Source organism: Blautia hominis (assembly GCA_002270465.1).
In the GTDB taxonomy this organism is placed as follows: domain Bacteria; phylum Bacillota; class Clostridia; order Lachnospirales; family Lachnospiraceae; genus Blautia; species Blautia hominis.
On sequence record NQOF01000001.1, the window covers coordinates 521,072 to 982,444 of the forward strand.

At 47.0% G+C, this 461,373-nt stretch carries 394 protein-coding genes, 3 tRNA genes, 4 pseudogenes, 2 riboswitches and 1 other annotated feature (2 of these 404 only partly in view); of the genes and pseudogenes, 85 read left to right on the forward strand and 316 right to left on the reverse strand.

From position 1 onward, the window contains the following. The 22 genes from CI595_RS02450 to CI595_RS02560 form a co-directional block, all read right to left on the reverse strand. A protein-coding gene (locus CI595_RS02450) for a carbohydrate kinase family protein (RefSeq protein WP_095171337.1) crosses the window boundary here: on the reverse strand, positions 1 to 322 show its 5' portion. 578 nt of this gene lie to the left of the window's left edge; only the first 322 of its 900 coding nucleotides appear in the window; it begins with the start codon at positions 320 to 322; its stop codon lies beyond the left edge, outside the window. Between the two features lies 1 nt (position 323). Further along, complete coding sequence (locus CI595_RS02455) at positions 324 to 1,691, reverse strand: family 4 glycosyl hydrolase (protein ID WP_095171340.1); 1,368 nt, start codon at positions 1,689 to 1,691, stop codon at positions 324 to 326. Positions 1,692 to 1,712: 21 nt separating this feature from the next. After that, a complete protein-coding gene (locus tag CI595_RS02460; protein ID WP_095171342.1) occupies positions 1,713 to 2,582 on the reverse strand; it encodes a carbohydrate ABC transporter permease in 870 nt (289 codons plus the stop codon). Positions 2,583 to 2,644: 62 nt separating this feature from the next. Continuing rightward, positions 2,645 to 3,943, reverse strand: a complete 1,299-nt coding sequence (locus tag CI595_RS02465; protein WP_095171344.1) for an ABC transporter substrate-binding protein — start codon at positions 3,941 to 3,943, stop codon at positions 2,645 to 2,647. Positions 3,944 to 3,973: 30 nt separating this feature from the next. Further along, positions 3,974 to 4,819: a carbohydrate ABC transporter permease gene (locus CI595_RS02470; protein WP_095171346.1), complete on the reverse strand. Its 846-nt coding sequence runs from the start codon at positions 4,817 to 4,819 to the stop codon at positions 3,974 to 3,976. Continuing rightward, entirely contained in the window at positions 4,816 to 5,814 is a 999-nt protein-coding gene (locus CI595_RS02475) for a LacI family DNA-binding transcriptional regulator (protein WP_095171349.1), read from the reverse strand. Before CI595_RS02475 ends, CI595_RS02470 begins: the two co-directional genes overlap by 4 nt. 370 nt (positions 5,815 to 6,184) lie before the next feature. Continuing rightward, positions 6,185 to 7,234, reverse strand: a complete 1,050-nt coding sequence (locus CI595_RS02480) for an NAD(P)-dependent alcohol dehydrogenase (RefSeq protein ID WP_095171351.1) — start codon at positions 7,232 to 7,234, stop codon at positions 6,185 to 6,187. A 261-nt stretch (positions 7,235 to 7,495) separates the two neighbouring features. Beyond that, positions 7,496 to 8,674 carry a phosphoribosylaminoimidazolecarboxamide formyltransferase gene (locus CI595_RS02485; RefSeq protein ID WP_095171354.1) on the reverse strand — a complete coding sequence of 393 codons (1,179 nt, stop codon included), beginning with the start codon at positions 8,672 to 8,674 and terminating at the stop codon, positions 7,496 to 7,498. Positions 8,675 to 8,701: 27 nt separating this feature from the next. After that, a complete protein-coding gene (locus CI595_RS02490; protein ID WP_095171357.1) occupies positions 8,702 to 9,415 on the reverse strand; it encodes an IMP cyclohydrolase in 714 nt (237 codons plus the stop codon). Between the two features lie 102 nt (positions 9,416 to 9,517). After that, positions 9,518 to 9,596: riboswitch (ZMP/ZTP riboswitch) on the reverse strand. Between the two features lie 191 nt (positions 9,597 to 9,787). Further along, a complete protein-coding gene (locus tag CI595_RS02495) occupies positions 9,788 to 10,987 on the reverse strand; it encodes a class I SAM-dependent rRNA methyltransferase (RefSeq protein WP_095171358.1) in 1,200 nt (399 codons plus the stop codon). A gap of 113 nt (positions 10,988 to 11,100) precedes the next feature. Then, positions 11,101 to 11,694, reverse strand: a complete 594-nt coding sequence (locus CI595_RS02500; protein ID WP_147737687.1) for a M48 family metallopeptidase — start codon at positions 11,692 to 11,694, stop codon at positions 11,101 to 11,103. After that, entirely contained in the window at positions 11,688 to 12,560 is an 873-nt protein-coding gene (locus CI595_RS02505; RefSeq protein WP_095171360.1) for a methionyl aminopeptidase, read from the reverse strand. Before CI595_RS02505 ends, CI595_RS02500 begins: the two co-directional genes overlap by 7 nt. Positions 12,561 to 12,565: 5 nt before the next feature. After that, on the reverse strand, positions 12,566 to 13,219 hold the full coding sequence (locus CI595_RS02510; protein ID WP_095171362.1) for an SGNH/GDSL hydrolase family protein: 654 nt from the start codon (positions 13,217 to 13,219) through the stop codon (positions 12,566 to 12,568). Between the two features lie 3 nt (positions 13,220 to 13,222). Continuing rightward, positions 13,223 to 13,765: a GNAT family N-acetyltransferase gene (locus CI595_RS02515; RefSeq protein ID WP_187143989.1), complete on the reverse strand. Its 543-nt coding sequence runs from the start codon at positions 13,763 to 13,765 to the stop codon at positions 13,223 to 13,225. After that, positions 13,762 to 14,265 (reverse strand): GNAT family N-acetyltransferase, encoded by a 504-nt coding sequence (locus CI595_RS02520; protein ID WP_095172348.1) that lies wholly within the window; start codon positions 14,263 to 14,265, stop codon positions 13,762 to 13,764. The genes CI595_RS02515 and CI595_RS02520 overlap by 4 nt, the downstream gene beginning before the upstream one ends. A gap of 559 nt (positions 14,266 to 14,824) precedes the next feature. Then, complete coding sequence (gene rbr, locus CI595_RS02525; protein WP_095171367.1) at positions 14,825 to 15,421, reverse strand: rubrerythrin; 597 nt, start codon at positions 15,419 to 15,421, stop codon at positions 14,825 to 14,827. 78 nt (positions 15,422 to 15,499) lie between these two features. Beyond that, on the reverse strand, positions 15,500 to 16,099 hold the full coding sequence (locus tag CI595_RS02530) for a cytidylate kinase-like family protein (protein ID WP_095171369.1): 600 nt from the start codon (positions 16,097 to 16,099) through the stop codon (positions 15,500 to 15,502). 463 nt (positions 16,100 to 16,562) lie between these two features. Beyond that, complete coding sequence (locus tag CI595_RS02535; protein WP_095171371.1) at positions 16,563 to 18,041, reverse strand: FAD-dependent oxidoreductase; 1,479 nt, start codon at positions 18,039 to 18,041, stop codon at positions 16,563 to 16,565. Positions 18,042 to 18,255: 214 nt separating this feature from the next. Then, positions 18,256 to 18,690 carry an MOSC domain-containing protein gene (locus CI595_RS02545; RefSeq protein WP_095171375.1) on the reverse strand — a complete coding sequence of 145 codons (435 nt, stop codon included), beginning with the start codon at positions 18,688 to 18,690 and terminating at the stop codon, positions 18,256 to 18,258. A gap of 5 nt (positions 18,691 to 18,695) precedes the next feature. Further along, positions 18,696 to 19,676: a GTP 3',8-cyclase MoaA gene (moaA, locus tag CI595_RS02550; protein WP_095171378.1), complete on the reverse strand. Its 981-nt coding sequence runs from the start codon at positions 19,674 to 19,676 to the stop codon at positions 18,696 to 18,698. A 269-nt stretch (positions 19,677 to 19,945) separates the two neighbouring features. Beyond that, positions 19,946 to 20,485 carry a rubrerythrin family protein gene (locus tag CI595_RS02555; protein ID WP_095171380.1) on the reverse strand — a complete coding sequence of 180 codons (540 nt, stop codon included), beginning with the start codon at positions 20,483 to 20,485 and terminating at the stop codon, positions 19,946 to 19,948. A gap of 46 nt (positions 20,486 to 20,531) precedes the next feature. Further along, positions 20,532 to 20,867: an MmcQ/YjbR family DNA-binding protein gene (locus tag CI595_RS02560; RefSeq protein WP_095171382.1), complete on the reverse strand. Its 336-nt coding sequence runs from the start codon at positions 20,865 to 20,867 to the stop codon at positions 20,532 to 20,534. A 125-nt stretch (positions 20,868 to 20,992) separates the two neighbouring features. Beyond that, positions 20,993 to 21,255, forward strand: a binding site (T-box leader). 72 nt (positions 21,256 to 21,327) lie between these two features. Here CI595_RS02560 and ilvB point away from each other — a divergent pair. After that, positions 21,328 to 23,046, forward strand: coding sequence for a biosynthetic-type acetolactate synthase large subunit (gene ilvB, locus CI595_RS02565; RefSeq protein ID WP_243135080.1), 1,719 nt, complete (start codon positions 21,328 to 21,330; stop codon positions 23,044 to 23,046). Between the two features lie 12 nt (positions 23,047 to 23,058). Continuing rightward, positions 23,059 to 23,556, forward strand: a complete 498-nt coding sequence (gene ilvN, locus CI595_RS02570; RefSeq protein ID WP_095171386.1) for an acetolactate synthase small subunit — start codon at positions 23,059 to 23,061, stop codon at positions 23,554 to 23,556. Positions 23,557 to 23,617: 61 nt separating this feature from the next. On the opposite strand, the gene CI595_RS02575 is transcribed toward ilvN, so the two are convergent. The 9 genes and pseudogenes from CI595_RS02575 to nikB all read right to left on the reverse strand — a co-directional run bounded on the left by CI595_RS02575 (position 23,618) and on the right by nikB (position 33,146). Further along, a complete protein-coding gene (locus CI595_RS02575; RefSeq protein ID WP_243135081.1) occupies positions 23,618 to 25,912 on the reverse strand; it encodes a sensor domain-containing diguanylate cyclase in 2,295 nt (764 codons plus the stop codon). A gap of 427 nt (positions 25,913 to 26,339) precedes the next feature. Next, complete coding sequence (locus CI595_RS02580; RefSeq protein WP_095171392.1) at positions 26,340 to 26,534, reverse strand: hypothetical protein; 195 nt, start codon at positions 26,532 to 26,534, stop codon at positions 26,340 to 26,342. 100 nt (positions 26,535 to 26,634) lie between these two features. Beyond that, positions 26,635 to 26,967, reverse strand: a pseudogene (locus CI595_RS02585) (peptide deformylase); the annotation flags it as partial. 38 nt (positions 26,968 to 27,005) lie between these two features. Then, the gene (locus tag CI595_RS02590; RefSeq protein ID WP_095171396.1) at positions 27,006 to 27,911 is read right to left on the reverse strand and encodes a LysR family transcriptional regulator; all 906 of its coding nucleotides are present in this window, start codon (positions 27,909 to 27,911) and stop codon (positions 27,006 to 27,008) included. A 48-nt stretch (positions 27,912 to 27,959) separates the two neighbouring features. Continuing rightward, positions 27,960 to 28,919: an oligopeptide/dipeptide ABC transporter ATP-binding protein gene (locus tag CI595_RS02595; protein ID WP_095171399.1), complete on the reverse strand. Its 960-nt coding sequence runs from the start codon at positions 28,917 to 28,919 to the stop codon at positions 27,960 to 27,962. After that, positions 28,909 to 29,697 (reverse strand): ABC transporter ATP-binding protein, encoded by a 789-nt coding sequence (locus CI595_RS02600; protein WP_095171401.1) that lies wholly within the window; start codon positions 29,695 to 29,697, stop codon positions 28,909 to 28,911. Before CI595_RS02600 ends, CI595_RS02595 begins: the two co-directional genes overlap by 11 nt. A 10-nt stretch (positions 29,698 to 29,707) precedes the next feature. After that, positions 29,708 to 31,327 (reverse strand): ABC transporter substrate-binding protein, encoded by a 1,620-nt coding sequence (locus tag CI595_RS02605; RefSeq protein ID WP_095171403.1) that lies wholly within the window; start codon positions 31,325 to 31,327, stop codon positions 29,708 to 29,710. Positions 31,328 to 31,381: 54 nt separating this feature from the next. Continuing rightward, positions 31,382 to 32,206: a nickel transporter permease gene (gene nikC / locus CI595_RS02610; protein WP_095171406.1), complete on the reverse strand. Its 825-nt coding sequence runs from the start codon at positions 32,204 to 32,206 to the stop codon at positions 31,382 to 31,384. Position 32,207: 1 nt separating this feature from the next. Then, on the reverse strand, positions 32,208 to 33,146 hold the full coding sequence (nikB, locus tag CI595_RS02615; protein WP_205728108.1) for a nickel ABC transporter permease: 939 nt from the start codon (positions 33,144 to 33,146) through the stop codon (positions 32,208 to 32,210). Between the two features lie 164 nt (positions 33,147 to 33,310). Beyond that, positions 33,311 to 33,490: riboswitch (cobalamin riboswitch) on the reverse strand. 200 nt (positions 33,491 to 33,690) lie between these two features. On the opposite strand from nikB, the gene CI595_RS02620 reads away from it, so the two are divergent. From CI595_RS02620 to CI595_RS02680, 13 genes are all read left to right on the forward strand, one after another. Further along, positions 33,691 to 33,772: transfer RNA gene (locus tag CI595_RS02620), tRNA-Tyr, on the forward strand. 35 nt (positions 33,773 to 33,807) lie between these two features. Continuing rightward, positions 33,808 to 33,893: transfer RNA gene (locus CI595_RS02625), tRNA-Leu, on the forward strand. A 426-nt stretch (positions 33,894 to 34,319) separates the two neighbouring features. After that, entirely contained in the window at positions 34,320 to 34,676 is a 357-nt protein-coding gene (locus CI595_RS02635) for a hypothetical protein (protein WP_095171410.1), read from the forward strand. A 488-nt stretch (positions 34,677 to 35,164) separates the two neighbouring features. Continuing rightward, positions 35,165 to 36,382 (forward strand): PucR family transcriptional regulator, encoded by a 1,218-nt coding sequence (locus tag CI595_RS02640; RefSeq protein ID WP_095171412.1) that lies wholly within the window; start codon positions 35,165 to 35,167, stop codon positions 36,380 to 36,382. Between the two features lie 216 nt (positions 36,383 to 36,598). Further along, on the forward strand, positions 36,599 to 37,951 hold the full coding sequence (locus tag CI595_RS02645; RefSeq protein ID WP_095171414.1) for an aminomethyltransferase family protein: 1,353 nt from the start codon (positions 36,599 to 36,601) through the stop codon (positions 37,949 to 37,951). Then, a complete protein-coding gene (locus tag CI595_RS02650; RefSeq protein WP_095171416.1) occupies positions 37,952 to 38,404 on the forward strand; it encodes a hypothetical protein in 453 nt (150 codons plus the stop codon). A 164-nt stretch (positions 38,405 to 38,568) separates the two neighbouring features. Continuing rightward, positions 38,569 to 38,724, forward strand: a complete 156-nt coding sequence (locus CI595_RS25970; protein WP_156087454.1) for a hypothetical protein — start codon at positions 38,569 to 38,571, stop codon at positions 38,722 to 38,724. Between the two features lie 11 nt (positions 38,725 to 38,735). Continuing rightward, positions 38,736 to 38,801, forward strand: coding sequence for a hypothetical protein (locus CI595_RS27470; RefSeq protein WP_330397255.1), 66 nt, complete (start codon positions 38,736 to 38,738; stop codon positions 38,799 to 38,801). A 149-nt stretch (positions 38,802 to 38,950) separates the two neighbouring features. Next, entirely contained in the window at positions 38,951 to 39,529 is a 579-nt protein-coding gene (locus tag CI595_RS02660) for a DUF1989 domain-containing protein (RefSeq protein ID WP_095171418.1), read from the forward strand. Positions 39,530 to 39,837: 308 nt separating this feature from the next. After that, a complete protein-coding gene (locus tag CI595_RS02665; RefSeq protein WP_095171420.1) occupies positions 39,838 to 40,158 on the forward strand; it encodes a DUF3784 domain-containing protein in 321 nt (106 codons plus the stop codon). Positions 40,159 to 40,375: 217 nt separating this feature from the next. Next, the gene (locus CI595_RS02670; RefSeq protein WP_095171422.1) at positions 40,376 to 41,200 is read left to right on the forward strand and encodes a pentapeptide repeat-containing protein; all 825 of its coding nucleotides are present in this window, start codon (positions 40,376 to 40,378) and stop codon (positions 41,198 to 41,200) included. Between the two features lie 236 nt (positions 41,201 to 41,436). Next, positions 41,437 to 42,375 carry an alpha/beta hydrolase gene (locus CI595_RS02675; protein WP_095171424.1) on the forward strand — a complete coding sequence of 313 codons (939 nt, stop codon included), beginning with the start codon at positions 41,437 to 41,439 and terminating at the stop codon, positions 42,373 to 42,375. A gap of 27 nt (positions 42,376 to 42,402) precedes the next feature. Further along, entirely contained in the window at positions 42,403 to 42,750 is a 348-nt protein-coding gene (locus CI595_RS02680) for a hypothetical protein (RefSeq protein ID WP_095171426.1), read from the forward strand. 59 nt (positions 42,751 to 42,809) lie between these two features. On the opposite strand, the gene CI595_RS02685 is transcribed toward CI595_RS02680, so the two are convergent. The 12 genes from CI595_RS02685 to CI595_RS02740 all read right to left on the reverse strand — a co-directional run bounded on the left by CI595_RS02685 (position 42,810) and on the right by CI595_RS02740 (position 55,620). Beyond that, the gene (locus CI595_RS02685) at positions 42,810 to 44,936 is read right to left on the reverse strand and encodes a glycoside hydrolase family 13 protein (protein ID WP_095171429.1); all 2,127 of its coding nucleotides are present in this window, start codon (positions 44,934 to 44,936) and stop codon (positions 42,810 to 42,812) included. 506 nt (positions 44,937 to 45,442) lie between these two features. Further along, a complete protein-coding gene (gene ftsH, locus CI595_RS02690) occupies positions 45,443 to 47,275 on the reverse strand; it encodes an ATP-dependent zinc metalloprotease FtsH (RefSeq protein WP_095171431.1) in 1,833 nt (610 codons plus the stop codon). A gap of 27 nt (positions 47,276 to 47,302) precedes the next feature. Beyond that, complete coding sequence (hpt, locus tag CI595_RS02695; protein WP_065542819.1) at positions 47,303 to 47,824, reverse strand: hypoxanthine phosphoribosyltransferase; 522 nt, start codon at positions 47,822 to 47,824, stop codon at positions 47,303 to 47,305. Continuing rightward, a complete protein-coding gene (tilS, locus tag CI595_RS02700; protein ID WP_243135082.1) occupies positions 47,817 to 49,178 on the reverse strand; it encodes a tRNA lysidine(34) synthetase TilS in 1,362 nt (453 codons plus the stop codon). Before tilS ends, hpt begins: the two co-directional genes overlap by 8 nt. 23 nt (positions 49,179 to 49,201) lie before the next feature. Beyond that, positions 49,202 to 50,689, reverse strand: coding sequence for a SpoIIE family protein phosphatase (locus tag CI595_RS02705; protein ID WP_095171434.1), 1,488 nt, complete (start codon positions 50,687 to 50,689; stop codon positions 49,202 to 49,204). A gap of 120 nt (positions 50,690 to 50,809) precedes the next feature. Next, on the reverse strand, positions 50,810 to 51,109 hold the full coding sequence (locus tag CI595_RS02710) for a septum formation initiator family protein (RefSeq protein WP_187143990.1): 300 nt from the start codon (positions 51,107 to 51,109) through the stop codon (positions 50,810 to 50,812). After that, positions 51,060 to 51,548: a spore cortex biosynthesis protein YabQ gene (gene yabQ / locus CI595_RS27035; protein WP_095171436.1), complete on the reverse strand. Its 489-nt coding sequence runs from the start codon at positions 51,546 to 51,548 to the stop codon at positions 51,060 to 51,062. The genes CI595_RS02710 and yabQ overlap by 50 nt, the downstream gene beginning before the upstream one ends. Before the next feature lies 1 nt (position 51,549). Next, a complete protein-coding gene (gene yabP, locus CI595_RS02720) occupies positions 51,550 to 51,837 on the reverse strand; it encodes a sporulation protein YabP (RefSeq protein WP_095171438.1) in 288 nt (95 codons plus the stop codon). 163 nt (positions 51,838 to 52,000) lie between these two features. After that, positions 52,001 to 52,240 (reverse strand): RNA-binding S4 domain-containing protein, encoded by a 240-nt coding sequence (locus tag CI595_RS02725; protein WP_033143651.1) that lies wholly within the window; start codon positions 52,238 to 52,240, stop codon positions 52,001 to 52,003. A 6-nt stretch (positions 52,241 to 52,246) separates the two neighbouring features. Beyond that, positions 52,247 to 52,522, reverse strand: a complete 276-nt coding sequence (locus CI595_RS02730; protein WP_018593723.1) for a non-specific DNA-binding protein Hbs — start codon at positions 52,520 to 52,522, stop codon at positions 52,247 to 52,249. A 182-nt stretch (positions 52,523 to 52,704) separates the two neighbouring features. After that, positions 52,705 to 54,441: a phospho-sugar mutase gene (locus CI595_RS02735; protein WP_095171441.1), complete on the reverse strand. Its 1,737-nt coding sequence runs from the start codon at positions 54,439 to 54,441 to the stop codon at positions 52,705 to 52,707. Between the two features lie 204 nt (positions 54,442 to 54,645). Then, complete coding sequence (locus CI595_RS02740) at positions 54,646 to 55,620, reverse strand: CotS family spore coat protein (RefSeq protein WP_095171444.1); 975 nt, start codon at positions 55,618 to 55,620, stop codon at positions 54,646 to 54,648. A gap of 52 nt (positions 55,621 to 55,672) precedes the next feature. On the opposite strand from CI595_RS02740, the gene CI595_RS25975 reads away from it, so the two are divergent. Both CI595_RS25975 and CI595_RS27295 read left to right on the forward strand, forming a co-directional pair. Then, positions 55,673 to 55,822, forward strand: a complete 150-nt coding sequence (locus CI595_RS25975) for a hypothetical protein (RefSeq protein ID WP_156087455.1) — start codon at positions 55,673 to 55,675, stop codon at positions 55,820 to 55,822. Positions 55,823 to 55,880: 58 nt separating this feature from the next. Then, entirely contained in the window at positions 55,881 to 56,153 is a 273-nt protein-coding gene (locus CI595_RS27295) for a DUF6783 domain-containing protein (RefSeq protein ID WP_408608173.1), read from the forward strand. Positions 56,154 to 56,209: 56 nt separating this feature from the next. Here CI595_RS27295 and CI595_RS02745 read toward each other — a convergent pair whose 3' ends face one another. The 12 genes from CI595_RS02745 to CI595_RS02800 form a co-directional block, all read right to left on the reverse strand. Then, positions 56,210 to 57,040: an ornithine carbamoyltransferase gene (locus tag CI595_RS02745; RefSeq protein ID WP_095171446.1), complete on the reverse strand. Its 831-nt coding sequence runs from the start codon at positions 57,038 to 57,040 to the stop codon at positions 56,210 to 56,212. A 406-nt stretch (positions 57,041 to 57,446) separates the two neighbouring features. After that, a complete protein-coding gene (locus tag CI595_RS02750; protein WP_095171448.1) occupies positions 57,447 to 58,781 on the reverse strand; it encodes a CCA tRNA nucleotidyltransferase in 1,335 nt (444 codons plus the stop codon). A gap of 1 nt (position 58,782) precedes the next feature. Then, positions 58,783 to 60,222: a proline--tRNA ligase gene (proS, locus tag CI595_RS02755; RefSeq protein WP_095171450.1), complete on the reverse strand. Its 1,440-nt coding sequence runs from the start codon at positions 60,220 to 60,222 to the stop codon at positions 58,783 to 58,785. 91 nt (positions 60,223 to 60,313) lie between these two features. Beyond that, entirely contained in the window at positions 60,314 to 60,799 is a 486-nt protein-coding gene (locus CI595_RS02760) for a deoxycytidylate deaminase (protein ID WP_095171452.1), read from the reverse strand. Positions 60,800 to 60,826: 27 nt separating this feature from the next. Then, positions 60,827 to 61,456 carry a uracil phosphoribosyltransferase gene (upp, locus tag CI595_RS02765; protein WP_095171454.1) on the reverse strand — a complete coding sequence of 210 codons (630 nt, stop codon included), beginning with the start codon at positions 61,454 to 61,456 and terminating at the stop codon, positions 60,827 to 60,829. Positions 61,457 to 61,526: 70 nt separating this feature from the next. Then, on the reverse strand, positions 61,527 to 61,955 hold the full coding sequence (rpiB, locus tag CI595_RS02770; protein WP_033140989.1) for a ribose 5-phosphate isomerase B: 429 nt from the start codon (positions 61,953 to 61,955) through the stop codon (positions 61,527 to 61,529). 26 nt (positions 61,956 to 61,981) lie between these two features. Further along, on the reverse strand, positions 61,982 to 63,031 hold the full coding sequence (locus tag CI595_RS02775) for an L-threonylcarbamoyladenylate synthase (RefSeq protein WP_095172353.1): 1,050 nt from the start codon (positions 63,029 to 63,031) through the stop codon (positions 61,982 to 61,984). An 86-nt stretch (positions 63,032 to 63,117) separates the two neighbouring features. After that, positions 63,118 to 63,813 (reverse strand): N-acetylmuramoyl-L-alanine amidase, encoded by a 696-nt coding sequence (locus tag CI595_RS02780; protein ID WP_095172354.1) that lies wholly within the window; start codon positions 63,811 to 63,813, stop codon positions 63,118 to 63,120. 55 nt (positions 63,814 to 63,868) lie between these two features. Beyond that, on the reverse strand, positions 63,869 to 66,070 hold the full coding sequence (locus CI595_RS02785; RefSeq protein WP_095171456.1) for a bifunctional diguanylate cyclase/phosphodiesterase: 2,202 nt from the start codon (positions 66,068 to 66,070) through the stop codon (positions 63,869 to 63,871). Between the two features lie 323 nt (positions 66,071 to 66,393). After that, complete coding sequence (locus tag CI595_RS02790; RefSeq protein WP_243135083.1) at positions 66,394 to 67,149, reverse strand: coiled-coil domain-containing protein; 756 nt, start codon at positions 67,147 to 67,149, stop codon at positions 66,394 to 66,396. A 61-nt stretch (positions 67,150 to 67,210) separates the two neighbouring features. Further along, positions 67,211 to 68,929 carry a glycosyl hydrolase family 18 protein gene (locus CI595_RS02795; protein ID WP_095171461.1) on the reverse strand — a complete coding sequence of 573 codons (1,719 nt, stop codon included), beginning with the start codon at positions 68,927 to 68,929 and terminating at the stop codon, positions 67,211 to 67,213. Positions 68,930 to 69,149: 220 nt separating this feature from the next. Continuing rightward, positions 69,150 to 69,365 carry a hypothetical protein gene (locus CI595_RS02800; RefSeq protein ID WP_095172355.1) on the reverse strand — a complete coding sequence of 72 codons (216 nt, stop codon included), beginning with the start codon at positions 69,363 to 69,365 and terminating at the stop codon, positions 69,150 to 69,152. 504 nt (positions 69,366 to 69,869) lie between these two features. Here CI595_RS02800 and CI595_RS02805 point away from each other — a divergent pair. Then, positions 69,870 to 70,613 (forward strand): adaptor protein MecA, encoded by a 744-nt coding sequence (locus CI595_RS02805; protein WP_095171463.1) that lies wholly within the window; start codon positions 69,870 to 69,872, stop codon positions 70,611 to 70,613. A 105-nt stretch (positions 70,614 to 70,718) separates the two neighbouring features. On the opposite strand, the gene CI595_RS02810 is transcribed toward CI595_RS02805, so the two are convergent. Then, positions 70,719 to 70,919, reverse strand: coding sequence for a DUF1858 domain-containing protein (locus CI595_RS02810; protein ID WP_018593741.1), 201 nt, complete (start codon positions 70,917 to 70,919; stop codon positions 70,719 to 70,721). A gap of 312 nt (positions 70,920 to 71,231) precedes the next feature. Between CI595_RS02810 and CI595_RS02820 the strand changes: the two genes are divergently transcribed. Continuing rightward, complete coding sequence (locus CI595_RS02820) at positions 71,232 to 71,402, forward strand: 4Fe-4S ferredoxin (RefSeq protein ID WP_095171468.1); 171 nt, start codon at positions 71,232 to 71,234, stop codon at positions 71,400 to 71,402. A 47-nt stretch (positions 71,403 to 71,449) separates the two neighbouring features. Here the strand turns inward: CI595_RS02820 and CI595_RS02825 are convergent, their stop codons facing one another. The 14 genes from CI595_RS02825 to argC form a co-directional block, all read right to left on the reverse strand. Then, the gene (locus tag CI595_RS02825) at positions 71,450 to 72,091 is read right to left on the reverse strand and encodes a helix-turn-helix domain-containing protein (protein WP_095171470.1); all 642 of its coding nucleotides are present in this window, start codon (positions 72,089 to 72,091) and stop codon (positions 71,450 to 71,452) included. Between the two features lie 154 nt (positions 72,092 to 72,245). Then, the gene (locus CI595_RS02830; protein ID WP_243135084.1) at positions 72,246 to 73,028 is read right to left on the reverse strand and encodes an SDR family oxidoreductase; all 783 of its coding nucleotides are present in this window, start codon (positions 73,026 to 73,028) and stop codon (positions 72,246 to 72,248) included. Beyond that, entirely contained in the window at positions 73,021 to 74,190 is a 1,170-nt protein-coding gene (locus CI595_RS02835) for an iron-containing alcohol dehydrogenase (RefSeq protein ID WP_095171475.1), read from the reverse strand. Before CI595_RS02835 ends, CI595_RS02830 begins: the two co-directional genes overlap by 8 nt. Positions 74,191 to 74,203: 13 nt before the next feature. Further along, positions 74,204 to 75,691 (reverse strand): alpha-L-fucosidase, encoded by a 1,488-nt coding sequence (locus CI595_RS02840; RefSeq protein ID WP_095171477.1) that lies wholly within the window; start codon positions 75,689 to 75,691, stop codon positions 74,204 to 74,206. 157 nt (positions 75,692 to 75,848) lie between these two features. After that, complete coding sequence (locus tag CI595_RS02845) at positions 75,849 to 76,682, reverse strand: carbohydrate ABC transporter permease (RefSeq protein WP_095171479.1); 834 nt, start codon at positions 76,680 to 76,682, stop codon at positions 75,849 to 75,851. A gap of 11 nt (positions 76,683 to 76,693) precedes the next feature. Further along, positions 76,694 to 77,578, reverse strand: coding sequence for a carbohydrate ABC transporter permease (locus CI595_RS02850; RefSeq protein WP_095171481.1), 885 nt, complete (start codon positions 77,576 to 77,578; stop codon positions 76,694 to 76,696). A 209-nt stretch (positions 77,579 to 77,787) separates the two neighbouring features. After that, positions 77,788 to 79,194 carry an extracellular solute-binding protein gene (locus tag CI595_RS02855; RefSeq protein ID WP_095171483.1) on the reverse strand — a complete coding sequence of 469 codons (1,407 nt, stop codon included), beginning with the start codon at positions 79,192 to 79,194 and terminating at the stop codon, positions 77,788 to 77,790. Positions 79,195 to 79,250: 56 nt separating this feature from the next. Then, positions 79,251 to 80,453: an ROK family transcriptional regulator gene (locus CI595_RS02860; RefSeq protein WP_095171485.1), complete on the reverse strand. Its 1,203-nt coding sequence runs from the start codon at positions 80,451 to 80,453 to the stop codon at positions 79,251 to 79,253. Positions 80,454 to 80,757: 304 nt separating this feature from the next. Beyond that, complete coding sequence (locus tag CI595_RS02865; RefSeq protein ID WP_243135085.1) at positions 80,758 to 81,972, reverse strand: ROK family transcriptional regulator; 1,215 nt, start codon at positions 81,970 to 81,972, stop codon at positions 80,758 to 80,760. A 241-nt stretch (positions 81,973 to 82,213) separates the two neighbouring features. Beyond that, positions 82,214 to 82,654: a DMT family transporter gene (locus CI595_RS02870; protein WP_095171488.1), complete on the reverse strand. Its 441-nt coding sequence runs from the start codon at positions 82,652 to 82,654 to the stop codon at positions 82,214 to 82,216. Positions 82,655 to 82,811: 157 nt separating this feature from the next. Next, complete coding sequence (locus CI595_RS02875; RefSeq protein WP_095171490.1) at positions 82,812 to 84,005, reverse strand: aspartate aminotransferase family protein; 1,194 nt, start codon at positions 84,003 to 84,005, stop codon at positions 82,812 to 82,814. Continuing rightward, positions 83,992 to 84,888, reverse strand: a complete 897-nt coding sequence (gene argB, locus CI595_RS02880) for an acetylglutamate kinase (protein WP_095171492.1) — start codon at positions 84,886 to 84,888, stop codon at positions 83,992 to 83,994. Before argB ends, CI595_RS02875 begins: the two co-directional genes overlap by 14 nt. Positions 84,889 to 85,009: 121 nt before the next feature. Further along, positions 85,010 to 86,233, reverse strand: coding sequence for a bifunctional glutamate N-acetyltransferase/amino-acid acetyltransferase ArgJ (argJ, locus tag CI595_RS02885; RefSeq protein ID WP_095171495.1), 1,224 nt, complete (start codon positions 86,231 to 86,233; stop codon positions 85,010 to 85,012). Between the two features lie 19 nt (positions 86,234 to 86,252). Next, complete coding sequence (gene argC / locus CI595_RS02890) at positions 86,253 to 87,293, reverse strand: N-acetyl-gamma-glutamyl-phosphate reductase (protein WP_095172357.1); 1,041 nt, start codon at positions 87,291 to 87,293, stop codon at positions 86,253 to 86,255. Between the two features lie 574 nt (positions 87,294 to 87,867). Between argC and CI595_RS02895 the strand changes: the two genes are divergently transcribed. After that, positions 87,868 to 89,097, forward strand: coding sequence for an argininosuccinate synthase (locus tag CI595_RS02895; protein WP_095171498.1), 1,230 nt, complete (start codon positions 87,868 to 87,870; stop codon positions 89,095 to 89,097). Between the two features lie 249 nt (positions 89,098 to 89,346). Here CI595_RS02895 and CI595_RS02900 read toward each other — a convergent pair whose 3' ends face one another. From CI595_RS02900 to hflX, 3 genes are all read right to left on the reverse strand, one after another. Then, positions 89,347 to 89,556: a hypothetical protein gene (locus CI595_RS02900; RefSeq protein ID WP_187143991.1), complete on the reverse strand. Its 210-nt coding sequence runs from the start codon at positions 89,554 to 89,556 to the stop codon at positions 89,347 to 89,349. A gap of 163 nt (positions 89,557 to 89,719) precedes the next feature. Next, positions 89,720 to 92,092 (reverse strand): ribonucleoside triphosphate reductase, encoded by a 2,373-nt coding sequence (locus CI595_RS02905; RefSeq protein WP_095171500.1) that lies wholly within the window; start codon positions 92,090 to 92,092, stop codon positions 89,720 to 89,722. A 243-nt stretch (positions 92,093 to 92,335) separates the two neighbouring features. After that, positions 92,336 to 93,577, reverse strand: a complete 1,242-nt coding sequence (hflX, locus tag CI595_RS02910; protein ID WP_095171502.1) for a GTPase HflX — start codon at positions 93,575 to 93,577, stop codon at positions 92,336 to 92,338. 468 nt (positions 93,578 to 94,045) lie between these two features. Here hflX and CI595_RS02915 point away from each other — a divergent pair, with 468 nt between their 5' ends. Continuing rightward, positions 94,046 to 94,939, forward strand: a complete 894-nt coding sequence (locus CI595_RS02915) for a GNAT family N-acetyltransferase (protein WP_095171504.1) — start codon at positions 94,046 to 94,048, stop codon at positions 94,937 to 94,939. A 114-nt stretch (positions 94,940 to 95,053) separates the two neighbouring features. On the opposite strand, the gene CI595_RS02920 is transcribed toward CI595_RS02915, so the two are convergent. The 24 genes from CI595_RS02920 to rho all read right to left on the reverse strand — a co-directional run bounded on the left by CI595_RS02920 (position 95,054) and on the right by rho (position 126,021). Continuing rightward, the gene (locus CI595_RS02920) at positions 95,054 to 95,698 is read right to left on the reverse strand and encodes an ABC-2 transporter permease (protein WP_162291789.1); all 645 of its coding nucleotides are present in this window, start codon (positions 95,696 to 95,698) and stop codon (positions 95,054 to 95,056) included. Further along, positions 95,658 to 96,569: an ABC transporter ATP-binding protein gene (locus CI595_RS02925; protein WP_095171510.1), complete on the reverse strand. Its 912-nt coding sequence runs from the start codon at positions 96,567 to 96,569 to the stop codon at positions 95,658 to 95,660. The genes CI595_RS02920 and CI595_RS02925 overlap by 41 nt, the downstream gene beginning before the upstream one ends. Continuing rightward, positions 96,562 to 96,945, reverse strand: a complete 384-nt coding sequence (locus CI595_RS02930) for a GntR family transcriptional regulator (protein ID WP_095171511.1) — start codon at positions 96,943 to 96,945, stop codon at positions 96,562 to 96,564. Before CI595_RS02930 ends, CI595_RS02925 begins: the two co-directional genes overlap by 8 nt. A 228-nt stretch (positions 96,946 to 97,173) precedes the next feature. Beyond that, positions 97,174 to 99,330 carry a family 78 glycoside hydrolase catalytic domain gene (locus CI595_RS02935; RefSeq protein WP_095171513.1) on the reverse strand — a complete coding sequence of 719 codons (2,157 nt, stop codon included), beginning with the start codon at positions 99,328 to 99,330 and terminating at the stop codon, positions 97,174 to 97,176. 181 nt (positions 99,331 to 99,511) lie between these two features. Continuing rightward, a complete protein-coding gene (locus CI595_RS02940; protein WP_095171516.1) occupies positions 99,512 to 101,497 on the reverse strand; it encodes an FtsX-like permease family protein in 1,986 nt (661 codons plus the stop codon). Beyond that, positions 101,491 to 102,276, reverse strand: coding sequence for an ABC transporter ATP-binding protein (locus CI595_RS02945; RefSeq protein WP_095171519.1), 786 nt, complete (start codon positions 102,274 to 102,276; stop codon positions 101,491 to 101,493). The genes CI595_RS02940 and CI595_RS02945 overlap by 7 nt, the downstream gene beginning before the upstream one ends. A gap of 92 nt (positions 102,277 to 102,368) precedes the next feature. Then, entirely contained in the window at positions 102,369 to 103,397 is a 1,029-nt protein-coding gene (locus CI595_RS02950) for a sensor histidine kinase (protein WP_095171521.1), read from the reverse strand. Beyond that, positions 103,394 to 104,059, reverse strand: coding sequence for a response regulator transcription factor (locus CI595_RS02955; RefSeq protein ID WP_095172358.1), 666 nt, complete (start codon positions 104,057 to 104,059; stop codon positions 103,394 to 103,396). The genes CI595_RS02950 and CI595_RS02955 overlap by 4 nt, the downstream gene beginning before the upstream one ends. Positions 104,060 to 104,243: 184 nt before the next feature. Continuing rightward, positions 104,244 to 106,424 carry a YhgE/Pip domain-containing protein gene (locus tag CI595_RS02960; RefSeq protein WP_095171523.1) on the reverse strand — a complete coding sequence of 727 codons (2,181 nt, stop codon included), beginning with the start codon at positions 106,422 to 106,424 and terminating at the stop codon, positions 104,244 to 104,246. Beyond that, a complete protein-coding gene (locus CI595_RS02965; RefSeq protein ID WP_095171525.1) occupies positions 106,421 to 108,955 on the reverse strand; it encodes a YhgE/Pip domain-containing protein in 2,535 nt (844 codons plus the stop codon). Before CI595_RS02965 ends, CI595_RS02960 begins: the two co-directional genes overlap by 4 nt. Before the next feature lie 157 nt (positions 108,956 to 109,112). Next, positions 109,113 to 110,147: a tetratricopeptide repeat protein gene (locus CI595_RS02970; RefSeq protein WP_095171529.1), complete on the reverse strand. Its 1,035-nt coding sequence runs from the start codon at positions 110,145 to 110,147 to the stop codon at positions 109,113 to 109,115. Between the two features lie 19 nt (positions 110,148 to 110,166). Further along, positions 110,167 to 111,513: a phosphoglucosamine mutase gene (gene glmM / locus CI595_RS02975; protein ID WP_095171531.1), complete on the reverse strand. Its 1,347-nt coding sequence runs from the start codon at positions 111,511 to 111,513 to the stop codon at positions 110,167 to 110,169. A gap of 113 nt (positions 111,514 to 111,626) precedes the next feature. Continuing rightward, positions 111,627 to 112,547, reverse strand: coding sequence for a nucleotidyltransferase family protein (locus tag CI595_RS02980; RefSeq protein ID WP_095171534.1), 921 nt, complete (start codon positions 112,545 to 112,547; stop codon positions 111,627 to 111,629). Between the two features lie 451 nt (positions 112,548 to 112,998). Continuing rightward, positions 112,999 to 113,988 carry a uroporphyrinogen decarboxylase family protein gene (locus CI595_RS02985; protein ID WP_095171537.1) on the reverse strand — a complete coding sequence of 330 codons (990 nt, stop codon included), beginning with the start codon at positions 113,986 to 113,988 and terminating at the stop codon, positions 112,999 to 113,001. Between the two features lie 27 nt (positions 113,989 to 114,015). After that, positions 114,016 to 114,837, reverse strand: coding sequence for a carbohydrate ABC transporter permease (locus tag CI595_RS02990; protein ID WP_095171539.1), 822 nt, complete (start codon positions 114,835 to 114,837; stop codon positions 114,016 to 114,018). A 15-nt stretch (positions 114,838 to 114,852) separates the two neighbouring features. Next, positions 114,853 to 115,737: a carbohydrate ABC transporter permease gene (locus tag CI595_RS02995; RefSeq protein WP_095171541.1), complete on the reverse strand. Its 885-nt coding sequence runs from the start codon at positions 115,735 to 115,737 to the stop codon at positions 114,853 to 114,855. A 61-nt stretch (positions 115,738 to 115,798) separates the two neighbouring features. Continuing rightward, positions 115,799 to 117,082, reverse strand: a complete 1,284-nt coding sequence (locus CI595_RS03000; protein WP_162291790.1) for an extracellular solute-binding protein — start codon at positions 117,080 to 117,082, stop codon at positions 115,799 to 115,801. Positions 117,083 to 117,406: 324 nt separating this feature from the next. Beyond that, positions 117,407 to 118,999 (reverse strand): response regulator transcription factor, encoded by a 1,593-nt coding sequence (locus CI595_RS03005; RefSeq protein WP_095171546.1) that lies wholly within the window; start codon positions 118,997 to 118,999, stop codon positions 117,407 to 117,409. Beyond that, positions 118,974 to 120,779, reverse strand: coding sequence for a sensor histidine kinase (locus CI595_RS03010; protein WP_162291791.1), 1,806 nt, complete (start codon positions 120,777 to 120,779; stop codon positions 118,974 to 118,976). Before CI595_RS03010 ends, CI595_RS03005 begins: the two co-directional genes overlap by 26 nt. Before the next feature lie 339 nt (positions 120,780 to 121,118). Further along, the gene (prfA, locus tag CI595_RS03015) at positions 121,119 to 122,192 is read right to left on the reverse strand and encodes a peptide chain release factor 1 (RefSeq protein WP_095171551.1); all 1,074 of its coding nucleotides are present in this window, start codon (positions 122,190 to 122,192) and stop codon (positions 121,119 to 121,121) included. Then, a complete protein-coding gene (prmC, locus tag CI595_RS03020) occupies positions 122,185 to 123,051 on the reverse strand; it encodes a peptide chain release factor N(5)-glutamine methyltransferase (protein WP_095171554.1) in 867 nt (288 codons plus the stop codon). The genes prfA and prmC overlap by 8 nt, the downstream gene beginning before the upstream one ends. After that, positions 123,038 to 124,084 carry a DUF1385 domain-containing protein gene (locus CI595_RS03025; protein WP_095171556.1) on the reverse strand — a complete coding sequence of 349 codons (1,047 nt, stop codon included), beginning with the start codon at positions 124,082 to 124,084 and terminating at the stop codon, positions 123,038 to 123,040. Before CI595_RS03025 ends, prmC begins: the two co-directional genes overlap by 14 nt. Positions 124,085 to 124,201: 117 nt before the next feature. After that, positions 124,202 to 124,405, reverse strand: coding sequence for a 50S ribosomal protein L31 (rpmE, locus tag CI595_RS03030; RefSeq protein WP_018593782.1), 204 nt, complete (start codon positions 124,403 to 124,405; stop codon positions 124,202 to 124,204). Positions 124,406 to 124,509: 104 nt separating this feature from the next. Continuing rightward, complete coding sequence (gene rho / locus CI595_RS03035) at positions 124,510 to 126,021, reverse strand: transcription termination factor Rho (protein WP_095171558.1); 1,512 nt, start codon at positions 126,019 to 126,021, stop codon at positions 124,510 to 124,512. Between the two features lie 288 nt (positions 126,022 to 126,309). Between rho and CI595_RS03040 the strand changes: the two genes are divergently transcribed. Continuing rightward, a complete protein-coding gene (locus CI595_RS03040) occupies positions 126,310 to 126,678 on the forward strand; it encodes a VOC family protein (protein WP_095171561.1) in 369 nt (122 codons plus the stop codon). A 321-nt stretch (positions 126,679 to 126,999) separates the two neighbouring features. Here CI595_RS03040 and clpX read toward each other — a convergent pair whose 3' ends face one another. The 13 genes from clpX to CI595_RS03100 all read right to left on the reverse strand — a co-directional run bounded on the left by clpX (position 127,000) and on the right by CI595_RS03100 (position 143,062). Continuing rightward, on the reverse strand, positions 127,000 to 128,436 hold the full coding sequence (clpX, locus tag CI595_RS03045; RefSeq protein WP_095171564.1) for an ATP-dependent Clp protease ATP-binding subunit ClpX: 1,437 nt from the start codon (positions 128,434 to 128,436) through the stop codon (positions 127,000 to 127,002). 226 nt (positions 128,437 to 128,662) lie between these two features. After that, positions 128,663 to 130,510 (reverse strand): S1C family serine protease, encoded by a 1,848-nt coding sequence (locus CI595_RS03050; protein WP_187143992.1) that lies wholly within the window; start codon positions 130,508 to 130,510, stop codon positions 128,663 to 128,665. A 217-nt stretch (positions 130,511 to 130,727) separates the two neighbouring features. Beyond that, positions 130,728 to 132,554: a glutamine--fructose-6-phosphate transaminase (isomerizing) gene (gene glmS, locus CI595_RS03055; protein WP_095171566.1), complete on the reverse strand. Its 1,827-nt coding sequence runs from the start codon at positions 132,552 to 132,554 to the stop codon at positions 130,728 to 130,730. A 99-nt stretch (positions 132,555 to 132,653) separates the two neighbouring features. Continuing rightward, the gene (locus CI595_RS03060) at positions 132,654 to 133,580 is read right to left on the reverse strand and encodes a glycosyltransferase family 2 protein (RefSeq protein WP_095171569.1); all 927 of its coding nucleotides are present in this window, start codon (positions 133,578 to 133,580) and stop codon (positions 132,654 to 132,656) included. 73 nt (positions 133,581 to 133,653) lie between these two features. Further along, positions 133,654 to 135,204, reverse strand: a complete 1,551-nt coding sequence (locus CI595_RS03065; protein WP_095171572.1) for an LCP family protein — start codon at positions 135,202 to 135,204, stop codon at positions 133,654 to 133,656. 18 nt (positions 135,205 to 135,222) lie between these two features. Continuing rightward, positions 135,223 to 136,626 carry an undecaprenyl-phosphate glucose phosphotransferase gene (locus CI595_RS03070; protein WP_095171574.1) on the reverse strand — a complete coding sequence of 468 codons (1,404 nt, stop codon included), beginning with the start codon at positions 136,624 to 136,626 and terminating at the stop codon, positions 135,223 to 135,225. A gap of 337 nt (positions 136,627 to 136,963) precedes the next feature. Next, positions 136,964 to 137,509 (reverse strand): shikimate kinase, encoded by a 546-nt coding sequence (locus tag CI595_RS03075; RefSeq protein WP_095171577.1) that lies wholly within the window; start codon positions 137,507 to 137,509, stop codon positions 136,964 to 136,966. Between the two features lie 83 nt (positions 137,510 to 137,592). After that, the gene (locus CI595_RS03080; protein WP_095171579.1) at positions 137,593 to 138,957 is read right to left on the reverse strand and encodes an FAD-dependent oxidoreductase; all 1,365 of its coding nucleotides are present in this window, start codon (positions 138,955 to 138,957) and stop codon (positions 137,593 to 137,595) included. Positions 138,958 to 138,963: 6 nt separating this feature from the next. Beyond that, on the reverse strand, positions 138,964 to 139,386 hold the full coding sequence (locus CI595_RS03085; RefSeq protein ID WP_095171581.1) for an RrF2 family transcriptional regulator: 423 nt from the start codon (positions 139,384 to 139,386) through the stop codon (positions 138,964 to 138,966). Then, positions 139,376 to 140,260 carry a 4Fe-4S binding protein gene (locus CI595_RS03090; RefSeq protein ID WP_167388446.1) on the reverse strand — a complete coding sequence of 295 codons (885 nt, stop codon included), beginning with the start codon at positions 140,258 to 140,260 and terminating at the stop codon, positions 139,376 to 139,378. Before CI595_RS03090 ends, CI595_RS03085 begins: the two co-directional genes overlap by 11 nt. Position 140,261: 1 nt before the next feature. After that, on the reverse strand, positions 140,262 to 140,408 hold the full coding sequence (locus CI595_RS26315; protein WP_167388440.1) for a CD1871A family CXXC motif-containing protein: 147 nt from the start codon (positions 140,406 to 140,408) through the stop codon (positions 140,262 to 140,264). Beyond that, positions 140,401 to 141,165 carry a TlpA family protein disulfide reductase gene (locus CI595_RS03095; RefSeq protein ID WP_243135086.1) on the reverse strand — a complete coding sequence of 255 codons (765 nt, stop codon included), beginning with the start codon at positions 141,163 to 141,165 and terminating at the stop codon, positions 140,401 to 140,403. The genes CI595_RS26315 and CI595_RS03095 overlap by 8 nt, the downstream gene beginning before the upstream one ends. An 871-nt stretch (positions 141,166 to 142,036) precedes the next feature. Continuing rightward, positions 142,037 to 143,062 (reverse strand): zinc-dependent alcohol dehydrogenase family protein, encoded by a 1,026-nt coding sequence (locus CI595_RS03100; RefSeq protein WP_095171585.1) that lies wholly within the window; start codon positions 143,060 to 143,062, stop codon positions 142,037 to 142,039. A 263-nt stretch (positions 143,063 to 143,325) separates the two neighbouring features. Here CI595_RS03100 and CI595_RS03105 point away from each other — a divergent pair, with 263 nt between their 5' ends. Continuing rightward, positions 143,326 to 144,456 (forward strand): ROK family protein, encoded by a 1,131-nt coding sequence (locus CI595_RS03105; protein ID WP_095171588.1) that lies wholly within the window; start codon positions 143,326 to 143,328, stop codon positions 144,454 to 144,456. A 43-nt stretch (positions 144,457 to 144,499) separates the two neighbouring features. Here CI595_RS03105 and CI595_RS03110 read toward each other — a convergent pair whose 3' ends face one another. Further along, a complete protein-coding gene (locus tag CI595_RS03110) occupies positions 144,500 to 146,308 on the reverse strand; it encodes a sensor domain-containing diguanylate cyclase (RefSeq protein WP_095171591.1) in 1,809 nt (602 codons plus the stop codon). A 150-nt stretch (positions 146,309 to 146,458) separates the two neighbouring features. Between CI595_RS03110 and CI595_RS03115 the strand changes: the two genes are divergently transcribed. Both CI595_RS03115 and CI595_RS03120 read left to right on the forward strand, forming a co-directional pair. Then, positions 146,459 to 147,520 carry an endonuclease/exonuclease/phosphatase family protein gene (locus tag CI595_RS03115; RefSeq protein ID WP_095171593.1) on the forward strand — a complete coding sequence of 354 codons (1,062 nt, stop codon included), beginning with the start codon at positions 146,459 to 146,461 and terminating at the stop codon, positions 147,518 to 147,520. Positions 147,521 to 147,588: 68 nt separating this feature from the next. Beyond that, positions 147,589 to 147,915, forward strand: coding sequence for a hypothetical protein (locus CI595_RS03120; RefSeq protein WP_095171596.1), 327 nt, complete (start codon positions 147,589 to 147,591; stop codon positions 147,913 to 147,915). A 102-nt stretch (positions 147,916 to 148,017) separates the two neighbouring features. On the opposite strand, the gene CI595_RS03125 is transcribed toward CI595_RS03120, so the two are convergent. From CI595_RS03125 to CI595_RS03170, 10 genes are all read right to left on the reverse strand, one after another. Next, positions 148,018 to 150,462, reverse strand: coding sequence for a PAS domain-containing hybrid sensor histidine kinase/response regulator (locus CI595_RS03125; protein ID WP_095171599.1), 2,445 nt, complete (start codon positions 150,460 to 150,462; stop codon positions 148,018 to 148,020). A 239-nt stretch (positions 150,463 to 150,701) separates the two neighbouring features. Continuing rightward, positions 150,702 to 151,631 (reverse strand): TDT family transporter, encoded by a 930-nt coding sequence (locus tag CI595_RS03130; RefSeq protein ID WP_095171601.1) that lies wholly within the window; start codon positions 151,629 to 151,631, stop codon positions 150,702 to 150,704. Next, on the reverse strand, positions 151,624 to 152,868 hold the full coding sequence (locus CI595_RS03135; protein WP_095171603.1) for an NAD(P)/FAD-dependent oxidoreductase: 1,245 nt from the start codon (positions 152,866 to 152,868) through the stop codon (positions 151,624 to 151,626). Before CI595_RS03135 ends, CI595_RS03130 begins: the two co-directional genes overlap by 8 nt. A gap of 3 nt (positions 152,869 to 152,871) precedes the next feature. Continuing rightward, on the reverse strand, positions 152,872 to 153,294 hold the full coding sequence (locus CI595_RS03140) for a 4Fe-4S dicluster domain-containing protein (protein WP_095171605.1): 423 nt from the start codon (positions 153,292 to 153,294) through the stop codon (positions 152,872 to 152,874). A gap of 12 nt (positions 153,295 to 153,306) precedes the next feature. Further along, on the reverse strand, positions 153,307 to 155,379 hold the full coding sequence (locus CI595_RS03145; protein ID WP_095171607.1) for a molybdopterin oxidoreductase family protein: 2,073 nt from the start codon (positions 155,377 to 155,379) through the stop codon (positions 153,307 to 153,309). 272 nt (positions 155,380 to 155,651) lie between these two features. Then, positions 155,652 to 156,338 carry a Crp/Fnr family transcriptional regulator gene (locus tag CI595_RS03150; protein WP_095171609.1) on the reverse strand — a complete coding sequence of 229 codons (687 nt, stop codon included), beginning with the start codon at positions 156,336 to 156,338 and terminating at the stop codon, positions 155,652 to 155,654. A gap of 265 nt (positions 156,339 to 156,603) precedes the next feature. Beyond that, positions 156,604 to 156,918 (reverse strand): hypothetical protein, encoded by a 315-nt coding sequence (locus CI595_RS03155; RefSeq protein WP_147737689.1) that lies wholly within the window; start codon positions 156,916 to 156,918, stop codon positions 156,604 to 156,606. 131 nt (positions 156,919 to 157,049) lie between these two features. Beyond that, positions 157,050 to 158,438, reverse strand: a complete 1,389-nt coding sequence (locus CI595_RS03160; protein WP_095171613.1) for an MFS transporter — start codon at positions 158,436 to 158,438, stop codon at positions 157,050 to 157,052. A 101-nt stretch (positions 158,439 to 158,539) separates the two neighbouring features. Next, on the reverse strand, positions 158,540 to 160,066 hold the full coding sequence (locus tag CI595_RS03165) for an FGGY-family carbohydrate kinase (RefSeq protein WP_095171615.1): 1,527 nt from the start codon (positions 160,064 to 160,066) through the stop codon (positions 158,540 to 158,542). A 138-nt stretch (positions 160,067 to 160,204) separates the two neighbouring features. Continuing rightward, complete coding sequence (locus tag CI595_RS03170; RefSeq protein ID WP_095171618.1) at positions 160,205 to 160,981, reverse strand: SDR family oxidoreductase; 777 nt, start codon at positions 160,979 to 160,981, stop codon at positions 160,205 to 160,207. A 261-nt stretch (positions 160,982 to 161,242) separates the two neighbouring features. Here CI595_RS03170 and CI595_RS03175 point away from each other — a divergent pair, with 261 nt between their 5' ends. Next, positions 161,243 to 162,364, forward strand: a complete 1,122-nt coding sequence (locus tag CI595_RS03175) for an ROK family transcriptional regulator (RefSeq protein ID WP_095171620.1) — start codon at positions 161,243 to 161,245, stop codon at positions 162,362 to 162,364. A gap of 110 nt (positions 162,365 to 162,474) precedes the next feature. Here the strand turns inward: CI595_RS03175 and CI595_RS03180 are convergent, their stop codons facing one another. Both CI595_RS03180 and CI595_RS03185 read right to left on the reverse strand, forming a co-directional pair. Next, positions 162,475 to 163,617: a HipA domain-containing protein gene (locus CI595_RS03180; protein WP_243135087.1), complete on the reverse strand. Its 1,143-nt coding sequence runs from the start codon at positions 163,615 to 163,617 to the stop codon at positions 162,475 to 162,477. Between the two features lie 224 nt (positions 163,618 to 163,841). Continuing rightward, a complete protein-coding gene (locus CI595_RS03185; RefSeq protein WP_095171624.1) occupies positions 163,842 to 164,789 on the reverse strand; it encodes a DUF1848 domain-containing protein in 948 nt (315 codons plus the stop codon). A gap of 211 nt (positions 164,790 to 165,000) precedes the next feature. Between CI595_RS03185 and CI595_RS03195 the strand changes: the two genes are divergently transcribed. Further along, positions 165,001 to 166,944 (forward strand): right-handed parallel beta-helix repeat-containing protein, encoded by a 1,944-nt coding sequence (locus tag CI595_RS03195; RefSeq protein WP_095171628.1) that lies wholly within the window; start codon positions 165,001 to 165,003, stop codon positions 166,942 to 166,944. 48 nt (positions 166,945 to 166,992) lie between these two features. Here the strand turns inward: CI595_RS03195 and CI595_RS03200 are convergent, their stop codons facing one another. The 4 genes from CI595_RS03200 to CI595_RS03215 all read right to left on the reverse strand — a co-directional run bounded on the left by CI595_RS03200 (position 166,993) and on the right by CI595_RS03215 (position 175,558). Continuing rightward, the gene (locus CI595_RS03200; protein WP_095171631.1) at positions 166,993 to 169,695 is read right to left on the reverse strand and encodes an EAL domain-containing protein; all 2,703 of its coding nucleotides are present in this window, start codon (positions 169,693 to 169,695) and stop codon (positions 166,993 to 166,995) included. A gap of 117 nt (positions 169,696 to 169,812) precedes the next feature. Continuing rightward, complete coding sequence (locus CI595_RS03205; RefSeq protein ID WP_095172361.1) at positions 169,813 to 170,607, reverse strand: EcsC family protein; 795 nt, start codon at positions 170,605 to 170,607, stop codon at positions 169,813 to 169,815. 37 nt (positions 170,608 to 170,644) lie between these two features. Continuing rightward, positions 170,645 to 172,864, reverse strand: a complete 2,220-nt coding sequence (locus CI595_RS03210) for an ATP-dependent helicase (RefSeq protein WP_187143993.1) — start codon at positions 172,862 to 172,864, stop codon at positions 170,645 to 170,647. Between the two features lie 18 nt (positions 172,865 to 172,882). Next, positions 172,883 to 175,558 carry a DEAD/DEAH box helicase gene (locus tag CI595_RS03215; RefSeq protein ID WP_095171634.1) on the reverse strand — a complete coding sequence of 892 codons (2,676 nt, stop codon included), beginning with the start codon at positions 175,556 to 175,558 and terminating at the stop codon, positions 172,883 to 172,885. Positions 175,559 to 176,407: 849 nt separating this feature from the next. Here CI595_RS03215 and CI595_RS03225 point away from each other — a divergent pair. From CI595_RS03225 to CI595_RS03250, 6 genes are all read left to right on the forward strand, one after another. After that, positions 176,408 to 176,998, forward strand: coding sequence for a TetR-like C-terminal domain-containing protein (locus CI595_RS03225; protein WP_095171638.1), 591 nt, complete (start codon positions 176,408 to 176,410; stop codon positions 176,996 to 176,998). Further along, positions 176,982 to 177,674 (forward strand): ABC transporter ATP-binding protein, encoded by a 693-nt coding sequence (locus CI595_RS03230; RefSeq protein WP_095171640.1) that lies wholly within the window; start codon positions 176,982 to 176,984, stop codon positions 177,672 to 177,674. Before CI595_RS03225 ends, CI595_RS03230 begins: the two co-directional genes overlap by 17 nt. Before the next feature lie 4 nt (positions 177,675 to 177,678). Further along, positions 177,679 to 178,827 carry an ABC transporter permease gene (locus tag CI595_RS03235; RefSeq protein WP_095171642.1) on the forward strand — a complete coding sequence of 383 codons (1,149 nt, stop codon included), beginning with the start codon at positions 177,679 to 177,681 and terminating at the stop codon, positions 178,825 to 178,827. A gap of 50 nt (positions 178,828 to 178,877) precedes the next feature. Further along, a complete protein-coding gene (locus tag CI595_RS03240; RefSeq protein ID WP_095171644.1) occupies positions 178,878 to 179,684 on the forward strand; it encodes an MBL fold metallo-hydrolase in 807 nt (268 codons plus the stop codon). Positions 179,685 to 179,699: 15 nt separating this feature from the next. Then, on the forward strand, positions 179,700 to 180,521 hold the full coding sequence (locus CI595_RS03245; protein ID WP_095171646.1) for a MerR family transcriptional regulator: 822 nt from the start codon (positions 179,700 to 179,702) through the stop codon (positions 180,519 to 180,521). Positions 180,522 to 180,754: 233 nt separating this feature from the next. Then, a complete protein-coding gene (locus CI595_RS03250) occupies positions 180,755 to 181,231 on the forward strand; it encodes an SAM-dependent methyltransferase (protein ID WP_095171648.1) in 477 nt (158 codons plus the stop codon). A gap of 223 nt (positions 181,232 to 181,454) precedes the next feature. Here CI595_RS03250 and CI595_RS03260 read toward each other — a convergent pair whose 3' ends face one another. From CI595_RS03260 to CI595_RS03280, 5 genes are all read right to left on the reverse strand, one after another. Next, a complete protein-coding gene (locus tag CI595_RS03260) occupies positions 181,455 to 181,775 on the reverse strand; it encodes a multidrug transporter (protein ID WP_095172363.1) in 321 nt (106 codons plus the stop codon). A 307-nt stretch (positions 181,776 to 182,082) separates the two neighbouring features. Beyond that, entirely contained in the window at positions 182,083 to 182,517 is a 435-nt protein-coding gene (locus CI595_RS03265; protein ID WP_095171653.1) for an RbsD/FucU family protein, read from the reverse strand. A 205-nt stretch (positions 182,518 to 182,722) separates the two neighbouring features. Beyond that, positions 182,723 to 183,406 (reverse strand): class II aldolase/adducin family protein, encoded by a 684-nt coding sequence (locus CI595_RS03270; protein WP_095172364.1) that lies wholly within the window; start codon positions 183,404 to 183,406, stop codon positions 182,723 to 182,725. Positions 183,407 to 183,443: 37 nt separating this feature from the next. Further along, complete coding sequence (locus CI595_RS03275) at positions 183,444 to 184,940, reverse strand: rhamnulokinase (protein WP_095171656.1); 1,497 nt, start codon at positions 184,938 to 184,940, stop codon at positions 183,444 to 183,446. A 188-nt stretch (positions 184,941 to 185,128) separates the two neighbouring features. Further along, complete coding sequence (locus tag CI595_RS03280; protein WP_095171659.1) at positions 185,129 to 186,922, reverse strand: L-fucose isomerase; 1,794 nt, start codon at positions 186,920 to 186,922, stop codon at positions 185,129 to 185,131. A gap of 386 nt (positions 186,923 to 187,308) precedes the next feature. On the opposite strand from CI595_RS03280, the gene CI595_RS03285 reads away from it, so the two are divergent. Further along, on the forward strand, positions 187,309 to 188,169 hold the full coding sequence (locus tag CI595_RS03285; RefSeq protein ID WP_095171661.1) for an AraC family transcriptional regulator: 861 nt from the start codon (positions 187,309 to 187,311) through the stop codon (positions 188,167 to 188,169). On the opposite strand, the gene CI595_RS03290 is transcribed toward CI595_RS03285, so the two are convergent. The 5 genes from CI595_RS03290 to CI595_RS03310 form a co-directional block, all read right to left on the reverse strand. Next, complete coding sequence (locus CI595_RS03290; protein WP_095171663.1) at positions 188,166 to 189,680, reverse strand: AMP-dependent synthetase/ligase; 1,515 nt, start codon at positions 189,678 to 189,680, stop codon at positions 188,166 to 188,168. The two genes, CI595_RS03285 and CI595_RS03290, sit on opposite strands and share 4 nt — an antisense overlap. A gap of 15 nt (positions 189,681 to 189,695) precedes the next feature. Next, positions 189,696 to 189,923 carry an acyl carrier protein gene (locus tag CI595_RS03295; RefSeq protein WP_095171665.1) on the reverse strand — a complete coding sequence of 76 codons (228 nt, stop codon included), beginning with the start codon at positions 189,921 to 189,923 and terminating at the stop codon, positions 189,696 to 189,698. 20 nt (positions 189,924 to 189,943) lie between these two features. Further along, on the reverse strand, positions 189,944 to 191,344 hold the full coding sequence (locus CI595_RS03300) for a condensation domain-containing protein (protein WP_095171668.1): 1,401 nt from the start codon (positions 191,342 to 191,344) through the stop codon (positions 189,944 to 189,946). A 20-nt stretch (positions 191,345 to 191,364) separates the two neighbouring features. Next, on the reverse strand, positions 191,365 to 192,402 hold the full coding sequence (locus CI595_RS03305) for an alpha/beta hydrolase (RefSeq protein WP_095172365.1): 1,038 nt from the start codon (positions 192,400 to 192,402) through the stop codon (positions 191,365 to 191,367). An 80-nt stretch (positions 192,403 to 192,482) separates the two neighbouring features. After that, positions 192,483 to 193,007, reverse strand: coding sequence for an SCP2 sterol-binding domain-containing protein (locus tag CI595_RS03310; RefSeq protein WP_095171670.1), 525 nt, complete (start codon positions 193,005 to 193,007; stop codon positions 192,483 to 192,485). 147 nt (positions 193,008 to 193,154) lie between these two features. On the opposite strand from CI595_RS03310, the gene CI595_RS03315 reads away from it, so the two are divergent. Continuing rightward, positions 193,155 to 193,766: a TetR/AcrR family transcriptional regulator gene (locus CI595_RS03315; protein WP_095171673.1), complete on the forward strand. Its 612-nt coding sequence runs from the start codon at positions 193,155 to 193,157 to the stop codon at positions 193,764 to 193,766. Between the two features lie 61 nt (positions 193,767 to 193,827). Here the strand turns inward: CI595_RS03315 and CI595_RS03320 are convergent, their stop codons facing one another. Then, positions 193,828 to 194,547 carry a class I SAM-dependent methyltransferase gene (locus CI595_RS03320; protein ID WP_095171675.1) on the reverse strand — a complete coding sequence of 240 codons (720 nt, stop codon included), beginning with the start codon at positions 194,545 to 194,547 and terminating at the stop codon, positions 193,828 to 193,830. A gap of 298 nt (positions 194,548 to 194,845) precedes the next feature. Here CI595_RS03320 and CI595_RS03325 point away from each other — a divergent pair, with 298 nt between their 5' ends. Next, a complete protein-coding gene (locus CI595_RS03325; RefSeq protein ID WP_095171678.1) occupies positions 194,846 to 195,268 on the forward strand; it encodes a MerR family transcriptional regulator in 423 nt (140 codons plus the stop codon). A gap of 35 nt (positions 195,269 to 195,303) precedes the next feature. Here CI595_RS03325 and CI595_RS03330 read toward each other — a convergent pair whose 3' ends face one another. From CI595_RS03330 to iolG, 3 genes are read right to left on the reverse strand one after another with little or no spacing between them, the layout of a single operon-like run. Continuing rightward, on the reverse strand, positions 195,304 to 196,662 hold the full coding sequence (locus CI595_RS03330) for an MFS transporter (RefSeq protein ID WP_095171680.1): 1,359 nt from the start codon (positions 196,660 to 196,662) through the stop codon (positions 195,304 to 195,306). Positions 196,663 to 196,709: 47 nt separating this feature from the next. Continuing rightward, on the reverse strand, positions 196,710 to 197,498 hold the full coding sequence (locus CI595_RS03335) for a TIM barrel protein (RefSeq protein WP_095171683.1): 789 nt from the start codon (positions 197,496 to 197,498) through the stop codon (positions 196,710 to 196,712). 2 nt (positions 197,499 to 197,500) lie between these two features. Continuing rightward, positions 197,501 to 198,511, reverse strand: coding sequence for an inositol 2-dehydrogenase (gene iolG / locus CI595_RS03340; protein WP_095171685.1), 1,011 nt, complete (start codon positions 198,509 to 198,511; stop codon positions 197,501 to 197,503). 709 nt (positions 198,512 to 199,220) lie between these two features. Between iolG and CI595_RS03345 the strand changes: the two genes are divergently transcribed. Next, positions 199,221 to 200,264 (forward strand): LacI family DNA-binding transcriptional regulator, encoded by a 1,044-nt coding sequence (locus tag CI595_RS03345; RefSeq protein ID WP_243135088.1) that lies wholly within the window; start codon positions 199,221 to 199,223, stop codon positions 200,262 to 200,264. A gap of 694 nt (positions 200,265 to 200,958) precedes the next feature. Here the strand turns inward: CI595_RS03345 and CI595_RS03355 are convergent. The 18 genes from CI595_RS03355 to CI595_RS03440 all read right to left on the reverse strand — a co-directional run bounded on the left by CI595_RS03355 (position 200,959) and on the right by CI595_RS03440 (position 224,629). Then, positions 200,959 to 202,299, reverse strand: a complete 1,341-nt coding sequence (locus CI595_RS03355; RefSeq protein WP_095172367.1) for an MATE family efflux transporter — start codon at positions 202,297 to 202,299, stop codon at positions 200,959 to 200,961. A gap of 480 nt (positions 202,300 to 202,779) precedes the next feature. After that, positions 202,780 to 205,266: a sialidase family protein gene (locus CI595_RS03360; protein WP_243135089.1), complete on the reverse strand. Its 2,487-nt coding sequence runs from the start codon at positions 205,264 to 205,266 to the stop codon at positions 202,780 to 202,782. 4 nt (positions 205,267 to 205,270) lie between these two features. Then, positions 205,271 to 206,383 carry a Gfo/Idh/MocA family protein gene (locus CI595_RS03365; RefSeq protein WP_095171689.1) on the reverse strand — a complete coding sequence of 371 codons (1,113 nt, stop codon included), beginning with the start codon at positions 206,381 to 206,383 and terminating at the stop codon, positions 205,271 to 205,273. Between the two features lie 27 nt (positions 206,384 to 206,410). After that, on the reverse strand, positions 206,411 to 207,244 hold the full coding sequence (locus tag CI595_RS03370) for a carbohydrate ABC transporter permease (protein WP_095171692.1): 834 nt from the start codon (positions 207,242 to 207,244) through the stop codon (positions 206,411 to 206,413). Next, positions 207,244 to 208,131 (reverse strand): carbohydrate ABC transporter permease, encoded by an 888-nt coding sequence (locus CI595_RS03375; protein WP_095171694.1) that lies wholly within the window; start codon positions 208,129 to 208,131, stop codon positions 207,244 to 207,246. Before CI595_RS03375 ends, CI595_RS03370 begins: the two co-directional genes overlap by 1 nt. Before the next feature lie 84 nt (positions 208,132 to 208,215). Beyond that, on the reverse strand, positions 208,216 to 209,556 hold the full coding sequence (locus CI595_RS03380; RefSeq protein WP_095171696.1) for an ABC transporter substrate-binding protein: 1,341 nt from the start codon (positions 209,554 to 209,556) through the stop codon (positions 208,216 to 208,218). A gap of 137 nt (positions 209,557 to 209,693) precedes the next feature. Beyond that, the gene (locus CI595_RS03385; RefSeq protein ID WP_187143994.1) at positions 209,694 to 210,551 is read right to left on the reverse strand and encodes an AraC family transcriptional regulator; all 858 of its coding nucleotides are present in this window, start codon (positions 210,549 to 210,551) and stop codon (positions 209,694 to 209,696) included. Between the two features lie 170 nt (positions 210,552 to 210,721). Beyond that, positions 210,722 to 211,174, reverse strand: coding sequence for a NanQ anomerase/TabA/YiaL family protein (locus tag CI595_RS03390; protein WP_095171699.1), 453 nt, complete (start codon positions 211,172 to 211,174; stop codon positions 210,722 to 210,724). Between the two features lie 35 nt (positions 211,175 to 211,209). Next, positions 211,210 to 211,920 (reverse strand): SGNH/GDSL hydrolase family protein, encoded by a 711-nt coding sequence (locus CI595_RS03395; protein WP_095171701.1) that lies wholly within the window; start codon positions 211,918 to 211,920, stop codon positions 211,210 to 211,212. A gap of 279 nt (positions 211,921 to 212,199) precedes the next feature. Further along, a complete protein-coding gene (locus tag CI595_RS03400) occupies positions 212,200 to 213,255 on the reverse strand; it encodes a DUF5692 family protein (protein WP_095171703.1) in 1,056 nt (351 codons plus the stop codon). Positions 213,256 to 213,266: 11 nt separating this feature from the next. Further along, positions 213,267 to 213,608: a hydrogenase maturation nickel metallochaperone HypA gene (locus CI595_RS03405; RefSeq protein WP_065542911.1), complete on the reverse strand. Its 342-nt coding sequence runs from the start codon at positions 213,606 to 213,608 to the stop codon at positions 213,267 to 213,269. A gap of 4 nt (positions 213,609 to 213,612) precedes the next feature. Continuing rightward, positions 213,613 to 216,300, reverse strand: coding sequence for an FAD-dependent oxidoreductase (locus tag CI595_RS03410; RefSeq protein WP_095171705.1), 2,688 nt, complete (start codon positions 216,298 to 216,300; stop codon positions 213,613 to 213,615). Between the two features lie 226 nt (positions 216,301 to 216,526). Continuing rightward, complete coding sequence (gene hypB, locus CI595_RS03415; protein WP_095171707.1) at positions 216,527 to 217,201, reverse strand: hydrogenase nickel incorporation protein HypB; 675 nt, start codon at positions 217,199 to 217,201, stop codon at positions 216,527 to 216,529. A gap of 157 nt (positions 217,202 to 217,358) precedes the next feature. Beyond that, on the reverse strand, positions 217,359 to 219,044 hold the full coding sequence (locus tag CI595_RS03420; protein ID WP_095172370.1) for an AAA family ATPase: 1,686 nt from the start codon (positions 219,042 to 219,044) through the stop codon (positions 217,359 to 217,361). A 453-nt stretch (positions 219,045 to 219,497) separates the two neighbouring features. Beyond that, a complete protein-coding gene (locus CI595_RS03425; RefSeq protein WP_095171709.1) occupies positions 219,498 to 220,772 on the reverse strand; it encodes a HAMP domain-containing sensor histidine kinase in 1,275 nt (424 codons plus the stop codon). Further along, on the reverse strand, positions 220,759 to 221,439 hold the full coding sequence (locus tag CI595_RS03430; RefSeq protein WP_095171711.1) for a response regulator transcription factor: 681 nt from the start codon (positions 221,437 to 221,439) through the stop codon (positions 220,759 to 220,761). The genes CI595_RS03425 and CI595_RS03430 overlap by 14 nt, the downstream gene beginning before the upstream one ends. A gap of 13 nt (positions 221,440 to 221,452) precedes the next feature. Beyond that, on the reverse strand, positions 221,453 to 222,223 hold the full coding sequence (locus CI595_RS03435; protein ID WP_095171713.1) for an ABC transporter ATP-binding protein: 771 nt from the start codon (positions 222,221 to 222,223) through the stop codon (positions 221,453 to 221,455). Positions 222,224 to 222,247: 24 nt separating this feature from the next. Next, positions 222,248 to 224,629 carry an ABC transporter permease gene (locus tag CI595_RS03440; RefSeq protein WP_095171716.1) on the reverse strand — a complete coding sequence of 794 codons (2,382 nt, stop codon included), beginning with the start codon at positions 224,627 to 224,629 and terminating at the stop codon, positions 222,248 to 222,250. 300 nt (positions 224,630 to 224,929) lie between these two features. Between CI595_RS03440 and CI595_RS03445 the strand changes: the two genes are divergently transcribed. Next, a complete protein-coding gene (locus CI595_RS03445; protein ID WP_095171718.1) occupies positions 224,930 to 225,202 on the forward strand; it encodes a CD3324 family protein in 273 nt (90 codons plus the stop codon). 129 nt (positions 225,203 to 225,331) lie between these two features. On the opposite strand, the gene CI595_RS03450 is transcribed toward CI595_RS03445, so the two are convergent. The 8 genes from CI595_RS03450 to CI595_RS03485 form a co-directional block, all read right to left on the reverse strand. Further along, positions 225,332 to 226,738 (reverse strand): sodium:solute symporter family protein, encoded by a 1,407-nt coding sequence (locus tag CI595_RS03450; RefSeq protein ID WP_095171721.1) that lies wholly within the window; start codon positions 226,736 to 226,738, stop codon positions 225,332 to 225,334. A 198-nt stretch (positions 226,739 to 226,936) separates the two neighbouring features. Next, complete coding sequence (locus tag CI595_RS03455; protein WP_095171723.1) at positions 226,937 to 228,169, reverse strand: MFS transporter; 1,233 nt, start codon at positions 228,167 to 228,169, stop codon at positions 226,937 to 226,939. Between the two features lie 166 nt (positions 228,170 to 228,335). Next, complete coding sequence (locus CI595_RS03460) at positions 228,336 to 230,423, reverse strand: acetate--CoA ligase family protein (protein WP_095171725.1); 2,088 nt, start codon at positions 230,421 to 230,423, stop codon at positions 228,336 to 228,338. 4 nt (positions 230,424 to 230,427) lie between these two features. Then, the gene (locus CI595_RS03465; RefSeq protein WP_095171727.1) at positions 230,428 to 230,967 is read right to left on the reverse strand and encodes a 2-oxoacid:ferredoxin oxidoreductase subunit gamma family protein; all 540 of its coding nucleotides are present in this window, start codon (positions 230,965 to 230,967) and stop codon (positions 230,428 to 230,430) included. Beyond that, positions 230,967 to 231,707 carry a thiamine pyrophosphate-dependent enzyme gene (locus tag CI595_RS03470; protein ID WP_095171730.1) on the reverse strand — a complete coding sequence of 247 codons (741 nt, stop codon included), beginning with the start codon at positions 231,705 to 231,707 and terminating at the stop codon, positions 230,967 to 230,969. Before CI595_RS03470 ends, CI595_RS03465 begins: the two co-directional genes overlap by 1 nt. Then, positions 231,708 to 232,778 carry a 3-methyl-2-oxobutanoate dehydrogenase subunit VorB gene (vorB, locus tag CI595_RS03475; protein WP_095171732.1) on the reverse strand — a complete coding sequence of 357 codons (1,071 nt, stop codon included), beginning with the start codon at positions 232,776 to 232,778 and terminating at the stop codon, positions 231,708 to 231,710. Next, the gene (locus CI595_RS03480; protein WP_095171734.1) at positions 232,775 to 232,987 is read right to left on the reverse strand and encodes a 4Fe-4S dicluster domain-containing protein; all 213 of its coding nucleotides are present in this window, start codon (positions 232,985 to 232,987) and stop codon (positions 232,775 to 232,777) included. Before CI595_RS03480 ends, vorB begins: the two co-directional genes overlap by 4 nt. 72 nt (positions 232,988 to 233,059) lie before the next feature. Then, positions 233,060 to 234,202 carry a Glu/Leu/Phe/Val dehydrogenase dimerization domain-containing protein gene (locus tag CI595_RS03485; RefSeq protein ID WP_095171737.1) on the reverse strand — a complete coding sequence of 381 codons (1,143 nt, stop codon included), beginning with the start codon at positions 234,200 to 234,202 and terminating at the stop codon, positions 233,060 to 233,062. Positions 234,203 to 234,499: 297 nt separating this feature from the next. Here CI595_RS03485 and CI595_RS03490 point away from each other — a divergent pair, with 297 nt between their 5' ends. Together CI595_RS03490 and CI595_RS03495 are read left to right on the forward strand one after the other, a co-directional pair. After that, positions 234,500 to 235,753, forward strand: coding sequence for a DUF6076 domain-containing protein (locus CI595_RS03490; RefSeq protein WP_095171739.1), 1,254 nt, complete (start codon positions 234,500 to 234,502; stop codon positions 235,751 to 235,753). A gap of 247 nt (positions 235,754 to 236,000) precedes the next feature. Continuing rightward, positions 236,001 to 236,600: a DUF1062 domain-containing protein gene (locus CI595_RS03495; protein WP_095171742.1), complete on the forward strand. Its 600-nt coding sequence runs from the start codon at positions 236,001 to 236,003 to the stop codon at positions 236,598 to 236,600. A gap of 65 nt (positions 236,601 to 236,665) precedes the next feature. On the opposite strand, the gene nhaC (CI595_RS03500) is transcribed toward CI595_RS03495, so the two are convergent. Genes nhaC (CI595_RS03500) through CI595_RS03515 form a run of 4 tightly spaced genes read right to left on the reverse strand, consistent with a single transcriptional unit; the run spans position 236,666 to position 241,765 of the window. Next, positions 236,666 to 238,090 (reverse strand): Na+/H+ antiporter NhaC, encoded by a 1,425-nt coding sequence (nhaC, locus tag CI595_RS03500; RefSeq protein ID WP_095171745.1) that lies wholly within the window; start codon positions 238,088 to 238,090, stop codon positions 236,666 to 236,668. Further along, positions 238,090 to 239,031 carry an FAD binding domain-containing protein gene (locus tag CI595_RS03505; RefSeq protein WP_162291792.1) on the reverse strand — a complete coding sequence of 314 codons (942 nt, stop codon included), beginning with the start codon at positions 239,029 to 239,031 and terminating at the stop codon, positions 238,090 to 238,092. The genes nhaC (CI595_RS03500) and CI595_RS03505 overlap by 1 nt, the downstream gene beginning before the upstream one ends. Beyond that, positions 239,028 to 239,501, reverse strand: coding sequence for a (2Fe-2S)-binding protein (locus tag CI595_RS03510; RefSeq protein ID WP_095171749.1), 474 nt, complete (start codon positions 239,499 to 239,501; stop codon positions 239,028 to 239,030). Before CI595_RS03510 ends, CI595_RS03505 begins: the two co-directional genes overlap by 4 nt. Then, positions 239,498 to 241,765 carry a xanthine dehydrogenase family protein molybdopterin-binding subunit gene (locus tag CI595_RS03515; RefSeq protein ID WP_162291793.1) on the reverse strand — a complete coding sequence of 756 codons (2,268 nt, stop codon included), beginning with the start codon at positions 241,763 to 241,765 and terminating at the stop codon, positions 239,498 to 239,500. The genes CI595_RS03510 and CI595_RS03515 overlap by 4 nt, the downstream gene beginning before the upstream one ends. 195 nt (positions 241,766 to 241,960) lie before the next feature. On the opposite strand from CI595_RS03515, the gene CI595_RS03520 reads away from it, so the two are divergent. Then, positions 241,961 to 245,086: an ATP-binding protein gene (locus CI595_RS03520; RefSeq protein ID WP_095171754.1), complete on the forward strand. Its 3,126-nt coding sequence runs from the start codon at positions 241,961 to 241,963 to the stop codon at positions 245,084 to 245,086. A 77-nt stretch (positions 245,087 to 245,163) separates the two neighbouring features. On the opposite strand, the gene CI595_RS03525 is transcribed toward CI595_RS03520, so the two are convergent. Together CI595_RS03525 and CI595_RS03535 are read right to left on the reverse strand one after the other, a co-directional pair. Continuing rightward, complete coding sequence (locus CI595_RS03525; protein WP_095171756.1) at positions 245,164 to 245,853, reverse strand: FadR/GntR family transcriptional regulator; 690 nt, start codon at positions 245,851 to 245,853, stop codon at positions 245,164 to 245,166. Positions 245,854 to 246,188: 335 nt separating this feature from the next. Continuing rightward, the gene (locus CI595_RS03535) at positions 246,189 to 247,340 is read right to left on the reverse strand and encodes a glycerate kinase family protein (RefSeq protein WP_095171758.1); all 1,152 of its coding nucleotides are present in this window, start codon (positions 247,338 to 247,340) and stop codon (positions 246,189 to 246,191) included. 289 nt (positions 247,341 to 247,629) lie between these two features. Between CI595_RS03535 and CI595_RS03540 the strand changes: the two genes are divergently transcribed. Further along, positions 247,630 to 248,715, forward strand: a complete 1,086-nt coding sequence (locus CI595_RS03540; protein WP_187143995.1) for a CdaR family transcriptional regulator — start codon at positions 247,630 to 247,632, stop codon at positions 248,713 to 248,715. A 24-nt stretch (positions 248,716 to 248,739) separates the two neighbouring features. On the opposite strand, the gene CI595_RS03545 is transcribed toward CI595_RS03540, so the two are convergent. From CI595_RS03545 to CI595_RS03555, 3 genes are all read right to left on the reverse strand, one after another. After that, a complete protein-coding gene (locus CI595_RS03545; protein ID WP_095171760.1) occupies positions 248,740 to 249,408 on the reverse strand; it encodes an HAD family hydrolase in 669 nt (222 codons plus the stop codon). Positions 249,409 to 249,447: 39 nt separating this feature from the next. Then, the gene (locus tag CI595_RS03550) at positions 249,448 to 250,215 is read right to left on the reverse strand and encodes an EFR1 family ferrodoxin (RefSeq protein WP_095171762.1); all 768 of its coding nucleotides are present in this window, start codon (positions 250,213 to 250,215) and stop codon (positions 249,448 to 249,450) included. A gap of 86 nt (positions 250,216 to 250,301) precedes the next feature. Continuing rightward, entirely contained in the window at positions 250,302 to 252,572 is a 2,271-nt protein-coding gene (locus CI595_RS03555; protein WP_095171764.1) for an adenosylcobalamin-dependent ribonucleoside-diphosphate reductase, read from the reverse strand. A 157-nt stretch (positions 252,573 to 252,729) separates the two neighbouring features. On the opposite strand from CI595_RS03555, the gene CI595_RS03560 reads away from it, so the two are divergent. Continuing rightward, positions 252,730 to 255,216, forward strand: coding sequence for a vWA domain-containing protein (locus CI595_RS03560; protein ID WP_095171766.1), 2,487 nt, complete (start codon positions 252,730 to 252,732; stop codon positions 255,214 to 255,216). 53 nt (positions 255,217 to 255,269) lie between these two features. Here CI595_RS03560 and CI595_RS03565 read toward each other — a convergent pair whose 3' ends face one another. The 10 genes from CI595_RS03565 to CI595_RS03610 all read right to left on the reverse strand — a co-directional run bounded on the left by CI595_RS03565 (position 255,270) and on the right by CI595_RS03610 (position 267,322). After that, entirely contained in the window at positions 255,270 to 256,160 is an 891-nt protein-coding gene (locus tag CI595_RS03565) for an AraC family transcriptional regulator (protein ID WP_095171768.1), read from the reverse strand. A gap of 8 nt (positions 256,161 to 256,168) precedes the next feature. Continuing rightward, positions 256,169 to 256,960: an alpha/beta hydrolase gene (locus CI595_RS03570; protein WP_095171770.1), complete on the reverse strand. Its 792-nt coding sequence runs from the start codon at positions 256,958 to 256,960 to the stop codon at positions 256,169 to 256,171. Between the two features lie 21 nt (positions 256,961 to 256,981). Beyond that, positions 256,982 to 258,277, reverse strand: a complete 1,296-nt coding sequence (locus CI595_RS03575; RefSeq protein WP_095171772.1) for an ABC transporter substrate-binding protein — start codon at positions 258,275 to 258,277, stop codon at positions 256,982 to 256,984. Positions 258,278 to 258,439: 162 nt separating this feature from the next. Beyond that, the gene (locus tag CI595_RS03580) at positions 258,440 to 260,827 is read right to left on the reverse strand and encodes an ABC transporter permease (RefSeq protein ID WP_095171775.1); all 2,388 of its coding nucleotides are present in this window, start codon (positions 260,825 to 260,827) and stop codon (positions 258,440 to 258,442) included. Next, on the reverse strand, positions 260,824 to 261,504 hold the full coding sequence (locus tag CI595_RS03585; RefSeq protein WP_095171777.1) for an ABC transporter ATP-binding protein: 681 nt from the start codon (positions 261,502 to 261,504) through the stop codon (positions 260,824 to 260,826). Before CI595_RS03585 ends, CI595_RS03580 begins: the two co-directional genes overlap by 4 nt. Before the next feature lie 154 nt (positions 261,505 to 261,658). After that, positions 261,659 to 262,675, reverse strand: a complete 1,017-nt coding sequence (locus CI595_RS03590; protein ID WP_162291794.1) for a sensor histidine kinase — start codon at positions 262,673 to 262,675, stop codon at positions 261,659 to 261,661. Position 262,676: 1 nt separating this feature from the next. Next, entirely contained in the window at positions 262,677 to 263,360 is a 684-nt protein-coding gene (locus CI595_RS03595) for a response regulator transcription factor (RefSeq protein WP_095172372.1), read from the reverse strand. Positions 263,361 to 263,643: 283 nt separating this feature from the next. After that, entirely contained in the window at positions 263,644 to 265,128 is a 1,485-nt protein-coding gene (locus CI595_RS03600) for a UxaA family hydrolase (protein ID WP_095171781.1), read from the reverse strand. A 10-nt stretch (positions 265,129 to 265,138) separates the two neighbouring features. Then, positions 265,139 to 266,476, reverse strand: a complete 1,338-nt coding sequence (locus tag CI595_RS03605; RefSeq protein ID WP_095171783.1) for a tagaturonate reductase — start codon at positions 266,474 to 266,476, stop codon at positions 265,139 to 265,141. Positions 266,477 to 266,665: 189 nt separating this feature from the next. Next, positions 266,666 to 267,322, reverse strand: coding sequence for a GntR family transcriptional regulator (locus CI595_RS03610; RefSeq protein WP_095171786.1), 657 nt, complete (start codon positions 267,320 to 267,322; stop codon positions 266,666 to 266,668). Positions 267,323 to 267,693: 371 nt separating this feature from the next. Here CI595_RS03610 and CI595_RS03615 point away from each other — a divergent pair, with 371 nt between their 5' ends. The 3 genes from CI595_RS03615 to CI595_RS03625 are packed head-to-tail and all read left to right on the forward strand — an operon-like array spanning position 267,694 to position 271,404. Further along, positions 267,694 to 268,713 (forward strand): zinc-binding alcohol dehydrogenase family protein, encoded by a 1,020-nt coding sequence (locus CI595_RS03615; protein WP_095171789.1) that lies wholly within the window; start codon positions 267,694 to 267,696, stop codon positions 268,711 to 268,713. Between the two features lie 21 nt (positions 268,714 to 268,734). After that, positions 268,735 to 270,099, forward strand: a complete 1,365-nt coding sequence (locus CI595_RS03620; protein ID WP_095171791.1) for a GntP family permease — start codon at positions 268,735 to 268,737, stop codon at positions 270,097 to 270,099. A gap of 21 nt (positions 270,100 to 270,120) precedes the next feature. After that, positions 270,121 to 271,404 carry a nickel pincer cofactor-dependent isomerase, group 22 gene (locus tag CI595_RS03625; RefSeq protein ID WP_095171793.1) on the forward strand — a complete coding sequence of 428 codons (1,284 nt, stop codon included), beginning with the start codon at positions 270,121 to 270,123 and terminating at the stop codon, positions 271,402 to 271,404. Positions 271,405 to 271,488: 84 nt separating this feature from the next. On the opposite strand, the gene CI595_RS03630 is transcribed toward CI595_RS03625, so the two are convergent. Together CI595_RS03630 and CI595_RS03635 are read right to left on the reverse strand one after the other, a co-directional pair. Continuing rightward, complete coding sequence (locus tag CI595_RS03630; RefSeq protein ID WP_095171795.1) at positions 271,489 to 272,838, reverse strand: MATE family efflux transporter; 1,350 nt, start codon at positions 272,836 to 272,838, stop codon at positions 271,489 to 271,491. Continuing rightward, positions 272,831 to 273,466 (reverse strand): sugar O-acetyltransferase, encoded by a 636-nt coding sequence (locus tag CI595_RS03635; RefSeq protein WP_095171797.1) that lies wholly within the window; start codon positions 273,464 to 273,466, stop codon positions 272,831 to 272,833. The genes CI595_RS03630 and CI595_RS03635 overlap by 8 nt, the downstream gene beginning before the upstream one ends. Positions 273,467 to 273,582: 116 nt before the next feature. Between CI595_RS03635 and CI595_RS03640 the strand changes: the two genes are divergently transcribed. Further along, a complete protein-coding gene (locus tag CI595_RS03640) occupies positions 273,583 to 274,482 on the forward strand; it encodes an AraC family transcriptional regulator (protein ID WP_095171799.1) in 900 nt (299 codons plus the stop codon). Here CI595_RS03640 and CI595_RS03645 read toward each other — a convergent pair. Further along, positions 274,477 to 277,803, reverse strand: a complete 3,327-nt coding sequence (locus CI595_RS03645) for a hybrid sensor histidine kinase/response regulator (RefSeq protein WP_330397237.1) — start codon at positions 277,801 to 277,803, stop codon at positions 274,477 to 274,479. The two genes, CI595_RS03640 and CI595_RS03645, sit on opposite strands and share 6 nt — an antisense overlap. A 39-nt stretch (positions 277,804 to 277,842) precedes the next feature. Next, complete coding sequence (locus CI595_RS03650) at positions 277,843 to 279,288, reverse strand: DEAD/DEAH box helicase (protein WP_095172373.1); 1,446 nt, start codon at positions 279,286 to 279,288, stop codon at positions 277,843 to 277,845. Between the two features lie 390 nt (positions 279,289 to 279,678). Here CI595_RS03650 and CI595_RS03655 point away from each other — a divergent pair, with 390 nt between their 5' ends. The 3 genes from CI595_RS03655 (at position 279,679) to CI595_RS03665 (ending at position 283,830) form a co-directional block, all read left to right on the forward strand. Next, complete coding sequence (locus CI595_RS03655; protein WP_095171804.1) at positions 279,679 to 281,055, forward strand: MFS transporter; 1,377 nt, start codon at positions 279,679 to 279,681, stop codon at positions 281,053 to 281,055. A 69-nt stretch (positions 281,056 to 281,124) separates the two neighbouring features. Continuing rightward, positions 281,125 to 282,219, forward strand: coding sequence for a uroporphyrinogen decarboxylase/cobalamine-independent methonine synthase family protein (locus tag CI595_RS03660; RefSeq protein ID WP_095171807.1), 1,095 nt, complete (start codon positions 281,125 to 281,127; stop codon positions 282,217 to 282,219). Positions 282,220 to 282,405: 186 nt separating this feature from the next. Further along, on the forward strand, positions 282,406 to 283,830 hold the full coding sequence (locus CI595_RS03665) for an MATE family efflux transporter (protein ID WP_095171809.1): 1,425 nt from the start codon (positions 282,406 to 282,408) through the stop codon (positions 283,828 to 283,830). A gap of 89 nt (positions 283,831 to 283,919) precedes the next feature. Here the strand turns inward: CI595_RS03665 and CI595_RS03670 are convergent, their stop codons facing one another. The 6 genes from CI595_RS03670 to CI595_RS03695 form a co-directional block, all read right to left on the reverse strand. Next, positions 283,920 to 284,909, reverse strand: a complete 990-nt coding sequence (locus tag CI595_RS03670; protein WP_095171811.1) for a uroporphyrinogen decarboxylase family protein — start codon at positions 284,907 to 284,909, stop codon at positions 283,920 to 283,922. A gap of 16 nt (positions 284,910 to 284,925) precedes the next feature. Then, positions 284,926 to 286,251: an MFS transporter gene (locus CI595_RS03675; protein WP_095171813.1), complete on the reverse strand. Its 1,326-nt coding sequence runs from the start codon at positions 286,249 to 286,251 to the stop codon at positions 284,926 to 284,928. Between the two features lie 27 nt (positions 286,252 to 286,278). Continuing rightward, complete coding sequence (locus CI595_RS03680; protein ID WP_095171816.1) at positions 286,279 to 287,184, reverse strand: phosphate acyltransferase; 906 nt, start codon at positions 287,182 to 287,184, stop codon at positions 286,279 to 286,281. Then, complete coding sequence (gene nhaC / locus CI595_RS03685) at positions 287,174 to 288,634, reverse strand: Na+/H+ antiporter NhaC (protein ID WP_243135091.1); 1,461 nt, start codon at positions 288,632 to 288,634, stop codon at positions 287,174 to 287,176. The genes CI595_RS03680 and nhaC (CI595_RS03685) overlap by 11 nt, the downstream gene beginning before the upstream one ends. Positions 288,635 to 288,662: 28 nt before the next feature. Continuing rightward, a complete protein-coding gene (buk, locus tag CI595_RS03690; RefSeq protein WP_095171819.1) occupies positions 288,663 to 289,724 on the reverse strand; it encodes a butyrate kinase in 1,062 nt (353 codons plus the stop codon). 171 nt (positions 289,725 to 289,895) lie between these two features. Then, positions 289,896 to 290,663 carry an IclR family transcriptional regulator gene (locus CI595_RS03695; protein WP_095171821.1) on the reverse strand — a complete coding sequence of 256 codons (768 nt, stop codon included), beginning with the start codon at positions 290,661 to 290,663 and terminating at the stop codon, positions 289,896 to 289,898. Between the two features lie 192 nt (positions 290,664 to 290,855). Between CI595_RS03695 and CI595_RS27045 the strand changes: the two genes are divergently transcribed. Genes CI595_RS27045 through CI595_RS03720 form a run of 5 tightly spaced genes read left to right on the forward strand, consistent with a single transcriptional unit; the run spans position 290,856 to position 293,883 of the window. Further along, positions 290,856 to 291,077: a 4Fe-4S dicluster domain-containing protein gene (locus CI595_RS27045; RefSeq protein WP_408608176.1), complete on the forward strand. Its 222-nt coding sequence runs from the start codon at positions 290,856 to 290,858 to the stop codon at positions 291,075 to 291,077. Next, positions 291,074 to 292,135 carry a 3-methyl-2-oxobutanoate dehydrogenase subunit VorB gene (locus tag CI595_RS03705; protein WP_095171826.1) on the forward strand — a complete coding sequence of 354 codons (1,062 nt, stop codon included), beginning with the start codon at positions 291,074 to 291,076 and terminating at the stop codon, positions 292,133 to 292,135. The genes CI595_RS27045 and CI595_RS03705 overlap by 4 nt, the downstream gene beginning before the upstream one ends. Before the next feature lies 1 nt (position 292,136). Beyond that, on the forward strand, positions 292,137 to 292,886 hold the full coding sequence (locus CI595_RS03710) for a thiamine pyrophosphate-dependent enzyme (protein WP_095171829.1): 750 nt from the start codon (positions 292,137 to 292,139) through the stop codon (positions 292,884 to 292,886). Between the two features lie 3 nt (positions 292,887 to 292,889). Then, entirely contained in the window at positions 292,890 to 293,429 is a 540-nt protein-coding gene (locus CI595_RS03715) for a 2-oxoacid:ferredoxin oxidoreductase subunit gamma family protein (RefSeq protein ID WP_095171831.1), read from the forward strand. 34 nt (positions 293,430 to 293,463) lie between these two features. Beyond that, a complete protein-coding gene (locus CI595_RS03720) occupies positions 293,464 to 293,883 on the forward strand; it encodes a khg/kdpg family aldolase/carbohydrate kinase (RefSeq protein WP_095171834.1) in 420 nt (139 codons plus the stop codon). 151 nt (positions 293,884 to 294,034) lie between these two features. On the opposite strand, the gene CI595_RS26545 is transcribed toward CI595_RS03720, so the two are convergent. From CI595_RS26545 to pcrA, 10 genes and pseudogenes are all read right to left on the reverse strand, one after another. After that, positions 294,035 to 294,229 (reverse strand): hypothetical protein, encoded by a 195-nt coding sequence (locus tag CI595_RS26545; RefSeq protein ID WP_242987056.1) that lies wholly within the window; start codon positions 294,227 to 294,229, stop codon positions 294,035 to 294,037. A 179-nt stretch (positions 294,230 to 294,408) separates the two neighbouring features. Then, positions 294,409 to 294,531, reverse strand: a pseudogene (locus tag CI595_RS27050) (DUF3795 domain-containing protein); the annotation flags it as partial. After that, the gene (locus tag CI595_RS03730) at positions 294,528 to 294,770 is read right to left on the reverse strand and encodes an ATP-binding protein (RefSeq protein WP_330397238.1); all 243 of its coding nucleotides are present in this window, start codon (positions 294,768 to 294,770) and stop codon (positions 294,528 to 294,530) included. The gene CI595_RS03730 and the pseudogene CI595_RS27050, both read right to left, overlap by 4 nt. Before the next feature lie 55 nt (positions 294,771 to 294,825). Continuing rightward, on the reverse strand, positions 294,826 to 295,329 hold the full coding sequence (locus CI595_RS26555; RefSeq protein WP_243135092.1) for an iron chaperone: 504 nt from the start codon (positions 295,327 to 295,329) through the stop codon (positions 294,826 to 294,828). Between the two features lie 369 nt (positions 295,330 to 295,698). After that, positions 295,699 to 295,884, reverse strand: a pseudogene (locus CI595_RS26560) (IS982 family transposase); the annotation flags it as partial. 272 nt (positions 295,885 to 296,156) lie between these two features. Then, positions 296,157 to 297,800, reverse strand: coding sequence for an LA2681 family HEPN domain-containing protein (locus tag CI595_RS03740; protein ID WP_095171836.1), 1,644 nt, complete (start codon positions 297,798 to 297,800; stop codon positions 296,157 to 296,159). A gap of 728 nt (positions 297,801 to 298,528) precedes the next feature. Next, a complete protein-coding gene (locus tag CI595_RS03745; protein WP_162291795.1) occupies positions 298,529 to 298,987 on the reverse strand; it encodes an HNH endonuclease in 459 nt (152 codons plus the stop codon). 501 nt (positions 298,988 to 299,488) lie between these two features. Continuing rightward, positions 299,489 to 300,880 (reverse strand): 23S rRNA (uracil(1939)-C(5))-methyltransferase RlmD, encoded by a 1,392-nt coding sequence (gene rlmD / locus CI595_RS03755; RefSeq protein WP_095171844.1) that lies wholly within the window; start codon positions 300,878 to 300,880, stop codon positions 299,489 to 299,491. A gap of 71 nt (positions 300,881 to 300,951) precedes the next feature. After that, entirely contained in the window at positions 300,952 to 301,182 is a 231-nt protein-coding gene (locus tag CI595_RS03760) for a DUF4366 domain-containing protein (protein ID WP_018594181.1), read from the reverse strand. A 526-nt stretch (positions 301,183 to 301,708) separates the two neighbouring features. Further along, complete coding sequence (gene pcrA, locus CI595_RS03765) at positions 301,709 to 303,922, reverse strand: DNA helicase PcrA (RefSeq protein WP_095172376.1); 2,214 nt, start codon at positions 303,920 to 303,922, stop codon at positions 301,709 to 301,711. Between the two features lie 453 nt (positions 303,923 to 304,375). Between pcrA and CI595_RS03775 the strand changes: the two genes are divergently transcribed. Next, positions 304,376 to 304,972 (forward strand): DUF1836 domain-containing protein, encoded by a 597-nt coding sequence (locus CI595_RS03775; protein WP_095171848.1) that lies wholly within the window; start codon positions 304,376 to 304,378, stop codon positions 304,970 to 304,972. Between the two features lie 106 nt (positions 304,973 to 305,078). Here CI595_RS03775 and CI595_RS03780 read toward each other — a convergent pair whose 3' ends face one another. The 14 genes from CI595_RS03780 to CI595_RS03845 form a co-directional block, all read right to left on the reverse strand. Then, positions 305,079 to 305,810 (reverse strand): ABC transporter permease, encoded by a 732-nt coding sequence (locus CI595_RS03780; protein WP_095171851.1) that lies wholly within the window; start codon positions 305,808 to 305,810, stop codon positions 305,079 to 305,081. Beyond that, complete coding sequence (locus CI595_RS03785) at positions 305,807 to 306,538, reverse strand: ABC transporter ATP-binding protein (protein WP_095171853.1); 732 nt, start codon at positions 306,536 to 306,538, stop codon at positions 305,807 to 305,809. Before CI595_RS03785 ends, CI595_RS03780 begins: the two co-directional genes overlap by 4 nt. Beyond that, positions 306,498 to 306,962 (reverse strand): helix-turn-helix domain-containing protein, encoded by a 465-nt coding sequence (locus CI595_RS03790; protein WP_167388441.1) that lies wholly within the window; start codon positions 306,960 to 306,962, stop codon positions 306,498 to 306,500. The genes CI595_RS03785 and CI595_RS03790 overlap by 41 nt, the downstream gene beginning before the upstream one ends. Positions 306,963 to 307,132: 170 nt before the next feature. After that, entirely contained in the window at positions 307,133 to 307,846 is a 714-nt protein-coding gene (locus CI595_RS03795; protein WP_095171857.1) for a TetR/AcrR family transcriptional regulator, read from the reverse strand. A 266-nt stretch (positions 307,847 to 308,112) separates the two neighbouring features. Then, on the reverse strand, positions 308,113 to 308,814 hold the full coding sequence (locus CI595_RS03800; RefSeq protein ID WP_095171859.1) for a 4Fe-4S binding protein: 702 nt from the start codon (positions 308,812 to 308,814) through the stop codon (positions 308,113 to 308,115). Between the two features lie 38 nt (positions 308,815 to 308,852). Next, positions 308,853 to 310,187 (reverse strand): APC family permease, encoded by a 1,335-nt coding sequence (locus tag CI595_RS03805; RefSeq protein ID WP_095171861.1) that lies wholly within the window; start codon positions 310,185 to 310,187, stop codon positions 308,853 to 308,855. 31 nt (positions 310,188 to 310,218) lie between these two features. Continuing rightward, positions 310,219 to 310,902: a 4Fe-4S dicluster domain-containing protein gene (locus tag CI595_RS03810; RefSeq protein ID WP_095171864.1), complete on the reverse strand. Its 684-nt coding sequence runs from the start codon at positions 310,900 to 310,902 to the stop codon at positions 310,219 to 310,221. 17 nt (positions 310,903 to 310,919) lie between these two features. Further along, on the reverse strand, positions 310,920 to 311,432 hold the full coding sequence (locus CI595_RS03815; RefSeq protein WP_095171866.1) for a cupin domain-containing protein: 513 nt from the start codon (positions 311,430 to 311,432) through the stop codon (positions 310,920 to 310,922). A 596-nt stretch (positions 311,433 to 312,028) separates the two neighbouring features. Beyond that, positions 312,029 to 312,337: a YerC/YecD family TrpR-related protein gene (locus CI595_RS03820; RefSeq protein WP_095172377.1), complete on the reverse strand. Its 309-nt coding sequence runs from the start codon at positions 312,335 to 312,337 to the stop codon at positions 312,029 to 312,031. 135 nt (positions 312,338 to 312,472) lie between these two features. After that, positions 312,473 to 313,192 carry a phosphatase gene (locus CI595_RS03825; RefSeq protein ID WP_095171868.1) on the reverse strand — a complete coding sequence of 240 codons (720 nt, stop codon included), beginning with the start codon at positions 313,190 to 313,192 and terminating at the stop codon, positions 312,473 to 312,475. Between the two features lie 268 nt (positions 313,193 to 313,460). Then, positions 313,461 to 314,930 carry a xylulokinase gene (gene xylB, locus CI595_RS03830; protein ID WP_095171870.1) on the reverse strand — a complete coding sequence of 490 codons (1,470 nt, stop codon included), beginning with the start codon at positions 314,928 to 314,930 and terminating at the stop codon, positions 313,461 to 313,463. A 72-nt stretch (positions 314,931 to 315,002) separates the two neighbouring features. Further along, positions 315,003 to 316,475 (reverse strand): L-fucose/L-arabinose isomerase family protein, encoded by a 1,473-nt coding sequence (locus tag CI595_RS03835; RefSeq protein WP_095171872.1) that lies wholly within the window; start codon positions 316,473 to 316,475, stop codon positions 315,003 to 315,005. Between the two features lie 99 nt (positions 316,476 to 316,574). Next, positions 316,575 to 317,198 (reverse strand): DUF4867 family protein, encoded by a 624-nt coding sequence (locus tag CI595_RS03840; RefSeq protein WP_095171874.1) that lies wholly within the window; start codon positions 317,196 to 317,198, stop codon positions 316,575 to 316,577. 407 nt (positions 317,199 to 317,605) lie between these two features. Next, positions 317,606 to 318,175 carry a transporter substrate-binding domain-containing protein gene (locus tag CI595_RS03845; protein WP_162291796.1) on the reverse strand — a complete coding sequence of 190 codons (570 nt, stop codon included), beginning with the start codon at positions 318,173 to 318,175 and terminating at the stop codon, positions 317,606 to 317,608. A 532-nt stretch (positions 318,176 to 318,707) separates the two neighbouring features. On the opposite strand from CI595_RS03845, the gene CI595_RS03850 reads away from it, so the two are divergent. Then, on the forward strand, positions 318,708 to 319,655 hold the full coding sequence (locus CI595_RS03850) for a tRNA modification radical SAM protein MnmL/YtqA (protein WP_095171879.1): 948 nt from the start codon (positions 318,708 to 318,710) through the stop codon (positions 319,653 to 319,655). A gap of 16 nt (positions 319,656 to 319,671) precedes the next feature. Then, the gene (locus CI595_RS03855; protein ID WP_095171881.1) at positions 319,672 to 320,184 is read left to right on the forward strand and encodes a DUF4364 family protein; all 513 of its coding nucleotides are present in this window, start codon (positions 319,672 to 319,674) and stop codon (positions 320,182 to 320,184) included. Between the two features lie 135 nt (positions 320,185 to 320,319). Here the strand turns inward: CI595_RS03855 and CI595_RS03860 are convergent, their stop codons facing one another. Both CI595_RS03860 and CI595_RS03865 read right to left on the reverse strand, forming a co-directional pair. Then, positions 320,320 to 321,639 carry a replication-associated recombination protein A gene (locus CI595_RS03860; RefSeq protein ID WP_095171883.1) on the reverse strand — a complete coding sequence of 440 codons (1,320 nt, stop codon included), beginning with the start codon at positions 321,637 to 321,639 and terminating at the stop codon, positions 320,320 to 320,322. 9 nt (positions 321,640 to 321,648) lie between these two features. After that, positions 321,649 to 322,335, reverse strand: a complete 687-nt coding sequence (locus tag CI595_RS03865) for a polysaccharide deacetylase family protein (protein ID WP_095171885.1) — start codon at positions 322,333 to 322,335, stop codon at positions 321,649 to 321,651. A 162-nt stretch (positions 322,336 to 322,497) separates the two neighbouring features. Between CI595_RS03865 and CI595_RS03870 the strand changes: the two genes are divergently transcribed. Beyond that, complete coding sequence (locus tag CI595_RS03870; protein ID WP_158661590.1) at positions 322,498 to 323,088, forward strand: LysE family transporter; 591 nt, start codon at positions 322,498 to 322,500, stop codon at positions 323,086 to 323,088. Positions 323,089 to 323,212: 124 nt separating this feature from the next. Here the strand turns inward: CI595_RS03870 and CI595_RS03875 are convergent, their stop codons facing one another. The 5 genes from CI595_RS03875 to infC form a co-directional block, all read right to left on the reverse strand. Next, a complete protein-coding gene (locus CI595_RS03875; RefSeq protein WP_095171890.1) occupies positions 323,213 to 326,548 on the reverse strand; it encodes a TRAP transporter large permease subunit in 3,336 nt (1,111 codons plus the stop codon). Next, entirely contained in the window at positions 326,549 to 327,055 is a 507-nt protein-coding gene (locus tag CI595_RS03880; protein WP_095171893.1) for a TRAP transporter small permease, read from the reverse strand. A gap of 134 nt (positions 327,056 to 327,189) precedes the next feature. After that, on the reverse strand, positions 327,190 to 327,546 hold the full coding sequence (gene rplT / locus CI595_RS03885; RefSeq protein ID WP_095171896.1) for a 50S ribosomal protein L20: 357 nt from the start codon (positions 327,544 to 327,546) through the stop codon (positions 327,190 to 327,192). Positions 327,547 to 327,582: 36 nt separating this feature from the next. After that, on the reverse strand, positions 327,583 to 327,780 hold the full coding sequence (rpmI, locus tag CI595_RS03890; protein ID WP_033139420.1) for a 50S ribosomal protein L35: 198 nt from the start codon (positions 327,778 to 327,780) through the stop codon (positions 327,583 to 327,585). Positions 327,781 to 327,817: 37 nt separating this feature from the next. Next, the gene (gene infC, locus CI595_RS03895) at positions 327,818 to 328,312 is read right to left on the reverse strand and encodes a translation initiation factor IF-3 (RefSeq protein ID WP_095171898.1); all 495 of its coding nucleotides are present in this window, start codon (positions 328,310 to 328,312) and stop codon (positions 327,818 to 327,820) included. Positions 328,313 to 328,712: 400 nt separating this feature from the next. Between infC and CI595_RS03900 the strand changes: the two genes are divergently transcribed. Next, positions 328,713 to 330,068 (forward strand): sodium-dependent transporter, encoded by a 1,356-nt coding sequence (locus CI595_RS03900; protein ID WP_095171900.1) that lies wholly within the window; start codon positions 328,713 to 328,715, stop codon positions 330,066 to 330,068. 54 nt (positions 330,069 to 330,122) lie between these two features. Here CI595_RS03900 and CI595_RS03905 read toward each other — a convergent pair whose 3' ends face one another. The 14 genes from CI595_RS03905 to CI595_RS03970 all read right to left on the reverse strand — a co-directional run bounded on the left by CI595_RS03905 (position 330,123) and on the right by CI595_RS03970 (position 347,538). Next, positions 330,123 to 330,443 carry a DUF1540 domain-containing protein gene (locus tag CI595_RS03905; RefSeq protein WP_095171903.1) on the reverse strand — a complete coding sequence of 107 codons (321 nt, stop codon included), beginning with the start codon at positions 330,441 to 330,443 and terminating at the stop codon, positions 330,123 to 330,125. Positions 330,444 to 330,523: 80 nt separating this feature from the next. Further along, positions 330,524 to 332,455: a threonine--tRNA ligase gene (gene thrS, locus CI595_RS03910; RefSeq protein WP_095171906.1), complete on the reverse strand. Its 1,932-nt coding sequence runs from the start codon at positions 332,453 to 332,455 to the stop codon at positions 330,524 to 330,526. A gap of 419 nt (positions 332,456 to 332,874) precedes the next feature. Then, positions 332,875 to 336,120: an SNF2-related protein gene (locus CI595_RS03915; protein WP_095171908.1), complete on the reverse strand. Its 3,246-nt coding sequence runs from the start codon at positions 336,118 to 336,120 to the stop codon at positions 332,875 to 332,877. A 46-nt stretch (positions 336,121 to 336,166) separates the two neighbouring features. Further along, positions 336,167 to 336,943: a YdcF family protein gene (locus CI595_RS03920; RefSeq protein ID WP_243135093.1), complete on the reverse strand. Its 777-nt coding sequence runs from the start codon at positions 336,941 to 336,943 to the stop codon at positions 336,167 to 336,169. Positions 336,944 to 337,137: 194 nt separating this feature from the next. Then, complete coding sequence (locus CI595_RS03925; RefSeq protein WP_065543013.1) at positions 337,138 to 337,644, reverse strand: SEC-C metal-binding domain-containing protein; 507 nt, start codon at positions 337,642 to 337,644, stop codon at positions 337,138 to 337,140. 128 nt (positions 337,645 to 337,772) lie between these two features. Next, positions 337,773 to 338,948 (reverse strand): Gfo/Idh/MocA family protein, encoded by a 1,176-nt coding sequence (locus CI595_RS03930; protein WP_095171910.1) that lies wholly within the window; start codon positions 338,946 to 338,948, stop codon positions 337,773 to 337,775. A 161-nt stretch (positions 338,949 to 339,109) separates the two neighbouring features. After that, on the reverse strand, positions 339,110 to 339,952 hold the full coding sequence (locus tag CI595_RS03935) for a helix-turn-helix domain-containing protein (RefSeq protein ID WP_095171912.1): 843 nt from the start codon (positions 339,950 to 339,952) through the stop codon (positions 339,110 to 339,112). Positions 339,953 to 340,260: 308 nt separating this feature from the next. Further along, the gene (locus CI595_RS03940; RefSeq protein ID WP_095171914.1) at positions 340,261 to 341,289 is read right to left on the reverse strand and encodes a zinc-dependent alcohol dehydrogenase; all 1,029 of its coding nucleotides are present in this window, start codon (positions 341,287 to 341,289) and stop codon (positions 340,261 to 340,263) included. Positions 341,290 to 341,304: 15 nt separating this feature from the next. Further along, a complete protein-coding gene (locus tag CI595_RS03945; protein ID WP_095171917.1) occupies positions 341,305 to 342,303 on the reverse strand; it encodes a Gfo/Idh/MocA family protein in 999 nt (332 codons plus the stop codon). A 53-nt stretch (positions 342,304 to 342,356) separates the two neighbouring features. Then, positions 342,357 to 343,205, reverse strand: a complete 849-nt coding sequence (locus tag CI595_RS03950; protein ID WP_095172379.1) for a carbohydrate ABC transporter permease — start codon at positions 343,203 to 343,205, stop codon at positions 342,357 to 342,359. A 26-nt stretch (positions 343,206 to 343,231) separates the two neighbouring features. Next, positions 343,232 to 344,131, reverse strand: coding sequence for a carbohydrate ABC transporter permease (locus CI595_RS03955; protein ID WP_095171919.1), 900 nt, complete (start codon positions 344,129 to 344,131; stop codon positions 343,232 to 343,234). A gap of 32 nt (positions 344,132 to 344,163) precedes the next feature. Then, entirely contained in the window at positions 344,164 to 345,549 is a 1,386-nt protein-coding gene (locus tag CI595_RS03960; RefSeq protein WP_095171921.1) for a sugar ABC transporter substrate-binding protein, read from the reverse strand. Positions 345,550 to 345,956: 407 nt separating this feature from the next. Further along, a complete protein-coding gene (locus tag CI595_RS03965; RefSeq protein ID WP_095171923.1) occupies positions 345,957 to 346,787 on the reverse strand; it encodes an AraC family transcriptional regulator in 831 nt (276 codons plus the stop codon). Positions 346,788 to 346,929: 142 nt separating this feature from the next. Further along, positions 346,930 to 347,538, reverse strand: a complete 609-nt coding sequence (locus CI595_RS03970; RefSeq protein ID WP_095171925.1) for a sugar O-acetyltransferase — start codon at positions 347,536 to 347,538, stop codon at positions 346,930 to 346,932. 228 nt (positions 347,539 to 347,766) lie between these two features. On the opposite strand from CI595_RS03970, the gene CI595_RS03975 reads away from it, so the two are divergent. The 3 genes from CI595_RS03975 to CI595_RS03985 all read left to right on the forward strand — a co-directional run bounded on the left by CI595_RS03975 (position 347,767) and on the right by CI595_RS03985 (position 349,778). Next, positions 347,767 to 348,168 carry a cupin domain-containing protein gene (locus tag CI595_RS03975; protein WP_095171928.1) on the forward strand — a complete coding sequence of 134 codons (402 nt, stop codon included), beginning with the start codon at positions 347,767 to 347,769 and terminating at the stop codon, positions 348,166 to 348,168. A 50-nt stretch (positions 348,169 to 348,218) separates the two neighbouring features. Further along, the gene (locus tag CI595_RS03980) at positions 348,219 to 348,968 is read left to right on the forward strand and encodes a carboxymuconolactone decarboxylase family protein (protein ID WP_095171930.1); all 750 of its coding nucleotides are present in this window, start codon (positions 348,219 to 348,221) and stop codon (positions 348,966 to 348,968) included. Positions 348,969 to 349,346: 378 nt separating this feature from the next. Then, positions 349,347 to 349,778 carry a DUF3788 domain-containing protein gene (locus tag CI595_RS03985; protein WP_095171932.1) on the forward strand — a complete coding sequence of 144 codons (432 nt, stop codon included), beginning with the start codon at positions 349,347 to 349,349 and terminating at the stop codon, positions 349,776 to 349,778. A gap of 214 nt (positions 349,779 to 349,992) precedes the next feature. Here the strand turns inward: CI595_RS03985 and CI595_RS03990 are convergent, their stop codons facing one another. The 7 genes from CI595_RS03990 to CI595_RS04020 all read right to left on the reverse strand — a co-directional run bounded on the left by CI595_RS03990 (position 349,993) and on the right by CI595_RS04020 (position 359,309). Next, the gene (locus tag CI595_RS03990) at positions 349,993 to 351,510 is read right to left on the reverse strand and encodes an ATP-binding protein (RefSeq protein ID WP_095171934.1); all 1,518 of its coding nucleotides are present in this window, start codon (positions 351,508 to 351,510) and stop codon (positions 349,993 to 349,995) included. A gap of 295 nt (positions 351,511 to 351,805) precedes the next feature. Beyond that, the gene (locus CI595_RS03995; RefSeq protein WP_095171937.1) at positions 351,806 to 353,308 is read right to left on the reverse strand and encodes an alpha-N-arabinofuranosidase; all 1,503 of its coding nucleotides are present in this window, start codon (positions 353,306 to 353,308) and stop codon (positions 351,806 to 351,808) included. Positions 353,309 to 353,335: 27 nt separating this feature from the next. Beyond that, on the reverse strand, positions 353,336 to 354,871 hold the full coding sequence (locus tag CI595_RS04000; RefSeq protein WP_095171939.1) for a glycoside hydrolase family 43 protein: 1,536 nt from the start codon (positions 354,869 to 354,871) through the stop codon (positions 353,336 to 353,338). A gap of 51 nt (positions 354,872 to 354,922) precedes the next feature. Next, positions 354,923 to 355,774, reverse strand: a complete 852-nt coding sequence (locus CI595_RS04005) for a carbohydrate ABC transporter permease (RefSeq protein WP_095171942.1) — start codon at positions 355,772 to 355,774, stop codon at positions 354,923 to 354,925. A 19-nt stretch (positions 355,775 to 355,793) separates the two neighbouring features. Continuing rightward, positions 355,794 to 356,711 (reverse strand): carbohydrate ABC transporter permease, encoded by a 918-nt coding sequence (locus CI595_RS04010; RefSeq protein ID WP_242987054.1) that lies wholly within the window; start codon positions 356,709 to 356,711, stop codon positions 355,794 to 355,796. Between the two features lie 121 nt (positions 356,712 to 356,832). After that, the gene (locus CI595_RS04015) at positions 356,833 to 358,134 is read right to left on the reverse strand and encodes an ABC transporter substrate-binding protein (RefSeq protein WP_162291797.1); all 1,302 of its coding nucleotides are present in this window, start codon (positions 358,132 to 358,134) and stop codon (positions 356,833 to 356,835) included. 92 nt (positions 358,135 to 358,226) lie between these two features. Then, on the reverse strand, positions 358,227 to 359,309 hold the full coding sequence (locus CI595_RS04020) for a LacI family DNA-binding transcriptional regulator (RefSeq protein ID WP_095171946.1): 1,083 nt from the start codon (positions 359,307 to 359,309) through the stop codon (positions 358,227 to 358,229). Positions 359,310 to 359,604: 295 nt separating this feature from the next. On the opposite strand from CI595_RS04020, the gene CI595_RS04025 reads away from it, so the two are divergent. Further along, positions 359,605 to 360,555: an AraC family transcriptional regulator gene (locus CI595_RS04025; protein ID WP_162291798.1), complete on the forward strand. Its 951-nt coding sequence runs from the start codon at positions 359,605 to 359,607 to the stop codon at positions 360,553 to 360,555. 79 nt (positions 360,556 to 360,634) lie between these two features. On the opposite strand, the gene CI595_RS04030 is transcribed toward CI595_RS04025, so the two are convergent. Then, positions 360,635 to 361,120, reverse strand: a complete 486-nt coding sequence (locus CI595_RS04030) for a GNAT family N-acetyltransferase (protein WP_095171950.1) — start codon at positions 361,118 to 361,120, stop codon at positions 360,635 to 360,637. Between the two features lie 269 nt (positions 361,121 to 361,389). Between CI595_RS04030 and CI595_RS04035 the strand changes: the two genes are divergently transcribed. Continuing rightward, on the forward strand, positions 361,390 to 362,640 hold the full coding sequence (locus CI595_RS04035) for a uroporphyrinogen decarboxylase family protein (RefSeq protein ID WP_095171952.1): 1,251 nt from the start codon (positions 361,390 to 361,392) through the stop codon (positions 362,638 to 362,640). A gap of 123 nt (positions 362,641 to 362,763) precedes the next feature. On the opposite strand, the gene CI595_RS04040 is transcribed toward CI595_RS04035, so the two are convergent. Next, positions 362,764 to 363,648, reverse strand: a complete 885-nt coding sequence (locus tag CI595_RS04040; protein WP_095171956.1) for a helix-turn-helix domain-containing protein — start codon at positions 363,646 to 363,648, stop codon at positions 362,764 to 362,766. A gap of 275 nt (positions 363,649 to 363,923) precedes the next feature. Here CI595_RS04040 and CI595_RS04045 point away from each other — a divergent pair, with 275 nt between their 5' ends. Next, on the forward strand, positions 363,924 to 366,140 hold the full coding sequence (locus tag CI595_RS04045) for an alpha-L-rhamnosidase (protein ID WP_095171958.1): 2,217 nt from the start codon (positions 363,924 to 363,926) through the stop codon (positions 366,138 to 366,140). A gap of 110 nt (positions 366,141 to 366,250) precedes the next feature. On the opposite strand, the gene CI595_RS26240 is transcribed toward CI595_RS04045, so the two are convergent. Next, positions 366,251 to 366,559 carry a hypothetical protein gene (locus tag CI595_RS26240; RefSeq protein ID WP_162291799.1) on the reverse strand — a complete coding sequence of 103 codons (309 nt, stop codon included), beginning with the start codon at positions 366,557 to 366,559 and terminating at the stop codon, positions 366,251 to 366,253. Between the two features lie 94 nt (positions 366,560 to 366,653). On the opposite strand from CI595_RS26240, the gene CI595_RS04055 reads away from it, so the two are divergent. The 5 genes from CI595_RS04055 (at position 366,654) to CI595_RS04075 (ending at position 371,918) form a co-directional block, all read left to right on the forward strand. Then, entirely contained in the window at positions 366,654 to 367,706 is a 1,053-nt protein-coding gene (locus CI595_RS04055) for an ABC transporter permease (RefSeq protein ID WP_162291800.1), read from the forward strand. An 11-nt stretch (positions 367,707 to 367,717) separates the two neighbouring features. Continuing rightward, positions 367,718 to 369,094: an ABC transporter permease gene (locus CI595_RS04060; protein WP_095171965.1), complete on the forward strand. Its 1,377-nt coding sequence runs from the start codon at positions 367,718 to 367,720 to the stop codon at positions 369,092 to 369,094. 12 nt (positions 369,095 to 369,106) lie between these two features. Continuing rightward, entirely contained in the window at positions 369,107 to 369,736 is a 630-nt protein-coding gene (locus CI595_RS04065) for an ABC transporter ATP-binding protein (protein WP_095171967.1), read from the forward strand. Between the two features lie 99 nt (positions 369,737 to 369,835). Further along, the gene (locus CI595_RS04070; protein ID WP_095171969.1) at positions 369,836 to 370,516 is read left to right on the forward strand and encodes a response regulator transcription factor; all 681 of its coding nucleotides are present in this window, start codon (positions 369,836 to 369,838) and stop codon (positions 370,514 to 370,516) included. A gap of 133 nt (positions 370,517 to 370,649) precedes the next feature. Next, positions 370,650 to 371,918 (forward strand): sensor histidine kinase, encoded by a 1,269-nt coding sequence (locus CI595_RS04075; RefSeq protein WP_162291801.1) that lies wholly within the window; start codon positions 370,650 to 370,652, stop codon positions 371,916 to 371,918. Between the two features lie 36 nt (positions 371,919 to 371,954). Here CI595_RS04075 and CI595_RS04080 read toward each other — a convergent pair whose 3' ends face one another. The 5 genes from CI595_RS04080 to CI595_RS04105 all read right to left on the reverse strand — a co-directional run bounded on the left by CI595_RS04080 (position 371,955) and on the right by CI595_RS04105 (position 377,864). Continuing rightward, entirely contained in the window at positions 371,955 to 372,980 is a 1,026-nt protein-coding gene (locus CI595_RS04080; protein WP_147737690.1) for a LacI family DNA-binding transcriptional regulator, read from the reverse strand. Positions 372,981 to 373,320: 340 nt separating this feature from the next. Then, positions 373,321 to 374,733 (reverse strand): MFS transporter, encoded by a 1,413-nt coding sequence (locus CI595_RS04090; RefSeq protein WP_095171979.1) that lies wholly within the window; start codon positions 374,731 to 374,733, stop codon positions 373,321 to 373,323. 16 nt (positions 374,734 to 374,749) lie between these two features. After that, positions 374,750 to 375,691 carry a sugar phosphate isomerase/epimerase family protein gene (locus tag CI595_RS04095; protein WP_095171982.1) on the reverse strand — a complete coding sequence of 314 codons (942 nt, stop codon included), beginning with the start codon at positions 375,689 to 375,691 and terminating at the stop codon, positions 374,750 to 374,752. A 20-nt stretch (positions 375,692 to 375,711) separates the two neighbouring features. After that, positions 375,712 to 376,632: a sugar phosphate isomerase/epimerase family protein gene (locus tag CI595_RS04100; protein ID WP_095171984.1), complete on the reverse strand. Its 921-nt coding sequence runs from the start codon at positions 376,630 to 376,632 to the stop codon at positions 375,712 to 375,714. Positions 376,633 to 376,847: 215 nt separating this feature from the next. Next, entirely contained in the window at positions 376,848 to 377,864 is a 1,017-nt protein-coding gene (locus tag CI595_RS04105; RefSeq protein WP_095171986.1) for a Gfo/Idh/MocA family protein, read from the reverse strand. 491 nt (positions 377,865 to 378,355) lie between these two features. Between CI595_RS04105 and CI595_RS04110 the strand changes: the two genes are divergently transcribed. After that, positions 378,356 to 378,943: a TetR/AcrR family transcriptional regulator gene (locus tag CI595_RS04110; RefSeq protein WP_095171988.1), complete on the forward strand. Its 588-nt coding sequence runs from the start codon at positions 378,356 to 378,358 to the stop codon at positions 378,941 to 378,943. Between the two features lie 28 nt (positions 378,944 to 378,971). Then, complete coding sequence (locus CI595_RS04115) at positions 378,972 to 379,763, forward strand: class I SAM-dependent methyltransferase (RefSeq protein ID WP_095171990.1); 792 nt, start codon at positions 378,972 to 378,974, stop codon at positions 379,761 to 379,763. 61 nt (positions 379,764 to 379,824) lie between these two features. On the opposite strand, the gene CI595_RS04120 is transcribed toward CI595_RS04115, so the two are convergent. The 3 genes from CI595_RS04120 to CI595_RS04130 form a co-directional block, all read right to left on the reverse strand. After that, a complete protein-coding gene (locus CI595_RS04120) occupies positions 379,825 to 380,250 on the reverse strand; it encodes an EamA family transporter (RefSeq protein WP_095171992.1) in 426 nt (141 codons plus the stop codon). An 83-nt stretch (positions 380,251 to 380,333) separates the two neighbouring features. After that, positions 380,334 to 381,206, reverse strand: coding sequence for a class II fructose-bisphosphate aldolase (locus tag CI595_RS04125; protein ID WP_095171994.1), 873 nt, complete (start codon positions 381,204 to 381,206; stop codon positions 380,334 to 380,336). 3 nt (positions 381,207 to 381,209) lie between these two features. Further along, complete coding sequence (locus CI595_RS04130) at positions 381,210 to 382,340, reverse strand: carbohydrate kinase family protein (protein ID WP_095171996.1); 1,131 nt, start codon at positions 382,338 to 382,340, stop codon at positions 381,210 to 381,212. Between the two features lie 326 nt (positions 382,341 to 382,666). Here CI595_RS04130 and CI595_RS04135 point away from each other — a divergent pair, with 326 nt between their 5' ends. After that, positions 382,667 to 383,647: an AraC family transcriptional regulator gene (locus tag CI595_RS04135; RefSeq protein ID WP_162291802.1), complete on the forward strand. Its 981-nt coding sequence runs from the start codon at positions 382,667 to 382,669 to the stop codon at positions 383,645 to 383,647. Positions 383,648 to 383,722: 75 nt separating this feature from the next. After that, positions 383,723 to 384,730 carry a choloylglycine hydrolase family protein gene (locus tag CI595_RS04140; RefSeq protein ID WP_095171999.1) on the forward strand — a complete coding sequence of 336 codons (1,008 nt, stop codon included), beginning with the start codon at positions 383,723 to 383,725 and terminating at the stop codon, positions 384,728 to 384,730. Between the two features lie 248 nt (positions 384,731 to 384,978). Here CI595_RS04140 and CI595_RS04145 read toward each other — a convergent pair whose 3' ends face one another. From CI595_RS04145 to CI595_RS04200, 12 genes are all read right to left on the reverse strand, one after another. Continuing rightward, the gene (locus tag CI595_RS04145; RefSeq protein ID WP_095172000.1) at positions 384,979 to 385,419 is read right to left on the reverse strand and encodes a hypothetical protein; all 441 of its coding nucleotides are present in this window, start codon (positions 385,417 to 385,419) and stop codon (positions 384,979 to 384,981) included. 285 nt (positions 385,420 to 385,704) lie between these two features. Continuing rightward, complete coding sequence (locus tag CI595_RS04150; RefSeq protein ID WP_095172002.1) at positions 385,705 to 388,542, reverse strand: hypothetical protein; 2,838 nt, start codon at positions 388,540 to 388,542, stop codon at positions 385,705 to 385,707. 23 nt (positions 388,543 to 388,565) lie between these two features. Then, entirely contained in the window at positions 388,566 to 389,396 is an 831-nt protein-coding gene (locus tag CI595_RS04155; RefSeq protein ID WP_095172005.1) for a carbohydrate ABC transporter permease, read from the reverse strand. 11 nt (positions 389,397 to 389,407) lie between these two features. Then, positions 389,408 to 390,280, reverse strand: a complete 873-nt coding sequence (locus tag CI595_RS04160; protein WP_162291803.1) for a carbohydrate ABC transporter permease — start codon at positions 390,278 to 390,280, stop codon at positions 389,408 to 389,410. Between the two features lie 25 nt (positions 390,281 to 390,305). Beyond that, entirely contained in the window at positions 390,306 to 391,643 is a 1,338-nt protein-coding gene (locus CI595_RS04165; RefSeq protein ID WP_162291804.1) for an ABC transporter substrate-binding protein, read from the reverse strand. A gap of 27 nt (positions 391,644 to 391,670) precedes the next feature. After that, positions 391,671 to 392,942, reverse strand: a complete 1,272-nt coding sequence (locus CI595_RS04170; RefSeq protein WP_095172011.1) for a uroporphyrinogen decarboxylase family protein — start codon at positions 392,940 to 392,942, stop codon at positions 391,671 to 391,673. Between the two features lie 115 nt (positions 392,943 to 393,057). Further along, positions 393,058 to 394,086 (reverse strand): LacI family DNA-binding transcriptional regulator, encoded by a 1,029-nt coding sequence (locus CI595_RS04175; RefSeq protein ID WP_158661577.1) that lies wholly within the window; start codon positions 394,084 to 394,086, stop codon positions 393,058 to 393,060. Between the two features lie 179 nt (positions 394,087 to 394,265). Then, on the reverse strand, positions 394,266 to 394,592 hold the full coding sequence (locus CI595_RS04180) for a cupin domain-containing protein (protein WP_065544801.1): 327 nt from the start codon (positions 394,590 to 394,592) through the stop codon (positions 394,266 to 394,268). A gap of 145 nt (positions 394,593 to 394,737) precedes the next feature. Continuing rightward, positions 394,738 to 395,007 (reverse strand): acylphosphatase, encoded by a 270-nt coding sequence (locus CI595_RS04185; RefSeq protein ID WP_095172016.1) that lies wholly within the window; start codon positions 395,005 to 395,007, stop codon positions 394,738 to 394,740. 184 nt (positions 395,008 to 395,191) lie between these two features. After that, entirely contained in the window at positions 395,192 to 396,184 is a 993-nt protein-coding gene (locus CI595_RS04190) for an ornithine cyclodeaminase family protein (RefSeq protein WP_095172019.1), read from the reverse strand. Between the two features lie 53 nt (positions 396,185 to 396,237). Beyond that, entirely contained in the window at positions 396,238 to 397,821 is a 1,584-nt protein-coding gene (locus CI595_RS04195; protein ID WP_095172022.1) for a BCCT family transporter, read from the reverse strand. Between the two features lie 30 nt (positions 397,822 to 397,851). Next, on the reverse strand, positions 397,852 to 399,315 hold the full coding sequence (locus CI595_RS04200) for an HAL/PAL/TAL family ammonia-lyase (RefSeq protein ID WP_095172024.1): 1,464 nt from the start codon (positions 399,313 to 399,315) through the stop codon (positions 397,852 to 397,854). Between the two features lie 209 nt (positions 399,316 to 399,524). Here CI595_RS04200 and CI595_RS04205 point away from each other — a divergent pair, with 209 nt between their 5' ends. Beyond that, positions 399,525 to 400,415: a LysR substrate-binding domain-containing protein gene (locus tag CI595_RS04205; RefSeq protein WP_158661576.1), complete on the forward strand. Its 891-nt coding sequence runs from the start codon at positions 399,525 to 399,527 to the stop codon at positions 400,413 to 400,415. A gap of 84 nt (positions 400,416 to 400,499) precedes the next feature. Here CI595_RS04205 and CI595_RS04210 read toward each other — a convergent pair whose 3' ends face one another. From CI595_RS04210 to CI595_RS04220, 3 genes are all read right to left on the reverse strand, one after another. Next, positions 400,500 to 401,774, reverse strand: a complete 1,275-nt coding sequence (locus tag CI595_RS04210) for a M56 family metallopeptidase (RefSeq protein WP_095172028.1) — start codon at positions 401,772 to 401,774, stop codon at positions 400,500 to 400,502. Position 401,775: 1 nt separating this feature from the next. Beyond that, positions 401,776 to 402,132, reverse strand: coding sequence for a BlaI/MecI/CopY family transcriptional regulator (locus tag CI595_RS04215; RefSeq protein WP_095172030.1), 357 nt, complete (start codon positions 402,130 to 402,132; stop codon positions 401,776 to 401,778). 71 nt (positions 402,133 to 402,203) lie between these two features. Continuing rightward, entirely contained in the window at positions 402,204 to 403,199 is a 996-nt protein-coding gene (locus CI595_RS04220; protein ID WP_095172033.1) for a M14 family zinc carboxypeptidase, read from the reverse strand. A 59-nt stretch (positions 403,200 to 403,258) separates the two neighbouring features. Between CI595_RS04220 and CI595_RS04225 the strand changes: the two genes are divergently transcribed. Beyond that, positions 403,259 to 404,092, forward strand: a complete 834-nt coding sequence (locus tag CI595_RS04225) for an HAD family hydrolase (protein WP_095172035.1) — start codon at positions 403,259 to 403,261, stop codon at positions 404,090 to 404,092. A gap of 95 nt (positions 404,093 to 404,187) precedes the next feature. Here the strand turns inward: CI595_RS04225 and CI595_RS04230 are convergent, their stop codons facing one another. From CI595_RS04230 to CI595_RS04255, 6 genes are all read right to left on the reverse strand, one after another. Further along, complete coding sequence (locus CI595_RS04230) at positions 404,188 to 405,471, reverse strand: adenylosuccinate synthase (RefSeq protein WP_095172038.1); 1,284 nt, start codon at positions 405,469 to 405,471, stop codon at positions 404,188 to 404,190. Between the two features lie 213 nt (positions 405,472 to 405,684). After that, on the reverse strand, positions 405,685 to 407,061 hold the full coding sequence (locus tag CI595_RS04235; RefSeq protein ID WP_095172040.1) for a DUF4179 domain-containing protein: 1,377 nt from the start codon (positions 407,059 to 407,061) through the stop codon (positions 405,685 to 405,687). Further along, complete coding sequence (locus CI595_RS04240; RefSeq protein ID WP_095172043.1) at positions 407,055 to 407,537, reverse strand: RNA polymerase sigma factor; 483 nt, start codon at positions 407,535 to 407,537, stop codon at positions 407,055 to 407,057. The genes CI595_RS04235 and CI595_RS04240 overlap by 7 nt, the downstream gene beginning before the upstream one ends. Before the next feature lie 312 nt (positions 407,538 to 407,849). Beyond that, positions 407,850 to 408,926: a hypothetical protein gene (locus CI595_RS04245; RefSeq protein WP_095172045.1), complete on the reverse strand. Its 1,077-nt coding sequence runs from the start codon at positions 408,924 to 408,926 to the stop codon at positions 407,850 to 407,852. 12 nt (positions 408,927 to 408,938) lie between these two features. Continuing rightward, positions 408,939 to 409,187, reverse strand: a complete 249-nt coding sequence (locus CI595_RS04250) for a hypothetical protein (protein ID WP_095172048.1) — start codon at positions 409,185 to 409,187, stop codon at positions 408,939 to 408,941. 91 nt (positions 409,188 to 409,278) lie between these two features. Next, positions 409,279 to 410,166, reverse strand: a complete 888-nt coding sequence (locus CI595_RS04255; RefSeq protein WP_095172050.1) for a helix-turn-helix domain-containing protein — start codon at positions 410,164 to 410,166, stop codon at positions 409,279 to 409,281. A gap of 167 nt (positions 410,167 to 410,333) precedes the next feature. Here CI595_RS04255 and CI595_RS04260 point away from each other — a divergent pair, with 167 nt between their 5' ends. Further along, entirely contained in the window at positions 410,334 to 411,428 is a 1,095-nt protein-coding gene (locus CI595_RS04260; protein WP_243135094.1) for a Fic family protein, read from the forward strand. 51 nt (positions 411,429 to 411,479) lie between these two features. On the opposite strand, the gene CI595_RS04265 is transcribed toward CI595_RS04260, so the two are convergent. From CI595_RS04265 to CI595_RS04290, 6 genes are all read right to left on the reverse strand, one after another. Beyond that, on the reverse strand, positions 411,480 to 412,775 hold the full coding sequence (locus tag CI595_RS04265; RefSeq protein WP_095172381.1) for a Na+/H+ antiporter NhaC family protein: 1,296 nt from the start codon (positions 412,773 to 412,775) through the stop codon (positions 411,480 to 411,482). Positions 412,776 to 412,910: 135 nt separating this feature from the next. Beyond that, on the reverse strand, positions 412,911 to 414,344 hold the full coding sequence (gene purB / locus CI595_RS04270; RefSeq protein WP_095172054.1) for an adenylosuccinate lyase: 1,434 nt from the start codon (positions 414,342 to 414,344) through the stop codon (positions 412,911 to 412,913). Positions 414,345 to 414,430: 86 nt separating this feature from the next. Then, complete coding sequence (purC, locus tag CI595_RS04275; RefSeq protein ID WP_095172382.1) at positions 414,431 to 415,141, reverse strand: phosphoribosylaminoimidazolesuccinocarboxamide synthase; 711 nt, start codon at positions 415,139 to 415,141, stop codon at positions 414,431 to 414,433. Positions 415,142 to 415,277: 136 nt separating this feature from the next. Next, positions 415,278 to 416,057, reverse strand: coding sequence for a tetratricopeptide repeat protein (locus CI595_RS04280; protein WP_095172056.1), 780 nt, complete (start codon positions 416,055 to 416,057; stop codon positions 415,278 to 415,280). A gap of 10 nt (positions 416,058 to 416,067) precedes the next feature. Next, positions 416,068 to 417,315: a DUF5716 family protein gene (locus CI595_RS04285; RefSeq protein WP_095172057.1), complete on the reverse strand. Its 1,248-nt coding sequence runs from the start codon at positions 417,313 to 417,315 to the stop codon at positions 416,068 to 416,070. Positions 417,316 to 417,331: 16 nt separating this feature from the next. Continuing rightward, positions 417,332 to 420,874 carry a DUF5717 family protein gene (locus CI595_RS04290; RefSeq protein WP_187143996.1) on the reverse strand — a complete coding sequence of 1,181 codons (3,543 nt, stop codon included), beginning with the start codon at positions 420,872 to 420,874 and terminating at the stop codon, positions 417,332 to 417,334. Positions 420,875 to 421,274: 400 nt separating this feature from the next. Here CI595_RS04290 and CI595_RS04295 point away from each other — a divergent pair, with 400 nt between their 5' ends. Together CI595_RS04295 and CI595_RS04305 are read left to right on the forward strand one after the other, a co-directional pair. Beyond that, positions 421,275 to 422,369 (forward strand): pyridoxal phosphate-dependent aminotransferase, encoded by a 1,095-nt coding sequence (locus tag CI595_RS04295; RefSeq protein ID WP_095172058.1) that lies wholly within the window; start codon positions 421,275 to 421,277, stop codon positions 422,367 to 422,369. 286 nt (positions 422,370 to 422,655) lie between these two features. Next, positions 422,656 to 423,174 carry a hypothetical protein gene (locus CI595_RS04305; RefSeq protein WP_095172059.1) on the forward strand — a complete coding sequence of 173 codons (519 nt, stop codon included), beginning with the start codon at positions 422,656 to 422,658 and terminating at the stop codon, positions 423,172 to 423,174. A gap of 336 nt (positions 423,175 to 423,510) precedes the next feature. Here the strand turns inward: CI595_RS04305 and folK are convergent, their stop codons facing one another. The 10 genes from folK to CI595_RS04355 all read right to left on the reverse strand — a co-directional run bounded on the left by folK (position 423,511) and on the right by CI595_RS04355 (position 436,798). Beyond that, positions 423,511 to 424,341: a 2-amino-4-hydroxy-6-hydroxymethyldihydropteridine diphosphokinase gene (folK, locus tag CI595_RS04310; RefSeq protein ID WP_095172060.1), complete on the reverse strand. Its 831-nt coding sequence runs from the start codon at positions 424,339 to 424,341 to the stop codon at positions 423,511 to 423,513. Between the two features lie 4 nt (positions 424,342 to 424,345). Beyond that, positions 424,346 to 425,164: a dihydropteroate synthase gene (gene folP, locus CI595_RS04315; RefSeq protein ID WP_095172061.1), complete on the reverse strand. Its 819-nt coding sequence runs from the start codon at positions 425,162 to 425,164 to the stop codon at positions 424,346 to 424,348. A 158-nt stretch (positions 425,165 to 425,322) separates the two neighbouring features. After that, on the reverse strand, positions 425,323 to 425,826 hold the full coding sequence (locus tag CI595_RS04320; protein ID WP_330397240.1) for an HD domain-containing protein: 504 nt from the start codon (positions 425,824 to 425,826) through the stop codon (positions 425,323 to 425,325). Between the two features lie 258 nt (positions 425,827 to 426,084). After that, positions 426,085 to 426,639 (reverse strand): GTP cyclohydrolase I FolE, encoded by a 555-nt coding sequence (gene folE / locus CI595_RS04325; RefSeq protein WP_095172062.1) that lies wholly within the window; start codon positions 426,637 to 426,639, stop codon positions 426,085 to 426,087. Positions 426,640 to 426,642: 3 nt separating this feature from the next. Then, on the reverse strand, positions 426,643 to 427,935 hold the full coding sequence (locus CI595_RS04330) for a bifunctional folylpolyglutamate synthase/dihydrofolate synthase (RefSeq protein WP_095172063.1): 1,293 nt from the start codon (positions 427,933 to 427,935) through the stop codon (positions 426,643 to 426,645). 89 nt (positions 427,936 to 428,024) lie between these two features. After that, on the reverse strand, positions 428,025 to 428,330 hold the full coding sequence (locus tag CI595_RS04335) for a DUF4143 domain-containing protein (RefSeq protein WP_095172064.1): 306 nt from the start codon (positions 428,328 to 428,330) through the stop codon (positions 428,025 to 428,027). Between the two features lie 94 nt (positions 428,331 to 428,424). Beyond that, on the reverse strand, positions 428,425 to 432,981 hold the full coding sequence (locus tag CI595_RS04340; RefSeq protein ID WP_095172065.1) for a PolC-type DNA polymerase III: 4,557 nt from the start codon (positions 432,979 to 432,981) through the stop codon (positions 428,425 to 428,427). A gap of 25 nt (positions 432,982 to 433,006) precedes the next feature. Further along, positions 433,007 to 434,062, reverse strand: a complete 1,056-nt coding sequence (gene ispG / locus CI595_RS04345; RefSeq protein ID WP_095172066.1) for a flavodoxin-dependent (E)-4-hydroxy-3-methylbut-2-enyl-diphosphate synthase — start codon at positions 434,060 to 434,062, stop codon at positions 433,007 to 433,009. A 72-nt stretch (positions 434,063 to 434,134) separates the two neighbouring features. Beyond that, on the reverse strand, positions 434,135 to 435,277 hold the full coding sequence (locus tag CI595_RS04350) for a toxic anion resistance protein (protein ID WP_095172067.1): 1,143 nt from the start codon (positions 435,275 to 435,277) through the stop codon (positions 434,135 to 434,137). A 180-nt stretch (positions 435,278 to 435,457) separates the two neighbouring features. Beyond that, on the reverse strand, positions 435,458 to 436,798 hold the full coding sequence (locus tag CI595_RS04355) for a 5-bromo-4-chloroindolyl phosphate hydrolysis family protein (RefSeq protein ID WP_095172068.1): 1,341 nt from the start codon (positions 436,796 to 436,798) through the stop codon (positions 435,458 to 435,460). Between the two features lie 185 nt (positions 436,799 to 436,983). On the opposite strand from CI595_RS04355, the gene CI595_RS04360 reads away from it, so the two are divergent. Continuing rightward, a complete protein-coding gene (locus tag CI595_RS04360) occupies positions 436,984 to 438,009 on the forward strand; it encodes a branched-chain amino acid aminotransferase (protein WP_095172069.1) in 1,026 nt (341 codons plus the stop codon). A gap of 7 nt (positions 438,010 to 438,016) precedes the next feature. After that, positions 438,017 to 438,898: a LysR family transcriptional regulator gene (locus CI595_RS04365; RefSeq protein ID WP_095172070.1), complete on the forward strand. Its 882-nt coding sequence runs from the start codon at positions 438,017 to 438,019 to the stop codon at positions 438,896 to 438,898. Between the two features lie 63 nt (positions 438,899 to 438,961). Here the strand turns inward: CI595_RS04365 and CI595_RS04370 are convergent, their stop codons facing one another. The 4 genes and pseudogenes from CI595_RS04370 to CI595_RS04385 form a co-directional block, all read right to left on the reverse strand. After that, positions 438,962 to 439,456 (reverse strand): dihydrofolate reductase, encoded by a 495-nt coding sequence (locus CI595_RS04370; RefSeq protein WP_095172071.1) that lies wholly within the window; start codon positions 439,454 to 439,456, stop codon positions 438,962 to 438,964. A gap of 26 nt (positions 439,457 to 439,482) precedes the next feature. Then, on the reverse strand, positions 439,483 to 440,334 hold the full coding sequence (gene thyA, locus CI595_RS04375) for a thymidylate synthase (RefSeq protein WP_095172072.1): 852 nt from the start codon (positions 440,332 to 440,334) through the stop codon (positions 439,483 to 439,485). A gap of 196 nt (positions 440,335 to 440,530) precedes the next feature. Then, positions 440,531 to 440,683: pseudogene (locus CI595_RS04380) on the reverse strand (toxin-antitoxin system HicB family antitoxin); the annotation flags it as partial. Positions 440,684 to 440,725: 42 nt separating this feature from the next. Next, complete coding sequence (locus tag CI595_RS04385) at positions 440,726 to 442,084, reverse strand: sodium-dependent transporter (RefSeq protein WP_095172073.1); 1,359 nt, start codon at positions 442,082 to 442,084, stop codon at positions 440,726 to 440,728. 554 nt (positions 442,085 to 442,638) lie between these two features. On the opposite strand from CI595_RS04385, the gene CI595_RS04390 reads away from it, so the two are divergent. Then, positions 442,639 to 443,148 (forward strand): VanZ family protein, encoded by a 510-nt coding sequence (locus tag CI595_RS04390; RefSeq protein ID WP_095172074.1) that lies wholly within the window; start codon positions 442,639 to 442,641, stop codon positions 443,146 to 443,148. Between the two features lie 60 nt (positions 443,149 to 443,208). Here CI595_RS04390 and CI595_RS04395 read toward each other — a convergent pair whose 3' ends face one another. From CI595_RS04395 to CI595_RS04450, 12 genes are all read right to left on the reverse strand, one after another. Then, a complete protein-coding gene (locus CI595_RS04395) occupies positions 443,209 to 444,183 on the reverse strand; it encodes a biotin--[acetyl-CoA-carboxylase] ligase (protein ID WP_095172075.1) in 975 nt (324 codons plus the stop codon). A 95-nt stretch (positions 444,184 to 444,278) separates the two neighbouring features. Continuing rightward, positions 444,279 to 445,235: an ABC transporter permease gene (locus tag CI595_RS04400; protein WP_095172076.1), complete on the reverse strand. Its 957-nt coding sequence runs from the start codon at positions 445,233 to 445,235 to the stop codon at positions 444,279 to 444,281. Beyond that, the gene (locus CI595_RS04405) at positions 445,235 to 446,323 is read right to left on the reverse strand and encodes an ABC transporter permease (protein ID WP_095172077.1); all 1,089 of its coding nucleotides are present in this window, start codon (positions 446,321 to 446,323) and stop codon (positions 445,235 to 445,237) included. Before CI595_RS04405 ends, CI595_RS04400 begins: the two co-directional genes overlap by 1 nt. Further along, complete coding sequence (locus CI595_RS04410) at positions 446,316 to 447,887, reverse strand: ABC transporter ATP-binding protein (protein ID WP_095172078.1); 1,572 nt, start codon at positions 447,885 to 447,887, stop codon at positions 446,316 to 446,318. The genes CI595_RS04405 and CI595_RS04410 overlap by 8 nt, the downstream gene beginning before the upstream one ends. Before the next feature lie 181 nt (positions 447,888 to 448,068). Continuing rightward, positions 448,069 to 449,316, reverse strand: coding sequence for a BMP family ABC transporter substrate-binding protein (locus CI595_RS04415; protein WP_095172079.1), 1,248 nt, complete (start codon positions 449,314 to 449,316; stop codon positions 448,069 to 448,071). 113 nt (positions 449,317 to 449,429) lie between these two features. Beyond that, on the reverse strand, positions 449,430 to 450,344 hold the full coding sequence (locus tag CI595_RS04420) for an alpha/beta fold hydrolase (RefSeq protein ID WP_095172385.1): 915 nt from the start codon (positions 450,342 to 450,344) through the stop codon (positions 449,430 to 449,432). Positions 450,345 to 450,452: 108 nt separating this feature from the next. After that, entirely contained in the window at positions 450,453 to 450,839 is a 387-nt protein-coding gene (locus CI595_RS04425; protein WP_026255561.1) for a 4Fe-4S binding protein, read from the reverse strand. A 199-nt stretch (positions 450,840 to 451,038) separates the two neighbouring features. Further along, positions 451,039 to 451,389 carry a cupin domain-containing protein gene (locus tag CI595_RS04430; RefSeq protein ID WP_065543076.1) on the reverse strand — a complete coding sequence of 117 codons (351 nt, stop codon included), beginning with the start codon at positions 451,387 to 451,389 and terminating at the stop codon, positions 451,039 to 451,041. 64 nt (positions 451,390 to 451,453) lie between these two features. Beyond that, positions 451,454 to 452,131, reverse strand: coding sequence for a DUF554 domain-containing protein (locus tag CI595_RS04435; RefSeq protein WP_095172080.1), 678 nt, complete (start codon positions 452,129 to 452,131; stop codon positions 451,454 to 451,456). Positions 452,132 to 452,146: 15 nt separating this feature from the next. Further along, the gene (locus CI595_RS04440) at positions 452,147 to 452,485 is read right to left on the reverse strand and encodes a cyclic-di-AMP receptor (protein WP_018596100.1); all 339 of its coding nucleotides are present in this window, start codon (positions 452,483 to 452,485) and stop codon (positions 452,147 to 452,149) included. 382 nt (positions 452,486 to 452,867) lie between these two features. Then, positions 452,868 to 453,590 carry a hypothetical protein gene (locus tag CI595_RS04445; protein ID WP_095172081.1) on the reverse strand — a complete coding sequence of 241 codons (723 nt, stop codon included), beginning with the start codon at positions 453,588 to 453,590 and terminating at the stop codon, positions 452,868 to 452,870. Beyond that, the gene (locus tag CI595_RS04450; protein WP_095172082.1) at positions 453,587 to 454,768 is read right to left on the reverse strand and encodes an AAA family ATPase; all 1,182 of its coding nucleotides are present in this window, start codon (positions 454,766 to 454,768) and stop codon (positions 453,587 to 453,589) included. The genes CI595_RS04445 and CI595_RS04450 overlap by 4 nt, the downstream gene beginning before the upstream one ends. 350 nt (positions 454,769 to 455,118) lie before the next feature. Here CI595_RS04450 and CI595_RS04455 point away from each other — a divergent pair. Beyond that, positions 455,119 to 455,191: transfer RNA gene (locus tag CI595_RS04455), tRNA-Gly, on the forward strand. A gap of 66 nt (positions 455,192 to 455,257) precedes the next feature. Here CI595_RS04455 and CI595_RS04460 read toward each other — a convergent pair. Beyond that, entirely contained in the window at positions 455,258 to 456,781 is a 1,524-nt protein-coding gene (locus CI595_RS04460; RefSeq protein WP_095172083.1) for a serine hydrolase, read from the reverse strand. A 225-nt stretch (positions 456,782 to 457,006) separates the two neighbouring features. On the opposite strand from CI595_RS04460, the gene CI595_RS04465 reads away from it, so the two are divergent. Next, complete coding sequence (locus CI595_RS04465; RefSeq protein ID WP_095172084.1) at positions 457,007 to 458,353, forward strand: amidohydrolase; 1,347 nt, start codon at positions 457,007 to 457,009, stop codon at positions 458,351 to 458,353. 59 nt (positions 458,354 to 458,412) lie between these two features. Here CI595_RS04465 and CI595_RS04470 read toward each other — a convergent pair whose 3' ends face one another. The 3 genes from CI595_RS04470 to CI595_RS04480 all read right to left on the reverse strand — a co-directional run. Then, positions 458,413 to 459,891, reverse strand: a complete 1,479-nt coding sequence (locus tag CI595_RS04470) for a collagen-like domain-containing protein (RefSeq protein ID WP_095172085.1) — start codon at positions 459,889 to 459,891, stop codon at positions 458,413 to 458,415. Between the two features lie 85 nt (positions 459,892 to 459,976). Next, on the reverse strand, positions 459,977 to 461,047 hold the full coding sequence (locus CI595_RS04475; protein ID WP_095172086.1) for a tetratricopeptide repeat-containing glycosyltransferase family 2 protein: 1,071 nt from the start codon (positions 461,045 to 461,047) through the stop codon (positions 459,977 to 459,979). Positions 461,048 to 461,168: 121 nt separating this feature from the next. After that, positions 461,169 to 461,373, reverse strand: partial view of a nitroreductase family protein gene (locus CI595_RS04480; RefSeq protein WP_095172087.1) — the 3' end only. It continues 560 nt past the right edge of the window; the window shows 205 of its 765 coding nt (coding positions 561–765); the start codon falls outside the window, past its right edge; it ends in the stop codon at positions 461,169 to 461,171.

A 461,373-nucleotide genomic window follows, 5' to 3' on the forward strand; every position in this document is an offset into this window, starting at 1 on the left:
CAAAACTCCTGTCATGTTCCCAAACCATTGTGGAGGAAAGTACCACGGGCATTTTGCTTCCTTTATAGAGGTTCACCAGCTCCACATGGTACGACTGCAGCTCCTTTCTTACAAAATCCGAAAAACAGTCCTCTCCGATGAATGTAACAACCCTGGATGGAATACCCAGGCGCTGGAGATTGATCATGGTAGCCGGAACGCCGCCACCCAGCTGCATATCAAAACTTTTGGAATAAATCTCTTCACCGGCCACGGGCATCCGATTCAGCCCCAGATAAAGTAAATCAATGTTTGTAAACCCTGCTCCTCCAACAAAATCCATCCTATGTCCACTCCTCTGTATAGTTTTTATTTGATTCCATATATTGTGAAACCAGTTTCTGTGCAAGGGAGTAGGAATTCACCAGTGGGTGGAGCATCAGGCAGTCAACTGCTTTTGATCGGCTGTTTGTCCTCAATGCCTGGGATGCATAGCGCTCATAACTTTTAACCCTTCTGATCAATTCCATCTGAAGTTCTCCGGGGTTTTCAATCTTGTGCGGGATATATTTTCCGTCTCTGATGGTACATGTGATCTCCACCACATCCGTATCTCTCAATCCCGGAATTGCCCCCTGATTCGGGACACAGAGAATCATCTCGCTCTCCTGACCGCTTAACTCAGAATACATGTATTTTAATGCAACCCCGGCATACCCTCCGCTGTCTTTTTCGTTAATATCAAAGGAAAAAGGAGGTTTTCCTGTGTTTATTCCCGTCTCATTGGCCATATATGCATTTTCACGCATGCCATACCATTTTTCAAAAACACGGAGACAATTGTCAAAATCATGTTCTATATCCATATGAGAAAGTTCCTTTGTCATGCCCCGGTTCACATCCCTGATGACCTCGCCTCTCGTAACGCCCGCTTTCCGGATATTTTCAAGCGCCATTTCCCTATAATAGAAGTAATACAAATATTCATTTAATATGCATCCCAGGTGCTTTGCAAGGCCTTTTTCAAAAAAACGCATATCGGTTTTTTTGTATACCTCATCCTCCTCCAGCAGTCTGGGCATAATATCCTGCCCTCCAAGCTTTACATTACTGAAAAAAGACAAATGGTTCAGTCCATAGCAGTCACCGGTAACCTCATCCTGGTTTACATGGTTTAATTTGGCAAACGCATGGAGCAGGCTGCTGGGCGCGTCGCAGATGCCATAGGTAAAATCATATCCCAAATCCCGCAATGTCTGGGATACTACTCCCGCCGGATTAGTAAAATTGAAAATCTTTACATTGGGGGCCGCATATTTTCTTGCCAATTCACAATAGGTACGCAGCGCAGGCACAGAACGCATAGCAAAGGAAAATCCGGCAGCCCCTGTGGTCTCCTGTCCCAGAACCCCCAGATCAAGAGCGATCCTTTCATCCCGAATGCGCATATCATCTCCGCCCACCCGGATTGTTGTGATAATATAATCCGCATCCGTGACTGCTTCCACCGGGTCTGTCGTCAGTTTAAAATCAAGTTCCGGACGGATACGCCTGGATACCTGTTCTGCCATCTTTCCATAGATGTTCAGCTTTTCTGCATCATTATCCATGAATAAAACTTGTGTAAATCCCAATTTCCCGGCGCTCTGTGCCAGGCTTTTTGCTAAAAACATTGAGCGGACACCTCCGCCGCCTATTACTGTTATCTTCATGTATCGTCCTCTTTCCTCTTTTTAATAATCCGCTTCGTTCATGCGGAATAAACGGTTGATGAGATAGACCACCACGATTCCCGATAGGATCAGAATAACACCCATCATGTTGGCATAACCATAATTGTTGTCTGTCATGGATGTTTTATATAAATAAAGCGGCAGGTTCAGCGTCACATCCCCGGGTCCTCCATTTGTTGTAAGATAGATCAGTTCAAACTCCCTCAGCATACTGGTGGCTGCCAGAATTACGCTGGTCCCGATGATCGTCCGGATCAGCGGCAGGCGTATCCTAATATTCACAGCCATCTCAGAGGCCCCGTCTATTCTGGCCGCCTCAACCACATCCTCAGGGATAGACAGGATTCCGGCCAGAACCAGGATAATAACAAGCCCCGTATATAAAATCCAGCTCCAGGTAACCGTGATAAATGCCGAATTAGGTTCAAAAAACCAGTTTTTTGTAAATGGACTGCCCGTTACTTTTGTGAGAAACGAATTGATGATTCCATATTTAGCATTAAACACGTTTAAAAATATAACACCAAGTGCAGCAGCCGAGACCACATTGGGTATCATATAAATAGTTCTGAGTATCTTCCATCCTCTTCTCTGTCTGGATAACATAAACGCAATGACCGTTCCCAAGCCCACATGGACCACAGACTGCAGCAAGACCCAGATACCTGTATTTTTCAGTGCAGTGCCCATTCTTACGTCATGAATCGCATCAATATAGTTCTGAAACCCGATAAATTCAAAAATGCCTCCTGCTTTCCACTCAAAGAACGAGCTTCCAAACACCATGCCCATGGGAACCAGATAAATCAATCCAAACAACAGTATACACGGAAGAAGGAAACTCGCCAGCTTCCATTTATTCACCTTCATCAGTTGTCCCTCCCTATAGGGCGGCATACCGCCTGAGACGATATGCCGTATTCTGTCATGTACTAATTTTTCCCTGCTGCATCTGTCAATGCCTGTGCAAACTGCTCGGGCGTAATCTGCCCCTGTGCCAGAAGCGGATACTGGATACTGATCTCATCCACTACATTGGCATACCATAAGCTCTGGAAATCATTGATACAGCGTTCCGCTTTATTTCCATTTTCCAACACCTCATTGACAAGAGGTTTTACGTTGTCGGACTTTATATTTTCCGAAGCAGGGGTATCCCCTGTCATCTCCAGCATCAGCCTCTGACTCTCATCGCTGGTCAAAAATTTCACAAATTCCAGGGTTGCATCCAAGGTTTTTTCATCTTTTGACGCCACATTAAAACCAATTTTTCCGCTGTTATACATGACTCCGCCTGGATACAAAGCGGTTCCCACTTTATCAGCAAATCCTTCTTCCACCAGGGATGTATCATAGAAATCACTTATCATCCATGGCCCGTTTGCAATTATTGCGGTCTCCCCCATGAAAAAATTACTGGCGGCATTCTCATATTTTCCGCCCACAGCATCCGGTGTGGTATATTTCTGGAACATGGTCTGGATCTTTCCCGCGGCATCTATGAATTCGGGGGTATTGTAATCTGTAGGAAGATTTGTATTCATAAACTTTTCTCCCTCATCTGTCTGTCCGATGATCGCTCCCAGCATTAGTGATGTCACCCAGCCGGAATCCGCTGTGTCCATGGACAATGGGGTAATCCCCGCTGCCTGCAGTTTATCACATTGTTCAAAAAACTCATCCCAGGTTTCAGCAGGTTTCTCAATTCCCGCCTCTTTAAACAAATCTTTGTTATAGAAATATCCGATAACCTGCCTGGTGTAGGGAATCCCGTATATCTTGCCGTCTCTGGAATTCACGTCCCAGCAGACCTCAGAAGCCTGTTTCTTCCATTCTTCATCCACATAGGGTGTCAGGTCCACAAGCTGATCTTTCATGGAATCAATCAGGTTATATCCACCCGTGGCCAATGCATCCGGCAGCGCATTGGAAGAATACAGCACCTTCATCTTATCCACATACGCCTGGTCACCTGCGATCTCCTCCACATTTACCTTGATCTTATCACCATATTCTTTGTTGAACGCCTCCAGCCTGTTGTTAAACCACTCGGTATTTACACTGACTCCCACCCAGGATGTGGGAAAACTGATCTCTGTCACTCCCTCCGCACTTTTTTCCGCTTTTGCAGGTGCCTCTTTCCCACTGTCTCCGTTTGAGCCGCACCCTGCCATTAGGGTTACTGCCGTCACTGCTGCCACTGATAGTGCCATTGCTTTCTTCATCATCATAACTTGTTCCTCCTTATAATAAATTTTATATTAACCTTTGATCGAGCCTGCCACCATACTGGCTGTAACCTGTTCCTGCAGTATAATATAGATCACAATGCTGGGAAGGATAACCATAGTAAGTGCTGCAAACATTGCAGTATAATTAAACGAAAACTGTGACGTAAAATAATTAAGGGCCAACGGTAAAGTCCTAACCTTTGTACTTTTAGTTAATATCAGACCAAACATAAATTCATTCCAGGATGTGAGGAATTGTAAGATAGCACCGGTTGCAAGTCCTGATTTTGCCAGAGGAAGGATAATAGTAAAAAATGTCCTGTAAAACCCCGCCCCGTCAATATACGCAGCTTCTTCCAGCTCTTTGGGGATACTTTGGAAATAACTTTTAAAAACAAACAGGGATGTGGGAAGCCCCAAAGCCGCATAAACCAGTATCAGCCCGCTCCTCGTATCATATAATCCAATTCCCATCATGATTTTATATATGGGCATAAGCAGCGCAGAAGTAGGTATGAGCAATGATGACGAGAGCAGCAGCGTAATCCATGTGTTTCCTTTAAACCGGTATCTGGCCAGAACATACGCCGCCATAGAAATAATGAACACATTCAGCAGCGTACTGCTCACTGAAATCAGGACACTGTTCCCGTAAAACTTAAAGATGGGCGCCAGCTCCAGAGCCGCTCGGTATCCACCCAACCCCCAATTTTCCGGCAGAGAAAACGCGGATGACAAAATTTCCTTGTTTGTTTTGAATGATGATATCACGATCCAAAGCAGAGGGCCCAATGAAATCAAAACCAAGAATCCCAGAAATAAAAATCGTATGATTCTCCATAATAACTGTTTTCCTGATACTTTTTTACCTGTCATTCATCTTCCTCCCTTTTCTTGCATGTGCCCCTCTTCAGCAGCCGGTACGGTAAGGTATACTCCATGTTCTGATTCTGCTCTTTTTCGTTCATATTGCAGAATGTGTTCAGTGTCCACTCCACCATTTTGTCAATTGGCTGATACAGCGTCGAAAGTTTAGGGATCATTCTGCCTGACACACTGATACCGTCAAATCCCAGCACAGATATGTCATCCGGTACGCGGTATCCATGCTCATGCAGCGCTGAGATTGCCCCCATGGCAGTCTCATCACTGAAAGCAAAGATAGCTGTAAATTTCTTTCCCTTCCTTATGGCATTTTCAGTCAAACGATAGCCATTATCATATGTCAGATAGCCAAATTCCGTCATCTCCTCTTTATCCAGCTGTATTCCATATTCGGCCAAAGCCTGCTGACATCCCATAAGTCGTTGAAAGCCGGAACTGAGGCTGTGGGAATAATCTGACAATATAAGGATTTCCTTATGATTCAGATCAAGCAGGTATTTCATACCTTCATAGGCAGCCGACATATCATTGATATGCACCATCTCGCATCTGCTGTCAAAGGAGGCACCGCCCAGCATGACCACCTTAATATTTTTTGCCTGTATGTACCTGAGCATATCCCTGTCTATATCCTCATCCAGATAAATAACGCCCCTTACATACAGCTCTTTAAAAAATAACTTGTAACCGTCATCACCCACAACCGTGGGAAGAATCACCAGCTTATACTTATATTTTGGCATCTGCTCTATAATTTCCCGCAGCACCTCACTGAAATACCCCAGACGCAAATGCGGAACCAGAACAATGATCACTCCCTGTTCACTTCTCTTTCTGGTATTCGGAGTATAATGAAGCTGACATGCCGCTTCCTCAATTTTTTTAGCAAGTTCGTTTCCCACAACATTGCTCCCTGAAAAATACCGTGAAACAGTTGCCGGAGAAACCTGTGCTTTTTTCGCAACATCTCGTATTGTTGCTGCCATCCTATCAGTCCTCTCCCATTTTTTAGTCAATTTAAACTATTATTTGTTCTTATCAGCTTTTTTCTGGTCAATTTAACAATAAATCTCACATCAAAAAAAGTCAACGCAGTTTCATGTGTTTCACATTTGTTTCATTGTTTTCCTGCCTTTCTCATAAAAGTATCTATAACTGCAGACAATGATACCTTTGTTATAGTGCACCCGCTTAAAAATCCATATATTACCATTTACCTCTTAAATGCAAAAAAGACAACCGAACACCTCTATGTGAGGCATACGATTATCTTTTTTATCATTCTATCTTTGCTTATAAAATATATGAGTACGGCATTCCCTACCATCCAAAGGCAGTAAAGCTGCAGCCAAGAGCTTACTCATGGATCTTAATAACAGCCTTAACAATATCCGCCTTATTCTTCATAGAGAACTCCATAGCCTTATCCGCCTGGGAAAGCGGAAATTCATCCGTCACGATTCCCTTCAGATTGATCTTGCCGTCCGCAACAGCCTGAATCGCCATAGGATAAATATGGCGATAGCGGAACACGGTCTTAAAGGTCAGCTCCTTGTCAAGGGCAATGCTCATAGGCAGTGTTACTTCCCCTGTCCTGCTGTATCCCACAAATACAATGGTGGAGCCTTTTCTGGCCATAAGAATTGCCTGTCTGGATGTCACTTCCGCGCCTGCAGTCTCAATCACCAGATCCGTTCCCCTGCCGCCGGTCAGTTCTTTTACTTTCTCTACAACATCCTCTTTCATGCCATTGATAACGCCTGTAGCTCCCAGCTCCATAGCCTTTTCCAGTCGTTTGTCCATCACGTCCACAACGTAAACTTCGCTGACACCTCTGGCCTTCAATGCCATCATGGAAACAAGGCCAATGCAGCCTGCACCCATGACTACTGCCTTCTGCCCCAGATGGGCATCTCCCTGGATCGCAGCGTGGAATCCAACTGCCAGAGGCTCGATCAGTGCGCCCTCCAGAGTGCTAACATTGTCCGGAAGCTTGAAGCAGAGATTTGCCTCATGTGCCACGTATTCCTGGAACACACCGTCAACCGGCGGAGTTGCGAAGAATACTACATCCGGGCAGAGATTATACTTGCCCTCTTTACAAAATTCGCACTGTCCGCAGGTCTTTCCCGGCTCCAAAGCCACACGGTCACCAACCTGCAGATGCTTTACCTCTCTGCCCACTTCCACTACAACGCCGCCCGGCTCATGGCCCAGTACGAACGGTGGTTTTACCACATAATCTCCGATAGCCCCTGTCTCATAATAGTGCAGGTCCGAACCGCAGATCCCCACATAATCCAGCTTTACCAAAACTTCGTCGTCCTTTGGCTGCGGGATGGGTCTTTCTTCAAAATCCATCTTCTGGATATCCGTCATTATTGCTACTTTCATCATGCCTTCCATCTCTTGTTTTCCTCCTCTTGTGATTGTGCATTATGTGACTTCATTATAAGCCAGAACCGTATAGACTACAAGTGAAATTCATGTCTTTTTCCTTCAAATTTCTTTGATTTTTTCCATATCACAGCACTGTCATGAACACTTGCATAATCACAGTCATTCCGCCGCCAAATGCCCACAAAACCACCCCGATAAAAATAAAAAAAGGCAGGGATAAAACCGGAAACCCGGTCCTATCTCTGCCCAAAGCGGAGGCGAAATTATTTAGTGATGGAACAGACGGATGCCTGTAAATGCCATCGCCATATTGTATTTATTGCAGCACTCGATCACTGCATCATCGCGTACGGAGCCGCCCGGCTCTGCGATATATTTAACGCCGCTCTTGTTCGCGCGCTCGATATTGTCTGAGAACGGGAAGAATGCATCAGAGCCTAATGTGACATCCGTCAGTTTGTCAAGCCATGCACGTTTTTCCTCACGTGTAAATACTTCCGGTTTCTGTTTGAAGATCTTTTCCCAGGCCCCATCAGCCAGAACATCCATGTATTCCTCACCGATGTAAACATCAATAGCATTATCTCTGTCAGCACGGCGGATACCGTCGATAAATGGCAAATCCAGCACCTTCGGGCACTGTCTCAGCCACCAGTTATCAGCCTTCTGGCCTGCCAGACGGGTACAGTGTACACGTGACTGCTGGCCTGCGCCGATACCGATCGCCTGTCCGTCTTTTACGAAACAGACGGAATTAGACTGTGTATATTTCAGTGTGATCAGAGATATCTTCAGATCCATCAGCGCGTTTGCCGGAATTTCTTTATTCTCTGTCACAATATTGGAAAGCAGCGCATCGTCAATAGGAAGTTCCTGTCTTCCCTGCTCAAATGTGATGCCGAACACTTCTTTATGTTCCAGCGGAGCCGGCTGATAATCCGGGTCGATCTGGATCACATTATAATTGCCGTTTTTCTTCTGTTTCAGTATTTCCAGTGCTTCCTCTGTATATCCCGGAGCGATCACACCGTCGGAAACTTCTCTCTTGATCAGCATAGCTGTGTCTTTATCGCACACATCAGACAGGGAAATAAAGTCACCAAAAGAGGACATTCTGTCAGCGCCCCTTGCTCTTGCATAAGCACATGCCAGCGGTGATAATTCACCCATATCATCCACCCAGTAAATCTTTTTCAGCACATCTGACATGGGAATCCCAACTGCCGCGCCTGCCGGTGATACATGTTTAAAAGAAGTTGCAGCCGGAAGTCCGGTAGCCTTTTTCAGTTCTTTCACCAACTGCCAGCCATTAAAAGCATCCAGGAAATTAATATATCCCGGCTTGCCGCTGAGAACTTCAATAGGAAGCTCGCTGCCGTCAGCAACATAAATTCTGGAAGGTTTCTGGTTCGGATTACATCCGTACTTTAACGCTAATTCTTTCATATTCCTGTTCTCCTCTATGCTTCTTACTTATTTGTTTTTATTTATGATCCTTGTCTCATACTTCCCGGTTTCAATATCAATAAACCGCACAAACAGAGACACTTTATTGTCCTCATTCAGGCTCTCCCAAACATTCTTTGTAAACCCCTCAATATCATTTGGGATTCCCACCAGCTTCGGTTCTCCCTCAAAGCTTGGCAGCGGATTGCCGTCATGCATATAAGTGTGGATAAAATGTCCTTCCCCGGCTGCCGGATTTTCATAAGTGAATGTATAACGGTTACATCCCTCAGGACTTCCGTTGCTGCTCTTCAAAATAGACATGGCATAATGGTATGCTCCATTCTCCACCTGCATAATACCGGAGATTCTCGGTGTATAGTTAGGGCCGTCCGGCTCAAACTCACGAGTTCTTAAGGACTGCTCAAAAGAGATCCCCTTCTCCATACCTTCATAGACCGTATCGGTCTGGTCACCGTTCGTTACAATTGTCTTATTGCCAATCACACGTACCGGTGCATATATGATCAAGCTGGGATCAGTCAGCTTAGACGGGTCAAATGCCTGGGTGCGGATCCCCTCTCCCTCTTCCACGAACACACGGTTCCTGCTGTTCTCACTTCTGCCCATGATAAAATATGCTGTAACTGCCTTTGTACCATCCTCAGACTTACCAATAACAATTCCCCTTCCAGGGTATGCATTTTCTCTCAATTCATTCTCAAGTGATAACATTTTCATGAATTCCTTCTCCTTCTCATTTTGACCATAATCATCTGCTGCCAATCCATCGGCAACTTTACCCTAATAAAACATAACAACAAAAAAAGCCCACACTCTGAACATACTTGCCCAGACGGTCGGCTTCCTACGCTTATACTCCCTGTGGTTTATTCCACTTCCGTCAGTCATATAAGCAATTTAAACATTATCACGTAATCTTCCCCTTGTCAACGCTTTTTGACAATTTTTATCAAAAAATCCCCATACGCATTCTAAATCACCACCCTCCCTTCAAAAACCGGCCAATACCGGCAAGGGATGCAGAAGACTGGATATCTCTTCCAGCCCCCGGCCCTTTGCTTCCCTTGCCGTCCGTTTTCTTTTTCCCTCCTACCCTTCACACACCTGAAAAATATAAAACTTCAGATAATAAGACTCCTCTGCCGCCCAAAGTATAGGATGATCCGCTGCCTGCGTCCGATACTCCACCTGCCGCAGCCTCTTATGCACATTCCTTGCCGCCTGCCCGATGGTCTGTGTAAACATCTCATAAGACATAAAATGCGAACAGGAACAAGTCGCCAAAAATCCCCCGTCCTTCACCAGCTTCATAGCCCGCAGATTGATCTCCCGATACCCTTTCACCGCATTCTTAACAGAATTCCGGGACTTGGTAAACGCCGGCGGGTCCAGTATCACCACATCGAACTTCTCCCCCTCTTCCTCCAGCCTTGGAAGCAGCTCAAACACATCCTCACACACAAATTTCACTGTCTCTGACAGCCCGTTCAGCGCGGCATTTTCCCTGGCCTGCTCCACTGCCAGTTCGGAAGCATCCACTCCCAACACACTCTTTGCGCCTGCGATCCCTGCATTCAAAGCAAATGACCCTGTGTGTGTAAAACAATCCAGCACCTTTGCTCCTTTGCATAATCTCTGAATCGCCAGCCTGTTATACTTCTGATCCAGGAAAAAACCGGTCTTCTGACCATCCTCCACATCAACCAGATATTTTACTCCATTCTCACAAATCTCCACTTTGGTATCAAAAGGTTCCCCCATAAACCCTTTGACAAGCTCCATCCCTTCCTGCCTTCTCACTTTGGCGTCACTGCGCTCGTAAACGCCGCGGATGACTACGCCGTCCTGCGCCATCTCCTCCTTCAAAAGCTCCAGGATTTTCCCTTTCAGCCTGTCAATCCCCAGCGCCAGGGACTGCACCACCAAAATATCAGAAAATTTATCCACAACAAGTCCGGGCAGAAAATCCGCCTCACCGAAGATCACACGGCAGCTGCCGGTATCCACTGTCTTTTTCCTGTACTCCCAGGCATCCCTCACCCGTTTTCGCAGAAATCCCTCATCTATCTCCTGCTCTGATCTTCGTGTCATCATGCGGATCCTGATCTTGGAGTTGGTGTTGATAAACCCTCTTCCCAGGGGATAACCGTCAAAATCGTGTACCATCACCATATCCCCATTCTCAAAACTTCCCAGGATACTGGCCACCTCATTATCGTATATCCACGGACCTCCCGCTTTCAGGGAACGTCCTTCCCCCTTCTTCAGTGTCGCAATTGCCAGACTCATGTGTCTTCCTCCATTTTTCTATTTTTTCTGTCCCAGCACAATATAAGCGATTCCGCATAGGAGACCGCCTACCGTGCCAATTTTCTGCTGCTTTTGAATAATTCCATGTAAACTTACGGTTGCACCCCGCTGTTTAAGCGGGTTTTCACATCTTTCCACCGAGGATAGAACACATCCATATATCCATAAAAAATCCCGTTGTGCCCCCGCTCCAGAAGATGCACCAGTTCGTGAGTGACCACATATTCCAGACACTCTTCCGGATATTCCGCCAGCCAGACATTGAGCCAGATCCTCTTTTTTTCCACATTGCAGGTTCCCCATCTGGTTTTCATATCCCTCAGACGCCACTCCTCTGCGTGGACTCCCACTTTCTGTTCGCACTCCTGTATGACCCGGGGCAGTATTTTTTCAAGACGCATTCTGCATTCCTGTTTTTTTGCCTCCCGCTCCCGGCCTTCGTATATTTCCCAGGGGGGCAGGTTTTGGCCCTTCTTCTTCCGATGTTCCTCTATCCAATCCATTCTCTCCCGGATAAGTCTTCTGATATCGCACTCCGGCATTTTAAGAGGCGCGGAAACCCGGATACTTCCATCCGCCCCCACACGCAGATACATATTGCGAATGGCTTTTTTCGTCACCTGGATATCCAGTCCGTTCTCGGTCCATTGATAAATTTTCACCCGTTTTCCGGCTGTCTTTACCATGCCAGGACCTCCGGGCCGTTTTCGGTCACAAGGACCATGATCTCCCACTGTGCAGAAGGCAGTCCATCCTCTGTATAAACCGTCCACCCGTCATCCTCATCAATAAAGATCTCACTGGCCCCCATATTCACCATGGGTTCTATGGTAAACAGCAGCCCCGGCGCCATGACCATACCGGTGCCGGCCCTGCCAATGTACCCCACCCACGGGTCTTCATGGAACTCCAGCCCAATACCGTGGCCTCCGATCTCCTTCACCACACTGTAGCCGTTTTTCTCTGCATGTTCATGGACTGCCTGACTCATATCCCCCAGAAATCCCCAGGGTCTTACCTGCTTAAGCCCTTTCTCCACACATTCCTTTGTAACCTGCACGAGACGCTCTTTCTCCTGTCCCACGTCACCGATACAGAACATTCTGGAGGAATCAGAATAATATCCGTTCAGGATCGTGGATACATCCACATTGATGATATCCCCCTCCATAAGTACGATCTCCTCCGACGGAATGCCGTGGCACACCTGGTTGTTGATGGAGGTGCAGACACTGTTTGGAAATCCCTCATAATTAAGGGGTGCCGGCACGGCATTGGCCTTTGTGGTGATGTCATATACCCAGCGGTCAATCTCGGCTGTGGAAATCCCCTCTTTGATATGTTCCGCAACATAATCCAATATGGCAACATTGATCTCAGCGCTTTTTTTGATCCCTGCGATCTGTTCTGCCGTCTTAACGATTTCACGCTTCGGTACGATCCTGCCCTGGGACTGCAGATGGTTCAGCTTATCATCAAAAGGTCCATGGCATTTCTTATATTTTTTTCCGCTTCCGCACCAGCACGCGTCATTTCTTCCTAAATTATTCAAATCCCTTACTTCCTTTCCCGGAGGATCTCCCTCAGTTTCTCTGTTACAGCCCCGGCAAGCGCTCTGTGCCCCTCCGGATCCAGATGGACGGAATCCTCCGCACAGGGCAGTGTCACTGCCGCGGCATCCAAAAAAGCGCAGCCTTGCTGCCTGGCCGCCTCTCTGTAATAACCGGCCAGCTCATTTGATATTCTCACTGCACGCTCCCCGCCGAACATGGGCGAAAATTTGTGACTTATAATTTCTTCTCTGATCTTTAAAGGGGATATCAGCAAAATTTCCGGCATAGGCTCACGATCTTCACGAAAATACATCTTTATGGTTTTAACCAATTTTTCCGCACCTGCGGCCACATCGGCGGCAGTCAGGGAAAACCTCTGTTTCATATCATTTGTCCCAAGCATTAATACCACTACATCCAGGGGACTATGGCTTTCCAGGCAGGGAATCAGGTATTGCAGACCATTTTTCATGCCTTCAATGGGATCATCCCAAACCGTTGTCCTCCCATTCTGGCCTTCCTCGATGATTCGTACCCCTTCCTCCCTCAGGGCCTCCTGCACCAGACTGGTCCAGCGCACTCCCCATGGGAAACGGTTTCCGGTCACACCGTCATACCCATGGGTATTAGAATCTCCATAACATAATACATTTTTCATCTCTTATTTCTCCATTGCCTCGTATTCTTCTCTAGTGATGCGGAACAAGTCATGGGGCATATGGATCCCATAGTAATACTTAACAAAGGAACCTGCCTTTTTCATGCCGTTTCTCCCTGCCACATTCCGGGATGCCGTATTGCTGTCCCGGATGATAGAATATACTTCCTCCGCCTTTAATGTCTCAAAAGCATAGTCCCTGCAGGCCCTGGCTGCCTCTGTGGCGTATCCGTGATGCCAGAACTCTTTGCAGAATAAATACCCAACCTCCAGCACCTGTCTGCCCTCACAATCCTGCATGGTAAGGCCGCACTGTCCGATGAATTCTCCTGTCTCCTTCAAGATAACAGCCCATAATCCAAAACCATACTGTCTGTAACGCTCTAACTGCCGATCCAGCCATTCCCGGGCTTCCTCATCCGAAAAAGCATGGGCGTAGGCGTACATTACCTCCGCATCCTGCAGCATTTTGTTTAAAGAAGCCTGGTCCTCCTTACACAGCGTCCTGAGCACAAGGCGTTCTGTCTCCAACACAACATTTTTCATGATCCCATCTCCTTCTGGTATGCGATTCTCGGTGTTCCGTCTTCCATATATACGGTTCCGCAGGATTTGAAACCATTTTTTTCAAACACTCTCTGCATAGTCTTATTTTTCTGATGTGTGTCACCCCGCATGTTTTTGCACCGGGTCAGACACCACTGTACACAAAACGTTGCCACACCTTTTTTTCTGCCTGCGGAAGCGATCCGGTGCAGGAATCCATAAGGCTCCTCATTCAACCAGCACCCACCCTCTATCTCTCGGTAATTGGGTTCTTCTCCTATACAGAACATAAAAACCCCTTCTATTCCATCCGATGACTCACAGATGTATAACACATTACGGTTCAAATCCGTTTCCACGTCTTCCCTTGCCGGATAACCGTTTGTCCACTGCCCCGGGTTTCCGTTCTCTGCCATGTACGCCCTTGCCTGTTCATACAGGGCCATGATCTCATCTATATCTTTATCTTTTGCTTTGCGAATATGAAATTCTGTGTCCATCAATCTGATATCCTCTCCTGCCATGCGCTTTGCCGCATTCATTCCGTACTTTGTTTGTCCGTAAAACAGCTATGCACAGTATAGCACGATTTTTTCTGATTTTCCACATAGCCCACAGGATTTATCGCGGGTTCCTATTGTTTCAATCTATCATATTTTTCAGATTATATAATAATTTTCAATCTATTTACAGTTTCAAATAGTTTTATCTATAATTTTTCATTTTACTTATTGACAAATGCAAACATGACTGTTATAATGAACTCATAAACAAAGAGAGAACAAAATAAAAACAGAAAGGACTGATACCACCGAAAACGTAAACTACCACTCATAATACAAAAGAAAGGACGGTACGGACCACCAAGAACTTAACGATTTAACTCATAATAAAACAAGGAAGGTAAAGTCCCATGGACACATCAGATTAAAAGAGTCATTCGGAATGTAAACTTCGGATGACTCTTTCCTATTGCTCAGATATCTCTTTTTTTCTGTAACGAAAAAACCCTTCAGGAGGACTCCCAAAGGGTTTGATCATATCTTCTAAATACCATGTTTAATGTGCAAATGGTGAGAGCTCCAGACGGATGAAATATCCCTGGTCATGGGCGCACACCGGACATTTTTTGGGTGCTTCTTTCCCCCAGTGAACATAACCGCATTTCAGACAAATCCATCCTGTCTCCACATCAGATACAAAAAGGTTCTTGTCCTCCAGATACTGGGCAAACTTTCCAAAACGGTCCCCATGGAATTTCTCAATATCTGCGATCATATGGAAAGAATTTGCAATCTGTGTAAACCCTTCCTCTTTCGCCTTATCCCCGAAGTTCTTATACACATCATCGTGCTCTTCGTATTCATTGTGCTGTGCCATGCGCAGAAGTTTATCAATATCGGGAGAGATATCTACCGGATATCCGCCGTCAATCTGAATTGTCTCTCCTGCCATCTCTTTTAAGTGCTGATAAAAAATGTAAGCATGCTGGCGCTCCTGGTCAGCCGTATAGTTGAAGACAGCCTCCACAACGTGCAGATGTTCTTTTTTGGCCTGTGCTGCAGCAAAGGTGTAACGGTTCCTGGCCTGGCTCTCACCTGCAAAGGCGCGCATCAGGTTTTCTTTTGTTATGCTTTCTTTAAAATCTACAGACATACGATTGCCTCCTGGTATTTATTTTCCATGTTATTTTTTCCAGAAGTTTCAATTTTATACCTGTATTTCACAGCCTTGTCAAATGGTATGATAGAGGGCCTCCAGGATTTCCAGAATCTGTTCCCTGGTAAAGCGGCTGCTGTCCAGACATAAATCATATCCCTTCATGCTGCCCCATTTCTCATCTGTATAATTGTTGTAATAATATTTTCTCTGTTTATCCACTTTTTTGATCAGCTGCTCTGCCCCTCTTTCATCCCAGACGGTCCTTGCCCGGATAGTCTTGATCCTTGCCTCTATGGGAGCATAGATGAAGACGCTTCTGCAGTCCGGTTTATCTCTGAGAATATAATTAGCGCACCGTCCTACGATCACACAGTCTTCCTTTTCGGCGGCCTCCTCAATAATCTCTGTCTGTACATTGAAAAGCACATCATTGAGAGGTTCATAGTGGAACTGCCGCTCCATAGCCATATTCTCATCAAAAGAATAACGCCAGGGGCTTTCCCTCTTCTCGTCCACTTCCTCCAGTTTCTCTTCCGGAAGGTTCTTCTTCTGGGCTGCAAGGGTGATCAAATCCTTATCATAATAATTGATGCCCAGCCGCTCTGCCAGATCCTGCGCGATTTTTCTGCCATTGCTTCCAAATTCCCTGCCAAGTGCTATCACTTTACCCATAACATACCATCCTTCCCTATGCAAACACACATATAGTTCCTGTCTTAACGAGTGACGGTTCAACCTTCACAGTCACAAGCAAATCTCCGTGTAAAATGGCCCATTGCCATGAAATTTATGCCCGGCTGCTGAATAGTTATCTTAATTAGTAACTGTTCAGTACCCTCACAGTTACAGGCAAAAATCCATGCATAATCGCCTTTGGCGATGGGATTTTTGCTTGGCCGTGGTACGCTTTCTTACGGTCAGCGCAGTGAATGCGCAGACCTACTGAATAGTTATCTTAATTAGTAACTGTTCAGTACCCTCACAGTTACAGGCAAAAATCCATGCATAATCGCCTTTGGCGATGGGATTTTTGCTTGGCCGTGGTACGCTTTCTTACGGTCAGCGCAGTGAATGCGCAGACCTACTGAATAGTTATCTTAATTATACAAAATTTTCACAGATTTTACAACTTTTTTCAGACAGAATGTCCGTCAGACTTATGGGTTCTGTCCTCCTCTATGCCTGTCTGTGCCGGGCCGTCCACACAGTGTCCCATATAGTCAAACCGGGAGCCGTGACAGGGACATTCAAAGCATTTTTCATCGGGGTTCCATTCAAGCTGGCAGCCTAAATGAGGGCACTTTGCTGATACCAGATGGATCTCTCCCTCCTCATCCCTGTATGCTCCGACTTTTTCCCCATCATAGTCCACGATCCCCCCGTGACCGCGGGGAAGCTCCTCCAGATCACTTCTGCCCTGCGTAAAGATGCGTCTGCCAAGATCCTTTACCGCATGTATGCTGTCTTTGCAGAAATTTCCGGCAGAAGCCGATGGGGTAAAACGCTGCGGGGAAAAGATTCCAAACACCTCCGCATCATCCCCCTTACCCAGGATGCTTTCTGTTATCATGCCCGCTGCCGCCATGGATGAGCTCATCCCCCATTTTCCAAATCCCGTGGCAGTGTACCAGTCAGGAGTCTCCGCGGAAAACCTGCCGATATAAGGGATTTGGTCCATAGGCATGCAGTCCTGCGCTGACCACTGATACTGCACCTTACTTTCCGGATAGAATTCCTGTGCTTTTCTTTTCAGCAGTTCGTACTTTCCCCCTGCACGGTTCTCTCCGGTCCGGTGTCCGCCTCCTCCCAAAAGCAGATGATCCCCGGCACTTCTGAAGGACCATGCATTTTCCCTGTCTATACCCAGATACATTCCCTCAAGTGCCGGCGCCTGTCCAAGCCCCAGTACATAGCTGCGCTCCTGGTGCATCCGCATGAAATAATATCCGGGCACATTGAGAAATGGATAATGGCAGGCAAAAACAATTTTCTTAGCGCTGACGCTTCCCTTATCCGTCACAAGTCTGTTTCCCTCCGCCTGCAGCACTCTTGTATGCTCATAGACGGTGAGTCCGCAGACCATTGACTGAAGAAACTGAAGAGGATGAAACCTGGCCTGATCTTCAAAACGTACCCCACCTGACACCTGAAACGGAAGCTCTGTATCCCCGGTAAATCCGGCATCAATTCCCAGCCCGGCGGCGCTTTTTGCCTCCTCTTTCAGCAGATCAGGTGATTCCAGAGTGTATAAATATGCCGGGCAACGGACAAATCCGCACTCTATCTTCCTGTCATGTATGATTTCCTCGTACCGATCTATGGCTTTCTGGTTTTCTCTGCTGTACTTTGCTGCAGCCTCTTCCCCATGCTTTTGCAGAAGCTTCTGATAAATCACGCCGTGCTGGGATGTGATCTTGGCCGTTGTCTTTCCCGTCTGGCCGTTTCCAACCCTATCCGCTTCCAGTATCACCACCTGCATTCCCTGTTCCGTAAGAAAATGCGCTGTCAGTATCCCGGCCATTCCTCCGCCCACCACAGCCACATCTGCTGTGATGTCCTGTGTCAGTTCCGGAAAACTCTGTATCTCTGTTTCCTCCATCCATAAACTTGTCATGGCAGCCTCCATTCTATCTGTCCCTGTAAGGTTCGTACCTTTACGGTTCCATATTTCTTTTCATAGAATGCACCCAATGCTTCCAGGATATACAAAAACGGTTTGTTTCTGCGGGAGGATTGCTGCTGCCACACCCAAAAACAGAGACTGCTTTTTGCGCAGCCTCTGTCATATCTCCGGTACATAACCCTGTACCGGCTTCACTTTTTCTTTGTCAGTCTTCCTGTATCACCAGTTCATCCCCCACTTTGATCCTTCCGCCGTGAAGAACCTTGGTAAATACCCCCTCTCTGGGCATAATACAGTCCCCCATCTTCTGGAAGATCTCACAGCCGTGATGACATTCCTTCCCAATCTGTGTCAGCTCCAGCACCACATCGTTACAGCGAAATCTTGTCCCAATGGGCAGGTTCTTAAAATCAAATCCGCTGACGACCAGGTTCTCTCCGAAGGCGCCATCCTTCACCTCTGCTCCGCGGTTCCGGAAATCTTCAATCTTTTCATAGCTCAGAAGACTCACCTGGCGATGCCATTTTCCTGCGTGGGCATCCTTTTCAATGCCAAAATCTTCTATAAAATTGGCCTCCTGAATATTTTTTTTCTGTGTTCCTTTTTTTTCGCTGATACAGACAGCCAGTACCTTTCCCATTGTATTCATCCTCCGATTTCAGACATCTTTTTGTTCTCCAGCCCTTCCTCCTGCGCCTCTCCAAAGCGGTGGCTTCTGGGCTTCTCAAATATGGTCTTTTCCATTACGGCTCCGATCTGCGCATCCGAACTTCCGTCTCTTAACAGACTGCGCATATCCGCCCCGTGTGAAAACTGCAGACATGGTTTTAAAAATCCCTCTGCGGTGAGCCTGACCCGGTTGCAGTCCCCGCAGAATTTGTGGGATATGGCACTGATGAATCCTATTTTCCCCTTAAAACCATCCAGCAGCATATATGTACTGGGACCGTTGCCGAATCTGCCGCTTAAGGACACTGCTTTGCCGTAAGCCTCTTCCAGCAGATGCCGTACATGGTCCTCGGTCTCCTCACCGCAATATTTTCTGCCATACCCTATGGGCATCATTTCAATGAAACGAACATCCACCGGTCTGTCTTTTGCCAGACCTGCGATGGGTATCCACTGGTCCTCATTCACACCATGCAGAAGGACGCAATTTACCTTCACACGCACATGGGGAAACTGCAGGGCTTTATCCATTGCCTCCAAAACTCTGTCAAGCCCTTTTCTCCTGGTGATCTTCTCAAACATCTCCCCGGAGAGGGCATCAAGACTGATATTCACGGCATCAATCCCCGCTTCCGCTAAAGCCTCCATCTGGTCACCCAGCAGCGTTCCATTGGTGGTCAGGGTCACATTGTCGATTCCTGGTATGTTTTTTATCATTTTTACCAGCTCTGCCGCATCTTTTCTCACAAGAGGCTCTCCGCCGGTAATCTTTACCTTGCTGATGCCTTTTTCCGCTAAAATGCGGCACAGCCTGGCAATCTCATCGTAGGTCAGAATATCGCTGTGCTCCACCTGTTCGATACCGCCTTCCGGCATGCAGTACATGCAGCGCAGGTTGCAGCGGTCCGTGATGGAGATGCGGATATATTCAATATTCCGTCTGTACTGATCCAACATAATTTTATCTTCCTGCTTTTCTTAAATATAGTTATAGTATACCTCAAAATTACTGAAATTGCACCTGTTACTTTGCCCAATTATGACATTTTACACAAAATACGTTACTGTTCACTCCGTGTCCAGTAACACGCTTCGCGATGCACAGATATGGCGCATTCTGCCCCATATCGCGCTGGCCGCCTCGGGATTTTCATGCTTCCGGCATGAAAACGCCTCCCGGTACAGTGGCCTGTGACAGTAACCAAAATACCAACAGATTTTCCCTCTCAATAATCTTCGCAGTTCAGTTTATAATACCCCTGGGGGCAGCCGCAGACCGGACATCGGATGGGCGCGCAGTCCCCAAACGCAATATTTCCGCAGTTCATGCAGATCCAAACCATTTCCAGGTCTTTGCAGAATACATGGTTTGTCAGAATATCCTGAGTCAATTGTTCAAAGCGGTAATCATGGTGCCGTTCGATTTCTCCTACCTCTCTGAAAAGCCTGGCCACACCTTTAAATCCCTCTTCCTCCGCTTTTTGGGCGAAGTTTTCATACATTTCCGACCATTCTTTTTTCTCATCCTCATGGGCTTTGGCCAGATTCCTGCTGGTCTCGGGCATACTTCCGCCGTTCAGGACATTCTTCCATATCTCCGCGTGATGCAGTTCGTTGCGTGATGTCTCCTCAAAAATCCCTCCGATATGCATGTAGCCTTCATTTCTGGCCTGTTTGGCATAGATCTGGTATTTTCCGCAGGCCTGTAGTTCTCCTTTGTAGGCCGTTATCAGATTCTTAAAGGTTTCGCTCTCTCTTAATTCCATGTTCTCTCCGCTGTTCCGGCTTTACACTATTCTATGTACAGCGGCCTCATTTCTTTCCTCTCACCAGGTCATAACTTTCCTCTATCATCCTGCAGATTTCTTCCTCCGGTACAGAGCCGTCCAAAATAACGGAATTCCAATGCTCTTTATTCAGGTGGTAAGCAGGGAGCACTGAGGTATAGGCTGCGCGCCAGAAATCCCTCCACTGGGGGTCTGTCTTCAGATTCACCCAGATATTTCCCTCCCGCTCAAATATCCACGCAAAGATCTTCCTGCTGCCTTTTATCCGGATAACTGTCCAGTTCTGATCATGAAAAGGATAGTCCTCAAATACATCCGGCATTTTCAGACAATAGGAAACTGCTTTCTCTCTGGTTCTCATAGGGACCTCCTCTTTTTTCTTCCAGTATACAGGAATCCCGGTATGCCGTCAAATTGTTCATTTTTCAACCATTGACAGAATTCATTTTGTGTGTTATGCTATAAAACAATTAAAAAAGCATTTAGATAAATGCGGTGACGGGGAGGAGTACATACCCAGCCGGCTTTCAGAGAGAAGATGTATGGTGTGAATCTTCAGCAAGGAAGTATGGAAGTAGCCCCTGAGCAGTGAGCCGAACAGAGATGAGATATCTCTAAGTAGACCTCAACGTCCCTTTCCCACGTTACAGGGAAAACAGTATCGATATCCCTATGACTATCCGTACTGGCAAAGCGCAGGATTTTTCCTGAAATCAGGTGGTACCACGGATGACTTATCCGCCCTGAACTGAATTCTCAGTTCAGGGCGTTTTTCATTGTATCAGGACCATCTAAAAATGAGTTAAAGGAGGATTTTGTCCATGACAGGAAATGAATTATTCGTAAAAGCACTGCAGAAAGAAGGCATTGATTATCTCTTCGCATACCCCGGCGGTTACGCCATCGACATCTTTGATGAGCTGTACAAACAGGATTCCATCCAGGTGATACTCCCCCGCCACGAGCAGGGTCTGATCCACGCCGCGGACGGCTATGCCAGAGCTACCGGACGCACCGGTGTCTGTCTGGTAACAAGCGGCCCCGGAGCCACGAACCTGGTAACCGGAATCGCAACCGCCAACTACGACAGTGTTCCCCTGGTGTGCTTCACCGGCCAGGTTCCCACAAACCTCATTGGAAACGACGCGTTCCAGGAGGTTGACATTGTGGGGATCACCCGCGGAATCTGCAAATATGCCGTGACTGTGCGCAACCGCAATGACCTGGGACGTATCATCAAGGAAGCCTTCTATATTGCCAACACCGGCAAAAAGGGACCTGTTCTGATCGATCTTCCAAAAGATATCATGCTGCAGGAAGGGGATGAGCACTATCCCAAAGAAGTACATATCCGCGGCTACAAACCCAGCAGCGGCGTGCACATGGGACAGTTAAAAAAAGCCATGACGCTGATGAAAGACGCCAAGAAGCCTCTGTTCCTCATGGGCGGAGGTGTGAATATCGGAAGGGCAAACGAGACAGCCCTGACTCTTGCGGAGACTACCAGAATCCCGGTTATCACCACCATTATGGGAAAAGGCTCCATCCCTACCAGCCACGAACTCTATGTGGGCAATGTGGGAATGCACGGCTGCTATGCCGCTAACCGTGCCATCAGTGAGTGTGACCTGCTTTTCTCCATCGGTACCCGTTTTAATGACCGTATCACCGGAAAGATTGACGAGTTTGCCAAGAATGCCAAAATTGTCCATGTGGACATTGACGCGGCCTCCATCTCCAGGAACATCCAGGTAGATATCCCCATCGTGGCAGACGCCAAGGACGCCATGGAAGCCATGCTGAAACACATCAAGTGCTGTGAGCATAAAGAATGGCTGGATGAGATCGCGGACTGGAAGAAGGAACATCCTCTGGACATGGACCAGAACAAGGGCATCACACCTCAGAAGATCGTGCAGTGCATCAACGAACAGTTTGAGGAGGGCATCTTTGTCACAGACGTAGGCCAGCATCAGATGTGGGTAACACAATATCTGGAAATGGACGAGAAAAAACAGCTTCTCACCTCCGGCGGCCTGGGCACCATGGGGTATGGCTTTCCTGCATCCCTGGGCGCCAAATTTGCATACCCAGGGAAGCCTGTGGTATGTGTTTCCGGTGACGGAGGGATGCAGATGAATATCCAGGAGATGGCAACTGCCGTGGCATACGGCCTCCCGGTCATCATTTGTATCTTCAACAACAGCTATCTGGGCATGGTGCGCCAGTGGCAGCAGCTTTTCTATGATAAACGTTATTCCTCCACCTGTACACGCCGCAGAAAGACCTGCAGCGCCAACTGCAAGGGGCCAGGAAAGGACTGCCCGGAATACACTCCCAACTTTGTAAAGCTGGCAGAGAGCTATGGTGCTTACGGTATGCGCGTTGAGAAAGAGGAAGATATGGCCCGGGCCTTCCAGTTTGCCAAAGGCAACACAGATGCCCCGACGATTCTGGAATTTATCATTGACAGCGATGAACTGGTCCTGCCTATGGTACAGGGTGGAAAACCGCTGCATAACATGATCTTGGACTGCTAGGAGGAGAAGAATATGAAGAAAAGATGGATTTCCTTATATGTTGAAAATGAAGTAGGTGTGCTGGCTAAAATCGCAGGCCTGTTCTCCGGAAAATCATACAACCTCACAAGCCTCACGGTAGGCACCACGGAGGACCCCACCATTTCCCGCATGACCATCAGTGTGGAGAGCGATGACTCCACCTTTGAGCAGATCAAAAAACAGTTAAACCGCTGTGTGGAGGTAATCGAGGTGATTGACTTCACCAATTCCCGCATCCACAGAAAAGAAGTTCTGTACATTAAGATCAAGGACTGCGACGAGGCTGTAAAGACAGAGGTTTTCCGCATCGCAACGATCTTCCACCTGGCTGTGGTGGACTACGGCAAAACGGAAATGCTGCTGGAGAGCCTTCAGACGGAGAAACGAAATGATGAGATCATCTCCTACTTCTCCAATTACTTTAAGAATATTGAGGTAGTGCGGGGAGGCAGCGTAGCCATCAAAGGCGTGAGCATCCAGGACAAATAAAACAGGCAAAAACATATAAAGGCAGCCATGCTGGATAAACCACGGCATGACTGCCTTCATTCTATTGACCACTGCCGCGATCCCCGCAGTCCCGGTCATTCCCTGTTTCTTTTTTCAGATCAGTTATATCATGGCAGGTAAGCAGGACCACCTGCTCTCCCTTCCATTCTATATAACAGGCATCTGCAGATGTCCATACCTGCAGAAACGGATTGTAAACCTGCCGCACACACCTGGGATGTTCACTGTCCATATCCTTTATGGGACAGAAATCGCAGGGCGTATCCTGGTGGAAGAATGCTTTATGACAGGTATTACCCAGCTTTGCCTCCGGTACCCACTCCCTGGTCTTTCGGTTGATATAAAGCATTTCCCTTGTTTCGGGACGCACCACATACACCCAGGAGCTTTGATTGTCAAGAATGGCTTCCAAAGATGCCGCATTCTGGATCGCTTTATCCTGGGCCCGGAGTTTCAGCAGGAAGGTGCTCAGTATTTCCGCAATGAATACCAGCGTATTCACCTGTTCCTGGGTCCAGTAGCGGTTCACACGGCACTCGTCAAATCCCACAAATCCCTTATACTGCCCTTTGTCATAAATGGCGCACTGCAGCATGGACTTAATTCCCTGAGGCTCCAGGATCTCCCGCTGCTGCTGCGTCAGCACATCAATGTCCCGGCAGTAGAACACGCCGCTCTCATTAAAATTACTCTGGTATCCGCCCTCCAGATCATTGGCGTACAGCACATGTTGAAGATTCCCGATCTCCGGTCTCACGCCCTCATTGCACCATTCATATGTGTTTGTACAATAATCCGGGTCCTCCTCATCCTCAAATATGTAGACACGGCTCACATCAAACTGGCGCCCCACTACCTCCAGAATGGCATTGACCGCAGTGTCCAGATTCGATGATTTGTACAGGATCCTGAACACATACTCAAACAGACGCAGTTCCACATTGCTCTCCGTCTCCTCATAAGAATCGATCCGGGTGTTGGCTGCACTGCAGGACTGCACGGGAAACTCCTCTGAAAGCAGCTTTGCGTCTGCTATACAGTATCTCCCTTTCCCCTGGTTCTTCGCCCGGTACAGTGCCTGGTCCGCCCGCTGGAACAGTTCATGATAGGTCTGCCCGCACTCCGGATAAATGGCTATGCCAATGCTGCAGGAAAGCTCCACTTCCGTGAGTTCCTGCACTGCCATTTCCCCTATAGCCTTCATTACCTGGACTGCTTTTTGTTCAGCCAGGGCAGCATTCGGTATCTGCCCCAGAAATACCAAAAATTCATCGCCGCCTACCCGCCCTACAATATCCTCACTGCGGAATTGCTTCTGAATGCTGTGGGCAACTTCAGAGAGCAGGGCATCACCAAAGAGATGTCCCATGGTATCATTCATATGTTTGAAATTATCCAGGTCGATTATCATCAGTGCTGCCATCTTCCCCGGCACATTGTTTGCCAATACGGCCTGGATATACTCCTGGCTGCTTCCCTTGTTATATAATTTGGTCAGCATATCACGCTGTGCGCGTTCCATGAGGTTCTGGGCCTTTTTCTTCTCCGCGTCAATGTCCAGGATTGCCCCCACTGCGCGCACTGCCCGTCCTGTTTTGTCTGTCAGTCCTGTTATCCGTATCCTGCACCAGACAGCATTCTGTTTTCCGTTTATAATACGGATCTCCTCCTCCGCGTAATGTTCCCCGCCCCGGATGCGCGAAAGAAGTTTTGTAAAAAGCGGTTGGTCCTCAGGCAGAATATAGGGTGCCTGCCAAAAGAGACGGCTCACATGCTGTGTGACCGGCGGACATCCGAATTTTTTCTCCCAGTTGCCGGAAAATATCATGGTGTCTGCCTGGATATCCCACTCAAAAAGGATATCTGTAGTCTGGTCCATGATGATCTGATGCCGCTCCAGGGACAGGCGCAGTTTTTCTTCCAGTTCCTTGCTCCGCGTCACATCTACAAGCACACAGCAGAAATACTGATTGCCCTCTTCATCATGGAGCAGATGCCCTTTATCTAAAACCCATATCGTGCGTCCGTCCTTGCAGGTCATCCGGTACTCCAGCTCTTTATCCGGGCCAAGGGCCATCTGTCTCTGCACCTCCGCCAAGGTGACCTCACGGTCCCTCTGCTCTATCATTTCCCAAAAGCTGTTCTGAAACTTTTCTTCTATATCCTGCTGCGTATAACCCAGCATGGACAGAAATCCTTTATTCATCTGCAAAAGAGTTAATTTCTCATCAAAACGGCAAGAAAACATGCCGCCCGGAATATTATCACTCAGAATCTGCAGGTCATCGCCGCCGGCTTCCCTTGGCGGTGATATTTTATGCTCTTCACTTTTCATATTGCCCATATGGCTCCTATTTTTATTCCATGTCTCCGTCTATTATCTGAAATGATAGAAACTAGTGATTCATTTTCTATCATTCTATCAAATGCCCTGTATTTATGCAAGGAACAAAAAGAGGAAAAAGCATATAATCAGTAACACGCTTCGCGATGCACAGATATGGAGCATTCTGCCCCATATCGCGCTGGCTGCCTCGGGATTTTCATGCTATCAGCATGAAAACGCCTCCCGGTACAGTGGCCTGTGTACAGTAACGTAACAGTTCAGCCTTCCTCTGTCCCGCCAGGTGCTGCCTTGTAATTGCAAGGCAATCCCGAGACAGCCACGCGCCAGACTGTGGTTTATGCAGTCTGTACCCTGAAGGGCAGAACTGTGCATGCTTTTGTTACTATGAAGCCGGAAGGCTGAATAATAACTATAGTCACATCCACCCGCAGGCCCACGCTATGGGGCAAACAACAGCAGACGCAAGCGCATAGACGGCTCCCAGAATAAATACCGGTATACCGATAAAAGTACAGAATAGGCTGATGCACGGATGCCTCCGCGCAAAGCGGGCTGCTGTAGTATCAAACCTGTTCTCCGCTCTCTGAATCGACTTTCTGAACTGTGTCATAACTGTCCCTCCTATGGCATCTATCCTATCACCAGCCGTATTAAAACGGTAAAAGTGATACCGAAAAGAAATAAAAATGCCATTAAAAAGGACTTGTTGATCACTCTGTATCCTTGACAGCCTTATCCAGAAAGACCACACCGTCCAAATGCTCCAGCTCGTGGCAAAAACACTTTGCCATCTCATCTTCCCCTGTCAGGATGATCTCCTCCCCGTTTTCATTGACTGCCCGAATAGTAACGCGCTGTGGACGGATGGTCTTTACAAAGCGGTTCGGAAAGCTCAGGCATCCTTCTATACATTCCTGAACCCCGCTGCTGCCAATGATCTGCGGATTGATCAGCTTCAGCGTTTGGTCGAGGTAATCAATGACCACCAGCCTTTTCAAGATCCCCACTTGGTTTGCCGCCAGTGCTGCGCCGTTTTCCGTGTTGCAAGCCGGGCGTTGCTCGGGTGTACAAAATCTCCCTTTTATTCCAGACCTCTTTTCACATATTCAATATATCTTTTGCCGCAGCCACTCAGTTCCCTTCCCACACGTTTGATATATCCGCAGCATACCTTCACGCTGCAGTCCTCCAGCTCAATTCTGTGTATCCTGCCGTCCTTTCGTTTCTTTTCATCCATCAGGCAGCTTATATTTCCCAAATCCGTTTTCAGCAGAAGCTGGGTCATGGCATGGTCACTGCATACCTCCACCCCTCTGTAAAAAAACTGGGAGTCCACCAACTTTTCTTTGAGATTGCCAGGATGCTGAAACAAGGGAATCCCTTCCTCCAGATTCTGGACAAACCGTATCTTCTGCAGCTCCGCTTTTGTCACACTTTCCCTGTCATAATACGGGTTGCCGGGACCGGCGAATAAAACCAGCCTGGTATCTTTTAACTTGCAGAATTCCAGATGCCTCTGTTCCAGCATTCTGTCAACTGCATTTTTTTGAAATTCTGAGACAAAAATAAATCCCAGTTCCACCCGGCGGTGTGTCACCTGATGCAGCACCATTTCCAGGGTCCCTTCCAGATATCTGGCCTGCAGGTTTTGTTCCTCCCTGTAAAAATCCGCAAAAAGACCGGCCAGAAGATTACTTGGCATGGAGGAAAGGCTGAACACTTCGGACCTTACACTCCTTTGTACCTGCTGGATCACCTGCATATCCTTTAAGATCCTGCGCGCCTGCTCATAAACAAGTTCCCCCTCCGGGGTCATCTCCACACCTTTTTTACTGCGTTTTAAAAGACAGACGCCCAGGCTTTTCTCCAGTTTGCTGATCGTCATGCTCACATGGGGCTGTGTTGTATACAGCATATCCGCTGCTTTGCTGAGAGAGCCGGTATCCACACTCATGACAAAATACTGCAGTTGTTTCATCTCCATCATCTTCACCTAATCCCATCGTCTATGCCGTCAACACCGTCACCTGCCTGGTCACAAAAAGCGGTGGCAGGCCGCTTGATGCCCTGGTCCTATCTCCCTGAGCTTTGGTTTCTCTGTTCTGCACCTGTCGCTGCAAAAACCGCATCTTCCCTGAAACGGACAGCCCTCCAAAATATCCAGGGGGCTTGGCACTTCCCCCTCAATACTATCAATCGCACGGTCCTGCTCCATATTTATGGAAAACAGCGCCCCCAAAAGTGCCTGCGTATAGGGATGGGCTGCCTGGGTCCCCACGGCCTCCCCTGGTATGACCTCCACGATATGTCCCAAATACATCACCGCGATTTGATGGGCGAATGCCTGTATCAGCGCGATATCATGACAGATAAATACAATGCTGATATTCTTTTCTCTCTGCAGCTTCACCAGCAGTTCTATGATTGTCTTCTGTATGGACACATCCAGCGCTGAGGTGGCTTCATCACATACCAACACCTCAGGCTCCAGGGACAAGGCCCTGGCTATGCCAATCCTCTGTCTCTGCCCGCCGCTCATACTGTGAGGATATCTGTATAGAAAATCCTCCGAAAGCTCCACCATATGAAGAAGCTCCTTTGCCTTTTCCTCTTTTTTGTCCTTAGAAAGCCTTTTAAAATTCATGAGAGGCTCTGTCAAAATATCTATGATCTTCATCTTAGGGTTAAAAGAGGCAAGGGGATCCTGAAACACCATCTGCATGTTCTGGCGGTTCAGCCATTTTTCCTTCTTTGGCAGTTGTACAATATCTCTGCCGTGATATAGGATCTTACCGCTGGTAGGATTATCCATCTGAATGAGCATCCGCACAAGTGTGGATTTTCCACAGCCGCTTTCCCCCACAATCCCCAGGGTCCTGCCTTTATATACATGCAGATTAATATCACTGCAGGCCGTCAGCACTCTTTTCCCCGATGCGGGAAACTGCTTTACAATATGACTTGCCTCCAATACCACTTCCGATTCATGAAACAAAACGTTCACCCTCCATTTCCGGAACAGCCCTGAGCAGGCTTTTTGTGTAATCACTGGCCGGATGGTTCATTACCTTATCTCTGGTCCCCTGATCCACAACTTTCCCATTCTGCATCACAATCAGCTTATCAGCCATATAAGCAGCAATCCCCAGATTATGTGTCACGATGATAATACCCGTCTCATACCTGTCCCTTAAATCCATCATCTGCCGTACGATCTGTGCCTGGGTGGTAACGTCAAGGGCACTGGTGGGTTCATCCGCCAGCAAAAGTTCAGGCTGGAACGTCATAGCCATAGCGATGCCCACCCGCTGGCGCATACCCCCGCTTAGCTGGTGGGGATAACTTTTCATAATGTTTTCTGCGTCTGCCAGACGCATCTTTTCCAGCATCTTTACGGCCTGGTCCCAGGCATTTCGTCCCGAGACCCTGCTGTGTGTGCAGATGTACTCCACATACTGCTTCCCTATTTTCCGAATGGGATTCAGCGTCCCCCCGCAGTCCTGGAATATCATGGACATTTTCGTTCCTCTCAGATTCCGCCACTCTTCCCTTGACTTCTCTGTGAGGGCTTCCCCCTGGAAATATATCTCTCCCGCGCTCATACACCCGGAACCGGGCAGCGCACCCAGCACTGCACGGATCACCGTGGTCTTGCCGCTGCCGCTCTCACCTACCACGCTGACTATCTCCCCTTTTTTCATAGAGAGGTTAAAATGCTCCACCACCGGTTCCTGCTTTCCATAGCGAACGGTCAGATCCTTAATTTCAAGCATAGCCCCTCCTTTATTCTGCCAGGGCAATATCCTTGGTCAGCCAGTAATAATCCATCGGATACATTTTCACTCCTGTGACATCTTTTGACGAGAACAGATACGTGGTCTCATACCCGAAGAACACAGTTGCAGCATCATCCATGATCAGCTGCTGGGTCTCTGTGATCAAATCTCTCCTTGTATCCTCATCAAACTCTGTGACAAGCTGGTCCAGAAGTTTATCCACCTCCGTATTGCTGTATCCCATCTGGTTGGAGGATGAGGTGCTGTACCAGTTCTCCCGGAGATACTTTTCCGGGTCACCGGTATTTGCCACCAGTACATTCCAGATAAGCAGGTCAAACTCCCCTGCATCCCTCATATCAAGCAGCGTTTCATAGCTGACTGTATTTAATTTCACATTGATCCCAATATCTTTCAGACTTGCCTGGGCTGCCTGTGCATAGACATTGAGCTCCTCACGGCTTGTATATATGACAAATTCCAGTTCCAGCTTCTCCCCGGAAGGTGTCTCCACAAATCCGTCACCATCTGTATCCTTATATCCGGCTTCCTCCAGAAGTGCTTTAGCACTGTCCGGATCATACGCGTTCTCATCCTTCAGCTCATCAAATCCAAAATCAAGGGTAGGAGGAACAGGCGCCTTGCCCGCTGTGGCTCCGCCTTCCAGCAAAATGTCACTGTAAGTTTCCTTGTCCAGACCTCTGATGACTGCCTGACGCAGCGCTTTGTCGGCGAGCACACCATTCTGGTTCATAAAAGCATACGTGGAGCGCAGGGATTCCAACTGCTGTACATTGTAATTTTCACTGTCTTCAAAATCCGCCAGATTCTCTGTCTTCAGATTGTACGCAATCTGTACCTCACCGGTCTGAAGAGCCATGGAACGTGTTGTTTGGTCATCGATACACTTCAGGGTGACTTTTTCAAGAGGCACTTCCCCATCCCAATAATAATCATTGCGGACCACCACACAGGAATCTGTAGGGCTGAAAGACTCCACTGCGTATGGCCCTGTGCAGATGGGGCCATCCATGGCAAAGGACTCCGTATCCGCCTGTGTATCCACAATGAGGAACAGGGGGTCTGCCAGGCTTCCAGGCAGGATAGCCACCGGCTCTTGTGTTTTTATGAGCAGATTCTGCCCTTCCACCTCCATGGACGCAGGCTCAAAGAAAGATACGGCCCTGTCACTAAGTTCAAATGTGCGCTCCAGAGATGCTTTAACCAGCTCCGGTGTCATGTCGTCTCCATTGGAAAATTTGACACCCTCACGAATCTTAAAGGTCCAGGTAAGCTGATCATCGCTGATCTCCCAGCTCTCCGCCAGACATGGTACGATCTCACCATTTTCATCGAAACGCACCAGCGTCTCACCGACTCCGTATCTGGATACCACCCAGCTAAAATACTGCTCTGTGGGTTCCAGTGTATCGGCAAAACTAGTCACGCCTATGGTGATTTCACCGCTGCCCGTACCTGATTGGCCTGACGTGGATGTCTCCTGCGAATTGGCTGTTTCTTTGGCATCCGCATTTTCCCCGGAACTGTTCCCGCATCCTGCCAGTAATCCCGCTGCAAGGCATCCTGCCAGCAGGGTACCAATGGTTCTTCTGTATAATTTACTCATAATATTTTTCTCCTTCTGTATTTACGGCATCTGTGACCTCTGTTACATCTGCCTTTACTCTTGTTTCGGATCCAGGATATCCCGGATACTGTCACCCAGCATATTGAAAACAACCACTACCGTTACGATTGCAATACCGGGATAAATCATGAGCCAGGGGGCTTTGGATATGTAAGTTCTGCCCTCGTTGAGCATCAATCCCCATTCCGGCGTGGGAGCCTGGGCTCCGAATCCCAGAAAAGACAGGGACGCAAGCTCCAGCATCATGGTTCCAATATCCGTGGCAGCAGTCACCAGCATGGTTGTGATCATATTGGGAATCACGTATTTAGTGATGACCCTGCTTCTTTTTGTACCTGTTACAATGGCAGCCTCAATATACAAATTCTTTTTAATTTTGAGGACCATACTCCGCGAGAGCCTGGCGTACTTAGTCCAGCTCACTGCGGAGATGGCAATTACGGCATTTACCATATTGGGCCCCAGAAGACCTGCAATGGCAATGGCAAGCACCAGACCGGGAAAGGATATCATCATATCGGCAATCCGCATGATCACAGCATCCACAATCCCTCCAAAATATCCTGCCAGTATGCCAAGTGTGGTTCCCACCAAAAAAATCACAGCCACAAGACACAGGGTCATTGTCAGGGATGACCTGGTCCCATAGATGACTCTGGAGAGCACATCCCTCCCCAGTTTATCGGTCCCCCAGGCATAGTCACCGCCCGGCCCCTGCAAAGAATCACTCATCACAGCCTCATATGGATCTTTTGGTGCTATCCATGGGGCGAAAACTGCAACTGCGGCAATGGCGGCAGCCAGCAGGAGAAAGACTGTAAACTGTTTATTGTTCTTCAAAAACCTCAAAACCTTCAAATCACTGTTCCTCCTTTAGTCTGGGGTCCAATCGGTTATAGGAAAGGTCTACCAGCAGATTGATCCCCATATAGAGGAGCGCGATCCACAGTACATAGCCCTGCACTAGGGGATAGTCACGGCAGGATATGGCTTTTACCGCCATGCTTCCCATACCCGGCCAGTTGTATATGATTTCCACAACAGCAGTTCCCCCAAGAAGGCTTCCCAGGGAGAGTCCCAGCAATGTTACCAGAGGCAGCATGGCATTGGGCAGCACATGCTTCCATAGAATGGTGCTCTCTTTGATACCCCGCATACGGGCGCCCGTCACATAGTCCTGATTCAGTTCCTCCAGGACAGCTATTCTGACCTGCCTGGTATATTTCGCAGACATGGCGATCGCCAGTGTCACAGCGGGGAGAATCAGGGATTTGAAATCCGTGCTTCCTCCTGATACAGATACCCACCGAAGCGTCACGCCAAAGACACTCAGCAGAATCAGCCCAATCCAAAAGTTGGGAATGGACACACCAAAGAACGTCAGGCCCTTCACCAGGTAATCCACCCATTTATTCTGATATACTGCCGATAAGATGCCCAGCGGTACAGACACCAGCACCATGATGACCAGAGAGGCCAAGGCCAGTTCAAATGTGGGCCAGAAGCAGGATACCAGTTTCTCCACCACAGGGACCTTCATGGAATAAGAGGTGCCCATATCCCCTGTCACCACTCCTTTCAGCCAGGTCCCGTACTGTACCAGGAATGGTTTATCCAGTCCCAGTTCAGCCCTTGTCTTTGCCAGCAGCTCCGGCGTGGGCACATTGCCGCACTCTGTGAGCATGATTTCCGCCGGATCACCTGGGGACAGATAGGTGAGCCCAAATGTAAAAAAACTGATTCCTATCAATACAATCACAATTTGGAGCAGTCTTCTGCCTACGTTTTTCTTATTCAACTTTTTTACCTCCATTGTTATATGCAGCCATTTCGTACCGAATAACTGCGGCACCTCCGACGCAAAAAAAGGACAGCCTGATGCACAGACTGTCCCTACTCTCAAAATATATAAAAAAACGCAGAATCCTGCCGTTATTTCAAGAGTTCCCATCAGCCGTGTGAAACATCTCAAAGATATAAGCAGTTCTCCTGACTCCAGTTCAACGCCCCCAGATACCTTCCCGGACGCTTGTCCAGTGGCATAACATCTGAGCGCTCCCTGTCACAGTGGCGGGACCGTACCGGACTTACACCGGTTTCTCTTTTCATGCTGTATCAGCAACTTATATCCTGTATGATCATTCTCTAAGTCCTTATTATACTTGAATATCAGGGGAATGCAACTTTTTATGTATCACAATTTGTTATAGATGGAACTCTTATCACTCAGTCTCTTACAGCCCTTTTTGAAATAAAAGCTAAAAAAGCCCTTGCAATCCGGTAAAAACCTGTTATAATAATATCTTGTCAGAGAGAGTTGCTGACATATTCATAAATATCATGGACGGTTTCCCGAGTGGCCAAAGGGGACAGACTGTAAATCTGCTGCAAATTGCTTCGGTGGTTCGAATCCACCACCGTCCATTTTATCGGATAGGTTCGCCTATCCGATATCTTTTGCCGCAGTGGCGGAACTGGCAGACGCCCGGGACTTAAAATCCCGTGGGTAGTGATACCCGTACCGGTTCGATTCCGGTCTGCGGCATTGAGAAAAAATGAGAGAAACGTTGAATCTACAGCGTTTCTCTTATTTTTTTGTCTCTAAAAGTTTGAACACCTTTGAACACTTTATAATGAAATCCCAAGTTTCTGAAAAGCAAGCATATTATTTTCCCCCTTGTTGACATTTCTCAGATAGTGGAGAGTAGTTGCTACTTCACTATGCCCCATTAGATAACTAAGGGTTGTGAGATTATTTCCGTCAAAGAAAGAACTATATGTGGAAAGTATACAGAAAATAGCAGACAGCACAATTGCAAAAGTGTTGTCTGTTATTCTTTTCTAGTCTCTTGTACCTTTTTTCCTGGTGCATTTTATAAAATCGTATTATACTGTGAGTAGTGGAAGTCAAACAAATTAAAATTTATAAAACTTAGAAGTCTTAGTAAAGCATGCAGGAAGGAAAATCAAAATGTCAAAAAGAAAAATAGGTATAGGTTCAATATCATTATTGTTAGTTATAATTGCACTTATTTGGAGTTACAATATTTTTGGATTTTGTTTGGGAGATAAAGTTTTAAGTAATTTTAACTTACCGACATGGTCGAATGGAAACAATGAACAGATTGTAAATACTTTTTCTATAGTTACATTTGACAATAAAGGACAAGGTATTCATTATACTGCATATTATTCTCTTATATTCGTATTACCGGCTTTGGTATTAGCTTTAAAGAATAAAAATCATTTGTATGCGATTATAGGAAAATGGATGTCAATCATTTTTATTGCGTTATTGTTAATCAGTCCACTGTTAGTAATGATTTAATCATACAATTGCAGTTTGTACGCTAGATATCTTTGAACACATTTTGAACACCCGGACCGCGATGTAGTCTTCAAATCCTCTTTCTATCAGTATTTGTGATTACTTGAAACGGTTCGATTCCTGTCTGCGGCATTTGAAAAAGCCTTGAGAAATCAAGGTTTTTTTGATATTCAGAAATATTTCTTTATATGGTCTATAAAGGATCTGACGTAATTGTTCAGTACCCTCACAGTTACAGGCAAAAATCCATGCAGAATCGCCTTTGGCGATGGGATTTTTGCTTGGCCGTGGTACACTTTCTTACGGTCAGCGCAGTGAATGCGCAGACCTACTGAATAGTTACGATCTGACATCACTTTGGCGTAAGTGGTAGCCTAAAACGGAATCAGAAAATTTTAGGTTTATGGGAAATAACCGTATGATAAGTGAGACATGGTGAAGAGATTTGTGTTAAGATACTATGTATATGGGGTTAGGAGAAAAGGAAAATGAATGATGTAGACTATAAGGCAAAATTGTTTGAGATGATTATAAGTGGAAAAGGATTGCAATATGTCATGGACGAATGTTCTGAATTGCTGGGCAATCCTTTTGTATTTTCAAATCAATCGCTACAGTTGGTATGCAAAAGCTCTTCATGTAATTTATTTCCAGAAGTGTTTAACTGGATCGAATGTAATAATGAAGAAAAAATGAGAGTTGCGGAAGAAGCAAATAGTGCAGGATATTTTAGAGATATTTATGCAAGTGATTCTCCTGTATGTGGAAATATTACAGGTATTCAGGAAAACTGGATTGCAGCCAGAGTGCGTTTGAAAAATCAGGTACTTGGAAATATATTGGTAGCGGATTGTCAGAGCGCATTTACAAAAGAAAGTCAAGAATTATTGCCTTTTATATGCCAAACGATTGCATTTACATTGCAGCAGATAAATAAACCAAATAATGATTATCATAAATATGCTCCTTTGCTTATTGAATTGCTTGATGGAAATCTGGATGATAATTATAATGATGAAATAGTGCGTACACATTTTAAAATTTTAAATCAGATGTTACCTCCTAAAATGCGTATTTTGATTGTACGACCTAATGGATTAGAGCGCACAGTAAATATGTCTATCCTTGACGCCCAATTGAGCGCACAGTTTCCATTATCTTTTGGAATTATTTATAAAAATGATTGTGTCCGTATTTTAGATGGCACACTTACAAATGAAGCTATAGAGGAAAGATCGCTTAGATATATGTATAGAGATTATACGACATGTGGAATTAGTCGTGTTTTTGCGTCTACCCTCTCTATGCATGATGGGTATCTTCAGGCAGATGCAGCAGTACGGCTAAACAAAAAATCAACAAAGGGTATTATCAAATATTTTGATGATGTTACAGGTCCATTTCTATTAGAACAGACGGTGGCAGCAAACAACATGTCGGCAGAAGGAATGATTCTCCCGGAAATTTTACCACTTCTAGAAACAAGCGAAACTTCAAATTCGGAAAGGCTGCAAGATTTGGCTGCATACTTAAGCTGCGGACGTAATGTTACACGAGCTGCTGAATTACGGAAAGTGCATAAGAATTCTATGTATTATCGTTTGGATCGTATTATAGAATTGACAGATCTGAATTTGAATGATGATGATACGTGTATTCAACTGATAATTTCCCTTTCATTACTGGGAGTGCTCCCTTTTCGCTAAACTTATAAGTAAAGTGGACATTTGCATTCTGATTTGCTACATGCTTATCTGTATCCAACTTGATTTGTGCTATTAGAACAAAAATAGCCTGGTTAATTCATGTATAACGCCGTGGTTTTTGTGCGAAATGAATGATATGATTCCCATATCACATATATTGCAGGTGTTTCTTTTATAAATATTTACACATCTGCTTCGTACGAAAGGAGTTTTTACATGAACAAGATTGAAAAGATACCGTCATTTAACCAGAATCTACTTACCTACGAACCGATTTTCCCCCGCAACGAGGTTTATATGCGTTGGCTTAATAAGCTCGTATTATGGGAGGGAGATGAGAACGCAACATGGGTTGAAAGTTCCAGAGCTTATTTTGAGGGAACCTATATTCATGCAGGCATTTCTAATAACTCAGTAGTTTTTACTGGGGTTGATGCACAGCAGCTCATATCAGATGCCTCTATTAATAATGTATGGAAATGGAAAATTGGACGTTGTAAGCATTTGGTACAGCTTGACAATAATGGATTAATTATGAATCATGGCTTATTTGTTCGTGACGCAGAAGATTCATTCCGAGCTACCGCATGTGATGTGACGCCGCTAATGATGCTAATGCGGAAGCGCAAATATGATGTACAAATGACACAGATAGATCAATTTGTTTTTCAGTTTTCTGGACCGCGTTCTCTTACTGTAATTGAGCGTGTAACACAGACAAATCTTCATGATGTGAAATTTCTGGAGGTTCGCCCAGTTACCATTCCGGGAATTGATGCAAAGTTTGAAGTATGCCGTATTGGAATGTCCGGTACCCTGGCCTATGAGCTTCGAGGGGATGCAGAATGGGGACCCACAGTATACAAAATGGCTTATGAAAAAGGTCAACAGGATGGCCTGAAACGTTTAGGGGCTCGTGATTATCACGTAAATCATACATTTGGTGGATATCCACAGATGGCATGTTCTTTCATGCAGTCTTATAATTATGAACCATGGTATGCGGATATGTGCATGAAAATGTTTACATATGAGCCAAGAAATAACGGTTCTGTTGATCCGGAGGATAACAGAGCAAGATGCCGATCCGCTGCAGAAGTTGATTGGGCATGGATGGCAGATTTTAATCACGACTTTGTTGGAAAAGAAGCGTTACAAGAAGAAGTGCAGCATCCGAAGCGTAAAATTGTAACACTGGAGTGGAATAAAGAGGATATTGTTGATATATACGCATCACAGTTTACGGACGATCCGTATAAATATATGGAAATGCCTTCTGGAGTGAATGAATTTGCTGGTGACCACCAGAACTATGTATGCGATGCAGATGGCAATGTGATTGGCATTTCAGCAGTACCAGTATATAGTTCCTGGTATCATACCACTATCAGCGAAACGATTCTTGATATTGATAAAATTAAAAAAGGCGCGGAAGTATATGTCCAATGGGGTGATTTTGGAGGTAAAATTAAAAATGTTCGAGCAACCATTACCCGTTACCCTTACATTGATTTAGTTGATAACAAAGATTATGACTTAGGCACTGTCCCATGTGGGGTAGCCGAATAGATGCAATGGAAAGTCAAATTATACTCAAGTCTTCTTAATGGTATTTTTTTTGGTGTTGTATTGACAATTATTGGAAATGTCATTAATAACGGAAGTATAGATTGGTCCCAATTTCCGATTGGCTTTCTATCGTCAACCATCATTGGCACTATTATGGGAATAATTATACCCGGCGGAAAAATCAGCGAGATACTAACTAAAATGTTTGTTAAACCAGGAACATTTCTTTATAAAGTGATTTTTAATTGTTTTTTGATGGGAATAATCCTTCTCTATATGTGCCCGCTAATGACTATTTTTAATGGATGTATTTTAGGAGGAGCAACAATCATGATGGTACTTCCAGATATGTTTTTAATGGCACCATATTTTTTTGTGATCTGTGTACCTCTTCTACTGTTTATAGGAGACAGTATTATGAATTTAGCGTTTAAACTTGCAAAAAGCAGATAATATCACTATACCCAAAATATTGACAATACGAAAACCAATTTGTTATAATCGACGACGAAAAGAATATTGGAAAACAATGACACTAAATAGCGCTAAGACCTATGTCTGATGGTTTCGGCGGTATTTAGTGTTTTTTGTTTGCATGGAAATAGGAGGAGAAGAAAATGCAAAAAACAAAAGGAGACGCAATATTTTTTACTGCAGTAACCGCGTGGATTATGGTGTATATTGTGACGTTATATAATACTGTGTTAGCCAGCGGAATATTTGTCAATGAAACATTTTTAACAGATATTGCAAAAATGAATTTCAAAGACTAGACGCAAATCTAATCTGCAAGCTATGTGATTACTTTGAGTGTGAAGTTGGAGAATTGATTTGCTATGTAAAAGAATAGTAAACTGTTGCTTTTATTGGCATGGAGTGAATAAAGGGGAATGCAGAGATAGGAAGGCTCCTGTATTTTTTTGATTGTGTATTTTATAAAATGGAATTATACTGTGTGTAATGGAAGTCAACAAATTGAAAAATTGAAGGGCAAATATAATGAGTAAAGAGTATACAATTCCGGCGTGTTCAGGAATGAAAATTGATATTAAGCAAGGTCAAAGTATTACAGTAATTGATATTGAAGGTGGTCAAGTAGTAGACTTTTTTGCTGAAGTGAATGGAAATGCAAATGAATTTCTTTCGACCGGAGTGACGATTGATTGTAATGAATCTTTGAAATTGAATATTGGAGATATTATTTATACAAATCTATACCACCCAATGATGAAAGTGCTTTCTGATGATGTTGGAGAACACGATATGCTTCACCCATGTTGCCGGAGGGAAATGTATGAATTTTTCTACCATAATGGCGGAGAACACCCAAACTGCTTTGACAATATCAATAGGGTGCTTGAAGAACAACGTGCTATTATTACCCCTGTCAACTTGTTCATGCACACAAAAATCAACACCGATGGCAGTATTTCAGTGGAAGAACCTATTTCAAAAGCAGGTGACAAAATTGTCTTAAAAGCACTAATGGATATTACACTGGGAGTTGCCGCTTGTAGTGTTTCTGAAAGTAAGTGCAATAGTGGAAGATGTTCTTCTGTCAAAATTGTTGTTGATTAAAACAATTCCAGATGTGCGCGATAGATATCTTTGAACACTTTTTGAACACCCTTGGCTACTGTCTCACTGTATCCCATCAGGTGGCTGAGGGTAGCAAGATTGTTCCTGTCAAAAGCAGTTGAAACATTTAGAACCAAATTTTATGACTGAAATAAAGTAATGAACTTGAATATGGACATTTTGAATTAAATACAGAAGAATTGTTACGAAAAAGTCTCCTGTTCCTTTTCAATTGCATATTTTGCAAAATAGAATTATACTGTGAGTAATGGAAGTTAAGCGAAACTGAAATTTATGGAGGAAAAACTATGCGACTTTTTTGTATTCTTTTTGATATAGGAATGTCTATGACTATGTTTATAATAGGTATTTTATTTTATAAATCAAACGGAAAAGGTGCCAATTTCCTATCTGGCTATAATACGAGGTCGACTGAAGAACGTAAACAATATGATGAGAAGGGAATGTGCAGGCTTTATGGAAAAAGAATGATATATATGGCAATCCCTTTTTTGTTTGGAGCTATAATAGATATTTATTTTGTTGGAATTGGATGTTTGATTGCTTGGGTATTATGGCTGATTCTTTTTTTCTTACTCCTTATTAAACGTCATAAAAGTGAAAAATGACTTCTATATTTGTAGCCGAAAAACGTTGAAGACTTTCTAACACCGAAACCGTGATGATGTAGCAGAGGAAATGTTGATCATGCAGCGTTTCCTTTTTTTGAAAATTTTTGTGCACCATAAAACACTTTATATTTAGTTCTTATAGTAAAAGAATAACGTTATGCCGGTACACTGGTATGAAACAGATAAAATTAAAAGTTATAGGGGATAAAAGTATATGATGATACATGAAAGAAATGATAAAATGTGGGAACCTATGAGGTCTGACTGTTCAAAATGTTCCGGATTGTGTTGTACTGCTCTGTATTTTTCAAAAATGGATGGCTTTCCAAAAGATAAAGTATCAGGTCAGCCATGTACAAATTTATTAAAAGATTACCGATGTAAAATACATTCGCAGCTTGAAAAGCAGAAAATGAAAGGTTGTATTGGTTATGACTGCTTCGGTGCCGGACAGCAGGTGACACAGGTTATTTATCAAGGCCGGACTTGGAATGACATACCAAACCAGGCAGCAGAAATTTTTGATGTTTTTGTTATAGTATTTCAGCTTTATCAAATCAGATATTATTTGATTGAAGCCATGTCGCTTGTTTCAGCACAGCCATTAGCAAAATCCATTCAGTGTTTGATCGAGGAAAATATAAAAATGTGCCATTATCGCCCCACTAATATCTTATCTATAGATTTAGAGCAATACAGAAACCGGTCGAATACAATTTTAAAGCAAGTGTGTAAGCTGCTTCAGAAAAGTATGCATAGTGAAAACAAAAAAATTCCGGCTAATTTTCTCGGGGGCAATTACAAGGGACAGGATATGAGTGGAGCAGACCTTAGCACAAAGCTTTTAATTGCTGCTAATTTTGAAAAGAGCCTCTTTAAGGGAACCATTTTTTTAGGCGCTGATACAAGGGATACTAACTTTAGTAATGCTGATTTAAGTGAAGCCGTATTTTTGACACAAGGACAAGTGAATTCTGCAAAAGGAAATCGTAATACAAAATTACCCTATCATTTGGATTACCCATCTACATGGAAGTAGAGAATCCTTGCACGCAAGCTGATTTTTCCGCACTGTAGTGATATAATTGGAGTATGCAAATAGTAGAGAGAATAGTAACTATTCAGTAGGTCTGCGCATTCACTGCGCTGACCGTAAGAAAGTGTACCACGGCCAAGCAAAAATCCCATCGCCAAAGGCGATTCTGCATGGATTTTTGCCTGTAACTGTGAGGGTGCTGAATAGTTACAGAGAATAAAAGAAGGACATGTCTATAAATGAAATACAAAAAACAGATCAATTCTGAATTAACGCAAATAGCTAAAAACGTACCCTATAATAAGATGATCATAAAGTGTGCCAATATCTTTCGGGTTATATCTTTTAATCTAACAAGGGTTCCAAGAGAAGTTGTTGATCGGCATATTACTCTTGCAGGACATAAGGGGTTAAAATTTAAGGTGGAAATATTTGAGCCATCAAATGTAAAAGAAAAGCTGCCCTGTTTGATCTATGTACATGGAGGAGCATTCAGTTATAAAGCTTCCGCCTATCATAAAAAACTTGCATGTATATATGCAATGAAAGTAAAATGCAGGGTTTATTACCCGGATTATCATTTAACCCCTAAGTATCCATATCCGGCAGCATATGATGATGTTGTGGCGTTATATAAATGCATTATGGAAAATTCAGACGCATTTGGTATTGATAAGGAAAAGATTGGGGTGGCCGGAGATAGTGCCGGTGCATCCGTTGCTGCACTGATCTGTAATAATTATGAACATGAAGCGTTGAAACAGCCATGTCTTCAAATGCTTGTATATCCTGTAACGGATGTAGATATGCAGACAGATTCCATGAAAAAGTTTTCGGATACTCCGTTATGGAACGCAAAGAGCAACAGACGAATGTGGTTATATTACTGCAAGAATTTAAAAGATAAAGATATATATGGCACTTCTCCCATGCATAGTAGTTTACCTCAAATACTTCCGGCCTCCTATATCGAAACCGCAGAATATGATTGTTTACATGATGAAGGCATTCTATATGGAAAGCGCTTGTGGGAAGCAGGAGCGACTGTTGAAATAAATGAAACAAAAGGAACCATTCATGGATATGACTCAGTCATAAATACCAAAATAGCAATCACCAATATTAAAAAACGTATTTTATTTTTGAAGAAAGGGTTTTATGGCCGTTCCCCTATCTAAACCAATTCCATTTTACGGAGGTATTTCATGTTTAACGAAATTTGTATATATGAAGCAAAACTAACCAAGTTGGATGAAATTGAGGAACTAATGAGGGAAGTAGCTGCGTTTTATTTAAAACAAGATGGTGTCATAGACGTACACTATATAAAACGTACTCATCGACAAAAAGATTTTAATGCGGTTAAAGAGGGCGAATTACCTGTTCGTCTTACAAGAAATGTTGGTAAGGTGACATATGTCTTATACTGGGTATTGGAAAATGAAGAAGCTCATGCAAGAGTATCTAAGCTTGGTGTAGAGAAATTTTATAAGCGATGGAATCGCTGTTTAACCACAATGCCTAAAATAATTCTGGGTGAGAATGTCATCTAACCTGTCAATCTGCAGTATTTTTAAAAGACCGGCTCAGGGTTGAGCCGGACTTTTTTATTTTATACATTTCTGCTGTTTTTTTCCACTTCGCATCGAATGACCATTGCACCGTGTGAAGGAACTCTCATCCGGACAACGCCGCCTTTACAGACATGTATCTTCTTGATAAGGCTGTATCCGAAATCTCCTGTCACAATGAGCTGCTTAAAATGTGCCTCTCTGCTTCTGGATATACCCAGTTCCCAGACAGACAGTTCCACCATCTTGGTCTGGTCACTGTTATTCACAGCCACCACGGTCTTTGCCCTGTCCGTAAATCTCCCATAGCACAAAAGCTGGTAATCATTCGCCAGGAATTTTAGGGATCCCTCTATCAGTTCCCGGTTCTCCTTGTGAATGGCGATCATGTCCCTGTGGAACTGGATCAGTTCCCTGTCTTCCCTGCCCCAGGGATAGGTTCTCCGGTTGTCCGGGTCCGTAAATCCGCACAGTCCGGCCTCATCTCCATAGTAGATAGTGGGCGCACCGGGCCATGTCATCTGCATGACAACAGCCTCCCGGAAGACTGCCTTGTTGATCTCATGCTCTGCCGCCTCGGACCCCAAATGGGCTACACGGCCCACCTTGTGGTTTGTCCTTGTAAGGAAACGGGAATGGTCGTGGTTGGACAGTTCATTCATGGCAGTCATTAAGGAAGGCGCGTAAAAACTGGCCATATGATACTGCATGGCACTGATAAAGCAGTCGCTGTTCCCAAACATCCCCTCACTGTACTCATCACTGTGCTTCTCCATTCCTGTCAAAAACCAGGTCACCGGCTCCATAAAAGCATCATAGTTCATGACCGTATCCCACTGGTCACCCTGCAGCCAGGACTTCGCCTCCCCGTAATGCTCGGCAAGGATGATCGCCTCTGGATTGGCTTCCTTCACATTCCGTCTGAAATCTCTCCAGAACTGATGGTTATATTCATTGCTGTGACCCAGATCCGCAGCCACGTCAAGGCGCCATCCATCCACATTATAGGGCGGAGACACCCACTTTCTGGCTATCTTCATAATATATTCGTACAGCATGGGGGAGTCCTCATAGTTAAGCTTCGGTAGTGTGTCATGCCCCCACCATCCGTCATAAAACTGATTATACGGCCAGTCATATTCATTGTGGAAACGGAAGAAGGTGCGGTAAGGACTGTCCCCTGTGATGTACGCCCCCTTCTCATATCCCTGCTGGTGCTCATAAATACGCTCCCGGTCAAGCCACTTATTAAAAGAACCGCAATGATTGAACACACCGTCCAGGATCACCTTCATGCCTCTTTTGTGCACTTCTTCCACAAATCTGGCAAAAAACGCATTGCTGGCTTCCAGGTTCTCGTAGTCTGTCACCCTCTTAATGTATTTGGATGCATGGGAATTATCCTTGTCCCCCCAGTTAAGAGAATCACCCCCGTCACTGACGATCTTTCCGTAATGAGGGTCAATATAATCATAGTCCTGGCTGTCGTATTTGTGATTGGAGGGAGACACAAAGATGGGGTTAAAATAGATCACATCCACACCCAATCCCTGCAGATAATCCAGCTTATCCCAGACGCCCTGCAGATCTCCGCCGTAGAAATCCCTCACATCCATGGATTGGGGCCAGCGGTACCAGTCCTCCACTCTCTGGACATGTTCATCAATATAACAGTATTCTCCCGTCACCACATCATTTGACATGTCGCCATTGCAGAAACGGTCCACAAAGATCTGGTACATAACCGCGCCTTTGGCCCATTCCGGTGTCTTGAAGCCCGGCACAATGCCAAAGGAATAGTGTGGGTCAATCTCCCGCACCACACCCATCCTATTGTAATAACAATTCAGCTTGCCTGTATATATCTCAAAATAATACCTGACCGTCTCAGTACCAAGGGGAATATTGGCTTCATAATAATCAAAGCCATCCCTGGAGTCAGCCAGGTCCATCACTTTTTTCTTGTCTTCGTATACCAGATAGACCAAATCCACATTATTTTTCTTTGTGCGGATCCTTACATTCACAACGTCTCCCGGCTCCGGCTCAAAAGGTGTCCTGTAATTTTCTGTCTCATCACTGAACACCGCACGTTTATTGAAAGCAGGACGCATGTTGGTCACATACTCCTGAATTTTCTGTGCATTCTTCATATATTCGTAATTCATAATGCATCCTCTCCATCATTCAGTCGAAAAAGTCCTGTATCTCTGCTTTTTCTGAATTACTATAACTATGCAGTAACCTCATAGCTGCGAAATTCTAATCAAATACCGGTCGTGGGTACACTTTCCCATCATTAATCTATTTTATCCCACCCTTGCTGCATATACAACTACTTTTTGAAAACGAATGCTTTTATGCAAAAATTGACGCTTTTTGTACAAATTTTTCCATAAAAGTCGAATCTTTACGCTCTGCCCTCTGAAAAGTAAAAGAGACAGTCTTACGACTGCCTCTTTTGGAGAAGGTATTTCTTCTTATGGGGTGTAGCAAAAACTATATAATGTATTGGGGGGTTTTTACAGTTATTATAATACCATGCAGCACGGAAAAAGTGTGCACAATCTTAAATAAATTTTTAACGAATTTTTGACCATTTTTACATCCATCAAAAATACGTCTTTCCTATTCTTTCGGAAATCTGTACAAAACCTGCCCCCAAACCTACATTTTAGCTTTCTGACACCACATTTTCCTGAAATAATGCCTCGAACTCTTCCCGTCCGATCTTTTCCTTTTCCAACAGCAGCTCCACACATCCGTGAAGAACATTCATATGTGCACCGATTATTTCTTTTGCTTTGCCGTAAGACTCATCAATGATGCGTTTTACTTCACTGTCAATCAGAGCCGCTGTCTGCTCGCCATAATTCCTGGCGTGGGCCAAATCCCGGCCAATGAACACTTCATCTTCATCTGAACCGTAATTGATCAGCCCAACTTTATCCGACATACCGTACTGGGTGACCATGGAACGGGCAAGCTGTGTGGCCTGCTTGATATCCTGGGAGGCTCCTGTCGTCACATCCCCGAAGATCAGCTCCTCCGCTACGCGGCCGCCCAGGTCCACAATGATGTTCTCCAGCATTTTATTCCTGCTGTTGAACATTTCATCCTGTTCCGGCAGAGGCATGGTATAACCTGCAGCACCCATTCCGGTGGGTATGATGGATATGGTGTGCACGGGTCCCATCTCCGGCAGCACGTGGAACAGAATTGCGTGGCCCGCTTCGTGGTATGCGGTAATTTTCTTTTCTTTTTCGGAGATCACACGGCTTTTCTTTTCCGCTCCGATCCCCGTCTTAATAAATGCCTGGCGGATATCCTTCTGGGTCAGGAAATATCTGCCGTCCCTGGCGGTAATGATAGCCGCCTCATTCATTAAATTCTCCAGGTCCGCACCTGTAAAGCCTGCTGTGGTCCTGGCGATCTCTTTCAGATCCACGTCCTCGCCCAGAGGTTTCTTCCTGGCATGGACCTGTAATATCTCTTCTCTGCCCTTCACATCCGGTCTTCCAACGCCAACCTTACGGTCAAAACGGCCGGGACGCAGAATCGCCGGGTCAAGAATATCCACACGGTTGGTGGCTGACATTACAATAATGCCCTCATTGACACCAAAGCCGTCCATCTCCACCAACAACTGGTTCAGAGTCTGCTCTCTCTCGTCATGGCCGCCGCCCATACCGGTACCTCTTCTTCTGGCAACCGCATCAATCTCATCAATAAATATGATACAGGGGGCGTTCTTCTTGCCTTCCTCAAACAGATCCCTCACACGGGAGGCACCTACACCTACGAACATCTCCACAAAATCCGAACCGGAGATAGAGAAAAACGGAACTCCGGCTTCCCCTGCCACAGCTTTTGCAAGCAAGGTCTTACCTGTTCCCGGAGGGCCTACAAGCAGAACTCCCTTTGGAATCCTGGCCCCCACCTTTACATACTTCTGAGGGCTTTTCAGGAAATCCACGATCTCCTGTAGCTCCTCCTTCTCCTCCTGGAGTCCTGCCACATCCTTGAATGTGACACTCTTTTCACTGTCCACAGTCATCTTGGCACGGCTCTTGCCGAAATTCATCATCTTGGCATTGCTGCCCCCTGACATCTGCCGGCTCATAAGATTGAAAACAAAAATGACCATGATCCCCACTAAAATAAGGGGAAGGATGGAAGACATAAAGGTATTGTCCCCCGGCACGTCTCCTACTTTGGGTTCTACCCCTTTTTCTGCCAGAAAATCACTTAACTTCTGGACATCTGTTGTGTTGAACTGCTCCTGGTCCCCGTTTTTCAGTTCCACACTGACTTTGCCGTAAGGACTTACTTTCTCGGGATGGATATACACTTCCACAACCTGATCATTTTCTACCGCAACTTTAAATTCTGCCTCGCTGTACTCGTTATTCACTGTGAGCTGCCGGCTGAAGATCCAGTATCCGCCTATGACCAGTACAACGATCAAAAGGACGCTGGGCAGCCAGCTTTTTGCCTGTCTGTTCACGTCATGTTCTCCTTTCACCTTATATCACTATAATTCCACCACACCAATATAAGGCAGGTTTCTGTATTTTTGTGCATAATCCAGCCCATATCCCACTACAAATTCATCCGGGATATTAAAGCAGACATAATCCACGTTCACGTCTTTTACTCTCCGTTCCGGTTTATCCAAAAGGGTACAGAGACGAAGGCTGTTAGGATTTCTCTGCTTCAGCACCTCTATAAGATAGCTCAGTGTCCTGCCGGAATCAATGATATCCTCCACGATCAGCACATCCTTGCCCTCTATACTCTCATCCAGATCTTTTACGATCCTGACTACACCGCTGGAACTGGTGTCATCTCCATAACTGGATACTGACATAAAATCAAGGCTCACCGGAACATTGATCCGCTTTGCCAGCTCACAGGTAAAAAACACACCACCTTTGAGCACACAGATTAAATGCACCTGCCTGCCCTCATAGTCCCTGCTTATCTGCTCTCCGATCTCACGGATCTTTTTGTCCACGTCTTCTTCGCTGATCAGCTGCCTGATTGTTTCACTCATCTTCCTTTTCTCCTTTGACCTGTACTTTGATTACTGTCTTTGTCTGCCCGGTAATTTTGTAATATTCACTGATACGGTAGCCCACCACCCATACGATGTGGGACCCGTCCGCCAGCAGGGTCAGGTTCTCCCGCTCCTGCCTGGGAATCTTGCAGTCTATCAGATAATCTTTTAATTTTTTTCTTCCTCCCGCGGAGGTGACAGTCAGATAATCTCCCGGCTGCCGTTTTCTCACGGTGAGGTTTCCTTTTATTTTATCATAATCGAACCATTTCGTATACTTTTTTTCCGGAATTTGCTGGTTTTCCCAGGAAAAAACGTGGAATTCCAGCTCTTTTGGGAGAATTTCCCGATCCCCCTTTTTATAAAACAGAAGATTGCCGTAGGACTGCTGCACCGTAATGCCGTGTGCCAGGGATTTCTGTCTCCCTGTCCTTTGCCCCAGCAGTTCCAAAGCTTCCTCCACATGGACGGAAGTGATATCCTTCTCCCCCCCTGCCAGATATGCCAGCACTCTCTTCACAACATATGCCTGCATCACCGGATGCTCTGCAGAAATCTCCTCTGAAAGGAAAAGTCCGTCCTCATGTCCTCTGACATACCTACTATAAAGCATATCCGCCTGCTGCCCAAGATATTCCTCCACGGACAGAAAAGTTTGCGCTGCTTTCGCAATGTGTTCTACTGCCCGGGGATTGACTTCCTTAAGCTCCGGCAGGACTCTTTCCCGGATTTTATTTCTGGTATAGGACAGCTCTTTGTTGGTGCTGTCCTCCATCCAGGCAATGTGCTTTTTTAACAGCCAGCTCTCAATCTCACTTCTTCCCACACACAAAAGGGGACGGATATAGACTCCGTCCCCCATCCGGCGCACAGGATGGATTCCCGCCAGGCCTGCGGCTCCGCTTCCCCTTGCCAGGTTATGAAGGACCGTTTCCGCCAGGTCATCCCGGTGATGGGCAAGTGCTGTGCTTTTTGCGCCTGCTTTTTTGCCTTCCAGACTAAAAGCCTGCTGACGCACAGCCCGTCCTGCCTCCTCCACCGTCATATGTCTCTTACCGGCAATCCGCTCCACCTCATAAGAATACACGCTGCAGGGTATGGATAGCTCCCTGCACAGCCGGACCACATACTCCTCATCCCGCTTTGCCTCACTGCCCCGCAGCTGATGGTTTACATGTACTGCCTGTACGGAAAACGGCACCTTTTTCTGATACTCCCATAACAAAAACAACAGGCACACCGAATCTGCCCCGCCGGAAACTCCGACGATCACCTGGTCGCCCGCTTCTATCATCCTGTACTGCTCTATATAAGAAAATACCTTTTCCTCCATATTTTTTCCTTGGTCCATTGGGTATTTATATCCTTTCCGCATTACTTTTTCCAGAGTCCCGCTGCAAGCACTGTCATATCATCAATCGCTTTGTACTCGCACTGGGCCAGCACCCGCTCCAGGATCCCTCTTCCCAGGTCCTGTGCCGCTTCTGCGTGGGTCTGCAGGATTATCTCTTTCATGGTATCCTCCGCATTCTCCGGAGGCAGGGCATCCAGCACCCCGTCTGTCACCATGATGATAAAATCACCCTCGTAGAGCTTCTTGCTGGTAGATTCATAATCCACCTGCTGCACCAGTCCCAGGGCCAGGCTTGTGGATGAAATGGCTTCCACCCAGTGGTCTCTCTTAATAAATGTGGTGGCTGCTCCGGCCTTCAGGAAATGACATATACCGGAGTACAGGTCTACAATGGAGATATCCACAGTGGAAAACTTTCCTTCCCTGGTCTGCAGATTCAGAACCGAATTGACCATTCTGGCTGCTGTCTCCCCGGTAAATCCGGAATCCACAAACTGTTCCAGCATGTCCACCACATTCTCACTTTCCCGGCAGGCCTCCAGACCGGAACCCATACCGTCGGACAGGCACATGAAAAACTGGCCGTTGTCCTCTGTGGTGCACATGTAATTATCCCCGGAAATGGTCTCTCTTTCCTTTGTCACCTTAGCTACGCCGTACAGCATCTTGAAATTCACTTCCTCCACAAAACGGACAACTGTGAACTCCCTTGTGATCAGAGTCTTGCCCTCCACCTTGGGCGTCATTCTGCTTCCACACATTTTGGTGAGCACTGCTCCCGCCTCCGAAGCGGAGATACAGGCCTGTCCCTTTGCGCGCAGCTCGCAGAAATACTGTATTTTCCCGTCCGGCTGCTGCAGCATCCAGACATTCCTTAGAAGTATATGCTTCTTTTTCAGTCTCTTGGCAAATTCCTCCCGGAATACAGGGTCCGTCTGGACAATGTCGAACAAATCCCTGGACAGCACTTTCATAAGCTGTGCCATCTCTCCTAACTGTTCTGCAACCGCGATCCGGTTTTCCAAAAGTTTATTATTCCACATCAGATTCTGTCGTTCTCTCTCCATTAACCTCTGCATTTCCTGCGTAAGCTTGCCCTGATTGATGCAGACCCCTGTCAATTCCGTTTTCGCCACCCGAAGCTTCTCCTCGTCCCCTTCCTCCATAACACGGAAAAGGCTGTAGACCCTCTGGTATGACTGCACGGAATGCTGTTTCCAGCAGATATGGTTTGCCGGGCATGTCTTACACTGTCTCTCTCTTAGTTGTTCCACCAGTTCCTCCAGTTCCCCGCCTGATAAGTAGTCCTTGCGGTATGGCATACCGTAAAAGCTGTCTGCAAGTTTCTGGAAGGATCGTGCATAGCGCTGCATTTTCTCTTTCTGTGGATGCTGGTCGTACACCAAAGTGGCTGCACTTTTTTTCATGTCTGAAAAAATAGTTTTTGCCATGTCCCGCAGTATCAACAGGGCGCTGACCACGAGCATGGCAATGATCCATTCCTGCATCTGGTATTACCTCCCCTGAATAAGCAATCGCTATCAAAGGTGTATTATAGATGCTTTTGGCTTCAATCTTTGTCAAAAACACGCTGTAAAAGCGAAAAACTTTTAGACAAAATCTGTTCCTTATTCTTCCTCTTTAAAGATAATCTGATTTCCTTCCACAAGCCCCAGTTTGTCCCTGGCCACTTCCTTGGCATATTCATCTGTCTGCATGTACTTTTTCAGCTCATCAATTTCTTTTGTCCGCGCTTCCTCGTCTTTTATTTTAGCGCTGACTTCGCTCTTTTTCGCCTCGTACTGTGCTACTTTTCCTTCTAATCTGCTGCTTTCCGCCATTAATCCTATAAATAAAACGCCTACTACAAATGTAACGCTAGCCATGGCGATTTTGTTTTGCAGGCTTTTTTTCTTTTTTCTTCTCATTCTGATTCTTCCTGACTTTTCGTATCGACTTTTGTTTAGATAAGGAAATTTTAACCCCTGACAGCCAAAATTTCAACCTTTTTCTTATGTAGTGTAGTGGTTTCAGCGGTATTTTTAATAAACACTTTATCTTTGACAAAAAAGCGGAAAGATATTTTACCAGAAAACCGCTCAAGCCCCAATGATAGATCAGTGCGCCCAGGCATATCCCTGCAAGGGCATATACCCGTATGATCCCGTCATTCTCCAGATATATGACGGAGAAAAGAAAAACGCCTGCCACGCACCAGTATAGCAGGTCTTCCAGGCTTACAAAAAAATCGTTGTGGGATATGACATTCCGGAAAATTCGGAGAATATCGTAAGCTGCCGCAAGCAGGACTCCGGCCAGAAAGGTCCTGCAGAAAAACAGCAGCTCCTGCTGCATATAGCCGCTCATCTTACTTAAAGAGCCTCTTCAGCATTCCGTCCCCGCCCTTGGACTTTAGAACCGTCCCCTGGCTGTAGACAAGACTGTCCACCTGGCCTGCAATGTCCACCTCCTGTTTATCAAGATCAAGACGGGTCACATGGAGCTCAGACCCTTTTATAGTCAGCATGCCGGCGCTTGTGATCAGACTGATCTCCCCATCGTCAAAAGCGACCACATCTTTCACTCCGGTTATGCTTCCTGTCTCCCTGTCAGTCATCTGCAGCTTATGTGCGGTCTTCAACTGCTTCTCTTCCAAAATAGCAAATCCCCCATATATCTCTCTCAAAAGATTATATGGGGGGTTAAAAAACAATATACCGATTTTATTTATTTAGATCCACGTAACTGTCCGGTGTCTTCACAGTTACGGGCAGGAATCCCTGCCAAACCGGTCTCTCTATGGGATTTTGCCTGGCTGCTCAAAGATAGCGGAACAGTTCGCTGGCCGCCTCTTTTTTCACCGTTTCCTGTACGTCCAAAATTTCCACACGTACATTCTTGCTGCCAAATTGGATCTCCAGGATATCACCGGCCTTCACCTGCGCAGATGCTTTAGCTGGCTTATCATTGATCAGGACACGCCCTGCATCACAAGCCTCGTTTGCAACGGTTCTGCGTTTGATCAGACGGGATACCTTTAAATACTTATCAAGTCTCATTTTCTCTTATTCGTTCACAGCGTCTTTTAATGCTTTGCCTGCTTTGAATTTCGGAGATTTGGAAGCTGCGATCGTCATAGTCTCGCCAGTCTGAGGATTTCTTCCCTCTCTTGCAGCTCTCTCGGATACTTCAAATGTACCAAAGCCGACTAACTGAACTTTTTCACCTTTCTTCATCTCTGCAGTTACTACATCGATAAATGCCTTTAAAGCTGCCTCTGCGTCTTTTTTGGATAATTCTGTTGCTTCAGCCATAGCTGCAACTAATTCTGTTCTGTTCATGAGTATTTCCTCCTAAATGAATTCTCCCTTATTTCTCAATAAGTTTCATAGTCTCATAGGGCTTTTTACCACTTACCCGGTGGAAGCCTACTGTTATTTATACCTTTTTTCCCTGTGTTTGTCAAGCACATACATGGCGCTTACAAGGAAATTTTTTGGAATCTTCGGGCAAATACCCCTTTTTACATCATTTTATCAATTAATTCCTTCACAGCCTGTCCAAGTGCAGCGGATTTCTCGTCTGCATCTGTCAGTGATATGCCCTTGATACCATAGTATAATTTGATCTTAGGCTCCGTGCCGGACGGACGAACACATACCCATGCATCATCAGTCAGGTCATAGTAAAGCACATTGGAGCTTGGAAGTCCGGTTGCCTTCACTTCTTTTGTCTCCATATCCACAACGGTATCTGCCTTGTAATCTCTTGCGGAGGTCACTTGATAAGCACCAATGGCAGACGGCGGATTCTTTCTCAGATTCTCCAGGATGGTCTGGATCTTCTCCAGGCCTTCGATTCCCTTCAGGGTAATGGACTGGATATCGTCTTTGTAGTAACCGTATTTTTCATACATGGCGATCATGGCATCCCAGAGTGTCATGCCTTTTGTCTTGTAATATGCGGTAGCCTCGCAAAGAGCCATGGTTGCCACGATGGCGTCTTTATCTCTTGCGTGGGTACCGATGAGGCAGCCGTAGCTCTCCTCAAATCCGAACAGATAGGTGCCTTTTCCTGATGTCTCAAAGCCCAGGATCTGCTGGCCTATGTATTTAAATCCTGTCAGCACTTCGATGAAACGGATGCCGTAGTGTCTGGCGATAGCACCGGCCATATTGGTGGTAACAATGGTGGATACCATGGCGCCGTCCTCCGGCAGTCCTCCATTCATCTCTTTTCTCTGGCCAATCTCATAGTCAGCCAGCAGGCAGCCTGACATATTGCCGGTCAAGGTGTGGTATTCCCCTGTCTTGCTGTCTTTGACACGGACACCTAAGCGGTCTGCATCCGGGTCAGTGGCCAGCACCAGGTCTGCATCCACCTCTTTTGCAAGCTTTAAGCCCAGATCAAAGGCTTCGTCTGCCTCCGGGTTCGGATAGCTGACTGTGGGGAATTCACCGTCCGGCATTTCCTGCTCTTTTACTACATATACATTCTCAAATCCCAGCTCTTTTAATACACGTCTTGCAGGAATATTTCCTGTGCCGTGCAGAGGGCTGTACACAATCTTCAGCTCTTTTGCCATGGCTTTGATGGCATCCATGTGGATCACCTGGCTTTTCAGCTCTTCCATGTATGCATCATCCACTTCCTGTCCGATCACCTGATACAGGCCGGCTGCCTTTGCTGCTTCCTCATCCATGGTCTTAACTGTATTGAAATCCGTAACCTTTTTTACTTCATCCATGATTCCGGTATCATGAGGCGGGGTGATCTGGGCACCGTCCTCCCAGTAAACCTTATATCCGTTGTACTCCGGCGGGTTATGGCTGGCTGTGATATTGATCCCGGCAATACATCCGAGCTTTCTAACAGCAAAGGAAAGCTCCGGTGTGGGGCGCAGGGAATCAAAAATATAGGCTTTCACTCCGTTGGCAGCCAGGCACAGCGCTGCTTCTTTGGCAAATTCCGGGGACATACGGCGGGAATCGTGGGCAATAGCCACACCCTTTGTCTGTCCGTCCACTGCTGCTATGTAATTAGCAAGGCCCTGTGTTGTCTTTCTCACGGTATAGATATTCATGCGGTTGATCCCTGCACCGATCACACCTCTGAGACCTGCGGTGCCAAACTCCAGCTCTTTATAAAAGCGTTCTTTTATTTCATTTTCGTCATTCTCAATTGCTTTCAACTCTTTTTTGGTATCTTCATCAAAATACGGGTTGGAGAGCCATTCCTCATAAAGCTTTTTGTAGTCCATATTCTACTACCTCCCTGTGCAACGTTGATTTATAGTGCCATCCAAAGCGCCAACTCCTCTATGGGCTGTCGGACAGCTTCCTTTATGGATCACGTTTCAGCTCCCTTGCACGTAAACAAAAAGCTGGACCGTGACCATTTATGGATAACATTATACACTATCACTGATGAAAATTCAAACATTGCACAGGGGTTTTCGGAAACTTTATACCGAAATATTTTCGACAAAGTTCATCCAATTGTCATGCTGGGCTATGAGTTTCTCCAATTTTTCCAGGTTTTTCTCGGAAATCCATGCCTTGCTGTGGGAGTAGTAGTAATTTGCCAGTTTCCAGTATTTTTCCGGATAGGCAAAACGGATGCGCAGGTTTTCCAACTCCTGCACATTCAAAGGTTTTTCCTCATGATAGGCCAGAAGCATCTGCCGTCCCATCTCCAGATCCCAGTTATGCTTTTCCAATATTTTGCGCATAAACTGGTAGAGGTCTTCCATCTGGACATCATAGTGCCAGCGGTCAAAATTAATGACAGCCGTATTCTGTGCCAGCATCAGCACATTGTGCTGGTTGTATTCCCCATGGCAGACATCCCCGGCATCCAGGGATCTGCACCGCAGATCTTCATACTCCGAGCTGTTAAGCCTCCTCTGAGCCTCCTCTGCATGCCACAGATAACAGGCAATGCTGTCCAGATACCTGAGCTCAAAGTCATTTTTCCGCCGTTTCTGGCAGACAAATTTGCGGATCTTCCGCAGCTCCCTGTTTTTCCTTTCATATTCCATGAGAAGCGGCTCTTTGACATAGTGCGTCTGGACCGGCATTTTCATTGTTTTATGTAGACTCGCCAGGGCTGTTACGCTGCGTTTGATGTCTTTCATAGACTGGGTGTCACATTCTCTTCCTTCGTACCATCGCTTTACAACATAGGGTATGTTGTCTTTGTCGGTTGAGACGTATGCGCCTTCCTGATTCGGAAGGAGTGAATCCACGCTGATCTGGTTGCGGGTGCTTACGATTTCCAGAAGTTTGGCCTGGTAGCCAAGTTTTCTGGGCGAACCGTTGTACTCACGGATTTGAACCAGACCGGCCTGGGTGTCGCAGATGAGTGCACCTCTTCCGCGGTATGTGGATTTTGCTTCCAGACCGTATTGCTCCAGTACGCTGAGACCCCTATCATACACTTCCTTGTCCCCCTTTACTTTGTGTCCTCTCTATTTTATGCAGGAGATGGGGATGGTAGAAGGTGAAAAAAATATGAGTGGGGGAGTGCAGGCGGACGGCAGCAGACACAGGTGTTGCGTAGGTGCAGGCGGACGGCAGCAGACGGGGCGGGAAGGGCAGGCGGGGCAGCGGGTGGCTCCTGGCTCCGCTCCCCTCAGCTAACCAGCTCCCAGTTGCTAAATTCGTCAGCAATGGCTTCCTCATTAATCAACTGGGGCAGGTGGATCTTCGGCTCGCTCCGCTAGACACTCGCCACCCGCTGCCCCGCCCGCCCTTCCCGCCCCGTCTGCTGTCTGGTTTTCGGCATACCGCGGTCTGCTTTCGGCTTGCCTGTTGGATTGAGGCCAGAGTATGTCTAAAAATTGCTTTCGGCAAGCTGTGCGTCACACTTTGTGGGAGAATTGGCCCTGATGAGGGAAGCACAGAGGGCCGCGTTGACCGAATTAGGGTCAAATATACTGGGAAGGGGGCTTTTTATTCTGTTAATATTTGATGGAAAGGGTGTTCTTATAAGCTATTGCTATTAAGAACACATTAAGAAAAGACAAATTACATGGTTAGACAATATATGGTGATAGCTTGCTGAACCTGGAGTAAATAACGTTTAAACTCATAGCCAACAAAATATTCTGAATTTATTACATCCTCAGAAACTTCTTCTCCACGATAAAATGGTGGGCATGGATTCAAAATTGCTCCTTTGTTTGCCATTTTCATGACTTCCAGTATAATCCGACAATTTTCAAAATCGTGAAGTGCGTCAGAAGGCAGAGAATCCGTACAAATAATATCTTTTCCTATAATTGCTTCTTTTATATTATAATGAACATGAACACCTTGCATCTCATGTCCCATACCACAGCATTGCGATAATTCAAATCCCATCACTTCAGATGCCTCTTTCCAGGCTAAACCTATATTTCCTGATCTACCGCAAAATAAATACTTATCTTTCACAAAATCTTCTCTAACCTTTGACAATGCATACATATCTGCAATGACCTCACAAGGATAATTTATATCCGTCATAGCATTTATAACCGGAACTTTTGAATAAGCAGCAAGCTGTTCGAGTATATGGATATCCTTATGTCTGGCAATGATAACATTCGCCCAATTGTTCAAGTAGCCACACACATCTTTCAAATCTTCCTTCTTATCAAGGCTTTCCGTCGGAAACAAAATAGATTGCCCGCCCAGTAAGTATATTCCCTTTTCAAAAGTAACCCTTGTTCTAATGCTAGACTCCGTAAAAAACAGAAGCACACTTTTCCCTTTGAAAATACCCCCATATTTTCCAAGGCAAAGCTCATCTGCAATACCAAAAATATCAAAAATCTCACCCGCATCCAAATCCGTCAATCGAATTAAATCTCTCATTCAAATAACCTCAGCAATTCCCATAATCTCCTCACACAACAAGTTCTACATATACAGCTTAACATTCCAGCCGCCAATACCTCTCCTCACCGTGAGGACTTTCGTTCATCACCCTCACGACTTCCACCGTCAGTCCAAACATCCGGTGCGGCATGATGGTACGGGAGGCAGGGATACAGACTGGCGAGTGTCTAGCGGAGGGAGCCGAAGATCCACTTGCCCCAGTTGATTAATGAGGAAGCCGTTGCTGACGAATTTAGCAACTGGGAGCAAGTTAGCTGAGGGGAGCGGAGCCAGGAGCCAGGCTGTATCCCTGCCTCCCGTACCATCATGCCGTACCGGATGTTTGGGCGTCCGTGAGCCAATATCCACGAACCGCCATGCAAACGCCTTCATCCCTGAACATTCACCCCCGCAATTCCTCTTTCACGATTTCCATCAACTCCTGCTTCTCATTCCTCCCCGGTTCCTCCAGCACTACCTGAAGCAGCCGCTCCAGCATCCCTCCAATTTCCGGTCCCGGCTTCATTCCTGCTGCGATCAGATCCCTTCCGTTCACAGCCAGCATTTTCACCGAAACACATTCCTTCCGCTCCAGTACCTCCCGGTAAATCTTCTCCACGTTCCTGATGCGCTCCAGCTTTTCCTCCCTCCGGTACTCGCTCTGCGCCATAGTATCCGCATACTGCACCTTCAAAAGCAGAGGAAACAGCTCCTCCCCTACCTTATTAAGTGCCCTGCGGACGGATCTTGGATTTGGTTCGGGTCTGTAATCATGCCAGTATACCAGCTTTGTCACCTTACAGATGGTTTCATTGTCCAGCTTCAGCCTTTGAAGAACATTCTTGGCGATTTTCTCACTCTCCAGGCTGTGGCCCTTAAAATGGTCCCTGCCATTCTCATCTGTGGTTCTGGATGCCGGCTTGCCTGTGTCGTGAAGAAGCATGGTAAAACGCAGGATTTTATCTGCCTCCACATACTCCAGACTTTTCAGAGTGTGTTCCCCCACGTTCAGGCAGTGGTGAGGTGTATTTTGCAGGGTTTCCATCATGGAATCAAACTCCGGCAGAACAACCCTTGTGATTCCCGCCTCCCAGGCTGTTTTCAGCAGATGGGGATTTTTCGATACAAGGAGCTTTGTCAGCTCCGCCGCAATACGTTCAGCACTGATCTTAGCCAGCGTGGGTGCCAGCTCCCGGGCTGCTTTTTTCGTCCGCTCCTCTATGGAAAATCCTAACTGGGCAGCAAAACGCACTGCCCGCAGAATACGCAGGGCATCCTCTGTGAAACGCTCGTAAGGGTCACCCACACAGCGGATCACTCCCTTTTCCAGGTCGCGGATGCCGCCGAAAGCGTCCACCAGGCCTTCCCTGTCATTGTAGGCCATGGCATTGATGGTAAAATCCCGGCGGCGCAGGTCTTCCCGCAGGTCTCCTGTGAAAACCACCTCTTTGGGATGACGGCTGTCCTCATATTCTCCGTCAATGCGGTAAGTTGTCACCTCAAAGCCTTCCTTTCCCAGCATAACCGTCACCGTGCCGTGGGCCAGCCCTGTATCCACAGTTCGGCGGAACAACTCCTTGACTTCCATGGGTTTGGCTGATGTGGTGATATCCCAGTCCGCCGGAGATGAATGGAGGAGGCTGTCACGAACACAGCCTCCTACCGCATAAGCATCATATCCATGTTCCTGCAAGGTTTCTATTATCTCTTTTACTCTCTTAGGAACTTCTATTTTCATTCTAGTACGCACGCCCCCAGTAGACCATCTTCTTCGCCGGCCTGCCGCAGCAGACGCATTTGTCTGATAAGGTTTCCTGCTCAAAAGGAATGCAGCGGGATGTTGCCTGGACGTCCTCTTTGATCTTGTCCTCACATTCCTGGCAGCCGCACCACATGGCTTTTACAAATCCCGGCTTTTCATTGACAGTCTGTTTGAATTCTTCATAATCGGTTGCCACATATGTGTGTGCATCACGGTGTGTTCTGGCACGTGTAAGCATATCACTCTGCATGTTTTCCAGGATCTCTGCTGCCTTTTCTGCCAGAGCATCAAGGGATACCACTGTCTTCTCTCTGGTGTCTCTGCGGACAATGACTGCCTGGTTGGCCTCAATATCCTTAGGACCACACTCGATACGGATGGGAATACCGCGCATTTCCTGCTCCGCGAATTTGAATCCCGGGCTCTTGTCTGTCTCATCCACTTTCACCCGGATACCGGCAGCCTTCAGTGCATCGGAAAGTTCAAACGCTTTTTCCAATACGCCTTCTTTTCTCTGCTGGATCGGAATGACCACTGCCTGTACCGGCGCGATCCTGGGCGGAAGTACAAGACCGCTGTTGTCGCCGTGCACCATGATGATAGCGCCGATCATACGTGTTGTCATGCCCCAGGAAGTCTGGTGCACATATTTTAAAGTGTTGTCTTTGTCTGTATACTGAATGGCAAATGCTCTTGCAAATCCATCCCCAAAATTGTGGCTGGTTCCTGACTGCAGGGCTTTTCCGTCATGCATGAGGGATTCGATGGTGTAGGTTGCCTCCGCACCGGCAAACTTTTCTTTGTCTGTTTTGCGGCCTTTTATGACCGGAATAGCCAGAACTTCCTCACAGAAATCAGCGTACAGGTTCAGCATCTGCACGGTCCTCTCCTCAGCTTCCTCCGCTGTGGCATGGGCTGTGTGGCCCTCCTGCCATAAGAACTCCCTGGAGCGCAGGAACGGACGGGTCGTCTTCTCCCAGCGGACCACGGAGCACCACTGGTTATACACTTTCGGCAGATCCCTGTGGGACTGGATGTCTCTTGCATACAGATCACAGAAAAGAGTCTCAGAAGTAGGACGCACGCAGAGTCTTTCCTGAAGCGGTTCCAGACCGCCGTGTGTTACCCAGGCCACTTCCGGTGCAAATCCCTCCACATGGTCTTTCTCTTTCTGAAGCAGGCTCTCCGGAATGAACATGGGGAGATAAACATTCTCCACACCTGTCTCCTTGAAACGTCTGTCCAGCTCGTGCTGGATATTTTCCCAGATTGCATAACCTGCAGGTTTGATCACCATACAGCCTTTCACACTGGTATAGTCAACCAGTTCTGCTTTTTTTACAACATCGGTATACCACTGCGCAAAATCTTCCTCCATGGAAGTAATGGCCTCTACCATTTTCTTGTCTTTTGCCATAGTAATGTATTGTCTCCTTTTACTGTTTATTTTTGTGCAGGCAAAACGCTTTGTACCGGACTGTCAAATACAGCCCTGTGCATGGAAAACGTCATACATCGAAACTGATGTTCCTGCCTGTGTGGTTATATTTATAATAACGGACTCCTGCAGCGTCAAGCATCCGTTTGGACGCCTGAACAGACGGGGTATCCGCATATTTATCGCTGTCATAGACAATGGTCTTGATCCCCGACTGGATAATGGCCTTGGCACATTCGTTGCAGGGAAACAGGGATACATAGAGCTTGGCCCCTTCCAGGGAACCGCCCCTGTAATTTAAGATGGCATTCAGCTCACTGTGGGTCACATAGAGATATTTTGTATCCAGCTCATCCCCCTCCCTGGCCCAGGGAAACACATCGTCTGAGCATCCTTTTGGGAAACCATTATAGCCCATGGACAAAATCTTGTTGTCCGGGCTGACAATGCAGGCCCCCACCTGGGAATTGGGGTCTTTGGAGCGCATTCCGGAGAGCTTTGCAACACCCATGAAATACTCGTCCCAGGATATATAGTCATTTCTTTTTCCAGCCATTTTGTAAATCCTCCCGGAAATCACCTGTTATTTTGTTCCGAAGATACGGTCTCCCGCATCGCCCAGTCCCGGCACGATATAGCCGTGGTCATTTAAATGTTCATCCAGGGCACCGATGTAGATATCCACATCCGGGTGTGCCTCACTTAATGCTTTCACACCTTCCGGCGCTGCTATAACACACATAAAATGAATATTCTTTACACCCTTTTCCTTCAGCATGGTGATCGCCGCCTCTGCGGAACCGCCGGTAGCCAGCATGGGGTCCGTAACAAAGACTTCACGCTCTTCACAGTCAGCCGGAAGTTTGCAGTAATACTCCACCGGCTTGAGTGTCTCCGGGTCACGATACAGACCGATATGGCCTACCTTGGCAGCGGGGATCATGGTGAGCATTCCCTCCACCATGCCCAGTCCGGCGCGGAGAATAGGAACTACGGCCAGTTTTTTTCCTGCCAGTTCCTTCACGGTTGTCTTTGTGATCGGTGTGTCAATTTCGATGTCTCTTAATTTCAGTCCTCTTGTTGCTTCATATGCCATGAACATGGCAATCTCACCCACCAGCTCACGAAACTCTTTTGAACTTGTCTCTGTGCGGCGGATAATACCGATTTTGTGCTGAATGAGCGGATGCTCCATTACCATTATTTTACCCATCTGTTTTCTCCTTTGTCTTCTGATCGTAACAGTTTGATCCCTTCACCGTTACATGCAGGAATCCTTCCTACTATTCTTCTATCAGATCAATTCTTCTTTGATGTCTCTCCTCACCGGAAAACTCTGTATTCAAAAAGGTATCCACGATCTTTACGGCTAATCCCGGACCAACTACACGGCCTCCCAGAGCCAGTACATTTGCGTTGTTGTGCTGTCTGGTTGCCTCAGCGCAGAAGCAGTCTGTGCAGAGGGCCGCCCGGATGCCTTTCATCTTGTTGGCTGCTATGGAAATGCCAATACCTGTGCCGCAGATCAAGATCCCTTTGTCGCACTCTCCGCTCTGGATCGCTTTCCCCACTTTTCTTGCATAAACGGGATAATCCACTGACTTGTTACTGTCACATCCGAAATCCTTATAAGGGATCTTGTGTTCCTCCAGATATCCGATGATCTCCTGTTTCAGCTCAAATCCGCCATGGTCACAGCCTAATGCTAACATATAAATTTCCTCCTGTGTTTTTTTTGTTAAACATGTATCAGATGATGCCCTGCTGCCTTCAGCAGACGGTTCATAATAGCCTGTCCCATCCTGGGGGTATCAAATGACTCTGAAAAAATATAATCCACCTGCTCCTCATCAAATTCCCTCAAAAGACCAAACAGGTGTCTCGCTATGGTCTCCTCGTCCTGCCGCGTACCGATGCTTTTGATAACCTGGGCTTCATAAGCACCCACGGTCTCGTCTGTACCGATGACCCCCACCTGTTTTCCCTGTGCCTGCAGAATACGGCTTCTTTCATTGATGGTCTTTATGACCTGCTCCGTACTGCCCTCCACAATGGTCAAACCGGCTTTTGGTGCGTAATGACGGTATTTCATCCCCGGTGCCTTAGGCTTGACTTTTTCATCTGTGATCAAAAGCCCCCTGTCCATCCGCACCAGCCCGATCACCGCCTCCACCATCTCCTGGCTGATATAACCGGGACGCAGAATGACCGGTATCTCCTCTGTGAAATCCACAATTGTGGACTCCAGGCCGATTCCCACATCTCCGCCGTCCAGGATCATATCAACCCTCCCGGTCAGATCCTCCTCCACATGGGCTGCCTTAGTGGGACTTGGACGCCCGGAAGTGTTGGCACTCGGTGCCGCAATATAGCCTCCGCCCAGCCGGATCAGCGACAGCGCCACAGGGTGGGACGGCATCCGCACCGCTACGCTGTCCAGTCCACCCGTGGTCTCATAAGGCACTGCATCACTTTTTTTAAAAATCATGGTAAGCGGACCCGGCCAGAATTTTTCAGCCATCTTCCTTGCTTTTTCCGGAACGTGGCTGACGATCCGGTCAAGACTCTCCATGTCCGCAATATGGATGATCAGCGGATTGTCAGAGGGCCTGCCTTTTGCCGCATATATTTTCTCAGAGGATCTTGCATTCAGCCCGTCTCCGCCCAGTCCGTATACGGTCTCTGTGGGAAACGCCACCAGACCGCCGTTTTTCAGGATTTCTCCCGCCTGCCTTATTGCAGATTCATCAGGGTGTTCCCTGTCTACTGCCAATATTATGGTCTTCACGTTTTCTCTCTTCTTCCTGTAGTTCTTTACATACATAACCATAATACCATTGTCTCTATGGTTTTTCCACAATTTTTTTCCGTAACTTATGCCGGCCCGTCTCCCAGGTATGTAAGAATGCCGTCCCTGACTGCTTCTGCCACCTTATCCTGATATTCCTCTGTTTCCAGAAGCCCCGCCTCTCTGGTATTGCTTAAAAATCCACATTCCACAATATTTAAGATTCCCTCACTGCGCTTCAACAGATAATAGGTGGAGTTGGCCTTCTCAACTCTGGGTCTGCTCACATCTAACTGGGTATTCATGGCATCCTGAATGCACTTTGCCAGCTTCCCGCCCTCTGCCGAGTGGGTGAAATAAAACACCTGGGGGCCGCAGACTGCTTCGTCAGGATAACTGTTCTGGTGAATACTCACCGTGAGAAGGGGCTGCTTTTCTTTGATAAGTTCACAGCGTTTCTGCATATCCTGCACCTTCTTGTTCCTGCTGTCCGCATCGTAAAGGCCGCTGTCCTCAGACCTGGTCATGATCACCTGATACCCTTCCTTCTCCAGAAGCTTCTGGAGTTTTTTTGATATTTTCAGATTGATTCCCTTTTCCTCCAGTTTTTTTATGCCAACCACTCCGGGATCCATTCCCCCATGTCCGGCATCCACTACAATGACCCCTTTCTTTCCTTCTGCCTCTTTACTCACCAGCCGCGCTCCTTCCCTGGAGAGCAGAAATGCAGAGGCGAGCAAAAGAACTGCCATTCCCAGTTCCACAACACGTCTTTTCTTCATCACAAAAAAATCCCTCAAAGCCTACTCGTTAAAGTATATGCTTTGGGGGACTTTCCTAATCTTTTAATTTTTCATAGAATTTATCCGCAGGAACGGGGCGCCCGAAATAAAAGCCCTGTATGAGCCTCAGGCCCATGTTGCTCACACTGCCGTACTCCTCTTTTGTCTCCACACCTTCCAGGCAGACTTGTTTTCCCACATCATTGCACAGCTCCGTAATGGAACGGATAAACGTGGCATTGAACAGATCCGTGGTGATCCCCTTGACAAATCCCCTGTCTATCTTCACAATATCCGCAGGGATATACTTCAGCATAAACAGAGAGGAATAACCCACTCCAAAATCATCCATGGCCACCCGCACACCCATTTCACGAAAACTCTCCAATGTTTCCCTGACAATGGCGTCCTCCTTTACAAAATAGGATTCTGTCAGTTCCAGCGTAAGGTTGAAGGGGGCAAGATCCATCTCTTCCAGGATGTCCCTTACAAAAGACGTCAGATCTCCTTCCAGAAACTGCTGATAGGACAGATTTACACTCATATTAAAATCCGGTTTCTGTTCACACCACTTCTTGCACTGGGCCGCAGCTTTACGCAGTATCCACATGCCCATAGGTACGATCAGGCCATTCTGCTCCAAAAGAGGTATGAACTCCCCCGGCGACACATCCCCATATTTGCTGCAGTGCCAGCGGGCCAGCGCCTCCGCGCCGTACAGCTTCCCGGTCTTTGCATCCACCTGGGGCTGGTAGCAGACGGAAAACCCGGCAAATCCTCTCTCTATGCTCTCCCTGAGCATCTGCACCATCTCCAGCTTTCTCTCTTTTACCTGAGGGATCTCCGGAGAGTAAATAGTCATCCTGTTCTTGCCCAAAGCCTTTGAGCGCTCAAGCGCATAATTTGCGCATTTTAAAAGTTCCAGATAATTATCTGCGTTGTCGGGACACACCGCGTACCCACCCGATATGGTGCAGTAATATTTCTTTCCATTGTATTCCTGCTGATGTGTATACTGTTCCTGGATCTTTGAAAAAATCTCCTGGGCATCTGTCTCAGAGCCATTGGTAATAATGATCCCAAATTCATCCCCGTCCAGCCGGTAAACCCTGGCATTGTCAGAAAGCATGGTGCTTATATTGCCTGCGGTTATCCGCAGGATCTCATCCCCGAACATCCGGTCATATAAGTCATTCACATTTTTAAAAGCATCCATATCCAGGATCATAACGCCAATCCTTGTGATCTGGCTGCCGTCCATGAGATACTTCTTGATGCTGCCCTCAAATTCAAACCGGTTGTACAATCCGGTCATATGGTCGATCTGCTTTTCTTTACCCAGATTGGTGATGATGCCTGCAAACATGTCAGGATTTCCATACTTATCCCGGATCAGCTTTCCCCTGCACCTAAGCCAGATCCATTCCCCCTCTGTATTTCTTGCCCTGTACTCAATGTTGTGCTCCTCTGCACGTCCGTCAGCTATCTCCTGGTTACTCTCCAGGAAATGTGTTTCATCATGCGGGTGAATCAAACCGCTCCAGCAGGCCGCAGCATTCTCCACCACTTCTCCGGGGAGACCAAACTCCGCCACCATATCCGGGGGATATCTGAAAACACCGGTTTTCATATTGCCTATGAATATATAATCATCTGTGCTCTCTATCAGCGCGTCATACAGACGTGCCTGATTGTACTGGAACTCATCCTTAGATGCGGATTCCAGATCTGTGTGCTTTAATTTATTCTTCGCACGCATAATATGATAATTCCGTTTCTGCATATACATCAGCTCATCTGCTTTGGCTATAATATCGGAAACGGTAAAACAGTCCTCAGGGTAAATTTCCACCGCCCCGTAAGAAAACGATGGCCTGCATTCCAGGCCGTACGTCTCATGCTCTCTTTCCATAATTTCCGAGATTTTCTGTATACGTGTTTCCGCATTGGTACGATCTTCCCCATAAAATGCCACAATGAACTCATCACTGCTCAGACGGAAAATCACATCTTCCGGGCGCAGATAACGCCCGGACGCAGACGTAACAAATCGAAGTACCTTGTCGCCTTCCTTGTCCCCATAACGGTTATTGATCCAATTCAGGCTGTTAACATCAAACATCGCCACAGTCAGCATCTTATTCTCTTTTTTTGCTCTCTTTACGATCAATTCCAGCCTGTCTTTGCCTTCTCTGCGGCTGGATACCCCTGTCAACGAATCTGTTGCTGCCAGCTGCCACAACTCCCTGTGTTCCATAACGACCTCTCCTAAATAAAACCCGTTCGTAACTGTTTTGTGTCTTCACAGTTACATCCTTTATTCCTCTGCTATTTTATTATTCTAAACTGCAGCAGGAAGAGATACAAGTCTATTCTATCATATATTTAAATTAAATTCAAAAAATCCCCGGGATTTGTCCTCCCGGGGCAATAGGCATTTATTTGTAACTATTCAGCAGGGCTGCGCATTCACTGTGCTGACCGTAAGAAAATGTACCACGGCCAAGTAAAAATCCCATCGCCAAAGGCGATTCTGCATGGATTTTTGCCTGTAACTGTGAGGGTACTGAACAGTTACATTTATTTTTCGTTTTCCAGTTCTTCCTCAAGGAGGGCCTCGTCTTCCTCGCTCAAAAGCCTTGATATCTGCATGGCAAGTTTGGAATCCCGGTCTTCGTCCTCCTCAAACTCCTCAAGCTCCGCAATATCATCCAGGGCATCCAAAAGATCCAGCTCCTGGGTATCCCCGAGATGAAGTTCTTCCGCCTCCTCTGCCGGCTGCGGAAGCTCCACTTCCGGCTCCTCCTCAATGTCATTGAGTGACGTGGGCATGGTACTGATGATCTGATGTACCTCTTTATAGGAGGCCATGAAACGCTTCTGTGCCTGATTGATCAATTGTACAATCTCGTTCATCTCATCCTGAACCGCTATGTATTTTTTCTTGCCTTCCCGCAGCTTATCGTCAATCTCAGACTGCACTGCCTCCACACGCTGCTTTGCCTCTGCCTCCGCCTCGGAGATCATGGTACTGCATTTATCCTCAGCATCTTTGATCATGGCATCTGACTTTAACTGCGCATCAAAGACCAGCTTTCCGATGCTCTCATAATTATCAATGTATTTCTGGTATTTCTCATGGATCTCCATCTCCAGACGCTCCTGATGTGCATCCTTCAACTCAATACGCTTCATAAGCTCTGCGATCTTGGCATCCTTTTCTGAAACCAGCTTTTTCAGTCTTAACTGTTCAGAAGCAGCTTCATCCTTCATGCGCTGCACCTGTTCCAGTACATCCTCCTTATCAAATCCCCCCATGATCGTGGTTTTAAACATTTCGTGCTCTCCCATTACTCCACCTGTTCCTTTCTAGATCACATCCTGCTGTTTCCAGCTTCTACTGCAGGTACTGACTGATCGTATTCCATACATCAGCCCTCTCAAATCCCAGTTTCCATTCTGCCACGCCTCCCAGCTCATACTTCTGTATCAACTGCATCTTGGCGTCCAGTGACTGCTCATCCTCCAGCCACATCTGATATAAACCATTGTCCGTAGAAAGTTCCGCATAGTTCTGTGAAACCTCTTTGTTCCAATACATTTCCATTCCCATCTCCGTGACTATTTTGCTTGCCTGGTCCATGCCCATGATCTCGCTGGTCACAGTGCCTGCCTTGTCGGTAAACCAAAGTCTTGTATAGAAGGGAACTCCGTTGATGATTTTATTCTTCGGCACTTCCTTTAAGGTCTGCTGGATCCCCTCCTCCACAAAAGGCAGGGAGGCAACAGAACCTGCACTCTCCGTTCCGTCTGTGTGCTCATCGTATCCCATGATAATGACATAATCTGCCACAATTCCCTGTTCCTTCCTATTATAAAAGGATGTGAACTGTGGAACCGGATTGTCTATGGACAACACTAAGTTATTTTTCCGACAGGATATGGACAGCTCACGGATAAACTGGATAAAATGCGGTGCTTCCTCCTGTGTCAGTGTCTCGAAATCCACATTAATACCGTCCAGCCCTACTCTTTTCGCCTCTTCTATGAGTTTCTGAATGAGATGTTCTCTGGATGTGCGGTTTGACAGCGTGTCCAGAGTGCTTACATCTTTGTTGAAATTATCAATCAGTCCCCAGACTTCCAGCCCCTTTTCATGGGCCAGATTTACATAATCGGCACTGGCAAGGGAGGAAATGGTTCCTTCTGCCCCTGTCACAGAAAACCAAGTGGGTGAGATCACATTAATACCTGTAATGTTCTCCAATGTCTGTGCAAGTCCGGCGTTGGCATCCTCGGATGTGACCTGATGCCAGGCAAGATTGATTTTATGGTCTCTTGTCAGGCTTGTAAAATCCTCCTGATAACTGCCCTCATACGCCACTTCTTTCTCTGTGGGTGCCTCCAGGTCCTCTTTTGCCACATAGCCATTGAAACCGTCCGCAGTTGCTACCTGGGACCAATTATCCAGCTCTTCTATGAGCGTCAGTTCCGTTCCCTTTGCCACATCGGTCAGGATATCGCTCTTAATGCCGCCCCGGTAACGGAGCACGGTATCTTCTTTTGCCTTTACAACTTTTTCACTGCCCCACTCATAACGGATCACCGCCTTGTTCGGGCTTTCTGTCACCGTACTGGTGATCTTCATATATTTCTGAATAAAATCAAGCGCCAGATAAATCTTATCCTCTGTCTGACGGATGATCTTATAGCCTTCGTCTTTATTTTCACCGTTCACAGTATAAGCTGTACTTTCCGGTGCTATCGCCAAAATCTCATTCGGTGTGGTGTAAAGCATCTGGCTGCTGTCCGCTTCCCAGTAAAAACGCCCTCCCAGCACATTTGACACAGTGTCATAATCCAGATAGACACGTCCGTCCATCCACTTACCCTTCGTTTCACTTACTGTATTCTGGAGCACCAAGGCTACATCATCCTCTTTCTCCAATCCATAGTATGTGTTCAGATCCATTCTTGTATCGGAAGGTGTATGTCTCTTAATGGCCGCAGTCAGCACTCCCACGGCTGCAACCACTACTATAAGAAGGACAACTACCAGCACCATAAGGGCATTGCTGTTCCTTCTCCGCCTCCGCCTTCTCTTTTTTTGACTCATATTTTAACTCCTTATTTTTTCTCGCATTTCTCAACCATTATAACATACTTTTTCCGTTCGTCATTACTTTCTTCGACAATTTATATTTTTTTAATAGTAGGAAATAAGGAAAAACCTTACAGCCGGACTGGGGAAATCCCCTCAAAAACCCGGGGATTTCCCTGTTCCGGCCCCTGTTATACATACTGGGAACGCAAATATCACAGGTTCATGGTATGGCTTACTCGTTTTTTACGAAATCAAACTGCAGTCTTTCAACCTCCCCTCTCTCATTCTGCACATAGTCCCGCATATAGACACCTTCCTCTGCAATACTACATGCCTGTTCAATCTCTTCCGGTGTGCTGGGACTGCCATTCAGCAAAAGGGGGATTCCCTGGCGCCGGTAAGTTTCCAGCTCACATCGGAGTGCTGAAGTTTCCTTGTCTTTCTTCATGTTTGCTGTGGACAGGAGTTCGTGATATATTATACCTCTGCCCTCTCCTTTCTTCTTGAAACGCGGTTCCAATATTACAGATAAAGAAAGGCACTGTAATCCCCATAATAAAAAAATATCCATAGTCTGTGTGTTCTGTCACATGGGATCATGCAAATCGTACAGAATGTACTCTCTGCCTGCGGTCAGATGCCGCCTGAAATGAAAACTTAGAAAATTGTCCTTGATGAAGGCCTGCGGGAAATCATCACTCCCTTCTGTAAAATATTTTACAGCGCACCTTCTTTGTCTGTGGAAACCATTATATCATAGATGAATTTGTCTTAGCAAGGTGTTTTATGTAATTATTTCGCATTTTTATCATATTTTTAATTTTTTCCACATATATGAAAAAAGTATGAAGCGCTTTACATACCGGCGTTTCATAGTATATAATATAAGTGAGATACCAGCATCTTTGTTTTGCCAAGCGGCAGAACCGACAGATAGACAGGATGTGATAAAATGAAGATAGAAAAAATCAATGACAACCAGATACGTTGCACGCTCACAAAGGCTGATTTGGAAGACCGTCAGATTCGTTTAAGTGAACTGGCTTATGGTACGGATAAGGCCAAAGACCTGTTCCGTGATATGATGCAGCAGGCAAACTATGAATTCGGCTTTGAGGCCGATAATATACCGCTCATGATCGAGGCGATTCCGGTTTCTTCGGAAAGCATTATCCTGATCATTACCAAGGTGGAAGACCCGGAGGAACTGGACACACGTTTTTCCAAGTTTACGCCATTCGGAGGACCTGCAGGAGACAATACACAGCCGCCTTTAGAGTTTGAAGGGGCCGATGATATCATCGACGTATTCCAGAAAATTTACGAGGCCAAAGCAAAAAATGCAGCCAAGAAAAAAGGAGTGAAAACCCCTGCACCAACCGAGACACCGGAAGTTCCGGTCCGCCTCATACGGCAGTACCGTTTTCAGGACCTGGACGGCGTGATACGCGCAGCCCGCGGACTGAACAACTTCTTCCAGGGTGCTAACTCCTTATACAAGGACAGTGCCTCAGGGGAATATGAACTGGTTGTTCACCAGTCGGATAACTCCCCATCCGATTTCAATAAGGTCTGCAACATGCTCTCCGAGTATGGAAGCGGCAGTGCTTTCTCACAGGCAGGCGAAGCCTATCTGCAGGAGCACAGCGAACGCATCATTGCAGATAAAGCACTACAGAAATTAGCAGCCCTATGACCGGATGCTGGTAAAAAAGCCCCGGCGGTTTCCTTATGAAAGGAACCGCCGGGGCTTTTCATTCATGATAATAAAAACTCGCAGAGCGTGGTTTCTATCATTTCATTATTTATCTGCCAGGAAATCGTTGATCTGAGCAGCTAATACATCTGCGTCAATTCCATGAACCATAGCAGCTTCTTCCAGGCTTTCGCCCTGAGCGGAAGGACAGCCGATGCAGTGCATACCGGCTCTCATCAGAATCGGAACAATATTTTCATCCACACGGAGTAATTCGCCGATTGTCATATCTTTGGAAATTGTCATGATAGTTTCCTCCTTTTTTCGTACTGTGTACTATTATAAACTCTTTTTCTCCTATATTCAACTGTTTTTCTCCGGTTTTCTTTTTCTTCTTAAAATTCAGTGTAACGGTTCCGGTTCCTGTTTGCGGGCTTGTCTTTTGGCAGTAATAATTCACGGATTGTTTAGAAATAAAGACTTGTATTCTAATACCAAATATATTAGAATATGCGTAAGAGCTGAATCTTATACCAACGGATGTTCCGAATTTGCCGCCGCGCAGGCGCGGGGCAAGATAAGGTATGGTTCAGAAATTATAAAAGGAGGATTTTAAGTATGGCATATGTAATTACAGACGAATGCGTAAGCTGTGGAACTTGCGAAGGAGAATGCCCATCTGAAGCTATCTCCCAGGGCGATGACAAATACGTTATCGATCCTGACAAATGTGTTGACTGCGGAACTTGCGCAGAAGCATGTCCTACAGAAGCAATCGTAGAGGCTTAATAACAAAAAACACAAACCTGTTTCACTGCAGGTTTGTGTTTTTTTTATTATCTCTTTTTCTTAAATAATTTTTTATTCTTCTGCCGCTCCTGTTCCATGGCTGCTGCCACTTCCCTGCGCGACTTCTGGCAGATCCTAATCCTCTCATCCAGCTTTTTATAACGTTCTTCCCCTGAATGCAGGGTCCGCATCCTCTCTTTTACCAGCCTGTCCAAGATTTCCATAAACTCAGCCGGAACCTGGTTGTCCGGTTCCAGGAAAGCCTGTGCTGCCTGCTGCTGCGTTCTGCCTGCCGCTGCTTTGCTTTTCTCCTGCACAGGATTATGGTTCTGAACTGCCCTGTTCTTTTTCCGGGATGCTTTTCTGTTTTTTCTGGCTGCGGGCAATTCCTTTTTCTGCTCGGTTGGTTCTGCTTGTTTTTGCTGGGGCTGTTCGGCTGTTTTTTTCTTATTTTCCTCATCCTTATATAAAAAGGGAATCAGGCTGCCGATTTCTTTTAATGCAAGTCCCTTTTTCTTCAGTTCTTTAATAGCCAGGAGTACCTGGATATCATATCGGGTGTAGTATCTGTGTCCCATTTCGTTTCTGTTGATCGGCAGGTGCAGTTCATCTTCCCAAAAGCGCAGGACATGGGACTGCACGTCCAAAAGTTTTGCCGTCTCAGAAACCGAATAGCTGGTTTCACTCATATACTGACCCCTTCCATCTATGCGACTTTCTTTAAGAAACATTATAACAGGGCATGGAAAAAATGCAAGAAAATGTGTTCGACAAAACCTGCGTAAATACTATTGACCGTGACAGTTCAGACAAGCTGAACCGTTACACCTGTCTGAACGGTTACTATTGGCAGACATAGGCACCGTCCACAATCAGGTCGGTTCCGGTCGTATAGGAGGAGGAATCCCCGGCCAGGTACAATACCGCCCCGATAAGTTCCTCCGGTGTGCCCATTCTGCCGTAAGGCATCATTCCTTTCCACGCGTCCTTCAGTTCCAGGGGTGTGTCTACGGACATGGGGGTGGAGATGTATCCCGGGCTTAAACTGTTTACCCGGATTCCATAGGGAATCCATTCCAAAGCCAGGGATTTTGTCAGATGTATCACCCCTGCCTTGGAGGCGTTGTAGGAAGCCTGCCACTGGGGGATATTCACGATCGTTCCCGACATGGATGCCATATTGATAATGCTTCCGTGTATGTTTTTCTGCACCATAAGGCGGGCAGCGCTCCGTGCCATAATGTACTCCCCGGTCAGGTTTACATCAACCACACGCCTGAATTCCTCTATGCTGGCCTCAAAGGTACTTTTGTGGATACAGATTCCCGCATTGTTGAACAGTACGTGGATGCCGCCGCTTCTCTTTTCAATCTCTTCCACTGCCTGCTCCACACTCTTCTCATCTGTCACATCCGCCTTGATATCATAGGCTCTGCTTCCGTCCTCCCGGATGAGTTTCACCGTTTCTGCTCCTCCTGAGCGGCTTATTATAACAACCTCAGCTCCCGCATTCGCCAGCCCTCTGGCCACTACCTGGCCGATTCCCCTGTTTCCGCCTGTTACAACGGCTGTTTTACCTTCAAGTCCAAAAAGTTTATTCAGATAATTTGCTGATCTTTCAGACACGGTCATATCCCTCCTTTAACTCTCTGTAGATTTCTTCAATATCCGCAATTCTGGGGTTCGCCTGATAGTCAGGCAGTTCATGTCCCCTATCTGCTATTTTTCTAATTATATCATATGTGACATCAAATTGGCGGAAATTCAGCCACATTCCGATATCTTTCATCAGATTTTCTATTTCCCTGCAGCACTCCCTTGCCGCTCTGGAATCCTCTGCGTCTCTCAGGGACGGCTGAAAGATACGGCCCACATCTGCAAATTTTTTCTCTGCTGCCGGGCAGGTGAACTGTAAAAAGGATGGGTATGTTAAAGCCAGGGACTCCCCATGCATGATCTGAGGACAATGGCCGCTGATCATCATGCCTACACCGTGAGGAAGGGTTACACCTGCATTGGCGATAGCAAGGCCTCCGCATGTATCTGCCCAGGCCATTCCTTCCCTGGCTTCCATGTCCTCTCCGTTTTTTACTGCCCTTCTCAGATATTGCACAGCATACCTTATGCCCTCAAGCGCGATCATGTCCGTATATGGTGATGCTTTGACATGAATATAGCTTTCAAAGCAGTGGCAAAATGCATCAAACCCGGTGGAAGCTGTAATATGGGCAGGCATAGACGCTGTCAGTTCCGGGTCGATCAGCGCTATACGGGGATAAATCAGATTATTAAAAACAGCACTCTTGGTACAGGTCTTTGTCTCTGTCATGACCGCTACCTGTGTGACCTGTGAGCCCGTGCCTGCAGTTGTGGGCACGGCGATCACAGGCAGAGTCTTTTTAGGCTGGGGATTTTTAAAGAACAGGTAGTCCCACGCCCTGCCTCCGTTTGCAGCTGTCACTGCAATGGCTTTTGCCGTATCCATGACAGAACCGCCCCCAAGACCGATCACTGCCTGGCATCCTTCTTTTTGGGCAATTGAGGTTCCCTTCTCCACACATTCCGTGGTAGGGTTTTGTACTACTTTATCGAAATGAAAGACCGTAAGTCCCCTGCTCCTAAGCTGCTGTGTTACGCTGTCATATAATTGCTGTCTGGAAGATTTTTTACTGCCGGTGACCAGAAGGATTCTCTCACCCAGGCCCGCAGCCAGATCCGGAAGCTCTGCAATACTGCCGCTGCCGAAAATAATCTTTGTGGTCTGCTCATATGCAAACTTTTTCTTCATATGCGCCCCCCTATCACCCATAAATATTCTTTCTCTTGATCTTCAGGACAGTAGCAATATCATTTTTTCTGGCTTTTGCCGTGTCAATAAGAAGAACATCACCTTTTTTGCTCCATGTAAGGGGCTGTCCGTCACCTAAAACGGTTATGCTTTCGATTTCCTCTTTATAGACCATGGGAAATATATGGTGCAGCTCCACCTGGTCTCTGATCCTTCCCAAGGCAGATGCATAGATATATTCATCTCTCATGGTATATCGGATGTCTCTCGGTGTATATTCCACTTCATCCATCTCGCAAAAAGCACCGGAACCAGTCATTTTGGTAGGCCCCTCCTCTGCTGCGCGCCAGGGCGTGGTATCATAGACCGCCTCCCCGTTTTCAGCCAGCCATTCTCCCATTTCCAGTAGAACTTTTCTGGCTTCCTCCGGGATCGTTCCATCCGGTCTTGGCCCCACATTTAAAAGCAGATACCCATTTTTACTTACATTGTCCAGCAGATAATGAATCAGGGATTTGGCTGATTTGTACTCTGCGTCCTGCATATATCCCCAGGCTTCCCCTGCATCCACAGTAGTGTCTGTGATCCAGTCATGGTATGTGGCTTCCGCAAATCTTCCCTGTTCCAGGTCAATCAGCCCGGCTCCAACCGGCAGATGGTTCCACTTATAAGAAACTGCTGTTTCCTGACCGTTTTTCTCAGCCCTCTCCCTGTAGTAGGTGAGAAATTTTCTCTGGTAATACTCATTGATAAAGGCCAGCCCGAAATCAAACCATATGTAATCCGGCCGGTATGCATCTATCACTTCTTTCAGCTTTATAAACCATTTTTCATGAAAGGCCGCACTTGGAAGGTCCTGCGCCATCCACAGGCTGTCTATGGCACCATCCATAGTATTCGACCAGCGGATGGGTTCCGGCATATATCTTTTTTCAGAACCCCAGTCCATGTTATGTGCATCCCCGTACAGGCCTGCATATCTGGGGTCTGAGGTATCATATTCCTTTACCCAGTGGGGATAAAATTTCCAGTTTTCTGCATGGTGGAAAGCCGTCATAAAGTGCATGCCCTGATCCCGCACTGCTTTTTCCAGTTCCCCTACCACATCCCTTTTCGGTCCCATGGCTGCTGCATTCCATTCATTGACACGGCTGTCCCACATGCTGAAACCATCATGGTGCTCCGCCACAGGACCGGCAAATCTGGCACCTGCTTTTTTAAACAATTGAGCCCATTCCAAAGCGTCAAACTTTTCCCCGGTGAACATGGGGATCAAATCTTTATATCCCACTTTGGAAGGGTGTCCGAACTGTCTGCAGTGGTAGGCAAACTGGTCGCTCCCCTCCTGATACATCTTGTACGGATACCAGGAAACATTGGGACCAAACGCCGGCACACTGTAAACGCCCCAGTGCGTGTAAATGCCAAATTTTGCCTTTTTCATCCAGTCCGGTGTCCGGTAATCCGTCAGTTCTTTCCAGTCTTTTACTTTTATTCCCATAAATTAATTCTCCTTTTGTAACTATTCAGTAGGTCTGCGCATTCACTGCGCTGACCGTAAGAAAGTGTACCACGGCCAAGCAAAAATCCCATCGCCAAAGGCGATTTTGCACGGATTTTGCCTGTAACTGTAAGGGTACTGAACAGTTACCTCCTTTTTATTTATTAGCTCCGCTCGTCAGGCCTTTCACCACATTTTCCTGCAATACCAGATACATGGTGAGGGGCGGCAGAATGGCTATAAAGATTGCTGCCATCAGTGCGCCGTAATCACTTTTTCTGGCCCCCACAAAATTCAGCAGCCCCACGGAAATGGTTCTCAGCTCCGCCTTGCCGATAAATACCATGGAAACCAGAAGGTCATTCCATGTATACATAAATACAAATATGCCCACTGTGGCGATGGCCGGTTTTACAAGGGGCAGTACGATCCTTGAAAATACCTTGTATATACTGCATCCGTCAATGATGGCCGCTTCCTCTAAGGAGGTGGGAAGGCTGTTCATGGAACCTGTTATGATAAAGGTTGCCAGCGGCATATGGGAAGCAGTGAAAAGTAAGATCAGGATCAGATAATTATCCCTGATATTAAAATTATTGATTGCCCAGGCCAAAGGTACGATAATACTCTGGATCGGTACCATCATTCCCATGACGAAATAAACCCTCACAGCTCCCTGACCCTTAAAACGAAGACGTGAGATCGCAAAGGAAACCATGCTTGCAGCCAGCGCCGTAAGTGCCAGTGTCACAATTGCCAAAAACATGCTGTTTAAAAACTGTCTCCCTATATTTCCAATTTCAATAGCTGTTTTATAGTTTTCAAAATGAAATTCCGTAGGAAATTGGAAGGGCGAAGTGAAAATCTCAGTATTTGTCTTCACTGATGAGATCACTACGAAATACAGGGGATAGATGAAAATAAAAAGGAAAAAAAGGGAGACCAGGTATAATAGGATCTTTTTTGTTATTTTTCTTGTGTGATCATTCATTTTTCTCCTCCTTAATACTCCAGCCGTTCCCGTTTTGTGATACGGAGACTAATGACAGTAAATATAATACTCAGAATAAATATATAAACGCCAATGACCGATGCCTTTCCAAAGTCATTATACCGAAAGGCTTCTTTGTAAAGCAGGGTGCTGGGCACGTCAGTCAGGCCGTTAGGTCCTCCTTCTGTCATAACATAAACCAGGTCAAAGGTTTTCAGGACAGCCGTTACAATCACCACAATGCTTGAAATAATAGACTCCCATATCATTGGGATAATAATTTGGAACACTTTTTTCAGCCCCACTGCCCCATCCAGTTTCGCTGCCTCCACCACATCATCCGGGATTCCTGAAATGGCGGCATAGCTGACCGTCATATGGAATCCGATGCCGCACCATGCATTAACCAGGATGATGGTGGTCATTGCTGTATTTTTATCCACCAGCCAGCTTTTCACCAGGCTCCCAAGGCCTATTCCCTGAAGCATGGTATTCAGAACTCCTGTGGGCATCAGTATAAAATACCACAAAAGACCGATAACCGTTGTGGACAATACCTGGGGTACAAAATAAGCGAACTTAAAAAAACGATATCCCCGGAACCGTTCACTGAGCATAACTGCAAGCAGAAGTCCTATGGGAAGCTGGGTACACAATGTCAGCACCATGAACCACATAATATTCTTGATGGAATGCCAGAACATGGCATCTGTAATGACTGCCTTGAAATTATTGAATCCCACAAACACCATGGGAACATTTTTGATTCCGTTCCACTTAAAAAAGGACATAACCAGGGAACCGCCAATAGGAACCATTAAAAGTACTGTATACAAAAGGAATCCGGGAAGCAGAAAACATAACACTGCTTTTTTATTCCTTCTTATTCTCTCCATTGCTGTGCCTCCTTTTGTAACTATTCAGTAGGTCTGCGCATTCACTGCGCTGACCGTAAGAAAGTGTACCACGGCCAAGCAAAAATCCTATCGCCAAAGGCGATTCTGCATGGATCTTTGCCTGTAACTGTGAGGGTACTGAACAGTTACCTCTTTTTTTTGAAAAGGCCGCTGCAGATCAGGCTGCAGCGGCCTAAAATAACTCCCGGTTATTGTCCTGTACTGGCTGCTTCCAACCGGCTCTGAATCTGTTCAGCCGCATCCTCTGCCGTCATTCCGGTAAGCGCACCGATAAATGCTTCCCCCACAATATCTTCCAATACTGCCACCGTATCGTATGCCCACGCATCGCTGCCCCATACCTTTACTTCATTTTCCTTTATCTCCAGCAAATCCGAAAGGAGCGGGCTCATCTTGTCTGCTTCCAGCTCCACATCATTTCTGACCGGAATATTGCCGCAGTCATACGCATATCTCTGCTGGGTTTCTTTGCCGGCAAACATACTTGCCAGCTCCCACACATATTTCAGTTTCTCAGGCTCATCTTTCAGGTGTCCGCCCAGTTCCAGCTGCGACGGATATGCAATGTCATTGTCCTTAAACTCCTCTTTGTCTGTAAGATACGGCATGCGGAATACGCCCACATTGTCTTCCATATCTGTCAGTTCCGCGATCCTCCAGCTTCCGTCAAATGACATGGCAGTCTGACCGTTTACAAACATGGCTTTTTCTGTCTCATAATCAAGTCCCAGGTAATCTTCCCCAAAGATTCCCCTGTCTGCCAGATCCTGAATAAACGCAATGGTCTCCACCACATCTTCATCTGTCCATTTGGCTTTTCTTCCGCCCAGTTCTTTCGCTTTTTCCACTCCGCACATTTTATAGAGCAGTCCGGTCTGGATATGTACAACACGCCATGCATTTGAAGCTCCCACCACCCATGGTGTGACTCCTGATTCTTTAAGTTTATCACAGACATCATAGAATTCATCCCAGGTTTCCGGCGTTTTCTCAATGCCTGCTTTTTGGAACAGCTCTTTGTTGTAATAGAAAACTTCCATCTGGTTGTTAATAGGCAGCGCATACGTTCCCTCAGTTCCCACGGAAGACAGCTCCATCATATCAAGAAGTGTGGGATCCACATTGTCTTTGATATCCGGTGTCTCTGCGATCAAATCTGTCAGGTCCAAAAAAACACCTGTGTCTGCATATTCTTTCATGATACTGATACCCGGCCACTGGATAATATCTGCCACATTCCCGGATGCAATATCTGTCTTGAACTGGTTTGTAAAGCTGTTGCTGTCATTGGTGCTCTCATCCTGAATGGTAATATCCGGGTATTTCTCCTGAAACTCTTTGATGACCTCCTCTTTCAGCTTGGTTCCGCTGTCAGCACCAGACATCCTTGTGAGCAGGCGGATGGTAATGTCTTCTCCGCCCCCGTCTTTTTCAGAATCGGTTTTTGTCTCCTCTTTGCTTGTCCCTGCCTTGCTTTCCGTGTCTTGTCCCCCGCTGCTGTTGTCAGACCCGTTTCCGCCGCAGGCAGAAAGTCCGGCTGCCGCTATGGCTGCTGTCAAAAGCACTGCGATTTTCTTTCTCATTCCTTTACTCATGATCCATACCTCCATTATTTTTGCTGTACCCCCAAAGGGCTTTTTTTTTACCGGATCTAATTCCCGTATTTTATAAACTTCTTCAGCACCAGGGATGCGGATCCGACCGCGGTGCCGTTCTCACCCATCTGAGAAATAACCAGTTTCACCTGCCTTCCTGCAAATTTCATCTGCCTCTCCCGAAGCACTTCCTTTATTTTCTTTAAAAATATATCACCTGCATTGGTCAGACCCCCAAATAGGATGATCAGGTCCGGATCCAGCAGATTAATATAATTCGCCAGCCCAATTCCAATATACTGCATGGCACGTTCTGTTATCCGGATCGCCGTTTGGTCACCCAGACGTGCCGCTTCAAACACGGTCTTCGCCTCGATCCGGTTGATATCCCCGCCTACCAATTCCATTATTTTGGATGCATTCCCTTCCAGCACGGCTATCTTGGCATCTCTGGCAATGGCGTTTCCGGATGCAATGGCCTCCAGGCATCCCCGGTTTCCGCAGTTGCATTTCGGTCCGTTTTTCTCCAGGATAATATGTCCGATCTCTCCGCTGCTTCCGGAACTCCCCCGGTAAAATCCACCTTCCCGCATTATGGCGGAACCGATACCATGCCCCAGATTCACGACTAAAAAGTTTCTGGAATCCACGCCAGCTCCGAAGTAATACTCTCCCATAGCCAATGCCCGGTTGGCGTTCTCAATGGTAATATCCATCTTAAACCGCTCCCGGATCGGGGTTAACATATCCACATTCTCCCATTTGAAATCAGGGGAAAACAGGACCTTTCCGCTGTCCTCATCTAAGATCCCCGGCATACCGATCCCCATCCCTAAGATCCTTTTTTCCGGCAGGCCGCTTTCGCGTATTACATTTTCTATCACCTGAATCAGCCTGGATATCCACACCTCAGGCACTGCCGTGCCCCCGGTCTCCATGATCTCACGGATAAATACCTCACCGGCCAGATTCATCAGCAGCACATTGGTTTTGCTGCGCCCCACCCCTACTCCGATTATATACTTTGAGTCAGGCACCAGCTCCAGTAACTCAGGCCGCTTCCCGCCGCTGGATTCCCCTTTTCCCACATCCTGCACAAACTGCTTTTGAGAAAATTCTTCTGTTATCTTCATCACGGTGGGAATACTGAGGCCAATGGTCCGGGCAATCTCCGCACGGCTGATGGGACCTTTTCTTCTGATCAGATCAAAGACCATGCTCCTGTTCATCTGTGCCATTGCAAACTTATCATATTTCACTCTTTTCTGCTCCTCATTAACTTACTTAATTTAACTAACTAACTGGATAAAAAAAATAGTTATGCTATTATTAGACAAATTGTCAATTTATTTCATTTTACTCGACAAGGAATTCTAACAACACCGCAGTTACTTAATTAACTTAACTAACTTTATATGTGAATTATAACGTACTGCTTTTCTGTTGTCAACACTTTTTTGTGCATTTTACCATGAAGTTTCCAGAGCCGGCTGGGTACCATGGTAACAGTGAAAAAAGCTGCCGTAAAAGTCATGAAAAGACTTCACGGCAGCTATCTATCTGTCAAAGTTCTCCGCCCTTTTCTATAAGCAGCCTGATCAGCATAGTGGCCGCACCTATGGCAGTGGCGTATTCCCCCAGGGTTCCCACCTTGATGGATACATTTTTTCCCGAATATTTCATTTTATACTTCTCTACTGTCTCATACAACATTCCCAAAAATAAATCCTGTGACTTTGTCAGGCCGCCGGCCAGGATGATCATATCCGGGTCCAGCAGATTAATACTGCTTGCTATGGCAATGCCCACATATTCCATGGCCTCCTCTATGATCTGCCGGCTCAGGATATCGCCTGCCCTGGCAGCCTCAAATACGGTCTCCGCCTCTATCTTCCCATGTTCGGATGCCATTCTGCCGGCCAGGCTCTGCTTCCCCTCCTTTATATACCCCTCCATTCGTTTTGCGATGGCATTGCCCGATGCCAGAGCTTCCAGACACCCCCGGTTGCCGCAGTCACAGAGGGGTCCGTCCGGTTCCATGATCATATGTCCGAATTCTCCGCAGGTACCGCTTTTTCCATAGAGAAGCTCCCCGCCTTCAATAATAGCTGCTCCTATTCCATACCCCAGGTTTATGCACAGTATGTATTCCGCATTTTTTGCAGCACCGTAGGTGTACTCACCAAGCGCCAGAGCACGGTTGGCGTTTTCCAGGATGATCCGGTAATCTGAAAGACGTTTTTGAAAAATACGCAGAAGGGGTACATTTACCCAGTTAAAATCAGGCGAGAAGATCACATCTCCACTCTTGTAATCCAGAATCCCCGGCATACCGATCCCAATTCCCATGAAGCGTTTGGGGGATATCCCGCTTTTTGTTATCAGTGCCTCCACACGGTCCGCTATCTTCTCCAGGAACTGCTCCGGCTGTTTGATATCCTCCTCCGTGGTGGGAAAGCACTCCCTTGACATAATGACAGCCGCCATATCGATAATCACGATCTTTACGTAATGGCGGCCAATATCTATTCCTGTTATGTAATAGGCGTTTGAAACGAATTCCAGTAAATCAGGTCTTTTTCCTCCTGTTGATTCACCTTTTCCGATAGTTTTCACCAGATTCGTCCGTTCAAACTCCTCTGTGATCTTCATTACAGTGGGAATACTCAGCTCTGCCTTTCTTGCGATCTCCGCTTTGTTGATAGGACCCTGTGTACGAATCATTTCCAGCACTGTCTTCTTGTTCCATTGTGCCAGCATAGCCTTGTTATATGACATTTTCTTCCCTCATTTTTCTCCCTGATATATCTCGCAATTACATGGTGTTTTTTTCCAGAGTTTCTACTTTCTTTTATTTTAATCTAGGCTATACGATTTTTCAACTGTTGATTTGCAGCTTCTCCCGCAGGATAACACCCGGAGAGAAGGAGGTGATGGGAACAGTACTCTTCAGACTGTCATTTTACAGATTACCGGCAGGATTTCCTGCCGGTCGCTGAAATTTTGTCACTTATTTCCATTATGACTTTGTTTCCCATTTAAAAATAATAATCCCTGCAATGGCCACTGCCATGCCGATGAGTTTTCTCCACTCAAACCCGACTTTTTCCACGCCGAAAATGCCGAACACCTCAATAAGATATGCCACCGCCAGCTGTGCGATCACAATGAGCATGGCTGCCCGGGCCGGACCAAGGGAAGACATGCTCTGGATCACCGTCACGGTTATGAACGCGCCGATGACTCCGCCTAATAAAATGTATTTGTGGTCAACTCTCGCCAAATCCGTTATCTTGTCTCTCCCTGTAAACAGCCAGGCTGCAATGCAGACCAGAAAGGCCGATATCTGTACCCATCCGGTGGATACCCATAAGCTGGTCTGTTTTGTCAGTGCGGTATTGAAAACTCCCTGTACACTCATCAGTGCACCTGACAAAAGCGCAACTAAAATTCCCCACATAAAAAATCCCTCCACATCCTTTTTCTTACTAGAATGTCCCGAAGGGCAGTTTTTATGCGGTCCTTTTCAGAAATGTAAAAACGGGCTATCCACTTTTGGACAGTCCGTTTTTACTCCGTTTTTTAAAAACTTTTATAACTGTTCAGTACCCTCACAGTTACAAACTTTTCTCTAATTTTTCTATCATTTCATCCACATCCTGTTCCGTAATGACAAGAGGCGGCACAAGACGCAGGACATCACTTCCCGCTGATATGACCAGCAGGCCGTTTTCTATGGATTTTGTCACAATTTCACCCACAGGACGGCCGGAGACAACAAGGCCCTGCATCAGGCCTTTTCCTCTTCTGGCTGTCAGGAAATCGTATTTCTCCATGAGGGCATCCAGTTTCTTTACCAGATATGCGGACACCTCTTTTACATGTTCTGTTATCTTCTCGCTCTCAAACAGGTCGAACACCTTGCTCACCGCTGCGCAGGCAAAAGGATTTCCGCCGTAGGTGGTTCCGTGGTCACCGGGTACCAGGGAATTCTCTGCGGTCTTTTTATTCAGGACAAACGCTCCAACCGGCACACCGCAGCCCAGCGCTTTTGCTGTTGTCATTACATCCGGCTCCACACCGTAATCCTGGAACGCAAACATACATCCGGTCCGGCCCATGCCGCACTGGATCTCATCCAGGATCAGCAGGATATCGTGTTCATCACACAGGGCACGCACACCTTTTAAAAATTCCGGTTCAGCCGGATAGATACCGCCCTCCCCCTGGACTGTCTCCATAATAACAGCGCATGTCTTCTCTGTGATCTGGCTTTTCACACTCTCCAGGTCGTTGAAATCCGCAAATTTAATGCCGCCGATCAATGGCTTGAAGGGTTCCTGATAATGGGTATTTCCAGTCACAGACAAAGCGCCCAGACTCCTGCCGTGGAAGGAATGCCTCATGGCAATGATCTCATGGTCTGTATTCTTATCCTTCAGCCAGGCATATTTTCTTGCCACTTTGATGGCACCCTCAATGGCTTCTGTGCCGCTGTTGGTAAAAAAAGCCTTGTCAAGGCCGGATGCCTTTGTAAGCTTCTCGGCTGCCTCCACCATGGGGATATTATAATACAGATTCGATGTGTGGATCACTTTGTCTATCTGGTCTTTCAATGCCTGATTGTATGCCGGATGGTTGTATCCCAGAGCAAAGACCGCAATACCTGCTGCAAAATCCAGGTATTCTTTTCCATCCACATCATAAAGGCGGACACCGTCCCCTTTTTCCAAGACAACAGGAAAACGGTTATAGGTGTGGAGAACCACATGCTCCGCCCGCTCCATATATTCGTAACTATTCGTCTTCATGATAATACTTTCCCTCGCCTTTCCTGAGAATTGCCGTTCCGATTCCTTTATTAGTGAAGATTTCCAAAAGCAGACAGTGTGGTATCCTGCCGTCTAATATATGTACTCTGGATACGCCCTCCTCAATGGCATCAATACAGTTCTGCAGTTTTGGGATCATGCCGCCGCCTACATTGCCGTTTTCAATGAGATTTTTTGCGTCTTTAACGAAAAGCTCCGATATGAGGCTTGAGGGGTCATCCGGGTTTCTGTATACACCTTCAATATCTGTGAGAAACGCCAGTTTTTCTGCCTTCATGGAGCAGGCAATGGCACATGCCGCGTCATCCGCATTGATATTGTATGTGGCAAAGTCATCTCCCAGGCCGATAGGGCACACAATGGGAAGGAAATCTTTTTCCAGCAGGTCATAAAGGATTTTGGGGTTCACGGTTTCTACATCCCCCACATAGCCGATATCCTGACCGTCGGATAGTTTTTTATTGACCTTCAGAAGGCCGCCGTCTTTTCCGCTGATGCCCACTGCCTTTACGCCCAGAGACTGCACCAGGGTTACCAGTTCTTTGTTCACCTTTCCAAGGACCATCTCTGCGATCTCCATGGTCTCGTCATCTGTGACACGGAGGCCGTTTACAAACTTTGCCTCTTTTCCCACTTTTCCTACCCAGCGGCTGATCTCCTTGCCGCCTCCGTGGACAATAATGGGTTTAAAACCAACCAGCTTTAAAAGCACTACATCTTTGATCACATCTCGTTTGAGCTGTTCGTCCACCATGGCGCTTCCGCCGTATTTTACTACGATCACTTTCCTGTTAAAACGCTGTATGTACGGAAGTGCCTCTATGAGCACTTCCGCTTTATCCAAATATTTTTGATTCACCATTTTTTCTCTCCTCCGTTAACGATTCCTGTAACGATCCGGTGCCTGGTGCTTCATCCGGCCGAAACCGCACCGGACGTGTAGTTTCTGATCGGACGGAACACCCGCTGCCATTCGTATCTTATTATGAGCGGTAATCTGCATTTATTTTCACATAGTCATAGGTCAGGTCACATCCCCAGGCAGTGGCGCATGCCTCTCCCATCTTGATATCCGCCACAGCGGTCACTTCTTTTTCCGACAGGATTTTTGTTGCTTCCTCCTCGCTGTATCCGGTTGCCACGCCGTCCTCTATGATTTTCAGACTGCCCGCTGCACTCTCAAAGTATAAGTCCACTTTCTCCGGATCAAACTGCGCTCCTGAATACCCCATGGCACACAGGATACGTCCCCAGTTGGCATCGTGTCCGAAAATTGCTGCTTTTGTAAGGTTTGAGGTGATGATAGACTTGCTCAGGGTCACGGCCTGCTCTTTGTTTGCTGCATGGATCACTTTTACCTCGAACAAGGCGGTTGCGCCCTCTCCGTCCGCTGCAATGTGCTTTGCCAGCCAGGTATTCACATAACCAAGAGCTTCTGCAAATTTTTCGTAATCCTCATTTTTTTCCTGTATCTCTGCATTACCCGCCTGACCGTTTGCCAGAAGAAGAACCGTATCATTGGTGGAGGTGTCCCCATCCACGGAAACCATGTTGTAAGTATCCTTTACACTGTCACTGAGCGCTTCCTGGAGCAGCTCTTTGCTGATATCCACATCCGTGGTCACAAACCCAAGCATGGTACACATGTTGGGATGGATCATGCCGGAACCTTTACACATACCGCCAATGGTAACTTTTTTGCCGTCTATCTCTGTCTCTACCGCGATTTCTTTCTTTACCGTATCTGTGGTCATAATGGATTCTGCTGCCAGTGTGCCCGCTGCCTCAGATTCTGAGAGAAGGGGAACCATTTTTTTCACACCAGCTTCCAGGATATCCATGGGGAGCTGTTTCCCGATAACGCCTGTGGATGCCACCAGCACAGAATCTTCCGGGATCCCCAGGATCTCCGCTGCCGCCTGTGCTGTCTTTTTGCAGTATCCGTATCCCTCTTCCCCTGTACACGCATTGGCAATCCCGCTGTTGCAGACGACTGCCTGTGCAGCCGGTGCATGATATACGATCTGCTGATCCCATTTTACTGGGGCTGCTTTTACCACATTGGTGGTGAAAGTGCCTGCCGCCATGCAGGGCACTGTACTGTAAATCATAGCCATGTCTTTGGCATTTCCCTTTTTGATTCCTGCTGCAATGCCTGCTGCCTGAAATCCCTTTGCTGCGGTCACGCCGCCGTTTATAACTTTCATCTCTGCATCCTCCTGTCACTTACGGGAACATGGGCACCAGCTTCAGGCCCTCTGTCTCCTCGAAACCAAACATCAGGTTCATATTCTGCACCGCTTGGCCTGCCGCACCTTTTACCAGGTTGTCAATGGCGCCCATCATGATCACGCGGTTTGTTCTCTTATCAATCTTAAAATTCACATCCACAAAGTTGCTGCCCTCCACCCATTTGGTCTGGGGACACACATCTTTATCCAGGACACGGATAAAATATTCACTGCCATAGTATTTTTCATAGGCTGCGCGGATGGCATCCTCATCGGCGTCCTGAGCCAGGGAAGCATAGGCGGTCACCAGAATTCCCCTGTTCATCGGAACCAGGTGAGGGGTAAAATTCAGACAGAACTCTCTGCCAGCCGCATACCCAAGCTGCTCTTCTATTTCCGGTGTGTGGCGATGGGTCGTCACGCCGTATGCTTTGATATTTTCATTCACTTCACAGTATAGATTGTCGATCTTGGCTCCCCTGCCTGCCCCGGATGTTCCTGACTTTGCATCAATGATCAGGGTCTCCGGCCGGATCAGCCCCTCTTTTACCAGGGGATAACAAGTCAGGATGCTGCATGTGGTGTAGCAGCCAGGATTTGCCACCAAACGTGCCTTTTTTACATCCTCCCGGTTGAGTTCGCAAAGACCGTATACAGCTTCCTCTATAAATTCAGGGGACTTGTGCCGGATCTTGTACCATTCTTCGTATACTTTTACATCTTTTAAACGGAAGTCCGCACTCAGATCCACGATCTTTACTTTGGAGAGGATTTCCTCCTTCACTAAAGACGCACATAAACCCTGGGGGGTTGCAGTGAAGATCACATCCACTTCATCAGCCAGGGCTTCCATATTGTCATCCATACATTTGTCATCTACCAGCTTGAACATGTTCTGGTAAACCTCGTAGTATTTTTTATCTATGTAGCTTCTGGAGCCGTACCATTTAATTTCCACTTCTTTATGATTTAAAAGTAATCTGACAAGTTCGCCTCCGGCATAGCCGGTTGCTCCGATGATTCCTGCTTTTATCATGTTTTTCAACATCCTTTCCCAATATTCTTTATATTCTTTCGTATATGCCTTTATCATACTCCAGTTGTTTTGTGTAGTAAAGCTTTATCCTGTCCGGGGCATTATGCATAAAGTTTTGTTCGATTGCATAATCATACATCTTTTCTGTATAATATGCAAGCCTTTTCTTTTATATTTTTCCAATTTTTCTTAGTTCTATTTCTGTGATATTCTGTATATTAATTAAGGAAATATAATTTCCGGAGAAAAATGCCAAGAAATTTTTTTTACATATTTTTCATTTTTCTATTGCATAAATATAAAAGTTGTTGTATAGTAAAGCATGTCGATAGCAAAATAAATTTTTAGGGTGTGTTTGAAAACAAGACGTAACAGTTCAGACAGGTCTGCGCATTTACTGCGCTGACCGTATGAAAAAGTAGTGCCAGCTTTATCCAGCTCATCGCGAAGCGATTTTTAATGGCTGGATGCGTGACAGTTCAGCTTGTCTGAGCTATTAGAACAAGACCAAATATACCTCAAGGCGGGGCATACCCCGGTACATAGAAAATGGCAAATACAGGAGGAATTCATTATGAAAGAAAAAGTTATCTTAGCATATTCAGGCGGACTGGACACGACAGCTCTGATTCCGTGGCTGAAAGAAAATTTTGACTATGAAGTTATCTGCTGCTGTGTAGACTGCGGACAGGGAAACGAGCTGGACGGACTGGACGAACGTGCCAAATTATCAGGCGCATCCAAATTATATATTGAAAATATCATTGACGAATTCTGTGACGACTACATTGTTCCCTGCGTACAGGCCGGTGCTGTATATGAGCACAAATACCTGCTGGGAACATCCATGGCTCGTCCCGGAATCGCCAAGAAACTGGTTGAGATTGCAAGAAAAGAAGGCGCTACCGCAGTCTGCCACGGCGCTACCGGTAAAGGAAATGACCAGATTCGTTTTGAACTGGGCGTCAAGGCTCTGGCTCCTGATTTAAAGATCATCGCTCCGTGGCGTATGACAGATGTATGGACCATGCAGTCACGTGAAGATGAGATTGAATTCTGTAAAGCACACGGAATCAACCTTCCTTTTGATGCAAGCCACAGCTACAGCCGTGACCGTAATTTATGGCACATCAGCCATGAAGGCCTGGAACTGGAAGACCCTGCGCAGGAACCCAATTATGATGATCTGCTGGTTCTCGGTGTTACACCGGAAAAAGCTCCTGAAGAAGGGGAATATGTGACTATGACCTTTGAAAAAGGTATCCCCACAAGCCTGAACGGAAAATCCATGAAGGTTTCTGAAATCATTACAGAGCTGAATGCAATGGGCGGAAAACATGGGATTGGCATCATTGATATTGTGGAAAACCGTGTTGTGGGCATGAAATCCCGCGGTGTGTACGAGACACCGGGCGGAACCATCCTGATGGAGGCTCATGACCAGTTAGAAGAACTGATCCTGGACCGCGACACGATGGAGACAAAGAAAAAACTGGGCAGTCAGTTTGCTCAGATCGTATACGAAGGAAAATGGTTTACACCGCTGCGCGAAGCTATCCAGGCTTTTGTGGAAAGCACCCAGCAGTATGTGACAGGTGAAGTAAGATTTAAACTGTACAAGGGCAATATTATCAAAGCCGGTACCACTTCTCCGTACAGCCTGTACAGTGAATCACTGGCATCCTTCACAACCGGAGATTTGTATGATCATCACGATGCAGACGGATTTATCACATTGTTTGGTCTGCCTCTGAAGGTTCGCGCTATGAAAATGGCTGAAGCCGAAAAGAGCCAGAATAAATAAGCCTGCATTTTCTTTTACTTATATTTTATGCAGAAGGCAGCCGGGAATTTTCCTGGCTGTCTTTCTGCTTGTTTGGAACAGAGAGATGATTGGCGCAGGTATTCTGCCATTTTAATCTGAATTGGGATTATTGTAATAAATGTAATAGACTCATAACTGTGAAAGTTTCAAACAGTTACTCCTAAGAAGCAGACCGCCAGGTGGGCAGTACCCGCCCGGCTCTGCTAAGAGATTTATAGAGATGAAAATTTAGATATGATACTTTTTAAATAACCGGTCCCTGAGTTCAGGGTCTTCCGTTATAAGAGGTATCTGTTCTGCCTGATCGTCCTGGAGAAGATGATTGATGAGTTTTGACATTTTTGCCATACCATCCTCTCTTCCCTCCTGTTCTTTGTCAAGCAGTAACTCTTCAAATTTCATATACTTTGCCTCCCATTCCCGGCTCTTTTTTGCCATATTTTCTCCTATCCGGCAGATGGCTGCGGACAGAAATCTTTCTGTTCCTAACCTCTATTATGGAGAATAATCATTACATTGTCAACGGAAACGCTCCGACAAGAAAAACAAAAATTCATCTTTTTACACCAAAAGACCCGGTGATCAGACCGGGCCTTTTTTCTTAATCTTCGTCTACATATCTCTGGATATTAGACGCATTTACATATTTTTTTGTCTCCTCGCCGTCGATGACAATAAGGGTGGGAGCCTGCATAACGCCGAACTTGCGGGCCAGTTCTGGATTCTTTTCCGCATCCACCAGCTCATAGTCCTCGCCTTCCAGCATCTGTTTTGCAATCTTACAGTTTGGGCAGGTTTCTGTAGTAAACAAGTATTTTGCCGTTACCTGTCCGGCATCTGCTTCCTCCATCCTAATCTCACGCTCCGTCACTGTTACCGAAGGGGTACTGCCCTTGAAGTCAGAATGGGCAATATCGTAAACCGTACGGTTCTTGTATTCCTGGCTCTTACCGTCGTTCCAGTTCTGCACCGGACGGTAATAGCCTGTGATCCGGCTGTAAACTTCAGCTTTTTTGCCGCATTTGGGGCATACAAAATGTTCACCGGAGAGATAGCCATGGTCTTTGCAGACAGAATAAGTTGGTGACAGGGTATAATAAGGCAGACGGTAATTCTGCGCAATCTTTCTCACCAGCGCTGCCGCTGCTTTCCAGTCAGGCAGCTTTTCTCCCAGGAACGCATGGAACACTGTGCCGGAGGTGTACAATGTCTGCAGTTCATCCTGAATATCCAGCGCATCGAAAATATCTGCTGTATAGTCCACCGGAAGATGGGAACTGTTGGTGTAATACGGAGTGTCTCCTTCGTTTCCTGCTGTTTTGATGTCCGGCCAGCGCTTTCTGTCGTGCTTTGCCAGACGGTAGGAAGTGGACTCTGCGGGAGTTGCTTCCAGGTTGTATAAATCGCCGTACTCTTCCTGATAATCTTTCAGACGTTCTCTCATGTGGTCCAGCACACGCTTGGAGAATTCCTGGGTCCTCTCATCAGCCATGTCACATTTCAGCCATCTGGCATTTAGGCCGGCTTCGTTCATGCCCAGAAGACCAATGGTTGAAAAATGGTTCTCAAAGCTCCCCAGGTATCTCTTGGTGTATGGGTAGAGACCTTCATCCAAAAGCTTTGTGATGACATCTCTCTTGATTTTCAGAGAGCGGGCTGAAATATCCATCATATGGTCCAGGTGGCGGAAGAAATCCTCCTCATCCTCTGCCAGATATGCGATCCTGGGCATGTTGATGGTCACAACACCCACAGACCCGGTGCTCTCCCCGGAACCAAAGAATCCCCCTGTTTTCTTTCTCAGCTCTCTTAAGTCAAGACGCAGGCGGCAGCACATACTGCGCACATCACTTGGCTCCATATCACTGTTTATGTAATTTGAAAAATATGGTGTTCCGTATTTTGAGGTCATCTCAAACAATAACTTATTATTCTCTGTATCTGACCAGTCAAAATCCCTGGTAATGGAGTAAGTTGGGATCGGATACTGGAAACCACGTCCATTGGCATCTCCCTCGATCATCGTCTCGATGAATGCCTTGTTTACCATATCCATCTCTTTTTTGCAGTCTTTATACTTAAAGGGCATTTCCTGGCCGCCTACAATAGCCGGAAGCTCTGCCAGATCACCCGGAACGGTCCAGTCCAGGGTAATATTGGAGAATGGTGCCTGTGTTCCCCAGCGGCTCGGTGTATTGACGCCGTAGATAAAGGACTCCACACACTTTTTCACCTCGGGATAGCTCAAATTGTCAGCTTTGACAAAAGGTGCCAGGTATGTGTCAAAGGAAGAGAAAGCCTGTGCCCCCGCCCATTCATTCTGCATGATCCCCAGAAAGTTCACCATCTGGTTGCAGAGCACGCTCAGATGCTTGGCCGGGGATGAGGTGATCTTGCCTTCGATACCGCCCAGCCCTTCTTTGATCAGCTGTTTTAAGGACCAGCCGGCACAGTATCCTGTCAGCATGGACAGGTCATGGATATGGATATCCGCATTCCTGTGCGCCTCCGCAATCTCCGTGTCGTATATCTCAGACAGCCAGTAGTTGGCAGTCACCGCACCGGAGTTGCTTAAAATCAGTCCTCCCACGGAGTATGTTACTGTGGAATTCTCTTTTACTCTCCAGTCCTCCACCTTCACATAGCTGTTTACGATCTCTTTGTAGTCCAGGATCGTGGACTTCATATTGCGGATTTTTTCTCTCTGTTTTCTGTACAGGATATAGGACTTTGCCACATCAGAGTAACCGGCCTGGATCAGTACATTTTCCACACTGTCCTGAATATCCTCAACAGAAACTTTCCCCTTTACGATTTTCTTCTGGAAATCTGATGTCACCCGGAGTGCCAGTAGATCCAGCATATCATTGCTGTATTCATTCTCCGTTGCATCAAATGCTTTCTTAACTGCTTCCGCAATTTTATCCAGCCGAAATTCTGCGATCTCCCCATCACGTTTTACTACCTGAAACATTCCTCTTCCTCCTTATATGTAAAGAAGCAGGACCGTCTTTCCGTCCCGCCTCGCATTCACAGAGTATGGCCTCTGTATAAACGCTGTAGGTCTATTGTAGCAAAGGTTATACTTTTCGTCAACCGTAAAAACTACCATATATTGTAAACATTCTTTTAATATTTCCAATATATGGTAGTTTATTAATTAAATTATTAATTCAACGTTTGCGTAAATTCCCACAAACATCCATCCGGACATGGACTACAGGCGTCCTAAAATATCCTTCGGAACCCTTGCTTTTACTGCGATCCCGCCCTCTGTGTACTCCTCCTCCATAAGCTGTCCGTACTTACGGATCTGCTGCAGGATCCCTGCATCTTTATAAGGAATCACACGCTCCAGATAAATCTGGTTTTCTGTCACAATTTTTTCCAGCACCTCTCTCAGACGGTCCAGACCATCACCTGTCTTAGCTGAAATACGCAGTACATGGTTGGCATTAAAATCATGGAGTATCTGTTCCTCTGCCAGTTTGTCCTGTTTATTAAAAAGTGTAACTATTTTTTTATTGGTCACTTCCAGTTCCTGCAGGGTGTCATATACCACACGCATCTGATCTTCCATCTGCGGATTGGACGCGTCTACCACATGTAAAATAATATCGGCATACTTCGCTTCCTCCAGGGTGCTTTTAAACGCCTCGATCAGATGATGAGGCAGTTTCCGGATAAACCCTACGGTGTCTGTGAGGTAAATTCTGGTTCCTTTGGATAACTCCAGCATTCTGGTAGTCGGATCCAGAGTGGCGAACAACTTATCCTCTGAAAGCACGCCAGCATCTGTCAGTGTATTCAAGAGCGTGGATTTTCCTGCATTGGTATAACCCACAATGGCTGCTGTCATGACACGGTCTCTTTTTCTGCCCTCTCTCAGAAGCTCTCTGTGACGCTTCACCTGCTCAAGCTCCCTCTTTAACTGGGAAATCCTCTCTTTGATCAAACGCCTGTCCATCTCCAGCTTCTTCTCACCAGGGCCTCTGGTCCCAATACCGCCGCCCAAGCGGGACAGGGAATTGCGCAGTCCCACAAGACGGACTGCCCGGTAACGGAGCTGTGCCAGCTCCACTTGGATCTTTCCTTCGCTTGTGGACGCATGGTCCGCAAAAATATCAAGTATCAAAAGGGTCCTGTCCATCACCTTACAGTCCAGCTCCTGCTGCAGGTTGTTCATCTGTACCGGTGACAGCTCATCATCGCAGATGATCCCTGTGGCATCCAGGGCTGTGAGCAGCATTTTCAGCTCCTCCATCTTGCCTTTTCCCACATAGGTACCGGGATGGATCCGTTCTCTTTTCTGGATGACCGTGCCCACCACAAGTGCCCCCGCCGTCTTAGCAAGCTCTGCAAGCTCTTCCACGGATTCCACGGTATCATCGCCGTCGCCTTCCTGAACTCCTACCAGGATAACGCGCTCCTCTATTTCGTTTAAATCGTATAACTCCATATATATCTCCTATGATCCGCCTGTGTTACTTCTGCTTGCCGCCTGCGGGCCTAACTGCCATGTGCAGAGATACCGGCTATATGGTAACTTCCAAAATAACGCAACACGGATTTTCATAAATAAAACTGTCTTACCATCATAACGCTTTTTCTATATGCTGACAAGGGGACATTTTTCACAAAAACAATGGCGGACAGATGTTTTGTTACTGTACACAGGCCACTGTACCGGGAGGCGTTTTCATGCCGGAAGCATGAAAATCCCGAGGCAGCCAGCGCGATATGGGGTAGAATGCCCCATATCTGTGCATCGCGAAGCGTGTTACTGGACACGGAGTGTACAGTAACACGATGTTTTCTCGAAAGGGAAACTGCCCAACACATTGGTGGAAATAATTTTGACGGTATGATAAAATAATAAGGACCCGCGACATAAGGGAAATACTTTTACGATAAAAGAGGGAATAGGATGAAATGTGTCATAAATGGAACCACATTTGATTACCACAAAAATTTTCAGGATAATAAAGATCTGCGTAACTGTTTAAATCGTTTGGCCGGAGAAACTTTTGGCGGCCTGTCCTTTGAAAAATGGTATGAACAGGGCTTCTGGACTGAAAAGACCACCCCATACGCACTGTTTGACGGCAATAACTGTGTGGCAAATATCTTTGCCACTGTTTTTCACGTGATCTTTCAGAAGGAAGAGAAGACTTATATTCAGCTCGGTACGGTTATGACCGCTCCCGCGTACAGAAACAGAGGTTTGAGCCGGTTTTTAATGCATGAGATACTGAAAGAATGGAAAGACGATTGTGACGCAGTCTATCTGTACGCTAATGACCGGGCCGTTGATTTTTATCCCAAATTTGGATTTACAGAAGTAAACGAGTATCAGTACAGCAGACCCATCTCCGCCCGAAAGGGAAGTCTTCGGAAACTGAATATAGAGAATCCTGCTGACAGGGCAATTCTGATCAAAAAAATCCAATGCGGAAATCCGTTTGCATCTGTTGCGATGCCCGGCAGTACAGAAATTGTCATGTTTCATTGTATCATGTCCCAAAAGGACAATATATACTTCTTACCTAAATACGATGCAGTTGTTGTGGCCCAACAAGAGGGAGATACTTTGTTATGCTATGATGTTTTCTGCGGTGAAGATGCTCATCCGGAAGATATTTTATCCGTCACTGCAGATGAACACTGCCGCAAAGTCTGCTTAGGATTTACACCGAAGGATAACCTTTCGTTTGGACCGGCTGTTTTTAGAGAAGAGGATACACATCTTTTTGTACTTCAGGAAAAAGACAATATTTTCAGAGATAACCTATTGATGTTTCCTATGCTTTGTCATACATAAAGGGTAAAAAAATGCAGAGCCAGCACCTTGTCATCTACAGCCTGCGGCATTACAAAGGCGCCGCAGGCTGGGAATTACAAGGTTGTCCGGCTCTGGTGATTCGGTCAAATGCTTTTATGAACATTCTTTTTTCTCGTATATTTTTAATGATATAATGTAGGATACGGCGGTAAATACAATGCAAAACCCGCAAAAACACACAACTGCCAAATTACGATTTCTGTTTAAAATTTCCGTCATAGAAGTAAAAAACTCAGAGTTTGTAAACATACTTACAGCAAATCCCATCAACACCACGGTTCCTGAAAGTATATATTGAACCCTTATTACTCCTACCTTATATACAATGGGGATAAAAATTCCAATTAATATAATATAAACAGACATTGCCTGCAAAATCTGCCATATATACAGAAGCTTTCTACCCATAATCAGAGCAACCACTTCGTATCCTGTCGTACAAAGCAGAAAAAATGCACTCATTACCAAATATCTCACAGCCACCAATATTTTCTTTGAACATGGGGCACACAAAAGAGCAATTTCACCACCAGGATATTTTTCTTCCTCCATGCAGATATTTCCATAAAGAATTATTCCCAAAATGTTGACCATAATCAAAAGAGGTACAGCTCCCACTTCTAATCCTCTGTTCACTTTCAAATTCAGGAAAACCGGCATACCAATGATAAATACGATCATAACCGGAAGATTTTTTTTAGTCAGCCTGACATCTTTCATAAACAGCGCTTTTACCATATTCCATACTCTCCTTTCCCATACATGCCATGAGTATTTCTTCCATATCCGGCTTCTCAAACAGCGCATCCGGAACCAGGCGTCTTATGTCCTCCATCCTGCCGGTAACACCGGTAAAGCCATATTTTGTTTTTTGGAGGCTGATAAACAGTTCCTCTGCCTCCCTGCTCAAGTCTCTCATGTCCCCTTTTGCGACCCTGTATTCTTCCATGAGAATATCTTTTTCCTTTTGAAATACAATTCTGCCTTTGTCAATGAGAATCACAATATCAGCTACCTTTTCTATATCTGTAGCGATATGAGTGGAAAAAAACACGCCTCTCCCCTCCCGCTCCATGTATTCTCTAAGGCTTTCCAGGATCTGTGCTCTGGTGATCAGGTCAAGTCCGCTGGAGGGTTCATCCATAACTAAAAACTCCGCATGATGGGACATGGCAAGAGCCAGGGAAAATTTAACTTTCATCCCTCTTGACAACTCCTGTATCTTTTGTTTCTCATTTAAGTTAAATTTCCGTATCCAGTCTTTATACACCGAATCATCCCAGTTCTTATAAAGGGAGGCGAAAAGAGCGGCTGTCTCTTTTAACGTAAACATTCCGTAAAAACCTCCGTTATCGGTAACCACACCGATCCGGTTCTTAATTTCCTGTTCCCTCTCCCTCTTTTCATTCATATCCATTCCCAGAATGTTTACCTGACCGCCGTCTTTGTGTATCAGATTCAAGATGGCACGGATGGTAGTTGTCTTGCCGGCACCATTGTTCCCCACAAATCCGGCAATGCATCCCTCCGGTATAGTAAAGCTTACATCCTGAAGTTCAAATCTGGCATACTTCTTTCTTAAATCCCTTACTTCCAGCACATTATCCATTTCCTATCTCCTCACTTAAAATGTCAATCATTTCCATGATCTCCTCTTTCCCGATATCCAGCATGGACGCCAGCTTCAAAGCCTCCATGAGCTTTTCCTCGATCATTCTCCGCTTCGATTCCCTGAAAAGCTCAGTATTCCCGGCCTTAACAAAAGTCCCCAGCCCTACCTGGCTCACTACAAATCCTTCTTTTTCCAGTTCCTCGTAAACTCTCCGGATGGTCAGCACACTGACCTTCAGATCATTGGCAAAACTGCGGATAGAGGGAAGCAGCTCCCCCTCCTGCAGCTCTCCGCTCAGGATATTCTCTTTGATCTGCTCCATGATCTGCTGGTATAACGGTTCATTGGCACTGTTTGATATGGTTATCTTCATGACTCACCCCTTTAGTGTGTATCTCTATACATCACACTATACACTTATATATCATCATTGTCAATACTGGAACGAAAAAAGCTTGAAAGACTGGGATCTCAATCTCACCGGGATAACGGATTCTTTAAAATAAAAAGCCCCGTCAAGAATGCTTCGCCTCGAGGCAAGTTCTTGATAGGACTTTTTATGAAGATATCCATTCAACACTATATTGAAATGAAAAGAGACTTACGGTTCCGGCAGAATGCATAGCAAGGTCCTGTCATCCCCCTCTTCCTTTACTACCTGATAACGCTTCCCACCATATGGCACCGTAAGATGGAACTGTCCCACAGAATCCGGTATATGAGGCTCAAACCTAAACCCTTTCTCCTCCCCGGGGTCCGGATGGATCCCTGCCAGTTCTTCTATCACAATACTGACAGGCGCAGTCGCCCAGGGATGACATAAGCTGGTGTTCCATTTCTGATCTTTTCCCCATGCTTCAAAACAGGTGGTGGCTCCTTCCCGCAGCATGTTGACCCAACCGTGTTCTCCCTCATTGGTCAAAAGCCTGTACACCCCTTCATAGTGTCCGGCTCCCGCCAGGGCTTTCAGAAGGAAATAACTGGGCATAACGCCGCAGCAGAAGCCCTTCTCCTCCAAAAGATCCGCCACATGCTCCACGGCCTCATCCGGGACAAGGCCAAAGTACAGTGCATATAAATTGGAATGGAGGGAGCAGTGTGTACTCTGCACACTGTCTGCGAACTGTTTTTTATCCGGTCTGTAAAAAGCCTTCACATAAGAAGCCTTTATTCTGCTGAACGAGTAGGTGACCGGCAGCCCAAGGATCGTCCCTATCTCTGTCAGCGTTTTTACTGCACCTGCATACAAGGCATTGACAACGTTGTGACAGCCTTTTGCCACAACAGGACGGCTCAGGTTAAAATCATAATCATCCCGCAGGTTTTCCGGCCAGTCAACCAGATTCCATTTGTCCCACACCTGATCTAAAAGGCCTTTCTCATTCTGAAATCCGGCAAAATAGCTGACAATACCTTTGGCGGTATCATAATATCTCCTCAAAAATCCTTTATCACCTGTGAATTCATAATCTGTCATCAAAAGCTGGGACCAAAGCAGGGAAAAGTCTGCGATCTCCTGCATAAAGGCACCCGGAGCCACAGCCAAAAGCCCCGGACAAACACTTTTCGTAAGAGCAAACTGGTCGATACATTTTCTCAGCATATCGGTCTTTCCGGTAAGCCACACCTGGGAACGGGATGTGACTACTGCATCTCCCAGGTACTGTCCCTTCTCCCTTGTGGGGCAGTCCAGATATGCCTCCTGTGTGCTGTATTTCACTGTGTTTCTGCATATGTGAAAAATGCCTGCCAATTTCTCATCTGTAGTCCTTAATCTGCACAGAGAATCATCCATGGGATAGTGGCGCACCAGTACAGAAACATCCAGGATTTTTACCCCGCTGCCGAAATGGATTTCCGCGTACCGGAATCCTTTGTAATCATATGGCTCCAGCTCACATATATTTCCGTCCAAGGTCCATTTTTCCCGGTAACAGCAGCCGCACCGCATAGCATAACGGACACTGCCGTCCTCATTTTTTTCCTCCCCGCAGAGAACCTCCACCACTGCTCCCCACGGGCCAAACGCTTTGACCCGCAGGCTGCCCGTGATCTCCCGGCCTATATCCACAAACCAGCATCCCTCCGCTTTTTCCACTGTCTTCGGCGCTCTCTCATACACGGCCAGCATTTCGGTGGGCTGTTTTATCAACTTATAATCTGCCCACCGGGCTTTTACCATAGGTTCCCACACAGAGTCGTCAAAATCTGTCTGATTCCAGCCCTGCTCCCAGCAGCGGCTGTCAAAATCCTCCAAAAACTGTGTCTCATATCCAATCGTGTTCCCTGTATAGGCTCCTGAGATCTGATACCGCCATGTGAGAGGAATATCCTCCGCGGCCTCCGCACTTTCTGCAGTTACCTGTGAAGCCAGAGCGAAGCGCCCGTCCCCACTGTTCCAGACACGATTCACAAGTCCCTGGTAATACAGATGTACAGCAAGTACATTTCTCCCGGGGTGCAGATATCCGGTAATGTCTATTTCATTGAAATAATATTTTTCCGGCCACGCCGGGGCAGGCCCCTGTCCCGCATAGATGCCGTTTATCCAAAGCATGTAACGATCATCCGCGGATATACGGAGGATATACCTGCGCTTATCCCCCGGAAGTTCCATCTCCGCACGTGCAAGAACATGCAGATTCTTTGCCGGAAACTCCCTGAGGGCCCTGGGTTTTTGTTCCTTATGATAAGGGTTTTCCGGTTTTACATGGGCAAACAGCGGGATTGTCAGCCAGTCCGGTTCAAATTTTGTCATATGTCTCACTCCTGTTGTTACACAAAAAATGGTTTCCAAATCTATCTACTCTGCTATATCTTAATGCATTCCCAATTTTAAGTACATGTAACTTTTTTTGAATATATGTACTATTACTCTTTAAGCGAATAGAAAAAAGCCCGGTATCCCTGACGTACAAGGCATTTACCGGACCTCATTTCTACAAAACCGCTTTTTTAAAAGACAGATACGCGCTGAAACAATATATCAGGTAGATGCTGAAGAAAGCACCTGCGGTCATCCCCAGAATCCCCATACCCTCGCCAAATCCCACCAGCGTCATTCCCTGATACACATCCCAATCCACACTGGCTGTGATCGCCAGGTATACAGCAGTGCTCCCCACAGCCGCGGGAAGTACAGGGAAGGTATAGTAAACGGCAAAATATCTCCGCAGGAGCTTTATCTGCTCTGCCCTGTCCATCCCGCATTCCCCCAGTATGCCAAACTGCCGCCTCTCCTGGTCCAGATTGCTGAGAATCTGTACCGTCATAATGGTAGCTGCCGCTGCCAGGAGAATAAAGGCAAGATAAAACAGTGGAAATGTAAGGCACATGACAATGGACGCCCCGCTCTCCCTGATTTCCGCTTTCCCCGTGATATATGTCTTTTCGCCTCTCTCAATAGAAGCAATTCCTTCATATGTTTCCATGGAAAGCTCCTTTTTTGCCACTCCCACATATAAGTCCTCCATCACCTGCATATGCTCTGCCACTCTGTCCGGCACGATCAGAAGATAATAGCTGCCGTTTCCGAAAAACTCCTGCTGGAAAAATGCACCGGTAAATGACCCGCCAAAGGAAAGCGTCTCCTTCTTCTCTCCCATTTCCGTCAGATCCCGGCTCTTAGCATACCTCACCAGATCATCCCTGGCGAATTCGCTGCAGTGCATGTAGTATTTATCCTCCTCCAGATCTGCCTTCTCCATTCCCAGCAGCTCTCTTAATTCCTCATAGACAGACATGGCCATATAACAATCATTATCCATGGCATCCATATGGGAGATACTCATAAATTTCCCTATATCCTCCACGGAAAAATGCTGTCTGAAATCCGTTTTCCCGGAAGTATAGACCTTATAACGGGCTGTCCTGGCCTGTGGCAGTTCCCTCTCTATATACTCCTCAAAACGCTCCAGGCTTTCCTGTCCATACAGCGTACCCACAGCAAAATCAAAAGCAGTCTCATCCACCCGGCTGTCCACCCGCTTATTAAAAAACAACCCCAGACCCACCGCCAGAAACACCAGCAGGAACAAAATACTGACACTGGCAAATGTCAGGCTGAGATTACATATTTTCCCGGAAAATAGCCGTCCCAGAACCAGATTTCTGCCTTTGTACTTCCACTTCACCTTCCTGAGTTTTTGTTCCAATACTGCGGGGACACTCATAAAAAGACCGAATATGGACAACACGATCATGGCAAGACCAAACAAGCTCAGCGCTCCCCCGGCATTATCCGACACCTCTCCGATAAGCAGTACCGCAAAAGTGAAACATCCCAGAAGCAAAGCAAATACTGACATGGCAAAAAGAACTCTTTTCCCCTTTTTCTTCTGCACCAAAGCCTTCTCGTTCTCTGTCTCCATGGAAAGCAGCTCCCGGATACTGAGCCGTATGATCTTCTTTTTTAATTTCCTTCCCGAGAGGCCGAAGATCAAAAACAGATACACACCGGTCAGACAAAATGCCTCCCAGGAAAATCCCACACGGATATGAAAAGGCCGGAGAAACAGGCGCATCACCATCGCCTTGAGTATCTGATAAAAATAAGTTCCTCCCACAAGTCCTGCGATCCATGCCGCAGCGCCCAGCATTCTGCTCTCCCTGGCAAACATGGCAGCGATCTCTCTGTTTTCAATCCCCAGCATCATGTAAGTACCAAACTCCCGGCTCCTTCTCCTGAAGATGAATTCTGTGATATAGCTCACAAGCCTGCCCAGGATCAGTACAATGATAAGGCTGATAAATACAACAATAAACGGCATCATGGACCATGATTTCATGACTTCCTTTATCTCCGCGGAAAATACCAGCAGATGAAAGGAATACATGAGAGTCACGGACAGGATCAGCGTCACCAAATACACCACATAATCCCGCATCTGCCGCAGTGCATTCCTTCCTGAGAGTTTTCTCAACATGATACATCACCTCCCAGAAAGGACTGTACCTGTAAAATCTCCTCGTAAAACTCCCGCTGATGCTTCTCCCCCCGGACGATCTCATTAAAAATCTTTCCGTCCTTTAGAAAAAGTACACGTCTTCCAAATCCTGCGCAGTACGAGTCATGGGTCACCATGAGTATCGTCACCTGCAGCTCCCGGTTCAGTTCTTCCAAAAGTCCCATAAGCTGCCGGGAGCTTCGCGAATCCAGCGCGCCCGTAGGCTCATCAGCCAGCAGGATCCTGGGTTTTTTGATCAGCGCCCTGCCGCAGGCGCACCTCTGTTTCTGCCCTCCTGATACCTGATAAGGAAACCTGGAGGCAACATCCCCTATCCCCAGCCGTTCCATCATCTCCACACTTTTCGCATGCACCTTTCCTGCCGGCATACCCAGAAGGACCAGGGGAAGGGCAATATTTTCCTCAATGGTAAGACGGTCCAGGAGATTGAAATCCTGAACCACAAATCCCAGATTCTCTCTTCGGAATTTTGCCTGTGCCCCCTGCTCCACCCCGGTGATATCTATCTCGCCGGAGGAAGCCTGCCTGCCGGTGTTCAGATAAATGTGCCCGGCACTCACACAGTCCACTGTGGAGATACAGTTCAGCAGTGTTGTTTTACCGGAACCTGAAGCCCCCATAATACTGGTAAATTCCCCTTCCTCCACCTGAAAGCTCAGGCCGTCCAGCGCTTTCTTCAGATTTTCCCTGGTACCATAATATTTTTCTATCTGCTCCACTCTCAATACTTCTGCCATTTTACATTCCCCCTGTTTTCCTTCTATCCTCTGTTCCTCTTTATTATAGAAAATAGAAAGGCAGAATACCTGTGATTTTGCCGTATGTTATCTTACACTTTCGTAAGATGAGGAAAAACAGATACCTGTTCCGATACGGGAATTTCAAACACAACCCTTGTATATTCTCCCCAGACAGATTCTGCCCGGATGGACATACCCAGTCTTTCACAGAGTTTCCTGCAGATATACAGGCCCATCCCTGTGGATTCCCTGTTTTTTCTCCCGTTGCTTCCTGTGAACCCTTTGCTGAAGATCCTTCCCATCTCACTCTCGCGGATTCCGCAGCCATTATCCTCCACGGACAACGAGACCGTATTTTCTTCCCGCCAAGCTGAGATCATAATACAGGGGGAATCCTCCATGTATTTCAGACTGTTTGACAGTACCTGGCGCAGCATGAAGATAAGCCACTTGCTGTCCGTATAGGCTTCTGTCTCCAATCCCTTTGTCTCTATACGGACACCTCTTTGGCGGAAAGACTCCTGGTCAGCCGCCACAGCCTGCGCCACACATACATTTATCCGGGTCTTCTGTATGATATAATCCTGCTCCGTATTTTCCATCCGGCTCATATAAAGGGCCTGCTCAATCTCCCTGTCTATGTTTTCCAGGCTTTTTAAGATGCGGCGGCTGTCTTTCTTTTTGTCATTCTCACATACAAGCTGGGCGGCTGTCAGCGGCAGCTTCACCTGATGCACCCAGTTCTCCACATATTCCTGGTACTCTCTTCGTTTCTGTCCGGCCTCAAACACCTGCTCCTCCATGGCTTTCATGGAGATCTGCATGGCTTCCCAGTATTTCTTCCCCTCCCACGAATCCGGGGGGCTTAAAATCTCTGTGACCAACCAGGGTTTTTCCATATTCCACACCGTGTCCATGAGCTGATCAAAATACTTTTTTTCTCTGTAAAAAGAAAACCCGGTCCAGGCAGCAAAAATCCCGAACCAGGTGATCAAAAGCAGCGCCACTTCCCTGGGCTGTACTCCCAGCGCTGTCAAATACACGAAACAGGCCCAGGCTGACCCCATCTGCAAAAGCACGATCCCCGTCCTGTCCCCTAAAAACTCTCTGAACTTCATATCTTGTACCCCATTCCCCTCTTTGTCTGTATCAGACCGGGCAGGCCTATGGCGGCCAGCTTTTCCCTGAGCCTGCGCACATTTACACTGAGCGTGTTATCATCAATATAAATCTGGTTTTCCCAGAGATAGTCCACCAATTCTTCCCTGCTCACAATATTTCCTGCATGTTCAAAAAGCCTGCAGAGAATCTTCTGCTCATTTCTGCCAAGCTCCAGGCTCTCTCCTCTGTAAGACACACGGGCAGCACCCAAATCAAGTGTGATGCCCCGGTATTCAAGCACTGCGGGCCTTCCCGCCCCTTTTACCCTGCGCAGCACAGTCTGTATACGTGCCAGCAGAATAGGCGCTTTGTATGGTTTGGTGATAAAATCATCCCCGCCGCTTTGCAGGGCTTCCAGCTCATCCATGGAAGTGCTGCGGCCTGTGAGAAAAATAACAGGCAGGGAACAGAGATTCCGGATCTCCCTGCAAAGGGTGAATCCATCCTGTCCCGGCAGATTAATATCCAGCAGGATCAGATCCGGAGCTGACGCTTCGATGATCTCCCTTACGCCCCCTCTTCCATCCCAGATAACCGCTGCGTATCCCTGGTTTTTCAAAACAGAGGACAGACCGCAGGCAATCTCTTCCTCGTCCTCCACGATCAATATCTTTTCCACGCTCTGTCCTCCTTCTTTCACTATTACTTTATTCTCTATAACTTTATTCACTATAACTTTATTCTCTATAACTTTATTCACTATAACTTTATTCTCTATAACTTTATTCTCTATAACTTCATTCACTATAACTCCATCACCAAATTGCAGACTTTCCCAGCAAAGCAGACGGATACCACCGCATTTACATGACTTTTGTACTCTCCAACTTTTCCATAAACGCATGGTTCAGGCGGATCACCGGTTTTCTTAAAACCAGCCCCAAAAGCAGGGAGGCTGCCAGAAAAAGCCCCAGTTTTCCAAGCTCTGCCCAGTAAGTATTCCCGTAAAATCCCCCGATACACTCGCGCATGGCGGTCATACTGTGGGTAAACGGCAGGAACGGATATACCTTTTTAAAGAACGCAGGCGCCACCTCTATAGGAAAAGTCCCGCCGGAGCCTGCCACCTGGATGACAAGAAGGATCACGCATACTGCCTTGCCGATATCTCCAAAGGAGACCGTAAGGGTATAGATCAGATTCACAAAAGCTATACTTGCCATCCATCCGGCCACCACAAATAAAAACGGATGCTCACACTGGATCCCCAGATAATATAGATCCCCCAGGCAGATAAGCCCGCTCTGGAAAAGACCCATGAGCAAAAACAAGATATATCTGCCCAGGTACATCTGGTATTCTTTCACATTTTTCAGGCTGTCCGTGGTCTTTTTTGATACATTTACCTTCATCATGGCTACCAGTACGATTCCTCCCACCCAGATTGCCAGGGAGGAGTAAAAAGGTGCCATGGAGGAGCCATAATTCTCCACAGGATACACAGCCGTCCGCTGCAGTTTTACAGGCGCTGCCAGAGCCGCGCTCAGGGATGCCGGGTCGCTGCCGATGAGATTCTGCAGCATATCCGAATCCTGACTGTCCGCAGCATCCCCCAGTGTTTTTGACACACCTTCTATCTGATCCGCTGCCTCGGTCAGAAGGGACGCAGAGGTATCCAGTGCTTTTCTCACATCTGCCAGATCAAGGGCAGCACCGTCTGATATGTTTTTAAGACCCAAAAGACTGTCATCCAGTTTTCCCATCATCTTTGCCACGGAGGTGCCTGTATCGCCCAGGGTTTGGAAAAGTTCCTCAAGCTCTGCCTGCAGGTTCTCCTCATAATCACTCTGCACCGAGGCGATCTGCTGTACACTGTCCTCTGCCATCTGCCCGAGCTGACTGTGGTATGTGCTGATATCAGCGGCTGTATCTGTAATTTTACCGGCTGTCTCATCCAGCTTATCCTTTAATGCCTGCTGTCCTGCAATCAGTTCCTCCATATTGCTGATAAACGGATCCAGAAGTTCCCCTCCTGCAGGAATGGAATCCCGGATGGATGCCAGACTGTCCCGGAAATCCGTATATTTGTCGATCACACTCTGGGTCACTTCGGAGAGTCCGGCAAGGCTGGACGCTGCATCCTGGGTATTGTTCTCCATGGAGTCAAAGGTCTCGTTGATCACCTGGGATACCGCCCGGTAATAGGAACCGCTGTCCCCAAGTACCTGGCTGACAGCCTCTGTGGTCCCCGCAAGAGTGCTGCTCAGACTGTCAATGCCGTCCCCGGCATCACTAAGCACATCCAGTCCGGTATCTGTACTCTCCCCTGACTGTTCCAACAAGGAGGAGGTGGTATCCAGAATTCCCTGCATGGAATCCATCATATCCGAAAATGCCGTCATGGTGGAGGCCAGCCCTCTCAGATCATCTGCACTGTTCTCCGTATTTCCGGCAAGATTTCCGATCATGGTCTTTGTGCCGTCCTGATCCAGGTATGAGGACAGGGAATTCATCACATCCAGTCCGATCTGGCTGATGGTCTTGGTGAAGATCTCATCAATCTGAGACCGTATGGAGTCTGCCCCTTTGTCCGTAACCTTGGGCGCAATGGCGTTTTCCTTCTGGTTGGAATAATAGACCAGCTTTGAATGTGTCACATCATCGGAGAAAACGGTCATCATGTCCCTGCTGAAAGACTTTGGTATGACAATGGCCGCATAATACTTTCCTGATCTCACACCTTCCACTGCCTTCTTTTTACCTGTAAAAACCCAGTCCATCTGCTCATTTGCCCTGAGGTTTGAGATGACCGTGTCGCCCATATTGATCTTGATTGGGGCAATGCTGCTCTCATACCCCTCATCCGCGTTTGCCACAGCCACCTTGATCCCGCCGGTATTGCTGTATGGGTCCCAGCTTGCGGCAATATTAAACCATGCGTACAGAGCAGGCACCACCGTCAGCCCCAGAATGACGATCAGCGCAATGACATTATTTTTAATATGACTTATATCTGACCGGAAAATTTTCCATATATTTTTCATCTGCCGCTGTCCTCCTTCTTATTTTTCAACACCTGATGCAGTTCCTCCCTACTCATTTTACTGAGCCGCATCTGCCGGTTCAGGCTTTCATGGATATACTCCAGACAGATCAGATAGAGCGCGATCCCTATAATAGACGCAATCCAGAGTACCAAAAAGATCATCTTGGAGTCAATACTGAACATCAGCAGAAGAAAAATAAAGGGGATCACAAGGATAGCCAGAAATCCCCACTTGATCCTTCTCTCATAACGCCTCTCAAATCCGGCTGCCTTTTCACGGAGCTGTTCCTGAAACTCCTCCTGCCCTGCCAGCATACGCACCACAGAGGACAGACGCATCCTCTCATTTGGCATTCCATTTTCCTCACAGAGCATCAAATCTGTCTGAGCCAGCTTTTTGTCAAAGAGCAGGTTCAGGTTCAGCATCCACGGACGCACAGCCACACCGATCAAAAGCGCTATGGGGATAAAGGCGGTCAGGCACAGCATATCTTTCAGATAATGGTACCGGTAAATGCCTGCCACAGCTTCCCGCATGGCATTGATGCCGTAGGTAAATGGAAGCAGGGGATGGAGCGCCTGGAAAAATCCGGGTGTCATCTCAATGGGATAGGTTCCCGCAGAGCCCGGTATCTGTACGATCACCAGAATAACACAGACTGCTTTTCCGATATGTTTAAAGGTGATGGACAGCGCATAAATAATGTTTACATACACAAAGGAAGCAAAAACGCCCGCAAATAAAAATGCTGCCGGATTTGCACACTGTATGTCAAGCAGGTATAGATCTCCCAGACACACGATCAGGGACTGCGCGATCCCGAAAGCCACAAACAGCAGCCATCTTCCGAAATATCCCTGTACAGCCGAAAATTTTCCCACCTTCTCTTTGTCTGCCTCCAGTTTGAAGATGGCGATCAGCACAATGCCTCCCACCCAGATGGCCAGGTTCGTGTAAAAGGGGGCCAGCGCAGAGCCATAATTATCAATCCTGTAAACATCTTTTGTCTCCACCTCCACAGGGGAGGACATAAAGTCCGCCACAGATTCCCCGTCAATCCCGGAAAGGTCAAAAAGCAGTTCCATGGATTTAGAGTTTTCCAGGGCTTTTAAGTCCGTCATGGCAGTTTCCAGTATATTCTGTACACTCTGCAGGGAATCCCCGGTGCTCACCAGGACAGCCTGTATATCATCAAGACTTGCGGCAAGCTCATCCAAAACAGCTTTCACCTGCTCCGTGGAAGGCTCCACACCGTCTAAAATACCGGAAAGCCTGCCGGAAAGCGCTGAGAAGGAATCCAGATTCCGGCTGATCTCCGGCAGTATCTGCTGATCAAAGGATTCTCTGGATGTAAGGAGCTGTCCCCCTGCCTCCTGTATGATAGTATCCATCTGGCTAAGGGCGTCGGATGCGGTCTCCACGGAATTTCCGATGCTGTCATTTCCCTGTCTGAGACTGGATATGGTCTGCTTCTGTCCCTCCAGCTCTGCTTCCAGGGCCGCGATCACAGACGTCATGGCATCTGTGGGGTATGTGTTATTGAAAGATTCCAAATTGTCAAGGACATTCTGCCCCAGAGAAGCTGCCTGCTCCGCTTTGGTGATCATGCCGTCCACCTGACTGTTGATCTCCAGGATCTTGCCGTTCATTTCACCCACAGCGGACTTGGAGGCAGCACTTATATCCGCCAGCGTACCCTGTCCCTGGGAGAGCGCAGATGATATTCCGGTGGAAAAATCAGCTGCCGCCGTCCTGGCGTGTTCCAGGATCTCACTGCTCTTGTCCATGGCACTGCTGCCCTCCCCGGCGGCTTCTGTCAGGGCGTCCAGAGTTCCTTTGGTATCCTTGATCGTCTCATTTGAGCTGTCCGCAGAATTCCGGAATTTTTCTAGGCCGGCCTGATATTCCCCGATATTATCTGATACCAGGCTGATTCTTTCCAGCAGGCTCTCCTGGGATCTGCCCAGCTCTTCGGACAGGGAACCTGTAGATTTTTCTATGATGTCCGCCACTGCCTTTGACGCTGTGGCTGTAAAGGTACTGTTGATCTCTTTCTCCACAGTCTCTGCCCCGGTATCGGTTATTTTGGGGGCAATGGCATTTTTCTTTTCATTGATGTAATATGTAAATTCCGGCCTGCTAAATGTTCCGCTGGTAATGCTCAGCATATCTTGGCTGAATGTTTCGGGAATGACAATGGCTGCATAGTATTCTCCGGATCTAACCCCATCCACCGCTCTGGTTTCATCCACAAAAACCCAGCCCAGGGCATCATTTTCCTTCAGGTTACTGACGATCTCACCGCCTGCATCCAGTCTTCCTGTCAGCTCACTTTCCGCGCCTTTATCGCTGTTTGCCACTGCCACTTTAATATCCCCTGTATTTGCATAAGGGTCAAAATTAGCGGCAATGTTGAACCATGCGTACAGGGAGGGGATGATACAGATTCCCACTGCCACGATCACCGCCACAGGGCTGCGCAGCAGTCTTTTGCAGTCCCTGATGAATATCTGCCATACCTTCTTCATATCTTTCCTCCTGTCATCACTTTTTCGCATCTGAGAGCAGGGCTGTATCCGGCACTTCTGCAGTCATCAGCAGTATGTTCTATCATTATTTATAAAAGATAAAAGAACAGAGTACACTTACATACTCTGTTCTTTATATGGGAAATCCGGCATTTCTTTACCTTGTCTCCAAAAAATAATTTTCTTTCACTGCTCTCTCATCTGTGGGATATGCCTCCAGATAAGCAGTGATCTTCTCTTTTGCAGACGCATAGTCCATCTTCTTTTCATAGGCTACGATCTCATTGAACAGAAGTGCCTGTTTCTCGTCCTGGTCTCCTGTATCCAATCCCTTCTGGATATTAGAGAGGGCACTGTCATAGTCCCCGTCCAGGATATCGCAGTATGCCATACCGTTGTAAGCTTTTGCCTGCAGTGACTGCTCACTCAGGCTCTCTTTATAATTGGCGCGGGCGTTGGCTGTATCACCCTGCTCGGCGTAAACCTTGCCCAGATATATGGCTGCCTGCTTGTACCCGTCATTGTATGATGTGGTAAGTTCTTTTTTTGCCTCATCATACTCCTCCAGATAATAGTAGACACGGCCTCTGTCATAGTGGTCCTGCTCATCACTGCCCTCTATTTCAAGAGCCATCTCCAGGTAAGACTCTCCGTCAGCTTTCATGTCACACTCTTCGTATACACGGTAGATCTCCAGATAGTCATTGTACTCTTTGGAATCAGCAGCCACTTTTCCAAAATCAGAGGCAGCTTTGTCATATTGGTCCAGATGCAGATAAGCAGTACCTCTCAGAAAATATCCTTCTTTACTGTTCTTCACATCCAGCATCTGGTCACAGGTAGCAGCGCTGGCCTCATAATCGCCTCTCTGGTACTGTACCACTGCCAGATAGGCCAGAATGTCCGCTCTCATGGCCTTCTCCGAATCAGCTGCCAGGTCCCTGGCTTTTTCCAGGGCCTGCTGTGCCTCCTCGTATTTGCCCATCTTCAGATAGGCAATGCCTTCTCCCCTGAGAGCCTCCACCTCATATTTCTCATCGGCGATTGCCAGCTCAAAGTTCTCAATGGCACTCTGATAATCTTTCCCCTCTAAATCTTCCGCCCCCAGCTCATAATAACTGGGTGTATCTTTCCCGCATCCTGCCAAGAGGCAGAGGATGCATCCTGTCAGAACAATAAATTTTCCCTTCACAAATAAATTCTCCGTCCTGTCACTGTACGATCAGGTTCTCAGCCCTCATGACAGCGATCACATGATCTACATTTTGTTCACAGATTTCGTTTGTAGCTGCTTCCACCATAACACGGACAACAGGCTCTGTACCACTTTCACGCACCAGGATCCTTCCGTCATCTCCAAGGCTTTTCTCCACCTCTGCAATGGCTTTCACCACTTCCGGATTCTCTCTGGCTTCTTTCTTATCATATACCCGTACATTTTTCAGTACCTGGGGATAAATCTTCACTTCTTTAGTCAGCACACTCAATGGCTGTTTTTTCTCAATGATGACTTCCATCAGCTTCAGGGAAGTCAGGATGCCGTCACCTGTGGTAGCATGTTTTGAGAAGATGATATGGCCGGACTGCTCGCCTCCGATGGAATGGCCGTTTGCCATCATGTTCTCGCAGACATATTTATCCCCAACGGCTGTCTTCTCGTACGCAATGCCCTCTCTCTCACAGGCTTTGTAAAGGCCCAGGTTTGACATGATCGTGGTGACAATGGTGTTGTTGTTTAACTTGCCCTGCTCCTGCATGTATTTTCCGCACACATACATGATCAGGTCACCGTTCACTTCATCCCCGTTCTCATCCACAGCGATACAGCGGTCAGCATCCCCGTCGTAGGCAAAGCCCACATCCAGGTGGTTTTCTCTCACAAAATTTTTCAGTTCTTCAATATGGGTGGAGCCGCAGTTGGTGTTGATGTTGGTTCCATCCGGATCATTGTGGATCACATAGGTCTTTGCGCCCAGTGCGTCGAATACGCTCTTGGCAATGGCGGATGCACTGCCGTTTGCACAGTCAAGACCCACTCTTTTATTCTTAAAAGCACGTGTGGGAATGGAGATCAAATATCCAATATAGCGGTTTCTTCCTGCAGAGAAATCCACGGTGCGCCCAATCTCTTCTCTCTTTGCCAGAGGCAGCTCCGGTACTTTTCCGTCAATATAAGCTTCGATCTGTTCTTCCACAGATGCTTCCATTTTCTGTCCGTTGCCGTTGATGATCTTAATTCCGTTGTCATAGAACGGATTGTGGCTGGCAGAAATCATAATACCGCAGTCAAAGTTCTCTGTGCGCACAACATAGGAAACGCTGGGAGTGGTGGTCACGTGCAGAAGATATACATCTGCTCCGGATGCTGTCAGGCCTGCGACCAGTGAATATTCAAACATATAACTGCTTCTTCTGGTATCCTTGCCGATCACAATCTGAGCCTTGTGCTCCTGTCCGAAATACCATCCCAGGAAACGTCCCACTTTAAACGCATGCTCTACTGTCAGGTTTACGTTAGCTTCCCCGCGGAAACCGTCTGTTCCAAAATATTTTCCCATAACTGACTCCTTATACAAAAATTCAATTTATTTATCTTTTCGTTACCGTATTATAAAATATCATATTTTCAGCGATTTGTCACTGTTAATGTGGAATCTGCGTAATTTCCGGTCTATGCATACAGATCCTTTTTGTACACACCCTGCTCTGCCAGATCGGCAAAAGCTTTCATTACTATTTCTTTGTCTTCCTGATATGTAACACCAAACCAGGTGTCATGTGTCTTGAGGACAGCCACGTCCGCTTTGTTCTCCTTGATGAGCTTATCCACGATGGTGGGAAGCAGGTATTCTTTTTTCAGGTCTTCCGGGCGGCATTCCTTCAAAAATTCCACAAATCCCTCTTCCAGGGTCTTTAAAAATGCAGGTGTCAGTCCCCACATATTCATGGATACCAGGTTTTTCGGATCCAGCATACGAAGATTTCCCTCTTCGGTCTCCACAGCAGGTCCCTGGGGTGTCTTTTTGATATGATAGGTCTCTGCAATTCCCACAAGATTTTTATGTTCATCCAGGGAGCAGATCCCCCTTGTCACAGAACCGTTGTCACTCAATGTATTCTCCAGGATAAATCCTGCCATGCAGACGTCCAGCTTGCCGGTATCCGGGTGCTCCTCTACCAGATAGTCGTGGATTTTCACATAGGCCTCTTTGCCGTAGTAGTCATCCGCGTTGATGACAATGAACGGCTCAGAGAGCACTTCCTTTGCTGCCAGGATAGCCTGTCCGGTTCCCCATGGTTTTGTGCGCTCCTTGGGGCAGGAAAAACCTTCCGGCAAATCGTTCAGGTCCTGGAACACATATTCCACCTCTGCAAGCTTTTCGATCCGGTTGCCGATCACCTCACGGAATTCTTCTTCTATATCTTTTCTGATGATAAATACAATCTTGTTAAATCCGGCCTCCAGGGCATCGTGAATGGAATAGTCCATGATGATCTCACCGCTTGGACCCACTTTCGCAAGCTGTTTGATCCCTTTTCCAAAGCGGCTGCCGATTCCGGCTGCCATGATTACCAATGCTGTTTTTTTCATGATTTTTCTCCCGTTCCTCATTTATAAATTCTATCTATTTCCTGACAGCCAGAGCATGTCTGAAAATCCATTTCCGCGGTCTGCATACTGCACCGGACCGGCCGGTCCTTTGAACAGTAACCATAACTACTTACTTCCATAATATATTACAATTTGCCGGGAAATGCAATGTCCTTTTCCATATGGTAACAGAAAAAAGCCTTGTATTTTCAGGAATCTTCTCTGGTCATATTTTCTATTGTATCATGGATATGCGATTAGATACAACCTGGAATTCCCCTGCGTACAGCCACTGTCCCACAAGGCGTTACTGTTCACTGGCCACTGTACCGGGAGGCGTTTTCATGCGGGATATATGAAAGCCGGAAGATTTTTTATCTAATAAAATATGCCAGGCAGAAGTATGATACCATACTTTCGCCTGGCAGTTCCGCGTATATTCCACAGGAACTCAACCGTTTTTCATAAGTTCAATTTCCTGCCTCAGTTGTTCTTCCGGCATATGGATGGCAGCCGGCTGGGGGTATGCTTTGTACATAAATCCCCCTTTTTCTGTACTCAGGGCATGTATCATGTCTTTGATATAACTGCCCATCTCCTCTTTCGTCATCTGCACACTGTGCTGGATATCCACGGGACATAAAAAACATATTTTTCCGGTCCATTTGCCCAGCAGTTCCAGCCCCATATTCATCTGCTGGTCCATCTGGATCACATCCACCCCAAATTCTGTAAAGACATCCAGAAGATAGGTAATGTGCCCGCAGGAGTGAAGAAAATATTTCATACCTTTTTTATGGATGTAATCCACAAAACTTTTCATCCTGTCATAATAATATGTCTCCCACATCTGGTATGACATCATAGGCCCCCGCTGCAGCCCCCAGTCCTCCCAGGCCATAACCGCATCCATGCCGGCCTCGGCATAGCCGTCCACCATCTGTTTTCCCACTTCGTAGAGGCAGTCGATCAAACGGTTCAAATTCTCCTCCTCATCGTAATAATCCACCATGCAGTTGGCGTACCCCCGCAGGTTGATGATTTCTTCCATCATCATGCCAAGCCCTCCCACCAGAAATTTATCCGGGTAAAGCTGCCTGCACCTTTTTGCCTCTGCATATCTGCCGGGCGCTGTGAAATCCGGCAGATGGCTTTTCCAGTTTTCAAAGTTCTCCCAGTTCTTTAGCGGCGGATTCTTCACCTCCCCCATTGTTTCCCCAAATGTCTCCATCTTATATCCCCACTGGGTGTATCCCTCAGCAACCGGCACAAATTCAGGGTCATAACTCGGAATGATTAAAATATCCGCATTGTAATCTTTTACTATATTCTCTGTAATTGCCCGGTTCAGGGCATCTGAATCAAAATCCAGACAGAGAGGTATCCTGTCCGGTCCTTTTCCCTCTATGGCATTCAAAACACATTCTTTTGACGTCTGCATATACTTTTCTCTCCTTTGCTCCGTTATTTACTTCAACACAGCTCCCGCCGCGAAACTTTTTTCCACCTGCTCACTGCAAACACAGTAAAATAAGATCAGTGGTATACATGTTATGACAATAGCTGCCGCCATAGGCCCCAGAGCGGTGGAATAGGCCCCCCGAAAAGCAGTCAGTCCAATGGGCAGTGTGTACAATTCCGATGTCTGCAGATACGTGGATGCCATAATAAACTCATTCCAGTTGCTCATAAAAGTGAAGATAGCAACCGTAGCCACCGCCGGTTTCAGTACCGGGATTATAATATGTACAAACGATCTTATCACACCGCATCCGTCTATAAACGCAGCTTCCTCCAGTTCATGGGGGATGCTCCTGAGAAAATTACTGATGATAAATACGGCAAGAGGCAGACCTGCCGCTATGTACGGGATGATGATACACCAATGTGTGTTCAGCAGCCCCGCCTTCTGCATGAGTAGAAACAAAGGGATCAAGGTGGCGTGTATGGGAACCATCATGCCCAGCATCAGAAATCCCAATGCGGCATTGCTCCCTCTCCATTTCATCCTTGTGATCGCATATCCCATCATACAGCTCAGTACAACGGTGATGGCAACACTTATAAAAGTAACCAACACACTGTTCAGAAAATATTCAGCCACGTTTCCTTTCAGCCATGCCTCCGCATAATTGCCAAACACAGGTGTTTCCGGCAGTTTTAAGGAGCTGGCCGTATAAATCTCACTGTTGTCCTTCAGAGAAAAATTAACCAGCCATAGCAGCGGAAATATCTGGATCACGGAAAAAATGATCAAGATCACGATTTTGACTCTATTTTTTATCTTCATTGCCGTTTCCTCCTGTCAATATTCCATGGGTTCCCGTGACATAGCCTTGTTGATCAGCAGATAGACTCCGATACATACCACACAGAGCATGACCGCAATAGCGCTGCCATATCCGTAATTAAATTTCAGAAAGGATTCCTTATACATATGGATGGCTATGGTTGTGGTCAGATTGTAAGGCCCGCCTGCAGTCATAACATAGATATTATCAAAAATCTTTATGCTGCCCACCACAGCAAGCACCAGACAGACTTTGAGTATATCCCGAAGCATTGGTATGATAACACAAAACGTTATCTGAAGGCCATTGGCCCCGTCCAGCTTTGCCGCCTCCTCATACTGTTCCGGGATGGCCTTTAACCCCGCGTAGAGAATGATCATATGATAGCCGATCCACTGCCATATCACCGGAACGATAGCTGCGATCAGACAAGTGCCTTTCTCGGATAACCATTCGTGCTGAAAATTTGACAAACCCACAAGCCTTAAAAATTCATTCAGAAGCCCATAGTTTACATCGTATATTTTCTGCCACATAAGGGCGATCGCTGTGGTGGATAAAAGCACGGGTATAAAAAATGCGATTCTGAAGAAACGTGTTCTCTTTTTCATATTGGACAGCAGCATGGCAAAAAACAGCGCAGGCACCAACTGTCCGATCACCGCAACCACCAGAATGACCAGTGTATTGACAAGTGCTTTTCTAAAAACCACATCATCGGAAAATAGTTTTGTATAGTTGAGAAATCCCACATATTCTTTTGGTCCGATTCCCTTCCATGATGTAAAACTAAGATTTATTGTATACAAAATGGGATACACAAAGATAAAAGCGAATATAAGAAGCCCCGGAATCACAAACAGTGCGATGACCGGTTTGTTGGACAACATTTTTTTCATTCTTCTTCCTCCTTCAAACGGAACTGTCCTCCACTGAGGACAGTCCTGCACTTCTGTTATATCATCCGCCTTTTATAATACTTTCCAGCTGCTGAAGAAAATCATCCGCATCCACCTCGCCTGCAAACTGCTGCTGAGATAAATCCCTCATAGGCTCTCCGATCGCAGTATCCAGATATGTGAACCACCAGAGCTGGGTCTTCTCCAGTTTTTTAAAGTTTTCAATATACGTTTTCATCATTTCTGTCTGTCCGGCTTCTTCGATCTCTGTTTCAAAATAGGTCTGTTCCCCGCTTTCCGCCAGATGATCATTGAGGATCTTGGAGTATTCCACTGCCAGTTTCGCTGCTGCTTCCTTATTCTCAGAGTTGGCGCTGACAGCAATTCCCGCATCTGCTGCATTTCCGCAGCAGGAGAGATATGGATCTTCCTTCCCGGTTTTAGGGAAGACGGCGCATCCTAAGTTCTCATCAGACTGTAATGCGGATACCTGCCAGGAGCCGGTGGGATACATGGCTATCTTTCCGGCCTTCAAAAGCTCAACACATTCAGAGGGGGTTGCCTGCATATAACCGCTCTGGAATGCATTTTTTTCTATCAGCGTCTGCACCTTTTCGGCTGCCACTGCAAACGGTTCACTGGTGAAAGTACCTCCATCTTTCATAGCGTCAGTAAATGCGTCCGCATCTTCCCGTACCACCATCATGTTATAAAAGAGGTCTCCCTCCCACCGGTCTTTGTCTCCAAGCCCCATGGCTCCAATGCCCTTGGCATTGCATGCATCCACTACATCCAGCAGCGCTTCCCAGTCCGCGGGCACCTCTTTTCCCATCTCTTCAAAAACCGCTTTGTTGTAAAAGAGACAGTAGGATTCCAGGGCCCCTGTGGGTACCACATAGTTGTGGCCGTTTTCATCTGCCTGCGCATAGGTGTCATAAAGTGTATAGCCGGAATCCTGAATGGCATCCTCCAAGGGATAAAGCGCATTGGCGGATAAAAACGGTTCGCTGTAAGAACCTCCCCAGGTATAAAACAAGTCCGGCAGCTCGTTTGCCTGAAGCATAACCCGGATTTTCGTCTTATATGTGGCATCATCCACACGCTCTAAGTTGATCTTATAACCGAGTTTATCTGCCGCCTCCTGAAAACTGTCCACCTTTGCCGGATTGTCTGTTTCCGGGTCAAAATGCACCAGAATTGAAATTTCCGTCTTGCCTTCCCCATCCTTATTTCCTGCATTTGCCTCAGACTTGCTGTCCTTTGCCCCATTGCCGCCGCACCCTGCAAGCGTACCGATCATACCTGTGATCCCCAGCAATACGATTACTTTTTTCGCCTTTCCCATTTTCTTACCTCCATGTTTTGTCCTTTTGCTGTAACTATTCAGTAGGTCTGCGCATTCACTGCGCTGACCGTAAGAAAGCATTTCGCAGCCAAGCAAAAATCCCATCGCCAAAGGCGATCCTGCATGGATTTTTGCCTGTAACTGTGAGGGTACTGAATAGTTACCTTTTGTTTATGTTTCCATTCTATCATTGCACTTTGATGAAAAATATAGAATATATTCCGACTGCATTAAATATATTCCTCACTTCAGCAGTAAAACAGAAATTGGGCTGCAGCCTTACATTTCCTGTAAGACCACAGCCCAGCCTATATCCTTTTACTTTTATTCGCCGGCATAAATTTCCCTGTATTCTCCGGCGGTAATCCCTGTATGCTTTTTAAACACCTGCGAAAAATAAGGATAATCCGTATAGCCTACCATCTCAGCGATCACATAAACTTTATGTTCTGTTTTCCGCAGAAGCTGCTTTGCCCGTTCCATCCTGACTTTTGTAAGATAAGAAAAAAATGTCTCCCCTTTCTCTCTTTTGAATATGCTGCACAGATAGTTTTTGCTCAGATGGACTGCATCTGCCACATCTGCAAGTGAGATCTCTTCTCCCAGATGCTCTTCCACATACCGGACAATCTGTCCCATGATCTCTCTGTTTTTTCCTGCCGAATCAGCTGCCGCTTCATCCACGATCTCTTCCGTGATCCCGAGAACAAGAGCCTTCAGCATATCTCCTGTCTTATAGTCATTCAGCCCGGCAATCGCATCCCTGATCTTTTTCTTCCTCTCCTCATCCGGGGAGAGATTGAACAGCTCTGTTAAGATAAGGATAGTCTGGCTGTAAAACTGCTGATATATGGCTTTATTTTCCCTCATCCCATTATACATCTTTTCAATCAGGTCCACTGCGCTTTTCTTATTCAGTGCACGGAGCTTCATGCAGATTTGGTTCATAAGCTCATGGTTATATTCCACACTTTCATCCGAAAATATTCTGACTTCATCGTAGAAGATACAGCTTCCCTCTCCCAAATTGCAGCGTTCCTCCAGTGCTGCCTCACAATCCTTGCGTGCCATAGATAATCTGTGGTACTCCTCATAAACGCAGCTTACTCCCACAGAAAGACTGGTCCTGGTAAGATTTTTAAATTCACTCAGGATGCTTTCCAGAACTTCCTCCATGGCCGTTCCATCCTGCAGCGTGTCGGAATCCTCAACCACATAAAATAAATGCTTTCCCTTTACAAAAGAATCACTGACAAACTGTCCCCTGATATGATCTCTGATGATCATCCGAAGCTGTACCCACAGCAGTTCCCGCATCTCCGGAATGCTGTCGCAGATTTCTTCCCTGTCCAGATCAAAACACCAGAGCCTGAACGGATTCCCTTTCAACGGGGAGCCGTAATACTTAAGGCTCTGCGGCAGGTTTTGTCCCTCAGAGATGATCTTTTCCGCCAGTTCGCTGAAAAACTGATTTTTCAGTATGGGTATGTTTTTTTCAGCCTCCTCCTGCAGTTCTCTGATATTGCGCTCCAGGTCCTCCTTCTTTTGTATTCTTTCGCGGACCTTCTGCAGGGCCAGTTCCAGTTCCTCTCTTTTCGTGGGTTTCATAATGTATTCTATAACCCCTGCCCGCATGGCGGAACGGGCAAAATCAAACTCATCATATCCGCTGATGATGATAACCTCTGTTTTTGGATAATTCTCCCCGATCAACTCCGCCAGCTCAATACCGTTCATCTGGGGCATCATCACATCTGTTATCACAAGACTTGGCTTGTACTCTTTCAGCAGCCTGCACGCCTCTTCCCCACATTCTGCTGTGGCGCAGACGCTGAACCCGAATTTTTCCCAATCTATGACTTTACTTATATTTCTCAGAATAACAGGTTCATCATCCACCAGTAATACCTGATACATTACTTCCTCCACTCCTTCCCTGAAGTTTATCTACGGGAATCCGTATGGTAACCTTAGTCCCACCATTTTTTCGGTTCTCAAACCGCAATGCGCTCTCCTCCCCATAACGCATTTTCAGCCTTTCATTTACGTTGTATATCCCATGTCTGTGTCTCTTTCCGCTGCTGTCATAAGTATCTCCCCGAAGCAGCACAGCTACCTGCTGCTCATCAATCCCTGTTCCGTTATCCCAGACCCGGACCACAAGCTGCCCATCTTCTTCCCCGGCTGAGATACCGATGTATCCTTTTTCAGGTTTAGACTGAATCCCATGAAGGATGCTGTTCTCCACCAACGGCTGCAGGAAGAACTTGATCACACGGTATTTCATCACAGAATCAGGGATATCAATGAGATATACCAGCTTATCTTCAAACCTTTTTTTCTGCAGCAGCAGATAATTTCTAGTATTTTCCACCTCTTTTGACAGCTCAATCTCTTTTTCGCCCCTGCCCAGGCTGAAGCGGAACATTTTTGAAAGGCATTGTATCATTTCCGCTATTTCCGTTTGGTCATTTGCCATGGCTTTCCAACTGATGCAGTCCAGCGTATTATAAAGAAAATGAGGGTTGATCTGGGCCTGCAGATTCTCAAGCTGGGCCTGCTTTGCGTTCAATTTTTCTCTCATGACCTCATTGACAAGAATATGTATGCGGTTTATCAGCTTATTGTAAGCTCCCCCAAGCTGTATAAACTCCTCAATCCTCCTGATCTTGATCTCTTCCTTAAAGTTCCGGTCTTCGGCACGCCCCATGATCTCATTCAGACTCTGAAGCTCCCGGGTAACGCCCCGTGAAAAGCGGCTGTATATGTAAGAGGCAATGATGATCACAATGCATGTGACCATTGCCACGATCAAAAAGTTTATCCACTGGCTGCTGAGTACCCCACGCACCATGCCTACACACAGATAATTCCAGTCCATGTGCGGGTCATAGCACCCTGTAACGAAATATCTGCCACGCCTTCTGCTGTCTATCTCCTCTTTTCCGGTCAATTTTATTCCGCTTATAAATTCCTGTATCTCCCGGTTCTCTTCCTCAGGTCCAAACAAAAGCTTTTCCCCGCCGTATATATAAAATTCACCGATGGCAGGATTACTTAAACTGTTTATCATTTTGGACAGATATGCGTTGTCAAGCACGACCATAAGTATCCCAATCCCGTCCATGGTGTCTTTTCTGTTGATTACCCTGGCAAACAAAATTTTGTTTTCCTGTTCCCTGATGCCGGTAAAATCCGAGCTTACCCAGATGTAGTTTCCCTTCTTTCGGATCATCTCAGGATACCAACTCTGTTTTTTCCATACGGACAGGCTGCTGATATACGAAGGGCTGTCCCCCACTGTAAAACCATTTCCTTTTAGATCAAAAACAGAAAGTGATTCTATGTAATCCTGCTCCATGATCAGTCTGGTGATCTCCCCCTTTGCCCGCTGCAGGATATCATTGTAGGCGGGGTTCCGATGTTCTGCGGTGAGCATTTCCTGGATACTGGATTCCGAAAGGATAAAACGCGATTTGTTTTCCACGTCATTTGTAATGTATTCCACATTTCTTGACAGATCCTGAATGAACTGTGACGCATAAGTCGAATAATTTTTGACTGTTATTTTCCCTGTTATTACAGCCGATGTGGCCAAGATCACCAGAACTGCCAAAACAAAAATGCCGTTAAAGGTTAACATCAAAGAGGGGTATAACTTCAGCTTATAAAACCAGTTTTTTATTTTCGTTTTCATTGTGTTTTTCATCCCCGCCCTTCTGCGCTATTCCATATAAACTGATTATAACAGATACAAAAATAAAAAAGAATAGTAGAAAACAGGAGGTAACAAAAAACCCCCTTATTAACTTCTTACAGCTAATAAGGGGGTAACACAACGTTACTGTACACAGGCCACTGTACCGGGAGGCGTTTTCATGCCGGAAGCATGAAAATCCCGAGGCAGCCAGCGCATACCCTCCCAGTTACAGGCAAAAATCCATGCAAAATCGCCTTTGGCGATGGGATTTTTGCTTGACTGTGGTACACTTTCTTACGGTCAGCGCAGCGAATGCGCAGACCTATTGAATCGTTACTATTTATCATTCATTTTCGTAAGCTTGGCCGCCTGATCCGCAGCGGTAAGGCTGTCAATGATCTCTTCCAGATCACCGTTCAGCACACCGTCCAGTCGATGCAGGGTCAGCTTGATCCTGTGGTCCGTCACACGTCCCTGGGGGAAGTTGTAAGTTCTGATCTTCTCAGACCGGTCCCCGGTACCTACCTGGCTTCTTCTTGCCTCTGCTTCCTCGTCGTGGCGCTTCTCCAGTTCCATCTCGTACAGTCTGGAACGCAGCACTTTCAGCGCCTTGTCCTTGTTCTTGAGCTGTGACTTTTCATCCTGGCAGGAAATAACGATCCCTGTGGGAATATGGGTCAGACGCACGGCGGAGTCTGTGGTGTTGACACACTGCCCGCCGTTTCCGGAAGCACGGAATACATCGAACTTGCAGTCATTCATATCCAGGTGGAAATCAATCTCCTCCGCTTCCGGCATGATCGCCACAGTAATGGTAGAGGTGTGGATACGTCCGCCGCTCTCTGTCTCCGGCACACGCTGCACCCGGTGTACACCGCTTTCATACTTCAGCCTGGAATAGGCCCCTTTACCGTTGATCATAAACGTGACCTCTTTGAAACCGCCGATGCCGTTCTCATTGAGGCTCATCATATCAGTCTTCCAGTTCTGGGATTCCGCGAATTTTACATACATGCGGTAGATTTCCGCAGCAAAAAGTGCGGCCTCATCCCCGCCGGCTCCTGCTCTGATCTCCACAATAACGTTCTTCTCATCATTGGGGTCTTTTGGCAGAAGCAGGATCTTCAGCTCCCGCTCCAGCTCCTCAATGCGCTTCTTTGCGTCTGAAAGCTCTTCCTTGAGCATCTCACGCATCTCCGGGTCCGATTCCTCATCCAGCATCATAAGGCTGTCTTCCACTGTCTGTCTGCAGTTTTTATATTCCCGATATGCATCCGCAATGGGCTGCAGGTCGCTCTGTTCCTTCATCAGCTTCTGGAAGCGCGCCGTGTCATTCGCCACTGTGGGTTCATTTAACTCATTTAAGATCTCCTCCAGGCGAATCAAAATATCATCTAACTTATCAAACATGGTGTTCCTCCTGTTTCTTTCTTCCCAGCACCACCCTGTCAAGGCCTGCCAGGTCTTTCACTACTCTGGTCTCTTCATATCCGGCATTTTCCAGCATAAGGCGCACCGGACCGCCCTGATCATATCCGATCTCAAAAGCCAGGACTCCTCCCGGCCTCAGATATTCCCCTGCCTCACGGGAAATCCTTCTGTAAAAATACAGGCCATCCTCTGTCCCGTCAAGGGCCATTCTCGGCTCATGGTCCCTCACTTCCTCCATCAGGCTGTCTATAACATGACTCTCTATATAAGGCGGGTTGGACACGATAATATCATACGTCCCACTGATATCTGAAAACAGATCGCTTCTTTTCCATACAGCCGGAATACCCAGTTCCCTGCTGTTTCTCCCTGCCACGGCAAGCGCTTCAGCGGACAGATCCACACCGGTGCCTTTTGCTCCTTTCAGAACGGACAAAAGAGCCAGCAAAATGCAGCCGCTGCCTGTGCACATATCCAGAATCCTGAATCTGCCGCCTGCCTGCATCTTCCCGGCTTCGAGGAGCACTTCCTCAACCAGAATTTCCGTATCCTGCCGTGGGATCAGCACATGTCTGTCCACATAAAATTTCAGTCCGTAAAACCAGGCCTCATGGGTGATGTGCTGGAGAGGGATATGCTGTGCCCTTCTCTGTATCATCTCCCTGTACCTTGCCGCCTGGTCTTTCGGCATTTCCTCCGTCTCCCTCAGAAAATAGGAAGCCCGGGTCATACCTGTCACATATTCCATCAGAAGCCATGCATCCGACCTGCTGTCCGCGATCCCTGCTTCCTCCAGTGTCTTCCTTCCCTCCAGATGTATCTCTCTATGCGTCTGCATAACAGCCCTCTCTTGTTTCGCATCTGTGTGAAGCAGCCATCCGGCTATTTTCCGCCTGTTCTATTTCTTCGCGGGCATCCGGAAAGTTTTCCAGCAGATAAGCTTTCCAGTCAAAAACAGCCTCCACCGCCGCAATGGCAACCTCTGCCATATCCGGTGTAGGTTCTTTTGTGGTCAGCTTCTGCATAGCCATACCGGGCTTTGAGAGAGCGCATACTAACGGATTCTCGCTCCTTCCCGCCAGACGGATGATCTCATAGGAAATCCCTGCGATCACCGGCACCAGCAGGATACGGATCACAACACGCAGCCACATGGTATGTACCGGCACAACAGCAAAAAATCCCAGGAAAAATATAATACTCACAACAATAACAAAAAATAAGAAACTAGTTCCGCAGCGTTTGTGGAGTCTGGAGCTTTCCATGACATTTTCCACAGTCAGGGCTTTTCCATGCTCCACACAGTTGATGCACTTGTGCTCCGCTCCATGGTACATGAACACTCTCTGGATATCCTCCATCTTGGAGATCAAGAGCAGGTATCCCAAAAAGAGCAGGATCCTCACAACCGCCTCCGCCAGGGTCACCCCGGTCTCGGATGCCCCCACTTTATGAAGCAGGCTGGCGATCAGATACGGCAGCACCATAAACAGGCCAACCGAAAGGATAACGGAAAATATCACGGTTCCTGTCATCAGGATATTTTCCATCTTCTTCTGCTTCGCATCGTATTTTTCCCGGTCCTCCCGGTTCAGGGCTTCCCTCTTTTTGATCTCCTCCTCTTCCTCCTCAAAGAAAGTGGCGGAATACATCAGGCATTTCGTGCCCACCACCAGGGAATCAATAAAATTGAAGACACCTCTGATAATAGGAAGAGAAAGGATTTTTTTGTTCTTGATAAAACTCTTGTAGTCCTCTATCTTAACTTCAATCTCTTTATCCGGCTTTCGGACAGCAATAGAATACTGGTCCTGATGACGCATCATGATGCCTTCCATGACTGCCTGTCCGCCGATGTTGGATGATTTCATCTATACCTCCATAAAATCCAAATCCCAAAGGCAGCTCTGTTTTAACCAAAGCAGAGAAACTGCCTGGGAGATACAATAAGAGGCTGAAGTCCGAAAACCTCAGCCTCTCCCGTTTTTTTATTTGTCCATGCCGTATTTTTTGTTGAACTTATCAATACGTCCACGAGCCTGTGCAGCTTTCTGCTGTCCTGTATAGAAAGGATGACATTTAGAGCAAACTTCTACGTGGAGTTCTTTCTTTGTAGAACCTGTTTTAAATGTATTTCCACAGTTGCATACTACTGTACATTCCTGGTAGTTTGGATGGATTCCTTCTTTCATCTTTTTCACCTCTTCTATCGTTTGTTATTTATCTTTATTTTGCGTTTTACAAATTCAAACAGCTTTTAAATTATAGCATATGATTTTTATAAATGCAAGTATTATTATAGAAATCGTTGTTTTTTCACAGTCTGTACAAATTCGCTGTTATTGCGTGTGTGAGCGAACATATTCAGGATATTTTCCAGTGCGTCATCCGCCTTCATACCATTCAGGGCTTTGCGCATGATATCCACTGCCTCCTGCTCCTCTTTCGTAAGCAGAAGGTCCTCTCTTCTGGTACCGGATTTGGCAATGTCAATAGCCGGGAACACACGCTTTTCCTGAAGTCTTCTGTCCAGGACCAGCTCCATGTTGCCGGTTCCCTTGAACTCCTCGTAGACCACATCATCCATCTTGCTTCCGGTATCCACCAGGGCTGTTGCCAGGATGGTAAGGCTTCCGCCCTCTCTCATATTTCTGGCAGCACCAAAGAAACGCTTGGGCATGTGCAGGGCAGCCGGATCAAGACCACCGGACAGGGTACGGCCGCTGGGCGGAACTGTCAGGTTGTAAGCTCTTGCCAGTCTTGTGATACTGTCTATGAATATGGTAACATCTTTTTTATGCTCAACCAGGCGTTTGGCACGCTCGATGGTCATTTCGGAGACTCTCTTGTGATGCTCCGGCAGCTCGTCAAAGGTGGAATAGATGATCTCCACATTTGGCCCCTGAATGGCTTCCCTGATATCTGTTACCTCCTCAGGACGCTCATCGATCAGCAGGATGATCAAATGCATCTTGGGGCTGTTCTTCAGAATGGATTTGGCTGCATCTTTTAAGAGGGTTGTCTTACCGGCTTTCGGCGGAGATACGATCATTCCCCTCTGTCCCTTGCCGATGGGACTTACCAGATCCACAATACGCATGGCCAGGCTTCCGCCCGGACGCTCCAGGTGCAGTCTCTCATTGGGGAAAATAGGGGTCATATCTTCAAAGTTCAGTCTGCGCATCTCATTGGGTTTGATTCCGTTAATGGAGGTCACATACAGGAGAGCTGAAAATTTTTCGTTCTGGCTCTTTACTCTTGTATTGCCCCGCAGGATATCCCCGGTCTTTAGATTAAATCTGCGGATCTGTGACGGGGACACATAGACATCGTTCTCGCCCGGCAGATAATTCTCGCTTCGGATAAATCCATAACCATCCGGCAGGACCTCCAAAATCCCGCTGACACTGATACCGCTGTCCAGATCAGACTGCTCCATAGGCGGACGCTCTGTGCGGCTCTCCTGCCTGGGTTCCTGACGGCTGAATGTGCGGCTTTCCTGGTGTTCCTCCTGGCGGCCGGATGTTCTGTTCTCCTGACGGTCCCGGTTTTCCTGAACGTCTTCCTGGCGGAGGGATGACCGGCTTTCCTGGCGTTCCTCTGCCCTGCCTGCTCTCATCCCAGTTCTTGATTCCTGTCCGTTCTCCTGGGATGTGGCGCTATCCTTCATCTGGCGTTCCTTATCATCTTCCTGCACCATACGCTCCACCAATTCACTTTTTTTAAGGGTGGATATTCCTCTCATACCTCTGGCTTTTGCTATTTCTTTTAATGCCCCTAAAGACAGGGACTCATATTTTTCTCTCATTTAATAATCCTTTCTTCAAAAATAATGGTAAATGGATAAATGTCTGATTCGACTTGAATAGATCTATGAATGTTTGTAAATGCGCAGACCTACTGAATAGTTACGAATGTCTCTACTTCTTTTTTATCCTATCATACTTTCTGGAAAAAAGCAAAAGAATAATATGCATTTTAAGATTTTTTTCTTCTGCTGCCTTATTGCCATCTGCTCTCACTTATTTTATAATAGAAAAAAAGAAAAAGAGTAACTGTTTTGCACCCTTACAGTTACGAAAAGGAGACTGTTATTATGAAATTTCAAATGATACATGAAAATTACAATGTAGCTGACCTGTCACGTTCTCTGGCGTTCTACGAGGAAGCGCTGGGTCTTACGGAAAAAAGACGCATCACTGCCGATGACGGTTCCTTTATCATTGTGTATGTGGGAAATGAGACGACTGACTTTGAGCTGGAACTGACATGGCTCCGGGACAGAGAAGAACCGTACAGCCTGGGTGACAATGAGTTCCATCTGGCTTTCCAGGCAGATGATTTTGAAAAAGCTCATGCAATCCACGAAAAAATGGGATGTATCTGTTTTGAAAATCATGATATGGGCATCTACTTCATTGCAGACCCGGACGGCTACTGGCTGGAGGTTGTTCCTGCCAAATAAACACGCCGCGCCTCTTATGTCCGCCCGGCAGAACATATTCAGGACTGCTGCATCAGGCTAACTAGTACAGCATTGCGTAAGTTTCGGTGATAGAGTGCCTGATATTTTCGTCAGTGCAAGGCGCCGAAGCGACGGCGCAGCGGTTCCTACGACTAGCTTCGGCAACGCGGCACTGGCGTAAATAGTGGGTGCTATATCATTGGAACTTATGCAACGCTGTACTAGTGCTCCATCCGGCCAGAAACCATAGTAGCAGCACTGCCTATTTTGATTTCTGACTGGATGGAACACTAGCCTCTGATGCACAGTCCTTTTTATTAATCAGTTCATGCCTATCCTGGGAATCTCCTGTCCGCGCAGAAGGATCCTGGGACCGCCGGTGTGTTCAATGTATTCCTTTGTGATAATAACTTCCCCGATATTTTCATCCTTGGGAATTTCATACATAATATCCAGCATGTATTCCTCCAGGATAGCCCGCAGGGCTCTGGCACCTGTATGTTTCTCCAATGCCATTCTGGCGATGGCGCCCAGGGCTCCGTCATCAAACTCCAGCTTCACTTCATCCAGTGCCAGAAGCTTCTGGTACTGTTTTAAGATGGCGTTCTTGGGCTCTTTGAGAATCTGCACCAGCATCTCCTCCGTCAGACCGCTGAGGGTGAAGACAATGGGAAGACGTCCTAAGAACTCAGGGATCATGCCGAACTTCTTTAAGTCATCCACAATGACTTTATCCAGTATATTGGCATCTTGGTCGTATTTGTCTTTCAGATCCGCAAAGAAACCGATGGATGCCTGTTTATTCAGCCGCTCCTTGATAATATTCTCCAGATCCGGAAAGGCTCCGCCGCAGATAAACAGAATGTTCTTCGTATCCACAGTGGTGAGAGGCACCATAGCATTCTTACTGTTGGCTCCCACCGGAACCTCCACCTCACTGCCCTCTAAGAGCTTCAGCATTCCCTGCTGCACGGCTTCCCCGCTTACATCTCTCTGGTTAGTATTCTTTTTCTTAGCAATTTTATCAATCTCGTCAATAAAGATGATGCCGTGCTCCGCACGCTCCACATCATTGCCGGCTGCTGCCAGAAGTTTGCTGACAACGCTCTCAATATCATCACCGATATAACCGGCCTCCGTCAGGGAAGTGGCATCCGTGATGGCAAGCGGCACATCCAGAAGCCTTGCCAAGGTCTTAACCAGGTATGTCTTGCCGCTTCCTGTTGGTCCGATCATCAGCATATTGGATTTTTCAATCTCTATATCATCTTCCCTGTCAGCGAACACCCTTTTATAGTGGTTGTATACAGCTACCGACATAACTTTCTTTGCCCGTTCCTGTCCGATCACATACTCATCCAGGCTTCCTTTTATTTTGTGAGGCGCAGGAATACTTCTGATGTCAAATGCCTTTGGCGCCACATTTTCCTGCTTTGGCTCCTCTTTTTTCTTCTTCACCCTCTGGCGCTTGGGAATCTGGTTCTGCAGTGAATTCAGATCGATCATGCTCACATTTGGCATGTTTTTCATCAGATCGTTGTAGTCAATGGGTGCATTGTTCATGGTGTCAAAGCTTTTCTGCATACATTCCACACAGATATGGATATCGTTTGGCAGGTCTATCATCTTCCCTGCTTTGCTCTCCGGCCTTCTGCACATAAAACAGATCTTCTCAAATTCTTCCTCATCGCCGGAGGTATTGTCCGGTGCTGTTTGTTCTTTATCGGATTTCTCCAAATAGTCCTTATCGTCTGCCATTTGCTGTTCTCCCTGCCTTTTCTATATAAAATTTGATCATAACTATTTTCAATATCGTTTGTGGGTATCTTATCACAAATTCATATGAGTAACAAGTAAACTTTTCATTAACTGCCTGTAAAACCGGGCTTTTAAACCTCCTCCAAGCTCTGAACTGCGCAGAAAAAGGCATCTGCCTGTACCCTTATATGTACAGGCAGACACCTTTTATCTGCTGTTCTAACCCTTAACGGGATTGTTCCTCTCCTTTGTCAGCTGCTTTGTCCGTTGTCTTGGCATCTTTTTTAGCACCCAGGGTCACGGTAATGGTCTGCTCTTTGTACTCTCCGTTCTGGGCACGGGAGATGACAAACTCCACGCTCTCCCCTGCTTCATAATACTGCAGTCTCTCGATCAGTTCATCCCTGGTGTTCAGGGTTGTTCCGTCAATCTTCAGGATCACATCACCCTTCTGGATACCTGCCTGTGCAGCAGGACCGTCCTCCTCCAGGCTGTATACAAAGACACCTACCGGCATGCCGTATACCTGAACGGCCTCGGATGTTACATCGGTACATGTAATTCCAAGATAAGATGCTTTATCCTCGTCTTCCACTTTATATCTGGTTTCCTTGCTCATCAGTTCATCCAGGATAGGTTCCGCTTTGGAAATAGGAATCGCGAATCCTACTCCCTCCACTTCGTTGGATGCGATCTTGGCGGAGTTAATGCCTACCAGCTCCCCGTTCATATTCAGAAGCGCACCGCCGCTGTTGCCCGGGTTGATGGCTGCATCGGTCTGGATAAATGTGCTGTTGGCATTCTCAGAGTTCACATGACGGTTCAGGGCACTCACATAACCGCTGGTCACGGATTGTCCGTATCCAAGTGCATTGCCGATGGCCACCACCTGCTCACCCATAGCCAGAGCATCGGAGTCACCGATGGTTGCCACTTTGATCTCCTCCAGAATATCCTGAGGGATATCCGACAGCTTTACAGAGATGACCGCCAGGTCATTGTCCGCATCTGTACCCTTCACCTGGGCTGCAACCGCACTGCCCGGGTTTTCCGACTCCTCTGTGCCCTCTCCCTGTTCGCTGCTGGTTTTCTCCACCTGGGAACTTGTAACCGCGCTGCCGTCCTGGTTGGTAAAGAATACCGTGAGGGAATCCGCACCGCTCACCACATGATTGTTGGTGGCTATGAGAAGTTCTGTATCATTCTGGCTGACAATGATACCGGAACCACTGCTCTTTGCTTCCTGTGCCTGCTCCCCATAGAAATACTTATAGATATCAGGCAGTTCCTGAACACTCACTCCTACAATGGACACAATAGAAGGCATGGCATTTTTAGCCACCTGGGCAACGGTGGCCCCGGAGGAATCCGTATTGCCGGTGCTGATCGCGTTGTTTTCTTTTGCGGAGTTATCACCGGTTGTCTGCGTGTTCTCTATTTTTATATTTTCTTTTGGATTTACTTTGTCACCCACGTAATTGGTTGCCTGAAAGACCACACCGGCAACCAGACCGAAAACTGCTGCGCAGGCTGCTGCTGTCCCCAGCTTCTTTCCGATTCCGCCCTGCGATCTCCGGGGCCTCTCTTTTTTATTATTCTCCGGAGGAATGGGGGATGAAAATTTGTAGGAATCATAATTTTTCTTCCTCTCCTTCTCATACCACTCTTCCTTTTTCGGTTCACCCTTGTAGGAACGGGCATAGACAGGATTCTCCGGTGTGGGAGCTGCGGCAGGTTCTTCTGCTTTTTCTCCGGCGCTGTCTGTATTCGTATGATCCGGCTCTTTGGCTGCAGCTGCCTCTGACATGGCTGCTCCGGTTTCATAGGCCGGTGTCCCCGGCTCCCTGCCCGGTACTGGGGATTCCATTCCGGGTGCTGCTGCAGAATCCGGTGCTGTCTGATCCAAAGTTTCCGGTGCCGCCTGTTCCGGTGCTGCCTGCTCCGGTTCTGACGGCCTCACATCTGCCGCATCTTTTATCGTAAAGTTTACACCGCCCGTTGTATCCATACCGGAAGTATTGTCTTCCTCCACACCACGGTTCTCATTCAGACCTTCTTTGAATTCTTCACTCATGATTCATTCTCCCTTCACTGCTATCTATCTCTAAATTGTAACGGTTCCATCTCTTCACAGTCACGAACAAAAATCCCTGCGGAACCGCCTTTGGCGTTGGGATTTTGCTCGGCTGCGGAATCGTTACTTTAATTCTCTTATTTCTTATCTTTCTGAACATAGTTTACCAGCCATTTGTGTTCAAATTGTGATAAAACAGCAAAGAAAAAATGAAATTCTATTCTACAGTCACAGATTTGGCCAGGTTTCTGGGCTTATCCACGTCCAGGCCTTTTCCGAGAGACACATAGTATGCAAAAAGCTGAAGCGGTACCACTGCCAGAGAATTGGTAAAGTATTTATTTGTCTTTGGCAGATAGATCACATAATCCGCAGTTTTCTCAATTTCGGTATTGCCCACATTTGTCACTGCCAGCACAAATGCGCCTCTTGTCTTAACTTCCTGTATATTGCTGAGTGTTTTCTTGTACAGTTCTTCCTGGGTGGCAACTGCGGTCACAAGGGTATCCTCCTCGATCAGGGAGATCGTGCCGTGTTTTAATTCGCCCGCTGCGTACGCCTCTGAATGGATATAGGAGATTTCCTTTAATTTCAAGGAACCTTCCAGAGAAATGGCATAGTCCAGTCCCCTTCCGATGAAAAACACATGCTCTGTAGCCAGATAACGGTTGGCAAATTTCTGGATCCTTTTCTTGTTCTCCAGCAGCATCTCAATCTGTCCGGGAAGCTTCTTCAAATCCTCTACCATCTCCGCCATCTGTGTATCATCAATCTCTCCTCTGGCTTTGGCAAATTTCAGTGCCAGCAGATAATGGGCGATGAGCTGGGTACTGTATGCCTTTGTGGTGGCAACCGCGATCTCGGGTCCTGCCCAAGTGTACATTACATTGTCTGCTTCCCTGGCAATGGAGCTTCCCACCACATTGACAATCCCCAGCACCTTGATCCCGTGATCTTTCGCCTCACGCAGAGCGGCCAAGGAATCCGCGGTTTCCCCTGACTGGCTCACGATGATCGCCAGGGTATCCGGCTCATAGATGGGGTGGCGGTAACGGAATTCACTTGCCAGGTCTACCTCAACCGGAATCCTGGCCAGACCTTCAAACACATATTTTGCGGATACGCAGGTATGGTAAGCGGAACCGCAGGCGATCATGTATATCTTGCGGATGCTGCGGATCTCGTCATCAGACATGCCCAGTTCTTCAATCACTACATTGCCGTCCTTGATCCGGGGATTCAAGGTGTCACCGACTGCCTGGGGCTGTTCATACATCTCTTTGAGCATGAAAAACTCATAGCCGCCTTTTTCAGCCGCGTCAATGTCCCATTCAATGGTAGTAGGCTCTTTCTCCAGTTCCTCCTCGTCAATATTGTAGAAGGTGATGTTGTCTTTTGTCATGCAGACAATCTCTTCATTCTCAATAAAATACACATCTCTTGTGTATTTCAGCACTGCCGGCACATCGGAGGCGATCAAATTTCCCACATTACTCCTCCCCACAATGAGAGGGCTGTCTTTTCTCACTGCGTAAAGTTTATCGGGCTGGTCTTTGAACATAATGCCCAGTGCATAAGAGCCTTCCATACGGTGCATGATCTTGGCGATGGTCTCCAGCGGATCTCCCTTGTAATAATAATCCAGAAGATGGGCGATTACCTCTGTATCTGTCTCAGACACAAATTCGTAACCTTTTGCCTCCAGTTTCTTCTTCAGTTTCATATAGTTCTCGATGATCCCATTATGTACTACAACAATGGTCTGCTCTTTATTGAAATGGGGATGGGCATTGACATCGGAAGGTGAACCGTGCGTTGCCCATCTGGTATGTCCGATCCCCACGGTACCCGGCAGAGTTGCTCCGCCGTGGGTAAGCTCATCCAGGATCTTCAGCCTTCCCATGGACTTCATCATCTCAATGGATGTTCCATTATAGACAGCGATTCCCGCGGAATCGTATCCTCTGTATTCCAGTTTCTCCAGGCCTTCCAGCAAAATGGGGGCTGCCTGTTCTTCTCCGATATAACCAACTATTCCACACATAATCATTTCCTCCATGTAACCGGATCGGTCTCCCTATCTTTGTCTTATCATCCGGTGTGTTTGTCTTTCTATCCATGAAACATGGCCTATTTTAGCAGATTATTGTGTTGATGTCCAGTAAGAAGCGTTCATAGTACAAAAATTTATAACGGATCTGGGCAGACGGCGGTAGGATTTTCCCATGCGGTACCCCAGAAATTTAAAGCCGCTCTTCACCACCAGCTCCGCGATCAGCCAGGGTCTGTGTATTTTGAACAGATACCCTGCCGTCTTTTTTACCAGGCGGATGCCCTCACTTTCAGAACGGATACCTGCAAAAACTTCCGGATGGTCCGCCTGAGATACTGCCAGATCAAAGTTTCGTCTAAACTGCTGCATACACCCGTAATTGTGGGAATGAATGACCTTGGCCTCCGCCTCATATGCCACACAGTAACCTTCCAGAATCAGTCTGCCAGCAAAAATCATATCCTCATTAAAAATGGTGTGTGTGATAAACCCTCCCATTTTTTCATAAATACTCCTTCTGTATGCTGCACAGACGTTGGAGCAGAAAAAGGTTTTGATCCCCAGATCCGGCAGGTCGTCTTTGCTCTTGACGCTGCTCTTTGCCGGATAATTAAAGGAACGTGTGTACTTTTCAATGATACGGCAGTCTTTGTCTGCAAGCTGTCTGCCGTAAGCTGCCCCCACCTTGGGATCATGGAAAGCTTTTACCAGTTCTTCCACCACATGTTCATCCGCAGGCACTGCATCCTGTGTAAAAAAGACCAGTATATTGCCTGTGCTCACAGCCGCCGCCCTGGCCCTTGTTCCGCCGTGGTCAAATTCTTCTTTTTTTAAGTGTTCCACCCGGACATTTTCCATCCCCTGTATCCAGGCATCTTTCCAGAATTCTTCTTCTGTATTCATGATCAGGATTTCTTTTATGGGATAGGTCTGCCTCTTCAGCCCTTTCATCAGCTTCCTGAACTTTTCATCCGGTTTGTATACCGGTATTATCACTGTCACTGTATAAGAATCCATTGGATCCCTCCTTGATATGGCACAAGGGATGCTGTGTTATACACACAACATCCCCTGCCGCTTTTCTTATTTTTTATTCATAATCTTCATACTCGCCGCTTCCGGTTCCATTGTCACCGGAATCTCCTGAACCACCGCCGCTGTATCCGTTATCCTGGCTGTCATCATAACCATTGTCATAATTATCGTCGGAATCATCGTAATCATCTCCGCTGTTGTAATCGGATGATCCGCCGTCACTGTAGTCGGAGGATCCGCTGTCACTGTAATCGGAAGAACCGCTGTCGCTGTAGTCGGAAGAACCGCTGTCACTGTAGTCGGAAGAGCCGCTGTCGCTGTAGTCGGAAGAGCCGCTGTCGCTGTAATCAGAAGAATCGCTATAGCCACCGGAACCGCTGTCATCCGTATCACCGGAGCCGACAGAACCGCTTTTGCTTGACTGCTTGAGCGCAGACCCGTCATAAGTGGAGGCCCGTTCTGATATAAATGCTTTCTGCTCATCTGAAACATAAGAATTTCCGAATCCTGAAAAGCCTGCAATATAGTCACTTCTCTGTTTTACTGTCTCAGAAGGTTCATAGCTTTCTTCTCCAAAAAGGAACTGATGCAGTGCTTTAACGTTTGTCTCCAAAGTTGTAGGTATCACATAATCTTCACCTACAGGACTGCGTTTCACTTCCTCTCCCATCATGTTACTGGTGGGAAATCCGCTGGTTTCTCCCAGCTTGTAAGACAGGATGCCCATGCCAAGCTTTACCAGATCACTCTTACTGAAGTCTGTGGCGATCATTGGAAATACCTCATCCATGATATCATTCAATGTGGACAGACTTGCTTTTTTTGCTTTTTCCACAATCAAAGAAATAATATATCTCTGACGCTCGGTTCGTTTCATATCCCAGCCGCTGGTATAACGAATACGGCAATATGCTGTCGCCTGCACACCGTTCAGATGATAATTTCCTATAATCTCAGACTCCTGTTTATCATCACCAGGATATTCCGGAAGCTCAATAGGCTCATAATCCATACCTGTCACTTTTGCAGTCTCTACACAGTAGTCATTCATATTTACAATTTCAACATAGGTCATATCCACATCAAGACCGCCCAGACAGTCAATTGCAGTAGCCAACGCTTTAAAATTCACGGCAACATAATTAGTAATATTCAAATCCAGGTTTGTATTTATCATAGACATAGCCTGGGTCGGACCGCCGGTATTATACGCGGCATTACATCTGGTATAGACGTCATTGCCAACATTCACATAGGTATCCCTGTAAAGAGAAACCAGCTTCACTTCTTTTGTATCATTGTTGATACTGGCAATAATGGTCGTATCACTCTGTCCTGATTTTACATTTTCTTCTCTATTATCCACACCGAACAAAGCAATGTTGGTAAATCCCTTCAGCGTTTTGCTACCGATCACGTCCTCATTGACCTCAACCTGGCTTGCTTCTTCCGAGTTGTTGTTGTCAAGATCCAGCTTATTCATCTTTTCGTTAACCTTAGCGTATATGAAGAGTCCGCCCACCAGGATCAGCAGCACAAACAGTTCAATACCAAAAAGCACTCTTCTTTTTCTGCGTCTTCTGACGCTTTTGTTCTTTTTTGCCATTTCACTTCCCCTTATTTACTAATAAGCGTTTTTGTTTACAAAGCCCTTAAAAACTGTGAGAAACAGTATCTTGATATCAAGCCCTATGGTCCAGTTCTCAATGTAATACAGGTCATACTCAATTCGCTTGCGGATGGAGGTGTTTCCCCTGTATCCATTCACCTGAGCCCACCCCGTAAGTCCTGGGCGTACCTGATGCTTGATCATGTATCTGGGTATCTCTTCCCGGAATTTTTCCACAAAAAACGGACGCTCCGGTCTGGGACCAACCAGACTCATCTCTCCGCGCAGTACATTGAAAAGCTGAGGCAGTTCGTCGATACTTGTTTTTCTCATAAATTTGCCGAAATTGGTGACTCTTGGGTCATCCTTAACGGTCCAGGCTTTTTTCTCCTCTTCCGGCGGCTGCACATCCATGGAGCGGAATTTGTACATCATAAAATTCCGGTTGTGCAGACCCACCCTCTCCTGCTTATAAATAAGCGGCCCGGGAGATGTGATTTTTATCATGATCACCGAGAAAAGCATAACCGGTGAAAATAATACAATTGCGGCCAGCGCGCCTCCCAAATCCATAATGCGCTTTATCAGGGCATTGAAGGTATTGGATAGGGGCACATATCGGATATTGATAACCGGCAGTCCCAGAATGTCCTCTGTATAGGGTTTTGTGGGGATAATACGGTTATAATCCGGTATAAATTTTGTATGCACTCCTGATTTTTCACAGAGCGCCACAATCTGTTCCAGACGGTAATACTCATTCAGTCCAAGAGTGATGGCAATCTCATCCAGGTGGTTCTGCGGCAGGATCACCATCAGATTGGCAATCCTTCCCAGCACTTTGATCCCCTTATACTCGGTTCCCGCCTCAATATGGTCATCCAGAATTCCTCTCACCTTATATCCCCACTGGGGATTTGCGAGAATACGGTCGATATATTCCTCAGCGGCACGGCTGTAGCCCACCAAAAGAACATGCTTCTGGTTATATCCCTTGGAGCGCATCTGACGCAGCCCCAGCCTTATAAGGTTCCTGGACACAGTCTCCAGAAAAATATTGACCACATAAAAAATGACAATAACATGACGGGAAAAATCAATCTGCTTAACCAGATATAAGGCCCCGACAAACAGAAACATCCCAATGGTATTGGCCTTAATGATATTGGAAAGTTCCAGCCTTCTTCCCTGTATACGCTTTGGCGTATACATGTTAAATGCATAATTTAATATCAAATATCCGGGCACAATGAACAGCAGCGCTGACATATAGACCCGGAAAGGTAATCTTCCTACATTGTCGTTCAGGAAAGGTACATAAAACTTAATGACCCAAGCCAGAAAATAAGAGAGCGCAATCACAAAAGCATCGATCACCACCTGCAGACGGTTAAAATGCTTCTGGTTCTCTTTTATCAAGGTTTATCACCTTCTCTTCTTCATAATTCGCAGCCATCTGCACTTTACTCTGCCAGCTGACCACGATCATCCGTAACCGTTCAGTACCTTCACAATCACAGACAAAAATCCATGCAAACTGCCTTTGACAATGGAATTTGCGCCTGTCTGTAAAACGCGGTCTTACAGTCAGCACAGTAAATGCGCAGACCTGCTGCTTAGTTACGATAATTCCCACTTATAATACTATAAATTTAACGAAAAGGCAACAAAACATTTTCTGAAGACTCCTTAAGAAGGCAAAAAAACGGCAATTTGCAGGTTTTTTTACTGCAAAATGCCGTTTTTTCACGTAACATTATTCCATATTTTTGTTACTTTCTTCCAATTTTTCCACCAGTTCCCTACAGATTTCTTCCGCGCTTTTTTTGTCCGTATTGACAATAAAATCCGCTGCTGCCATGTATTTTTCTCTGCGTTTTTCCATAAGCGAACGGATGTACGCTACTGTCTTGTTGCCCTCTATGACGGGACGGTCATGACTGTCCTTTACCCGTTCCAGGATCACCTCCGCAGAGGCGGACAGCAGTACCACTCTGCCGTTCTTTTTCATCTCTGCCACATTACACTCCCGCATGGGTACCCCGCCTCCGCAGGATACCACTACGTTTTTCCTGTCCTGCAGCTCGATCAAAAGTTCTGTCTCCAGATTGCGGAAATATTCCTCACCGTGAGTCTCAAAAATTTCCGGTATGCTCATCTTCTCTCTTTCGGAGATAAGCTGGTCCATCTCCACTACTTCCAGGCCGTACTTTTCACTCAGTGTACGCGCAATTGTGGATTTTCCTGCTCCCATAAATCCGATAAGGACGATATTATATCCAAAATCTCTCTTGTCTTTCATGCTGTTTCCCCTGTTTCCCTTTATGAATGTAAAGCAATGAATTTATTATAACAGAAACAGGAAAAATAGCAATTCTTTTTTCATCAGACAGCAAACAGGTCGTTGAACGCCTCGCTCATAGTTGGATGGGTATAGATCTGGTCACGCAGCACTTGATAAGGAGCACCTAAGTCCATTGCCAGTTTTATAGTGTTGATCATCTCGTAGGACTCCTCACAGAGAAGCATAGCTCCCAGTATCTGCCCTGTTTCCTCATGGATCACTGCCTTTAACATGCCCTGGGGATTCTTCAAAACTTGTGCTTTGGGGATGGCTGCTGCCGGAAGTACTGCGATCTTCACCGGTATCTCTGCCTTCCTGGCCTCTGTCTCATTCATTCCCACGCGGGAATAGGAGGGAGAGATAAACACACTGTAAGGAACCGCCTTTCTCCTGGAGAGTGCATAGCTGCCGCCGTTCATCTGGGACCAGATGATCCTGAAATCATCCAGGGAAGTATAAGTAAACTGCAGCCCGCCGTGCACATCTCCCATGGCCCAGATATTATCAGCCGTTGTCTTCAGATTGTCATCCACAACCACTGCCCCTCTGCTGTTAAGCGCTACCCCTGCCCGCTCCGCGTGCAGACCTTCCGTGTTGGGTTTTCTTCCGGTTGCGATCAGCACAGCATCTGCCTCCAGGATCTCCTCCTGTCCTTTGAACGTCAGCTTCACCAGGGCATGGCCGTCTGCCTGGGCGATCTCGTGGATCCCGGCTCCCAGCTTAAAGGTCACACCGCGGTTTTCCAGCACACCCTGAATAGCACCCGCGATATCCCTGTCTTCTCTTGGGATCAGCACTTCCCCGTCCTGCAGAACTGTCACCTTTGTTCCGAATCCTGAATACATGGAAGCAAACTCCAGGCCAATATAACCGCCTCCCACGATCACAAGGCGCTTTGGATAGTCTCTTAAATCCATCAGTTCTGCGCTGGTATGTACAAAGGGATTACCTTCCAGCCCTTTGATCGGCGGGATCACAGGGGTTCCTCCTGCGTTGATAAAGATTTTCTCCCCCTTGATTTCAAAGGTTTCCTCAGCCATCTTCACCTCCACAACTGTGTTGGAGACAAACGATGCAATTCCGTTATATACATCCACATTTTCCAGGTCATCCAGCTTCCTGAAATTCTTTTCCCGGAGCATGGAGGTAAGCCTTCTCTTTTCATCAATGGCCGCCTCATAATCCGCAGTCCTCTCTTCCGGTGATGCTTCTTTCTTATTAAAAGCCAGCCCGGAGCTTCTGATCAGGGATTTTGACGGGATACACCCCACATTGATACAGGTTCCGCCGTACATGCCCGCGTCCTTCTCGATCATTGCCACCTTTTTACCCTGTCCTGCCAGCTTGCCTGCCAGTGTTTTGCCGCCTTTGCCAAATCCGATGATCACTGCATCATATTTTTTCATATCTCTTTACCTTTCCTCTCTGTGGAAAATCCTTTTATCTATATCCTCTATGGTTATTTTACTGAGTTTTTCCCTGCAAACTTCATTCAGCTCGCCATAAATATCATCCATAATGTCAGCCATCCCAGAAGCTACCATACATTCCATATCCGGATTCCCGGACTTCCAGGACGCGCACACAGCCTCTGTCTCCAATGCGTCATAAATCATGGCAAGATCCACATCCCCGGCTTCCATAGAAGTATGGTACCCGCCATTCTGTCCCTCTTTGGTGGCGATAAGATTCTTCTTTTTCAGCTTTGCCATAACCTTACGGATGCGCGCCGGATTGGTACAGACATTCTTTGCCAGCTCCTCACTTGCCAGGGTCTCCTGTTTATGGTTCAGATAAACCAGCGCATGTACTGCAATTGCAAATTCACTTGTCATTTTTCTCACCCTCACTCCTGTTCTTTTTCATGCTTGTGCATATAGCACCGCGTTTACAACTCCTGATGCAGTCGCCGCAGCGGATACACTCCCTGCTGTTGGGATTCTCCCACACACGGATATCCATCTTACAGACCCTCTGACAGCTCCCGCACCGGTTGCACTTAGATTCATCCACCTGATATCGGTACAGCGCAATCGGATTAAACAGGCCGTAAACCGCGCCCAGAGGACACAGATATTTACAAAACGGCCTGTATACCATAAGGGAAAGGAGCACGATCACCACCAGGATTGCCACCTTCCAGGCAAACAGAAATCCGATCGCTCCCTGCAGATCCTTATTTAAAAGCACCAGGGGAATACCTGCGGTCAGTGTCCCGCTGGGACAGATAAACTGGCAGAACCAGGGACTTCCCTGTCCGATAATATCCACATAAAACATTGGCAGCAGTATCACAAATACCACTAATATCACATATTTCAGCCATATAAGCCATCTGTGCCCCGGCAGATTCTTCCTCTTTCTCTTTTTAAGAAACGGTATCTTATAAAGAAGATCCTGAATTAGCCCAAACGGGCAAAGCCAGCCGCACACAAATCTTCCGATCAGGGAACCGATAAATATCAGAAATCCGATAATATAAAAGGAAAACCGATAATTCCGACTCCCCAGCACTGCCTGCAGAGAGCCAATGGGACAGGCCCCAAGTGCTCCCGGACAGGAGTAGCAATTCAGCCCCGGCACACACAGCGCCTTGGTGGGACCTTTATAAATCCTTCCTTTGATAAATCCCAAAACATAGCCGTTGGTCAGTGCCGTAAATCCCACCTGCACAATCAGCCGCAGCCTGTTCTGGATCTTCTGCCAGATATTAACCAATTCCTATACACTCCAGACATATATTGATCGCTTTTGTAAGCACTGTATCCGCTTCCCCCCGGCTCACCCCAAACAGGATAAAGGCCGCCGCCGTGACAAGAAGCAGGCCTCTGATCACTGCCGCTTTCTTCCTACTCATTTGACACCTTCCCAAGCATCTCATCTATAATAGCTGTCCACTGCTTCTTACTCTTTGCTCCCGGGTAAGTATCTCCAATCTGGTTACCATCCTTATCCAGGAAAATCGTTGTGGGCACAACCTGCGCATTTTTCAAGATCCTATACTGCATATTGGCATCCTTCGGTATCACAAGATGTGTATAATCAGCTTCTGTTGACTCCACGATCTCAAGCGCCGTCTCATCCCCCGGTTTACTCACATCACTGATGATCCCCACCATCTGAAATCCTTTATCCGCATATTCCCGGCTCAGTTCCCCAAGATCCGGCATTTCCCTGATACAAGGCCCGCAGAAAGTCCCCCAGATATTCACCATGGTCAGATCCGACTTACCAAACAATTCCTGGTCCACATCCTCCCCATCCAGTGTCTTAGTCTGAAACTCCCCAAAAACATCATTCTTCTCCACCGCATCCCCAGCGCCCTCATCCTGCGCTTCTGCCTGCTGTCCATCCTGGCTGCCGCTCTCTACGTCCGCCTTCTGTTCCTCTCCCTGACTGTCATCCTTCCCCTCCTGCACTTCTTTCGTCTCTGCACTCTCCCCTGCAGCACTGCCGGAGGCTACACTCTCCTCCTTCTGGCTTTTCGCGCTCTCTTCTGTCTGTGTCTCAACCTTCCCCCCTTTATCCTCTTTATCCCCACAACCAGCCAGCACCCCAGCCGCCACTACAGCCGTCACCGCCATTGCCATCCAATACTGTCTCCGTTTTCTCATAATAAACCTCCATATTGTTATCTTCTCTGTTACAGTTCATACTGAAATTATATTAGTTACAGTTCCAAATGTCAATACCCTTTCCCACATTTTTTCCATTTCCCCCTCTTATGTAACCAAATCACATTCCCCCTTAATCCATTCTGCCTTAAGCCCTTCTGCCCCAATCCTGTCCATCTCAAGCCTATCCGCCTCAAGCACTTTCTGCCTCAAGCACTTTCCGCTTCAAGCCCTTCCGTCTCATGCACTTTCTGCCTCAAGCACTTTTCGCTTCAAGTACTTCCGCCTCAAGCCTATCCGTCTCATGCCTTTTCTGCCTCAAGCACTTTCTGCCTCAAGCCCTTATGCCTCAAGCTCATCTGTCTCAAGCTCATCTGTCTCAAGCACTTTCCTCCTGGATTCCGTCTGCCTCAAACCCATCCGCCTGAGAACACCAGGGATGAGGGGAGGTACCGGGAGGGGCGGCGGGGTGTATATCTGTGGCAGCGAGGTTAAGTGGAAGGTTCTGTGAGATCCGCCAATTACGCAGACTTAGGCGTGAGCCCGCTGGCGAACGTCTTAGTCGTAGTTATTGGCTAGCTCACAGGTTCTGGAACGTCGAGCGGCCACAGATATACACCCCGCCGCCCCTCCCGGTACCTCCCCTCATCCCGTCCCTCCCAGCCAAAACACAAAAAAAGAAGCCGCCAAGCTCCCACAACCGTGTTCCGCCCGACAGCCTCTCCCCCGAATCCGCTCATCTAAATCCGCTTATCTATACTCGCTTATCTATACTCGCTTATCTAAATCCGCTTATCTAAATCCGCTTATCTATACCCGCTTATCTATACCCGCTTATCTAAATCCGCTTATCAAAGTCCGCTCATCTCCCCTATTTTCCCGGATCAATCACATACTTCCCTTTCGCCCTCACCTCAGGCCTCCCCAAAACATCCTCCAATTCCTCCAGTCCGCATACCGCATAAACCATACTGCTCACATCCAGTCTCCCCGAATTGATCAGATCCAGCGCCCGTCTCTGTGTATAAGGATTAATATAAGAAGCCTTCAGAACCAACTCCTTCTGAAAGATCTGAAACGGCTTCACAGTAATCTCTTCATCCGGCTTTGTAAGCCCAAACATCATGACAACCGCCTTATTCCCCGCAATATCAATTGCCTGCTCAATAGTAGTCGGACGCCCCACACATTCGATCACCACATTCACCCAGTTCATCCCACATTCCGCCAGACGGCCTTTTACATCTTCCTTCAGCGGGTCAATACATACATCTGCCCCAAGCTTTCTTCCCACTTCCCTCTTGTTCTCCACCGGTTCCAGCAAGGCCACCTTAGCGGCCCCTGCCAGCTTTGCAAGCTGAAGCATTAAAAGCCCTATCATACCGCCGCCGATCACCACCACCTGGTGTCCGGGCTGGATCTCGCACATGTCAATACCGTGGAGACAGCAGGCCACCGGTTCTGCCATTGCGCCCTGCTCAAAAGTGGTGTGCTCGCCCAGCAGATAGACCTGACGTTCATCCACCGCACAATATTCCGCAAATCCGCCGTCCACTGTGGTTCCATATCCGATCATATTTTCACAGTAATGGGCAACCCCGTTTCTGCACGGGTCACAGGCTCCGCAGTAACAGTTTGGATCAATACACACTCTGTCCCCCGCTTTGTAATTCTTCACCTGGCTTCCCACCTCCCGGATCACACCGGAAAATTCATGTCCCAGGATGGTGGGCGGTGTCACTTCCGCTGCGCCTTTATCTCCCTCATAAATATGAACATCAGTTCCGCACACGCCACATGCCTTAACCTGAATCAACACATCATGAGGCCCCACAACAGGCATCTCATGTTCTTCCACTCTCAGATCATGTTTTCCGTAAAATACTGCACTTCTCATATCCGACTCCTCCTGAATCAAAACTAATTTTTACTTTTACCTCAAACTTATGATTATGTATTACGCATAAGTTCACTATATAGCAAGGTACCACAAATTACAATTGACAATAATACCAATTTTAAGCACAAGTTTTTATTCATTCTGCTATAACTTTTGATTAGGAATTGTCTTTTTCTTTTTCCCATACTAAAATAGAAACAGCAGCAGTAACCGGCGAGATACGGAACCGATGCAAACAGCAATATCCCAGGAGGAAATTCATGATGACAACCGGCATGACCACAATGGAAATCAAAAAGATAAATAAGAGCAAAGTATACCATCTCATATATGACAGCCACACCATCTCCAAGCAGGGGATCGCCTCTGCCCTGCAGATGGGTATGAACACTGTGACACAGAATCTGAAGCTTCTGGAGGAGGAAGGCTTGATCGAACGGAACGGTTATTTTGAATCCACAGGCGGCAGAAAGGCCCAGGCTATCCGCATTCTGCCCAGGGCCAGAATATCTCTCGGTATTGAGATACTCAGGAAAACCCTGCATATTGCCGCTGTGGATCTATACGGATGCATTCTGGAACAGGAATCTTACCCCCTCCCTTTTCATGTCTCAGATGCATACTGTGAAAAAGTAGGGCAAACGGTAAATGCTTTCACAGAAAAATATAGGCTGCCCCGGCAACAGATCCTGGGCGCAGCGATCGCAATGCAGGGCCTGATCTCCACTGACGGTACCTCTGTAAGTTATGGCAGGGTGCTGGACCATACCGGTATGAAGCTTTCGGATTTTGCCCGCCATATTCCCTATCCCTGCCGCCTGGAACACGACTCCAAAGCAGCCGGTTATCTGGAAACCTGGCATCAGGAAAAGTTCCGGGATTCCATTGTAGTCCTGCTGAACCAGAATCTGGGCGGGGCTGTCATTCTGGATGGAAAAGTGCATAACGGCCTCGGCATGCACAGCGGTTCCATAGAACATATGTGTATCAATCCTGACGGCCCGCTCTGCTACTGCGGGGAGCGGGGCTGTCTGGAAACCTACTGTTCCGCGGACAGTCTGGAGCGGGCGGCAGGGACCGACATTCCCGCTTTCTTCGGACAACTCCGGCTTGGAACCCCTGCCTTCATAAAGATCTGGGAGGATTACCTGCGGCACCTGGCGTTTGCCATATGTAACCTGAATGTGGTGCTGGACTGCTATGTCATTATAAGCGGATATCTGGCCCCCTACTTTCTACCGGAAGATTTGGAACGGCTCACACGTATGATCACAGACGCCTCCCCATATAAACAGCAGAAGGATTTTATTTTTCTGAGTACCCACGGACAGCTTGCACCTCCCGTGGGGGCGGCTCTCTATTATATAGATGAATTTTTGCACGAAATATAATAAGGTATGGGAACAGCCCCTGTGTGGACAGTTCCCATACCTCTTATCCTTCATAAAAACAAACTTGGTCTTTTCCGCGCTTTTTCGCCTCATAAAGTGCCTTATCTGACTTTTGGTAAAGCACAGGAAATGTTGTTCCGTCATCAGGCGCCACAGCGATCCCTATACTGACCGACAGGCTGCATCCCTTGAACTCCTTCGTCAGGCTGCTCTGGAAATTTTCCATAAGCTGCTCTGCCTTTCTGGAAATTTTCTGCCGTTCATTCACATTCCTCATAAACACCACAAACTCATCGCCGCCCATACGTCCCGTAAAGTCATCTCCCCGGAAGGTGTTCTTCATACAGGCTGCAAATAACTGCAGAACCCGGTCCCCCTGGGGATGGCCGCAGGTATCATTCACATTCTTGAAATTATCCAGATCTAAGATCAGAAAAGCCCCTGCATTGCCGCTCTCCTCAATGACCATATCCATCTCCTGCTCCAGTGCCCTCTTGTTCTTTAAACCGGTCAGGGAATCTCTGGATGCACTTTTCACAGCCTCTGAAAGCTGTTGTTTCTGGCGGCTGATATCTATAAAGGCGCACTGGACAACCAGATGACCTTCCTGTCTCTGCACATCAAAATTCCCGTAAGCCCATTTGCTCTGCTTTTTTCCGCATCGGATCAAAAACTCCCTGGACACCAGCCCCTCTTTGAGATTCTGAAACCACTCACGGTCTCCGCTCTCCAGGACCGGCCAAAGGAAGCTTCCGTATTTCTCCTGATACTCGTCCGAAGAACATTCCATGAACTGGTAAAAACCGTCATTGGAATCCAGGATCGGCAGATTCTCATCCAGGCGAAAACGGACAATGGCACTGGGCACAGTCCGGTAAATAGAACGGATATTCTCATATGCCTGCTTTATTTTTTTATGGGTCATACGGCGGCTGTTCAGCATGACAAAAACCATCAGACCCAGCACCAGCAGAACGGAAACACAGTACAGTGCCGTGCCGTCGATCACATCCCTTGTCTTGGCGTCCACCACATTACAGGGGATCACCAGAAGCAGATACCAGTCATTGATCCCCACAGCCGTATACTCTAATATATATTCCTCACCCTTTTTTTGGTAACGAATATGTCCATTGTCTTTCTTTTTCATATGCTCTGCCAAATCCTGCAGATTCTGCCTGGTGAATTCTTTACTGACCACTTTTTCCAGGTCTTCCAGCACATTCTCTTTGGCGTCCCCCTGCTCTGAACGCACTAATATTTCTCCGGAGGAATCCGTTATATAGTTGTACCCTTCTCCATTGAAATATTGGATGGACATTAAATATTCCAGCTGGTCCATGGTATACTGTCCCAGCACGATCCCTTTGATTTCCCCTTCCCGGTATATGGGTACGCTGATGATCATCATTCTCCTGCTGCTGTCGGTTCCAACCAGGCTCTCCACGGAGCTTTCCCCCTGCATCGCCTTTTTGAAATAATCCCTGTCCTTTACATTCCTTTGCTGCTCCATGCCGTTGTAATACATATTGCCGTGCAAATCCACAACAGCAAGCTTTGTAAAACGGGTTATATTGGATTTCTGCTCCAGGATATCCAAAACCCGCTCTGAATGGACCGATGTTTTCTGTCCCCCGATAGAATCCGCGATCCCCTCCAGATACAGATAATCATTGTTTATCCGCTCATTGATCAGCTTTATACTCTGCTGCGCAAGCTCCTGCGCATAGGCATTTGTTTCATTTTCCAGAATGTCATAAATATAAGCAGCATAGAAGAAAGATGCCCCTATGATAAACCCAATGGCCAGGGTGAGGATTCCGACTGTGATCCACCTCTTTTTTTTCTGCATATCATTCCTTCTTCCTGAACGCCGACTCCGTGTCTCTTCTATATATTATATAGGAGCGCGGATGCCCCGTCAATTTGAATTAAAGAAACTCCTTTACAGTTTCCCTTGCAGTCTATTATAATGAAACTATAACAAAAGAGGAGGAAGATTATGGAAAAAGCAAAAACCGTTTTCAAAGGCATTGGTATCCTTTTACTGGTTCTCATTGGTATTTTACTGCTTCTTGTGGTTTACCTTACCGTTAGGGAATACCGTCCAAAGGCAGAGGAAACCGTGGAGGGGAATTACAAAGACGGTGAACTGCTCTCACTGGGCCGTCCTTTTTCTGTCATGAGCTACAACACCGGTTATGCATCCCTGAGTAAAGATGAGGATTTTTTCATGGACGGCGGGAGCAAGGTCAAACCCGGCTCCAAATCCCTGGTGGAAGACAACCTGGACGGTATCACAAAAATCCTTCAGGATAATCCCTCTGACGCGTATTTCTTACAGGAGGTTGACATCAATTCCACCCGCTCCTACGGCATAGATCAACGCAGCATCTACAGCGAAGCTCTGAACAAAAACAGCTTCTTCGCCTATAATTTCAAATGTGATTTTGTACCCTACCCGATTCCTCCTATCGGGCATGTGGAAAGCGGCCTGGTCACTCTGACGGACAACTATGTTACAGATGCTGTCAGACTTTCCCTGCCGGAGTCCTTCTCCTGGCCGGTAAAGACCTGTAATCTGAAACGCTGTCTTCTGGTTACCAGATTTCCTCTGAAAGATTCCTCCAAAGAACTGGTGCTCATCAATTTCCATCTGGAGGCTTATGACAGCGGGGAGGGTAAAATAGCCCAGAGCAAAATGCTTGCAGATGTGCTGGCCAGGGAATATGAAAAAGGAAATTATGTCATTGCAGGGGGAGATTTCAACCAGACCTTTGAGGGCGTAGACAAATATCCTGTCACCCATAAGGAAGACTGGGTTCCCGGTGTGATCGGGGAAAGTGACATCCCCGAACATTTTTCCTTTGCCATAGATGATTCCTTCCCCACCTGCCGTCTGCTGAACGCCCCTTATACCGGGTCATACGATACCTCTCAGGTGTATGTCATTGACGGTTTCCTTGTATCCGACAACCTGGCGGTGAGAAATGTAAATGTCATTGACGTGGGGTTTGAATACACAGACCACCAGCCGGTGCGTCTGGAAGTTGCTTTCAAGTAAGCATACTGATTTCAAGGATTTCCGCATAGAGTGTCTATAGAGGATATTCTGTGAAAAGGAGTCTTTACATGAAGGAGATCAGCCATATTCATTTGAAAAACCAGGGAAATTTTATTGTGCGTCCCGGCTTTGTCTATGTGGACTGCCGGGGCTGCCGGATTTATGAGAAGGGGCACACCATGCTCCCACCCGGAGCTTCCGCCACCATCAGTCTGGAGGATCACGGAATCCCGGAAGGTTCCTGTATCACTTTTTATGCGGAAGTCCCTCAGGGACCAGACCGGGAGGCTCATCAGATTTTTATTTACTCGGATTCCTGCCGGAATACTGCCCGCTATGTCATCAGCGGCACAGCCGCGGACAGTACACTGGGCTTTATCTCCGATGTATGCTAACTTTATACAGACAGAAATGCAAAGGTCAGGTATCGTCTGGTACCTGACCTTTGCATTTCCTATCCCATTTCCCTGTAACTCAGACAGGATCACGCACCACCTTTATTGCATCCATCTGTTTAGAACATCCAGCAGCCGCTTAAGTTCAATGGGCTTGGCAATATGATCATTCATACCTTTATCCCTGGCTCTTGCCACGTCAGCGGTAAAAGCGTCCGCTGTCAGCGCTATAATGGGTACAGTCCCCGCATCACAGCGGTTCAGGGAACGTATGGCAGAAGTGGCGTCATAACCATTCATGACCGGCATCTGGATATCCATCAAAATGGCATCATATTCACCCACTGCGGATGCTTCAAACACTTCCCGGGCACGCTGTCCGTTCTCCACTGCGTCTACAGCGAAATTCTGCATCTGGAGCAGCTCCACCGCGATCTCACGGTTCATGTCATTGTCCTCTGCCAACAGGATCTTTTTGCAGTCTGTCTGCGTATGTATATTCTCATCCTTTGATTCTGCCGCCTCACCCAGATCTGAAGATATAAATATATGGAGTACCTGCAGCATTTTGGACTTAAACAGCGGTTTTGTGATAAACGCATCTGCTCCTGCCTGCAGAAATTCCTCCTCGATTTCCGAATAGTCATAAGCGGAAACAATGATAATTGGCACATCGCTGCCCAATTCTCTGCGGATGGCTTTCACTGTCTCCAGACCATCCATCTCCGGCATCTTCCAATCCAGCACAACGGCAAAAAAATCATCCTTCTCTTCATGGGCTTCTACGATCCGCCGGACAGCCTCCTTACCGGATAATACCCAATATCCCCGCATTCCCAATTCATTGAGCAGTGCCGCTGCACTTTCACAGGTTATTTTATCATCATCCACGATCAGTACCGGCAGACCGGCAAGTTCCTCACTGTATTCCTCTTTTTCCAGACAGAGTTCAAGGGGAACGGAAACGGTAAATTTACTGCCCTTCCCAAGCTCGCTCTGCACATGGATGGAACCGTTCATCATCCTGACAATATTCTCCGTAATGGTCATACCCAGGCCTGTGCCCTGCAGTTTACTGATGCGAGAATCCTCTGCCCTGGTGAATGGTTCAAATATCCGGGGGATGAAATCATCGGCTATCCCTATCCCATTGTCGATACAGATAAATTCAAACTGGCTTTTCCCCGGAGACGGTGCGTGCAGTTCATTGATGCGCAGTATGACCTTTCCTCTTTCAGGGGTATACTTGATCGCATTGGACAAAAGATTCATGAGGATCTGCTGCAGCCGGTCGCCGTCAGCAATGATATTCTCATGCCGTACCTGGCCGATACTGATTTGAAATTCCTGCTGTTTTTCTGTCACCAGAGGGCGGCACATGTCCGTTATATTCTGGACCAGCTCCGGCAGATTGACCTTTTCCGGCGTCAGATCGATTTTCCCGCTTTCAATCTTTGACATATCAAGGACTTCATTGATCAGACTGAGCAGATGACGGCTTGATGTGCCGATCTTGTTGAGACAATCCCGTATCTTTTCCGGAGAATTTATATTGGCCTGGGCAATTACCGCCATTCCCATAATAGCGTTCATGGGTGTCCGGATATCATGTGACATGGAAGAAAGGAAGTTTGTCTTCGCCTGATTGGCTATCCTGGCAGCCTGGCAGGCTTCTTCCAGGGCGATGCGCTGTCTCTGCTGTTCCTCCCGGTCATTGGTCATATCAATCCCCACACTGTAAAAGGACGGGATACCATCCCAGCTCTCCTCAGCACTCACATAGCTGAACGTCATGGTGAGGATTTTAATCCTGCCGCTGCGTGTGATAATGCGGGCCTCGGTGCTTGTATCTGCGCCATTTTCTCTGGAATTCTCCATGACCTTTACCGCCCGCTCCAGATCATCCGGGTGCACATAATCACAGCGGGAATGCAGTTCTGCTTCAAACTGCGATTTGGTATAACCGATCATCTGCAGAAAACCGCCTCCATACCATAGAACCGTCCGCATATCCCTGGCGTCCACCCTGGCAAACCCACCGGGGATGGTCCGGATGATGGCTTCTTTTTCCCTGTCCTTTTTTGCCATGTTGTATTCCATACTGTGGTTATCGTGGGACAACTCCAGGCGTGCCCTGTGGCCCTCCCAGTACACAATACGGTTCTTGATCAGAAATGTGCGGTCCAGCACAGGATTATAAAATTCCCATTCATAGAATTCATCTTCTGTCAAAAGGTGATTGGTACAGAAGGGACAGGGGCTGGTCCTGCCCTGTATTACCTCATAGCATTTGCGGCCTGCCACCTGCTCAAACGGCCTGCCCAGGGTTTCACAGGAAGACGAATTCAAATACAGAAGTTCATATGTCTCCAGATCGGCCAGATAGACATTTCCCACATATTCATCCATCATCCATTTAAAATAATCTGATCTTCTATCCGAATTGCAGGTTCCCTCTCCCAAGCCTGACAGCCCGCTGCACTCACCGGATGGCATGTTCCCCTCAGCTCTGTTCACTGCAGGGTCTGTATTTCTTTGACATTCCATGTCTTTCTCCTTCAACCAATTAATCCTCTTATCCCTCAAAACACCTGTATCAAAACAAGTCTTCCTCGTTTGTTCACATACATATTTATGTATTATATCATAAATAGCAGAAATAGCAAATAATAAGAAAATGGTTCACAAGAATAACAAGGCGGAGAATATCCGATCTCCAAATATTCTCCGCTGTTTTTTCAAAATATCAAGTTTCCGTCCCTATATCGGTCCGTAGACGATCAAATTTATCTTGCTTCTATTTTTATAAACATCATAAAGAAGCGAAGCAGTACATAGCCGATGATCATGGTCGTGATAAAAGTCTGGAAACCTGCAAGCTGGATCACTGCATTTCCCAGTGCTTCTTGTCCTCCTTCTGTGAGGAAAGCCCCCATTTTTGCGGACGCCACAATCCCGATGGCCATGGGGAAGGTCATGCCTGCATACCCCGGAGCAAAGGGGAAGGAAAAAAACTTAGGCAGTTTTATAAGAATAAACACCAGGGACGCCAGCACACAGAGGTACAAAAATGTCACCAGAACCTGACTCGGTTTTTCCAGAACATTCAGCACACTCACCACACAGAGGCTGCAGGGTGCCAGCAGGACAGCCATAGTGTGGTAGACCGCTGGCTTAACTTCCACTTTCATAAGTCTCCATATCATGAACGGGACCAGGATCACATAGATAGCGATCCCATAATATGTCACCACGGTCAGGATCCCCTTGGCATTCATGGCTCCACCCGTCACACAGCTCACCATGATACCGTTATATGTAACAAACCAACTGGGCACAAAGGTGCTGATCTCGCGTTTCATGATCATGTTGCGGACAGTGAACACAAGCAAATGCACCGTATGGATGGCCAGGCCCGCTCCCCAGATGAATTTTCCCGCTGTGAATCCCAGTTCAAAGAAGTAACTGCCCAGGATCATCGTCACCATGGAAAACCCTGCATAAAGACTACAGGGCACTACTGCCTTATACTCTTCCAGACAGGTTTTGGGAAAACGGATCATTTTTACTATATAGCAAATCAGGATCACCACGGCTGTCCACATCATAACATGTCTCAGCCAGCTATAGCCAAACCCTGCATATACATTGCTCAGAGTCAGTGCTCCCACAAATGTGGGCAGTATGGGCACAGGTAATTTTTCCAATCTATTCATCTTTTGTGTCCTCCTGATAATAATATTCAAAATTGTCGCTCACATGGAAAAAATCGGAGTAGTCTATCTCAAATATGGGTTTCTTCACCTTTGACACGTCAATCCTCCTGGCAATTAACTGCTGGAGAACACCACTGTAGGATAGATCCCCCTGGATGACCGCACCCAGGATCCGTCCGTTTTTATGGATGATCTTTTTGTACCCCTCTCTTCCCTCCTGTGTCTCCACAAGCTCTGTCTCATCTTTAGGCTCTGCCTGTCCCAGGGACATGGTGGGGATACCAAAGAAATTCATGGTGGACTTACTGGCAAAGAAATCTGTCATCTTCCGTTTCACCCCAGCCATATTGCTGCCGGCGATAATGCCCTCCTTGACAGCCACGGGCCAGATGGGTGCCCTGCCGGATACATCCCCGGCCCCGTAGATTCCCGGCACGTTAGTCTCTCCGGATTCATCGAAGAGAAGACCGAAGCGGTCGGTCTCCACCCGGCATCCTTCCAGAAACTCCACATTTGCCCGCACACCTGCCGTCACAATGAGGAAATCACAGGGGATCTTGCTGCCATCTGAGAGAAGGAGTTCTTTTACATTTCCATCCCGGCCGGTAAAAAGTTCCTGTACGCCCACACCATAATACTGCTTTACTCCTTTTTCATCCATAGCTGCCTCATAGACAGAAGCTGCCTTTTTGTCAAGCTGTTTACACAGCAGATGGTCCGCCAGCTCCACGACCACTGGCTTTACCTTGTTATCCAGCAGTCCGGAAACCGTATCCAGGCCCACAAGCCCTGCCCCCATGACAACCACATGGCTGGCCTTTGGCAGTGCCGCCTTGATCCTGTCAATATCGCACAGGTTCCTGAAACCAACCACATTCCCGGCCTCCCTCATGCCTTTTACGGGAGGGATGAAAGTATGGGAACCGGTTGCTATGAGAAGCCTGTCGAAGGAAACACGCTCCCCATCCTCTAAAAGAACGGCGTGCTCCCGGCAGTTTACAGATACAGCCTCTCTGCCTTTCAAAAACTTTATTCTGTATTTTTCCGTAAAATCAGGTTCCGTAAAATCAAGCTGCTGTATATTCCTTATATTTCCCAGATAATGATGCAGGATGCATCTGGAATAAATGGTTTCATCCCTGGAGATCATGAGGATCTCCCCGTCCCTGTCCACCCTGCGGATCTCTTTTGCCGCATTGACGCCTGCTGCGGAGGAACCCAGAATCACATATCTCATACCCTACACCTCCTCAAATGTTATGGCCTGCATGGGACATTTCTCCACACACATGGGGGCGCCTTTATGGTCGCGGCTCCTGTGCACACACATATTACACTTCATAATTTCCTTATGCTCATGGCTGTCACTTTTCAAGATACCGAAGGGGCACGACATGATGCACATATAACAGCTGGCACACCGTTCCTTGTGGTATTCCACATAGCCCGTCTCAGGGTTCTTGCTCATAGCTCCTGTCATACAGGTATAAACACACTCCGGTCTCTCACAGTGCCGGCAGAATATGGGGGCCGGTTTTGTCTCACTGTCGATCACCACACGGTTTCTGGCATCCCCGCTGTCGGTCTCATGGCTGACCACACAGGCGGTAACACAGGTCAGGCAGCCGATACATTTGCTGCGGTCTATTTTTATCCGATACATTTTGGTTCCCCCTTATCTTTTTTCAATGCGGACAGCCGCTGATTTGTAGGATGGTTCTTTGGAATAAGAGTCATAGATGGATGGGGTGAGCTTGTTGCACTCCATATAATGGATGGGCGCGTACAGCTCGTCCTCCCTGACATTTTCCGTTATCTTTACAGCAAACTCTGCGTTCCGGCCGTTGGCGGAACAGACACGGATCTTCTCGTTTTCTATTATACCGTGATGTTTTGCTGTGTTTGGGTGCATGTAGAGATATGCTTTCTTCAGGGAGACATCCTCCACGAATTTCACCTCTTTTGTCCTGCTCTGTGTATGCCACTGCCCAACAGAACCGCGCCCGGTGTTAAACACAAAGGGAAACTCTTTGGTTACAGGCATGGGATTTTCCATAGGCTTCTCAAAAATAAACTGTGCCTTTTGGGAGGGAGTAAAAAATTTACCGTCCTCGTAAAGCCTTCTCTGGTCTTCCTGCAGTTTATCGCCTTCCCGGAACGGCCACTGGATGCCATGGGAATTTTCCAGGCCCTCCCAAGTCACCCCTGTAATATCACAGGGCATCCCTCTGGAACATTCCTTCATCAGGGCAAAGCAGTCCTTTGGTGTCTCCCAGCCGTGAAGCAGATCCCCCATCCCCAGGGCTTTTCCCACTCCTAAAATGGCCTCGTAGTCTGATATCTCATTTTCCTGTCTCGGAAGTACCTGCCGCATAGCTGAAAGTCTGCGTTCCAGGTTGATATAGGTGCCTTCCTTTTTCATACCTGATACCACAGGGAAAAATACGGTGGCCCCCTCCGCGCTCTCAATGGTGTCATAGATATCCTGCACCACGTATAGCTCCAGTTTTTTCACAGCCTCCGCAAAGGTTTCATTGTTGGTCCAGCTATGTCTTGGATTGGTGCAGAGGATCCACAGACCCTTGATCTCCCCTGCATTGATTCCCTCAATGATCTGGTTATAGGTCTTGGTGGGTTTCTCCGCCAGCACACTTTCCTCCACGCCCAGAGCTTCTGCCACCCTTGCCCTTCTGGCGGGATTGGTGAAATCGCCCCCTGCATAGAGTACGGCAGTATTGCTGTAGGCCCGGGAGCCCATGGCATTGCACTGGCCTGTGATGGAGTTTGCTCCTGTTCCGGGGCGCCCCATATTGCCTGTCATTAACGCCAGATTGATCACAGCCTGGGCGGTGCGGACAGCTTCATACCCCTGGTTTACACCCATGGTCCACCAAAAAGAGACACGTTTGCCGGTGTGGATCAGCTCCGCCAGCTCCAGGATCTGTCCCTCCGACAGGCCTGTCGCCTCTGCTGCCCGGTTCAGTGTATAGTCTTTCACAAACGCCTTGAATTCCTGGAACTTTTCTGTGTGCTCCTCTATGTATGTTTTATCAATATAGCCTTTCTCGATCAGCAGATTGGCTATGGCATAATAGAGGTACAGATCGCTTTTATGCTTCAGGCTATACCAGTAATCCGCATTTCTGGCACTCTCAGACTTTCTGGGGTCTATGACGATCAGTTTCTTATTGTGATTGTCTTTGATCTTCCCCCACATGATGGGGTGTGTCACCACCGGATTAGCTCCTATAAGGATAATGGTGTCAGACAGCTCCAGATCCTTTAAGGTATACCCCGGGGCATCAAAACCGTAGCTCTGTTTATGTGCCACTACCGCGGTTGCCATACAAAGGCGGGTGTTTCCGTCCACATTTGTCTTCAGATAATTGCGCATCACATGGCCGAACAGTGCAAACTCTTCCATGGTGAGCTGTCCCGTACTGATGCCCGCCACACTCTCTGTCCCGTATTTTTCCTGAAGCTCTGCAAGCTTGTCAGCCACATACTGAAAGCCCTTTTCCCAGGATACTTCCCGCATGGTCCCGTCTGCCTGCCTGATCTTAGGAAGAGGGGACGGTTTTTTAACGGTAAGCTGCTTGTCCAGGGACAGACCTTTGATACAGCAGAATCCGTCATTGACCGGATACCCTTTTGTGGGCACAACTTTCATGATCCTGCCGTCCTCCACGTAAAAATCCAGATTACAGTCTATGGCACAGTAATTGCAGGTGGATTGTATTTTCTTCATGACTTCCTCCTATTTTCCTTATTTCAATCCTGTTCGGTAATTTCACAGAGTACGACTACTTCTTATATAGATGCATGGATCGACCTCATGTCAGTGTGGGATACCGATTCCTCTCCGCCCGCCGCTGCCGTTACCCTTGTTCTTGGTGATGCTCTCTCCACCTGCAGAGGTGGGAGAATGTCTTCCATGCTTTCTTCTATATAAAAGGATAACGCCATACACGCAAAAAAACCGTGACATAAATCACGGTTTTAGACAATGTTCCTAACTGCTCATTCTTTAAAGTACCGGTTTAAAGCATCCGGGTTTGGTATCACAAAAGTATTCTTATCATAGCGGACAAGCCCATGTTCCACCAGGACTTTAAGCTGGCGGGAAGCTGTCTCCCTTTTTGTTCCCAGCATATCCGCAATCTGGGTCACGGTGAGTTTCAGGCAGATACGGACACCGCCCTCCTCCTTTTTCCCGTAATCACGTGCCAGCTTCCACAGCTTGGCTGCCATTTTCTTTTCCCCTCTTGTGGCATTGGTGGTATTCTTTAGCTGACGGTACAGTCTCCGGACTTTATGGGACTGAGAGGAAAAAAGGAAACGCATGAGTCTCCCATCTGTTTCCATCAAAGACAAAAGCTGCTTTCTGGGGATTGCCAGAATCTCCGCGGCCTCCATGATCTCACAGCTCACAGGTTCCGGCAAATCCTGAAGTATCTCCTCATTCAGGATACTGCCTTTTCCCAGGACGAAGATCACCTTCTTTTCTCCCATGGCATTCATCTTATATAAGGCAGCCGTCCCGCTGACCACGGCATAAACCGTGACGATCTCCTCCCTCTCCCGGTACAGGTGCTGGCCTTTTTTCATCTGTAGCAGCACACTGTACCGGGACAGATGTTCCAGACTGGACTGCCGGATCTCCTCTGCACCGAAGATCATCTTAAGTGAACCTTCTATATCCGTCACCCTCACGCTCCTATCTTACGTCTTTTTATCTCCAACCGCGTCCATGACTGCTGCCAGCCGTTTTGCTGACGCGCGGCATGATTTTTCCTAAGGCTCATTATAACGTAACAGATGACGAATATCTACCTATATTTATATAAGATACTTAATTTCTGTTAAGAATCGTTACCGTTCACAGTCCAATGTCCCGGGAGGTGTTTTCCCAAAGAGATGCTGCGCGATGCGCAGCAAAATCCCGAGTTGGCTAGTATACTATGAACCGTAACTAAGAGTCGGATACATGTATAGCGTTCAAATCTATATATTGGTTATAAAAATATCCGATCCCCACAAGCAGCATCAGCAAGACTACCAGGAACAAGATAAAATAATACTGATGCTCACTGTGCATGACACTTATCTTATAATTCATAAACCAAGTCTTTACGGATTCACTGCTGCCCAGAATCAGGATGGCCGCCTGTATGGCCGGAAACACCAAGATCTCCGTATTCTCTCCCAGCATAAAATATGCGGGAACAGTAAGTATGAGTGTCAGGGCAAAGAGGATCCAGGCCCTTTTATTATTTTGAAATATCATATTGCATTCTCCTTCCACTGTCCTTTCCCGCATCTTAAGACGGTTTTCGCAGAATGTCAATAGGCTGCTCACAATATCCGTTTTTTTCTGCCTGAGGTACATCCCCTTATGCCCATCTGTTCAGCCCAGGCTCAGTCCGCGCGCAGGGAACGCCTTCTTCGCTCCAGCTCCACATCCATATTTCCCCGCTCCTTATCCAGTCTGTAGAAGCACATCACAACGCCGATGACTACACAGAGCACCATGGGGATCCAGATAAAGCTGGCCTCAATGTATGCAAGTGCCTTAGGCGTCTGGGCTGCGTTTGCCACATAGCCGCCCTTTTTCAAGAGCAGACCGATGATGGCGCTTGCAAGGCCCATACTGGCCTTTACAAAAAAGCCCTGAAAAGCGGCAATGAGACCTGAAACACTTTTGTTTTTCCTGTACTCAGAATAGTCAATGACATCCGGCTGAATGGCAAAAGTGGTTCCAAATATACCGTATATGCCCAGTCCTGTCACAGCCAGGCCGATGATCAGGCATACTGCCGAAGATTTTCCAAAATAGATCACAAAATCCCCGATGATATAAATAAGTACACTCAGAAACATTACATTCCGCTTCGACATTTTCTTCTCCAGATAAGGCAATACGAGAAGCATGGGAAGTCCTGAAAGGATTCCGAAAAGTCCCACAAAAGTCAGCCATTGGGTCTTCTGGAGATTGTAAGTAAAATAATAGATAACTGTAGTATTCCGCACCACATAGATGGCAAAATAGAGAAAGTTAACTGCAAAAAAGATCACACTCTGGCCTGTCAGTCCTTTTAAATCCTGTGCCAGGGAAGACTTCTCCCGTTTTACCGAAGGAGGCACCACTTCCTCTGTGTTTAAAAATGTCACTACAAAAATAAGCATGGCTGCGATTCCGTAGATGGTCATGGTCACCAGGTAGCCCTTCCTGGCATTTCCTTTTCCGAAAAACTCCACAAGGGGAGAGGTGATGGTCATGACAATGGCGGTTCCGATCATAGCACAGATCATGCGGGAGGAAACCAGACAGTTTCTCTCATGCAGATCTGAGGTCAGCCGGGGAACAATGGTATTAAGCGGAATGTTCACCACTGTATAAGCTGTACAGAGCAGACAGTATGTAACATAAGCCCAGACGATCTTTCCTGTCATATGCAGATCCGGCACAAAAAACGTCATGACGGTAAATATGGCAAAGGGAACTGCGCCGATCAGGAAATAAGGCCTGCCCTGTCCCCATTTTGTGTGGGTCCTGTCCACCAGGATCCCCATGCCTGTATCCGTCAGTGCGTCGATAAACTTTGTTACCAGCATCAGCGTCCCCGCCACTGCCGCTGAGATTCCAAATACGTCTGTATAAAATATCATCAGATAAGACGCCATGGTACTGAATACCAGATTGCATCCCAGGTCCCCCACCCCGTATCCGATCCGTTTCTTCCATTTTGCTGCTCCTTCGTTTTTTGCCGCACGTGAAGGGTTCTGCAAATTTGCTGTCTGCTCCATTCTTCTTCCTCCCTAATCTCTTTCTTTTTCATACTTTCCTATTGGTATTCCCAATTACGGTCCACAGCCGCCGTCCGGGGCGGTGTTTCCCATGGCAGTCCCTACTCTGCCAGTTTTGTGAGCTTTTTCATATCCTCTTTCAGGTTCTGATAGATTGAGTGGTACAGCTTAAAATATTCGTTATATTTCTCATGGTTCTTTGCATCCGGCAGGATCATCTCATCCAGCACCTGCCATTTTTTCACTTTCTCATAGGACAGGATTCCGGTTCCGATCCCTGCCAGGATCACATCCCCCATGTTTGCCTCCACATCCTGTTTCGGACAGACCACCGGATACCCGGTCACATCAGCAAAAATATGTCTCCACACCTGGGATTTTGTTACGCCCCCGGCAAGAAGGATATACTCCCCAAGGTTCTCATTGGTGGCTTCCATAGCGTCTCTCAGGGAATAGGCAACTGCCTCCAGAAATGCCCGGTACACATGACCTTTTGTGTGTGTCAGGGAAAGCCCCACAATAGTTCCTTTTGCATCAGAGTCCCAGACCGGGCTTCTCTCCCCCATAAAATAAGGAAGCACAACCAGTCCCTCACTTCCCGCAGGGATTTTCTCTGCCTGCCTGTTCAGGAAATCGTAGGCATTGCCCCTTCCCTCTGCTTCCGCACGCATTTCTTCCTCCGCAAAAGTATTTCGGAACCATTTGACAATGGCACCTGCCGTGGCTCCTCCCGCAAAATAATAGGAGAGGTTTTTCGCGTCATACAGATACGGCCATACGATCAGCCCGTTCCCTTTTACGGGCTGATCGGAAATCAGGGCCGCACACATGGATGTTCCGATCGCCGCTGCATAAATCCCTGACTCCAGCACACCCAGGCCAATATTGGCAGCGCCGCAGTCAATGCCCCCTGCAATGACCGGCATCCCTTCCATAAGCCCCAGGTCCTGTGCTGCCTCTTTTGTCAGGCCCCCTACAATATCCGTGGATTCCACAATGTTTTGGGGCATTTTCTCCATGGGGATCCCCATGGCCTCCATCATTTCCTCTGACCAGGTTCTGGTCCGCATGTCGAAAATACCGCCGATATTTCCGGCTGAGGAGTAGTCAATAGCAATTTGTCCGGTGAGATGGTAGATCACATAATCATTGGGCGGCAGGAAAAGCTCTGTCTTCTCCCAGTTTTCCGGTTCATGGTTCTTGATCCACAGCATTTTTGTGTACCCATAGTATGGGTCCGCACCGTTCTGTGTGATCTCTAACAGTTTCTCCTCCCCGATGTGCGAGAGAACCCAATCACTTTCCTCCTGGGCTCTCCGGTCCATCCATATGAGGCAGGGGCGCACCGGCTTCATATCCTTGTCCAGGGGAATCCCGGAACCTCCGTAGAGGCCGCTGACAGCAAGGCCGCTTATGTCCTCTTTTGCCACACCGGATTTTTTAACCGTTTCCCGTATAGAAGCAAACGCTGCGTCAAGCCAAACCTTGGGCCACTGCTCCGCCCATAAGGGACGTGGTGTCAGTACGTCGTACTCCACCAGATGCTTTGCGATCAGTTTCCCCTCTGTATCCATTAAAATAGTCTTTGTACCGGATGTGCCGATATCTGTGCCTAATAAATATTTCATCCTGTTCTCCTTTGGCAGACATTTATAGTAAAGGCATAACGATTCCGTAGGTCCGCGCACTGACTGCGCTGACCGTAAAAAGTGTTCAGCAGCCGGCCCCATCGCCAAAGGCAAAGCCGCTGAACAGCTGCAGATTTTTTAAAAGCAAGTAAAAGCGCCGTCCACAATGAAGTCAGAACCTGTGGTAAAGCTGCTGGTATCTCCCGCCAGATACACGGCTATGGACTGCAGTTCTTCGGGGCGTCCCATACGTCCCATAGGCGCCATGGCATTCCACTGTTCGATCAATGGTTTCAGGCTTGGGGAATTGAGTGTCAGCTCTGTTCCCATGTATCCCGGGCTGATACAGTTCACCCTCACACCGCGTTTTGCAAACTCAATGGCCATGGATTTTGTGAGCTGGATCACACCTGCCTTTGACGCGTTGTAGGAACACTGGGGCTGAGGTACATTTACAATGTGTGCTGACATGGACGCTGTGTTGATGATAGAGCCGTGTCCCTGTTTCAGCATCTGTTTTGCGGCTGCCTGTGCTGTTAAAAATACACCGCTTAAATTAATATCAATGACTTTTTTCCACTGTTCATAGGTCATCTCCTCACAGGGGATATTCATGCAGATGCCCGCATTACAGAATGCGGCGTCCAGCTTGCCGAATGTGCCCACGATCTCTTCCATCATGGCATTGACTTCTTCGGGCTTTGTCACATCCGTCCGGATGGCAATGGTCCTCACACCGTTCTCCTCCCCAATGGCTTTTGCGGTCTTTTTCGCTTCCTCAATGTCCACATCCACGATCGCCACATCACTGCCTGCTTCCGCAAGCGCGATCGCGATCTGTTTGCCGATGCCTCGGGCACCTCCTGTTACAAAAGATACTTTTCCGTCCAGTCTCATTTTCTCGATAATACCCATGGTCTCTCTCCTTTTCTTGGTGATATTTGTTTTGTGATTTAATTTTATAAAATCATTTTGTAAAATCTATTTATATAATAATCCCCGAACGCCAATTCGTCAATATGTATAACTATCCAAATATTGGGTTGCATTTTTATGAATTTCTACCAACGGTGTTTGTGTTATACTCTATTGTGTAAAGTTTTTTTATAAATATCCTTTATAAATCTAAGGCTGCTGGGTATCTCCCGCTGCCTGCCGGAAAGGAATGAAAAGAATATGGGAAATATTACATTGACTGATATAAAGAAAAACAACTACTCTTTAATTTATAATCTTCTGTACGAGCAGGAAAAGCTCTCCAAGCAGGAGATTGCAAACCAGCTTCACTTGAGCCTGCCAACCGTCACACAGAATCTGGTTGCACTGGAGGAGGCCGGACTGATCGAAAAGGGAGGACAGTTTGAATCGCAGGTGGGAAGAAGGGCTGTTGCCTACACCGTCTGCCCTCAGGCAGGAATTGGGATCGGGGTGGAAATATTAAAGAAGCAGGTAAGGATCCTGGCCGTTGACCTAAAAGGTCAAATCTGCAGCTGTGTGGAACATAAGCTTCTCTATAGAAATGACGATGCCTATTATAAGGAGACTGCAGACTTTGTCAGCACCTTTATCCGGGACAGCGGATTTGAAGAAGGACAGGTTCTCGGAATCGGATTTGCTGTGCAGGGCCTGACAACGGCTGACGGGCAGGAGATCATCTTTGGCAAAACACTGGGATATACAGGGCTTAAGATCACGGCTCTTTCCGGACATCTGAAATATCCTTGTATGTTTCTCCATGACGCCAAATGCGCTGCTGCCACAGAGCTGTGGAACCGCAGGGATTTGACGGACGCCATCTATCTCTCGATCGGAAAGCATCTGGGTGGTGCCGTGATCATCGGGGGACAGACTGTGATGGGAAAACAGAACCATGGCGGTGCCGTGGAACATATGACCCTGATCCCAGGAGGACGGCCCTGTTACTGTGGAAAATCAGGCTGTATGGAGACATACTGTTCTGTCAATGCGCTTATACATGAGGAGGAGACATTGGAGGAGTTCTTCACCGGACTTAGAGATGGGGAGGCGGAGAAAAAGAGACGTTTTGATGAATATCTGGATCATCTTTCCACAGCGGTGAATAACCTGCATATGGTGATGGACTGCGATGTGATTCTGGGAGGACATATGGCGCCTTATCTGACAAGGGCGGATATGGATATCCTGCATGAAAAAGTATGGGAAAAATCTGCCTTTCCGGATGAGGAGGATTTTATCTTTTTGTCGGAAACTGCAAGGGATTCTGTGCCGGTTGGGGCGGCGCTGGAATTTGTGAGGGGATTTTTGGACAGTATTTAATGTAATTGCTAAGGAGCGGAGGCAGGCAGTATAACTTTGCTGCTGCCCCTGCTCCTCAACAGATCTTCGGTGCTCTCTTTGGAATGGAAGGACCTTAAAAGGTGAATATTTTATTTTTTTCTATGAGCGGCAAGGTATTGAAGGTTAGTCATCCTCTCCTGGAAGGCTTGTGATAATGCGCAGCATCTTTGCTCGTCCAGATATGGAGATTGTATAAAAATATTGTATAGCTCCTGGTGGAGATTCTTTAACTTTTCAAAGGGTATCCAGGTAAAATCTGTGATCAAGCTTAATTGCTTTGTTTCGTTAGTGCAGAAGGGTTTCGTATCGACTTCTGCAAGGGGCTGGATACGGCTGGTGAGAATATTATGCCAGAGGCTGGTGCCGCTGTCAAAAATGGGTGCCGGCCCCATCCATTCTAACGTCTCTACATTTCGTACGGCACCAAAGTTGCCGAAATGCCTGTCTGTGTTCGCCATCAGATAATCAAATACCAGCATCTGATCGAGAAATTTATGGATTCCGGGTATCCCAAGGCTGTCACATGCCCGCAGGAAATGTTCATAGGCAGAATATTGGCTTCTCTTTTTTAGTGACTTGTTAATACTGACTGCACTTACAAGTTCTGTATTGGTTGTAATAAAATTCTCGCATATGCTGTATGGTATTTGTTCTTCCCATAGAAGGCCATATGAAACATGGTTATCCATCCCCATACATTCTAATAGTTTTGTGGCGAATACTTCGTTCAGCGGCTCCTGCATATAGGGCGCACTTCCCCCTTTTATCAGGCATCTTTTACCGTTGATAATTTTCCACTTTTTCCTTAACCAGCCGTCAGAAGTGTTGCAGGGAGACATAAGGTCTGCCTCTTTTCCCAGCGGCTGTCCAAACAATGCATTTCCTACATCCTCAGAAAAAGAATTCTCAAAAAAGTTTACCTTTGTCCATGACAATTCCATATCTGCCGGCTTCATCCAATACTGATCCGACAAACTCAGACCAAAGCATTTCATAAGAAGCTGCTTTGTGTCAAACATTTCCAAATGCTCCAGTGCTTCCAGGATACCCAGACGGCTGGCTGGTATGGAACGCCCCTGCCACCATTCGTTTAAATCTCTGCGATTGGGCAGACCCGCTCTTTTCTCTATTCCCACTGGAAGGTAATTCAAATCATATACTTTTAAAACTTTAGTAATGGCAGATGAATCATGGTCAATCTGCAAATCTATAATAGGAGTATTTTTATTCATAAGTGTGCATTGCACCTATATTTCCTCCTCTCCGGCTGATGCCATAAAATATAGCCATTATTATATCACGGTAAGTGGGTTATTGTCACTGCCGCTTTCGTATAAAATCCCAATTTCCTATTTTTCTGCACGTCCCTATAGCTTTTCCTCACCTGCTGCCGGACAAATTGCACGCCTGGTACCGCTGTCCTCAATGGCATATGCAATCCTCTTTAGCTTCCGTCTCAGCTGAAATAAGATTCCAGACTCTCCTGCAGCTGTTTCCATGATCTCACCTTTCTCTCCGTCACCCTGTCCTCCGGCAGTATCTCACTGCAGAGGATCGGAGAATCCACCCTATATTTCTTCCTTCCCCCAGCCACGGCAGCACTGCTTTGGTTGGCATAGCAGTAGAGGCATCCATGGGGACAGGTGTCATAGGCGCCAATATCAATACTCTCCATACAGCCGCACTCACTTCTCTGGTTCTTGTCCTTTCCAGCTTCCAGGCCGCAGCCGCATAGGCGCCCGATCAGTTCTTTGTCCATACAGCTCCCGTGGGCGATCCCGTATTTCTGAAGGTCCGCCTTTTCCGCGCAGGTCACGATCTCCATGCCGTGGCTTTTGGCAGTCCGGGCCAGCTTCCCGGCCAGCACGCACAGACTTTCCTCCTCAAAGGGTTCACAGCCCAATCTTTCCAGGTTCTTTCGTATCTTAGGGTAGAAATCCAGAAAACTGATGACCACCCGCCTTGTATATCCTTCCAATGCATCCGCAATCTGTGTAAATGCCCGCAGATGGTAATCAGCCGTATACCGTTCGCTGAAAAATATAGGATCATACCGCCATATGACCCGCTCTGCTCCCAGACTGCCGGCAAGTGACCGGAATGCGGGGATCAAAACCCGTTTCTTATCCGGCAGCCCTGGCTCCACATCTCTTCCGTATCCGGTCAGTGTAAACTGAAAGTAATACATGTATCCTTTCAGTAAAGAAAGCCGTTCCAGCATAGGCGCAGGATTCTTTGTCCAGAATACAATGCAGTCCACCACCTCCGGGGCTAGGGAAATACGGCTGACCTGGTGGCGGGAAACAGGATTGCGCACACAGGCATATCCCGCTTCTATGCGCTCAAAAAACCAGTCCGAATAATATGCCGGCACATCTGTTCTCCGGCTCACACTCAGGATCAATCACGTCACCTCTTTTCCGAAAATATGTTCGTTTTTTTGATTATACACCATTCTGTCCTCCGGCACAACCGTGACACAAATTTCAAGGAAAATCCCCCAAAATTCGTCTTGTCCCGCCCCTCTTGATTGTCTATACTTAAAGACAGGAAAAGTACTGAACAGAAAGGTACCAAACAGTGATAGGAAAAGTTTTATAACAGGAGGAAAATCCATGAACAGAGAATACCATGTAGCAGTCACAGGCTGTGATCACGCGGAGGGAACAAAAGAGGCTCCCTTCAGAACCATATCAAAGGCAGCAAAGACCGCCGAAACAGGGGATAAGATCATTGTGCATGAGGGTGAATACCGGGAATGGGTAAAGCCGGAACACAGCGGCTACAGCAATATCAGCCGCATTGTATATGAAGCCGCCCAAGGGGAAAAGGTGGTGATCAAAGGCTCCGAGCGAATTCAGAACTGGGAAAATATAGAGGGAACTGTCTGGAAAGCCGTTGTTCCAAATACACTTTTCGGGGACTATAATCCATACAAAGAACCGCTGTGGGGTGACTGGTTCATCTATCCGGATGACAATTCTGTCCATGCAGGTGACGTATACTTAAACGGCAAATCTTTCTATGAAGCAAAATCCCTGGATGAGGTAAAAAATCCCCAGATCCGCACAGAGGGATACAATCCGCCGTGGACAAAACATCCCGAACCGATCAAGGATAAAGCATGGACCATTCATCAGTGGTACGCTGAGACTGACCATGAAAACACATATATCTACGCCAACTTCCAGGGCGCTGACCCGAACAAAGAACTGGCTGAGATCAATGTGCGCAAGTGCTGTTTCTACCCTGAGAAAACAGGCATGAATTATATTACGGTGCGGGGCTTTGAGATGGCTCAGGCCGCCTGCCCGTGGACACCGCCCACGGCTGACCAGCCGGGCCTTCTGGGTGCCAACTGGAGCAAGGGCTGGATCATGGAAAATAACATCATCCATGATGCCAAATGCAGCGGCATCAGCATTGGAAAAGAAGCATCCACAGGACATAACCACTGTACCAGAAGGCATAGAAAACCAGGTTACCAGTACCAGATGGAAGCTGTGTTCCGCGCTCTGAAGATCGGCTGGAGCAAAGAGAAGATCGGTTCTCACATTATCCGGAACAATGTGATTTATGACTGCGGACAAAATGGTATTGTAGGTCATATGGGCTGCGTATTCAGCCAGATTTATAACAACCATATTTACAATATCGCTGTCAAACATGAGTATTTCGGCTACGAGATTGCAGGCATCAAGCTCCATGCAGCTATTGACGTGCAGATCCACAACAATAACATTCATGACTGCACCCTTGGTACCTGGCTTGACTGGCAGGCACAGGGCACTCGTGTCAGCAAAAACCTGTTCTACAACAATGACCGTGACCTGATGGTTGAAGTGACTCACGGACCTTATATGGTGGACAACAACATCTTTGCCTCTGCCTATAACTTTGACAACATTGCCCAGGGCGGCGCTTACGTTCATAACCTGTGCTGCGGAACCATGAGAAGAGAGGATGTTCTGAACCGCTCTACCCCATATCATTTCCCGCACAGCACAGAGGTGGCAGGCACTACCCCTGTATATGGAGGGGATGACCGTCTGTACAACAATATCTTTGTGGGCAGTGCGGATGCCTATACGGAGCAGTCCTTATGCGGAACCGAAGGCTACAACGGCTCCACCACCACCCTGGAGGAATATATGGAAACCGTTGCCTCCATGGGTAATGAGGACTTGGAAATGTTTGAACAGGTAAAACAGCCGGCCTACATCAATCACAATGCCTATCTGAAAAATGCTCCGGCATTTGATAAGGAAAAAGATAACTTTATAAGCCAGGCTGACCCGCAGGTAAAGATCTCCGTTGAGGGGGAAGAAACCTACCTGGAGATCCAGCTTGAAAAAGACATGCTGGATATACCTTCTGAGATCATCTGCACAGAAAAACTGGGTATGGTCCGCATTCCGGAAGCTCCCTTTGACGGCCCTGACGGTGAATCCATTGTTCTGGACACTGACTACAACGGTACCAAACGCTGTGAGACACCCGCAGCCGGACCTTTGGAAGGCCTGAAAGAAGGATATAACAAAATAAAGATCTGGGGATAACCCATTACAATGAAAACGGGACGCCGAAGATCCAGGCGTCCCGTTCCATTATTTATCCAAATACCTTTTTTCATATTCATCCACGGAGATTGGCTTACTGAACAGAAATCCCTGTGCCAGTTCCACACCGCAGGCACGTAGGACTTCAAGCTGTTCCTCTGTCTCGATCCCCTCTGCCACGATCTGAATGCCCATCTGTTTCCCCATCTCCACAATGGAGCCTATGATAGCCCGGGCTTTGGAATTTTTCACCACATCATCCACCATACTCTTATCCAGTTTTAAAACATCGAACTCCACTGCCGACAAAAGAGCCAGATTCGCGTACTCTGTGCCAAAGTCATCAATGGTCACAATAAATCCGGCCTCCCTGATCTTTTCGATCAAAGTACCAATATCAATATCATTGACGCTTCTGACGGTCTCTGTTATTTCTATCTCAAGATACTTGGGTGAGATTTTGTATTGTTCGCATATGCCCAAAAGACGTTCTATGAAATGCGGCTGGGCCAGGGAATATCTTGAAAAGTTCACGGATACAGGAAATCCCTTTTTCCCCTCCATGCTCCATTCTTTTATCTTGGAGCAGATGAATTCAAACACAAAGAAGTCAATTTGGCTGACTGTCTGGGATTCCTCCAAAAGAGGGAGAAAATTGCCCGGAAGAACCAGGGAGCCATCTCTGGACTGGTATCGGATCAGGGCCTCTGCGCCCACTGCCATTCTGTCCGAAGATGAAATCTTTGGCTGCAGATAAACCACAAACTGGTTCCTGCTGATCTCTTCCCTGAGGATTTCAGGGTCCGTCAGATAAAGCAGTTCGTCGCTGTGGTGGCGGTACCTTTTGGAAACCGGGTTATTCCTGTAAAATTCCTTCTTGTCCTCATACATCCTGGCATCCGCATTTGCCACAGCCTGACTTACGTCCACCAGCTTCTCTGTCCACTGGGAACCAATGGCTGCCCTGCACAATTCATCTCTTTTGAATGATGCCCGCAGAGCATTTACCTTTCCACGGAAATGCTCTTTTGATACACCGGGGCAGACGATCACAAACTCGTCGCCTCCCACCCGGTAAAAACTGCCTTCCTGAAAAACCTTTTTCATGCGCTCCGCGCATTCAATAAGCACTTTATCCCCGAAAGCATGGCCGAACTGGTCATTAATATCCTTCAGCCCGTTGACATCCAGGTATACTATACCCACGCTCCCCTCTCTTCCGGCCAGCTTCTGCATATCTTCCATGTAGCGGTTTCTGTTGTAAAAGGATGTGAGGGTATCAAAATAACTGAGATGGGACAACTGCTGCTCATCCTCTGCTCTGCGATAGGCAAGCAGGATAAAGTAGCAAAGTGTCTGAAGGATCGAACTGATATTCAATAGACGTTCCTCCGGAAGATTATCCACACCAAGACATCCCACCACCACCCCTTCCTTCTCCAGAGGGGATATGGCTATATTGCGGATATTCCGTTCCCGGATGATGTCCTCACTTCCCGGAAACATTTCCCTGAATTCCTCCGCACTTTTTATGACTATGCAGCCTTCCTTACGCAGTATCCCGCGCCACTGTTCCAATTGCTCCCTGCCCAGGTTCTGCAGGACCTCCTGCCTGGATCCCACATTTTCGGCACACCATTCATAGTCGTTATTGAAAAATCCTCCGGTCAGATTGAACATATACGTCCTCTCTGCATTTAAAAACACACCGCTCTCCCGCAGGACATCGTTTACCGCGTCCCCTATATCTTTTTCACAGTACAGGGTTCTGATGCATTCCATCACCATCTGCTCTGAGCTGAGGGCATACCGCAGCTTTTCTTTTTCATACTCTGCTTCCGTAGTATCAAAAGCCAGTTCCAGGCGCGCCTGTTTTCCATCCCACTCGATCAGACGGTCTTTGAGCAGGTAATGCCGGCCTGTGATGGGATTGGTGGTTTCCCAGGTATAATTCTCTCCGCTTTTCAGATATTTGGTGGTGCAGAACGGACAGGGGGTATCTCTTCCCTGTAGTACCTGATAGCAGAGTTTCCCCTCCACATCATCTATCCGAAAACTGCGTTTTCCCGCTTCATTTATGAATAACAATTCATATGTATCAACATCAGAGACATACAGGAGTTCAGAGATCTCATTCATGGGCGCCTGGATATCCTCTGTCATTCTGGAAAGTTTACGGCTCTTTTCCAGATTGGCATTCTCCATCAGTGCAACTGCCTTACGCCTTTTCTCCTGCTGCTTCATATAAAATGCCAGAAAGATCGCCGCAGCCGTACATATAAGGGTCAGCGCAGCAAAACAAATCTGTGCCATTCGCACATAACCTTCCGCATACTGCTCTGCAACCCCTACACTCTGATCAGCCAGCTCAAAATATTCTTCGCTCAAAAGGTACAGCGTACTGCTGTCCGCCCCCTGTCTCACCTTCAGGATCTCCAGTTTTATCTCTTCCCAGCGTTCCTGCATAAGGGCCATCATTTCCTGATATTTTGCGTCATTGAGCCTGACCAGATGATTTTCCCCTTTTCCCGTGCGCAGCTCTTCTATGATGCCGTCCAGCTTATCTATCAGGGCATCATCCCGGCGTCCTTCCAGTTCCTCTTTCACCAGCCTTTGGGTCGCTCCTCGCACCACCCCGGTATAGTTGATGACTCTTGCATTTCCCTGGAGGCTCCTCATAGAATATAAGGACAGAAGCCCGGATAATACCAGAGCGACCAGCAGAAAAATGGTTCTCATCTTCTTTTGCATATGCACTTGCCCTCAAACCTTTCTCACAGACGGCCATGCCGCTTTTAGGGAAACGGCAGCGCATCAGTAAACGGTATTTCTTCTTTCTTCTAAGTATAGAATGTATTTTACTGCAAGTCAATGCGCTTTGTCTTTGTCCATTAAAAACCTTTTTCTGTACTTTATTTTCCCATAGTCCAGTATTCTTTTGAGATAAATCGAATCATAAGCTCCGCCAATTACCCCTGCCACCGGAATCCCCTGCAAAAACTTCATGTACAGCAGTTCTTTTGAGAGGACAGAGGAGGTTTTTCTGATCTGCTCCCCGCTGTCGTATCCCTGGGGTACTGTCTGCTCCATGATATATCGGTCTGTCTGCTCATTGATCTGTCTCAGAGCGTCTCCATAGGACAAGGCTCCCTGTATGAGCAGCAGTATGAAATACTTCTCCTCCTCCGTATCATACGAATATCCATAGTGAAGCGCGGTTTCATAAATGCTTTTCAGTATCATGCCGGTAAAAAGGGGAATGTCGGGAAGGCCAATGCCAAGGATCCCAAGGCCTACTCCTTCCACCCCTGCCAGAAGAAGATTCCTGCTGCCTGCAGCCTGGGCTTTTTTCGTAAATGTGCGGAGTGTTTTTTTATTTTCCAGCAATCCGGCAGCGTAGGCATCTACTTTATACGTGTGCTCTATCTTCTCCCTGGAATATGTCTTCTCTATCACATCCGTCCCCTTCTCAAATATGAGGCCGAATGCTTTCTCAAATGCCTTATCCAGAGTCTCCTGCAGCCTGGCCGGAACCTTTGCTTCCAAAGTCCGGTCAAGAAAAGACGCATTCTTCTCCTCATTTCGTTTTAGAAATGCCTGCTCTTTTTTTAGAACCGCTTCCATCTCCACTGTCCGGGTAGATTTTTTTCTTCTCTTGATCATTTTTCCGCCTTTCCAAAAAAGATTATGTCCGCTGCTTCTATATATATTCCAGTTCACTGAACGCTTTTATGAATTCTTTTTTTCCATACCCCTCAAATTCTGCTTCCAGCATAGTTTCATCCTCATTCACCACAACGCCTGTTCCGTATCTGGAATGCCGGACAAGCTTCTGCTGTTTTGCCTGTTCGGGACTCTGTTCCGGACTCTGTTCCAAACTCTGTTCCGGATTCTGTTCCAAACTCTGTTCCGGATTCTGTTCCAAACTCTGTTCCGGATTCTGTTCCAAACTCTGTTCCGGATTCTGTTCCAAACTCTGTTCCGGATTCTGTTCCAAACTCTGTCCCGGACTCTGTTCCAAACACCCGGCAGTCATACTGCGCCTCTGTTCCTGCACCTGGCGTTTTAATTCCTGCAGGCTCACAGCAGGGCCTATGTCCTCATCGTGTTCCAGCAGCCGGGGTGGGATCATACGGATATAACGGCTCTCCCCCGGATCAGCTCTCTCCTGGGGATTCATGTAATAGGACAGTTCCAAATGGTCCTTTGCTCTGGTGATACCCACAAAAAACAGCCTTCTCTCTTCCTCCTCCCCCTCCATATCCCCGGTCCTGAGCGGAATCAGCCCATGATTCACCCCCGTGATAAACACACAGGAAAATTCCAGCCCCTTTGACGCATGGATGGTCATGAGTTTTACGCGGTCTTCCTGCCGGCTGATATCCTCCCGCAGCACATCCGATCCGTAGAGTGAGGAGGAATTGACAAACTCCCGCATTCCCGACGCCCGCTCTGCCTGCTGTTCTCTCACATAGGCATACATAATCCCAAACAGTCTGCGCACCGCGTCACTGTCCTCATGGAAGGATGCCGACACAGGGTTCAGGTACCTGTCCAGTTCAAAATATGTAAACAGTTCTTCCTCATTGCCCAGTTCCCTGCAATTTTCCACCAATCCGCACATTCTGTCAAACAAAAGGGATTTTCCCGGCTGTCCGGCCCTGACAATCTCCTCAGCCTTTTTCCCGCTGATACCTTCCCCGTACTCCCGGCTGGAAAGTACATAGATCCCGGATGCCGTATCCTTTGTGTTCAGTGAAAACCGGAGAAGACGGATACACCATTTGAGCACAGGCACATCACCCACCGTCTTCTTCAAGGATACCTCAAAGGGGATACCCTCTCTTAAAAACACGTCCTCAAATATTTTAGACTGGCTCTGCAGACGGTAAAATACAGCCATCTCCCCATAAGATATGCCCTCCTCATGCAGCTTTTTCATTCTGGCTGCAAGATAACAGGCATCCTGAAAAGCATCATACTGGCGTCTGACTATGATCTTGCTCCCCGGCTCCCGCACCCCCGTAAGAGGGCTTCCGTTCTGCAGAAAACAACGGGCAGCCTCCAAAATGGAGGTGCTGGAGCGGTAATTGATGGGAAGTGTCAGCTCTTTTGCCTGATATTTGTGCTTTAAAGTATAAAATATCTGAAACGCGCTGCCCCGCCAGCTATAAATCACCTGGTTGGGGTCCCCCACCGCAAACAGGCTGGCTCCGCGGCTTATGAGACGGTCCGTAAAAACAAGCTGCTGGGTGTCACTGTCCTGGACTTCATCAATAATGACCCACTTGGGAGATACGGATTTCTGTTCTGCCTCCTTCAGAAGAAAATTAGCGTTTTCCAGCAAGTCAAAAAAGGTCATTTTATCCTGCTTTGCCTTCTCCTCCTTTAGCAGCCCGGCAAGCTCATAAATATCGTCCTGATATTTTGAGACCTTCTTTTCCGCCTCCCGGACAGCCATGGCTGACTCCAGCCTTTTTTTGAGGCGGTTCTTATATTTGATCTTCAGCTTGTGCTGCCTGATCAAGTCATAAGCCAGCTCCAGCTCCTCCTCGGGGTCTATGACCAGAAACTCTTTACTATAACCCAGATCCTCCACAGGAAGGAACTCCCGCAGATAATACAGGGCCGTACTGTGAAACGTACCGAATCCTCTGAGTTTATCTGCCGGCAGTTCCGGTTCCGCTGCCAAAAGCCTGGACTTAATCTCGTCTGCGGCTTTATTGGTAAAGGTGAGCACCGTCATATCCTCATAACCCACCTTTTTTATATGGTGCAGATATTGGATTTTAGTGATCAGCACTGTCGTCTTGCCGCTCCCCACATTTGCATTCACCACACAGGCAGGGCTCTCATCCAGAACGGCTTCTCTTTGATATGGATTCAGTCTGTCCAATTCTTTTTCAAAATACAATTCCATACGATATCCCCCGCACTGTCATCCGTTTTTCCCGTCATGTAAATGCGAATATCTCCGCCTGATCTTTTCCTCTGTTTCCTTCTTATCGCTCCCCTTGTCTGACAGATACACTTCCAGGCGCAGGGCAGCCGGGGCATCTGTGTAAAAGGCGATCATATTTTTCAGGCTCAGCCTGTTTGCGTCCTCTAAGATCCATGTCCGGTAAAAGGTGCCGGACGTGGGAAGAAACAATATGTTCCCTTCCACGCTTACCTCCTCCACCGTATTCAAAAACGCTGCCATAGCTTCCCCTTTCCGGCTCAGGAAGGCGCAGAATTCTTTCCATTTTGAGGGAAGTTCCGCAAACACAAAGGGCTTCTGCATATAAGTGGAGGGCACATGGTCAGGCAGTTTCATCCCCATGGGGGAATCCCGCTGCGTCAACAGATTTTCCAGACCCCAGCATACGATGTCCTTGTCCAGCCGGTAATCCCCTATGCAGGCCGCGCAGCCGTCTTTACATTTACAGCCTCTTACCATCTCTATGGCATGTTCTATGATTTTCGGCATGAGTTCATAGGCTTTTTCCGCATACCCCAGGCCGCCTACATACTCATCAAAAATATAGAGGCAGACTTCTTCCTCCAATCCCGCGCCCATATCCAGCGCATTGCCTGACATGGTGACGCCGATATCCTCCTGTTCTGTCATGGTTGCCATCCGCGCAGCATTCCGGGTAGCATAGCAGATGCCTTCAAAATGGTTGTTTCTCAAAACCTGTCCGTTTCCTGTTTCCCTTATGAGGCTCCTGTAAACCTTCACAACATTTTGGGGAATGGTGATCCAGGTGCTTTCCGTGTCAAAATCCTTGGATAACGGCGGCTCCAGCTGTCCGTATCCCAGATTCTGATGATTGTGGAACTGCAGTTTTTTGTACATGTAGACCGATTCCTTTACATTAACATCACCGAACGAAACCTTTGTCCTTTTGTATTCCTTCTCTGCGCTCCCATGTATGATACGGATGGCGGCGGCGCTTCCCGGCATGGTGTAATAGTTTCCGCAAAAGGGTACCGCATAGGATGTTTTTGTCTCCCTGTCCATTTGTATGACTTCATACTGGGCGCCTCCGTGCATGTACACTGCGCCTTCATGGATTTCCCGGAAAGCCTGCATCTCATCCATCTCTGTGATGATCCTGGAATTCTCCCGGTCCACCAGTTTATATCTGACCTTATCTATATTTCTGAGACTATAGTCACCTGCCGGAAATGTATCTCCGGACCAGGCAAATCTGCCATCCTGGGCATGCAGCTCTTTTACCCGCAGAAGGACTGGGATCGTCTCACCCAAATCAGGAAAAACAGCAATATCGTCAAGGGTAAGCGGCAGTTCCGCCGCTGCTGCCCGGATATGGGCAAGTTCAATGAGAAGATTGTCTCTGTCCACCACTGCACTCTCGCTCTCCCCGTCAAAAAGCCAGTCCGGATTGATGGAGATATACTGGTCAAAAGGTAGGTTGTCTAAGATCAGATAGTTGGTGCAGGCTCTGCCGCTTCTTCCGGCTCTTCCCGTCTGCTGCCAGAAGGAAGCCCTGGTTCCCGGAAATCCGGCAAGCACGGTTGTGTCTATTTTGCCGATGTCTATGCCCAGCTCCAAAGCATTGGTGGAAATAAGGCCGCAAAGCTCCCCAGACGTCATTTTCCTTTCAATCTCTTTCCTTTCTCTTGGGGTATAGCCACCCCGGTAGCCTGAAATCCGCTCCGTAAGTCCGGCACCGGGAATGCCCTCCCCCTCCAGCATATCACGGGCTTCTTTTAGGATAACCTCCACATTTCTGCGGGATTTGGCAAATGTAAGAAAGCTCTGTCCCTTCTCTGTCAGCTCTGCCGCCATGGACGCTGCTACAGACGTACTCTGCACCTGCCCGTAATACTGATTATCTTTCCCGTAAATCTTGGGCGGCTGGAGGAAAACATATGTTTTCTCCGGAGCAGGGGACCCATCCCTGTCAATGCAGATAAATTCCCTCTGACAGACTGCCCGGGCAAGTTCCACAGGGTTTGCTATGGTGGCGGAACTGCAGAGGAACTGAGGCGACGCGTGATAGTATCTGCAGATCCTGGACAGGCGGCGGAATACATTGGCAAGGTGTGAGCCGAACGCACCGCGGTAGGTGTGGAGCTCATCTATGACGATGTATTTCAGGTTTGAAAATATAAAGTCAAATCCGGCTTTGCTGTGATTAGGAAGGAACGCGCTGTTGAGCATTTCCGGATTGGTAAGGATGATGTTGGCATTCTTCCTGATGCGGCTCCGTTCGGCCGGCGGTGTATCACCGTCATATACCCCTGCGGACAGTCTGTGCTGTCCGAAAGCCTCCGTCCAGGGTTGTATTGCCCGGTACTGGTCACTTGCCAGGGCTTTTGTCGGGTATAAGAAAATAGCCCTGGACTGGGGATGGGACAGTATCTCCTGTATGACAGGGAGAAGGAAACCCAGGGTTTTGCCGCTGGCGGTGGAGGTTGTGATGACTATATTTTCGCCCCGGATGGCCTGGGTGAACATCTCGGCCTGATGGGTATAGAGGCTTTGGATGCCGGTGGAGGACAGATGCGTGCAGATTTCCTCTGAGAGGCCGAAGGGGTAGGGGGCGTATTGCGGGGGTGTTGGTGGGATGGTTTTTTGGTATATGGTAAGGTCTTTTATTTCCATGTGGGGACTCCTGTTGTTTTTTTGTGGTTGAGGAACGTTTGTTCTTAGTTTAGCATTTTTGGTGGGGAGATGCAATGGGGTAGTGGGGCTCATGTGGATTGCATGGCTCACGGACGGAAAGAGCAGCGGCCCAGGGGCAGGGAAGGCAGGGGATAATTCATCCGACGTTCCGCTGGCAGGCAGCTAACCTGCTGGCATTCACTAAATTCGTCGGCAATGGCCTCCTCATTAAGTGTCTGCCGCAGGTGGATCTGCCAGCTGCTCCACTTAACCTACTGAATTATCCCCCTGCCTTCCCTGCCCCTGGGCCGCTGCTCTTTCCTGTTGGTGGAATGCGGATGGGAGGGATGAGAGAAAGTTATTTGAGATGCGGTTGGAGTGGCGGGCGGAAGCTGTTTGGATTGCGGATGCGATGGGCTGGCAGAGGTTATTTAGAATGCGGTTGGGTGACGGGTGGAGGCTGTTTGGGCTGCAGATGGAATGGGTAGGCGGAGGTTATTTGAATTGCTGTTGGGATTGGGATGAGCGTTGTTTTGAATGCGCATGGGATGGATGGAAGGAGGCTATTTGACTTGCGGATACGATGAGTAGGCGGAGGTTATTTGAATTGCGGTTGGGATTGGGATTAGGAGTTGTTTGGATTATGGATGGGATGGACGGAAGGAGGCTATTTCGATTGCGGACGGAACAGGGTAGAGGTTATAAATGATAGATATTGGGATTTTAGTTGACAGTGGAGATTGATGTGGTATTATGTAAGTATATGTTTTAAATCAAGTGTTTTAAATTGAATGATTTAGGACGGATATGGTGGATTTTTAAATTTGATTAAGGATGGAGGAATGAGAGATGCCGCCTAAGGCTAAGTTTACCAGGGAAGAGATTGTGAATGCGGGATTGAATATAGTGAGAAAACGGGGGATGGGCGCGGTTACGGCAAGGGAGCTGGGGATGGAGCTTGGAAGTTCTGCCAGACCTGTGTTTACGGTGTTTCATAGTATGGAGGAGGTGCAGGAAGAGATTGTCCGGGCTGCTAAAGAGGTTTATAACCGGTGTGTGAAGCAGGGGCTTTCGCAGGAGATGGCATTTAAGAGTGTGGGGATGGAGTATATTGGGTTCGCCGGAAGGGAGCCTCAGCTTTTTCGGCTTTTGTTTATGAGGGAGAGGGCAGAGACCCCCGGAGTGAAGGATGTGCTTTTTGCAATTGATGATAACCATGAAGAGATCATGCATTCGATTCAGACACAGTATGGACTGAGTGAGGAAAACGCCTGGGCTTTGTATCGGCATTTGTGGATTTATACGCATGGGATCGCAACGCTTTGTGCTACGAATGTCTGCAGTTTTGAGACGGGAGAGATCGACGGAATGATGACAGAGGTTTTTACAAGTATATTGAAAAATATAAAGGCAGGTGAAAAGTATGATCAGAGCTTGTGATATTTTTAAGTCTTACGGAAACAGCGACAATCCGCTGCCGGTGCTCAGGGGGATTTCATTGGAAATAGAGGAGGGAGAGTTTGCGGTTATCCTGGGGGCTTCCGGCTCAGGAAAATCTACATTGCTGAATGTTCTGTCCGGGCTGGAGACGCCGGATCAGGGGAAAGTGTTTTATGGGGAGAAAAAGATCACAGGACTTGGTGAGCGTGAGCTGACACAGTTTCGGAAGGAATATGTGGGATTTATTTTCCAGCAGTATTATCTGCTGCCTCATATGAATGTGGATAAGAATGTGAAAATGGGGGCAGATTTGTCCGGGAATAAAGATTACCGGGAAATGATCAACGCGGTTGGACTTGGTGATAAGCTGGAAAAGCTGCCGGGAGAACTGAGCGGCGGGGAACAGCAGCGTGTCTCCGTTGCAAGGGCACTGGCGAAAAAGCCTAAGGTATTGTTTTTGGATGAACCTACCGGGGCTTTGGATGAGGCAACCGGAAGGCTGGTGCTGGATTATATCTGTAAGCTGCAGGACATGTACGGTTTTACTGTTGTCATGGTTACGCATAATCAGAATATTGCCCGGATGGCTCATAAGGTGATACTGATGAACAGCGGTAAAGTCACTGATCTGTATCAGAATGCCGCCCGGAAAACAGCTTATGAGATAGGATGGTGATCATATGGTCGTAGGATTCAGAGACGCCGCAAAATTTACCGGGATTTTTATAATATCCTGCTGTGCAGTCTTTGTCTGCACTTTGTTCCTGAATTTTAATATGGATATGGTGGGGATTCGGGAGGAAATCGCACCAGGGGCGGTTACCGTTTTTTATGAAGCCCAGGTCTCGTCCGGCAGGATGATCAGCTGCGTAAGCGGAGGCTGTCTTTTGCTGACTTCTGTTATTATGTTATTTTTTTATATTAAGCATTATATTGACAGCCATCGAAAAGAACTGGGTATCCTGAAGGCACTGGGATATTCTGATTTTAAGATTGCCCGTGGCTTCTGGGTGTTCGGGGTCAGTGTGCTGCTGGGTACCGGCATTGGATTTGCGTCCTCTTTTTTGCTTATGCCTACGTTTTACCGGGTGATGAATGAGGATAAGATCCTGCCTGATATTACTGTCCATTTTCATTGGTCACTGCTCCTCTTTCTTGTGCTGATCCCTGCTGGATTTTTTTCTATTCTTGCGATTCTCTACGGGTGCCGTAAACTTGGAAACCCTGTGCTGACTCTGCTCCGCGGAAAACAAGGTGGGATTTTCAAGATAAGGCGGCAGAAAAGAAATAGCGGAAAGACACTTTCATTTTTGCAGGATTTGAGACAGAGCACTGCCAGGAGCCGTATCTCTCTTTTATTTTTTATTGGATTTGCTTCTTTCTGTTATTCCTCCATGATGCAGATGACTTTTGGTATGAAGGACTTGGCAAGTGCCATGTTTGCTGTGATCATTTTTGTTATTGGGATCGTGCTTTCCTTTACGACGCTTCTCCTGTCCGTGACAACCGTGGTGGATGCCAACACAAAGACGATCGCTATGATGCGGGTCTTCGGATATTCCCAGAGGGACTGCCGGAAGGCGATCCTTGACGGATACCGGCCTGTGGCTTATGGGGGATTTGTTGTTGGGACTCTTTATCAATTTGCACTGATAAAAAGTATGGTTAAGATCATCTATAAGGATATCCCCCATGTTCCTGACTACACATTTAACTGGCAGGCGTTTTTTATTGTTCTGTTTTCTTTTATTTTGGTTTATGAATGTATTATGCTGTGTTATTCTGTTAGAATAAAGAACATTTCTTTAAAGGAAATCATGCTTGAGTGACTTTGCCTTTCCTTGGGAAATGAATAAGATCAAGATCAGGAGGCTCTCAGATGAAATTAACCGTTCTGGTGGATAATAACACGTATATCGACCAATATTATGCAGGGGAACCGGCAGTCAGCTATTACATTGAAATTGATGATTTAAAAATACTCTTTGATACCGGCTACTCCTCTATCTTCATTCAAAATGCTGTCTCCATGGGCATAGACTTAAATTCCGTCACCCATATTGTGCTCTCCCACGGCCATAATGACCACAGCGGAGGCTTAAAATACCTCCGTGAAGAGTATGACCTTCCAAACGCCCGGCTTGTGGCACATCCTCTGTGTTTCCAGCCGAAATACTATGAGAATGAATACATAGGCGCCCCCTATTCCCCGGAAGAGATCGCCAGACTGTTCTGTTACCAGCCTGCCCAAGCGCCTGTTTCTCTCTCTGAAAATTGTCTTTTCCTGGGGCAGATCCCAGAGCTTTATAGCTTTGAAAAGCGAAAGGCAATCGGCACATACAGAATAAACGGCGAAGAAAAGGAGGACTTCTGCCCGGACGACTCTGCCCTGGTGTGCAGGACAGACAAAGGTCTTTTCCTTATCACCGGCTGCTCCCACAGCGGCATCTGCAGCATCACAGAGTATGCACGCAGAGTCTGCCGGGAACAGCGCATTACAGGTATCATTGGCGGATTCCATTTGTTTGATAAAAATACACAGCTTACGGAAGCCATCCATTTCCTGGACACCCTGTCCGCAGATTCCCTTTATCCCTGCCACTGTGTTTCCTTGAAAGCCAAAGCCGAAATGCTGAAATACATGGATATTGAGGAAGTCGGTGTTGGATTAACCATACAAATATAGACTGCAGGTGAAAGTATGTTTAAAATAGGTGAATTTTCAAAACTGACACAGGTATCCATCCGGATGCTGCGGTATTACGATGAAGCCGGCCTTTTGAAGCCGGCTAAAACTGATGCCTGGACGGGTTACCGTATGTACTCTGCCGAGCAGATCCCCACCCTGAATAAAATCATTTATCTGCGTGACAGCGGTTTTCAGGTGTCGGAAATTGCCGCTGCCCTGGCCGCTGAAAATGAAATGTCCCTGATAGAACATCTGGACAAAAAATACCGGGAAATCCAGGAAAACATCAAGACAGAGCAGGAACGGCTTCAGAAAATCCTGCTCGTCAAGAAAGATATTCTGCATGGACAAAATGAGATGCCGTACAATGTGACCATAAAATCCATTCCCGGTATTCAGGTGCTCTCCCTCAGAAGGATCCTTCCGGATTACTACGGTGAAGGTCTTCTCTGGAAAGAGATGTCAGATTTTGCAGAAACAAACAGGATACCGATTTCCCCTGAAACCTTCTCTCTATACCACGATCAGGAGTATAAGGAGACACAGGTGGATGTAGAGATATGTGCACCCGTAAAAAAATCCGGAAAGGATACCGGGGATTTCATCTTCCGGTTTATTGAACCCGTCCCTGTCATGGCCTGCACCATGGTGTACGGCCACTTCTCCAATATAGCCGGAGCCTACCTTTCCTTCGCAGAATGGCTGCAAAAAAACGAGCGCTACCAGATGACTGCCCCAAGCAGGCAGATCGTCCACCGGGGCCCCTGGAATGAAGATACCCCCAAAAACTTTCTGACAGAGATACAGATACCTCTGCTGATCAAAAAAGACTAAAAATTTCCGTCAAAAATATTCCTCTTGACTCTCACACCATGTCAGGGTCTACATTGAACTCGTAAATGTAACTATTCAGTAGGTCTGCGCATTCACTGCGCTGACCGTAAGAAAGTGTTCCACGGCCAAGCAAAAATCCCATCGCCAAAGGCGATTCTGCATGGATTTTTGCCTGTAACTGTGAGGGTACCGAACAGTTACTCACAAATAAATCATATATGGAGGAATACACCATGACATCATTCAAATTACATCCCATTGGGACCATCCACAATAACGGAGAAGAAATGTTTATCACCCTGGATCCGGAATACATCCCGGCGCTGCAGGCATTAGACGGCTTCAGCCACATCGAGGTGCTCTGGTGGTTCAGCGACTTTGACACAGAGGAAGCCCGCGCCGTGCTGGAAGCAGAACAGCCCTACAAAAAATGCCCTCCCGTAATGGGCATCTTTGCCACCCGTTCTCCTGTCCGCCCCAACCCCATAGCCCTTACCACAGCCCCGGTCACATACATTGATCACGAAAACGGCGTCATCCACATAGCCTACATTGACGCAAACGACAACACCCCGGTCCTGGACATCAAGCCCTACACTCCCAGCATGGACCGCATAGAAGCCCCAACGGTTCCGGACTGGTGCAGCCACTGGCCTAAGAGCCTGGAGGAGTCGGCAGAATTCCCGTGGGAGAATGAATTTAACTTTTAGCTAAAATAAGGGGGTGCTTTGTTGGTATTTCTTGGAAATTAATGTCTTTGCAAAACAAAGCTGCCGGGAAACAGCCGGAACAGATATGGGCACAGTTTTCTCCCTATCTGCTCCGGCTGTCTTGATTTCACCATCACGGAAAGCATTCTCCCCAAATATACGGATGTCTTCCGGCTTTAGTTTTTCTTCTGCAATGATACTCTGCATCCATGCTGCATATACATCATTTCCTCTCGAAGAAATGTATCATGGTATCTTTCAGATCCTCACTGAAATCATCCAGATCCTCCAAAGTGATCGCACCCTCATTCAACAGTGACATCATGATATAGAACTGGTTCGACCTCCTCATGTCACACTGCACACCGCAATCCTTCTTATCCCCACGGATACGCTTCTCTAATGCCCAGAATTTATCTGAAGCATTTCCTTCACCGCTCAGTAATTCTATGTATTCCTTGTTCAGCTTTTCCATGTACGCTTCCTGCCAGACAGCGATCTTACTTCGGAACAGTTTCCAGTCTTTCTCCGAAAATTTGTTCATGTTTCCTCCCACATCGAGCCTTATATCACCTCCCGAGAACATTTCCTCATTCATGCTTCCCACACTTCCGCAGCCAAAATCAGGGAAACTCCGGCGGGGAGGGGCAGGCAGGGATACGGGGCCTGATTCCGCAGGTTTAGTGGAGCGTCGGGCAGATCCACCTGCGGCAGACACTTAATGAGGAGGCCATTGCCGACGAATTTAGTGAATGCCAGCAGGTTAGCTGCCCACCAGCAAAACGTCGGAGGAATCAGGCCCCGTATCCCTGCCTGCCCCTCCCCGCCGGAGTTTCCCGTCCCTTTTTTCTCTAAATAACCCCCTTCTGCAGCATCACATTCGCATAAACCGCCTCTTCCCCCGTAGCCACAATAGCATAAGCCTTCTTTGCCTCCTCATAAAAAGCAAACCGCTCCACATTCCGAATCACGCTTTCCCCGCGGTCCTCATACTTTTTCACGATTTCCCTATAAGTATCCCAGATTGGTGTCTTAACATCATCCCCGGGCATAACCTCCATAAGACTCATAGGATGTTCCACATATCCGTCCAGCGGCATCAGACGAAGCACTGCATCCAGCACCTCGGGCACTCCATGCCCATCCATCCGCACAACAATACAATCCTTCCCCATGCTCTCCGCAGGGAAATTCCCATCCGCGATCACAATCCTGTCACTATGTCCCATCTCTGCCAGCACTTTTAAAAGCTGAGGCGGAATAATTTTCGGAATCCCTTTTAACATCACATTCACCTTTTATCCTTAACAAAATTTACGTAACTGTTCACTCCGTGTCCAGTAACTCGCTTCGCGATGCACAGATATGGGGCATTCTGCCCCATATGGCGCTGGCTGCCTCGGGATTTTCATGCTTTCAGCATGAAAACGCCTCCCGGTACAGTGGCCTGTGTACAGTAACAAATTTACTCCTGCCAAAACAGGCAGCGTCTCATGAATACTTCTTATATCCGGGATGCCTTCCGGTCACACCATATCCTTCCCGCATGGATATGAGCCGGTCAATATTTTCCCGTGAGATCTCCTTTGCTCCGCCGAGCATATGAGCGTTCAGGCTGATCTGTGCAAAAAGTTCCAAGGTCTCCATCCGGTAATAAGCGGTAATGACATCTGCACCCACAGTCAGCGCCCCGTGATTCTGCAAAAGCACTGCGTCATGTTCACCCAGATAAGGAGCAATGGCATCAGGCACCTCATACGTGGAGGGCGTTCCATACGGTGTCACCGGCACAGAGCCAAGAGCAATCACAGTCTCGATCATGGAATATTCATCCAGAGGCTTATTCGCCACAGCAAACCCTGTCGCTACCGGGGGATGCGCATGTAAGACAGCCCCCACGTCCTCCCGCTCCCGGTAACAGCGCAGATGCATCTTGATCTCTGAGGAAGGACGGCACCCTTCCTCCGCTTCCAGGATATTTCCTTCCATATCAATGTGTACCAGCTTTTCCGGGGTAATAAAACTTTTGCTCATCCCCGTAGGTGTCGCCAGAAATGTCCCGTCCTCTAATTTTACGGAAACATTCCCGTCGTTTGCAGCTACCCAGCCCTTCTGCCACATTTTATGGCACACATCACAAATCTGTTCCCTAAGCTCCATATAACTTAATTCCATTTCATTTCCTCCATTTTCTGTCCTGCACCCTTTCCTCTCACGAAACAAACTTCCTATACTGTCCGTAAGCCTCCTGCCACTGCTCCGTATCCCGCGGCTCATACACTTTCATATTCTCAGAATTCCGGATGATCCTCCGAACCTCTTTCAAATTCTTTACTTCCCCTGCTGCCACAAGCTGCATGGCAAGATTGCCGTACACAGTGGCTTCCACAGGTCCGGCGATCACGGGGATGCCGCATGCGTTGGCCGTCATCTGACACAGAAGGGCGCTCTGGGCACCGCCTCCCACCAGATGGACTGCCTGATACGTTCTGCCTGTACATGCACAGATCTCGTCCAGTACCATCCTATATTTAAGAGCAAGGCTTTCGTCAATGCAGCGCACCACCCCGCCCACGCGTTCCGGTACTTTCTGCCCGGTTTGTCTGCAGAATTCCCGAATCCGCTGCGGTACATTTCCGGCGGGCACAAACTCCGGCGCGTCCGGGTCCACAAAAGCGGCAAAGGGTTCCGCATCCCCTGCCATGGATTCCAAATATCCGAAACTGTATTCGCATCCTTCCCGCATCCACTGTCTCCGGCTCTCCTGAATCAGCCAGAGCCCTATGATGTTTTTCAAAAAAGAGGTTTTGCCGCCGCATCCCCCCTCATTGGTCATGTTGCAGGCAAAAGATCTGCTGTCTATCTGGGGTACATCCAGTTCTGTTCCAAACAATGACCAGGTACCGCAGCTCAAAAACAGAAAATCATCTGTCTCTGACGGAACGGCAGCCATGGCGCTCTGCGTGTCATGTCCTGCCACAGCTATGACATCCATGGGGCCTGCCCCCAGCTCTTCCCTGATCTCATTTCTAAGGCTGCCAAGCCTTGTTCCCGGCATAAGCACCGGCTCCAATATCCGGGAGGGAAGGCCCAGGCTTTCCAGCACCTCCCCGGACCAGTCCTTTTTTCCCGCATCCAGCATCTGCGTGGTTGAGGCAATGGTGTATTCACTTGCCATTTCCCCTGACAGGAAATAGCAGAACAGATCCGGCATTAAAAGCATATGCTCTGCCCGGGCCAGCAGCTCTTTTCTGTATTCCTGCTCTGCCATAAGCTGAAATGCTGTATTGATCTCCATGAACTGGCTGCCGGTGATCTCATAGAGTCTTTCCCTGTCCATGCGGGAAAAGGCTTTTTTCAGCATCCCCTCTGTTCTGGCATCCCGATAATGGACCGGATTGGATAAGAGCATACCGTCTTTTCCCAGCAGCCCATAGTCCACGCCCCAAGTATCCACACCAATGCTGCTGATAGCCGCACCTGACCTGCCCTGCATGATCCCCGCTTTTGTAATGCCTGTCTTCAGCTCGTGGAAAAGCCGCAGAAAATCCCAGTACATGGTACTGCTGCTTTTTCCGTTTAAAATCACAGGTTCATTGGCAAAACGGTGGATCTCATGCAGAGAGATCCTTTCCCCATCAAAACTGCCCAGCATCACCCTGCCGCTGGAGGCTCCGTAATCTGCTGCCAGCATTTGTTTTCCCGGCATTTTCATCTTCCCCCAATCAATCTATTATCTGAATCATTACAGCATACTGTAATGGTTCCGTACCTTCCCCTGTACAAGCAAAAATCCCTACGGAACCGCCTTTGTCCATGGGATTTCTGCCCGGCTTGGAAATATTATGGTTCGGTCAGCGCAGCAAATGCGCAGACCTGCTCAATCGTCACTGCACGCTACTTATAAAGGGGACCATAAGCTGCGCAGGCTCTGTAGTCCTGTCCCTCTTTGTCCATACCAAATGCATTCCATGCAGCAGGACGGAAGATTTTTTCCTCTGGCACGTTGTGCATAGCTACAGGGATCCTAAGCATGGAGCACATGGTGATCAAATCTGCTCCGATATGTCCGTAGCTGATGGCACCATGGTTGGCTCCCCAATTGTTCATCACGTCATATGCTGTCTTAAACGCACCCTCACCGCTTACTCTGGGCGCAAACCAGGTACAAGGCCATGTATAATCCGTACGTTTCCAGATCGTGTCAGACACTTCAGTCGGAAGCTTAATGGTCCAGCCTTCTGCGATCTGCAGCACAGGTCCCAGACCTTTTACCAGGTTCAGGCGGATCATGGTCACAGGCATCTCCGCGTCTGTCAAAAATCTGGAGGAATAGCCGCCGCCACGAAAATATCCGAAATCAGCCGCGTTCCAGGTAGTTGCTTTCATAATGGCATCCTGGTCCTCTTTTGTCACATCAAACCATGGCTTGATCACACTGTTTCCGCTTTCATCCTTTGCTTCCCCGCAGGCATCCAGGCAGGCTGCGCCGGAGTTGATCAGATGGATGAAACCGCCTGCCTCTGCCGCTTTGCCTTCCAATGTATAACCTGTTGCCTCCTTCACAGCCTCCGGGCTCCAGTATGTACGCACATCTGCAAAGATCTGGGCTCTGTTGGTGAGCAGTTTCATAAACATCATGCCCAGACCGTTGAGCACATCGTTCTCTGTGGCCAGGATATAAGGCTCTCTGGCTCCATTCCAGTCAAAAGATGTATTTAACATCGCTTCCGCAAAGTCCGCATTTGGATAAAAATCGGTCCACTGCCTCTGCCCCTGGAAACCGGCTGCCAGGGCATTGTGTCCCACTTTTTCCTCCTCGCATCCCTCCGGAAGGTTTTCATTTCCATTCATCAGATCCTTGATGATGCACATCATCTTCACAACAAATTCCCAGTCCGCATCTTTCTGCTCCCTGGTCTTCTGCACTGCCTCCGGGTTCTTGTCAAAGCCCTCCATGCAGTGTTCTTTTGTCCAGGCCAGGGCTTTTCCGAATTCTTCCTCATCATAGATCCCTTCTGTCATGCGGCGGATCAGTTCCACTTCATCCACGGATTCCACACGCATTCCCAGATACGATTCAATAAAATCCGGATCAATGATGGAACCGCCAATCCCCATAGTCACAGAACCGATCTGCAGGTAGGATTTTCCCCTCATAGATGCTGCCGCAACAGCCGCACAGCCGAACCGCAGCAGTTTTTCCCTCACATCATCCGGTATATCCGTGGCATCTGCAGCCTGTACATCATGGCCGTAGATTCCAAAAGCGGGGAGCCCCTTCTGTGCATGGGTCGCCAGCACGCTTGCCAGATATACGGCACCCGGACGCTCTGTCCCGTTAAATCCCCAGACTGCTTTTATGGTCTGTGGGTCCATGTCCATGGTCTCCGCTCCATAACACCAGCACGGGGTCACTGTCAGAGTAATATCCACCCCTTCTCTTCTGAATTTGTCCGCACAGGCGGCAGCCTCAGCCACACGCCCTATGGTAGTGTCCGCGATCACTACTTTTACCGGTTCGCCGTTTGAGTATTTTAAGTTTTCCTCAAAAAGCCGGGCTGCGGATCTTGCCATATTCATAGTCTGTTCTTCCAGGGATTCCCGCACTTTCAGGTATCCTCTTCTTCCGTCAATTGTTGGTCTGATTCCAATTACGGGATATGCTCCGATCAATCTGCTCTCTGCCATTTTTTCTGTACCTCCATACTGATAATAGTTGGCTCCCCTATGAGCCTCCGCTTGTCGGGCAGGGGAGTCTGAATCGGTTATAACGTGAACTGTTACGCATCCAGCCATTAAAAATCGCTTCGCGATGGGCCGGATAAAGCTGGCACTACTTTTTCATACGGTCAGCGCAGTAAATGCGCAGACCTGTCTGAACTGTTACCGTGAACTGTTCTATTTTTCTTATATTCTCATCCTAACCTTGTTTTCAATATATTTCCTGTGATATAATGGCAAAAAACAGGACAATATTCACCTTTTCCATAACTGTTCACCACCTTCACCGTTATGAAAAAAACTTATGCAGGATCATGCCAAGCAATGGGATGATCCACAGGCAGGAGGTACCTATGCATTATCTGGACTATAATGAAAAACAGGCTCACGGAACAGCAGATTTCCCTCTGGCCTATTACTACGTGGACGAACACCATCCCCGCTATCACATGCCCTTTCACTGGCACAAGGAGACGGAGCTGCTCCGCGTTCTGGAGGGACAGCTCCGCCTCAGTCTGGATGACAGGGAGTATGTGGTAAGCGCAGGGGAATTAATTTATATTGGGGAGGGCGTCATCCACGGCGGGGAACCGGAGAACTGTATCTATGAGTGCGCGGTTTTTGATCCTCAGCCTCTGCTCATGCACACGCACGCTGTGCGCCGTTATCTTTATCAGATCCAGCGCCGCCAGATTCAGATCCTCATGCGTTTCACCCAAAAACAGCCTGATATCCTTTCCCGTGCAGAAACTCTGTATACTTCCCTGCGCAAAAAAAGCTCCGGATGGGAAATGACTTCCCTCGGAGCGCTTTTTGAACTCTATGGAATTGTATTTGCCGGGGAATATTACACCCCCTGTGCCTCCGAAAACAACGCCGAAGGCAGGCTCCAGCAGCTAAAGCCTGTGCTGGAATATATGGAACTGAATTATCAAAACCCGATCACCTTGGATGACCTCTCCAGGCTGGCCGGCATGTCATCCAAATATTTCTGCCGTTTTTTCCGCGCGGTGATCCACAGGACACCCATAGATTACCTGAACTATTACCGCGTTGAACGGGCCTGCTATCTCATGGCTGCGGAAGGCATTTCCGTCACAGAGGCTGCCTACCAATGCGGATTCAATGACAGCAGTTACTTTGTCCGGGCCTTTAAAAAATACAGGGACATGACACCCAGACAGTATGTGCAGCGTTTGGGGAGATCCGGCTAATAGCGTTTTATTTTCTTGGAAGGTGTCTTCTCAAACTCTTCCTCCCTGATCTTCAAGCCGTGGATCTTTTTATAGGGAGGAAGGCCTTTGTTGAAGTTGTCAATCACTTCCTGCAGTTTTTCTCTGACATCTTTGATTCTTTTTTTAGCGGCATATTCATAATCCGGGAAGATTTCGGCCTCTATGACTGATTCTGTCTCCCTGACAATGATCTCTTTTACAAAAGGTGATCTGCTAATCTCGTTCTCCAACTCTTCCGGTGAGACATTTTCCCCGTTTTTCAGGATGATCAGGTTTTTCTTCCTTCCTGTGATGAACACAAAATCATCCTTGTCCACATACCCCAAATCGCCGGTTTTGAGCCATCCGTCCTCCAGGGTTTCCGCCGTCTCTTTGGGCATCTTGTAATAACCCATCATAACACTGGAGCCCCGCACCCAGATTTCCTCATCCACAACCTTTGCCTCACAGTTTGGAAGAAGTTTTCCCACAGACCCTTCTTTTGCATCCCATTCCAGGTTGGTGCTGATGACAGGGGAACATTCCGTCATACCGTACCCCTGTAAAACGGTAATACCATACTCGGCAAATGCCCCCACCATCTCCGGTGGAAGATAGGCCCCGCCGCTGCAAATGGTCTTTAAATTGCCGCCAAAAGCAGCCTTTGCCACCATTTTCTTTGGCAGGATGCCTGTGGATTCCTTCAGCTTTTTATAAATGGATTCAATCACCATGGGAACCAGAAGCACGATCTCGGGCTTGAACAGCTTCATGTTTTTTGACACATGCATGATAGAATCATTGATACAGATAACCATGCCGATATAGATCCCTTTCAGGATATCCATGGTAAAACAGTAGGCATGATGGATGGGAAGAAGCGTCATGGATACGGTTCCCGCCGGGATCTTCATATCCAGACAGGCAGCATTGTCGGTCAGATTACGGTGGGTGAGCATAACCCCTTTGCTCTTGCCCGTTGTCCCTGACGTGAATAAAATAGCACACAGTTTATCCGGATCCGGACTACAGGAAAAACTGCCTGTATGCATTTTCAGAAGCTCCTGCAGGGACATGACATTCTCTGTGTTCTCTTTTGCCTGCATGGAAACCATACACTTGATATCCGGGCATTTTTCTACCGCCATCTCAGCCACATCCCTGCGGAGTTCATCGTAGACCAGAACACTGATATCCGCCCGGTCCAGAAGCTCACAGACATCCGCCGCCGGAAGCTGCGCATCCAGAGGGACAATGACACATCCGCTGTTTGCGGCTCCAAAGTAAGTGATGATCCACTCATAAGTGGTTGGCCCGATGACAGCCACATGCTTTCCCAGCATCCCCATGTGGTCCAAAGCCCTGGAAAAAGCCTCGCTGTCCTTTTTTATATCCTCATATGTCTTTGTGATGATTTCTTTTCTGACTTTATAACGGATGGCAGGATTTTCCCCGTAAGTTTCCGCCGCATAGCCGATAATATCCTTCATGGTGTTGATCTGACCACTCATAATTCCCCTCCTGTTCTATTCCTTGAGACTCTCGATGTAGCGCATAGCCTCGCCCACGGTTCTGATCTCCGCAACCTCACGCTCCTCCACCTCGATATCAAAGGTATCTTCCAGTTCGCCTATCATGCTCATGAAATCATAAGACGTGAACCCCAGATCCTCCACGAATCTGGAATTTTCCGTAACCGTGTTTTTATCTATTTCCACATATTCACAAATCATATCTCTCAGTTTTTCAAACATCTCTTATCCTCCCTCTCCTATCAAACAGACTCTATGATCTCTCCCACTGTCATCTCCGGATTTTCCACACCTTTGAAAATGATCCGGCACAGGTAGTAATAGAGATACTGCAGGTCCTCAAAATGTACCACACCCGTCTGGTGTTCAAAATTAAAGTTCATGCCATTGTCCTCAGCCCTGTGCATAACTGTCAGGTAGAGGGCATGTGCCGCGGCACCGTTGCTGTACCAGGCGGATTTGTACCGGATATTCTCCAGGCGTTCCAGTCCCTTTCCCTTCAGGGTCAAAGGCTGGTAGGTCAGGCTCAGCGGTTCATAGGTCTGTCCTGATCTTAATTTATAATACTTGTTTCTGTACGCGTAAAAAGCGGTGGGGTCGAAGTTGGCATGGCGGAATATCTGGTTCTGTCCGTCCCTGATTTTTTTCAGGCCCTCCATAAACGTATCATTCTTTTCCACCACAGTGCGGAACGGGAAGCAGTGGATCCTGGTGCCCCCGCATTTCTTTTCAGACAAGGTAGCCCTCCTTGCCACTGTGGTGTTGATGGAAACATCATCATTGCCGTTCACCTTCTGCAGATATGTGCGCAGCCCCATCATCAAAAGGCACACCATGGAAATATGGTGCTCCTCACAGAACTGCATCAGCCGCTCAGAGGGGTCTGATTCCAGTTGGAATGTGATAATGTTGGCATCCACATTGTCGGAAACATTGGTAACTGCCCTTAAATCCGGGTTCTTTTCCCTTTCCCGTTCTGCCTCCAGTTTGCCCGGACCGAAAATGCTGTTGAAAATAGGTTCCGAGGAGGCGATCATCTTCTCAAAGAACTCGGTATCACGTTTCTTTGCCTTTGAATCCATCTCATATTCCAGGTCTTTTTCCAACTGCTCTATGTAGGATTTCATCTCCTTTGGATATTCCATGCCCTCATATTTCATGTTGGCATAAATCTCTATCACATCTTTTAAAAACAAGATCAGGGACTGGGCATCCATGGTCATGTGATCCACCAGAAGATAGATCCCCTGGAAACCATCCGGTGTGATGATCATGACCACCCGGTTCAGCGGGGAATCAAACCGTTCAAAGGGAACGGAAGTCCACTCTTTCATCTTATCCGCTGCATGGCACTCCTGCCATCCGGTAAAATCAAAGAATGCAATGTCTCTTACTTCCCTGTCGGCAATGTACTGATACACCTTGCCGTCCTCATCCTGCGTAAAACGCAGCCGCATGGACTCGCATCTGGCATACGCCTGGTAAATGGCTTCCTTCAGCGCACCAAAGTCCAGACTCTGCTGAATGGTCAGGCTGGTGCCGATATTCAATACCTGCTTTTTCGGGCAGTATTTCTGGTAGAAAAAGTGCAGCTTCTGTGCTGCAGTCAACGGATACAGTGGTTTGCCAAATTTCTCTTTCATATGTCAAACTCCTCTCTTATTTACACGGGAACCGCGTCCCCGGTGCTTCCCTCTCCCGTTACAGACGCCTCAGCGTCCCCGGTGCTTCCCTCTCTGATCACAGACTCCTCAGCCTCCCCTGCTGTCTCCAGAAACTCTGTCAGCTTCTGTTCGTATAGTGCCTGTTCTTTATAGAAAGCTTCCACGTGGCCTGCCCCGTGTATGATCAGCATGTTCTTTTTTGATGCGCAGTTTTCATAAATCTCATAACACATCCTGCACGGAACAAAGGTATCCGCATCCCCGTGGATAAAAAGTATGGGAACCTTTGCTTTCTTCACCTCCTCGGACGCGCTTAACTGCCGCAGTCCGTACCCCGCCTTTTTCCTGCACATGCTGTCCGAGATTTTCAGGATAGGATAAGCCGGTAAATGGTACTGGTCTTTCAGCACATGCTCAAATACATCCCAGGCGGAGGTAAACGCACAGTCGGAAACAATCCCTTTTACCTGCAAAGGAAGCTTCAAACCGCTTGTCATAAGCACTGTGGATGCCCCCATGGAAGTGCCGTGAAGCCAAATCTCACAGTCACTGCCAAAGCGCTCCTCCACATATTTGATCCAGAGAAACGCATCCTCCCTGTCCAGGCACCCGAATCCGATGTAAGTCCCTTCGCTGTCTCCATGGGCCCTCTCATCCACCAGAAGCATCTGATATCCTCTGGGCAGATAATAGTTGGACAGCCCTATGTAGTCACTCATACCTTTGCTGGTATAGCCGTGAAAACAGAGCACAAGCTTTTTGCCCCCCTGCCCCGGAAAATACGTTCCGTGGAGTTTCAGCCCGTCACCGGATGTAATGTACACATCCTCCCGTTCCTGTTTCAGCATCCACTCTTTCATCTTTTTAAGCTTCGGCATGTAAAGATCCCAGTTGGTGCCTGCCATATCCATAGTTCTCTTGGTTGTGGCTTTCTGCCGAAGCATGGTCCGTCTGAAAAAGTAAGACGCAATCCCATATTCCCCTGCAGCGGCCGCCGCTCCTGCTCCCAGTAACAAACTCCATCCATTCATAGATATTCCTCCTGTCTTCACGACTGTCCACACATCAGCAGTGCCCCCGCCCCTGGTTATCTGCCATTTGGTTATCTGCCATTTGGTTATTTGTTTTTCAGCAGTCTTTTGACCGGATTTTTGACTGTATTTGCCTTCGGCTGTATGATATCATCCGTCTTCACAGACACCGTGGTATCCGGTCCGGACGCGGCTTTCTTTTCTGCAGTTTTTTCTGCTTTTGCCTGCTTTATCTCAGTCTTCAGGTTTTTCTCCTCTGCCTTTTTCTGCTTTTTCTTTTCTCTGTTGGCCTGTTTTGAGAAGTTCTGAAGCAGCAGTGCCTTGTCAAAGCTGCCCTCCACCTGCAGTTTTCCCTGTGTGAATGCGGCAATAGCATCCATAGTGCCTCCCGCAATGCTCAAAAGTGTATCCGCTGTGGTTGTGAACAGCACATCCCTGTCATAATATTCGTATGGCTCTATGTACAGTTTCCCCTCTGAAACTTCCGCGTAAAAGGCACCTTCCGCCTCCCCCCGGATATCGAACTGATAGGCTATGTGTTCCTTGATCCCGCTCACATCCGCCTGCATAAAAATGTCTCTGATCTCACTCACTAATTCCTGATAAGTCATGTATTTTTTACCTCCATACATTTTTCGCCATTTTTCGACCACTGGTCGAATTTGGATTGTAAACAAGATACCACTTTTTCGACTGGTAGTCAAGTTTACATTTTTATGCTATCATGTTACTATTAAAAAAAATGGAGAAAAGGATTTATGCAAAACAATAGAAAAAAGGATATGATCCTGGACGCAATGCAGAGATTGATGAACCAAACCAGCGCCCAGTCCATATCCGTCAGCGATGTTGCCAAAGAAGCCGGCATCGGAAAGGGAAGTATCTACTATTATTTCAAATCCAAGGAGGAAATCCTGGAGGCCGTCATTGAGCGCTCCTACTCCGCAGCCATAGAGAAGGCCAAAAATCTGCTGGATGCCACGGATATGGACGCCCTGACCAAAATGGAAGTCATTTTCCGCACCTGCCGGGAGTCTTCCATGGAACTTCTCCGCCAGGAGTCAAACAACTTCTTTGAGCTCCAGCAAAGTGCCCTGCTGCATCAGCAGTACATACGCATTATGGTGAGAAACCTGCGTCCTATCCTGGCAGACATTATCCGCCAGGGCAACCGGGAGGGATCCATGCACTGCAAATCCCCGGAAGAAGTCTCTGAGATCGTCCTGATCATCCTCACGATCAAGCTGGACAACCATCTCACACGGGACAGCCGGGAACACACGAAAAAGACACTGGATGTCTTTACTTATATGCTGGAAACCAGCTTTCATATCGAAAAGGGTAAACTGGCCTATCTGTGGGAAGACTAGGGCCGGATCCCAAAAAAGAGTATGCAGGCCAGATCACGATTCTGTCCGCATACTCTTTTTTTTACTTACTTTTGACTGCTTCTATAAATGTTGCCCCTTCTATACAGTCCAGCACATTTACCTGGGAAAATCCCGCCTGCCGAAGAAGCTCTGTCTCATGCTCCAAGGTAAGGGGAATGTCAAAATGTACAAACTGCTCCTCCGAAATCCCTCCTGCCTTCCGTTTTCTGCCGCATTCCCTGCGAAGAAGCACTTCTTCCTCCTCACAGCAGGCAATATAGTCCCCCTCCAGAAATTTTCCTCCCGGCCTCAGCGCCGCCCGGATTTTTTCAAACAGCCCTCTCTTTTTTTCAGGCAGGAAATGATGCAGGGATTCAAAAGATATCACCATATCATAACCTGCCTCTTCAAAAGGCTCCTGAAGATAGTCTCCGCAGATGAGCTTTATATCCTTTTTCTCATATTTGCGCTCCAACTGTTCCAGCATGGTACTGCACATATCAATTCCCGTCACACAGATATGGGGATACTTCCGGAAAATAGATTCCAGTTCCAGCCCCGTTCCGCAGCCCAGATCCAATATGCTTTTTGTATCATTGCCTATCCAGTCAGCGATCCTTATATAAGCCTCCTTCCAGGTCTGCATATATTCCTCATACGTCCCGATACGCCGCTTAAAAAATTGGGACATCTCCTCAAGGGGCACATCTTTTTCCTGCTCCAGCCAGTCCCGCAGATCCTGCATATACTGCTCCCGGTCTTCTCTTATAACAACAGACATTCCGCCTTCCTCCTTGTATATGAATTTCTCTTCCCTTTTATTCTACAGGGCATTTCTTTGAAAATCCACCTCATACATCCTTCTATTTAAAGTTGATCCTCTCTCTTCTCTCCTTCAAATCCGCCGCGATCTGCCAGGCCAATGCCTGTTGGTCCACATCCACGATCCGAAAAGGAAATATGGCAAGCCATATTTTTTGTCAACCCCTGTTTTTCGTTGACCTGATGTTCCCTCCGGCGTTATACTGAAAGCAACAGTAAATGCGCAGACCTACTGAATCACAATGGAGGAATCATTCATGACCATCACGGAAGTAAGCAAAAAATACGGGTTAACCGCCGATACGCTCCGTTACTACGAGCGCATTGGCCTGATCCCCTCTGTTCCCAGAAATAAAAGCGGGATCCGGGATTACGACGAGGAATCCTGCCAATGGATCGAGCTAATGAAATGTATGCGGAAGTCGGGTGTACAAATTGACGCACTCATTCAATATGTCTCCCTGTTCCAGGAAGGGGACGCCACACTTGACGCAAGAAAAAACCTTCTCATTGACCAGAGAAACCAACTGGCAGAGCGCATGAAAGACATGCAGGCCTCCCTGGACCGGCTGAACTACAAAATCGAGCGTTACGAGCAGAGCATGATGGCCGCGGAACGAAACCTGCAGCGACTGCACGAAGAAAAGACCGCACAGGACGGGGACGGCAAAACAGCATAAAAATGCGGCAGAGCTTATTGCCCTGCCGCATTTTCCTATTCTTTTTTCATTTCCCGCTCCAGCAGGTCATGTTCAATCTGCGGATACATTTTATCCAGCTTGTACATCAGCAGAATCACAACCGCTGCTCCCCATACAATGATAGGACCAAACTTATAGATATTTCCAATCGTCCTTACAGCAGAGTCCGGCTGCATCACCTGTGTGCCTGTGGAGCTGATATAGCCGCTCACGGTCATAAGGCCTGTCATGATGGCACTTGTGATACCGGTTCCCACTTTGAAGCCCAGGCTTGCGCCGCCAAACACCAGGCTTTCCTGGCGGAACCCATTTTTCCAATAGCCGTATTCCACCACATCCCCCAGCATACCAAAGATTGTGGCTGAGAGCTGGGATGCCCCTACGGAACGGATAAGCGTCACGAAAAACAGCCATTGAAAATTATAAGGATTGACCAGTACCAGTATCTGGGAGCCCACCGCGATCAGACAGCCCGCCAGTGTGACATTCCTCTTCCCCCATCTTTTGATCAAAAACGGGCAGGCTGCAGCGCCTCCGATCATGCACACGGTTTCCAGGAAATACAGGGTGCTGTACATCCACGTGTCATTTCCGAAAATATATTTACAGTAATAAGGCAGGTCTGTTCCCACAATAGTCATATGGATAACCTGGATTGACCACAACCCCAGCACACACCAGAAATACTTATTTGTCACAAGAGCCTTTATATTCACCCCGACGGAACGCTTTTCCTCTTTTTTCGCCTCTGTGACCACCGTCTCCTCACACCGGAAGAAGCAGAACAGCAGCAGCACTACCGCGATAACAACCCAGATGCACATGGTCTTGATCCATGCGGACTGGTCATTTCCAAATACTTTCACAAGAGGCATGGTAAACGTCACGGAAATAATACGCCCCACCGGTGACAAGATCATGCGGAAGATAGAAAGCAGATCCTGCTGATAAGAATCCCTGGTCATCATGGTGGACAGGGAACCGTAGGGCACATTGATGGCTGTATAGATAACCGTAGTGGTCAGATTATAGGTGACGAATATGTATATCCCCTTCAAAAAATCCGTGGTGTGGGGCACTGTAAACATAAGGATCGCGGCTATGGCATAGGGAACCGTCATCCACAGGATCCAGGGTCTTGATTTCCCCCATCTGGATTTGGTCCTGTCCACCAGAAATCCCATGATAAGATCAGAACTGCCGTCAAATACTCTTGACACCAGCATGACAATACCGATAGTCACCGGTGAAATCCCCACATAATCTGTGTAAAACAATGTCAGCAGCGTGGATATCATACCGTACACAATATTGCAGGCCGTATCCCCGCATCCATAAGCTACCCTTGTCCCAAAGGTTATTTTCTTCTTCATAATGACCTCCCCGCCACATGATCTTCCATATTTTTTATATTATCTTTTCAGCATTCTTCCATAATAGCCTTCACAGCCGCCGCTGTATCATAAAGCGGAAACAGTTCATACCCCACATACCCCGTGTAACCGCATGCCTCCAGATGGCGCAGAACTTTTTTATAATTAATCTCACCTGTGCCCGGTTCATGGCGCCCCGGGGCATCCGCCACATGGATGTGCCCAAACTGGTCTATATACCTGGAAACCGTATCACAGATACAGCCTTCATTAATCTGCATATGATACACATCGTAGAGCAGTTTCAGCCTGGGCGACCCAATCAGACGGCAGATTTCTGCCCCCATCTGCGTGGTTTCCAGAAAATTCCCCACATGGTCAGTGGTAATATTCAGAGCCTCCAGGTTCAGACAGATCCCTTCTTTTTCTGCCACTTCCACACAGTCCAGAAGTGTGCGGTACATGGAGCAGAGCTTTGTTGTATGGGAGAGATTCTCATAATGATCTACCACAATCCCCCCATCGCCCAGGGCATTGGAATGGATCGTCACACTGGCTGCCCCTACAGTCTTTGCCGCCTTAACAGATTCCTTCAGATATTCCACATACTTTTCCCTGTGTTTCGGATCAACCAGGGAATAATCCGCATCCCCGTTAAATCCGCTGATGGCAATCCCCGCTTCTTTCGCTGCTTTTCCGGTATCCTCCAGATTCCGGATCCTCCAGTCCCAAAATTCCACAGCGTCAAAGCCGTCCTTCTTTGCTGCCAGAAATCTTTCCTCCCAGGGCAGTTCTGTATACAAGGTGTCAATACAGGCACATTTTCTCAGACTCATTTTCACTCTACCTCCTCAATTTTAACAGGTCTTCCCTCTTTCAGGGATTTTGTGGCTGCTGCTGCCATCAGAACAGGATACAGCCCGTCCATCCCGGTAACAGGCGTCTCCTTATCCTTCTCCACAGCCTCCACAAATGCCTGGATTTCTGATACAAACGCACCTGTGTAACGGTCCCACATGACTTTATATGTATTCTCACAGGTGGTACTTACGGCATCTGAAAGCACCACGGTATTGGGCACGTCATTTTCATTCCGCACACATCCCTGGGAGCCAAACACTTCCACCCTCTGGTCATAGCCATACACCGCTTTTCTGCTGTTGTCAATTGTGGCAATAATCCCATTGTCAAACTTCAGCATTACGACAGCCGTATCCACATCACCCGCTTCCCCGATAGCCGGGTCAATCAGCACAGAACCTGCCGCCACAACCTCCGTCACCTCAGCACCTCCAGCCAGAAAGCGGGCCATATCGAAATCGTGGATCATCATATCATAAAAAATCCCGCCGGACACTTTCACATATTCAATTGCCGGCGGCTCCGGGTCCCTGGAGCTGATCTTGATCATCTGCACTTTCCCGATCCTTCCATCCTGCACCATGTTGTAAACACCTCTGTGATTATGGTCAAATCTGCGGCAGAATCCAATCTGCAGCTTCACCCCGGCGTCCTCAGCCGTCCGGATCGCTTCCCTGACTTTTCCCAGGTCATAATCTATCGGTTTTTCACAAAAAATATGCTTTCCTGCCTTTGCCGCCTCCATAATATACCTGGAATGAGTATCTGTGGAGGAACAGATCAATACCGCTTCAATCTCCTCATCCTGCAGAATATCCTCCGCATTCTTCGTCACATTCCGTACACCGCATTTTCTCAGATACTTCTCTGTCTCCTCATTCATAAAAGGGTCTGCCACGATCTTGATCTCCACCTCCGGTACAAACATAGAAATATTCTTCGCATGTACCTTTCCGATTCTGCCTGCTCCAATAATTCCTGCTTTCATCTCAATACTCCTTTACTCTCCATTATTTTGCTATTTATTTTGTTTTTCCCACCCGCTGTAACTCTTTCACAGAGCCGTCCTTCCGCACACATCTCTTGTTATTGCGCCGGCATCCATTTACATTGCTGCTTAAATTTAGATTGCTGTTTAAATTTTCATTGGCTTAAATTTTCATCGCTTCTTAAATTTTCATTGCTGCCTAATTTTCATTGCTGCTTAAATTTTCATTGCTGCTTAAATTTTCATTGCTGCTTAAATTTCCATTGCTACTTAAATTTTCATTGCTACTTAAATTTTCATTGCTGCTTAATTTTTCATTGCTGCTTGATTTCATTGCTGCTTAAATTTGCTTTACTTCCCGGATTGCATGCATTGCTTCTTCTTTGATCACTACACTTTTCTATTTTGGTATATACCTTGTGCTTTTGCATATCATGTGCTTTTGCACTTACAATTATAGGAAATCCACAGCGTTTTGTCAACATTCTGCCTCTCTTTTTTTCATCTTTAGCAACATTTCACAATTTTGTGCTTTTGAACATGCCATTTTATCAGTCCTCCTGCCTCCCATCATTGTTAAACTTAACCAATTCCCCTATTTACAACCCACTTCCCCATATGATAAAATTCATTTATAAAACATCACACACTGAAAACTTCACCCCGTGCAATAGCACGTACACATAGACATAAAGAAACAGGAGGAAACATGATAAATAAAAAACCAACCATACAGATGGTTGCCGACAAAGCAGGTGTATCCCGTGGAACGGTTGACCGTGTTCTCAACAACCGTTCCCACGTAAGTCCTGATGTATACGACAGAGTCATGGCCGCCATTCAGGAAACAGGCTACCTCACACCCCGAAGCACATATCAAAAAACCCTGTTCGGCCAGGGTTTTCCGCCGATCAAGCTGGGTGTGCTTTTACCCAACTGGACCGGTCATTTCCGCTGGGAAATCATGCGCGGCATAGAAGCTGCCCAGGCAGAGCTTACAGACTTCCATGTAAAAATCCTAGTTGAAGAATGTGAAACCGACATACCGGAGGAAAGCATTGAAAAACTGGACACTCTGCTAAAAGAAGGCATTCAGGGCGCTGCGGTCTGCACCATGAACGACCCCGCCATTGAACAAAAGATCCAATCCCTCACCGAAAATGACATTCCTGTCATCACCTTCAACAGCGACCTACCCGGCACAGACCGGCTCTGCTTCATCGGTCAGGACTACAACAAAAGCGGCCGTATCGCGGCCGAACTCATCAGCAAATGCATCCCCGCCTCGGGCAAGATCCTAGCCGCAGCAGGCAACCTGGAGTTTGACGGCCACCGCGCCCGTCTGGACGGTTTCCGAACCCGCATGGCCGAGATCGGTTTCCCCCACGACCAAATCCAGGTCATAGCAACCTACAACAACTACCAGCTCACCTACAAAAAAGTCCTCACCGCCCTCCAGCAGGACGACACGATAAAAGCCATCTACATGGCCAACCGCAGCGTAGCCGGCTGCACCAAAGCCGTGGAAACCGCCCAAAAAAAAGGAGAACTCCGTATTATCTGCCATGACATGTCAGAACACACGAAATCTCTCCTCACTGATGGAACCATAGACTTCTCCATCTCCCAGGACCTCCACCGCCAGGGCTACCTCCCCCTGATCTACCTAAGAGACTACCTACACAAACAAAAACTCCCCCCCACCCAGGACACCGCCGCCAACATCTCCATCCTCTGCTCCCAAAACCTCTAAACCGGCCTGTCCCCCAGTAACTCCGCCCTATAACACCCTCACCACTTAGTAACCAAACGCTTCATAACCATAACGCTTCATGACCAAAACGCTTCATGGCCATACCACTTCATGGCCATAACGCTTCATGGTCATACCACTTCATGGCCATAACGCTTCATGACCAAAACGCTTCATGGCCATACTGCTTCATGAACATACCACTTCATGGCCATAACGCTTCATGGTCATACCACTTCATGGCCATAACGCTTCATGACCAAAACGCTTCATGGCCATACCACTTCATAACCATACCGACGTAACATACCAAATGAACGCTCCCATCCTCCCGTTCCCACCACCAGTCACTATAGATAGGAGGCCGGAGGGCTGGTCGGTCCGTGGGGCTTCCTCCCGGGCAGCATTCCGCAGGAGGCTTAGACCTGCTTAGTAAAAATGGAAGTCCCAGGCAAGGAGAAATTCCGGTTACCAGCCGGAATTTCAGGACAGTTGAGCTGTTCAGCCATAAAGGCTGGACAGCGGTTCTGTCCGGTGCCTTGCCTGGGACTTCCATTTTTGCTTAGCAGGACTTGCCGACGGAGGTGCTGTCTGGGAGGAAGCCCCACGGACCGACCAGCCCTCCGGCCTCCTATCTATAGTGACGTCCGTGAGCCACCTTCATCCGTGATCCACCTTCATCCGTGCCCCACCTTCATCCGTGAGCCACCTTCCGATTCACCCAAAAGAAATACCCCACACACAAAACGATCTGCACCGCCGAAGAACAAGGCGTCGCCAGCCCCACCCCAAACAGTGAAACCGGCACCATCCGGCTCATAAGAAACGACACCGGAATCCTCACCCCAAAAGCGCCCACGATCCCCTGCACCATCACAAACAAAGTCTTCCCGCACCCATTAAAATACCCAATCATACAAAACATCACAGAAACCAGCAGACAGTCAATGGCATACGCCTTCAGATACTCCGCCGAAGCCGCGATAACCTCCCCGTCCCTGGCAAAAACCCCGGACAGAATATCCCCATGGAAAAATGCCCCATAAGCCATCAAAACACCCACGGCCACAGACATCCCAATCCCACATAACAGCGCTTTCTTTGCCCTTCTTGTTTCTCCGGCACCCATATTCTGGGATACAAACGCCGCCATAGACTGATTAAACGCTGACGGCACCAGCATAATAAACCCGCACAGCTTCTCCGCCACACCCACTCCGGCAGACGGGATCACCCCAAGGGAATTGACAATCGCCGTGATCGCCAAAAATGAGATCCCCACCAGAACATCCTGAAACGCAATAGGAAATCCCAGCCGGAACACTTCCCCCATACGCTTCCTGTCAAAACCAATATCCTTTTTATGAAAGACAAAGGGAAACTTCCTCTTCCTGATGATCAGCAGGGAGATCACCACACTCAGCACCTGCGCAAGCACAGTGGCAATCGCCGCCCCCGCGGTGGCAAGCTCAAAGACACCCACCAGCAGCAGATCCCCCGCAATATTAAACACACAGGCGATCGCCACTGTAACAAGCGGCATCTTAGAATCCCCAAGCCCTCTGAAAATACTGCCGATCACATTATACGCCACTATAAAAAGCGCCCCTGCCGAGCAGATCCTCACATAAGAAACCGTAGCTTCAAATGCCTCCGGGGGCGTCTGCATGATCTTGGCAATAGGCACAGCAAACACTTCCATAAGAACCGTTATCACCACACCGATGACAATAAAAAGCATGATACTGGCGCCAATGATCTTTCCGCCTTCCTCTGCTCTCCCCTCACCGATCTTTCTTCCCAGAAGAATGGTGGTACCCATGGCGATCCCCACCACAAAAGCCGTGATAAGCTGCATCAGCCAGCTTCCTGTGGAGACTGCCGATACATCTGCTGCCTGGGCAAACTGCCCTACAACCAGCATATCCACCGCCCCGTACATAGTCTGCAAAAATATAGCTGCAAGCACCGGCAAAGCAAATTTAACCAGGGGCATCAGGATCTTTCCCTTTGTAAAATTCTGTCCTTCACTCATGATATCTTTCCTCTCCTGTATGTACAGCCTTGCATGAATCCCACAGTCATCATCACCCGCTGTCCGCGCCGGGACCGCGCCCGTAAAGCTGGTCATAGACACTCTATGAAGTCGCTTCGCACACACCTCTGACGCGGATATCAAGCACTCTTTACCGCAAGATAAACACAACGCTGTACTGAATTTTCATTTTTACCGGAAAAAAACCGGATAAGAAGCAGGCATCTCAGCCAGCATCTTATCCGGTTACCATTTCTTTACGAATGGTTCACCTCCGATGAACGCTGTCATTATATAACATGACTTTTTATTTGTCAAGATTCATAAGTCAACCGATCTTAATGTCATAAGTCAACCGATTTTAATGATACATAAGCCAACCGATTTTAATGATTCATAACTCAGCCGATTTTAATGATTCATAAGCCAACCGATTTTAATGACCGGCGAAGGATCCCCGATACAGGATTTTGCTCAATTTTACTGCCCAATCAATTCATCTATTGTGAATCTCTCATATTTCAGTATGTTCTTTAAATGCAGTTCATTTCGTGACCAGGAATCATATTTTTCATACAGCAGGCCAATCTCGCCGCTTGGCAGTTCTGTCAGACAGGAATAGGAATACCCCATCTGCGGATCGTCAATGGCATAGCTATACTTCCATTCCACAGAATATTTATTGACCCCTGTTTCCCCTGTGTCATTGATCAGACCAACCCAGATCTTACCGTTCTTCCGGCCCTCTGTGGCGTTTGGTGAAGACAGGATTATGGCCGGTTTTCCGTCAACAGGTTCAGAGTAATTGATAACGGACAACTGTGTGCCGTAAGAAGTTGTACTGATCCCTGTCAATGGGACTCTGTCGCTCCAAGTCTCTCCTCCGTCAACGCTTGTGACTTCCGCAATATAACCGGAGCCTGTGCGCAGATATGTTTTTAAGGAGCCGTCCGGCATCTCAACGATCTGTGCTTCTGCTGTGGCGCCGCCTGTCCGGTCATCCGCCTCCACATAAGTCCAGTTATCCCCATGGTCATCACTGTACATAAATCCAAGCTCTGCCGAAGATTTGGAGTACAGGGGAACCAGCAGCCTTCCCGCGTATTCACCTGTTGTTATCTGCTTGCCGACACCGGGACCCACTACTAAAAATTTAGACTCCTCAGGCTTAAAGGTACTGACAATATTCAGGTCAGACCATGTCTCTCCCTCATCATCCGAATATCTCATGGCAAGATAATTTGTTGGAAACGCCTTAAAAACGGAATCCTTATAAAATATGTTCATATTTACATTTACATCCGTCTGGGTCTCCAAAAGAGTCGAACCTTCAAAATTATAATCATACTGTCTGCAGGTCAGATTATTTCCGTTCTGGTAAAGATCATATTCCCCGTCTACCGTGTATTCGGTTGGCTCACCTGTGGCATCGTTATAGATAACACCGTCTTCACGGACAGAATAATTGTAAACACCCGCTCCATCTTCATGCCATCTGAGCTTCAGATATTTTTTGCCGTCTATCTCCTTAAAACCGGACCCTACAGAGGCATTGGAGCTGCCAATTCCAGCGGGCATCAGATCCGCAAAAAGAAATACTCTTTTCGTTTCCTTATCCTCCAGCAATACAGGGTCAATATAAGAAGCGCTCCCCTGGATCTGTACATTCTTCCCTACAGAATCCCTGGGCCAGTCTATATTTTTTGCCACGTAATCCTCAAACTTTAACGGCAGTGTGGGCTCTCCCCATGTATTTCCCCCGTCTGTGCTCTTGGCAAACGCAATATTAATCTTACTTTTGGAGTCATGGGTTCCGCCATATCTGGCATCTGCCGCAGCCAAAACAGTCCCGGAATCCAACGTCAGCAGGGAGGGTATCCTAAAATAATTGGATCGTGTAGCGTCCCCCGCGTAGAAAATATTTTCTGCGTAAGCCGTCTCTCCTGTTGTCCCGATCAATTCCTCATCAGAGAGGACATCACTGTATATTTTGATGTTTCCTATGGTCCCTCCAAAAGGATAAGCCACACTGCCCTGACGCATGGTTCCTCCCAAAGTGACGTTGTCCACTCCGGTAATGTCACTGATAAATTTAAAATCATCCTCGTCCAATACCGCCAGCAATTCTCCGTTGGCGAACAGCTTATACTGTTTATTTTCCGCATCCGCCTTGAACGCAACCGTATTAAACACTCTTTCCCCCTTATAGAGGCCGCGGACTGCTGCCGGTCTGTCAAGGGTATATTTAAACACTCCATCCGTATTTCTCAGCTCCATACCCACACCACCGGAACTTGTCACATAGATATGGAAATGTCTGTTCTGGTTCCCTGCCGTGCTGTTTCCCACACTGAACAAAGACTGAATGGCATTTTGGCTTGTGGATTGATAAGAAATAACAATGGTACCCTGAGTTAACGCTTTTACAGATTCCGCTCCCTGCTCTTCATCCAGACGATATCCCTGTCCTTCCCGGATCTCTATATTATCCGCTTCTAAAACAGGCGTTCCCATTGCTGTTTCCACAAGCTCTGTGTTCCCGGTTTCCTGCTCTGTCCCTGCTTCTTGCAGTCCAGTATTTTCCTGTTCCTCGGCTGTCTCTGCTTCTTGCAGGGCTGCATTTTCCCGTCCCTGTTCTGTCTCTGCTTCCTGCAGGCCAGTATTTTCCCGTCCCTGCTCTGTCTCCGCTTTTTGCATGCCAGTATTTTCCCGTCCCTGCCCTGTCTCTGCTTCCTGCAGGCCAGTATCTTCCTGTCTCTCTGCTGTCTTTGCTTCCTGCAGGGCTATATTTTCCCGTCCCTGCCCTGTCCCTGCTTCCTGCAGGCCAGTATTTTCCCGTCTCTTTGCTGTCTCTATTGCTGTTTCTGATAAATTCCGGCTGTCCACTGCTGCATATACATTGAAGGAAGCAGCACAAACTGCCGATACAACTGCAAATACAACGATTCTTTTCCTGAATTTATACATACCTTTAATCTCCTATTATTTCACTCAACTGCACTTTGCGGTTCTCATATCTGGACTTGGTACATGCATCTGCCGTTGCGATGGCTGCTCTTGCTGCCTCACCTGTCAGCAGGGGTCTGAACTCATCATCGGCTGTTGCTCCGTGCATGATCCCATTTAAATATTTCATCTCATTTTTCATAATACTGTGCAGCCACATAGGCGGTTTTTTGCCTGGTTTTCCATACATAATGGCCCCATCCATCTCGGTTCCGTGATATATCCTGGTGCGGTCATCATCCTCTTCCCGGGATTCATGCACCAGAAAATGCTCCTCTTTTCCGTCCACTTTCAAGGTCCCTCCGCAGTCGCACATATCAATACGGATAGCCCCCTTTGTACCCTGGACCAGCACATAATGTTCCGGCCAGTGGAAGGCTGAACCCCACTCTAATACCGCGTAACGGTTGTCGGGAAACTCCATATTTACAAACAGCATGTCGTCCTCATCACCAAATTCATCTCCTTGATGGGCAACATTTCCCCCTGTCATGGTGACTGTTTTCGGCATCCCGCCCATCAGGAACTGTACACAGTCCAATTCGTGAATATGGTGATACAGATGCCCTCCTGATTTTTCCCTGATTTTTTTCCAGGAAATGGTTGGCTGCGGTTCTTCCCAGCCGTTTCTGGCAGAATGACAGTACAGAACTTTTCCGATCACGCCCTCATTGATCAGCTTTTTGGCGTAGCGCACGCCCCGGAAGAAATTCATAACATGTCCTGCCATAAAAGTAACGCCGTGCTGCTGGCACGCTTTTACCATCTCATCGCAGTCTTTATAGCTCAGTGCAATAGGTTTCTCACAGAAAACATTTACTCCGTGTTCCGCTGCTTTTATGACCGGCTCTTTGTGCAGATAATTAGGTGTTGCCACGATCACTGCGTCCACATCCTGACGGCTGTACAGGGTATCTAAATCTGTTTCCACATCACATCCCAGTTCTTCTGCCACAGTCTGCGCATTTTCCGGGTCAAGGACCGCCACAATTTTGGCGCCTTCCTGTTCTTTCATAATACGTCCAAGCTCTGCACCGAAATAACCGGTTCCCACAATTGCGTATCCTATTGTTTTCATATCCATTACCTCCAAATATATTCAGTATTATTTTACCGCTCCATCCGTCATGCCGCCTGCGATCTTATTCTGGATGAACATAAAGAAGATAACAGACGGAACTACCACCAGGGCGGAGGCTGCCATCATATCTCCCCAGTTAAGGATCTCAGAACCCTGAAGGGATTTCAGCGCTACGGACACAGTCATTTTATCTGTGCTGTTAATAAGAATCAAAGAATACAAAAATTCATTCCATGCGTTAATAAATGTATAGATGGCGGTTGCCACGATCCCCGGCATGACTAGGGGAAGTACGATCCTCACAAAAGTCTGGACCTTATTGGCCCCGTCCACTCTTGCCGCCTCCTCAATACCCAGGGGAACGGTTTTGAAAAAGCCTACCAGCATCCACACCGCATACGGCACACTGAAGGAGAGATACACAATGACAAGGCCCACTCTGGTGTTGACAAACCCCAGCTTTGCCATAACCATGGAGTATGGGATTGCCAGCAGGATTGGCGGAAACATGTACGTTGCCACCAGAACCTTTGACATAATAGAGCCCAGCTTCGGAAAGAATCTCACGATCCCATAGGCCGCCATGGATGAGATCACAATGGCAATACAGGTGGTGGACACCGCAATGATCAAACTGTTGCTGATATTTCCCGCGAAGCCCAAATCCTTGATCACATGGACAAAGTTTTCAAGGGTAAATTCTTTCGGCAGAAAGCGGGTTGGATTTGCCGTCAGTTCTCCTGAGGATTTTACGGAACACAGTAAAACCCACACTAAGGGGAAAAAGGCAATCAAGGACAAAAGGATCAGGTATACATGACAAAGCCCATTGCCGATCTTTTCTTTTCGATTCGTCATCACTTGTCCTCCTTTTCCCATTTTCCGATAATTGTAAAGTAGATCACACAAACCAGCAGCAGGAAGGCCAGCAAGAGCATGGTAACTGCAGATGACCTGCCCAGAAGTTTGGTTCCCCAGCCCATATTGTAGGCATAAATAGGTACCGTGGTTGTGGCATTTGCCGGACCGCCGCCTGTGAGAAGGTAGATAATATCAAAGTTGTTGAATACCCAGATTGTACGAAGGACCACCAGCAGACCAACCACGATCTTAATATGGGGCACTGTAATATGCCAGAACTGCTGGAATTTGGAAGCGCCGTCAATCTGAGCCGCCTCATACTGGTCCTGGGGGATCGTCTGCAGCGCGGACAGCACATTTACCATGATCATAGGTGCTCCAAACCAGACATTGATCAAGATCAATGTCAGAAACACCAGGCTGCTGTCACTTAAAAACTGCGGGAGTTCACTGCAGATGCCCAACTGGACAAGAATATTGGGAAGGAACCCTGAAACACCGTTCAGTATCCACTTCCAGGAAAGTGCGATAACAATGGAGGGAAAGGCCCAGGGAATGATCATGAGGGTTCTGTAAACACCTTTTCCGATCTTTACCCGGTTGATCGCCAATGCCGCCGTAAACCCAATAAACAACTGTCCCAGCAGGGAACCTACTGTCCAGAGTATGGATGTGAAAAATGCCTTATAAAAATTAGAGTCCGATAAAACCGCTTTATAATTTTCTAATCCTATAAAATCATATGTCGCTTTAATCAGATGCTTGGTGGTCATACTGTAATATAAACTGGAAAAGATCGGATATATGAGCAGTATCCCCACAACCAGCAATGCAGGAAGTACGAAAATCCAGCGGGCATAATCAAATTTTACTTTTCTATTCACTAAAATGCCGCCTTTCTTAGGGATGGGACTGCCCGCTTATGTGGTGGGTTGGGCAGTCCCCGGTAACATGCTATGTATTCAAAATCACTCTACAGTGCTGAATACCTCATTCAGTTTGTCCTCTGCTGCCTGTGCAGCCTCTTTTACATCTGTTCCGTTTGTGATAATATCCTGGAACATGCTCTCTATGATTCCCTGGGACGTGAGAAGGCCTGCCTGGACACTTGGTCCCTGTTCAAATCCTATGGCGGTTCCCATGTCCATGGCCTTAGTGATAACATCTACGGCATTGGAGAATTTCTGTACCGTCTCATTCTCTTTGTATTCTGCTGTATCTGCAATCCCTGTAATGGATGGCAGCATTCCCACCGGGGTTGCTTCCAGGAATTTGATGTAGGTATCCTTCTCGTATAACTTTTTAATAAATTCCTTACATATTTCCGGATGCTCTGAGTTTTGCCACACCACCATAGGGATATTGGAAGTTTCCGCGCCATAGTCCGGATCATCTGCATTTATCTTTGGAAGAGGCGCACAGTCAATCTGGTCCACTAGATCAGGAGAGTTGGTCTCAACACCGCCGATCTGGAAACCGGAGTTAAAATCAAAGGCCGTCTTTCCCTGGTAAAACAGAGTTGCCTGGTCTAACACCGCATAGTTTACAGAATCCTTGGGGGAACAATTATTATAAATATCCAGCCAGTAATTAATACCATCAATAGCCAGGTCACTGGTCAAGTCTGCTTTCAGGTCTTCCGTAAGAAGGCTCCCGCCGCCGCTTCTCACATAGAAGTTCAGGAAACGGGTTCCCATAAGATCATTGGAACCGCAGGGGAAAGAACAGCCATAGACGCCGTCTTTCGTAAGTGTTTTGGCTGCCTCTGCAAATTCATCCCAGGTTACAGGAACCTGGAGACCTGCTGCCTCCAGCAAATCTTTTCTGTACCACATAACCTGCGCGTGGGAATACAGGGGCAGGGAATAACAGGTACCATCTTTTTCTCCCTCTGACAGAGCGGTCTTTGAAAACTTATCTCTTCCTATGTCGTCGATCAGATCATCCAGGGGAACCAGAGCCTCTGCATCCATCATCTCCACAACATGTCCGGGCAGCGCTGTACTCATATCCGGCACATTCCCTGAAGCCAGGCCCGTGGTCCACTTCGTATAAAAATCACCCCAGGAAAAAGTCTCGATGGTGATATTCACATCCGGATTATCCTTCATAAACTGGTCTGCCGTCTCCTGTATAACCTCCAAACGGGGCCCCTGTGTAAAAGAATGCCAAAAGGTAATGTCACCTTTCAGTTCCCCTGTTTTTGCTGTTGTCTGTTCACTTTCTGTACTGCCGTTCTGTCCGCATCCTGCGAGCATGGCGGAAACTATCATCGTCCCCACTAACAATATTGCCAAATTTCTTTTCATAAAGCTCTCCTTTCTGCTCACTTTGATTCTATTTTTGATATCGGCCGTATCAATATGTTAATGATAGGTATATTTTACCTATTTTTTTTGTGTACATCTACTAACCAAACGCTCAATAATAGCACTGGACACTTATCTTATTCTCTTGCCACCCTTCTATATTGATTGGGCGTAAACCCAAACGCTGACTTAAATTCCCTGATAAAATAATTGGCATCCTCATACCCCACCTCATAGGCAATGTCATTGATATTGTCATTGCTTACCAAAAGAGCTCTTGCCGCAGTGGTAAGGCGGATCTCCCTCACATATTCCATGGGTGTTTTCCCCATATTTTCTTTAAAAAGGCTGCTGAACCTCTGTTTGCTCAGTTCCGCCATGTTTGCCATTCGTTCGGGAGTGTATCTTTCTTTCGGGTGCAGGACGATATAATCTGCCACTATCTGAACCCTTGAATCAATCTGTTTCTTGGTTTTCATGGCTCTTTTTTTGATTTTTTCCAAATCATACTCCGCGCTTTTAATCTCCCCTTTCTCTCTGTCTATTTTCTCTCCTCTGACAGAAAGGGAGCCTATGAGCAGATCCAGATATCCACGCACAAAACACTTTTTGGCTGTGTGTTCTGTTTTCACCCATCTGTAAATCTCTCTGAAAAAACTGTCCTCGCCCATATTTTCCGTAACTCTCGGTATTCCGTAATACTCTTTTAAAACATCCTCTCCCTCATAAAAAACAGAGGTAGTAAAACGGATACTGAAAAATTCAAATGTATCGCTGAGTGCATGGCAGGACATACTGCACCCGCTGGGTATGTACACGATCTGGTTCTCTTCCACCAGGATCTCTTCATTATCAATGCAGAATTCTGCCTTCCCTTTCACAATATAACGAAAAATATTATACGGAATCACTGATTCCGGGTATACCCATGTTCTTCCCATGGAGTACAGATCAATGTAAAGAAACGTAAAACGTATATTGTCAATCACTGACATGCCGTAATCCCCCTTGTATCCTTTTATGCATCCGCTTTCTGCAATAAATAAGACAGCTATCAGTGAAGATACTTTTATCTATCTGCACTTTATAGCTGCCCGTCCCTTCTCTTACTCTGTTAACTGCCCGCTTATTCCGTACCTTCCCAGTCACGGACCAATGGCCGTGTTCACTGCACGCGTATCTTCACCACCACTTTTTCTATCTTCTCCGGCTTATCCTCCATCATTGCCACCATATGGGCATCACTGGGATAGCACACCATAAAATCACCCGGTTTCAGCAGACTGTGTCCGGACGCACGGCCTTTATAAAACCCGATATCCTTATCCGCATCATAGGGCACCGTCTCATCCAGTGATCTGACATCCGCTGTGGCGATCCTCTCTTTTCCTGACACAATGTAATGTAGATCTATGTACTTTTTATGCGCTTCATAAATACATGCCTCCTCCGGTTTTGATGTGAAGGAAACAGGATTGCAGAAAATTTTATGTTCAGCGATCACGGTGTTGGGGTGAGGAAGTTCTCCCCGGTGCAGGCCCTCCAAATAGCACAGAACCGTATAGAGTGTTTCATACTCTCTGTAGTTTTCCTTATTCCTGATAGAATCAAAAATCATGGTACTTTCCTCCTGATATTTTTCCCTGTGTGATATTACAGATTGATCTTGTATTGATGCAGCGTATTCTTCAAGACTGCTGCCATAATTTCATACCCTCTTGCGTTGGGATGCAGACCGTCATAAGTAATGCCCCCCAGCAGCTTGTCCGTTCCCGGAAAGGTGGTGGTGAGATAATAATTTACATATATAAGCTTTTTCCTTCTGGCTGTCGCCGCCAGCCATGCATTCATCTCTTTGATATATCTTTTTCGGACCGCTTCATTTAATGATACCGGAATGTGTATCGGCAGCAGGGAGGTGAGGATCAAAGTGGTATCCGTACTTTCTGTCTGGCGTATAATATCACTTATATTTCTCTGGGCGGCTGTAAGGACCTCCTCATAGGGTGTCGGTTCCAGCCTTCTCCAATAGTCCCCTTCCAGTTCAATGGAATCATTAATGCCAATGCCCATTATGCAGTACCTGGGTTTTAACTGCAATGCATCTGCATAAAACCGCCTTTTCAGATATTCCGTAGTGTCTCCGCCGATTCCCCTGTTCACGATCAGCTGCCCCGGCAGATTAAAATATGCATTTAACTCCCAGTAATGGGTGATGGAGTCCCCAATGAACAGGAAGTCCGGCTTCTGGTCCGTATAAATAAGAGAGTGATTTTTAATGTCAAATTCTTTCCTTCTGCTGTCCGCTGCTGCAGTCCTGGTAAAATACTCCGGCCTGGCATATCCCTCGTTCGTTGCAATCATGTGCCATCCCTCCTTCTCTCCTTTGCACGAAGTCACCTGCTTTTCTTAAAAATTATAGCAAAATGCTTCTGATTTTAATATGGAGTATACACTCAAAAATAGCACAATATGCTCATTTCCAATACGGAGGACCTGTAAATCCCCGCAAAAAAAGACCGCCAAAAGGTTCCTTTCAAAGAACCTTTTTTGGCAGTCTTCCAATTGCTGGGCACACCTGTTATTCAGATGCTTTATTATAGCAGATTTTGATTCTGCTGTCTATTTCTTCTCCTGTAAAAGTCAGGATCTTGCCAGCGCCTTGATCTTCTTATATGACGGCAGATCCAAGTACAGGTCTGTCTTATACGGATTCCGTTTTGTCTTGCGGATATGCAGGATCATATAGACGAATACTCCTATATTTGCAAGCAGTGCAAGAAGGCTCACAACAAACAGTGCCGTTGTGCTGGGATTTGCTGACGCAAGCTGGTAAATGCCCGGCTCCACCAGCGCGGTATAACCGTCCGCCGCCACATACCCCTGGGAAACCGCGGCATCTGCAATGGCTTTGCTGGATGTGGAATGTACCATCCACCGGCTGGCGTCCTGGAAAGCAGGCACGGTCTGGGCGAACATACACCACAGTGCCAGCGTGTGGGCCCTGTGCTGCAGCCAAGCTCCTTTTCCCACTGTAAACGCACATACGGTAGGCGCCAGCAGCAGGGCAAACCCGCAGTACCAGGCATGTGTCGGCAGGCAGTTGTACGTGTATGCAAAGTTCCACAGATCATAGGCTACGATCCAGAACCACATCATATCCGGCCAGAGCATATCTTTGCTTCCATCCTTTTTCGTGACTGCCCGGATGCAGATGCCAAACCATCCTGTAATGGTGATGATATTCAGGATCCCCGCAATGCCGTTCATGTAATTCCAGGCACCGCCGATATAATACTGTGTCTGGTTGTTGGTATACTCCATGACCGGAGTCACATATCTTCCAATCTCAAAGTCCCGAAGCACAGCTTCACAGATATTGACTGCCAGGATCAGAGGCGGAAAACACAGGGCGATCCGGTTGGATGACAGTTTCTTCACATGCCGGATGCACCAGAAACCAATACAGCCCGCAGTGGAGGAGTACACCTTTGCCAAATGGAACCAGTCCATATACGCCGTATCCTTGAAGGCTGTGAGCCACAGGATCGTCAGCACCACCGGCAGGATCACAAAGGCGGAAAAGCCCACCCACTTAAATCTTCTGGTCACCTCATTGAGCGCAAAGAGGCTTACGAACACACACAGCCACACAAGCAGTACCAGCGCTGTGGGAACACCCTCATAAAATGCAAACATACCCATTCCCCCTACTTACATAATATTTCTTTGATCATCAGGTCATTTCCCGATAGGATCTCCATTTGCTGCCCCTCACAGCCGGGGCAGCGCATATCATACTCCATGGCATTGAAGACCCTACCGCAGTCCCGGCACTTTACCATACCGGGCACCACGCAGACCTCCAGTTCGGTCTCCTCCATGGAGGTCTTATATCTGGCGGCAGGCCAGCACTCTTCCAGATATCTGGGCACAACTCCGGAGAGTTCCCCCACATCCAGAACGATCCGTTCCACCTCTTCTGCCCCTTCCTCCCGCACCACATCCTCAATGGTGTGGATCATGGCATCCAGGATTCCCAGTTCGTGCATAGGATCAGTCCTTTCTCCGTGTAGTTTTTGCGGAGGAGGCGGCGATCTTTCCGGTCCTCTTCACCGCATTTGCCGCTATCTTCACAGGAAGCTTCTCATATAAATCCGGCTTAGAATGGCCGGTACGTTTCAGATGGATGGCGTCAAATTTACACTTTGTGGTACACATGCCGCATCCCACGCACATATAGGAATCCACCTGTACGGCACCGCAGCCCAGGCATCTCTCTGTCTCTTTTTTCAGCTGTTCCTCCGTGAATGTCATCCTGTCATCCTGGAAGGTCCCCTTCTTTTCCTGTGCGTGAGCCGGCCGCTGCCTTGGTGTATTGTCAAAGCTCTTCAAGTCCACAGCCACATTATTTTTATCAAATGCGTGGTATTCTCTTCTATCACGTCCCAAAGTCAGGGTCTGTCCCGGCTGTACATACCGGTGAATGGATATTGCCCCTTCTTTTCCGGCCGCGATAGCATGAATGGCGAATTTAGGCCCGGTACAACAGTCACCGCCCACAAACACATCCGGTTCCTTGGTCTGATAGGTCAGGCTGTCTGCCTGTGCCGTATTTCCCCGTCCGAGTTTCACCTTGCTGCCCTCCAGAAGGCCGCCCCACTCAATGGACTGTCCGATGGAGAGAAGAACCGTGTCTGCAGGAACCGTAATGGTATCCTCCTCATCATATTTTGGAGCAAAGCGGTGCATCTCGTCAAACACGGATACGCAGCGCATAAATTCCACGCCAGTCACTTTTCCGTTCTCCGTCAAAATACGTTTTGGTCCCCATCCGTTTTGGAATTCCACCTGGTCAGCTTCTGCTTCCTCGATCTCCTCATCCAGGGCCGGCATCTCCTCCCGGCTCTCCAGACAGTACATATTAACGGTGTCAGCCCCCTGCCTTGTTGCCGTGCGGGCCACATCTATGGCTACGTTTCCGCCGCCTACTACCACTACATTCCCGGAAAGCGTCCGGCCTCGGCCCAGATTCACTTCACGCAGAAATTCCACGCCGGATACCACACCCAAAGCGTCCTCACCTTCCACATTCAGCCTGCGCCCGCCCTGAGCACCCACTGCTATGTAAAATGCCTCGTAGCCCTGTTTTCTCAGCTCATCCAGTGTCACATCTTTTCCCACTTCCACACCGGTCTTAAACTCCACGCCCATCTCTCTCAGCACGTCGATCTCTGCATTCAGCACCTCTTTTTCCAGACGGAAGGAGGGAATTCCAAGGGCCAGCATACCGCCCGGCTTCTCCTGTTTTTCAAAGACAGTCACCTGATAATCGTCGATGGCAAGGTAATACGCGCAGGAAAGTCCGGCAGGACCGCCGCCGATAACTGCTATTTTATTGCCCAGATGATACCTTTTTGGCGGAACATAGCGCACATCACTGTCCAGCTCTTTATCTGCAATAAACTTCTTGATCTCATCAATGGCGATGGGCTCATCAATATCCCCGCGGGTACATTCATCCTCACAGCTGTGGGGGCAGATACGTCCGCAGACAGCCGGGAAGGGATTTTCCTTTTTAATCAGCTCCAGGGCTTCTTTATATTTTCCTCTGGCAGCCAGCTTGATATATCCCTGCACCGCAATGTGGGCTGGGCAGGCTGTTTTACAGGGAGAAGTCCCCTCTTCGGCCACATCCTGCCGGTTCTCGCGGTAGTCCATATTCCAGTTCTTTTTGCTCCACACATGGTCTCTGGCTGTGGGTTCCTCTTTCTTTGGAACCGGATTTTTGGCACAGAGTCTCTGTCCCAGCTTCAGGGCATTTGTGGGACAGTTTTCCACGCACTGGCCGCAGGCCACACACTCCTCCGGATCCACTTCCGCGGTAAAATTGGAGCGGATGGCATCCGGGGTGCGGAATAAGGTTGCAATACGCATGGAAAAGCAGGAACAACTGCAGCAGTTACAGATTGCTGCTGATTCCCCCAGGCCGTCTGTAGCAGGCATCTCATGCATCAGGCCATTGTCCTCCGCGAATTTGAGGATTTTAAGCACTTCCTCCCGGCTTACCTGACGGCCTCTTCCCGTCCTGATATAATACTCCGCTCCGGTTCCCATCTGGATGCAGATGTCCTTTTCCAAATGACCGCAGCCCTCGCCCAGCACTTTTCTGGACTGGCGGCAGGAGCAGTCTGACACACTGAACGTATCATATTTCCGCAGATAATAAGACAGCTTTTCCCAGGGCTGAACTCCGGGCAGATCCTTTATGGCGCTCTCCACAGGAGTCACACGCATCATTGCCATGCCTTCCGGAAAAAGAGGGGCCATAGGCGCGATCCTTTTTCTGGTATACTCCTCAAAAGCCTTGCCGATCTCAGGGTGCGCGGCTAACTGTTCCCGGTTATTTACCATCATTTCCAGCATACCCGGCGCAAAAATGTTGATAAAGTACCTGTCCCGTTTATCCTTCTTATCGGTCCAGACCTTAACCACACCTGTGTAGGTAAGCCGGTCCAGAAGCTTTTTGGTCTCCTCCCTGCTCTTTCCGCATTTTTCCACAATATACTCAAAGGTACGCGGCTGGCGAAGCCCCATCACCAGGGCCACATCCGCCATATCATCCGTCACCACGGCATTCAGTGCATAATATTCCGGAGCCTTCTCATCAATCCGGTTCATTGCCCCAGCAACACCGCCCACCATTTTTGCCAGTTTTACAATTTTCGGTCTTAAATTTGCCATATACTAACCCACCCTTTCTATACCATTCTGCAGTTACCCTGTTGTAACAGTTCAGACAGGTCTGCGCATTTACTGCGCTGACCGTATGAAAAAGTAGTACCAGCAGGCATCCGGCTCATCGCGAAGCGATTTTTAATGGCTGGATGCGTAATGGTTCAGCTTGTCTGAACTGTTACACCCTGTTTCTGTTCACAGTCCTTCCATTCAACAGCTCTGTGAAAAATGATCACGCTCCTTCTCTCCAGGTTTTTACTTCTGCTCTCAGCCAATCTGCCCAGACATCCACACCTTCCCCTGTCTTGGCACTGATGGGGATCACTTTTGCATTAGGATTGCGGAGTCTGATGTTCTCTCTGCACTTTTCCAGATCAAAATCAAAGTAAGGCATCACATCCACCTTATTGATCAGCACCACATCACATACAGAGAACATCAACGGATATTTCAGCGGTTTGTCATCCCCCTCCGGAACAGACAGGATCATGGCATTCTTCACAGCCCCCGTATCAAACTCCGCCGGGCAGACCAGATTCCCCACATTCTCCAGCACAGCCAGGTCCACATTCCCAGTCCCCATAGCCGCAAGCCCCTGCCTGGTCATGTCCGCGTCCAGATGGCACATGCCGCCTGTGTGGAGCTGTATCACCTTCACTCCCAGATTTTCTATGGTGCGGGCATCCACATCCGAGTCGATATCCGCCTCCATAACACCGATTCTCATTTCCGCCTTCAATGCCTCAATGGTCCGCTGCAAAGTTGTAGTCTTGCCTGAACCCGGGGAAGACATGAGATTTAAAAGAAACACTTTCTCCTTCTTCAATTCTCTGCGGAGTTCCAAAGCCTGCCTGTCATTATTATCAAAAATGCTCCGCTTTACTTCAATGGTACGGAATTCTCCCATACCCGCATCCCTCCTTTTCGCACTGTTTTATACTATCATCATACTATGCCGGGACTGCTTTTACTATAGACAAAACCGGCAGTTTGTCAAAAATTTTTGATAAACTGCCGGTTCCGTAAACAGGAATCATCCCGTCTTCATAACAAGACTTTCTTTCCTACTTCATAACAAGACATTCTTTCCTATAAAAACAAATACCATATTTCTTTATATTTGAGTATCCGTCTGACCGAAGAGACGCTGCATAGTCCTTCTCCTCAATCTGTAAAAGCGCTTCTTTGCAGGCTGCCTCCATTTTTCCGAAATCACGTGCCACTTTTAGCTCCAGAATCACAGCTCCGCCTCTGACGGAGGGTGTTCTCAGAATAATATCTGACCTTCCGGTTCCGCTCTCCCTATTGGAATAGACACTATATTTCTGTGACGTTTTTAAAAGCCCGGTAAGAAAACCGTGATAATAATTTTCCGCATAATCAAAGAAACTGATCGTATCCAATAACTGATCTGAAATAAAACGTCCAATAGTCTCACAGTCTCCGTTCTCCATTGCCGCAAAGAGGGATGACATGTCTGTTTTTCTTATCTTTTTGTCAAACCATGTGAGAATCGTATTTCGGTAAATAGAACGAATCTCAGCATTTGGAATGGATAGATCCAGATATATGATCTCCTGTACCTGTTTTTCCCCTGACTTTTTCAGGTATCCGGTAAAATACAGAAAATTCCACAGATTATCTGCTGACTCACGGATATCACCGTAAGTAATATCCTCATGTACCGGTTTTTCTATGGCCTCCCCGGCTATAAGCTTTTCAATTTCTTCCCGGGTTTCAAAATCCGCTTCCTCCACCAGCTCACGGATAATATGATTGGAGGAAGTGTTAGACCAGTAAGCTTTTGGATACGCGTGGAAATCTATTGTAGCTGTTTTAATATAGTTCACAATACTCCATGGATTATAAATTTCCGCAGAGCCGAACTGATAACCGTCATACCAATGTTTCAGCTCCTCAAACTTACATTCCAGCCCATAATAAGCCAGCATTTCTTTTACTTCACCCTCTGTAAATCCAAAACAGTCAGCATATCCGGGGCTCAGCACAGAAAAAACTTCCAGATTGTTCAGCCCCGTAAAGATACTCTCCCTGCTGATCCTCAGACAACCGGTGATCACTGCAAACTCCAGATTAGGATTCGTCTTCAGCGCTGACTCAAAAAGAGAGCGCATAAATGTGATCATATCATCGTAAAATCCCTCAAAATATGCATTTTCCAAAGGAACGTCGTACTCATCAATCAGTATGATCACGTTTCTGCCGTGATATTTTGCAAGACATCCTGAAAGGAATTCCAGTGCCCTTGCATACTCGATATCCTCTGCCTTCCATTCCATGATCATTTTGAATCGTTTCTTCTCATGCTCCGTCATACTGTCCGTGCCCAGAACATAATCATGTCTGCCAAATTCCGCTGCGATCTCATCTCTCAGACATTTAAAGGCATTCTCATAGGTAGGCTGTTTTGCAGATTTAAGAGAAAGATTGATCACCGGATACTGTCCCTGATGCGACATATATACATCCCCGTATGACGAAATCTTCAAGTTGTCAAATATATAACTATTGTCAATCCTACTCCCGTCATCCCCCATCTCCATTTCAAAAAAACGCCGTAACATACTAAGATTCAACGTCTTACCAAATCTCCGCGGCCTGGTATACAAATTCACGCAGCCAGCCATATCTATCAGCTCTTTGATCATCAATGTTTTATCAACATAATACATATTCCCATCAATCAAACGTTTCATATCCTCATACCCAACCGGTATTCTCTTTCTCACAGAACCACCCCCTTTACCATTTCCTTTATTATAATTGATTCCCTCCTGATACACAAGGCCCCCTAAACTCCCCACTGTCAGCAATCTGAATTATCCTCACCCCACACCCGTGCCCGGCAGCCCACCTCCCAATGTACAATTATGACACATTCTATCCCATATCACACTGACCGCCTCATATTTCTTAAAGTAACCTGCTTTTCCCACTTCCGCCTTAAAAAACCAGGGAAGTGCAAAGGGGATGGGTGGGCTGCAGGTGTATATCTGTGGCAGCGAGGTTAAGTGGAAGGTTCTGTGAAATCCACCTCTTACGGAAACTTAGGCGCGAACCCGCTGGTGAGCGTCTTAGTTGCAGTTAGAGGTTAGTTCACAGGTTCTGGAACGTCGAGCGGCCACAGATATACACCTGCAGCCCACCCATCCCCTTTGCACTTCCCGTCCCAGTCCCCATCCCTACCGAAATACCATCACGATCCCCATCCCGTCCACCTCCCTCTCCGCAAACACCTCCCCATCCATCTTCCTCATGATCTCCCTGCATATATAAAGCCCCAGCCCACTCCCCTGCTGTCCTATACTGTTGGTCCCTCTGAAAAAGCTCTCGAAAATATGATTAAAATCATTCTCCGACACTGCCTCCCCTGTATTAAAAACACGTATCAGCTGACAATAATCCTCCTCATAAAAACTAATCTCGATCCGTCTCCCATCCCCATACTTAAACGCATTCTCCATCACATTGTCAACCACTTCCAGTGCCCTATCCAAATCCCCCCGCAGGATCCGGTTTTCATACTTTCCCATCACCAGTTCCACCATCCGCACCGCACACTTTTCCACATAAGTATCCGCCACCCGCTTCACCAGTTCTTCCAGATAAAATTCCCCCATTTTCACCCGGATATCCAGTATATCCTCTTTTGAATTCCTCACGATCTCCGCCACATACCCCTCAATCTCCTCCGCCTTCACTCCAATCTGATGGGCTGCGTGCCGTTTCTTCTCCTCTGTATCATAAATCCCCTGCTCCAGCGCTTTCCCATAAAGCTTTATGGTCCCAAGAGGCGTTTTCATATCATGAGACAAGGACAACAACATTTTTTTCTTTTCCCTTTCCAGCTCAAGCCCCCGCTTTTTTGTCACTTCCAGGGTATCTTTTAACTGCCCGATCCCCCATAAAAAATCTCCGAAATATCTGTTTTTCTCCTGCTTCACTTCCCCTTTCAGGTGCCCTTTTGCCAGCTCATAGGGCAGCTCCCTCACCCGGTTGAAAGGCTTGATCACCCGGTATTTCAGATATAGAAGTATCCCTATGACCGTCACTGCCATAAACGCAAGCGCAGCCTGCACGGTCACCATCACACCGCCCAGGCTTATATTTTCTTCTCTATATAAAAAACGGAGATACCCTTTCAGGCTGCTGTCTGCAAACCAGGGTTTCACAACAACATTCCCCTCATTTTCATCTCCGAAAAACACATCCGCTTTCTCCCGGCTTTCTGCCTCCTCCAGGGGCAGAGTATCTATCCTGTATACATCCCTGTATCTGCTCAAATCCACTTTATCCGGATGTGTTCCTCCCAATATCTCTTGATAGATCCGGTTGATCTCCACTCGGAATGCTCTGTCTTTTTCCCCCTGCATCCGGTATAGAACCATACCTGTTCCCAGTGCCAGAAAAAGATAGAGACACACAAACACTGCCAATATCCTGTTATATTTCCTCATACCGGTACCCCACTCCCCAGACAGTCTGAATACGCTTAGGCGCCCTGGGATCATCCTCTATTTTGCTTCTCAGCATCTTAATATGAACTGTCAAAGTCTGGTTTTCACTAAAGCTGTCCATCCCCCATATCCGGTCAAACAGATACTCCTTGTGAAGCGTTCTGCCCGGATTCTCAGCAAGTAGGAGCAGCAGCTCATACTCCTTCGCATTCAGCTCTACTGCCTGGCTCTCCCGGTAAACCTTCCGTGAATTCCTGTCTATGGTAAGCCCCCCGGATACCAGGTAATCGGTCTTTGTCCTGGCACCGTAAGTTCTCTGCATCAGTGCCCTCACTTTAGCAGTCAAAAGATCCGGGTCCACAGGTTTTTCCATATAGTCATCCGCCCCCAGTAAAAACCCGTTTAACTTATCATCTTTTTCCGCCCTGGCACTCATGATCAGTATGGGGATATCCCCCTTCTCACGCACTGCCCGGCAGACGGCAAAGCCGTCCATGCCGGGAAGCATAATATCCAGAAGCAGTATCTTTACACGGTTTTCCTCCAGGTATGCAGATGCCTCCTCCCCTGTAGGAACAGAATGGACAGAAAATCCGTCCTTTTCCAAAAATGCCTGCAGAAGCTCTGCCAGCTCCCTATTGTCTTCCACCAGCAAAATATCTTTCATACAAATCCTTTCTTTACCATCCAAGCTTGATCAGCCAGTCATTCAAAGTACGCTCCCTGGCCCTTAAGTCCTGGTCCTTCTGCCATTTCCCAAGGGTGATATCCTCCCGGATATCACCGTCCTCAATATACAAAACCCTCTCACAGCGGGCCGCCACCTTCATATCATGGGTAACCAGAAGAATACTGGTGCCCTCCTGGTTAATACGGTTCAATTCCTCCATGACCTCAATGGAATTCTGTTTGTTCAGCGCTCCTGTGGGTTCATCCGCGAAAATGATCTTCGGCTCATTGATCAGGCTGCGGCAGATACATGCTCTCTGAAGCTGTCCGCCTGACACCTCATTGATATCATTGTCAGCCACTTCACTGATTCCCAGTTTCTTCATCAGTACCTTGGCCCTCTCATTGACTGCTGCCCGGCCAGCCTTTGTCTTTCCCACGGCGGTCTGGTAAGCAGGCATAATAATGTTATCATAGATTGACAGATTTTTCAGCATATACATCTGCTGAAATACAAATCCCATCTGTTCCAGCCGCATATCACTGATCTCATTGGCACTCAGCTTTGTCAGCTCACGCCCAAAGAAATCCACTTTTCCAGCAGTGGCATTGTCCATGCCGCTGACCGTATAAAGAAGGGTCGTTTTGCCGGAACCGGAGGGCCCCATAACCGCCACCATCTCCCCTTCTTTGATCTCCAGATTTACATTCCTGAGCACATTATTCTGGCGCTTATCAATAATATATGTTTTGCACAAATTAGAAACTCTCAATGACTCCATTTTCCTCTACCTCCGTCCAAACCTCTACTCTATATTGTTCATTTCACGTATATGGATCTGTTTCACTTTTCTGGTTGCAAATATGGTGGCTGTAATGATTCCCACAAGCAGTATACCCGGATAAACGCCGTATACCTGCCAGGGTACAACCTGGATCTCAACACTGGCTCCCATGATGGCAAAGATCGGTTTCAGTACGAACCGGTTGCTCAGAAGAGACAGTGGCACTGCCGCTATCATGGATACCAGTACCACCCATACCATTCGGAGGATCTGCCATCTCCGGATACTCCAATTCCTGAATCCCACACTTTTCATCATGGCAATCTCCCCTTTCTCCCTCACAATAAAGAGTTTTTCCATAAGCGCGGTGATCAGCATGATGATCGCGCAGAGTAAACCCGTCATGGGGAGCAGAAGGTCCGATAAGGAATCCTGGATACCGCCCACATTCTGGTCAACCAGGGTCTGTGCGTCCGTCCATTCATAGCCGGGAAGCTTCTCCTGAAGTTCTTCGGCCAGCTCTTTCTGTGTCTTATCCGTATCCATATCCACCAGGATATTCCAGTAATCCGCTAACATTTCATCCCTCATATCAATGACAGGATTCAGTCTGCCGGACTGTCCTAACTGCATATAGTCAGAGTAAGTGCCCGTTATAATAAACTTTTTGTTTTTGCTGCCGATCATGATATCTACCCAGTCACCAATATTCCATTCATTCTGTTCCAATACCGTTTCTGAGAGTGCGATCTCGTTTTCCAGCCTCGGGGCCTCACCTTTGTCATAAATCAGATAATCATTGTCCGGTCCCAGATTTTGAAGAACCAAAAGCTTTTGGTCTGCGGCCGTTCCATCCTTTGAAATCTTCAGAAAGTAAAACGGAATCCCCGTAAGTTCTGCATCGTATCCCTTTTCTTTCATTTCCTGTTCTACACGCCGCATTCCTTTTGTAAGTTCCTCTTTATTTTTATAATTCCCCTCACTTGGCTGCTCAATCCTTCTCACATATACCGCGCTTTCAGGGTCCAGGGCGAACTTGACTACCATCTCCCGGCTCCGCATGGTATTGATGGTATTCAGGGGAATAGTGATCAGCACAAAGCTGATGCAGAACGTGATCATAAGTACCAGATACCGCCTCATATGCGTGAGCATATCGTTAAGTCCCAGGAACATGGACACAGACATTTTCCCTCTCCGGTTCAGCCTGATCCCGGCCCTTCTGCCGTATCTCTCCCCTGACTTTCCGCTCCGGATGGCAGAGATCGCTGATATCTTATCCAGCTTTCCGGTGCAGATATAACAGAAAAGCATGACCAGAAAGATGATACACCCTGAGCAGATGAAATTCACCCACAGGTTGGAACTGCTGTCCTCCATGATCATATTCCGGCTGACACTCTTCACCATGAACCGGCTGACCGGGACACTGGCTGCAAATCCGATCACACTGCCCGCTGACACCAGGACCAGATACTTGATGAGATACACCTTTTTCACAATAAAATTCCGGAATCCCACGGCCTTCATGATTCCGATTTCCCGGTATTCTTCCTCCATAGTGAACACCAGTGTAAAGCGAAGCACCAGAAGCGCAATGAGGATCAGACAGATACCTACCAGTATTAAAAGGGCAGCCATGATCATATCGAAGGAATAGATCATGTCGTATGTGCCCTTTGTGACTGTGCTTAAAACGGTTGTAAAATCCTGGTCATTTAAAGTCCTCACAAATTCTGTCTCATCATCTGTCATGACCAGATACATATTGATATCTTCTGCATGTTGGTCTTTATGGAGCGCATCATAGTCCTGACTGCTTAAAATAATACGGTTCATTCCGGTCATATCATTCCCAAACGCCGCATCCTTCATCTGCCGGGAAACCGTCAGTTCTTTCTCTGTGTCACCCACGGAAACCACAATCTTATCCCCTGTCTCCAGATGATTTCTCTCCATAGCATCCCTGGTCATGGCAGCCTGCCCGTCCTTCAGGGAGAAAGCTTTTCCGTCCATATCAAAAACCTTGCAGTATTCCATTCCCACAGCACTTATATATACCGTGGTCCCTGCGGTATCATATTCCTTTTTCTTTTGGTTTCTTACTATTTTTATATCTTGGTCATTGAGGGCGATCAGACTGCTCTTTCCGTATTCCGTTATCTTCCCCTCTTGGCTGTCCAGCCATTTTTCCACTTTCTCACTCTCTGTTTCTCCCCGCATAATGAAGTTCACACTGGGGATTTTTGAATAGTTTGTGTAATAATCAATGGCTGAACTCACAACCAGGATATTATTCACACTGCTGGCCAGAAAAATAGTTGCGATGGTGATAAACAGAAACAGTATCACATTGACTCCTTTTCTCCTCAGCAAATCCTTTTTTAATATTCTGTAAAGCATTTGGCTATCCTTCCCTTTCCTGTTTTCTGAGTTGATTATAACCCGGCAATTATGAAAAAATCCTTAAATCGGATATGCTTTTTCATACATGCAAAGAAAACATTCCTGATTATCCTATACAAATCCGCCGCTATAAAGTATAATCATACCGTAGGCAGAACTATTTTTCAAACAACAAAAGGAGGCATTTTCTTTATGAAACGATATGTAATGTTCGCGTAGCAGAGGCTATTGCGGATCATGACCAAATATAAAATAGCCTTTGCGAATCCTGGAACTAAAATAACCGAGGAGGACAGGATGAGCTACAAAAAGGCTGATAAGATCCTTCCAAAAGAATTGCTGGAAATGATACAGCAGTACGTGGAGGGTGAGAGCATCTATATTCCCAGGAGGACAGAACACAGGCGTTCCTGGGGAGACGGCACAGGCATCCGGCAGGAGATCGCAGCTCGCAATTCCATGCTGTACCGTGATTACCGGGACGGTGCAGATCCCGCGGGACTGGCAGATAAATACTGCCTGTCTTTGAAAAGCGTACAGAGGATCTTATTACAGGAAAAAAGGAAATAGGTAACTGTTTATTAAGATTACAGTTATAAAAACAGCAGCAAATACAAATGGCCAGCATAACCTGCACGAATGCGTTATGCTGACCTTTTTTATATTGACTTATTTTCCGGCTGAATTACAACCGGTCTTCTAATCCAGAAAAACCGTTTCTCTTTTATCTATCACAGACCCCACGATCAAAAGAGCCAGTGACATGAGGCTTCCCACGATCACCTCCGGAACACCGAAAGGATTTCCCAGCAGGGATTTCCACACGACAGAAGAAATCAATCCCCCCATCATTCCCATGGTAATTCCCAGTTTTTTCGCTTTTTTTGACAGCAGAGCCGCCATAGCCGGAATCGCGATTGCTGAAGCAAAATAGGACATAGACAACACCAGCGCTTCCAGGATATTTTCCATCCGCAGTGCAAACACCAGAGCAAGCAGACCGATCACTACCACCGAATATTTTGACAGCTTTAGCTGAGTCTCCGGCTTAATCCCGGGATGGACTGCCAGCAGAAGATCTGTACATAATGTCTGGGACGCCAGCAGCAGATAGCTGTCAATGGTTGACATAACAATAGCAATCAGGGACGTGATCACCAGCGCATATAAGATAGGAGGAAAGGATTCTTTTACAAGTAGAGGAATCAGCATCTCGTGGGATACCCCTTTAGGAAAAGAGGGATACAGCACCAGTGCGCAGACACCTATGATGGTGACTGCAAAACTGTAAAACAGGATGATCACATTTCCCCCTATGGCCCCTTTGCTCGCCACCTTGGAAGACGAAGCCGCGAAGGAACGCTGCCAGTATGGAGGCCCGGCCAAAAAGTAAAGCAGATATACAACCATATAAGACACAATGGATTTATCAAACTTCAGTTCAAAATAATGTTTCGGAAGGCTTGCCGCCAGTTCAGCCGGCCCTCCTACTTTTGCCAAAGCCGCCGCCGGAAGCGCCACCCCAATGACTACGATCAACAGAATCCCCTGAAGGGTATCCGTGTAAGCCACCCCGTAAAACCCAGACAAGGTGGTATAAGCGATCACGATCACAGTGGTGACAACAAGGGCTGCCCGATAAGAAATCTCCCAGTCATCTGCCATGACCATCTGAAGGATTTTGGAGGAGGCAACCATCTGGGTGCCTGCCGTCCCGATCACAGTCCATCCGATAATGGCAGAGGCGATCAGGGCGGGCAGACGGCCGAATCTCTTGGTAATCAGATCCGGAATGGATAAAATATGATATTTCTGCCCAATCCTCTGGATCCGCCCGGCAAAAAGGCAGAACACGGCAAACGCAAACACCGTTGCAAAGGTAGGCAGCACGGCCGATATCCCGATTTCATAAGCCAGACCTGATTTTCCCAGGGTGGAGGACGCACCAATCCAGGTAGCCGCAAAAGTCAGCATGATCACAGGCCAGGGAAGATTCCTCTGCCCAAGATAATAACCTTCCAGATTTTTCGATTTTTTCTGCAGCACAATACTGATGACCGCTGTTGCCGCAAAATAGATCATTAACACTATAAGTACAAGAACCATATATTTTCACCTGACCTTTTGTAAAATTCTTGCAACTATTCAGTAGGTCTGCGCATTCACTGCGCTGACCGTAAAAAAGTGTGCCACAGCCAAGCAAAAATCCCATCACCGAAGGCGATTCTGCATGGATTTTTGCCTGTAACTGTGAGGGTACTGAACAGTTACAAATTCTTTTTATGCCGCTGCTGTCTTGGCCTTTTATGCAGCTCTGTTTTTCTTCCCCATCCGGTTAATGATCAGAGCAAATACAATTCCCAGCAGAGCGAACAGGATAATTGCCCCAAATACAAACTTAAATCCCGCCGCACCCGGATTATTGTCAATCAGTTTTCCAAGTATCAGGTTCATATACGCGTCCGGAAGGAACCCAATGGCGCAGATAATCCCTGTGGCTGTACCCGTAAATTCCTTGGGAACCCCGGCTTCCCCCATAGTCGCAAAATAAATTCCCCTAATGGCATACATAACAGTAGCAAAAGCGATCACGGTTACAATTGCAGGTATCAGCATGTTTGGTTTTCCGGGAATGAACAAGAGCAGAGCGGCAAAAACGATCTCCACCACAAACAGTCCCATGACCATCTTTGAATAGGAGCTGGTCTTGTCTGCTATTTTTCCCATGATAGGTGCACTGAAGATACCGATCCCATAACTTCTGATGGTGGCAATGATACCAGCCGTCACGGTAGTCATACCAAATATCGTAGTCAGATATGTAGTTGTGTACTCGGATGCCACCTGGGCACTGTATGCACACATAACAAGGAATGCTACGATCCAGATACCGGGAATCTTTAAAACTTTAATATAATCTGCCAGCGCTGCCGTTGAACGTGCTTCGTCTTTACTCTTTTTAGGAAGGAGCAGCCACATGGCAGCAGTAAGTATAGTATAAACAATACCGTAAAAGATCAAAACATAGCGCAAAGGCTGTTCTGTAAGGACAAAGTGGTTAAACACCGCAAGGGCTGCAAAGTTGATCAAAACGCCTGCCAATGCACGGATCCCCTCACTGTACCCGAATATGGACCCCTGCTCATTGTCATCTGCCAGGATACGGATGGCCTTCACAGCAGAAACCCAGAATACCACATTGGAAAATGCCAGTAAGAACTGAATTGCCATAAGCCCCGTCAGAGATGGAATGGTGGCATACCAGAAAGTCAGCAATGCCAGCATCAAGTTAGAGCCCACCAGCATCTTGCGGTTGTCAAACCGGTCCGCAAGAATACCTCCCGGGATATAAATGATCATTTTTGTTATGGAATAGACACTCATAATGGTGCCCACCTGCGTGTTGGTCAGCTGAAACTCTTCCACCAATGCATCATAAAATACAGTTTTTAAATATGGAACACGGTAGATCAGGCCCGCTGATATGGTGACCACAAAAAACGCGATCCATTTATGCTGCTTATTTGTATTTCCCATCTACATACCTCCCTGGTTTTTATACTACTGCTGTAACTGTTCAGTACCCTCACAGTTACAGGCAAAAATCCATGCAGAATCGCCTTTGGCGATGGGATTTTTGCTTGGCCGTGGTACAATTTCTTATGGTCAGCGCAGTGATTGCGCAGACCTACTGAATAGTTGCCTACTGCTCTTTTATGATCAGTGCGTCCGCCAATGCTGCCCCTTCCCCCTGGGGGTATACAAACAGCGGATTTATATCTAATTCCTTTAAAGTCTCTTTGTGGGCAACAGCATATTCGGAAATCTTAACAATAAATTCTGCCAGGGCATCCACATCGCAGGGTTTGCTGCCCCGATAGCCGGTTAAAAGCTTACAGCCTTTCAGAGACCCGATCATTTCTCTGGCCTCCTGCTTATTCAAAGGCGCAGGGTAAAGGCTCACATCTTTGAACACCTCCACAAACACACCGCCCAGTCCGCACAGTATCATGGGGCCAAACTGGGGATCTGCATTCACTCCAATAATCATCTCCACCCCCTGGGGAAGCATGGACTGAAGCAGCACACCGTCGATCTTTGCATCCGGACATTTCCCTTTTACACTTTCCATGATCTCCCTGTAAGCCGTTTCCACCTGACCGGCGTCCATAAGGTTCAGCTTCACTCCGCCCACATCACTTTTATGCAGAATATCAGGGGATGCGATCTTAGCCACAGCCGGGAAAGTCATGGTTTTTGCGAATTCTTTTAATTCTTCCGGAGAACTTACAATGGCTTCCGGCGGTACAGGCACCCCTGCTGCTGCCAGCTCCCGCTTGCTCTCATGTTCGCTGAGAGCTGTCCTGACTTTCTCTTTTTTCTGAACTTCCATGACTGCCAGATCCAGAATATGTTCTTTCGGATCATACTTTACAAAATCCATGAGATATTTCAAAAGCTTAAATCCACACCCTGTTGCCGGCAATATGGGAACACCTGCACCTTCCAGCTTTTCACGCACCCTCTCATCTCTGGAGGAATTGAAGAAGCTCATGACCGCCACGGGCTTTTTCTTCCTGCCCGCTGCGATCACCATACCGTCTGACATGGGCCAGATCACATCCTTCGGACCGTGCTTTGGCAGTATGGTCTGTCCGCACAAGACCATTCCTATGGACGGGTCTTCCATAATAGCCTGGATCACAGCAGCATATTTTTCTCCGTCATGGGCAAGGGTTGCTGACATATCCAGAGGGTTAGCCGGTGTGGCATAGTCCGGCAGGAGCCCTTTCAGCTTATCCATGGTCTCAGGGGCAAGATCAGGATATTGAAGTCCCAGCAGTGTTCCAGTATCCGCGCACACGCCTGTCTCTCCTCCTGAGAGACACATAGCCGAAAGTCCTGTATTTTCCGGTATCATGGGCAGGACACTGAGCATATGGCACATCTGTACCAGTTCTTCAATATCATCCACCCGGATAACACCGAATTTTTTGGCGACTGCATCAAATGCTTTGTCAGATCCCGCAAGACTCCCTGTGTGGGAAGCTGCTAGAGCGCTTCCTTTTGAGGTTTTCCCCACTTTCAGGATCACCACCGGTTTGCGCACCAGGGCTGCCTGCTTCAATACCTCCTTAAATTTAACAGGGTCTTTGATCCCTTCCATATAAAGGCCGATCACCTTTGTCTCCCTATCCTGTATCAGATACTCCAGATAGTCCTCGATCCGGATACAAGTGCTGTTTCCGCTGGAGATCAGATAGGAAAAATTCATATATGTAACCTGCATCATATTCAGACATATCTTACCGGACTGGGAAATAACAGCAACATTTCCCTTACGGGCCTCACCGGGCACCAGCATACCAAAGGCAAAGATATCATCCAGATTGTTGATAAACCCCGCACAGTTTACTCCCATAACAGCCATATCCAGCTTTTGGCAGAGCAGGCGCAGCTCACTTTCGCTCTCCTTATCCCCAGTCTCCCCATATCCGCTGGCATAGACAACTGCTGCCTTACACCCGCATTCTGCGGCCTCCGCCAGCGCTTGGGGCACTACTTTCTTATTGACGATCAGCACGCACATGTCGATCCTCTCAGGAATGTCCGCAATGCACCTGTAACATTCCTTTCCCAGAACCTCGGTCCTCTTGGGATGAACAAAATATACGTGTTCTCTCATCCCGGACTTCAGGAGATTGGTGCAGGTGGACAGCCCGAAACCGGGCTTGTCCGTTGCTCCCACCACCGCAATACTTTTTGGACGCAGTAATTTATTCAGATCCATAGGCTCACCCCTTTGCTACATACTCATATCCTGCCCGAAAGGCTGCCAGGTTGTTTTCATGGAACTGCGGTTTCTTTGCAAAATAATGCCTGATCCCCTCTTCGTAACACGCTTTATCAAATAGATCGGTACAGGCTGCCAGTGCCCCGATGATACAGATGTTGGTCCCTCTGGCATAGGAAATCTTTTCACACACTTCTGCTGCAGGAATCTCCACTACTTTTATATTTCCCTTTTGGGGAACTTCCTTTATAATAGAAGAATTGACCAGAATAAGTCCGTTATCACTCATCTGCGACAGAAACTTATCAATGGAGGGCTGATTCATGGCAATGAGGATATCTATCTTCTTCACAAACGGACTTCCGATCAGATCATCACTGATCTTAACCGTACAGTTAGCAGTTCCCCCGCGCATCTCTGCGCCGTATGAAGGGATCCAGGTGACCTCTTTATCCTGCATTGCCCCGATATGGGCAATGATCAGTCCGGTAGTCAGGATCCCCTGACCGCCGAAGCCCGCAAATACAAATTGTTTCTCCATTACCGGTCACCTCCCTTTGCAAATTCTCCCAGAGGATAATACGAAACCACCTCTTCACCGATCCTTCTCATGGATTCCTCCGGTGACATATGCCAGTTCGTTGGACATGGGGATAAAATCTCCACACAACTGTATCCTTCCCCTGCCATCTGGGACTTAAAGGCCTTCTTAATATAAGATTTTGCTTTGTTGATATGAGCTGCGTCATGAATGGAGCCCCTTGCCATATAAGCAGGCTCAAAGCTTTTCAGGACCTCCATAAGGTTCAGCGGCATACCGGACACTTCCGGGTCCCTTCCCTTCACAGAAGTGGTTGTCTTCTGGCCAACCAAAGTAGTAGGTGACATCTGTCCCCCTGTCATGCCATAGACACCGTTATTGACTACTATCTGTGTGATCTTTTCTTTTCTCTGTGCTGTGTAAACCGTCTCCGCAATACCAATGGAGGCAGCATCCCCATCACCTTGATAGGTCAGTACCAGCTTTTCGGGCCTGCACCGTTTGATGGCCGCTGCCGCCGCAGTTGCTCTCCCATGAGGTGCCTGAAGCAGGTCAATAGCCAGCGTACGGTTTGTAAGACAGCTGCATCCCACTGCCAAAACACCGATTGTATTCCTGTCAATGTCCATCTCATCCAACACTTCAGCTATCAGCCGTAATACAAGTCCATGTCCGCATCCCGGGCAGAAACTGTTTGCCGCATATATACTTCTCGGTATTTCCCTAACTTTTACTGCCATTTAGAATGCCTCCCTTCTTGTGCCGGCGCGAATCTCGTCCACAATCCTCAGAATTTCATCCATATCCGCAATGACTCTTCCCGACGGATAAGCATATACAGGGGTACCCTGTGCGTAAATGGCCACATCCTCCACCATCTGGCCGCAGGCATTCATCTCCACTGCAAGATATGCCTTTACCTTTTTGTTGGCTTTGTGAAGCGCTTTCTTCGGGAACGGCCACAGCGTAATGGGCCGGATCAATCCCAGTTTTATCCCCTTTGCCCTGGCTGCTTTTACAGCTCCCCTGCATACTCTGGAGGTGATCCCGTAAGCCACAAGGATGATTTCCGCATCCTCCGTCTCAACTTCTTCCCACATCTGTTCCCTCTCTTCCATCACAGAGTAGCGCTCACGGATATGGGGATCATACTCGTTATATTTAAAGTCATAATAAATTCTGTCTGTCATTTTTCTGCCGTTGGGGTGTGCCTCATCTTTTCCTTTCAGTGTCCACTGAAATTTATCGGGGTCGTGCTCTCTGCCCTCGGGCAGTTTCACGGACTCTGCCATCTGGCCAATGGCTCCGTCACTCAAAAGAATGACCGGGGTGCGGTATTCTTCCGCTTTGTCAAAGGCCAGTATCGTATGATCCACATTTTCCTGTACTGAGGATGGTGCATATACCAGTGTCTTATATCCCCCGTGTCCTCCTCCCTTTACCGCCTGGAAATAATCCGCCTGTCCCAATGTGATATTACCAAGGCCAATGCCGTAGCGCATAACATCCACGATCACCGCGGGCAGTTCCATGGAGGATATGTAGGAGATTCCTTCCTGCTTCAGGCTGAATCCCGGCCCCGAAGAACTTGTCATTGCCCTAAACCCGGTGGCTGCAGCGCCCAGGACCATGTTGATCCCCGCCAGCTCTGATTCTGTCTGGACAAAATGTCCCCCCACTTCCGGCAGTCTGGAAGACAGATATTCCAGTATTTCTGTCTGAGGTGTAATGGGATAACCGGCAAAAAAACGGCATCCGGCCAGGATCGCGGCTTCAGCCAACGCATTATTTCCCTTCATCAATGTTCTCATGCAGGCTGCACCTCCTCATCTTTTATTGTGATCACATAATCCGGACAGACGGTGTAACAGATTCCGCATCCGATGCATTTTTCCTGATCCGCTTCAACCACTGCATACCCTTTGCTGTTCATCTCCCCTGATACGGACAGAGCCCCCTGCTTACATGCCCGGATGCAGTAACCGCAGGATTTGCAGTTCTCTTTTTTTATGGCAACCATATATACCTTCTCCTTTCCCGCAGCCCTGCCCGCCGCTGTACGGCCGGCAGGCTGCTTTATGATAACCGGGGTTCAGCACTCAGGCTCGTCCTGGGTATCCGGTTCAAAGATCTCAAGGGCAATGTCTCTTTGATATCTGCCTGTGGCTTTGGATATCTCAAATATTTTCGCCACATTCCTTCTGCACAGGGCATCAATATCGTGGATGACATTCTCGGCCGTAGGCTCGATGACGCCAAAGGTGATGGTATAGAAAAAGCGGACAGCACCCAGGTTCGTAATAAAGTCAGGTACGATCTGGATTCCTCTCTCATATAGTCCCGGGTCTGCGGAAGCTGCCACAGGTATATTGGCACCCTCACAGATGAGTTTTGCTTTCACTTTGTCCACATTGCCCCCATTGATCACATCTTCCAGCGCTACCGGAACCAGGATATCACATGGTACATCCAGCCAACCGGAGTTGGGCATCACTTCCCAGGAAGGGTCAAATTTTGACTGGTCCATCTCTCCTCTCGGCAGAACATTGGACACAAGACTCTCCACATCCAGGCCGTCCTTACAGTAAACAAAACAATTCGCATCTGCGATACCGACAATCTTATAACCCAGTTTATGCAGTCTGTGGGTGCAGCTCAGTCCCACACATCCGAATCCCTGGATCACCACGGAAGCGCCCGGCTCACCGTCCATCTGTTTCCAGGCCTCGTCCGCTGAGACAGCAACACCATATCCTGTGGTCAGGTCATTTAACAGGAACCCATCGTATTCACTTTTCAGGAGTTTTCTTACATTCTCCTGGCCTTTTGCGATGATCGGGTTATTCTTCATGGATTTTGTCATTGGACGTCCCATTCCCAGCTCATCAAAGATCCGGTATACATCCTCATACTTGGTCCCCAGATCCGAACCCATGGCTAATCCCGCGTCAATATAGGGTCTCATGGCAATGATAAATCTCTTCAACACATCCACAGCGTCCGGTGCCTTGTAATCATAAACGATTCCCGCTTTGGCGCCGCCCTGCCAGGTATTCTCACAGGCTTTCCTCTTGTAAGCCATTGCCTCCGCCAGACGGATAACCTCTTCTCTTGTCACAGTGGGATGCATCCGGATTCCCCCGCCGGAATATCCTTTTGCCAGATTAAATACACATAACCAACCCTTTGCCTCTGTTTTTGTATCGTTCCACTCAATTAAAATATAAGGTCTCATAAATGTTCCTCCCAATGTTTTTTTCATATCTGTGCATCGCGAAGCGTGTTACTGGACACGGAGTGAACAGTAACATTCTTTTTACTGTTCCATTGCATGTATTGGCCAATTCTATTGCAAAAGAAGCGATTTCGAGCTATAATATTAGAAAATAGCAGTAGTAAGAAAACTTTTTTCTAACATCTATCCCATGTGAGACATTATATCAATTTCCACCCTTTTTTCAACAATTTCTGTCTCATTTTTGTGGATAGTATCTAAATTAAAAACGTACTGTCTATGAGGAGGAAGCATGAAATGCTGAATGAACCCGTGATTTTTGGCCGATTTATAGTAAATTCCACCCAGGGCCGGGAATACTTTGAAATATACAAAAAAATTTCTCCTGACAGCAATCAGTACCGGTGTCTGGAGCGTACCCAGACAGCCCTCGGGCAGCATTTTCTGGATTTCCTGGAAAACAGTGAAGAGGCACTCCACCCAATTGTTGAGCATTACAACAAAGTATTTAAATATCTGGATAAAGATTATTTGGATCAGACGAAGATACATACTACCATGGATTTTATCATTAAGATTTACGAAAATTTATCCGGGGTACATCCATTTTGGAGGTCCACTTTTAACCTGAATCCTGTTCTTACAAGCTACAAATGGTATGAGTTTTATTATCTCCGGGAGTATATGAATTTTGATGCCTCGGACATTACAGAGGCGGACCGTGATGATAAGATGCAGCATTATTGGGAACAAGTCCGCAAAAATATCATGCACGAATTAAAAGAGCTGGAGGAGTTCCAGAATTTCATATCCTCCATGAGAAATGCAGTTACCTTTTGCCTGGATTATTCCAGTTTTCTTGAATTTTCTAAGCTCCATACACAGCAGAGGGCTTATCTGTATCAGTCACATTTTGACTCTAATTTTATGCGGAACCAGCCCATCCAAAATATATTTAACTTAAGTGACCGCGCCAGTGCTCTTAATCCGGACAGAAAGATTCACTTCTCTAACAACAATGATGTGATGGTGAGCAGTATTATCTCCAATGCCAACTATTATGAGCTGATCAAGAAGACCAAAACATCCCTGGATTTCTCCGCACTGGCAGCGTCTTTAGAGAAGACATCCATTGAGACCACCACGAACCTGGATATAACTACCCTGGAGGATATAAAAACGATCTGTCTCTATACCTTCTCTCTTCTGGTCTCCAACAATGTACATGTACGCCCCTGTAAGAACTGCGGCAGGCTCTTTTCCCCATATAACAGAAAAGATGAGCTTTACTGCTCCAGGACCCAGGCCAACTCCAAAACCTGCCGGGAAGATTACTATGACAAACAGATCCATGCGGATGAATTGATCCGCTATTACCGCACTGCATACAAAAGGGAAAATGCCAGAAAACAAAGAAATATCATCAACAAACCATCCTCTGAAAAGGAGTTTACACAGTGGGCAAAAAAGGCAAAAAAAGCTTTGGAAAAGGCAAAAAAAGGAGATTTATCTTTTGATGAATTCAAAAAAATACTGGACCGTGAAGGGTGATCATTCATGTAATGATCGCCCTTTTTTATAAAAATTTTCACCCCTTTCCTCATTGTTTTTTAGAAAAAAAGTCGAGGTAGAAACCGTATTCTCCCCCTGATATACTATCCCTATACTGAAAAAGGAGGCTCCATTCATGTCCGAACCCAAGAAAAATGCATAGCAGAGGCTATTGCATTATAACAATTCTATAGTGAAATAGCCTTTGCATATCCTGAGCCAATAAAAGACCGAAAGGAATATGCATATGAGCTATTTAAAAGGAGAGACTTGGACTCTTACCCCCGTCTCTCCGTATAAGATCATCAGAAACTGTCCAAAATGCGGCACAAGATCCCTCTTTCAAAGTACCGGGAATTTCCGCATCAATGCCAACAAAAAATGTGTAGATATCTGGCTGATCTACCAGTGTGAAAAGTGCAGATCCACCTATAATCTCACCATCTTTGAGCGCGTCAGCCCCAAAAAGCTGCCGGAAGGATCCCATAAAAAGTTCCAGGAAAACAACAGCGCTCTTGCCCTGGAGATCGGAACATCCAAAGAAATATTCGAGAAAAACAGAGCTGTTGTAAAGGAAGGATCCATCTCATACATTGTAACCAAAGAGAATACAGAAATACCTGTTTCTTTACAAGATTCGGAGGGAAACTGCCGCATCATCCGCATCCAAAACCCCAACGGCCTGAAGATCAGGGCCGACAAGTTCCTGGCGGAGCAGCTTTCCATCTCCCGGTCAAAAGTAAAACATTTGATAGCGGACGGGTTGCTGCTGGGAAGTAAGAGGGAGGATCTGGAGAAGATCCATCTGGGCAGCAGTTTGCTCATCCTTCTTAAAACCACTGTTTGAGCGGATGCCAAATAACGGCAGGGAAAGCCATTTACTGTGCTTTCCCTGCCGTTATTCTTATTTTTTTATCCTGCATTTTCTGCCGCAGGGACAGTGTCCTTCTGTATTTTCTCTATGGTCCATCCCGTCTGGGCACATAGCAGGGACACAATGGGATTGATGAGATTCAGGAAACAAAACGGTGCGTAAATGCCTGTTGTCACCCCTAAGACGCCTGACAGGAATGCTGCATCCGTCCCCCACGGAACAAAGGGAGCACACAGCGTTCCGGTATCCTCCAAAGCCCTTGACAGGTTCTTCGGATGCAGTCCCCGCTCTTTGTATATGTCTTTGAACATTCTTCCCGGGATGATCAGTGCCACATACTGCACACCTGTTGCAAAATTGGTAAAGATCGTGGACAAAAGCGTTGCTGTTATGACCGTGGAATCCTTCTTGGCGTTCTTAAGCGCCCGCTCTATGACAGTGCTCACCATGCCGCTTTTCTCCACGATCCCTGCAAAAGAAAGTGAGATAAGGATCAGACAGATGATCTCCATCATACTGGTCATACCGCCCCTGTTCAGCAGTTTATCTACCTCTGCCACTCCTGTCTCAATAGAAAATCCGGAAAAAGCGGAGGAGATCACAGACTGCAGGTCAGCCCCCTGGAAAACCAGTGCAAATACACAGCCCAGAAATGCCACTGCGATCAGTCCCGGCAGAGCCGGTATCTTTTTGATCACCATGACGATCACCAGCACAGGTGGTATGAGCATAATGGGTGAGACATAAAAAATATCTTTCAGCGTGGATGTATACAACTCCACCAGGGAGGAATCAAAATTATTACCCGCAAATTTGATACCAATGATTCCATATATGATAAGCGCTATCATAAAACTAGGTCCTGTTGTGTAGATCATATGTCTTATGTGGGTGAAGATATCGGTCCCGGCCATAGCGGGTGCCAGATTGGTAGTGTCGGACAGAGGGGACATTTTGTCACCAAAGTATGCTCCTGATATAATAGCGCCCGCTGTCATACCGGCAGGAACCCCCAGCCCGCTGCCGATCCCCATAAGTGCCACACCGATGGTGCCCACTGTGGACCAGGAACTTCCGGTGGCTGTGGCGATCACCGCACAGATCAGACAGCTTGCCAGCAGAAAGACCGAAGGGGATAAGATCTTCAGCCCATAGTAAATCATGGTGGGCACAATACCGCCCAGCAGCCAGACGCCGATGATCACACCGATCGCCAGCAGGATCAGAATCGCCGGCACGGCTGCCTTGATGGTGTCACCGATTCCCTCCTGCAGTTCATCCCAGGCGTAGCCGGAACTCACAGCCACAATTCCGGCTACAACAGCCGCGATGAGCATTGCCACATGGGCCGGTCCGCCAAGACCGATGGTCACCGTGAGAAGTGCCGCAACTACAAATGCAAACACAAAGACTGATTTTGTAAATGTCATATTTTTCTGCCGTTCTTTTTTCCCGCCGCTCATTATTTTCCCTCTCCTTTTTCCTCTGTATGGAATGTGCTGCCCCTCTTGGCCGTTTCCGACACCGGGGATTTTCTTTCTCTCTCTATCATCTCTGCAGCATCAAAGACGATTCCTTTTACCGCTCTTTCTTTGTACCGCTTTTCCGCCTCTGTTATCTTTAATTTGGATTCCCTGGTCCTGCTTGTCCGTATAGATCTTATTTTCCCGGACAGCCATTGGGCAGCTTCCTCTTTTTTCTCCTCGGACCTCTCACCCAGAAGACTGACACATTCAAACTCCACAGGTCTTACATCCACTGCCCCTATGAACCCCCTCATATCCCTGCATGCAAGGTCCTGTTCTTTCCAGGAAATACATAGGGAAATCTGGGCAATGGTCACTTCTCTTCTGCTTCCCAGTTTGGTAAAACAGCTTTTCCGCCCCTCCTCCACAGGAAGCCAGATGGATGTGAGGAGTTCATTTCTGCCAAGAACGGTCCGTCCGTTTTCTGTGAGGAATTCTTTTGCTTCCACAAAACGGATTCCCTCTTTCCCTAAGATCTCTATCTTTCCTCCATACAGAAAAACGCAGGGCATAATATCACCCGCCGGTGAAGCGTTTGCCAGGCTTCCGCCCAGCGTTCCCTTGTTGCGTATCTGCTGGGACCCCACCCGGCTGCAGGCCATGGCAAGCCCGGTAAAATACTCTCTGATAAGAGGGTTGTCTGCAGCCTGTTCATGGGTTGCCATAGCACCGATCTTCAGCCAATCCCCCTGTCTTTCTATGTTTCCCAGCATTTCTAACCGGCACAGGCTTAAATAAATATCCGGCTCCTTCTTTCCTGAGCGGATCTTAGGAAGCAGGTCTGTACCGCCGGCTAAAATAACCGATTTGTCCGTCAGCCTCAGCAGACTGCTCTCCAGTTCCTCAAAGCTCTTCGGCTGCAAGTATTCTGCACTCATGTGGCACCTCCCCTTCCGCTTTCGGCTGCCTCCTGTATGGCCTCCCTGATCTCCCGGTATCCGGAACATCTGCAGATGTTTCCGGCAATCGCACGTTTGATCTCCTCCTGGGTTGGGTTTGGATTGTGAAGGAGAAGCGCCTTTGCTGACATCACCATTCCGCTGGTGCAGAATCCGCACTGGATCGCACTTTTTTTGATAAACGCTTTCTGGATGGCATCCATCTCACCGTTTTTTTCCAGCCCTTCGATAGTCAGCAGTTCACTGTCCTCCAACTGCCCTGCAACTGTGAGACAAGAGTGAATGGCCTGTCCGTTTAAAACTACGGTGCAGGCACCGCACTCTCCCTCCCCGCATCCTTCCTTAGTCCCTGTCAGGTGCAGGTCCTCTCTGATAAAATCCAGAAGCCGCTTTTCTCCCGGAACTTCCATGGTCTTCTCTTCCCCGTTCAATGTAAAATGCAGTATCATACGTTTCTTTCCTCCAATGCTTCCATAATGACTGCCGGGGTCAGGGGGAGTCTGGTCAGGTTGGTGCCCAGTGCGTCGTTGACTCCCGCCACTATGGCAGGTGCCACGGGTACCACCACCACTTCCCCTATGGATTTTGCCCCGAACGGACCGCTGTTCTCAGGCTCCTCGATCAGAAGAGTCCGGTAATCCGGCAGGTCACAGGCATTAGCCACCTCATAGTTCTTTAGATTCGTTATGAGTGTCTGCCCGGTCTTTGGATGTATTTTTATCTCCTCGCAGAGTGCCATTCCCATTCCCTGCTGTATGCCGCTCCCAACCTGCCCTTTGCACAGATCAGGATTGATGGCTTTGCCGATATCGTGTACAGAGAGGCAGTCCATGATCTTTGTCATGCCGGTATAAGTGTCCACCCTTACTTCCGTAAAATGAGCTGCCGCCACGCCCGGATTTGCTCCGGCATTGGTGGTATTTGCATAGTAGATATCCTGTCCCATGGTCTGTATGGAATAACGGACGACCTCCCTCAGGGATATCCTCACCGACTCATCCATCTCCTTAAAAAATTCCCCTGATCGGTAGCGAAGAAAACTCCTGCTGCATCCAAGGGCTGCCGCTGCCGTCTCTCCTGCCATTTCCAGAATGTGTTCACAGCACTGTTTGACAGACTGCCCCAGGGAATATACGGTCCTGCTGGCATAACAGCCGTAATCATAGAGACTGTTCTGGGTATCTGCCTCGTTCAGCTCAATGTTATCCAGTCCGATCTCCATAATTTCCGACGCGATTTTTTTCATTGCCATGACGGTCCCGCAGCCGTGGTCATGAATGCCCACATGTAGAATCAGGCTGCCGTCCTCCTGGATCCTGGCGGCTGCGGAGGCCACATCCACCCTGTAGGGATAAAAGGAACTGGTATGGGAGGCCAGCGCCATGCCCACTCCGTAGCGGTATCTTCTCTGCTCCCTGTTTCTTTTTCTGCACGCTTCCTTCCTTTTTTCCCATTCAAAAGCCTCCCGGCCCTTCTGCAGGCATTCCTGAAAATGTACATTTCCCACCGGAATTTTATGTACGACCTCTGTCTCATAGGGGTACAGGATATTCTTCAGCCTGAACTCCACAGGGTCCATATCCATCTCCCTGCACACCATATTCCAGTGGTTCTCTAAAAGCAAAGCCTCTTCACAGGAACCCCAGCTCCGAAAACTTCCGTTTATGGGCGTGTTGGTACAGACCACCTGACTGTCAAAATGTATGTTAGGCATACGGTACACTTTTGCTATTTTTTCTCCAATGGTGGAGGCATATCCCCTGGATACCGTGAGATAAGCCCCTGCATCCAGTGTGCAGGACATGGAAAGCCCCACTATGGTCCCGTCTTTTGTGATCTTGCTCTTCACCGTTCCGTCCAGACTGTGTTTCATCATGGTATTCACGATCTGCTCTTCTCTTGTATACACCAGCTTTACATCTGCCTCCAACATTCTGGCCGCATATGCCGTCAGCGGCTCCAGCAGTGTCTCCTGTCTGACGCCAAAAGAACCTCCCATGGGAGCTTTTATGACCCGGACTCTGGCGTAAGGCATTCCCAGATATTCCGCAACCGTGCTCCTGACACCAAACACAGACTGGCAGCCTGACCATATGGTGAGCTTTTGGGCGGCGGCATCATAGGCTGCTCTGCAGGACTGGGTCTCCATAGCCAGATGTGTCATCCTTCCAATATGGGAACTGCTCTCATGAAAAAGATCCCCCTCGGCCTCCTCAAAGTTCCCGTACTCAAAGGCAGGGACCTCATAGACATTCCCGCCCGGATGCAGGGGCAGGGCAAACGGTGCGGCAGCTTCCTCCACAGATATAGCTGCCGGCAGATCCTCATACTCAACAACGATCTGTTCACAGGCTTTTGCCGCTGTCTCTTCGGAGACTGCCACCACCGCTGCCACCCTTTCCCCCAGAAAGCGAACATGCCTGTCAAACAGTTTTTCCTGGTTGGGCACATTTTCCCAGGCCTCCACCCTGCCCCTGTCGTAACAGAGATCCGGTGTGTTCTCACAGGAAAACACTGCCACGACTCCCGGAATTGCCAGCGCTTTGCCGGCGTCCACGCGGCGTATCCTTCCATGGGGAACGGTTCCTGCCTTGAGACGCATGTGGAGCATGCCCAAGGACTGCATATCACTGCAGTATTTGACCCGCCCGGTCACTTTGCCGTAAGCCTGGTCATTTGAAAGTTCCTTTCCGATCACTTTGTAATTTTCCATGATTCCACCTTCCCTTGACTTCCGTTTTCTATTTTTTCCAAGCATACAGGCAGAGCATCAAAAAAGTATCAAAAAAGAAATGTCAAAAAAATTTATTTTTTGTTGTAATCTTTTGACGCTGTATTATAATGAGTGTAAAAGCCTGTGACTGCGAAAGTATTGAACAGTTAAGCCTTATATTTCAGGAGGAATCTTATGAGTCAGCAATTGGCGGTATCTATGCTTGGCAGCCCTTCCATGGAGCTGGACGGGGCACCCCTTGTTTTTCCCTATCGGCAGGCAGAAGCAATTCTGTATTACCTTTTCCTGAATCAATCAGTAAATAAATATACGCTGGCTGACCTCATATGGGAAGACAAATGTACGGAGGAGAAAACCAACTCCAACTTAAGAAATGCGTTTTATATCATCCGGAAAAATCTCGGAAAGGATTTTCTTGTAAAAGGATCGGGGGATATGATCAAGATCAACCCTGCCTTTTCCCTTACACTGGACACCGAACAGTTTTTGAGGGAGGAACAAAATCTGTCACTGTACCGGGGTGATTTTCTGGAGGGGTTTTATCTGAAAAATAATGTCTCCTTCAACGAATGGGTCACGAATACCCGTCAGGTCTTTAAAGCACACTATTTAAAAAAGCTGCACCGGGCCATCTCTACTCACTTTGACTCCGGGAATTTCCAGCTTTGCGAATCCCTCTGCCATAAACAGATGCAGATCAATGAATTCGATGAGACCGCATACAAATATCTGATGCAGATTTATCTTTCCAGAAAAGAATACACCCAGGCTCTGCACATCTATAACCGCCTGGAATCCCTGCTGGAGCAGGAGCTCTTCGAGACCCCGGCAAAGGAAATACAGGATCTGGCTCTGGTCATTGAGCAGACCTGGAATGAGGAGGTAAATAAGATTCTGGAGGGCAGAAAAGAGCTGAAAGCACCAAAGCGTATCTCTTCTGTCTTCTATGGAAGGGAAACAGAATTAGAATGCATCAAAAAGGATCTGGCCTCCCTCCGGCAGGAAGATCCGGTACAGCATCTTCTGCTTTTAGGTGAGGCCGGAGTTGGAAAGACAAGGCTTATGCAGCAGGCCCTCTCCCTCCAAGACCTGCCGGCGGATGCTTTTGTACTCTCCTCCCGCTGCTATTGTGCGGAAGAAAAATACATATTAAAGCCCTGGCAAAAGCCTGCCCGGGAACTGCTACAGTATCTGGCTGATACGGGGACTGCCCCCCACTATGTCTCTCTTATGCAGAGTATACAGGCACTTTTTCCGTTCACCCAGGAGCAGTGCCATCCCATGCCGGATGCCGACGATATCTCCACCCTGGATTACAAGAGCATACAGCGTATTTTTGTCAACGGACTGATACGTCTGTCCTCCCAGGTGCCGCTTATCTTCTTTTTTGATGATATACAGTGGGCTGACAAGGTCAGCTTATCTCTCATGCGGGACATCATTACCAGCCTGAGAGATTACAGCCTGCAGAATCTTATTTTTCTCTTCACTGCCCGCAGCGCACTGGAGGGGGAGGCAGAACGTTTTACAGAGGATATGTGTTCCATCGGACAATTAAAATGTATCACGGTTAACCGTTTTGACTATCATGAAACCGTCTCCCTGGCTTCCCGCCTGCTCCCCGGCTATGTGTTCACAGACAGCGTGAAGGAGCAGTTATTTCATGAGACGGAAGGCAACGCGCTTTTTATCACTGAGGCTGTAAATACAATAAAATACCACGGTTCCCCCGATGATATCACTCCAAATATGCGCAATATCATCAAGCAGCGTGTAGCACCTATTCCCGGGGAATACCGTCAGATCCTCAATCTGGTCTCCATATTTTTTGACGGGGTATCTTATGACTGCCTCTCCTCCCTGTCCCGGAAAGAGGATTACGAGCTGGTGGAGATCCTTGAATATCTGCTGAATAAGGATCTGCTCAAGGAAAATATGGACCGGGATAATACCTTTTTCTCCTTCTCCCACCAAAAGATCATGGAGTATGTGTATGATGAAATGTCATGGACAAAAAAACGGATCCTCCACAATAAAGCAGGCCGCTATCTGGAGAGCCGCCTCTGCAAAGGTCCGGCCGATATGGCCTTGTATCCAAAGCTGATCTTTCATTTTGAGAGGGGCGCAAACCGGCAGAAATACCTGAAATACGCTGTCAAATACCTTTATAATTACCTGAATGTGACCCATGAATTTTTCCCGATCATCGGAAATAATCTAACTTTATTTACTCTGGATATGAGGGAGGAGACAAGCGAACGGCTTTCCGATGACTTAAGCAGTATAGAAGAACTGCTTTATACTGTGGAAAATAAAGTGAATGAATCTTCTTTTGAACTTTTTGACCATGAGAATTCCAGGGAGGAGCAGTTGGAGATCCTCTCCGATTATCTGCATATGATAGGGCGGCATTATATCCGCATCTGCAGCTATGAGAAGGGGTTGTATTATATCCTTAAATTAAAAGAGCTGAACCAAAACACACCCTCCCCCTTCCGGCTCACCAAACTCCTGCAGGCAAACCGCCAGTTGATCTGTGTATATATCAACCGCTACGAACCGGACAAGATGGAAGAGGTTGTACGGGAATCCCTGGGGCTTTTGGAGGCCACGGATTTCACCGATGAGGTGGCTATCTGGAAACGTCTGCAGGGTCTTGGGGATATCATGAAGGGCAGTCTAAAGGAGGGGATTTCCCATCTGCAGGATGCCATAAAAACCTTCAGCAGTTCTCCTGCAAGAGATGAACATCTGTACAATCTGGCTGCTGCCTACTCCTGGATCGGTGAGGCTTTCCGGCATTCCATGAAGTATGAAAAAGCTATGGAGTATTATCATAAGGCTCTGGAAATCGGGGGAAGCAACTTTCTGGTCAGCGGTGTTTCGGTATTCTACGCCTATGCGGGAATGGCTGCCTATGACAGCGGGGATCTGTGTTCTGCCAAGGAGTACCTGACAGAATCTATTGCCCGTTATGAACAGGGAAACCTTATGTGGGGGCGCAGCCTTCCGTATTCTTATTATGCCCAGATACTTCTCAGACAGGGAGAATATGAGGAGGCGCTGAAGAATCTGGAAACTGCGCTGGGTTACGCAGAGAAACTGGAAAATCCTTATGAGATGGGGATCATTTACCGTATTTATGCACAAATAAAGACCGAGGGCTATCCGGTCAATGCGCTGTCCGGTGATACAGCGTATTATTATGACAAGGCGCGTGAACTGCTCCAAGGTGTTTATTCTCCTGTGGATGAAAGATATCTGGCTGCCATCGCAGAAAGTATCCGGGAGTGTGTCTGAAAATCCGGTTAGAAATCCTTCTCCGGACAGTTGTTGTGTGCTGTCCGGAAGTTTTCCTTTCATGCTCCGCCCGGTGTCTAACGGAGTGCGTCCTTGGGGATTTCCAGTTGTTCGATCGCATGTATCATGTGGATCTTCATGGCATATCTGGCACCCTCGGCATTTCTGTTTTGCAGGAACTGCATGAGCATCCGGTGGTCTGATACTGTGTTGGTCTCCGCTTCCCGTTTTTCCCTGGAAAGTGTCACGCCCTTGTCAATGGCAGTAAAGAGAATGGGCATGAGGCGGTTCATGAACTCGTTGTGGGTGGCTCTGGCTATGGCTTTGTGAAACTCCTGCTCCACGGCTTTTCTGTCTCTGCCTTCCCTGATACGCTCTTCTATCTGTTCTCCCAGCTCTAAAATCCGTTCCAGCTCTCTGTCTGTAGCACGTTTTGCCGCATAGTAGGCAGCCTCCGGCTCGAAGATCAGCCGCATCTCGTACAGGTCTCCTGCATCTACCCTGGCCGCTGTCAAATCGGACAGGGCATCCATGGAGGGGTCTGCAAAGTCTTCCCTGACATATGTGCCTCTTCCCCGCCGGATCTCCACTACCTGGCCTGCAGCCAGAATGCGGAAGGCTTCTCTCAGGGTGGTGCGGCTGACCTTAAGTATTTCGGAGAATTCGTTTTCATTTGGAAGTTTGTCGCCCGGTTTGTATTTTTTGTCTACTACGATCATGGACAGGATCGTGTCTGCTACTGTGTCTGACAGCCTTTTTTGTGACATTTTTTTGTTCTCCCTGGTTTTTGGTTTTATTTTAGCATGTTTGGGGGGTGGGGGCAACTGTGGGATGCTTAGAGAGTGAATGCGGACGGAAGGGGCGGAGGAGGGGCTGGATATGCCTGTGAGCGAAGCGTTCCGCTGCCACGGAGCTAACCTGCTCCCAGTTCCTAAATTCATCGGCAATGGCCTCTTCATTAAGTAACTGGGGCAGGTGGATCTCCCTGGCGCTTCACTGGAACATCGCACACAGGCATATCCAGCCCCTCCTCCGCCCCTTCCTGTTTCTCATTGGCCGCTAGTGTATGTTGGTGCGGTGAGCTTTGGAAAAAATTATAGGATTATTTTATTAGGGTGGGGGCGGTTTTTAGCAGGCGGAATACTTGTTCTGCGGTGTCTGTGAGGTTGGCTTGGGCGGTTTTGGGGGTCATGGCTTCTTCCAGTGTGGTGATACCGCGCAGGATGGGGAAGAAGGCGTCTATTCCTTTTTCGTTGCAGGCTTTGGCATCTTTTGTGACGCTTCCTGCAAAGGCGATGACCGGTTTTCCGTGTTTTTTGGCTAGCTCTGCTACACCTACAGGGGCTTTTCCCATGGCGGTCTGGCCGTCCAGACGGCCTTCTCCGGTGATGACCAGGTCAGCTTGTCTTATGTGGTCCTCCAGTCTGGTTTCTTCCAAAACAATGCGGATGCCGGATTCTAAAACTGCGTTGGTGAATGTGAGGAACGCAAAACCCAGGCCTCCGGCTGCTCCTGTTCCGGGCTGCTTGGGGTCCGCTTTGGGGAAGTTTTTCTGCGCCAGTGCGGCGTATTTGCCAAACCACTCGTCCATTTGGATGATCATGGAGGGGGTGGCTCCTTTTTGGGGGCCGTATACTGCGCTGCAGCCCTGCTCACCGCATAGTATATTGGTCACGTCGCAGGCGATTTTGAATTCGCATTCGGCCAGCCCGGGGATGACGTTGTCTGTGGTGATGGCTGTAAGTTCGGAAAGTCCTTCTGCGCCGTACCGGACTTGTTCCCCCGCCGTATTTAGGAAACCGTATCCTAATGCCTGCAGCATGCCAATGCCGCCGTCGTTGGTAGCACTGCCTCCGATGCCTACAATGAATCTTCTGCACCCTTTTTCTATGGCGTCTTTTATTACCTCGCCTACACCGAATGTGGTGGTATGAAGGGGATTTCTCTCTTTTGGGGTCAGAAGGGTGATCCCCGCTGCTCCTGACATCTCAATAATGGCTGTCCCGGTGTCCTCTATGATTCCGTATTGGCATGTTACGGGCTTACCAAGAGGGCCTGTCACGGTGACCTGCTGGGTCTTTCCGTTCATTCCTCCAACCAGGGCCTCCACGGTCCCCTCACCACCGTCTGCCAGCGGCCTGACTTCCACTTCTGCCTCTGGGTCTGCACGGAGTATGCCTTCACGGACGGCTCTGCCTGCCTCCATGGATGAAAGGCTTCCTTTTAATGAATCTATGGCTGTGACTACTCTCATTTTTATTTCCTCCCGTGTCTTTTTTCTTTAATATAGCAAAAATCGAGTGTTTGGGAAATGTTATGTGTAATATTTTTTTGAGGTTTTTTTTAGTATTTATGGTATTTGTACTAAAATATTGTTATACTGTGTTCAGTAATAGAGGCGGGGGAAGGGGTAAAATGAGGTTTGAGTTGGAAGAAATCGGTTTTGTATATAGAAGAAATGTTTTGATGTGTACTACGGTGCAGACTTTTAGTGGAAATGTTATGATGGAACTGTGGTTTGAATGTTTATGGGGGAAAATATAGTGGAAAATTCTATTGATAAAAAGCTGGCGCAGCAGATTGTGGCCACGGTAAAGGATGTATGCGGGCAGAATGTGAATTTTATTGACCATACAGGCATGATTTATGCCAGTACGGACGAAAGAAGAATCGGGAGTTTTCATGAAATCGGAAAGCAGGCTGCAGAGAAGGGGGAAATGCTGGAGGTGGATACAGACAGCCTGTTTGCCGGGACGCAGAAGGGTGTCAACCTGCCGGTCTTTTATAATGGCTCTTTTGTGGCTGTCATCGGTATCAGCGGACCGCCGGATCAGGTGCGCAAATATGCTTATCTGGCGGAACGTATCACCGGCCTTTTGATTCGGGAAAGGGAGCTGAATACTTTCAGCCGTACCCAGGCGGAGAAAATGAATTATGTGATCCACTCTCTTATCAACCGGGAAAATCTTTCTCAGGCTTATCTTCTGGATACACTGGAACAATTTCAAGTGAACAAAAATGGCAGTTACAGGATGCTTCTCATTCATATCCGCTCCGGCAGAGCACCTATGAATACTGCTGAAGCAGAGCAAAAGATTCAGCAGATGTTTGCCAAAACCGGTATTACGCTCTGCACGTTTCATTATCCCAGTGAATATCTGGCTGTTGTGGACAGCCGTAGATTTCCGTTGATTTCGCCTGTTCTCGCAGAGTTTGCCTGCCAACAGGAGGGACGGCTGAAAATCTCTGTGGGAAAAAGCTGCCCTGTCTTTCAGTTGTCAGAGTCTTATGAAACGGGGGCTGCTGCACAAAAAAGTATTGTCTCCTCCGCCGCCCGGCATTATGCGGTCTTTGATGACCTCACCCTGGAACTGATCCTCTCCTCCGTGGAGGAGGGCTGCAAAGCGGAATATCTCCGGAAAACACTGGATGCCCTGGATGCAGAAGATATTTCCCTGCTTTCTGTATATTTTGAGGAGGATATGTCTCTTGGACATACCAGCAGCAGGCTGTTCCTGCATAAGAATACACTCCAATATAAGCTGGACCGTATTTACAAAAAGTGCGGACTGAATCCCCGAAAATTTCGGGACGCAGTGGTTCTGTATCTGGCATTGAAGCTCACCTGACAGCCTTCGGTCCCATGGCGTCTGTCACTCCCGGTTTTCTATGATAGGAAGTGCCTCCGGCAGTGAGTGTATCACTGTGATCCCATGGCAGGTCTTACCGCCTTTTCTGTCCAGCAGTACAGGGGTGATCCCTGCTCCCAAAGCCCCTTCCACATCTGAGGTGAGGGAATCTCCGATATGGATGACCTCCTCCGGGTGAAGGCCGCTTACCTCCAGCGCTTTCAAAAAGATCTCTTTGTGGGGCTTATATGCCCTAACCATGTCTCCGCAGATTATTCCCGCAGGGTGCAGGTTCTTGTCACGCATGCCCTCCTCCACGTAGGAGAGACCGTTGTTGCTGATAACGTAGATCGGAACACTGCATCTTTCAAAGAACTCCTTTGTGTCGGGAAATGCCGGGGCGTACGCCCAGAAACGCTGGCAGAGCCGGTGCAGGTCCTTGAAATCTTCCTTCAGATGGATTTTTTCCGCACATTCCTCCAGCGCTTTGTCCACGATCTCATCCTCTGTGATATAGTTTTCTTTATAACTGACAGCCTCAAAAGTTTTTATCAGCTTCCACCAGTAGGCCAGCATGGCCTCCATGCTCTCAATGTCGCTGTTTTCGTAACACCGTCTCAGCATCTCCATGCCGTCCGGGCCGCCCTCCTCAATGATGGTGCCTGTATAATCCAAGAATACTGCTTTTATCATCTCTCTGCTCCTTGTCTTTTCTATTCGATACTATATCCTTTATGCCGGAAAAATTTCATTCTCTTTTCTGCCGGAACAAGTCTTTTTCATTTTTGCAGCGGCAGCCTTCAGCATAATGTTGTTTACCCCTCTGGCCTTCTGCGGGCAGACGGAAATACAGCGCATACAGGATATACATGTTTCCTTGTCCGTCTCTGACGGGTTCAGCCGGGCAATTGCCCCCACCGGACATTTTTCCGCACACACTCCGCATTTTGTACAGGATCTATTGGCTTTGGGCTTTAAGGGGATTCCGTTGTAGCTTCTGTAGGGTTTCTTTCCCGGTACCTTTACCTCCCCTTCTCTATCCTGTCTCTCAAGCTTCTCTTTTATGCTTCCTGCAAATCCCTGCAGCTCTGCTCTGTCTGCTTCATCCGGTCTTCCTGCGCCAAACTGCCTCATAACAGAATGTTCCGCCACAGCCGCTATTGCCGCTGTGCAGTGAAATCCGGCACCTGTAAGTGCCTCCCTTAGCTCCAGCAATGTATCATCATAAGCTCTGTTTCCATATACCGCAGCGAGAACAGCCTGCGCGCCCCGGCCGTTCATCTGTCCAAGCGCGTCCAGGGCTGCCTTCGGCACTCTTCCCCCATAAGAGGGGACTCCCACAATGCAGATATCCTCTTTTTCAAAGGTATACCTCTTGTAGTCTGCTCCGAAGACTGCCAGATCAATCTCCTGCTTTTCTTCTTCCCAGACGCTGCACAGAATATCTGTCACCTTTTTCGTTCCCCCTGTAGGGCTGAAATAAATATTATATATTTTCATCTTCTGTCCTCTCCTTCACCTTAAAAACGCCGCACAGTCTGTTTGCAAACTGTACGGCAGTCCTCTGGATCATAGCCCGTAAATACTTAATGGCATTTACTCCACCCACAGCTCTTACAGATATTGCAGCCCTCCTCAAAGACGAGGGGTTCGCCGCACTCCGGGCAGTACATTCTCTCTGTCTCCGCTTCGGTCACAGCTTTGGCTTTTGGGGCCTTCTTGTGTGAATGGCTGCCTTCCTCTTTTTTCCTCTGGGCAAGTTCTGCCTGCATTTCATTATACATATCCATCAAGGCATTTCCCACCGCCATGGGACAGCACGCTCCTTTGCTGGTATCCTTTCTGGTCACCCGGCGCGCTGTGTAGGAGGGGCAGGAACCGCTGGAATTGAGCTGGTCCACAATGGTCTCAATATCAATCCCGCCTCTGGCACTGATGGAGATCATTCTGGAAAGCCCAACCATGAAGTTGTTGCAGCCTCCTGTGGAGCCTTTGCTCAGATAAGTTTCCAAAAGCGCGCCTGTATGGGGGTCAAACAGCGCGATGCAGTGAAGGCTTCCGCATCCGGTAATGAGTTTACGCTTTTTGCCCACCACGTCGTCTGTGACCAGGATGATATCGCCTCTCTTCAGCCCTTCTCCCGCAGCCACTTTCTTGGTCTCCTTCGTGTTCAGGATCCCGGTCCGCCTGCAGCCGTCACGGAAGATGGTGATTCCTTTTAATCCGCTCTCATAGGCGTAAAGATACAGGCTCTCCGTCTCCTCCACAGTAAAGCTGCCCGGCACATTCACCGTGGAGCTTATGGACGCGTCAATATGCTTTTGCCATACAGACTGCATATCAATCCTCTGACGGTAATCCAGTGTCATGGCTGTGACAAAATATTCCGGCAGGGATTTGTCATCCTTTATTTCAAACTGCTTCATATAGTTTTCCACAATCTTAGTGTACACCTTGTAATAGACATCCGTTCCGTGCAGGGATTCTGTTTTCCGCTCATAATAATTGGCATACACAGGCTCAATCCCCCCGGAAATCCCCAGCATGGTGGACAGAGTTCCCGTTGGGGCTATGGTCAGAAGCTGTGAATTACGCAGGCCGTATTTGCTCACAAGGCCTCTTGTCTTCTCTGTGGTGTTCGCCGTAAAATACGGTGTCTCCATGATCTCGTCCACACAGCAGGCCGGAAAAGCGCCCTTGTCCCTGGCAAGCTTCGCGGAGGCTGCAATGGCTGCATCTGCCATGGCAAATCCAATCTTGTCACACATCTCCACAGCTTCAGCCTCCCCATAGGTGATACCCAGCTTAATAAGCGCATCCGCAAGCCCCATGATACCAAGCCCAATCTGGCGCCATTTTTCCACGCTCTTTCTCTGCTCGTCCAAAGGATGCAGGGGCAGACCTTCTTCCAGAACCTCATTCAGCGCATTTACAGATGCCTGGACACAATTCTTAAAGCTGTCAAAATCAAAGAAGGCTGTGTCTGTAAACGCATTCTCAACAAATTCCGCCAGATTCACACTTCCCAACAGACAGCTTCCCCCTGCCGGGAGCGGTTCCTCGGCACATGGATTTACACCGGCATAGACAAAATCCTCCGTATTACTTAACAGATTCCAGCCTGTGATGCGGTCCCAGAACAGCGCACCCGGCTCTGCATAATCCCAGTTCGTCTCCGCGATCCTTCTGAACAGCTCCCTGGCATTTACAGTCTTCTCGATCACTTCCCCCGTCACTTCCCTGGTGTAGTGCAGAAGATAATCCTTATTTTCCTTTACCGCTTCCATAAAATCCTCATGGATACGGATGGAGATATTTGCCTTTGTCACTTTGTCCAGGTCTGTCTTCAGGTCAATGAACTCCTGTACATCCGGGTGGGAACAGTCAATGGAGATCATCAGCGCCCCGCGCCTTCCGTTCTGCCCGATCAGAGAAGTGACCAAAGAATACAGCTCCATAAAAGACACAGAGCCGCTGGTCTCCTTGGCCGCATTGTTGATCTTTGCTCCCCTGGGACTTAACTTTGATATATCAATGCCGCATCCGCCGCCATAACTGTAGGTGCGCGCCAGTTTTTTTGCACAGTCAAAAATACTTTCTATCTCATCCTCAGGGGGTGCAATAACATAACAGTTAGAGTATGTCACTTTTCTGTTCTGTTTTTGAAGACCTCTGTTTGAGAGAATCCTTCCGCCAAACAGGAATTTCTTCTGTCTGATATACGCTCCAATCTCTTCATTTCCCCCGCTGATTCTTGTAAGCCAGGCCTCGAAATCCTCGTTTTCACAGCAGTATTTCTTTGCCCAGATATCCATTCCAAGCTGGTTCTCCTCACCTAGCCACTCTTCTATTGTCATAACATCGCTCCTTATCCAGATTTAGTCAACGATTTTTATATTACCACAATATATAGGGCAAATCAAGGTTTGAACCATAAGTTTTACACGGTTGTCTTTAAATTTTGGTACATAACTCCTTTTGCTCTAATATACTAAATTGATTGGAGGTATTGCTATGTCTGAAAACAAAATTCCCTGTCCCTTCCAGGGGCCGGGACAACAAAACCCTGAATTTATAGGCGGATATGACATGATCCGTCCTACCGATGATCCCCGGGAATCCGATTACTGGATCTCCTCCGGAGAAACTGTCGTATACGATGCAGGCGAAAATGTGGGTTCCGGTGGAAATCTGCACTTTTCTGACCGGCTTCGCATTTCAAAAGGTGCCGTGGGCGGCTGTACCGGCACGGTCACCCTTGATATAGAGGGAAACCCGCTGATGTATTCTTACTATCCGCCTCACTCCCTGGATATTATATTTGTGCTGGACGTGACAGCCAGCATGATGTCAGGGGGGAGCCGGAAAATGGCACTTGCCAAAAGAGCGCTGATACAGACCATAGAAATGCTCTGGCAAAAAAACAGGGAAACGGTGATCACTATCATCCCCTTCGCCCGGGATGCCTACATTCCCCAACCGGAGGGCGGCCTTTCCTATAATTATCTGGGCACCTTGTTCACCTGGAGACGCTCCACTACCGGCGGCAACATGATCGGACAGATTCTGGGCTACCGGAACGGCAGCTATGTGTCTGCCACAGATATCCCGGCTTACATGCAGAGTTCTGGACCGATCGCTGCCAGTGCGGAACTGAGCCTTTATAATTATTACAATTATTATAAGATCCGGTATTCTGATATTTATAATGCTGACGGCAGCCCAAAACCGGACACCGTTCTGGAGGATTATCTGGCCTCCGTATATGCGCAGGACCCTCAGGCTTATACCGGGAATTTTATAGAAGCCGTGGCAGACAATAGAGAACTGACCCCGGCCCAGCTCCCCTACAGCATGCATGACAATGGGTACCAAAACAATACGATCCTGGATAACCTGATCTGGGCAATCCCATACGGCGAGGATACCAACACGGAGGCAGGGCTTATGGAGGCCTACAACTTTTTTAAGACACCGGGCTTTGCCCAGTCGGAGGATATTCTGAGAAGGGCTGTGATCCTCATAACGGACGGCCAGGCCAACCGTTCCGTAAACCCTGCATATTCCCAAATCTACGCACAGCCTGACAGCGTGGACAGCCACTTTTTCCCTGACATTCCCGGCGGCCCCTGGAGATACTTTATGTATCTGCAGCAGACACTGCCGAATCTGATCTCTGAGATTGGAAACCGTTCCGCCACTTACGATGAATTGATACTTGCCCTTCAGCGCGCCTGGCAGATATCGGAAAAACTCAAGGACTCAAAAGACGGCAATGCATCCGTATTCGTACTGGGTATAGAAATCGGCGCACAGACCCCCGGTCCGTATACAAAGGAGGACGTTCTGGATATCATGCGCACCATTGCCACCACAGGCTCCTATCTGCATGAGGCAGCGGAGAACGGTTCCGAAAATCCCATCATTGAGGAGCTGGAGCGTCTTGTTAAAAATCTTCTGGTCCTGACCGGAAGCCTTCGCGTCACGATCACGGATACCATCAATACCGCTCTTTTTGACTATGTCCCGGGTTCGCTCCGCATCAGCGGCACACAGGACGGCATAAAGCTGAAATCCAAAAGTGCCCCTGACATTACAGACCCCTCAGCCCCGGATTATACCGTATATCAAAAACCGGCGCTTCTGCCGGATGTCAGCGATGGAAATGTGGCAGGCGGTGTCATCACTGTTGACCTGGGGGCAGTGCCCTTCCCCATTGCATCCTCTGACAGCCAGGCCAAAGTACGCTTAATGTATGAGATAAAAGGCAAAGGTTCCGCGTACGGAACCCATCTGCATACAGACAATGACGGGGAAACCTATGCTTCCTATTCAGAGCCCAGCCATCTCACAGCGGACAACAGTGACCTTACCTACAGCGATCCGCCCCACAGCCTCTATTTCCAGACCCCTGTTGTATCCTGCTGCCCTGCCTATACAGTGGAAAAATTCGTGGGCATTTCCCCGGAAAATACCAAATATAAATCTCTGAAGATCCCTGCCTGCCAAACAGCTTTCTATCGCGTTGCAGTGGGAAACCACACAGATTCCGAGGCCGCCTTCCCTCTGCTCTACGAGGCGGCAGGCGCGGCCACTTTGGAAGAAGCCATACACAGCACAGACCGGCGGATTCTGGCAGAAAACCTGACCGTCCCTGCCAACAGCGTCCGAGAATTTACTTTCCAGTATAAAACAGACTGCTGTGACCACATCATTCCTGATTTTGCCGTTCTGGAAACCCCAAGCGGTCTTCTCTATGACAATGCATCCATTGAAGTACAAGACGGTTTTGCAAGTTATGTGATCCAGTACCTGGACCGCCGTACGGGCAGACGCATCTGCCCTGACAAATTGGTGGAAAATGTCAGTGCCTGCACAAAGATCCCTGTATGCCGGTGCGTCCGGCGTATCCCCTGCTGGAGATATGTGGGTGCCTCTGCCTGCTGCCTTGATCTATGCAAAGGCGACAATGTTTTGAAACTATACTATGTACACAGATAGACGAAAAGGACTGCGCATAAACCTTTCCGTTTATGCGCAGTCCTGTCTTCTGCTTATTCCACACGATCATCCTGTGCCGTTGGAAAGGTGGCGGCGGATGCCCTGTAATTTTTCGGGCTGATCCCGTATCTCTGCTTAAATATTTTGGAAAATGTCAGGGGATTTTCATATCCCACCTCCGCCGCGATCTGATTCACGGGAAACTCTGTGTTCTTCAGCATAGCCACCGCTTTCTCCATGCGCAGGTTTACAAGGAACTGCTGAGGGGAACAGCCCAGCATTTTCTTAAAACTCTTTGCCAGATAGCTTCTGTTGATGCCTATCTGGTCCGCCAACTCATTTACCCTGACTTTCTTGTTGTAATTCTCCACCAGAAACCCCTTTGCGTAGCTGACGTACGCCCCCATGGAATAGGGATATGTGTCCGGAGTTTTGTGGAGCGTCTGGTACTCCTGGATCAGTTCAGACAAAAACCACTGCATCATGCTGTTTCTTCTCAGTTCATTGACCAGGGTAAGCTGCGGTATTTCCAGCATCTTTCGGATGATCTCATGAAGGTGTTTTGTGCATGTCACCTGTCTGACTAACCTCTGCTGTCCAAATCCTGCCTGTGTGAGACATTCATAGGCTTTCAGACCGGAGAAGCCTATCCACATGTAAACCCATGGCTCCTCCCTGTCTGCCCTGTAGCTGCCTTTTATGTATGGCGGTATCAAAAACGCGTCATTTGCCCCAAGCTGAAAGGTCTGGTCCCCGATCTCCAGTGTCCCCTTCCCTTTCAGGATAATGTGGATCAGATAAATGGAGCGTTTTGGGGGACTGTGGTGATAACCCGGCCTGCACTCCTCAATGCCGCAGTAATTCAGTGCCAGCTCCACGGAATCCTGGCTTTCATTATCCAAAAAAGCTTTAAACCTTAAATTCGTCCCCGGATCATGCTCCATAATTCCTCCTATCTGTCAAGCCACCATTGCAGTACATCCTGAATCTGCATGTCCCAGCAGTCCCAGGTATGGTTCCCCTCCGACTCCCTGGCGGTCACCTCAATTCCCAGATCTCTCATGTGCGCCCAGGTATGCAGATTGTCCTCATAGAGAAAATCCTGCCTGCCGCACCACGCATAGAGCCTTGGCATGGGGCTGCCGGATGCTTTTCTTCTGCCTGCCAGTTCCCACAGGTCATTGGAGGAACCTTTCACAGACTCCCGGCTTCCGAAGATCCCATTCCAGAACTCCTGCTCCCTGGGATTTTCCTTCCTGTGTCTTTCCAGGCTGGCCGCAATATCCAAAGCACCGGACAGAGCTGCTGCCGCTCCAAAATTCTCATTGCCCTCAAGAGCTGCTTTCCACGCCCCATAACCGCCCATGGACACACCTGCTGCCAGGATGTCTTCTTTTCTGTCAGAGATATTAGGGAAAAATTCCCGGCAGATGCCGGGAAGCTCTCTGCATATAAAAGTCTGGTACCGCATTCCGTACTTTGTATCCGTATACCAGCCCAACTGTACTTCGGGCATGATAACGGCAACTCCCAGTTCACTGACATAGCGCTCTATGGAAGTCCGCCTGCACCATGTGGTATGATCATCGGTCATACCGTGCAGCAGGAAAACGGCGGGGTATTTCCCATCCTTCACTGCACCTGTCATGCCAATCTGCCTGCTGGTCCTCTGCGGCAGGATCACGGACATCTTTGTGCACATTCCCAGCACCTCGGAAAAAAAATCAACTTGAAGCAAAGCCATGCCTCTTACCTCTTTCTATACTTATTCTTCTGCCAGGGACTCATTCATAAATCCCGCGATCTCCCTGCAGGCATCTGCCATGGTTTTGTCTCCTGCGTAAACTTCCTTTAAGATCTCATTTGCCTTGTTCTCCCAGGCTACTGTAGTCTTGGAGTATGGACGGATGACCATATCATCCATCATATGCAGATAAGCCTCCAGATTAAAATCAGCAGAGTTTGCCCATGCATCTGAGGTTCCTTTATAGGCGGACATGGTGACTCCAAGCTCTGCCTGTTTGATCTGGGCTTCTTTTGATCCCAGGTACTCGATCAGTTTCCAGGCATCCTCTGTGTTTTCTCCGTTTGCGGCGGCTGCCCAGCCCAGTCCGTTATAGATGGACACTCTTTTTCCGGTCTCCGCATCCATGGGAAGTTCCACACAGTCGCAATTTTCGGCTGTATATTCATTGTCCTTGAAATAAGCAAGCATCCAGGAACCCTGGAAGGTCATGGCAATTTTACCGGATTGGAACAATACGTCCTCCCCATTTTCCGACATGGTTTCCAGAGATGGCATGACACCTGCCTGGATCCAGCTCTCCAGCATCTCCATAGCCTCAATGGTCTTTGGGTCATCCCAGCCTGATTTCTTCTTATCCTCAGAGATAATATAGCCGTCATTGTCATAGATCATATTGTAATAGCCTGCCTGATTGTTGTCATTTCGCATGGCAAGGCCGTATTGGCTGCCGTCCTCTTTTGTGAGCTTTTTCGCTGCTTCAAACACATCATCCCAGGTCCACTCAGCCGTGGGATACTCCACCCCTGCCTCATCAAACATTTTCTTATTATACCACAGGGCAATGGTATCCACATCCTTTGGCACTGCGTACTGCTTATCATCATTGTTATATAATTCTACAATATCCTCCGGGTAGTTGGCAAGGTCAATCTTGTCGCTGCCTTCTATCTTGTCTGTCAGATCCAGAAGCAGCCCATTGGTCATATACCGTTCCGCCTCATTGGAGTGCATCCAGAACACATCCGGGAGTGTGCCTCCCCTGGCTCCTGCATCCAGCATGGTCCAGTATTCATCCCATTTAACTACGCCTGTCTCCGCCTTGATCCCCGTCTCTTTCGTAAAATCATCCAAGATCTTCTGAAGGCCTTTTGCCTGATTGTCATCCCATGTCATGACTGACAGCACTTTGTCACTTTTTTCCTCTGCTTTGCCGCTGCTCTCTTTCTTCTGACTGTCAGCATCCTGCCCACAGGCCGCCAGTGCTGCCGCTGCAGCCGCTGCCAGTAAAACCGCACTTATTCTTTTTAACCTCATACCTTATCTCCTTTATTTGCTATGGACTTACAGGCGGCGTTCCGGAACCCTCTGTTTGTTACTATTATAAGAAATCCCAGGCGGCGATAAAATAGAGTAATGTATGAGGCTCATAACCTAATGTGTCATTTTCTTTTCATTTATCTATGTCAAAGCGGTACTCTAATCTGTGTAATTGATCCTCGTAACCAGAGGATCTTTGTTCTGCATGTTCAGGCAGATGGCCGTGATCAGCATGGGCACCAGCAGCATACACACCGCATAAATACAGTATTCTGCCACAGGAAACTGATAATGCATATAGGCGGCACCTGCAAATTTTCTGAATGCCCACACCGTACCAAACCCAGCCAGGCCGCCGGCAGCAAACGTGATCAGAATATTCGGTATTGCCAGGTAAATATTTTCAATACAGAGCATTTTCATGATCTGCCGTTTCTCCATCCCAATGGATTCCAGCATGGCAAATTCTCTCCTTCTGGCAGTAATACTGCTGATGTTGGTGTTGATCATATTAAAAATACTGAATATGATGATAAAAACGGTAAGGCCGTAAATCTGTGTATTCAGATTTTTTATCTGTGCTTCATCATCAATCTTTTTCTCTCTCAGAGTCCGAAGTCTCAAGTTTTTATGCTCATCCAAGATGTCCAGTATATTGGCTTCGATGGTTTCCCCGTTTTTCCGGAAATCCTCTGCGGTTACAAGAAAGGAGGAAGTCTTGTTCATACCGGACCACATTTCATCCATGGCTTTTTCCGTAATATATATGCCGTCTTCCAGCTTCCTGTCCACGTCACTGCTTTCCCGTACACCTGTAATCTGCACTTCACGCTGCTGAACACTGCCGTTATACCACTCTACCCCTACTTTCTTCCCCATATCCAGAGATATATCGAAGATGGATCTCATCATTTTGTTATTCACTATAATGACAGCATCATCCTTTAGCGTGTCTGTGCTTCCTTCATCCAGCAAGGAGTCCAGCCTTTCTTTATTTTCCTCTGTCACAGGATATACATTTACCAGGACCTCTTTGTCTCCATCCCGGATAATTGCCTGGGTAGTGATCTCTCTCAGAACTGCTCTTACATTGGGGATGTGTTCCAGCTGCTCCTTTAGCCGGTCATCCAGGGTTCCCTGTCTCTGCAGGTCCGTGATTCCATACTTCTGCGCATTGCCATGGGCATCGTATGCATAGTCCACAATATATTCCCAGTCCTCAAATTCTCCCATTCTGGAATATTCATCCGTATCCCATGCTGCCATGTAAGCTGCGCCCACCATGAACAATACGCCTCCTATTGCCAGCGACACGGTGGTCAGGACACCCTTTTTCCTGTTGCTGTTCCGGCTGCTCTTTGCCAGCGTCCACGCTGACAGTCTCTTGTGCGGTCTGTCCTTCCCCTCTGTATCACGGTCATCCCCAGCGTATCTTACCGCTTCCACAGGGGAAACACTTCCTGCCATCTTCGCGGGCTTTCCTACGGAAAAGAGAACCGAGAGTATTCCAAAGGCGGCACAGGCACAGGCAGTGAGCAGACAGTTTTTCACATCCCAGCCATCAGGCTTGATAAAATATGCGAACACATTTCCTATCCCTATCCCCACAGGAATGGCAATGGCGCTGAGCATAAGCCCCTCCCTGCGGATCATCCGCTTGATCTGTTTTTTAGTCATACCTATGGTTCTGAGCTGCCCAATCTGCTGGATCCGGCCTGTCACAGACAGATAGAAAATACTGTAGATAACCACTGCAGCGGCAAACAATACGATGATCCCTACCATGACGATCAAAAGCGTCATGCTGCTTTTCTGAAGGGAGTATTCAAAGTTCCCGTTTACATTGATCTGGTTTCTCTCGATTCCATATCTGACAGCAAGGGCATCCACCGCCCCTGCGAACTCGGATATCTGCATATCACCTGCACCGACTATCTTAACCAGGGCTGTATACGGGATATCCCAAAGCCCTGCGCCTCTGTCTGCATATGCTTTTGACACGTAGACAGGATATTTGCTCATCTCACTGCCCCGGTCCATGAGACCGCAGACTACAAAGGTCTCCTGCTCTCCCTCCGCAAAGGACAGTTCCAGCTCTGTCCCTATTTTCACCTCTTTTCCCAGGGCTTTTAAAAGCTGGATATCCACAGCAATCTCATTTTCCTGTTCCGGCACTTTCCCATCCTGGGGAGTGAAAGTGACAATTCCGCTGCTGCGGCTCTCTATATAGAACGGATACATCTTTACTCCGCTTTCCTTGATCTCACCGCCCTCTTTATAGGGCACCAGCAGCTCTGTCTGCCGGTCACCGGCCAGACCCTCCATCTGCCGGTCCGTGATATTCATATACATGACCTGCTGCATGGTATCCAGTATCCGCTGTTTTTCTTTCTCGCCTGATTTCTGGACCATAGCCAGACCGCTTATGAGACTCACGGCCAGGATAATGGTCAGGACCGTAAAAAAACTGTGGAGTTTATTCCCCATTAAGTTACTCCCGGCAACTCTCCACACCACACCTCTGTTATTATTTTTGTCAATGCTCATGAAGACCACCCACTCTCAACAATCTTTCCATCCTCGATCCGGATGGTCCTGTCCGCCACCTGGGCGATCTCCTCATTGTGAGTGATCATGACAAGTGTCTGATGGAATTTTTTACCGGCTGCCTGAAACAGCCCCAGCACCTCCTGGCTTGTCTGGGTATCCAGGTTTCCTGTTGGCTCATCTGCCAGTATGATAGCCGGCTTTGTGATCAATGCCCTGGCAATGGCCACCCTCTGCTGCTGCCCGCCGGAGAGCTTTCCCGGTTTTCTCTTCAGTTTATCCTCAAGTCCCAGGACCGTTACGATCTCCTTCACGTAATCTTCATCCGCACCGCGTCCGTCCAGCTCTATGGGCAGGACGATATTGTCATACACATTCAGATTTGGCATCAGATTAAAATTCTGAAAAACAAATCCAATCTTACGGCGCCTGAAAATGGTCAGTTCATTGCTGTCAAGCCCGCTTAACTCCTGTCCGTCCACCATCACACTGCCTCCTGTGGGGCAGTCCAGCCCTCCCAGCATATGCAGAAGTGTACTCTTGCCTGAACCGGACCGGCCTACAATGGCAGTAAAACTCCCCTGCTCGATTTCCATACTGATACCGTCAAGAGCTTTTACCAAGAGCGGCTCTTTTCCGTAATACTTTGTGAGATTTCTTGTCTGTAATATATTCATAATCCGTTCCCCTTTCTTCTTATAAATCCATTATAGCCGTCTATTCTCTCAATCCGGTATCAATATCCTGTATCAATAGTACCAATATTGATATCTTTCCGCATCCCATGTGTATCCGCCCAAAACACCGCCCGACCATACAGAAAAGGCGGCCTCACGCCGCCTTTTTCGGAAGAAATATCTGGAATTTTGTGCCTTGTCCCTCATTTGATCTTACTTTGATGTATCCGCCCTGCAAAGTGATGATCTGCCTGGCCAGGTATAATCCGATACCCAGGCCCTCTGTTTTCGCTGCCTTTGCCTCCCGGTAAAACCTCTGGAAAACCTGGTTGTAATGTCTGGGATCTATACCCATTCCATTGTCACTTACAGAGATCACAACATACATTTCCAGGTTTTGGGCATTTACGGATATTTTCCCGCCGCTGTCCGTATATTTCACTGCATTGTCCAGGATATTGCCCAAAGCTTCTGCGGTCCATTTACTGTCATGGCTGACCTCCAGCGTTGGCCTGACGTTTACCTGCAGTTCGATCCCCTTCTCCTCTGCCCTGGATCTTACTGTATTTACAGCCTGTGTTACGGTATGGATCATCTTGCAGTTATCAGGATGCATATGCATCATTTTGCTCTCAAGGCGTGACATCTTAGCCAGAGAGTCAATGAGAAATTCCAGTTTTTTGATCTGCTGCCCAATGATCTGAATAAACTGACGTTCCTCTTCCCTGGACAGCGTTTCCTCACAGAGGGTATCCCCGTACATCTTTATGTTGGTTATGGGGGTTTTCAACTGGTGGGTGATGTCCGATACCATCTGCTGGGTCTCTGCTTTCTCCTTTTCCGCTGTACTGGCCCTGGCTTCCAGGATCTCCCCTGTTTTCTGAATTTCCATGACCATTTTGGAGGTCAGAGTCTCCTGATTCTGCACACCGGCACAAGGATTCCCTTTCATAATTTCCTGGGCATAAAAACACACCTGCCTGCAATGATCCACATACTGCTTTCTATAGTAAAGAAAGCTGCCCATACCGGCAGCCCACAATCCCCACAGCACCGCCCATAGAACCAGCTTTGTTTCAAACGGAACTGGCTGCAGGAAGAGAAAAAAGCTCCCCCCGCACACCGCCAGAAAATGGATCGCTATGAGAACAGCCCCGACGATTTTTTTCATATTATCTGCAGCCTCCCATCCATTCATAGCCCATGCCATACACGGTTTTTATGTAGCTGTTCTCCCCATCCTCCAGCTTACCTCTCAGTCTGCTGATATTTAATGTCAGTGCGTGGTCATTCACATAATTCCCCCTGTCATCCCAGATCTTTTCAAGCAGTATCTCCTTTGACAAGATCCGGTTTGGATTTCTGCAGAAAAGCTCCAGCAGACTGAATTCCGTGGGCGTCAGTGTCAGTATCTGTCCGTCCCTGCTGACTGTTCTTTTCTCAAAATCCACCTCCAGGTTATTGCAGGTATATACACGGGAAGTCTCCTCCGTCTTGGTACACCGCCGCAAAATAGTCTGTATCTTCTCCACCACCACTCGGATGCTGAATGGCTTGGTGATATAATCATCCGCTCCAAGCTGCAGTCCCTGGATCACATCATCATCCAGATTGTGGGCTGTCAAAAAAACAAAGGCAGCGGACTGTTTTGTGAGCACTTTCCTGGCAAACTCAAACCCGTTCCCATCCGGCAGATTCACATCCAAAAGGATCAGATCCGGCTCATGTCCTTTTAAATATTCCTCCGCCTCTGTCAGTGTATACGCAGGTTCCACTTCAATATCCTTTCTTTGAAGGTGAAAGCAGAGGCCCGCATTTAATATTTCGTCATCCTCAATGATCAATACCTTGCTCATATCTGTCCACTGTCCTGTTCTTTCTTTTCCGGCACGCAGGATCATCTGCCAATTCCGATCCTCTGCACAATACGCTTCTGCTGCCGCTGTTTTACTGAAAAGTATACACTATCTTTTTTCTTATGTACATAGATATTCTGTAACTGTTCAGTACCCTCACAGTTACAGGCAAAAATCCATGCAGAATCGCCTTTGGCGATGGGATTTTTGCTTGGCCGTGGTACACTTTCTTACGGTCAGCGCAGTGAATGCGCAGACCTACTGAATAGTTACGATATTCTTACTACAGAGTTACACCCTGTTTGAAGATTGCAATGTCATGATACCCTGCTGTTTCCGCTTTGACTTTTTTTCCGGATGCCACCTCTATAATATAACAGAATAATTCTTCTGCCAGTTCCTCTTTCGTCTTATCCTCCACCATCCTGCCCGCATTAAAATCAATCCAGTTTGTTTTGTAAGCAGACAATCCGGAATTAGAAGAAATCTTTACAGTGGGAACAAGAGATGCAAACGGTGTTCCTCTTCCGGTCGTGAATAATACGATCTGCGCTCCTGAAACCGCCAATGCGGTGGATGCAACCAGATCATTCCCCGGTGCTGACAAAAGGTTCAGCCCTTTTTTCCTGACCCGCTCAGTGTATTTTAATACATCCGTCACAGGTGCAGAGCCGGATTTCTGGGTACAGCCAAGAGACTTGTCTTCCAGTGTGGAGATTCCTCCTTTTTTATTTCCAGGGGACGGATTTTCATAGATCGTCTGGTTATGGCTTGTGAAATAGTCCTTGAAATCATTGATGAGATGAACGGTCTTTTCAAATACTTCTCTGTTTTCGCATCGGTTCATAAGGATGGTTTCCGCTCCAAACATCTCCGGAACCTCCGTGAGTATGGTTGTTCCCCCTTTTGAGATGAGAAGGTCAGAAAAAGCTCCCACCACCGGATTTGCCGTGATGCCTGACAGGCCGTCTGAACCGCCGCATTTCATGCCGATGATCAATTCCCCTGCATCACATTCTTCTCTGACACATTTATCTGCATTTTTGTAGAGATCTCCAAGCAAAGCCAGTGCTTCCTCTATCTCATCCTCCGTATCCTGGCATTGTAAAAATTTCACCCGGTCCTCATCATACGCGCCGATATATTCTTTTAAAACAGGAATGTTACAGTTTTCACAGCCAAGCCCCAGTACAAGAACTCCTCCCGCATTTGGATGATGGATCATATCAGCCAGAACTTTTCTTGTATTTTCCTGATCATCCCCCATCTGGGAGCAGCCGTAAGGATGGGCAAATGCCACAATTTCCTCCACATTCCCAAGAGGGAACCGCTTTTTGGCTTCCTGCTCTATGGCCTTTGCCACAGACGAGACACATCCCACTGTAGGAAGGATCCAAAGTTCATTCCGTACCCCCACGGTGCCGTCGGTACGCCTGTATCCCATAAAAGAAGCTTTTTTGCCCGTCAGCCCTTTGAGCGGAACCGGTTCGTACCGGTACTCCAGCACCTCACCCAGTGAAGTTTTCAGATTGTGGACATGAATCCAGTTCCCCTTCAAAATATCTTCTTTTGCGTAACCTATGGTGGCGCCGTATTTAACCACAGGAGTTCCCTTTACAATATCACAGAGGGCAAATTTATGCCCCTGGGGAATATCTTCAAGAAGTGTGATCTCCGTATGGTCCACGGTTATGGATGTCCCTTTTTCCAGCGGTTTCAAAGCAACTGCTGCCATATCTTCCCTGTTTATCTTAATAAAATCCTGCATACTCTCTCCTTTACCCCAGTACAGCGCTGTAAGCGTTCTCCATACCCTCTGTCTCAATACAGTCATACCATTTCTGAACCGCCTCCAGCATTGGACTTAGATCCTGTCCCCAATACTCTTCCTTCTTTAAAACGTCAGCAACAGAAGCCTCTTTCATAAATGCCAGGATTTCTTCCCCGTCGTTTGCCGCATCTGTGTGGTAAAATGCTATGAGGGCAGCAAATGAAAAAGTAAGCCCCTGGGGGTAGGTGCCGTATTTTTCTTTATATTCCAGGATCGTAGGCAGGACTCTTGCCTTAAACTTGGACACAGAGTTTAAAGCAATGGATAAAAGCAAATGCCTGATAAACGGATTTGCAAAGCGCTCTAAAACTGCCTGCCCGAAGTTTCTGTTGTCCTGTGAATCCCCGATAGTAGGAATGATCTCCTCAAAAATACATTTTTTGAGAAGTGCGGATACTTTTTCATCTTTCAGGCATTCCCCTACTGTCTCCAGACCATAGAGATGTGCTCCCAGCACCATAGATGTATGGGCACCATTTAAAATTCTGACCTTTCTCTTTTTAAAAGGATCTACATTGTCTGTCCAGATGACATTATAACCGGCCTTCAAAAGCGGCAGCTCGTCCTCGTGGTTTCCCTGGATGACCCACAGATGAAAGATCTCCGCCGTATCCATCATATTGTCCTGCTCTTTGATCCTTTCACACAAAGCCTTATGCTCCTCCCTCGGAAATCCGGTCACGATACGGTCAACTAATGTGGAACAGAAATCATTCTCTTTCTCCATCCAGTTCTTAAAATCTTCTCCAAACCCCCACAGATCCGCATACTGCATACAGCATTTTTTCAATTCTTCCCCGTTATGGTCGATCAGTTCACAAGATAAAATGATAAACCCTTTTAAGCCCAGTAAAAAACGTCTGTACAATAATTGGGTCAGCTTGCCCGGAAAAGATTTTGCCGGCTTATCATCCGGTCTGTTGTCCGGGACAAACTCAATGCCCGCCTCCGTTGTATTCGATACAATAAATCGGAAGTCAGGGTTTTTGGCCAACGCTTCATACGCTTCGTGTTCTGTATAAGGGTTGATACATCTGGATATAATATCAATATGCGTGTGCTCATCCACGACTCTTCCCTTATCAATCCCTCTTAAAAAGAGATGATACCTACAATCTTGTTTCTTCAATTCTTCAATCATACCTTTTTCGATTGGCTGTACCACCACAACGGAACCGTCAAACATATCTTTTTCTTTTAATTTCTGAAAAAAATAATCTACGAATCCACGGAGAAATCCTCCTTCTCCAAACTGTATTACTGTTTCTTTCCTCTGTGTACACATAACAGAAGCCCCTTTCGGTCATATCTTATTTACAACAAACAATTTCCTTTTCGGTTTCCCCTATTATACTTCATATATCCCATGTTGTATACAACATATTATGTATTTTTTTACTTTCGTGCCTTTCCATAAAAAATGTTTTTTCTTTTTGTGCGGATTTCATAAAAAGGAAATGACCGGTCTTCCTATTTATAAAGACCAGTCATTTCCTTTAAACAATAAATCAAATATGGCATTCTTAGAATAATGCAGATGCTCATTCATGGCGTCAGCCGCGCCGTCCCAATCCTGTTTCAGCGCACATTTTGTAATCTTTAAATGTTCCTGAATGGTTTCTTTGCGGCGCTTTTCGGAACACTCTCCGCTCATGATCCGCATTCGTTTTATCTGGCTGTTGATCAGCTCATAGGTTTTCAAAAAATAAATATTGGATGTGGCGTCCATGAACATCTGATGAAAAAGATCATCCATATCATCATAGGAATAAGGGAGATCTCCGCCCTTTAAATATGCCTGATAATCCTGATAATAATTCATGTAGATGTCCTGCTCTATCCGGTTTCCATAGTGGGAGATGGCATATGGCTCCAGCATAAGCCTTGTCTCATATATCATATTGATCTGACTCAGGGACAAGTCAGAAACCATGATCCCTTTCTTGGGAAGAATTTTTACCAGGCCTTCCTGCTCCAGTCTGCTGATGGCATCCCGCACCGGCGTCCTGCTGGCCGATACCTCCTCCCGCAGCAATTCTTCATTGATAAAAGTATTCGGTGCATATTCACAATTTAATATTTTTGCTTTTATGGCATTATATGCCTGTTGTTTTAAACTCTCTTTTTGCATATTGCCGCCTTTCTGAGGTTATTTCCGTATGATCACTTTTGCAGCGGATTGGTCTCTTAATCGCTGCAGTTTTTACACTCTCCCAATTCATAACCTGTTACATATTTTACCACATTCAGGTGAGATTGAAAAGCCTATCCATTCTTAGTTTTTTCATCGTTGTATACATTATCAGCTATATTAATCCGAAGGCATTTTCTATTTTTGGCTATATTGCACATTTCATCATGTGTTTATTTGTGTATAGTTGACAATTTATTGATTTATACTGCATTTTTATCTTTTTTCTATTGACATTTCTCCCACCTTACCCTATTATCTCTTGTATACAACAAGCAATTTCCTATAACATTTTTGGAGGAACAACAATTATGAAAGCAATGTTTATTGACAACCCCGGACAAGTCTCTATTAAAGAACTTCCTATGCCAGTGCCCAAAAGGGGCGAAGCCCTGTTAAAAGTATTATACGGCGGCATCTGCGGCAGCGATTTAGGTTCTTACCGTGGTACTTTTGCCTATTTTTCTTACCCAAGAACACCGGGCCACGAATTTTCAGCTGAGATCATAGAAATTGAGCCGAATGACAGAGGTCTGGAAAAGGGAATGATAGTAACCTGTAACCCATATTTCAACTGTACCCAATGCTACTCCTGTCAAAGAGGCCTGGTGAACTGCTGCACCACGAACCAGACTATGGGAGTTCAGAGAGAAGGCGCTTTCGCAGAATATATTACAATGCCAATTGAAAGAATATATGATGGCAAGGGCCTTTCACCAAAGACACTGGCACTGATCGAACCTTTCTGCATCAGTTACCATGGTGTGACAAGAGCAAACACAACAAAAGGCGATAAGGTTCTCATTATCGGCGCCGGCACGATCGGCGTTCTGGCAGCCGTAGCGGCAAAGTCCCTGGGCGCTGAGGTTACCATCTGTGACGTAGCCCCCAAAAAACTCGCATACGCTCAGGAGACTTTCGGCATCGACCACATCTTATTAAACGATGATCCGGATACTTTTATGGACAAGGTCAGGGAAGCCACAGATGGAAATGGATTTGACGTGGCAATTGAGGCGGTTGGTCTTCCCTCTACGTTCCAGAACTGTATTGATGCCGCTGCCTTTGGCGGGCGTGTTGTCTTGATCGGTGTGGGGAAACAAAATCTGGATTTCAACTTTACTTTGATCCAGAAAAAAGAGCTTAACATTTTCGGTTCCAGAAATGCCCTGAAAAAAGATTTCTTACAGTTGATCGACCTTGTTAAAGAGGGAAGGGTTGACCTTGATAAAATTGTTACCAATACATACAAATTTGATGATGCGGCCGCTGCTTTTGCTGATTTTGATCAGAATGCGGCGTCCATGTTAAAAGTCATTTTTGAATTCTAAAAACAAACGGAGGTATTTGTTATGTCACATTCCGCATGGTTATTTATGTCTTTGATCATTTCCATGATCGTTATTTTATTTTTAATTCTGAAGGTTAAATTGAACGCAGCCATTTCATTAGTATTAGGAAGTATTTTAATGGGCGCTTTATCCGGCATCTCCCTGGTTGAGACCATAGACGGTATAAACGTGGGCTTTGGCAATATGCTGAAAGGCATGGGACTTCCTATCGGTTTCGGCATTATTCTGGGTGAGCTTGTGAGCAGGTCCGGCGGTGCTCAGATCATTGCATCTAAAATCGTAAAAGCATTTCCAAAAGCAAAAGCCATATATGCCATCGGTCTGGCTGCTTTTATTTTAGCCATCCCGGTATATTTCGATGTAACTTTTGTCATTCTGATTCCCATTGGCATTGCCCTGATGAAAGAGATCAATAAATCCATTGCACATATTGTGGGGGCTATCACGATCGGGGCTGCTGCTGCCCACACCATGGTGCCTCCTACACCGGCCCCTTTAGCTGCAGGCGAGATTTTCGGATTTGATACCGGTATCATGATCGCCTTTGGCACGGTTTTCGGGTTGATCGGCGTATTCCTTGTTATATTTATCTATACAAAATTTTTAGACACAAAGACCACCTTCTGGAATCCTGAAACCGACGAATCTTCCGCAGGTGTCCATATTGACGCCCAGGAAGACAGTTCTATCACACCGCCGTCTTTCGGCTTTGCTTTGCTGCCTATTTTTGTACCCATAATTTTGATTCTTTTAAACACAGTTACAAACAGCGCCATGGGTGACGCACAGCCAAGTATTTTTCTTTTCTTAGGTGATAAAACAGTTGCCCTGTTAGCAGGCGCTATTGCCGCTTATCTGATCGGTGTAAAATGCATGGGCAAAGAAAAAGCGGAAAAGGCTGCCACTGACTCGCTTTCTTCTGCGGGAATCGTATTCCTGATCACAGGTGCAGGCGGTGCCTTCTCTAACATTATTACAATTACAGGTGTCAGCGATGCCATTGCCGATATTGTAAGCGGATTTGCACATAATGTATTTATTGTTCTGATCTTGTCCTATCTGGTTGGTCTGCTGATCAAACAGGTGACCGGGTCCGGCACGGTATCTGCCCTTACCAGTATGACCATTATGTCCGGCGTAGCTGCCTCTATTGCACTGCCGCCTGTATTTGTAGCAATGGCCTGTTTATCCGGGACCCTTTTCGGAGCAACCGTAAACGACAGCGGATTCTGGATCGTAACAAACATCAGTGGGCTGTCTATCAAAGGAGGCATTAAGACATATACCGTATCTGAAATGTTAGAATCCGTTTTCTTCCTTATTTTACTATTGATCGCAGCCGGCGGATATATGATAATATTTTAATGACAACAGGAGGTTCCAATCATGAGAGAAAGACCCTTTGTAGCAAACCTGGTCAGTGACCAAACAATACCTAAAATGTTTAAAGTAAAACAGGTATTTCCCCGGCCACAGATTAAGCCGGAAGAAATCCCCCAAATAATACACACTCTGCTTTCCGAGGAAAAGTTCTCCTCCAAAGTAAAGCCGGGGATGCACATTGCCATCACTGCCGGTTCCCGCGGCATCGCAAATGTAGCGCTCACAACTAAATGCATTGCTGATTTTGTCAGATCAAAAGGCGCACATCCATTTATTGTTCCTGCCATGGGCAGCCATGGAGGCGCCACCGCCGACGGCCAGCGGGCAATCTTAGAAGGCTACGGCATCACGGAAGACTATGTGGGGTGTCCTATCATTTCTTCCATGGAAGTCAAAAAAATAGGGGTGAATGAGGAAGGCATGGATGTATTCATTGATAAAAATGCTGCGGAATCCGACGGCATAATCTTAGGATGCCGCATCAAACCCCATACGGCATTTCGCGGACCATACGAGAGCGGGATCATGAAAATGATGGCCATTGGTCTTGGAAAACAGCATGGCGCTGAAGTCTGCCACGAAGCGGGATTTAAAAACATGGCGAAATATGTCCCCATGTTCGGCCGCGCGATCATTAAAAATGCTCCTATTTTATTTGCAGTTCCAACGATTGAAAATGCCTATGATGAAACCTGTAAGATCACAGCCGTAAATGCGGAGGAGATCATTGAAAAAGAACCGCCGCTTCTGCAGGAAGCCTTTGCAAACATGCCCAGGATCCTGGTTGATGCATGTGATGTATTAGTGGTTGACCGGATCGGAAAGAATTTCAGCGGAGACGGCATGGACCCTAACATTACTGGAACCTTCTGTACCCCATATGCAACAGGCGGGATCAAATCCCAGCGGGTATGCGTTTTGGATCTAAGCCCTGAAACACATGGAAACGGTATTGGACTGGGATATTCCAGCGCAACCACCAAGCGTGTATTCAACCAGCTTGATCTATCTTCCATGTACCCGAATGCGATCACATGCACCGTTTTAGGCGGTGTACGCATCCCCATTGTGATGGAGAGTGATAAGGAAGCGATCCAGGTCTGCATAAGAACCTGTAATGAGATTGATAAAAAGAATCCTCAGGTTGTACGGATTCCAAACAGCCTTCACATAGAGCATATTATGCTGTCGGAATCCTACTATGAAGAGGCCATAAACAACCCGAACCTGATAATCGAAAGTGAACCGGAGTATCTTCCTTTTGATGAGGACGGAAACCTTTGGTAAATGAAATACCCTCCCGGCTCCACCTGAAAAGCCGGAAGAAAGAAAAGATGCCGACCGGAAATCTATCCCGGCCGGCATCTTTTCTTATTGGCTGTCTCTGGTAATATCCCTGACCCAGTTATATTTTTTATAATGCATATACACCGCCGGAAGCTTTACGATCTCATCCAAATTGATGATAAAATACACGGCCAGAATGGGTATCTTGAAATAAAAAGCCGTCAGCAGCCCAAGAGGCACTGTCACTGCCCACATGGTGACCGCGTCACAAAAAAGTCCGAACTTGGAATCCCCTCCCGCACAGAAAATGCCTGCGATCACAGTGGAATTCACGGACTTTCCTATCATATAGTAAGAACACATCACAAGCATTCCCCTCAAATATCCGTGGGCAGTTGGACTCAAATTGGAAAAGCCCAGAATCAAAGGGCTTAATCCCAGAAGCAGAATGCCTGACAGGGCACCCAGAACAATGGAGAGCCGGCACAGCCTGTTCCCATAATCCTTTGCGCCGGACAGATTTCCCTTTCCCAGTTCATTTCCCACAATGATCCCGCCGCCGCTGGCAAGGCCAAGACACAGGCAGGCTATCAGGTTTTTCACAATATTGGCAATGGAGTTGGCTGCCACCGCATCACTGCCAAGATGTCCCATGATGACCGAATACATGGTAAATCCACATCCCCATATCAGCTCATTTCCAAGCACTGGAAGGGTATAGTGAAAGAAATCCCGTCTCAAATCCCGGTCAGCGTGAAACACATATTTCACATGCAGCTTTATCCGGCCACGCCGCATAGATTCCAGATACGCCCAGATAAGCTCCAGCACTCTGGAAAGCACGGTTGCCAGCGCAGCTCCGGCAATCCCCATGGCTGGAATCTTCCATACGCCGAAAATAAAAACCCCGTTCAGCACAATATTCGTCACCATGGAGACAGAGCCTATCACCGTGCTCTTCAAGGTATATCCGCTGTTTTTCATGATACACAGATAAATCTGGGAAATCCCCATCAGCAGATAAGATACTCCCACGATCCGCAGATACTGGGCGCCCTGTCTGATCAGGTCTGCGTCCGGGGTAAAAATCCGCATAAGCGTTTCCGGTATAAACAGGGTTCCCAAAAAGAATACCAGGGATATGACGGAGGAGAATTTCAGCGCGATGGCAAGGATCTTCTCCACAGACACCTTATCCCCTTTTCCCCAATACTGAGCTGCCAGAATCGTAGTGCCAATGGTCAGAGCTGCCAAAAACAGGCTTAGGACAAACTGTATCTGCCCTGCCAGGGAGACTGCAGACAATGCCTCCTGGCTGATCACGCCCAGCATAATGGCATCGGAGGCGCTCACAGCCGCTGTCATAAAATTCTGGAACGCAATAGGCAGGACCAGGGTAAACAGCTTTTTATAAAAAATCTTCTTATCACTCACCTTTTTCCATTGCCTCTATCACCGCCCAGGATTCCGGGTCAAATTCTCTGTCTTTATAATAGTATTTTTTATCTTCCTCCGTTATCTTACGGATAACACGGCAGGGGTTTCCCGCTGCCACCACATTGGCGGGTATATCTTTTGTCACCACGCTGCCCGCGCCGATCACCACATTGTCTCCAATGGTCACACCCGGGGTGATGACCACATTTCCCCCAACCCATACATTGTCGCCGATGGTCACAGGGATCCCATACTCATATCCCGACTGCCTGGACACAGGATGTACGGGGTGCCCTGCGGTATAGATAGACACATTAGGCGCAAATAAAACATTTTCCCCTATGGTCACTGTTGCCACATCCAGTATGGTACAATTATAATTTGCAAAAAATCCCCTTCCCACATGGATATGAAACCCATAATCACAGTAAAACGGCGGCATGATAGAAACATTCTCCTCCGGACTGCTCACGATCCTGCCCGCCAGCCTGCCCAGGGTCTCAAAATCTGAGGGGTCTGTGGTATTAAACTCTCTCAAAAGTCTTCTTGTGATCTTCTGCTGGTCAAATACCGCATCATCTGATATGTAGGGAAGCCCGGCATCCCTGCGTGTAATATTATCCATCTCTTTGCTCCTTCACAAACAAGTATTTTCATGTATAATAATAGTGTATTAATCCGGTATATTCTATCAAAATATGCCTTTATATTATAACAATCGTATCTAAGGAGGAGGATTTTATGAACGGAGTAAGTATTTTAAAAGATGCCTCGGAAATTGTCCACTACAATAACCCGAATATTCCTGTGTACCTGAAAGAACGATGGCTGTCCTCCTACACCAACATGGAGGCTCTCTGCCACTGGCATGAGGATATCGAGTATGTGAAAGCCCTGAAAGGCCATATGGTCTATTATGTAAATGGGGAAAAACTGCAGATCAGCGAAAAGGATGCCCTGATCGTAAACGCCAGGCAGATGCACTATGGTTTTTCAGAAGATAAAACGGACTGCTATTTTGCGTGTATTGTCTTTCGCCTTCATCTGCTGTGCACGAACCCTGAGCTTACGGAAAAGTTCATCCAGCCCATCGCCGGACATCCCAATCTTCCTTATATTTATCTCCGTGCAGACAATCCCGCTGAGGCGGAGATCATCCGTCTCTTCGATGCGGCATGTGAAGACTGCCGCGGACAATATGGGGGATATGAGCTTATGATGATCAGCCGGCTCACAGCGGCCTGGGTGGAGCTTTACCGTTTATTACGCCCGGAGCTGCTGTCCTGCAGCACTGTTTTTGAGGAAGATCTGTCTGTACAGCGAAACATGGTATCCTTCATATACAAGAACTATACCATGAAGCTGTCCCTCAATGACATTGCTGCTGCGGGCAATACTTGCCGCAGCAAGTGCTGCAGGATCTTTAAAAAATATCTGAACAAAACACCTATTGATTTCCTAAATGCCTACCGCCTGGAAGTCAGTATGCGGCTTCTGACGGATACTTCCATGAACATCACAGAGATCGCCCTGTCCTGTGGATTTCAAAGCCCCAGCTACTACGCTGAGATCTTCCGGCAGCATAAGGGCTGCACGCCCAGCCACTACCGGATCCGCCAGGCAAACGGGTTTGGATCATGATATCCATCTCTTCATGATCTTCAGCAGATGCCCGATCTCCAGCGGTTTTGTCACATGTTCATCCATCCCCGCCTGCTTCGCCTGGTAGGCGTCATCAGCAAAAGCGTTGGCTGTAAGGGCAATTATGGGGATATCTGCCGCATCAGGCCTCTGTCCCGTCTTTCCCAGCCTGCGGATAGCTCTGGCTGCCCCATATCCGTCCAGCACCGGCATTTGAATATCCATGAGGATCAGGGCATAAGTTCCCGGCGGGTCGGCCAGAAACCGTTCCACCGCCTCCCGGCCATTGGACGTACACACCGTTTTGATACCGGAAAGCTCCAACAGCTCCCGGACGATCTCCTGATTGAGAACATTATCTTCAGCGAGAAGCACACAGGTATCCGGTGGAAATGTATCAGATGGGCCGGAGCCTTTCACAGACCTTTGCTCCACAGGGACCTCCCCAGCCTGAGCAAGCTTTAAATATATGGTCACAATAAATCTGGTCCCCTGATCCAACCGGCTCTTGACCGTGATCGTGCCGTTCATCATCTGCACCAGATTCCGGGTAATGGCAAGTCCCAGGCCGGTTCCCTGTATATGGCTCACCCGTGAATCCTCTGCCCGCTCAAAAGGCAGAAACAGCTTCTTCTGAAAATTTTCCGACATGCCGATACCGTCATCCTCCACAATAAATTCAAAACATCCCACTCCGCCCTCACTGGAAAGCTTCTCTTCCAGATAAACGGCAATATGCCCGTTTTCATGGGTATATTTCACTGCGTTGGACAGCAGATTGAGGAGGATCTGCCGGATTCTGACCGGGTCTCCGTATACGGAGTCATGCTCCACCTCTTTTACATTTACAGACAGATGCTGCTTCTTCCCGTCTGCATCCGGCCGGATGATCTGAGAGGCATCCTTCAAAACATCCCTGAGGCAGAATGCATCCTCACTCAGGCTCACATTTCCCGACTCAATCTTAGACATATCCAGCACTTCATTGATCAGCTCCAGCAGGTGTACGCCTGAGAGATTGATCTTTTCCAGGCAGTCCGCGGTCTTTTCCTTATCCCCCAGGCTTTTTTCCGCTATGGCTGTCATACCCATGATGGCGTTCATCGGTGTCCTGATATCATGGCTCATTCTGGATAAGAAATCCGATTTCGCCTGATTCGCCCGGTTCACCGAATCGTATGCCTCCTCCAGAGCGCGCTTTGCCTTTTTCTCCTCCTCGTAATATTCCAGTTCTTTTTGTTTTTCCTCACTGATATTCCGGAAGGCTATGATGATCGTCTTAGACCTGCCGTTGTCCGATGCCGTCAGATGGATTTCCATTCTCAGCCACAGGACAGAATCCCTGTGCCTGAACTCCACCTCCAAATGTTCCTTTTTGCCTGTCAGTTCCCCAAGAAGCCTCTCCCTGCTGCAGATTTCAGCCATCTTATCCAAATCCTTACTATCCACATCCTCCAGGATATGGCTGCGAAGCACGGAAGAATATCTGCCCGTCCGGGGCAGATTCAAGCCTTTGTCCGCCTCCGGGAGACGCACCGCGTAATAACTGTCTTTTAGCAGGTCCACATAGAATATACTCACATACACATCATTGATCGCCTGAAGCGCGGACTGGCTCATATACAGGCGTTCGCTGCTCTCCGAAAGTTTTGCTTTCATGCTGTGGATATCGTGGAGCGCCCCCACCACCCGGCTGGGTTTTCCATTTTCCATCATAAGCCTGCTGTTAGCCCTGTACCAGAAATACTGTCCTTTTATCCCGTCCGGAACGGAACAGCGCATCTCAAACACTTCTGTACGCCCGTTGCAGATATTATCTATCACTGTGGGAACATCGTCCGGATGCACAAGCTGGTCTTTCAACAGTCTTTTGGAGTAATCCCGCAGTTCATGCCGCAGCACGCCCTTTCCTTTTCTGGGTTCATAGCTGATGAATACATCCTCATCAATAAGATATTCAAACATGACAGATGAGCCGGCCTCCATGGCAACCCGGTACATTTCCTGTTCTCTGTCCAGGCGCTCCTGAAGCACCTTCCTCTGGGTGATATCCACCACTGTCCTCTGAAGGATCTTTTCCCCGTCCGGTGTAAAATCCACCACCATGCTGGTTCCGTTCAGCCAATGGATAGAGCCGTCCTTCCACTGTACCCGGTATTCCAGCTCCTGAAAATCTCCCCGGCTTGTCATTTTATGATAGGTGTCCTGGATGACCTTTCTGTCTTCCGGCACCACTGCCCCCATGACGCCCTCCCTCCAATCATGCAGACCTTCCTCCATACTGCCGTATCCCATCAGAGAAAGAGCTGCTTTATTCAGGGAAATAAGCCGGTACTTTCCATCCCGGCACTCCATAAAGCGGATAATGCCGCAGGGAACTGTATCGTAGATGCTTGTGAGAAGCTGTGTCTGCTCTCTCAGCCGCTGCGCATCCTCCTCCGAGCGGGTGACATCCAGATACAGACTGTTCACCATCCAGTTGCCGTCCACATCCTGTGCCTTTTTTCCACTGTCAATGACCCATTTCAGACTGCCGTCCCTGCAGCGCACCCGGTAGCGGGTGGAATATGTAAGATTTCCGTCCCGGAAAGCCTCTTCACAGTCAGCCAATGCCTTAGGTAAATCCGGAGGATACACAGTGCCCACTGCACTGCCGCCGGTAACTTCCATAAATTCCTCCACGGTATAACCGAACAGCGCTGCTGCCTCTTTGCTGACAAATGCAAAAGAATAGGTGTCATCATCATTGCTGATCTTCAGACCTCCCGCTATGGAGGACATGATAACCTCCAATTGTCTGTTGCGCTGTTTGATCTCCTCCTCCAGTGCTTCCAGCCGTTCCTGCACATACTCATAGGACTGCCTGCCGATCCTGTCAGGAAAATGCTCCCCGTCCATCATCTCCTGGTAAGGGTTGGAACAGTGGATGTGGCAGCACTTCAGACCCATTTCCGTATCCTGAAATACAAAAGTCACTCTCTGATGTACCTTCAAATACATCTCCACACTCTGGTCTGTGGCGATCCACATCCTGCCCATTACCACATACATATCCTCATTGGGACATATCACGTCATACTCTTCATCCCGTATGATACAATCCGGAATAAGATCTCTGAACTGAATAAACTGGTTCACACAGGCTTCCCGCCCGGACAGATATTCCGCCTCCCCTGTCCCCAGCCAGGAAAACTGAGGCGCAAAATGAGAAGTGATCCATTCTGCATCATGTTCGCAGTAATGCTTATGCATGATGAGCCCTGCCATTTTTTTTACTTCCTCGATCCGTTGTTCGTATCCCATCTCTGCTCTTAATCTCATGCCCATTCAACCTGCTTTCCCGAATCCCTTGGCTCAAGCCTAATCCCTCTGCCCCTTCGTTCTCCTGACTTTACGAACCTTTCCCTTTATGGGTTTTGTCCGGAGACACTCTATTACCTGATTCCCTTTATCATTCAACACTTCCACATAGCTTAAGCTGTCCCTGATATCCACAATGCCTATATCAGAGGCTTCCAGTCCTTCTATGCTGCAGATAGTCCCTACAATATCGCCTGCCCGCATTTTTGATTTCCGTCCGCCGCCGATGGACAGACGGGTAATACCCCGGTTTAATGCTGCCCCTTTTTTGGGCTTTGCTTCTATTTTAATGCGCTGGGATTTCCAGAATGCCTTTTCCTTCTCTTCATCCGCAGCCGGAAGTTCCATGCAAGGCAGCTTCCGTCCCACAAATTCCTCCACCTGCGCCAACATCTTTTTGTCTTCCTCTGTTATTAGGCTCACTGCTGTACCGCATTTTCCGTTTCTCCCTGTCCTTCCGATCCGGTGGACATAGGTTTCCTTTCCCGTAGGAAAATCATAATTCACCACATGCGTGATCTGCTCAAAATCAATCCCTCTTGCCGCCACATCTGTTGCGATCAGGAACCGAAAACAGCCTCTCCTGAACGCATCCACGGTCTTCAGCCGTTCCCTCTGCTCCATCTCACCGTGCAGCATCCCGCAAAATATCCGTCTTCTGCGCAGCTTCTGAAACAGGACATTGGTCATCTCCCTGGTCCCGCAGAAGATCATACAGCTTTGAGGATCCTCATCCGTGAGGACCCTAAGAAAAGCATTGTATTTATTCTCCTGGTCCGTAAAATATAACTTTTCCGTAATGGCTGCCGCCTGTTCATCTGTCGGCTTCTGCAGCACAAGTATGTTATCCGGAATATATTCATTGGCCAATTCCTGTATCTCCGGTCTCAGCGTAGCGGAAAACAGGCATATCCTGCTGTTTTCAGGAACCAGGGAAAGAATGTTTTTCACTTCCTCAATAAATCCCATGTCCAGCATCAAGTCCGCTTCGTCAATGACCAGCCATTTTACCTTATCCAGCTTCAGGCTCTCTCTGCCCAGATGGTCCATAATACGGCCCGGTGTACCTGTCACAATATGAGATTTCTGCCGCAGTGTCTGGATCTGCTTGTCAATAGGGAATCCGCCGAATACTGCGGGTACTTTCAAACGCTTTTTTCTGCCTATATGGAACATCTCCTCACTGACCTGGACTGCCAGCTCCCTGGTAGGTTCCAGCACCAGTGCCTGGGGCGCATTCTCTTCCCACCGGACGCCTTCACAGATCGGTATGGCAAATGCCGCTGTCTTCCCGCTGCCTGTAGGTGCTTTCACCACTACATTTTTTCCCGCAAGCATGGGTAAAATGACCTCCCGCTGTATACTTGTGGGTTCTTTGTATCCCAGCCCCTTCAGTGCCTCCAGAATTTCTTCTGAAAGTGCGTATCGGTTAAATTCGTTTCTCATTCTTTTATTACCTTTCTTTATCTCAGACGCCCGTCTTGTGTGGACACCGCCCATATTTGCGAACGGCAGCGAAAGCCCCATCACAACATCTATTTTAACAAAATACAGGCGGAATTGCCAGACATTATTCTCCTCCCCTTCTAAATGCCCAATCTCTCCCGTATATCATAATTCTACCTGACTTTCAAGCTGAAAAATACATACTCCATAACCAAAATTCCAGACAAATCCTCCAATAAAATTGGATTGCTTGCACGTATCAATCAAATCTGCATTTCGTTATAATGATTTTATAAAATATTTCGTGAAATTTTATAAACCTATCTCATTCACAGGTGTGCCATTTACGCCGAACAGCATCCGCTATACGAAAGAAAGTGAGGGATCTCTATGGAAGTAACCAGCAGTAAAAAAGAAATCTGGACAATGGGAAGTTATTCTTTGCTGACCCTGGCAATCATGGTTGGATTCATGTACCTGAACACATTTGCTACCGAGGTTCTGGTAATTCCCGCAGGCACTCTTGCGCTGGCACTGGGTGTGGCAAAACTGCTGGATTTCTGCTTCAGCCTGTTTGCCGGTGCGATCATCGAGAAAGTAAAAATCGGCAGAACCGGCAAGAACCAGTCCTGGCTCTATCTTGGCCGCTGGATCCTCGCAGTTTCCATCATGGCTGAGGTCTGCAACACCAGTTCCGCTCCCATGATCGTCCGGGTGGCAGTCCTGTCCGTATCCTATACGGTCCTGAACTGTCTGATGAACATTCTGCAGACTGCATATTACGGCGTCCTTGCAGCCGTTGCCGGTCCCAACATGGCCAACCGAAATGCCATGACCATCAATATGACCCGCCAAAGCACCGTTATCACCATCATCAGTTCCTTCATTCCAACTTTTGTTACGATTCTTCCTTTCGGAAACTGGAACTATTTTATCGTGGCTTTCGTATTCATGATCCCTATGCCTTTTGCTTTGGGAGCCATCGCCAAATGTGCGGACGGCAAGGATGTCCCGGTGGGGGCTACCGCTTCCGTCAACCAGGTGGGCATCGGTGATATGTTCGGCACGCTGCTTAAAAATCCTCAGATGCTGGTCCTCTTCCTGGTATTTACCATCCTCTACATTGCCCAGTTCACCTACCAGGCTAACTATACCTATTATTTTATTTATGTTGTGGGCGATTTTACGAAGATGACCCTTGCCACTTTGATCAATGCCTTTGTAGGATTTCTGGCAGCCATGGTAATGCCAAAACTGGGGGCAAAACTGGGAAAGAAAATGTCCTGTGTGACCGGATTTGCCATGATGAGCCTTGCTCTGATCCTGGTATCATTTTTCGGGGCTCCAAACGGTGTTCCGAATCTGACCGCTTACATTATCATTATGTCTCTGCTGATGGCCGGAACTTATACCTGGATGCCTTACATGGTTGTTCTCTTCCTGGATGCAGGTGAATATTTCCTGTATAAAACCGGAAAAGATACCCGCGCTATCGCCGCCGGCCTGGCCTCTCCGCCTATGAAGATTGGCATGACCGTTGGCAACACCCTTGGACTGGCTCTGCTGTCAGCCATCGGATTCGTCTCCGGAGGTGCTTTTGAAATAAGCGTTACATGGATCGCCAATTTCATGCGTGTTACCTTCATGCTCCCCGGTTTTATCTATCTGGCCGCTGCTGTTATCATGCTGCTCTTTTACAAGATCAGCGACAAGGATGCCGCCAAATATGCCCAGGCAAACGCTGAGAAGATGAAACAAGGTAAATAATAGAAAGTACATTTTGCGCACTTCCTATTGCCATGATATAAAAATACACTCAGAACAGGAGATACTATTATGTCAAAAATTCCCTTTGATGAAAAAGAAATGAATGTTGCTTATACTGTTCCAAATTTACTCGACCCTACCATCCCCGAGAGTCCTGCCTGGACTTATCCACAGTCCGAAAAGGACGCGGTAAAAGAACTGTATGCGGGAACACCAACCTGGTGTCTCTCCGGTTTGGAGACTGGTCTTTTTGCCCCTTCCGTAATCCCGGACAACATCGCCCGCGGCTTTGTCATTGAGGGCAGCCCCTTCGATATGGCAGACTACGGCGGTCCTGATATGTTCGGTATCGAATGGGAATATGTTCCCGTAGCAGGAGGCTCCATGGTCCGCCCCGGCACCCCCTTTCTTGAGGATGCCAACGACTGGCGCAAAATGCTGAAATTCCCCAACATTGATGCCTGGGACTGGGATGCCAGCGGCAGAGAAAACTATGATTATCTCCATAACGGAAAAGCAAATATGCTTTGGTTCTTAAACGGATGCTGGTATGAGAGACTGGTTTCCTTCATGGATTTTGAAGGTGCTGTGGTCGCCCTGATCGACGAGGAACAAAAAGATGCCTTAAAAGAACTGTTCGCAGAGACAACTGCGCTGTATTGTAAACTTGTTGACCGCTGCGCCGAGACTTACGGGGACGGTATCTCGGGCTTTACCGTTCATGATGACTGGGGTTCCCAGAGAGCACCTTTCTTCTCCCCTGCGGTGGGGGAGGAAATGATCGTCCCCTACATGAGAGAACTGACGGACCACATCAAGTCCAAAGGGCTGATCGCCGACCTGCATAGCTGCGGCAGCCTGGAGATGCAGCTTCCAAACTTCATAAAAGCCGGCTGGCAGTCCTGGTGTCCCATGCCAATGAACCCCACCCGGAAGATGTATGAAGAATACGGCGATAAGATCCTGCTCCACGTGGAACCTGACCTACCTGAAGGTGCCTCTGAAGAGGAGCAGGAAAAAGCAGGCGGCGAGTTCGTAAAGAACTACTTCAAACCCGGCAAATACTGCATCCCCAACTATATGTACTTTCCTCAGAAGATGACACCGGCGTTCCGCAGAGGCATGTACCGTGCATCCAGACAGCAGGCGGTAAGCAGCCTCTGATTTCACAGATTGATCTGATACCCTTTTTCTTTTCATCAACAGCGCCCGAAAGATGTATCTCTTTTGGGCGCTGTTCGTTCATGGCATGCCTGTATTTTACTGTAGTCCTGTGTGTGCGAACCCAGCTTACAGAATGGCTGTACATATACTTCTATCCATTTTGCTTTTTGAAAGTGAGGAACACAAATGTCAAACAAAAATCCGTCTTCAGCGGCAGTTCTGCCGGAAGAAAATAATATCATGGGTACTGCTCCCATTCCAAAACTACTTGCAAAATTCGCCATCCCCTCCGTCATTTCCATGCTGGTAAACTCTATCTATAATCTTGTGGATCAGATCTTTATCGGCCAGGGTGTGGGATATCTTGGAAATGCTGCCACCAACGTGGTATTTCCTTTTGTCACCATCGCTATGGCAGTTTCACTGATGATCTCCGTAGGCACCGCTGCCAATGTGGGACTGAATCTTGGGGGAAAGGATCAGGACTGTGCCAATCTCACCCTTGGCAACGGCCTTACGCTTGCCCTGTCAAGCGGCATCCTCCTCTGCATTTTAGGTGAACTCTTCATGGTCCCCTTGCTGCGCCTCTTCGGTGCCACGGACACGGTACTGCCCTATGCCATTGACTATGGCCGTATTTATCTTCTGGGCACCATGTTCACCAGCGTGGGCATTATGATCAGTGATGAGATCCGTGCTGACGGCAACCCTGGCTATGCCATGAACTCCATGCTGATCGGCGCTGTACTGAACTGTGTGCTGGACCCCCTGTTTATCTTTGTCTTCCACTGGGGTGTTAAGGGCGCCGCCTTTGCCACTATCATCGGACAATTCGGCACACTTATCTTCTGTCTGCTCTACCTGAAAAAATTCCGCACCCTGACAATGAAGAAGGAAAACATGAAGCTTCGGTTATCTGTTGTAAAAAGCATCCTGACCCTTGGTCTTTCCTCCTTCCTCACGCAATGCGCGGCACTTGTCATGCAGATCATCATGAATCAGCAGACCATCAAATATGGTGCCCTCTCCCAATACGGCGCTGACATTCCTCTGACTGTATTCGGAATCGTCAATAAAGTAAACGGCCTGATGATGTCCCTGATCATGGGCATCTCCGTAGGCTCACAGCCCTTATTCAGCTATAATTACGGTGCTAAATTATTTACCCGCGTAAAAAAGCTGGCGAAAACCTGTCTTATTGTGTGTGTCACCATCGGTTTTCTCGGTATGCTCTGCCTGCAGATCTTTCCCCAGCAGATCATTTCCCTGTTTGGACAGGAAAATGCTCTGTATAATGAATTTGCCGTTATGTGCCTGAAGAACATGACTATATTTATCTTTGTTATGGGAGTTCAGATGGTAGCCAGTGTATACTTTCAGGCAGTGGGAAAGGCAATGGGAGCTACGGTACTCTCCCTGTCGCGCCAGGTATTGTTCATGATCCCCTGTATGCTGCTCCTTCCCCACTTCTTTGGGATCATTGGTCTCATGTGGTCTTTTCCGGTATCCGATGTTTTTTCAGTGGCTATGGCAGCGGTCATGCTCACCACAGAGATGCGGAAACTCAACCGGCTGATCCGGTTTCCGCTGGCCCCGGAAGCTGACGTGTAAATATTTTTGACTGCGCCTTAAAAATAATCCAGCCAATCTTTGGCTTTTGCAAAGATTGGCTGGATATGTTTCTGTTTCCATGTGTAATTTTAGCGCTTTTGGTAAAAGGATAATCCATACTTCCTTGCCTCATCGGCCAGGTATTCCCCCTGCTCCTGAAATCTCGGAGTGATTCCGCTCTCCCAGAAGATATACCGTCCTCCCGGTCCGTAAGTATCCATTGCCAAACGCACAGAATCCCTCACTTCTTCCTCCGTTGAGTCCGCCTGATTTCCCCTGCCGAATGAATCCCAGCCTCCGATCGCTACCAGGCCATACTTTTCTTTATACAGATTAATATCATTATAAATCTGGAGCGGTTCTATCGCTTTCACCCCAACCTCAACAATATCCTCAATAATTGCTGATATATCCCCATCCACGTGCATGGTTGGTATTGCCCCAAGTTCATGGACTGCATCAAACATTTTTTTATGTATTGGCTTCAGAATCTCCCGGTATGTATCCGGAGACATGAGCAGCCCTTTATTTGTGGCGATATGTTCCATAAAGGTGATCATTTCCGGTTTCAGGTATTTACATTGGTGACGCATAACATCAATCCAAAAATCCGCGATAGCGTTAAGGGCTTTGCCTGTCTCCTCCGGCTCCAATGCCAGTGATAAAAGCGCGTTCTCAAACCCCATCATATAGTGGAGCTCGTCCCAGACGAATCCGGCGTAATAGTCGATCATCTGCCCGTCTTTCACCATAGTGGCCCTAAGCCTCTTGGCCTCTGTCTCCCAATCAATCTGATCCAGATCAATTTTAGGTATAATATCCCGCCAGCGGGTGATATCCTCCAGCTCGAACACATGACTATGAGTGTTTGCAGGAATCCCTCCATCGGGGGTATTGATAAAGGAAACGCCAAACGGGTCCACATAATAGCCTGTGGAAGGGTTATACTCCCTTCTTAGCGTGACATTCAGCATGAAAGAAAATGCATCCTCATGATAGGGAATCCATGCCGGCTCCTTCCCCGCAAATACTAATTCAAGATTTTCTTTTTCTGTGATTTCTTTCTTTAAATTCATCATATCCTATCCTTTCCTATTATATTTGGCTTATCTTTTCTATTTCATCATTGCCGCCTTCTATTTCCACACGTCCTGTTTCCACATACTTCTTTTTATAAAAGTGTATCACAATACTGTTGACCACCCCCAAAACCATCATACATATAGTGTAAATAAATATCCGTGTATAACCTGCATTGCCGTAAGTATCCAGCCAATGTCCATATAGTGTATATAAGAATAAATCCGGGCAGAAACCAACCGCGCAGACAATACCCGCAGCAGTTGCGGCATATTTTCTTGGAATCTTCATCTCTGACGGGATTGACATCATACCGCCCCGCGAAATCTGGATCAGGAATCCGATGAGCAAGGTGATCGCTGTCACTGCTCCTGCAGAAGCATGCCCTGTCATAGTCATGAATATAACCGTAACAATACCGCCTAATCCCAATGTTATGCCGATGACTCTTGATACGGAATTGATCTTGTCACCCAGAAACCCTCCCAGCGGAGCACCGATCACACGGATACCATAAGTCCTGATAACAGCAATAACACCGGAACTTACTACCGTGATCCCCAGCACATTCGTCATATATGGTGTAAAATAGGTTACGGCAAGTCCTACGGAATAGCAGGAAAATACGGTAATGCCGGAAAGCCAGGTGCGCGGATCTTTGAAAACACCAATCCATTCTGCCCTGCTTATTTTAGTCTTGCCCTCTTCAGCTGCAGCACTTCTGAGCGCCTTATCCGGATTCGGAAGTAAAAAGATAAGGACCGTGGTAACGATCAATCCAACTACCCCATAGCTGATAATAACAGCCCGCAGACCGCCAATACCGCCTCCAAAAGCCTTAATAGCAAATTTTGCGTAAACAGCCAGAGCAATAAAATTAATGACCACACTGGCCAGGCCATATAAGGCGTCAGCAGTTCCAAAAAGCGTCCCCTGGCTCTTTTCATCCCCCAAAAGCCGGACCAGCTTTGTATGGGCCGGAAAGAATAAAAATAATGCGGCAACTGCCAATGCTGACCAGATAAATACAGCAAATTTATAATTCATATTCATGGCAAAAATAAAGCTCAACAGACAGGTGGCATACATACCAATGAGATAAACCGTCTTTGCATTAAATTTATCACTTATGACACCGCCAATAGGTGCGATCAAATTGCCCACACCAAAAATGGCGATCAGAACCCCAAGCTGTGTATTTGTAGCATTCAATGCTGATGCCAGATCATCATAAAATACATACTGGATGAATGGAGTCGCATAAATGATAGAATAGGCAAACCCCATTAAAAAAAGTATAAATATTTGTCTGGGTGAAATAGATACCTTTGTTTTTTGCATTTGAAAAACCCCTCCTTTGTCAGACGATCAATTTTTTCCTTCTGCCGCAAGACATGCCAATGCGATAGAATTCAGTTTAATATCCGCAGTGTCCGCCCGGGACCCCATGATGACGGGACAGGCCGCCCCAAGCACAATACCTGCCCAGTTACAGCGGCACAGGTGGATCCATGATTTCCCCATGATATTCCCAGCCTCAATATTGGGGAAAATCACAATATCCGGGTCCCCGCTGATTTTACTGTTAATTCCTTTCTGGGCAGCTGCCTGAGGGTCAAAGGCCACATCAAAAGATATTGGACCCTCAATGGTACATGGAAGAAACCTGTCATCTCCCGGAACCTTTGCTGCCAGTGCTGCGGCGTCCACAGTTGCCGGAATCTTAGGGTCTGTCAATTCATTAGCTGTAAGTACCGCCACTTTCGGGTGTGTAATGCCAATATTCTTTACAGCGATGAGGATATTCTGCAGGATCTCTTCTTTCTGCCGCAGATTAGGTGCCACATTTATACCGCTGTCCGAACAGAAGAGCAGCTTGTGGTAATTAGGCGGTTCATAGACAGCCATCATGGAGAGAAGATGCTCTGTCCGCAGCCCCCATTCCCTGTTCAGAATCCCCCGCATATAAACACTGGTGTTCACCATCCCTTTCATTAGAACAGACGCCCTTCCATCCCTTACCTCCTTTATGGCCGCCCGCACAGCCTCCTCATCGCTGTGGGTGTTTATGATATCTAACGGCATGAACCCCATACGTTTACAACCGGATGCTATCTTATCCGCATCACCAGTCAGTATCGGACGGATAAGCCCCAGTGACGCAGCCTTTTTCACAGCCAGGAGCACTTCCCCATCATCCGCCGCTGCAACGCTCACCGTAACACGCCCTAATGACTGCACTTTTTCCAGCAGCTGGTCAAAATTACGAATCATTTTTCTCTATCCCCTTCTTTTTCATCTTTATGATCTTAGCAAATATAGTTTCCTTCTTATCACCCTCCCGCAGGATAAAAACACCAAACATGGCAAGTACAATGGAAAGCAATGGGTTGACATAATTCATAATGGAATATTTCCAATATTCTCCCACCGTGACACCAAGGGTCGCTGTAATAAATACCCCGCTGGTGGACCACGGAATGAACGGCTGCGTCAGCGTCCCTCCTTCCTCAATGAGCCTTGAAAGCATCTCCGGCCGCAGCCCCCGCTGTTTGAATGTATCTTTGTACAGACTGCCAATTACGATGATGGAAAGGAAAACTTCTCCCATGGTAAGTGTCCCTATGGTAGTGCTGACGATCACAAGCGGCACCATCATGCGGTCACTTTTTACCTTACTGACCACCAAGGCAACTATTTTACGGAGATATCCCACATTTTCCATCACACCGCCAAAAGCAATGGCAATGCAGGACAAGGAGAACGTATACATCATGCTCTGAATGCCTCCCCGCAGCAAAAGCTGATCCACCATATCAACTCCCGTAGGCATTACATATCCATAATTCAGCCCTTCAATCACTTCCTTCACCGGATAACCTTGCAGAAACACTGCCGCGATCACTGCCAATATACTGCCAATGGACATACTGGGAAGTGCCGGGAACTTCATGAGGTTTAAAATTAAAAGCACTGCCAAGGGCACCAGCACAACAGGATTCATATCAAACTGCCCCCTCAAAGTATCCAGGAACAAATCAATTGTGCTGTGGTCAATGGTTCCTCCCTGATATGAAAATCCAATCATGGTAAATGCCGCCAGTGTAATAAGATATGACGGGAAGGTTGTCTGCCACATGGCGCTGATATGTGTATACAATGTGGACCCGGAAGCAGCCGGCGCCAAATTTGTACTGTCAGAGATTGATGACATCTTATCCCCGAAAAAAGCGCCTGAGATAACCATGCCTGCAGTTACCGGAGCAGGTACCCCCAGGCCGGCACCAATTCCCATCATCGCAAGTCCCATTGTGCCTATGGCGCCCCAGGATGTCCCTATGGACAGGGCGGTCAGGCTGCACAGGACCAGACCTACGGGCAGAAAAAACTTTGGTGTGATATACTGTAACCCATAGTAGATCAATGCGGGCATTGTCCCTGCAAAAATCAGGGACGCAATAATGATCCCAATAAAAATAAAGATTATCATAGCTGACAGGGCACGCCCTAATGGTTTTTTCATACATTCAATAAGGTCATCCAGATGATATCCCAGCGGCACCGACACCAGGCAGACAAAACCCAGGGTGATCAACAGGACAATATGCATATCAAATTGAAGAACAATGACGCCGGTCAATATCATCATGATAGCTGCCGTAAAGACTAAAATGGACATTTTTGTACTTGGCTCCCGTTTCGGCTTATCCTCCATCTCTATCATGCCACCTTCTCTCTAAAGGAAATGTCTGTTATCCGTAGCACTTTGGCTCCTCTTCTTTTCTAAGCACTCTCAGTGCTCCATATGCCAATGCCTCTAATTCAAATTCCCCCGGAACGATTTCCACAGGAGCCAGAAAACCTGTCATTCTGGTAATCTCCTCCGTTACATAACCGGAATGGGCAAGACCGCCTGTCAGGATAATGCAATCAACCTTCCCTTCAAATACTGCCGCATAGGAACAGATTTCTTTTGCCACAGAATATACAAATGCCTGATAAACCGTCCTTGCTTTTTCATCTCCTTTCTTTATCCTTTCTTCCACCTCCCTGGCATCTTTCGTACCCAGATGATCATATATCCCTCCCCCGCTGCTGATTTTATCCACCATTTCTTCATGGCTGTATTTACCGGAATAGCATAATTCAACCAACGGGTATGTAGGCAGCCCGCCGCTCCTTTCCGGGGAAAATGGTCCATTGCTGCGTCCCCCGCTTCCATCTATCATTCTGCCCTCCTTGTGAGCCACAATAGAATTGCCGGAACCCAGATGTGCAATGATAAAATTGCAATCTTCATACTCCCTTTCTATCCGCTTCGCTATAAAACGGGCCACTGCTTTATGGTTCAATGCATGGAACCAACTGGGCCGCTCCAGCTCAGCAAGGCCGCTGATACGGGCAATCGGCATCAACTCATCCACGGAGACCGGGTCAACAATAAAAGAAGGGATATTCACCTCATCGGCAATCTCTTTTGCCAATATAGGGCCCAGATTAGAAGGGTGCTCGCCATGGACAGCCTTCTTTAAGTCTTTTGTCATCCGTTCATTCACTCCATAGGTACCACCCTGCAGCGGCGCCAGCAGACCGCCCCTTCCCACCACACAAGAGAAATCCCCAGGTACAAAACCGGCCTCACTTAATGTGTCCAGGATAATATTCCTGCGATAGTCCAACTGATCCACTACATGGGGGAACCTCCTAAGTTCATCTGCTGCATGGATGATGGTCTTTTTAAACAGCACATGCTCATCTTCAAAAACTGCAGTCTTTGTGGATGTTCCGCCAGGATTGATCACCATGATCTTCATCCCTTTTTCCCCTCTCTTTCTTTTTGCTTTCGCTGATTTCGTTCTATTCACTGGAACAATGTTCCAATTTTAAGAGGTTAAAAAAGAAAAGAATGGCACAATCTTTTCTTTTTTACGAATATTAACATGATTAATATATATCACAGCCACATTTAGCTGTCAATCTTAATATTATACAAAATTTTCCGAAATTTCATGTGCAATACTACAAACTGCCTGGATTCGCTCGTCTATATCTGATGACAACATACGGCTGGTTGGACCTGAAAGACTAATTGCCGCGACCGCAATTCCTTTCCTGTCCAAAATTGGTGCGCCAATACAAAAGAGCCCTACCTCCTGCTCTTCTTTGTCAATGGCATAGCCATTTTCACATACCTTTATTAATTCATCACGAAGCACATCCACAGAGTGAATGGTATTTCCGGTAAACCGGAAAAACGGATGCTCCTCATAAACAGACAGGTCAATGCCCTCGCTGAATGCCAGCAGGCACTTGCCCACAGCCGAACAGTAGCATTCACAGCTGGAGCCTACCGGCGGATTTACTGTAAGCATCTGCTGTGTGCTTTCCTCTTTCAGGATAATGACACTATGGTACACCTCCCCCGGATTACGTTCCAGGATGGAGACATTTACCACTTCATGATAACGCTCATGCAGCCTTTTCGCATAAGGGCGTATCATTTCCCGGATACCCATCTTATTCTCTACGCTTTTTCCCATGGTAAAAAGACGGCTCCCTAACCAATACTTCCCTGTCTCCGGGTTTTTCTGTACAAACCCCCTGGCTTCCAATGTGGCAAGTGTACGGAATATGGTGCTTTTATAAACGCCCAAATCCGATGCAATCTTTGTCACACTGGTTTCTACACCCTCTTTATTCAAGTAGATCAGCACTTCCAGTGCACGATCCACCGCCTGAATCACATCTGACATGTTAGACCTCCGTTACTTAAAAATTTATGATTAATCTCATTAAATTACATTTCCAACATTATGTCAAGAGCGTGAAAATTCCATGTTGCCACTTGACATCCGGAAAAGATAGGCGTTATAATTTAAAAATAGAACAGTATTCCAGTGAGTGGAACATATATTTATTGGAGATTGGAGGGTATTATTGTGAAAGTGAACGTAAAACAAGAACGCTGCAAGGAATGCGGCCTCTGCATTTATCACTGTCCGCGACAGGCCATCAGCAAGTCGGGTATGTTAAATGCAAATGGGTACCATCCTGTACAGGTAAACGATGAAGCATGCATCGCCTGTGGCATGTGTTACACCATTTGTCCTGACGGGGTGTTTTACATACCGGGCAGTCAAGATAGAAAGGAGCGTGATCTCTCATGACGGAAATGATGAAAGGAAATGAGGCAATTGCAGAGGCAGCAGTCCGCGCCGGTGTAAGATTTTATGCAGGTTATCCTATCACCCCTTCCAGTGAGATCATGGAATACCTGTCCTGGAGACTCCCGCAGGAAGGCGGCAGCTTTATACAATCCGAAAGCGAACTGGCGGGAATCAATATGGTGATCGGTGCGGCAGCCAGTGGTGTGCGGGCATTGACGGCCTCCTCAGGGCCGGGTATATCTCTGATGCAGGAAGGTATCTCCACTTTGTCAGACGAAGGCCTTTCCGCAGTGGTAATAACCCAGGTCAGATACGGAAATGGGCTTGGGACCCTCATATCCGCACAGTGTGATTACAACCGTGAGACCCGGGGTGGAGGACACGGAGATTATCGATGCATTGTGCTGTGTCCGGCTTCCGTGCAGGAATTTGTGGATTTAATACTTACGGCCTATGAATTGGCAGAAAAATACCGGGTAGTCACAGTCATGATGGGTGAGGCAACTTTAGGACAGATGATGGAACCGGTAACCCTGCCAGACTTTGTAGAACCTAAAAGGCTGCCCTGGGCACTGAACGGCCATTATACATACAAAAAAGTGGGGATCTTTCAAAGGGATTCCCGTAAGGAAGCAGTCGAGTTGGTAGAAAAATATAACCGCATAAAAGAAAATGAACAACGCTGGGAGGAGGAATCCCTGCAGGACAGCGATTATGTCTTCATCTCATACGGTGTACCGGGACGGAGTACTTTGGGTGCAGTCCGTGCCCTCCGCGCACAGGGGGAGAAAGTCGGAATCATACGTCCCATAACCGCATGGCCATTCCCTGAAAAAGCATTTTACCACATCAATCCCAAAGTAAAGGGAATCATCACCGTGGAAGCCAATGCCACGGGGCAGCTTGTGGACGATGCTGCCCTTTACACCAAAAAGGCACTGAAAGAAAGGAATGTACCGGTCTATGATATGGCCTGTGTCTTTGGCACTCCTACACTCCAAAGCATTGAGGAAGAATATTTCAAGATAAAAGCAGGTGAACGAAAGGAGGTCTACTGATATGGCAATTATCCAGGAGAGAAAAGTCCCGGCACTGGCAGATAAACCAATGGATTTCTGTCCGGGATGCGGGCACGGCATCGTCAGCCGTTTAATCATGGAATGTCTGGATGAATTAAATCAGAATAACAATATTATTTTTGCGATCGGAGTAGGTTGTTCCTCAAATCTTGGGGCCGGCCTGGAATGTGACCGTCTCCATTGTTCACACGGACGCGCCGGAGCCGTGGCAACGGGCATAAAGCGCGTAAACCCGGATGTCCTTGTAGTCTCTTACCAGGGTGACGGTGATGCTTACAGCATTGGTCTTTCTGAAACTTTTAATGCTGCCTATCGAAATGAGAATATCACCGTGATCATTATAAACAATACTAACTTTGGAATGACAGGCGGACAGATGAGCCTCACCACACTGGAAGGCCAGAAAACCTCGACCAGCGTCAGCGGACGGGACTGTGCCGTCACAGGATACCCCATCCGCTTCCCGGAGATGGCTGCCAGCCAGTTTCCAGATGCCGCTTATATAGCAAGGGGTACTGTGACAAGTCCTAAAAGAGTTAACCAACTGAAGAAATATATAAAAAATGCTCTGGAAGCGCAGATGGACCATGAAGGGTATTCAGCGGTGGAGGTGTTGTCACCGTGCCCGGTGAATTGGGGACTCTCTCCTCTGGATGCTATGGAACGAATTGAAAAAGAGATCATCCCTTATTATCCAATTGGGGAATTCAAGGGAAGAAAGGGGCGCTAGATTATGAAGGAGATCGTATTTGCCGGTTCAGGCGGGCAGGGAATTTTGACATCCGGCCTGATCATTTCTGATATTGCAGCCACTGCTGGTTACCATGTTACCTGGGTTCCCTCCTATGGCTCCGCCATGCGGGGCGGTACTGCTAACTGTACGGTAAAGTATGGAAAGGAGATTATCTATAACCCATCACAGGAACACCCGGATATACTACTGGTCATGAATGATCTCTCCCTTCAGAAATTTCTTCCTCTGGCAGCTCATGGTGGGATCGTGGTAGTAAACGACCTGGTCGATATATCGAATGACTGCAGGAGTGACGTGCATTATATCCGTATTGCATCCGCCGGGATCGCGGCGCAATTAGGGAACCCTAAAAGTGCTAATATCGTGATGACCGGAGCGGTGGTTAAACTCTTAGGGGACTTTACCAAGGAGGCTGCGATTAACGCAATGAATCTTATGTTTGAGAAAAAGGGAAAATCCAAATTTCAGAAAGCTAATATGGAGGCTTTTAATGCCGGATATGAGGCAGTTAACAGGTAATCCATACGGAGGGAAAGGGTAAGGAATAGAAAAGATGACGGATTTTAATGATATGACAGATTTTAATGATACGACAAATTTTAGAGACATGACACCGGAAAAAGTGCAGGATATGTTTGGCTTTGAACTTATGCATGTAGGTATTAACTGCCCGGATGAGGCCGCTGCGATCTCAACTGCGATGGTTTTTAAAAGCTTATTTGGATTTATGGAGCGGGATACCGATATTTCTATATTTGCCGGTGATGCAATAGAAATCATGAAGAGGTCTGCCCGCGGTGTTAATGGGCATATTGCTATTGGTACAAATTCTTTGCCTTTGGCAAAAAGATATCTGGAAAATCAGGGATGCAGATTTGTGGAGGATTCTATTTGTTACAAGGATGGGGTTCCATTTCTTGTTTATATGCAGGATGAGATTGGAGGGTTTGCGGTTCATTTGATTCAAAAGTAAATCAGAAAAATTTTGGACATCCACGACAACTTCCAGGAATGCCTAAACTGCACTGACGATTCGCACAACCTGTTTTCTGACAGATTCTCCTCACTCCAAGCACCTCCCTGATGATTTTATTATAATCTTTCATCTAGGGAGGTTTTTTATATTATACCCTTACTCTTAAATATTTTTTCCAAATCAGAACCGACACATCCACATCAAACATAGCATTGTGCCTGATTCCCTTCGGCATCTCATCCAGAAGCGTTTTAAAATTCCGGTTGTCATCCACAAGCCGTTTTATCGTATTCCAGTCAAGGGAATCCTTTTCCTTCGCTGAAAATAGTATCTCACTCTGCATAAAGTGTTCTGAAACCAGCCGCTGTTCTTGCCGCTTTTCCCCCTTCTGAAAACTTCATGGTGGATTGTTTTTACCATACATTTGAAATGCTCATCTGCACATATAAAGCTGGACAGAAGGATATGTAAGTCCCGTTCACAAAACCTGCCAGCATCCCGTCAAGCCCCAGTTTACATCCCGCATAACTGGTTCCCCTCTCCGCCTCCGCAGCCCGGACAATGGCCGTCCTGCTTCATATGGCATAGTCCGCAGTTTAGGCCACAGAGGGAAAAGCATAGATTGTCTCTTAGAAAATCCTTCAACGGTATCTCCAGCAAAATATGATATTTTCATAGGCAGAACATTGTATAAAATTATTCAGAAGAAAGGTTATGTTCTCCAGTACTATTTTCTTTGTTTCCTGCGTTACCTGAAATGGGCGCATGTCCCAGCACCAGTCCCCGTCCAGAAAGACACTGTTATCCAATTTCTGTTTTAAAATCTGGCAGGTGGCTGTCTTTCCTACACCCATAGTTCCACCAATCATGTATAACTTTTTCAATGCCTCACCCCTCCAATAATATACCTGACAAACGAATTCCTTTCCATTCTCTGCTTTATTTCTTCGTTTGTTCCTGAACCCTGAACAATATCATCTGACGAAGCAATTCATATGGCATCGGTTTATCATATGGCAACTGTAACGTGCCTTTTGAATATTTGTAATCCGCAAAACCGTCCTTAAACGCTTCAATTGCGCTTGGGGACGGGTGAAAACCCAAATGTCTCTTTTCCCCTGAAAAATGGACAAGATTACCGTTAAGCACAAAAGTAGCCATACCCCAGGAAATCTTCTCGGTGATATCCGGTGAACACTCTAAAATAATCTGCCGTAACGTTTCCATACGCTGTCGCACATCACCGCTGTAGCTTGCAATATATTCATATACAGTAGAAAACGCCTCCACTCCATGAAAAATACGGGCTGTTCCAGCAAGGATACTTACTCCTGACAGCCAGACACCGCTAAGCACTGCTATGAAAGCAAATGTATAAGTCCAAGAAAAGATAACTCGGTCAGAAGAAGCATTGTAAAACAACCGCAGCAAGCAGACAGACATATAACACATTCCCGATAATGGCCGTCATAATAAACTCCGGAATCTGTACGGTGCTTAAAAAAGCACTAGATGCACCAAAAAACGAAATGGGCATAAGCAGTAGCATAAGTTAACTGCCACATGGTAGTTCTTCCCTGTTCCAACTTTTTTCACTATATGTAATTAATGCAACAATCTCAAAAAATAAGTACACTCCCAACACCAAAATAGAAAACAGCAAATTCGCCAAAAAAGGGGAAGAAAAAACAAAGACCTATCACCTTATAAATAAGTTCAAAGCATATGAGCACGCTCCAGTTACGAACCATAACAGAAAGAAGTGTTCTGACTTCTCCCAACCATCTCCTATTTTTTTTTCATACCGCTCCCTCAGTCTTTTTTATAAGTCAGACATAAATTATATGCCAAAATTTCGTTTGTGAGTCTGGTGCATAAGCCTTGAAAACTTTTGGCCCAGCCCCTTTTCGCATCAAATTATTCACTTAGTTGTGAAAATACGGTTTTTACACGTCTTCACAGCTTAAAGATCAACCGACCTACCGGTTTGGGCCAATCATGGACTTTTGCCGCGGGGTATATCTTTCACCAGATAATATCCACTTTTGCCAAATAGTAAGGATTGTGCCCGTCCCCATATCTGCGGAAACTTATTCATCACTTTACTTGTAAAAACACAATTCCATATCCATCATATAATCCCGCAAATGCCCATAGAATCAACCTTTACGCACCAGAAGCACGGCGGTTTCAACGTGCGGTGATAGTTGTTTTTTATACTACACGTCAATAATATAGTTTTACCCCGCAGACTTAATCAAAATTTGATATTATTCAAAAATTTGTTTCCACTCATCGTCATATTTATCTGCATACATAGGAGCTAATATCTCATCCGGTCTGCGGTGAAATTCTTTAATATCTTCCTCTCTTTTTACTGAAAATACCAAAAGAACAATTGCTTCTCGTACATATGTTAATAATTGTAAGGTCAATTTTTCAAAATCTTCAAAACTAATATTATATGCCAACTGGTCTAAGCGACTATCATCGATTAATAATTCTTTACAATAAGTATCAAGAATTTTCAGATATCCATGCTCCATAGCATTTCTTACTTTTGATACTTTTGTCATTACATTGTCAATATGTTTATATTCTTGCTCCTTATTTACAGTCCCATCCTCATTAATATTTATGTTTCTAACATCCTTAAATAACCACCACATCCCATACAATGGATAATTATTCTCTGCAATATCAAGTATTTTGACTTTATCATTAGAATTTTTATCCGGTGAAAATAGCCTAACATATCCAATAATATTTTTCTTAATTCCTATTTCAAAATATTCATTAAGGAAAAATGCAATTTTATCAAAAATAGAGTATACAGCCCGATAACATGCTTTGATTTTTTCAATCCCTAGTCCGTATATAGGATAATCTAAAGTATTAACAAGATATACATCTTTATCTGAAAAATGTGTCTCTTTGATACTAAAACCTTCATATGCCAAAAATCTTGCAGATACATACTCTTGCTTTATTTGATTAAAAAGACCAAATAAATATTGCACTTTTTTACTTTCAATCTCTTCTGTCATACTTGGTAAATGTAATGGATCATAGCCAACTTCAACTGTATCAAACACATCATTTAAAAGGTTAAGTGCCAGCTTGTTTTTAGCAACCCATTCCCAATATTTGGTTTCATCCACAGACATATCATTGGAGAAATAAAGAAAATCACTTATAGTATATGGTTTTTCTAAGTATGTTTGTCCTAACATTGAGATAATATTGTCTATATAGTTGTTTAATAAGTTAACCATCTCCTCCTTTTCCGGAAAAGGATTATCACTTTCATATGCCTGTTTAATATAATGAAAAGCTTTATACAACATTATAGTTTGTTGTGATTCATCGTAATGGCAACGAGATAATTCATATAATTTCATACCTAATTGAGCCATTCCCATTGGAAAAACATTTTCAGTGTCAAATATACTTAAAATTTCAACCGCTTTGACAAATCTTCCATTTTGATAAAAGAAATTTGCATAATTCACACTTAATTGCCATTGAAAGTTGATAAAATATTTAAATTCATTTTCGGAAATATTAATATCTTCACCCATTTCATTAGCCAATAGTTCAAAAGCATTTCTTGCTAAATATAAGCTTTTTTGAAAATCTGTTTCATACAATTTTAGACCTTTAATCCTATCTTTATAGTTATTTCTACTCTCACTTCCTTTCCTTTTCAAATCAATCAAATCGGATTGTATTGTAAATGAGATATAAAAATATCTTGCTCTAATCATGTTAGAGTTTTTCAAGTCATGAGCTTGTCCGTAACATTCATCCACCAGTATACACATACCCTTTTCATCTTTATTTAAATAAGCTTCATCACATTTAAGGGATAAGTTAGCTAAGTTTTCATCTTCATACCATTTAGTATCTGACATCTTGAACCTTCTTTCATTTTGTGTATTCCTTACAAAAGGAGAAATTGACTTGGTTATACACGTATCAAACTTTCCTGCCTGGCAACCCGCTATCATACATTAGAAATTATTCCGATCCTGAGTATTTGTTACAGAAAGCTCCTCATCTGCATAGCTTTTAGCATATAAATTCAATTCTCTCTCAGTTATACTTTCCAATTATTTATTCTACAATATTCTAACCTTTTGCCAAAACATTCATTTCCCTTACCCCACCCCAGTAACCGGAAACTTATATCATCTCAACAAGCAAAAAAGCACACCTATATATCCCGCTGAAATCCCCTAAACCCTTTGATTTCCTAGGCTTTTCTCGTCAGCAGAGCCACGTTTTCCACATGCGGTGAAAGTTGATTTTTATACTACATGGCAGAAATATTTTCATGACATAGTGGTGGGGTAGATATCCTCGCTAATTTTACCCCTCTTACCCCTTTTCACTGAAAATCACCCCTGTATAAAAAAATTCACCCCTTTTAATACAACCTCCACAAATATTGTACTTTGCTAAGATAAAGTTACCTTAGTGCATTCCAATACCCGTACTCTTTTTGCAATTCTTATGACAATTTTTCTACTTATTCACACTTACAAACCTTACATAATTTCATCACAATACATATATTACATCAATAACGGAAATACTAATTAGTATTTAAACACTAAATATATGATATCAGACTTCATAGTTATTCAAAGCTGTTTTCATATTTTTCCTTTAAGTATTCTGGAGAAGGGTACCATTCTTTATTTTGTGGATAAAGAATTCTCTTATAAGTATCTTTAAAAGCTTCATTTTGAGCTTCTATCTTTCCATCTGGCTTTATCTTTATTAATCCTTTGTCATAAGCAATTTCATGATTTGTACATAAACATAATCCATTTTGTATTTTATCACTACCACCTTTCGCCACTGGTACAATAAGAGCAGCTCTTAATATTTTCGGCTCTTTTAAACCACAAATTGCACAGGTGCTATTATATGCTTTCAAAACATCTTTTCTAAACTTTCCCTGTTTTCTATATGGTTGCTTAACAACTTTTTCTGTCCACTCTCTATTTCGGTACGGAAATCTGTTTATAATTTTATCTTCATCTTCAATTATAAATGTTTGTGCCTTTTTATCCCATTTTGCAACAGGTAACATATCATATCTTTCAGTTGACATATCCAAAAATACTGTAAAGCGATATCATTACTCTCATCTCATCTTTACTATGATACATATTAAATGTAATCGGAAAGATATATCCTTCTTGAAGGTTTTCAAGCACCTCCTCTTTTATAGACCTATTCCTTTTTTCCCTAATAGCTGCATTATTGTACTCTATCAAAAGTTGTTTTGTGAAGTAGCGTGTATCATTCATCATATGCGTACCCTTTCATAATTTTCTCTATTATTCTATAACACACCAATGTTTCGCAAAAAATATTCCGAACTCTTACTGACAAACTTAAGTTTTACTATGGAGTATCCACTTGCCAAATAGTATGGGTTTTGCCGGATTGCATCTTTTGCCCGACAAAACCCTCATTATCAAACTCTCCGGCGTTACCCCGTCCCCTTATCTGCGGAAACTTATCCATCTTACCTTTCGTTAAAACACAACTCCATTTTCTTCAAATAATCCCGCAAACCCGCCTAGAATCAAGGTTTCCGCACGAGAAGCACGGCGGTTTCAACATGCACCGTCTGACAAAACTGATCCACACAACAAACCCTCTCCACCCGATACCCTTCCCTCAAAAACAAATCCAAATCCCTAGCCAAACTACTAGGCTTACAGGATATATAAACCATCTTATCCACCCCATACCCCACGATCTTCGGCAGCGCCTTCGGATGGATCCCATCCCTGGGCGGATCCAGCACAATGAAATCCGGCCTTTCCTCAATCTCATCAATCACCTTCAGCACATCCCCCGCAATAAACCTGCAGTTTGTGATCCCATTCAGCTCCGCATTCTCCTTCGCCGCCTGCACAGCCTCCTCCACGATCTCAACCCCGATCACCTTTTTCGCCACCGGCGAAAGAATCTGTGAAATCGTTCCCGTCCCGCTGTACAAGTCAAACACCGTCATATCCTTCGTATCCCCAATATACTCTCTGGCCGTATTATAAAGCACCTCTGCCCCATATGAATTCGGCTGGAAAAACGAAAACGTCGTCACTTTAAATTTCAGCCCAAGAATCTCCTCATAAAAATAATCCTTCCCATACAAGATCCGCGTCTCATCACTCTGCACCATATCTGACAGCGAATCATTGATAATATGAAGAAAGCCCACGATCTCCCCCTCCAAGGGCAGCGCCAGCAGTTCTTCCTTCAGCATATCCAGATCATGCGCCTCCTGGCTTGTAGTGACCAGATTCACCAAAATCTCTCCGGTAGTATTCGCCCTCCTCAAAAGCAAATGCCGCAGATACCCCACATGCTGCATTTTCTTATAAAAACTCACACCTCTGCTCCTGAAATACTCGCCCACACACACCAGGATCTTTGTCATATCCTCATGCACCAGCTTGCAGTCAAAAGCATTCAGCACATCATACGTGCTTCCCTTCTTATGCAGCCCCAGGGCCAGCGGTCCGTCCTTATATTCGTCCCCAAAGGAAAACTCCATCTTATTCCTGTATGCAAACTCCATAGGACTTCCCTTAATCCCCTCGAACACGTAATCCGGGTTCCCGTCATCGTCCACCTGCCCTGCATCTGCTATGGCCTTATCCAGCATATTCTTAACCTGCTCTGCCTTCATTTTCAGCTGTTCTTCATACTCCATAGTCTGATACATACAGCCTCCGCAGTCCGGAAAAATACTGCATACCGGTCCGCGTTTCTCCATTGGAGATTTCTCCAGCACTTCCAGAAGCCTTCCCTCCAGGCGGTCTCCTCTTTTTTTATTTATCAGAAACCGTACCTTCTGGCCCGGAATTCCGTTTTTCACAATCACGGTCTTTCCATCTATCACAACTCGTCCCTTGTTGGGGAAGTCCACTTTTTCGATAATTCCTTCGTAAATTTCTCCTTTTTTCAAAACTATCCCTCCCGATATTATTTAACAGAAAAAGAAGCTCCGGTTTCCCGAAGCTCCCTATTACTCTTTTTTTATTTGTCTTCATCCTCGTCATCGTCTTCAAAATAATCATCGAAGTCATCGTCGAAGTCCTCTTCAAAATCTTCCAGATAATCCGGAGTGAAGAAACGGTATACTGCATATGCTATTCCGGCAACAGCAGCTACTGCTCCGATGATAGCCAGAATCCATAAGACGGTATTCTTATTTTTTTCTTCTTCTTTCTTCTGTAATGCTGTGATTAAATCCTCAATACGATTCATAGCCTGCACCATCCTCTCTTACATATGACATCCTGCACTGCTGCCCCGCCTATCCGGAGTTGCTGCCGGCTGTCTGTCAATCTGTGCCGAATGTGATTCTAATTTCTCTATTATGGTTTCCTAATAAAAAAAATTTCATTCGGCTTGTTTTTAATATTATATCACGATAGGCAAAATTTTACTATCCTTTATTCAATATTTTCATATTGATTTCCGGGAATATAAATTGTAATCTCAATTTCATCTGCTCACAGACCCACCAAAAAAGTTCTGTTATGATTCCGCTTAGGCAAATCTTGGACTTATGATCCCTCTGCAAGTCCCTGAAGATCATCGCCCACTCTCTACAGCTTCTGCAAATCCCTAAGATCATCCTCCACTCTCTACAGCTTCTGCAAATCCCTGAAACCATCCCCCACTCTCTACAGCTTCTGCAAATCCCTGAAATCATCCCCCACTCTCTACAGCTTCTGCAAATCCCTGAAATCATCCCCACTCTCTACAGCTTCTGCAAATCCTTAGATCCTTATTCCACTTTTTTCAGCTTCGCAAAAGATGCAAACATTTTCTTCGTCCCCGCCTTGTCGAATTCCACCGTTACCTCATAGTCCCGGCCGCCCTCCACAATGCCTTTCACAACGCCCACACCAAATTTAATATGCTTCACCGTATCGCCCACATCATAGGACAGTCCCGCTGATTTCTTCACCTCAAACTGCTTCGGTATAAATGCCGGCTGCTTAAATGCCTGCTTCATCTGTTTCATGGTATTGGGAAGGGGAATTTCTTTAATCTTCTGCTCTTTAAAATCTCTTCCCAAATCTACCAGTTCCCTTGGAATCTCCCTGATAAAACGAGACGGCTTATTATACTGCGTCTCTCCACGGATCATTCTCTGCTGCGCACAGGTCAGCGTCAAATCCTTCATGGCCCTTGTGATGCCCACATAACAAAGCCTGCGCTCCTCCTCAATCTCTGTCGGATCATCCGCGGTGATGGTCATATAACTTGGGAAAATCCCGTCCTCCATACCAGCCAGATAAACAAAAGGAAATTCCAGCCCCTTAGCGCTGTGAAGCGTCATCAAGAGCACCTGGTTTCCATCCCCGTCCACAGTATCAATATCTGCGATCAGGGCAACCTCCTCCAAAAATCCGCTGAGCGTTGGGTCCTCATTTTCCTCTTCGTAGGAAACAATTTTTGTGATCAGCTCGTCAATATTTTCAATTCTGGCGTCAGCTTCCTCGGTCCCCTCTGCCTTCAGTTCCATCACATATCCTGTCTCTTCAATAATGTCATTGAGCAGTTCTGAGGGAGAATAATACTCTGTTTTACTCCTCAGGCTCTGGATAAATGTGACAAACGGCTCAATCTTACCAGCCGCCCTTCCAAGCGTAGGAATACTTTCCGCCTCTTTCAGTGCATCATAAAAACTCATATCATGCGCAGACGCATAATCCTGCACCTTCGCAAGTGTAGTTGCCCCGATTCCCCGTTTCGGCACATTGATGATACGGCGCACAGCCAGGTCATCTCTTGCATTGTCCACAGTTTTTAAGTAGGCCAGCAAATCCTTGATTTCCTTTCTGGCATAGAAGTTCACGCCACCCACCAGCTTGTAAGGAATGTTTGCCATAAGGAATTTCTCCTCGAAAAGACGTGACTGGGCATTGGTCCTGTACAAAATAGCGCAGTCCTTATACTGACAGTCCTCTTCCCGCACCCTCCTGCTGATATCCCCTGTAATAAATTCCGCTTCCTCATATGCATTCATGAACTGCCTGTAATGCACCAGGGAACCTTCCTCATTATCTGTCCACAGAGATTTCTCTTTTCTTCCGATATTATTATGTATCACCTCATTGGCGGAATTCAGGATATTCTGGGTAGAACGGTAATTCTGCTCCAGCTTGATCACCATTGCATTAGAAAATACTTTCTCAAATCCGAGGATATTACCAATATTCGCCCCCCTGAATTTATAGATCGACTGGTCATCATCACCTACCACGCACAGATTCTTATACTTGCTTGCCAAAAGACTCACAAACTTAAACTGTGCAGTGTTGGTATCCTGATACTCATCCACCATAATGTAACGGAAACGCTCCTGGTAATAATCCAGCACATCCGGGCATGCCTGAAACAATTCCACTGTCTTCACGATCAGATCATCAAAATCAAGCGCATTGTTTTTTCTCAGTTCTTTCTGATATTCCTTATAAGCCTGGGCAATTTTTTTCTTGCTGAAATCAGACATATTATTCAGCTCGTACTCCTCCGGAGTCACCAATTCATCCTTTGCCGAGGAAATGGCGGACAGGATTGCCCTCTCTTTGTGTACCTTTGTATCAATCTGCAGACGTTTGCAGATGTCTTTCATCAAGCTTTTCTGGTCATCCGTATCGTAAATGGTAAAATTGTGGTCAAATCCCAGTCTGTCTATGTATCTTCTCAAAATACGCACGCAGCTTGAATGAAAAGTGGAAACCCAGATGCTCTCCGCTCCAAATCCCACAATCTTGTCCACACGTTCACGCATCTCACCTGCTGCCTTATTGGTAAATGTGATTGCCATGATATTCCACGGATTTACACCCTTTTCCTCGATCAAATAAGCAATTCTGTGGGTCAGAACCCTGGTCTTTCCCGAACCTGCCCCTGCCAGAATCAGCACCGGTCCCTCTGTGTGAAGGACAGCTTCCTTCTGCTGGGGATTCAACGTATCATATATACTCATAAAAAATGTCCCTCCATAATCCATAACGATAAAAAGCACACTGTTACTGTTCACAGACCTGCTCTTTTGGCAGGGCTGTGAATAGCAGCAGCATACTCTGAACTTTCTGTATCCGAAGATCAAACCCTTACTGTTCACAGGCCGCTATCCCGGGTGGCATTTTCCCCGCGGGGATGCTCCGCCATACCTGGCAAAATCCCGCAACAGCCAGCACCTAAATGCCGTTTCCTGCATTTTCACCCTGAAAGGTGAACTGTCCTAAAAGGCAGAGCTGTGCACCGCAAAATGTGTTACTGGCTTCATAATTTGGCAGCAACATCAAAACACCTGTTCCTACAATATAACACAGCTCTCCGGGGCAGGCAAGCGTTTGCCGGGGATTTCTGCCGTTTTCAGAAAAATCCATTTACAAATAGTATTTAAAACTATATAATAGAGCGTAGAGGTGATGAGATGACAATTGATACAAAAGACATGCTGAACAGTATTCTGGCTAGTATTTCCCGCATTGACTATATAAAGCCTGAGGAAATTCCGGGCATTGATTTATATATGAATCAGGTAACCACATTCATGGAGAGTCAACTGGCCGCTTCCAAGCGCCACACGGACGACAAGATCCTGACCAAAACCATGATAAACAACTATGCCAAGAACGACCTTCTCCCCCCGCCGGTGAAGAAGAAATACACAAAAGAACATTTGCTGATGCTGACCTTTATTTATTATTTTAAAAACATTCTGTCTATCAGCGATATCCAGGTTCTTCTGGGGCCGCTCACCGAAAAATACTTCAATCATAACGGTGAGATGAGCCTGACGGACATATATGAAGAGATCATGCACCTGGAGCTGAAGCAGATAGACCCTTTGACAAAGGACATTGTCCGCAAATACAAGATGGCTTGTGATTCCTACGAAAATGCAGAGGAAGAAAACCAGGATTTTCTAAAAAAATTCGCGTTTATCTGTATGCTCAGCTTTGACGTATATCTGAAAAAACAAGTGATTGAAAAACTCATTGATGACATGGCCGAACCAAAAAAATAGTAAAAAGCACGCTCCGCACACATGCTGTGGCTTCAGTGCTTTCCAACGTCACAGACAATCAAAATGCTGCTTTAGGGGACAGGCCCCAAAGCAGCATTTTTATCTGTTATTCACTTTTCATCTTATGTCTGAACACCAGCACAGCTATCACGTCCACCACAGCCGCATAGGCCAGCACCCATGTAAGTTCCGGCATGATCCTGCTGTATTCCCCTGCAAGCGCATATCTTCCCGCGTCCACAGCGTGCAGAAACGGAAGGCATTCAGCCAGCTTTTCAAACACACCGCCAACCATAGCCGGATCAAACCAGGTCCCGGAAAGCCATGCACTCAGGTTGGTGAGCAGTGCGCCGCAGGCACCGCCCACCTGTTTATCATTAAACACACTGCCGCACAACAGGCCAATTCCAATAAACAACAGTGCTGCCGGTATGGAGACCAACACAGTCAGCAGAATATTGAAACTGGGGGAAAGTCCGAGGATCATTGCAGCCGCAAAACATATCAATACCTGTACTACTGTCATTGGGATCAGCGGCAGCGTATAACCCGCAATGAAATCCCCTGCCCCCATTGGTGAGGCAAACAGCCGCATAATAAAGGAACTCGTTCTGTCTTTTGCAATGATCATACCGGAAAACAGCGATATAAATGACATCCCAAACACAGCGATCCCCGGCGTCAGCTTATCTATCTGAAACATATCCACCGGAGCATTTGCCCCAATAAGAGACAAAAGCAGCAGCAGGATCACAGGAAACCCAATGCCGAATCCCAGGCTCGTTTTATCCCTCAGGATCTCCTTCGCGTTACGTGACGCAAATGCCATTGTTTTCATGATATACCACCTCCTCTGCACAACACAACAAACGCTTCCTCAAATGTTTCCTTACCCGCCTTTTTTGTCAGTTCTTCTGCTGTCCCCACAGCAAAAAGCCTGCCCCCGGCCATAATACCGATCCTGTCGGAAAGATTCTCCGCCTCCTCCAGATAATGGGTGGTTAGCACCACTGTCACTTTCCCCTTCAATTTTTCAATCATGTCCCACAGTTCCCTTCTTGCCAGCACGTCAAGCCCCAGTGTAGGTTCATCCAGAAAGAGAATTTCCGGTTCTGAGATAAGCGCCATAGCAATAGAAAGCCGTCTCTGCCACCCTCCGGAAAGCATCCTGGCCTTTTTTCCCGCAATTTCCCCAAGACTGCACCTCTCTATCATATCCTTTGCCTTAGCACCAGCCTCCGCTTTTCCGATCCCGTAAATACCGCAGACAAACTCTAGATTTTCCCGCACGGTCAGATTGGGGGCCACTGCTGTCTCCTGGGGGGAAAGATTGATTTTTCCCTTCACCTTCATAGGTGCAGTCACCACACTGTCCCCCAAAAGATGAGCGTCTCCCCCGCTGGGCGCAGTGAGGCAGGATAACATTTTGATGGTGGTTGTTTTTCCCGCTCCATTGACACCCAGAAGTGCAAATAACTCTCCCTGTTCCACAGAAAGACACAGGGCGTCCACAGCGGTCACGTCCTTATATTTCTTTGTCAAATGATTCGTCTCGATAGCCTTCATCAAATCTTCCTCCCTTTTCCAGGATCTCTTTTGCCAACGTCATAAAAACTTCCGTCTTCACCATGGCAAGCCCCTGTTCTTCATCCCCAAGTATCAGAAGACTGTCCCCGGGTTTGATCCGAAAAATATCCCTCGCTTTTTTAGGTATGACGATCTGTCCCCGCTCCCCAACATTTACAGAACCAAATACATGTTTTCCCTTTGGCGGTATCTGAAGTCCCTCTTTTTTTGCCTGGTAATTCACCAGATTATCTAAACTTACCCCATACAGCTCGGCAAGCGCCATGGTATTATCCAAATCCGGCATCGTCTCCCCGCTCTCCCATTTCGCCACTGCCTGGCGGGAAACTCCTATTTTCTCGGCTACCTCCTCCTGGGAGTAACCCCTCTGTTTGCGCAGTGTATTCAAATTCGCAGAAATCATATTTTTCACACTCCTTTCTATCCAGTATAATCCCTGAATCCATATAGTTCTACCAATCTGTCTTAACAGATCCTGTTATTTTCAGTTGCCTTTTTAACAAAAAAAGGAAAGGTATGGGAAGACTGCCCAAATCTCAGCAGCCTCTCCATGCCTCTCCCATATCCCTAAATCTACCCGTATATCTCCGGATGCTCTCTCAGGATCTTTTCTGCCAGTTTCTGGCTCTCAATACAGACCTCATCCATGATCCGATCCACATCGGGAAATCTCCACAAGCCCATATAGGACTTAAAGATCACGTCCGGTATGCTTCCCTCCATCATCTCCAGGCTGTCATCATAGAGCACCAGTGTCCGCTCCATACTGACGGAAATAAAATTGCCGTACCATCCCATCTTCTCCGCTTCCTCATCAGACAGATCCTGTCTGTAATTGTCACGGATACTCATATAAGTCTCCACGCCTGACTTAGCTATCACATCAAGCAGTATGTCATTGCGCAGTATATCTCTGTAGAAGGCCTCATATTTTTCTGAGGATAACACCATGTAATTCAGATTGACCAGAAGCCCGGAGTATAAGATGGGGTTTCTGTGCCGGTTCACATACATTTTTGCAAAGGCAGCAAACCGGTGGTACATCCGCTGTACAATCTCCAGCGCAATGTCACGTTTTGTCTTAAAGTGATAGGCTACCAGCCCCAGACTCACATCCGCGGCAGCCGCAATCTGCCGCATACTTGTCTTTTCATATCCTTGCTCTATAAAAAATTTCCGGGATACGTTCAGAATCTCTTCTTTCTTGTTTTCCTGTTTTTTCCCTTCCCCTGCAGCTGCTCCCATAAATATTTCCTCGACTTTTCTTAAATATTCCAGCACTCCCATAATAGCAGTCCTGTTTTTAGAAGTCAACCATTATTGTCCACTTTCCACCTCTTTACTGCCCCTGCGTTACTGTTCACTCCGCAATGTCATTTAGTTAAATTTCATGGTTAGATTCCTTAAGGGGATCTACCGCAGCTGCGCATCCCCCACAAACGCACAAAAGACCGGGCAACAACTGTTTTTTCTGCCCTGAATCGGAAAATCTCCCTGCCTCGGCAGAGAGATTCCCGCTTGATCCTTTATTTCAGCCAAATGCTTGTATTCTCTTACTTGCAGCTGCAGTCTATGGCATCATTCGGACAGTTCATGGCACAGCGTCCGCACTCCAGACATCCAAAATGTTTGATCTCATATTTGCCGTCAGCCGTAGGATGGATCACATCCTCCATACAAGCCTCCTCGCAGGTACCACATCCTACACAGCGCTCCTGATCGATCACATAAGCCCAGGGACGTACTTCCGCACCGCCGAAACAGAAACGCAGGCGGCAGACAATATCATCATCCGGAAGGTGGAAGATCTCGCCTTCTCCGCTGTCCAGTATGAATATGCGGAACATATCCAGGTCTTTCCTGTACAGTGCCTTGGTCCCGGGATTCAGCTCCCAGTATTTTGTATAAATCTCCGGATGTTTTTCAGGTTCAATCTCTGTCACATGGGCACTCAGCCTGACACTTGCAGATAAGCGTTTCACCGTATCGCGGATAATGGTCCCCACCACGTAAGGATTTTTCTGAAGCTCATAATACACGGGTTTTCCCTTTGCAATACCGATATAAAAGTTGCCTGCATCATCCAGATAGTGCACCTCCAGACCTCTGGCTGTAGGCATTTTCCCATCGATCGCAGTTGTGCCGAACACCATATAGCCCACTTCATGTACAAACTGAAAGGCTGCGTTTTTTATTTCTTCATTGGAACTTTCTTCTGTCAGCCCCAAAGCCGGAGCCGGATTAAAATCTGACATTATAATTCCTCCCAATCACGTTTTATCTTTGGTATCCTCTATGCTTCCTCGTAGCTTACCTCAATCTCCACCTTATGGAACTTCTGGCGGATCAACGGGTAAATACATGCAACAGCCAGATAAACTAAAATTCCAATCACATAATTCATGTGGATTTCCAGACATTCATAGTATACAAATGCCGCGCTGACAATGGCACCCATCACACATAAAAATGTGTATAACTTGTCATTGATATGGAACTGAGAGCGCTTCCAAATCTCCGGTATTTTCTTAGGCATAGTGATAATTGCCAGGCACAGGATAACCTGTACACAGTTAGCCAAAGTATTTCCGATATTTGCAATGTCTCCCACATTCATGCCGCTCAATATAATAACAGAGCAGAGCACATAAATGGTCAGGATGATATAATGAGGCGTACCGAATTTTTCATTACGTTTCGCAAAGATCTTAGGCCACCAGCCGTCCTCTGCAGCCTGTGCGATAGGCGCCTGCAGCCATCCCAAGTTCGCGTTCAGGGATGTGACCAAAGCCACCATGGCACCGCCCACGATGAAGAATATGTACAGCGGGGTAGGCAGGATTTCCCTTGCCACCTTAGAAAGGTTCTGACCGGCTACATGTTCAACCGGGAACACACCTGCTGCAACTACACCGACACCGATGTACAGAAGTGTAACGATCACAGTACCCACAACAATACAAAACGGAATATCTTTTTTCGGATTCTTTGCCTCGCGGCTCATATTGATAATAAAGGTTGCGCCGCTGGTCGCCATGGACAGCAGTGCTGCTGCGGACATCACACCTGTAAATCCGCTTGTAAAGAACTGGTTCTCATCAAAATACCCCGGTTCCAGATGGATAATACCAAACCCTGTAAACACAAGCAATGCGATAACCAGAATGATCACCAATGCATACTGTACTTTTGCCGCCACCTGGATACCGCAGAGATTCAAAACCACAAATATGGTCAGGATCGCAAAAGCAACCAGCTTGCCGTTAATCTCCGGAAATGCAGAGAGCACGTAGTCTGCAAAAGATGCGGAATACATAGTCGCACCGAAGAAATAACTGACAAATACCACAGAATACAAGCCCGCAAACCACTTGCCGCCGAACATAGCCGCCTGCGTATAAAAACCGCCGTTCATACGGATCGTTCCTGATAAGAAGAACTGCGGCAGAGCCACAATGGTCACCATAACCGCACAGATAATATAAGACAGGACAATAGAACGTCCCGTAATTCCAATGGCAAGGCCTGTCATTGTCATAACACCGCCGCCGATCACGTTGCCGATCGCAATCGCAAGCAGATCACCGCGGCCTAAACTTTTTGAACCATCAGCATTTGTTTTAGCCATAATTTTTCACCTCTCACACGCATCCCAAACCTCAAGTTTCCCCTTTTTCCTTCAAACGGCAGATCAGTGCCGTGTCTGCCTGCGGACATTTGGTGTAACAGATACCGCAGTCGTCGCAGTCCATCTCTTTTATGTAATATTTCCCGTCTTCCTTCTGATGGATGGCACGCTCTACACAGTTTTCCTGACAGACCCCGCAGCCCACACATTCCTCTGTAATGCGGTAGGTCATAGGTCTTATCTCTTCCCCGCCAAACGCAAAACGCAGGCGGCGTATTCTCTCGTTGGCATACAGGTGGAAGATTTCCCCTTCCCCTCTGTCAATTTTATAAAGTGCCACGATATCAAAATTTTTCCGGTACATTTCTTTTGTGCCGGGATTTAATGTAAAAAATTCATCCCATACCGCCTGGTCTTTTGTCTCGCTGACCCAGGCACTCAGACGCAGGGAATACCGCTCGTCGATCAGCGTATTCATCACAAGCTGAGGACGTCTGCAAAGCTGTTCATATGTGGGTTTTCCCTTGGATGTCATAAAATACAGATTTCCATCGCTCAAACGGTTGAAATCCAGGATCCTGTTTTCAGGCTGTCCCTCATTCACCGTTGCCGCAGGCATAAAACGAATCTTTCCGATAAGCGCAAATGCCTTCTCCCTTATTTCCTCCATGGAATCAGCATCCGTAAGGCCCCATAAAATCTCTTTTTCTTCCATACGCATGTTCCCCTTGTCTACTTTCCCTCTCCTACCTCAATAAACTTTCCGCCAATATTCTTTACGATCTTGCCGGCCTGCTCTCTCACATATTCACTGGTGAGCAGAATGGTCATAAAGCAGTGAGGACGGATGATCTTTTTATAAACGATCGGACAGTGTTTTACCCCTGCCGGACAGTAGATACATGTGTTTTTCGTAATGGTGTAGGGTTCTCCGTCAATATAAAAATCCGCTTCCCCCCACACTGCGTTGATGTCATCCCCCACGCCGTTGTAATTCGGCATGAAAAATACCAGCTCATCCACATCATGAACATGTTCATCCACATAAGGATTCTTATTGGGAATCTCATAGAACCAAGACAGGCTCATGTTCACCTTACAATCCGGAAACAGATCCGAAGAGCTGTATGTCTGCCCCAGTGTTCTTCCCGTCTTGATATCTCCTTTGTCGTCCCTTACATCGTCCATGACCGGCGGTACATAATCCGGAGAAATGATCAGATGCTCCCATTTCCTATTACCCATTTTTTTACCTCCCATATGCAGCGCTTTCCCGGTGTGCACTTCCGGAAAAGAGCTGGAATTTAATTGCCTTCTCTTTCACTGTACGCGTTCAGTCGAATCTTGTCTATATTATACTGAACATGTTCAGTGGTGTCAAGTAAAACACTGCCTTTTTATTTCACTAAAGTATATATGGGTTACTGATCACAGGCCACTGTACCGGGAGGCGTTTTCATACCAAAAGCATGAAAATCCCGAGTTAGCCAGCGCCAAAATGCAATTTATTGCATTTTGTACCCTAAAGGGCAGAACTGTGCATCGCGAAGCGCGTTGTTGGACACGAGATGAACAGTAACATATATGGGTTATTGTTCACAGGCCGCTGTACCGGGAGGCATTTTCATGCCAAAAACATGAAAATCCCGAGTTAGCCAGCGCGATATGGGGCAGAATGCTCCATATCTATGCATCGCGAAGCGCGGTACTGTGCAAAGAGCTGCGTTTTTAGTATACTGTGAACAGTAACATATATGGTGCCTCCCGTCCCCGTCGGAAGTTTTTTTAATAGCTGAATGCAGAAAGGCCGGAACTTTTTTCAAAGTTCCGGCCTCATCTTTTTATTCTTCTGTTTCATCTTTTTTGTTGGCTAATCTCTCAAAGACCATCTCATAACCGTCATTGCCATAATTCAGGCTTCTGTTTACACGGCTGATCGTAGCTGTGGAAGCTCCTGTCTTCTCAGAGATATCCAGATATGTTCTCTTATCCTTCAGCATCTTGGCAACCTCAAAGCGCTGTGAAAGGGAAAGGATCTCATTTATTGTACACACATCCTCAAAAAAGAGATAACACTCTTCTCTGTTCTTTAAACTGAGGACAGCATCAAACAGGGAGTCTACTGCCTCCGTATGAATTTTCTTGCTCATATACATACATTCTCCTTATTGTTTAGTTTTCACCCCAAGTGTAGTAACACATCACCCGTATATATAGTAGCACACTAAAATTTTAAAGTAAAGCAGTCTTGTGCGATTTTTTTGCACTAAACTATTAAATTTTTATTAATTTTTGTATTTGTGCACATATTTCTTCCATTCTTCTACAGAACGGTTCACGATCAGCTCCTCCGGAAACTCCATGGCCTCCACAATCTTTTCTGAATAACAGCGGCAGCCAATCAGTTCATCCACATGGGCATCGCTGTTCATGACAATGGGAACTTGATATTCCATACAGTAACGGAGCATGGTCCTCACGTTCTCCTCCCCGTTTTCCCTGCTGCAGCGGGGGTCCAGGGAATTGTTGTTCAGCTCCAGCAGGACATGATGCTCTTTGGCGGCCTGCACAAGTGCCAGGAAATCTACGGGATAACGCCCGTCATCAGGGTGCCCGATAATATCCACATAAGGATTCTTCATAGCTCCCAGATAGGCATGGGTATTCTCCTCTCTGCTTCCCGGTTTGATCGTGGGGATATGCATACTGGCAATGACCACATCCATCCGCTTTATAAGACGTTCTTCCATATCCAGTTTCCCGTCATAATCCATAATGTTCGCCTCAACACCAAACAGCATCTCCACTCCGAACATGCTGCGGTTCAGCATTTTTGTGTTATCAAAGTAAAATGCATTGCAGGTGCCTGGCATGGCAATCCCATGCTCTGTGATTCCCAGCAGTTCCAGCCCCTTTTCGGAAGCAGCCATTGCCATCTCGCGGATCGTATTGTATGCGTGTCCGCTGGCAAGGGTATGAGTATGTACATCCAGAACGTATTTCATTTTCTTCACCTCATATTTGAATAGAAAACATATAATACCGGCTTTCTATGTAAAAGATCCATCACACAATTTCACTGTGACAGTATATCACACTTTGCCGTGGAAAAGCAACAATAATAGCATTGTTTGCTATACAGAGGAAAGGCGGAGGCATTTTAAGGCAAAAATAAACTGCTGTCACGGACTTGTCATGCCCTGTGACAGCAGTTATCGCTGTGTCTCGCCAAACGGCTGTTTCCTGCCCGCCTGGCTATTTAATTGGATCTGTCTAAATGATCTCACTGAAAAGATCTTTTACGGTAGGGTAAATCTTTGCAAACTTGCGGTATTTTTCCTCATATTTTGCTGCCAGTTCCGGTTCCGGCTCCACGGTGCCTGTAACCTTCACGATCTTAGCGGCTGCATCCTCAACAGAAGCAAATTCCCCGTTTGCCACAGCGGCCAGCATGGCGCCGCCCAGAGCCGGGCCTTCCTCGGATTCGATGACATCCACCTTGATATTTAAAATATTGGCGATCATCTTTTTCCACAGCGGGCTCTTTGCTCCGCCGCCGCAGATTTTTGTGCGCTCAATTTTAATGCCAAGGGATTTTGCGACTTCAAAAGAATCACGGATGGCAAAAGCAACACCTTCCAGTACGGCCTGCGTCATATCCGCTCTTGTGCTGTCCATAGTAAGACCAATGAAAGTACCTCTGGCATTTGGATTGTTGTGCGGAGAACGCTCTCCCATCAGGTATGGCAGGAAATATACATTATTCTCGCCAAGTTTCTGGATCTTTGCCTGCTCTTCTGCATAGTCCTTAGTTCCGATGATCTCATCCATCCACCATTTGTTACAGGACGCGGCGCTGAGCATACAGCCCATCAGATGATAGCATCCGTCTGCATGGGCAAAGGCATGAAGGGCATTGTTAGGGTCCACGCCGAACTCTTTGCTGGAGATAAAGATTGTACCGCTGGTCCCAAGGGAAATATTGCACATGCCGTCCCCTACGGTTCCTGTACCTACCGCTGCGGCTGCATTGTCGCCTGCCCCTGCCACGATCTTGCAGGAAGCCGGGATGCCCAGGTCCTTTGCAAGTTCGGGCTTCAGTGTGCCTACTGTCTCATAGCTTTCAAAAAGCTTTGGCATCTGTTCTTCTGTGATTCCGCAGATATCCAGCATCTCTTTTGACCAGCAGCGGTTCTTTACATCCAGAAGCAGCATACCGGAGGCATCTGACATGTCACAGCAGTGTGTACCGGACAGTTTGTATGCCAGATAATCTTTTGGAAGCATGATTTTTTTAATCTTATTAAAGTTTTCCGGTTCATTTTCCTTTACCCAAAGTATCTTAGGTGCGGTAAATCCGGCAAATGCAATGTTTGCTGTATACTGGGACAGTTTATCCTTTCCGATCACCTGGTTCAAATAGTCTGTCTCCCTGCCTGTTCTTCCGTCATTCCACAGGATAGCCGGACGGATCACATTGTCCTGCTCATCTAAAATAACCAGACCGTGCATCTGTCCGCCAAAGCTGATGCCTGCCACCTGGCTCTTGTCGCAGTCTGCAGTCAGTTCCCTGATCCCTTCCAGGCTCTCTTTCCACCAGTCCTCCGGCTTCTGCTCAGACCAGCCGGGATGAGGGAAGGAAAGGGGGTATTCCCTGGAAACGATCTTTTCTATTTTGCCTTCGCCGTTCATCAAAAGCAGCTTTACGGCAGAAGTTCCTAAATCCACGCCAATGTATAACATGCTATATTCTCCTTATTAGAGGCTGCTCTTTCGGGCAGCCTCCTGAATTTTGTCAGTAAATAGCTCTATGGTTTAAGCAAATGGATTTTCTGTAGGATACAGAACACCCTTTGGCTGATTATAGTTGATCTCTTCCACTTCTACGCCTAAGTATTTGAATACTTCATACAGTGCTTTTCCGAAGTGTCCGAAAGCTACAGCGCCGTGATGCGGGTAATTCTTCTCTACCAGCACGTGACGGTAGAAACGTCCCATCTCCGGAATTGCGAAGATACCGATGGCTCCGAAGGAACGGGTTGCAACCGGCAGAACCTCGCCCTGTGCGATATAAGCGCGCAGTTTGCAGTCTGCTGTGCTCTGGAGACGGTAGAATGTGATATCACCGGGCATGATATCTCCTTCCAGTGTTCCCTGTGTCACTTCTTCCGGCAGGGTTCTTGCCATGATCATCTGATATTTCATGGAGCAGAAGGAAAGTTTTCCTGATGCTGTGTTGCCGCAGTGGAAGCCCATAAAAGTATCTTTATGTGTATAGTTGTATTTTTCTTTGATCTCTGTCTCATACATATCAGCCGGAACGGTATTGTTGATGTCCAGAAGCGTAACGGCATCCTGGCTGATAACAGTTCCCAGGTACTCGCTTAAGGTTCCCCAGATATCTACTTCACAGGATACGGGAATACCACGGCCTGTCAGACGGCTATTTACATAGCAAGGCACGAATCCAAACTGAGTCTGGAATGCAGGCCAGCATTTTGTGGTCAGTGTCACGTATTTTCTGCTGCCCTTGTGAGCTTCAACCCAGTCAAGGAGAGTGATCTCGTACTGAGCCAGTTTAGGCAGGATCTCCGGTTTCATATTGCCTTCGCCCAGTTCCGCTTCCATTTCTTTCACAACATCTGCGATTCTCGGATCGTCTGCATGGTTGTTGAAAGCCTCGAACAGGTCTAATTCAGAATTCTCTTCAATCTCTACGCCCAGGTCATAGAGACGTTTGATAGGTGCATTACATGCCAGGAAGTTTGTGGGACGGGGTCCGAAGCTGATGATCTTCAGGTTTTTCACAGCTACCAGCGCACGGGCGATAGGTGCGAACTCAGCGATCATCTCCGCCACTTCTTCCGGAGTTCCTACCGGATATTCCGGAATATATGCTTTTAAGTTGCGCAGTTTCAGGTTATAGCTTGCATTCAGCATTCCGCAGTATGCATCTCCGCGGCCCTGAACCAGGTTGTCGCCTCTCTCCTCAGCAGCGGCTACTACCATAGACGGTCCGTGGAAATATTTTACCAGGAGAGTCTCTTCTGTCTCAGGTCCGAAGTTGCCCAGGTATACAACAAGTGCATTACATCCGGCCTCACGCAGTTCTTTTAAAGCTTTCTGCATGTCAGTCTCGCTCTCTACAACGGTGGGACATTCATAGATTTCACCCTTGTAAGCGGCTGCTACCGCTTTTCTTCTGTTCTCAGACAGAGACATGGGGAAACAGTCACGGCTTACAGCCACAATACCAAGTTTTAATTCCGGCATGTTTGTTAAATTCATAATCTTAATCCTCCTGATTTTATATTGGTTGGTTTTTCTTTCAAGTCAAAACGGATATCCGCGATCCGCTCCGCTGTCTGCTCATATGATGAAGCGAGATTAACAGTCTTTTACAGACAGATTCTCACCGATCAGTCCCTCGAACGCGCCTTCGATCTTGGCGTCCTTGTGGGCGATCAGCCATTTATTTCTGGCAAAGAGGAGCTTATCCTCAACGGTGTTGTTCTGCACGGCAGGTGCGTCTGTGTTGGTCCCCTTTGGAAGGATCACTGCAGTACAGAATTTATTTCCGTTTACATTGCATGGGGCATAGTGCAGGGTGGTTGCGTAAACTTCGATCACGGTTCCTGCGGGTACTAAAAATGCTTCCATTTTCGATGTGTCGTATGTATTGTCTGCTTCGATGTCCTGCTCTTTTCCGAGGATCAGGATCAAATCTGTCAGCGCTGCGTTCACTTCACTGTCTCTGTGGTATTCCACAGCGTTCAGCAGGTAGTTGCTGCCATTGCAGTAGCCAATCTGAATGGGCATTCCGCCGAACAGGCTATAAGCAATTTTCTCAGCACATTCACAGGCTTCCAGCTTCTCATCTGATGCAACGTAGATGACATCGTCCGGCTTCGGAGTTTCCTCCAGTGCTTTCAGAAGACTGCTCACATCAAGACCTTCCACGACCTTACCATAGGCCTTGAACCGGGCATCCCTGACGTTTAAGATTTTCATGGGAATTGACCTCCTTGGGAATTAGTTTATCCATTAAACTATATGTTTATGCTACCATTGACGGAGGGAAAAATCAAGATGTTTTTTTAAAAAAGTGAATGTTTTTTTGGAGGGGGGGACGGGAGGAGGGGCGGGGTGTGGATATTTGTGGCCGCTCGACGTTTCAGGACCTGTGAGCTAACCAATAACTGCGGCTAAGACGTTCGCCCAGTGGGGCTCACGCCTAAGTCTCCGTAATTGGTGGATCTCACAGATCCTTCCACTTAACCTCGCTGCCACAAATATCCACACCCCGCCCCTCCTCCCTGACGTTCTCTGCCGGTAGTGAAAAGCATGTCACTTTTGTAAGTGGGATAAAGGGCAAAAAACAAGACAGAATTCAGTCCTCTGAGTTCTGTCTTGTCCGGTTATTTTAATATGATGTCTTTTTCAAAGTATTTTTTTGAAATTTCTGTTAGGGTGCCGTCTTTTATCAGGGGGGTTAGGGCCTGGTTTTGGATGGCGGGGATTAGGCAGGTGCCTTTTTTGCCGAATATGGCAAGTTTGGGGTAAGCGGCTTTTTTGCCCAGTTTGTCCTGGATGCCGGAGACGTCGGCGTAGGGTTTGGTGGCGGAATAGTGTTCCTGGTTCCAGTCCGTGGTGCCTACGGTAATGACGCAGTCATATAGGTCAGCATCTAAGGAATTTAAGAGGTTTTCTTCTGTTGTGTCTATGATTTCCAGGGTCAGACCCAGTTTTTCTGCTATCTTGGCGGCTGTCTCCGGGGCGAAGCCTGCCGGTTTCGCTGTGCTTTCTTCTACATAACCCATGGAACCGTCGTCTAAATGTATGCCTACTTTCAGGACGCCTTTTTCTATGGTTGTGATCTTTCCCTCACCTTCACAGTCTTTTGGGGTTCCGCATCCGGTCAGGGCTGCGGCTGTCAGGATGGCTGCGGCCAGAACACAGACGATACGGCAAAATTTATTTTTCTTCAATGATAACCACCTCATTTTCTTTGCTTTCTATAAAAATATCATAAATGGTAGGTTTGTGCAGGCTCTGCGGCTGTCCGGAGGCAGTCTGCTTTTGCCCGGCATTTTAACATATCCACGTAAAAAAACATAACATGCCTGCTTCTTTTTGTCAAATGGCTGTGGAAATTTTAAGAAAATGGGGCTGGAGCCGGATATCGTTACGGTTCACGATCCAATGTCCCGGGAGGATACTATGAACAGTAACCGGATATCAGTTACTGTACACTCCGTGTCCAGTAACACGCTTCGCGATGCACAGATATGGAGCATTCTGCCCCATATCGCGCTGGCTGCCTCGGGATTTTCATTCTTCCGGCATGAAAACGCCTCCCGGTACAGTGACCTGTGTACAGTAACGGATATCAGATACCGAAATACGAACGTTTGTTTTTTTACTTGTAAAAGATTTTTCCTTTTGGTATGATAATAGAAAGCAAACAGTAACTGTGAAAATATAGAACTGTTACAGCTAACAACGGAAAGGTCTCTGGATATGAATGCATGGAATGGAAAACCCTATCACTCTTTTGATCATATGCTGAAGGAACGGTTTTCGGAGAAAGTATATAAGGTAGCTCTGAACGGAGGGATGACCTGTCCTAACCGTGACGGTTCTCTGGGCAGCCGGGGCTGTATCTTCTGCAGCGCGGGAGGTTCCGGGGATTTTGCCGGCGACAGGGATTTGTCTGTCACTCAGCAGATTGATGAACAGGCCGCTAAAATACGCAGCAAAAGGAATGCCGGCCACTTTATTGCATACTTTCAGGCATACACCAATACTTACGCACCCGTGGAATATCTCCGGAAAATTTTTACGGAGGCAGTTTCCCATCCCGATATTGTGGCACTGTCCATTGGGACCCGGCCTGACTGTCTGGGTGAGGATGTGCTGGATCTGCTGGCTGATCTGAATGAGCAGAAGCCTGTATGGGTGGAGCTTGGACTGCAGACCATGCATGACAGCACTGCGGCTTATATCCGAAGGGGCTATCCCCTCTCTGTTTTTGAGGATGCAGTACAAAAGCTGAGGGCACGGGATCTGGAAGTGATCGTGCACACCATTCTGGGACTTCCCGGCGAAACTAAGGATGATATTCTGGAGACCATCTCCTATCTGAATACACAGGATATCCAGGGAATCAAGCTGCAGCTTCTGCATGTCCTGAAAGGCACAGATTTGGCAGAGGATTATGAGAACGGCAGATTCTCTGTATATACAATGGAGGAATATATAGATCTTGTCATAGCCTGCCTGGAACACCTGTCCCCCCGCATTGTCATTCACAGACTTACCGGGGATGGGCCCAAAGAACTTCTTTTAGCGCCGCTTTGGAGCAGCGCCAAGAAGACAGTCCTCAACACCCTGCATCATGAATGTAAGGTCCGAGGCGCTTACCAGGGACGGCTTTACACAGATTCCAATGTACACAAGAGGGCATGAAAAAGGAGGATTCTTTATGGCTGAACCACTCACTTTATACAAACTGATAATACTGTACATGCTGCAAAAAGTGGATTTCCCACTGAGCAACGCGCAGATATCCGGATTTATACTGGACAAAGGATATACCAACTACTTTCATCTCCAGCAGGCAATCTCTGAGCTGATCGAGTCGGGTCTGGTGCGCTCCGAGACTGTGCGCAATGCCTCTTATCTGAAGATTACAGATTCGGGGAATCAGACATTGGAATACTTTGGGGAGGAGGTTTCCGCTGATATAAAAAAGGATATCAGGGAATTCTTCCAGGAGAACTCCATGGAACTGAAGGAGGAACGCTCCGCCATGGCTGACTACTACAAAAGTGATAAGGAGGGTTATCTTGTCCGCTGTCAGGCAAAGGAACGTGATATCCCTCTCATAGATATGACACTGACCGTGCCCACAAAAGAAGCCGCAGAGGCGCTGTGCGCGGCATGGAAAAATAAAAGTAAACAGGTATATGAAAGCCTGCTGGATATGCTCCTGTGAGCATTGCGTGGCTTATGGCATATTGACTGTGCCATAAGTTACACAATGCCCGCCGGGCATGTCCGGAAGGCTTTTCTTTCCGGGTCCGAACCAGTAGGAGCGGCATCCGCCAGGCTATAACCTGAGGTATGCCCGTCACCGGCCTTTGCGGATCCTGTCCAGATGCTCCCTGATATTCTTCTCATACCCATTTTCCGTAGGCTCATAAAACCGGCTGCCCAGTATCTCTGTAGGAAGGTACTGCTGCTCCACATAGTGGTTGGGATAATCATGGGCGTATTTATAGCCCACCCCGTGTCCCAGCTTGGCGGCCCCTTTGTAATGGGAATCCTGGAGATGCGGGGGCACGGTTGTGCGTACAGACTTCACGGACTCTGCAGCATTGAAAACCGCCATACAGGCAGCATTGCTTTTCGGTGCACTGGCTACATAGGTCACGGCCTGGGAGAGGGTGATCTGTGCCTCCGGCATTCCAAGTCGTTCCACGGCCTGGGATGCTGCCACTGCCACTACCAGTGCCTGGGGGTCTGCATTTCCCACGTCCTCTGAAGCGCATATCATGATCCTCCTGGCAATGAATTTAATATCCTCCCCTGCGTACAGCATTTTAGCCAGATAATAGACTGCCGCATCCGGGTCAGAGCCACGCATACTTTTTATGAATGCGGAAACCGTGTCATAGTGGTTGTCCCCGGTCTTGTCATAGCGCACCACCCGCTTCTGGATACACTCGGAAGCCACATCAAGGGTCACATGGATCTTTCCGTCTGCTGCCTTTTCGGTGGTCAGCACAGCCAGCTCCAGGGCATTCAGGGCCGCCCGCGCATCCCCGCCTGCTATATCCGCCAGAAATTCCCGGGCATCTTCCTCCAGCTCCACGTCATAGCTCCCCATCCCTTTTTCCACATCTGTTGCAGCCCGGACCAGCAGCCTGCTGATATCCTCCCGCTCCAGGGGCTTCAGTTCAAAGACAATGGACCTGGAAATCAGGGCACTGTTGACCTCAAAATAGGGATTTTCCGTGGTTGCACCTATGAGTATCAGAGTTCCGTCCTCCACAAAAGGCAGAAGGTAATCCTGCTGTCCTTTATTGAAGCGGTGTATCTCGTCAATAAAGAGAATGGTCTTCTTCCCGTACATGCCCAGATAGTCCTGGGCTTTTTTCACTACTTCCTCCATGTCCTTTTTTCCCGCAACCGTTGCGTTCATCTGCTGGAACTGGGCGCTGGTGGTGTTGGCAATAACCTTTGCCAGTGTTGTCTTTCCCGTACCCGGAGGTCCGTAGAAAAGTACACTTCCCAGTTTGTCCGCCTTGATGGCACGGTAAAGCAGTTTCCCTTTACCGATGATATGCTCCTGCCCCACCACCTCTTCCAGCGTTGTGGGGCGCATCCTGGAGGCCAGGGGAGACTCATTCTCCAGAGTCTGTTCTTTCATATAATCAAATAGATCCATTATTTTCTCCTATTCCAGCAACAGTTCATCCACTGTCACAAATTGGTACCCTTCCTCTGTAAGCGTATCCACTATCTGCAGAGCGGCTTCCACAGAGGTGTCAAATATATCGTGCATTAAAATAATATCACCTTCCCCCACATCTTTCACTACCCTTTTTACAATTTTTTCAGTATTTTGCGTTTTCCAGTCCAGGGAGTCCACATTCCAGGATACCGGAATCATGGTGATACAGAAATCTAGGTTCTTTTTCCACGAACCGTAGGGCGGACGGACAAAGGAAGAATAGGTGCCTGTGGTTTCATATATCTTATTGCAGCCTTTTAACACCTCATCCCTGGCCTTGGATTCGGATAATTTATTAAGCTGCACATGATTGTAGGTGTGGCTGCCGATCAGATGTCCCTCCTCCTGGATCCGGTTGACCAGCTCCTCATTTCCTTCTATATTTTTTCCAATCAAAAAAAAGGTGGCATGGATACCACGTTCTTTCAGACCGTCCAGAAGCTTCGGGGTATAGACCGGATGCGGCCCGTCGTCAAAAGTCAGCGCAATCTTTGGGTGTTCCTCATCCGACAGTTCCCCCACTGTCTGTATATTCAGCTCTGAAAAAGAATCCGTGCTGTATTTCAGTGCTGCCGCTGCTGTCAGAACCAGAAGGACTGCCAGGCAGAGCCATATTTTATTTTTGCTCATATTGCAACTCCGGCCATACTGTTCCTTCTATTTATATGTATAGAATTTGGTGAAAAGACTTTCTCTTCCCAGGTCAATATGATAAAATATCCAAATAATGATTTTATCACGTTCATGAAGGCCGAAGAAACGTTTATCCAGGCCGAGGGAGGGATCTTTGACATGACATTTGACGTATTATCTTCACTGGCTGTCTACGCCCTGGTGACAGGCTGGTCGCCCGGACCTAATAATGTACTGCTGCTGAGTACCACAGGACAATTCGGACTGAAACGGAGTATGAAACTGATCACCGGTATATGGACCGGTTTTTTGACCATTATGCTTCTGTGTGCAGTCTTCAGCGTAGGGCTTGGCCGGCTGCTGCCCGGAGTGGTCCCCTATCTGAAATACATAGGCGCAGCTTATATCCTGTATCTGGCGTTTACCGTTCTCAAAAGAAAGCCTGTCCGCGCTGATGACGGCACGGGAAAAGACCCTTCCTTCGTCTCCGGCTTCCTGCTGCAGTTTATCAATGTGAAAGTCATCCTGTACGGCATCTCTGCCCTGAGCAGCTATGTTCTTCCATACGAGAGTAGTGTCCCGGCGCTGATTTTCTTTGCTTTTTTTCTGACCTTTTTCGGTGCCACGGGAAATCTGGTCTGGGCCTTGATCGGAAGTATCTTCCAAAAATGGTACAACAAATATTATATGGCATTTAATATTGTCATAGCTTTGCTGCTTGTCCGCTGCTCTGTAAAGCTGATTCTGTAAAACAATTTACCAAAACATTTTATCTCTGCCGGCATCTCCTTCCTTTTCATGAGCAGAGCAAAACTGCCGCAGGTGCGGCTTCCCTTTCCGGGATGCAGGCACCAGCGGCAGTTCTTATTTTTCGTTATTTAAAAGCATTGACTAAATCTTCGCCGTCATCATATCCCTGTGATCTCAGTTCTTTGATAAACCACGCATCGATCCCGTCAACTGCTTTTTTGAAGGAATCAATATCCAGATCATCATAAGCCGTCACGTCCATACCATTTTCTGTCTGCCAGCGGTTCAGGATCTCATCATCCCCGGCACGGTTGATCTCACGTTCATACCGGACAGCCTTCTGTCCGATCTCGTCCACAACCTCCTGCTGCTGGGGAGTCAGTTTGTCATAGACTTCCTGGTTGATGCCAAAGAACAGGCAGTCATAGTTGGCGTTCCACAGGGAACCGTATTTCTGTACCTCCTGGACACTGGCCGCGTCGATGGCGGGAAGGGGATTTTCCTGTCCCTCCACCGTGTTCTGCTGCAGGGCTGTGTAAGTCTCAGACCAGTTCATATTGGTGGCGTCAGCCCCCCACCGCTTGTAGCACTCCATCAGCAGGTTGGAACCTGCCACACGGATCTTCAGGCCCTTCATATCATCCACGGATCTTACTTCCCTGACAGAGTTGGTGAGCTGGCGGAATCCGTTCTCCGCCATGCCCATGCAATGTACACCGTACCCCTCCAGGATTTCCTTCATCTTCTCACCGGCTGCCCCGTCCAGCTTGGCATCCGCATCCTCCACAGAATCGAAAAGGAAGGGCAGGGACACCACATTGAAGCGCGGGTCAAAGGCAGAATAGATCAGGTTGGAGTGCATGGATATCTGTACCGGGTCACCGTTCATCAGGGCCTGAATGCCCTCTGACTGGTTTCCATTGGTGAGCTGATCTGCTGCGTAGACATTCACATGGATCTTACCGCCTGTGGCCTCTTCCATCATTTCACCAAATTTGCGTCCCGCCTCGGCCCAGGTGCTGGTCTCTGTGGTGGAGCAGGCAAAGTTCCAGGTCTGCTCTTCCCAGGCAAGGTCGCTTCTGTCCTCCACCTGATAGGCGTCTGATGTTTTGGCGGCAAAGGCTTCGATCAGCTCTTTCACCTCCTCTTCATCATATCCTTCACTGACCAGTTCCTCCTGATACCACTGCGGAATGTCCGCTACGGCTTCTTTAAAGGAATCAATATCAAGGTCCTCATAGGCTGTGATCTCCACACCGTTCTGCTCTGTCCAGCGCTCTTTGATCTCATCATCGCCGGAGCGGTTAATATGGCGCTCATAATCAACCGCCTTTTTACCTGCCTCGTCCACTACTTTCTGCTGTTTGGGTGTCAGGCTGCTGTAGAGTTCCTCGTTGATACAAAAGAACAGGCAGTCATAATTGGCATTCCACATGGAGCAGTATTTCTGCACCTCCTGGACACTGGCCGCATCAATTGCCGGAAGCGGATTCTCCTGGCCTTCCACCGTGTTCTGCTGCAGAGCCGTATAGGTCTCGGACCAGTTCATATTGGTGGCGTCAGCGCCCCATCTCTTGTAGCATTCCATCAGCAGATTGGAACCTGCCACACGGATCTTCAGATTTTTCATATCATCTGCGGTTTTCACTTCCCTGACAGAGTTGGTGAGCTGGCGGAAACCGTTCTCTGCCATACCCATGCAGTGCAGCCCGTATTCCTCCAGAAGGGCATTCAGCTTCTCTCCTGCCTCACCGTCCAGCCTGGCATCCGCATCTTCCACAGAATCAAAGATGAAGGGCAGGGATACCACATTAAACCGCGGGTCAAAAGCAGAATAAATCAGATTGGAATGCATGGAAATCTGTACCGGGTCGCCGTTCATCAAAGCCTGGATGCCCTCTGACTGGTTTCCATTGGTAAGCTGGTCGGCAGCGTAGACATTCACATGTACTTTTCCGCCTGTTGCTTTTTCCATCAGCTTTCCGAACTGTTCCCCGGCTTTTGCCCACGTGCTCGTCTCTGTGGTAGAACAGGCAAAGTTCCAGGTCTGTTCTTCCCAGCCCAAGTCACTGTAGTCACCGATCTCATTGTAATCTTCAGAGCTGTTGTCTCCCGCTGTGCTGCCTGTATTGTCCTTCAGCTTGGAGGTTCCCGTATAAGAGCTTCCGGCAAACGCTTTCGGCAGACACACAGAGATCTGCGGAATGTATGTGACCAGCAGCAGCACAGCTACACTGGCCGCTATCATAGGCACAACCGCCCTGGAGATCTGCTGCAGGCTGACTTCCAGTCCTTTTTTGATCTTAATACTGATAGCGACAAACAGATTGACACCCACAGGCGGCGTTACCTGACCGATTGCCAAGTTGACCGTTGCCAGTATACCGAAGGCTACCAGATCATATCCCAGAGCCTTGCAGACCGGCAGCATAATGGGAATAAATATGTACATAGCGGAATTGGCGTCAATAAAGCATCCCGCAATAAGGAAGATCACATTCACGATCAGAAGGAAAATAAACTGATTGTGGGCCACACTGCCCAGCAGCTCGGATGCCGCCTGGGAGATACCGAACTTTGTGCAGACAAAGGAAAACAGGGACGCACAAGCCACGATAAGCATGATACCGCCGGTAGTCTTGGCTGATTCCACGAAAATGTCGATCAAATCCCTGAATTTTACTTCCCTGTAAATGACCATACCCACAAAAAGACCGTATACCACAGAGACAGCAGCCGCCTCCGTAGGCGTGAATATACCGCCGTAGATACCGCCCAGGATGATGACCGGCATCAAGAAGCCCCAGAACGCATCGCCAAACGCGCGGAGCCTCTCCCCCCAGGTCGCCTTTTTTGTGGTAGGCTGGATGCCTTTTCTGCGTACCTCGATCATGATGACAAGGATCAGCGCAAGTCCCATGAGGATACCCGGCAGGATCCCCCCTGCAAACATATCCGCAATAGATACGCCTGTAATGGAAGCATAAACCACAAATGCAATACTGGGTGGTATGACAATGGCTATGGAACTGGACGTTGCCATCATAGCCGTGGAAAACGGTGCGGAGAACCCTCCCTCCTCCACCATGGCAGGAATTAAGACTGCGCCCAGCGCCGCCACCGTAGCTGGACCGGAACCGGAAATAGCGCCGAAGAAGCAGGCTACAATAACGCACACAATTGCGATGCCGCCTCTTCTGTGTCCCACACAGGTATTGACAAACTTAATGAGACGTTTGGAGATTCCGGCCTTGGCCATGATATTTCCCGACAAGACAAAAAACGGGATCGCCAGCAGCAGGAATTTGCTGATGCCGGAATACATATTGGTAGCCACGATCGTCAGGGATGTGCCAGAGTACAGGATCGCACACACAGAGGACAGGCCCAGACAGATAGCGATCGGAACATTGAGGATCAAGAAAATAAAAAAAGATATAAATAAAACCGCACTTACCACTTATGCCTCCCCCTTTCTCTTAACAAACTTAAAATCCGTGCAGAAATCAATACAGTATTCCACAAAATGCAGGATCATGAAGACTGCGCCAATAGGCACAAAGGACCAGAAGATCCATTCCGGCCAGTTCAGCACATAGGTCCTCTTTCCATTGGCAAGCTGTGTCAGCACCTTGTCCATACCGTACCGAAACAGTATGACCGTAAATACCACAGAGAGCACTGTCACAAGAATGACCATGGGCTTCTTTGTCTTCTTTGGCAGCCTGTCCGTAACCAGCGTCAGGCTTACCAGCTCTCCTTCCCGGCAGGCCAGAGCCGCTGCCATGAGTGTGATCAGTACAAAGACTGCCACCACCAGCTCTTCCGTAAATGACCAGGAGCGGTGTATCACCTTCCTGGAAAATACATTTCCCACGGTCAGGACCAGAATCAGCAGTGTGGATGCCGCCAGGATCAGCTTCTCAGCCGAAGCCAGTACATCCATGATTTTTTTGTAGACTTTCATCCTTTTTCCTCCTCTTTTATAACAGACATAAAAACTCGGCACACATCTGCCCGTGCAGCGCGTACATTCAGCGCATAGAAAAACCGCTGCCTCGGGATTAGACCTTTGGGCAGCGGCCATATGTTCCATACGAGTTAGGCGATTTTGGATTTAGCCAGCTCTGCCAGTGTTGCAAAGCCTTCTGCATCGTTGATAGCCATATCAGCCAGAACTTTTCTGTTCAGGTCAATGTTAGCCAGCTTTATGCCGTACATGAATTTGCTGTAAGACAGACCATTCATTCTTGCTGCAGCGTTGATACGTGCGATCCATAACTGTCTAAACTGACGTTTTTTCTGCTTTCTTCCTGCATAGGAGCTAGCCAGTGCTCTCATAACAGACTGTTTTGCAACTCTGTACTGTTTGGAACGTGCTCCTCTGTAACCTTTCGCCAGCTTTAATACTCTATTGTGTTTTTTCTTAGCGTTTAATCCGCCTTTAATTCTTGCCATTCTTGATTTCCTCCTATTTTAGAACCTATCCGATAATTAGATGTATGGTAAAATTTTCTTGATTGCTTTTACATTGCTTGCATCTGTGATAGCTGCTTTTCTCAGGTTTCTCTTTCTCTTCTGAGATTTCTTTGTTAAGATATGGCTCTTATAGGCTTTGTTTCTCTTTAATAATCCTGTACCTGTTTTTTTGAAGCGCTTAGCAGCAGCTTTCGTTGTTTTCATTTTTGGCATGTTTGTATTCCTCCTTAGACTCTTTTCGTGAACGTGTTTAACGTTTTTCTGTCAAATACATGGTCATTGTCCGGCCTTCCACCTTTGGTGCTTTCTCGATCACCGCGATATCAGCTACAGACTCTGCAAACTCATCAAGGATGTGTTTACTCTTATACATATGTGCCATCTCTCTTCCGCGGAAACGTAAAGTCACTTTAACTTTATTTCCCTTGGTTAAAAATTTTCTGGCATTATTGACCTTGGTGTTCAGGTCGTTTTCCTCAATATTAGGGGACAAACGCACTTCCTTAATCTCTATGGTTTTCTGTTTCCTCTTAGCTTCCTTTTCTTTCTGCGCTAATTCGTACCTGTACTTACCATAATCGATAATTTTGCAAACGGGCGGTTTTGCAGTCGGAGCAATCTTAACAAGGTCAAGCCCTGCCTCCATTGCCTGTTTCTGCGCATCTCTGGCAGACATGATTCCAAGCTGTTCGCCGTTGGCGCCGATCAGACGTACCTCTTTGTCTCTGATTTGTTCATTGATCATTAAATCGCTAATTGTAGTGCACCTCCATAATATTGATAAAACACTCTGTTATTGGCCGGTCAGGCGGCCCCACCTCATAAAACATCCTGAAAGAAACAAGAAAAAAATGGATAGACGACAATCGACTATCCACACATATCCGCATAAAGAAAACGCTGAAGGCGCTTCGTTTATTACCGTATTAACCATAGTCACGCGATTGTGCTAGGGTGAGAGTGGATACTCTGCTTTCTTTTTCTTCAGACTAGGTAAGTTTAACACAGCTATTTCACCGCGTCAAGTATAAAATATAAATTTGTTTATAATTTTATAAGAAAATTCTTGTCTTTTTTCTGAAAAAATGGCATAATGTTTCAATACAACAAAAGATGCGAAAAGCATCGAAAAAAGGGAGAGAATCATGGAGAAAAAAAGAGGAGCATTTTCTAACAAGATGGGATTTGTCCTTGCCGCTGCGGGTTCCGCGGTTGGTCTTGGAAATCTCTGGCGCTTCCCGTACCTTGCAGCAAAATACGGAGGCGGCATTTTCTTACTCGTCTATCTAATTCTCGCCGTAACACTTGGGTTTACCCTGATGATAACAGAGATTGCCATAGGCCGAAAAACAGGCCTCAGTGCAGTAGGTGCTTTCAGAAAGCTGGACAAACGATTTGGCTTCGTTGGATATCTGGCCTGTATCGTTCCTTTTATCATCACCCCATATTACTGTGTTATCGGCGGATGGGTGATCAAATACCTGATCACCTTTGTCAGCGGCAACGTATCTGCGGCTGCCGGAGATGACTATTTTACAGGTTTTATTTCCCAGGCCGGTTCACCGGTGCTGTGGTTTGCGGTTTTCGTACTGCTGACTTCCATCGTCGTGATTGCCGGCGTGGAAAAAGGCATCGAGAAAGCCAGCAGGATCTTAATGCCGGTACTGATCGTACTTACACTGGGCATCTCTATCTTCTGTATCACAAGACCTGGTGCCGCAGAAGGTGTGAAGTATTATCTGCTGCCTGATTTCAGCCGTTTCTCAGCAACCACTGTGCTGGCTGCCATGGGACAGTTGTTCTACTCTATGTCACTGGCTATGGGTATTATGATCACATACGGTTCCTATATGAAGAAAGACAACAGCCTGGAAAAATCTGTCCGTCAGATCGAGATCTTCGATACCGGAATCGCTTTTCTGGCTGGCCTTATGATCATCCCGTCCGTATTCGTATTCTCCGGCGGCAACGAGGAGGCCCTGGGCAAGGGACCATCCCTGATGTTCATCACACTGCCAAAGGTATTTGACAATATGACACTGGGCGGCGTCATTGGTGCGGTCTTCTTCCTTCTGGTCCTGTTCGCGGCACTGACCTCCTCCATCTCACTGATGGAGACCAATGTGTCTATTATCCGTGACAAACTGGGCTGGAGCAGAAAGAAAACAACGATTGCAGTCACCATATATGTATTGCTTCTGGGTGCACTGGTATCCCTCGGATTCGGACCTCTGGATTTCATCCAGATCATCGGACTGGGACTTCTGGATTTCTTCGACTTCCTGAGCAACAGTGTGCTGATGCCGATCGTTGCTATCCTGACTTGTATCAGCATCGGCTTCTTCATCAAGCCAAAGGCTGTATATGATGAAGTGGAGCTGAACGGGCCTTTTAAAATGAAAAAGTTCTATACGGTCATGTTGAAATGGATCGCTCCTATCTGCCTGATCATGATTCTGATCTTCGCAGTATCTGAGGCAATGGGTTGGATCAAAGTCTGATACAAAGAGCCATATCTGTAATTTCGGTTACAGGTATGGCTCTTTTTTCATATCTTATCGTTTTTCAAAGCTTCCGCATTTTGTCTCTTCACAGTGACAGGCACTTCCGCCTGTGATTGTGATCTTGTCCGCATGGCATTTCTCTTCTTTGTTGAAAGTACAGGTACATGCACGGCAGTCCACATCAATGGTACGGCATCCGCAGCTGTCAGCAGCGGCTTTATTTGACGCGGATTCTCCTCTTTCCTCAAAGCTGCGGCAGCAGGTCTCGTCTGCAACTCTCGCTTCGCTTCCGTCTACCAGGATATCTCCTTTGGAGCAGTATTCATCTTTGTTATAAATACAGGTTCTTGCGGTACAGCTTAATAATGGCATAGTCATTTCCTCCTTATGATTTCGTCGGAAATAGTATGCGTCCGGCCGCTGGATTTTATACCATGGATTTTTTTATAAATTTATTTCTGCTCTTCTGCCTTTACTTCACGGATCTCTCTGCTTTTTATCTCCTCTTTGACGGAAGTGATAAACTCACCCAGGTCTTTTTGCCCCTCATCGCCCAGGAAGCGGCTTCTCACGGACACAAGGCCCTCCTCCTCTTCTTTGGCGCCTACCACTACCATATAAGGTATTTTTTCCAGTCTGGCCTCGCGGATCTTGTAACCGATCTTCTCAGCTCTTGTATCCATATCCGCGCGGATTCCCGCCTCCTGAAGCTGTGCCAGGACTTTTTTGCCGTAATCCATATATTTGTCAGAGATAGCCAGGACACGCACCTGGACCGGGGATAACCAGGTCGGAAATGCACCTGCAAAGTGCTCGATCAAGATGCCGATGAAACGCTCAATAGAGCCAAATGCCACCCTGTGGATCATGATCGGGCGGTGCTTTTCCCCGTCAGCGCCAATATATTCCAGTTCAAAACGAAGGGGAAGCTGGAAGTCAAGCTGAATGGTTCCGCACTGCCAGGTCCTGCCGATGGAGTCCTCCAGATGGAAGTCGATCTTAGGTCCGTAGAAGGCTCCGTCCCCCTCATTGACCACATAGTCAAGTCCCAGGTCATCCAATGCACCGCGCAGGGCTTCTGTAGCCATTTCCCAGTCCTCATCGCTTCCCATGGAATCCTCCGGGCGTGTGGACAACTCTACATGGTATTTGAATCCAAACAGGCTGTAAACCTGGTCTATAAGGCTGGCAACGCCTTTGATCTCATCACGGATCTGGTCCGGTGTCATGAATATATGGGCATCATCCTGTGTGAAACAGCGCACACGCATCAGTCCGTGGAGCTGGCCTGATTTCTCGTGGCGGTGCACCAGTCCCAGTTCCCCCATACGCAGCGGCAGGTCTCGGTAAGAACGGGGCTCAGACTGGTATGCCAGGATGCCTCCCGGACAGTTCATGGGCTTGATGGCAAAATCCTGCTCGTCAATAACGGTTGTGTACATATTTTCTTTATAGTGGTCCCAATGGCCTGACGTCTCCCACAGATGGCGGCTTAACATGATCGGGGTGGAAATTTCCACGTAGCCGGCTTTTGTATGGATCTCCCTCCAGTAATCCAGCAGGGTATTTTTCAGCACCATGCCCTTTGGCAGGAAGAATGGAAATCCCGGTCCCTCGTCGCGCATCATGAACAGGCCCAGCTCTCTGCCCAGTTTTCTGTGATCACGCTTCTTCGCTTCCTCGATCCTTGCCAGGTGTTCCTCCAGGTCTGCCTTCTTTGTGAAAGCCGTGCCATAGATCCTGGTAAGCATTTTATTCTTCTCACTGCCTCTCCAGTAAGCACCTGCAAGGCTTGTGAGTTTGAAGGCTTTCACCGGTTTTGTGGTCATCAGATGAGGACCCGCACAGAGGTCTGTGAACTCTCCCTGTTTATAGAAACTGATCACCGCATCTTCCGGCAGGTCCTCGATCAGCTCCACTTTATAAGGCTCCTCTTTTTCCTTCATAAACGCTATGGCTTCCTCTCTCGGAAGCTCGAAGCGTTCAATGGGAAGGGATTCCTTCACAATTTTCTTCATCTCCGCCTCGATTTTTTCTAGGTCTTCCGCTGTCAGGGGAGTCTCCCTGTCAATATCATAATAGAAGCCATCAGAAACGGATGGTCCGATCGCCAGCTTTGCATCCGGATACAGGCGCTTGATGGCCTGGGCCATGATATGGGATGCGGTGTGGCGGAAGGCCGCCTTGCCGCCTTCATCATTGAAAGTCAGGATACTCAGCTCACAATCGCTGTCCACTACTGTTCTCAAATCCACGGTCTGGCCGTCTACTTCCCCTGAGCAGGCCATTCTTGCCAGGCCTTCGCTGATATCCGATGCGATATCAAGGACAGATACAGCATGATCGTATTCTTTTTTTGACCCGTCTTTTAATGTGATAATCATAATTCCTCTGCTTCTCCTTTTCTCTAGTACAGCCTATATCACTGGAACTTATGCAACGCTGTACTAGGCATATTTCTTGTGCAATTCGGTACTGCTCACACGCGACAGACCGGAAACCGCAAAAAACCCGTCCCATGCAGCCATTTCTGACTGCAAGGGACGGGTAACTGTCATTACTCGCGGTTCCACCCTTGTTGTACACTGTCCTCATTTCAAGGACCGGTTCACCACTCATTTGACGGTAACGGAATCACCGGGCCGGATCAGGGCCGCTCCAAGGTAGTTTTCAAATGCTTCCTGAACAGGCTGCTTCCAGCATATGCCGCCCTCTCTGGGAACCTCCGCATTTTACTCGTCTTGTCAACGCGTTTTCTGTATGAATCTAACTTTCATTATAGCCGCAAAAATATTTTTGTCAACTATTTTATCAGTTCCAACAGTTCATCCCTGCTGATCCTGTGGTCAGCCACTGCCTGCCCTTCCATGACGTTTTCGGCCAGGCGTGCCTTCTTTTCCTGGAGGGCCAGGATCTTCTCTTCTATGGTGTTCTTCACCACCATCTTCATGACAGTGACTATATTCTCCTGTCCGATACGGTGGGTACGGTCTGTAGCCTGGTTCTGGGCAGCCACGTTCCACCATGGGTCATAGTGTATGACAACATCCGCCTTTGTCAGGTTCAGCCCCGTGCCGCCTGCTTTCAGGGAAATAAGGAAGACCTGGGTTTCCCCATTCTGGAAGTTTTTCACCATCTCCCGGCGCTGTTCTTTGGTGTTCTTTCCCGAAAGATAGAGATAGGAAATCCCCGCCTTGTCAAACTCCCCGGCCAGCAGTTCCAGCATGGTGGTAAATTGGGAAAAAAGCAGTATCCTGTGCTCTGCCTGTACCAGATCCCGGACCAGTTCCACGCAGCTTTCCTGCTTTGCGGAACCTCCCCTATAATTTTCGTAGCAAAGCTTTGGAGAACAGCAGATCTGCCGCAGCCCTGTCAGTTCCGCCAGATACTTGATCTTCTGGGCCTGATAATCCTCCTCGCTCTGGCTGTTTAATTCCATCTGCAGCCTGGCGACTCTGGCATCGTAGATCTTCTTCTGTTCCTCCTCCATCTTCACATAGATGGTCTTCTCTAACTTGTCCGGCAGGTCTTTGAGCACATCGTGTTTTTTTCTGCGCAGAATAAAGGGATTTACCATATGCTTCAGCCGTTCCATGGCATTTTTGTCCTCATTCTGTACAATAGGCTGTTCCAACTCTTCCCGGAACTTTTTGTAGCTGTAAAGATACCCGGGCATTACGAAATCAAAAATACTCCACAGATCACTGAGACGGTTCTCTATCGGGGTACCTGTCAGTGCCAGACGATGGACAGCCTGTACTTCCTTCACTGCTTTTGCCGTCTGTGTGCCTGCATTTTTAATGTACTGGGCTTCGTCTATGACCATATAAGGGAAGACCCTGTCTCTGTACAGCTCTGTATCCCGCTTCAGCAGGTCATAGGAAGTCACAAGTATTTCCGACCCGGATGCGCTTTTTATGATCTCCTCCCTCTGCTGGCTGCTGCCAACGGCCACTGTGACCGGAAGGTCCGGCGCGAACCGGCTGATCTCACTTTCCCAGTTATAGACCAGGGAAGCCGGGCACACGATCAGAGCGCCCTCTTTCTTCATTTCTAGCAGTGCAATGACCTGAAGTGTCTTTCCCAGTCCCATATCATCTGCCAGAATCCCTCCGAAGCCCCACTGGGACAGCATAGCCAGCCATCGGAACCCGTTTTTTTGATATTCCCTGAGTTCTGCCTTAAGTTCCTCCGGAATCTCAAAATCATTGTCCTGATAGCTGTTCATCTCACGGATGAGCCGTTTGAATTCCGGACTTCTTCTGGTATCCGCCTTGCCCGGCTGCGCTTTTAAAGTTTCGGCTATGTAGGATGCCCGGTATTTTGGTGCGGAAAAACTGCCTTTTGCAAAATCATCTTTATCAAATCCAAGTCCCTGGGACAGCTCTGATATGAGGGAGAGGCCGTTATCCTCAAGGCTGATAAAATCACCGTTTTTCAGACGGTAATACTTTCTCCGTCTGCGGTATCCCGAGAGTATCTGCTCCATCTCCCTCAAATCCATATCTTCCACCTGAATATCCAGATCCAGCAAATCCCCGGACATGCCGATTCCGATATTGACTTTTGGGGTGGGAAGGATCCGCATTCCCTTGATCTTGTCATCCACAAATAGGGCTGCCAGTTCCCGGATCTTGGGAAATCCCTGTTCCAGAAGATCATATATCTTATCTTCCTTTGTACAGAGCCCATAGATCTCCCCAGCTCTTTCTTCTATATCAAAATACGCTTCCAGGCATTTTTTCAGGGCCCCTTCCCTCTGCATGTCACGGTACTGGCTGGCCGGGTCTATCTGGGCAAACAGATTGTAGACTGTATCTCCATAGATGGCTTCCGCCCGCATCCGAATGGCATCCCGATACTTTTCATCCATACTCAGGTACACATTGCACTCCGCCTCTTTTGGCTGGTACTCGTCAAAATCAATATCGTTCATCTGAATATCCGCATACTGCTCCAGAACAGGAAGCAGTGTTCCGCAGAATGCTGTGTAGTCCTCCCGGTTGAGAAATATCGAACGGTCCCTGGATTGGAATGTATAATATTGTACGTTGTCCGTGTTCAAAGCTTTCACGATCGGCATCATATCTCTTGAAAAATCAGATGTGCACTGGTAAATGATGCCGTCTTTCTGCAGATAGTCGTGGACATTTCCTTTTATCCACTTTGGTGAATGCAGATAAATATTTGCCCCCTGCTCCTCCGTTTTGACGATCTCCATTTTGATCTCCGGATTGCCGTGTCTGACCTGATAGGGGGTTCCGTCTATTTCTATGGTCCGGTCCATATATTTTTGCAGGACCTTGTCTATCCCATAACCGTTCAGTGAAAGATTCCGGAAATTAGAGCTGTATATCTGGGAACTGAATTCCATATTATTATACTGGATCTTCAAATAATCAGACAGAAGGTCGATCCAGGAAAGGGCCTCCGGGGTAAAAGCAGAACGGTCATGGATAAAACCTAGATTTTTGCCGTAAGAATCATATTTGCCATATTCCACGCTGTCCAGCATTTTACAAATATTTCTCAGGATATACAGTTTGCGCGTGCCTATTTTAAATTCTATGTGGAAAGAGTTATATGAGGTTGTGATGACCGGCTCCAAGCGGACCTGACCATAATATTCCCCCAGCAGATACGCGTTATTGCGCACAGCGTACTTAGCAATGGTATTTTTCAGTGTGTCCGATGTCTCCCGTTTTCTCGGGCCTCTCACAGGAAAATCCACGATCCCCTGTGAATCCCGCGGCGTTTGGGTGTCTCTGTAGGCAAGTGCCAGAGCCACGCAGTGCTTACACATACCAAAATAATTTCCATACACCGGACAACTGCAGACATAGTCCATAATATCATCATGGGAGTCAAACGTAACCGTCACATCATACCATTTGCTGCCGCTGCCTTTTACCTGGGCACTCACCTCTTTTATGCCCTCCGCACATTCCTCGATCAGGAAACTTTTGTATCCCTTTTTCTCGGCAAGCAATTTTCCCCGCTGATACATTGCCGGAAAGCAATTTTCTTTGATCGTGCTGATTTTTAACATTTTTCCCTCTCCGATTTATAAAATTATTGTATTTTTCCTCCAACGGTCACATGTTTCCTGCTGCTTTGTCCTTCACCACTCCGAAAAATTCTCTCACAAGGTAATTGACTTGTAAAAATTTATTGCTTTCGGAAGGGATCCCTTCTATATGAGAGCACCCCAGTTTTTTCCCCAGGGCCACGCCACGGTACACGTGAAAATTGTTGGTCACTACGCCGATGGATGCCTCTATCCCTTTCTCATCTTCCTTTGTGTCAATGATCTCCAGAGAAAATTTCAGATTTTCACTGGTGTTTGTGGAACGCTCTTCTTTCAGAAGCCGCTTGGGGGAGATGCCTTTTTTCTCAAGATAGCGGTACATTGCCTCCGCTTCTGTGATATCCTCCCCTGTCCCTTTTCCTCCCGAGAGAACTGCACAGGTCTCAGGATTTTCCTCCAGGTACTCCCTGGCCCGCTCCACACGCAGTCTCAGAGAATTGCTCAGTTTTGTGCCGTTCACCTGGGCACCCAACACAATAATATAATCCAGATCTTTGGATGGCCGGTGAAACATTCCTGTAAAGATCAAGGCTTCCACTGCCACAAAAATAAGTACACAAAGCGCTGCCAGAACCAAAAGACCGTTTTTCAAGGCCACAGGGAGTACAAACCCGGACAGCATTCCGTGCTTACTGCTTAAATGCAGAAATAGCGCGATTCCGTAAAAAAACACGCCTCCTGCCGCCCATATACATGGAAACAAAGAGGAAAGCCCCGCATAGACAGCAATGCCTATAAAATAAAAGGTGCAGAGGCTCCCCAGGATAATGCATAAAATCTTCATATGTATCCTTCCGTAACGATTCAGCAGGTCTGCGCATTCACTGCGCTGCCCCTAAGAAAGTGTACCACGGCCAAGCAAAAATCCCATCGCCAAAGGCGATTCTGCATGGATTTTTGCCTGTAACTGTGAGGGTGCTGAACAGTTACATCCTTTCTAAACAAAGAGGGGCGGTTCTCCACCGCCCCTCTTAAAAATTATTTATTTCTGCCACAGCAGTGTTTATATTTTTTGCCACTTCCGCATGGACACGGATCATTACGACCGATTTTTGCACCTTTTACGATCGTACCGGATTTTTTCTGCTCTTTATAAAGCTCTTTTTTCTTCTCCTCCGGGAAAATCTCATCCCACTGGGGAAGTTCATACAGCCAGTCTGCTTTCGCATCCACCATGTTCTTATAGAGCAGTTCTTTGTCAAATCCCAGATTGACTTCTGTATTCTCGTCCATCTCCTCAATGGGGTTCTGAACTTTCAGACTGTCATTAATACCATCCAGGAATCCAACCATAGTCATAACTTCTACTTCAAATTTATCTGCCAGGTCTTTCACTGTGCCGCGAACTACTTCGTCCGGGTTGGCAAGAAGTTTTTCATAGATCCCTTTTTCGATCAGAAAATAGTTGGTCCAGAATTTCTGCAGCTGCGCTTTGTCTGCTTCCTGAGAATAGGCAACATCTCTCCATTCCTGTAATAATGCCATGTATCTTTACCACCTTTTATTTATTATCGTATTTTGAGGCGTCCCGAAACGCCTGACAGATATAGTATATACGATATGACCGATTTTTTCAATCCTTACTTTTTACTGATAAATTTTCTTAACAATCCTTAAAGAATCCATCTGCCATTGGTAAAATCAGGAATCGCCACCGGCTGTCCGCCAAGGGCAATTGATTCCTCAGACAGGGCACTTATGCACATCCAAGAAGCGGCATCGTAAACGTCGATCGGGCAGGGTTTGTGATTTTTCACACTGTCAAAAAATGCATCAAACACCAGCCAGTCCATTCCGTCATGTCCGCCCTGGACACCGTCATTCAGGAATTTTTTCCACACCGGATGTTCATACTCTGCCTCATACCGTACAGCATTCCCCCACTGTTCTTTCCATTTAAAGTCATACGCCGCGTCCTTCCCGTTCAAAAACACAGAATCGGTTGCCTCCTCATACATGCCCTTTGTTCCCCACACCGTAAAGTCACGGCTGTAAAATCTGGGAAGTGTGGTGTTCAGGGTGAGCAGGATGGTTTCTCCTCCTGCGCATTTAATGGTGGTGTTCACCACATCTCCCTGGGAAAATTCCGGGATTTCCTGGCCGTATCCTGCCAGATACTCCGAAAGCCCCTCTGCTTTCGATGCCATGGAACTCAGAGTCAGCATCCGGTTGCCCCTGTTGATGTTAAGAATCTGGGCTATAGGACCTAATTCGTGGGTTGGGTAGTTCTCTGTATTTCTGTGTATATAATTTCGGAGACGGTAATGGCGGTTTTCTTTTCCCCCGGCAACCTCACTGCGCAGGTCATGGAGATAACCGCCTTTGCAGTGGACGATCTTTCCCAGTACGCCCTGTCCGGCCATATTCATGACCATCATCTCCCGCCTGCCGTAGCAGCAGTTCTCTAAAAGCATAAACGGTGTTTTTGCAGCCTCCCAGGCGTCAACCAGGTCCCAGCACTGTTTTATACTGTAGGCGCCTCCCACTTCCATGCCTACGGCTTTGCCGGCGTGCATGGCTTTTACTGCAAGGGGAATGTGACTCTCCCAGGCGGAAGATATGACAACTGCGTCAACCTGGCTGCTGTCCAGTACCTCCCGGGCCTCTACTGTGATAAGAGGCTTTTTTCCGGTCATATCCTTGGTAAGCTCTGCCGCTGCCTGTGCCCTGTCCTTATATTCATCGCAGACGGCTGTGATTTCCACATCCATCCTATGCAGCATGACGTCTTTTAAAAGGCTGTATCCCCTGCATCCAAGTCCTATTACCCCAACTCTGAGTTTTTCCATCTGAACGGCTCCTTTTCCTTATGTATTTTATGTTTTGAACTTTCTATATAATAGTTGTAACATACCCGTATACAGATTTCTATGTGGATTTGGGGATAAAATATTTGAATATGGATAACTATCAGCTGCCTGCCCAGTTTAAAAAAACAGATAAACTCCCGTCATGGTCCCGGCCACCGGAGAAAGGATGCGGGGGATTTTCCTGTGACCCGTTTAAAAACAGTACTGAAATAATTCCTGTCACAGAAACCCAGACACTCTGCCGTCTCATTGATCCCGGTTCCGCTTTCCAGCATTTCCATAGCATGCCGGATCTTCATCTGTGTAAAATATGTCATGATTCCAATCCCGGTATATTTTGAAAACGTCTTTTTCAGGGAAGCCTCGCTCATGCTGCATAATCTGGCTATGTCCGCCTGGGTCAGTCTCTCCTTTATATGTTCTTCCAATGTACGGACAATGCGTCTGTAATTGTCGGCACTGACGGATTCATAATAATCCATTTTCTGCTTTTTTCCGTTCAGTACGGACAAAAGAAGATTTTCCGCTGTATTGATAAAGATCTGCGCCTCCACTCCCCTGCCTGTACGCACACTTTTTACCAGAGTCTCCTCCTCCCTGTCAAACACTTTTGCCGCCATTTCTCTCAGAAATGTAATGGTATTATGATTCTCCTCTGTCAATTGGAACTGCTTTTCATTTATCAGAGGCATGGCATCCGCTGCAAAGGAGATCACAAAAATATGAGGTTCTGTCCTTCCTTCTGACCAAAGGCGGTGAAATTCCATGGGGCGGTGCAGCACAGACTGTCCTTTTTCCAGGATCAGTATGTCTTCCCCTGCCGTCACCCCCAGTGTCCCGTCCAGCACACAGACGAATTCCCAAAAGTCATGGGACTCTCCCTCAAAATAGTAGCTTTTATCAAAGGTTTCCTCAAAAATGGTAAAGAGTGATGTGATACTGATATATTTACTGACCGCGCATCCCTGAAAATATCTTTTCATGGTCTTTCTCCTTAAACATCCTGATATTGTAAGCGTTAAAACTGGTTTACAAAATTATTTTAACTTTTTTTATTTCTTTTGTATAGGATGTTTGTTTCCGGTCATACTATAAGTAGTCCACGGAGGGAAGGCACAAAGATGTGACGCTCTTCGAGGATCACAAAAGAAAAAGTAGAAATACTTATCCTCCCCTTTGAAGCCTCTGTAACCGGAAGAAGCCCACCGGTTACAGGGGTTTTACATAATGTGAAGTGTTGAAGCAGGGCTAAAAACTGCTGATAGCAGTTCCCACAGCCCTTATTCTTCTGTTAAAATTCAACTCCCATCTTTATACTTTCTTCCGGATGTTCTATAATATAGTGGGTATATTCTTTGTCACACTCTGCAAACTTTACAACAGGAAATACAACATTTTCACAGTTTATTTTTCCTGATGCCATGAGTTTCCAGCTTTCTCTGCAAATCCGCTCAAAGCTCCATCTTGGATAGTCTCGGTTGGGATTACTGCAGGCTCTTGAAAAGAATATATTCTGCTGATTAAAGTGCCCCTCTCTTCCCAGATGAATAGGAACATAACATTCCTTAAACCAGCCGCATAAAGCCATATTGCCGTTATAAGAGAGAGCGCGAAGTCCTTGTTCCAAAGCCTTGTAGTTCCCACTTGTCTCTATAACTACATCTACGCCCATACCATCTGTCAGTTTCCGAAGTTCCATTCCCATATCCTGCTCCAGAGGATTAAAAGCAATATCTGCACCATTTTCCAGTGCTGTCTTTCTGCGAAGTTCGATGGGGTCAGATACCGCTACAAAGGAAGCCCCCGCTGCTTTTGCTGCCTGGGCTGCCATCTGCCCGATAGCTCCAAGGCCTGATATCAGAACCGTATCACCTATTCTTAAATCAGCGTCCCTAAGTCCGCCCAAGGCAAACTGCATAGGGTCATAACACATAACCTGTTTCCAGGTCATCCCTTCCGGCATATTCAGAATCTCACAGGCCTTTACTGTATGGGTTTCCGCCAGATGTCCGTATCCGGCCACCTGCTCTCCTACCGTATAACCCACTGCCTCATCCCCCACTTCTGTTATAATGCCCACCCACATATTTCCAAGACCGCCAAAAACAGAACTCGCCCTCTGCTCCCGTTTCCTGAATATTTTCAGTTCTTCATCATAATATAGTTCTTCAAAAGGCATTGCTTTGATTCCTGTCATTTCCGTTCCATGCTTAGGTGCACCATATATGCATTTTACCCTTACTTCATCCGCCTTCAAGGGTTGTTCTTCATACTCAAAAAGCTGCGGTGTATAATTTTCATTTGCAAGTAATTGTTTCATTGTCTATTCCTCTTCCTAATAATTTTCCACCCGTGTCTTTTCTCCGTCCATCTTTGCCGAGAACAAGGCAGCTTCTACATAAAGAAGACTGCGAAGCCCTTCCTCCACGGAACAAAAGCTGTCCAGATCCTCCTTCACTCTTCGTATAAAATCTCTGTCTTCTTCCAACTTATGATCTGTGGGTTGATTAAAATATTCCACTCGTTCTCCGCCATTCTCAATATAATGAAATTCCGCTTCGTCAGGACTTCTGAAAAATACGCTTACATTCTCAAATACCGCATCAAACAAGGCATCCCACCTGCCCGGCACAGAACAATTATTAGCCGTAATGGCAGCTTGTGCTCCTGTAGTAAACGTGCTGGCGGAAACACTGACATCCTCTACTGTATAACCCGGTACATCCCCGTGACATACATTTCCCATAAATGCAGAGACAGCTTTAGGATGCCCGTACAGATATCTGCAAATATCGTACACATGGATTGCCTGCTCAAATATCTGTCCCCCGCACATATTTACATCTCTCCACCACGGCGCATGGAGTGCATTACACTGGTATCTGCCGTTAAAAAGTACAGGTTTGCCTGCCTCTTTTCGTTCTACCATATCACGTAATTTCTGAACTGCTGAACCGTAGCGCATATGAAATCCCACCTGCGTCTTAATTCCGCTTTTTCTGGCTGCATCCACCATGCTTTTCCCTCTGCTGCTGGTAATCGCAATGGGTTTCTCAATAAATATATGGATTCCCTTCTCCGCCGCTTTTTCAAACTGGCCATTCTGCGCAAAGGGAGGCAGGAGGATATACAGTACCTCCATCTCTGCCTCTTCCAGCATTCTGTCAAAATCTGAATAAGCTGCCGCTCCTGTCTTCCCACACAATTCCTGGGCTTTTTCCAGATTGGTATCACATATTGCAACAATCTGTACTTCTTCAAGCTGATTCAGATTGCCGACATGAACATGGCCCATTCCCCCAGCGCCCAGAATCCCTGTCTTTACTATTTTCACTCTTTCCTACCTCCCATATTAGATTTATCTGTTAAAACATATGCCGGCTATACTCACCCCTTAACTGCACCGGCTGTTATTCCGGAAATAAAACTTTTTTGGAATAACGTATATACCACTACAATAGGCAATGTACAGATTGTTACACCTGCTGCAATCAGAGAATGATCTGCTGTATATTTTCCGAAGAAAAACATCAGACCCAGTGGAAGTGTTCTGGCTGTGTCTTTATACACCACCAGCATAGGAATAAACATATCGTTCCATGACCACATAAATTCAAAAACCAAAAGCGCTGATAATGCCGGCTTGATAAGAGGCGCCATAATATAAGCAAATGTGGTAAATTCATTACACCCGTCTATGGTAGCTGACTCTATCAAAGCATCCGGCAAATCTTTAAAGAAAGCCCGCATCATAAACACTGCAAAGGGCATAGACAATCCGAAATATGGAATAACCATGGCCCATCTGGTATTGATAAGCCCCAGATTCTGCAGATTGTAATACAGCGGAATGACCATGGCCTGAACAGGTATCATCATTCCAAACAGCATGAAAGAAAAAATCTTGTCCCTCCACCGAAACTTCAATTTTCCAAATGCGTATCCCGCAAGTGACGACAAAGCAAGTACACCGAGCACTCTTGGCACAGCCACCAAAATACTGTTCAGCAGATATGTGCTCATTTTGCCCACTGTCCAGGCATTGATAATATTATCCAGTGTCAGTCTGTCAGGAATCGCAAAGGGATCTATGTTCAATTTTTCCGACGGAACCAGCGCTGCCTGCCACATCCAATACAGCGGAAGTATGGAAATAAGCAGAGTGACAATCAAAACTCCATAAGTCACTATCTTCTTTACAAGCCCTGCTCTTGACCCCTTGTATATATTTTTCATATGACTCGTCCCCTTCCTTCCCGGCATTATCCGTCCTCCTTTTCTGAATATTTCATATAGAGTGCAGAGCAGACTGCTATCATGGTGGAAAGTACCACCGCAATAGCCGATCCCATGCCAAATTCACTGTCTTTGAAGGCCGTCCTGTACATCAGGTTAGAGATAACCTCTGAGGAATAGTAAGGTCCCCCTTTTGTCATTATGTAAACTATCTCAAACACTTTAAAAGAACCTATCAATGAGTTCAGCACAAGCAAAGTAAACGTATTCTTCAACAAAGGAAGTGTCACATAGAAAAATGTCTGAACCGGATTTGCCCCTTCAAGCCTTGCTACCTCCACATAACATGTGTCTATACCCGAGAGGGCAGCCATGGTGATAACCATACAGAATCCATAATGAACCCAGCTTCCTGCAATTAAAAGCGCCCACATCACTGTCTTTTCATCCCCCAGCCAGTTAAAGGCCAGAAAATCCAGACCAATGAATTTAAGAACTCTGTTCAATATCCCAAACTCAGGATTCAGAATCCAATTCCACACCACACTCACCGCCACCATGGAGACAATAGATGGCATATAGAACACTACCCGAAACAGCAGTCTTCCCCTGACGAATTTCTGACTTAGCATAACCGCCAGAACCACACCAAACACCGTGGGAACGAATATGGTAAATAAAATCCAGAAAATATTATGTCCGAGGGCTTTCCAGAAAATTTCGTTCTGAAAAATCGCTTTATAATTTTCCAGACCCACAAACTCCATAATAGGAGCTGCCCCGTCCCATTCATAAAAACTAAGTTCCACGGTATTTAAAATTGGTATAATAGCAAAAATAATATAACAAATCAAAGCAGGAGCCACAAATACCATAGCTTTACACCATCTGCCCACTGCCCGCTTACGTCTGGCAGCACGATTCATTCCGGATACCCCCTTTCCTTATCTTTCTATAACTACTTCACAATAGCTTTATAATTTCCTTCTTCTGTTTCCTGGTCAAGAACCTTCTGTTTTTCTTCCATACACTCCATACCAGTCTTTTTGCCTGCCAGCAGTTCCTGCATATAGTTGGCTGTGGCTTCGTTTACCTTTGTGGGCATAAGTACATCCAGATTGCTTCCCATCTTGGTTGCAGTTAATATGGTATCTGCAGCATCTTTAAAGAGCGGGGTTACCTCTGCCTCATCCACATTCGCATTATTAGTTGCGGGAATGAGTCCTGCATCAAGCCACCTATTTACATGTTCCTCGTCAAACATATATTCCAGAAACTTGATTGCTGTAAAGGTTTTATCTGCGTCTGCTTTCCCATTGATCACCAATGCCTGACCCAGACCAAATACCCCTGATGTCTCTTTTCCCTCTGGCGCCGGCAGGAAGAAGAAACCGCAGTCTTCCCCTAAACCTTCTTCGCCTCCAAAGGCACTTACTTCCCAGGTTCCTGTGGGATACATGGCAATCTTACCGGACAGGAACATCTTTCTGGCATCGTCATGTCCCATTGCATTGGGAGCGTCAATAGTCCATCCGTTTTGTACTGCCTCCTGAATTTTATCCAGTCCTATGGCACAGTCTTCCTGGCTGAACTTATCCTCAAGGGCCAGTATATCAGAAATTTTATCACAGCCCGCAAAAGCGTTCAGCCAGATACTTTCATAGTGATAGCCAGGCCACTGGTCCAGATCATCAAGCATCAGAGGTGTTTCCCCGTTCTCCTTTAAGGTTCTGCACATCTCCTCAAATTCTTCGTAAGTTTCAGGTTCCTGAAGATTGTATTTCTCAAAGATTCCTTTGTTATAATAAACACCCACAGACTCTAACTGATTACCTACTCCGTATAATCCATCATTAAACTGACATGATGTAAGTGCATTTTCTTTAAACAGCTCGTTCCATCCGTCCTGCTTCGCGGTCTCTGTCAGATCATAAGCCAGCCCCCCATTTGCCAGCACTCCCAGATAACCAGACCCAATTTCATATGTAAAGATATCTGGCCCCTCACCTGCATTGATTGCAGCCTTAATCGTAGTTCTCAGATCATCCATCTTCATAACTACTCGTTCCACCTTGATTCCATGTGCTTCCCCAAATCCATCTGCAAATTCCTGAAATAATACATTGCCTTCCCCTTCTGTAGAGTCATCCCAAAGAGTAATATCTGTATAATTCCCTTCTGTCCCCGAAGCCTGATCCTGGTTTTCTGTTTTGCTCTCCTCTTCTGATTTCTCTTCCTTTCCTGCCTGGGCATTCTTCTTCACTGTACTGCTCATACATCCCGTACAGGCCATGGATGCAGTCAGTAAAACCGCCAATACTGATAACAACTGTTTTTTCTTCATGCCTTTCTCCTTTCACATAATTTCTCACTTGTTTTACCTGATATCTTCATTATAGATATTTTCCCTTTACTATGGAATGCCTGTTCTTACTCTGTATTTGTCCATTTTACATATCCTTTCTCTTTTCCAGATTTTATTTCATATGTGCATAGCAATCATGATTTTTATGATTCTATTAGTTATTTAGCATATTTTTACAAATTATTATATAATTTATAGTGCATTATCACGGTTATAGTCTTCTATTTTTCTGGTATCATAAAATTTATTTTAAAACCGCTTTATTATGTCTAGTACTGGTATTTGTCCTTATTTTTCATGTTAATACGTGGTAAATTTTACCATATAAAATAAAAAAAGCAGCCCGGTCTCTATGCCGTGACTGCTGCTTTTTCGTAAAATTTTATTCATGCTTTTAACCTTCTATTTTCTTCCCTGAATCTGCTTGGACTTTGCTGTGCACACCGCGTAAAAAAATGAGTAAAGCCGGGAATGCTCTCAAAACCTGATTTTTCCGCTATTTCACTGACTGTCATATCGCTATCCTGGAGCATAAGCTTTGCCCGTTCTAAGATAATCTGATTTTTCATCACCATGGGTGACGTTCCAAAATAATATTTGAAGCGATTAGATATATATACAGAACTCATATGATATTTTACTGAAAGAATCTCCAACGAAAGTTTTTGATTTTCCTCACTGTTAATCTCTTGAAAAATCTGCCAGAAGGCTTCCGGAATCCTGGCGTTCAGCTCAATCTTCTTATCAGCAATCAACTCCTCCACCAGATATGCCATCAATTCCAAACCGCAGGCTCTGTGCATAAGAAGCTCTGACAGCTTATTCATCTGCCTGCTGCTGTCATAGAAACGATAAAAAATATTCTCAAATCCCTCTCTGTCTTTCAAATACGACAGCACCGGAAAATTTAAGAGTTTCAATGCGTCCACTGTATGCTGGATCCTGAAGCAGAAATGCCACCACAAAAAGGTAGCTGGTTTGCAGTCCAGTTTATAATGACTGTGCAACACGTTCTCCGGGATTATCACTATACTTCCAGGTCCGGTTTCATATGTTTTACCATTTATCTCCAGTACTGCACTGCCGGATTTCAAGTATGACATGACATAGCATCCCATTCTACGGTTATAAGTCTTCATCTCTCTTCTGGTTTCCACATCATAAGCTTCTATTTCCAGATTCGCCATCTGCATAATCTGTTCCAGGCATTGCTGCATGATATCACCTTACCTTATCATCTTTTCATATTCATTTTAGCATAATAAGGACTAAACTTCTACCTGTCTGCAAAATGCCTTTTAATGGTGACCGTATATTTCAATCTCATGACCAGCTTTCCACCCCTTCTTGTCAGCAGATTCATTCCCAAACATCAAGCTTCCTTCCTTTCGCATAAAACTCCCTATCCTTTTCCCCAATTTCCCGCACCACTTTACACGGAACGCCAAAAGCAACTACATTTGCCGGAAGGTCGCTTGTGACTACACTCCCGGCACCCACAACCGTATTGTCCCCTATGGTGATTCCCGGCATTATCTGAACGGCAGAGCCTATCCAAATATTTTTCCCCACATGGATCGGAAGATTATAGACATAGTGGTGTTCACGGAGAATAGGCAGTATGGGGTGACCGGATGTTGAGAACACAACATTTGGTGCGATCAAACAGTTATCACCAATATAAATATGTTCATCATCCACAAAAGTAATATTGGAATTCAGATACACCCCATTCCCCAAATGAACATGCCTGCAGCCCCAATTGGCATTTAACGGGGTTTCCACTGTACACCCTTCCCCAATCTCAGCAAACACCTCTTTGAGGAGCTGCTGCCTTTTCTCTGTTTCAGTGGGCATTGTCCGGTTATATTCTGTCATTTTATCCTGATACATATGCTGATCTCCAAGTAATGCAGGGTCATCATAGCGATAGGGCAGGCCTTTTTGTTTTCTGGAAACATTGTCCATATTCTTTCCTCCGGATTGATAATAGTAAGATTGTGATCATATTTTTCATCAACGTATAAACTAACAGTTAATACGATACTAACATTTTGGAGATTCCCCGTCAACGGGATTTCTTCTATAATAAATTCAAAAATAGTCAAGTGGTATGTTCGGATGCCCTACGCACCCCGGCCGTGTAAAACCCACTGTTCTGCAGGCAAACATGTCTGTCTAATGAGGAGGATTCCCATGGAAAAGAATGAATTTAAATCTCTTTTTCCCACAGGAGGAAAGAATGATGCTTTTGCCCAATATTTTATAGGGCAAAGCTATCTGAAAATGCTGACAACAGAACGTCTTTCAATCGGAAATGTCACTTTTGAACCCGGATGCCGCAACAACTGGCACATCCATCACAAAGGCGGCCAGATTTTACTCTGCACAGACGGCAGGGGCTATTACCAGGAGTGGGGAAAACCTGTCCAAAAACTGCATCCCGGCGATGTGGTCAATATCCCGCCGGAAGTGAAACATTGGCACGGAGCGGCTCCTGACAGCTGGTTTACACACCTTGCAGTGGAGGTTCCTGCTCCCGGCGCTTCCAATGAATGGCTGGAGCCGGTATCAGAGGAGGAATATACACAGCTATAGGTTCTATAACCAATCTCTGCTGCCGTTTATAATAATTGGAGGATATAACATTGAACAGAATCCAGCAATGCGAAGAAAAATTTATGGAATTATTCGGAACCACACCCGTGAAAAATGAGGGGACTGACCCGGAGTTCATGAGGATATTACAGCGCTTTATTTTCGGACAGGTCTGTTACACAGGTGAACTGGACAACCGTATCAGAGAACTGATTACCATTACCGTTCTTTCCGTGAACCAGACTCTCCCGCAGTTAAGATCCCATGTAAAGGCCTGTCTGCATGTGGGCTGTACACCGGTTGAGATCCGTGAGGTGATCTACCAGTGTGCCCCGTTTATAGGTTTTCCCAAAACATTGAATGCCATTGCCGCTATGAACGAAGTTTTTACGGCGGAGAATATCTCGCTGCCGCTTGAAAACCAGGAGACCATACCGGATGAGGAACGATACCGGGCCGGGCTTACGATCCAGGAACCTCTGTACGGCTCAGAAATCCGCGAAAAATATGCTTACCTGCCGGAAACATTTGCTGAGGCTGTCCCCAGGTTTTTGACCGAATTCTGCTTTGGCGATTTTTATACCAGAAAAGGTCTTGATAAAAAAGAACGGGAATTACTGATCTTTGTTCTGCTCTCAGCATTGGGCAGCGCTGACCTGCAGGTTTACAGCCATGCTGCCGGTGCCTTAAAAGCCGGCTGCACCAAAGAGGACCTTCTCGCTTCTCTGCTCCACGCCATGCCATATATGGGATTTCCCAGAATGTTGAACGCACTGAACAGTCTCAGACCCCTTTTTTGATAGATATTGTCTGACTGCTGAATCCTCATTTGCGGTCAGCACCGCAAATGCCAAAACCTGCTGAGTCATGGCGGTGGTTTTCGTTCGTTACGGTTTACTCCGTGTCCAGTAACACGCTTTGCGATGCACAGATATGGAGCATTCTGCCCCATATCGCGCTGGCTGCCTCAGGAGGTGTTTTCATGCTTCCGGCATGAAAACGCCTCCCGGTACAGTGGCCTGTGAGCAGTGACTTACGTTCTCCGTTACGAAAACCTTTTCCCAAACAGATATTGAAGAACTCCGGCCGTGTATAGTATACTGACTACATGAGCCGGACTTTTTATTTCCAGATGGAAGCCCGGTTCGGTATCCGGTATAAAAAAGGAGAAGGACAGAATGGATTGGAATTTGCTTTACTCAGAAAAAGAACCACCCTCTTGGGAACAAATCGCCGAATATATCAACGATCCGCTCTGGACAGTGTTCAACCAGCGTATCCAATCAGCTTACCACTGTGACCCGCGCCTGGAATACAGCCGCTGCTCCATGCAGGCCGGCTGGAATATCAAATACAAAAAAAGCGGAAGATCGCTTTGCACACTGTATCCCATGCAAGGGTATTTTATAGCCCTGGTTGTTATAGGAAGCAGGGAACTCACAGAAGCAGAATTACTGATGCCTCTATGTTCTGACTATGTACAGACCGTATTCAAGAATACCAAAACCGGTAATGGCCAGAAGTGGCTGATGCTGGAAGTGCGGGAGGAATCAATCATGCGTGATGTTTTCACGCTTATTAACCTCCGAAAACCCGCTGCTCTTAACTAAAAAAGGGAGATTGGACAGCCCTCCATGGAAGGCTGTCCGTTTTCCTGACTGAAAAATCCACAGAGTCTCCGGCTCCTGTTCCGAATAAACCACAAATTTCCACCACATACCCACCCTTTTTTCAGGGTAGTCTCCATCCCATCCATTCTATACTCTTAATCAAAAGCAATCCTTATAAATACTTGCCATCCTTGTCCCGTAAATAAGCAGGCAGTCAGCGTATTCCTACTGTATAGTACCTCTGCAGCTTACTCTGCGGCTTTTCCGGTAAAGTCATTACCAGTTTCCCGCTCTGCAGCAGCGGATTCACATATTTCTTCATGATGTAATACAACGTTTTTACTCCCATATACTCCGCAATTTCTATTTTTGTCCTTGGCTGCGCACAGAATTCCAGCAAATCCTGTATGCCTTTATCTTCCGGCATCTCCTCTATATCACCGCTGCTCACAGCATACAGCGCACTTTCTCTCAGTACCAGCGGCTTTTTTGCAATACTCCGATAGCTGACCATGGCATTATAGAGCACTACCACAAATTCATTTCTCCTGTTCTCAAAAACCGGTTCCGGGAGGCCGGCATCCGCCATCTCCTTGCGGATTGTTGGGATACCGGAATAACGGTTCTCCGCTCCGGTCAGACTCTCTGCCATGACTGCCAGTGCCGGATTACGCAGGTCCGGACGGGCAACTCCAAGCTGCTCTACTGTCATCCTGCCGTAAAGGTTTCCCGGACTGTGTATCTCCAGCCGGTCTTTAAAAAAGTCAATCTGCACAGGTGTACCCTCTGTATGCTCACTGTAGTCCCGGTGGATCAGCGCATTCAGAACAGCCTCTCTGACTGCATTCAGCGGATATTCGGTCTTGTCCCTCCGCCTGCCGGTATCCGGGTCGATAATTGTCTTAATCTTCATATTGCGCTTGCAGAATCCTACCGCCTCCTCTACCATCTCGGAAATTGTTCCGCAAATCCTTTTATTGTCCATAAATCGCTCCATATCTTCCCCCACATCCCCAATCTCATAACCCGGAACTACAACCGCTGTTATGCTGTACTGGGGAAAGATCCCCTGGGGATAGATGCAGAAATTCATAATACCCGCCAGGGTTGGAACGCCGCCCCTGGTCACATTAAGCATTTCCAGCATCTGTGACTCCTGAAGCATGGAAAACTGCGGACGCTCCGCTTTTTTATCGTTCAGGAAGCGTTCGAGCCTTGTTCTCTCCAGCATGGAAACAGGGATCCTCTCAACGATCCGTTCATCATCATGCACATGTTTGCGGTACACCTCGTAGCTGTAGATTTCATAGTCTGTCATGGGCAGATCCGCATCTCCTACCCGGACATATGCTCCCTTCACTTTACCTGCCCCCTTATAGTAGCAGGGCCGCTCCGCCAGGTCGATGGCCGGAATCTCGGCAGAGCAGATATTGACACCCTCATATTCTGTAAAGGTGAACACTGCACGTACTGGAGGATCCATCTGATTGCACTGCTCTGTCACTTTCTTCTGAAGATCATGCAGGTCATACACGCCCACCGCCTGAAAGGCAGCTCTCTCATCAAGGCCAAAGATCAGGATTCCTCCGCTGTCCTGGTTGGAAAAGCTTGATAACGTGTCATAAAGTCTCTTGGGACATCCATCCTTCGCGGTTTTTACTTCTATATACTGCGCTTCTGCCCTCTGTATCTGAACTCTCGCTGCCAGTTCTCTTAACTCTTCTGCTAACATCTGATCCCCTCTTTCGCAGAAAGAACATTTGTTCTTATTTATAGATATATACTAACACATCACAAACCGTCTTTCAAGTTTATTTTGCAAATATTAAATCTGTTTCAATATTTTTTTGTAAATCCGGTCTATTTTTTGCAATTCCCCATTATTTTTATAAACAGCTAAGGATCAAAGCAGCTTTTTACATACAGTACAAATAAAAACCACCGGAATCTCACCCGGCGGTCTGCTCTTTCATTGTTCTCTTTTTATGATCATTTTTGCCTCTGTACTGCCTGATCTCTCATCCTTCTTATTTCACAACAAGATGTGCCACACTGGACGGCGGCAGTTTAAACTGAAAGGTGCCGTTGTCTAAAATGATATTCTGAAGGGGAACCGGCTGCACGTTTGACGGCTCCTCAAAAGTATTCTTTGCATGGATATCTCCGGCCAGCAACTCACCTGTTACCTCTTTTACTTCTCTCTCCGTGATCTCAGCCTCAATCTCACTGGATTCATCCGCCGATAAATTGGTAATGGTTATATGTATCTGCCCGTTGGTGTCAACGGATACGGAATGCGTGAGATTTGGAACCATAAATGCCTCCTCCAGTCCGATCCCGGAAGTTTCCAGCGTGCTGTCCACAAGGGAAGCTCCCTGATGGCTCTTATACATCTGAAATACATAGTAAGTAGGTGTTTTCACCATCTGCTCCCCATCCGTCAGCAGAACAGCCTGCAGCACATTTACCATCTGGGCCAGATTAGCCATTTTAACTCTGTCACAGTGTCTGTTAAATAAATTAAGGTTAATTCCCGCAACAAGGGCATCACGCATGGTGTTCTGCTGATACAGAAATCCCGGATTTGTGCCCGGTTCGCAGTCGTACCAGGTTCCCCATTCATCTATGATCAGTCCGATCTTCTTATCCGGATCGTACTCATCCATAATTTTGCCGTGCCGCTCGATCAGTTCTTCCATATATAACGTTTTGCTCAGTGTTCTGTACCAGTCCTTTTCATTGAACCAAACAGCGCTTCCCTTCTCCTTCCAGTCCCCGGGAACGGTATAATAATGAAGTGACAGGCCATCCATAAACCCATGATGTTCCGGTGCGGCGTTGCGGTAACAGGTGTCCAGAACGGTTCTGGTCCATGTATAATCATCTGCGTTTGGTCCGCAGCAGATTTTGTGGATGCCTCCGTCATTTCTATAGTCCCGGATATAGGTCTGATAACGTCTGTATTCATTTGCATAATACTCCGGGTTCATATTGCCGCCGCATCCCCAGTTTTCATTCCCCACACCCCAATACTTCACATTCCAGGCTTCCCCGGAACCATTTGCCTCCCGAAGCTGTGCCATAGGTGACAGCCCCTCAAAGGTAATATACTCTACCCACTCTGACATCTCCCTCACAGTGCCGCTTCCAAGGTTCCCGTTGACATACGCACTGCACCCAAGCTGGCGGCAGAGTTCAAAATACTCGTGTGTTCCAAAGCTATTGTCCTCCACCACGCCTCCCCAGTGTGTATTGATCATTTTCTTGCGTTTCTTTTTCGGACCGATCCCGTCCATCCAATGATATTCATCTGCAAAACATCCGCCCGGCCATCTCAGAACAGGCACATTTATTTCTTTCAAAGCACGGATCACATCTGTTCTCATTCCATTTACATTCTCAATAGGCGAATCTTCCCCCACGTAAATGCCCCCATAGATACAGCGCCCCAGATGCTCTGAAAAATGCCCGTAGATTTCTCTGTTGATCTTTCCTGTTATCTTATTCGGATGAATCCTTAATCTATCCATTTTCCCATTCCTCTGCTTCCAAATCTGTTATTCATGATCCAGTACCTTTACATGAAAGTTTTCAAAGGCAGCACAGCCATTTTCCGCAAACATACCAAGGTAAGTGCCTGTAAATGTCATATTTCTCGTACTCTCCGTACAAAGGCCTACCACCAGACCGCTTCCCAGTTCCACAAAGATTTCCCCGTCCAGGCTGTAAGAAAATCTGTAATATGTCTTATCGGATACGATCCGCAGCATAACATTTTCTGCAGCAGGAAGTTCCGCACTTGCTGTAACTGTAAAGATATCATGAACATGTTTCGCAAGACAAACCTTCCATCTGTCCAGTTCTCGGCTCAGATAAATTTCATAGTGATAGGAATCATTATAATAAGCAGTAAGGCCTGCCCGCATTCCCTGCACTGCATCCAGCAGCGAAACAACCGCCGTGGATACTGTCTCAAAGCCTTTCTGCCGCACCCCGATCCAGGTGGGGCTTGCCATTTCATTGATGGTTGTACCGGTTCCTTTCAGGATCAGTTTTCCCTCCGCAGTATCCCTCACATAATTTTCCATAGACGGATTTCTCAGGAAATTATAATGCGGACTGAACTTATCCTTGGAAAAATCATCTGCAAAGTCCCGGTTGACCGGTACCGGGCTCTCTCCGGGAAGGGGACCGTCCATCTCCGGTGAGATCAGTCCTTTTTCCCCTACAACGGGCCAGCCGTCTTCGGTCCACACAACCGGTGTCAGGAAAGTCTCACGGCCCAGATTATGAAGCAGCACCCTGTCTTTTTTCTCCTGACACGGACGGATCGCCAGACAGACCATCCACCAGTTACCATTATGATCCTCTATCATATCCGCATGACCGGTACAGTAAATCTCCTCCCTCATATCATCCCTGTGAGTGAGTATCGGATTATGGGGACACGCCTCAAATGGTCCGTAAGGGCTGTCTGACCGCAGTATGGTTTCCATATGTCCGTATTCCGTACCGCCCTCAGCCAGCATGAGATAATATTTTCCAAACCACTTATAAAGATGTGGGCCTTCCGCATATCTGCCGCCGCATCCTCTGCTGATCACCACGCTTTCTGTGAGCCGCTCCCCTGTAAAAGGATTTACCTGGCAGAGGAAAATTCCCGTGTTTCCTTCACCGTCCATGCTGGTGGATGCAAAATACACAGTTCCGTCATCGTCAAACAGCAGAGACGGGTCAATCCCCCCCTGGTCCACCCAGGCAGGCTGTGACCATCCTTTTTTCATATCCGAGGTATGTACGATAAAATTCCCTTTGCCTGATGTGTTGGTCGTTGTCATAAAGAAAGTTCCCTGATGATAACGGATCGTAGGCGCATAGATCCCTCCCGACGGCCTGCACCCATGTAAGTCAAGCTGAGATTCCTCTGTAAGGCAATACCCCTCAAGTTCCCAGTTCACAAGATTCCTGCTGTGGTAAACAGGGACTCCCGGATAAAATTCAAAAGACGAATTGACAATATAGTAATCCTCTCCCACCCGGCAGATTGACGGGTCAGGATTGTATCCGGAAATAATCGGGTTTCTGTATTTCATTAAGTTGTCCTCCATTTTGTCATATTATGGTTATAAATGTCAGGGAATGCCTCAGCCTTTCAGACCGGACATTTTTATTCCCTGGATAAAATATTTCTGGCAGGTGGCAAATATCACCAGCACGGGCAATAGGGAGATCAGTGCCATGGACATCATCTGTCCTACCTGGACATTCCCCTGAGAACCTTTGAAAAACTGCAGTCCAATGGCAATTGTAAACTTATCATTGGAATTAAGGTAAATTAAAGGATTGAAAAAATCATTCCAGTTAAACACAAGTGCCATCACCAGAACAGCCAGCATGACCGGTTTTACTGCCGGAAGAAGAATCCTGGTGAATACCTGCAGGGAATTGGCACCATCAATCTTAGCTGCCTCATCCAGTTCCTTGGGCAGTGTCCGGAAAAACTGGATAAACAAGAATATATTGAACGCGCCTCCTCCAAGCCAGCTTGGTATGATAAGAGGCCATATGGTGTCCACCATTCCCAGTTTATAATAAAGCAGGTACTGGGGGATCAGTGTAACCTGAGTCGGAAGCATCATGGTGCCTAAGAGCACCATGAACAGGATCTTTGATAATCTGGACTGGAACCGTGCAAACCCATAGGCAACTACAGAGGATGACAGTACGGTCCCCACTGTGGCAAGAAAGGTGATCACCGCAGTGTTTTTAAAATAAAGCTGGAAATTAGCTCCTTTCCATCCTTCCACAAAGTTCTCAAGGGTACTTTGCTTTGGAATAAGAGTGGGTGGCATACTGTAGATATCCGACATTGGCTTAAAGGATGTGGAAACCATCCAGATAAACGGGAAAAGGCAGATAACCGCAGCAATGACCAGCACAAAATATGTCAGTATCCTTGCCATAAGTTTTGTCTTTTTTTGTGATCTCGTACGCATATTTTATCTCTCCTTCTCCTTAATCATCATAAAACACCCAGAATTTAGATGTGGATACAACTACAATTGTGATCAGCATGATCACCGCGAACATGCTCCAGGCCATCATGGATGCATAGCCCATCTTTCCGTATAAAAATCCATTATTATACAAATGCATAGCCGCCGTGTAGGTACTGTTCAGAGGCCCCCCGTTGGTAAGGATCAATGGCTGCTGGAATACCTGGAACGCTGCAATCACTGTGACAATAAGATTGAAATATATGGTAGGCGTACACAAAGGCAGTGTGATATAGAATGTCTGCCGCAGAGAGCCTGCCCCGTCAATCTGTGCGCTTTCATAATAAGACCGGGGAATATCCTGTATGCCGGCCAGCATGATGATAATATTATTTCCTATGGTCCACAGCGACAAGATCACTATGGAGATCATGGCTACGTTTTTATCACCCAGCCAGTTCGGCCCCTTGATCCCCACAAGGGAAAGTATGTAATTGATGATCCCGAAATCTTTCTGGAAGATCCATCCCCAAAGGATCGTCACCGCAACCCCTGAGGTAATATACGGTATATAAAATGCGGTACGGAAAAATCCCAGACCTTTTACTTTCTTGCTCAAAAGAAGTGCAACAAAAAAGGCAAGTATAATGCTGCACGGTACGAACATAAATACATATTTCAGGGTATTCAGAAAAGCTCTCCTGAATAATGTGTCATCCGTAAATGCATATTTCCAGTTATCCAGCCCCACAAATTCCCCGATCCCTGTTAGATTCATATTCGTAAACATCAGATAAAAAGAATACAAAATCGGATACAATGTAAGTACAAGGAATCCGATCAGCCAGGGGGCTGTGTAAATATAAAAATTCCTGGCTTCTCTTTTTTTCATGGTTGTATATTTTTTTTGTTTTCCCGGTTTCCTCAAAATTCCCATGCCTCCAATCGACGATAGAACGTACACGCTGCGGACCTTCTATTGTCATGAACTATCAGCGGCCGCCCGCCGGGCCAAAATGACCCGGCTAATAACCTCCGCTCCTCTGCCATCCTTACTGTCAGTTGCCGTTTGCCTCGTTAAATGCTTTCTCCAAAGCCGGATAATATTCCTCCATGGCTTCCTCCGCCGTCTTACCGTCAATGGTCACTGACTGCCATATCTGTGTATACACATCACCGGCTGCTGAAAATGCACCGCCCCATATATTCAGTTTTGCATCAGCCAGTCCGTCAAGGAACGCGCTGTTTTTGATCGGTCCATACTCTAAATCCTTATAATATGTCTCTGCGATATTTTTGCAGGATGTAAGTCCGATCTTACTGGTTTCTTTTGCCATGTCTTCATTTGCATATGCTGCTTCTTTTAAGAAAGTCCAGGCTGCATCCTTGTTCTTTGAAGTTTTCAGCATGGCATAGCCGGTTGCGTACATAAGGTTGTTCTTTCCGTTTTCCACTTTCGGCATGGAAACAGCATCCCATGCAAAATTATCTCCCACTTCCTCTGCGATCAGCTTTGTCTCAAATCCGCCCAGTGTATACATGGCCGCGTGTCCAGATACAAATAACTGTTCCTTCGGAAGGCTTTTTGCTGCTGTGTCATCCGGCATTGCCTTGCTCTGAACCAAATCGCCGAATAGATCCAGTCCGTCTTTTACTTCCTGGCTGTTGACTTCACATGTCTTCAGATCATCTGAGTATGCACTTCCGCCTTTGCAGATCACAGACAAGCCTGCGTCAATCCAATGGTTTACCATTCCATAGGTGGCATCCGCCCCTTCTCCTCCGGCAAACTTTTTAGCGGTTTCTGCCAGGTCATCCCAGGTCCAGTCATCGGTAGGATATTCTACACCAAACTTATCAAACATGTCCTTGTTGTAGGCCAGGACAAAAACATTCTCCAATAAAGGCATAGCCTCCAGCTTACCATCCGGGCGGTAATACGGCTCGATCATTCCCTCTGTTATCACGGATTTGAGGTCAACGCCTTCTTTCTCCACATAAGGATTAAGGTCTTCATAATATTCCGTATATAACCCGTAATAATCCGGGGACATCTGGATAACATCCGGGCCGGTGCCTGCAGACAATGCTGCTGTCATCTTCTGATCCCATACATGGTCAGCTGTGGGGATCACAGAATGTTCAACCTCGATTTCCGGATGTGCTTTCTGAAATGCCTCCACCATGGTCTCTCTTGATTTCTTCTCCTCATCTGCTCCCCAGGACCAGATCACCAGTTTTTCTTTTTCCTTGCCGTCCGCTGTTTTTGCAGTTTCCTTATCTGAATTGCCTCCACAAGCAGTCAAACCTGCAAGCATAACTCCAACCATACCCACTGCTGCCAATTTTTTTAATTTCATCTTTCTTCCTCCATCCATTTAAGATAAATTTATATATACACCAAAGCTGCGCGCGGTACTTTGATATATGTTCCTAATTATGTAAAGACCTGCTAAACAGATGCTATATTTTTTACGGTCTCCCCTTCCAGGATTTCAAAAGGAGAGTAATTCATGTATTTATATTTGTTTCCTTCTAATACATTTATCAAAACATCTACACATTCCGCTCCCTGGCGTTCCGGGTAGATGGCGATTGTTGTCAGTTTCGGCTCATATCTTTCTCTTGTAAAAAGCCCGTCGATCCCTATAACGGAAACATCTTCAGGCACCCGGAATCCCAAAGTTTTTAATTCTTCCATCATTCCAAATGCCATATCATCATTAAAACAGATGATGGCTGTGGGCTTATGCGCAGACTCCTGATACATCCTCGCTGCCCTTCTTCCTATAAAAAACAGATCCAAGTAAACAAACCCTTCCGCCTCACAGCTGAAATCCTGTTGACTGCTGTTCTTTGGCGTTTCCGTCTTGTCCAGATCCCCCTGTACATCCAGGATATATTTTTTGTATTCTTTCCCTATTTCCAGCATCATCCGTTCCTTCCAGTAACGGTAACGGAGATTTGCGTAGCCTTCATTAAACGGAAGCGCCATACCGATCTTTCGATGGCCCTTTTTCCGGAGATAGTCAATGGCCGTATTGATAACTTTTCTATTATCAATGATAACTGCCGGCATGGGTTTTGCAAAAACCGCTGACGGATCAAAACTTGCCGTGACGGTTGGCAGATAATAGTTTTTTCCAATACTTTCCGCATATGCCTGCGCCACCGACTCCGTAGGGAAAAGCGCACCGTCTGCCAATGTCTTTTTCACCATCTCGAAATCCCGTTCATTCATGATAGCCAGAACATGGTAGCCTTTTTTCTCAGCTTCCCTGGCCATGCCATGGTACATCTGGTTATAATATGTTCCGGTAAGGTCTCCGCAGAAAAACAACAGCTGGTACGTCTTCTTCTGCTGCAATGCCATGGCTACGGGGTTTGGCATATACCCTACACGGTTAGCGATCTCCAAAATCCTTTTCTTTTTTTCGTTGTCTACATATCCGCTGTTGTTAAGTGCTCTCGAGACCACAGATACCGAAACACCGGCCTCTATCGCTATATCCTTCCTGGTAACATTTTTTTCCATGATTAACTTTCTTATTCCCTTTGTGTAATATGCACTATTTGTATAGTCACTATACTATATGATAAGGCCGAAATCTTCAATACGGAGAAATATGGTCACGCGTCCACATAGGCAAGTTGGTTAATGCTCACTCTGTTCTCCCCAAAACGCCTAACGGCCTCTCATTTGACCCCCTCGCCAAACAATGTCCCGTTCCGCTACAAAATACTTTTTCCATGTCTTGAACCTCAAGCCACAAATATGCTATAATTTCCTGCAAAGATGCTCAATAATTACAAATAGAAAGAAGCATATCATGGATAAAAGTCAAAAACCCAAAGTTGAATTCCGGTATTATTCCACCCTGCCCCAGCTTCCCATATATTTTTTAACAGGGGACGGGTGGCTGAACTGCCGGGGAACCCGGACCGTCTGCCTTCATTTTCATAATCTGATGGAGATAGGGTATTGTTATAACGGAAATGGAAATATGCTTCTTGGTGACTATGCATGTAAAACAGAAGCGAATATGATTTCCATTATTCCACCCAATTATCCCCACTCCACCGACAGTATTCCCGACAGTATCATAACCTGGGAGTATCTGTTTATTGATGTGGACAGTTGTCTGCAGTCTGTCTATGGGAATGATGAACATAAGTTTAACTATATGAAGCAGCTGATCACACAAAAGGCCCGTTATATACATGCCAAAGAATATCCTGACATTGCTTCCGCATTTCGTATCATACTGCATGAAATGCTGGTGCAGAAAGAATACAGCAACGCCATGGTAAAGGGGATGGTTTTCTGGCTGCTTATGCGGATTGCCCGCATGACTACTTCCGAGGAAGATCATGAGATCCTATCCTATAAAAGACCCCTCAGCCTGGAAAACGTAAGCCAGATACGGCCGGCGCTGGAAATGATCCGAAAACAGTACACTTCTTCCATCAGGATTCAGGACCTGGCCGATATCTGCAGTATCAGTGAGGCGTATTTCCGTAAGCTGTTCAAAAAAATGATGGGGGTTTCCGCGCTGGACTATATCAATAAGGTGCGGATCATGAATGCGGCAGAACTGATACAGAAAACAGATGATCCGCTGCATGAGATCATATCTAAAACAGGATTCATTTCCGAGTCTACCTTTAACAGGAATTTCAAAAAATATACGGGGATGTCTCCAAGACAATGGAAAGAAAAATATGCCGGAAAGGAATGCCGGCTGAAAGATTTTGATATTTATCTGGAAAACGGATGGTAGGTTTTAGAAGCAAAAAGTCCATTGCCTTTGAGGATGGACTTTTTGCTTGGTTAAAAATCAAGCTGCTGAATGGTCACTATTATTCATCAATCTCAACCATCCGTGTGTAAACCCCGGATGACTTTTCAGGAATCATTTCTGCTTGGACACATTTTTCATAAAAGGGAATTGCTGTTCTGGACGGCCAGCCGATTATTGCATAGGCATAGCCCATTTCTTCCATGGATTGGAGGGATCTCAGAAGCAGTGCTCTCCCAATCCCCTTTTTCCTCTCCTCTTTCAATACTGCCATCGGGCCGAAAAAGTTTTTTGCAGTCGCCTCAAAACAGGCAAAGCCGACTGGTTTTTTGTCCTTTGTCGCCACATAACATGTGATTGGATTATTGGCAAACGCAGCTGTCACTTCGTCTGAATAATCTTCCTCTGCACATGTTTTGGAAAACTCTATTATTTTTCTTCTGTCAGGTGCCAGCGCTCTTTTTATTCTGATACCGCTGTCTGATAAATCCTTTTCTGTTTCCTGTGAAGATGGTGTCTGAAATAGTTTTACCAGCATATCAGCCATGGTTAACCCCCCTTTTTCTTTACACATTACACGCTGCTGAAGAACTGCAGGTGTCTTACATGTTTATCATATCACATATTTCTGTATAAGAATATTTTTTTAATTGTTCAGAAGGTCCGTCCAATTATTTTGCCCAAAAACAGATTCCGGGGTTCTTGTTTCAAGAATATTCATTTAATTATAGTTCCATTGTACAATAGTCAATCTATTTCTTTTGTGATATAATAAAAGCATGACCAATTGTTTGTACTATACAAAGGAGGCTTGTTATGAGCACGAAAGAACAGTACCAGAACAGGATGAAACGTATTGACGAAGCTCTTGCGGGGAATGAACCTGACCGTGTACCCGTAATTCCTTTTGTCCAGACCTACTCTGTCACCCATTCCGGACACACTATGGCGGAGGCCATGTATGATTCAGCTGTAATGCAGAATGCGCTCCGCCAATATCTGAAGGATTACGAGCCGGATGCCAATTATGGTTACTCCCCGTTTTTCTGCGGGCTCGGACGCTGTTTTGAACTGACAGGAATCTCTTTCCTGCAGTGGGCGGGACAAGAGGGCGGAGTCTGTACAGAAAATAGCATCCATCAATTTGTGGAGAAGGCGTATTTAGGTGATGATGAATATGCCGAACTTCTGACAGATTTGACCGGATGGATCATGAAGAAATACCTTCCCAGAAACTTCAAACTGCTGGAGCCCATGGCGCAGATGTCCTTTGGGAGTATGCTGGGATACGGTGCACTTCCCGGAATGATGCAGTTTGCAGATCCTGCGATCGCGGAGATGTTTGTAAAACTGGGGGAGGCTGCCAAAATGATTTCCCGGTATTATGGGGAAGCCCATACTTTTGATATGGAAATGATGGAGGCCGGCTATCCCCTCTTTTTCAAGGCCACCACTACCTGTGCCTTTGATATGCTCAGCGACTGTCTCAGAGGCACTTTGGATACCATGGCCGATTTATACGAGCAGCCGGAAAATGTCCATAAGGCCATCGATTTCTTCTATCCCGGCACACTCTATGGCGCTCTCTCCCAGACGGAACGCTCCAAGGGAAAAGTGGTATTCATTCCTCTGCACAAAGGCCTCGACGGTTTCATGGGAAATGAACAATACCGTGAATTTTACTGGCCTACCTTAAAGGCACTGGTAAATGACCTGGCCGCCGCAGGGCAGATCCCCTATGTCTACACAGAAGGAAAATATGATTCCCGGCTTGAATTTTTATCCGAGCTCCCTGCCGGAAAGTGTCTGGTCCACTTTGAGAACTGCGATATGAAAGAGGCAAAACGGATCGTCGGAAAGAATTGCTGTATCTCCGGAGGGTTTGACGGAAGGATCCTGGAAACAGGAACACCCCAACAGGTAACAGAGGCGGTGAAGCGTATTCTTGATATCTGCGCTCCGGGGGGCGGTTATATCTTTGATGTCAATACAACCATTGATTATGGGGTGAAGCATGAGAATGTACTTGCTATGTTTGACGCTGTGAAGACTTACGGAAAATATTAAAATACCTTTTGCAGCCTTCCTAAACAATAGCGATGCGAATACGTGGAACCGGAATGAGAACTCCATCAAATGATGGAGTTCTCGCATTTTACCCTAAACCTGTTTTTCCATTATAACGAAAACCTACTTCCGCTCCTGACTTCCTTTTGCAGCCCAAAGGTTTCTGTATTCCCTGGGCGTCATTTTCACAATCCTCTTAAACACGCTGTTAAAAAATTTCTTATCCTCATACCCCACCGCCTGCGCGATCTCCCCAATCCGCATATCGCTGCCCGCCAGCAGCTGGCAGCTCTTCTCTATTCTGACCTTCTGCAGATATTCCCGAAAGGAAAGCCCTGTCTCCTGCCGGAAAATCCTGCTGATATAGGACAGGGTATAATGATACTGCCAGCAGAACGCCCCTAGGTTGACATAATTCTGATAATTTCTGTCAACGTACTGAATCACATCCAGCACGGCCCTATGTTTTGGATGCTTTTGATTCTCATGGATGCCTTTTCGCAGAGTGAGTATGAGCAGTTCGATGAGTCTGCACCGGAATACCTCTGCATACCCCTCTTTTTTCTCCTCATACTCCTCCAACATGCCCATGATCAACTGTTTGATCCGTCCGTTCTCATCATGGAAGATGCGGTCTACAGGTGTCTCACCCGGTATAGAGGTATAATAGCGGATCAGGCAGCCGTGCAGCAGTTCATCCAGAGAACGGCACCCTGTCAGTGTCTCATCTATCACCTCAGGCAGAAAGATACAGTTGATCAGTGTAAAATCCGAACTTCTGGAATAGCTGTGCACACTTCCATAGTCCACAATAAAATAATCCCCCTCTGTGAGCATTCCCTCTGTGGAATTGAGCGTATGCACCGCTGTTCCTTTCACCACATATACCAACTCAAAAAAGTCATGGTTATGCCTCTCCATATCTGTCTGCTGATATGGCATCATGACCAGTCTCTCCTGTTCCTCCTTAGATACTTCCCTGATATGGATCGTTACTGATTGATTCATAAGACAAATTCACCCCCTATTTTAGTTAAATACAGGTGTTTTTTTCCATTCTATTCTCTGGTATCATGATAGTCAAGAGAAACTGTTAGAATTCTGAACAGTTACTGTCAAGAAAAGGTAACAGTTCAAACTGGTCTGCGCATTTACTGCGCTGACCGTATGAAAAAATAGTGCCAGCTTTATCCAGCCCATCGCGAAGCGATTTTTAATGGCTGGATGCGTAACCGTTCAGCTTGTCTAACTGTTACAAGAAAAGAAAAACGGAGGTATTTTAAATGGAATGGTATGCAAAATGGATCAAACCACAGACGGAAACAGGTGATATCTGCCCCCTGTTCCAAAAATCTTTCTTCCTGACAAAACCGGTAAAAGCAGCAACACTTTATATAACAGCTCTCGGTACATACGAAGCGGAACTGAACAAGACCCGGGTAGGAGATTTTGTACTTGCCCCAGGGTGGACTTCTTATCAAAAACGGCTTCAGTATCAGGCTTATGACGTTACAGATCTGATAAAAGAAGACAATCAACTCTCCGTCACCGTAGGAAAAGGCTGGTACCGAAGTCCCATGCCGGGCTGGAGCAGATCATCGGTTCAGGAGGAGCTTAAAAAAAGCCCTGCGGGGCTTCTCGCCCAGTTGGAAATCACCTATGAGGACGGTTCCGTGGAATACATGGCAACGGATGAGACCTGGACGGTTACAGAGAGCCCTGTCCGCTTTTCAGAAATATACGACGGCGAGATTTATGATGCCTCCCTTGCATACGACTGTGCCCCCGGATGCAGCAGCACCCAGGGTTGTGGATGCGGCAGACCTGTATGTGAATTTGAAGGCCCGTCACATACCTTGATCCCCCAGCAGGGTGAGGAAGTGCGTGAGCAGGAAAGGCTTTCTCCCATTCGGATATTTACCACTCCAAAAGGAGAGACCGTGGTGGATTTCGGACAAGATATCACAGGTTATGTGGAGATCAACCTCACAGCAAAGGCCGGAGAAAAAGTGGCGCTCTCCCACGCAGAAGTTCTGGATAAAGAAGGATGTTTTTACACAGAGAATTACCGAAGTGCCAAAGCGCAGTATTTGTATATCTGCCGTGAGGGCCGGCAGTCTTATAAGCCAAAACTTACATTCTTTGGCTTCCGCTATGTACGGATCGACCAGTATCCGGGCGGCCCTTGTGCGGCAAAACCGGAAAACTTCACAGCTGTGGTGATACATTCCGCAATGCAGCGGACCGGATATTTTAACTGCTCCAATCCCCTTTTGAATCAGCTTTTTGACAATGTCATCTGGGGGCAGAAGGGAAATTTTGTGGACGTTCCCACAGACTGTCCCCAGAGGGATGAACGTCTTGGATGGACCGGCGATGCGCAGGTGTTCATCCGCACAGCCTGCATGAATTATGACGCAGAAAAATTTTATACAAAATGGCTCGCAGATATGGCAGCAGACCAGGGTGAGGACGGAAGAGTAGGCCATGTGATCCCCGACCTGCTTTCCGAAGAACCCGCCAGCTCTGCCTGGGGTGATGCGGCAGCCATCTGCCCCTGGGAACTCTATCTGGCATACGGAAACAAGGAATCGCTGGCCTCACAGTTTACCCTCATGAAGAAATGGATCTCCTACATTTCTTCCCATACCACAACAGAATATCTGTGGACCGGAGGCACGCACTACGGAGACTGGCTTGGTCTGGATGCACCTGCGGGAAGTTATAAAGGTTCCACCCGCGAGGATTTTATCGCCTCCGCATTTTATGCATATTCCACATGGCTGGTCATGGAAGCCGGAAAGGTGCTGGGAGAAGATATCGCAGAATATGAAACGCTTTACACTGAAATCGTATCTGCTTTCCGCACCGCCTTCCCGGAATACAAAACACAGACCGAGTGTATTCTGGCCGCCCACTTCGGCCTTGCCAAAGACTGCCAGGCAGCTGCGGATCAGCTTGCCGCCATGGTCAAAGAATGCGGGATCCAGCTCCAGACCGGTTTTGTAGGAACACCTTATATGCTGCATACTCTGAGCGAGTACGGCTATTCCGACCTGGCCTACAGCCTGCTACTGAAGGAAGACTACCCATCCTGGCTGTATCCCGTGACCAAAGGCGCCACTACGATCTGGGAACACTGGGACGGCATTATGCCTGACGGCAATTTCTGGAGCGCGGATATGAACTCTTTCAACCACTACGCTTACGGCTCTGTGGCTGACTGGATTTACAGTGTGGCCGGCGGGATCCAAAGGATTGCTGCATATCCGGGCTATGAAAAAGTCAAAATAGCCCCCACCCCGGACAAAAGGCTTGACTGGCTGTCTGTGTCCCTGGATACACGCCATGGAAAAATAGTTTCCGCCTGGAAAAAAGCGGGGGATGAGTGGCGCTATGAGATCACGACTCCGGTGGATGCGGTTGTGACGATCGCAGGGAAGGAACGGATGGTCGGCAAAGGGACCTATATATTCTATAGCGAAATAGAACAATCCTAAAAACGGATGAAATAAACTTTATCCATAACAATAAAGGCTGTGATTCCATGATCATACAAGGATGATAGGATCACAGCCTTATTTTATATGCTGCTTTCCTATACTTTGACTCATTGGCTTAATTTTCTGATCTTCTTTTCCTGCGCATCACCAATACCGCAATTTTCGGCAATGCTGCCAGCGCCAATTCTGCTGCACAAGGCGGCGAAAATACTAAATTCATACCACTTCCATATTTTTTCCATACTTTTTCTTGTTAATATTATCCCATAATAAAAATTTGTATATGAAAAGGAGGGAAGGCCCATGAACAGAATATCGTTAGCGGCCAAATACTTAACACGCAGAAAATCACGTGCATGTTTGATTCTGATCGTGTTTCTTGTGATAAATATAATGGCATTCATTATTATTTCCATTCGGGAATCTGCCAATGACGCTTTAGCGAAGCTGGATCAAAAGCCGCTGGACTATTTCTATCTTGAATCCCAATATGAGACAGACCCGAAAACCGTGATAGCCGAAGGAAGCAGCATCAGCTTTTTGTCCGTTCCTTATGTGATAACAGACGAAGTAATTGAAAAAATAAAGAGTATCCATGGAATAAAAGCATATGCATCCCATTATGCCTTTTTATCGGGAATGCTATCTGATAAAAACGGCAATAAGCTGGAATTGGCTGCTTACAATATCCCGGTGAGTAAAGATGACGCGGCTTCCATAAGGGGCGTATCTGATTCTGATCTATATTTAGGCTCAACAATAAAATTAACGGCAGGCAGACACATAACGCCCGATTCTAAGTGCGAAGCAATGGTAAATGTCCAATTCGCAAAGCAAAATGATCTGAATATAGGAGATAAACTGACAATTACAACGCAGGGCCATACATCCGGTATCGAGTTTACTCTGTCCGGCATATATGAAAATACGGATAACGTTGACGAAACTGAATTTTCTCCATCAGAATTACGCGAAAACTTCATTTATGTGGACTACGGCACGGCACATGCTCTGGACGATAGGAACCAAGGGATCATCAGCGTTAAATTTTTTGTTGACCAGCCGGATCAGTTGGCATCCATCTACGCGCAAGCACAAAAGCTGGATTTGGATTGGAACAAATATTATCTGTTTGATGAAGCGGATGCGTCTGTAATAGATGCGGATGCAGTCAAGGCCGTATCTAATCAGTTTTCAGTTTTGACTGCAGTGATCATTCTTGCAGGATTCCTGTTTATCACCTTTGTCCTAATGCTTCAAACAAAAATGCGGGCAAACGAAATAGGGATCTTACTTTCACTGGGTTTTACAAAAAGCCGAATCCTACTGCAGCACATTATTGAAGTCATGATTCCGGCAGGAATATCCATAGCCGCCGCATATTTTATAGGTGATCACTTAATATCCAGTGAGCGATTCAAGATAACTGTAACTCATATCCAAATGGTAACGACCTTGCAGATCATTGCTATAAATCTATGTTTGCTGATGGCATCCATATGGATATCCAGTGCCCGGCTTCTGCATACAACGCCAAAAGCCATTTTTGAAAAAAACAATTGAGGAAAATATCTATGAATTTTATCCAATGTGCAAGCCGATACGTTATGAGGAAAAAAACCTGGTGTACTCTTCTGATCCTGCTGCTGACCACCGTATTTACACTGATACTGACTGTTGTTTCTATTGCTGCCCATGCAAACACCGCCATTGAACAAATGGAAAATAATTTTAACAGGGAGTTTGTCATCAACGCGTATAACGCCCCCGGAGCACTGACTCTGGACAGAATAGCCGAGATTTCAGACAGGGATGACATCGCCGCTTACCGTTCCATCTCAAATGCTGTCCCTGTGGAATTTTCAAGCGATAACGGCACACCTCTGTCTGTGAAAACGGATGGCGATAGCTGCTTTGTCAGCCCCGGCTTTGAACATGCAGGCACGCTTGTCAGTAATGTGACGTCAGATTCCGACGATCTGTTTTCAGAGGAAACGCTGACGATCCTTTCAGGCAGGCATATTACGGAAAGCGATAAAGGCAAAATCTTAATACACAAAGAATTAGCAGATAAGAATGACCTCCACCTTGGCGATACCATACAGATGCATTTTTCACAGGTGATCACCCAGGACATGGAAAGTATGGGCTATGATACCAGCCATATGGATACCCATATGATACAAGGGGAAATCATAGGCATTTTTGGATCCCGTGACAACGAACAGAATACAGGACTGCATCTTTCGCACCAGCTATACGAAAATTACTGCTATATTGATTTGGAGACCTATTCTTCGGTATTCAATCCGAAATCACAACGCTTTTTCTGTCAAGCGGCTTTCAGCGTTGCTTCCTCTTCAGATTTAGCTGTTGTGACGAATGAGATCAAAAATCTGGAATGGCCTGCAGGGCAGCCGGCCGGTATTGCTTCTGATCTAGATTCTTTTGCCGGTATGATCGGGTCGCTTGCTTCTCTCTCAAACCTGCTTAAAATCATACTGATGGTTATTATCGTTGTATGTATCACCCTGTTATATTTCCTACTTTCCCATGGGGTAAAACAACGAAAGCGGGAAATCGGCATTATGATGAGTTTTGGCCTATCAAAGAGCCATATTTTGATGCAGCATATTGCCGAGGTTCTGATTGCTGCCGTAATAGCCATGGTAATTGCCCTCCCTATAAGCGGAGGAATCGTACACGGTACCGGAGAGCATATTGTTTCAGCAGCCGTTGATCAAAATGACGGATCAGAACTGTTGGCAACAGAGGAAACCCATGAAAGGCCACGGAAGACCCAAATTGAAAATAAAGGAGCTTCTGTTTCACCGGACGCGGCAGAGATCATTCTGCTATTTGGATTCTTGCTGATCCCCGTTTCAGTTATGACAGCGGAATTTTCCGTTTTACGAAAAGAACCAAAGGAAAACTTAAAATCCATAAGTTAGGAGGAGCATATAATGCTGGAATTACAGAATATCAAGTATTCATATCAACCGGGAACCACCATATTAAACGATCTAAACGCCACTTTCTGTCCGGGTCGTGTTTATGCCATAGTGGGTAGTTCCGGGTGCGGAAAGTCAACATTGCTTTCTATTATGGGAGGGCTGGATATGCCCGGTTCGGGGCGGGTGCTGTATAACGGAAAAACTCTGACAAAAAAAGAATTGTCTGAATATCGAAAAAAGGATGTATCTTTTATTTTTCAAAGCTACAACCTGATCGACTACCTGACAGCGGAAGAAAACCTAAAACTGGTATCTCCCCTCAGCGCCCTGCCTGTTTTAGAAAAAGTAGGCTTGAATCGTGAGATCGCCAAACGCAATGTCCTTAAGCTGTCGGGTGGGCAGCAGCAAAGAGTTGCCATAGCCCGCGCGTTAATCTCCGATTCTTCGCTGTTATTGGCGGACGAGCCCACAGGAAATCTTGACGATGAAAACGCCCGCGCGATTTTCGATCTACTCATACAATATGCGCATGGCCCGCTGCAAGGATGTGTCATTGTGGTTACGCATTCGCCCATACTTGCCCAAAAGGCTGATGTTGTACTGAAGCTGGAGGGCGGTTTACTTAGGGAAATGGTGTAACCGTATGCGTGCAGGGTCAGCAGGTTTGCCATATTATCGGTATTCTTGTATAATGATATTTGACACGGACAAAAATCAAAGGGCAAGGGGGTAAGTGGGTTGGATAAGAAAATTAAAATACTGATCGTTGAGGATGATGAAAGCATCCGTGATATATTGCTGGCATTTATACAGCAAAATGGATATCTCGTTATGTCCGCTGCCGATGGTATGGCCGGGTATGATCTATTTGTTCGGGAGGCACCCCAATTGGTAATCCTTGACATTATGATGCCCCGCATGAACGGATATGATCTGCTGAAAAAAATAAGGGAAATATCAGATACTCCTGTTATCCTGCTGACTGCTTTAGGCCGAGAACAGGAACAGGCCCGCGGATTTGACTTACTGGCGGACGATTATATTGTAAAACCCTTCTCGCATACGATTTTGATCAAACGGATAGAGGCGGTGTTGAGGCGAAACAGACCGGACACCCCGCCTGATATGATCAGGCATGGAGATGTACAATTACGGAGAAATAGCTGTGAAATACGATTCCGTGATGAACTGATCGACTTTACCCCCAAGGAATATGAATTGATCAAGTTCATGCTTGAAAATCAAGACCATGTGTTCACGCGAAACCATCTACTGGATATCCTATGGGGAGAGGAATATTATGGGAACGAGAAAATCATCGACAATCATATCAAAAACATCAGAAAAAAACTGGATTGCGAACTTATTCAAACCGTTTGGGGGATGGGTTACAAGATCAGCAGCAAAAATACAAAGTAACCTGGGACTGAAACTATTTCTACAATTATTCACCATACTGTTTTTGATGTGCACCGGGATCGTATTACTCCTGCAATTTTACTTACCCGTTCGTTATACGGAGAAAATTCAATATGAATTAGATTCGCAGGCGATGAAATTTGTAGAGTTATTGGAAAGCAAGACATTGACGGAAACCGAAATGCAGGATCATATCCTTACGTTTTGTTTGCAGAACGGAACAGCGGCGGAATTGTTTGATAAAAACAAAAACAGCCTTTACAAAGTGGATCTCTCCCAAAGCATATTGGCGGAAAACCCGGTGTACAGCAGGGTATTGACTGCTTCCTTTATAAGCGGTGATGAAAATTATACGCTGGACATAACCATTTCCCATAATAAAGGATCAGAGGTTACAGAAGTCATAAAGGAAATGTACCCTTTGATTTTAATCATAGCTTTTATCCTTTCTGCTGTGATAGCGGTCATCTATTCAAAGCATATTGCCAAACCAATCATAGAAATAAGTAATATTGCCCGGCGAATGGAAAAGCTTGATATGACATGGAAGTGCAAGATTGACAGGACGGATGAAATTGGCTTGCTGGCTTGCAGCCTAAATAACATGGCAATACAGCTGGACAAAACGCTGAAAGAACTGGATGGCGCAAATATGAAGCTGAGATCAGATATGGAAAAAGAAAGGATGCAGGCCAAGCAGCGTTCTGACTTTTTTATGTCTATTTCACATGAGTTGAAAACACCCCTTACCATTCTGAAAGGCGAGACGGAAGGTATGCTGCAGAATCTGACGCCTTTCGACAACAGAGATAAATATCTTTTGCATTCCATGCAAGTCATAGAAACAATGGAAAAAATGATCAAAGATATTTTAGCTGCTGCGCGAACGCAGATGATCAATGATAATGGGGTCATGCGATCTGCTGACATTGGAAAAATAGTTGTGGATATCATTCAAAATCAAGATGAATTGGCAAGATCAAAAAACATCCAAATCCATATGGCACTGGAAAAAAATCTGTTTGTTATCCTCGAACAAGAGTTGTTCAGCAAGGCGCTTGCCAATGTGATCAATAATGCTATCACACATTCTTCGGAGGATTCTTCTATTTATATCACAACCAAACGATCGGGAACCGAATGCATTTTGACTGTAAAAAATGTAAACAGTACCATACCGGACGATGAAATCCAGCATGTGTTTGAACCTTTCTACAAAGTTGACAAATCACGTACAGGGAACGGAACCGGCTTAGGACTGTATATTGTAAAATCGTTCTTGGAATATCACGGATTCCGGTTTGGTATTGCGAATCAGGAAAACAGCGTGATATTTACCATCGTCATGCCGTTATGCTATGACGGACCTGACCTAATGGGTGCGGATAAAAAGCAGCAGTAGCTTTCATATAGGCTATTGCTGCTTTTCCGTACACGATCATAAACTTTCCTTCACCATCACATGGATCTCCGAATACAAATGTTTCCTGTAAGGATTCCTGTCATAGATAAGCTTGTCCAGCAGGACCTCCATGCTTCTTTTCCCCTGGTCATTCAAACCGCTGCCCAGGGTCAGGGTCACCACATCTTCTCTCATAAGCTCCAGGATCTCCGGGTAATCCTCGTAGCAGATAAGGCGCACACCGCTGCGGCCGCTGGCCTTCAGTTCCTCACCTGCTGCCCGGACACATCCGCAGGTGATCAATATACCGTCTATGTTCCTTTCCTCCTGCAGGATCCTCCGCATCTCCCGCCGCATAATCGCCGGGTCCTCTTTCGTTGTGACGCTGGGGAGCATCTGAATTTTGGGATACGCCTCTGTGATGACTGTGCGGAACCCGCCCTCCCGGGTACCAAAGGGGAAGGATTGATGCTCGTCCCCATCGCTGGTTATGACTACGGTCTTACCTTTTCCATTCAGAAATTCTCCCATAAATCTTGCTGCCACTTTTCCCGCTTTGTAGCCATCCTGTCCGATAAAGCAAAAACGCTTGCTGCCTTTGATATCTGAGTTGACCGTTACCACAGGAATTCGCTCCTCTGTGCAGCGGTCAATCGCTCCCACGATCTCATGCGCGTTGATGGGGCTTAAAATGATACCGTCCACTTTCTCCTCACGGTATTTGTCCAGCAGATCTGCCTGCTTCTGCACATCGGAATAAGCAATCACCTGGAATTCCAACTCTATCTGAAAGGAATTATATTCCTTCAGTTTCTCCTCTATTCCTTCCCTGATGTAAGGAAGCGCATCCACCTTTAAGAGCAGCACCGCAATACGCAGCTCCCTGTTCTGCATTTTCAACGCTTTTCCTATAGGGTTTGCCTCATAATTGCATTCATCTATAATCTCCTGTACCTTTTTGCGCACATCATCACTCACGCCTGGCCTTTTATGAAGTACCTTATCAACCGTAGAACGATGTACTCCCGCCATCTCTGCTATCTGTTTAATTGTCACTCCCACTTTATCAACCCCTTTCCTGTCTGATTCCAGGAGCGTGCAGACTGTGGGGATAAATTTCAAACACACTCTGGAGAGAGAACGAACTCTTAGGCTAAGTATACCTCATTATCGGGGCGATGAAAAGAGAAAATTGGCATGTCACAGGCTCGTTATCTGAGACATGTTACTGTACACTCCGTGTCCAGTAACACGCTCCGCGATGCACAGATATGGAGCATTCTGTTCCATATCGCGCTGGCTGCCTCAGGATTTTCATGCTTTCGGCATGAAAACGCCTCCCGGGGCCTGTGTACAGTAACTGAGACATACCATTTTATTGCTGCTTCTTTTTCTTCCTAATTTATTTTTCTGCCTTTTTCTTCAAATCAATCTGCGCTTCTCTTTCCAGAAGTTCTTTCATGACAGTGGGATATTCTTTATCCAGGTGATAGAACAAGAGCAATACTATCATGATCACACCCAGAATCGTCACACCATAAATAAACAGGTTCGATATGGTATTCAGCGCCTGTGCTGACTGGGTTCCCAGATCACCGTTATATTGGTTTGCCTCCATAATAAAACCAATCAGTGCGGAACCGATACCCTGGCCGAATTTCTGCCCGGATGTGGCTGCGGACTGGATGGCACCGGCTGTACGAAGACCGGTCTTCCACTGTCCGTATTCTATGGCATCTGCGATCATCGTAAAGATCATTCCCAGAATCGGCGTCATGCCAATGCCACGGAGCAGACCGCCGAAAGTAACAACCGCAATACTGGTGGGATCTACCAAAAGAACCAGAGAACCGGCGATAATAAAGATCGCTCCGATAATGCACCAGTTTCTTTTACTTGTCAGGTGCATGACCTTTCCCAAAAGCAGAGTTGCCACTATAGTAATATCGAAACAGGCTGTATTTACATTTCCGATAATTTTTGTATCCCCTACGATCCATTTACAGTAGTAGGTGGCCATAGTTCCTGCGAAGGTCTGGTACATAGCGAAAAATACAAAGAACAGAAACAACATGATAAAGTATTTATTTTTAAACAGGGCAGGCAAAGCTTTTTTCAGCGGGATCTGTTCACCGCCCATCTCGTCTTTTACTACCACTCTCTCACGGACTGTGGCAAAACAGAACAGCATCAGGGCTGCTGCGCCCACTGCGTAGACTGCTGTCAGGATGATCCAGTTTCTCTGGGAATCCATGCCGCCGCCTGGCATCATATCCAGAATCCTTGTAAAGAGAAGTGTAACAAGAATATTTCCGATAGGGCTCATTGCCATACGGATAATATTGATCTTTGCTCTCTCATTCTGGTCACGTGTCATATAAGTCATGGTTGTGGCAAACGGAAGCTGGAACAGGGTGTATACCACTGTCAGCATCAGGTTATATGTAATGAAAATGTAGATAGCCTGCGCCATAGCTCCAATCTGAGGCACAGTTATCAGAAGCACTGCTGCAATGGCATATGGAACGGACATGCGCAGCATCCAGACGCGGGCGCGTCCATACTTGGAACGTGTCCTGTCAATGATAAATCCGGCTGCTATGTCCGATACTCCGTTGAATACCTGGGAGATAGCAATGATCATACCGATTACGGCTGCAGAAACATGGGCTACGTCTGTATAGAACATGACGAGAAGGCTTGTTGCAATGGTAAATACAATATTTGTGGAGATTTCACCACAGCCATACGCAAATTTTTCAAATCCTGTTACCCTGTCTTTCTGTACCAGTTTGTTAAATCCGTTGAGATTCATCCGGGCACCTCTTTCCTTATTTACTTATCGTCTGATTCAAAGCGTCAATGGAAGTGTTCAGGCCAGCCTCCACACTCATGGTCAGATCTTCCATTTCCAGGGAAACATATCCATCATATCCCATCATGTGGCATACCGAGAAGAATTCTTTCCACCACTGCAGATCTTTGCCGCATCCCACTGCCACATAGTTCCATGTTCTGTTTTCACAGTCTGTTACCGGTTTTGACTCCGGAAGCCCGTTCACATCGCACAAGCCCCTCTCAATACGGGCATCCTTGCCGTGAATGTGATACAGTGCACCTTTTAATGCTCTTGCCGCTGCAATGGGGTCTGCGCCCATGACCATAAGATGGGAGGGGTCCAGATTCATTCCGATCATAGGGTCCACTGCATTTCGCAGTTTCCAGAGGGTTTCCGGATTGTATACAAGCTGACAAGGGAATTCTTCAATGGCAATCTGCTCCACACCGTTTTCCTTACAGTGCACCACAAATTTTTTCCACCAGGGGATTGCCACATCCTCCCACTGGTATCTCACTGTCTCCACCATGTAATCCGGCCATGAAACTGTGGAAGTGATCCAGTTTGGAGTTTTGTCATCCGGTCCGCCTGCAGGAAGTCCTGACATCATGACCAGTTTCTTCACACCCAGCCTGCCAGCCAGTACCGCAGTATCGTAGATTGTCTTTGTGTGAAGTTCTCCCATATCACTGGGGCACAGGGGATTACCGGAACAGTTCAGTGCTGCAATTTCCATACCTCTGTTATCAATCTCCGCTTTATATGCTTTTAATTTTCCTTCATCTGCCAAAAGTTCCTGTGTGGGGACATGCTTACAGCCGCCCCAGCCTCCTGCTGTCATTTCCACTGCATCTATACCTAATGATTTTACCTTATCCAGCATAACAGTAAAAGATAAATCGCCTAAAACATCTGTACAAAGGGATAATTTCATGATCTATACCTCTCTCTTTCTTATTTTCCTAAAAGTTCTTTCTCTATCCGCTCTCTGGCCTCCGGTGCCTGTTTGTCCATTTTCTCCGGGAACCCGAACATGGAAACACAGGCTATATTATCGCCGCCTGCTTTCGGCGCATTTTCTTTCCGCTGTTTATCTGCAAAATCCATATGACGCAGGGTCTCAAAAATACCTTCAAAATCCACATCCCCTTCCCCCATTGCCAGGTGCTGGTGAATGGTCACATCTGCTTTGCCCCGGCCGTTCAGCCACGGGGGATTGGCAATGTAACGGCAGTCCAGAGTCTGATTAAAGGTATCCGCAAACAGTACGTGGGTCAGCTCGTCACCTGCATATCTTAACATAGAACGCACATCTCCCTTGCCCTCGTCATAGAAAAAGCCGTGAGGGGAGGAGTACACATACCCAAGATTCTTTGAGCGGAAGGATTTTACCAGGTCGCAGGTCTCGTTATTCAGCTCACAGAAATCATAAGGATGGGATTGGATCTCCACACGGATGCCTTCCCTTTCTATAACAGGAAGAAGTTCTTCCATGGATCTGAACCACATGCCATTACAGATTTCCTGCTGGTTAGGGTCTCCGGACAACTCCGTATTGATGACTGTTACCCCCATATCCACTGCGATCTCTATCATGCGTTTCCAGTTGGCAACCGCAAACCGCCTCTGCTCCTCTGTGGGGCCTGACCAACGGTACACAACGATAAAAGATGAGATCTCCACCCCGGTCTCCCTCAGGGCTTTTCTGTATTCCTTCTCACATTCCTCTGAGAATAAGGGGTGTTTATAAAAGGGGTTGATCCTCGGATGGGGGGATTGTTCAATGTATTTGTATCCCCAGTCAGCTACCTGATGGACCATGTGGTTGATGTCCATCTGTTTTGCCAGAACATCCACATCAAATGCTATTTTCATGGTATGTATCCTCCTTACTAAATTAAGAGCTCGTGCTCTTTTTTAGGTATTAAAATTCTTCTCTTTGATTGTATGAAATCTGTTTCTATCAATGAAGTGAATGCGTGGACCGTTATCATTTATTCCCGCCAGCAACGGTCCAAAGCTGTGTATGCCTGTGCTTGGCTACTGCCGCAAGGGTCAAAGCGTCCGGTAACCTGTTGCAGGCTCTTGAATCACAGTTTGTAAAACTCCGGCATTTCATCAAAGATGATCTCCACAACTTTTTTCTCATCACGGGCTTTGGATGCTGCTTTTGCTGTCACCTGTCCTACATATCCGTCCCAGGCTGTGGGGCCGTCCACTCTGCCTGCTTTTGTGGCGTCGATCCATTCCTGGATTTCCGTATTATAAGCGTCTACAAATCTGGTGGACCAGTCACTGTGGATGGCGTGACCTCTTGTGGCATTAGCACATACTTCAATGTTGGATGGCTCAGGCAGGTTCAGAATGGCATCCTCGCATACCACCTCACACTTAATATCATAGCAGTGTCCTGTGTTCACAAAGGCTTCCACATCAATGCGAACACCTGATTTTGTTGTCAGGATCATGATCTGAGGGTCCATAAGGTTCGCATGGGTCCTGCGGGTGTTCTTAGCAAATACCACCTCTGCGGTTGCATAGTCCTCATTCAGCAGCCAGCGCAGGACATCTATTTCATGGATCATGGAATTTTCAACTGCCATAGGTGTGTCGTAGCTCTCGTCCACTGCCGGATTTCTGTGTGCGCAGTGCAGCATCAGGGGTTCCCCGTAGGTACGGTTCTCAATTGCAGCTTTCAACTGACGGTATCCTGTATCATATCTCCTCATAAACCCAACCTGCACTAGCTGCTTCCCTCCTGCGGCTTCCGCTTCCACGATCCTCTTGCAGGCTTCTGCCTCAGGTGCCAGTGGTTTCTCACAGAATACATATTTTCCTGCTTTGATGGCTGCCATTACATACTGCTCATGATATGGGTCAATAGTGGTGACAATCACTGCATCAATGTCGTCTGATGCTATCATCTCTTCTCCGTCGGCATAGAATTTGCAGCCGTATTTTTCCGCTACGGATTTTCCGAAATCCACATTCACGTCTGCGCAGGCTACAACTTTAGCCCCCTGCAGTTTGTTGTTGATCCTCTCAATATGTGTTCTTCCGATTGCTCCTGTACCTACAACGCCAACTTTTAAATCTTTACCAGCCATATCTTATCTCCTTTTCTTCATTCCTGAATGTTTTGTTTTTTGCCTTCAAGAGCTCGTGCTCGTAACTCTGTAAAAAAGATTGCGGCTCTCACCGCAGGTTTCTCATCTTTTCTGATATTGTTTCATTTTTTTCTGTTGTCCTTGTTACGAGCTCGTGCTCTTTTCAATGACTTAATAGTACAACTTTCTTTCTACTATGTCTATTGACATAATTACCCAATATTAAAATGGCTTTTTATGCATTTTTCACAATTCCCCCCTTCCCCTTATATTTCAAACCAGTGACCCATCCGGTCAAAAACTGTCCGGTCCGGGCTATATTTCATCAGCCTGTAAAACGAAAGCGGGAAACCGAGTCATTGTTTGACTGAGGATAACAACACAGCAAATGATAAAACGCATGCTTGACATATCTTATTCAATATGCAACAATAGTTATGTAACATAAGTTACCTATCGTACCCCTGACAGGAAGGAAAAAGGAAATCTATATGCCGCCTAAAGCAAAAATAACCAAAGAAATGATTTTGAATATTGTCCTGACTATTACAAGAGAAACAGGATTTCATACTGTAAATGCAAGAAGTATTGCAAACAAATTACAATGTTCTACCCGCCCAATCTTTACTTGTTATGAAAACATGGAGGAATTGAAAAGCGAATTTCTTCCCTTTGCGTATGAATACTACCTGCAGTATGTGGATGAATACAGCAATTCTGAAAATATCAGTCCCTATTTGCTCCTTCCCCTCTCTTACATTGCATTTGCGCAGGAAGAAACACATTTATTTAAGCTGCTGTTTGTAAACGATATGGATTTGAACATGGCTGAGACAACGGATTTTTACAAAGAACCGGACAATGAAAAAAGGGCCAGATCATTCTCAGATGCTGTTGGAATAGGATTAGAACGAGCAAAGGTAATATTTTTAGACTTGTTCTTTTATACTCATGGGATAGCGGTCTTAACAGCCACTAAAAAAATAGCATTAGACAGAAACAGTATTGAAAAAATGGTGACAAATATATTATCTGCTTTTATAAAACAGGAAAAACCGGATTGGAATTTGACCGATTAATATTTTCCATTGACAGAAAGGGGACATTATGAATACAAACCAATATTTAATTGATTTTTACAATACTTACAACGAAGACAGCAGGCTGACCTTAAAGCACGGCTCAGTTGAATTCCTTACTACTATGCATTATATTGCCAGATATATGAAACCCGGGGACCGTGTGCTTGAAATCGGTACCGGAACCGGCCGGTATTCCCACGCGCTGGCCCGTCAGGGATATACGGTAGATGCGGTAGAGCTGGTGGAACATAATATAACCGTTTTCCGCCAAAACACGCAGTCAAACGAAAATATAACCATCACCCAGGGGAACGCTTTGGATCTATCTGCCTTCCCGGATCAAAAATATGACATTACCCTTTTATTAGGTCCCCTGTACCATCTCTATCATACGGAAGATAAAAAACAGGCGCTGCGCGAGGCGATTCGTGTAACAAAACAGGGAGGCATAATTTTTGCCGCCTACGTCATATCCGATGGCTGTCTCATGGACGAAGGATTTCATCGGGGCAATATCAGTGTCTCCGAATATATAGAAAAAGGCCTGCTTGACGCCCGGACATTTGCCGCCAATTCCAATCCAGAGAATGTTTTTGAACTTGTCCGAAAGGAAGACATTGATGATCTGATGTCTGCATTTCCCGTAACCCGGCTCCATTACGCGGCAACAGACGGCTGCGCCTTATTTATGCGCGAAGCAATCGACAAGATGGACCAAGATACCTTTGAACTGTTCTTGAAATACCACTTTGCCACTTGTGAGCGGGAAGATTTATTGGGTATTACAAGCCACGCTATTGACATATTCAGAAAATGAGCATCCCAGAGACAAAAATTCTTCCGGCCAAACAAAAGCTAAATGTGAGGATCCAGGCTGCTTATGTATTAAGTAAAAGCAGCCCGCCAAGGCACAGCATGATCCCGCATATCTGTTTAAAAGTTATCAGTTCCTTATAAAAGATCACACCCACAATGATCAAAATAACCGCAAGCCCAATATTGGCCACCAGGGAGCCAACACTGACCTTCCATCCGGCTCTGTATATGGCAATATAACCAAATTCCAGCGCAACCACAGATGCGCCCAGGACTACGGAGGCCCAATTCAGTTTTCTTAATTCAGTAAGATATGCTTTTTCGGATGATGTAAATAAAAACATCACAATGGACAGGAACGCCCCTACCAAATAAGTCACGGAAAGTGAGACAAATGCATTTGCCTCTGCCGGGGTTGATTTTGCACAGATATTATAGACCGTATTTGAGCCAATCACCAAAAGGATCGGCCAGATGTAATTCCACATACTTTTCCTCCTTATAAACAAAAAAAGCCGCAAACTAAATGACCTTAGTTTGCGGTAGGTGTCCACCCAATTTTTATTTTACGTCATATACTTATATCCGTCAATGCCTTATATTCTGAACCAAAAATCCGTATTTTTGCCTTTACTGCCTCTGCCACTGCCTCCACCTGACAGGGGATCATATCTGTCAGACAGGTTTTGCCTTCCCTGATAGCATGTTCTGCCGCTTTGCCTGCAGCCTCATTGATGTCAGTAAAAATATTCACTTTGCTGATCCCGCAGGCGATGGATCTTCTGAAATCTTCTTCTGAAAGCCCGGAACCTCCGTGGAGTACCAGGGGAACATGCACCATTTCTGCTATTCTCTTTATCCTGTCAAAATCCAGTTTCGGTTTGAATTTATAAGCACCGTGAGCGGTTCCCACAGCGATAGCCAGGGCATCTGCCTGTGTTTTTTCTGCAAACTCTTTTGCCTGCGCGGGGTCTGTGTAATATGATTCCGGTACATCTGCACCATTATGGGCAGTCTGTTCCTCATTGTCTCCCACATGTCCCAATTCTGCCTCCACCGTTGCCCCGAAACAATGTGCGATCCTCACCAGCTCACGGACTTTTCTCACATTTTCTTCGTAACTGTCCGTGGAACAGTCATACATAATAGAGGTAAATCCCAGCTTCAGCGCCTCCATACATTTTTCAAAAGTAAGACCATGGTCATAGTGGACCACCACAGGAACGGATGCTTTTTTTGCCATGGGAACAAGCAGTCCCGCCAAATCCTCCAGAGGTCCGCAGGGAAGTAAAATCTCCGCTGTTCCGATAATGACCGGGGATTTAAGTTCTTCCGCTGCTTTTAACACACCTCTGGCAAGTTCCAGATTCACGGTGTTAAACAGACCAACACCGTAGCCGTTTTTTCTGGCAGGCAGCAGCACATCATTTAGGTTTACTAACATTTTTTACACCCCTTCTCTCTTTTTCCATCCGTTTTTAATTTTCTCATCCAGTTCCTCCAGGGGGCGGATGCCGCTCAGCGCGTCATATGCTTCCACACAGGACGCCCCCTCAGCGGCAGCCAGGCGGACACACATTTCAAAAGGATACCCTCTCAGCATGGCTGTCAGAAATGCGGCGATGGTAGTGTCGCCTGCTCCTGTTCCTGACAATACTTTCCCGGGCCGGTAACTGGCCTCAAATCCTTCCCTGTCTGACCATTCTTCTGCGGAAATCCCCAATTTTGCTTCCAGGTCCCCCAGCCCATGTCCTTCTGCCGTCCTGTAATATAAACCGGGTGCCCCGCATTTCAGCAAAAGGACCTTTGCCCCAAACTCCATACACCGCTCTGCCAAAGGCCGGATATCTTTCTGTACATCCAGAATAAATGAAATGTCTTCATCCCCTGCCCTGCGCTTCCAGTCCTCATATCTTCTTCTGTCCAGCATGAAACAGAGTTCTTCTATACTTGGTACAAAGAAATCCACATAAGGGAGCACACTTCTTAAGATTCCCTCCCAGTCAGCCTTTCCTGCCGTAGAGTCTCCATCCACAAAAGCCAGGTCAAGGGAGGTTGCTGTTCCTTGGGACTTCATATATTTCATCATACGCACCAGTTCACTTCCGGTATTTTCGTACATTTTCTTCATCAGGGGCGGATAGCCAAAATGAAACAGGTCCGCGCCGTAAAGCTTCTCTTTCGGCAAATCCTCAAAACAGAAGGTGTCATTACATCCGGAATCATGAAGAAATATCCTGTCTATCCCCGGAACCGCAAGCACCACGGAATAAGATGTATTCTGCCCCTCCTGAATAATGATCCCGGAATCTACACCCCGGGCAGCATAGATATCGGAAAGGATCTTACCGAATTTATCATTTCCGGTCTTTGTCATGAGGCAGACATCAACTCCCAGCATTTTCATAGCCAGCCCCGTGTTGGAGACCGCTCCGCCCGCATGAATATCTACACCTTCCATCTGTATCAGCCTTCCCGGCGAGAGAATTTCCCCCAGTTTTGATACCTGCTGCCCCTGCGGAAAGAGGGGCGTTATATCCAGGCAGGAATGTCCCGCTACGATCACCTTTTTTTCCATATGATCACCTGTCTTCCTTTATTTCTTACCGTCTTCAGAACACGGAAAAATCTTGCTCTGTTTTCCTTTCAGTTTAGCCGATTTCCAGTGAAACTGCATTTCCATATTTGTGATAACCGGGCGATAATCTTGCGTTTTGTCCTTTGTTTGTCTAAAAGCTGAAAATGCCTCTATATTGTAAAGTTTTTCTTGTAATTGGTACGATTTATTTGTTTATATTTAATGATTATTTTGTTATTATACAGATAATTTTGAGATTGTTCTTGTCTGATCTATCCAATGATATTAGAATAGAGTTAGAAAATCAAAAGAAAGCAGTGACAGAAATGGAAAAAGAATTTGAACTGGTTGCCCACCCGCAGATACATGCGTTCCGTGCCCTATTGGTACGCCTCTTTTCCCGTGCTCCCCATACTCACAGGGAGATGGAAATAGGGCTTGTTCTTGACGGAAATCCGCAGCTCACCGTCAATGGAACTATACGGAACCTGCAAAGCGGTGACATATATCTGTTGAATCCCATGGAGCTGCATGAAATACATGGACAGAGCGGCGGTGCGCTGATACTGGCCATACAAATGTCACGGCAGCTTGTCACCTCTTATTTCCAGCACGACGAGAATACCTGCTTCATTGAAAACAGTGTCCGTTCCTTTTTCTCTCAGCATGAGACCCGTTATGAGATCATGAAGGGTCTGCTGATCGAGCTTGCATATAATTATTTCGGACAATTTGCCAACTATGAGTATAAATGCATGAGTCTTTTGAACATGATCCTATATGCGCTTCACACTTATGTTCCCAAGAAGACATACACAGATGCGGAGATCACCACTCGCAGGCACAGACAGGAGCGCATGAGCCGTATCACGGATCATATAGAAAAAAATTTCAGACAGAAACTATTGCTGAGGGATATTGCTGCCCATGAAAATCTGTCTCTCACCTATCTCTCACACCTGTTTCGCGACGAACTGGACCTGTCTTTTCAGGAATATCTGAACCTGAAACGGTTTGAATACGCCTGCCGTCTTCTGCAGCATACAGATAAGAAAGTGCTTACCATCAGCATTGAAAGCGGGTTTTCGGATGTGAGGTACCTGAACCAGCTATGCCAGAAGTATTATGGCTGCCCGGCCTCCGAACTGCGCGGAAAAACGAGGCTGCCGGCCGCTGCGGACAAACAGGTCTCCTCCAATACACAGAATATTTTCACGCCCGGAGACAGTATACTGCTTCTGCATACACTGCGTGAAAACTATCAGGATAAATACAGCAGTTACACTATATGGGAATTTTACCGGTGAGTTTCCGGTATGCCCCGGGAAAAGTCGGAATATACATAATCATATCCTTCACAAAGCAGAGCAAAGGAGACAGCTATGTGCACTGCATTATATATACAATCACCTCAGAAAGACGCTTTTTTCGGGCGAACCATGGATTTTTCTTATCCACTCAGCCCGGAAATGTATTTCATACCGAAGGGCTATACATGGAACAATCTTATGAAAACCCACAAAATCCACAATCAGTACCGTATCATGGGCATTGGACAGAATATTTCACCTGTGATCTTGGCAGATGGGGTCAATGAAAAAGGATTTGCTGCGGCAGCGCTGTATTTTCCGGGATATGCGCAATACGATCCTATTGTTTCGCAAGATGCTCCCCGTATCTCAATTGCAGCTCTCGAACTGGTGAATCTTTTGCTTGGTCAGTGTGATTCCGTATCTGGAGCTGCCTCCATGCTACGGATGATCCGGATTGTGGGGTTAAAAGATTCCGTTACAGATTCTGTTGCCCCGCTTCACTGGATTCTTGCTGATAAAAGCGGTAAATGCATGGTAGTAGAAAAGACTGCAGACGGACTGCATCTGTATAACAATCCAATCGGTGTCTTTGCCAACAGCCCTGACTTCCAGTGGCATATGACAAATCTGCGGAATTATATGAATGTCACACCGCCCCAGAAACAAAATGCTGAGTGGAATGATGTAAAACTAACCCCTTTTGGCCAGGGTACCGGCACCTTTGGTCTTCCCGGAGATTACACACCTCCGTCCAGATTTGTCAGAACTGCCTTCCAAAAAAGCCATGCCATGCTCCCTGACAAAAAGGAAGAGGCTTTGCTTACCTGTTTTCATTTAATGGAGAGTGTCAGCATTCCCAAGGGAGTTGTTATGACAGACAAAGGAACGGCGGATTTTACGCAATATACGGCTTTCATTGACCTCTCGGAAACCCGGTATTATTTCAGAACTTATGATAACAGCCAGATTGCCGCAGTTAAATTGCCTGCGCAATGTGATTGTACTTCAAAGATACTTTCTCTGGGAAAATTGGCAAGACCACTTATCTTTGACAGTTTGAAGAATACAGCTAACTAGCAAAGCAAATTCTGACTGTCATTTCTTTATCCGCAGCAAACCTACCGTCACAGCCTCCCATATAAAGTACAACACATGCGATTCAGACATTCTATCACCACACCTCAGTTTTTCTATAGCGTATCTGAAGATTAAATTCCGCAAGATGTGCGGTACCATTTATAGGAGACTTTCCCCGAAAGAAGGCGGTGTCAAAATATGCCTCAAAATGGGCCGGCAGTTTGCGGAACTTCATTTTCAGACCCATTTTATTCTAAACTATTGAAATTAACATATTCTCTCCAAACTGCCCTTTCGTTCATCAGTCTATATTTTTTATCGTTTATATCAAAAAATTGGCCGGGTGAAATAGAAATATCAGTACCATCTTTTAATTTTATATCATAGTGGGACGAAGCACCATCTGAAATGCTGTTACTCGTAGTGGGCAATAATTTCGTCTTATTCAGTAAAGCAACAAATCTCCTGATCTCCTCTTCATTAAACTCATGTTCCGAGGTATTATCGGGCGGAGCTCCGCCTGTATAGCTGTACAGATATATACTTTCGACCTCATCTGCCTGAATACTATGGACCACTCTTTCACCTCTTTTGAGAAGTCCAAAATATATAGCTGCAGCTATCCCGGCTAAAATAATAATAATGTATAGATTTGATTTATTCCTTTTTATGAACCCCTTTTTAATCAAAGTATCCCCCTCATCTTTACTTTCACCCTTATTTTAATTCAATTATACACTATATTCACTGTACCGGGTCAAAGAATTATTACTGCAGATGAACTTACAGGGGATTTGCCACACTATTCACATATCTGCTATTCTGCAAAGTGTTTTCATGGAGGATACATTAAAATCCCCATGGCTGCCAGCGCGATATGGAACAGATGCTCCATATCTGTGCATGGCAACGTGTGTTGCACAGAGAGAAGGAAACAATAACGTTCTGCCGACTGATATAAACGGCCGGATCTTTTACTCCATAACGATCACCGTCTGATTCTTACACCTACTACTGCGGGGGAATTCTAAGCTTTTGCCCATATGCTCCAAACAGATATGGTACTCAAAATCTGCCTGCAGTTCATCTGCAGAGATTTCCAGGATATAGACCCACCTCGCCAGTTTTTCAAAGGTTTTTTCTTTATATTTCCCTTCCCCCAGTTTCCTGAAATATATCGCAGGGGCATTTTCACTTCCTCCCAATACGATCACTTTAAGCTTTAAACTTTCCCCTCTTTTTAAAGAGGTCCTTACTGTGGGAACTACTAATTTTGAAGCGGCTTCCAGTACATTTTCTTTCAGCTTTGGCAGCTTAACATACCAGTTCCCCAGTTTGCTTTGACAGTCTTTTAATATAGGGACCACTGATCTTTGCTGGATATTTGCCAGAACGCCCATATCCCCATATGTCTGCAGTGCCATCAAAAGGTGGAAGTCCAATGCCTCTATGGTTTTTATTATATTTCTATATACATCCAGTGCTGCATCCTGCGCTCCCACTTTATACTGCTTTTCAAAACTGCCCCAGAGACATCCTAATTCCGCAGTTTTTTTCATTGCCTGAAACGTATGGTTCCAATAGTCGAACCGCTCCTTTTCCCCTTCTCCACTTATATATTTTCCCAACTGCTCAAACTGCTCCGTAAACTTGTACTGGCTCTGCATCTCCTCCCAAGGTATATCATTTTGGTATATATTCCCTGGCCCGTCTTCCCATCGGCTGGGTCTTGGCAAATGTCCATCCATTTCTGTTAAAATACGTGCTGCCTCACTTCCTGCCCTGTCACCAAACTCAATGGCGGAAAAGCGTTCATAAAAATCACGCACCGGCGCATAACGGCCATTTTCCTTATGCAGCGGTAAATCCGCCTCATAGTCCTTCCACGCCTCCCCTCCGCAGTTGATCTTTCTGGAAAAATCGTTTCCTGAAAGTTGATTGTTTTTTGTGGCGCCTAATATTTCTATGGCTGTAAGCGCCGGGCTCCCCTCCTTGGTAAAAAACGTAATCCTAAGACTGGTATCCTGCTCCACTTCCATTCCCGGTACCAGGATCCTGGTGTGCTCTTCATTTATTTCCAGATCCCTCAATGTGAGATGATTGACCTTTATATCCAATTTTGCCGTATCCGGCCGGAAATCCAATTGAACCGTGTAATTACCTGCCGGAATCTTCAGTTGATATCCTGACATACCTTTTCTGGCTGTCGCAGAAAGATTCCCGCCATCCGGATATCGTACCGCATAGGATTCCTTCCCGATATACCCCTCCAGGCTGATCTCCCCATCCAGTTCTTTACCCCACGGCTGCTCCCAGGCAGACTCCATGAGAGCCTTGGCATTGGGCGCTATATTTCTTGTCCTCCAATGGATCCCCAGCAGTCCGCTGCAATGATACCTTTTTGCGTCAAAGGCATCTCTTCTCATTCTTCCTGCCCATAACTGAGGGGAGATCATTGCCGGGTCGTCTTCCATCCACGGGATCGCCCAGGCCGGTCTTCCCTTCAGGTCCTGAAACTTGGGTTCAATGGGGTCAAACCCCACATTCCTGTTAATGCAGGAAAACGGCATGGATTTTGGCAGATAATTGTCAAAAGCAGCCCTGTCCTCCCGGGGACCCAGCGTCCAGCCGCAGACAGCCAGTTCAAAGGGAGCCTCTGTCCTCTCTTTTGCCCTCAGCGCACAGGCAAAATCCCGGATTGTCTTATGGGTATCCTCCTTTGTGTTTCCAAGCCACGTCCAGTCCTCCGGTGTCCACATCCAATAATAATCCAACGGATGCAGCCTTTTGATCCTCTCAAAAATCCCCTCATACAACGCCTCCACGGTATCCTCATCCGCTTCCCCGGCTATGGCCAAATGATGCCTGGCTGTCTCTGGAATGGTAAGTGGTGCTTCTGTTCCGATACAGGTTTTGACGCCAATCTCTTTTGCATAGGAAAAAGTATCCTGTAAAAGCTGTCCGTAAGCATGAAACATTTGGTTGTATTTATCCGCAGGTACCGTATTTTCATGAAGTTCCGTGCTGTATATATCCTCCTCGTATCCCTTCATATAGTCCGCACCGTAGCTGTCCGTCTCAAATACATTGCCGGTTCCGCAGGGATAATCCCCTGTCTCCATGGGATGGTATCCCCAACTGTTTCCGTTTGTTTTAAAATGCTGTACAGGATAACTGGCTTTTACAGTCCCATCCTCCCTGCAGTCCTCTTTTTTTCCAATCCACACCAAAGGTTCTGCTGTCATTGCTTTTGGGGCATCCTGATTCTCAGGGTATGTATGCAGCGCGAAAAAATTGGCCCTCATTTTTGCTAATTGTGTTAATACAGCGTAATAGTCATCTTTGTTCCACCAATCCGGCCCCTCCGGAAAATCGTGGAAGGGAAGGATGCCCCTCTCACGGAACAGAGGTGTTTCACGGATATCCGGCTCTGTTCCCCAAATATCTTTCCTGCACTTTTTATCGGGGATCACATCTCCGTGCAGGTAAAAGCCAATCCCCTGTAATTCCAGGAAACGATATACCGCATAAAGTACAGATATCCCGGTATTTCCTGTAAATATTTTCACACCCTTCTCCCTGCCGTACAACAGGTATCCCTCTTCGCCAAGGCCAGTATGATCCAGCACGGATATATACTTTTCTAAAAGACCATGCCCTTTCACCGCCAGGATCATACAATTTCCCTCTTCCGGAATACTGCTTACGATCTCCGGCAGCTCTTCCCCCAGAACATAGAGGTAACGCCTCAGCTCCTTTGCCGCCAGAAGGACTGCATGGTCCCCCTGCTCTGCCACTATATAGTTTTTCATACCTATTATCCCTCCTCTGTCTGTTATCCCTTGATGGCTCCTGCCATTAATCCCTTGACAAAATATTTCTGCCCTACTACTGCCAGTATGAGGATCACAGGAATACAGGAAAGCAATGCTCCTGCAAGGGGTGCACCGTAAGAAATCTTGTAAAAATTCTGCAGTCTCATCAGACCGATGGGCAAAGTGTACTTCTCCTCCGCATTCAGATAAATAAGGGGTGTCATAAAATCGTTCCAGGCATTCATAAATGTCAGGACTCCCTGAATGCCAATCCCCGCTTTGCTCAGAGGCACTGCTATTTTAAAAAATATCTTAAGTTCCCCATATCCGTCGATCATTGCGCTTTCATATAAATCCTTCGGCACCTGCCCCATGATCTGACAGAGCAGAAAAATACCAAATGCATTGATCATAGCAGGTATGATCAGAGGTACATAGGTGCCAAACAACCCCATATTTTTGTACATCTGAAACTGGGGAACCATGAGAACTTGAGGCGGTATCAGCATGGTAGCCAAAATCAAGCTTAAAAGGATCCCTTTCCCCTTAAATTCAAATCTGGTAAATCCATAGGCCACCAGCGCGTCAACCGCCATAGCCAGAAACGCGGCAATGGCTGCCACAAAAATACTGTTCGCAAACTGTTTCCAAAATGGTATGGTATCGAACAATGTTTTAAAGTTATCAAAGGTAATCTCCCGCGGGATCAGACGCAGTATGTGCCTGTTCATCTCCAGGTCCGTCTTAAGAGCGCCTGATATCATAAATGCAAAGGGATACAGTATAAATATAACTGCAATTACCAATATTAAATGAAACACAATACCTGAAATTATTTTCTTTTCTTTCACACTGCATCACCTCAGTCCTTTTCCCGAAACAGACGTCTCTGTATGGTTGTAATTATCAGCAGGATCAAAGCGATCACATATCCCATGGTGGCTGCCCTGCTTACCTGATTATTTTTAAACATTGTATTATAAAGATATATAACCGGATACAGCATGGAATCCCTGGAGCCTACCGAGGAGGAATTCTGTACCAGTGTAAGAACCTCCCCAAACATGGCAAAGGAACCTGTGATAGCAATAAATACAATATATGTCATAATTGGTTTTAATAAAGGCAGCGTTACATACCAAAATTCCTTCCATTTCCCTGCCCCGTCTATCCTTGCCGCTTCCCCAAGTTCCGTTGGTATCCCCTGCAGGCCGCTGAGAAAATACAGGCTGTTGATGCCAAAATACCTCCAGCAGCCAATCAACAGAACGGAGGGAATCGCCCAAGCCGGATCACTTAAAAACTTGACCGCCTTTTCCGCCACGCCAACATCCTGCAGAACCGTATTGATCAGTCCATTGTTGGTTCTCAGGATCAATTTGAAGACAATTCCCACTACAATAACGGAGGTCACATTGGGAATAAAAAAGACTGTGGAAACAAAGCCGCTTTTCTTCCCCATATATTTACTGTTCAGCATCAACGCTGCAAGCAATGCCACGGGAAGTATAATAAATATACTTCCCATCATGTAAATACAGGCATTTAATATGGATTTCCAAAACCTGTGGTCCATAAAGACCGTTCCGTAATTGGAAACAGTAAATCCTCCCGTTTTCGTCTGAAATGATAAGATCAAACCTGAAATTGCAGGGTACAGTCCAAAAACTGCATACAGGATAAAAAATGGGGATATGAAAAGATAAGGCATTAGTTTTCGTTTCTTACTCTTCATATACATGCACCTTTCTCTCTATCGGCTATTTTGTCTGATTGTATTCTTCAACCGCTTCTGTCAAAATATCTCCCATCTCATCCATGCTGATATTACCTTCCACCAGGTCATAGGCATTGGAATTGAATGTTTCCATAAAAGTATTTCTCCAGTCTGCCTGATACTGGATGGGAATCTCATCTGCCAGGCTCTCGTACAGTTCTCCAAGATTTTGATCATTGTAATACGCAACCGGGCTGTTGCATTCGGGCATAGCCTCATAAACCGGCGGATACAGAGCGATCATCTCGTATTTCTTCACACAATTATCCTTGTCAAGCTGTGCAAACTTCATAAAATCCCACAACTGCTCTTTATCTTTCCCGGTGTATTTTGTCATACAAAGGCCGGTGCCGCCCCTTACTGATACCGGTGCTGCCGATTCCGTCAGCTTTGGAAGCGCTGCCATCTGCCATTTACCGCTTTGTTCCGGTACATTATCTCTCAGCCATCCCGCTGCCCAGTCTGCCGCAAAATAGGTTGCCACCTTATCCTCAGCCACCACCGGCCATACTTCCTCCTGTGTCTCCCAGGCATACATCATGCCCTTCTGCTGCATATTCACATAATCCATAACAATATTTTTGAATTCCTCTGTGATATCCAGCTCTCCGTTTTTATCCACATAGTCCAGACCGGCCCCGCGCAGCATAAGGGCTATTTCATCCATCTCACCGCCCAGAGACATGTCTTTCGTGGCAGAGATGTAAATATCATGTTTTGCAAATTCCTCTGCAGCCGCTTTGTACTCCTCCCAGGTTGTGGGAACCTTGATATTATATTCCTCGAATAGATCCGCCCTGTACGCCATGGTTACCGGACACAGCGCATGTTCAAGTCCATAATAGTGACCATCATACGCATACAGGTCCAGACGGTTTTTAACCATTTTCTCTGTCACTTTATCCTTCTCTATAAACTCATCAAGAGGGTAATAGCACATCTGCTCCTCTGACATGAATCTGGAGAAATATCCCTGCTCCTGGTCCACCAAATCCGGGGCGCCCTCCCCGCCGGATGCGTTGATGACAGCCAGACGATCTGACAGCGCATTGATATCCATGACTTCTATGGTAAAACTTACATCCTGATGCTCTTTCTTATATTCCTCTGTCACCCACCTGAAATATTCCGCATGAGGCTCTGTGAACGCCCATATCACAATATCTTCCGGATTCGCCTCCGCCTGTTCCTCTGTATTTGTGCCTGTATCAGGCTCGTTGTTTTTTTCCTTCTCCTCTGTTCCCCCGCTGCTTCCGCATCCGGTTAAAACTGCAGTGACTAACAATACTGTACTTAAAAACATCCCAATTTTTTTTCTCATAGTTTTTCCCCACTTTCCCTTGATCATTTACCTTCTGTTCTTAAAATCTCTGACTGCCTGGAACATTGCCATCATATTTTCAGCACTTGTGGGACTTTGTATATTATGGGTTGTATTAAACACAAACCCGCCCCCTTTTGAAAACAGTTCCAGACGCTGCGTTACCTCCCGGTACACCTCCTCCGGTGTGCCAAAGGGCAGGGTGTGCTGTGTATCAATGCCTCCGCCCCAGAAAACAAACTTATCCCCCCATTCTTCTTTCAGTTTTTTGCCGTCCATACCTTTTGCAGAGAGCTGGACCGGATTCAGAATGTCCATTCCCGCCTCATAAAAATCAGGAAGAAATGACATGACAGCTCCGCAGGTGTGATAAAAAGTCTTCCAATTTGTATTTTTATGAACCCAGTCGTTTATTCTCTTGTAATAGGGCTTATAAAATTCCCGGAAAGAATCCAGCGACATAAACGGTCCGTTCTGTGTACCGAAATCGGTCCCTGAAATATAGACTGCCTGTATCTTGTCCCCGCAGGCCTGACGGATCAACTCTGCATTTTTTAATCCGGTTTCCACCTGCATCTCAAATACCTCATGGATATAATCCGGGCAGATATGGTGCGCCATCATAAAATCCGGTAAATTTCTGATCCCTTTCGGATGCTTTACACTTGGTCCGGGAACAATGGCAAAGTCACCTATCGAGGCAATGGCCCCGCTGTACACGATGCCGTATTCCGTATTGCTGTAGTAATAGCTGCACTGTCTTTCCAGTTCTTTTAACTGCTTCTCCGTGATCACGGAAAAATCGTCCTTGAAATCCTCTTTTGCGCTGTTTGTGTCCTCGTCAAACTCAATATTACCTCTGGTTATATTGTCAAAAAAGAATCCCCCTTTTGGCATCATACCGGAGGGCGGTACACTTAAATCCCCCTGTGGATACAGATAGGTACGGCCTGTCTCATCCACTGTGGTATGAAAAGCTGCCGGAACATCCACCTCCAGGCCGGACTGCATCGTCCAGGGCTTACGGCCCTCATTGGAAAATCCAAACATGTTCATCCCCGTGGAGATCTCCACACAGTCAAGATGCAGGGCCTGCCTGACATCCTCCTCCACCTCCCCCAAAAGCTGCAAAGGCTCATTGATCTTTACCTTCCTTTCCTCCAGCCCCAGCGCTTTTCTCAGCCGGTCCAGTGCATTGGCATTGATGCCGGTGATCGGAGTTGCCCCCATATCCACTACCACTTCCTCAGGCTCAATGTGATTTAAAGTCTGATTCAGCCTTTCTCTGCTGCTCGCCATTTTGTTAACCTCCTCTTAACTGATTTTGTTTTATGTGTTATGGAACCGTGTCCGTGCACGATACAGGTAATTTTTTTCTCTTTACTCCTTAAGACCCCAGAGTAAAGAGAATATGTCATAAGTTATATTTTGTTGCGATAAATATATGCGTTTTCACGGTAGACTCTTCCGGACGGGTACCATACAGCAAATACCGTCCCAGGATTTCCACTCCCATAAAGCCTTGCCGGAATGGTTCCTGACAGACTGTTGCAGATACCACGCCTGATCTTAAATTTTCCTTTACGATATCTGTCAGGTCATATGTGACGATCCTTAATTTGCGCCCGTAATCCGTCTCACGGACAGCTTTTATCCCCCCTTCAACACCTGCTGCCGCAAAACAGATGGTCGTCAGGTCAGGGTTCTTCTGAAGCAATGTCCTCAGCTGTTCATAAGACTTCCGGTCATCATCTTCATTTTCCAATACCGCGTCTACGATTATATTGCTGTAGTCCCGTTTCAGTGTTTTTTTTATTCCTTTCAAGCGCTGCGCCTGCGCCATCACCATCTTTGAACCTATCACCAGGGCAATATGTTCCTCTGCCCCATTGCTCATCATCCCCAGCAGTTCACCTGCCACACAGCCGCTTGTAACATAATCACAGCCCACATAGGCTAAATGTTTGACACTTGCTATGTCTGTATTAATCGTCACGACAGGAATATTCTTATCTTCCAATTCCTGTATCTTTTGGGCCACCCTCTTGGAATTAACGGGGGTGATCACAAGGCCTGAAATTCTCTCTTCCAGCAACTCTTCAATTTTTTGAAGCTGCAGCTCCGCATCAAATCCTTTGATCTTCTTCACACTGCTCTGTATGCCAAAATGCCCCATTTCCTCCAGCCCATTATTTACCCCCTGGATCACCTCCTTAAAAAACGGATTCCCCTCTGAACAGAGCAGCACGCCTATGGTCTTGGTATATTTCTTATTTGCCAGTGTCCTGGCCGCCATATCCGGTTTATATCCTAATTCTTCTGCTATCTTAATGATTCTTTCTGCCACCTGCTGGTTTACGCCTGGCCTGTGGTTTAAAGCCCGATCCACAGTCCCCCTCGACACGTTAGCTGCCTCTGCAACTTCCCGGATTGTAACTTTCATAATTTCCTCCATCGTGTCCGTGCACGTTTTATGATTACATTATATTCCATAAAATTCATTCTGGCAATTGTCAAAATTGTGCGAATTTTTCTTCTTATAATTGGTCATATTTGCTAAATTTCTCCGCACACAAAAAGGAAGCGCCTGCCGCCGCTTCCCCTTTGTCTATATATCCTGTATCAGTCAAAAATGATCAATGCCATAAACACTAAGTCTTCCTCCCCGGTATTCACCAGGCCATGCCCGTGATCATCCGGTGTAAAGGTTACATCCCCTGCCTTTACCGGGCGCACTGTGCCATTGTCATCATAGTCTCCCTGGCCGGACAGGATATAGTAAGTCTCGCTCTCATTGTGGTGTTCATGATATCCAAGGGAACATCCCGGCTCAATGACAACCTCTGCGTACAGACCGCACTTTCCATTCAGTTCCTTCTCTCCTAAAATATGCTTAATGATCACATGGCCCTTGCCGCCGCACATATTTTCTACTGTTTCTGTTTTCATCATACTTCATCCTCCATACAAAAAGGTCCCCAAAGGTGGGTTTTCGCCTTTGAGAACCTTTTTTTCTTATCATTTTATTTTTTTATATCTTAGACCAATTTTACGGGCTTGTCAATATTTTCCTGCATAAAAATATTCTTCTGTTTTAACCTTTCACACAGAACCCATTCTCCTCCCGCACCGGAATATCCTTGGCATCAACCCCTTCAATCCGTATAAAATTCCCCATGGACAACCGTTCCAGGAAGTTTGATATCTCCTGCTCTCCGCCCTGCAGTTCCATTTCCACGCATCCGTCCCAGGTGTTCTTCACCCATCCGGTCACCTGCAGAAGCCGTGCCAGGTGCTGCGCCCGGTACCTAAGCCCTACTCCCTGTACCAAACCGGTCAGTATAAAATGCTTTCTGATCTTCATTTTTTACATTAATTCCTCCATAAATGTGTATATCTGGAAATTTGAAATTTTCTCTATACAGTTTGCATTATACCACTTTTTAAAATGTCTGCAACTATCTTTCGCAACTTTCCTTTTTTTCCAAAAAAAACCATCCTGCAGCCGTAAAGATTTCCCGGCTGCAGGACGGTTTTAAGAGGGTATTCTATCGATATTTCAGTGTTGTGCCTATTCCCATTTTTAATGCTTTTTCATATACTAACTGTCCCAGTGCAATGTCATTTGTTGAGAGTCCTCTGTGCCAGAATAAAATGGTCTCATCCTCACGCTGTCTGCCCGGTTTTTTTCCTGCCACGATCTCTCCCAGTTCTCCATATAACGTATCCTCGCTTAGTTTTCCTGTCTCCACATGTCTGCGGAGGCTTCCCAGAATACCGCCTTTGCACTGCCCCCAGTCGTCCACCACGATCTTGTCCATCACATCTGTGAGGGAGAGTTCCACCGCGCTGACTGTCCCATAGGGAACCACAAAATTCCCCGGCTGTACCCACTCTGTCTTCAATAGAGGCGTGGGTTCCATAAGGCGGGTGGCCTCCACCATGATATCCGCCCCTTTCAGGCACTCTTCGCTGTTCCGGGTCACTTTAACCGGTTTGCCCAGTTTTTTGGTAAGCCGTGCCGCAAAATCCTCCATGGATTCTTTTCTGCGGCTGTTCACACGGATCTCCTCAAAATCATAAATGGAATCAAGAAGCACCACGTTCCACCATGCAGTTCCTCTGGAACCCAGATGCCCCAGGATCTTATTTTCTTTTTTTGCCAGATACTTTGCTCCAATGGCTGTCAGAGCACCCGTACGCATGGATGTAATCTCCGTAGCATCAACCACGGCTCTCGGCGCCCCGGTTTTAGGGTCGTACAAATTTAACAGGGCCATTTCTGACGGCAGATCCTGTTTATAGTTATAAACATAGTCTCCCACAACTTTCACGCCTGCCACATCCATAGGCTCTATATATCCTCTGAGTACATTGAAATGTCCGTGAAATTCCGGATTGGGGATCAGATGCACCCGGGGCTCAATGACTGTCTTGCCATTTCCCTGGGCCTCCAGGCTTTTCTCCACTGCTCCCAGGATTTCTTCATTTGTCAGTTCCAGTTTTTCAATATCAAATGCATTTATGTATAATAAATCCATAAGCACCTCCAAAATTTAATAGATTTTACTCTGTTCGTTTTCTGCAAACACTGCTATTCTTTTTTCTCATTCTTTTCTTTCTTTAAATCCACGAAAAATGTTTTTATAAATGCGATCAACTGCAGCAGGAATACAAAGAGTACCAGAAAACCTCCCACCGAAGCCAACTGTTTTACGCCGTCTATACCACGTACACCGCCTGCTACGGCTCCCATGATAATGGAAATGGAACCGATCAGGATACCCCAGATCAGCTTCTGGGACTTTGGAGGCTCCTCCTCCATGTTCTGTCCCTTGGTACAGATGGATGCAATGGTGCTGGTCATGGAGTCCGCCGCCGTGGAGAAGGACAGCATGAGGGTAATCATAACGATGGGTATGATGATGATCCCAAGCCCCAGCGGAAGATTCTGCAGAAAGGCCCATACGCCTGCCGTGGCGCCGCTTTCCTTGATGACTCCAACCATATCCACAACACCGTTCATCTGCCAGTTCAGTCCTGTTCCTCCCCATACGGAAAACCATACGATACCGAATAAGGATGGCATAACCCAGTTGATGATCATAAATTCACGCACGGTTCTGCCATAGGCAATCTTACCAAGGAAAATACCCATGATGGGAGCATAGGCGATCCAGGAACACCAGTCGGCCAGGGTCCACCATCTTGTCAGCGCCTCGCCGCCCACATCACCGGAATCCAGTCCCCAGATAAAGAAATTATTCAGCCACTCTCCCAGTCCTGATACGGAATTGCTTAAAATGATGGCCATTGGTCCTGTGATGAACAGGAAGATCAGCAGACCATAGAAAATCTTACTGTTCAGGGATGCCAGTCTGCGGATCCCTTTATCCACGCCCAGGATGGCGGAGCTTGTAAAAATAAGAGTGGCAATACCCCCAAGAAGCACCCAGATAAATGTATTATTTGGTATTTTATATACAACATTCAGCCCGGAGATAAGAAGTGCCAGACCGGTTCCCAGACCGGATGCCATTCCCAATGTGATCGCAAGGGAGCACAGCGTATCTACTGTATTCATAAATATAGGATTCTCTGTCTTTTTTCCGAAAAGAGGCTTTAAGGTGGAGATCACAGACAGTTTTTCTTTCTTGTTGAAATACATGTAGGCAATGAGAAGGCCTGATACCGCATACATGGCATAAGGTACAAATGTCCAGTTATAAAAGCATCTGCCAAGTGCAAAACGTGCCGCCTCCTGGGTTCCCGCCTGAATACCCAGCTGGTCCAGCTCACCATACACATTTCCATAGTAGATCAAAGGTTCATTGATCCCCCAGTTTACGATTCCCACTGCAATTCCACCTGTCAGCGTCATGGCAAACCAGGTTCCGAATGGATACTTGGGTTTTGCATTGGCTCCGCCGATCCGCATATCTCCCAGCTTAGAACATGTGACAATGGCTATGACCACAACTGAAACAACTGCCACAAGCTGATACAGCCACCCGAATTTCCCAAGGGAAAAACCGAAGAAGGCTTTGGCTCCCTTTGCCAGCCCCTCATTATTGATAAAACCGATTGCTACAACAATTGCCATGATAGCAAAAGCAGGAATAAATACACCCTTCCGCACAAGTCCGGCAGAACCTGTCTTTTCTTTCGTTTCTTTCATCTTTAACCTCCCAATTCTTCTCCAATCTGTTTATATGTTTAGTTTTCGCAGAAATGTTCCCTCTTTCAACAGTTCATAAACTGCCTCTATATCCTCAGTCAGTATACGGTCATCCTTATCATAAAACGGTATTTTTTCCCTGAGCACGGCAAGTCCTTTCCCTGTTATTTCCCCAAATGTTTCCCCTCTCCGCAGATCCATCGCCTGGCCTGCGAGCATCAGTTCAATCCCTAGGATATAGCAGAGATCGTCCAGTATTTTATCCAGCCTCTGCACAGCCAAAGGCGCGTTGGTGCTCCTGTCCTCAATCTCACCGGCAAGAGGAAAGGTATCCATGGATACGGGGTTTGCCAGACTGCGGATTTCCGCGTCCAGAGCCGTGAATGTCTTCTGGATGGTGGAAAACGCTATGACACTCTCCTGTGGTGATAAATTCCTGGTAAGCCTTGTAAATGCCGGGTTTGCAAGCTTTATGGCCCGCAGACAGGATGCCTTTGAAACATGTGAGAAAGCAATGGAAAGCATCTCCAGGGGAAGTACCCAGGCCAGGGGTTCAAAATTAGCACTGGGTGTAATGTCCCGCTCTTCCGTCAAAAGACATGGATTGTCATCTGAGGAATTTATCTGTACGGTCAGTTCTTTCTCCGCAAAAGAGAGCGCATCTGACACTGCTCCATGTACCTGGGAAACACTCCGGTAACAGAGCGGGTCCTGCAGCGGTCTGCTGCTGTTGGCTTTATAAAGAAAACTGCCTTTCAGATAACGGTTCATAGCCTCCGCTGTTTTGATCTGCCCTTCATATTTTCTCTTTTTCGCAGCCTCCATTCTGAGCTGTGAAGTGTTGCCTCCAAATCCCTCCAGGGCCATACAGCTGATCACATCTGCTGCCTTCCGTATTTTTTCCGCCCTGCAAAGGACAAGGCTGGCCCATCCGGCACTCAGGGCATTGGAACTGATCATTGCAAGTCCGTCTTTCTCTGCGGGAACTGCAGCTGCCAGCCCCTCCTTTTTTAATATCTCCCGGACCGGAAGGATCTCACCGTGATATTCCGCGCGGCCTTCACCGGTCATGGCCAGTGCTATGTGTGACAGATTTCCTATATCCGCCTGCCCCACTGACCCCCGTACAGGCAGCAGCGGATGGATCCTCCTGTTCAAAAACTCCTGATACATCCTGACAATTCCGGGTGAAATGCCGGTACACATATTTAAAAGCCCATTGAGCCGTACCAGCATCACTGCCCTGACCACTTCCACCGGCGCATAAGGTCCCACGCCCACTGCGTGGGAATGCAGCATACTGCTGTTGAATTTTGTAATGAATTCCCTGGTCACTTTTTTATCTTTATTCCAACCGACTCCGGTATTGCATCCATAGATGGGGATCCCCCTGTCTGCCAGTTCAAAGACAAGTCTCCTGGAATCCTCCAGTTTTTCCCATAAGGACTCTTCTATTGAAACACTCTGATCCCCCCATGCAGCGGATTCCACCATACGGAGTGTCAGACTGTCCCCAGTTAATACAATGATTTCCTCATCCCCTTTACATATTGATTATTGTAATAACATATTTGTAATAACATATTTTTTCATTCGGCCGAATTTTCATTTATTATGGTCATAATAGCACTTGATTTTACTCTTGTAAAATACTAAAATATGGTTATGTTATGAGTTTTTTCAATAGTAAAGGAGGATCCCCCATGACACTCCGCCACATGTCCATATTTCTGGAAGTTGCAGCCTGCAACAATATGAGTATTGCTGCCCAAAACCTGTATCTTTCACAATCCACGGTCAGTCTGGCCATATCTGAGATTGAAAAGACCTACAAGGTCCGCCTGTTTGACCGCCTGAGCAAACATCTCCGTCTCACAGAGGCCGGTATGCTGCTCCTGGATTACGCATCCAGAATCATTTCCCTATATAAAGAAATGGAGTCCGCACTTTTGGGACTCCATCTGAAACAGATCCATATTGGAAGCACGCTGGTGGCTGCCTCCTGCCTGCTGCAGGATATTATCCGGGCATACCATATCATCTGCCCGGATGTGAGCACACGTTTTACCATTGATGACTCCTATTTTATGGAGAAAAAGCTGGCCCAAGGGGAACTGGATGTGATGCTGACTGAGACAAAGGGAAGCCACAGCAGCCTTGTCTACACCCCTTTTTTGGATGATACCTTTGTGGTCATATGCAGTCCTGACCATCCCTATGCCCGGAGAGAAAATCTTTCCATTGCGGATTTTGAAAATGAGATGTTTCTCCTGCGGGAGGAAGGAAACAGTACCCGTGCAGCTCTGGAGCGGGCCCTGAGCAAACAGGGCCTTTCCCTTACTAAAAGTCATGTGTATCATAACATTGACGCCCTGAAGGAAGCTGTAGCTGAAAATGAAGGAATCTCCATTATCTCCAAAATGCTGATCCGGGAAGAACTTTCCAGCCGCAAACTCCACGCCTGCCCGGTCACAGACCTGCCCATAAAGCGTGTTTTTTATATTGTACAGAGAAAGGACAGGGCCTTTCTTCCCTATGTCAAAGAATTTATACGCCTGTGCCGGGAAACTTCCGGCAGACAGTCTGACAGTTAACCGAAAAAAGGGTTCCAGGCAAACGCCTGAAACCCCTTTTTCTCTGTTCTTTTATACTTTAGTCCGCCGTATCCTTCTGCCGGTTCACTCTGCTTCCTGCATACTTGGCAACAATACACCCTCCGCTGCTTCCGGCTGCAAGGAAGCAGACTCTGCCACCTTGAGACTTTCCACCTCTTCCTTTGTCTCCTGCAGCGTTGCTTTTTCTGCTTCTGACGCGGGTATTTCCTGCAATTCCTCTGCAAATGTCTCTTCTTGCAATGCTGCATCTTTCGCATTCTCTTCCTGCAGATAGGATATTTCCTCCGCATCCTTCTGCGGAACCAAAGTTTCCGTTCCATTGCCGCTGATTTCTTTAATGGTTTCCGTTCCTTCTTTATCGGTATCTTTGTTTACTTCAACAATATTTTCTAACGCTCCCCCGTCACGCATCCCTGCAAAAATCTGATTGGAATATCCTAACAGCAGAGCAAAAGATAATACTATACTTCCCATTAATATTTTTCTTGCGTACCCTGCTTTTCTGCTTGATTTTTTATAATTCATTATCGCGGTCACTCTCCTCTTTAAACTACCTGATGATAAAGGTGATGCCATCTGACTGAAACGGCGGTACAGACCCGCAAAGGCCACTAGCGTGCCTGCGTATGCAGCTTTTCCGTCTTCCCCGATCCGCAGAAGCACCTCCTCATCACAGGATAACTCTACTTCTTTTAAAAACGTAAAATAGAAAAACCACAGGTATGGATGCTGCCAATACATGCACAAAAGAAACAATGCAAGAAATTTCCACAGGTTGTCTCTTCTTTTTGCATGAATGTATTCATGTAAAACAATCTGCGTATAGCTTTCGCGGTAGTCAGTCTCCAAATAAGAAGGTATCAGAATCCTTGGCCTTACAAATCCCCATGTCACCGGCGCGTTTATACGGTCGCTCAGCAAAATCCTGTATCTGTTAATACCTGCTCCCTCTAAACACAGCTCCCCAGACACTTCTTTTTCCACAGGAACAGCCGCCTGTAACACCTTGCTTTCATAGCAGTAACGGAGAAACAGGAATAAAAAGATAGCCATACCCGCTCCAAAGGCTGCGGTCATTCCCCACTGGGCCATGCGGATATTCTGTGTCAGACTTTTGGCGGGGAGCTGTGATATGATCCCGGCTGTCCCTTTGGAAATCCTGCGGATCCCGCACTTTTGGACGCCCAGCATTAGCGGCAGGAGCAAAACCCCTGTACTGATAAAAAGCCGGTCCAGCCAATACTTGTCCCTGCTGCAGAAGTGTTTCACTGCCAGACGGATAATGCTGTATATAAGGCACATTCCTGCGAGAACCAGATTCGTCTTTAAAAATATCATGCTACCTCCGCTTCTTATGAATAAGCTCTTCGATTTCTTCCAGATCCTCTTTGGACAGATCCTGTTCCTCAAAAAATGCAGAGATAAAGTTTTTCTTGGAACCCTTGAATGTCCTGGAGATCAATTCATTGACTTCATAGGTTTCAAATTCATGTCTGTCAATCAGATGTCTGCATATAAAACCAGGCTCTGACCGCAGCACTGCACCTTTTTCTATGCACTTTTTTATTACCGTATACGTGGTGTTCTTGTTCCAGCCATATCGTTCTTTTAGCACTTCCACAACTTGTTTTGCCGGTATCTCACCTTCTTCCCACAGCACTTCCATTACTTTTTGTTCTGATTCAAATAATTTCATAAACTTTACTCCTTTGGACTATTGCAATCGTCTACATATAGACTATTACAATAGTCCGCATTTGTCAATGGTTATTTTACTATTTTATTTTCTTCTATGATATCCAGCAGGATTTCTTCCCACACATATCTGTTTTCCCGCAGAACTTTTTTGTATGCAGACTGGGGCAGCGGGGAATCCGCCCTGCCGATCTCAATGGTCAGGCTTGGAATGCCCCTTTTCAGTAGGGCCCAGTCCTTATATCCTGCGGGGTCCAGTTCCTCATAATTGCCGTCTGGCTCATATCCCGTGACAGCAGCAATGCGGTTTGCAAAGGCCTGTGTCCTGGCTGCCAGCTCCCCCTGCTGCCCGAAGGCCCAGTATATGACGCCGCCGGAGGAATGATAGCTGACAGTGCGCGCAAAGTTTTCCTTTTTTGTCAGATTTACCAATGCCTGGGCCTCCCCAGTGCTCTCCGGAGCGGTCCCCTTGTATTTTTCCCTGGAGGGCCTGCCGATCCCATCCACATAATCTTCCCACAGGGCATCAAAATTCCGGTTCACATCCACACCTTCGGCATTGGATTTCCAACGTCTGAAATAAGATTTCCACGGCATCCTTGCCCCATCCCGGTCCGCGATCTCCCACACCTGTTCCCGGATCCCGGGTGACTGCATACCCTCAGCTCCAAACTGGCTGATCGTCACCCCGTCCGGATTTGCCATGGGAATGATATGGATGGCACGGTCTTTCAGCAGCTCACGGTAGGAGTATCCCTTGTAGGTTCTGTCCTCGTGAAGCAGATTCTCCACAAATTCCCCCATCTGTTCCATGACAAGCTGGCAGGTCATGTATTCTCTTCCATGTATTCCCGCAAAGATCAAAACCCTGTCAGAGGCATTTTCATCCCCCATTCTCACATGGTACAGCTTTCTGCCGTCCAGCGTATCGCCTGCTGTCTGAACTTCCATAATTCCTTTGAAAATTTTGGAAAATATGTGCAAATCATTCTCCATTTCTCGGTAAGTATAGCCTGAAAATTGGACAAATTGTCGATTTTCTCTTTGATTTCGAGCATTTATGCACATTGACGGATACCTCAAAACTCATTATAATTAAAGATATTCTATGGGAGGGAGAATAAGAAGTGAAGAAGCTGAAACAAATCGCTGCACTGGTTGGAGCCGTACTGCTTCTTGGCATGTACGTCCTGGCTTTTATTTTTTCTCTTTCGCACAACCCAAATGCCGGTAATATGCTGCTGGCCGCAATCTACTGCACGGTACTCGTTCCCGTGTTTTTGTATGCCTGCCTGCTGGTATACCGCTATACAAGGCAGAAAAATGATATTCCTCAGATAGACACTGCATCCTCCTCTGTAGATACTTTTATCTTTGACCTTGGAAATGTGCTGGTCCGTTATGACTGGAAAACCTATCTAAAAAGTTTGAAATTCAGCGCGGAAGCAGTACAGGCCGTGGGGGATGCTGTATTTGACAGCCCTGATTGGGCGGATGCTGACCGAGGTGTGCGGAATGAAGAAGAAATTCTCCAGGCCTTTATTGACAATGACCCGGAATACGAAAAAGAAATACGTGAGGCATTCGCAAAAATGAGTGGTGCCATACATACCTACTCTTACACAGTGGACTGGCTGAAATATTTGAAAAAGAGAGGATATAAGCTCTATTATCTATCCAATTTTTCACAGCCCATGTATGAACGCTGCAAGGAGGAAATGGCATTTCTGGATCTGATGGACGGCGGCTACATGTCCTGGCAGGTAAAAATGCTGAAGCCGGAACCGGAATTCTACCAGAAACTGCTGAAAGACTTTCATATCAAGCCGGAAAAGGCAGTATTTCTTGACGATGTCCTGGAAAATGTAGCAGAAGCCCGTTTGCAGGGAATCAATGCTGTTCATTTTAAAGGCAGGAAAGAGACGATCCAAAAGTTGATGGAAGAATACGATGTGCTTTAAGGCAAGGATAAACATAACAAAAACCGATTGGTCCACTGGCCAATCGGTTTTTGTCTGCAGCAATACATGTCTTTTTCCATTTGCTCACACTGCTTTTATTTATTGCGGTAAATGATATCCTCACGGCTTGGGCCGTTGGAAACCATGGTGATCGGGAATCCGATCTTCTCTTCCACGAACTCAATATATCTGCGGCAGTTTTCCGGAAGCTCATTGTAATCTTTAATGCCGCGGATGTCGCAGTTCCAGCCCGGAAGTGTTTCCAGAACCGGTTTTGCCTTTTCCAGTCTGCCTGTTGTTGGGAAATCTGTTGTGATCTCGCCGTCGATCTCGTAAGCCACACATACGGGAATCTCCTCCAGATATCCCAGAACATCCAGGACCGTGAAGGCCACATCTGTCGTTCCCTGCATACGGCAGCCATATTTGGAAGCCACACAGTCAAACCATCCCATACGTCTCGGACGTCCCGTGGTGGCGCCAAACTCTCCGCCGTCTCCGCCGCGTCTCCTCAGCTCGTCTGCCTCATCACCGAAGATTTCAGATACAAATGCACCGGCGCCTACTGCGCTTGAGTATGCCTTGCAGACTGTGATGATCTTCTTGATCTCGTAAGGCGGGATACCTGCGCCCACTGCGCCGTAAGCAGCCAGAGTGGAGGAGGAGGTAACCATTGGATAGATTCCGTGATCCGGGTCTTTCAGGGAACCCAGCTGTCCTTCCAGAAGCACTTCCCTGCCCTCTTTCAGTGCATTCCACAAATACAGAGAGACATCACACACATAGGGGGCGATCATCTCCTTGTACTCCATCAGCTCTTTCATGATATCATCCGGATTCAGAAGCGGTTTGTGATATAAGTGCTCTAAGGTCACGTTCTTCGTCTCACAGACACGCTCCACTTTTTCTCTCAGTGCCGCGTCGTCATCGAAAAGCTCGCTGACCTGGAAACCGATCTTTGCATATTTATCAGAATAAAACGGTGCGATCCCAGACTTGGTGGAGCCGAAAGATTTTCCTGCCAGACGCTCTTCCTCATATTCGTCGAATTTGATATGATAGGACATAACCATCTGCGCACGGTCAGAAACTTTGATCTTCGGTGCAGGTACACCCTTGTCCACAATAGACTGGATCTCTTTAAACAGTACCGGGATATTAAGCGCAACACCGTTTCCGATGACACTGGTTGTGTGGTCGTAGAACACACCGGACGGAAGAGTATGGAGCGCAAATTTTCCGTAATTGTTTACAATTGTATGGCCCGCATTGGCACCGCCCTGGAATCTTACGATGATATCGGATTCCTGTGCGAGCATGTCAGTGATTTTGCCCTTACCTTCATCTCCCCAGTTAGCCCCTACTACTGCTTTTACCATTTTTCATTCCTCCTAATGAACTTTTTGTACTCATGTATCATACTACATTTCTTTTAAGAAATAAAGTTCTAATTTGTATTTTCGGACGAAAAATTGTGGATTTTTATGGGAAAGGAGCTGTTTTCCCCGTGTTTTGACGGTTGAAAACAGCTCCTTCCCAATCACAGAACGGAAATCACTTACTCCCCTCTGCCTGCTTTTTATCAAAAATTGTTAGTCAAAATGCACTTCTGCGGCGAATTTTGCCTTCTCGTCTATAAGAGCCTTATAGCCATCCTCCTGCCTGTGCCCTTTCAGCTCATCCATATATTCCATGTAATCACATAAATATACATAGACGGTGGAGACATCGTAATTTTTCACCGGTACGGTATTGACATCACCTGAAATAACCTCCATGGCTCTGCCCTGGGCATCCAGGATCACAGGAAAATAATCTGCCCGTTTTGTCTCATCTTCATATAACTCGTTTACAGTCAGCTCAAAGGGTGTCTTCACTACAGACGCAATACCTGCGCCCTCTTCATTCATCTGGTTCACTTCTGCGGTCTGTATTTTGGAATGGTCCGCTTTAATATCCAGCTCAAACTGCCAGGAGCCATCCATCCACCAGTTTTCATGGCTGTTTGGGAAGCTGTTCCATCCACCCTCATTTTCCGCTTCTGTCATGACCTGTTCCCACTCTTCATCTGACATGGCTTCCAGTTCTTCGTCAGTGTATCCGGTGTCAAAGACGTCCGGTTCTGCCAGTTGTCCTATGATCTGGCTGATATCCAGATTCAGGGTGAACTGTTCCGGGATCTCTAATTTTGTGCTGTATTGTTTCAATACCTCCGCATCAACCATGAATACTTCCCCGGCAGCTTCCGCTTCGGCCTGTTTTTTCTCCAGCTCTGTGGCATCCGTATTTTTCATATTCAGGTCTATGCGCATAACCCCTGTGTAGGTATTGTCATCCAGAAATTCGCCTTCCAGATAAACCAGATCCTTCTGTTCCTGAGGGTTAAAACTGTAATTTTCTGTTGTCTGTATGCAGATGGAAGGCTGCCCGGACTCATTTTTTAAGGTATCCTGAAAGGCTTCCTCTGATTCGATCAGCACAGACAGATACAGAGCGGAACCGCTGCAGTAGCTTTCTGACATGGTAACCGTGGTACCGTCCACTGTTTTTGTAAAGGCGCCTTCGGCCTGGCCCTCCTGTCCGCCGCCGTCCTGATCTTCTGCTGTTTTAGACTCCAGAGGTTCGGCATAGTCTTTATAATTTTCTCCGTATGACAATTTTCCTTCCATCCGTTCAAAAATGTGACCGATCAGGGGCAGATTGGATGCCCACACCGGATTTTGATAACATGCACCCAGAAATACGGCCATTGCAGCAGCCGCGGCTGTACAGCCCATTGCTGTCCTTTTTAAACGTCCTGTTTTGCGTTTTGCCTTTCTATTCATACTGACGATCTCTGCGCCGGCCAAAGCCTTCTCCCCTGTATGCTCTGCCCTTTGTTCTATCAGCTTCAAACTCTCCTCGAATCTGTCGTGAAACTCCTTTGAAGGTTTCGGTGCCTCATCCTTCCATTTTCCCTGTTCTAACATAATGCTTCCTCCTTATCACCAAGACTTTTCCTGAGCTGATTTCTTCCCCTGTACAGACGTGTTTTTACGGTATTTTCTTTAATTCCCAGCATCTGGGCGATCTCCGCGATGGAGAAGCCTTCTATATAGAATAATGTCACCGCAATGCGAAGGTCCTCCGGCAGATCTTTGATGGCTGTATAAAGGTCTGTATATAATTTATCTTCGTTTCCCGGCTCCCTCTCCACATACTCTTCGTAAGGAACCAGACGTTTCTTTTTCCTCTGAATCTGATAGCACTCATGGATCAGGATACGTGTCAGCCAGGTTTTGAAATATTTCTCTTCCTTTAACGTATCTAATTTTTCAAAAGCCTTCAGAAGCGCCTCCTGAACTGCATCCGCACTGTCCGCATCGTTTCTCAGAATAGACATGGCTACATGATACAGCGTAGTTTCCGCTTCCCTGACGGCTTGTATAAACTTCTGCTGCTGCATGGGTTCCTCCTTTTTGTGTACCGGAAAGGGCCTTCTCCCCGGTTCTAAAAACGTGAGCTCCGTTTTTGTAAACAATAGACAGAAGCAATAAGTTCTGTAAAATCTCTATTGTTATTAATTAGATACCTGGCATGATAAAAAGGTTCTTAAAAAATTATTATAAATGATATTCCTGTCCGGAGGCAATAAGAGAGATCACATCCTGCAAAATTTCGACCCGGTGACAGAGCTGCTGCATCCATATACCCCAAAAAGCACCTGCGGCCCAGGTCGATTCCGGGCGGCAGGTGCCGTTTCAGACAACACGCAACGCTATTCTCTTGTATTTTTCTCTACTACACGAACGATCTCATCGGCTTCCTCCCTGCTTTCTGCCTCTGCGAGAATGAAAAGTCCCCTGGAGGAAAGCTGCTGCATTGCAGGCTCTATTTCCTCCGGTTTCAAAAGCAGCACAAGGCCCTTCCCTTTTTCCTGAATCTTTTTGAGCTGATCCATAAAGGTAAGGGGAGACGGCTGTCCCACAACACTGGTCCACTGGATCATCCCCAGTTCTTCAATGGAGAGCAGGGTATCCAGATGCCGGATCTGTTCCATGCCGTCAAAATGGTACAGCGGATAATCAAGAAATCTGCTCTGTGCTTCCAGCTCCGGCCTGGTATATCTCTCATAAATGTCATTGGAAAACATAACAGAAATATCGCACTGCATCTGCCCATGGAACCCGGGTGCCCAGGTGCGCAGCCATCCTATGGTGCTGCCTCCCTGATCACATTCTTTTACTATCTTATATGTCTCCTCCAAACCGGCCTCCCACATACCTTGTATCCTGGTGAGACAATCCCTGATCGTATCCTCATCCTCCGTCAGAAAATCCACCAACAGCTCCTGGGAACCTCTCAGCGCGGCCAGTACATCCAGGTTCCCTGCCAGGTCCGGCATGGAAACCATATATTCCCCCCTGCATTCCCGGCAGAAATACCGGGCATGTTCCAGTGTCTTCTGAAATAAAAAGCTCTGTCTGTCAAACAGGATCTTTTCGGGCATCAGCTCATCACGCATAAAGGGGGTGAACCATATGGTACTTGGCTCATAGCTCCATTTCATATTCTTTACAAACCCGGCATGGCCTGCAGGACCCAGGTTCAGCGAAACCAGCGGAAAGGCATCCCCCGCATAATATGTATGTTCCATGTGCCTCCGGTTTCTTTTCAGGACTATCTCCGGGTCTGTCCAGTATTTCATCCGGTCCTCATCCGAGGCGGGAAAAGCATCAATGGCCTCTTTTTCCGCCTGTTCTTCATATACTACACTGACACAGCATCGATCCAGTATCTCATGATCCCAGAGAGCTGTCATACGCTCTTTTATCCTGTCAAAATCCACTCTCATATAAACTGCCCCCTATTCTTTCTCTGCATTATATTTTTCCATGGCCTCCTGGAACTTTGACGCTGCTTTTTCAGGCGTCGTTATCATTCCGAATAAGTCCTGACAGGTATCAAGATGTACCTGTCCCACTGCCGGAGGCAGATATTGATCGTACCAGAGCTGTGTGGCGGGACCTGCACTGCCGTTCCCGCCGCATCCCGACAACGCAAACACAGCGGACATTACCGCCAGACCTGCTGCCATAACAAAATGCCTTTTCATCTTTTTCTTCCTCCTTGTAGTTTTTCCCTGAATTTATAAGTATATTATTGCATTCACTTGGGTACTTCACAAGATAGGAAGCCGACAACAATCAGGACTTTTCCGACATATCCTGATTTTGTCTTCTTGTCTGGGTAGGGGAAAGGCAGAACCGTTTTTTATAAACCCTGGCAAAATAAGACGGGTCCTCGAATCCCGCTGCCTCTGCCACTTCGCTGACGGTTCGCCCGGTATTCATCAGAAGTGTCCTGGCATGCTTCAGGCGCAGTTCCGTCAGATATTCTATAGGAGACATCCCGCACTCCTCCCTAAAGATCCGTTCCAGCTGTCTGGGGGAAATGGTAACGCTTTTTGCTATATCCGTAACTTTTATGGCTGTATTTAAGTTAGAGCGGATATAATGAATAGCGCTGGCCAGTATTTTCATTCTGTCAGACATATGCTGTTTAGTCCTGTAGTTATTTGCAATATAGGAAATCAGCGTCTTAAATCCATATTTCACCGGCACATAATACTGCCCCCTGGCATCTCTGAGCTGTCCTATGAGAAAATCCGTGAGCTGTTCCACCACTTTCACGGTATCTTCCGCCAGCGTAACGCGATAAGGATAAGAAAGATGGGGCAGCCATTCCGGCTGGATGATAAACATGTAATCAAAACCTTCCACAAAACGCAGTTCTTCATTCTCACCAAACAACATACGGGGGTCGTACATGAGATTTATGATCTTAAGCTCATCATTGTTTCTAAAACCGTGTTTCACATCCCCTTTGATGACAAAGACATCTCCTCTGCTCAGGGGGTAAACCTGCTGCTCCACCAAATGTTCCCCTGACCCGGAGACTACGATCACGATCTCGTCAAATTCATGGGTATGTTCCATAAAATCTTGGTTCACAGTTACCCGCTCCACGTACAGACTGTAATCCTGAAAGGTCCGGTACTCCTGTTTGAAATATTCTGCTTTTTGTATAAACATTGACACCTCCTGTATCAGCCTTGGTCCGCTCACAATTGCAAGCTAAGATCCATGTATATTAGTCTTTGACTATGGGATTGCCGTTACCCTATGATGTTTATCTTATATCTTCCTATACAAAAATGGCAAGCAGTTGAATCAATTTACCGCTTGATTTTTTATTTACTTTGACACAGGAAGGTGTTAAGATAATAAGCAAGTTAATAAGTAAGTTAGTAAGCAAGTTAGTAAGCAAGTTAATAAGCAAGTTAATTCTGGGAGAAAAGTATATGAAAAGCCATCAACCACCATTCTCAATCACTAACACAATGCTGATATATGTATCTTCTATTTCAGAGAAACTGGGAAAAATCAGTATGCAGCAGACAATGGAATCACGCCCCTATCTGAGACGGAATAACAGAATCAAATCCATACATTCCTCTTTGAAAATAGAAGCAAACTCCTTGTCTCTCAGACAGGTCAGGGATGTTATTGACGGCCACCTGGTCTTGGGAGAGCAGAAGGAAATACAGGAAGTAAAAAATGCATATGCCGCTTATGAAAAATTACCGAAAATCAATCCCTATAGCCTGGAAGATTTGAAAAATGTACATGGGATCATGACAAAATATACCGTAGATGAATCCGGTGTGTTCCGCATGGGCGAAGAAGGCGTATTCAATGGTGAGAACTGTATCTTCATTGCACCTCCGGCAAAATTTGTTCCGGAACTCATGAAGGAGCTATTTGACTGGATGAAACGAGAGCAGACATCTGTACATCCCTTAATTTTATCTTCAGTCTTTCACTATGAGTTTGTGTTTATTCATCCATTTTCTGATGGAAATGGCAAAATGGCACGTTTGTGGCATACAGCACTTCTTTCCAGATGGAAACCTGTATTTGAGTATATACCCATCGAAAGCCAGATTGAAAAATTCCAGGACGGCTACTATCGGGCAATTTCCCAGTGCCATTCAGAGGGAACCTCCAATACATTCATTGAATTCATGTTAAAACAAATTGATATGATATTGGATGATATTTCAAATCAGATATCAGAGGAAAATCCGCAGATAACGGAATATGTAAAGAAACTCTTATCTGTAATGGATCTTGATAGGGCATATGCTGCAACAGACATTATGAATAAATTAGGACTAAAATCAAAAGAAACATTTCGCAAGAATTATCTAAATCCGGCACTGGATCTAAATTTGGTTGAAATGACAATTCCGGATAAGCCCAAGAGCAGAAATCAAAAGTATATTCGGACATAAGTAGTAAAAAGGCAGGCATATTCCCAATGAATACGCCTGCCTTTTTACTACTTAATTATATCCATCCACTTCTCTCCTGCGGAAAATGATAAATCCAATGGCTGAAACTCCCATTAAAATAGGATAAAACAGATACGGCATGATCGCGATAGGCGTAAGCCCGGACAGACTGGCAGCGGCCAGAAGCTGGGCGCCGTAGGGAATCATTCCCTGACCCACGGAGGCAAAAATATCCAGTAAGGATGCGCTCCTCTTGGGGCTTACCTTGAATTCTTCGCTGATCTCTTTTGCAATGGGTCCGGCCATAACGATAGCCACCGTATTGTTGGCTGTACAGCAATCCACCAGCAGCGCCAGAACAGAGATTCCGAACTCCCCGCCCCGCTCGCCGCTTATCCGTTTCTTGATCACATGCAGGATATATTCGATACCTCCGTGTTCCTTCACCAGCGCCACAATGGCTGCTACAATAATGGAGATCACTGTGATGTCATACATACCTGTGATGCCGTCGCCCATCTTCTGAAACATTTCGCTGGCAGCAAACGCGCCTGTGCCTACCCCCACAATAAGGGACAGCACGGTACCTGTGATCAGTACAATGAACACATTAATACCAATGAGCGCCCCGATCAGGACCACCAGGTAGGGGATCACCTTTATGATCTGAAACTTCAGATCACCATCCATACTCCCTGCATTTCCCCGGGCTATGAAGAAGAAGATCACTGCCGTGATAATGGCTGCTGGCAAGACAATGAAAAAGTTTTCCCTAAATTTGTCCTTCATCTCACAACCCTGTGTCCTCACTGCCGCGATGGTGGTATCGGAAATCATGGACAGATTATCTCCAAACATGGCTCCGCACACAATAGCTCCCATACAGATAGGAAGGGGAATACCTGTTTTTTCGGCAATCCCCACCCCGATGGGGGCCATAGCGGTAATGGTACCCACACTGGTTCCCATGGAGATGGAAATGAAACAGCCGATCACAAACAACCCTACCACAGCAATAGAGGACGGCATTATGGAAAGCCCCAGATTGACTGTGCTCTCCACCCCGCCGGCCGCTTTGATGGAGCCGGAAAAGGCCCCGGCTGCCAGGAAGATCAGGCACATGGTGACAATATTCTCCTCACCGATCCCCTTGGAAATGATTGCCACCTTCTCCTGGAATCCTACTTTACGGTTCTGGAAAAATGCCACAGTAAGGGCAATCAAAAATCCCACAATGGCCGGCATAGTATAAAAGTCATGGAACAGGATACCTGCCCCAATGAAAATGATCAAAAATACCCCAATGGGCAAAAGCGCTATGGGATTCCCCCTCTTTTGTTCCTTCATGTAAAAACCTCCGTTTCCATCCACGCTTTTCATAGAAAACGAACGGATTCCTCTCCGCCCGCCACTGCCGTTGCACTTATTTTGGGGTGATTCCTCTCTCCGCCTATAGAGGCGGGAGAATCCTCACTTTTCTTGTCAAACGTTAATCTCTGCTGTCATCCCCAGAATATCTTTATTTTCATCCAGCACAGGTTGCACTACATTTTTCAAAAATGCCTCCACCTGTACCTGGGCACGTCCTGTATAGCGGGAAGGCTCCATGGTCTTCTGCAGGTCTTCCAGACTCATATTGAATGCCGGGTCCGCAGCGATCAGCTCCAGAAGGTTATTCTCTTTTCCTTCCACCTTCACATTCTTTCCTGCCTCCATGGACAGCTCACGGATCCTCTCATGCAGCTCCTGGCGGTCTCCGCCTGCTTTTACAGCATCCATCATAATATTCTCTGTAGCCATGAACGGCAGTTCGCTTCTCAGACGTTTTTCGATCACTTTCGGGTATACGACAAGGCCGTCCACCACATTCAGGCACAGATCCAGGATACCGTCAATAGCCAGAAATCCTTCCGGAACAGAGAGGCGTTTGTTAGCGGAGTCATCCAGAGTCCTCTCAAACCACTGGGTAGCGGAAGTGATCGCCGGATTGAGGGCATCTACCATTACGAAACGTGACAGGGAAGCAATACGCTCGCTTCTCATGGGGTTTCTCTTGTAAGCCATGGCTGAGGAACCGATCTGGCTCTTCTCAAATGGTTCTTCCACTTCTTTTAAATGCTGCAGGAGTCTGATATCATTGGAGAACTTATGGGCACTGGCTGCAATGCCTGCCAGCACATTCAGCACTCTGGTATCCACTTTCCTGGAGTATGTCTGTCCTGATACAGGGTAACATTTTTTGAATCCCATCTTCTCTGCGATCATGGGGTCAATCTTGTCAATGGTCTCCTGGTCTCCGTCAAACAGTTCCAGGAAGCTGGCCTGTGTACCTGTTGTACCTTTGGAGCCGAGAAGCTTCATGGTGCTTATCACATAATCCAGATCTTCCAGATCCATCATGAATTCCTGCATCCACAGGGTTGCCCTCTTGCCAACCGTGGTAGGCTGTGCGGGCTGGAAATGTGTGAATGCCAGGGTTGGGAGCGCTTTATGCTCATCCGCAAATTTAGCAAGCTCTGCGATGACGTTGATCAGTTTTTTCTTGACCAGTTTCAGGGCTTCTGTCATTACGATGATATCCGTGTTGTCGCCCACATAACAGGAGGTTGCACCCAGATGGATGATTCCTTTTGCCTTGGGACACTGTACCCCATATGCATATACGTGGGACATAACATCGTGACGGACCTGTTTTTCCCTCTCTTTTGCCACATCATAGTTGATGTCATCCACATGGGCTTTCAGCTCGTCGATCTGTTCCTGGGTGATATTTAATCCCAGCTCTTTCTCTGTCTCTGCCAAAGCGATCCACAGTCTTCTCCATGTGCGGAACTTCATATCCGGGGAGAAAATATACTGCATTTCCTTGCTGGCGTAACGCTCGGATAACGGACTTTGATATCTGTCTGTACTCATTTAAAATCTCCTTTTCCATTTACAATTATAAAAAGGGCACCGCGAGGCGCCTTCCGAGCCGGAAGGTGTCCCGGGCACCCCTCTGATCAAGCCAGGCCCAGACGTTTGAAAACTTCGTTGTATGCCTCTTCTACATTGCCCATATCTCTTCTGAAACGGTCTTTGTCCAGCTTCTCGTTTGTTTCCACATCCCACAAACGGCAGGTATCCGGTGAAATCTCATCAGCCAGGATGATGGTTCCGTCTGCTAATTTACCGAATTCGATCTTGAAGTCAATTAACTTCATTCCTGCGTTCAGGAAATATTTCATTAAAAATTCGTTGATCTTTCTTGTATAAGATTTAATGGTGTCGATCTCTTCCTGTGTAGCCAGTCCTAATGCCAGCGCATAGTCATCGTTGATGAAGGGGTCGCCCAGGTCATCATCTTTGTAGCTGAACTCTAAGATTGGGCAGAGAAGCTGTTTTCCTTCTTCCACTCCCATTCTCTTGGAGAAGCTTCCTGCAGCAACGTTACGAACAATTACCTCTAAAGGAACGATGCTCACTTTTTTCACGGCTGTCTCGCGGTCACTCAGTTCTTCTACGAAGTGAGTCGGCACGCCTTCCTTTTCCAGCTGCTGGAAAACATAGTTTGTCATGCGGTTGTTGATAGCACCCTTGCCTACGATTGTGCCTTTTTTCTCGCCGTTGAATGCAGTTGCATCATCTTTGTAATCTACGATCACTACGCCGTCTACATCTGTTGCAAATACTTTCTTTGCTTTTCCTTCATAAAGCTGTTCTAACTTCTTCACCTTCGTACACCTGTCCTTTTTCCATAATATTGATTTCTCGCAACTGCCTGATACCTTCACAGCTGCGATTCCTCTCTCACTGAGAAACGTTATGATACACAAGGAATTATATAACATCGGTTTTCAAAACACAAGCCTAAAATCCGGTGCTTCTATGGTATTCTTTTGTGTATTTTTCCAAAACAGCCCCCATATCTTCCTGTTTCTCCCGGGGAACGCTGACTTTTCTCTCATCCATCTCCTTTTGGATCTCCCTGCAGGTATCCAGATCGGCTCCCATTTTGGCACATTCTCCCTGCCACTGGGCTTCCTCCATGAGCATCCTGCAGGTACACAGATAATGTTTCAGAACCAGTTTGGTATGAAGACTTTCATATGCTTTTTCAAAGCAGGCCTTTGCCTCATCCATCTGGAAGAGATGCAGATAGGCGCAGCCCATATTGTGGTAGATCTCTCCCTCATACTGTCCGCCCAGACCGCCGGTATCCACACTTCTGAGTGCATCCTCATAGATGTGGATGGCATTGACATACATCCGGTTCTCAACCAGATAGTCGCCTTTTTTCTTCTTGCGTGCCACATCGGGAAGCTGCTCCAACACTACAAGCTCCTCGTTCAGCTTCTTGAACTGCTCATGGGTCAGATAATTGATCTCCCTGAATATAGCCAGGATAAAGTCCCCTGCACCGCGCTCCTCCTCCAGGATACGGTACAGCTTTTGATAGAGTTTTAAAAGGCCCAGCTCATTTTTTATCCAGTCACAGAGATGTTCATTGATCATGGTCTCATCCAGCAGATAGATGTTGTGGTAGAGATAATAACATAATTCTTCTATACTGTAGATATTTGTGCTGATGTTCTCAATATAAAACGGAAGGGAAGCCCGCTTTATCTGACATAATATGTATCCGCTCATCTGTTTCCTCCTACCACGTTGCTCTCTCGGTCCACATCAGACCGCTTGAGGGGAACATTTCCCCAAATCCCAGGTCCTGTACCAGAATGATGCAGGTATCCGCAGATTCATACATGACGTGTACCCTGAGTCTTGTGGTCCTGTCAGGCCTCTTTGGAAGTCCCGGCAGTTTCATGCAGTAATGTCTGACTTCACCGCCGTCCATGGGTTTTACCATAAATTCCAGGTCCTCCCTGCCATCCAAAAGCAGCTCAAACTCATGCTCTGTCTCATACCAGTTTCTTCCCGCCTCAGCAACCGTGTAATTCTTTTTTGCTCCCTGGATCAGCATTTCCATACTCACATGATTCTGCACCAGGGCATTTCCCACGTACAGGTATGTGCCCAGAAGCTTCTCCTCCGTCCGCTCCCTGGCCGCATAGCAGGCACCTTTCACATACATGTTATTCCCATAATATACATGGCGCTGATTCTTGCACAAGAGCGGTACACTTCTCACTGCCCAGTCTTTTGAAAAACCGTCGCCCACCAGGTAGATTCCCCCATATGTGTCATTTCCGCAGGAGTCTGCGATCAGCTGGTAAAAATCCACATCCTTCTGGTCCGGATCTTCCGGCAGGGTTATGGTCTTGCCATGCTCCACCGTGACCAGCATGGGTTTCTTCTGGCTGTCAACCACCATGCGGGAAAAGGAGACTTTCCCCTTTTCAAAGGTGAAAAGTCCTGTCATCCTGTTCCAGTTATCCATTCTTTTGCTCATCACATAGTAATAGAAGCTCTCCTCATAATCCTGCAGAAGCACCTGTCCAGAAGTAAACTTCAGACGGCTGCAAACTCTCTGCAGCTTGCGCACCAGCACCCGGTTCAGATCCGGAACCGTGATCATCAGTGTCTTGATCTGTCTTGCAGGCTCTGCCACGCCCAGAACAGACAGGCAGCCTTTTAAATATATCTCCAGCAGCTCCTCCGGTCTGTACCAGCCGCCGTCAATCTGGGCCGGTTCCCCCTGCGCCCAGATTTCCAGCAGATTGTCCACCGGGATTTCCCCCTCATGCATGGAGAAATAATCTGCCTCCATGCCAAAATGCCACACCTCAGTCCTGGGCCTTTTGGAAAGTCTGGTTGAGAATGTATACTGATTGCTCCCTGTCTTCACGGAGAGAGAGACAGGCTCTTTTTCTTTTCTGTCATAATAGCAGATCTGGGAGAATTCCTTTCCCAGTTCCAGGCCCGCGATAATATTTCTTGTCTCATTCATGCCCTTGTCTGCCTCCTTATTCTATCAGTTCAAAGAGAGAGGATACCCATTCTTCCTGCTGCCTGTACTGTCCAAGCAGTTCCATAAGCTCCTGTTCTCTTCCCTGCTGTCTTGCCGCCAGCATACGGTTGATCATCTGGTATTTTGTGGTCCCATCCAGTTTTGCTGTGGGAACGGTTAACTTTTTCTTCTCCGTCTCATGGGTCTCTCCCTTTTGTGCAACAGTAAAATAATACTCCAGCACTTCCCCGTAAAACAGGATAAATTCTTTATTATAGATACCCTGATACAGGTTTTTCAGGGGTTCGCTTTTGAAATCTCCCGGCTCCCGGTCTGCCTGCAGCATACGGTAGTGGATCGTCACATCCGCCCTGGGGCTTGCCTGGCACTGGGCAAATACTTTGTCCTCCAGCTGCATACTCTGCAGAAGAGTCCTGGGCAGCTCCTGGAAAAAGGCGAATTTAAGCCCGGTTCTTCCGCATACGGATAAGATGGAGCGGGCTGTCGAAAGCCTGCTTTCCTCCCACTTGTTTTCCCCTGCGTAATATTTGAGAAGAGCCAGGTCGCAGATAATGTCATACTCCCATCCCTTTTTCCTCACATGCTCCAAGGAACGGAAAATAAACGGCTCCGCCTCTTTTCCCCCCACAAAATACTGGAAGGAGACAAAGGTCAGATAGGCCAGTATCACCTGCTCCTTGCCGCTTAATTTCACATAATCTTTCAGGACCGCGGCATCCCCGGGGTGGTAAAGCCTAGTGAACATGCTGTATGTCAGAATATCTTCCTCCAGCTCGTAGGCTTCTATGGAAAATCCCATGGAGCGCTCCCACACCCGGATCATCTCATCCACGGGGCCTTCATAGTATTTGGTCAGATATTCGAGGACCACCTCATCATAGGTATTTTCCTTAAATATATGGTGAGCCAAAAGAAGCAGTTCTTCCTCGTACTCAAATTCCAGGTTAAGTATCATGCGGCTGCACAGCCTGAGCAGGTCCCTGGGATCGATCTCCTCGTAACCATACTCGCACAGCAGGTCATAGGCCCCCACATACATTCCCTGTTTCACCAAAATGGTGATGAGCAGGCTCTTGTTGACCTTTGCAAAGCTGTGGAAGTCCATTTCCCGAAGATAGTCTTTCAGATTATCGTTGTCCATGTGCTCCTCATAGTAAAGAAGCAGGCGCTTGCGCACTCTCTGTCTGTAATCCTCAGAAAAACAATCCTCCCCGGAAACATCCTGGATACAGGAGATATTATCTCTGGTTATGGGGTTCTCATGATTCAGCTCTCCGCAGGTATAGAGAAGAAGTCCCGGTGTCCTGATACCCTCCGCTAAAAGCTGCCGTGCCAGCTCCTTTCTCTCCAGAAGCGGCTGGATATTGTAATCTATGGTCTGGATATAGCGCCTCTGCCTGTCATCCTCAAAAACGATCCTGGCATCCGGGGTATAAATGGACACATAAGCCACCTTATCCGTACAGGTATAAACCTGTTCTTCCCGAAATGCCGCATGACGGACGATCACCCGACGTATTTTAGGGTCATCACAGAAAAGCCTGTGGGTAAAAAGCACTTTCGCAAGCGCCCTCTTAACCGCAGGATCATGGGAATTCAGGCAGAATTCCTGGTACACCACCGCAAAATCCTCATTCATCCGGCCTTCCTTCAGTTTCTCACAGGCAAACTGTTCCATGCTGCTTTTATAGCTCAAATAAGTAGTTTTATCCACTTCCTTGTTGCGTATCACATTGCTGTAAACAAATGCCTTTTTTGCATCGCTCAGGGTATTGTTATAACTGAAATACATGCGTATCATACGAGGCAGCATCTTCTGGTAATTGCGGCTCATAGTCTCAATATAGTACTCATACAGCCTTGTGATCTTCAGCTCTTTTTCCACTGCCAGCTCATACCAGCGGAAATATTCCTTTTTTCTGGGATTGCCCTTCATGATCAGCATACAGATAGAGCGCACCACGGCTGTTGAGGGATATTTTTCATAGATGTATTCCAGGATCTCATAGACCTTCTGGCTGTATTCCTTCATCTGGCCTGCCAGGTCTGTGGCGCGGAAAGCCATCTCCTCTGTCATGATGTGATGACGCATGGCAAAGAGCAGCACCTGAATGGTAAAAGGACTGATCCTGCGCAGCAGTGCACCGTCGGCTGCCGCTATCCGGCAGGCTTCCAGATACAAAAATGGACTTCTGCAGCCGGTTCTGTACTGTTCCTCCAGCAGATAGATTTTCTTGGACTGGGTACGCACCTGCTCAGAGTCTGTTTTCAGCAGAATGTACAGAAGAAGGAAACTATCCTCCCTGCGCTGGTAAAGCTGGTGGAGACGCACCACCATCTTCTCCCGGATCTCCTGGCTGCAGCCCAGCACATCTTCCAGATAGAGATAGACGCCCTCCAGTTCCTCCTCAGCCTCAATCCGGCTGTTGTCCTTCAGCTTGTCAAGCGCTTCCCTCGCTTTGCCGTCCTCCCCGCATTCATGGTAGAACCACACTTCAAACAACTGGTGCTCCGTGGTATAGTGCCCTGTCTCCTTGAGTTCTGCTAAAAGACCCAGGGTTTTACTCTCCCACTGGCTCTTAGACAGCTTCTCCAGGCTGTGATCCAGATAATCTCTTAAAAGCTCCAGTTTCTTTTTCTTCTCATAGGCAGTGACATTTACCTGGATCTTCCCGCTCTTGGAGGCCATGACCTCATATACAAGGGTCTGGTAAACGGTTTTGATACAGATCCTTCCGTAGTTCCTTCCGTGCCCCAGATTCTCCCTGCGGATAATGTACTGCAGCTCATAGACACTGCCGATAAAATCCTCGTCGCGGATGGACTTTTTCTCCACCTCCAGGAAGTCGCCCTCCACACTCACAGCGGCCTTCAGATACCCCCATCCGCTCCTGCGTACCCGGACTGTATCCATGAGGGAACTCTGCACTTCATAGATCTCCAGTTTTTCCTGTTCCAGATGGAGCTTTACAGGCTCTTTTTTGCCTGTTCCGATGAGGAATTCCTCCAGATGCTGCCATGTCACAGGGTTCTTCGCCATGGCATAATAATAAGGCAGCACCTCCTGGTCCTCCTTCAAAAGTTCCGGGAAAGAGTCATCCAAAAACAGGTGGTAAGCCTCTTTAAAGTCCTTTTTCGCCAGCTCTGCAAAGGCATCCAAATCCTTAATAGAGCCTGCAGAGGTCTTGATCCTGCAGGGTTCCACCCGGATGGCAAAAGGAATCCTGTACTCTCCGATGCTGGTGCTTAAAACCAGCTCTCCTTCAAAGGAATCCCCCGGATTCAGGCCTTTTACATCTGCTCCGTAGGGAATCTCTATCTTCTCCCCGGTAAAACGCTCTTTTCCCAGAAGAAAACGACGGTGGGAAGAATAGGCGATCCCCTTAATGCGGCTCCCGTTCTCTGCTGCTATCATCAGCTCTCCCCTGATATTTTCCCCTGCCTTTGTACTTTCCCTGATCTCTTCCCTGGACAACAAAAGGCCGGGAACCTCGTATTCAAATCTTCCATTTATCAGTTGTTCTATTCTTCTCTTCAATGTATTTTACCCCGTTATCTATTCTGTTTCCATCCACGCACAATACCATGCCGGCTTCGGCATGGGCAGCAAATACGATCAAAATGGCATTTCCCACAAAGTGTGACGCACATCTTGCCGATAGCAATTTTCAAGTTACGGTTCACAGGCCAATGTTTCGGGAAGTATTTTCCCAAAGGGATGCTGCACAATGCGTACATTTTCAAACACACTCTGGCAGGTAACCGATTATTATGTTGAACTATTTATTATATCCCGCTATAATGTGGGTAAGTATATATTTTTTTCAGGCCAAGTCCTGAATAGTACAATTATACACTACAAATGCAAGGGGTGCAACCTCTGCTGCCCCTCCTAAAACTCTATAAATATGAAAATTCACGGAAACGGAGGCATACTTATGCTGAAACATAAAGACCACTTCCACGGCAGCGACCTGGAAAAAATCGAAGAGATCTATGGTATCAAAAAGGAAGACATCACCAGTTTTTCCGCCAATGTAAATCCTCTTGGCATCTCTCCCCTTTTAAGGGAGACACTGGCAAGCCATGTGGACGCCATCACCACCTACCCGGACAGGGACTACGCAAAACTGCGCAAAAGCATCTGCGCCTATACCGGTGCCCAGTTTGAGAACATTATTGTGGGCAACGGCTCCACAGAGCTGATCTCCCTGTTCATCCAGACCACCCACCCGGAAAAAGCACTGATCCTGGGTCCCACCTACTCAGAATACGAGAGGGAAATCGCACTGGAAGGCGGACATACCCTCTATTATCCTCTGAAGGAGGAGAACAACTTCCAGATGGATGTAAACGACCTGTGCAGCCAGATGAAAGACGGCCTGGACCTGCTGGTACTATGTAATCCCAACAATCCCACCGCCTCCGCCATCTCCAGAAAAGACATGCGGAAGATCCTGGATGCTGCCCTGCAGTACGGCATAGCTGTCATGGTGGATGAGACCTATGCGGAATTCGCCCCGGATGACTTAAAAGTATCCTCTATTCCTCTGACCAACAATTACAATAACCTGATCGTATTAAGAGGGATATCCAAATTTTTCGCAGCCCCCGGGCTGAGACTGGGCTATGCTGTAACGGGAAATCCGGACTTATTAAAATACATCAATACAAAAAAGAACCCCTGGACCATCAACAGCCTGGCCGAGATCGCCGGCTGCATCATGTTCTCAGACAAGGATTATATAGAAAAGACCCGCACCCTCATCACCACAGAGCGGGAGCGGCTGCTTTCACTTTTGTCCGCATGGGATACTGTGAAGGTCTATCCCTCCTGCACGAACTTTATTCTTTTGAAAATATTGAAGGAGGATGTCACTTCAGATATGCTGTTTGACTGTTGTATAAGAAAGGGGCTTATGATTCGTGACTGTTCCACGTTTCCGTTCTTGGATTCTTCCTATGTGAGGTTCTGTGTGATGAGTCCGGAGAAAAATGATGAGCTGATTGGGGCTTTCAAGGAATTGTTGTAAGGAGATGGGGGAACGGACGGGATGCGTGTCATACGCATATCCTTTATAATATTTCCTATACTTCCCATTTGACCCGTTATCGTATGGGATTTCCATTCGCTGCTGATCATGGTGCAGATGTGCTTTCCCTTCATGCTTACGGATAAGGACAGTGATATGCATATGTGCAAACATTGTAAAAAAGCCTTTGTCGCAAGAAGGAAGGGAAATGAATTTTGCAGCCAGAAGTGTAAGAACCAGTTTAATGTTTACAAATCAAAGGAAAAGAAAAAGGGGAACAAAAGCGATGATTGAAAACAGAAATGTAAATATCATAACTGATGCAGACGGTAAAAAGTTGGTCTTGATTAACGATATCCGTTTCAAGGGCAAACGCCAAATTGACTGGGATGATGTAAAGCAGTATCTTGAAGGATATGTCGGAGACTATTACGAGATTGAGGAAAATGCGGAGCGTATTTATATTGGTAGTGAACTGCCTGAAGAATACACGGAATCAGAGAGCAGGAAAAGCCTTATGGGTGCAAATGCAAAGGCGAAGGCAAACGCCGCCACTGCGATACCAGAACTGATACAGATAGCATCTAATCCGGCTTTTGAAGAAAACCACAAGGAAAAACACAATAAAAATGCGAAATACGGCTGGTATCGGTATGATATCCGCTTTGCCCTTCCCATCTATGAGGGGAATGTGCTTGTCAGATACAATATCTTTCATGCCCGACTTCTGATTAACCATGCCGAAAATGGCAGGAAATATTTGTATGATATTTTGGCAATAAAAAAAGAAACGAGCAAGCCGTAGCAAGATGTACGGTGAAAACCCATTTCTTATTGTCAATAATAAGCCATTTCTTCCGTCCTGTCAATCCCCCATTTTGAATTTTTCAAAATTAGACATTGGCATTTTTAGTGCAATGAGGGAACTTTGTTCCCCCTTAACCACTTCATAGCATGAGGCGCAGATGATGTCAAGACCGCCGCAGAATACAACCGCCTTTTCTTGTGCTAAACTGTTTACAGATACGAATAAAAGGATTATCACCTTCTTCCTTTACCACAACATCTGCAAGTTTCCATTCACCACAAATGAGCCAGCACCGGCCCTCTCCCATCACCTTCCGTCCGCCTTATCCCCTCCTCATCTCTTTAATTCCGCAGCCAACTGCCTCACTGTCTTGCCAAGGATGGGATGGATTTTCCAAGGAGCGATCTCCGCCAGTGGAATCAGCACAAAATCCCGCAGATGCATTTCCACATGTGGCACGTTCAGCTCTTCTGTATCTATGATCTCATCATCAAATAACAGCAGATCCAGGTCCAGTGTTCGCGGTCCCCAGTGTACCAGCCGTTCTCTTTTGGCTGCCTGCTCAATCTCATGCATCCGCTCCAAAAGTTGAAACGGATCGTACAACGTCCGCATACTGAGGCAGGCGTTCAAAAAGTCATCCTGCTCTACGCCGCCATAGGGCTCGGTCACCAGATACTCTGATACCTTCAGAACTTGACAACCTTCCGTCTTGTCCAGTTCCTCCACCGCCATATCCAGATATGCCTTCTTGTCTCCCAGATTGGAACCAAGGGCAATATAGGCGGTATGCCATCCCCTGGTTATCTTCACGGATACGGTTTTCAGCGGAAGTCCCACAGGGGCCCAGGGTTTTTTGATCTCCAGGGTGACTGCTTCCAGATGGGCGATGCTTCTGAGCATCTCCTCTGCCAGATGCTCCGCTGCAGCTTCAAGAAGCTTAAAGGTGTGCTTCTGCATGTAAGAAGTGATAAAATGGCTCACAGCACCATAGTCAATGGATGCTGCCAGTTCATCGGTTCTGCCTGCACGCAGTGTATTTGTGTACAGTATGGCGGATACCATGAATTTCTGGCCCAGTTTATTTTCCTCTGGGAACACACCGTGGTTTGCAAATATCTCCAAATCTTCTATGGTGATTTTATCGTATCTTTCCGGATTCATATGTTTATATTCCCTTTCTCTCCCGCAGAATTGCCTGTGTCATGCGTATGGCGCGCAGGTTTTCTTTCACATCGTGGACTCGGACAAAGGCAGCACCTTTCTCTACGCCCATGACAGTGGTAACCAGTGTTCCCTCCACCCTTTGGTCGGCAGGCAGGTCCAGGGTATTGCCGATCACGGATTTTCTGGAGGTTGCCAGAAGAACGGGATACCCCATCTCCCGCAGCATTTCCAGATGGTGGATCGCAGCCAGATTATGTTCATAGTTCTTTCCAAACCCTACGCCCGGGTCCAGGATGATGCTGTCATCTGCCACACCGGCCTCTTTTGCGATAGCGGCGCACTCTCTTAAATCCCGGCACATATCCTGCATGAAATCCGTGTACTCTGCCTTCTCTCTGTTATGCATCAGACAGCAGGGGACCTGATACCGGGCCGTCAGCTCTGCCACTTTTCTGTCGTATTTGAAGCCCCAAATGTCATTTACCATATCAGCGCCTGCTTTTAAGGCAGCTTCCACTACCTGGCTTTTATAGCTGTCAATGGATACGGGAATATCAAAATTCTGTTTCAGCATCTCTATGACGGGTACCACCCGGTCGATTTCCTCCTGCACGGTTATCTGCCGGTGTCCCGGACGCGTGGACTCTCCGCCCACGTCAACAATGGCAGCCCCCTCTGCGATCATGTCTGCTGCGTGCTGTTTTGCCCGCTCCATATCATTCCACTTTCCGCCGTCTGAAAAGGAGTCCGGGGTCACATTTAAAATTCCCATAATATAGCAGTCATGTTCCGTGTTAAAGATTCTGTTTCCGATCTTCATTTCTTCTTGTCTCCTTTTTCGTTACTGTCACAGGCTGCTGTCCCTGGGCACGGAGTGGACAGTAACCTTTTTTTCCTGTATTTCTGTTTGCTTCTATAAAAATTTTGCTGGTCTCTGTTTACAGAACTGCGTCTTTTGCAGTTTGTGTATCATAACGCTCACACAGTCAGCCGCATATTTTTCTTTTCCATACTCCAGTTACACTCCGCCTCTGCCGGGCAGGAAAAGCAGCACCGGGACCTTTTGTCCGCGCGGTAAAGAATCCCGGCCAGATCCTTTCCGCTCTTCACTGAAACGTCTCTATGGCCTCCGATGGCCTCAAGGATCTCCTCTGTCTCCCTGTCTGAAAAGCCGCACGCGCTGAGGATAGGGGCTGCAATCTTCACTCCGCCTTCATGGTGTGGAACCCCCTCTGTATACTGCAGGCCTCTTCCGATATCATGCAGAAGCGCTGCCGCATATATGATCTCTTTTGAGATCCCAAGACTCAGTTCCAAATCTTCAATATATGCAAGCCTTGCCGTATCCAGCAAATGCTGGACGTCATGTCCGCAGAAAATCCGTTCTTTCTCCAAATCTTCAATATTATGTAAACTCTTTTGATAATCCGGGTGATTCCAGATCCGATTCACCCGGGTCATATCCTCTTTGTTATCTGTCACTTTTTTGTTCCCTTCTGCCTGGAATGAATTTTCAAACACACTTCAGGACCGCTGAACTTTTCCTGCAAAGGAAATGAATAATTACTATTCACGGCTGCTATCCCGCCAGGTGTTTTTATGCGCTTGCGCATGAAAATCCCGAGACAGCCAGCGCGATATGGGGCTGAATGCTCCATATCTGTGCATCGCGAAGCGTGTTCCTGTTTACAGAACTGCATTCTTTGCAGGGCTGTGAATCGTAACAATGAACAGCCTCTGTCAGCAGTCCAGCATTCTATAGAAGGAATTCTGCAGGCTTTCATTGTTGTCAAAGATACCTCTGGTTACTACAGATACGGTTCTGGTTCCCGGTTTTTTAATTCCCCGCATGGTCATGCACATATGCTCTGCCTGTATCAGCACCATCACGCCCTTGGGCTTCAGTTCTTCCATAAAGGCGTCCGCGATCTGGGCTGTCAGTCTCTCCTGAAGCTGGAATCTCTTGGCAAAGACCTCCACGGTCCTGGCGATCTTGCTAAGTCCCACTACTTCCCCGTTGGGAATATAGGCAATGGCTGCATTCCCGTAGAAAGGCAGCATGTGATGCTCACAGAAGGAATAAAAATGAATATCCTTTTCCATCACCATGTCATTGTTGTCCACATGAAAACGCTTCTTCAGATGCGCTGCTGCATCATCCGAATATCCGGCAGCCAGTTCCTCATACATGCGGGCAATCCTGTCCGGTGTCTCCAAAAGTCCCTCTCTGTTTATATCCTCCCCAATCCCTTCCAGAATCAGGCGTACTCCCTCTTTTATCTTATCCTGGTTCATGTTTTATTCTCCCTCCATGGACTGTACTTCCCGGTCAAGCTCCCCTAAAAAGGACAGAGAGCCAAACGCTGCGATCACGTCATCTTTTTGTGCATTTTTCATACTTTTTTCCACGGCTTCCCGTATGCTGCCTGCTGCCTCCACGCTGGGGTTTACCTTTTCCACAGCTTCTTTTAACTTCACGGCAGAAAGTGCCCTGGGATTACCCGGTGTCTCTATAGTGATAATATGCTTTGCAAGGGGTGCCGTCATCTCGATCACACTCTGATAATCCTTGTCCGCGAAAACGCCCATAATAAAGTGCAGGTTTTTCCCCTGAAAATAGGTCTCCAGGGAATCCTTCAACACCTTGGCCGCGGCCGGATTGTGGGCACCGTCTATGACTACCACCGGATTTTTGTGGATGACAGAAAAGCGTCCTCTCCAGAAGGCCGCCTTCATGCCTTTTCGGACCTGCTCCTCTGTCAGGGAATACCCCAGTTTCCGCAGCGCCTCCACAGCCTCCAGAGCCAGGGCTGCATTTGTTACCTGGTATGTGCCCGCCAGGGTGATCTCCACATCTTTCCAATTCTTATATGTAAAAGTCTGTTTCTCATAACCGTAATGTACATCCTGAAAAGCATCCGGGTCCACGACCGACAGCTTACAGTCCTTTTCACGGCATACCCGCTTGATCACCTCTGCCGCTTTTTGGTCCTGTTCCGCGCTCACCGCCCATGTGTGAGGCTTGATGATCCCCGCTTTATTCTCCGCGATTTCCTGAAGTGTACCGCCCAGAAATTCCATGTGGTCCATACCTATGGAGGAAATCATCTCCATCACTGTGGTCTTCACCACATTGGTGGCATCCAGCGTTCCTCCAAGTCCGGTCTCCAGCACTACTATATCACATTTCTGCTCCTTAAAATACAAAAAGGACAGGGCAGTCTCCACCTCAAACACAGTCGGGTTCCCTTTATTCTCCGCCTCCATAGCATCCACGGCCTTTTTGACCACCGTCACCAGGGCAGCCAGGGATTCCCTGTCTATCATCACCCCATCCACCTGAATCCGTTCCCGGTAAGCATATAGGGTCGGAGATATGTACCGGCCCGTCCGAAAGCCCGCTCCGGAAAGGATTGTAGACATATATGAGAGTGCTGACCCCTTTCCATTGGTACCGGAAATGTGGATAAACTTCAGATCATCCTGGGGATTACCAAGCCGTCCAAGCAGCTCTCTCATGTTATCCAGACCAAGTACACTTCCGTATTTGGACACTTCGTCCAAATATACTCTTGCTTCTTCGTAATTCATGTTTCTCCTATCCGAGGCGGCCCTCTTTTCTGTCCGTCTCTTTATCGTTCCCATTATATTACTTTTCCCTTGTGTATTCAAGAAATGTTTTAAATACAAAACACTGCATAAAGAGGCACAGACTTTATTCCATCCATAAACCCAAAATTCCTGGATGAAATTCTGATACTATAAGCGGGTTTATACTTTCCTTTATAGACCATCAGGCTTTTGGCCTTTACATGATCTCCGGCTTTGCACTCTACCGGGATCACATGGTCATCACGAATGATCAGAAAATCCACCTCTGCCGAACCGTCAGATTCCCAATAATATAATTCATAACTATTTGTTCGTAAAGCACATGCTGCATAATTCTCTGCAAAGATCCCCCTGAAGTGTTCGCTCTCCGTCATTTTTTCCAATGAATAAACGTGTTATTTAACATTATTCTTAAAAAAAGGAGAAAACCTTCTCATCCCCTGGGATAGAAAGCTTCTCCATTTTTCTTTACTGAAAATCAAACAATGACATCTGATTGGAATCCGGCAGATCACCGAACAATCCCAAATCATCCATCAGATCAATTACCGTCTTGCTGACCTTGGTTCTGTTGCGGAAATCGTCCTTTGACAGGAATTCTCCCTCCTCCGCTGCAAGCACCACGGCATCGGCGGCCCTGTCTCCCAGGCCCTCTATGGTATCCAGGGCGGGCATCAGCTTCTCATCCATGATCTGGAAGGTGTGGGCATTGGCCTTATAAAGGTCAATGGGCAGAAACTCAAATCCTCTGGCATACATCTCCTGCACGATCTTCATATCCCTGTATGTGTCCTGTTCCTTCTTGCTCAAGGTATCCTTGCGCTTCTCATAGTCGTCCATAAAATACTCCAGCTTTTCTTTTCCCTGGCACATCAGCTCATAGGAAAAGGCAGTTGCACGGATACTGAAAAATGCTGCGTAGTATGCAAGCGGATAGTAAATCTTACAGTAGGCAATTCTCCATCCCATCATAACGTAAGCCGCTGCATGGGCTTTTGGGAACATGTACTTGATCTTCTTACAGGACTCAATATACCAGTCCGGCACATCATGTGCCTTCATATCATCGATCCAATCCGGCTTAAGCCCCTTTCCTTTACGCACGCTCTCCATAATGGTAAACGCCTGCCCGTGCTCCAGCCCCTTGTTGATCAGATATATCATAATATCATCTCGTGTACAGATACAGGTGGTAATGGTCGCCGTCCCGGATTTGATCAGATCCTGAGCATTTCCCAGCCACACGTCTGTACCGTGGGAAAGGCCGGAAATACGCACCAGGTCAGAAAACGAGGTGGGATTGGCGTCAATTAACATCTGCATGGCAAAATCGGTTCCGAACTCCGGAACACCCAGGCAGCCCAGAGGGCAGCCCCTGATATCATCCGGTGTGATCCCCAATGCATCCGTATTTTTGAAAAGAGACATAACCTCTTTACTGTCCAGAGGGATCTCCCTGGCATTGATGCCGGTCAAATCCTCCAGCATACGGATCATTGTGGGATCATCGTGTCCCAGTATATCCAGCTTCAGCAGGTTGGAGTCAATAGAATGGTAATCAAAATGGGTGGTGATAATATCGCTGCTCATATCATTGGCCGGATGCTGCACCGGGGTAAATTCCTCGATATCCCAGCCAATAGGAAGAACAATGATACCCCCCGGATGCTGTCCCGTGGTCCTGCGGACTCCTGTGCAGCCCTGCACGATCCTGTTAATCTCACAGTACCGCTTCCGGCTTCCCCGCTCTTCAAAATAATTCTTCACATAACCAAAGGCTGTCTTTTCCGCAAGGGTACCGATGGTGCCTGCCTTGAAGGTCTGTCCGGCGCCGAAGATAACCTCCACATAACGGTGGGCCTTACCCTGGTAATCTCCGGAGAAATTAAGGTCAATATCCGGCTCTTTGTCCCCCTTAAATCCCAGGAAGGTCTCAAAGGGAATGTCAAACCCTTCTTTTGTCAGGGGCTTTCCGCACACCGGACAATTCTGATCCGGCATATCACAGCCGGCCCTGCCGGAGTAAGCCCGCACCTCCTCGGAATCAAAATCACAGTAATGACAGGAAGGACAGTAATAATGAGGGCTTAGAGGGTTAACTTCCGTGATACCTGACATGGTGGCAGCAAAGGAAGAACCAACGGAACCACGGGAACCTACAAGATAACCGTCACTGTTACTCTTCCACACCAGTTTCTGGGCAATCATGTACATAACCGCATATCCGTTGGAGATGATCGAGTTCAGTTCCCTCTCCAGACGCTCCTCAACCACTTTGGGAAGCTCATCCCCATATATCTCATGAGCCTTGCTGTAGCAGATCTCTCGCAGCATCTCATCTGAATTTTCAATGACAGGGGGACATTTACCATTGTGGATCGGGGATATCTTCTCCACCATATCCGCGATCTTGTTTGGATTGGTGATAACAACTTCCTCAGCCTTCTCACTTCCCAGATAGGAAAATTCATCCAGCATCTCCTCCGTGGTATGAAGGTACAGGGGCGGCTGTAAATCCGCATCGTCAAAGCCCTTGCCAGCCATGATGATCCTTCTGTATACCTCGTCCGACGGGTCCAGGAAATGCACGTCGCAGGTGGCCACCACGGGCTTATTGAACATCTCCCCAAGCTTCACGATCTTCTTATTGACATCCCTCAGATCATCCTCTGTCTGGATATCTGTCCTGTCCTCATCCCGCAGCATAAAGGCATTGTTGCCGATAGGCTGGATCTCCAGATAGTCATAGAAGTTCACCAGCCTGGCGATCTCCGGTTCGGGCCTGCCGTTTAAGACTGCCTGGTACAATTCCCCTGCCTCACAGGCGGAACCTATCATAAGCCCCTCCTGGTATTTCAGATACAGGCTCTTGGGTATTCTGGGCCTTCTGTGATAATAGATCAGATGGGAATCTGACACCAGATGATAGAGATTCACCCTGCCCGTATCATTTTTAGCCAGGATAATGGCATGGTAAGAGGGCATTTTCTGCACTGCGTTCACAGATACAGCCCCCTTCTCGTTAAGCTCATCCAGGGTACCGATATCACGTTCTTCACACATGGTGATAAATTTCTGGAAGATCTGGGCTGTGCACTCCGCGTCATCCACAGCCCTGTGGTGATGTTCCAGGGAAACGCCCACTGCTTTCGCCACAGTATCCAGTTTAAAACGGTTTAACTGCGGAAGCAGGAAACGTGCCATTCCCACAGTGTCCACGGACGTGTAATCTGTCTCAATCCCTAAATCCTTACAGTTCTTCTCAATAAAGCTCATATCAAATTCCGCATTGTGGGCAACCATGACAGCCCCCTTGCAAAATTCCACGAATTTTGGAAGCAGCACGTCAATGCTCTCTGCACCTGCTACCATACTGTCATTGATGCTGGTGAGTTTCTCAATCCTGAAAGGAATGGGGATTCTGGGGTTTACAAACTCAGAGAACCGGCCCACGATCTTGCCGTCCTCCACACGGACCGCACCGATCTCGATGATCTTATCACGAAGCGCGGAAAAACCCGTTGTCTCTATATCAAATACCACAAAGGTCCCCCGCATGGACTGTCCTTTGCTGTTCTGCACAATCCCCTTCATGTCATCTACCAGATATGCCTCCACACCGTAAATGACCTTAAAATCCGCATCCGGGGGCACTACCCCGCCCCAGGAATCAAAGCAGTGGTTTGCCTCCGGGAAAGCCTGCACCACCCCGTGGTCTGTAATGGCAATGGCCCTGTGCCCCCACTCATAGGCGCGCTTGATGATGGCCTTTGCATCTGACACACCATCCATATCGCTCATCTTCGTGTGGCAGTGAAGCTCCACTCTTTTTTCCGGGCTGGTATCTGCCCTGGAACTGGTAAAGGGGGCGATCTTCTTGATGCCCACCACGCTTCCGATGGTCAGCTCACTGTCATACCGGTCAATGGTGGTAACGCCCTTCAGCTTCAGGAAAGCTTTCTCCTTCACACCCCCCAGGATCTCTTCCACCTGGTCGTTCCTGGCAAACATCTTCACTGTGATGGAATCCGTAAAATCCGTGATGGCAAAAATGATGATGGTCTTTTCATTTCTGATCTCTCTGGTCTCCAGCGTCATGATCTGACCGCGGATACAGACTTCACCCATCTCTGTCTGGATGCTTTCCAGAGGAATCGTCTCATCCTCAAAATCCCTGCCATAGAGCACATCGGGATTATCGGAGCGTTTGATGCTCCGTTTGTAATCACCGAAACTGCGGTCACCTTTTCCGAATGCTTTTTTGCCCTTTGCGTCTTTTCCGCCTTTGGGATCTTTCTTGTCTTTGTCGTCCTTTTTCCCGCCTTCTGCCGTTTTTTTATCAGCAGGCGCTTCTTTTCCGTCTGTACTTTTGCCTTCCCCGATACCTTGGACAGCGGAGGATTCTCCTTCTTCCGGGTAATCCTCCCCGTCATCCTGCTGCCCGAAAGAAGACTGCTCAATCACGTGAGCAGCCTCCTGCATAATACGAATCTCACTGTTTTTGCGGACCTTGCTCTCGCTGGCTTCCACATATTCAGGCTCCACGATCAGGGAAAAGGGACAGCGCTCACAGAACACCTTCTCAATGTAAGAGACAAGTTCCTCCTCCCGGCTTTTAGCCAGCACAGAGGACTGCATTTTAAGCTCCATCTTCTGTTCCTCCGGGAAGGAGATCTGGGCAGTGCGGAACATATTATATACCAGAATGCTGTAGTTTTTCAGCTCCATGGACATGGAGGCGCGGTATGCGTCAAAAAAAAGCTTTGGCGTATACTGGCCGGTCAGAGTGAATTTTTCTATGATCTTCACTGCCATGGGTACACCGGGAAAGAACTGGTTCCGTATGGTCTCCTCCAGGAGATAGATATATTTTTTATGAATCCACTGTCTGCTCCGGATATAGATTCTGATATGGTCTTTTTCCGGATTGACGGCAACCTTTGTCACCACTACCTCTTCCAGCAGGGCAGCCAGCTCCTGCCCCACCTCCAGATTGGGGAAGACATCCAGAAAATTCTTTTCCATCTTTAAGCTTCCTTTCCGTAAAACACTATTTCTCCCAGTTCTCCAGTTCCCGCCGAAGGGTTCCAAGAAGCTCTGCCTCCGGAACTTTTCGGATGATCTCACCCTTTTTGATCAGCAGACCCACACCTTTGCCGCCTGCGATACCGATATCCGCCTCTTTTGCCTCACCGGGGCCATTGACCACACAGCCCATAACAGCCACCTTAATGTCCAGCGGAAACTCCTGCACCATGGTCTCCACCTGGTTTGCAAGTCCGATCAAATCAATCTGCGTTCTTCCGCATGTAGGGCAGGACACCACCTCTATACCTCCTTTTCGGAGATTCAGGGTCTTTAAGATCCTCTTTGCTGACTTGATCTCCTCCACCGGGTCTCCGGTCAGGGATACCCGGATGGTGTCACCGATCCCCTGATACAAAATGATGCCAAGGCCCACAGCGGATTTGATATTGCCGGAGTACAGGGTGCCCGCTTCTGTGATTCCCACATGGAGAGGATAGTTCGTCCTCTCTGCCAAAAGTTCATGGGCTTTGACGCACATGAGCACATCTGAGGATTTGATACTGATCACCAGGTTGTCATAGTCAAAAGCTTCAATGATCTTCACCTTGTCAAGCGCGCTCTCCACAAGCCCCTCCGCAGTCACACCGTGATACTTCTCCACCAGCTCTTTTTCCAGAGAACCGGAATTAACGCCCACACGGATGGGGATATTCCGCTCCTTTGCAGTGTCCACAACGGCCTTTATCTTCTCCGGCCCTCCAATGTTGCCCGGATTGATACGGATCTTGTCGGCTCCGTTCTCCATGGCCGCAACAGCCATCCTGTAATCAAAATGAATGTCAGCCACCAGGGGAATATGGATCTGTTTCTTGATCTCCCCAAGGGCCTCTGCCGCCTCCCGGCTCGGAACCGTACAGCGGACGATCTCACACCCTGCTGCTTCCAAAGCCAGGATCTGTGCCACCGTGGACTTTACATCCTCTGTTTTTGTATTGGTCATGGACTGGATCAGGATAGGGTTTCCCCCGCCTATTTTTTTATCACCTATCTGCACCACTTTTGTATGGTCACGATACATATTACTGCCTCCTGTATAATAAGCGTGTTTGAGCGTGTCCGGGCTTTTTAGCCCAAACACGCCCGCTTCTGTTTACCGGTTGATCTCTAAGAGTTTCTGTTTCAGTTCCCCTTCCAGACGGTTCATCTCCACCTCTGCCTCCATACGCTTCTGGTGTCCCTCTTTCTGGATGTTCATGATCTCATCAAATGTGCTGATCAGTGACTCGTTTGTATGCTTCAGAGTCTCGATATCCACAATGCCTCTCTCAGATTCCTTTGCAGCCTCGATGGTAGCCATCTTCAGTGTCTCCGCATTTTTCTGGAGCAGGGCATTTGTCATATCTGTTACCTGTCTCTGTGCCCTTGCAGCTTCCGAGGAATGAGCCACACCCAGGGCCAGGACCATCTGGCTTTTCCACAGAGGAATGGTATTTACCAGGGTGGACTGGATCTTCTCCGCCATCAGGGTATCATTACCCTGTACCAGACGGATCTGGGGTGCCGTCTGAATGGAGATCATGCGGGTAAGTTCCAGGTCATGGATCTTCTTTTCAAATCTCTGGCACATGGAATCTAAGTCCTTGGCTGCCTGGGCGTCCTCCGGAAGGCCGCTCCTCTGGGCTTTGTCCATAAGCTGGGGAAGGTCTGTATTTCTCACTTCCTGGAGTTTCTTCTTTCCTGCCAAAATGTACATGGAAAGTTCTTTGAAATAGTTCAGGTTCAGCGCATACATCTTGTCCATGGTGGCAGCATCCTTCATAAGCTGAATCTGGTGCTGCTCCAGGGTCTGTACGATCTTTCCTATATTGGTTTCAGCCTTGGCATATTTTGTCTTCATGGCTTCTATTCTGTTGGAACCGCGTTTGAAGAAACCGCGCAGGCCTTTTTCCTCCTCGGCCGCGTCAAAGCTTTTGAGCTGTGTCACCACATCGCCCAGAAGGTCTCCTACTTCACCCAGGTCCTTTGTCTTTACTTTTTCCAGAGCCTCCTCTGAGAAATCCGCCATCTTTTTCTGGGTGCCTGCCCCATACTGCAGAATGGCTGCGGAATTGCGGATATCAATCTGTCTTGAAAAATCATCCACCATTTTCCGTTCCGCTTCGGAGAGCACACTCTCGTCAAGCTGCGGCTCCACCGGCTCCTCTTTTTTTATTTCCACAACCGGCGCCTCCTCCTTTGGCGCATCAAATGTCAGTGTGGGTGTTACTGTAAAATCCTTGAATTCGTCACTCATCTCTTACTCCTTCTTTGGTTTCATTTCACGCCTCGGTAATTTCACAGAGTACGGCTGCATTTATATCCAAATGTTGATCTGCCTCATGTCAGTAGGGGATACCGAATCCGCTCCGCCCGCCACTGCCATTAACTTTATTTTCGGTGACTCATCTCTCCGCCTATAGATGCAAGAGAAATCTCACTTATCTTCTTGAAAATCTTTGCCGCCGGTGAGACCTTCCTGTGCCAGCATAGTTTTTAGAACAGATATATCCGTGGATACATCCCAGGCTGTATCCCTGAAAAAGCTGTCCAGAAGGTTTTCAAATGCCTGATTGATGGTATCCAGTGTATTTTCAATCTCCTTCTTTGCGGTTTTAATATTATCGCCTTCCACGTCCTGTTTGTCCAGCTCTTCATATGCCTGCAGAAGCTTCACTGTGGTGGGCAGATAATAATCCATAAATTTGTGCAGGTCATCGATCAGCTCCGGATGCTGTTCCACACGTTTGAAGATCCGGCGGATCACATTTTCCAGATGATACATTTTATTGGATATCTCCACGCCCGGAATCGCGTCATTGCTCTTCCGTATCTGTTCCATGTAGGCATTGCCTTCCGCTATAACCTCACGGGTTTCTTTGGATAGATCCCCGTCTCCCGCTGTTTCCTCTTCTTTTTTGATCTCCTGCTCTTTTGTCTTTTGCTGGATCTCCGCCTGTTTCTTTGTCTCCAGATATTGCTTGTAAGATTCGTCACTGGTGATCAGACAGGTACCCGAATCATCCAGATGGCCTTCCAGAAACATATATTTCTTGATCATCCGCTTCAGATCCCTGCGGACAAATTTCTCCGGTTTTCTGACGCCCTTTGCCAGCTCTGAAATTTCCGCATACGTCCTGCCGTTCAGGGTGTGTATGTAGGAGCGGAAACGGTTCACTTTTTTTCTCAGCTTATTCCCACAGATCCCCATGATACCGCTGATCCCTATTGCGGGACCAAACACAGAGACAAATATCCCCATTTTCTCCGCCAGGGAACCTATGAACAGCGAGCAGATTCCCAGCACAGTCAGCGTAACGCCAAACATAGCCAGCAGCGCAAAGCCCAGTGTGGTAAATAATATACCCATGGCTCTTGGTCCGCTGGTATTTATATAGAGGGCAAACTTTTCTCTTGCCTCCTTCACACGTTTTGTTTCCGGGTAGTGATACCTTGGCCTTGTCTGCGTCCCGTCCCGGGAATAGCTCCTGTCATTCCATGAGGAACTGCCCGCGTAAGTTTTGCGGGAGCCGGGTCCTCCGTAAGACCTGCCGTTTTGCCCGGGGCCTTTATAGCCCGGTCCCTGATTCATACCGTTCTTGGCCTGGTCCATGCCGCTTTTTGCCGCGTCTTTCACGCTGTTGGCCACATTACTGAGGGCGTCTTCCAGCGTAGCACCCAAGTCCCGGTTCAACCGGTTAAAGTTTCCTGTGTCCAGGGCATCCTGTACGATATCCTTAATATCCCTGCCCAGATTATTCCAATCATTATTTGCCATTTTTTATCTCTCCAGTTTTAAAAAACTAATAGCTGCTGCATATACATCTCCGTTTGAATACGATTATATATGAAATAAGAGAAAAAAGCAATGCGGCATCTCTTGCAATTCACGGATTAAAGTTCTATAATGGTAAAAAATATTTTATTACATACCGTATCTATCGGCAGAATGGAGGATTCACTATGGAAAAGAAGAACATTGACTGGTCTAACCTCGGTTTTACATATATGAAAACCGACTACCGCTATGTTTCTAATTATAAGGACGGCGCCTGGGATGAGGGCGCAATGATAACAGACGACACCGTGGCGATCAATGAATGCGCAGGTGTCCTGCAGTATGCGCAGACAGTTTTTGAGGGGCTTAAGGCTTATACCACAGAAGACGGCCGCATTGTCACCTTCCGCCCCGACTTAAACGGTGAGCGCATGGAAAATTCTGCCCGCCGCCTGGAAATGCCTGTATTCTCAAAAGAACGCTTCATAAAAGCCGTGATTGAGACTGTAAAGGCAAACGCCGCCTATGTTCCTCCCTACGGCTCAGGAGCCACCCTGTATATCCGCCCCTATATGTTCGGAAGCAATCCGGTCATCGGTGTGAAACCTGCCGATGAATACCAGTTCCGTGTATTCACCACCCCTGTAGGACCTTACTTCAAAGGCGGCGTAAAGCCTCTGACCATCCGTGTCAGCGATTTTGACCGGGCTGCACCAAACGGTACAGGCCATATCAAAGCAGGCCTTAATTACGCCATGAGCCTTCACGCCATCGTGGATGCCCACAACCAGGGCTTTGACGAGAATATGTATCTGGACCCAGGTACCAGAACAAAGGTGGAGGAGACCGGAGGTGCCAACTTCCTGTTTGTCACCAAAGACAACACTGTAGTCACTCCAAAATCCAGCAGCATCCTGCCCTCCATTACCAGACGTTCCCTGATCTATGTTGCTGAACATTATCTTGGGCTGAAGGTTGAGGAAAGAGAAGTTCTCTTGGAAGAAGTCAAAGATTTCGCTGAATGCGGACTCTGCGGCACAGCTGCCGTTATCTCTCCTGTGGGTAAGATCGTAGACCACGGCAAAGAGATCGTACTGCCGGCAGGCATGGAACAGATGGGACCTGTAACCCAGAAGCTGTATGATACACTCACAGGCATCCAAATGGGAAGACTGGAAGCTCCCGAGGGATGGATCCAGGTTATCGAATAAGGCTCCCATGACATTTGAGCAGATCCGCTGCTTTATCGCAGCTGTTGAACATACTACTTTTTTTAATGCCGCCGAATCTCTTAACCTCTCCCAGTCGGCACTGTCAAAACAGATCATAAAACTGGAAAAGGAACTGGACATCCGGCTGTTTGACCGCAGCCGCAGAAACGCAGTCCTCACAGAGGCGGGCAGGGAATTTTACAGACATGCCCTTACCCTTGACAGCCAATACGGAACGATGCGTAAAAAAATGGATACCTTCCGTGAATCCTGCCAATGGAATCTGCATGTGGGGACCCTTCCTTTCCTGACCCAGTACCAATTGACAGAAAAACTGAAAGCTTTCAGGGAAACGCATCCCGAAATATGCCTCACCTTGAGCGAGGTGGAGGAACATGACCTGATGGATGGCCTGTACCGGGAAACCTTTGACCTGGTTTTTGCCAGAAATGCCCTGGCGGATGCCTCTGTCCACAGATGTTATCCTCTTGCGGAGGATGAGCTGACAGCAGTCCTGCCAGCTGACCACTGTCTGGCGCAAAAATCTTCCGTCACTCTTACGGAACTGGCGGGGGAAGATTTTCTGCTCATGAATCCATATACTTCCATTTATCAGCAATGTATGGAGCTTTTCCGGAAGGCACAGATCACACCACATATTTTACGCACAGGGCGCGCGGAGACCATTATAAGCGCAGTCTCTGTAAAGGAAGGGATCAGCCTTCTGGGAAAAAGCAACTTTGAGGTTTTCAGTTATCATGACCTCTCTCTTGTACCGCTGGACCCTCCCGTTCTGCTCCCGGTCTCTGTCATCCGGCTGGCAAGCCATCCTATGACGCAGGCCATGCGGACTTTTATACATGCTGTGCAAAAAGGACCACACAACTGACACGGCCTCCGGAAGAGATCCATCTTCCGGAGGCCATATCTTATCTGCAGAAAACTGCAGGTATTATTCTTTATTCCTTTTATACTGTACAAATTGGTATTCCAGATCAAAATATGTCTGCTCCTCACTGGCCCCTGCCACTGACCAGTCTTTTCTCTCGTCCAGATTCGGAAACCAGGTATCTGCCTCATAGGCAAAATCAATCTTTGTCACATGAGCCGTATCACAGTGATCCAGCAGCGCGCTGTAAACACTGTCCCCTCCGATGACATAGACATCTTCACTGTCATACTTTTTCAGTTCCTCCATGAGTTCGTCCACACTGTGCACGATCACAGCACCTTTTACTTTATAATTCACATCCCTGGTCAGGACAATATTTGTACGGTTCTTTAGGGGCTGTCCTCCCGGAAAACTCTCCAGCGTCTTTCTCCCCATCACCACTATCTTGCCTGTGGTGGTTGTGCGGAAAAACTTCATGTCAGCCGGAATACTTACAAGGAGACGGTTGTCTTTGCCGATTCCCCAATTCTTATCTACCGCTACGATTATATTCATTTTGTCTCTCCTTTGCTTAACGATTTTCAGACTGCTATAGGTATATTTTTGATCTGCGGCCCAGCCTGATAATCCTCCACAATTAGATCATTGGTGGTAAACTCATAAAAATCCTTTATCTCCGGATTCAGGGATACCTTAGGTGCCGCATACGGTGTCCTGGATATCAACTCCCTGATGGCCGGCACATGGCGGTCATAGATATGGGCATCCGCGATCACATGCAGCAGTTCTCCGGGAATCATGTCATTGACCTGGGCCACCATCATAAGAAGGATGGAATACTGGCATACATTCCAGTTATTTGCTGCCAGAATATCCTGGGAACGCTGGTTCAAAACCCCATTTAAAATAAGCTTCTCCTCCCCCGGCTCCTTTGTCACATTGTAAGTCATACTGTAGCAGCAGGGATCCAGGGCGCCGCTGTTCAGGTATTCAAACTGATACAGATTTGTCATGATCCTGCGGCTGTAGGGATTCTCCTTCAACTGCCGCAGCACGTAATCCATCTGGTCGGTCTCCTCCCCTTTATAGATGAACTTTCTCCCCACCACATCTCCGTAACAGGTTCCGATCGAGCCGTTTTCATCCGCCCAGGCATCCCAGATATGAGATTTCAGTTCGTGGATGTTGTTGGATTTTTTCTGGTAGATCCAGAGGATCTCATCCATGCAGCTTTTGAGAGCAGTCCTGCGCAGTGTCAGTGCGGGAAATTCTTTTCTCAAATCATACCGGTTCACAACCCCAAAACGTTTGATGGTGTAAGCACTTTCCCCGGTATCCTCCCATTTTGGACGAACCTTCTCGCCCTTTGTATCTGTGCCGTTTTCCAGAATATCACGGCACATATCCATAAAAATATGATCTGCCTGACTCATGTCTCGTCCTCGCTTTTCTATTTGTTTATTCCATGCCCGGCAAGTCTGGAGAGATTTCTAAGCATATTTATTTAGTTTTTTATCTCGTTTCTGCCGTTATTTTATCTCTGTTAAATATATTACTTTGGCTTGCTTATTTTATGTTGCCTCTATACAGCCACTTTATTATAACTTCCGTGAAAATATTTGACAACTGTTATTTTGAGAACACCGCATCATTTCTGGAAAGAAGATATACGCAGTACTGATTCATACTGATTCCTTCTCTCTGTGAGTGTTCTGCCAGTGATCTGTGCAGACTTCGTGGAATTCTCAATTTAAACTGCCCAGAATAATCTTCCAGACTATCCCGCTTGCAGATACCATACATCCGGGCGGCTAATGTTCTTTTTTACTGAAACAGATCCATGATCCAAGGATTGGAAGTCACAAAAATAATGAAGATCACAACAGGCAGCACAAATTTGATCAGCACTGACCACACAGAAACCAGCTTAAAGCTGATTTTCCCTTCATTCGTGACTTCCTTCTCTGCGTTTTTGCTCTTCCACACCCAGCCGATAAAGATACAGGCCAGGATTCCGCCGATTGGCAGAGACACATTGGACACCAGGTAATCTCCCAGGTCAAAGAAGGTCTTTCCTGCGATCTTGATGTCACTCCAGATTCCAAAGCTCAGGGCACATGGAATACCCAGGCAGGTGATCAGCACAGCGGAGATCACAGAAGCCTTTGCGCGGCCGACTTTAAAGGTATTCACAGCAAAGGAAACCACTACCTCCAAAAACGCAATGCTGGTGGAGACCGCTGCAAAAAGCACTAACACAAAGAATACAACGCCAAAAATCTTTCCTCCCGTCATCTCGTCAAACACTGCGGGAAGGGTCTGGAACATCAGGCTCGGTCCGCTTGTGGGTGAAAAGCCAAAGGCAAATACAGCCGGAAGAATGGCAAATCCTGCGATCATAGCCACCATGGTGTCGAAAAATGCAATACTTACGGCACTCTTAGGTATATTCTGGTTCTTGCCCAGATATGCCCCGTATGTAATAGTAGCTCCGGTTCCCAGTGACAGGGAGAAGAACACCTGTCCCAGTGCTGACAGGAAAGCTCCCGGTGTCAGTTTGGAGAAGTCCGGTTTCAGGAAGAACTTAATGCCTTCCCCTGCGCCGGGAAGCGTACAGGAACGTATGACAATGACGATCAGGCAGACAATCAGAAGAGGCATCATGATCTTACATGATTTTTCAATCCCTTTCTGAATTCCCATCACAACGATTGCCACAGTTATGACCATAAATACCAGATAATAGATGATCTGGCTTCCTGTATTCCCTGTGAATGATGTAAAAAACGCTTCACTGCTCTTTGGCAGTCCTGTAACAGAAACAAAAATATACCGGATGACCCAGCCGCCCAGAACAGCGTAATAAGAAAGTCCGATAAAACTTGTGATCACAGCCAGTATACCCACCCCGCCCCATTTGGAGTTCAGGGCTTTATAGCTTCCAAATGCATCTTTTCCTCCTGCGCGGCCAATACTGATCTCAGCAATGATCAGCGGAATCCCCACCAGAAAAATGCAGATGAGGTACACAAGAACAAAGGCACCGCCCCCGCTCTCCCCCACAAGCATTGGAAAACGCCATAAATTTCCCATTCCCACAGCAGACCCTGCTGCTGCCATAATAAATCCGAAGCTGCCCGACCATTTGGGCGCTCCTCCTGTTTCCTGTGTCTGTTTACTCATGATCTCCTCCTTTTCCGGCAATAAAAAAGTATAAAGTGGTAAAAAAAAGCCCCCATCCTTAATTGTATACACAATCAGGACGAGAGCATTACGCTTCGCGGTACCACCTTGATTTATCCGCACCTCACGATGCAGACCTTTGCAAGTACGGGAAATCCAAACCACTCAGTAAATTTCCTTATACTCTGGCGCTGTAATGGGCGCTCCCATCGTAGCCTATACTTCCGTAGTCGGTACGCGGCTCCAAGACCATCTTCCATTCCGCCTGCTGCGCTCCTTCTCACCAACCGAAGCTCTCTTTGCCAGTCTGCAGAACGTACTCTTCTTTTCTCTGCCTTTTTCTTTTTATTTATTATAAGTATAAAACTGTTCTTTTTCCTTGTCAAACGGTTTTTCCGAAAATTTTATAATTTGTAAAAAATCCGGATATTTTGCCAAATTACCGCTGCTTTTACCCAGCTCTGTCCAAGTCCTGTCCTTTACACTGCCCCCAAAACGTGATATAGTCACCAGAAGGTAACCAAAAATTTATAAATACAAATGAGGAATCAAATATGAAGAAATTTTTCATACTGCTGCTGAAGCCCTTTTCCTTTCTCCCGGCCCTTCTGGTCATGTACATGATCTTTTCTTTTTCCGGCCAGACGGGAACGGAATCCGGCAATCTCAGTTATAAAGTCAGCCACAAGGTCATCGTAACTGCCGATAAGATACTCAATAAAAATATGAGCGAAGAACAGATTTCCTACTACACAGACAAGATCCACACCCCCGTCAGGAAACTGGCACACATGACCGAATACTTTGTGCTGGCTGTCTGCGTCTCCTTCCCTCTTTATGTGTACGGACTGCGCGGAATTTTACTGATTCTTTTTGCCGGACTCATAAGTGTGGGATTTGCCTGCACGGATGAGTTTCATCAGTCCTTTGTAGCCGGAAGAGGCCCTTCCAAAAGGGATGTGATGATAGACAGCATCGGTGCATTCGCAGGTATTTTCCTTGTGCAGTTCGTCTGCTGGAATGCTCTTCGCCGAAACAGAAAGAAAAACAGGCGCTGCCGCTGACAAAGAAATGCTTCTGCTCTTTTAGCAGAGGCATTTCTGCGGTTTACATCTGTTTTTTGATCACTGCCTGTCTTCATGGAGATTCAGAGAGACATCTCCGCAGGGAAGGACCTCCTCCTCCCCCTGTTCGTTTTTGATCAGAAGCCTGCCGTCCGGCAAAATCTTTTCCGCCTCCACACTTCTCACCTGCGTCCCGTATGCCACCCGGACTCGTCTGCCGGGCACAATATTTCTGGAAATGTATTCCCCCGGAATCCCCTCCTTTTCTGCCTCCTCAAGCAGATAATTGATGATTCCTGCAGTCAGCAGGTTCCTGTCTACATACGCATCCCCTTCCAGTACAGCCCCAGCGGTACCGGATAATTCCTTCGGAAAACCGCCGGCCGGCATACGAAGATTCAGACCAATCCCCACGATCACCAGCTCAATGTCCCCGGTCTCAAAATCCGTGACAGCCTCCGTGAGGATCCCGCAGACTTTCCGTTCTCCCAGATACAGATCATTGACCCATTTGATTCCCAGGGACACACCGCAGACCTGCTCCACGGCCCGGCAGACAGCAACAGCTGCCGCTGCCGTAAGTGTCAGACTCTCCTGGGCGGTTCTCTTTGGCCGCATCAGTACACTTAAATAAAGGCCGCTGCCCGCAGGCGAGTAAAAGCTGCGGCCACGCCTGCCCTTCCCCTCTGTCTGGGCCTCTGCTGCCACAAAAGAACCGTGGGGAAGGTTTTCCTCAATCCCTCTTTTTTTCAGATACTGGTTGGTGGAGGAAATCTCCTTTTCCACCTGCATAAACACATCCGGGTGTTCCAGATGCATTTTCACTGCTTCCACAGACAGAATATCATTATCCGTCTCAAGGGCATATCCCCTGTTATTCACGGCGGTGATCCTGTATCCTTCCTCACGGAGGCTCTTCATGGCCTTCCACACCGCTGTTCTGGAGTATCCAAGCCTTAACGCCAGTTCCTCCCCGGACAGATATTCTCCCCTGTGACTTTCAAGCAGCTTCAGAAGCTCTGATTTTGTTGACATATTCCTGCCTCCTATCCACTGATCATTGACTCTATCCTGCATATTCACGAAAAGCCAGGCTCCCGCCGGGAATCTGGCTTTTCTCTTGTGAATCCTTATCTCTCCTCACGGAAATAATTCACACCGCAGGACTGCGGCTGGGAATTCTCCTTGGAAGAACGGATGGATGTGACGATCAGCACAAGTATGGTCATAAAGAACGGCACCATATCAAAAATGGAGTCCGGTATCTTGATGACTGATTTTGGCACATAGTATTTCAATACACTGAATGCCCCGAACACCAGCGCTGCAAAGACAGCCTTGTTCGGATTCCAGGTAGCAAAGATAACAAGCGCCACGGCGATCCACCCGAGACCGTTTACACAGTTGCTGATCCATACGCCGTTACAGATGATCATGGAACAGTACGCACCGCCAATACCGCAGATCCCTCCGCCCAGCATCAGATTGATATATTTCAGTCTTGTTACCGGAAGGCCTGCCGCATCTGCAGCCGCGGGATTTTCACCCACCGCACGGATATTCAGGCCGGCTTTTGTCCTGTGCAGATAAATACCGCACAGTATGGCAGCCGCAATTCCAAGATAGACAAATATATTATAGTTAAAAAACAATTTTCCCAGCACCGGGATATCAGACAGCACCGGAATCTCCACCTTACCAAGGCTGTCCAGAATGCCTGCGGGCAGTTTCAGGGAGGTTGCCCCTGTCTTTTCCCTGACAAAATCACCGAAGAAGTTACTCAGTCCAATACCGAAAATAGTCAGGGTCAGACCCGTAACGTTCTGGTCTGCCATAAACGTTACCGTGAGCACTGCATAGATAAGGGCTCCCAGCATACCGGCCGCAAATGCGGCGATCAGGGCCAGAAGCAGATTATCCGTCTTATACCCCATCATAAATCCCGCGCATGCACCGATGGACATCATACCTTCCACACCCAGATTCAGATGGCCTGATTTTTCGTTGATGATCTCACCCAAGATCCCGAATAAAAGCGGAGTACCGGCAAGGACCGCCGCCACAAAAAAGTTAGTAAAAAAATCCATTACGCCTTACCTCCCTTCTTACGGGTAACAAACCGGTATCTGACAAAGAATTCGCATCCAAGTACAAAAAACAGGATGATCCCCTGCAGCACGTCAGCAGAGTAGGCGGACAGTCCATAGGAGGACTGCATGACCGTACTCCCCTTTTCCAGCACACTGAATAAGAAAGATACCACCAAGATCCCCACCGGGTTAAGCTGTGCCAGCCATGCCACAATAATAGCCGTGAATCCCACGCCGCCCGCCACAGATGTGGTGAGTGTCAGATCAGAACCGCTGGCCTGCACCATACCCGCAATACCGCAGATGGCACCTGAGAAAGCCATGGTGCGCAGTACGATCTTCTTATAATTCATACCCGCGTACTGGGCTGTAGCACGGCTCTCGCCTACCACACTGATCTCATATCCCTGTTTTGTATATTTCAGATAGATGTACACAATCACTACCAGCACAAGCCCAATCAGCCATCCCACATGCACGCCGAACAGTTTATCAAGCTGCGCATTCTCCCCAAACCGTGCAATCTTGGGAAAACCTGAGGAATTGGGGTCCTGCCACGGGCCGTCTCTTAAAAAGGAGATGAGATACAGCGCGATATAGTTCAGCATCAGTGTAAAAAGTGTCTCATTGGTGCCAAATTTTGCTTTAAAGAATGCAGGAATGATACCCCAAAGGGCACCGCCCAGCATACCCGCTAAAAACATGCAGATCATGAGAAGCCAGTGCGGGAAATCCCAGCAGAACAGAGCAAAAAAAGTGGCAAACACCGCCCCCATGATGATCTGTCCCTCAGCTCCTATATTCCAGAAACGCATCTTAAACGCCAGGGTAAGCCCCAGCGCCGGTATGAGCAGCGGCACCATCACCTTAATGGTGGCCTGGAATGCCATGCTGCTTCGGAATGCGCCTGACACAATGGTTGCATATACAGAAAACGGATTATACCCGATACAGAGGATAAAGAGGCCGCCGGCTACAATGGCAAGCAGTACAGAAGCCAGACGCAGCAGCCGTACCTGCTTTGCGGGTCGCTCTTTTCTCTTCTCCACACGAATCAGAGGCTCTTTCTTCCTTGTCTCATCCATCAGCCTTCACCCCTTCCCTTTTTGATCCTGTCATCATAAGTCCCAGTTCTTCTTTTGTGACTGACGCGGCATCCACGATACCCGTCACCTCTCCATGGCAGAGCACCATGATCCTGTCTGAAATCTCCAGCAGCACATCCAGGTCCTCGCCGATGAACATAACGGCTACCCCCTTCTTCTTCTGCTCATTCAGCAAATCATAAATCGTGTAGGAAGAATTAATATCCAGGCCTCTCACCGGATAGGCTGTGATCAAAACTGACGGCTCTGATTCAATCTCCCTTCCCAGCAGAACCTTCTGTACATTACCGCCGGAGAGCAGCCGCACAGGGGTCTCCACATTGGGCGTCATGATCTCCAGGCGCTCCACCAGTTCCTCCGCCAGCTTTTTGGCGGGCTTTCTGTCCACAAAGATTCCCTTCGCCTTGTCATAGGACTTCAGAAGCATGTTGTCCACCATGCCCATGGAGGCTACAAGCCCCATGCCCAGCCTGTCCTCCGGGACAAAGCCAAGACTGATGCCCAGATTGTTGATCTGCTTAGGTGTCTTTCCTATAATATTCTCTTTGTTGTGCAGGATCGCTCCCGTCTCCACAGGCAGAAGACCCGCAATGGCTTCGCACAGCTCTTTCTGCCCGCTGCCAGCAATGCCTGCCACACCCAGGATCTCTCCTGCTTTTATTTCAAAAGACAAATCTTTCAGCGCAGTGGTCCCATCTGATTTTTTTACGGAAAGATCCACCACTTTTAACCTTGTGTGTACATTTTCACACTTAGGGCGGTCTATCTCCAGAACCACCGGGCGGCCAACCATCAGTTCAGTAAGCTGCTTTTCGTTGGTTTCTGCTGTATTTACCGTATCAATACTTCTGCCTTTTCTCAGAATAGTCACCCGGTCACTGATCTCCATAACCTCATTCAGTTTGTGGGTGATGATGATAATGGCGCTTCCCTGCTCTTTCATTCTTCTCAGGATAGCAAAGAGCTTCTGTGTTTCCTGGGGCGTGAGCACCGCTGTGGGTTCATCCAGGATCAATATGTCGGCATTTCTGTACAGTACCTTTAAAATTTCCACGGTCTGTTTCTCGCTGACAGACATATTGTATATTTTCTTCTCCGGGTCGACCTCAAGGCCAAACTTCTGGGTCAGCTCCAGGATTTTCTCCTTCAGCTCCTTTGGCTTGATCCTCTTTCCCTCTGCACCGATCACCACATTGTCCATGGCAGAAAACACATCCACCAGTTTAAAATGCTGATGGATCATGCCGATCCCCAGCTTTTTTGCATCCATAGGGGAATTGATCACTACTTCCCTGCCATTTACTTGGATACTTCCCTCATCCGGGTGGTAAATGCCTGAAATCATATTCATCAATGTGGTCTTTCCGGAACCGTTCTCACCCAGAAGTGCAAGGATCTCTCCTCTTCTGACATCCAGGTCAATATGGTCATTCGCCACAACACTGCCAAATGTCTTTGTGATACCTCTCAGCTCAATGGCATTCTCTACCTTGTCTAAAGCCAACTGTGTCACCTCTCGTTTCTTTCTGTTTTGGTAACGCATACTCCATCCGTTACAATTTTAGACACAAACATACAGAATAATTGTATCATAAGAAAAGAGGGAATACAAAATGATTTTTTACATTTTATATTCCCTCTTTGTTTTTTTCTCTAAACAAGAACTATTGATGGTAATTATACAACCAGCTCAGTAAATGCCGGGCCCGGCTGATCCGTTATCCTTAGTCAACAACTACATTCTTGTAATACCAGTTGATGCCTCCGGTGATGGTTGCATCATCCAGTGTACCGCCTTCTGTTCCTACTACTTTGCCGTCGTTTGTCTCCAGGACACCGTCAAATACATTGAAGCCTTCTTCCATGATCTTTCTTCTGGCCTCTTCCACTTTTTCTTTGGTTCCCGGTGCGCACAGTTCCTCATTGATCGGTGTGATATCTACAAGACCGTCATCCATGCCGCCGAAATAGATTTCCGGTGTCCATGTTCCGTCAATCACTTTCTGTACGGCCTGTGTATAATATACACCCCAGTTCCAGATAACAGAGGTAAGTGTTGCTGCCGGAGCATCCTTGCTCATATCTGAGTTATAACCAACGCCCCATACGCCTGCTGATTCTGCCTCTGTCTGGGGATTCGGTGTATCACAGTGCTGTCCGATCACATCACAGCCTGCTGCGATCAAAGCTTTTGCCGCATTGGTCTCCTCTGTGGGGGAGAACCAGCTGTTCGTAACTTTTACGTGGATTTCCGCATCCGGGTTTACTTCCGCAACACCGATGGCAAAAGCATCAATACCGCCGGTAACCTCAGAGTTCTCAGAACCCATAGCTGCAACATAACCAATCTTGTTGCTCTCTGTCTTCATACCGGCAACAATACCGGATAAATATCTGGCCTGATAAATTCTTCCGAAATAGTTGTTGAAGTTTGTGTCATTGGACTTATATCCTGTGCCGTGAGAGAAGATCACATCCGGGAATTCCTGGGCAAGCTGTTCACAGGTATCCATGTAGTTAAAGCTGGTGGCAAAAATGATCTGGCATCCATCCTCTATACATTCTCTGATAGCCTGTTCCGTCTTTGTAGGATCTGTATCCGGAATATTGTTCTTGCGGATGATCTGGCTGTCTTCCAGTCCCAGTTCTTTCTGCATTTCCACAATACCCTGGTCGTGTGTATATGTGTATCCGGAACCCTCTGCCGGGTCAGAAATATGGATAACACCAACCTTCAGGTCTTCTTTGGCAACAGGTGCAAACTTGCCGGTGCCTTCCGTCTTGCTTTCATCTGCTTTGTCATCCTGCTTGTCCGCATCGTCCGCATTGTCCGTATTGGTATCTTCTGTCTTAGTTTCTTCTTTTTTGGTTTCTTCCTTCTTGTCTTCCGCTCCCTGCTGCTGTCCGCAGCCTGCCAGCATTGCGCCGACCATTGTCAGAGACAATACGATACCTAAAATTTTCTTTTTCATGCTCATCCTCCTTTTGATAACCCTTGTACTTCTTTTATGAATACAAATTAACTATAACATTATCTTTTTTGTTTTTCAACCGGCATGTTGGAGATAATTTCAAAATAATCACCTTATTTTTCCAGATATTGATAAATATTTTGAAAAACTGTCAATTTGTTTTTCTCGTTCAAAATTTCATGGCGCATCCCGGGATAAAGCTTTCCTGTCACATGGCGATACCCCACCTGTTTCATATACTGAAGCTCCTTGACAAATTTTCTTCCGTTTCCGATACAGGGGTCGTCCTGGCCTCCCAGAAACAAAATAGGCAGCTCCGGGTTCTGCAGTCTCCAGCCTTCTTTACTATATGTCTCTTTGAGCAGCATCAAAAGCCCTTCAAACCCATCCGCCGTAAAAGTAAAACCGCACAGAGGGGACTGCTCATACGCCTTCACCACTTCCTCATCTGAACAGATCCAGGCAAAGCGGCTCTTCTCCCCTGCAAAACGGCTGGCAAAGGAACCGAAGGACATGGTCTCCAGCAGTTTACTGTGGTAACGGCCTCCCTTTTTCTGTTTCTGCATCCTGGCAATGAGAAGCCCCAGATCCACCGCCGGATTCTGGCAGGGCGGCCCGGTAAGGATCAGTTTTTCCACTTCATTGTCAAAATATTTCAGGTAATTCCTGGCTACCAGGGTACCCATGCTGTGCCCCAGCAGATACACCGGCAGATCCTGGAATATTTCCTTGATCCACAAAGTGATCTGATGCAGGTCTTCCACCATGGCTTTATTCTTTCCGCCGTAGAGATATCCCAGTTCTTCCTGATTATGTACACTTTTCCCATGCCCCCGGTGGTCATGGATCACACAGAGGTATCCCCTCTCTGCCAGATATTCCATAAACGGCAGATACCTCTCCTTATTCTCGCTCATACCGTGGGAAATCTGTACCACGCCCTTACTTCCCTCTTTGGGCACTACCCACAAGACAGACAGACCCAGTCCGTCGTATTCTGATTTCAGTACCGCTGTGCCGTGTACCATGCAAAAACCCCCTTTTCCAGGCAGCGGGTCCCGCCTGCCGCCAATGTTCAATCCTCCAAAACCCAAAAGGCTGCCGCACGGTAACTGCGGCAGCCTCCTTACATATGCTTAGCCTTCTACAACTTCCAGTACGTCCATCGGACATGCTTTCGCACAGATACCGCAAGCGATACATTTGCTGCTTGTAGGTGAATCCTCTGCTTTTACCATTACATGGAAAGGACATGCCTCAACACATTTGCCGCATCCGGTACATTTTTTCTTGCTGATCATGTAAACACCCTTTGCATTCTGTGTGATCGCGCCCTCCGGACAGGCTTCTGCGCATTTTCCGCACTGTACGCAGACCATTGGTTTTGCATCGCCCTTTTTGTCAATGATCTGGATACAGGATTTGTCCGGGTCAAACTCCTTATAAAAGCTTGTTGAACAGGCTCTTACACACTCCAGACATGCCATACACTTTGCGCCTTTGGTCACTTTCAGTTTCTTCATCTTGAATTCCTCCGCTTTTTTCCTGAAATTTTTGTATGTATTTAGAAACATACACAAGCATATGCTTATGTGATAATTTTAACATTATATATTATGTTTCACAAGTGGATTTTACAAAAAAGGACATTTCCACCCACGTAGAAACGCCCTTTTTGTCATATTTTGTCAGAGGGGTTTCCCCTCCTAAAATTTGTTTCGGTTATTTTGCTGCCTCATTGTAGATCAGCGCCATCATTTCAAAATCTTCGTCTGTGTTGTTCTCCATGCTGTGGCTCTGTCCCGGTTCAATGACACATACATCCCCGGAATGCACCTCTGTGCGGCTGCCGTCATTGTCCACGAAAACCCCGGTTCCTTTCAGCACAAAATAAGGCTCTGTATTGCCCACATGCTGATGCATGCCGATGGAGCTGTGAGGCTTTAACACTACTTTGGCATATAACTTTCCATGTCCGTAAAGCTCTTCCTCCTTCAGGATGTGATGGAACTCCACGGTTCCCTCTCCGCCCCGCACATTCTGCTGTGCCACTACATTTGTCTTTCTGACCACGATGTCAATCCCCTTTCTTCTGTCGTATCCTATCCTCCCGGTAAAATGGGTATGGATCTTCTGTTTATAAAAATGATCTGACGATAAAGAACACTGCCGGAACCAGAAATGCCGGCAGCATATTCATGGTTCTGAAATTCTTGATCCCCAAAATGCTGAGGCCTGAACTGAAGATCAGGATACCTCCGATGATAGAGATCTCTGCCATGATCGCCGGGCTCATAACCCCTGAAAGCAGCAGCGCCAGGCAGTAGAAAAATCCCTGCCAGAAAAATAAAACGATAGCAGCCAGCGCAATTCCAAATCCAAACGTGGATGCCAGTACGGAAGATGTCACAAAATCCAGCATGGCATTGGTAAACAGGTAAGTATTGTCCCCTTTCAAAGCGCTCTCCATGGGACCCAGAATAGACAGCGTGCCCACGCAGAACAGCAGTATCGCTGTGGACAACCCCTGAGCCAGGTTCCCATTGGAAAAGCCGGTGACAAACTTTTTAAACCTGTCCTCCAGATGTATCTTCTCTCCAAGAAGCCCGCCGAGAGCAAGACTCACAATAAACAGGACCGGGTATTCACTCTGGGGCATATACTTGACTATGGCATTGATCCCAAGCGCAGTGGCTGCCAGCCCCATAGCCTGCATCATGATCTCCTGATGTTCTTCCCTGATTCCCTTTTTCAGTCTGCTGCCGATAAAACTTCCAGTCAAAATAGTTGCGCAGTTTACCAGTGTTCCTATCATCTCTTGTATCCGCCTTTACAGTTTCAGATATTGTTCCACATTCACGATAAATACGGTGGCCCCGCCCACATCAATGGTGACCGGCGGCGCGGAATATCCCAGTACCGGGCCTTTTGTTCCAGCCGAGTAGGTTGGGTTGATGAGCATCTCTTTTCTCCTGGAACACTCCTCCTTGATGACCTGGAGCACCATTTCCACTTTGTCGTCCTCAGTACCTATCATCAGCGTGGCATTTCCTTTTCTCAAAAATCCGCCTGTGCTGGCAAGTTTTGTCACACTGATGCGTTCCTTATTCAGACGTTCTACCACGAATCCTTCATCTTCTTTGTGCACGATTGCAAATATCATTTTCATAATGAAGCACCTCCTAATGCAGTGCTGCTCTTTACCCGCCGCCCGACCTCTTATGAAATCCCAGGCGCCTGAGGCGTCTGACCAGCTTTTCGTCTATTATAGCATAAATTGAGCATAATGGTAAATTATTTTGTATAATTCTTCTTGCAATCAGTCCCTTTCACAAAACATTCAAATTCCATTCACAATTCTTTTAATATTTCACCACAGTTTCATCACATTTGTGGTTTAGTATTAGATACATAGAAAGGCAATCACCTTTATATAAAAATTTTCTTTTTCATACGCCGGGCTTTCAAAAAGCCCGGCCCTCCTTTTTTATCCCTTCTTTTCCGTAAAAGCCGTCCCCAAACGCTCTCTCAATACCAAAAATGGTCTTCATCTAATTATCTGCTTTTACTTTATTTTCAAACTGTTTGGCACTGCTGCAAAGTCTTTTTACATTCTCCCAATTATCACATACTTGTTCTACAAACTGCCTGTAAATACGCAGCCCCTTTTTATGCCCCGGTATCCGAACTCCATGGTAAGCCTTTCCTTTTGAAATTATCGCCCCCCACGGATCTTCGATCATCTCAACATCCGTCAGATCATCATAGGCAGCCGCCACCCATGCATCTGTACTATCGCAAGGTATTACAATACATATCCCCTCTTCATAATTCAGCCATGAATATATTAATTGGGTTAAATGCTCTATGTACCCCTGAACGCTTTCTTCATGTGTTCCGCAAGGCAGTTTCACCGGACAATCATTTTTCTTAATATCCTCACAAACCAGCGGATTGATTTTACCTTTCCGTTTACACACCGTCTGCTCGCATAAACAATGGACTTCTTTTTCTTTTCTTGAAACATCACCATCCATCTGGACAATGATCATATCTAATTTGGGTGTAATATCTTTCATAAAACTTTCCAATATCCCAGAATGATCGGTACACCATTTCCAGACGCCTTTCCAGCCATTCCCATATTCTCCGGTCAGATTATCTTCTGGCTGTAATGCCAAATAATGATTATCTTCTCCAGTAATCAGATCTACGATTCCTTTCAATAATATATAATCCGTTGGCCCTTCACAGACAATTCCTATATTCCTCATATCAGCTCCGGTACACCTCCAAGCCTTCCATTAATCCAAAGCCTGGACAAAGGTTGTCCCTCCTTGATGAGTTCATCTGACACTTGAATTCTATTAATCTGGGCATAACCATTTTTATCTCTGTCAACAGCAAATAGACGAATATCATCCTTTCTTAAATCAAGTCCGTCCAGTACAAGTGGATTATGTGTAGTCAGGAATACATGCTTATTATTTTTTATAACCTCTTCGCAGAATACCTGCGTGATTTTTTTAGCCAGCCGTGGATTTAATGCATGATCAAAGCTGTCTATGGCAAATATGGACGGAGCCTGCGGATGCATGGCAAGGCAGAGCATGAAGAGCAAATATAAAGCCCCCTCACTGGCATCGTAACCAGTAAATTTAGCAGTGTTCTTCATAAAGCGGTCACTGAATTCTATAATTTGTCTTGTCGTTGGAATATTGGAGTTAATGCTTGTCTTTTTCGGTATATCAATAGTAATACCAGATGCCCAGTCTATCATCTCTAACACATCATCCATATAAATAGAGCCGAAACGAATATCTCCATCCTGTACCTTAATGATATCTTGAAGAGCTTCTGCCAGCCTGCCCCCATTTAATCCTATCGGTGTCATCTGATTTGGATCAGGAACCGTCCCACGCAATGTCAATGTATTCGGCTGAAAAATACCATAATTAGAAAAAAACTTTGCAATTTCTCTGCCCTTTATCAACTCCGGATTTTCATCTATCAAGAAAAAACCAATATAATTGTTTGCTTGGTTTTGAGAAGCGTTACTTCTCCCCCATTTTTTTTCACCATTTTGTAAAAAGGCTTCTGAATGGTACTTCCAATAATCAGTATCCGTTGGGGTTGTCAAATGTACATCATACCTGAATGTATCAGCCCGCTCCTCATCTTCCCATTCCAGCGATAAATCAATGGTCGGCTTTGCTCTCAATCCTCTAAAACTCGACTTATATAGGGAAGATGCACTTAATCTCACGCCTTTTCTCTGCAAGCTGCTGGCATCCACACGATCGGTCATGGCTGCACTCAATAAACCGATAGCTTCAAGAATTGTTGATTTTCCGGAACCATTTGCGCCTACGAATACATTCACTTTTCCCGGTTCAAAGGAAGTATTGTATAGTGATTTGAAATTTCCAAAACTAATCTCTTTTATGTTCATCTTATCGCCCCTTTCTGCGAAAATTATATCATATGTCATAAATTAAATATAGCCATTTTCCACTAATTTATTCATATCTAATTTGACAAACTTGCGTAATAAGTGCCTTCTTCGCTTCAGTTCTCCTTCCTCTCTCTTTGAAGGTGTCCTCTTAGAATTGCGTTCACTACTAAACTGTCTTTTTCATACTGTCCACAGAAATAAGTGAACTGCCTCATGCACTGCCTGAGCGTCCCATACCGAACTGTTGCTGGTCAGCAAATTTTTCTGGAAAATTTTTAAATTTTTTTCTAAAAACGTGTTGACATTTGGCGAAAGGTATAGTATATTATGTCTTGTCGTTAAGACATGCGCGAGTGGCTCAGTTGGTGGAGCGCGACCTTGCCAAGGTCGAGGCCGCGGGTTCGAGTCCCGTCTCGCGCTCTATTTTTTTGTCAAAAGGACGGACATCTTTCAAAGATGCCCGTCCTTTTTCGTTCTGCATTTTAACTATGCATAAATACTCCCCGCTTTTCTCACAAGCTCTTCCAGAAGTGTCTGCATTTTCCCAATCACCGGATGACTGCCCAGGCCATATTCTCCTGCCAGCCGCTCCATTCTCGGAAATGCCAGCCAGGTACTGCCCACCGCATCCTCCCAGAGAGCGATCCTTAGAGGAAGTTCCAGGGAAATACTCTGGTCTTCCTGCATCAGCCCGGTCCCAACCTTGGGTGCCCCGAAAACAACCACGGTGGTCGGCCTCAGGGATAAACCTGCCTCCTCCGCATTTTTTGCATGGTCAAATATGGCAAATACCGGGATCTTCTTTTCCTCCAGGATAATCTGCAATCGTCTGACCATATCCTCCACCGGGAACTGCCCTTCAAGGAGATACAATTTATTATCATCGTAATTGGTGGACAGCAAATCTCCGAAAGCACCTGCAATTCTTCTTCCCAGGTTCGTAAAATCTATTCCCTCCTTATTGGACAGAAGCGTGACGCATACCAGTTCATCCGGGTGAGTGAACCTGCTTAGGAAAGAAGAATACCCCGGAACAGAACCCTTGATATCCATCAGTCCTCTGTGTTTATAAAACTGCCATCCTGCCACTCCAGGCACTTCTCTGCCGTCCGGCAGGTTCCATGGCGCATAGACAAGCTTTCTGTGCTCCGGCTTATGGATCAGCACCCCGCCTGCCAGCCCGATATCCCAGAAAGATATATCCTGCGCGGATGCCCAGATATCCCCCACACCCCTAAGGGCTGAGGATGCAGCCCGCTCTGTCTTTCTGCCTGCTATGTCATAACTTGCCGCCGGTTCCGTAGGGTCTATGTACTTTCCGTCTTTCTTAAAAAGCTGATGAATGTTCTCTGTCAGAGACACATCCTCATGCCGGAAATTTTCCAGGTCCTCCGCAAATCCTGTCCTCTTAAGCCCAAGGAAACGGATCTGCCTTTCCATCACAAAATCGTGATACGTTTCACCACTTACGCGTTCTACAATCTCTGTCAGCATCAAAAAGTTTGCTGCACTCCATTCTACATCCGTACCCGGAGTAAAATGCAGTGCTTCTCTGTATATCAGCGCAAGCATCTCTTGAAATTCCCATTCTCTATAAATGTCAAACCCGTCTTTTCGGTAATCCGGCAGCCCTGACGCATGGCGGAGCAGCTGCAGGATTTCGATATTATGCCATTCCTTTGGTACTTCCGGTATGTGATCCCCCAGCTTATCTTCAAGTCCCAGCTTTCCATCCTCAAAAAGCTGCATGACAGCTACAGCCGCGAATGCTTGGGAAATGGGACCTGCCGGCCACATTGTGTTCGCAGAAGCCAGCCTTCTCTCACCTGTATCTGACAGTCCATACCCCACTACCCTTGGAATATACGGTGCTTGGACAATTGCCAGGGTAAGTCCCGGAATCTCTTTTTCCTTCATAAACTCCCATACCATGGAATCCACACTCTGTCCAAGATATGACACATCTGCACTGCCTCTCATTTTCATAACTTCGTGTTCTTTCGTATTCATAGCTGCTCCCTTCCTGAGCATCAGGCTCAGAATATAAATCCTCATCACGTTTTTGTAACTTTAATTATTACATTTATACTGTAACTATATCAGTTACATTTTATTTTGTCAAGAAACATTTACAGATTGACCGGAAATTTTCTCCATCTTATAATAAAAGAAAACGCGTAACTGTGAAGGTAGGGAGCCGGCACGAAAACTCTTTTGCCGGGAAAGGAAAAATATATGCTTAACACAGAAGAAATAAAACGTCTTGTAGACAACCACAGACCGGAGCTCATTCAGGCCGCTGACCGTATCTGGGAATTTGCTGAGGAGCGCTTCTCAGAATTCAGATCCTGTTCGCTCCAGATGGATATCCTGAAAAATCATGGATTTGCCGTCAGTTCCCCCTGTTCCACGCTGCCCACCGCCTTTATGGCCAGATATGGGAGCGGTCATCCGGTTATCGGGTTTCTCGGTGAATACGATGCGCTCCCGGGCCTGTTCTGGCCGACTGACAGTATTCATCCGCCCACCGAAGCGTCTGCTTCCACCGGTGCAAAAAGTTGCGGACACGGGTGCGGCCACAATCTTTTGGGCACCGGCGCACTGGGAGCTGCCCTTGCGGCAAAAGATTATATGGACCTTAAAAAAACCGGTGGAACCATTATTTATTACGGCTGTCCGGCTGAAGAGAACGCTGCAGGTAAGGCCTTCATGATAGAGGCCGGTTTCTTTGAAGGAACAGACATCTGTCTTTCCTGGCATCCTCACTTTAAATCCGGACTATTCAATGATTCTCTTGCTAACTGCCGTGTCTCTTACCGCTTCCAGGGAACCAGTGCCCACGCTGCCCAATCTCCCCATATGGGAAGGAGTGCTTTGGATGCCTGTGAACTGATGAACGTAGGTGTCAACTACCTCCGTGAGCATATGATCGATGAGGCCCGGGTCCATTACGCTTATCTGAACTCCGGCGGCACTGCGCCAAATATCATCCCTGCCGAAGCTGAAGTTTTCTACGCCATCCGTGCTCCCCGCACGGAGCAGGCAGAGGCATTAAAAGAGAGGGTAAACAATATTGCCAGAGGTGCAGCCCTCATGACAGATACCACTGTGGAGATAGATGAAAAATGTATCTATGAAAGTTTTCTGCCCAATCAGACACTTGACGATCTGGTACTGAAATATCTTGACCGCTTTCTGCCGCTTTCTTATACAGATGAGGAGATGTGTTATGCTGCACGTTTTGTGCCATTTGGCAATTTACCGGACACCCCGGATCCGATTGATACCGTCCCGGATTTTTCTCTTCACAGAAAGACCAGTATTTCCACAGATGCCGGAAATGTCAGCCAGAGGATCCCTTCTTCTGCTTTCATGGTAAACTGTTACGCAAACGGTTCTCCTCTTCATCACTGGAGTGTGACTGCACAGGGCAGATCCTCTATAGCACACAAAGGAATGCTGGCCGCTGCCGGAATCCTTGCTTCCTGTGCCTGTGAGATTTTGCTGCATCCCTCTGTTGCCGTTCAGGCCAGGCAGGAATTACTGCGTTTACAGGACAAAAAAAGGGACGAGAAAACCTGAAAAACAGGTTTCCTCCCCCGTATAAAGTCTAACGTATTTTTTGACCTTAATGACAATTCTTATTTTGAGATTATTTCGGCCTTACAAGTAGAAATAAAAACCGGATTACTGTTATTCTGGTCAACAAGAACTACTAATCCATACAGGTTCTTCAGTACCCGCCCCTGTCCGACAGTCTGACCGCCTGCCTTGATTTCAACCCCAGCCGTGCCCACCGGCAGATAGGAACGGACAGCAGCTTCACAATTTGCGCAGCAGCCTGTTGGTGTGGGGTTGGGAGCCGGAAGATAGACAATATCATTATTGTAAGCTGCACTGGTGATTTTGACGGCTGCAATTCTGCAGATAGATACCGCCTCCTGTGCTTCCCCCTGGCTATTTACCAGTTGAAAAAGTCCTGCATTAGGATTTGTATTTGGAGCGGGCAGAAGGCTGCCGGGCCGACCGCTAACATTATTTCCGCTTTCCATTGAAATCACTATATTATCCCTTGGATAAAGAGTTATAATCTGTCGGAGTAAATCTCTCATCTGCGCAACACATGCACACCCTGCGGCGCCTCCTGCAGGGCCTGCCGGACCTGTGGCCCCTGTGTTTCCGGTAGCTCCTGTGGCTCCCGTAGCCCCTTTTTCTCCAGCGGCTCCAGTAGCCCCTGTGGCTCCTTTCTCTCCAGCCGCTCCTGTAGCCCCTGTGGCTCCTTTCTCTCCAGCCGCTCCTGTAGCTCCCGTAGCTCCCTTTTCTCCAGCCGCTCCGGTAGCTCCTGTGGATCCTCTTTCTCCAACCGCTCCGGTAGCTCCCGTAGCCCCTTTCTCTCCAGCCGCTCCGGTAGCTCCCGTGGCTCCTTTCTCTCCAGCCGCTCCGGTAGCTCCCGTAGCTCCTTTCTCTCCAGCCGCTCCGGTAGCTCCCGTGGCTCCTTTCTCTCCAGCCGCTCCGGTAGCTCCCGTGGCTCCTTTCTCTCCAGCCGCTCCTGTAGCTCCTGTAGCTCCTTTTTCTCCAGCGGCTCCTGTAGCTCCCGTGGCTCCTTTCTCTCCAGCCGCTCCGGTAGCTCCCGTGGACCCCGTTGCTCCCTTTTCTCCAGCCGCTCCGGTAGCACCGGTAACTCCAGCCGGAATCGTAAATAACAGTTGGGCCCCATTAGGCGTAAATGTTTCATCAACAGCGGCGTCCGTTCCCGGGTCACCGGTCACTGTTCCTGCCACAGTGATCACAGGCGTCATACCTGTGGCCCCGGTAGCCCCGGTTGCACCTCGCGATCCATCGGCTCCTGTAGCGCCTGTTGCTCCCCGCAATCCATCCGCTCCTGTAGGCCCCGTGGCTCCTCGCATTCCGTCTGCTCCCGTTGCGCCCGTAACCCCTCTGGGTCCGATTGGTCCCATTGGCCCAATGGGTCCCATAGGACCTTCCGGGCCGGGACAGCAGCATCTTTTCCCATGACATATGGGACAACATCTTGTGTCCTCACATCCTGCTGCATGCACATTATTATCTCTGTCCGCCGCAGCACTCTCTTCTTTTCCATATCTACAATTATCACTCATAATATCACATCCATTTCTTTTAGCAGTTCAAGACTGCTAATACATTGTATGTTAATGTCAAATGGATGTTCAAAACTTAATAAATTCAGGTTCTTCCCCGAAAATAATTTCTATTATATAAAACAGCCGGGGAATCCGGCTTATACTCCCCTGCCCTGTCGTTATAGGCCTCCGCCTCCGCGTACCTCCCCAACCTATCACAGCAGACACAAAGCTGCATTGCCGGGATGTAATTGTAACAGTCCGGAAGCACAAAGCCTCCCCTGGTTAAATCCATTTTGCATTCCAGTGCAGTTTTATACCAAAACTCAGCGATTTCATACCTGCCTTCTTCCATGAAATATTTTCCAATATCACAGCAGATCTCTGCCCTGGGCACATCGTATTCCAGGCTTTTCAAAAGCGTTCTCAACGATACGGCACGTTCCCCTGTTTTCTCATAACATTCTGCCATGACCCTACATGCCTCTATCTTATTTTCGATCCATGCATCCGCCCGTTCCAAAAAACCCCGGAGCGTCTCTGCCGCCTCCTTATATTCCTCATGATAATAAAGTTCACGGGCATAATAATATAACTCACGGGCATTGAGGCATTTCCCCTCTGCAAGCATTTTTTTATAAATATTGAGATTCCTGTCCGGATTCCCAATACCTGTTTTTTTATGGGAAACAGCCACATCTGAGTAAACAATATTTCCCTCTGGCGCTATCACCTCATGTACGGCTCCCTGCCACAAAAATCCCCGCAGATTCCGTATCAGACGCTCTCTGTAATATCCCAAAACAGCATTCCCATTTTCATCAAAACCCGTGTCGTACCGCATCATCACAATGTCCGTATCCGGGGACAGTTCACGTTTCAGCTTCAAAAAAGCCCCTCTGTCTTTTTCAGACAAAACATCATCCGCATCCATCCACATACAATACTCCATAGATGCCTTGGAAAACGAAAAATTCCTGGCCTCTGAAAAATCATCCGTCCATGGAAAAGAATATATTTTTTTGGTATATTGGCCAGCAATCTCTTTTGTTCTGTCCTTTGACCCGGTATCCACAATAATGATCTCATCCACCAGGTCCCTGACCCCTGACAGACAGCGCTCCAGTACCTTCTCCTCATCCCTGACAATCATACATAAACTCACAGATATCATGCCTTCCATCTTCCTTCTCACGCAGTTCGGCCCTCTGGATCCAAGAGCCGTCTCGTAACACAATATGCCGCTGTATGCCTAATCGTCCATAATAAAAATCAGAAAAGGACATGATCCTTGATCACGTCCTTAAAATAGCACTCAATATATACTGGCTGTTCGGGAAATTCTTATGGGTAATATCCTCCAGACGGATCAAATCCACGTCCAGCCACAATTCTTCCGCAACGATCATTAGATGAGAAAACATGATACCAAAATTAAATTCCTCATATTTGCCCAGATGGTTCATATTATGCTTCTTGGCAAACACGTGAATTCTGTTA

Excerpts from the sequence above, each read along its gene's own strand:
- CI595_RS02455 (WP_095171340.1), bottom strand. The coding sequence starts at position 1,691 with ATGAAGATAACAGTAATAGGCGGCGGAGGTGTCCGCTCAATGTTTTTA.
- CI595_RS02460 (WP_095171342.1), bottom strand. The coding sequence starts at position 2,582 with ATGAAGGTGAATAAATGGAAGCTGGCGAGTTTCCTTCTTCCGTGTATA.
- CI595_RS02465 (WP_095171344.1), bottom strand. The coding sequence starts at position 3,943 with ATGATGATGAAGAAAGCAATGGCACTATCAGTGGCAGCAGTGACGGCA.
- CI595_RS02470 (WP_095171346.1), bottom strand. The coding sequence starts at position 4,819 with ATGACAGGTAAAAAAGTATCAGGAAAACAGTTATTATGGAGAATCATA.
- CI595_RS02475 (WP_095171349.1), bottom strand. The coding sequence starts at position 5,814 with ATGGCAGCAACAATACGAGATGTTGCGAAAAAAGCACAGGTTTCTCCG.
- CI595_RS02480 (WP_095171351.1), bottom strand. The coding sequence starts at position 7,234 with ATGGAAGGCATGATGAAAGTAGCAATAATGACGGATATCCAGAAGATG.
- CI595_RS02485 (WP_095171354.1), bottom strand. The coding sequence starts at position 8,674 with ATGAAAGAATTAGCGTTAAAGTACGGATGTAATCCGAACCAGAAACCT.
- CI595_RS02490 (WP_095171357.1), bottom strand. The coding sequence starts at position 9,415 with ATGAAAATGTTATCACTTGAGAATGAATTGAGAGAAAATGCATACCCT.
- CI595_RS02495 (WP_095171358.1), bottom strand. The coding sequence starts at position 10,987 with ATGAGTCTGGCAATTGCGACACTGAAGAAGGGGGAAGGACGTTCCCTG.
- CI595_RS02500 (WP_147737687.1), bottom strand. The coding sequence starts at position 11,694 with ATGGTAAAGACAGCCGGAAAACGGGTGAAAATTTATCAATGGACCGAG.
- CI595_RS02510 (WP_095171362.1), bottom strand. The coding sequence starts at position 13,219 with ATGAAAAATGTATTATGTTATGGAGATTCTAATACCCATGGGTATGAC.
- CI595_RS02515 (WP_187143989.1), bottom strand. The coding sequence starts at position 13,765 with ATGAAAAATGTTGTGTTGGAGACAGAACGCCTTGTGCTCAGGACGCTG.
- CI595_RS02520 (WP_095172348.1), bottom strand. The coding sequence starts at position 14,265 with ATGGACACAGAATTTCATATTCGCAAAGCAAAAGATAAAGATATAGAT.
- rbr (WP_095171367.1), bottom strand. The coding sequence starts at position 15,421 with ATGTCTGTAGATTTTAAAGAAAGCATAACAAAAGAAAACCTGATGCGC.
- CI595_RS02530 (WP_095171369.1), bottom strand. The coding sequence starts at position 16,099 with ATGGGTAAAGTGATAGCACTTGGCAGGGAATTTGGAAGCAATGGCAGA.
- CI595_RS02535 (WP_095171371.1), bottom strand. The coding sequence starts at position 18,041 with ATGACAAGTTTATGGATGGAGGAAACAGAGATACAGAGTTTTCCGGAA.
- CI595_RS02545 (WP_095171375.1), bottom strand. The coding sequence starts at position 18,690 with ATGGGAAAGGTACTGGCTGTCTGTATCAGCGAAAAAAAAGGAACACAG.
- moaA (WP_095171378.1), bottom strand. The coding sequence starts at position 19,676 with ATGTTGGATCAGTACAGACGGAATATTGAATATATCCGCATCTCCATC.
- CI595_RS02555 (WP_095171380.1), bottom strand. The coding sequence starts at position 20,485 with ATGGAATTAAGAGAGAGCGAAACCTTTAAGAATCTGATAACGGCCTAC.
- CI595_RS02560 (WP_095171382.1), bottom strand. The coding sequence starts at position 20,867 with ATGAGAACCAGAGAGAAAGCAGTTTCCTATTGTCTGAAAATGCCGGAT.
- ilvB (WP_243135080.1), top strand. The coding sequence starts at position 21,328 with ATGACAGGAAATGAATTATTCGTAAAAGCACTGCAGAAAGAAGGCATT.
- ilvN (WP_095171386.1), top strand. The coding sequence starts at position 23,059 with ATGAAGAAAAGATGGATTTCCTTATATGTTGAAAATGAAGTAGGTGTG.
- CI595_RS02575 (WP_243135081.1), bottom strand. The coding sequence starts at position 25,912 with ATGAAAAGTGAAGAGCATAAAATATCACCGCCAAGGGAAGCCGGCGGC.
- CI595_RS02580 (WP_095171392.1), bottom strand. The coding sequence starts at position 26,534 with ATGACACAGTTCAGAAAGTCGATTCAGAGAGCGGAGAACAGGTTTGAT.
- CI595_RS02590 (WP_095171396.1), bottom strand. The coding sequence starts at position 27,911 with ATGATGGAGATGAAACAACTGCAGTATTTTGTCATGAGTGTGGATACC.
- CI595_RS02600 (WP_095171401.1), bottom strand. The coding sequence starts at position 29,697 with ATGCTTGAAATTAAGGATCTGACCGTTCGCTATGGAAAGCAGGAACCG.
- CI595_RS02605 (WP_095171403.1), bottom strand. The coding sequence starts at position 31,327 with ATGAGTAAATTATACAGAAGAACCATTGGTACCCTGCTGGCAGGATGC.
- CI595_RS02635 (WP_095171410.1), top strand. The coding sequence starts at position 34,320 with ATGTCAAAAAGAAAAATAGGTATAGGTTCAATATCATTATTGTTAGTT.
- CI595_RS02640 (WP_095171412.1), top strand. The coding sequence starts at position 35,165 with ATGAATGATGTAGACTATAAGGCAAAATTGTTTGAGATGATTATAAGT.
- CI595_RS02645 (WP_095171414.1), top strand. The coding sequence starts at position 36,599 with ATGAACAAGATTGAAAAGATACCGTCATTTAACCAGAATCTACTTACC.
- CI595_RS02650 (WP_095171416.1), top strand. The coding sequence starts at position 37,952 with ATGCAATGGAAAGTCAAATTATACTCAAGTCTTCTTAATGGTATTTTT.
- CI595_RS25970 (WP_156087454.1), top strand. The coding sequence starts at position 38,569 with ATGCAAAAAACAAAAGGAGACGCAATATTTTTTACTGCAGTAACCGCG.
- CI595_RS02660 (WP_095171418.1), top strand. The coding sequence starts at position 38,951 with ATGAGTAAAGAGTATACAATTCCGGCGTGTTCAGGAATGAAAATTGAT.
- CI595_RS02665 (WP_095171420.1), top strand. The coding sequence starts at position 39,838 with ATGCGACTTTTTTGTATTCTTTTTGATATAGGAATGTCTATGACTATG.
- CI595_RS02670 (WP_095171422.1), top strand. The coding sequence starts at position 40,376 with ATGATGATACATGAAAGAAATGATAAAATGTGGGAACCTATGAGGTCT.
- CI595_RS02675 (WP_095171424.1), top strand. The coding sequence starts at position 41,437 with ATGAAATACAAAAAACAGATCAATTCTGAATTAACGCAAATAGCTAAA.
- CI595_RS02680 (WP_095171426.1), top strand. The coding sequence starts at position 42,403 with ATGTTTAACGAAATTTGTATATATGAAGCAAAACTAACCAAGTTGGAT.
- CI595_RS02685 (WP_095171429.1), bottom strand. The coding sequence starts at position 44,936 with ATGAATTACGAATATATGAAGAATGCACAGAAAATTCAGGAGTATGTG.
- hpt (WP_065542819.1), bottom strand. The coding sequence starts at position 47,824 with ATGAGTGAAACAATCAGGCAGCTGATCAGCGAAGAAGACGTGGACAAA.
- tilS (WP_243135082.1), bottom strand. The coding sequence starts at position 49,178 with ATGGACCAAGGAAAAAATATGGAGGAAAAGGTATTTTCTTATATAGAG.
- CI595_RS02705 (WP_095171434.1), bottom strand. The coding sequence starts at position 50,689 with ATGCAGGAATGGATCATTGCCATGCTCGTGGTCAGCGCCCTGTTGATA.
- CI595_RS02710 (WP_187143990.1), bottom strand. The coding sequence starts at position 51,109 with ATGAGAAGAAAAAAGAAAAAAAGCCTGCAAAACAAAATCGCCATGGCT.
- yabQ (WP_095171436.1), bottom strand. The coding sequence starts at position 51,548 with ATGAGCGGCTATATGCAGCAGGAGCTGCTGTTTTTCTGCAGGACCTTT.
- CI595_RS02725 (WP_033143651.1), bottom strand. The coding sequence starts at position 52,240 with ATGAGACTTGATAAGTATTTAAAGGTATCCCGTCTGATCAAACGCAGA.
- CI595_RS02730 (WP_018593723.1), bottom strand. The coding sequence starts at position 52,522 with ATGAACAGAACAGAATTAGTTGCAGCTATGGCTGAAGCAACAGAATTA.
- CI595_RS02735 (WP_095171441.1), bottom strand. The coding sequence starts at position 54,441 with ATGGACTACAAAAAGCTTTATGAGGAATGGCTCTCCAACCCGTATTTT.
- CI595_RS25975 (WP_156087455.1), top strand. The coding sequence starts at position 55,673 with ATGGTAGAAGGTGAAAAAAATATGAGTGGGGGAGTGCAGGCGGACGGC.
- CI595_RS02745 (WP_095171446.1), bottom strand. The coding sequence starts at position 57,040 with ATGAGAGATTTAATTCGATTGACGGATTTGGATGCGGGTGAGATTTTT.
- CI595_RS02750 (WP_095171448.1), bottom strand. The coding sequence starts at position 58,781 with ATGAAAATAGAAGTTCCTAAGAGAGTAAAAGAGATAATAGAAACCTTG.
- proS (WP_095171450.1), bottom strand. The coding sequence starts at position 60,222 with ATGGCAAAAGACAAGAAAATGGTAGAGGCCATTACTTCCATGGAGGAA.
- CI595_RS02760 (WP_095171452.1), bottom strand. The coding sequence starts at position 60,799 with ATGGCTGGAAAAAGAAATGACTATATATCCTGGGACGAGTATTTCATG.
- upp (WP_095171454.1), bottom strand. The coding sequence starts at position 61,456 with ATGGGTAAAATAATGGTAATGGAGCATCCGCTCATTCAGCACAAAATC.
- rpiB (WP_033140989.1), bottom strand. The coding sequence starts at position 61,955 with ATGTTAGCATTAGGCTGTGACCATGGCGGATTTGAGCTGAAACAGGAG.
- CI595_RS02780 (WP_095172354.1), bottom strand. The coding sequence starts at position 63,813 with ATGAAGAAAAGACGTGTTGTGGAACTGGGAATGGCAGTTCTTTTGCTC.
- CI595_RS02785 (WP_095171456.1), bottom strand. The coding sequence starts at position 66,070 with ATGGAACACAGGGAGTTGTGGCAGCTGGCAGCAACAGATTCGTTGACA.
- CI595_RS02790 (WP_243135083.1), bottom strand. The coding sequence starts at position 67,149 with ATGTTTAAAACCACGATCATGGGGGGATTTGATAAGGAGGATGTACTG.
- CI595_RS02795 (WP_095171461.1), bottom strand. The coding sequence starts at position 68,929 with ATGAGTCAAAAAAAGAGAAGGCGGAGGCGGAGAAGGAACAGCAATGCC.
- CI595_RS02800 (WP_095172355.1), bottom strand. The coding sequence starts at position 69,365 with ATGAAGAAAGACAAGGAAACTTCAGCACTCCGATGTGAGCTGGAAACT.
- CI595_RS02805 (WP_095171463.1), top strand. The coding sequence starts at position 69,870 with ATGAAGATAGAAAAAATCAATGACAACCAGATACGTTGCACGCTCACA.
- CI595_RS02810 (WP_018593741.1), bottom strand. The coding sequence starts at position 70,919 with ATGACAATTTCCAAAGATATGACAATCGGCGAATTACTCCGTGTGGAT.
- CI595_RS02820 (WP_095171468.1), top strand. The coding sequence starts at position 71,232 with ATGGCATATGTAATTACAGACGAATGCGTAAGCTGTGGAACTTGCGAA.
- CI595_RS02825 (WP_095171470.1), bottom strand. The coding sequence starts at position 72,091 with ATGAGTGAAACCAGCTATTCGGTTTCTGAGACGGCAAAACTTTTGGAC.
- CI595_RS02835 (WP_095171475.1), bottom strand. The coding sequence starts at position 74,190 with ATGAAGAAAAAGTTTGCATATGAGCAGACCACAAAGATTATTTTCGGC.
- CI595_RS02840 (WP_095171477.1), bottom strand. The coding sequence starts at position 75,691 with ATGGGAATAAAAGTAAAAGACTGGAAAGAACTGACGGATTACCGGACA.
- CI595_RS02845 (WP_095171479.1), bottom strand. The coding sequence starts at position 76,682 with ATGAATGATCACACAAGAAAAATAACAAAAAAGATCCTATTATACCTG.
- CI595_RS02850 (WP_095171481.1), bottom strand. The coding sequence starts at position 77,578 with ATGGAGAGAATAAGAAGGAATAAAAAAGCAGTGTTATGTTTTCTGCTT.
- CI595_RS02855 (WP_095171483.1), bottom strand. The coding sequence starts at position 79,194 with ATGAGTAAAGGAATGAGAAAGAAAATCGCAGTGCTTTTGACAGCAGCC.
- CI595_RS02865 (WP_243135085.1), bottom strand. The coding sequence starts at position 81,972 with ATGTCATATAACAAGGCTATGCTGGCACAATGGAACAAGAAGACAGTG.
- CI595_RS02870 (WP_095171488.1), bottom strand. The coding sequence starts at position 82,654 with ATGTGGGGAATTTTAGTTGCGCTTTTGTCAGGTGCACTGATGAGTGTA.
- CI595_RS02875 (WP_095171490.1), bottom strand. The coding sequence starts at position 84,005 with ATGAAGACGAATAGTTACGAATATATGGAGCGGGCGGAGCATGTGGTT.
- argB (WP_095171492.1), bottom strand. The coding sequence starts at position 84,888 with ATGGTGAATCAAAAATATTTGGATAAAGCGGAAGTGCTCATAGAGGCA.
- argJ (WP_095171495.1), bottom strand. The coding sequence starts at position 86,233 with ATGAAAGTTATAAACGGCGGCGTGACCGCAGCAAAGGGATTTCAGGCA.
- argC (WP_095172357.1), bottom strand. The coding sequence starts at position 87,293 with ATGATAAAAGCAGGAATCATCGGAGCAACCGGCTATGCCGGAGGCGAA.
- CI595_RS02895 (WP_095171498.1), top strand. The coding sequence starts at position 87,868 with ATGAAAGAAAAAGTTATCTTAGCATATTCAGGCGGACTGGACACGACA.
- CI595_RS02900 (WP_187143991.1), bottom strand. The coding sequence starts at position 89,556 with ATGGCAAAAAAGAGCCGGGAATGGGAGGCAAAGTATATGAAATTTGAA.
- CI595_RS02905 (WP_095171500.1), bottom strand. The coding sequence starts at position 92,092 with ATGTTTCAGGTAGTAAAACGTGATGGGGAGATCGCAGAATTTCGGCTG.
- hflX (WP_095171502.1), bottom strand. The coding sequence starts at position 93,577 with ATGGAGTTATACGATTTAAACGAAATAGAGGAGCGCGTTATCCTGGTA.
- CI595_RS02915 (WP_095171504.1), top strand. The coding sequence starts at position 94,046 with ATGAAATGTGTCATAAATGGAACCACATTTGATTACCACAAAAATTTT.
- CI595_RS02920 (WP_162291789.1), bottom strand. The coding sequence starts at position 95,698 with ATGGTAAAAGCGCTGTTTATGAAAGATGTCAGGCTGACTAAAAAAAAT.
- CI595_RS02925 (WP_095171510.1), bottom strand. The coding sequence starts at position 96,569 with ATGGATAATGTGCTGGAAGTAAGGGATTTAAGAAAGAAGTATGCCAGA.
- CI595_RS02930 (WP_095171511.1), bottom strand. The coding sequence starts at position 96,945 with ATGAAGATAACCATATCAAACAGTGCCAATGAACCGTTATACCAGCAG.
- CI595_RS02935 (WP_095171513.1), bottom strand. The coding sequence starts at position 99,330 with ATGACAAAATTTGAACCGGACTGGCTGACAATCCCGCTGTTTGCCCAT.
- CI595_RS02940 (WP_095171516.1), bottom strand. The coding sequence starts at position 101,497 with ATGTTGAGAAAACTCTCAGGAAGGAATGCACTGCGGCAGATGCGGGAT.
- CI595_RS02945 (WP_095171519.1), bottom strand. The coding sequence starts at position 102,276 with ATGGCAGAAGTATTGAGAGTGGAGCAGATAGAAAAATATTATGGTACC.
- CI595_RS02950 (WP_095171521.1), bottom strand. The coding sequence starts at position 103,397 with ATGAAGTTCAGAGAGTTTTTAGGGGACAGGACGGGGATCGTGCTTTTG.
- CI595_RS02960 (WP_095171523.1), bottom strand. The coding sequence starts at position 106,424 with ATGAAAAATATATGGAAAATTTTCCGGTCAGATATAAGTCATATTAAA.
- CI595_RS02965 (WP_095171525.1), bottom strand. The coding sequence starts at position 108,955 with ATGAAGAAGGTATGGCAGATATTCATCAGGGACTGCAAAAGACTGCTG.
- glmM (WP_095171531.1), bottom strand. The coding sequence starts at position 111,513 with ATGGGAAAATATTTTGGAACAGACGGTTTCCGCGGGGAAGCTAACGTA.
- CI595_RS02980 (WP_095171534.1), bottom strand. The coding sequence starts at position 112,547 with ATGAAAAAAACAGCATTGGTAATCATGGCAGCCGGAATCGGCAGCCGC.
- CI595_RS02985 (WP_095171537.1), bottom strand. The coding sequence starts at position 113,988 with ATGCAGACGTCAAAAGAATGTGTTTTGAATGCCATAGAGGGAAAAGGA.
- CI595_RS02990 (WP_095171539.1), bottom strand. The coding sequence starts at position 114,837 with ATGAAGATAAAAAATAGAGTCAAAATCGTGATCTTGATCATTTTTTCC.
- CI595_RS02995 (WP_095171541.1), bottom strand. The coding sequence starts at position 115,737 with ATGAAAAAAATGTTGTCCAACAAACCGGTCATCGCACTGTTTGTGATT.
- CI595_RS03000 (WP_162291790.1), bottom strand. The coding sequence starts at position 117,082 with ATGGGAAAGGCGAAAAAAGTAATCGTATTGCTGGGGATCACAGGTATG.
- CI595_RS03005 (WP_095171546.1), bottom strand. The coding sequence starts at position 118,999 with ATGTATCAGGTATTACTGGTGGATGATGAACCTGTTATTCTGAGAAAT.
- CI595_RS03010 (WP_162291791.1), bottom strand. The coding sequence starts at position 120,779 with ATGAAAACGAAAATAAAAAACTGGTTTTATAAGCTGAAGTTATACCCC.
- prfA (WP_095171551.1), bottom strand. The coding sequence starts at position 122,192 with ATGTTTGATAAGTTAGATGATATTTTGATTCGCCTGGAGGAGATCTTA.
- prmC (WP_095171554.1), bottom strand. The coding sequence starts at position 123,051 with ATGCAGACGCATAGAGAGATACATCTGGAGGGAAGGAAGACACTGGAG.
- CI595_RS03025 (WP_095171556.1), bottom strand. The coding sequence starts at position 124,084 with ATGAAATCATCCAACATCGGCGGACAGGCAGTCATGGAAGGCATCATG.
- rpmE (WP_018593782.1), bottom strand. The coding sequence starts at position 124,405 with ATGAAAGAAGGAATCCATCCAAACTACCAGGAATGTACAGTAGTATGC.
- rho (WP_095171558.1), bottom strand. The coding sequence starts at position 126,021 with ATGAGAGAAAAATATGAGTCCCTGTCTTTAGGGGCATTAAAAGAAATA.
- CI595_RS03040 (WP_095171561.1), top strand. The coding sequence starts at position 126,310 with ATGAAATTTCAAATGATACATGAAAATTACAATGTAGCTGACCTGTCA.
- clpX (WP_095171564.1), bottom strand. The coding sequence starts at position 128,436 with ATGGCAGACGATAAGGACTATTTGGAGAAATCCGATAAAGAACAAACA.
- CI595_RS03050 (WP_187143992.1), bottom strand. The coding sequence starts at position 130,510 with ATGAGTGAAGAATTCAAAGAAGGTCTGAATGAGAACCGTGGTGTGGAG.
- glmS (WP_095171566.1), bottom strand. The coding sequence starts at position 132,554 with ATGTGTGGAATAGTTGGTTATATCGGAGAAGAACAGGCAGCCCCCATT.
- CI595_RS03060 (WP_095171569.1), bottom strand. The coding sequence starts at position 133,580 with ATGGATTCTTATACAGTGACAGTGATAATACCGGTATACAAACCGGAT.
- CI595_RS03065 (WP_095171572.1), bottom strand. The coding sequence starts at position 135,204 with ATGGCAAAAAAGAACAAAAGCGTCAGAAGACGCAGAAAAAGAAGAGTG.
- CI595_RS03075 (WP_095171577.1), bottom strand. The coding sequence starts at position 137,509 with ATGAAAGACAAGAGAGATTTTGGATATAATATCGTCCTTATCGGATTT.
- CI595_RS03080 (WP_095171579.1), bottom strand. The coding sequence starts at position 138,957 with ATGAAAAAATATGATGCAGTGATCATCGGATTTGGCAAAGGCGGCAAA.
- CI595_RS03085 (WP_095171581.1), bottom strand. The coding sequence starts at position 139,386 with ATGACAAGTGAATTTGCAATTGCAGTACATGCGCTGGTTTATCTGAAC.
- CI595_RS26315 (WP_167388440.1), bottom strand. The coding sequence starts at position 140,408 with ATGAGTAGGAAGAAAGCGGCAGTGATCAGAGGCCTGCTTCTTGTCACG.
- CI595_RS03095 (WP_243135086.1), bottom strand. The coding sequence starts at position 141,165 with ATGAGAAAACGGAGACAGTATTGGATGGCAATGGCGGTGACGGCTGTA.
- CI595_RS03100 (WP_095171585.1), bottom strand. The coding sequence starts at position 143,062 with ATGAGAAGTGCAGTATTTTACGGAAAACATGATCTGAGAGTGGAAGAA.
- CI595_RS03105 (WP_095171588.1), top strand. The coding sequence starts at position 143,326 with ATGATGACAACCGGCATGACCACAATGGAAATCAAAAAGATAAATAAG.
- CI595_RS03110 (WP_095171591.1), bottom strand. The coding sequence starts at position 146,308 with ATGCAGAAAAAAAAGAGGTGGATCACAGTCGGAATCCTCACCCTGGCC.
- CI595_RS03115 (WP_095171593.1), top strand. The coding sequence starts at position 146,459 with ATGGAAAAAGCAAAAACCGTTTTCAAAGGCATTGGTATCCTTTTACTG.
- CI595_RS03120 (WP_095171596.1), top strand. The coding sequence starts at position 147,589 with ATGAAGGAGATCAGCCATATTCATTTGAAAAACCAGGGAAATTTTATT.
- CI595_RS03125 (WP_095171599.1), bottom strand. The coding sequence starts at position 150,462 with ATGGAATGTCAAAGAAATACAGACCCTGCAGTGAACAGAGCTGAGGGG.
- CI595_RS03130 (WP_095171601.1), bottom strand. The coding sequence starts at position 151,631 with ATGAATAGATTGGAAAAATTACCTGTGCCCATACTGCCCACATTTGTG.
- CI595_RS03135 (WP_095171603.1), bottom strand. The coding sequence starts at position 152,868 with ATGAGATATGTGATTCTGGGTTCCTCCGCAGCAGGCGTCAATGCGGCA.
- CI595_RS03140 (WP_095171605.1), bottom strand. The coding sequence starts at position 153,294 with ATGTATCGGATAAAAATAGACCGCAGCAAATGTATCGGCTGCCTGACC.
- CI595_RS03145 (WP_095171607.1), bottom strand. The coding sequence starts at position 155,379 with ATGAAGAAAATACAATCCACCTGCAATTACTGTGCCATAGACTGTAAT.
- CI595_RS03155 (WP_147737689.1), bottom strand. The coding sequence starts at position 156,918 with ATGATATTTCAAAATAATAAAAGGGCCTGGATCCTCTTTGCCCTGACA.
- CI595_RS03160 (WP_095171613.1), bottom strand. The coding sequence starts at position 158,438 with ATGGAGCAGACAGCAAATTTGCAGAACCCTTCACGTGCGGCAAAAAAC.
- CI595_RS03165 (WP_095171615.1), bottom strand. The coding sequence starts at position 160,066 with ATGAAATATTTATTAGGCACAGATATCGGCACATCCGGTACAAAGACT.
- CI595_RS03170 (WP_095171618.1), bottom strand. The coding sequence starts at position 160,981 with ATGGGTATTATCGAGAAAATGAGACTGGACGGAAAAGTATCTTTTGTA.
- CI595_RS03175 (WP_095171620.1), top strand. The coding sequence starts at position 161,243 with ATGGGAAATATTACATTGACTGATATAAAGAAAAACAACTACTCTTTA.
- CI595_RS03180 (WP_243135087.1), bottom strand. The coding sequence starts at position 163,617 with ATGAATAAAAATACTCCTATTATAGATTTGCAGATTGACCATGATTCA.
- CI595_RS03195 (WP_095171628.1), top strand. The coding sequence starts at position 165,001 with ATGAACAGAGAATACCATGTAGCAGTCACAGGCTGTGATCACGCGGAG.
- CI595_RS03200 (WP_095171631.1), bottom strand. The coding sequence starts at position 169,695 with ATGCAAAAGAAGATGAGAACCATTTTTCTGCTGGTCGCTCTGGTATTA.
- CI595_RS03205 (WP_095172361.1), bottom strand. The coding sequence starts at position 170,607 with ATGATCAAGAGAAGAAAAAAATCTACCCGGACAGTGGAGATGGAAGCG.
- CI595_RS03210 (WP_187143993.1), bottom strand. The coding sequence starts at position 172,864 with ATGGAATTGTATTTTGAAAAAGAATTGGACAGACTGAATCCATATCAA.
- CI595_RS03215 (WP_095171634.1), bottom strand. The coding sequence starts at position 175,558 with ATGGAAATAAAAGACCTTACCATATACCAAAAAACCATCCCACCAACA.
- CI595_RS03225 (WP_095171638.1), top strand. The coding sequence starts at position 176,408 with ATGCCGCCTAAGGCTAAGTTTACCAGGGAAGAGATTGTGAATGCGGGA.
- CI595_RS03230 (WP_095171640.1), top strand. The coding sequence starts at position 176,982 with ATGATCAGAGCTTGTGATATTTTTAAGTCTTACGGAAACAGCGACAAT.
- CI595_RS03235 (WP_095171642.1), top strand. The coding sequence starts at position 177,679 with ATGGTCGTAGGATTCAGAGACGCCGCAAAATTTACCGGGATTTTTATA.
- CI595_RS03240 (WP_095171644.1), top strand. The coding sequence starts at position 178,878 with ATGAAATTAACCGTTCTGGTGGATAATAACACGTATATCGACCAATAT.
- CI595_RS03245 (WP_095171646.1), top strand. The coding sequence starts at position 179,700 with ATGTTTAAAATAGGTGAATTTTCAAAACTGACACAGGTATCCATCCGG.
- CI595_RS03250 (WP_095171648.1), top strand. The coding sequence starts at position 180,755 with ATGACATCATTCAAATTACATCCCATTGGGACCATCCACAATAACGGA.
- CI595_RS03260 (WP_095172363.1), bottom strand. The coding sequence starts at position 181,775 with ATGAACAAATTTTCGGAGAAAGACTGGAAACTGTTCCGAAGTAAGATC.
- CI595_RS03265 (WP_095171653.1), bottom strand. The coding sequence starts at position 182,517 with ATGTTAAAAGGGATTCCGAAAATTATTCCGCCTCAGCTTTTAAAAGTG.
- CI595_RS03270 (WP_095172364.1), bottom strand. The coding sequence starts at position 183,406 with ATGGAATTAAGTTATATGGAGCTTAGGGAACAGATTTGTGATGTGTGC.
- CI595_RS03275 (WP_095171656.1), bottom strand. The coding sequence starts at position 184,940 with ATGCCGGGAAAACAAATGCTGGCAGCAGATTACGGAGCCTCCAGCGGC.
- CI595_RS03280 (WP_095171659.1), bottom strand. The coding sequence starts at position 186,922 with ATGGCAGAGAGCAGATTGATCGGAGCATATCCCGTAATTGGAATCAGA.
- CI595_RS03285 (WP_095171661.1), top strand. The coding sequence starts at position 187,309 with ATGCATTATCTGGACTATAATGAAAAACAGGCTCACGGAACAGCAGAT.
- CI595_RS03290 (WP_095171663.1), bottom strand. The coding sequence starts at position 189,680 with ATGAGTGGTCAGATCAACACCATGAAGGATATTATCGGCTATGCGGCG.
- CI595_RS03295 (WP_095171665.1), bottom strand. The coding sequence starts at position 189,923 with ATGTTTGAAAAACTGAGAGATATGATTTGTGAATATGTGGAAATAGAT.
- CI595_RS03300 (WP_095171668.1), bottom strand. The coding sequence starts at position 191,344 with ATGAAAGAGAAATTTGGCAAACCACTGTATCCGTTGACTGCAGCACAG.
- CI595_RS03310 (WP_095171670.1), bottom strand. The coding sequence starts at position 193,007 with ATGACTTATCAGGAATTAGTGAGTGAGATCAGAGACATTTTTATGCAG.
- CI595_RS03315 (WP_095171673.1), top strand. The coding sequence starts at position 193,155 with ATGCAAAACAATAGAAAAAAGGATATGATCCTGGACGCAATGCAGAGA.
- CI595_RS03320 (WP_095171675.1), bottom strand. The coding sequence starts at position 194,547 with ATGTCTGTTGTTATAAGAGAAGACCGGGAGCAGTATATGCAGGATCTG.
- CI595_RS03325 (WP_095171678.1), top strand. The coding sequence starts at position 194,846 with ATGACCATCACGGAAGTAAGCAAAAAATACGGGTTAACCGCCGATACG.
- CI595_RS03330 (WP_095171680.1), bottom strand. The coding sequence starts at position 196,662 with ATGAAGAAGAAAATAACCTTTGGGACAAGGGTAGCTTATGGATGCGGG.
- CI595_RS03335 (WP_095171683.1), bottom strand. The coding sequence starts at position 197,498 with ATGAGTCTGAGAAAATGTGCCTGTATTGACACCTTGTATACAGAACTG.
- iolG (WP_095171685.1), bottom strand. The coding sequence starts at position 198,511 with ATGAAAGCAGGAATTATTGGAGCAGGCAGAATCGGAAAGGTACATGCG.
- CI595_RS03345 (WP_243135088.1), top strand. The coding sequence starts at position 199,221 with ATGATAAATAAAAAACCAACCATACAGATGGTTGCCGACAAAGCAGGT.
- CI595_RS03355 (WP_095172367.1), bottom strand. The coding sequence starts at position 202,299 with ATGAGTGAAGGACAGAATTTTACAAAGGGAAAGATCCTGATGCCCCTG.
- CI595_RS03360 (WP_243135089.1), bottom strand. The coding sequence starts at position 205,266 with ATGTATAAATTCAGGAAAAGAATCGTTGTATTTGCAGTTGTATCGGCA.
- CI595_RS03365 (WP_095171689.1), bottom strand. The coding sequence starts at position 206,383 with ATGAAAACAATAGGATACGCAATTGTGGGAACCGGTTATTTCGGTGCA.
- CI595_RS03370 (WP_095171692.1), bottom strand. The coding sequence starts at position 207,244 with ATGACGAATCGAAAAGAAAAGATCGGCAATGGGCTTTGTCATGTATAC.
- CI595_RS03380 (WP_095171696.1), bottom strand. The coding sequence starts at position 209,556 with ATGAAAAGAAATTTGGCAATATTGTTAGTGGGGACGATGATAGTTTCC.
- CI595_RS03385 (WP_187143994.1), bottom strand. The coding sequence starts at position 210,551 with ATGTCAGTGATTGACAATATACGTTTTACGTTTCTTTACATTGATCTG.
- CI595_RS03390 (WP_095171699.1), bottom strand. The coding sequence starts at position 211,174 with ATGATTTTTGATTCTATCAGGAATAAGGAAAACTACAGAGAGTATGAA.
- CI595_RS03395 (WP_095171701.1), bottom strand. The coding sequence starts at position 211,920 with ATGATTGCAACGAACGAGGGATATGCCAGGCCGGAGTATTTTACCAGG.
- CI595_RS03400 (WP_095171703.1), bottom strand. The coding sequence starts at position 213,255 with ATGTTTGCATTTTATGAGGGTGTTCCCACAGCGCTGGTACTGCTTGTG.
- CI595_RS03405 (WP_065542911.1), bottom strand. The coding sequence starts at position 213,608 with ATGCACGAACTGGGAATCCTGGATGCCATGATCCACACCATTGAGGAT.
- CI595_RS03410 (WP_095171705.1), bottom strand. The coding sequence starts at position 216,300 with ATGGCAAATTTAAGACCGAAAATTGTAAAACTGGCAAAAATGGTGGGC.
- hypB (WP_095171707.1), bottom strand. The coding sequence starts at position 217,201 with ATGGGAGAATTCCGTACCATTGAAGTAAAGCGGAGCATTTTTGATAAT.
- CI595_RS03425 (WP_095171709.1), bottom strand. The coding sequence starts at position 220,772 with ATGAGGAAATATAACAGGATATTGGCAGTGTTTGTGTGTCTCTATCTT.
- CI595_RS03430 (WP_095171711.1), bottom strand. The coding sequence starts at position 221,439 with ATGAAAGATATTTTGCTGGTGGAAGACAATAGGGAGCTGGCAGAGCTT.
- CI595_RS03435 (WP_095171713.1), bottom strand. The coding sequence starts at position 222,223 with ATGGAGTCATTGAGAGTTTCTAATTTGTGCAAAACATATATTATTGAT.
- CI595_RS03440 (WP_095171716.1), bottom strand. The coding sequence starts at position 224,629 with ATGCTTTACAGAATATTAAAAAAGGATTTGCTGAGGAGAAAAGGAGTC.
- CI595_RS03445 (WP_095171718.1), top strand. The coding sequence starts at position 224,930 with ATGAGCTACAAAAAGGCTGATAAGATCCTTCCAAAAGAATTGCTGGAA.
- CI595_RS03450 (WP_095171721.1), bottom strand. The coding sequence starts at position 226,738 with ATGGTTCTTGTACTTATAGTGTTAATGATCTATTTTGCGGCAACAGCG.
- CI595_RS03455 (WP_095171723.1), bottom strand. The coding sequence starts at position 228,169 with ATGGGAAATACAAATAAGCAGCATAAATGGATCGCGTTTTTTGTGGTC.
- CI595_RS03460 (WP_095171725.1), bottom strand. The coding sequence starts at position 230,423 with ATGGATCTGAATAAATTACTGCGTCCAAAAAGTATTGCGGTGGTGGGA.
- CI595_RS03465 (WP_095171727.1), bottom strand. The coding sequence starts at position 230,967 with ATGGAGAAACAATTTGTATTTGCGGGCTTCGGCGGTCAGGGGATCCTG.
- CI595_RS03470 (WP_095171730.1), bottom strand. The coding sequence starts at position 231,707 with ATGGCAGTAAAAGTTAGGGAAATACCGAGAAGTATATATGCGGCAAAC.
- vorB (WP_095171732.1), bottom strand. The coding sequence starts at position 232,778 with ATGAGAACATTGATGAAGGGAAATAATGCGTTGGCTGAAGCCGCGATC.
- CI595_RS03480 (WP_095171734.1), bottom strand. The coding sequence starts at position 232,987 with ATGGTTGCCATAAAAAAAGAGAACTGCAAATCCTGCGGTTACTGCATC.
- CI595_RS03485 (WP_095171737.1), bottom strand. The coding sequence starts at position 234,202 with ATGAGACCTTATATTTTAATTGAGTGGAACGATACAAAAACAGAGGCA.
- CI595_RS03490 (WP_095171739.1), top strand. The coding sequence starts at position 234,500 with ATGCTGAATGAACCCGTGATTTTTGGCCGATTTATAGTAAATTCCACC.
- CI595_RS03495 (WP_095171742.1), top strand. The coding sequence starts at position 236,001 with ATGAGCTATTTAAAAGGAGAGACTTGGACTCTTACCCCCGTCTCTCCG.
- nhaC (WP_095171745.1), bottom strand. The coding sequence starts at position 238,090 with ATGAGCGGCGGGAAAAAAGAACGGCAGAAAAATATGACATTTACAAAA.
- CI595_RS03505 (WP_162291792.1), bottom strand. The coding sequence starts at position 239,031 with ATGAGTGCAGAATACTTGCAGCCGAAGAGCTTTGAGGAACTGGAGAGC.
- CI595_RS03510 (WP_095171749.1), bottom strand. The coding sequence starts at position 239,501 with ATGATACTGCATTTTACATTGAACGGGGAAGAGAAGACCATGGAAGTT.
- CI595_RS03515 (WP_162291793.1), bottom strand. The coding sequence starts at position 241,765 with ATGGAAAATTACAAAGTGATCGGAAAGGAACTTTCAAATGACCAGGCT.
- CI595_RS03520 (WP_095171754.1), top strand. The coding sequence starts at position 241,961 with ATGAGTCAGCAATTGGCGGTATCTATGCTTGGCAGCCCTTCCATGGAG.
- CI595_RS03525 (WP_095171756.1), bottom strand. The coding sequence starts at position 245,853 with ATGTCACAAAAAAGGCTGTCAGACACAGTAGCAGACACGATCCTGTCC.
- CI595_RS03535 (WP_095171758.1), bottom strand. The coding sequence starts at position 247,340 with ATGAGAGTAGTCACAGCCATAGATTCATTAAAAGGAAGCCTTTCATCC.
- CI595_RS03545 (WP_095171760.1), bottom strand. The coding sequence starts at position 249,408 with ATGATAAAAGCAGTATTCTTGGATTATACAGGCACCATCATTGAGGAG.
- CI595_RS03550 (WP_095171762.1), bottom strand. The coding sequence starts at position 250,215 with ATGAAAATATATAATATTTATTTCAGCCCTACAGGGGGAACGAAAAAG.
- CI595_RS03555 (WP_095171764.1), bottom strand. The coding sequence starts at position 252,572 with ATGACAATAGAAGAGTGGCTAGGTGAGGAGAACCAGCTTGGAATGGAT.
- CI595_RS03560 (WP_095171766.1), top strand. The coding sequence starts at position 252,730 with ATGTCTGAAAACAAAATTCCCTGTCCCTTCCAGGGGCCGGGACAACAA.
- CI595_RS03565 (WP_095171768.1), bottom strand. The coding sequence starts at position 256,160 with ATGGAGCATGATCCGGGGACGAATTTAAGGTTTAAAGCTTTTTTGGAT.
- CI595_RS03570 (WP_095171770.1), bottom strand. The coding sequence starts at position 256,960 with ATGGCTTTGCTTCAAGTTGATTTTTTTTCCGAGGTGCTGGGAATGTGC.
- CI595_RS03575 (WP_095171772.1), bottom strand. The coding sequence starts at position 258,277 with ATGAGGTTAAAAAGAATAAGTGCGGTTTTACTGGCAGCGGCTGCAGCG.
- CI595_RS03580 (WP_095171775.1), bottom strand. The coding sequence starts at position 260,827 with ATGAGCATTGACAAAAATAATAACAGAGGTGTGGTGTGGAGAGTTGCC.
- CI595_RS03585 (WP_095171777.1), bottom strand. The coding sequence starts at position 261,504 with ATGAATATATTACAGACAAGAAATCTCACAAAGTATTACGGAAAAGAG.
- CI595_RS03590 (WP_162291794.1), bottom strand. The coding sequence starts at position 262,675 with ATGAAAAAAATCGTCGGGGCTGTTCTCATAGCGATCCATTTTCTGGCG.
- CI595_RS03595 (WP_095172372.1), bottom strand. The coding sequence starts at position 263,360 with ATGAGCAAGGTATTGATCATTGAGGATGACGAAATATTAAATGCGGGC.
- CI595_RS03600 (WP_095171781.1), bottom strand. The coding sequence starts at position 265,128 with ATGCAGGATTTTATTAAGATAAACAGGGAAGATATGGCAGCAGTTGCT.
- CI595_RS03605 (WP_095171783.1), bottom strand. The coding sequence starts at position 266,476 with ATGTGTACACAGAGGAAAGAAACAGTAATACAGTTTGGAGAAGGAGGA.
- CI595_RS03610 (WP_095171786.1), bottom strand. The coding sequence starts at position 267,322 with ATGCAAAAAGAGAGTTTAAAACAACAGGCATATAATGCCATAAAAGCA.
- CI595_RS03615 (WP_095171789.1), top strand. The coding sequence starts at position 267,694 with ATGAAAGCAATGTTTATTGACAACCCCGGACAAGTCTCTATTAAAGAA.
- CI595_RS03620 (WP_095171791.1), top strand. The coding sequence starts at position 268,735 with ATGTCACATTCCGCATGGTTATTTATGTCTTTGATCATTTCCATGATC.
- CI595_RS03625 (WP_095171793.1), top strand. The coding sequence starts at position 270,121 with ATGAGAGAAAGACCCTTTGTAGCAAACCTGGTCAGTGACCAAACAATA.
- CI595_RS03635 (WP_095171797.1), bottom strand. The coding sequence starts at position 273,466 with ATGGATAATATTACACGCAGGGATGCCGGGCTTCCCTACATATCAGAT.
- CI595_RS03640 (WP_095171799.1), top strand. The coding sequence starts at position 273,583 with ATGAACGGAGTAAGTATTTTAAAAGATGCCTCGGAAATTGTCCACTAC.
- CI595_RS03645 (WP_330397237.1), bottom strand. The coding sequence starts at position 277,803 with ATGAGATTAAGAGCAGAGATGGGATACGAACAACGGATCGAGGAAGTA.
- CI595_RS03650 (WP_095172373.1), bottom strand. The coding sequence starts at position 279,288 with ATGAGAAACGAATTTAACCGATACGCACTTTCAGAAGAAATTCTGGAG.
- CI595_RS03655 (WP_095171804.1), top strand. The coding sequence starts at position 279,679 with ATGGAAGTAACCAGCAGTAAAAAAGAAATCTGGACAATGGGAAGTTAT.
- CI595_RS03660 (WP_095171807.1), top strand. The coding sequence starts at position 281,125 with ATGTCAAAAATTCCCTTTGATGAAAAAGAAATGAATGTTGCTTATACT.
- CI595_RS03665 (WP_095171809.1), top strand. The coding sequence starts at position 282,406 with ATGTCAAACAAAAATCCGTCTTCAGCGGCAGTTCTGCCGGAAGAAAAT.
- CI595_RS03670 (WP_095171811.1), bottom strand. The coding sequence starts at position 284,909 with ATGATGAATTTAAAGAAAGAAATCACAGAAAAAGAAAATCTTGAATTA.
- CI595_RS03675 (WP_095171813.1), bottom strand. The coding sequence starts at position 286,251 with ATGCAAAAAACAAAGGTATCTATTTCACCCAGACAAATATTTATACTT.
- CI595_RS03680 (WP_095171816.1), bottom strand. The coding sequence starts at position 287,184 with ATGATTCGTAATTTTGACCAGCTGCTGGAAAAAGTGCAGTCATTAGGG.
- nhaC (WP_243135091.1), bottom strand. The coding sequence starts at position 288,634 with ATGATAGAGATGGAGGATAAGCCGAAACGGGAGCCAAGTACAAAAATG.
- buk (WP_095171819.1), bottom strand. The coding sequence starts at position 289,724 with ATGAAGATCATGGTGATCAATCCTGGCGGAACATCCACAAAGACTGCA.
- CI595_RS03695 (WP_095171821.1), bottom strand. The coding sequence starts at position 290,663 with ATGTCAGATGTGATTCAGGCGGTGGATCGTGCACTGGAAGTGCTGATC.
- CI595_RS03705 (WP_095171826.1), top strand. The coding sequence starts at position 291,074 with ATGACGGAAATGATGAAAGGAAATGAGGCAATTGCAGAGGCAGCAGTC.
- CI595_RS03710 (WP_095171829.1), top strand. The coding sequence starts at position 292,137 with ATGGCAATTATCCAGGAGAGAAAAGTCCCGGCACTGGCAGATAAACCA.
- CI595_RS03715 (WP_095171831.1), top strand. The coding sequence starts at position 292,890 with ATGAAGGAGATCGTATTTGCCGGTTCAGGCGGGCAGGGAATTTTGACA.
- CI595_RS03720 (WP_095171834.1), top strand. The coding sequence starts at position 293,464 with ATGACGGATTTTAATGATATGACAGATTTTAATGATACGACAAATTTT.
- CI595_RS26545 (WP_242987056.1), bottom strand. The coding sequence starts at position 294,229 with ATGCAGAGTGAGATACTATTTTCAGCGAAGGAAAAGGATTCCCTTGAC.
- CI595_RS26555 (WP_243135092.1), bottom strand. The coding sequence starts at position 295,329 with ATGTCTGTCTGCTTGCTGCGGTTGTTTTACAATGCTTCTTCTGACCGA.
- CI595_RS03740 (WP_095171836.1), bottom strand. The coding sequence starts at position 297,800 with ATGTCAGATACTAAATGGTATGAAGATGAAAACTTAGCTAACTTATCC.
- CI595_RS03745 (WP_162291795.1), bottom strand. The coding sequence starts at position 298,987 with ATGTTACCTGTTGCAAAATGGGATAAAAAGGCACAAACATTTATAATT.
- CI595_RS03760 (WP_018594181.1), bottom strand. The coding sequence starts at position 301,182 with ATGAATCGTATTGAGGATTTAATCACAGCATTACAGAAGAAAGAAGAA.
- pcrA (WP_095172376.1), bottom strand. The coding sequence starts at position 303,922 with ATGAGTATATATGATACGTTGAATCCCCAGCAGAAGGAAGCTGTCCTT.
- CI595_RS03775 (WP_095171848.1), top strand. The coding sequence starts at position 304,376 with ATGACAATTGATACAAAAGACATGCTGAACAGTATTCTGGCTAGTATT.
- CI595_RS03780 (WP_095171851.1), bottom strand. The coding sequence starts at position 305,810 with ATGAAAACAATGGCATTTGCGTCACGTAACGCGAAGGAGATCCTGAGG.
- CI595_RS03785 (WP_095171853.1), bottom strand. The coding sequence starts at position 306,538 with ATGAAGGCTATCGAGACGAATCATTTGACAAAGAAATATAAGGACGTG.
- CI595_RS03790 (WP_167388441.1), bottom strand. The coding sequence starts at position 306,962 with ATGATTTCTGCGAATTTGAATACACTGCGCAAACAGAGGGGTTACTCC.
- CI595_RS03795 (WP_095171857.1), bottom strand. The coding sequence starts at position 307,846 with ATGGGAGTGCTGGAATATTTAAGAAAAGTCGAGGAAATATTTATGGGA.
- CI595_RS03800 (WP_095171859.1), bottom strand. The coding sequence starts at position 308,814 with ATGTCAGATTTTAATCCGGCTCCGGCTTTGGGGCTGACAGAAGAAAGT.
- CI595_RS03805 (WP_095171861.1), bottom strand. The coding sequence starts at position 310,187 with ATGGCTAAAACAAATGCTGATGGTTCAAAAAGTTTAGGCCGCGGTGAT.
- CI595_RS03810 (WP_095171864.1), bottom strand. The coding sequence starts at position 310,902 with ATGGAAGAAAAAGAGATTTTATGGGGCCTTACGGATGCTGATTCCATG.
- CI595_RS03815 (WP_095171866.1), bottom strand. The coding sequence starts at position 311,432 with ATGGGTAATAGGAAATGGGAGCATCTGATCATTTCTCCGGATTATGTA.
- CI595_RS03820 (WP_095172377.1), bottom strand. The coding sequence starts at position 312,337 with ATGAGCAAGAAAATTCATACGGAGGCAGTAGACTCCCTGTTTGATGCT.
- CI595_RS03825 (WP_095171868.1), bottom strand. The coding sequence starts at position 313,192 with ATGAAATACGTTCTGGATGTACATACTCATACCCTTGCCAGCGGACAC.
- xylB (WP_095171870.1), bottom strand. The coding sequence starts at position 314,930 with ATGTTATACATTGGCGTGGATTTAGGAACTTCTGCCGTAAAGCTGCTT.
- CI595_RS03835 (WP_095171872.1), bottom strand. The coding sequence starts at position 316,475 with ATGAATTTAACAAACATGCCGGAATTAAAACTTGGTATTGTGGCTGTA.
- CI595_RS03840 (WP_095171874.1), bottom strand. The coding sequence starts at position 317,198 with ATGAAAATCTTAAACGTCAGGGATGCCCGGTTCAAGGCCTATGGTAAG.
- CI595_RS03850 (WP_095171879.1), top strand. The coding sequence starts at position 318,708 with ATGAATGCATGGAATGGAAAACCCTATCACTCTTTTGATCATATGCTG.
- CI595_RS03855 (WP_095171881.1), top strand. The coding sequence starts at position 319,672 with ATGGCTGAACCACTCACTTTATACAAACTGATAATACTGTACATGCTG.
- CI595_RS03860 (WP_095171883.1), bottom strand. The coding sequence starts at position 321,639 with ATGGATCTATTTGATTATATGAAAGAACAGACTCTGGAGAATGAGTCT.
- CI595_RS03865 (WP_095171885.1), bottom strand. The coding sequence starts at position 322,335 with ATGAGCAAAAATAAAATATGGCTCTGCCTGGCAGTCCTTCTGGTTCTG.
- CI595_RS03870 (WP_158661590.1), top strand. The coding sequence starts at position 322,498 with ATGACATTTGACGTATTATCTTCACTGGCTGTCTACGCCCTGGTGACA.
- CI595_RS03880 (WP_095171893.1), bottom strand. The coding sequence starts at position 327,055 with ATGAAAGTCTACAAAAAAATCATGGATGTACTGGCTTCGGCTGAGAAG.
- rplT (WP_095171896.1), bottom strand. The coding sequence starts at position 327,546 with ATGGCAAGAATTAAAGGCGGATTAAACGCTAAGAAAAAACACAATAGA.
- rpmI (WP_033139420.1), bottom strand. The coding sequence starts at position 327,780 with ATGCCAAAAATGAAAACAACGAAAGCTGCTGCTAAGCGCTTCAAAAAA.
- infC (WP_095171898.1), bottom strand. The coding sequence starts at position 328,312 with ATGATCAATGAACAAATCAGAGACAAAGAGGTACGTCTGATCGGCGCC.
- CI595_RS03900 (WP_095171900.1), top strand. The coding sequence starts at position 328,713 with ATGGAGAAAAAAAGAGGAGCATTTTCTAACAAGATGGGATTTGTCCTT.
- CI595_RS03905 (WP_095171903.1), bottom strand. The coding sequence starts at position 330,443 with ATGCCATTATTAAGCTGTACCGCAAGAACCTGTATTTATAACAAAGAT.
- thrS (WP_095171906.1), bottom strand. The coding sequence starts at position 332,455 with ATGATTATCACATTAAAAGACGGGTCAAAAAAAGAATACGATCATGCT.
- CI595_RS03915 (WP_095171908.1), bottom strand. The coding sequence starts at position 336,120 with ATGTTAAAAATCAGCACGATCAAAGAAAATTGCTTTCCGGCAATGTAT.
- CI595_RS03920 (WP_243135093.1), bottom strand. The coding sequence starts at position 336,943 with ATGAAGATTTTATGCATTATCCTGGGGAGCCTCTGCACCTTTTATTTT.
- CI595_RS03925 (WP_065543013.1), bottom strand. The coding sequence starts at position 337,644 with ATGGCATTATTACAGGAATGGAGAGATGTTGCCTATTCTCAGGAAGCA.
- CI595_RS03930 (WP_095171910.1), bottom strand. The coding sequence starts at position 338,948 with ATGGAAAAACTCAGAGTTGGGGTAATAGGACTTGGATGCAGGGGATAC.
- CI595_RS03935 (WP_095171912.1), bottom strand. The coding sequence starts at position 339,952 with ATGAAAAGATATTTTCAGGGATGCGCGGTCAGTAAATATATCAGTATC.
- CI595_RS03940 (WP_095171914.1), bottom strand. The coding sequence starts at position 341,289 with ATGAAACAATTACTTGCAAATGAAAATTATACACCGCAGCTTTTTGAG.
- CI595_RS03950 (WP_095172379.1), bottom strand. The coding sequence starts at position 343,205 with ATGAAAAATATATACAAGGGGTCAAGAGCAGGGCTTGTAAAGAAGATA.
- CI595_RS03955 (WP_095171919.1), bottom strand. The coding sequence starts at position 344,131 with ATGAATCGTGCTGCCAGACGTAAGCGGGCAGTGGGCAGATGGTGTAAA.
- CI595_RS03960 (WP_095171921.1), bottom strand. The coding sequence starts at position 345,549 with ATGAAGAAAAAACAGTTGTTATCAGTATTGGCGGTTTTACTGACTGCA.
- CI595_RS03965 (WP_095171923.1), bottom strand. The coding sequence starts at position 346,787 with ATGCAGCAATGCCTGGAACAGATTATGCAGATGGCGAATCTGGAAATA.
- CI595_RS03970 (WP_095171925.1), bottom strand. The coding sequence starts at position 347,538 with ATGGACAATGTTTCCAGAAAACAAAAAGGCCTGCCCTATCGCTATGAT.
- CI595_RS03975 (WP_095171928.1), top strand. The coding sequence starts at position 347,767 with ATGGAAAAGAATGAATTTAAATCTCTTTTTCCCACAGGAGGAAAGAAT.
- CI595_RS03985 (WP_095171932.1), top strand. The coding sequence starts at position 349,347 with ATGGATTGGAATTTGCTTTACTCAGAAAAAGAACCACCCTCTTGGGAA.
- CI595_RS03990 (WP_095171934.1), bottom strand. The coding sequence starts at position 351,510 with ATGTTAGCAGAAGAGTTAAGAGAACTGGCAGCGAGAGTTCAGATACAG.
- CI595_RS03995 (WP_095171937.1), bottom strand. The coding sequence starts at position 353,308 with ATGGATAGATTAAGGATTCATCCGAATAAGATAACAGGAAAGATCAAC.
- CI595_RS04000 (WP_095171939.1), bottom strand. The coding sequence starts at position 354,871 with ATGAAATACAGAAACCCGATTATTTCCGGATACAATCCTGACCCGTCA.
- CI595_RS04005 (WP_095171942.1), bottom strand. The coding sequence starts at position 355,774 with ATGCGTACGAGATCACAAAAAAAGACAAAACTTATGGCAAGGATACTG.
- CI595_RS04010 (WP_242987054.1), bottom strand. The coding sequence starts at position 356,711 with ATGGGAATTTTGAGGAAACCGGGAAAACAAAAAAAATATACAACCATG.
- CI595_RS04015 (WP_162291797.1), bottom strand. The coding sequence starts at position 358,134 with ATGAAATTAAAAAAATTGGCAGCAGTGGGTATGGTTGGAGTTATGCTT.
- CI595_RS04020 (WP_095171946.1), bottom strand. The coding sequence starts at position 359,309 with ATGGAAAAAAATGTTACCAGGAAGGATATAGCGATAGAGGCCGGTGTT.
- CI595_RS04025 (WP_162291798.1), top strand. The coding sequence starts at position 359,605 with ATGGATAAAAGTCAAAAACCCAAAGTTGAATTCCGGTATTATTCCACC.
- CI595_RS04030 (WP_095171950.1), bottom strand. The coding sequence starts at position 361,120 with ATGGCTGATATGCTGGTAAAACTATTTCAGACACCATCTTCACAGGAA.
- CI595_RS04035 (WP_095171952.1), top strand. The coding sequence starts at position 361,390 with ATGAGCACGAAAGAACAGTACCAGAACAGGATGAAACGTATTGACGAA.
- CI595_RS04040 (WP_095171956.1), bottom strand. The coding sequence starts at position 363,648 with ATGAATCAATCAGTAACGATCCATATCAGGGAAGTATCTAAGGAGGAA.
- CI595_RS04045 (WP_095171958.1), top strand. The coding sequence starts at position 363,924 with ATGGAATGGTATGCAAAATGGATCAAACCACAGACGGAAACAGGTGAT.
- CI595_RS26240 (WP_162291799.1), bottom strand. The coding sequence starts at position 366,559 with ATGGAAATAATAATGAATGCCATTATATTTATCACAAGAAACACGATC.
- CI595_RS04060 (WP_095171965.1), top strand. The coding sequence starts at position 367,718 with ATGAATTTTATCCAATGTGCAAGCCGATACGTTATGAGGAAAAAAACC.
- CI595_RS04065 (WP_095171967.1), top strand. The coding sequence starts at position 369,107 with ATGCTGGAATTACAGAATATCAAGTATTCATATCAACCGGGAACCACC.
- CI595_RS04075 (WP_162291801.1), top strand. The coding sequence starts at position 370,650 with ATGAAATTTGTAGAGTTATTGGAAAGCAAGACATTGACGGAAACCGAA.
- CI595_RS04090 (WP_095171979.1), bottom strand. The coding sequence starts at position 374,733 with ATGAATCTCAACGGATTTAACAAACTGGTACAGAAAGACAGGGTAACA.
- CI595_RS04095 (WP_095171982.1), bottom strand. The coding sequence starts at position 375,691 with ATGAAATTATCCCTTTGTACAGATGTTTTAGGCGATTTATCTTTTACT.
- CI595_RS04100 (WP_095171984.1), bottom strand. The coding sequence starts at position 376,632 with ATGAAAATAGCATTTGATGTGGATGTTCTGGCAAAACAGATGGACATC.
- CI595_RS04105 (WP_095171986.1), bottom strand. The coding sequence starts at position 377,864 with ATGGCTGGTAAAGATTTAAAAGTTGGCGTTGTAGGTACAGGAGCAATC.
- CI595_RS04110 (WP_095171988.1), top strand. The coding sequence starts at position 378,356 with ATGCCGCCTAAAGCAAAAATAACCAAAGAAATGATTTTGAATATTGTC.
- CI595_RS04115 (WP_095171990.1), top strand. The coding sequence starts at position 378,972 with ATGAATACAAACCAATATTTAATTGATTTTTACAATACTTACAACGAA.
- CI595_RS04120 (WP_095171992.1), bottom strand. The coding sequence starts at position 380,250 with ATGTGGAATTACATCTGGCCGATCCTTTTGGTGATTGGCTCAAATACG.
- CI595_RS04125 (WP_095171994.1), bottom strand. The coding sequence starts at position 381,206 with ATGTTAGTAAACCTAAATGATGTGCTGCTGCCTGCCAGAAAAAACGGC.
- CI595_RS04130 (WP_095171996.1), bottom strand. The coding sequence starts at position 382,340 with ATGGAAAAAAAGGTGATCGTAGCGGGACATTCCTGCCTGGATATAACG.
- CI595_RS04135 (WP_162291802.1), top strand. The coding sequence starts at position 382,667 with ATGGAAAAAGAATTTGAACTGGTTGCCCACCCGCAGATACATGCGTTC.
- CI595_RS04140 (WP_095171999.1), top strand. The coding sequence starts at position 383,723 with ATGTGCACTGCATTATATATACAATCACCTCAGAAAGACGCTTTTTTC.
- CI595_RS04150 (WP_095172002.1), bottom strand. The coding sequence starts at position 388,542 with ATGAAAAACTATATAGTGGCAGAGCAGGGGGACCATGCAGTCCTTCTG.
- CI595_RS04160 (WP_162291803.1), bottom strand. The coding sequence starts at position 390,280 with ATGAAGAGTAAGAAACGAAAACTAATGCCTTATCTTTTCATATCCCCA.
- CI595_RS04165 (WP_162291804.1), bottom strand. The coding sequence starts at position 391,643 with ATGAGAAAAAAAATTGGGATGTTTTTAAGTACAGTATTGTTAGTCACT.
- CI595_RS04170 (WP_095172011.1), bottom strand. The coding sequence starts at position 392,942 with ATGGCGAGCAGCAGAGAAAGGCTGAATCAGACTTTAAATCACATTGAG.
- CI595_RS04175 (WP_158661577.1), bottom strand. The coding sequence starts at position 394,086 with ATGAAAGTTACAATCCGGGAAGTTGCAGAGGCAGCTAACGTGTCGAGG.
- CI595_RS04180 (WP_065544801.1), bottom strand. The coding sequence starts at position 394,592 with ATGAAAACAGAAACAGTAGAAAATATGTGCGGCGGCAAGGGCCATGTG.
- CI595_RS04185 (WP_095172016.1), bottom strand. The coding sequence starts at position 395,007 with ATGAAGATCAGAAAGCATTTTATACTGACCGGTTTGGTACAGGGAGTA.
- CI595_RS04190 (WP_095172019.1), bottom strand. The coding sequence starts at position 396,184 with ATGGATTTATTATACATAAATGCATTTGATATTGAAAAACTGGAACTG.
- CI595_RS04195 (WP_095172022.1), bottom strand. The coding sequence starts at position 397,821 with ATGAAAGAAACGAAAGAAAAGACAGGTTCTGCCGGACTTGTGCGGAAG.
- CI595_RS04200 (WP_095172024.1), bottom strand. The coding sequence starts at position 399,315 with ATGGTGGAATCCGCTGCATGGGGGGATCAGAGTGTTTCAATAGAAGAG.
- CI595_RS04205 (WP_158661576.1), top strand. The coding sequence starts at position 399,525 with ATGACACTCCGCCACATGTCCATATTTCTGGAAGTTGCAGCCTGCAAC.
- CI595_RS04210 (WP_095172028.1), bottom strand. The coding sequence starts at position 401,774 with ATGATATTTTTAAAGACGAATCTGGTTCTCGCAGGAATGTGCCTTATA.
- CI595_RS04215 (WP_095172030.1), bottom strand. The coding sequence starts at position 402,132 with ATGAAATTATTTGAATCAGAACAAAAAGTAATGGAAGTGCTGTGGGAA.
- CI595_RS04220 (WP_095172033.1), bottom strand. The coding sequence starts at position 403,199 with ATGTGCATAAATGCTCGAAATCAAAGAGAAAATCGACAATTTGTCCAA.
- CI595_RS04230 (WP_095172038.1), bottom strand. The coding sequence starts at position 405,471 with ATGGTAAAAGCAGTAGTAGGGGCTAACTGGGGAGATGAAGGTAAGGGC.
- CI595_RS04235 (WP_095172040.1), bottom strand. The coding sequence starts at position 407,061 with ATGTTAGAACAGGGAAAATGGAAGGATGAGGCACCGAAACCTTCAAAG.
- CI595_RS04240 (WP_095172043.1), bottom strand. The coding sequence starts at position 407,537 with ATGCAGCAGCAGAAGTTTATACAAGCCGTCAGGGAAGCGGAAACTACG.
- CI595_RS04245 (WP_095172045.1), bottom strand. The coding sequence starts at position 408,926 with ATGAGAGTGGATTTTGACAGGATAAAAGAGCGTATGACAGCTCTCTGG.
- CI595_RS04250 (WP_095172048.1), bottom strand. The coding sequence starts at position 409,187 with ATGAAAAGGCATTTTGTTATGGCAGCAGGTCTGGCGGTAATGTCCGCT.
- CI595_RS04255 (WP_095172050.1), bottom strand. The coding sequence starts at position 410,166 with ATGTTTATACAAAAAGCAGAATATTTCAAACAGGAGTACCGGACCTTT.
- CI595_RS04265 (WP_095172381.1), bottom strand. The coding sequence starts at position 412,775 with ATGAAGGAACAAAAGAGGGGGAATCCCATAGCGCTTTTGCCCATTGGG.
- purB (WP_095172054.1), bottom strand. The coding sequence starts at position 414,344 with ATGAGTACAGACAGATATCAAAGTCCGTTATCCGAGCGTTACGCCAGC.
- CI595_RS04280 (WP_095172056.1), bottom strand. The coding sequence starts at position 416,057 with ATGAGCGGATACATATTATGTCAGATAAAGCGGGCTTCCCTTCCGTTT.
- CI595_RS04285 (WP_095172057.1), bottom strand. The coding sequence starts at position 417,315 with ATGAATGAGACAAGAAATATTATCGCGGGCCTGGAACTGGGAAAGGAA.
- CI595_RS04295 (WP_095172058.1), top strand. The coding sequence starts at position 421,275 with ATGCTGAAACATAAAGACCACTTCCACGGCAGCGACCTGGAAAAAATC.
- CI595_RS04305 (WP_095172059.1), top strand. The coding sequence starts at position 422,656 with ATGATTGAAAACAGAAATGTAAATATCATAACTGATGCAGACGGTAAA.
- folK (WP_095172060.1), bottom strand. The coding sequence starts at position 424,341 with ATGAATCCGGAAAGATACGATAAAATCACCATAGAAGATTTGGAGATA.
- folP (WP_095172061.1), bottom strand. The coding sequence starts at position 425,164 with ATGAAGATCGGAAACAGAATCTTTAACACGGAACATGACTGCTATATT.
- folE (WP_095172062.1), bottom strand. The coding sequence starts at position 426,639 with ATGAACCAGGATAAGATAAAAGAGGGAGTACGCCTGATTCTGGAAGGG.
- CI595_RS04330 (WP_095172063.1), bottom strand. The coding sequence starts at position 427,935 with ATGAATTACGAAGAAGCAAGAGTATATTTGGACGAAGTGTCCAAATAC.
- CI595_RS04335 (WP_095172064.1), bottom strand. The coding sequence starts at position 428,330 with ATGACGGAGAGCGAACACTTCAGGGGGATCTTTGCAGAGAATTATGCA.
- CI595_RS04340 (WP_095172065.1), bottom strand. The coding sequence starts at position 432,981 with ATGGAAAAGAATTTTCTGGATGTCTTCCCCAATCTGGAGGTGGGGCAG.
- ispG (WP_095172066.1), bottom strand. The coding sequence starts at position 434,062 with ATGTATCGTGACCATACAAAAGTGGTGCAGATAGGTGATAAAAAAATA.
- CI595_RS04350 (WP_095172067.1), bottom strand. The coding sequence starts at position 435,277 with ATGAGTGACGAATTCAAGGATTTTACAGTAACACCCACACTGACATTT.
- CI595_RS04355 (WP_095172068.1), bottom strand. The coding sequence starts at position 436,798 with ATGGCAAATAATGATTGGAATAATCTGGGCAGGGATATTAAGGATATC.
- CI595_RS04360 (WP_095172069.1), top strand. The coding sequence starts at position 436,984 with ATGGAAAAGAAGAACATTGACTGGTCTAACCTCGGTTTTACATATATG.
- CI595_RS04365 (WP_095172070.1), top strand. The coding sequence starts at position 438,017 with ATGACATTTGAGCAGATCCGCTGCTTTATCGCAGCTGTTGAACATACT.
- CI595_RS04370 (WP_095172071.1), bottom strand. The coding sequence starts at position 439,456 with ATGAATATAATCGTAGCGGTAGATAAGAATTGGGGAATCGGCAAAGAC.
- thyA (WP_095172072.1), bottom strand. The coding sequence starts at position 440,334 with ATGAGTCAGGCAGATCATATTTTTATGGATATGTGCCGTGATATTCTG.
- CI595_RS04385 (WP_095172073.1), bottom strand. The coding sequence starts at position 442,084 with ATGAGTAAACAGACACAGGAAACAGGAGGAGCGCCCAAATGGTCGGGC.
- CI595_RS04390 (WP_095172074.1), top strand. The coding sequence starts at position 442,639 with ATGAAGAAATTTTTCATACTGCTGCTGAAGCCCTTTTCCTTTCTCCCG.
- CI595_RS04395 (WP_095172075.1), bottom strand. The coding sequence starts at position 444,183 with ATGTCAACAAAATCAGAGCTTCTGAAGCTGCTTGAAAGTCACAGGGGA.
- CI595_RS04400 (WP_095172076.1), bottom strand. The coding sequence starts at position 445,235 with ATGGATTTTTTTACTAACTTTTTTGTGGCGGCGGTCCTTGCCGGTACT.
- CI595_RS04405 (WP_095172077.1), bottom strand. The coding sequence starts at position 446,323 with ATGGATGAGACAAGGAAGAAAGAGCCTCTGATTCGTGTGGAGAAGAGA.
- CI595_RS04410 (WP_095172078.1), bottom strand. The coding sequence starts at position 447,887 with ATGCGTTACCAAAACAGAAAGAAACGAGAGGTGACACAGTTGGCTTTA.
- CI595_RS04415 (WP_095172079.1), bottom strand. The coding sequence starts at position 449,316 with ATGAAAAAGAAAATTTTAGGTATCGTATTGTCTCTGACAATGGTCGGC.
- CI595_RS04420 (WP_095172385.1), bottom strand. The coding sequence starts at position 450,344 with ATGGTACACGGCACAGCGGTACTGAAATCAGAATACGACGGACTGGGT.
- CI595_RS04425 (WP_026255561.1), bottom strand. The coding sequence starts at position 450,839 with ATGAAGAAACTGAAAGTGACCAAAGGCGCAAAGTGTATGGCATGTCTG.
- CI595_RS04435 (WP_095172080.1), bottom strand. The coding sequence starts at position 452,131 with ATGATAGGAACACTGGTAAACTGCGCAACTATTTTGACTGGAAGTTTT.
- CI595_RS04440 (WP_018596100.1), bottom strand. The coding sequence starts at position 452,485 with ATGAAAATGATATTTGCAATCGTGCACAAAGAAGATGAAGGATTCGTG.
- CI595_RS04445 (WP_095172081.1), bottom strand. The coding sequence starts at position 453,590 with ATGAGGAATATAGGAATTGTCTGTGAAGGGCCAACGGATTATATATTA.
- CI595_RS04450 (WP_095172082.1), bottom strand. The coding sequence starts at position 454,768 with ATGAACATAAAAGAGATTAGTTTTGGAAATTTCAAATCACTATACAAT.
- CI595_RS04460 (WP_095172083.1), bottom strand. The coding sequence starts at position 456,781 with ATGAATACGAAAGAACACGAAGTTATGAAAATGAGAGGCAGTGCAGAT.
- CI595_RS04465 (WP_095172084.1), top strand. The coding sequence starts at position 457,007 with ATGCTTAACACAGAAGAAATAAAACGTCTTGTAGACAACCACAGACCG.
- CI595_RS04470 (WP_095172085.1), bottom strand. The coding sequence starts at position 459,891 with ATGAGTGATAATTGTAGATATGGAAAAGAAGAGAGTGCTGCGGCGGAC.
- CI595_RS04475 (WP_095172086.1), bottom strand. The coding sequence starts at position 461,047 with ATGATATCTGTGAGTTTATGTATGATTGTCAGGGATGAGGAGAAGGTA.